This is a genomic window from Porphyrobacter sp. THAI-01a (genome assembly GCF_056868655.1).
This window is the reverse complement of record NZ_CP180579.1, coordinates 861525-1307130: the sequence shown is the minus strand read 5'-3', so window position 1 is coordinate 1307130 and position 445606 is coordinate 861525. Positions and strand designations below refer to the sequence as shown.

Genomic DNA, 445606 nt, shown 5'->3' with positions numbered 1-445606 from the left:
GAAAGGCGACCTGCTTCATCCCCCTGGCGGAGACGTCCACCCGCCCCGGCACCCGGAACAGCTTGAGATCGCCGAGATCCTCCTCGGATGCCGTCACCACGCCGGCATCGGCAGCCTGCATCCGGGCGCCGATAACGGTGATCGCCTCAGCCATCATGACGGGCGCAGCCATCGGCGGGGGCGGCGGAGCTGGCGGCGGCGGCGGGGGCGGCGCCGTCCCCGCCGCGGTGCTGCCGATCGGATAGCAGGTCAGGCGCAGCGGCTCGGCCACGGGCGGATCGGCGAGACTGCGGTAATCGCTCGTCAGGTTGAGCCGCCCCGCGACGATCTGGAGGCGCGCGGAATCGAAGCTCTGGCCGTTGTCGTTGACGAGGGTGAGCCAGCTCAGCAGGTCAAGGCTCAGCTCGCCGCCTTTCGCCTGCTCGGCAAGGCTGGCGACGTAATCGGCCTGCCAGTCGAAGCCCCAGGCGAGATAGGTGAGCGTCACGTCGAAGGTGCCGCCCTCGGGCGAGCGGGTGTCGACCGAGAACACCGGGCGCGCCGACAGGCCCGGCGGGACGCGGGCGAAGGAAAGGCTTTCGGGCAGGCCCGAACAGCGCACCGCCTCGAAGCCCTGCGAGGTCTCGAGCACGAGCCCCCCGTCGGCGCGGGTGCGCACCACCGCCTGCTCGCTGGTCGCCGCGCCGGTCGCAGGGTTGGTGCGGGTGATGGTCACGCGGTTGCCGAGCGTCCCGTCGACCAGCGCGGCGGGCGAGAGGAGCTGCGCGTTGCGGTTCATCTCGATGGTGCCGCCGGGCAGCCCGGTGACGATCGCGGAGACCCCGATCATGCCCTCGGCCACGCCCTCGAAGCGGATCGTCGATTCGCCGGGGGGGAGCGTCACGCGGCGGGTTTCGGAGATCATCGCGATCCCACCCGGGCGCTCGCGCCGCAGCCGCTCGTCCGGGTCGCGGTCGGGATCGCGGTAGATCGTCACCGACAGGTCGGCAGGCGGCGAGGCGTCGACCACCTCGCGCGCGGCGAGCGGCCCGCCGGCCAGCGCGGCGAGGACGAGACAGGTTGCGGCCAGCCGCATCGCCGCCGCCTCAGTAGCGGGTTTCGTAGGTCACGCGGATCACCCGCTCGCCCTCGGCCGGCACGGGGACGACATATTTGCGCCGGTCGGCGTTGAGCTGTTCGCCCTTGATGTCCTCGAGGGTGACGCGGGTGTCGTCGCCCCACCAGCCGCGCGCCAGGCCGGTCTGGGTGAGTTCGACGTCGATCGGGGCGGCCTTTGCATTGGTGAGGGTGTAGCGCATGGTGGTGCGGTAGAAGGTCTTGGGCCGCTCGACGGTGACCTCGCGGGTCTTGCCGCCCTCGAAGATCCGGTAGCGGGCGCTTTTCTCCCATTCCGCGCCGGTGATGGTCTCGCGCTTCTCGATCTCGGCCTTCACCGTGATGTCGAAGGCATCGCCGGTGACGAGCGAGAGCTCGCTGCCCATCGGGGTGTGGCCGATGGCGTTCTCGCCGATGAACTGCGGAGTGCCTTCGCGGTCGCGCTGGTAGAAGCGCACCGTGCCCGCGGGCAGGGCATCGCCGAGGCCCTGCTCGCGCGAGGAGGAGAAGGCGATGCGGCTCTGGACGTTGCGGGGCTGTTCGTCGTTCTGCTGCCAGTCGACGCTTGCGGCGTAGATCTTGCGCGCGGGCACGGCCTGCACGTCGAGGAAGCTCACCTGCTTGGTCTGGGCGTTGGCGATCGTGGTGCGGCCCTTGATCGGGTAGAGGTAGAAATCGCCGAGCCGCTCGCGCTCGGCCGCCTGCGTTCCGGCGCGGATCATGCCGCGCTGGTTGTAGCCGTAGCCGCCGCCCCTACCGTTTGGGCCAGAAGCAGGATTGCCTGCGACCAGCACGGTGTCGGCATTGTGGAAGGTGGTGCCGGTGCCGTTCGTCAACGTCACCCAGCCCTGCATGTCGATGGTGCCCGCGGCCTCGTTGTAGAGCGCGACGTAGTCGGCGTTCCAGCCGAGGCCGTTCGTCAGGTAGCGCAGGGCGACCGGTCGGGTGCCGCCGCGCGCCGAATCGAGGTTGATCGACAGCGTGGGCCGCGCGCGCAGGCCGGGGGGCACGCGGTCGAAGATCACGCGCACCGGCAACCCGTCGTCGCGCAGCACCTCGATCCGCTCGCCGATCTGGATGACGACGCCCCCGGCGGTGGAGAGCACCTTCGCCCGCTCGCGGGTCTCGGCGCCGGTGGCGGGGTTGGTGCGCAGCAGGGTGACGGTCTGGCCGATGGCCTTCTCCATCAGCTTGCCGGGGGTGAGGAGATCGTAGTCGAAGTTCTGCTCGATGATCGTGGTGCCCGCCGCCGCAAAGCTCAGCGTCTCGGGCTGGATCCGGGCGGAGACGTCGGGGAACTCGACGCGGCTGCGCCCCTGCGCGATGGCAAGCTGGCGCACGTCCTGCACCAGCGCGAGATCGCTGTTGTAGATCGTGAGGGAAACGTCGCCCTGCGCCGTCGCATCGGGATCGGGGACGCCCTGCGCCAGTGCGCCCGCTGCCAGCAGCGCCGCTGCCGGGATGCCGCACCCGGCGGCGATAGTGCGAAGTCCCATCCTGTCCCCTTCCCTCAAGTGGATGTCAGGATGAACGATGATGCGGCTTTATCCAAGGTGAATGAGGGGGCGCGGGCGCCGAATGTCAGGCCCCCGCCCCCGCATTGGCGCGCGCCTCGCGCAGGACCGCACCGACCTTGTCGCCGATCGACGCGACGCTGAAGGGCTTGGCGATGAAGTGCATGTCGGGGATGTCGATGTCGCGCCGCAGCTGCTCCTCGGCATAGCCCGACATGAACAGCACCGGCATCTGCGGCAGCCGGGCGCGGATCGCGCGGACCATCGCGGGGCCGTCCATCCCCGGCATCACCACGTCGCTCACCACCAGATCGAAATCCACCGTCCCCTCGGCGATCGCGGCGAGACCCTCCTCGCCGTTGGCGCAGGCGGTGACCTCGTAGCCCGCGCGGGTGAGCGCCCGCTCGGCGACGGTGCGGACCATGTCCTCGTCCTCGACCAGCAGCACCCTGCCCCCCGCCGACCAGTCCGAGGACGCGAGCGGCGCCGCCTCGCGCTTCTTCGGCATCTCGCCGCGGTGGACCGGGAGATAGACCGTGAAGCGCGCGCCCACCGGATGCCCGGACTTGTCGGTGACATTGTCGGCGAAGATGAACCCGCCCGATTGCTTGACGATCCCGTAGGCGGTCGAGAGGCCGAGGCCGGTGCCCCTGCCCTGTTCCTTGGTGGTGAAGAAGGGCTCGAACAGCTTGGGCAGCACATGGGGCGGGATGCCGCCGCCGGTGTCCTGCACGATCAGCACGGTATAGTCCGCCGCCGGGAGCACCTCGGACCCCAGCTGCACCACCTGCTTGGCCTGGAGCGCGCGGGTGAAGAGCGATATCCGCCCCCGCCCGTCGCCGCGCGCCGGGCCGCCGTTGCCCTGGATCGCGTCGCGGGCGTTGACCGCGAGGTTCATGATCACCTGTTCCAGCTGCTGCGGATCGGCGCGCACAGGGCCGAGGTTGCGGTCATGCTGGACGTAGAAGGTGATCTTCTCGCCGAGCAGCCGCTTGATCAGCGGGCTGACCTCGCTGACCACGTCGGGCAGCTGGATGATCTCGGGCCGCAGGGTCTGCTGGCGCGAGAAGGCGAGCAGTTGCCGCGTCAGCGAGGCGGCGCGGTTCGAATTGGCGCGGATCTGCTGGATGTCGTCATAGTCGCTGTCGCCCGGGATGTGGCGCAGCAGCATGAGGTCGCAGGTGCCGATGATCGCGGTCAGAACGTTGTTGAAATCATGCGCCACCCCGCCCGCGAGCTGGCCTACGGCCTGCATCTTGGTCGCCTGCGCGACCTGACGCCTGAGCTGGTTCTCCTGCGAGGTATCCGCGAGGCTGAGCAGCACCGCCGCCTCGCCGAGCCCGCGCACCCCTGCCAGCCCGAGCGAGACCGGCTCCTCGGGCGAGTTGGTGAGGCGCACCGCGACATCGCCGCTGGTCGCAGGCCCGCGCCCGTGGCGCCGCACCGCGTCGGAAAGCGCAGCCTTGTCCTCGCGCACCACGAGGTCGGTCGGGAAGGCGGGCAGCCCCCGCCCCTCGCGGCCCACGGAGCGCAGGAAGGCCTCGTTCCCGAACAGGAAGCGCCCGTCGCGGTCGGTCATGGCAAGGCCCAGCGGCAGTTGTGCGAGCAGCGCGTCCAGTTGCGCGACGCCGGCCTGCGAGGCCCCGTCCCAGCCGCTCCCGATGCCGACACCCGAATCGATCAGCAGCATCAGCGAGGTCGCCTCGTCAGGCCCGGGCGTGGTGACGCGCTCCTCGGGATCGACCAGCGGGATATCGACCAGCGTCTGGGGGGTGCCGGCGCGGCCCTCGCGCGCGAAGAAGATGCGGTCGCGCTCGTCGGAGCGCAGGAAGGAGACGAAGTCCTGCCCCACCAGTGTCGCGCGCTCGTCGCCCGCGGCACGCTCGGCGAAGCCCGCGCTGACGGCGCGGATCACGCCGTCGGCGGTGGTGATCGCGGTCTCGATACCCGCGCGGCTCAGCATCTTGCCGAAGGGCCCCGCCAGATCGAGCGCGCCGAGATCGGCGCCCTTGGCGCGGGCAACGGGCTTGAGGCGCCAGATCAGGTGATCGTCGCCGCGGCCCGCGCGGGTCGCGCTGATCTGCCAGCTGGTCTCGTCCGCCGCCTCGACCGCCTCGAGCGCGGCGCTGCCGTCGCGCCAGGCGTTGCGGGCGAGCAGCGTCACCGCCTCCAGCCCCTCGCGCCCCAGCGGCAGCGCCGGCGGGGCGGCATTGGCACCGAAGCTGTCGAGGAAGAACAGGTTGGCGCAGACCATGCGGTTGGCGCGGTCGGTGATCGCGATGGCCTCGCCCGCGCGTTCGATCGCGGCGACGGTCACGCTCCAGTCGGGCACGGAAGCGCCCTCTGCCGCCGGGGCGCTGCGGACTGCGTCGAGCATCACCACCCCGCCCAGCAGCACGCCCGCGGCAAGCACGAAGGCGAGCGCAACGAGGCCGCTGCCGGTGGCGAACCACAGCACCGCCGCGCTCGCCGCGAGGGCGCCGCCGAGTGCGGCCAGCAGGCTCACGGGCGGCAGGCCGCCGGGCGCGGCGGTGCCTTCGGGGGCGAGCAGGGATTGCGGATCTTTGCCGGTGCGGCGGGACAAGACGGGTCGGCTCCTATGGCATGGTGCGGGTGGGCCGTTGCGGCGCCCGCGAAGGCCTGTCCTACTGCGCGCCGAGCCGCTGGTCGAGCCGCGCTTCCATCGCCTTCAACCGTCTGGCGCGCTTGCGCGACACCACGGCGCGCCACACCCAGCCGGAGACCAGATAGCCGATCGTCGGCGCGACCACCGCCAGCACGATGAAGCCGAAGGCGGTGGCACCGGCCATCTGGAAGAAGTCGAGCACCATCGCCCAGGCACCCGATTGCGCCTTCGCGCCCGCCAGCGCCGGTCCGGCGGCGTCGAGCCGCAGGGTGAAGTTGCCGACCTTGTTGGCGACCACCAGCCAGAAGGGCAGCGTGAAGGGATTGGTGACGAAGGTCACGAGCGCCGCCAGCGGCACGTTCGCGCGCGAGGGCAGCGCGAGGAAGGCGGCGAGGAAGATCTGCCCGATCGGCACGATGAAGGCCGCGAACAGCCCCAGCGCCACGCCGCGCGGCACCGAGCGGCGGGTGAAGCGCCACAATTCGGGCGAGAGAAAGCGGTGGGCGATGGGCGCGAGATACTTGTTGCGCGCCATCTCCTCGCGGGTCGGCGTGTTCCGGCGGATCACGTCCATCGCCCAGGTCTTGGAGCGACCGGCGATGGTCGGCTTGCGGGGCGGCGGCACGCTCATGCGACAGCGGCTCCGCGGCGGGCGGACGTGGCGGTCAGGAAGGGCGAGGACGGGACCGGCATGGTGGGAGCCCATATGGGTAGCATGGCGATACTGACCAGTGGGTGAATCGACAAATCCGTGACAATTTTCCGCGCGCGCGCTCAGCCCCGCTCGCGCATCAGCCGGGCCTTGTCGCGCTTCCAGTCGCGTTCCTTGATGCTGGCACGCTTGTCGTGGGTCTGCTTGCCCTTGGCGAGCGCCAGTTCGACCTTCGCCCGGCCGGTGCGGTTGAAGTAGATCGACAGCGGGACCAGCGTCATGCCCTTGCGCTCGACCGCGCCGAACAGCTTGTCGATCTCGCGTTCGTGGAGCAGCAGCTTCCTCGGGCGGCGCGGTTCGTGGTTGAGGCGGTTGCCGTGGGAATATTCGGGGATGTTGGCGTTCACCAGCCAGACCTGCCCGTCCTTCACCTCGGCATAGCTCTCCGCGATGCTGGCCTCCCCTGCCCGCAGCGCCTTGACCTCGGTGCCCTGCAGCATCAGCCCCGCCTCGTAGACGTCCTCGACATGGTAGTCGAAGCGCGCGCGGCGGTTCTCGGCGACGATCTTGAGCTTGTCGAAGGTGACGGGTCTGGGGCGTGCCATAAGGGGCGGCGATGTAGGCGCTGGGGCGGCAAAAAGCGAGGGGCTTTGCGCTTTGCCAGCGTGCGGGCTAGCATCGGCGCGGGGCAGAACGGGGCAGCAGGCAGGCATGACGACAGCGCAACCCTACATCATCGCCGGCGAGACCATCGCGCCGGGCACGATGCGCGATGTCGCCTTTCCGGTGACCACCATGGCGACGGGCAATGCCTCATCGCTCGCGCTGAGAGTGCTGCACGGCGCGAAACCGGGTCCGGCGGTGTTCGTGAGCGCGGCGATCCACGGCGACGAGATCATCGGGACCGCGGTGATCCAGCGCCTCGCGCAGGAGATCGACCCGGCGGGGCTTGCAGGCACGCTGCTGCTGGTGCCGGCCGCCAACATCTTCGGCTTCATCACCCACAATCGCTACCTGCCCGACCGCCGCGATCTCAACCGGAGCTTTCCGGGGAGCGCGGGGGGATCGCTCGCGGGGCAGCTCGCGCACATCTTCTACCGCGAGGTGGTGGCGCGCTGTTCGCTCGGCATCGACATCCACTCGGCCGCGGTCCACCGCTACAACCTGCCCCAGATCCGCATCGCCGCCGGCAACCGCCGGCTGGTGGAGCTGGCGATGGCCTTCGGCGCGCCGGTGATCATCGAGAGCCCGCTGCGCGACGGTTCCCTGCGCGATCTCGCCCAGAAGCACGGGGTCGACATGCTGCTGATGGAGGCGGGCGAGGCGCTGCGCTTCGACCGCCTGTCGATCGAGACGGGGGTGGCGGGGGTGAACCGGGTGCTCGCCCATCTCGGGATGGTCGAGGCCGACGACGGGCTCAGCGCGGTCGGCATCCCGGCGCGCGCCAACCGCTCGGTGTGGGTGCGCAGCCCTCGCGGGGGCGTGACCCACCGGGTGCGCCGGAGCGGCGATCCGGTGAGGAAGGGCGACCTGCTCGCCTGCGTGGCGGGCCTTTTCGGCGAGGACGCGCAGGAAATCGTCAGCCCCGCCGACGGCATCGTCATCGGCCACGCCACCCTGCCGGTGGTGCACCAAGGCGACGCGCTCTTCCACATCGCGGTGATCGACCACCCCGAGCGCGTCGGCGCGCGGATCGATTCGATCACCGAGGCGATCCTCGCCAGCGAACCCGAAGGCTTCGCCGAACGCCTGCTCGACGAGGACGAGGTGGTCTAGGCCGTAAGCACCCCGGCGCTCACCAGCGCCTCGTCCACGGCCTTCTTCGCCTCCTCCGAGCATTCCACCAGCGGCAGGCGAACCTCGGGCTCGATCCAGTCGTGGACGCGGCTGAGGGCATATTTCACCGGCGCAGGGCTCGCGTCGGAGAACATCGCATAGTGCAGCGGGAAGAGGCGGTCGTTCAATTGCCGCGCCTTCTTCAGCTCGTTCGCCGCGATCGCCTCGTGGAATTCGGCGCACAGCTTCGGCGCAACATTTGCCGTCACCGAAATGCACCCGCGCCCGCCCGCCGCCGCGTGGGGCAGCCACAGCTCGTCATTGCCCGAAAGCTGGCAGAACTCGCGCCCGATGCCCATGCGGTGATCGGCGACGCGCGACAGGTCGCCGCTCGCATCCTTGATGGCGATGATCCGGTCGGGATACTTCCTCACCAGCTCCACCACCGTGTCATCGAGAATGTCGGTCACCGTGCGCGCGGGCACGTTGTAGAGCACGATCGGCAGGTCGCAGTTTTCCGCCAGATAGCTGAAATGGGCGATCAGCCCGCGCTGGCTCGGGCGGTTGTAATAGGGGGCGACGCATAGCCCCGCCGCCGCCCCGGCCTTCTTGGCGAAGTTCATGTGGAGCTGGGCGTTGCGGGTGTCGTTCGACCCGCAGCCCGCGATCACCGGCACGCGGCCCGCAGCCTGCTCGATGCAGACCTCGATCACGCGGTGATGCTCGGCATTGGAGAGCGTCGAGGCCTCCCCCGTCGTGCCGCAGGGGACGAGCGCGGCGCTGCCGTTCTCGATCTGCCAGTCGACCAGCCGGCGGAAGGCCGCCTCGTCGAACGCTCCGCCGCGAAAAGGAGTCACCAGAGCGGGTATCGATCCGCTGAACATTGCCTTTGTCCTGCCTTCATCTCTAGGTATCGGGGCGGGGGACAAGGATCCCCGTCACCCCATTGTTCAGCGCCTGATAAGGAGCCGATTGGCACTATGTCCAGCATGGTCCGTAAGCTTGTGATTTCCCCGCGGATATGTGCTGTGGCTCTGGCGATGGGTGTGGGAGCCGCGATGGCCGCACCCGCGGCGGCGCAAGGATTGGGCGCGGGCAGCGATCTGGTCGCCCGCCAGCCCGGCGCGGTGGACGCCGCGATCGCCCGCTGGGAGACCTTGCAGGCCAGCCGCACCCACACTTTCGCCGACTATGCCGGCTTCGTGCTCGCCTGGCCGACTTTCCCGCGCACCGACATTCTGCGCCTGCGGGCCGAGGCCGCGCTCGAGAACGAGGCGCCGCCGCAGGCCGATCTGCTGCGCTATTTCGACGCCAACCCGCCGCTCACCAACCCCGCCCGCGCGCGCTACGCGCTGGCGCTGGCCGCGGTGCAGCGCCCCGAGGCCCTGGCCGAGGCTCGCCGCGCCTGGCGCGGGGGGCAGATGAGCGATCCGGTCGAGCTCTATCTGTCCGGCCTCTACGGCGCGCAGTTCACGCCCGAGGACCACGCCGTGCGGATCGACGCGCTGTTGTGGCAGGGCAAGGCCGACGCCGCCTCGCGCCAGCTGATGAACCTCGCCGAAAGCGAGCGGCCGATGGCGCTTGCGCGGCTGTCTCTGCTGCGCGGCGCGCGGCCCGAGAGCGCGGGGATCGCGGTCCCCGCCGGGGCCGGGGGCGATCCGGGCTATGTCTTCAACATGGTCAGGTTCCTGCGCGGCAGCGGCCAGAGCTACGAGGCCGCGCGGGTCTTCACCAGCCGCCCCGATTTCGTGCGCCCGGCGGTCGATCCCGAAGCCTTCGTGGGCGAACTGCTGCGCCTTGCGGGCGATGTCGGCGCGCGCGACGCGGCGAACATCGCGACGCGCACCGCCGATCTCTTTGCGCCGGGCACCGACCTGTCGGCTACCAGCTTCACCCTGCGCGACCGGCTGACCGACCTGATGTGGCTCGGCGGGACGAAGGCGCTGTGGGACCTTGGCGACGGTGCGGCGGCTGCACCGCTCTTCGCGCGCTACGGCGATGCGGCCAAGACCCCGCTGACCAAGGCCAAGGGCTATTACTGGGCCGGCCGCGCCGCGCGCCAGGCGGGCGACCAAGCGGGTGCCATGCGCTGGTTCGAGATGGCCGCGCGCTGGCCCGATTACTACTACGGCCAGCTCGCGCTTGCGGCGATGGGCCGGCCGATGCCCGCCTTCGCCGGCCTGCCCCAGCCCGCGATGGACGCCTCCGTCCGCGCGGAGTTCGAGGCCAGCCCCGTGGTCCGGGCAATCCGCGCGCTCGCCAAAAACCGCCGCGACTGGCGCACCGAGCGCCGCTTCTTCGAGGCCCTGGGCGACGAGGCCGACACGCCTGCCGAAATGCTCATGGCGGCGATGCTGGCGCGCGAGACCGGGCTCGACGAAATGGCCGTGGTGCTCGGCATGAAGGCGGGTGAGAACGGCATCGCCGGGCTCGAGCGGATCGGCTTTCCGACCGTCTCCACCCCCTCCTTCGTCAACGACTGGACGATGGTCCACGCCATCGCCCGGCAGGAAAGCGAGTTCGACCGCACCCGTGTCTCCCACGCCGGGGCGCGGGGCGTGATGCAGCTGATGCCCGGCACCGCGCGCGAACAGGCGGGCAAGCTCGGCATCAACTACCTGGCCGCCGATCTCACCGCGACGCCGCATTACAACATCCAGCTGGGCGATGCCTATTTCGCGCGGATGATGAACTACTACGGCGGGGCCTATCCGCTGGCCGTCGGGGCCTATAATGCCGGGCCGGGCCGCGTGAACGAATGGCTGCGCCGCAACGGCGATCCCCGCACCGGAGCGATCGACTGGGTGACCTGGGTCGAGAAGATCCCCTCGAACTTCGAGACGCGCTATTACATCATGCGCGTGATCGGCAACGCGGTGACCTATTCGCACATGTATCCCGAGCAGGCGGGCCTGCCGCGCACGGTCGACAGCTTCCTGCGCTGATCCGGCGATGAAACCGGCGGGGCCTCCCATCACGCCAGCGGGCATGGCGGCGCTCAAGGCGCGCTACGACCACCTGCTCGGCACCGAGCGGCCGGCGATCGTCGAGATCGTCAGCTGGGCGGCGGGCAACGGCGACCGCTCGGAGAACGGCGACTATCTCTACGGCCGCAAGAAGATGCGCGAGATCGACCGCGAGCTCGCGCATCTCGCCCGCCGGATGAAGGTGCTGCGGGTGGTCGATCCGGCAGCGGCAGTGGACCGGACGCGGGTGTTCTTCGGCGCGCGGGTCGAGATCGCCGACGAGGACGACAACCGCCAGACAGTCACGCTGGTGGGCGACGACGAACAGGACGCCGCCAGGGGCCGGATCGGCTGGAACGCCCCCCTCGCCCGCGCGCTGCGGGGCGCAGCCGTCGGCGACCTGCGCACGGTGACGCTCCCCTCGGGCACCCGCGAATGGGAGGTGCTGGCGATCGATTATGATTAGGTCCCTCGCCCTGCTGCCCCTGCTCGCCCTCGCCGCGCCGCTCGCCGCGCGCGACAGCCTTGGCGTCTATGACAGCTGGGCCGCGTTCAAGGATGCAGCGCCTGAACGCTGCTATGCGATTGCCAAGGCGCAAGGGACGCCCGCGCAACCTGCCTATGCCACGGTCTCGCTGTGGCCCGACAAGGGGGTGCGAGGGGCGGTGCATATCGTTCTGTCACGGGAGGTGGCGGCGAAAGCGACGGTGCGACTGACCGTGGGGGACAAGCGCTTCGACCTCGTCGCCAAGGGCCGCAACGCCTGGGCCGCCGATGCGCGCGCGGATGCGGCGATTGTCGCGGCGATGCGTTCTGCCAGCCGGATGAGTGTTTCGGGGGCCGGTTTCACCGACCGCTACACCCTCGCGGGCGCGGCCACCGCCATCGACGCGGCGACCGTGGGCTGTGCGAAAAGGCGCTGACTGGTCAAACCGCCGCTTCCCCACTATATGGCCGCCACCCATGGCCGATACCGCACTCATGACCATCCCGGGCCTCGTCGACCCGGTGCCCGCCGCGCGCGACATCACGCCGCGCGCCGACGGGCGCGTCGACCTGATCGGCCTGCCCCGCCCGCGCATCCGCGAGCTGTTTGAGGAAGCCGGGCTCGACGCCAAGGCCGCCAAGCTGCGCGCCAAGCAGGTGTTCCACTGGCTCTACCACCGCGGCGTCACCGATTTCGAGGCGATGACCGACATCGCCAAGCCGATGCGCCCGTGGCTCGCCGAGCGCTTTGTCATCGGCCGCCCCGATGTGGTCGAGGCCCAGCATTCGGTTGACGGCACCCGCAAGTGGCTGCTGCGCACCGCCGACGGCCACGATTTCGAGATGGTGTTCATCCCCGACGAGACGCGCGGCACGCTGTGCGTCTCCTCGCAGGTCGGCTGCACCCTCACCTGCTCCTTCTGCCACACCGGCACGATGAAGCTGGTGCGGAACCTCACCCCCGGCGAGATCGTCGGCCAGGTGATGCTCGCGCGCGATGCCTTGGGCGAATGGCCGCGCGGCACGATGGTCTCGGACGCCGACGCGATCGACGAGGACGACGAGGCGGGGCACTACACCGCCGATGGCCGCCTGCTCACCAACATCGTGATGATGGGCATGGGCGAGCCGCTCTACAATTTCGACCATGTGCGCGATGCGCTGAAGCTGGTGATGGACGGCGACGGCCTCGCCCTCTCCAAGCGCCGCATCACGCTTTCGACCAGTGGCGTCATCCCGATGATGGAACGCTGCGGCGAGGAGATCGGGGTGAACCTCGCGGTCAGCTTGCACGGCGTGCGCAAGGAAGTGCGCGACGAACTGGTGCCGCTCAACAAGAAGTACGGCATCGAGGAACTCTTGCAGGCCTGCGCCGACTACCCCGGCGCCTCCAACGCCCGCCGCATCACCTTCGAATACGTGATGATCAAGGACAAGAACGACAGCGACGATGACGCGCGCGAGCTTGTCCGGCTGCTGCGCGAATACAACCTCCCCGCCAAGGTCAACCTCATCCCCTTCAACCCCTGGCCGGGCGCGGGCTACGAGACTTCGACGCCCGAACGCATCCGGCGTTTCTCCGAGATCGTCTTCGAGGGCGGCTTCTCCGCCCCCGTCCGCACGCCCCGCGGGCGCGACATCGATGCGGCTTGCGGCCAGCTCAAGACCGCGGCCGAGAAGAAGTCCCGTGCCCAGCGCGACCGCGAAGCCGCCGCTGCCGCCGCCGCGCGCGATTGACGCTGCGGCCCCGCAGGCGTAGCCTCGCGGCGCTTCCACCGGGAGGATCGCCGTGGCCTTTTCCGCTACCCGAATCGGGCTCGCCGCCGGGCTGATGGCCGCCATCGTCGCCCCGATCCCGGCCGAGGCCCAGCTCGGCGGGCTGTTCAACAGCACCCGGCGCGGCGCCGAGAAGGCCGACAATTGCGGCAAGGGCAAGAAGGGCGACAAGGGCCGGGGCGCGCTTGGCGGGCTGCTCGGCGGGGCGGTCGGCGAACTCGCCCGCAGTGCCGGCCTGCCCTCCTTCCTGCCGGTGCCCGAATTCTCCGACCAGCTCACCGAAAGCATCGCCTGCCGCCTCGATCCCGAGGAGCAGAAGCAGGCTGCCGAGGCGACCCTCGCGGTCACCCGCACCGACGATGCCGAAGCCCAGCCCGAACTCGGTGCGAGCGCGGAATGGACCTCGGCCTCGCGCGCCAATGTCAGCGGCAGCTCGACCGTCACCGGTCGCGACAATGCCGCAGGCCAGCGCGACTGCATCACCGTGACCGACGTGGTCATCATCGAGGGCGAGGAAACCCGCGCCGAGAAGCGGATGTGCCGCGCGCCGGGCTCCGCGCGCTATTCGATCGTCGCCTGATGCGCGCCGGCGGCCGCCCGCTCGCCGCACTTGCCGCCCTAGCGCTGCTGACGGGGGCGGCGGCGCCGATGGACCCCGAGAACCCGACCTGCCCGGCCGAGCCCGATTTCGGCCCCAAGACCGCGATGACCCTCACTCCCGCGGACCGGGGCGGCAAACGCGTGCTGCTGGCCGAGGGGACGATCGACGCCTCCCTCCCCGCCCGCCTCAAGGCCGCGATCGAGGCCGACGAGCGGATCGAGGAGGTGTGGCTGCGCTCGCGCGGGGGCAATGCCCGCGCCGGCAATGCCGCGGGCAAGGTGATCCGCTCCTATCGCGGGATGCTCACCCGCATCCCTTCCGGCTGGGCCTGCTTTTCGGCATGCAACTTCGTCTTCATGGGGGGCGACCGCAGGGTCGTCGACGAAGGCGGGGTGTTCATGGTCCACATGTTCACCCACACCGGCGACCGCGCGACGATCGACGAGGTGGTGATCGAGGGCAGCAAGGCCACGACCGAATACATCGCCAGCGTCGAGCAGTCTTCGGCCATGCTGGCGAGCGAGGACAATGATTTCCTCATCCGCATGGGAATCAGCCGCAAGCTGCTGACCGACGTGATGTATCGCCAGCAGGCGGTGAAGAGCGAGGACAACCCCTCGACGCGCTACTGCCTCAGTCAAGCCGAGGTGCGCGAATACAACGTCATGCCGGTCGAGAAACCGGCGCCCTGACGCAGGCATGAGCACCGATCCCGACACCATCGCCTTCTACCAGGCGCGCGCGCCGCATTACGTGCTGCGTTTCGGCGAGGCGCCGAGCCACCAGCTCGATGCCTTCCTCGACCGCCTGCCGCCCGGCGCGGCGGTGCTGGAACTGGGCTGCGGCAGCGGACGCGATGCGGCGCGGATGAAGGAGCGCGGCTTCGTGGTCGACGCGACCGATGCCACGCCCGCGATGGTCGCAAAGGCCAACGAGCGCTGGAACCTCGGCGCAAGGGTGATGGCCTTCCACGAGCTCGAGGCCGAGGCCGCCTATGCCGGGGTCTGGGCCCATGCCAGCCTGCTCCATGCGCCGCGCGAGGCCCTGCCCGGCATCCTCGCCCGGATCGACCGCGCGCTGATGCCGGGCGGCTGGTTCTTCGCCAGCTACAAGCTGGGCGAGGCCGAGGGCCGCGACGGGTTCGGGCGGTTCTACAACTTCCCCGAGGCCGACTGGCTCGCCGCGCAATATGCCGCCATTCCCGGCTGGCGGATCGTCGCCACCGAACGCTATACGGCCGGCGGGTTCGACAATGTCGAGCGCGACTGGATCGACCTCATCGCGAGCAAGCCGTGAAACATATCGTCACCGCCGTCTGCACCGGCACCGCCCGCCCCTTCCTCGGCGCCGAAACCAGCGCGATCGCCAAGCGCCCGCGCGAGGGCGCGGTGCAGGTGCTTGGCGAAGGCCTCGCCCCGGACGAACAGGCCGACCGCACGGTTCACGGCGGGCCCGAGATGGCGCTGCATCTCTATCCGCTCGATCACCACGCGTGGTGGCGGGAGCGGATCGGCGACCACCCGGCGCTGGACGAGCCCGGCGGCTTCGGCTCGAACCTCGCCGTTGCGGGTCTCACCGAGGACATGGTCCATATCGGCGACTGTTTCCGTCTCGGGACGGCACTGGTCGAGATCAGCCAGCCGCGCCAGCCGTGCTGGAAGATCGAGCGCCGCTTCGGCCACAAGGGCATGGTCGCCGCGATCGTGAAAAGCGGCCGCTGCGGCTGGTATTTCCGTGTGCTCGAAACGGGCGAGGTCGCCGCCGGAGACACGCTCGAACGGGTGGCGATCGGCGCCGCAGAGTGGAGCGTCGCGCGGGTGTTCCGCGCGCTGGTGGCGGGCAAGGCGACGCCGGAAGAGCTTGCCGAACTTGCCGACCTCGGCACGCTCACCCCGCGGCTCAGGGCCAAGGCGGCAGCCGGGCGCGGGTGAGGCACGGTTCATCCCGAAGCCGTCCAAACTGAACAAAAACTGCTGTTTGCTGACAAGGGCGTTCATCCCGCATTCGAGTTAGATGAACGAAAACGGTCGTGCTCCATCGGGGAGCCCTCACAAGGGATACGACCATGAAACACCTCGCCCTGATCGCCGCCGCCGGTTCGATGGCCGCCTTCGCCGCCCCGGCACAGGCCGCCGAATTCGCTCCCGCGCCTGTCAGCATCGCCTATGCTGGCACCTCCTCGCCCTTTGCCGAGGCCGCGGAATACGACCGTCGCTGGGACGACCGCCGCTATCGCGACGATCGCCGCTGGCGCGACAACCGCGGCCGGTGGGACGATCGCCGGGATGACCGTCGCCATGACGCGCGCCGTGGCGATTACTGGCGCGGCAATGACGGGCGCTGGCGCTGCCGCCGTCCCGACGGCACCACCGGCCTCGTGGTCGGCGCTGTCGGCGGGGCACTGCTCGGCCGCACCATCGACACCCGCGGCGACCGCTCGGTCGGCACCCTGCTCGGCGCCATCGGCGGCGGTCTGCTCGGCCGCGAGATCGAGCGCGGCGGCGCCCGCTGCCGCTGATGCCCGGGCTGACGGGCGGGCACCGGCCCCATGCCGGGCCCGCTTCGTCGCCCCCGCACTTCCCGGGCTGGCGGGACAATGCCAGCCGATGCCTTGATGAAGCAGCCAAACCCAAAAGGAGAAACTGCCATGAAGAAGATCGCACTCGTGCTTGCCGCAGGCGCCATGACGCTGCCGATGGCGGCCCCCGTGCAGGCTGATCCGCCGCCCCACGCGAAGGCCTGGGGCAAGCGCGGCAAGGACCGCATCTATGACAGCCGCGGCCGCTACGTCGAGCCGCGCCGCCTGTCGCGCAACGATCGCATCTGGCGCGACGGCGACCGCTACTACTGCCGCCGCGACAACGGGACGACGGGCCTGGTGATCGGCGCCGGGGTCGGCGCGCTGCTGGGCCGCACCATCGACACCCGGGGCGACCGCAGTGCGGGCACCCTGCTGGGCGCCATCGGCGGGGGTCTGCTTGGCCGCGAGATCGACCGCGGGGAACTGCGCTGCCGCTAGGGCGCAACCGCGCCCCATGCGCGATTGAAGCGCGCCTCCCGCCCTGTTAGCGCTGTGGTCATGCCCCGCACGATCCCAGCCCGCCCATGACCCGCCCCGCCGTTCTCGTGACCGGCGGGGCGACCCGTATCGGTGCCGCCATCGTCCGCCGCTTCGCCGCCGCCGGCTGGCACGTGGTGATCCATTACCGCAGCTCTGCTACCGACGCAGAGGCGCTTGCCGCCACGCTGCCCTCGGCCGAGACGCTCGGCTTCGACCTTGCTGATGACGAGGGGGCGGTTGCCGCCGTCACCGCGCTCGCCGCCCGCCTCCCGGACTGGCGCTGCCTCGTCAACTCCGCCTCGGTTTTCGATTACGACAATGTAACCGGTCTCGATCCGGCGACGAACAGGGAGGCGATGCAGGTCAACGCCCTCGCCCCCGCCCGCCTTGCCCAGGCCTTCATCGCCCATGCGGCGAGCGCCGGAGTGCGCAGCGTGATCCACGTCACGGACATGAAAATCGAAAATACGAACCCTGATTTCTTCAGTTACACCATGTCCAAACACGCGCTGGCAGCCACCATCGGGATGCTGGCCAAGGGGAACGGCGCGGACAGCGTGAGGGTCTACGGCATCGCGCCCGGCGCGATCCTGGCGAGCCACGACCAGCGCGAGGAGGAAACGGAAATCTCGCACCGGCTCAACCTGCTGCGCCGCAAGACCGGTCCCGACGAGATCGCCGACGCGGCGCTGTTCCTCAGCAGCGGCGCGCTCGCCAGCGGGCAGAGCCTGTTCGTCGACAGCGGCCAGCACCTGCTTGATCAGCCGCGCGACGTGATCTGGCTGGCGCGCGAGGCGGGCCGCGGGGGCGCGGCATGATCAGGCACGCGCTATCGACCCGGCTGTGGCACTGGGTGAACGCCGCCGCGATCATCGTGCTGTTCATGACCGGGCTGAACATCTCCAACGCCCACCGCTACCTCTACTGGGGCGATTACGGCTTCGATCCCAAGGACGCGTGGCTGGCGGTGATCCGCTTCCCCGGCTGGGCGACGATCCCGCAGCACTACAACCTCGCGATGGCGCGAGACTGGCACATCACCGCAGCCTGGCCCTTCGGCGTCGGACTGCTGTTCATCTGGATCGCGATGCTGGCGAACGGCCATTTCCGCCGCGACCTGATGACCACCCCGCGCGACTGGACGCCGGGCGCAGTGATCGCTTCATTGAAGGCCCATTCCGGCGCAGGCGCGGGTGCGGCGCATGGCTACAACCCGGTGCAGCGCATCCTCTACGGCTTGGTGTTCGGCGTGCTGCTGCCGCTGATGCTGTTCACCGGCCTTGCCATCAGCCCCGGCTTTCAGGCCGCCGCGCCCTGGCTGCTCGAGGTGCTGGGCGGCCGCCAGAGCGCGCGCTCGCTGCACTTCATCGCCGCCTGGGGCATCTTCGGCTTCTTCGTCATCCACATCGTGCTCGCGCTGATCGACTGGCGGCTGATCCTCGAGATGATCACCGGCGGCAGGCGGCCCGAGCCCGAGGCCTCGGCCCCGCCCGCACCCGTCCCCCTGCCACCCGAAGAGGGAACCCCCGCCCATGGCTGACCTGCCGCGCCGTTCGCTGCTTGCCGGGATCGCCGCGATGGGCGCATCGGCCTGCGCGAAGATCAACGAGAGCAAGACCACGCAGGGGCTGTTCGACGCCGCCGAGGACGGGCACCGCGCCGTCCACCGCGCGCTCGCCGGCAAGCAGGGCCTCGCGCCCGAATACACCCGCGCCGAACGCTCCCCGACCTTCAGGGGCAACGGCTCGGTGACGGTTGCGGACCCCTTCTACCAGGACCAGCTCGGCAAGGGCTTCCCCGACTGGAAACTGGCGGTGTCGGGCCTCGTCGACAATCCGCTCAACCTCACGCTGGCCGACCTGCGCGCCCTGCCACAGCGCACCCAGATCACCCGCCACGACTGTGTCGAGGGCTGGAGCGCGATCGGCGAATGGCAGGGGCCGCAGCTTGCCGCGCTGCTCGATGCGGCGAAGATCAGGAAGGGCGCGAACTTCATCGTCTTCCGCTGCGCCGACGTGCTCTACGGGCGCGACTATTACGAGAGCATCGACATGGTCGATGCCTATCACCCGCAGACGATCATCGCCCACAGCCTCAACGGCGAGCCGCTGCCCGAAAAGAACGGTGCCCCCCTGCGGATGCGGATCGAGCGCCAGCTCGGCTACAAGCAGGCGAAATACGTCAAGGCGATCGAGGCGGTCGCCAGCTTCGCGGACATCGGCCAGGGCAAGGGCGGGTTCTGGGAGGATGTCGCCGGCTACCAGTGGTATGCCGGAATCTAGTCCGGCCAGCGTGCGAAGGAGCGGTTCCAGCCGAGGGCGACCATCTCCTCCAGCACGCCAAGGTCGATATCGGCCAGCTTGTTGACGTAGAGGCAGGCCTTGCCGCGCGAATGCTTCCCCAGCCGGTCGAGAAGCGGGGCGTAAGCGGCCTCGTCGTCGGCGTCGCCGCAATCCATGATGTACAGCGAATGCTTGGCCTTGCGCGGGCTGAAGCCGACGCGGAATATCGTGCCGCCGTGCCCGCTCGCGTAGCGGTAGGTGTAGGCGCCATAGCCGATCATCGTCGGCCCCCACATCTGCGGCTCCATCCCGGTCACCTTGCGGAACAGGGGTTCGAGCACCTTCGCGTCCTCGCGCTTCGCCGGCGGTTCGACGCCAGCGATGAACGTCTCGACCGCCACACCGGTGATCGTCGTCCTGGCTTCGGCCATGGCCCAACTCCCCCACCAAGCCCATGATATTGCGATAGCCGCAGGTCCGGCTAAAGTTACCTCGGCAGCATCCTAGAAAGGAGCCCCATGAGCAAGCCTCTCCTCGACCGCTTCCTCGCCCGTGCCGTCAAGAAAGGCCGCCTCGGCGTGGTCTTTGCCGACGGCAGCGCCAGCACCTACGGCCAGCCTGCCGAGGGCTTTCCCGAGATCGTGCTGCGCTTCACCGACGCCGCCGTGCCCCGCGACATCGTGCTCGATCCGCGGCTCGGCGCGGCGGAGGCCTTCATGGACGGGCGGCTGCTGATAGAGGAAGGCGACGTGATGGGCCTCGTCGGCCTGCTGCGGATGAACGACCCCTGGGAGCGCGGCAACAACAACCTGCGCCCCGGGCGGCTCAAGCGCCTGGTCAACCGCGCGAGCTTCGCCGCCGAGCAGATCAACAACCGCGTGGGATCGAAGAAGAACGTCGCGCATCACTACGACATCGGCAACGATCTCTACGCGCTGATGCTCGATGCCGAGCACTGGCAGTATTCCTGCGCCTACTGGGCAAACGGCGTCACCACGCTTGCCGAGGCGCAGTTCGCCAAGCTCTCGCACATCGCGAAGAAGCTGCACCTTGTGCCCGGACAGGAGGTACTCGACATCGGCTGCGGCTGGGGAGGTATGGCGATCCATCTGGCCAGGCACCACGATGTGCGCGTGACCGGTATCACCCTGTCCGAGGAACAGGCCGCGCTCGCCCGCCAACGGGTGCGCGAGGCGGGGGTCGCGGACAAGGTGACGATCCTCCTCGAGGATTACCGCGACACCGCCGCCTCCGGCCGCCGCTTCGACCGGATCGTCTCGGTCGGCATGTTCGAGCACGTCGGCCGCGCGCAGTTCGAGACCTTCTTCGAAGCCTGCGCGCGCATGCTCGCCGATGACGGGGTGATGCTGCTCCATACCATCGGCCGCTTCGGCTCGCCCGGCACGACCGATGCCTTCACCCGCAAGTACATCTTCCCCGGCGGCTACATCCCGGCCCTGTCGGAAACCCTCGCCGCCTCGGAGAAATTCCGCCTGATCGCGAGTGACATCGAGACACTGCGCCTCCACTACGCGAAGACGATCCGCGCATGGTATGCCAACTGCCTCGCGCACCGCGAGCAGATCGTCGCCCTGCATGACGAACGCTTCTTCCGGATGTGGACCTTCTACCTCGCCGGCGCCGCGACCGTGTTCGAGCACGGAAGCATGGGCAATTATCAGATCCAGTACATCCGCAACCGCCACGCCCTGCCGGTGACGCGCGACTACCTGTACCGCTGATCAGCGCGCCGCGACGAGCTTCACCGCACCGTGATCGTCGGTGTGGTCGCCGTGACGGTGATGCAGGTGCCCGTCGTGGACGAAGTCCATGTGATCGCCGTGCTGCACGGTGATGTGTTCCTCGCCGGGATGACCGTGGGCGTGATCGTCGGTGGTGACACGGCTGACCAGTTCCTCGGCATCGGGATTGCTGTCGGTAACCTCGAGCGCATGTTCGTTGACATGGCCGTCGTGCGCGCGGTGGAGATGCCCGTCGTGCAGGTAATCGACATGGCCGTTGTGGTCGATCGCCTGATGGCCGCAGCCCTTGGCGTGGGCATGGCCTTCGTGCTCGCCGTGAATCACCTCGTGCGCCATCGCCGGCGCGGCGAAGAGGGGCAGCGCCAGCACGGCGCAATACAGGGATCGGTTCATTCGCGTGTCCTCCACTTGCGACGATCCCGCGCCTTACTTACCCCATCTGCTGCGCAACGTCACTCGAAAAACCATGATGCGTTAGGACATTAGCTCGCCGCCGCCGCTGCTGGCCGAATGCCCGATTGCCCCGCCCCGCGCGCACTGTTAGGGGCGCCCGCGTCAGTCTCCCAAGGAACCCCTCTCCATGGCCCAGCCCCAGAAAGTCGTCCTCGCCTATTCGGGCGGTCTCGATACCAGCGTCATCGCCAAGTGGCTGAGCGTCGAGCGGGGCCTCGAGGTCGTCACCTTTACCGCCGATCTGGGGCAAGGCGAGGAGATCGAACCGGCCCGCGCCAAGGCCCGGGCGATGGGCATCCCTGACGAACACATCTTCATCGAGGACCTGCGCGAGGAATTCGTGCGTGATTTCGTCTTCCCGATGATGCGCGCCAATGCCCGCTACGAGGGCGACTACCTGCTCGGCACCTCGATCGCTCGGCCGCTGATCTCCAAGCGCCTCGTCGAGATCGCGCACGAAACCGGCGCCGATTTCATCGCCCACGGCGCGACCGGCAAGGGCAACGATCAGGTGCGCTTCGAACTTTCCGCCTATGCGCTCGATCCGGACATCAAGGTGATCGCCCCGTGGCGCGAGTGGGACCTGACCAGCCGCACTGCCCTGATCGCCTGGGCCGAGGCGCACCAGATCCAGGTGCCCAAGGACAAGCGCGGCGACAGCCCCTTCTCGACCGACGCGAACCTCCTCCACACCTCGTCGGAGGGCAAGGTGCTGGAGGACCCGTGGGAGGAGACCCCGCCTTACGTCTATTCGCGCACGGTCGACCCCGAGGACGCGCCCGACCAGCCGGAATACATCACGGTGGATTTCGAGAAGGGTGACGGCGTGGCGCTGAACGGCGAGGCCATGTCGCCCGCCACGCTGCTGGCGGCTCTTAACGAACTCGGCCGGAAGCACGGTATCGGCCGGCTCGATCTGGTCGAGAACCGCTTCGTCGGCATGAAAAGCCGCGGGATGTACGAAACTCCCGGCGGGGAGATCTACGCCCGCGCGCATCGCGGGATCGAGCAGATCACCCTCGATCGCGGCGCGGCCCATCTCAAGGACGAGCTGATGCCGCGCTATGCCGAGCTGATCTACAACGGATTCTGGTTCTCGCCGGAGCGCGAGATGCTGCAAGCCGCCATCGACCACTCGCAGGACAAGGTCACCGGCACGGTGCGCCTCAAGCTCTACAAGGGGCTGGCCAGCGTGGTGGGCCGCAAGTCGCCCTACTCGCTCTATTCGGAAGCCCACGTCACCTTCGAGGACGACGCCGGAGCCTATGACCAGAGGGACGCCGAGGGCTTCATCAAGCTCAATGGTCTGCGCCTGAGGCTACTGTCGCGCCGCAACCGCGACGCCTGATCCGCGATCCCGAATGGGGAAAACCGAGTCGCGGCGCTCGTCGCGGCGGCACGGGGTCCTTATCGTGACAGTTTGAAGGCAGTTCCGTCCCTGCTTTCCCCTCCGCTTCGCGACAAATGCGACGAAGCGTTGAGTTATCCACTCGTGTCCACAGGCCAGATGGCCTGAAGTGGAAAAGTCGTCTGCGGAAATGTTGCCAGAACGCCGATTCAGGCGCACTTTCAACCTGTCTTCGGGACACGAAGCCACCGGAACGGAAGGCCGCAAGGCTCTGAAGAACCGGAGGTTTTTATCCCAAGGATGGCGGTGACATCTGTCCACGCGCCGATCTGGAGACGGCATGCAGGAGGCTTCGGCCAAAGGCAAGTCGGCTCAATTCAAGGGTCGGAGCGACGCGGTGGCACCGGACAGGCCAAGAACCTGGCCGTACGGCAAGTGCAGCGGAAACGGCGAGAGCCCCCAAGCCGCAGTTCTTGCAGACGGTAAAGGGACGCGGTCTCGGCCAGGCGGAAGCGCGCGGCGGCGGAAAGCGGAGGACTTCGGTCCGAGGCGGAACGCCAAGCCAGCCGGAAGCAGGGCCGGATGCCGGCGCGAGCGCCGGTGACAAATCTCTGGCAGGGCCGGCCGCAAGGCGCAGGCAGCGAGAGGCTAGACATCGGGCGCCAAGCATGGCCCCAGGCAAATGAGGCTGAAGGTTCGCCGGAGGCATCACGAGCGGGGTCATCCACACGCCGGTGAGAGTGGGGTCGGCAGCGATGCCGGCCCCATTTGCATTCCGGCCCTTCCCCCGCCCCGTTTGTAAGACTTCAAGCCGATTCGCCGCCCCCGAAGGCTCCTAACCCATGCAATGGACGGCCAGCCGTTCCAACGGTTCGTCGCGTTTCCGGTGCGACTCGGGCCCGACTCGAAGGCTCGCGGCGATGAAAGCCTAACCTGGTTTGCCTTTCGCTGCGGGCCCGCTGTATCGGCGCCGCCATGCGAACGGGAACGCATTTCGACGGCCGCAGCGCCCGCAGCCTGACCGCGAAGAGCCTTCAGGCTCTCGCTGTCGCCGGCCTGCTCGGCCTCATGCCTCTCGCCGCATCCTCGGCAGCCGCCCCCGACGCGGCCGCCCCGCGGGTCGACGCCGCCACCAGCGCCGCCGTGATCGAGCTCGTGCCGGTTCAGCCCAGCGCCGAAGTGACCGCCCCTGCCCCCGCCCTCGAGGAGCCCGCGGCCTCCGCGCCGCAGGATACCGTGATCGGACGCGGCAGTGCCTCCTACTACGCCGCCAGGTTCCACGGCCAGCGCACCGCCAGCGGCGAACGCTTCGACAATTCCGACATGACCGCCGCGCACCGCACCCTGCCCTTCGGCAGCCTCGTGCGCGTCACCAACCCGGCGAATGGCCGCAGCGTGGTGGTGCGGATCAACGACCGCGGGCCCTTCACCCGCGGCCGCATGATCGACGTGAGCCGCGCCGCCGCCGAGGAACTCGGCCTCGTCGCGCGCGGCCATGCGACGGTGGAACTCGCCCTCGTCGCCGACTGATCCCCGCTCAGGGGTTTTCGGAATAGGTCATCCCCAGCGCCGCCGTATCGCCGGTGATTGTCAGCTTCATGCGCGCCGTCACGCGGTCCGAGGTGTTGCGCAGCAGCGCCTGCTCCCCCGGCGCGAAGCGGGCCTCGACCGGCCCGCCGGGCGCCACCGTGCCGCGCTCCACCGGCTGCGCGCCGGGCAGCTTGCCGAGCACCACCACCGCGACCTTGCCCGAATTGCGCCCCGTCACCTCGAATGCGCCGGGCTGCCCGCCGCCGAGCTGGAAGGTCTGGCCGGGCTCGATTTCGAGGCCGGACGTGATCTCGCCCGCCTGCGTCCCGGCGGCCAGAGCAAGGGCGACAGCGACCAGCGGCAAGGCATTTCGTTTGGTGAACAGTCTCATCGGGCGCTCCTTCGCGCTGCCCCGTCCGCTCGGATCTACGCCCTCGGCGCCCCGGCGGATGCATCCGCCTGACGATAGCGCGGAACGCGCCTCTTGTCTGGCGGCGCGGCGCGGCTAGGAACGTCGTCCTGCTGTCCGATCCGCGCCGCCAGAGGGGCTTGCGGCGCCGTGGAGGCGGCAGCTTGCCGGGGGGTTTTCGCCATCACGCTCACGCTTGCGCTGATCCTCGCCTATGTCGCCGCCCAGGTCGCGCTTGCGCTGTGGGCAGGGCGCGGGGCGAAGTCCGATGCCGACTATCTCGTCGCCGGCCGCTCGCTCGGCCCCTTCGCCGTGGGGATGAGCCTGTTCGCCACCTGGTTCGCCTCCGAAAGCCTGATCGCGACTTCGGGCGAGGTCGCGCGCGACGGGCTTGCGGGGGCGCGGGCCGAGCCCTTCGCCTATGCCATCGGCATCCTCGCCATCGCCCTGTTCTTCGCCCATCGCCTCAGGAGCGGGGGCTTCATCACCATCGCCGATTTCCTGCGCGAGCGCTTCGGCGGCCACACCGAGCGCCTTGCCGCAGGGGTGATCGCGCTTTCGGCCACCACCTGGTCGGCGGCGCAACTCTTTGCTTTCGCGACAATCATCGCGGGCGCATCGGGGCTCGACTTCACCACCTCGCTGATCGGCGCGACCCTGCTGGTGATGACCTACACCCTGTTCGGGGGGCTCGCCGGAGACGTCATCACCGATATCGTCCAGGGGGCGATCATCATCGTCGCGATCCTGATCCTGTTCGCGCTCATGGTCGATGCCTCGGGGGGCCTTGCCGCCATGTGGGCCTCGGCGCCCCGGACTGTCTGGAGCTTCACCGCGCCGGGCGAGAGCTGGGTGGAACGCGTCGAATTGTGGCTCATTCCCATCGCCGGGACGATGGTCAGCCAGGAGGCGCTCGCCCGCACGCTCGGGGCGCGCTCGCCCGAGGTGGCGCGGCGGGGCGCGCTTCTGGGGGCGGCGATCTACCTCACCGTGGGGCTGATCCCGGTGAGCTTCGGCCTGTTCGGCCCGCAGCTCGGCCTCGCGCTGGGGGCGGACGAGGCCTACCTGCCGAGCCTTGCGGCGGCGCTGTTTCCCGGCTGGCTGATGATCATCTTCACTGGCGCGCTGGTTTCCGCGATCCTCTCCTCGGTCGATTCCGCCCTGCTCGCGGTCTCGGCGGTGATCACCGAGAACGGCTACAAGCGCCTGAATCCGAACGCTTCTCCGCTCCAGCTCCTGCGCGCGGCGCGGACCGCGACGGTGGCCGCGGCGGCACTCGCGGCGGGGCTGGCGCTGCAGGGGGAGTCCCTGCGCAACCTCGTGCTCGACGCCGGCGCGATCGCGGCGGTGTTGGCGGTTCCGATCATCGTCGGGCTGGCCGGATGGTCGACCAGCGCGCGGGCGGCGGCGGGGGCGATCCTCGTGCAGGCGGCGGTGCTGGGGGTGCTCGACTACGGGCTCGGGATGCCCGGCGCCTTCCTGTGGATGCTGGCGAGCGGCGCGGCGAGTTTCGCCGCCATCACCGCCTGGGAGCGCCGCCGCCCCGCCCCGCAGGCACCGACCGCCCCCTGACGACAGTGCGACGACTGCGGGACGACCTGCACACGACCACGCGACGCGCACGCGCGAAAGCGCCGTCGCTGTGCCGCCTCAAGCGCACGATGTTCCGCCGTCTCAGAAGGTTGGCCGCAAGGTCCACGGCTGCGGAAGCCCGATGTCGCCGTGCCGGTGCGCAGGTCCGCAACCGGAAGCCGCCGCCCGCCTAGCGCGACGCGATTCGGGTAGGAAACCCTGCCGCCCTTGGTGACCCCGCAAAAACCTGATGTTAATAATCTGGTTTAGTGCACGACAGCCAAATGCATGAAATTCTTTGCCCGTGGGGCCAATCGCACGTCGTGCATACGCATGCAGAGCGGGGTGCGAGATTTATGGTTGCGGCCTAGAAGCCCTCGCCACGCAAGGTGGCTTTCGACAGGCCAACGCGGTTGTTCGAAGGTCCCAGGAACGTGAAGAAGACTTATGCCCCCCCGGCGCTGCGCCAGATCGAATGCGGCGAGATCGCCTACCGGAACTTCGTTCCCTTCCGCCAGGTCAAGTATCTGACCGCGCAGGATTGCGGGTCCATGATCCGCACCGCCTATCTCATCGACCTGCTGCCCCATGCGACGATCATGCGGTTCGACCTCGCGTTCGAATCCATTCCCCGCTCGGACGAAGCGATGGATCTGCTGGTCGTCGGTTGCGAGGACACGGTGCAGGCGCGGACCTTCATCGAGGCCAACCTTCCCGTCTGCCGCGCCGTCCCGCGCGTTCTGCTGGCCGCGGACCTCTCGCGCAACAGCATCGTCGGCGCGCTGAACAGCGGGTTCGACGATGTCATCCTCGCCGAAAGGATCGACATCGACGAGGCGGCGGCACGGCTGATCGCGCTGCGGAACCGCTATCGCGCCGCCAAGGGCGAAGGCGTGGGCCGCAGAACGGTCGAGCCTGCGAGGAGCGGCCTGTGCGACACCGCGCAGCTCACACCGGTCCAGCGACGCATCCTCGGGAAGCTGGCCGACAGTTACGGACGCACCGTCCCCTGCGAGACCCTGTATCTCGCCGCGGCGGCGACCGACGAGCCCGCCAGCGCCGAGACGCTGCGGGTGCAGATCTCGCGCCTGCGGCGCCATCTCAGGGCCGGGCACTTCATCGAGAGCGTCTATGGCGAGGGTTACCGTCTGCGGAACATCGCAGACGGGGCAAGATAATCGCGCCTGATTGCCATCCTGCGCAGGCCGCTCACCAGATGGGCAACCGCCCATCCCCGCAGATCAGCCGCTCGTTCGCGAGGACGATGGCGCGCGCCTCCTCGTTGACCGGCGCGGCCTGCCCGATGCGGCCCGCTTCGACATGGGAGAGCCACTCCGCGACGAACCCCTGGCCCGAGGGATCGCGCCAATCGGTCGGCCCGACGGGGAGTTTCTGCGAGGGACCGACGGGCGCGAGCGGAATGTCGGAAAGCGCAAAGGTGCGGATCATGGGCACGGGGCTCCTGGCGAGAGAGTGAGCAAGACAGCGCCCCGCCCCCCGCAGCCCCTTCCCGCCGCGCCTGCCCAAGAACCCCGGCCTGTCTTCACGCGCGGCGCGCCGAGGGGCTGGAGGGGTGGGCGCGCTGGGGGGGAAGTTTGTGCGCAGGGCCGACGCCTGCGCGGGAGGGTACAGGGGGTTTGGGGGTGTAGGAAAGGGGGAGTAACGCGCGAGGAGTCCGCCGTCCATGATGGGACGACCTAGTGCGCATGTAAGCCGACTAACTTGGAGATCGATTAGTCCGTTAGGTCCTCGCCAGGCTTGGTATAAAGTCTATCGTGCGCCTCTAGGAATGCCTCATCTACAGACTTGGATTTACATTGAAATTCGTAAAATTCATCAAACTCATTAATGGTAAGAGCGAGATACTTCGTCGATCTATATACAAAATCAACAATAAAGTCCGTCTCTATTATACAGCCGACATAATGCCTCTTATGCATCGGATTGCTGCATTGTATCGCATTAAATTTACCAACATGATTCCATTGATTATGCATATTTGCACTGAATGGAACATATGCAAATTTATACAGATCCTCAGATTCACTCTCTAAGGCAATTTGCCTGATACTTTGCCCAGTCCATGACCCCAAATTTACCTCGACAAACTGCTGAAATTGTTGACCCTCAACCCAAGCGAGCGACAGTTCCGCGACCCTCTCTATCCGTGATCTTGAGTCATCATCAGTCTCGCCTCTTATCGCTTCTTGATAATTATGCACGAGAAGCTTTTCCGCTCCGAGCCCATAATTAATATACTCTTTTGACCTGACCAGAGGGTCAATTCGAATCCATCTCACCATCAGCAGGCATTCAATCATCGGTCTTAAAAAGAGTGGCGCAATATGCGGGTTCCAAGACTGCGGGCTTTCCGCCAATCCAATTGCTAAGGTTACTTGACGGGCTAGCAAAGCTGAAAATGTCGAGTTAATCTCAGTTTCAAATCCCGCCCCCACCCTATGGCCTCGCGTCCGATCATAGAGGTTCTCGAGATAACTCTCGATAACTTCTTGAGCAAAGACGAATATCTTATCCATTTTCTTAGACATCGAATTGGCAATCCGAATACTTGTAGTTGATACTCCAAAAAAGCCTGCACCATGCAGATGATCGGTCATCCGTACTTTGAGGGAAAAATGCTAATAGACTTGCTCTCACAAAGCTCGCCGCCCTCAACCCGTCAGCGGATTCGATGCTCTCCGCTATTGCATTTATGTCGGGCATAGTTCCGGGTGCGAACTTCATCCGATCAGATACTGCCAAGGAATAAATAATTGTAGCTCCTATCAAAAGGAAAGGCTGCTCAAATCTATTCCAATAGTTTTTCACCCACGCATCGATCGCCTTCGCAGCTTCAACAGCATCTAATCCATTTGCATTCTGCGGCGACCATTCTTCTCCATAGAATGCAGCAAACACCCCGAAAACATCACTAAGCACTTCAAAACCAACGGCATCACAAACTTTTTCTCGGTAATCTGGGTTTGATAAGACACTTAGCCTGAAAAATTCTGGTGGTGCAGCGGACTTATCAGACCAAAGGCACTTCAGGAACTCAGACACGACCTCGATAGCGCTTCTCAAGCCAAGTGTCTCAATGGCGCCGCCGATCCAAAGCACCTCGGGGACGATGGCATCTAGAGTATTGACGAAAGATACTTCTGCAAAGTCATTCAGAATTGGAACCAGCTTCTTTCTCCGTCGCTTGTGTCCGTCAAGCAATGGATAGGCTGGCAAACGCGATGGGCGCTCTGAGTCGATCCCACTCATATCGTCGCCTCCTATTTTTAAACCGACCCTTGAAGCAAAGGCGCCAGATACCGCCCCGTGAAGCTCCGCTCCACCTTCACCACCTGTTCCGGCGTGCCCTCGGCGACGATCTCACCCCCGCGCACCCCGCCCTCGGGGCCGAGGTCGATGATCCAGTCGGCGGTCTTGATCACGTCGAGGTTGTGCTCGATCACCACCACCGAATTGCCCTGCTCCACCAGCCGGTGCAGCACTTCCAGCAGCTTGCGCACGTCCTCGAAGTGGAGGCCGGTGGTCGGCTCGTCGAGGATGTAGAGGGTCTGGCCGGTGGAGCGGCGGGCGAGTTCCTTGGCGAGCTTCACGCGCTGGGCCTCGCCGCCGGACAGGGTCGTCGCCTGCTGGCCGACCTTGACGTAGCCGAGGCCGACCTCGTTCAGCATCCGCATCTTCTCGCGGATCGGAGGGACGGCCTTGAAGAATTCCTCGGCGTCCTCGATCGTCATGTCGAGCACATCGGCGATCGAGTGGCCCTTGAACTTCACCTCGAGCGTCTCGCGGTTGTAGCGCTTGCCGTGGCATTCCTCGCAGGTGACGTAGACGTCCGGGAGGAAGTGCATCTCGATCTTGATGAGGCCGTCGCCCTGGCACTTCTCGCAGCGGCCGCCCTTGACGTTGAAGGAGAAGCGGCCGGGCTTGTAGCCGCGCGCGAGGCTTTCGGGGAGGCCGGCGAACCAGTCGCGGATCTGGGTGAAGGCGCCGGTGTAGGTGGCGGGGTTGGAACGCGGGGTGCGGCCGATGGGGGACTGGTCGATCTCGATGACCTTGTCGCAGTGCTGGAGGCCGGTGATCTCGTCGTGCGCCCCCGCGATGACCCGCGCGCCGTTGAGGACGCGGGCGGCGCCGGCCTGCAAGGTGTCGATGGTGAGCGAGGACTTGCCCGAGCCCGAGACCCCGGAGATGCAGCAGAAGGTGCCGAGGGGGATCTTCGCCGTCACGCCCTTGAGGTTGTTGGCGCGGGCGTTCCTGACCTCGATGTGGTGCCCGTTGCCCTTGCGGCGCTTGGCGGGCACCTCGATCCTGCGCTTGCCGGTGAGGTAGTCCGCGGTGAGGCTGCCCTTGGCCTTGAGGATATCCTTGAGCGCGCCCTGGGCCACCACCTCACCGCCATGCACCCCGGCGCCGGGGCCGAGGTCGACGATATGGTCGGCGGCGCGGATGGCGTCCTCGTCGTGCTCGACGACGATCACGGTGTTGCCGAGGTCGCGCAGGCGCTTGAGGGTTTCGAGCAGCCGGTCGTTGTCGCGCTGGTGGAGGCCGATGGAGGGCTCGTCGAGCACGTAGAGCACGCCCGACAGGCCGGAGCCGATCTGGCTGGCGAGGCGGATGCGCTGACTCTCGCCGCCCGACAGGGTGCCCGAGGTGCGGTCGAGGTTGAGGTAGTCGAGCCCGACGTTGTCGAGGAAGCCCAGCCGCTCGTTGATCTCCTTGAGGATGGCGCGGGCGATCTGGCTCTGCTGCGCGGTGAGCTGCGCGTCGAGTGCGAGGAACCACGCCTTGGCGTCGGCGACGCTCATCTGCACGGGCGTGGCGATGTCGGTGCCCGCGACCTTCACGCTCAGCGCCTTTTCGTTGAGGCGCTTGCCCCCGCAGACCTCGCAGGGCTGCGCGGTCTGGTATTTCGAGAGCTCCTCCTGCATCCAGGCGCTCTCGGTCTGCATCATGCGGCGGTTGAGGTTGCCGATCACGCCCTCGAACGGCTTGTGGACAGTGTATTCGCGCCGCCCGTCCTTGAAGGTCAGCGGCACCGGCATCCCGCCCGTGCCGTGGAGGATGATGAGCTTCTGTTCGGGCGCGAGGTCCTTCCACGGCGTCGTCAGATCGAAGCCATAGGCCTTGGCGAGGCTGGCGAGCACCTGCATGTAATAGGGCGACGGCGGGTTCGACTTCGCCCAGGGCACCACCGCGCCCTGTTTCAGCGTCAGCGCCTCGTTGGGCACGACCAGCTGCGGGTCGAACAGCATCTTCTCGCCGATCCCGTCGCACGCCGGGCAGGCGCCCTGGGGCGCGTTGAAGGAGAAGAGGCGCGGCTCGATCTCCTCGATGGTGAAGCCGGAGACCGGGCAGGCGAACTTCTCGCTGAACACGATACGGTTGGGCGGCAGGCCCGCCCCCTTCATCGCGCCGCCTTGCGCCTCGCCCTCGCGCCCCGGCACTACCCCGTCGGCGAGATCGACGTAGGCCAGCCCCTCGGCAAGCTTCAGCGCCTGCTCGAAGGAGTCCGCCAGCCGCGTCTCGATGCCCTCGCGCACCGCGATACGGTCGACCACCACCTCGATGTCGTGCTTGAACTTCTTGTCGAGCGTCGGGGCCTCCTCGATGGGGTAGATCTCGCCGTCGATCCGCACCCGGGTGAAGCCCGCGCGCTGCCATTCGGCGATTTCCTTGCGGTATTCCCCCTTGCGCCCACGCACCACGGGGGCGAGCAGATAGGCGCGCGTGCCCTCGGGCAGGGTCATCACGCGGTCGACCATCTGGCTGACGGTCTGGGCGCTGATCGGCTCACCGGTCGCAGGGCTGTAGGGCACCCCGACCCGCGCCCACAACAGGCGCATGTAGTCGTAGATCTCGGTGACGGTCGCCACGGTCGAGCGCGGGTTGCGGCTGGTGGTCTTCTGCTCGATGCTGATCGCCGGCGAGAGCCCGTCAATATGCTCGACATCGGGCTTCTGCATCATCTCGAGGAACTGGCGCGCATAGGCGCTCAGCGATTCAACGTAGCGCCGCTGCCCCTCGGCATAGATCGTATCGAAGGCGAGGCTCGACTTGCCGCTCCCCGAAAGCCCGGTGACCACGATCAGCGCATCGCGCGGAAGATCGATGTCGATACCCTTGAGATTATGCTCGCGCGCACCGCGCACGCTGATCGTTGTGAGGCTCATGGAGGAGGTGTGTTCCGGAAATGTTCGCGTGGGTCAAGGGTGCGCGGCAAGGCGGCGCGCCGGTCATCCCCAGATGGAGACGGAGGCGCGGGAGTGCAACGGGCGAGGCGAGGAATGGTGCCCGGCCGGGGGCGGGGATCGAACGATCGAACCCCGGACGCCGGCGGGCTATTCACGTCATCCGCCTGGCAGTGTGCGGCGCGCTTCAGGACAACGGGGCCGCGCCGATGGCGGCCCGTAATTGCCCAAACCCAAGCGATTTCGCCATTTTCAAGGCCCTACAGAAAATCTGTAGTCGCCAGTTCTGCCCCCGTCGGCCACAGGAAGGGCCTCTCTGCGGAGCTCCGGCCGGGTCCTTTCAGGGTCGCAACCTGGCCGGTCGGACGGGGCCCGCGGATGGGGGCGGAACTTGGCGGGCGGGCTTTGTGAGGGGCTCCCCGCCGCATGTTCGACGATGCGCCTCACTCTGCTCCCGGCAGCCCGCTCGACAGGGCCATCGCGCCCGGCTCTCCCAGCCACTGTGCCCGCACGCCCCACCCCTCGCGGATCACCTCGGGAGCGAGCGCCTCGGCGGGCGGGCCTTCGGCGATCAGACGGCCTTCCCTCAGCACCAGCACGTGATCGGCATGGTTCATCGCCAGCGCGAGATCGTGGAGCACCAGCACCACGCCCTGCCCCGCCGCTGCACACCCTCTCAGGTGCGCGACGAGGGCGAGCTGGTGCGCCAGATCGAGAGCCGCGAGCGGCTCGTCGGCGAGGATCCAGCGGGGCTCGCCCGCCAGCACCCGCGCCAGCAACGCCCGCGCGCGCTCGCCGCCCGACAGCCGGCTGGCGGGGCGGTGGCGCAGGTCAGCCAGATCGAGCGCCGCCAGCGCCGCCTCCACCGCTGCGGTGCCCCGGTCGCGCCACGGCAGGCGGCCGAGGGCGACGAGGTTCTCCACCGCCACGTCCCAGGCGATGTCGGGGGTCTGCGGCAGGTAGCCGATCGCCTTCGCCCGCTCGCGCGCCGGAAGGGCGGCAAGCGCGCTCCCCTCCAGCATCACCGAACCGGCGGCGGGCGCCAGCAACCCCGCGAGGCCCAGCAGCAGCGAGGACTTGCCCGCGCCGTTGGGGCCGGTGATGGCGGTGATCCGCCCCGGCGCGAGCGCGGCGGTCAGGCCCTCCACCACGGTCCGCCCACCGCGCATCAGGGAAAGGTTCTCCGCCGCCAGCGTCACAGGCGCCCCCGTCGCATCCGCAGCAGCAACCAGCCGAAGAAGGGCGCGCCGATCAGCGACAGGGCTATGCCCAGCCGCAGCTCGGTGACCAGCGGCAGGATCCGCACGATGCTGTCTGCCGCAAGCACGAGGCAGGCTCCGGCAAGCGCGCTCGGCAGGATCAGGCTGGAGGGCAGGCGGTCGGTCAGCGGGCGGACCAGATGGGGCACGACAAGGCCGACGAAGCCGATAATCCCCGCCACCGCCACGCCCGCGCCCACCGTCAGCCCGACGCCCGCGACCAGCAGCAGCAGGAGCCGCGCCGGATCGACCCCCAGCGAGCGCGCTGCCTCCTCCCCGAGGGTCAGGGCATCGAGGCTGCGCGCCGCCAGCGCCAGCACGCCGATCCCGGCGAGCGTGAGCGGCGCAGCGATGGCGACCTCGCGCCACGACCGGTCGGTGAGCGCGCCGTTGAGCCACATCACGATCTCGGACAGGGCGAAGGGATTGGGCGCGAGCGTGATCGCGAGCGCGGTGAGCGCGCCCGCGAGGCTCGCCAGCATCAGGCCGGCAAGGGTGAAGAGCGCGATCCCGCCGCCTGCGCCGCCCGCCGCGTCCGAGGCGGTGCGCCCGGCGATCAGCGCCAGCAGCGCCATGCCGCCGCCCGCCCCCGCCAGCGCGAGCGCCGGCAGGCTCCAGGCGGCAAGGTGCGGCGGCAGGACGGGGACCAGCCAGAAACTCGCCACCGCCCCCAGCGCCGCCATCGGGGCGATGCCGAAGAGGCCCGGGTCGGCGAGAGGGTTCCTGAGATAGCCCTGCATCGCCGCACCCGCCGCGCCGAGCCCCGCGCCGATCACCACCGCCAGCAGGGCGCGGGGCGCGCGCAGTTCGGCGAGGATCAGGCCGGCATTGGCGGGAAGCGCGGGCGCGAAGGGATCGATCCACACGCGGCCGGCCAGCAGCGACAGTGGCAGCAGCACCGCGAGCAGGCCGGCAAAGACAAGGCTCGCCCGGTTCATGCCCCGCGCTCCACCGCCGCGCGGATCGCCCGCAGCCTTGCGCGGGCGCGCGGGATGGTCGGCCCGCCGCACCAGATCAGCGAGGGATCGAAGGCCGCGACCTGCATCCCGGGCACGCCCTGCGCGAGCAGCGGGTGGCGCTGGCCCTCCGCCGCACCCGCCACCAGCAGCACCTGCGGCGGATCGGCGAGCACGGCCTCGAGGCTCACCCGGTCGGCCTGCCCCAGCCCGCGCGCGGCGGCGTGGCTGACGAAGCCTTCCTCGCGCAGCAGTTCGGCGATCAGCGTCGCCTCGCCCGCGACGATCTCGCCCGGCTGCCACAGCAGCGCGTCGAGGGGCTTGCCGGGCACGGGCGGCGGTGCGGCGATGCGCGCGGCGAGCGCCTCGCCCTCGCGCACCCGTCCGGCGAGCGCGGCCACCTCGCGCACCTGCGCGGCGCTCTCCGCGATCGAAGTCGGGCTGCCGAAGGTCGCCACCCGCAGTCCCGCGCGCTCCAGCGCCTGCCGCGTCGGCTGGGGGAGGAAGATCGAGGCGAGCACGAGATCGGGCTGGCGGGCGATCACCTCCTCGGCTGTCCCGCCGGTGGAACCGTAGCGCGCGGCGATCCGTGCCGGGATCGAACTCGAGCCGGGGTCACGGCTGTAATGCGACAGCGCCAGCACCTGCTCCGGCCCTGCGATCTCGACGAGGATCGCGTCGAGGCAGGGGTTGAGGCTGACGATAGTGGGCCGCGCGGGATCCTCCGGACGCGTGGGCGGAGGGCCGGCGCAGGCCGCAAGGCACAGCAGCGCAAGCAGCGCCCCGCGCCCCCTGCCCCGCCAGCCTGTCGTGATGCGATCCCGCGCCATATCCCTTGCGACCAAGGCGATAGGCGGGCGCGGGCGTGCAGGCAACGGGTTAAGAACCCTCCGAGCGCCGTCCCGAATCGGGACGCGGGGCCGCCCTGCCCTCGCCCCGCCCGCGGCGCGCGCGTAAGGCGGGCTCCGATCATGGCCACCGCGCGCACCCCCTTCGCCTTCAGGGCTCCGGCCTCCCGCTGCCGCTGGAGCCTGCCGGTGGGGCCGTGGCGCAAGCGGCTCGCGGTGCTGGTCGCGGCGATCGCCGTGCCCGCGATGGCAGCGACAGGCGGGGTCGGCACGCTTCCCGGTCCGGCGGTCGAAACCGGGGCGGCGCTCGCCACGCGCCAGGCCGCCGAGGCCGCCCTGCCCTTCGAACGCCCGGGCATGAGCTTCCCGGGCTCGGCCTTCTACTACATGGCCGATCCCGCCGGCACGGCACTGGTCGCCCTGCCTGACGCGGACCCGCTCGCCCACGGCGCTGCCGAGGGCGCGCGCGAGCTCGGTGCGCTGATCGATGTCGGCGCGGCGGCCAAACCCTTCTACTCCCCCGGGACCGGCATCACGCACATGCGCGCCGCCGAATGCCTCGCGCAGGCCGTGTGGTACGAGGCCGCAAGCGAGAGCGAGGCCGGCCAGCGCGCGGTAGCGCAGGTAGTGCTCAACCGCGTCGCGCACCCCGCGTGGCCCTCGAGCGTGTGCGGGGTGGTCTACCAGGGGTCGGAGCGCAGCACCGGCTGCCAGTTCACCTTCACCTGCGACGGCAGCCTCGCGCGGCGCCCTTCGGGCGTGAGCTGGGCGCGGGCGCAGCGCATCGCGGCCGAGGCGCTGTCGGGGAGCGTCTATGCCCCGGTCGGCCTTGCGACCCATTACCACACGCTCTGGGTCAATCCCTACTGGGCCGGCACGCTCGACCATATCGGCACGATCGGCGCGCACCGCTTCTACCGCACCCGCGGGGCGAGCGGCCAGGCGGCAGCCTTCAGCAACGGTTATTCCGGGCTCGAGCCGGTGGTGAGCGGGCGCACCGCGCCTGCCGCCGCCACGGTCGTGCCGGCGGCTGCCCATGCCGTGCCAGGCCGTCCGGTGATCGCCTATGATCTCGGCCCCGTCCCTGCGGCGCGGCAGGCCGCGCAACCAGCGGGCGCCAAGGCCCCCGCCGTTCCCGCCGCCGATGCGCCCGCACCGGCCTACACCGGGACGGGCGCGGTGAAGGCCGAATATGCCCGCGCCGGCCAGTGGAAGACGCAGCCGGGCGCGGCCCCTGCCCAGGCGCAGTAGCCCCGCCGCGCGCAGCAGGGTTAAGTTCCCGGCAACCCTGTTGCCACACCAAGCCTTAGCGGCGCACCGGCTAGGCGGCCCGCAACGCCGGACACCCAAACCGGCCAAGAACACGGGAACCGCCTGCCATGTCCGTCCGCTTCGCCTCCGCCAATCATCCGGCTCGCCGTCTCGGCTGGCGTGCCGCAGGGCGCGGGCTGGTGGCCCCGGCGCTGGCGCGGGCGGTCAACGACAATCCGCGCGAAGGCGGCGCTGCCGAGCCGGCGGCGGTGCGGTTCGACCCGCTGCTCACCGACGCGTTGAAGCATTTCGCCGTCCACGGTCTAGCATCGGCCGAAGCCGCAGCGGAGCTCGCCGCCGAGGCCTCGCAGCGCGACGATGCCGATGCGCGCGATCACTGGCTGGCCGTGACCCGGATGTTCGACCGCCGCCTCGCCGCGCGGGCCGAACGCGTCCTCGAACCCGCCTGATCTACCCCGCCCGGAGCCGCTTCCCTTACGTCCTGCGCTGCAGGGCGTTCGGCTCGCGCGTCCGTCCGATGCATTAATGCAATTGCGAACTGTTTGCAAAGATAGTTGCCGCAACCGAGCTTTTGCTGGTTGCAATCCCATTTCGAGCGGCCTACCGCGCCTCATGTAACGGGTGCCCAGCCGCTTGGGACGGGGGTTGGCACCGGCGCCTCGCTTGTTCACGCGCGCTTCATCGCTTCGTCCCGAAGGATCAGGGAAGGAAGTCCGGAAAATGGCCCGCAAGAAGATCGCCCTCGTCGGCGCCGGCAATATCGGCGGCACGCTCGCTCACCTCGCCGCGCTCAAGGGCCTCGGCGACATCGTCCTGTTCGACGTCGTCGAAGGCGTGCCGCAGGGCAAGGCGCTCGACCTCAGCCAGTGCGGCCCCGTGGAAGGCTTCGACGCCTCGATCACCGGCTCGAACGACTATGCCGACATCGCCGGCGCCGACGTGGTGATCGTCACCGCAGGCGTGGCACGCAAGCCCGGCATGAGCCGCGACGACCTGCTCGGCATCAACCTCAAGGTGATGAAGGCGGTCGGCGAAGGCATCCGCGACAATTGCCCCGATGCCTTCGTGATCTGCATCACCAACCCGCTCGACGCGATGGTCTGGGCGCTGCGCGAGTTTTCGGGCCTGCCGCACAACAAGGTGGTCGGCATGGCCGGCGTGCTGGATTCGGCGCGCTTTGCCACCTTCCTCGCCTGGGAATTCGGCGTCAGCGTCAAGGACGTGAACGCCTTCGTGCTCGGCGGCCACGGCGACACGATGGTGCCGGTGCTGTCCTACTCGACGATCAACGGCATTCCCGTGAAGGACATGGCCAAGATCAAGGGCATCTCCGAAGAGCGCCTCGGTGAGATCGTCCAGCGCACCCGTTCGGGCGGCGGCGAGATCGTCGCGCTGCTCAAGACCGGCTCGGCCTTCTATGCGCCGGCCACCAGCGCCATTTCGATGGCCGAGGCCTATCTCTACGACCAGAAGCGCATCCTCCCCTGCGCGGTGCAGGTTGACGGCAAGTATGGCGTCGACGGGCTCTATGTCGGCGTGCCGGTGGTGATCGGCGCGGGCGGCGCCGAGGAAGTGATCGAGATCAACCTCACCGACGAAGAGAAGGCCAACCTCCAGGTCAGCGTCGACGCGGTCAAGGAACTGCTCGACGCGTGCAAGGCGCTGGATAGCTCGCTCGCATAAATTTCAACGCCGTCACCCCGGCGCAGGCTGGGGCCTAGGGGCTCTAGGTGCCAGCCTCCGCTGGCATGACGAACAAGGAAGAACCCAATGTCCATCCTCGTAAACAAAGACACCAAGGTCATCACGCAAGGCATGACCGGCAACACCGGCACCTTCCACACCCAGGCCGCGCTCGACTACGGGACGCAGATGGTCGCGGGCGTGACCCCGGGCAAGGGCGGCACCACCCATATCGGCCTGCCGCAGTTCGACACCGTGCGCGAAGCCAAGGCCGCGACCGGCGCGACCGCCTCGTGCATCTACGTCCCGCCGCCGTTCGCCGCCGACGCGATCTGCGAGGCGATCGATGCCGAGATCGAGCTGATCATCTGCATCACCGAAGGCATTCCGGTGCTCGACATGGTCCGCGCCAAGCGTGCGCTCGCAGGCTCCAAGTCGCGCCTCATCGGCCCCAACTGCCCTGGCGTGCTGACCCCGAACGAGTGCAAGATCGGCATCATGCCGGCCAACATCTTCAAGAAGGGCTCGGTCGGCATCGTCTCGCGCTCGGGCACGCTCACCTATGAAGCCGTGCATCAGACCACGATGGCGGGCCTCGGTCAGACCACCGCGGTCGGCATCGGCGGCGACCCGGTCAACGGCACCAACTTCATCGACGTGCTCGACCTGTTCCTCGACGATCCCGAGACCGAGTCCATCATCATGATCGGCGAAATCGGCGGCTCGGCGGAAGAAGAAGCCGCCGCCTTCATCAAGGCCGAGGCCGCCAAGGGCCGCAAGAAGCCGATGGTCGGCTTCATCGCCGGGCGCACCGCCCCTCCGGGCCGCCGCATGGGCCACGCGGGCGCGATCGTCTCGGGCGGTCAGGGCGGCGCCGAGGACAAGATCGCGGCGATGGAAGATGCGGGCATCCGCGTCAGCCCCTCGCCCTCGCTGCTCGGCGAAACGCTGGCCGCGATGCTGAAAGAAAACGCCTGAGTTAACGACTACCGGCCCCCCGCGTTCTAACCGGGGGGCCATCCTTCCTCCTCCCCGGGAGTCCCACAATGGGCAACGAACCGCAGAACTTCATACCCGCCTTCACCGATCAGGAAGGCCCGCAGCCCGGCCCGTCCTGGGCGAAGCGCGGCTGGCTCGACACGCTCGCGGACAGCGGCGCCGACCTCGTCGCGGCGATGGACCCGACCGAGATGCGCCTCGCCGTGCAGAAGGCGGCGAAGGATGCGGGCAAGGCTGCTGATCCCAAGGCGGTCGAAAAGGCCGCCAAGCTCTCGATTGCGGCGATGACTCTCGTTCGCCTCTACCGCGTGCGCGGCCACATGGCGGCAGACCTCGACCCGCTCGGCCTCTCGAACCGCGAAGGGCCGGCCGACCTCACGCTCGAATGGCACGGCCTTGCGGGCAAGGAGAACGAGGAAGTCTATGTCGGCGGCGTGCTCGGCATGGAGTGGACCACGGTGGGCAAGCTCCACCAGCGCCTGCGCGAGGTGTACTGCGGCAAGGTCGGCCTCGAATACATGCACATCGCCGACACCGAGGAACGCCGCTTCCTCCAGGACAAGTTCGAGAAGCCCGGCGAGACGATCCAGTTCACCCCCGAAGGCAAGAAGGCGATCCTCGCCGCGGTGCTGCGGGGCGAGCAGTACGAGGAATTCCTCGCCAAAAAGTATGTCGGCACCAAGCGCTTCGGCCTTGATGGCGGCGAGTCCATGATCCCGGCGCTGGAAGCCGTGATCAAGCACGGCGGCAGCGCGGGCGTGCGCGAGATCATCTACGGCATGGCCCACCGCGGCCGGTTGAACGTGCTCGCCAACGTGATGGCCAAGCCCTACCGCGTGATCTTCCACGAGTTCTCGGGCGGCTCGGCCAACCCCGACGACGTGGGCGGTTCGGGCGACGTGAAGTATCACCTCGGCACCTCGACCGACCGCGAGTTCGACGGCATCAGCGTGCACATGAGCCTCGTCCCCAACCCCTCGCACCTCGAGGCGGTCAACCCGGTGGTGCTCGGCAAGGCGCGCGCTCAGCAAGCGATCCGCGACGACCTCAAGAAGAAGGACCAGGTGCTGCCCGTGCTGATCCACGGCGATGCCGCCTTCGCGGGTCAGGGCGTGGTGTGGGAGAGCCTCTCGCTCTCGGGTGTCCCCGGCTACGACACCGGCGGCTGCATCCACTTCATCATCAACAACCAGATCGGCTTCACCACCTCGCCGAAGTTCGCGCGTTCCTCGCCCTATCCGAGCGATGTGGCGAAGGGCGTGATGGCGCCGATCCTCCACGTCAACGGCGACGATCCGGAAGCGGTGACCTTTGCCTGCAAGCTCGCGGTCGAATATCGCCAGACCTTCCACCGCGATGTCGTGATCGACATGTGGTGCTACCGCCGCTTCGGCCACAACGAGGGCGACGAGCCCAAGTTCACCCAGCCGCTAATGTACGACAAGATCCGCAGCCACCCCAAGGTCAGCGTCTCCTACGAGGCGCGGCTGGTGCGCGAGGGCGTGGTCGAGGCCGGCACCCGCGAGACGATGGCCGCCGATTTCGTCGCCCTGCTCGAGGAGGAGTTCGAGGCGGGCAAGAGCTACAAGGCCAACGAGGCCGACTGGTTCGGCGGCCGCTGGGCCGGGCTGAACAAGCCCGCCGACCCGGAAACCGCGCGCCGCTCGGTCGAAACGGCGATCGAGCCCAAGACGCTCGACGCGCTCGGTCGGGTGCTCACCGAAGTCCCCGCCGATCTCGAGATCCACAAGACCCTCGACCGCGTGCTCGCCGCCAAGCGCGAGATGTTCAGCTCCGGCGAGGGCTTCGACTGGGCGACCGCCGAAGCGCTCGCCTTCGGCAGTCTCGTGATGGAAGGCTACGGGGTGCGCCTGTCGGGGCAGGATTCTGGGCGCGGCACCTTCTCGCAGCGCCACGCGGTGTGGATCGACCAGAAGTCCGAACGCAAATACGTGCCGCTCTCGACCCTGCCCCACGGCAAGTTCGAGGTGCACGATTCCACGCTGTCCGAATACGGCGTGCTCGGCTTCGAATACGGCTTCGCGATGGCCGATCCCAAGAGCCTCGTGCTGTGGGAGGGCCAGTTCGGCGACTTCGCCAACGGCGCGCAGATCATGATCGACCAGTTCGTGGCGTCGGGCGAGAGCAAGTGGCTGCGCGCCAACGGTCTCGTGATGCTGCTGCCGCACGGCTATGAAGGCCAGGGGCCGGAGCACTCCTCGGCCCGTCTGGAGCGTTTCCTCCAGCTGTGCGCCGACGACAACATGTGCGTGTGCAACATCACCACCCCGGCGAACTACTTCCATGTGCTGCGCCGCCAGATGCTGCGGAGCTTCCGCAAGCCACTCGTCATCATGAGCCCCAAGTCGCTGCTGCGCCACCCGATGGCCAAGAGCGCCAAGTCCGACTTCCTCGGCGAGAAGCAGTTCCGCCGGATCATGTCGGACACGAAGGAGATCGCGGACGACAAGATCCGCCGCCTCGTGCTGTGTTCGGGCAAGGTCGCCTACGACCTGATCGAGGCGCGCGATGCGGCAGGGATCGACGACATCTCGATCGTGCGCATCGAGCAGCTCTTCCCCTTCCCCGGCGATCCGCTGGCGCTGCGCCTCTCCCGCATGACCAACCTCAAGGAGGTCGTGTGGTGCCAGGAGGAGCCGCGCAACAACGGCGCGTGGTTCTTCGTGAACGAGCGGATCGAGGATGCGCTGACCGCCGCCGGTCACGCCGGCATGCGCCCGACCTATGCGGGGCGCGATGCCGCCGCATCGCCCGCGACCGGTCTCGCCAGCCGCCACAAGGCCCAGCAGGAGGCGCTCGTCGCCGCCGCACTGGGGCTGTAGCCGCAAATACCATCACCCGTTCGTGTCGAGCGAAGTCGAGACACCCCGCACGAATGGTTCTCGACTTCGCTCGAACCGAACGGAACGAAAGTTTAGGAACGCATTGAGATGGCCACCGAAATCAAAGTCCCCGTCCTCGGCGAATCCGTCACCGAAGGCACGATTGCCGAATGGCTCAAGCAGCCGGGCGAAGCAGTCGCGGTCGACGAGCCGATCGCCAGTCTCGAGACCGACAAGGTCGCGGTCGACGTGCCCTCGCCGGTCGCGGGGATCATGTCGCAGCATGTGGTCGCGGTCGGCGACACGGTGGAAGTCGGGGCGGTGATCGCGATCATCGAGGACGGCGCGAGCGCCCCGGCGCCGGCGCCGGCTCCGGCGGCAGCCAAGGCCGAGACCCCGGCCCCCGCGGCTGCCTCGGAGGAACTCCTCACCCCCGCCCAGACCATGTCGCCTGCGGTGCGCCGCGCGGTGCTGGAGCACGGGGTCGATCCCTCGACCATCAAGGGCACCGGCAAGGATGGCCGCCTGACCAAGGAAGACGTGCTCGCCGCAGCCGAAGCCAAGGCCAAGGGCCCCGCTCCGGCCCCGGCCCCGACGCCTGCCCCCGCTCCGGCGGCCCCAGCCACGGGTGGCTCCGCCGCGCGCGGGACCGAGCGGGTCAAGATGACCCGCATGCGCCAGACGATCGCCAAGCGCCTCAAGGCCGCACAGGACAATGCCGCGCTGCTGACGACCTTCAACGACTGCGACATGAGCGCGGTCATCGAAGCGCGCGACAAGTACAAGGACCTGTTCGCCAAGAAGCACGACATCCGCCTGGGCTTCATGGGCTTCTTCGCCAAGGCCGCCTGCCTCGCGCTGAAGGACGTGCCCGCGGTCAACGCCTATATCGACGGCGACGAGATCATCTATCACGACTATGTCGACATCTCGGTGGCCGTCTCGGCGCCGAACGGCCTCGTCGTTCCGGTGATCCGTGACGCCGACAAGAAGGGCTTTGCCCGGATCGAGCAGGACATCGCCGATTTCGGCGCGCGCGCGAAGGCGGGCACGCTGACGATGGAGGACATGACCGGCGGGACCTTCACGATCTCGAACGGCGGCGTATTCGGCTCGCTGATGTCGACCCCGATCATCAACCCGCCGCAGAGCGCCGTGCTGGGCCTCCACCGCATCGAGGACCGCCCGGTGGTCCGCAACGGCCAGATCGTGATCCGCCCGATGATGTATCTCGCGCTCAGCTATGATCACCGTCTGATCGACGGGCGCGAGGCGGTGACCGCGTTGAAGATCATCAAGGAAGCGATCGAGGATCCCACCCGGATGCTGATCGACCTGTAAGGGAGGCTGCCCGAGAATGCTCGTCGCCCTGCGCACCTCCTTGCAGGTTGCCATCACCCGTGTGCGGGCCTTTTGGCTGACCCGCGTGTGGGGCATGCATATCGGCAGCGACGTGCGTATCTCGGGCAAGGCCCATCTTGATTTCACCAACCCCCGGGGGGTCCATATCGGGGACATGACCCTCATCGCCCCCGGTGCGCGGGTGCTGACCCACGATTTCGTCGGCGGCTATCACCGCGACACCCGCATCGGGGCGCGCTGTTTTGTCGGGGCCAATGCGATCATCCTGCCGGGGGTCAGCGTGGGCGACCAGTGCATCGTCGCCGCCGGCGCGGTGGTGACGGAGGACGTGCCGTCGCATTCGCTGGTCGCCGGAAACCCGGCACGGGTGCTGCGCTCGGATCTGAGGCTGGGCCGGCACGGACGCACAATGGCCTCGACGCTCGAGGCGATCGCGGTTGAAATCGCCGCGTGCAAGGACAACTAGACTCCATGCGGAGCAAGAGGAACGGTATTCCCATCATGGCTGACCACAATTACGACTACGACGTCCTCATCATCGGTGCCGGACCTGGCGGCTACGTCGCGGCGATCCGCGCCGCTCAGCTGGGCCTCAAGACCGCCTGCGTCGAAAGCCGCGGCACTCTGGGCGGCACCTGCCTCAACGTCGGGTGCATTCCCTCGAAGGCGCTGCTGCATGGCTCGGAGCTGTTCGAGGAAGCGGCCGGCGGCCACTTCGCCACCTGGGGCATCACCGCCACCCCGACTCTCGATCTCGGCAGGATGATGGCCGAGAAGACCAAGGCCGTGGGCGAGCTCACGGGCGGGATCGAGTTCCTGTTCAAGAAGAACAAGGTCACCTGGCTCAAGGGCCATGCCGCCTTCGAGGATGCGCACACCGTCAAGGTCGGCGATGACACCGTCACCGCCAAGGACATCGTGATCGCCACCGGCTCTTCCGTCACCCCGCTCCCCGGGGTGCCGGTGGACAACGCGGGCAAGCGTATCGTCGACAGCACCGGCGCGCTCGACCTCGATGAAGTGCCCGAGCACCTCGTGGTGATCGGCGGCGGCGTGATCGGGCTTGAGCTCGGCTCCGTATGGCGGCGTCTTGGCGCCAAGGTCACCGTGATCGAGTTCCTCGACCAGCTTCTCCCCGGCATGGACGGCGAGGTCCGCAAGGAAGCGGGCAAGATATTCAAGAAGCAGGGCATGAACCTTATGCTCGGCCAGAAGGTCACCGGCGCGAATGTGGACGGCAAAACCGTCACCCTCACCGTCGAACCCGCGGCGGGCGGCGAAGCGCAGACCATCACCGCCAGCCACGTCCTCGTCGCCATCGGCCGCCGCGCCAATACGGATGGCCTCGCGCTCGACAAGGCGGGGCTCAGCGTCAACAACCGCGGCCAGATCGAGATCGACCACGATTTCCGCACCGCCGTCCCCGGCATCTGGGCGATCGGCGACGTCGTCCCCGGCCCGATGCTCGCCCACAAGGCCGAGGATGAGGGCATCGCGGTCGCCGAGAACATCGCCGGCCTCACCGGCATCGTGAACCACGATGTGATCCCGAGCGTCGTCTACACCGCGCCGGAAATCGCGGGTGTCGGCATCACCGAGGAACAGGCCAAGGAGCGCGGGCTCGCGGTCAAGGTCGGCAAGTTCCCGATGATGGCGAACAGCCGCGCCAAGGCCAACCGCGACACCGACGGCTTCGTCAAGGTCATCGCCGATGCCGAGACCGACCGCGTCGTTGGCGTGTGGATGATCAACTCGCTCGCCGGCACGATGATCGCCCAGGCCGCGCAGGCGATGGAATTCGGCGCGACCTCGGAAGACATCGCCTATACCTGCCACGCCCACCCCACCCATGCCGAGGCCTTCAAGGAAGCGGCCATGGCGGTGACGGGCAAGCCGATCCATATGTGATCCGAACCGGGGGGTGAGCGCGCGCGCGTCCGATCGCTGGCGGCTCACCCTGCCCCTTGCTGTCCCGTCCGTCGGCGGGCTGGCCTACCTTGCCGCCTTCGATGCGCCCGCGCGGCTGATTGCCGTCAATGCCGGGGCACTGGCCTTGGCGCTTGCCTGGGTGATGTTCGGGCGCCTGCCGCAAAGGCAGGTAGCGCGACTTGCGCTGGGCGGCGGCGCGGCGCTGGCGCTGTTCCTTCCGCTGCTGACGGGACCGGAGATCGGCGGGGTGGCACGGTGGCTGCCTGCAGGTCCCGTGAGCCTGCATTCGGGTGCGCTGCTGCTGCCCACGATAGCCGTCATCGCCGCGCGGGAACGGGCGTGGGGTCCGCTCCTGCTGGCGTTTGCGGGTGCGGCGCTGGCGCTGCAACCGGATGCGGCGGCACTGGTGGCGCTCGCCGCCGCGAGCGCGGTGCTGGGCGTGTTCCACCGGAGCATCGCCTTCGCCTGTGTGGCCGCGGGCGCATCGGCGATGGCTGCCCTCACATTCGGTGCGGGGACGCTGGAACCGCAGGTCTTCACCGAGAACGTCCTGCCCCATGTCGCCGGACGCTCCGCGCTCCGCGCCGCCGCCCTCGCACTGATGCTCTTCGTGCTTCCGCTCTGGCACCTCGTCGTCAATCCGCAGGCCGGGCGGAGCGAAGGGCTGGCGCTCGCCGCCCTGCTCGTCGCTCTCGGCGCGATGGCGGTGATCGCACCCTTCCCCTACCCGCTGATCGGCTACGGCGCGGCGCCGATCCTCGGCTTCGGTCTGGCGCTGGGGGCAAGCCGCGGCATGGCACAGGGCCAGCCGCTCGGGGAAGACGGCTTTCGCGCAGGTGCCTGAGCGGCTAAGGGAAAGCAGGGTCAGCGGGGCAGGAGAGAAGGCCGTGGGAGCGCTGCGCAGGGTCGCGATGGCTGCCGCTCTGGCGCTGCTCGCCGCCTGTTCCGGCGCGGCCGAGCGCCCGCCTGCCGCTCCGCCCCGCGCCACCGACCGGATCGTCCTGCCGCAGGAGCCCTCGGAGATCGCGGTCGATCTCAAGGTCGACCTTGCCGATCTCGAGCGCGCGCTCGAACGCGAGATACCGCGCCGCCTGTGGGCCATCGACCGCCCGGGAAGCGAATGCGTCGCCCCGAAGAAGGTCGATCTGGCGCTGTTCAAGGTGAAGTCGCCGAAGATCGAGTGCCGCATCGTCGGCGAGGTCACGCGCGGCCGTCTGCGGCTCGGAGGAAGCGGACGGACGATCCGCGTGACCATGCCGATCAGGGGCACGCTGGCGGCGCGTGACGTCGCGGGGATCTTCAAGGGCGAGACCGGGACGGGCGCCGCCGAAGTCGCCCTGTCGCTGCATTTCGATGTCGATCGGAACTGGCGCATCAAGGGCGATACCCGCATCGACTACAGCTGGAGCAGGGAACCGGGGATCGACTTCCTCGGCCGGCGCATCACCTTCACCACCGAGGCCGACCGCGAGCTTGCGCCCGTCAAGCGGGACATCGAGCGGACCCTCTCGCGCGAACTGGCGCGGCTGCCGCTCAAGGCCCTGGCGCAGCAGGGCTGGACCGAGGCGCACCAGGTCTTGTCGATCAACCGCGAGAACCCGGCTGTGTGGGGCCGGCTGACCCCGCGGCAGTTCCGTTACGGCGGTTACGAGGTAGCCGGTCGCACGCTTACCCTGCGGCTCGGCCTCGATGCGGGCCTCGAAACCTTCGTCGGCATCGCACCGGACCGCATCTCCCCCGGCCCTCTCCCTCCGCTCGCACCGCGCGACAAGACCGTCCGTTCCTCGGTGCTGCACGTGCCGGTGGTGGCCGATTACGCCGTGCTCGAACCGGTCATCGCCAGGGCTCTGGCCAAGCGCGCGCAGCGGCCGTTCCAGATCGAGGACTACGGCTCGGTCCGAGCCAGCTTCGAGAACATCACCGTCTACGGCACCACCGGCGGACGGATCGCGGTCGGCGGGCGGTTCGCGGCGACCGCGGACCTGCCGCTCATCAAGGCGGCGAGCGGCACGATCTGGCTGACCGCCCGCCCAGCTAACGCGCCCGGATCGCGCGCGGTGCGCTTCAACGAGGTGACCATCGCGGGGGAGACCGACATCGTCGGTCAGGATTTCCTCTTCGCGCTCGCCAATTCGCCGGAATTCCAGGGGGCCATCACCGATGCGCTCGCGCAGAACTTCGAGAATGACTTCGCCAAGCTGAGAGCCAAGATCGACCGCGCGCTGACGCGGCCTGCGGGCCGGCTGACGGAGACCCGCATCACGCTGGAAAACGTCCAGACCGGGGTCATCAGCGCCCATGGCGAGGGCCTCTACCTCCCCGTCGACCTGACGGTGCGGATCACCTCGCGGCTGCGCAGCCTGAATTGAACAGCATTCCTGCGCGGCGGGGTTCCGGTGCGCGGCAGGGCCGGTTAGCATGCCGGTAGCAAACCTGGAGCAACGCATGGCCTATCCGAAACTCACCGACAAGGCGGGTGCGCTCGCGACCAGCGCCGCCGTGCGCGCAGGGAAGATGAGGGTCGCCGAAGCGGTCGATGCCGCCATCGTCCGGGTCGAGAAGCTCGACTGCGAGATCGATGCGCTGGCCGTGCCCAATTTCGAGGCTGCCTATGCCGAGGCCCGCGCGCTCGATGCCGCCGGGCCGCGCGACGACCAGCCGCTCTACGGCGTTGCGATGACGATCAAGGAGAGCTTCGACGTCGCGGGGCTCCCCACCACCTGGGGCCATCCGCAGTTCCGCGACAAGCCCGCGCCGCGCGATGCGCTGCTGGTGCGGCGGCTGAAAGCGGCGGGCGCGATCGTCATCGGCAAGACCAACGTGCCGGTCGACCTCACCGACTGGCAGAGCTTCAACCCGGTCTATGGCCGCACGCGCAATCCGCACGATCCGGAGCGTTCCCCCGGCGGCTCCTCGGGCGGGAGCGCCGCGGCGGTGGCGAGCGGGATGGTGCCCTGCGACTACGGGACGGACATCGGCGGATCGGTGCGGGTGCCGGCGCATTTCTGCGGCGTCTGGGGCCACAAGACGACCTGGGGCCTCGTCCCCAAGCACGGGCACGATCACCCCGCGATGAGCCGCCGCGAGGGCTTCCTCGCCGCTGCCGACGGCCCTCTCAGCATCGCAGGCCCCCTCGCCCGCAATCCGGGCGACCTTGCCGTGCTGGTCGAGGTCGGCGCGGAGGTGCCGCTGCGCCGCCGCCCCAAGCCGCTGAAGGAATGCCGCCTGCTGGCGGTCACGCAGCTGCCCGGCGCACCGGTCGATGCCAGTGTGCTGGAGCCGACCGAGGCCGCGCTCGAAACGCTCGCGCGCGCGGGGGTGCGGATCGACCGCGCGAGCGACCTTCTCCCCGATCAGGCGGTGCATTACCGCAGCTATCTCAAGATGATGAATATCACCATGTCGGGCGGCGCCCCCGCCCCCGACGGCAAGCGCGCCACCGCGACCGACTGGTTCGGGCTGATGAACGCGCAGGCGACCTGCATGGCCCAGTGGGAGGCGCTGTTCGCCACATACGACTTCGTCCTCGCCCCGCCCGCCCCGGTGCTCGCCGTGCCCCATGCCGACAAGGCGGTGTTCCGCGGGACGCTGACCATCGACGGGCAGGAGGAACCGGGCGGGAGCGGCCTCGTGTGGTCCGGCATGGCGACATTTCCCGGCCTGCCATCGACCGTCCTGCCCATCGGGTCGGGCACCTATCTCGGGGCCGAGCTGCCCTGCGGGATGCAGGTCATCGGGCCGCGCTGGGCCGATCTCGACTGCATCGCCGCCGCCGAGGCGATCGGGAACATCTTGCACGGCTGATCGCGCTTCGTCATGGCGCGGGGATGAAGCTTCTCTCCATGCGCTCCCTTGCCAAGTGGCACATCTGGCTCGGCTGGCTGGTCGGCGTGCCGATCGCCATGTGGCTGGCGACCGGCCTCGTCATGGTGGCGCGCCCCATCGACACGGTGCGCGGCGATCACCTCCGCCGCGAGATGCCCGCAAGCCCCCTCGTGCTTCCCGGCAGCACCCTTGCCGCGCCCGAGGCGGGCCTCAAGGAGATGCGCGTCACGATGCAGGACGGGCGCGCGGTCGCGATCCTGACGACGCTCGACGGTGCCACGCGGCGGGTCGACTTCGCGACAGGGGCCGCGCTCCCGCCGCTCGACGCCGCAGCCGCACGGGCTCTGGTGGCCGAGAGGATCGTGAGCGGGGAGAAGGTCGCGCGCGTCACGCTCTTCCCCGCAGAGCACACCCCGTTCGATTTCCGCCGCGCGCTGGCGGTGTGGCAGGTGGCGCTGGCGGACGGCACCAATGTCTATGTCGGGCGCGACACCGGCGAGATCGAGGCGGTGCGCACCCGCTGGTGGCGCGCCTTCGACCTTGCCTGGGGCTTGCACATCATGGACCTCTCCGAACGCGAGGACACCAGCCATCCGGTGCTGATCCTCTTCGCCGCGCTCTCGCTGACCGGCGCGCTGATCGGCTGCGTGCTGATGTTCCGCCGCCGCAAGGCGCGGCCTTCCGCCAAGCGTGACCCGAGCTATGTCGCAATGGAGACCCTTCCCAGCGACAGCGTGAAGTTCGACTTCGACGGCGACTTGAACTGATCGGCCCGATGACCCCCACCGTCCTCACTCCGATCCTCGACCTGCTCGACCTGGCGGGCATCGCCCTCTTCGCGCTGTCGGGCGCGGTGCTGGCGGCGCGCCTCAGGCAGACCTTCGTGACGATGGCCTTTTTCGCGCTCGTCACCGGCGTCGGTGGAGGCACGGTGCGCGATCTACTGATCCGCGCGCCGGTGTTCTGGATCGACGATCCCTGGGTCGCCGCCGTGTGCCTCGGCACCGCGCTGATCGCGTGGTTCACGCCTGTGCGCTGGTGGGAGGGCAAGGGCTTCGACTACGCCGACGGCGCGGGCCTTGCCGCCTATGCCGTGCTCGGCAGCGCCAAGGCACTCGCCTACGGCATCCCGCCGGTGCCCGCGGCGCTGATGGGCGTCATCACCGGCTGCGTCGGCGGCATCATCCGCGACGTCGTGGCGGGGCGTCCCTCGATCATCATGAGCCCCGAACTCTACGTCACCCCCGCGGCCCTCACCTCGGCGCTGTGCGTGGCGGGGATGCTCGCCGCGCCGCTGCTTGGTCTTGCCGATGCCACTGCATGGGCGCTCGCCTTCGTCTGCGGCTTCGCGCTGAGGAGCGCCGCGATCCGCTGGGAATGGGGCCTGCCGAGCTATGGCGGGGACCGGGAGGGGCACTGAGGCCCCACCCGCCTGTGTCAGCCGCCGATATCGCCGTCGATCGTCTCGGGGATCACCTCGCCGGGGATCGGGCCGCCGGGATAGGGAGGCATGGCCGCGCCCGGCGCCGGACGCACCGCCCTGCCCTGCGGCACCCGCGCGACCTGGACCGTGGTCTCGCTCACCGCGATGTCGGGCCGCACCGTCCCGCCGACCCGCGCACGGGCATCGGCGTAGAAGGCATCGTCGAACTGGCCGTCCGCGCGCGGCAGGGCCGGAGCGCCGCTCCCGCCCAAGCCGACGCCGGAAAAGCCCCGCCCGTAGGCGATGCCGTCAATCTGGCCGCTGTTGCCGATCCGGCACTGGAACGCGGAGCCATCATAGAGCGCCCCGCTCACCCGCCACCCGGCCCCGGTGCGCTCGACATTGTCGACCGTATCGACCCGCACGTCACGCTCGATCCGGTCAAGACAGATGTTGACCGCGTTATCGAGACCCGATGCGCCGGTCCCGCGCGGGGCCAAGCGGCGATCGTCGCGGCGGTCCCAGTTGCGCTCGCGATCCCAGTCGCGATCGCGGAAATCGGCATCGCGCTCGACGATCACCACGTCACGGTCGCGGTGGCGGCGGTTGTTGGCATTGGCGATGGCGATGGCGCCGCCGATGATCGCCGCGCCGATCAGCACGTCGCCGCCATCGATGCGGTTGCGGCGCCAGCCGCGCCCGCCCCAGCCCCCGCCCCAGCCGCAGCGGCGCCCCCAGCCCCAGCCGCAGCGGCGCCATTCGGCACTGTCGGCGGCGGGATCGAAGCGGCTGTGGGCAAGCACGGCGGAAGGGCTGCCCAGCGCCGGCGTTGCGGAAAGCGGCGCAGCGGCGGCGGGCGCGGAAACAAGGGTGGTGCCGGCAAGCGCACCCGCAATCAGGGCCGCGCGAAACATCAGAGCCATTGCTGCTCTCTCCTGTCGATGTTGAGGCCCCCACCAAGGCCGGATGCGGACGAGACTAGCCGTGCGAGGCTTGCGCTGGGCTGAACCGCCAGAGGTGCCACGAAACGAAGCCGCCCCGCCAGCGAGTGGAACGCTGACGGGGCGGCAAGGATGTGCGCGGGACGATAAGGCAGGAGACCCGCGCGCGAGGGGAAAGGGTTGCGGGATCAGCGCAGGCCGCGGATGCCGTCGAAGTCGACCAGCGGCGCGCCGCGTCCGTCGATGCGGCAGGTGAAGCGCCCGCGGTCGCTGCGGTTCCAGCCGCCGCCGACATCGATCCGGCCGCGCACGCGGAACCCGTCGCGGGTGCGGTCGATGTCGCGCACATCGATCACGTCGGCGAAGCGGTAACCGCCGAAGCGCCGGGCCTGGTTCTCGGCGGCGCGCACGCAGCGGTCGACAGCGGCGCGCGGACCACCGGCGAAGCCCCAGCCGCCGCGATCCCAGTCGCCGCGGCGATCCCAGCGGTCGCCGCGGAAATCGCGCCGGTCCCAGCGGTCGCGATCGCCGTCGAAAGCGCCCGCGAGCGCCGCGATGCCGCCGATCACCACCGCCCCGGCGATGATCTCGCCCGCGCTGATGCCGTCACGGTCGCGGTCACGCGCCATGGCAGGGGCCGCCGAGGCCGCGGTGAGCGCAGTGGCCGCGACCGCGCCGAGCACGAGCCGGGCCGATTTGCCGGAGGCCAGCCGGTTGGTCGTGGTGGTCATCGTAAGGGTCCTCGTCCATCACCCGGAGGCGGGATTGCCGCAGGTGTCGAGGCCGTTTTGCGCGATTCGGGGTGTGGCGAAGCTGAATCGGGATGTCAGGTATTGTTAAGTTTATTTCCCACTTTGATGAACAGCTCGCCGCAAAGGGCTACTCTTCCAGAGCCGCCAGAACGTCGCGCGTAAAGGCCGCGATGTCGAAGCCCGAGCCTGCCGGGTCCTCGCCCCGGCGCACGATCACGACCTTCCGCGAGGGCACGATCACCACATATTGTCCGCGATTGCCGATGGCGGCGAAGGTGTCGGGCGGCACGCCCTCCTCGCGGTTCAGCAGCCAGAACCCCGCGCCATAGCCAAAGGTGCCGGTGGGTGGCTGCGGCCCGCTGGGGGTGGTGACATACTTCACCCAGCCCTCGGGCAGGATGCGCTTGTTGTTCCAAACCCCGTCTTCGAGATATAGCTGGCCGAGCCTCGCCAGATCCTCCGCCGTCGCCCAGACTTGCGAGGAGAGGATGTAGTCGCCCTGCCAGTCTGTCTCGGCCACCGTTCCCTTCATGCCCAGCTCTGCAAGGAACCTGGCGGGAGGATTGGCTTCGAAGGTGCCCCTGATGGCAGCCACGGCAGCAAGCGTGTCGTTATTGGCGTAGCGGAAGGTGCTGCCCGGTGCCGCAATCAGCGGCCAGTCGAGCGCGACCTCCGCGACGGTAGCCCCGCCGAAATAGAGCGGATCGGTGCGGTTGCCTGGCGTGTCGGAGTAGCGGCCCGAAGCCATGCGCAGCAGATGATCGATGGTGATCGCCCGGCGCGGGTCAGTGTCGGACAGGCCCAGCCCCGCCGAAGCATTCACGTCCGCTTCCCCGCGCTGCACCGCCGCCCCGACCAGCGTCGCGGCGATGCTCTTGGCGACCGACCAGGTGCGCTGCGGGGTCGCTTCCGAGAAGCCGTCGGCATAGAACGTGGCATTGAAATCACGTGAGCCGTCGGGATGGAAGCTGCGGACGACAAGCGCCGTGGTGCGCGCGCCCTTGCCGTAGGTTTCGGTGCGCGTGTGGTCGAGCGCCTTGGCGGCGAGGACTATCACCTGCCTGCCGCGATCATCCACCGGCCGGCGGATGCGCCCGCGGGATTTGCCGCTGTCGGCCGACGGCTGCTGCGCCGCGGTTGCCGGGACGGTCTGCGCGGGCTCCGCCGGAAGCGACTGTTCGGGCGCGCCAAGAGGCCGGACCGCGCAGCCTGTGTCGGCCCCGCCATAGACGGCGACCCGCGCGGGCATGTCCTCGGCCCAGCGCACCTGCACCTCGGCGATCTGGCCGGAAGGGCGGCGCAGGATCGTGTGCGGCAGGTCGCCGATCACGGCCGCCTGCGGCGACTGAATGCCCGACAGCTCCCAGGCCGCGACGCTCTCGGGCGTGCGGATCGCGCCGTTGCGCTCGGCATTGGCGATGGCGCTGCACAGCATCAGCGCCTTGTACCCAGCCGCAAGCGCGCGCTCGTAGCGGGCGTCGAGCGCCTCCTGCTGGTTTTGGGCGGAGGCGGCGACGGCGAGGAGCAGCGCGGCGGCTGCGAAGGCGGTGCGGATCATGGCGCGCAACCTATCTGGCCGCCCACAAAAGGAAAGGGCCGGAAGCGTTACCGCCCCGGCCCATCGCTTGTTTTCGAAGAGGCGCGTGTCTTACGCGTCTTCGTATTCTTCGTCAGACATGACCGGGCCGCTGTCCTGACCCTTGGCGTCTTCGTCGCGGTCGACGAGCTCGATGATCGCCATCTGCACCGCGTCGCCGGCGCGCACACCAGCGCGCAGCACGCGGGTGTAGCCGCCGTCACGGTCGGCATAACGGTCGGCGAGCACTTCGAAGAGCTTCTTGAGCTGCGCCTCGTCACCCAGACGAGCCATCGCCAGACGGCGGTTCGACAGGCCGCCACGCTTGGCCAGCGTGATCAGCTTCTCGACGTAGGGACGCAGTTCCTTCGCCTTGGGCAGCGTGGTGGTGATCTGCTCGTGCTTGATCAGCGCGGCGGCCATGTTGCGGAACAGGGCGTTGCGGTGACCCGTGCGGCGGCCCAGCTTGCGGCCCGAAATACCATGACGCATTGTAGTCTTCCTTCGTTCGAAAAGGGGCCGTTCGAGGTACCCCAGTGCCGGTGACTGTCAGGGCCGCCACCTTTGCCCTTGCGGTGAGCCCCCGCTTTCGCGAGGGCTCCCGAATTCATCAACCAAGCAGCTCCTGCTCGAGCTTCTTGGCCATTTCCTCGATGTTCTCGGGCGGCCAGCCCGGGATGTCCATGCCGAGGCGCAGGCCCATGCTCGAGAGCACTTCCTTGATCTCGTTGAGCGACTTGCGGCCGAAGTTCGGCGTGCGCAGCATCTCGGCTTCGGTCTTCTGGACCAGATCGCCGATGTAGATGATGTTGTCGTTCTTGAGGCAGTTGGCCGAACGCACCGACAGTTCCAGCTCGTCCACCTTCTTGAGGAGGTAGCGGTTGAGCTGGTTGGCGTCGCTTTCTTCCGGCTGCACGGCGTGGCCGATCATCTGGCCGACCGGCTGCGGGATGCCGTCCTCGAAGTGGACGAACAGCGTCAGCTGGTCCTGGAGGATGCGCGCGGCATAGGCCACGGCGTCTTCCGGAGTGACGGTGCCATCAGTCTCGACGGTCAGCGAGAGCTTGTCGTAGTCGAGCTCCTGCCCGACGCGGGCGTTCTCCACCTTGTAGCTCACCTGACGCACCGGCGAGTAGAGCGAGTCGACCGGGATCAGCCCGATCGGCGCATCGGCCGGACGGTTGGCGACGGCGGGCGAATAGCCCTTCCCGGTGTCGGCGGTGAGTTCCATGTTGAGCGTCGCGCCTTCGTCGAGGTGGCAGATCACGAGATCCTTGTTCATCACCTCGATGTCGCCGGTCACGGCGATGTCGCCGGCGCGAACTTCACCCGGGCCGGTGGCCGAAAGCTGGAGCCGCTTGGGGCCTTCGCCTTCCATCTTGAGCGCGATCTGCTTGACGTTGAGGACGATGTCGGTGACGTCCTCGCGCACGCCGGCCAGGCTCGAGAATTCGTGCAGCACGTTCTCGATCTTGATCGAGGTGATCGCGGCGCCCTGCAGGCTGGAGAGCAGCACCCGGCGCAGCGCGTTGCCGAGCGTCAGGCCGAAGCCCCGCTCGAGCGGTTCGGCCACGAAGGTCGCCTTGCGCTGACGATCGCCGCCATCCTTGATTTCCAGGGAGTTGGGTTTCTTGAGTTCCTGCCAGTTCTTGGTGTTGACGGACATGGATTTCCCCTAATTCGCCTTTCGGGCGTTTCAAACTTGGGCGGGCCGGATGCGCGGGCGCGAGGGGCGCGGACATCTGACCCGATCGGGCGGCGGAGGCGATACGCGCCCCCGCCTTCCCGGCGGATCAGACGCGGCGACGCTTGGACGGACGGACCCCGTTGTGCGGGATCGGGGTGACGTCGCGGATCGAGGTAATGTTGAAGCCCACGGCTGCAAGACCCCGCAGCGCGCTTTCACGGCCCGAACCCGGGCCCTTCACTTCGACCTCGAGGGTGCGCACGCCGTGTTCGGCGGCCTTCTTGCCGGCATCGTCGGCAGCGACCTGCGCGGCGTAGGGAGTCGACTTGCGGCTGCCCTTGAAGCCCATCATGCCGGCGGACGACCACGAGATGGCGTTGCCCTGCGCGTCGGTGATGGTGATCATGGTGTTGTTGAAGCTGGCGTTGATGTGCGCCACGCCGCTGGTGATGTTCTTCTTGTCACGGCGCCGGATACGGCCTGGTTCGCGTGCCATTCTCTATATTCCTCTAGCTCGTCAGAAGGAAAAAGCGGGAGCCCGAAGGCCCTGCTTACTTCTTCTTGCCCGCGATGGGCTTGGCCTTGCCCTTGCGGGTGCGGGCGTTGGTGTGGGTGCGCTGGCCGCGGACGGGCAGGCCCGAACGGTGACGCAGGCCGCGATAGGCGCGCAGGTCCATCAGGCGCTTGATGTTCATCGCAGTCTGGCGACGCAGGTCGCCTTCGACGGTGAAATCAGCATCGATGGTTTCGCGGATGCGCAGGATTTCCTCGTCGGAGAGATCCTGCACGCGCGCGGTGTGCGCGATGCCCAGCTTGTCAGCGATCTGGACGGCGGTGGTACGGCCGATCCCGTGAATATAGGTCAGCGCGATGATCACGCGCTTGTTGGTGGGGATATTGACCCCGGCAATACGAGCCACTTATTTCTCCATGCTCCACAGGGGCTTGGTGGTCCTTGAAGGGACACCCCTATCTCAACGCGACATTCATTCCCATGCCCGCCTGCCGAGCGCAGGTGCGCAAACGGCAAAAAGTCCGGTCGGCACGCGCAAGGGCGATGCCTGCCGAACTTGCTTCGAACATGTCGAATGAGCCGCGCGCATAGGCCGATTCGCCCCGCAGGTCAACCGCAACGGGCATATCCGCGCAAGAGGCGCAAGCGGCCCGTGCTCCGGGGCGTTCAGCGCGGCGGCTTTTCGCCGAGATCGCTGAAGGCCTCGTCGACAGAAGGGGCCTTGGTCGCCGGCTTGGAGGCCGGCTTGTCAGCGGGCTTCGCGACCGGAGCGGGCGCCGGCGCGGGGCCCGGTGTCGGCTTGATCCCGGGCAGGGTGACGGGCGTCCCGGCCTTCGCCGGACCGGGTGCAGGCGCAGGCTTCGCCGCCGCCGCAGGGGCAGGCGCGGGCGTCGGACCAGGCTTCGCCCCGCCCTTCCCCGCAGGCTCCGGGCTGGCTTCGGCCGGCGTCTCGGCGGCAGGCCGCGGCGCAGGGGCAGGCATGGCAACGACGCCCAGCGGCTTGGCCAGGGCGCCGATCTGGGCCCCCATCACTCCGTCGACGGCCTTGGAGATCACCGCCACCTCGTAACGCATCGGGCCGCCGACGTTGTACTCCCACAGGATTCGCGTGCCCTTGGGCGTGGTGCTGATTGCAACCGTGAGCACGCCCGTCACCGGCTCGCTCTGGAGCGGCCCGAGACTGCCAACCATCCGCAGCGCGCGCTCGGGATAGGCCTGCACGACCCGCATGTGCTCGACGCTGCCCTCGAGCGTGAAGCGTCCCGGCTCGTCGACTTCGGGAATGGTCTCGCAGAAGCACCCGCCCGCCTTGGGCATGAGCGAGAGGTTCTTCGATTCCCCGGACCAGGTGTGCTCCGACTGCCACCATCCGGCGGGCGAGATCAGGGCGAGCCACACGTCCTTGGGGCTCGCCTCGACCACCACCTCGTGGCGGGTAACAAAGCTGTGCTCGTCCGCGCGGACTACCTCGGCACCGGCCGGACCGGCGGCCGCGAGCACGGACAGGCCGAACGCGCCCGCGCAGGCCCTCGAAAGCTGCTTCATGGCAAGACCCTCCCTTGCGATCATCGCCCGAGGCTGCGGCAAATGCGGCGGAGAGACAAGGCCCCCGGCGCTGTAATCAGCCCTTGAGGATGGCGTCGATCTGGCCCGCGACCGTGTCGATCGCAGCCATGCCGTCGATGCGGGTGACGATCCCGCGCGCCTCGTAGCCCGGCAGGATCGGCGCGGTCTTGGCGCGGTATTCGGCCATGCGGGTGCGCACGGTCTCCTCGTTGTCGTCCGGCCGGCGCTTGAACTCGGTGCTGCCGCAGGCATCGCACACGCCCGGCGTCGTGGGCGGGTTTGCGGTGTCGTGATAGAGCGCGCCGCAGTTGCCGCAGGAGAAGCGGCCGGTGATGCGTTCGACCAGCGCGTCCTCGTTCACCTCGAGTTCGATCACGTGGTCGAGCACCCGGCCGTTCTTGGCGAGGATGGCATCGAGCGCATCGGCCTGTGCGGCGGTGCGGGGATAGCCGTCGAAGATCGCGCCGGTCTCGGGCGCCATCGCGGCGAGTTCGGCGTCGATCAGGTCGGAGACGATCTCGTCCGAGACCAGCTCGCCGCGCTCCATGACTTCCTTCGCGCGCAGCCCGACGGGAGTGCCCGCCTTGACCGCGGCGCGCAACATATCGCCGGTGGATAGCTGGCGCATCCCGTGACGTTCGACCAGGCCCGCACTCTGCGTCCCCTTGCCGGCGCCGGGAGGGCCAAGAAGAATGATGTTCACGAACCGTCCCCCAATATCGCCGCGGGTCGCTGCCCGGCGCGTTCTTTCAGACTTACGGGTTCAACCAAGTGCCAAGGCGCGTCAAGCCGACTAATGTCGTATATCAGCGCATCCGGCCCTTGAGCTTGGCCTTCTTGATGAGGTCGCCATATTGCAGCGCCAGAAGGTGAGACTGGATCTGGCTGATGGTGTCGACCGTGACGTTGACGACGATCAGCAGGCTGGTGCCGCCGAGGAACAGCGGGATGCCCGTCTGCGCGATCATGTATTCCGGCAGCACGCAGACCAGGGTCAGGTAGAGCGCGCCCACCACCGTGATGCGGGTGAGGACATATTCGAGATAGTCCGCCGTGCGCTTGCCCGGGCGGATGCCTGGGATCGAGCCGCCGTTCTTCTTCAGGTTGTCCGCCGTCTCCTCGGGGTTGAAGACCACCGCAGTGTAGAAGAAGCAGAAGAAGATGATCCCGATCGCGTAGAGCGTCATGTAGAGCGGCTGCCCATGCGCCAGATACTGGTTGAGCGCCTGGAGCACGGTGTAGAACCCGCTCTCGGTGTCGACCGAATTGCCGGCGAACTGGGTGATCGTCAGCGGCAGCAGCAGCAGCGAGCTGGCGAAGATCGGCGGGATCACGCCCGCGGTGTTGATCTTGAGCGGAAGGTAGGACCGCTCGGCCTGCATCATCCCGCGCTGCGTGGCGCGGCGGGGGTACTGGATCGTCAGGCGGCGCTGGGCGCGCTCCATGAAGGAAATGAGCAGGATCAGCCCGACCACCATCACGAGGAAGCCGATGATCACCACCGAGGAGATCGCGCCGGTGCGGCCGCCTTCGAAGAGGTTGGTGGCGAAGCTCGGGAACTGGGCGACGATGCCCGCCATGATGATCAGCGAAATGCCGTTGCCGATGCCGCGGCTGGTGATCTGCTCGCCCAGCCACAGCAGGAACATGGTGCCGCCGACGAGGTTAATCACCGCGACGATGCGGAACATGTAGCCCGGATCGACCACGGCCTGCAGGCCGTTCTGCGCGGCGAAGCTTTCGAGCCCCACGGCAAGGAAATAGCCCTGGATCGCGCACAGCAGCACCGCGCCGTAGCGGGTGTACTGGTTGAGCTTCTGGCGACCCGAGGCGCCTTCCTTCTTGAGCGCGGACAGCGTCGGGTGCAGCGCCGAGGCCATCTGCACCACGATCGAGGAGGTGATGTAAGGCATGACGCCCAATGCGATCAGGCTCATGCGCTCGAGGCTGCCGCCCGAAAAGGCGTTGAACAGGTCGAGGATGCCGCCGCGGGTCTGGTCGTAGAGTTCGGCGAGAACCAGCGGGTTGACGCCGGGCAGCGGCACGAAGCTGAGGAAACGGAAGACGATCAGCGCACCGATCGTGAACCAGATGCGCTGCTTGAGCTCGGTCGCCTTGGCGAAATTGCCCAGGTTCAGGTTGCTCGCGATATTGTCGGCGCGTGATGCCATGTCGTCGTGTCGATCCTAGCTCTTGGCCCGGCGGATCTGCCCCCATCAGGCACCGCGTGGACCCTGTCCTGCGCGCCCTTCCCTCGTCGGGACGCCCCGGGAGAAGGGGCAGGTCGGCGTGCGAGAGCGTAAATAGGGAGCGCGGGGGCTCTTGTCGAACCCCCGCGCGTCGCCTTTTGTCGATTACTTGGCCTTGGCGGCCTTGTTCGCCTCGCGCCGGGCGAGCTTCTTCTCGTGCTCGGGGGTCGGGGCGGGCGCCACTTCAACGCTGCCGCCGGCCTTTTCGACCGCCGCGATCGCGCCCTTGGTGGCACCGGTCACGGCGAAAGTAGCCTTGGCGGTGAAATCACCCTTGCCGAGCAGGCGCACGCCGTCCTTGCCGCCGCGCACGAGGCCCGCATTGCGCAGGGCTTCCTCGGTGATGGTGGCCTTGGCATCGAGCTTGCCGGCGTCGATGAACTTCTGAACCATGCCCACGTTCACCTCGGCATAGTCCTTGCCGAACGGATTGTTGAAGCCGCGCTTCGGCAGGCGCATGTGGAGCGGCATCTGGCCGCCCTCGAAGCCCTTGATGGCAACGCCCGAACGGGCCTTCTGGCCCTTCTGGCCGCGGGCCGAGGTCTTGCCCTTGCCCGAGCCGATACCACGGCCGACACGGACGCGGCCCTTGCGGGCACCGGCGTTGTCGCGGATGTCATTCAGTTTCATGTCGTGCACTCGCTTTCGCTTTTGTCGCGCTGAGAGAAAGGAAGGCCCCGACTAGCGGGGCCTGCCTGGATTTAGTCGATCACCTGCACCAGATGCGGGATCTTGGCGATCGCGCCGCGCACCTCGGGGGTGTCCTGACGCTCGACGATCTTGTGCATCTTGTTCAGCCCCAGACCGATGAGGATCTGGCGCTGGCTGGCGGGGCGACGGATCGGCGAGCCGATCTGCTTGATCTTGATGGTAGCCATTGAAGATTACTCCACGATCGCGGCAGCTTCGGCTTCCGCCTCGGCTGCGCTGGCCCCGCCCCGACCCAGGAGGTCGGCAACCTTCTTGCCGCGACGCTGGGCAACCGACTTCGGCGAAGTCTGGTCCTGCAGCGCGTCGAAGGTGGCGCGGATCATGTTGTAGGGGTTCGAGGTGCCGACCGACTTGGTCACCACGTCGGCAACGCCGAGACTCTCGAACACGGCGCGCATCGGACCGCCGGCGATGATGCCGGTCCCCGGAGGCGCGGTGCGCAGGGTCACCTTGCCCGCGCCGAAACGGCCATTGCCGTCATGGTGCAGGGTGCGGCCTTCCTTGAGCGGAACGCGGATCATCTTCTTGCGCGCCGAAGCGGTCGCCTTGGTGATCGCTTCCGGCACTTCGCGGGCCTTGCCGTGGCCGAAGCCGACGCGGCCCTGGCCGTCGCCGACCACAACCAGCGCAGCAAAGCCGAAGCGCTTGCCGCCCTTCACGGTCTTCGAGACGCGGTTGATGTGCACCAGCTTCTCGATGATGCCGTCATCTTCTTCCTGCTTGGGCCCGCGACGGTCGTCACGGCCACGCCCGCGGCCACGGCCCTCACCGCCTTCGCGGTTGCCGCCCCGGCCCCGTCCGCGACGGCCCTGGCTCTCGCCGGCGTCGCCGCCGATGTCGCCCGCCACGTCGACGGTGTCGATGGTGTTTTCGTCAGCCATTGTCAGAACTCCAGCCCGCCTTCGCGGGCGGCATCGGCCAGCGCCTTGACGCGGCCATGGAACAGGAACCCGCCGCGATCGAACACGACAGTGGTCACGCCCGCCTTCTTGGCGGCCTCGGCGATCTGCTTGCCGACTTCGGCAGCAGCATCGACATTCGCGCCGCTGGTCTTGGCGCCGAGCGTCGAGGCGGCAGCAACGGTCTTGCCGGCCGCATCGTCGATGATCTGGGCGTAGATGTGACGGCCGGTGCGGTGCACCGACAGACGGGGCTTGCCACCGGCACGCGCGCGCAGCGCAGTGCGGACCCGGCGACGGCGACGTTCGAAAAGGGAAAGCTTTGCCATCTTATCTCTTCTTCCCTTCCTTGCGGAAGATATACTCGCCGCGATAGGCGATCCCCTTGCCCTTGTAGGGCTCGGGCTTGCGCCAGCGGCGGATTTCGGCGGCAAACTGGCCGACGGCCTGCTTGTCCGAGCCGGAAATCTCGATCGTGGTCTGATCCGGGGTCTTCACTTCGAGACCTTCGGGCACGGCGAGGTCGACATCGTGGCTGTAGCCGAGCTGCAGCTTCAGCGTCTTGCCCTGCGCATTCGCACGGTAGCCGACGCCCTTGATCACGAGCACCTTGGTGAAGCCGGCACTGACGCCTTCCACCAGGTTCGACACCAGCGTGCGCTGCATGCCCCAGAAGGCGCGCGCCTGCTTGCTGTCATTGGCCGGCTTGACCGAGATCGAGCCGTCCTCGAGCGAGTAGGTGATGAGGTCCGACAGACCCATCGACAGGGTGCCCTTGGGCCCCTTCACGACGAGCGTGCCGTTCTCGATGGTGGCCGTGACCCCGCCGGGGATCGCCACGGGCTTCTTGCCAATGCGGCTCATCAGAACACCTCCGCCAGCACTTCGCCGCCGACGTTGTGGCTGCGCGCCTCGGCATCCGAGAGCACGCCGCGCGGCGTCGAGACGATGGTGATGCCGAGGCCGTTGCGGATCGTCGGGAGTTCCTTGGAACCCGAATAGACGCGGCGGCCGGGCTTCGAGACGCGGGCCACGTGCTTGATCGCGGGCTCGCCTTCGAAATACTTCAGTTCGATCCGCAGCGCCTTGTGCTTGCCCGAATTGTCTTCGCTGTAGCCACGGATGTAGCCTTCACGCTGAAGCACTTCGAGAACGCTCGCACGCAGGTTGCTCGCCGGAGTCAGGACGGAGTCCTTCTTGGCGCGCTGGCCGTTGCGGATGCGGGTGAGCATGTCACCCAGAGGATCGGTCATTGCCATCTTTGTGTCCTCACCAGCTCGACTTGGTCAGGCCCGGAATCAGGCCCTTGTTGCCGAGATCGCGCAGTTCGATACGGTTGATGCCGAACTTGCGGTAATAGCCGCGGGGGCGGCCGGTGGTGGCGCAACGGTTGCGCACCCGGGTCGGGTTCGCGTTGCGCGGAAGCTCCGCCATCTTGAGACGGGCGACTAGGCGCTCGGTCTCGTCGAGGGATTCGTCGTTCGCGATCGCCTTCAGCTTCTCGTACTTCGCAGCGTACTGCTTGACGAGCTTCTTGCGACGCTCATTCTTGTTGATGGAACTCAGTTTCGCCATGGACTTAAGCTCTCTGCTTTCGTGTCTCTAAGGGGAAGCGGCTCACGCCGCTTCCTTCTGTTCGGTCTTGGCCTCGCCCTGGAAGGGGAAGCCGAACAGGCGCAGCAGCTCGCGCGCCTCTTCGTCGGTCTTGGCGGTGGTGGTGACGATGATGTCCATCCCACGCACCTTCTCGATCTTGTCGTAGCTGATTTCGGGGAACACGATCTGTTCCTTCAGCCCCATCGCGTAGTTGCCGCGGCCGTCGAACGACTTGGCGTTCAGCCCGCGGAAGTCGCGGATGCGCGGCATGGCGACGGTCACGAGACGGTCGAGGAATTCGTACATCCGCTCGCGGCGCAGGGTCACCTTGCAACCGATCGGCATGCCTTCACGCAGCTTGAACTGCGCGATCGACTTCTTGGCGAGCGTGATGACCGGCTTCTGGCCGGCGATCAGCGCCATTTCCTCGGCGGCGGTCTGAACCTTCTTCTTGTCCTGGCTCGCCTCGCCCACGCCCATGTTGAGCGTGATCTTCTCGAGCTTGGGCACTTCCATCCGGTTCTTGTAGCCGAACTTCTCGGTCATGGCCTTGACGATCTCGTTGTCGTACTTGGCCTTCATCCGGGCGGTGTAATCAGCCATCGATGGTCTCCCCACTCTTGACGGCGACGCGCACCTTCTTCCCGTCCTTCACTTCGAAGCGGACGCGGGTGGCCTTGCCGGTCTTGGGATCAGCCAGAGCGACCTTCGAGATGTGCATCGGCGCGGCGAAGCGGTCGATGCCACCCTGCGGGTTCTGCTGGCTGGGCTTGCGGTGACGGGCGACGATGTTCACGCCCTCGACGACGACCTTGCCGTCCTTCGGGAGAACCTGGGCGACCGTACCGGTGCGGCCCTTGTCCTTGCCCGACAGCACGACGACGCTGTCACCCTTCTTGATCTTCGCGGCAGCCATCACAGCACCTCCGGCGCGAGCGAGATGATCTTCATGAAGCCCTTGCCGCGCAGTTCGCGCACCACGGGGCCGAAGATACGGGTGCCGATCGGCTCCTCGTTCTTGTTCACGAGCACGGCCGCGTTGCTGTCGAAGCGGATCACGGTGCCGTCGGGACGACGCACGTCCTTCTTGGTGCGCACGATCACGGCGCGGTGAACGTCGCCCTTCTTGACCTTGGTGCGCGGCTGCGCCTCCTTGATGGAGACGACGATCACGTCGCCGACGCCCGCGGTACGACGCTTCGAGCCACCCAGCACCTTGATGCACTGGACGCGCTTGGCGCCGCTGTTGTCCGCGACGTCGAGATTGGATTGCATCTGGATCATGGATCCGTCTTCCTTCTCATTGGCTTACCGGGACGCCCGATCCGACCGGGGCCCGGCAGTTCCGTCTACGTTTCAGTTACCCGCAGCCGCGACGTCGAGGTCGGCTTCCACCGCCTGCACGCCGCCCGCCACGACCCGGTCCTTGACGATCCAGGTCTTGGTCTTCGACATCGGGCGGGTCTCCTCGATCCGCACCACGTCACCCACGGTGTATTCGTTCTGCTCGTCGTGCGCGTGATACTTCTTCGAACGACGGATGATCTTCCCGTAGAGCGGGTGCTTCACCTTGCGTTCGACCAGCACGGTCACGGTCTTGTCGGTCTTGTCGGAGGTCACAGTCCCGACGAGGATGCGCTTGGGCATGTGCTTTCTCCTTACGCCTTGGCGGCGGCGGCTTTCGCCGCACGCTCGCTCTGCAGCGTCTTGATCTGCGCGATGGTCCGGCGCACCTGACGGATGCGCGACGGGGCCTCGAGCTGGTTGGTCGCAGCCTGGAACCGCAGATTGTACTGCTCGCGCTTGAGCTCCGTAAGCTCGGCGGTCAGCTGATCATCGGTCTTGGTGCGAAGGTCCGCGATATCGGCCATTATTCGCCTCCCAGGTGGCTGGTGTCGCCGAGACGGGCGACGACCTTGGTCTTGATCGGCAGCTTCATGGCTGCGCGCTCGAACGCCTCGGCCGCGAGCGGGCCGGCAACGCCGTCGAGTTCGAACAGGATGCGGCCCGGCTTCACGCGCGCCGCCCAGTATTCGACCGAACCCTTGCCCTTACCCTGACGGACTTCGGCAGGCTTCTTCGACACGGGCACATCGGGGAACACGCGGATCCAGAGGCGACCCTGGCGCTTGATGTGACGGGTGATGGCACGACGCGCCGCTTCGATCTGGCGGGCGGTAACCCGCTCCGGCTCGAGGGCCTTGAGGCCGTAGGAGCCGAAGTTGAGGGTGGTGCCACCCTTGGCGTCGCCCTTGATCCGGCCCTTGAAGGCCTTGCGGAACTTGGTCTTTTTCGGTTGCAACATGGTCTTTTACCTCAGCGAGCCGGGCGGACGCCGGAAGTCTGTGCTTCCATCATCAGGCGGTCCTGCGCGGTCGGATCGTGGGCGAGGATCTCGCCCTTGAAGATCCACACCTTGATCCCGATGATCCCGTAGGCGGTGAGCGCCTCGGTCTCGGCGTAATCGATGTTGGCGCGCAGCGTGTGGAGCGGCACGCGGCCTTCGCGGTACCATTCGACGCGGGCGATCTCCGCCCCGCCGAGACGGCCGCCGCACACGATCTTGATGCCTTCGGCACCCAGACGCAGCGCCGACTGCACCGCACGCTTCATCGCCCGGCGGAACGCCACGCGACGCACCAGCTGGTCGGCGATACCCTGCGCGACGAGCTTGGCGTCGATTTCCGGCTTGCGGATCTCGACGATGTTCAGCTTCACGTCGCTGGCGGTCATGGTGGCGAGCTTCGAGCGCAGCTTCTCGATGTCGGCGCCCTTCTTGCCGATGATGACACCCGGACGCGCAGCATAGATCGAGACGCGGCACAGCTTGGCCGGACGCTCGATCACCACCTTCGAAACCGCCGCCTGGGGCAGGTTCGTCATGATGTACTTGCGGATCGCGATGTCTTCCTTGAGCAGCTGGGCATAGTCACGCCCTTCGGCGTACCAGCGGCTGTCCCAGGTGCGGTTGATCTGCAGGCGCAGACCGATCGGATTGCTCTTCTGACCCATCTCAGGCCTCCTCTGCTTCGCGAACGACGATCCGCAGACGCGAGAACGGCTTGAGGATCCGGGTCGACTTGCCGCGACCACGGGTGTGGAAGCGCTTCATCGTCACCGACTTGCCCACGCTCGCTTCAGCGACGATCAGCGCGTCGACATCGAGGTTGTGGTTGTTTTCAGCGTTGGCGATCGCCGAGGCGAGAACCTTGCTCGCATCGCGCGCCATCGCCCGCTTCGAAAAGGCGAGGATGTTCATCGCCTCTTCGGCCTTCTTGCCACGGATCAGGGCCGCGACGAGGTTGAGCTTCTGCGCCGAACCACGGATCGTGGTGCCGACGGCCAGCGCCTCGTTATCGCCCACGCGGCGGGGTGCCTTTGCCTTGCCCATTAGCGCTTGCCCTTCTTGTCGGCAGCGTGGCCAGGGAAGGTGCGCGTGGGCGCAAATTCACCGAGCTTGTGGCCGACCATTTCTTCCGAAACCGAAACGGGAATGAACTTGTGCCCGTTGTAGACGTTGAAGGTGAGCCCGACGAACTGGGGCAGGATCGTCGAACGCCGCGACCAGGTCTTGATCGGCTTGGCGTTCGTGGTTTCCTGCGCCGTTTCTGCCTTCTTCAGCAGGCTCAGCTCGACAAACGGACCTTTCCAGACGGAACGTGCCATCGTCTCTTACCTCTTCTTCTTCGCGTGACGCGAACGGATGATCATCTTGTCCGTCTGCTTGTTGTGGCGCGTGCGGGCACCCTTGGTCGGCTTGCCCCACGGAGTGACCGGATGGCGGCCACCCGAGGTGCGGCCTTCACCACCGCCGTGCGGGTGGTCGACCGGGTTCTTCGCGACGCCGCGGGTCAGCGGACGCTTGCCCATCCAGCGCGAGCGGCCGGCCTTGGCAAAGTTCTGGTTGGCGTTGTCGGGGTTCGACACCGCACCCACCGTGCCCATGCAGTCGGCGCGCAGGTAACGCTGCTCGCCCGAGTTCAGGCGGACGATCACGAAAGCCCGGTCACGGCCGACGACCTGCACATAGGTACCGGCCGAACGGGCGATCTGGCCGCCCTTGCCCGGCTTCATCTCGACGTTGTGGCAGATCGTGCCGACCGGCATCTGGCCCAGCAGCATGGCGTTGCCCGGCTTGGTGTCGGTCTTCTCGCCGGCCACGACCTGGTCACCGACAGCGAGACGCTGCGGCGCGATGATGTAGGCCTGCTCGCCGTCCTCGTACTTCACCAGCGCGATGAAGGCGGTGCGGTTCGGGTCGTACTCGAGACGCTCGACGGTGGCCGGCATGTCCCACTTGCGACGCTTGAAGTCGATGAAGCGGTACTTCTGCTTGTGGCCCCCGGCGATCCCGCGCGAGGTGACGTGGCCCTTGTTGTTGCGGCCACCGGTCTTGCGCTTCCCTTCGGTCAGCGCCTTGACGGGCTTGCCCTTGTAGAGCCCCGACTTGTCGACCAGGATCAGGCCGCGGCGGGCGGGACTGGTCGGCTTGTAGTTCTTGAGTGCCATTGTTCGTGTCCTGTCCCTTGGCCTCAGATACCGCTGGTGATGTCGATCATCTCACCCTCGGCGAGGGTGACGATGGCCTTCTTCACGTCGGAACGCTGATAGGCCTTGCCCTTCCAGCGCTTGGTCTTGCCCTTCTGGACAAGGGTGTTCACGGCGACGACCTTCTTGTCGTAGATCGCCTCGATCGCTTCCTTGATCTGCGGCTTGGTCGCATCCTTGGCGACCTTGAAGACCACGGCGTTCTGTTCCGACGCGAGGGTCGACTTCTCGGTGATGTGCGGCGCGATGATCACATCGTAGTGACGCGCGTCCACGGTCTGCTTCTTAGCCATTGAAGCGCGCCTCCAGCTTTTCGACAGCGGCCTTGGTCAGCACCAGCGTGTCGTGGTTGAGGATGTCGTAGACATTGGCGCCGATCGCCGGGAGCACGTTGATGCCCGGGAGGTTGCCGGCAGCCTTCTTGAAGCCCGCGTCGACCTGCTCGCCGTCGATCACCAGCACCTTGCCGGTCAGGCCGGCCTTGGTGAGGTGGCCCTTCAGCGCCTTGGTCTTGGCGTCCTTCAGCTCGAGGCTGTCGACGACGACCAGACCGTTCTTGGCCCTGGTCGAAAGCGCCATCTTGAGACCGAGCGCGCGGATCTTCTTGTTGAGCGACTGCTCGAAGTCACGCTTGCGCGCGCCGTGAGCCTTGCCGCCGCCGATGAAGATCGGGGCCGCACGGTCGCCGTGACGGGCGGTGCCGCCACCCTTCTGGCGGCCGAACTTCTTGCCGGTGCGGGCCACCTCCGAACGCTCGCGCGTCGGACGGGCGGTGCCGCGGCGGTTCTCGAGCTGCCAGGTCACCACGCGGTGCAGGATGTCGGCACGCGGCTCGAGACCGAACACGTCGTCCGACAGTTCGATGTCGCCCGAGGCCTTGCCCTCGATGTTCTGAACCTTGATCTTCATGGCTCAGCCTTCCTTGTTTTCTTCGGTGGCCGGCGCGTCGGTTTCGACGGCTTCGGTCACGATGGCTTCTTCGGCCGCGACTTCGACCACCGAGGGGGTCTCGTCAGCCACGGGGGCCTTCTTCTCGAGGATCGCACCCGGGAACGGCAGGCCTTCGGGGGCCGGCAGCTTCACCGCGTCGCGCACGAGCAGCCAACCGTTCTTCGCACCCGGCACCGAGCCCTTGACGAAGAGAAGGCCGCGCTCGGCATCGGTGCGGACGATTTCGAGGTTCTGCTGGGTGCGCTGACGGTCGCCCATGTGGCCGGCCATCTTCTTGCCCTTGAACACGCGGCCCGGATCCTGGCGGTTACCGGTCGAACCGTGGGCACGGTGCGAGATCGAGACACCGTGGGTGGCGCGCATACCGCCGAAGCCCCAACGCTTCATGGCACCGGCGAAACCCTTGCCCTGCGTGTGGCCGGTGATGTCGACCATCTGGCCGGCAATGAAGTGCTCGGCACTGATGGTGGCGCCGACCGGGACCAGCGCGTCGGCGCTGTCCACGCGGAATTCGGCGACCTGCTTCTTCAGGCCGACATCGGCCTTGGCGAATTGTTCACGCTGCGGCTTGGCAACGTTCTTGTGCTTGGCTTCGCCCGCGCCGAGCTGGACCGCGAAATAGCCATCGCGGTCGGCGGTACGGTGCGAGACCACCTGGCAGTCTTCCAGCGCGAGAACGGTCACGGGCACGTGCCGGCCGTCCTCCTGGAAGAGGCGGGTCATCCCGACTTTCTTTGCGATAACGCCGGTGCGCATCGTCAGTTCACTCCTCGACAGAGGCACCCTGCAGACCATCCGCAAGGTGCGTGTGAGACCGCGACACCAGAATGGCATCGCGGCCCCGTTCAGCCCGAATTTTGATACATCGCCCCGTCCGGGCTGAGTGCTCCTGCTGGCCGGGTGGCCTCGGGAGCGAGACGGGGGACGCAGCCCGGAGAGGTTCTCCGGCGGTATCCACCCTATCGTCAGGCGGAGCCATCAGGGCTCCAACGATAGAGGCCCCTCACCTGAGCGAGGGGCATTTCGGCTAGCCTCAGGCCAGCTTGATCTCGACGTTCACGCCGGCAGCCAGATCGAGCTTCATCAGCGCGTCGACCGTCTGGGCGTTGGGCTGCACGATGTCGAGCAGCCGCTTGTAGGTGCGCACCTCGAACTGCTCGCGCGACTTCTTGTCGACGTGCGGGCCGCGGTTCACGGTGAACTTCTCGATACGCGTTGGCAGCGGAATGGGGCCACGAATAAGAGCGCCGGTGCGGCGGGCCGTATCTGCGATCTCGCCAGTGGCCTGGTCGAGAACGCGGTGGTCGAACGCCTTGAGGCGAATACGGATATTCTGAGCTTCCATGTCCTACTACCGATGCGAAAGAGCCAAGGAGCCGCCGGTTGCCCGGCATTTCCCAAAAACAAAGACCGCCCCGCGTGCATCCGGTTTCCCGTGAGCGGGCGGCCTTCCTCAAAACTCGTGACAGACGGGACGAATCTCGTCTGCGGATGCGCGCCTATACGGGGAGCGCCCCCTTCTGGCAAGGGCCAACGGACAGGAAATTACATGACCGTGAAACGACCGTAATTCCGGACCGCGAAGGCGCCCTGCCCTCACACAAAAAGGCCCGGCAGCTCATGGGAGCGCCGGGCCTCTTCGTGTTCAGTTTCGCCCCTTAACGGAGCAGCACCTTACTTGGTGATCTTGGCGACGACGCCCGAACCCACGGTGCGGCCACCTTCGCGGATCGCGAAGCGCAGACCTTCGTCCATGGCGATCGGGGCGATCAGCTTGACGCCGATGGTCACGTTGTCGCCCGGCATCACCATTTCGGTGCCTTCGGGAAGGATCACTTCGCCGGTCACGTCGGTGGTGCGGAAGTAGAACTGCGGGCGGTAGTTGGCGAAGAACGGCGTGTGACGGCCGCCTTCGTCCTTCGACAGCACGTAGACCTCGGCCGAGAACTCGGTGTGCGGGGTCACGGTGCCCGGCTTGGCGAGAACCTGGCCGCGCTCGACTTCCTCACGGGCCACGCCGCGGATCAGGGCACCGACGTTGTCGCCGGCTTCACCGCGATCAAGCAGCTTGCGGAACATTTCCACGCCGGTGACGGTGGTCTTGCGGGTGTCCTTGATGCCGACGATCTCGACTTCGTCACCCACGTTCACGACGCCGGTTTCGATACGGCCGGTCACCACGGTGCCGCGGCCCGAGATCGAGAACACGTCTTCGATCGGCATGAGGAAGCTCTTGTCGATCGGACGATCGGGCTGCGGGATGTACTGGTCGACGGCTTCGATGAGCGCGATGACCGAGTTCTTGCCGATCTCGTCGTCACGGCCTTCGAGAGCGGCCAGAGCCGAACCCTTGACGATCGGAATGTTGTCGCCGTCGAAGTCGTACGACGAGAGCAGCTCGCGCACTTCCAGCTCGACGAGCTCGAGGATTTCCTCGTCGTCGACCTGGTCGACCTTGTTCATGTACACGACCAGCGCCGGCACGCCGACCTGACGGGCGAGCAGGATGTGCTCGCGGGTCTGGGGCATCGGGCCGTCGGCGGCGTTCACGACCAGGATCGCGCCGTCCATCTGGGCGGCACCGGTGATCATGTTCTTCACGTAGTCGGCGTGACCCGGGCAGTCGACGTGCGCGTAGTGACGGGCAGCCGATTCGTACTCGACGTGCGCGGTCGAGATGGTGATGCCGCGCTCGCGCTCTTCCGGAGCCTTGTCGATGTTGGCGAAGTCCACGGCGCTGCCGCCGTAGGTTTCAGCCATCACCTTGGTGATCGCCGCGGTCAGCGTGGTCTTGCCATGGTCGACGTGACCGATGGTGCCGATGTTGCAGTGCGGCTTATTCCGCTGGAACTTTTCCTTGGCCATTTCTCTGGTGTACCTTCTTGGATGAGAATGATGTGTTCGCGGGAGAAAGGCAGCGCCCGCAGAATCAGGCGCCGCCCCTAGACTGCCGAAGCAGCTTAGGCAAGTTTCTCCTTGACCTCGGCTGCGACGTTGGCCGGAACCTCGTCATAGTGCGAGAACTGCATGGTGTACTGCGCACGCCCCTGGGTGAACGAACGCAGCTCGTTGACGTAGCCGAACATGTTGGCGAGCGGCACGAAGGCCTCGACCGCCTGGGCATTGCCCCGGGTGTCGGTGCCCTGGATCTGGCCGCGCCGCGAGTTCAGGTCGCCGATGACATCGCCGAGGTAATCATCGGGGGTCACCACTTCAACCTTCATGATCGGCTCGAGCAGCTTGATCCCGGCCTTCTGGGCCACTTCGCGCATGGCACCGCGGGCGGCGATTTCGAACGCGATCGCGCTCGAGTCGACGTCGTGGTAGGCACCATCGGTCAGCCTGATCGAGAAGTCGATGATCGGGAAGCCCACGAGGTGGCCGCTTTCGGCCTGCTCGCGGAAGCCCTTTTCGATCGCCGGGATGTATTCGCGCGGAATGTTCCCGCCCTTGATCTGGTCCTCGAAGATCACGCCCTGGCCGCGCTCACCCGGGGTGACCGTGACCTTCACGCGGCCGAACTGGCCCGAGCCGCCCGACTGCTTCTTGTGGGTGTAATCGACTTCGACCTCGCGGGCGAGGTATTCGCGGTAGGCCACCTGCGGCGCGCCGACGTTGGCCTCGACCTTGAACTCGCGGCGCATGCGGTCGACGATGATGTCGAGATGCAGTTCGCCCATGCCCTTGATGATCGTCTGACCGCTTTCGTGGTCGGTCGACACGCGGAACGAGGGGTCTTCCTGCGCCAGGCGGTTGAGGGCGATGCCCATCTTTTCCTGGTCGGCCTTGGTCTTGGGTTCCACCGAGAGCTCGATCACGGGCTCGGGGAATTCCATGCGCTCGAGGATGATCGGCTTGGACGCGTCGCACAGGGTGTCCCCGGTGGTCGTGTCTTTCATGCCGGCCAGCGCCACGATGTCGCCGGCGAACGCCTCATCGATGTCCTCGCGGTTGTTCGAGTGCATCAGCAGCATGCGGCCGATCTTTTCCTTCTTGTCCTTCACCGAGTTCAGGACCTGGCCCTTGGTGAGCTTGCCCGAATAGATGCGGGTGAAGGTCAGCGATCCCACGAACGGATCGTTCATGATCTTGAACGCCAGCGCGGCGAAGGGCGCATCGTCGCTCGAGGGACGCTCGTCTTCCTGGTCGCTGTCGGGCAGCACGCCCTTGATCGGCGGAATGTCGAGCGGCGAGGGCATATAGTCGACCACGGCGTCGAGCAGGGGCTGGACGCCCTTGTTCTTGAACGCCGAGCCGCAGGTCACCGGCACGAAGGCGCGCGCGATGGTGCCCTGACGGATCAGCTTCTTGATCGTCGGGACATCGGGCTCGTTGCCTTCGAGATAGGCTTCCATGATCTCGTCGTCTTGTTCGACGACGAGCTCGATAAGGCGCTCGCGGTATTCGGCGGCCTTGTCGGCGAGGTCAGCGGGGATCTCGATGAACTCGTACTTCGCGCCGAGGCTCTCGTCCTTCCAGACGATGCCGCGGTTGTTGACGAGGTCGACCACGCCCTGCAGCTGGCTCTCGGCCCCGATCGGGAGATAAAGCACCAGCGGCTTGGCGCCGAGGCGGTCGATGATCGACTGCACGCAATAGTAGAAGTCGGCGCCGGTGCGGTCGAGCTTGTTAATGAAGCACATTCTGGGGACGCCGTACTTGTCTGCCTGGCGCCATACGGTTTCGGACTGCGGTTCCACGCCGGCCACGCCGTCGAACACCGCAACGGCACCGTCGAGCACGCGCAGCGAGCGTTCGACTTCGATGGTGAAGTCGACGTGGCCGGGGGTGTCGATGATGTTGATGCGGTGCTTGGGCTGGCCCTCGCGCAGCGCGTCGGGGTCGCTCATCGGGTCCATCGAGGAATCCTCGGCGGTCCAGAAGGTCGTGGTCGCGGCCGAGGTGATCGTGATCCCGCGCTCCTGCTCCTGCTCCATCCAGTCCATCGTCGCGGCACCATCGTGCACTTCGCCGATCTTGTAGGACTTGCCGGTGTAGTAGAGAATGCGCTCGGTCGTGGTGGTCTTGCCGGCATCGATGTGCGCCATGATGCCGATATTGCGATAGCGCTCCAGCGGATACTCGCGGGCCATATCAGGTTCCTTGATCGTGAGGGGGCCGCCGGGTCGCGGTCAGGGCCCCATATAGGGAGAATTGTGACAGCCGGAAGACCTACATCCCCGGCTGCCCACAATCCGCGAGATTACCAGCGGTAGTGCGAGAAGGCGCGGTTCGCGTCCGCCATGCGGTGCGTGTCCTCGCGCTTCTTCACGGCATTGCCGCGGTTGTTGGCCGCATCGAGCAGCTCGCCCGACAGCCGCGCGGCCATCGTGGTTTCCGGACGACCGCGCGCAGCCGTGATCAGCCAGCGGATCGCGAGGGCCTGGGCACGCTCGGGGCGAACCTCGACCGGCACCTGGTAGGTCGCACCACCGACACGGCGGCTGCGCACTTCCACCTGCGGCTTCACGTTGTTCAGCGCATCGTGGAACAGCTGGATGGGATCGGCCTTCGCCTTGGCTTCGACCGTGGCGAGCGCGCCATAGACGATCTTCTCGGCAACAGCCTTCTTACCGTCGAGCATGAGGTTGTTCATGAACTTCGACAGGATCTGATCCCCGTACTGGGGATCGGGCAGGATGACCCGCTTTTCGGGACGACGGCGACGTGACATGCTTTGAACTCCTTCGGAGTGCGGCGAACCATCCGGTTCGCCTTGCGGCTCCGGCCCACTCCCCCTCCCGACCACCCAGATGCTATCCCGTAGGATGCTCGGGAGGGCGAGCGGTCCGGAGCCGGACCTGCCGCTGTTGAAACCTTACTTCGGACGCTTGGCGCCGTACTTCGAGCGCGACTGCTTGCGGTCCTTCACGCCCTGCGTGTCGAGCACGCCGCGAAGGACGTGGTAGCGCACGCCCGGAAGGTCGCGCACACGCCCGCCACGGATCAGCACCACCGAGTGCTCCTGCAGGTTGTGCCCTTCGCCGGGAATGTAGGAGATGACCTCGCGCTGGTTGGTCAGGCGGACCTTGGCCACCTTGCGCAGCGCCGAGTTCGGCTTCTTCGGGGTCGTCGTGTAGACGCGGGTGCAGACGCCGCGCTTCTGCGGGTTCTGCTCCATCGCAGGGACCTTGCTCTTGGCCTTCTGCGGAACGCGGCCCTTGCGGACCAGCTGGTTGATCGTCGGCATGTAAGACTTTCTCTCTTCACCGTGACTGGCCTTGCGCCCCTCCCTTCCCCGTTCGCCCTGAGCCTGTCGAAGGGCCGCACTTCCTTTTCCCCGTGGGAGCAGAGGAAAGAACGGTGCTTCGACCCCGGCCTGCGCCGGGGCAGGCAAGCTCAGCACGAACGGCAGAAAGGCATGGCCCTCAGCCGATGATGGCAGCACGGGTACCCGACGATGTGGGAGGAGAGTTGGCTTGGCCTTGTGCAAACCCGTCACCCCGCACGTGATGCGGGGCTAGGCTAACAAGAACGCCCGCACTTGCGGACATAATCGCTGCTCACACAAGCCGAAACGCTCCACCCGCATGTCAGGCCCTTCGGCCACCGGGTTACTTTGCCGGCTGCCCCCGCGAGAGGGAAGCACCGCCAATGTTCAGCTCGCTTCCGAGGGAGACCCTGCGGAAAGGATGCGCGCCCTTAGGCGGGTTTGGGGTGGGGGTCAAGGGTGGGTGTTGTTCGCGGCGCGAAGTTCCAAGTCACCATAATCCCGCACGGTCAACGGGCAAACTTGAAGCCGTGCCATAGGAGCTGGCGGTACAAACAGCGGAGGCCCTCGATCGCTCAAGCCGCTAAAAACTCGGCCAGTTTGCCAAGCCTGTCGCTCAACTCGGTAGCCATTTCTGGACGAACGTAGCCTTTGTCGTCCAAAAGGCCCGTTACCTGATCTCGGGCCACCACCGGGGGTTTTGTCCGGATGTCGGGCGCCGGAAGTTCCATAAAGTGATACTCGGGGAAGGCACGCTTCAAATTGGTCAAATCTGCTGGCCGATTGTTGTCAAGCACCCCCGCCACCTTTTTGAACCCAAGTGCTTTCAACACACCGACAACATTTGGCATATTCGCCGCTCCACCCGCGCCCCAACCATACGTTGCATACTTTGCGAGTTCCGGCTTACTCGCCACCACCTTTGGCCAAAATACTACATCTTCCTGTCCTTCGAAAACGAGCACGGGATCGTCGGCGAAAAATATCTCACGAGCATCAAGGCCAAATACGTGAGGATTATTGGCGTTTGGCGCTAGCAATCGCCCTAATGATTTAGATGTTGACACTGAAAGCTGATGCACCTCGATCGCGCCATTTCGATCCCAAGTCCTGACTATCTCTGCTCCCTCAGCGATAGCGTCGGGATCAACAAAGTATGGAGAGTGGGTAGAGACAACAATCTGGCGGTCCGCAGAGAATCGTTTGATGACCGCAGCCAGCCGCTTCTGAATGCTCGGATGGAGTGACAATTCAGGTTCATCTATCGCAATGAAATCATCCGCCTGCGAGTCGAATAAAGCCGCGATAATGACGAAAATGCTAACGATGCCGTCGCCACTCCCGCTGAGAGAATGCGATTTTGCTGATGATCTCAGTTTGATGAAATATTGCCCTGTTTCGTTTTGATCAATCGACCAATCCATAAAATCAGGTACGACCTCTCCAAGGAGTGCGTCGAAAGCCCCATGATTTTTTTCAAGCTCGAAGAGACGCCCTTCGAATCCGGAAAGGATTTGTTCGCGTGCCGCCTGGTACGAACCGAAGTGAGTTGCGTAGGCATTTCTGGACGCGGAATGAGATCTTCCGAAATAAGGTGAAAATTGCCTCCGCGAGGGCACGACATATGGCGCAAGGCCGTTGCTTCTATTTGAAACGGACTCACTGCTTCCACGCCGTAGGGAGACCACGTCATCCAAGTTGTTATCGATGAGATATTTGATAGAAACAGAATCGGTTTCATCATTGCGCATGCCGACATGGAAACTCGGATTCTGATGTACTGATGAACGTATTTTTATCGCTTCGATGATAGTGGACTTTCCTGAATTATTAGGACCAGTAAGCAGGGTCAGTCCACTACCCGGTTTGCCATTAGGAATTGCGAGCGCTATATCCCGCGCGATAGCAAACCCGCGTAGCCCTTCGATCGTGATTTTCTGTAGCATGCTTCATCTAGAGCGGGGCGAGCAGAATAGGCAAGCTAAAGACGTTTGGCTCCTTTGCATTCTCTGCGTGAGGTCGCCATCTTTTGCTCTGGCGCTGCCCTCTTCGTGTAGACTTTGGAAGCGGGACCCCGGGTCAAGCCTGGGAGGCGATAAGGAGGGCCGGGCGCCTCCCCTTCTCTCGTCATTGCGAGCCGCAGGCGAAGCAATCCATCGCCTGCCGACGCCTCCGAGCACCCTTCGTTCATGGATTGCCGCGTCGGCCCGGATCAAGTCCGGGCCTCCTCGCAATGACGAGGTGGGAGTTGGTGACGAACAATTTTCCTACTCCCCCGCCTTGTGCAATCTCCCCCCGCGCCATGACCCAGCAGCGCACCCCCTCCCCCCGCCCCTCCCGCTCCACCGCGCGCGCCATCGTCCGGAACAAACGAAAAATCCCGCGGCAGGCGACCTCCTCCGTCGCCTACGAGCTCGCGCCTCCGGCGCCCGATGATCCGCTGCTCGACTTCATGCCGGTCCCCCATGCGCGGCCCAAGGCGAACTCGATCACGCCCGACGTGCAGCGCGCCTTCATCGCGCAGCTCGCTGCGACGGGCATCGTCAAGCAGGCCGCGCGCCATGTCGGCAAGAGCCTCGAGGCGCTCTACAAGCTGCGGCAGAGGCCGGGGGCGGAGGGGTTCCGGGCGGCGTGGGATGCGGCGCTCGACCGGGGGGTGAGCCGGCTCGAGGACTGCGCGCTCGCCCGCGCGATCGAGGGGGAGGAGAAGCCGATCCTCCATGCGGGCAAGGTCGTCGGCGTCGAGCGGCGGCACAACGAGGCGCTGGTGATGTTCTTCCTGAAGGCCCGCCTCCCCCACCGCTACGACCAGCAGAAGGAGGTGGGGCCGGGCCACCCGCTCTACGAGAAGGTCGCGGCCGCCTATGCCGCCGAGCAGGCGCGGCTCGACAGCGATCCGGTCGCCGAGGCCGCGCGGCGCAAGCGGATCGACAGCATGATTGCGCGCTGGTTCCGGGGGTTCAGCGATCTGTGGGAGGAACGCCTCGCGCTGCTGGGGATCGACCTCGCGGACCCCGTCTATGCCGAGCGCGCCGCGGCGCTGAAGGCCGAGGGGCGCTGGCCTCAGGAGCATCCCGAACGCTTCGGGATCAGGCCCGATCCGCTCTAGCGCGTTCTATCCCGCAAGGTAGGCGACCAGCGCGCGGACCTTCTTTGATCGCCATTGCGGCGCGGGGGCGAGGAGCCAGTAGGAACGGATCGCGGGTTCGGGCTCGCCGGCGGCGACGAGGCGCCCCTGCCCGATCGCGGCCTCGGCCAGCGCCAGCGGCAGGACCGTGCGCCCCATGCCCGCCAGCGCCGAGGCGAGCGCTTGGCCGGGCGAGCCGGCCTTGATGCAGGGGTCCACGCCTTCGGGCAGCGGCATCCCGGGCCAGTCGATCCACGCATCCCGGTGCTCGGGCGCAGCGACCGTGACGCGCAGGGCGGGCGCGAGCTGGATGCCCTCGCAGTCCCCCGGCCCGTCGACCAGCCGGATCGCGAGATCGAGGTTCGCCTCGGTGAAATCGGCATGCTCGTCGGGGGCGAGGATGTATTGCACCCCCGGGGTCCCGGCCTGGAACACGGCGAGGCGGGGGGCGAGCCACTCGGCGTAGAACTCGCGCGGGACGGCGATGGTGTATCGGTCGGAGGCCTGCCCCGCCTGCATCGCGGCAACGCTCTCCTCGAAGCGGAGGAAGCCCTCGCGCAGGGGATCGAGCCCGGCCTCGCCTTCGGGCGTCAATTCGAGGCCCTTGGAGGTGCGGCGGAACAGGACGACGCCGAGCACGTCCTCGAGCGCGCGGATCTGCTGGCCCACGGCGGCGGGGGTCACGGCGAGCTCGTCCGCGGCGCGGGTGAAGGAGAGGTGCCGCGCGGCGGCGTCGAACACTCGCAGGGCGTTGAGGGGGAGGTGCGTGCGCTTCACGCCTCGCCGATTAGGGCGCGGCGCGGCTCACCGCAAGGGTCAGCGGGGCGAGCGCCCCTCGGCCGTCTCCGGCGCGGCGAGCGGGAAGAAGGGGATGCGCACCTCCGCGGGCGAACCGTCGGCCCGCTCGAAGGTGTAGAAGCCCTCCATCGATCCGAACGGCGTCGTCAGCGGGCAGCCCGAGACGTAGTCGTGGCTCTGCCCCGGGGTGAGCAACGGCTGTTCGCCGACCACGCCCTCCCCGTCGACATGGTTCACCATCCCGCGCCCGTCGGTGATCCGCCAGTGCCGGGTGCGCAGGCGCAGCGCCTCGTGCGAGCCGTTCTCGATGCGAATGTGATAGACCCAGAACCACTTGCCCGCCTCCGGATGCGACTGCTCCGGCAGGTAGTTGACGGCGACCCGGACGGTGACCCCGTCGGTGGTGGCGGCATGCTGGAAGAATTCTTTCATGTCGCCTCCGAAACTAGCGATTCTTTATGCGCTCACAAGACCCCCAACGCGCTTAACCACCGCTGTATCACGGCAGGTCCGCCGATTTGCGATGGGCGCGCCGGGGCGTTCGGCCTATGCGTTGTCCGGGCAGGAGGAGAGGCATGGCGATGAGGATGGAGACGACCGGGCCGATCTCGCGGCGCGGGGCACTGCGGGCGGCGGGCACGGGCCTGCTTGCCGGCTGGCTCGGGGCCTGCGCGCCGCGCGTGCTGACCGGCCCTTCCGCCCCTGCCCTCGCCCCGCCGGTCGATCCGCAGGCGACCGCGACGCCCGACCTGGTCGACCTCGCACGCTTCGATCCGCGCCTCAGGTTCGACATCCGCTATGCGACGCCGGCGAACTTCATGGGCCGGGTGCTCTACCCGGTTCCCCGCGCGGTGGCGCAGCGGCCCGTCGCCGAGGCGCTCTCCCGCGTCCAGACCCGCGCCGAGGCTGCGGGCTACGGCCTCCTCGTCTTCGACGCCTACCGCCCCTGGCGCATCACGAAAGCGATGTGGGACCAGACCCCGCCCGACAAGCGCGAGTTCGTCGCCGACCCCAGAACCGGATCACGCCACAACCGCGGCTGTTCGATCGACCTCTCGCTGCACCGCGATGGCGTGGAGGTCGCCATGCCCAGCCCCTACGACGACTTCACCCCCGCCGCCTACCGCTCCAACACCGCCGCCCCGCCCGAGGCGCTGCGTCTCAGCCGGATGCTGGAGGACTGGATGGTCGCCGAGGGCTTCGTGCCCCTGCCCAACGAATGGTGGCATTACGACTGGAAGGACTGGCGGCGCTATCCGGTGATGGACGTGCCGCTGGAGGAGGTGACGGCGGGGTGAGCGCGGGAGGTGTTGCGGTGTGGATCGTGGACCGCCTGTGCCGTTCGCAGCGCCAAACCGCTATTCAGCCGGTCACGATGTTTGCTGTTCATTCCCTCGCCAGCCAAGACCCCGCTCACTCGCCCGCCGCGGCCACCTGTGCGGCAGGCGCCCCGTCCGCCGGGTTGTGCTTTGCCAGAAAGCCCTCGAGCGCCTCGAACCAGGCCTGCGCATTCTCGGGCTTGGAGAAGGAGTGGCCCTCGCCCTTGATCACCAGCGTCTGCGGCGGGACCGGGGCGGTGCGGGCGGCTTTCTCGAAGATGTTGTACTGGCTCAGCGGCACGCGCTGGTCCTTGGTGCCATGCGCAAGCAGCACGGGGCGCGAAAGCTGGCCGGCGGTCCGATAGGCCGAAACCGCGTCGAGATTCGCGGTCCCGTCCTCGCCGCGCACCCGCGCCGACCACCACTTGTTGACCCGCTTGGTGAGATAGCGCCGGTCGTAGCGCAGCAGCTTCGCCCAGTCGGTCACCCCGGCCCAGCTCGCCGCGCAGCGGTAGCGTTCGGGATTGCGCAGCACCGCCCACAGCGCCGCATAGCCGCCGTAGGATCCGCCCACCACGCAGACCCGCGCCGGATCGGCGATGCCTTCCTTCACGGCCCAGTCCATCGCGTCGTCGATGTCGTCCTGCATCGCGCGCCCGATCTGGCCCTCGCCCTTCTCGAAGAAGTCCCCGCCATAGCCGCCCGAGCCGCGGAAATTGGGCTGGAGCACGGCATAGCCGCGATTGGCGAGGAGCTGCACCTCGTCGTTGTATTCGAGCTTGTCACGGATGCCGTAAGGCCCGCCGTGAGGCATGAGGATCAGCGGCAGCCCCTTGGCCGCGCGCCCGCGCGGGAGGGTCAGGTAGCCGCGGATCATCGTCCCGTCGCGGGCGGTGTACTGGATCGGCTTCGGCCGCGCGAGCGCCTGGAAATCGACCTCCGGGCGATATTGCGAGATCTCCTTGAGGCTTTTGGCCACGGGATCGAACAGGTAGAGCACCCCGGGATCGCTCTCGTTGCCGGCATAGACCAGCATCTTCGCATTGTTCTCCGCACGGCTGACCACCCACACCTCGGTATCGCCGAGCGCCTTCTGCAGCGCGCGATGCTCCTTCGCGATGGCGGGATCGAACCAGTGCACCTCGTCGCGATCGGCGGTGTAGAAGGCGGCGAAGGGCTTGCCCTGCTTCAGGGTGACGCTGTCGATGTCCCATTCGGGATGCTCGTAGATCGTCTCGACCGCCTCGCGCCGGGCGAAGTTGAAGCGCCTGAGGCCCACGCGCCCGTTCTCGCCGGCGGACAGGACATAGCCCTCGTCCGAACCGCCGATCACCTGGAGCGCGTCCCAGTAGCCCTCCTTGTCGTCCTCCTTCATCCGCGCGATCAGCGCCAGCTCGCTGGCACCGTCGGGGCGGTAGTAGACGTTGAGCTTGCCCCTGTTCCAGCCGGTGCCCATCCGCACCACGCCCTTGTCGTCGGCGACCCAGTTCCACACCCCCTCGCGCGAGGTCTGCACCGTGGTGATCTTGCCGCGAGGGGCAAGCTCATGGCGCATCACGGAGGGGTAGTCGTAGATCGACTTCTGGATCGAGACGAGGATGTAGGACCCGTCCTCGGCGATGTGGATGACGTTGTCGCCCTCGACCACTTCCTCGAAACGGCTGAACAGGCGGGTCAGCTCGCCGGTGCCGATCTCGACCAGGATCATGCGGGTGAAGCGCACCTCCTCGCCGAAGAAGGAGCCCGGGGTGGAGACCGAGAGCAGCAGCTTGTCGTCGGTGACCCAGCGGTACCATTCGAGCTCGTCGGCAGGGTCGGTCGCCCAGCCGCGCACGACCTGGCCCGAGGCGATGTCGGTGACGATCAGCTGCGCGGCGTCCGCCCCCTGACGCACGAAGGAGAAGAGGCCGCCACCGGGCGAGAGCCTGGTGTCCCAGAACGACGGGCGGCCCGCGAACTTGCTGGCGGGGATGAGCGGGGGCGGAGCCTCGCGCTCGGCGGGTGCGGCGGCGGGCGCCGGCGCGGTCTCCTGCGCGCCTGCCGTGGCGGCGGCCGACACAAGCCCTGCGGCGAGCATCGCCCGCACGAAAAATCCGTTATTGCCCCGCACGCGCCCCTGCCCCTGTGTCAGCCCCTGATTCGCCAAGCCTATGATTTGGGATGGCAAAGGCAAGGGGCTTGCGCGCCGGGACGGCGGATCATCCGCGGCTGAGCAGATCCTCGATCTGGCCGAGGCGTTCCTTGCCGAAGAACATCTCGGTGCCATTGACCCACATCGTCGGGATGCCGAAGGCCCCGCGCGCGACGACCGCGTCGGTGTTGGCGGCGAGGCCCTGCTTCACTTCGTCGGTCTGTGCGCGGGCGAAGAGGTCGGCGGCATCGAACCCGGCCGCGCTCACCGCCGCGCCGACGGCCTCGGGCGAGGAAATGTCCAGCCCCTCCTCCCAGATCGGGCGCAGCAGGCTCTCGGCGAACTGCACCCCGCGCCCGTCCTGGTCGGCGGCGTAGAGCATCCGCTGGAGCAGGATCGAATTGAACGGGAACTGCGGATGCATCCGGTAGCGGGTGAGACCGTGCTTCGCGATGAACCGCTCCATCTCGAGCATCGCGTATTCGTTCTTGCCCTTCACGTCCCTGTCGCGGATCATCGGCGGGGCGTTGCCGGTGAGCTTGTGCATCCCGCCGAGGAACACCGGCACGACATCAAGGCTCGCCTCGTAGCGGTTGACGAGTTCGCGCAGCGGCCACCAGATCAGGTAGGCGTTGGGGGAGACGAAATCGAAGACGAGTTCAACGCGGTTTGCCATGTCGGGTGATCCTCAAATGCCCGCCGCGGCGAGCGCCTGGTCCATGTCCTCGGTGAGGTCCTCGAGGTCCTCCAGCCCGACGTTGATGCGCAGCAGGCCCTCGGTCACGCCCATCTCGGCGCGCGCCTCCTCGGTGAGGCCGGCATGGGTGGTCGAGGCCGGGTGGCACATCAGCGAGCGGGCGTCGCCGATATTGTTCGAGATGTCGATCAGTTGCAGCGCGTCGAGGATCGCGAAGGCGCGCGCGCGGGTGCCGACGTCTAGCGCGAAGATCGGCCCCGTCGCATCCATCTGCGCGAGGGCGAGGTTGTGGCGCGGATGGCTCGGGAGGCCCGGGTGGAGCAGGTGCCCGCCTGCCTTCGTCACTCGCGGCTCGAGGAATTCGCCCAGCGCCACCGCGCTGCGGCTCTGCGCGAAGGCGCGCAAGGGAAGCGTCTCCAGCCCCTTCATCACCACCCAGGCGTTGAAGGCCGAGAGCGTCGGGCCGGTGTTGCGCTGGAAGGGCATCAGCACCTCGTCGATCCACTGGCGGCTGGCGCAGATCGCGCCCGCCAGCACGCGGCCCTGCCCGTCCATCAGCTTGGTCGCGGAATAGGCGACCACATCCGCGCCGAATTCCATCGGGCGCTGGAGCACCGGCGAGGCGAAGGCATTGTCGACCACGGTGGTGATCCCGTGCGCCTTGGCGAGGCCGCAGACGTAGGCGAGATCGACGATGTCGAGCGTGGGGTTGGCCGGGGTCTCGAAGAAGAACACTTTGGTCTCGGGCCGGATCGCGGCCTCCCAGGCGGCGTTGTCGGCGCTGTCGATGACGGTGGTGGCGATGCCGAACTTGGGCAGCAGGGTATCGACCAGCCAGCGGCAGCTCCCGAAGGCGGCGCGCGCGGCGACGACGTGATCGCCGGCCGAAAGCTGGCACAGCAGCGCCGCGGTCATCGCCGCCATGCCGCTCGCCTGCGCACGGCAGGCCTCGGCCCCCTCGATCAGGGCGATGCGCTCCTCGAGCATCGCGACCGTGGGGTTCTGGAGGCGCGAATAGGTCATCCCCACCGCCTCGCCGGCAAAGCGGTCGGCGACGGTCTGGGCGTCGTCGTAGGTGTAGCCCGAGGTGAGGAACAGCGCCTCGCTGGTCTCGCCGTGTTCGGAGCGCCAGGTGCCGCCGCGCAGCGCCCTTGTTGCGGGGCGCCAGCGCGCGGTGGCGGCGCGGTCCATGCCGGTGGTCTTCTTCATGGGGCGCGTCTCTAGGACGCCAGCAGCCCGCCCGCAAGCAGGCCTTCGCGCGCCGTATCCGCGTGGCCGAGCGAGGAGAGCATCAGCGTGCCCTCGATGACCGTCAGCAGCAGCCGCGCGCCGCCTGCGGGATCGGGATCGCCCGCGGGCATGTTGTCTTCGAGCCAGACGAGCAGCTCGTTCACCATCCCCCGTGCCGCCGGGCGGAAACCGGGAAGATCGCGCGCCGCGCCGCCGACGATCTCCCACCACAGCTGCATGAAGGGCTGGGCCTCGGGCGCGGCGTTCTGTTCGAGGATGCGCGCCAGCAGCGCGGCGCGCGTGGCGGGGCGCGCATCGGCGGTGATCACCGCCTCGAGCCCCGCGGCATAGACCCCTGCGGCAAAGGACAGCAGATCGGCGATCAGCTTCTCCTTGGTGCCGAAGTGGTAGATCAGCATCCGGTCCGAGGTGCCCGCCGCCTTGGCAAGCGGGCGCAGGCTCGCCTGGCCGAGCCCGTGGGCGAGCACATGCCCCAAGAGCAGGGGCAGCAGGCTGTCCTTCGACATCGGGGGCTTTTTCGCGCGGGGCGCCATGGCGGGCTTGTAGCGGCCGGGAGGGCTTGCTACAAGCGTGTGTAGCATTCGCTACATAACGGAGGATTTCCCGCCATGCCCGAAAGCCTTACGCCTTTTCTCGCGCTCGCCGGTGGCGGGCTTCTCGCCGGGGTCGCCGCGATCCTGATGATCGCGCTGCGCCCCGGTGAGCCCGGCAATGCGCTGCTCGCCGGCACCCTCTCGGCGGGCTTTGCCGGGTTCACCGCCGTCACCATCGCCAGCGAGGGCGTGTTCCCGGTGATCCTCAACCACACCGGCAACCTGTGGGGCGTGCAGGTGTGGTGGGACCTGCTGTTCTCGCTCGGCGTGGCCTTCTTCCTGATCCTGCCGCGTGCCCGGGCGCAGGGGATGAACGTGCCGGCATGGACCGCCTTCGTCCTCGCCACCGCCAGCATCGGCCTGCTGGCGATGGCCGCGCGGCTGTTCTGGCTCGAACAGGACGGCGCAAAGCAGGCCGCGCCCGCATAATCGCGCTTGCCCGCGGGGCTGGCCGTCCTTAAGCGCCAGCCCCGTCATGGCCGAGGCGCAAGCGACCCTCTCCCCCGCCGCCACCCCGCCGCCGCGCCCGCGCGATCCGCTGGCGTGGATCGCCGCGCTGACCGGCCTCTTCGCGCTTCTCACCGGCTGGCGGCTCGGCATCCCCTCGATCGAATATTTCGACGAGGTCCACTACGTCCCCGCGGCGCGCGAGATCCTCGCGCTGATCGAGGGCGGGCACGGGGCCTATCGCAACCGCGAGCACCCGCTGCTCGCCAAGGAGCTGATCGCGCTCGGCATGGCGGTGTTCGGCGACAATCCGCTCGGCTGGCGGGTGGTGCCGTGGCTTGCCGGAGTGCTGGCCTATTTCGCGGCGCTGCGGGCGCTGTGGCACGCCAGCCGCGACCGCTTCGCCACCCTCGCCTTCGGCGTGCTGCTGGCGACGGGCTTCCACCTCTTCATCCATGCCCGCATCGCCATGCTCGACATGGTGATGATCGCCGCGCTGGCGAGCGCCGCGTGGAACTTCGCCGCCGCCTGCGCGCAGCCCGAACAGGGCCGCTGGCGCCTCGCGCTGACCGGCATCGCCATCGGGGCCGCGCTGGGCGCGAAGTGGAACGCGATATCGCTCGCAATGCTGCCGGGGATCACCTTCTTCCTCGCCCGCCTGTCCGCCGGACGCCGCCGCCTGTTCCTCAGCCGCCGCGGCGCGCCGGTGCCGGGGATCACGCTCGTCGAGGCCTTCGTGTGGCTCGGGATTGTGCCGCTTTCCGTCTATGCCGCGACCTTCATCCCGGGCTACTGGCTGGCCGAGTATCTCCACCCCTCCCCGCTCGCGGAGAAGGGGCTGATCGGGCTGCACCGCGAGATCTTCGAGCTGCAGAGCCAGCTCATGACCCCGCACCGCTACATGAGCCAGTGGCCGCAATGGGTGCTGAACACCCGGGGGATCTGGTATCTCTACGAGGTCGTCGACGGGGCGCAGCGCGGGGTGCTGCTGGTGGGCAATCCGCTGACGATGTGGCTGGGCCTGCCGGCGCTGGCGTGGTGCCTTGTCGCGGGTGCGTGGCGGCGCGAACCGGCGCGGCTGGCGGCGGCGCTGGGCTATGCGGCAAGCCTCGGCCTGTGGCTCGTCGCGCCCAAGCCGGTGCAGTTCTACTACCACTATTTCGCGCCGAGCTTCTTCCTGCTCGCGGCCCTCGCGCTGGCGTGCAGCGATCTGAGGCGCCTGCCCTACGGCACCTGGATCGCCTGCGGCATCCCCGCCGCCTCGGCCGCGGTCTTCGCCTTCTTCTTCCCGATCATCGCCGCCCTGCCGCTGAAGGGGCCGAACAGCTTCGTCACCTGGATGTGGCTGGCGGGATGGTGGTGAGGAGAGACCCACGGTCCGTCATTGCGAGCGCAGCGAAGCAATCCATGGCCTAACCGTTTAATCCGAAGAACAGGTCGCGCCATTCCGGATTCTCCGCCTCGATCAGCGCGATCTTCTTCGCCCGCGAACCGCTCTTGATCTGCTTCTCGCGCGTGATGGCGTATTCCATGGTTGCGTGCAGTTCGAACCAGACCAGACGCTTGCAGCCGTATCGCCGGGTGAAGCCTTCCGCCACGCCTTCACGGTGCTGCCATGCGCGCTGCGGCAAGTCCGAGGTCACGCCGACATAGAGTGTGCCGCCTTTGTGGTTGGCCATCATGTAGACGGCGGGCTGGAAATTCGCGGTCCGGGCCATGGATTGCTTCGTCGCTGCGCTCCTCGCAAAGACGAAGTTTAGGTCAGAAACGTCCCCACACGAAGCGGCTCGACAGGGCGTAGTTCCACACCGAGCCGACCACGATCCCCGCCAGCGCCGACAGCGCCCAGAACACGCCCTGGCCTTCCATGAAGGTCGCGATCGCGACATTGGCGAAGGCCCCGACCGCGCAGGTCGCGATGAAGCCGAGCCAGCCCCGCAGCAGCGGGACGAAGCCCACCAGCCGCTTGTCGCGGTAGGTCAGCCAGTTGTTGAGCCAGAAGTTGAAGCTCATCGCCACCAGCACGGCAGCGGTCTGGGCGATGGAGAACCGCTCCCCCAGCGCGAAGAGCAGCACCGAGAGCACCGCGAAGTGCACCACCACGCCCAGCGCGCCGACGGTGCCGAACAGGGCGAAGCGGGTCGGGATCACCCGCCCGAGGGTCTTGTCGTAGAGCCCGGCGAGGAAATCGAACAGAATGGCGCGGTCCAGCTTGCTTTCTCCTTCCCGGCGGGCGGCGAAGTTCAGGGGGAATTCTTTCACTTTCATCGGCTCGTCGGCGGTCGCGAGCAGATCGAGCAGGATCTTGAAGCCGATCGCCGAAAGCCGCGGCGTGAGCGCGCGGGCGGTGGCGGCGGACAGCATGAAATAGCCGCTCATCGGGTCGCTTAGTTCGACCCCGGTGATCTTGCGCGCAATGGCGTTGGCGTAGGTCGAGAGCTTTTCGCGCTCGGGCGCGGCCCATTCGGCGGTGCTCGCCCCTTCGGCGAAGCGGCTGGCGACGCAGATCTCGGCCTCGCCGGCCTTGAGCGCGGCGAGCATCCCCGGCAGCAGCGCGGGATCGTGCTGGTGGTCGGCGTCCATCACCGCCACGAAGGGCGCGGCGGTGGCGCAGAAGCCCTCGATCGCGGCGCTGGCAAGGCCCCGGCGGCCGATGCGCTGGATCACCCGCACCCGCGGATCGGCGAGCGCGAGGGCGCGGGCCTCGTCGGCCGTGCCGTCCTTGCTATCGTCGTCGACGATGATCACTTCCCAGCGCGCCGCGTCACGAATCGCGCGGTCGATCCGCTCGACCAGCGGGGCAAGGTTGCCGCGCTCGTTGAGCGTGGGCAGGATGATCGCGAGATCGAGCGTCATGGGGGCGGGCACGGGCCAGGTTTCGGCGAGGTCGTCCTCGCAGGCGTCGGCGCGCAGGAAGAAGGGCTTTTCCATGCCCTCCATGTGCACCATAATCCTTTATAAACCATAACGCGCAAGGCCCCCGGGCCGCGTCAGAGCCGTTCGCGCACCGCGGCGCCGATCGCGGCGGTGCCGTGGCTGCCGCCGAGATCGCCGCCGAGGATGCCGTCGGCGAGCGTCTTCGCCACCGCCGCCTCGATCCGCGCCGCCTCGGCCTCGCGGCCGAAGGAATGGCGCAGCATCATCGCGGCGGAAAGGATCGTCGCCATCGGGTTGGCCTTGCCGGCGCCTGCGATATCGGGGGCGGAGCCGTGGATCGGCTCGTAGAGGCCGAAGGTGCCGAATTCCGTCTGCCGCTCGCCGAGCGAGGCGGATGGCAGCAGCCCGATCGAGCCGACCGCCGCGCTGGCGAGGTCGGAGAGGATGTCGCCGAACAGGTTGCCGGTCAGCACCACGCCGAAGCGGTCGGGGTGGCTCACCACCTGCATCGCGGCATTGTCGACATACATGTGGTCGAGCGCGACGCCGGGATAGTCGGCGGCGACCTCCACCACCACGTCGCGCCACAGCTGGCTGGTTTCGAGCACGTTGGCCTTGTCGACGCTGGTGAGCTTTTGGCCGCTCGCCTGCGCCGCGCGGAAGGCGACATGGGCGATGCGGCGCACCTCGTGCTCGGCATAGGACATGGCGTCCCAGCCCTCGCGCTCGCCCGCCTCGGTCTCGCGCCGGCCCTTGGCGCCGAAATAGACGTCGCCGGTCAGCTCGCGCACGATCAGCATGTCGAGCCCGCCCGCGATGTCGGCGCGCAGGGGCGAGAGGCGCTCCAGCCCCGCGAAGACCCGCGCCGGGCGCAGGTTGGCGAAGAGGCCCAGTTCCTTCCTGAGGCCGAGGATCGCCTGTTCGGGCCTGAGGTGGCGTTCCAGCGCGTCGCAAGACGGATCGCCGACCGCGCCGAACAGGATCGCGTCGGCCGCGCGGGCCATGTCCAGCGTCTCCTGCGGGAGCGGGTGGCCGTGGCGATGCCAAGCCGCCCCGCCGACATCGCCGGTGAACAGCGTCAGGCCCGGCAGGCCCAGCATCTCGAGCACGGCGACCGCCTCGGCGGTGACCTCGGGGCCGATCCCGTCACCGGGCAGAACTGCGATCTTCATTGTCACCCCATGCGCTCGAGCCGCTCGGTCAGCAGCTTGCGCGCGCCCATAACATCGCTTTTCGGCCCTGCAAGCAGGTAGTGCGCGAGGCGCTTGCCGAGGCTTGCCAGTTGCGCCATCTGCCCCGCCCAGTCGGGCGCGGGCGGCGGGGCCTGCCCGCCATAGCCCAGCTCGCTCAGCAGCAGCGTCTCGTAGGCGACAAGCCCGCTCACCCAGCCCCGCGCCGAGGGGGCGATGGCGATGGCCTCGAGCAGCGCGTCGAGCGCGGCGTGGAGCGCCGGGTAGGGCTGGCGCTCGGGCAGCGCGGCCGCGGTGAGCGCGCAGGCCCACTGGATCGCAGACGCGGGCAGCGGCTCGGTGATGAGCGCCGCGCGCGAGTGCTCCAGCTCCAGGCGCGCAAAGGGCAGCTGGCTCCCGGGCCGCATGGTGAACTCCGCCGCGACACGGTTGCCCGGCACCATCACCGCACGCATCTGCCGCCCGCGTCCGCCCGCGACATAGGCCGCGACCAGCCCCAGATCGGGGGTCAGCAGGCGCACCATCGCGCCCGTCTCGCCCTGCTGGCGCGAGGCGAGCACGATCGCCGCGGCGCGCTGGCTCATGCCCGCCCGCTCATTCCCCGGCGCCGAGCCCCAGCTGCTGCTCGACGAACTCGGCCTGCTTGCGGAAATAGAACAGCTGGTTGGCGAGCTTGCGCCAGCCGTGGCCCTCGTCGGGAATGCGGATGAAGGGCGCCTCGATGCCGTTCGCGCGCAGGGTCTTCACCATCACCTCGGTCTCGTAGATGTCGATGCGCGGGTCCATCACCCCGTGCGAATAAAGCACCGGCACGCGGATCTGCCCGGCCTTCCGGATCGGCGAATTGACCTTGTAGAACTCGCGCCACTTCGGCTCGGTGATGTCGCCATATTCGATCCGGTCGGCGGCCTTCAATGCGGGGCTGGCGATTTCGAGCGCGGTGATCCAGTCCGCCACGCCGAACAGCGAGACCCCGGCGGCGAATTCGCCCGGATATTCGGCGAGCACGGCGTTGACCATGTAGCCGCCATAGGAGCCGCCCATCACCGCAGCGCGATTGCCGTCGATCAGCCCGTCCTTCGCCAGCGCCGCCTTCAGATCGACGAGGTCGCGCACCGAATCGAGCCGCTTCTCGCGGTCGTCGAGCGTCGAATAGGTCCGCCCCAGCCCGGTCGAGCCGCGCACATTGGGCTGGAACACCGCAAGGCCCCGCCCGGCGTGATACTGGGCGACCGGCTCGAAATTCGCCGCGCTCTGGCCCGAGGGCCCGCCGTGGACGTCGAACAGCACCGGCGGCGCCCCGGCCCCGCGCTTTGCGCCGGCGGGAAGATAGAGCAGGCCCTGCAACTCCACCCCGTCGCGCGCCTTGTAGCGCACCACCTGCGGGCGGATCAGGCGGGCGGGATCGATCCCCGCGAGATTGGGCGCGAAGACCTCGCGCGCGGTGCCGCCTGCCGGATCGACGATCCAGATCGCCCCCGGCGTCGCCCAGCCATTGACCGTGACCAGCAGCCTTGCCGGGCTGCCCTCGCAATCGAGCCGATACTTGCCCTCGGGCAGCTGCGGCATGGCGAGCGCGCGGTTGGCGGTCCGGTCCCAGCCCTTGAGCGTGTCGAACCCGTCGCGGTTCTCGGTCCACAGCAGGTATCGGCCGTCCGCGCCGCACAGCTCGACATTCTCGACATCGGCCCCGGCAGGCGCGCCGGGGGCGACGACCTCCAGCCTGCCGCTCGCCACGTCGTAGCGGGTGAGCGCGCCGAATTCTCGGCCCTCGTTGCTGGAGAAATAGACCGAGGCCGAATCCGGCGTCCAGGCAAAGCCGCCCAAGGTGTGGCTGGCGCGCTGCTCCACGGGCGGCCTGGCGACGGGCTTCATCGCCTTGGTGGTGAGGTCGAGCAGGTAGAGGTTGTCGGCATCCTCGCCGACGATGTCGGTCACCAGCGCATATTTGCCGTCGGGCGAGATCGACTGGGCGACAAGGCCGAGTTCCGACTGGACGATCAGCTCGCTCGCCCCGGCCAGCGTTCCGCGATAGATGTCGAACACGCCGGTGCCGCGCGCGGTCGAGGCGTAGATGTAGCTGCCGTCGGCCGCGAAATCGCCGAAGGCGCGGAAATCGCCGCGCTGGGCGGGCAGGATCGCGGTCTCGCGCGCGCCGTCGGCGGTGATGGTGAAATAGCCGGGCTGCTCGTTGCCGTCGCGGTCGGCGGAATAGAACAGCGATGTGCCGTCAGGCGTCCAGACCGGCGCGCCGACGCCGGTGCGGAAGGTGAGCTGGCGCGGCTGGCCGCCCGCCACGGGCATGATCCACAGCTCGCTCTGGCCGGTCACGTCCCAGGCGAAGGCGATCTGCGAGCCATCGGGCGAAAGCCGCGCCGCCCCCGCGCCGCCGGCCAGCAGGAAGCGGGCGATGTCGGCCGGATATTCCCCCGCCCGCCCGATCGTGACCGCGCCGCCATCGGGCTCGATCGCCTCGATCGAAAGGTCCGCGCCCTTGGCCCCGCCGAAGCTTTCGGCCTTGTCCTGGGCGAAAGACGGCGCGGCGCACAGGGCGAGCGCCGCAGCGGATGCGAGGAAGGAGAAACGGATCATGCGTGAAGGCCCCCGGATGCACAGCGGTCGGAAAGCCCGGCAGATTAGTGAAACGCCCCGCGCACGCAATCCCGCGCGGGGGAGAGCAGGCTATTCGCCCTTGGCCTTCGCCTCGAGCGCCGCGAGCCGCGCCTCGAGCGCATCGGCCTGTTCGCGCGCCTTCTGGGCCATCGCCTTGACCGTCTCGAATTCCTCTCGGGAAACGAAGTCGATGCCGCCAAAGGCCTCGCGCATCCGCTCGCGCGCGCTTTCGCGGGCTTCGCGGGTCATGCCCGCCATCGTCCCGGCGGCGCTGTTGGCGAGTTTGACGAGGTCGGCGATGATCGGGTTCTGGCTCTGCATTCTTTCTTTTTGGGGGCGCTTGCAGCGAAGTGCAAGCACCCTCCTCGCTCTCACGACCTGAAGGTCGCGTCGCTGCGGGCGGCCGGTTGGCCTTGCGGACGTGCTACGCCGTCCGAGATTCCGCCACACTCAAGGTTGGAACAGTCCGATCTGAGCCTGCCCCGTCGGCACTTCCCTCAGAACTCGACCTCGGTCGCCGCGCCGCTGGCGTCCTGCGGGCCGCCGTCGGGGTTGGCGGCGATGAACTGGTAGTTGAGCGCCCCCGCAAAGCACAGCCAGCCGAGATAGGGCAGCAGCAGCAGCGCCGCGCTGCGCCGCACCCGGGCCACCAGCGCCAGCGCGATAAGGAGGCTCGCGATCCCGACGCCCAGCACCATCAGCCCGGCCAACATGTCCTGCATCCCGAAGAACACCGCGGTCCAGCTCTGGGTGATGACGAAGTGGATCGCGAAGGCGACCAGCGCCGCCCCGCGCCCGTGCGCGCCCCAGGCGCTCGCCACCAGCGCCAGCGCGAGGCCGATCAGCACGAAGAGCACGCTCCACACGATCCCGAAGGCGGCGGGCGGCGGATAGATGGCAGGCTTCACGAGGCCGGCGAACCACGGCGTGTCCGGCCCGCCGAGCTGCCCTGCGGCAAAGCCGATCAGCAGCACCAGCGGCACCATGAACAGCGCCCAGCGCAGGAAGCTGGCGCGCAGCTGGGCAGGTGAGGCTAGGACGTTCATCGGCTTACGGTCTCCGGCAGGCGGGAGCGCCGCGATACCAGAGCCTTGCGCCCGCGCCAACTTTTCCGCCTTCGCCTGACCCGCATTGGGCCACGCCCCGCATGTCTGCCGAGGGAGCCGGCAAAAATTGTGGTGAAATTTGGGCAGATCGTCACGAAACCTTTGCAGGTGCCGCAATCTGTCTGCTAGAGGCTGCCACATTCCTGCCGTGATTCGAAAGCGCGTTGGCGGCAGGGAGTTCAAAATAACGCGCTTTGCTCATTACCGGCCCTGACCGGCCGATAGGGGAAATGACCATGAAGAAGATCGCTCTCGTCGCCGTCGCCGGCCTCGCCCTCGCCACCGCCGCTTGCTCGAAGCCGGCTGAAGAAGCCGCCACCGAAGCCGACACCACCGCCGTCACCGAAGACGCGATGGCTGTCGAAACCCCGGCCGCGACCGAAACCCCGGCTGCTGACGCTGCCGAAACCCCGGCCGCTACCGAGACCCCGGCTGCCGAGTAATCCTCTGGGATTGCCGGTTCCGGCCTAGCCGGAAACCAGGTTCAAGAAAGGCCGGTGGCAACCTTCGGGTTGCCGCCGGTCTTTTCTTTTGGGCCTAGCCCCGCTGGGCGCTGATCAGGAATTCGACATTGCCCTGCGGCCCGGTGATCGGGCTGGTGGCGATCCCCTCGACCGTCCAGCCGAGCCCCTCGAGCCAGCCGCGCACCTCCGCGCACACCCTTTCATGAAGGGCCGGATCGCGCACCACCCCGCCCTTGCCGACCTCCTCTCGCCCGACCTCGAACTGCGGCTTGATGAGCGCGACGAGCCGGCATTCGGGCGCCGCCAGCTGCAAGGGCACCTCGAGCACCTTGGCGAGGCTGATGAAGCTCGCATCGCACACCACCCAGTTGCAGGGGCGGGTGATGTGTTCGCGGGTCAGGAGCCGGGCGGAGAGCTGCTCGAGCACGGTCACGCGCGGGTCCTCGCGCAGTTTCCAGGCGAGCTGGTTGGTGCCGCTGTCGACGCAGAAAACGTGCTCGGCCCCGTGGGTCAGCAGCACGTCCGTGAAGCCGCCGGTCGAGGAACCGATGTCCATCGCCACCGCGCCGGCCGGATCGAGGCCGAAATGCTCCAGCGCGTGGGCGAGCTTGATGCCCCCCCTGCTGACCCAGGGATGGTCGCGCCCGCGCACGGTCATCGCGATGTCGTCGGCCACCTGTTGCCCGGGCTTGTCGACCTTGTTGTCGCCGATGAACACCAGCCCCGCCATCACCAGCGCCTGCGCGCGCGCGCGGCTTTCGGCGAGACCGCGCTCGACCAGCAGCTGGTCGACGCGGCGCTTGGGGGCCTTGGAGGGACGAGAAGGGTGATCGGGCATGGACAAGCACCGGCTCTAGCGCGCACAATGCCGGGATGAAAGCCGCTCTCCCGCTTCTTGCCGGCGCCCTGCTGCTCGCCGGCTGCGTTCCCTCGACCCAGGCCCCGCCCGCGCCTGCGGCCGCCACGACGCCCCGCCCCGCTCCGGCGCGCCCCGCCCCCGCGCCCGCGGTCCCGCAGGCCCCGCCGAGCGCGAACTGGATGGACGCGCCCGCCACGCCGGGCGACTGGCGCTTTGCGGCGCAGGGCACCCGCAGCGAGGCGAGTTTCTGGAGCGCGGGCGGCGCGCCGATGCTGCGCCTGCGCTGCGAGGCCGACACCCGCCGCATCCTCCTCTCGCTCCCCGAAAGCGGCGCAAGGAACCCGGCGGTGACGCTGCGTACCGAGACGCTCACCCGCACGCTCGCGGCCCAGCCCGCCGGGCGCGAGACGCTGGCGGCGCTCGACCCGTCCGACCCGCTGCTCGATGCAATGGCGCTCTCCAAGGGGCACTTTGTCGTGGAGGCGGACGGGTTGCCGACGCTCTACCTGCCGAGCTGGGCCGAGGTCAGCCGGGTGATCGAGGATTGCCGCTGATTGTTGTTCGCGCGCGTGCGCTCGCGGTCGCTGCGCGCCCGGGGAGCGACGGCGCGCCCTCCCGATTCCATACATTAATATCCACAGGGATGTGCCCAGCCTGTCCACATGGGCGGGCGGCATGAAAAAGGCGCCCGAGGTTGTCCTCTGGCGCCGGTCTGCCCGCCCTGTGCGGCGAGGTGCGATTATGACGCGGGAAAAGATTTATACAAGTCTTGTGGAAGCCCCCCCGATGAATCACATTGCACAACGAGGCCAGCGGCGAACGCGGCTCTCGGCCCCCGGTGAAACGCGGGGTCTGGCTCACAAGCGCGAAAGGAGGTGATCCGATGTCTCATGGTTCAGTAGCGAGGTCGGTGAAGATCCCTACGGAGCATACTCGGTAATCCTCTGTCTGAGTAAGGCTACGTGAGCGGCGCTTCCGGCCGCTGACCATGTCAAGGGCGTTTCCTCCGACGGGCAGGAAACGCCCTTTTCATTTTTGTTTTCGTGCCCGCCTCCGCAGGCACGTCCTCGGCGAGCCTCCTCCGCTTCGCTTCGGATCGCCTGCGGCTCAGCCGCGTGGCCACGCGGGCCTGAGGCCCGATGATCCTCCCCTTCAGGGAAGGGGGACCATCCGCAGGATGGTGGAGGGGCAGGCGACATGGCCCCCAAAGTCATCTTGCTCTCGTAGGCCCGCAGGATTAGGCGCGTTCCATGCACGTCACCCGCCTTCCCCACCCCTCGCCCACCCCCGCCGAGACCCGCGATGCGCTGATCGCCGATCCGGGCTTCGGCACCGTCTTCACCGATCACATGGTGACGGTCGACTACGACGAGGCGCTGGGCGGCTGGCAGACCCCCGTCATCGGCCCGCGCGAGCCGATCGCGCTCGATCCGGCGGCGAGCGTGCTGCACTACGCGCAGGAGATCTTCGAGGGGCTCAAGGCCTATCGCCACCCCGACGGCGCGCTCGGCCTGTTCCGGCCCGAGGCCAACGCCGCGCGCTTCAACGCCTCGGCCGAGCGGCTCGCCATGCCCGCACTCCCCGAGGAGTTGTTCATCAGCGCGATCCGCGAATTGCTCGCCGCCGATGGCGACTGGTATCCGGCAGTCGAGGGCGGCGCGCTGTACCTCAGGCCCTTCATGATCGCGACCGAGGCCTTCCTCGGCGTGCGTCCGGCGAAGAAATACAAGTTCATCGTCATCGCAAGTCCGGCCGGCAACTACTTCAAATCGGGCGCAAAGGCGGTGAGCATCTGGATCTCCGACTATACCCGCGCCGCGCCCGGCGGCACCGGCGCGGCCAAGTGCGGGGGCAACTACGCCGCGAGCCTCGTCCCCACCGGCCAGGCCTTCGCCAAGGGGCATGACCAGGTGCTGTTCCTCGATGCGGTCGAGCGCAAGTGGGTCGAGGAACTGGGCGGCATGAACCTGTTCTTCGTCTTCGCCGACGGCACCGTCATCACTCCGCCGCTGACCGGCACGATCCTGCCCGGCATCACCCGCAACTCGCTGATCACGCTGCTGGAGGAGCAGGGGCTGAAGGTGTCCGAAGCCCCCTATTCCATCGACCAGTGGCGCGCCGACGCGGCGAGCGGGCATCTGGTCGAGGTGATGGCCTGCGGGACGGCGGCGGTGGTCACCGCGGTCGGCAAGGTGGCGGGGCCAGAGGGCGAATTCACCATCGGCGCGGGAGGCATCGGCCAGACCACGGCCGCCCTGCGCGAGACGCTGGTGGGCATCCAGACGGGCCGCATCGCCGACACCCACGGCTGGGTGATGCGGGTGTAACACATGGGCGATCCGTCCCGCCGGCACTGGTGGCGTGAGGCTCTACCCGTGCTGGCCGTTCTGGCCATCGCCTTGGCGGGCCTTGGCGCAGTGTCCGCATACCGGAGCAAGGAGCCGCCGGCGCAAGCCCCCGACATCGTCTTCGGCAAGCTTCACGCATTTCATCCCGGCGGCAGCCGCCATTTGCCGGACGGCCCCTATCTTCTGGTGGCCTTTCCGGACGGGAAACTGCGCTATCTGCGGATCGGTGACCGGGATGATCGCGGCTGCCGCGCCGGAAGCCGGGTAGCGGTCGAGCGGCGCGGGACGCGTCTCTCGCTGGCCCCCACGGTGTGCCCCGATGCACGGGACCGGACATGGTGAGCCTCGACAGCCGATCCGACGCTGGCCTGCAGGTTGCCGCGCTCTACCAGTTCACGCGCTTCGACGATCCAGCCGCCCTTCAGGGCCCGCTGCTGGCGGTGTGCGAGGCGCACGGCATCAGGGGCACGCTGCTGCTCGCGCGCGAGGGGATCAACGGGACGATTGCGGGCCCGCCGGAAGGGCTGGATGGGGTGCTCGCCCACATCCGCGGGCTGCCGGGCTGCGCCGATCTCGAGGTGAAGTTCTCCTCCGCACCCGAGATGCCCTTCGGCAAGCTCAAGGTCCGCGTGAAACGCGAGATCGTCACCATGGGCCAGCCCGACATCGACCCTCTGCTGAGCGTCGGCACCTATGTCGATCCCGCCGACTGGAACGACCTGATCGCCGACCCGGTGACCGTCGTGATCGACACCCGCAACGATTACGAGGTTGCCATCGGGACGTTCGCCGGTGCGGTCGATCCAGCCACGCCCTCCTTCCGTGATTTCCCGAAGTGGTTCCGCGACAACCGCGAGGAACTGCTGGCGGGCAAGAAGAAGGTCGCGATGTTCTGCACCGGGGGCATCCGCTGCGAGAAATCGACCTCCTTCCTGCGGTCGGAAGGGGTCGAGGAGGTCTACCACCTCAAGGGCGGCATTCTTAAATATCTCGAGCAAGTGCCTGAAAGCGAAAGCCTGTGGCAAGGCGAGTGCTTCGTCTTCGACGAGCGCGTGAGCCTCGGCCACGGCCTCGCGCAGGGCACCCACACGCGCTGCCAGCCCTGCGGGCGGCCCGTTCCCGCAGGCGAGAGCTGCCCCGTCTGCGCGGTCTGACTGCGGCGCGGCATCCTTTCCGTAACGTAAAGCCTGTCCCGACATCTGCGCTTAATCCATCGGCGCGACACTCGTGGGCATGAGCGCGATGACCCCGATCCACACCATCACCGCGGACACCTCCCGCGCCGAGGTGCACTTCGCGATCGGCGGCTACTGGAACGAGGAGAGCATGAGGCGCTTCCTCTTCGATCTGGGCGAGGCGGCCAAGCCCTTCATGAAGGCAGGCGTGCCGTTCGTGGCGCTGGGCGATTTCCGCGATTTCATGCCGCAGGACCGCGCCACCGCCGACGCGATCCGGGATTCCATCGATGCGGGCAGCCGCAACGGCCTCAGGCGCTTTGCCCTGGTCGATGCCTCGCCGCTGGTGCGCATGCAGTACCGCCGCATCGCGCAGTCCACCGAGGTCGAATATTTCGACAGCCGCGTCGAGGCGCTCGACTGGCTGCGGCGGGCCTGACCTAGCCTCCCAGCCCTTCCCTGAACGCATCGACCAGCCAGCTTGCCGCCGGGCCGAGGCGCGTGTCGCGGCGCCACAGCGCGCTGAGGCGATAATGCGCGCCGGGCTTCTCCGGCAGGTCAAGCTCGACCAGCGCGCCCGAAGCCAGATCGCCCGCCACCATGCCGCGCGGCATATTGCCCCAACCGAGGCCCTCTTTCAGCAGCGAATGCTTGGCGCCGAGATCCCCCAGCCGCCAGGTCAGCGGCGAGAGCACCGAAAACTCGCGCCCCTCGGTCAGGGGCGAGCGGTCGGTCAGCACCAGTTGCAGGTGGCGGCGGCTCTCCCCCGGCTGCACGCCTGCGCGCGCCAGCGGGTGCGTGGGCGCGGCGACCGGCACCAGATCGAGCTCGCCGACCGCCTGCCTCTCCAGCATCGGATGATCGCCGATCACCGGCCCGCCGAGCGCGAGATCGGCCCCGCCCTCGATCAGGCAGGCGGCAACCGCGCCCAGCCCCTCGATCCGCAGGGTCAGCGCGCAGGTCGGGAACATCTGCCGGAAGCTCCCGAGGACGTGCGCGGTGACCTCGCCCGGCACCATCACGTCGACCACCAGCGTCAGCGACGGCTCCTGCCCGGCATGGAGCGAGCGCGCCTTGGCGAGCAGGGCATCGGCCGCGTCGGCGATGGCGCGCGCCTCGGCCAGCAGGCCCTCCCCCGCCGGCGTCAGCACGGGGCGGCGCGAGCCCTCGCGCTCGAACAGGGTGAGCGCGAGCTGCGCCTCGAGCTGGGCGATGCCGTAGGATATCGCCGAGACCGCCCTCCCGCTCGCCTTGGCCGCGCCGCCGAAGCTGCCGTGTTCGGCGACGGCGATGAAGATGCGCAGCTGGTCGAGCGTGGGTTCGCCGAGTTTCATGGGCAGGCAACCCCCCGTTCGTGTCGAGCGTAGTCGAGACACCTGTGCCTGTGCCTCTCGACTGCGCTCGAGGCGAACAGGGAATGGCGAGGCAGGGCCGTCATCATGGCTCAATGTTCGGATAATCCGAACATCTTGGCAAGTTTTATCGCACTTATCCGCACGAACCATAGGCCCTATCTGGCGTTCACACTCTTGAGACAGGAGACACGCCATGATCGAACTCAGGCCCTTCAACACCCTCGGCGCCGCCAACCACGGCTGGCTCGATGCGCACCACCACTTCTCCTTCGCCTCCTACCACGATCCCGCGCGGGTCCACTGGGGTGCCCTGCGCGTCTGGAACGACGATGCCATTGCGCCCAAGAGCGGCTTCCCGACCCATCCGCACAGCGACATGGAGATCATCACCTATGTCCGAACCGGGGCGATCACGCACCGGGATTCGATGGGCAACGAAGGCCGCACCGAGGCGGGCGATGTCCAGGTGATGAGCGCCGGCAGCGGCGTCGCGCACTCCGAGTTCAACCTCGAGGACGAGACCACCACGCTGTTCCAGATCTGGATCATCCCCGATGCCCGGGGCGGCCAGCCGAGCTGGGGCGCGCGGCAGTTCCCCAAGGAGACCCGCCACGGCGCCTTCGTGCCGCTGGCGAGCGGCGCGGCGAACGACGATGACGCGCTCCCCATCCGTGCCGATGCCCGGGTGCTGGGCGCGACCATCAAGGCGGGCGAGAGCGTGACCTACACGCCCCGCTCGGCGGATCGCCACCTCTACCTCGTCCCCGCCACCGGCAAGGTGCGGATCGACGATGTCGAGGCGAACGCCCGCGACGGCGTGGCGATCACGCAGATGGACAGCGTGACCATCACCGCGCTCGAAGACAGCGAGGTCGTGCTGGTCGACGCGGCCTGAGCCCATACTTCCCCCCCGGAGCCGGCCGGTCCCCCCCCTCTCCCCCCGGCCGGCTCCACCCCCTCCCCCTTCAAGGACACACAGCGATGAGCAACATCCTCTACATCACCGCCAGCATCCGTTCGGAGGCCGACAGCATCTCGCGCGGCCTCGGCCAGCGCCTCGTCGACGGCCTCGCCGCCCGCAGCGGCGCCGCCGTCACCACCCGCGATCTGGCCGCCAACGACCTGCCCTATGTCAGCGCCGAGCGTTTCGGCGCCAACCTCACCCCCGCCGCCGATCGCACCCCGGAGCAGGCCGAACTCGCTGCCATCGCCGACAGGCTGATCGCCGAGCTCCAGGCCGCCGACACCATCGTGATCGCCTCGCCGATCTACAATTTCGGCCCGCCCGCGACGCTCAAGGCCTGGGCCGATCTCGTCGCCCGCGCGGAGACGACCTTTCGCTACACCGCCAATGGCCCCGAGGGCCTGCTCACGGGCAAGAAGGCGTACATCGCGATCGCCTCGGGCGGGACGCCGGTTGGCAGCGACATCGACTTCATGAGCCGCTGGCTGACCTTCTTCCTCGCATTCCTCGGCATCACCGATGTCGAGCTGGTCGCGGCCGACGGGATCATGGGCGAAGGCGGCGAAGCCAAGATCGCCGCGGCGCAGGAAGCGGCGCTGAAGCTCGCGGCATGATATGGGCGGGGGGCGGCCGGCAAGGGTAGCACCGCCCTCCGCTCACCCCGGCCCTGCCCGCGCCAGCGCCCCTGCCAGCCCCCCGCTCGCGGGAGGTTTCATGGGAACATTGGCCCGGTCAGATCTTCGGCCGCATCAGCTGCCACTTGAAGATCGTGCGGCTCGGACGGACGACGATGATCGCCACCCCGACGAGCGCCATGATCCCGCCGACGATCAGCGGCCAGTGGATCGTGTCCCCCGTCAGCCATGTCCCGAAGGCGATGGTGAGCAGCGGGGTGAGCAGGGTCAGGGGCACGACGAGGTTGGCGTCGTAGGTCTGGAACAGCCGAAAATAGGCCGAATGGGCGCCGACCGAGACCACCACCCCCGCAAACAGCACGCATCCCGCCGCCGCCAGCGGGGCGGCGCTGACCGCCTCCCACTGCCCGCTTTCCAGCGCCAGCGTGGCGGGCAGCATGACCAGCAGCGAGGCGAGCCCGGCCCAGGCCTGCAAGGTCACCGATTCCACCTCGAGCCGCTTGACGAAGACCGAAGCGAAGGCCCCCACCAGCACGCCCGCGAAGGCAAAGCCCAGCCCCACCGGGTCCCCCGCCTCCGAGGGCGCGCCGATGGCGAGGCCCACGCCGCCCAGCGCCAGCGCCATGCCGAGCCCGCGCCGCCAGCGCACCTCCTCGCCGAGGAAGATGATCGCGAAGAGCACGGTGAGCGGCGCGCCCGAGAGGTTGACGATCCCGACCGCCGAGGGGCTCGCGGTCTGGAGGCCGATGAACTGCAAGCCGAAACTCCCGCCGGTGATGGCAAAGCCGATCGCCAGCACCAGCGGCAGGCGGTCGGGTCTCTGGCGCAGCAGCAGCGGGAACAGCACCGCCAGCACGGTCGCCGAGCGCAGCACGGTGTAGAACAGCGGCGGCAGGCCGAGCGTCGAGACCGCGATCTTGCTGACCACGACGTTCATCGCCCAGGCAACATTGCAGAACAGCATGATGCCGAGCGCGGAGAGGGGCAGGCTCCTCGGCATCAGGCGGGAAGGTCGTTCGCCACCTCGTCAGGGAGGCCCTGGCGCAGTTCCTCGCGCCACACGGCTGCCACCGCATCGGAGGGCGCGCGCCAGTCACCGCGCGGGGACAGGGCGCCCGCCGAGGAGACCTTGGGCCCGTTGGGCAGCGCGGACCGCTTGAACTGCGAGAAACCGAAGAAGCGGGCGCAGAAGCGGTCGAGCCAGCGCACGATCGTCGCTAGGTCGTAGGCGTTCTTCGCGCCTTCCGGGAAGCCCGCCGGCCACAGCCCCGCACCCCGCTCGCGCCACGCGTGCCACGCAAGGAAGGCGACCTTGGTGGGGCGCTGACCGAAGCGGGTGATGTGGTGGAGGAAGAAATCGTTGAGCTCGTAAGGGCCGACGAGGCTCTCGGTCGATTGCATCGCCCCGTCCGCGCCCGGGGGCACGAGTTCCGGGCTGATCTCAGTCGCCAGCACATCGCCCAGCACCTGCCCGCACGCATCTGTGAACTGGCCCGTCGCGATCACCCAGCGGATCAGGTACTGGATCAGGGTCTTGGGCACGCCCGCATTGACCCCGTAGTGGCTCATGTGGTCGCCCACGCCATAGGTGCACCACCCCAGCGCCAGCTCGGAAAGGTCGCCGGTGCCGACCACGAAGCCCTTGTGCTGCCCGGCGAGGCGGAAGAGGTAATCGGTCCTCAGGCCCGCCTGGACGTTCTCGAAGGTCACGTCATGGACCGGCTCGCCATCGGCGAAGGGGTGGCCGATATCCTCCAGCATCTTCATTGCGGCCGGGCGGATGTCGATCTCGCCCGCGGTGATCTCCATCGCCGCCATCAGCCGGTGGGCGTTGGTCTTCGTCCCCTCCGAGGTGCCGAAGCCGGGCATGGTGTAGCCCCGGATCGTGCTCCGCGGCAGGCCCAGCCGGTCGCAGGCCTTGGCGGCGACGATCAGCGCATGGGTGGAATCGAGCCCGCCCGAGATGCCGATCACGAGGCTCTTGCTGCCGGTCGACTGCATCCGCCGCATCAGCGCGTCGACCTGGATGTTGAAGGCCTCGTAGCAGTCCTCGTCGAGCCGCTCGGGCCGGTCGGGCACGAAGGGGAAGCGCGCCACCGGGCGGATCAGGCCGATATCGCCCGCAGCATAGGCGTGCTCGAACACGACCTTGCGGTAGGTGTCCTCCGGCCGCCCCGCCCACTCCGCCGCATCGGCGAAGGTCTGGTTGCGCATCCGCTCGGCGGCGAGACGCTCGGTGTCGATGTCGACGATGGTGAGCTCGCCCGAACGGTCGAAGCGTTCGCCTTCCGCGAGCAGCGCGCCCATCTCGTAGACCACGCCCTGCCCGTCCCATGAAAGGTCGGTGGTGCTCTCGCCGTGCCCGCTCGCCGAATAGACATAGGCGGCGATCGCGCGGCTGGCGGAGGAGCGGCAGTGGAGGTGCCGGTCGTCCGCGCGCCCGATGGTGACGGGCGAGGCGGAGAGGTTGCACAGGATCAGCGCCCCGGCGAGCGCGGCCTGCATCCCGGGCGGCACGGGCGCCCAGAAATCCTCGCAGATCTCGATCCCGAAGCGGAAGCCCGGCAGGTTCGCGGCGGCAAAGACGAGGTCCGTGCCGAAGGGCACTTCCTCGCCAGCCACGGCGATCCACAGGTCGGTGCACCCCCGCCCGTGGGCGAAGTGGCGCTTTTCGTAGAATTCGCGGTAATTGGGCAGGAAGCTCTTGGGCACCACGCCGAGGATCTGGCCGCGGGCGACCACCACCGCGCAATTGTAGAGCTTGTCCCCGCGCTTCAGCGGCGCGCCCAGCACCAGCACCGGCGCCAGTTCGGCGGAGGCGGCGACCACCTCGGCCAGCGCCGCCTCGACCCGCTCGATCAGCGCATGCTGGAGCAGCAGGTCGTCGAGCGCGTAGGAGGACAGGGTCAGCTCCGGGAAGACCACCAGATCGACGTTCGCCGCGTGCGCCTTCTTCGCCTCGGCGAGCACGCCGGCGGTGTTGTAGGCGACATCGGCGGTGCGGCTGCACGGGGTCGCCGTCGCCACGCGCACGAAGCCGTGTTCGTGCATGTCGAAAAAGGGGTGGGCTTCGCTCATCGCCTTGGCGCCTCCTGGTCGGGCGGGCTGTAACGCGCCGCGGGCGCGCTGCCTAGGGTCCAGCCCTTCAGCCAGCGTCCTCCGCCAGATAATCGCCCGCCGTGCCGCATTCTTCCAGAAAGGCGATCAGCCCGCGCTCGGCCCGGGTCAGCCAGCGGGTGCGGCGCGGGAGCCTCAGGCCCTCGCGCCATGCCGCCTGCCCCTCGATCCGCGCGATCACCGCCGGATGGACGTAGGAACTGCGCGCAATCGCCGGGGTGTTGCCGAGGCGTTCGGCGACGTGTTCGAGCATCTCCTTCATGCGCACCTCCCCGGGGCCCTCAGCCAGCTTCTCGAAGGCAAGGCTGCTCGCGTGGAAGGTGCGGAAATGCTTGGCGGAGAAATCCTCGCCCATCGTCTCGCGCAGATAGGCGTTGACGTCGGCCGAGGCGACGGGGCGCAGCACGCCCCCGTCATCCTCGTAGCGGAACAGGTGGTCATCCTCCCCCTCCCCGGCCAGATCCTGCATCCGCGCCACGGCCCGTGCGAGGCGGCCGTCGACGAGATCGAGCTCGTGCTCCTTGCCGCCCTTGCCGACAAAGCACAGCATGATCCGCCGCGCGCCGACCTCGGCATGATCGGCGCGCAGGGTAGTCGCCCCGTAGCTCTCGTTGGTTCTGGCATAGTGCTCGTTGCCGATGCGGATCGCCGACAGGTCGAGCAGCCGCACCACCGCCGCCAGCGCCCTTTCGCGGGTCACGCCGGGCGCGCGCAGATCGGTGTCGACACGCCTGCGGATCAGCGGCAGCCGCTTTCCGAAGGCGGCGCAGGCATCGTATTTCGCGCTCTCGCGCGCCGCGCGGAAATCGGGGTGGTAGCGGTATTGCTTGCGCCCCGCATCGTCGTAGCCGGTGGCGAGGATGTGGCCGTTGGCGGCCGGGCAGAACCATGCGTCGGTGTAGGCCGGGGGCAAGGCGATGGCATTGAGCCGCCGCCGCTCCGCGGGATCGCGGATCAGCGCCCCGTCGGGATCGTAGTAGGCCCAGCCCTTCCCCGCCCGCCTGCGGGTGATGCCGGGCAGGTCATCGTCGACATAGACCAGCTTTTCCATGGCAAAGCGAAATGCGCAGGCGCCCTGCGATGTTCCATCTTGAAGCCCGGCCCCGCCCGCGCCAGCTTGGGGATCACGACGGCGCGCACCCTGCCCGCGCCGAAAGGAGAATGCCTCATGGCCGATGCCACGTACACCCCGCCTGCCGTCTGGAGCGCCGACACCGTTTCGGGCGGCCGCTTCGCCAGCATCAACCGCCCCACCGCCGGCGCCCGCGAGGAGCGCGACCTGCCGGTGGGCGCAAACCCCTTCCAACTCTATTCGCTCGCCACCCCCAACGGGGTGAAGGCGACGATCATGCTCGAGGAGCTGATCGAGGCCGGGCACACGGGAGCGGAATACGACGCCTGGACGGTCAACATCTCCGAAGGCGAACAGTTCACCAGCGGCTTTGTCGGCGTGAACCCCAATTCCAAGATCCCCGCCCTCCTCGACCGCAGCGATCCGGCCGCACCCTTCCGCGTGTTCGAGAGCGGCGCGATCCTCGTCCACCTGGCCGAGAAGTTCGGGATGTTCCTCCCCGCCGATCCCGCCAGGCGCGCCGAGGTGCTGAGCTGGGTGTTCTGGCAGGTGGCGAGCGGCCCCTTCATCGGCGGCGGCTTCGGCCATTTCTACGCCTATGCGCCGGAGAAATACGAATATCCCATCAATCGCTACGCGATGGAGACCAAGCGCATCTTCGACGTCGCGGACAAGCGCCTCGCCGAAAGCCGGTTCCTGGCGGGCGACGAATACAGCCTCGCCGACATCGCCAACTTCCCTTGGCTCGCGCCCTTCACCACCGGCACGATCTACAACGACGCGAAGACCTTCCTGTCGATCGACGAATACGCGAACGTCGGCCGCTGGGTGAAGGAGATCGCCGCGCGCCCGGCGGTGAAGCGCGGGCGGATCGTCAACAAGGTCTGGGGCGACGAGGACACCCAGCTGCGCGAACGCCACTCGCCGGCGGATTTCGCGGGCAAGCGGCTGGATTGAGCGGGCCTGAAAAAAGGGGGCGAAACGGCGTTTTCGCCCCCTTCACATTGCCGCACATGCCGCTATAGACCGCCGCCTCTGCTGGGGCGTAGCCAAGCGGTAAGGCAGCGGTTTTTGGTACCGCCATGCGAAGGTTCGAATCCTTCCGCCCCAGCCACGAATATCTTCAGGTCATGCACCGCGCTGCCGCCTCGTGCTCACCGCGTGGCCCGTCAGAGCGGGAAGCCGGCCGGAACGTAGATTTTCCGGAAACCGAGGCGCACCATCCCGTCGGCGTCCATGCGCTGCAGTTCGCGGTTGAGGGCGGGCCTGCTGACACCGAGCATGGCTGCAAGTTCCGCTTGCGTCAGATCCAGCTCCAGCCATTCGGCTTTTGCCTTGACCGGATCGGACATCCTCTCGCTCTCGCGCATGAACTGCAGGCGCCGCCACAGCCGTTCGCGCAGTGAGAGGAACGCGAGCGATTCGATCAGCCGCCACTGCTGGCGGATCGTCTCGGCCGCGACCCGGGCGAGCTCCTGCTCGATCTCGACATGCTGGCGCCGCAACCTGGTGATCGCGGCCGCCGGGATGAACAGCGTGACGAGGTCGGTGCGGGCTTCCGCGAAAAGCGGGGCCGGGGCGCCGTCCGTGATGTAGGTCTGGCCGAGCGAATCCCCCGGGCGGCAGATGCGCAGCAAGAGGTTCCCGCCGTCGGCGCGGCCGATGAACTGCCGCGCCTCGCCCGACTGGATCGCGAAGATCCCGCCCGGCTGGTCCTCGACCGTATAGATCAGCGCGCCGGCGGGGAAGCTGCGTTCGCGCCCTGCTGCGACGAGCTCGGCCCGCACGGCTTCGGGCAAACGATCCAGCCAGCGCAGCATCCCTCCCCGCTCCTCCTCTTCGCAAATGTCACCCAGATGACAACCAGCGGCCCGCGTAGCTGATAAGGCCGCGCCTCGACAAGGGAGAGAGAGGGATGGCGCACGAGGGTGCATGCCTGACGCGCAGGCAGGTCGTCGGCGGCGCGGCGGCGCTGGCGGGGGCACACGTGGCGGGGGCGGCGTGGGCTGCCGAGCCGTGGGACGCCGGCGCGGTGCGCCACATTCTGCCTGCCGCGAGCCACGACCGCATCCTCCTCAAGGTCTCCTTCACGAAGCCGATCGAGGGCACGGCGGATCTGGTCATCGGCGGACGCCGCTGGCCGGGCACCGCGACCGGCAGCGGGCGCCGGCACTGGACGTTCCGGGCGCAGGGCCTCGCGCCGGGCCGGGTCCACGAGCTGCGGCTGATGCACGAAGGCCGCCACCTGTGCGCCCCTTGGCCGCTCGCGACTTTCCCGGCGGCCGATGCGCGCCCCGGCCACTTCTGCTTCCTGTCCTTCACCTGCGCGGGCGGAGATCCGGCGAGCAACACGCCGCAGCTCGAGATCTTCCGCCCGATGGAGGTGCGCCGCCGCCTGCTGGCGCGCGCGCTGTCCTTCTCCCCGCAGGCGGTGATCGCGAACGGCGATCACATCTACTGGGACCAGACCACCTGGCTGCAATCGCGCAACCCGCGGATCGCGACGCTCGCCCGCGCGCGCTACGAGGCCTTCGGGATGTTCGACCGTGCCCTGCCGGTCATGGGCACGCCCAACGAGGCGCTGATCGAGCGGATCGGCGATGCCCAGATCGCCGCGCTCTACGGCACCAGCCTGCGCTCGGTGCCGTCCTTCTTCGTCGGCGACGATCACGACTATTTCGAGAACGACGAGGCCGAGGAGCGGTTCGTCACCTTCCCGCCGGACGCCTTCTCGATGGCGGCCAAACGGGCCACGCAGCAGCTCTTCTACCCCGAGTTCCTGCCCGATGCCGCGCGCCCGCTCGCGCTCCCCGGCAGCCGGGCGGACGGCATCTCGGAGAGCTTCGGCACGCTGCGCGTTGGGCGGCTGTTCGAGGCGCTGATCTACGATTGCGGCGGGCACCTCTCGCTCGCGGGGGACGATGCGCGGCTCGTGCCGGCGGCGGCGGAGGAATGGCTGCTGAAGCGGACCCGCGCCGAGGACACCGCCCAGCTCCTCCACGTTCCCTCTCATCCGCCGGGGTGGTCGGCGGGCAAATGGCGCGAGTGGTATCCCGACGTAGTCGCCGCCGAGGCGAGCCGACTGACGGCGGACGGCGCGGCGGTGACCGATTTCGGCGGCGCGAGCGACGGCGCGGGGCGGCTGACGACCGCTGTGCCCAAGTTCATGTGGCAGCCCGGCTGGCAGGCGCAGCACCAGCGGCTGATGGCGGCCCTCGCCGGCCAGCGCCGCCGCCCCGCGGCGATGATCTCGGGCGATCTCCACGCCACCGGCGCGCTCAGGCTGACACGCAGCGGCACGCTCGACCTGTCGCACAACCCGGTTCACGTGCTGCTCGCCGGTCCGCTCGGCACCTCGGCGGCCGGTTGGCCCTCGGCGGTGCGCGGCGGGGTGCCGCAGGTGCCGGGAGCACTGGCGGCCGAGATGCTCGATCCAGTGCGCGAACGCAACGGCTTCACCATCGTCGACGTGACGCCCGAGAGCATGGTGTTCCGCCTGTTCGGCTGGCGCGAACCCGATCCGCTCGAGGCCATCGATACGCTCGAACCCTACGCCACCATCGCGGTGGCGCGGGGCTGACAATCAGGAAAACACAGGGGAGAATGCAATGAACAAGATCAAGTTGCTGGCGGCGAGTGCGCTCTATCTCGTCGCCTGCCAGCCGGCTCTGGCACAGGAGCAGGATACGAGCGTCGACCAGACCGAGGCGGAAAGCACGCCCGGCGCGGAAATCATCGTCACCGCCCAGCGGCGCGCGCAATCGCTTCAGGATGTGCCGCTCACCGTCACCGCCTTCGGGACCGAGGCGCTCGAGCGCCAGCAGATCCGCAACTCCTCCGACCTGCAGCTCACCCTTCCCAACGTCACCTTCACCAAGACCGCCTTCACCAGCGCGAGCTTCACGATCCGCGGGATCGGCGACCTGTGCGTGGGGCAAAGCTGCGATGCGGCCACCGCGATCCACGTCAACGGCTCGCCCCTGTTCGGCACGCGCCTGTTCGAGACCGAGTTCTTCGATCTTGAGCGGATCGAGGTGCTGCGCGGGCCGCAGGGCACGCTGTTCGGCCGCAACGCCACCGGCGGCGTCGTCAACATCGTGACCGCGCGGCCCGATGCGGGCGGGTTCGCGGCCAATTTCGACGGCGAATACGGCAACTTCGAATCCGTCCGCCTGCGCGGCATGGTCAACGTGCCCCTCACCGACACGCTCGCGGTGCGGGTCGCGGGGATGTATCTCAACCGCGACGGCTATACCCGCAACCTGTTCGACAACAGCTTGATCGACGGGCGCGACATGTTCGCGCTGCGCGGCTCGGTGCGCTGGGAGCCGACCAGCGACACCTCGATCGACCTCATGGCCTACTGGTTCCGCGAGGACGACGACCGGCTGCGCATCCAGAAGCAGCTGTGCCAGCGCGATCCCACCGGCGTGCTGGGGTGCCTCCCCGGACGGCTCGCCTTCGAGGCGCCCAACGCCAATGCCAGCTTCACCGGCACGCTGACCTCGCGCGAGTTCCTGCGCTGGCGCGGAGGCAGCGGGATCGGCCCGGGCCTGTCGCTGCTGGCGCTGACCAGCCTCTATGGCCCCGACAGCGCCACCGGCGCGCGCGTCCCCGACGACGTGCGCACGGTCGATGTCGATTTCCAGCCGACCTACTTCGCCGACGAGAAGCAGTTCCAGGGGCGGCTCGACCACGATTTCGGCGGGGCGCAGCTGCAGCTGACCGGCCTCTATTCCGAGTCCAGCGTGGATTCCCGGCAGGACCAGACGCTGCTCGTCACCAACCGCGCGATCTGGCAGCCGGGCATCGACAATCTCGCCAACTACGCGGCCGTCAACCCGACCGCGCTCGGCGCGACCATCAACGGCCTGCTGGCCGCGACGCGCGCCGCCCTCATTCCCGGCGGCGCGGGCGGGCAGCTGTGCACCTCGATCGCCGACCCGCTGGGCGTGGGGGCCTTCGCCGGACGCTCGACCTGCGCCGACACGCCGGTGAACTTCGACCGCTCGGTGGGCTTCAACCGCGCATGGTCGGCCGAGGCGATCCTCACCGCCCAGCCGGCGGACGGCCTCAACCTCATCCTCGGCGGGATCTATGCCGACAACCGCCTGTCGGAGAACAGCTACTATGTCAGCAATTTCGGCACCGACTATGTCGCCGGCGTGCTCGGCGTGCTCAACACCCTGAGCCAGCGCCAGGCGGGCAACGCGGCCTATCCGGCGGTGTTCCTCGCCACGCCCTTCTTCCGCAGCAACACCGACGAATACCGCCTCAAGTCCTACGGCATCTTCGGGGAAGCCGCGTGGGAGCTGACCGGCGACGTCACCCTCACCGCGGGCCTGCGCTACAACAACGACCGCAAGAGCCTGCGCGCGCGGTCGACCCTGGCGAGCTTCCCCGCCCCCGTCGGCACCACCTCGGCCTTCGATTCCCCCTTCGCGGGCAATTTCGACGCCGACCAGGCGACCCCCGGCAACCAGCCCTGGCAGGACCGCGCGGTGGGCTTCGACGCCCTGACGGGCCGCGCGGTGATCGACTGGCAGGTGACGCCGGACAGCATGATCTATGCGTCCTATTCGCGCGGCTACAAGTCGGGCGGGATCAACCCGCCGGTGCAGCCCGGCTTCGACGTGCCCGAGAACTTCAGCCCCGAATACGTCAACGCCTTCGAGATCGGCACCAAGAACCTCTTCGCGAACGGCGTGCTGCAGCTCAATGCATCGGCCTTCTACTACCAGTACAAGGGCCTGCAGCTCAGCCGCCTCGTCGCGCGCACCGCGATCAACGACAACGTCGATGCGGACATCTACGGCTTCGAGGCCGAAGCGGTGGTGCGCCCTGCGCGCGGGTGGCGCTTCGACCTCAACTTCAGCGCGCTCAAGACGAAGGTGACGCAGGACCTCCTGATGACGAACCCGCGCGATCCGAGCGGCGGCCGGGCGGACGCGGTGATCATCAAGGACATCACCAACGCCTCGAACTGCGCGGTCGTGCCCACCGTGGCCGGCAACGCGGCGGGGACAAACACTCTGGTCGCCACCGTCAACCAGGGGATCGGCGCGGGCGTGGGCGCGCCCGGTCTGCTGCGCGCGCCGACCGCATTCCCGACGGGCAGCGGCATCAACGGGGCGACGGGGGCGTTCAGCATCTGCAGCGCCCTCGCCAACGCGATCGCCAACCCTTCGGCGGCGCTGCGCACGAGCTTCGCCACCCCGACCGGCCCGCTGCCGTTCACGCTCGAGCCGTCGGGCGTTCCGGTCAACATCCGCGGCAACGCCCTGCCGCAGGCGCCCGACTTCAAGGTGTCCGCGGGCGCGCAGCACACGGCCGATCTTGGGGCCGGCATGAGCCTTGTCCTGCGCGGCGATCTCGCCTTCACCGGCGAGAGCTACGGCAGCATCTTCAACGGCAACGTCAACCGGGTCGAGGCCTTCGCGATCGTCAACGCGCAGGTCCAGCTGAACGGTCGCGATAATCGGTGGTTCGCCCGCGCCTTCGTCCAGAACCTGACCGACAATGACGCCATCACGGGGCTCGCACTCACCGACGCGTCGACCGGGCTCGGAACAGGCGTCTTCGCCCTCGAGCCGCGCCGGTACGGGGTAGCCTTCGGCACACGCTTCTGAGTGCAGTTGTTGGCGAGAGCGCACCCGGGTCCCGCGAGGGGCCCGGGTGTGTTCTGGTCATCGGCGGCGTCATGCCGAGGGCGCGCGCGGGGCTCTAGAGCTGAGCCGTCATTCCGGTCCAGCGGCACGCTCATGGCCGGCCCGCCGTCTGGTTGGCGGTGCGACCGGGCGGAGACCGGGGCTGCAATCGGGCACCCGGCACCCTATCTTGCCTCCATCAGCCCCGAGGAGCCACGCCATGATCGAACGCATCATCACCAAACGCACCCATGATCTTGGCGGCGGGTTCGAGGTCGGGCGGGTCCTCCCGTTCCATGCCCGGCGGATGGTCGGCCCCTACATCTTCTTCGACCACATGGGCCCGACCGAACTCGCTCCGGGCATCCCGCGCGAACTCGACGTGCGGCCCCACCCGCATATCGGCCTCGCCACCGTCACCTATCTGTTCGACGGGGCGCTGACCCACCGTGACAGCCTCGGCTACCATCAGGAAATCCGGCCGGGCGAGGTCAACTGGATGATCGCTGGGCGCGGCATCACCCATTCCGAACGCTTCGAGGAAGCCCGTGCGCACGGGGCGCGGATGCACGGGATCCAGGCGTGGGTGGCGCTGCCGGAGGAGACCGAGGAGGCCGAGCCCGCCTTCTCGCACCACGCCGCCGCCGAGCTGCCGTCATGGAGCGAGCCCGGGCTGACCGGACGGCTGATCGCCGGTTCGCTCGAGGGGCTGAGCGCCGGCACGCCCGTCCACTCGCCGCAGTTCTACGCGCACTGGCTGATGCGCGAAGGCACGCGCAGGTTGCTCCCCGCAGAATATCCGGAACGTGCGATCTATGTCGCCAGCGGGCATGTGGATTTAGCGGGGCAGGCCCTGTCGGCCGGCATGATGGCGGTGCTGGAGCCGGGCGGCGACGTGCCGGTGACCGCGCTCTCGGATGCGACGGTGATGGTGCTCGGCGGCGAGCCCGTGGGCGAACGCTTCATGTTCTGGAATTTCGTCTCCTCGCGCAAGGAGCGGATCGAACAGGCTGCCGAGGACTGGAAGCAGGGGCGCATGAAGCTCCCCGACGCCGACGATGCCGAGTTCACACCCCTGCCCGAATTCAAGGGGTTCTGAGCCGATGGGCACGATCACAATCCACCGCGAGGAACAGGGCCGCAAGGGCCGCTACATCGCCGTTGTCGAAGGCCGCGAGGGCGAGGCCTACATCGCCTTCACCCACCGCGAGGAAGGCGTGATCAGCGCCGACCACACCATCGCCCCCGACAGCCTGAAGGGCACCGGGGCGGCGCTGGCGCTGGTCGAACACATGGTCGCCGACGCGCGGGCGCGGGGGTTCCGGGTGCTGCCGTACTGCCCCTATGTGCGTGGGCAATACAGGAAGCACCCCGAATGGGCCGACGCCTTCGCAGTGCCGCCCGAGTGGGAGCCGGATCCGCCGGGATGAGCGGACGGAGCCTGCCCCGTAATTGACAGGCGGAGTGCCGGAATATAGCCCTGCTCCCGGAGCCGGCTTGGCTCCGCAGGATCGGAGGCGGTCATCTCCCAGAAGCTGCCACGCGCGACGTCAACGGCAACGCAGGTGCCCGACGGCCGGCACGAGCGCAGCCGATCCAGCAGGGCGCGGATCGTGGCGGCGATGCTCGAACTTGTCGCCAGAGGCGAGGTTGCGCCGGGCGCGGCGCAGGTGGCCGAAGCCGCGGGCGTGGGCCTGCGATCGGTGTTCCGCCATTTCAAGGACATGGACGCGCTCTATCGCGAGATGACCGAGGCAATCGAGGTCGAGGTCCTGCCGATGCTGCTCCGCCCGCCCGAGGGGGCGACGTGGCAGCAGCGCCTGTTCGACCTCGCCACGCGCCGGGCGCGGATCTTCGAGACGATCATGCCCTACCGGGTCTCGGCCGATCTGAGGCGGTTCGAATCGCCCTATCTGATGGAGGACCACCGCCGCCTGCTGAGGCTCGAGCGCGAGGCGCTGGAGGCCCACCTGCCGGACAACGTGCGCTCCGACGTGGCGGGGGCGCAGGCGCTCGACATCATCCTCGGCTTCGGCACCTGGCGGGCGCTGCGTCAGGACAAGGGCCTAGGCGCGCAGGACGCGGCAATGGTGGTGCGGCGGATGCTGGCGGATGCCGTCGCGCGGTGGCCCGACGCATGATCGGGCGCGGTGCCCTTGCCGCCTTGGCCGCATCCGCCCTGACGCTCGCCGCCTGTGGCGACACGGACGCGCCTGCCCCTGCGGCGAAGGCCTGCACCGGCATGGTCGAGAATGGCATGGTGTGGGTGCCGCCCGGCTCCTTCGTGATGGGGGAGAACCCGCGCTATCCCGAGGAAGGGCCGCCCCGCACCGTGGCGGTCGAAGGCTTCTGGATCGACGTCCACGAGGTCACCAACGCGCAGTTCGCGGCCTTTGTCGCGGCGACCGGCTATGTCACGATGGCGGAGCGCGCACCGCCCCCGCTCGCAGGCGCGCCTCCCGAGATGCTCCAGCCGGGCTCGGCGGTGTTCCGGGTGCCGACATCCGATGATCCGGCGTGGTGGCGCTGGGTGCCGGGCGCACAGTGGCGCCATCCCGGAGGCGGGACGACCGGCATCGCCGGGCTGGACCGCCACCCCGTCGTCCAGATCGCCTACGAGGACGCCGAGGCCTATGCGCGCTGGGCGGGCAAGCGGCTGCCCGACGAGGTCCAGTGGGAATATGCCGCAAGGGCAGGCGCACCCGCCCTGCCCGAGCCGGTCGATGGCGAAGGCAGACCTCAGGCGAACTATTATCAAGGCGTGTTTCCCGCCCGCGACCTCGGGACCGACGGCTTCACCGGGCGGGCACCGGTGGGATGCTTTGCGCCCAATGCCTTCGGGCTCCACGACATGATCGGCAATGTCTGGGAGTGGACAAGCTCGTCCGGCGACCGGGCCGACGCGGTCGAGCCGGTGGGCGTGATCAAGGGCGGGTCGTTCCTGTGTGCCGCCAACTATTGCGCCCGCTACCGCCCCGCCGCGCGCCAGTTCCAGGAGCGCGGTCTCGGCACGGATCACATCGGGTTCCGGCTGATCGACACCGCGCGGCCCGCTCCGGGGGATTGACCGCAAGCCGCGATAATGACATTCAGGGTGCCAATTTCATGAGCGATGGGGGAGAGCCGTCATGAATGTTCTGCGCACGCCGGATGCCGCCTTCGCCGGGATCGCCGACTTCCCCTTCGCGCCCCATTATTGCGAGATCCGCGACCCTGCGAGCGGAACGCCCTTGCGGATCCACTACATCGACGAAGGCCCGCGTGATGCGCCCGTGGTGCTGATGATGCACGGCGAGCCGACCTGGTCCTATCTCTACCGCCACATGATCGGGCCGGTGGCCGAGGCCGGCTTCCGCGTGGTCGCGCCCGATCTTGTCGGCTTCGGCAAGTCGGACAAGCCAGCGGCCAAGAGCGACTACAGCTATGCCGCCCATGTCGCGTGGATGCGGCAATGGCTCGAGGCGCTCGATCTCACGCGCATCACTCTCGCCTGCCAGGACTGGGGATCGCTCGTCGGCCTGCGGCTGGTGGCGGCGATGCCCGAACGGTTCTCGGGCGTGGTGCTGTCCAACGGCGGCCTGCCCGAAGGCGGCCCCGCCCCCCGCGCCTTCGCGATCTGGCGCGCCTTCTCCAAGTGGAGCCCGCTGTTCCCGATCGGCAGGATCGTCAACAAGGGGACCAAGCGCGGCCTCTCCCCGCAAGAGATCGCCGCCTATGACGCGCCTTTCCCCGATGCCCGCTACAAGGCGGGCGCGCGGATTTTCCCGAGCTTCGTTCCCTTCGAAGGCAACTCCGCTGTGCCCGACCAGAAGGCGGCGTGGGAGGTGTTCGACCGCTGGGACAAGCCCTTCCTTTGCGCCTTCTCCGACGGCGATCCGATCACCCGCACCGGCGAGACGCGCTTCATCGGCCGCGTCCCCGGAACCACAGGGCAGAAGCACCGCACGCTGAAGGGCGGGCATTTCATCCAGGAGGACGACCCGCAGGGCTTCGTCGCCGCCATTCTCGAGGTCGCACGCCAGGGAGCGCCGCAATGAACGTCACCAACGCCCTCCACCCCGCGCCCGAACAGGCGATGGCCTTCTTCGCCGCCGACGACGGGCAGCCCATGTGCATGGTCAATCTCCTGAAGTTCAGGGACAAGGCCGCCTATGCCGATGGTTCCGAGCCGGAGCTCTCGGGGCGCGAGGCCTACATGCGCTATGCCGCAGGCGTGAACGCCTGCCTTGCGGCCGTGGGCGGCACGGTGCGCTTCAGCGGCGCGGTGACCGGCCTGCTGCTCGGCGAGGTCGAGGAGCTGTGGGACATGGTCGCGATCGCGGAATACCCCTCGCGCAAGGCGATGCTGGCGATGGTGCAGTCGCCCGAATACCAGGCGATCACGAAGCACCGCGATGCGGGGCTGGCGGGCCAGCTCAACATCTGCACTCGGGCCGGAGCCACGGGCGCGTGAGGCGCTGGGTCAAGGGCGCGCTCGGCACGCTGGCGGCGCTCGCGGTGCTGGGCGCTGCGGGCTATCACTTCCGCACCGATCTGGCGCTCGCCTTCGTGCGCTGGCGCAGCGCCCAGGACATCGCGGCCAACCGCCCGGTGCCGTGGCAGCAGGGCCCCGCCACCCCCGCCGCGCCCCCGTCCGAACGCCCGCCCAACATCGTCTTCATCCTGTTCGACGATCTCGGCATGAACGACCTGTCGACCTTCGGCGGCGGGATCGCCGGGGGACGGATCAAGACCCCGAACATCAACCGCCTCGCGGCAGAGGGCGCGATCTTCACCCAGGCCTATGCCGGTAACGCCACCTGCTCGCCCAGCCGCGCGCAGTTGATGACGGGGCGCTATGCCACCCGCACCGGGTTCGAGTTCACCCCGACCCCGCCCGGCTTTGCCCGCGTCGTCTCGATGGTCTCGGCCGATCTCGCCCCCGATCGCCCGCCGGTCGTCTACGATGCCGCAGCCGAGGCCGCAGCGCCGCCCTTCGAGGAACAGGGCCTGCCGCCCGAGGAAGTGACGCTGGCCGAGGTGCTCAAGACCCGGGGCTACCACACGGTCCACATCGGCAAGTGGCACCTCGGCAACGCGCCGCGCTTCCACCCCAATGCGCAAGGCTTCGACGAGAGCCTCAACATGGACGGCATGCTGCACCTGCCCGAGGATCATCCGGATGCGGTCAACGCGCGGCTCGAATTCGATCCGATCGACCACTTCCTGTGGGCCTCGGGCCATTTCGTCACCAGCTACAACGGCGGCGAGAAATTCGCTCCCGGCGGCTATCTCGCCGATTACTGGACCGACGAGAGCCTCAAGGTGATCGAGGCCAACCGCAACCGGCCCTTCTTCCTCTATCTGGCCCACTGGGGCGTGCATTCGCCCTTGCAGGCGACACGCGAGGACTATGACGCAGTCGGCGACATCGCGCCGCACCGGGTCAGGGTCTATGCGGCGATGATGCGTGCACTCGACCGCAGCGTGGGGCGGATCATGGCCAAGCTCGAGGCCGAGGGACTGGCTGAGAACACGCTGGTGGTGATCTCGTCCGACAACGGCGCGCCGGGCTATGTCGGGATCGACCGGGTCAACGCGCCGTTCCGCGGCGGCAAGGGTTCCTTCTTCGAAGGCGGCATCCGGGTCCCCCTGTTCGCCCGCTGGCCGGCGCGGATCGCGCCGGGGACGAAGGTTCCGCTGCCGGTCGGGCAGGTCGACGTCATGCCGACGCTGGCCGCCGTGGCCGGGGCGCCCCTGCCCAGGGGTGTCACGATCGACGGGCGCAACCTGCTCCCTGCGCTGACGGGTGATGGAACGCCCGAACGCGCCGATGCGCCGCTGTTCTGGAGCAGCGGCTATTACAAGGCCGTGCGCGCCGGGAACTGGAAGCTGCAGGTCAACGCGAGGCAGAACAAGGTCTGGCTCTACGACCTCGCCGCCGATCCGACCGAGACCCGGAACCTCGCCGCCGCGCAGCCAGCCAAGCGCGCCGAACTCGAAAAGCTCCTTGCTGCGCACGAGCGCGGCCGCAAGGCGCCGCTCTATGCCAGCACCTTCGAGACTCCCGTCTCGATCGACCGGACGATGGCGGAGCCCTTCGACCCGCGCGGCGAGTGGATCTACTGGCCCAACTGACCGGCCCCGCGCCAGACCGTGAAGGCCCGGATCCGCATCGCGCCGTTTCCGCCGGTGAACGCGCCTTCGTGCTTCACCGCGACATTCATCAGCGGGAACCAGGTCACGCCGGCGAAGGGGTTGACGGCCTGATAGACCTCGGTGCCGTCGACGAACCAGGTGATGAAATCGGGCGCGATGTCGACGGCATAGCGGTGATAGCCGTCCGACATTCCGCTGATCGCGTAGAAGCGCCTGGCGTCGATCCGCAGGGGCACGGTGAAGCTGCGCTTGCCGCCAGCACCGCCATGCAGGTTCGCGCTGATGTCGCGCGCGAAGTTCCAGTCGGGCGAATCGCCGAAACCTTCGTAGACGTCGATCTCCGGCGGCCATCCGCGCGTCGGCAGCAGCCACAGCGCGGGCCAGGCGCCGCGGCGGTCGGGCATCTGCGCCTCCCATTCGTACCGGCCGTAAGACACGTGGGTTGCCGGCATCCTCTCGCCCGTCAGCACCGCCGCCCCGTGCCGCCACATATCCCCTTCGTGGCGGATCGGACGATCGAGCTCTTGGCTGCGCAGCACCAGCACGCCCTCTTCCACCGCGATCGGCGCGCGCGGCGCCGCGTGCCGATCGGGATCGAGATAGAGCCCGGTCTCGGCATTGCCCGGCTGGGTGCGCCCGTGGGGCAGGCGGGTCGAGAACGCCTCCGGTCCGCCCCCGTCGCTCCAGCGCGCCCGGGCCGGAGCGAGCCGGTAGGCGGGTGTGCCGGAGGCGGCGAAGCGGCGCGGTTCGCGAAAGCCGGCGGTTCGCGCCACCGTCGGCGGCGCGCCCTTTACCGCGCGGATCTCGCCGCGCGGGTCGGCCACATGCGCGCCGTCGACGCCCTCGGGGAAATGCAGCTCGAAGCGCGCGCCTTCGGGCATGCCGCGCAAGGAGACGCGCACCGTCTGGACGAGCGGATCGCCGGGACGGAACACCACCACGCCGTCGAGCCGCTCGAAATGCCGGCCCTCGATCGCGCCACCCGGCACGCGCCCGTTGCGGGTCAGCACCCGCGCGTGGACGGTGTTGGGCGTGGGGCGGTCGAGCGTTACGGGAACGTGCACCTCGCGCGCGCCTGGAGCCACCGCGACATCGCCGATGCGCACCCGCGCCCTCGGCGGGAAGGCCGTGCCGCCGGCAAAGTCGAAAGCCGCGAAGGCTCCGTCCGTGCGCTCCGCCGGCGGAGGATCACCGGCGGCATTGGACGAGGTGCCGCTCGCCCCGCAGGCGACCAGCCAGAGGCCCAGAAGCAACGCCTGCACCTGTCGCCGCACCGCCGCGCCCATCTATCCCTCCACCGGTAGGGAGCGCCGCAGAGCCTCGCTCGCGATCATGCGCGCGGCCTCGCGCGAGAATTCCGCCGCGCGCTGCGCGCCGGGGGCGCCGCTGCACATCGCCCACAGGATCGCGCGCCGTCTGGGCCAGAGCGTTGCAGGCGCATCCGGCTCGAACACCATCGACAGCAGCGCGCGGCGGTGTGCCCATTCCGGCAGCACGCGGTGCGCCAGTGGGGGAGCAAGCGGCAGCACCACCCCGAAGATCCTCTCGCACATCGCCGCTGCCAGACCGACCGTGCCGATCAACCGCTGCCGGCAGACGAGCTGCGCGAACTGCCGGTGTTCCTCGACGCTCATGCCCAGCAAGCCTGCCGCCAGATCATAGGCATAGCGGGCCGACCGATGACGGTGGACCAGTTCCTTGGTGAAGTTGAGCGCGCAGATCAGCACCGCCTGCGGCCGGTGGGGCACGGCAACCTCCACCTGCCCGACCAGCTCGCGGCGCGGATCGCGCAAGAAGGCCCCGATGTCGTGCGGCGGGGGGCACCCGGGCTGCTGGAGACGGTGGTGCAGATCGATCACCCCTCCCCCCGCATGATCGAGGTGCACCTCGCCGAGCGGGCCGGTCCACCATGCCGACGTTCCGGCACGCTGCCGGAAACCCTCGTGCTCGAGCGCCGCCAGCGCAGCCTCGAAGTCGGCACGCGCGACCAGCAGATCGAGATCGCCCGAGCGGCAGAAGAACGGATCGTCGTGGAGCATGCGATGCTGGAACGGCCCCTTGAAGGCGATGGCGGGTATCCCCGCGCGCGCCAGCACCGGGAAGGCGAGCCGCGCCAGGGCCATCACCCGCCCGTTGCCGATCGCCGAGCGGGCCCGCGCCGCCTTCGCCGCCTCGGCCACCGGCAGGGGCGGCAGCAGCCCCGCGCGTTCGAAGCCGCGCACACAGGGCGACGTCATGCGCGCCCGCACTGCCAGGGCAGCAAGGCTCGCCGGGCAAGCCGCCTGCCAGCCCGACAACGCGTGCGCCTCGCCCGTCAGGCTCACGCTGCATAACCCGGCTAACGCGTCGCTCGCGCTCGCCCAAACCGCCTCCGGAGAATCCGCATCGTCGCCCGATTTTTTCGCGGCAGACCGGTTTCTATCTTGGGTGAGTGCAGCATTCATCAGGAGACCCCAGGCTGAAACGATCGAAATCCGCGATGGATTTACGGTAGGGGTGTGCGAGCCGATTTAAATAACGTGCTTTATCCTGACGCGCTTTGCGGACTGGATTGAAGCACCTCAATAGTCGCGCACTCCTTTCGCATCCCTGCGATATCCCATGCAGGGAGTGATCAATCTTGCCAAAGGAGGAAATCAATGAACAACAAAACCTATTGTGCACCCGAGCTTGAAGAACTGGGCACCTTCGAGAAGCTGACCCAGGCCAGCGGCTGCCCGGATGCGCTGGACGCGAGCTTCCCGGCCGGCACGCCTTTCGGTGATCTCACCTGCGGGGCCGAGGACGGCCTTTCCTGATCGACGAGCTACGGCGGGTGGTCCCGGGTTTGCAGGCGTAGCCTGTGCCCGGGGTACCCGCCGCACTTCCGCTGCAAGGCATGGGGGTGCCGTCCGGCTGCGGACGGCGTCATGCACGTAAAGGACTTGGGATGGAGAGAATCGATCACGACCTGCTTGTCGCCAGCGACCCCGAGGTGGTGGACTGCGTGCTGGGCGACGGCTCGGCGCTGCTCAACCTGCGCACCAACATCTATTACAGCCTCAACGAAGTCGGCACCTACGTCTGGAACGCGATCGGCCAGCCGGTCGCTTTCGGCAGCCTCGTGGAGAGGGTGTCGACGGAATATGCCGCACCTGCCGACCAGGTCGAGAAGGACCTCGCGCGGCTCGTGGCGAGACTGGACCAGGCCGGGCTGGTGACATGCAGCCTCCGCTAGCGGAACGGCAGTCCCGACCGCGACACGCTGCAAGGCCCTCCCGGCGCCGCGGGCTGCGGCGCGACGTCCTGTGCCTCGGGGCGGTCGTCGTCATCCGCATTGCGCTGACGACGGCGGGCTATGCCGCGATCCGCGCGCGGATGCCGCAGGCGGCGCCGTCTGCCGACAGCCATTTCTATGCCCGTCAGCTCGCCCGCCGCATCGAGCGCCTCGCGCGCTTCGTCCCGCGCGCCTCCTGCCTGACCCAGGCACTGGCCCTGCAATGGCTGCTGGCGCGCGCGGGCCATGCGAGCGAGCTGTTCGTCGGCGTGCGGCAGGACGCGGCCGGCCGGTTCGCGGCCCATGCCTGGGTCAGCTGCAACCAGCGCATCGTGCTCGGGGCGTCGACCACGCCGCTGTCCGAGTTCACCGTGCTCGCGGAGCGGCGCTGATGCCGCTTCCCGAAATCGCCGGGATTCTCGCCGGCGATGCGCACCGGCGCGATGCGGCACCGGGTCCGGGCCGCTGGAGTGCCCCCGGCATCATGCTGGCGGGCGGCTCCGGCCCGGTCATGCTCGACAGCGACTGCGTGGTCGTCGCCGATGCGCGGATCGACAACCGCGCCGCGCTGTGCCGCGAGCTCGGCCTGCCCGCCGATGCGCCCGAGGCGGTGGTGATCGCGTGGGCCTATCGGCGTTGGGGCGAGGACTGTCCCGCCCGGATCGAGGGCAGCTTCGCCTTCGCCCTGTGGGATGCGGGTCGCCGCCGCCTGCTGTGCGCCCGCGACCTGATGGGCGTGCGCCCCCTGTGCTATCGCGTCGAGGGCACGACCTTGCGCTTCGCCCAGAACCCGGCGGCGCTGTCGGACGGCGCCGACGGGTCGCGCTGCGTGCGCAAGGAAGCTGTCGCCGATTTCCTTTATGGCCGCGTGCTCGATGCAGAAGGAACCTGGTTCGCCGGCGTCCACCGCCTGCCGGCAGGTCACGCTCTCGTCCATGAACGCGGCACGATGCGACTGCGCCAGTATCGCAGCATCACGGCCACACCGCACACGCCCGGGAGCGATGCGGCCAGCACCTTGCGCGGACTGCTCGATGCCGCCGTCGCCCGCCGCGCAGGCGATGGCGAGAACGTCGGCGTCCTGCTCAGCGGAGGGCTCGATTCCTCCGCGATCGCCTGCCTGCTGCGCGACCGCCGCAGGCGTGCCGGCGCGGCGCCCCTGCCAGTTTTCTCGATGATGTTCCGCGAGCCCCAGCGCAGCAACGAGCGCCATCACCTTGATGCGGTGCTAGCCACCGGGGGCTTTGCGCCCCATGTCCTCGACTGCGATGGCTATGCGCCGCTCGCCGGGTTCGAGAGCCTGCTCGATGCGACCGGCGGCCCCACCCTCTCCCCCAACCTCGCCTGCATGCGTGCTGTCGTCGCCGCCGCGGCGGAGCGCGGGATCACGGTGCTGCTCGACGGGCATGGCGGCGACGAGGTGGTGAGCCACGGCTACGGCCTCCTCGACGAACTCGCCGCCCGCGGCGCCTGGGCCGCCCTGTGGCGCGAGGCGCGCGGGGCGGCGGACAATTACGGCCGCTCGCGGCTGGTGCTGACGCGCCGCGTCGCCGCGCGCCAGACGCGGCGCGACGCGAGGTTCATCGCGCGGGCGCTGGCCCCCTTCGACCGCGAGGCGGCGCCGGCTGCCGATCGGCCCCCCGCCCATCTCCTCTCGCGCGACCTGCTGGCGCAAAGCACCCTTGCCGAACGGCTCCGCGCCCTTACACGTCCCGAGATGGCAGGGGGTGAGCAGGCGCAGCATCACGCGGTGCTCGCCGATCCGCTGCAACCCTACGCCTTCGAGGTCCACGCCGCCTTCTATCGCAGCATGGGGGTGACCGCGCGCTATCCCTTCTGGGACCGCGAGGTGGTCGAATTCTGCCTCGGCCTGCCGGCGCGCGAAAAGCTCTCGCAGGGCTGGTCGCGGCTGGTGCTGCGCCGGGCGATGGCGGGCGTCGTTCCCGACAGCGTCCTGCGGCGGCGCGACAAGATCGACTTCTCGGTCCATCTCGCGCGCGGCCTCGTGCGCCATCACCATGCGCAGATCAGCGAGCTTCTCGCCTCCGCCGCCAGCCCGCTCGCCCCCTATGTCGATCTAGCGCGGGCGCAGCGCACCTATGCCGCAATTGCAGCCGACCCCGACGCGGCGACGGGGCGCGCGGTGCAGATGGTCTGGCGCGCCGTGGCGCTGGGCATCTGGCTCGAGACTGGCTGTGGCGCCGAGGCCACGGACGCGCCGCAGCCCCGCGAGGCGGCGGCATGAGCGAGCATAGCTACCGCGCCTTCGGCCTTGCCATCGCCAGCGATCTCGAACTGCCCGAACTGACGCCCGCACCGCCCCGCCCTGCCGACGCGGTAATCCGTCTGGTCGATACCGGGCGCGACTTCCCGCCGGCCGAGACTCCCGGCACCTTCCGTTTCGGCGACAGCGAGTGCTTCCTGCTCTATCCCCAGATCGGTGCCTTCCGCGTGGCAGCATCGGGCCTGATCGAGGTCGAACCGCGCCCCGGGGTCGATCCGGCGCTGATCGGCTTTCCGCTGCTCGGCCCGGTCATGGGCCTGCTGCTGCAGATGCGCGGCGCCTTCCTGCTCCACGGCAGCGCGCTCGTCGGTCCTGGTGGCGCGGCCTTTGCCTTCCTCGGCGACAAGGGCGCGGGCAAGTCGACGACGGCGGCGGCTTTCCTGCGCGCGGGCTATCCGCTGCTCACCGACGACATCATCGCGATCGCAGGATTGGACCAAGGCGCGGGACGCATCCTGCCCGCCTTTCCGCAGGTCAAGCTCACCCGGGCGGCCTCCGCCGTGTTCGCGGGCGAGGACCTGACCGAGCGTCCCGGGGTGCCGCTGGTGCGCGAGAAGCAGCGTTACCTCGTCGGCTCCGGCCTCGCCGGCGAACAGCACGCGCCCGGGCAGTTCTTCCTGCTGCGCCGGGGCGAGGCGCTGGCGATCCGCCATCTCGTTCCCAAGGAGCGGATGAAGGCTTTCCTGCGCTTCTCCTACGGCACGCGCTTCGGTCCGGAGTCGATCACCCCCGCGATCGCGGTGCGCCACGCCCGGGCCTGCGCCGCGCTGGCGCATCGCACCCGCGCCGCGATCTTGACCGTGCCGCACGATCTGTCGGCCCTCGAAGAGGTGGTGGCTTTCGTCGAAGCCGAGCTCGCGGCCGCAGCGCGTCCGGCGTGCAGCGCATGACCAAATCGGTCAGGTCCGGCACGACGGCAGGCCTCGCGCGCTTCGTGCGCTACCTCGTCGCATCCGGAGGACGGCGCTTCGTCGTCGCGCTGGCGCTGCTGGTGCTGGGCGGGCTGACCGAGGGCGTCTCGATCCTGCTGGTGATCCCGCTGCTCTCCCTCGCAGGCGAGGACACGCCGTCCGCCATGCGGCTGCCGGATTGGGTGCCGGGCGAGGTGAGCATCGGGCTCGGCACGGCACTTGCGGGTCTGGTCGCGCTGATCGCGCTGCACGGCGTGTTCACGCGGGCGAAGAACATCTACCTTGCGGATTTGCTGTTCGACCTTCTCAACCGGCTGCGGCTCGATCTTTTCGCCGCCATCGGCTCGCTGCGCTGGGACGAGCTGGTGCGCCGCCGCCCCTCCGATCTCCACCACCTCCTCACCGCCGATGTCGAGCGGGTCTATGGCGCGGCGATGGCGGTGATGGTCCTGCTCCAGACCGCGATCCTGCTCGCCATATACCTCGTGGTCGCCTGGATCATCTCGCCGCTGCTGATGCTGGCCGCCGGCGCGCTCGGCCTGCTCATGCTCGCCCTGCTCGCCCCGCTGCGCCGCCGCGCCACCCGTTTCGGACGCGAGCGGACCGCGAACAAGCGCGACCAGTATCGCACCGTCGCGGAATATCTCGGCGGGCTCAAGACCGCGCGGATCCACGGCGCCGAACCGGCCTACCGGGCGCGCCTCGCCGCCAATCTGGACAAGGTCCATGCCGAGGCCGTGGGCTACATGCGCCTGACCTCGCTCGGCACGATCCTCTCGCAGCTGGTCAGCGCGCTGGCGGTGGCCGTGCTGGTCTATGCCGGGTTGGCGGTGATCGGCATGGCGCTGCCTGCGCTGGTCGCCTTCCTGCTGCTGCTCATGCGCATCGCCCCGCGCTTCACCGCCTTGCAGACGAACCTCCAGCAATTGCTGGCCGAGGTGACGGTGTTCGGCGACATCGAGCGCTTCCGCGAGGAATGTGCCGCTGCCGCAGAGCCGCCCTTGACGGCCTCGGCGGCGGCTCCGCCCGTCCTGCGCGAGGCGATCCGCTGCAAGGGTGTGCGCTATGCCTATGCCGGCGGCGACGGGCGGCCCGCAGTCGAGGATCTCGATCTCGTCATCCCCGCCGGCCGCATTACCGCACTCGTGGGTCCGTCGGGGAGCGGCAAGAGCACCACCGCCGATCTCGTCTGCGGCCTGCTGACCCCGCAGGACGGCTCGATCACGATCGACGGGCAGGCGCTCACGCCCGCCAACATGCAGGCGTGGCGCCGGGCGATCGCCTATGTGCCGCAGGACCATTTCCTGCTCGCCGGAAGCGTTGCCGAAAACCTGCGGCTCGCCCGCGGCGATGCGAGCGATGCCGAGCTCTGGGCGGCGCTCGAAGGGGCGGGTGCCGCCGATTTCGTGCGCTCCTTGCCGCAAGGGCTCGCCGCGAGACTGGGCGAGAACGGCAGCGGGCTGTCGGGCGGCCAGCGACAGCGCATCGCGCTCGCACGCGCGCTGGTGATGGCGCCGCAGCTGCTCGTGCTCGACGAGGCCACCAGTGCGCTCGACTGGGAGAGCCAGGCCGCCTTCGCAAACTCGGTTGCGGCGCTGCGCGGACGTGTGACCATGCTGGTGATCGCGCACCGCCTCTCGATGGTGGCGGCGGCCGACCATGTCGTCGCGCTCAATCGCGGACGGGTGGTCGAAGTCGGCGGCTTTGCCGACCTTGCGGGCGGCCAGGGCCCCGTCGCGCGGCTGGTCGCGGCCGAGAGGAGCGATACCCGGCCGCCGGCGAGCGGTCCGGCGGGCTGAACCTAACCCATGTCGGTGCCGCCCGCGCGCTGACAGCCGAGGCCTTCGGCGAACAGGAGGGATAACCATGCGCCACGCCGTCACCGTCACGGGCCTTGCCGGTCTTGTTGCTCTGCTGTCTGCCGGCACGGCCGCGCGCGCGCAGGTCGCGCCGCTGCCCCGCCCCGCGGAACGCCAGTTCGACGAGTTCGAACCGGTCGGCGGCCGGATCGGCAGCTTCTTCCTGTTTCCGAGCCTGGAAACCCGGATCGAATATGACGACAACATCCTCGCCTTGCCGAGCGAGGGAGAAGGTGATGTCGAGCTCACCTTGCGCGGCGGCGTCGCGATCGAGTCCCGCTGGCAGCGCCACAGTCTCGAGGCCGATGCCTATGTCCAGCAGAACTTCCACGGGCGCTTCACGACCGAAGACGTGATGGAAGGCGGGGCGCGGCTGCGCGGCCGGCTCGACATCAGCCGCGACACCTCCGCACGGGTGGTCGCATCGCTGGACTCGCTCGCCGAGGACCGCGCCAACATCACCAGCGCAGGCCAGGCCCGCAGTCCCACGCGCTTTCGCCGCGCCGATGCGCTGTTCGCGCTGGCGCAGGATTTCGGCCGCGTGCAGGTCGTCGGCGATGCGCAGATGGTGGTGCTCGATTTCGACGATGCGACCCGCGCCGATGGCACCGTGCTCGAACAGGATTTCCGCGATTCGACCTATCTGCGGGCCTCGCTCACCACGCTGGTCGAGGTCTCGCCGCGCCTCTCGGGCCTCCTGCGCGGGCAGATCGACCGCCTGACCTATTCCGGCAACCCGGACACGCCCGACCCCTTCGATCGCGACACGACCGGCTATGCGATCGAGGCGGGGGTGAAGCTCGAGCTGAGCAACCTCCTGTTCGGCGAGATTCGCGCAGGGGTGCTCCACCGCGACGTGGACGATCCGAGCGCCGACGGCCTGACCGGTGCCTCTTTCGGCGCCAACCTCACATGGGCCGCCACCCCGCTCACCACGCTGCGGCTGTTCGCCGACCGTCAGGTCGAGGAGGGCGGCTCGCAGCTGGTCAGCGGCAACGTGCGCAGCCAGGCCCGGATCGAGGTGGAGCACGAATTGCTGCGCAACCTCGTGCTCGAGGGCCGCGCCGGGTTTGCCCGGATCGAGACCATCGGGCAGATCGAGACCAGCGCCGACGAATACAACCTGATGGTGGGCGCCACCTGGAAGCTCGATCGTAACTTCCGCGTCTTCGCGCGCGCCGACCGGTTCCAGCGTTTTGCCGACGATGCCTTCTTCCGCGAATTCACGCGCAACCGCGTGACCGCGGGCGTGAGGCTGGTGTTCTGAGGCCGGTCAGTCGACGTAGTAGCCGGCGAACTTGTCCTGATAGGAATAGACGTCCTGCTGGCCCGTGCTGCCGTACTTGCGCACATCGACCCGGGTCAGCGCCACGCCGACGATGTCCGCATCCGCCGCCACCAGCAGGTCGGCAGCCGTTTCGGCGGCCTTGACCGAGGTGTCGCGCCAGCGTGCCAGCATCAGCGTGCTCTCCACCCCGGCAGCGATGAGACGGGTTTCGGCGACGCCCAGCACCGGCGCAGTATCGATGACCGCCACCTCGAACTGCAGGGCTAGCTCGGCCAGCATCTCGGCCAGCGGGAGGTTCACGAACAGCTCGCGTCCGTCGAGATCGGCCTGGCGCGATCCGAGAACGGCGAGCCCCGTCAGCTCGTCCACCGCGAGCGCGCGGGAGAGCGGAACCTCGCGCCGCAGATACTGGCCGAACCCGTCCCAATCCTCGGGCAGCATCGCCGAACTCACCGCACGCCGGCGCGAATCGCAGTCGACCAGCACCGTGCGCACACCCGAATCCGCCAGCATTCGTGCAAGACATATCGAGGTCGTCGACTTGCCTTCGCGGGGCAGTGCCGATGTCACCGCAATGCTCCGCGGCGCCCCGCCCGGCCTCAGGAGGACTGCGTTCTTGAGCGCGCGCACCGCCTCGGTGAACTGCGACTGGGGATGCTCGAGCAGGTAATCCTGCGGCAGCACGCCCCGCACCTTGCGCTTGGTGGTGCTCCCCAGTTCCGGCACGGCGCCGAGATAGGCAAGGCCCAGCCGCCGTTCGACATCGGTGCGGGTGCGGATGCGGGCGTCGAGATATTCGGCAGCCGCGATCGCGACGAAGCCGAGGATCAGCGCGACCGTCAGGCCGCCGACCACCGCGAGCGGATAGCTCGGCGACGAGGGCATGACCGGCACGCGTGCAAAGGCTTCGATCGAGGCATCGGGGCGGATCAGCCCGGATTGCGCTTCCACATCCTGCGCGCGGGCAAGGAATGTCTCGTAGATCTGGCGCGCCGCCTTGGCATCGCGCTCGAGCTGGAGATAGCCGGCCTGCGCGGAATTGTTGGCCGCCAGCGACCCGCGCGCGCGGCTCTGGCTCGCCTCGAGCGAAGCGAGCCGCGAGCGGGCGGCCTGCACGTCGCTCTCGAGCGACGACATGACGCGGTCGATCTCGCGCTGGATCTGGCTGCGGATGTCGATCAGCTCGCCCCGTGCACGGCGTAGTTCGGGATGCTGGTCGCCGAGCCGGCTCTCGAGCCGCGCGACCTCGCCGGTCAGGGTCGCCTCGCGGGCGCGCAGCTGCGCCACGGTGCCCGATTGCAGCGCCGCCGGAACCTCCGCGCCGCCCCCGCCGCGGCCCACGCGGGTGCGTGCGGCGGCGAGCTGCCCTTCCTTCTCCGCGAGTGCGGCGCGCGCGGCGGAAATCTCCTGGTTGAGCACCGAGACTTCCTGTTCCGCCATGGTCGCGCCCTCGGCGCTCATCAGCCCGTTGCGAATCATGTAGTTCTGCAATGCCGCATCGGCCTCGGCGGCGTTGCGCCGCAGTTCGACGAGCCGCGTCTGGAGGAACTCCTGCGCGCTCTGCGAAGTGCCTGTCTTGGCGTCTTGCTGCTGGGCGAGATATTGCCGCGCATACTCGTTGGCGAGCGCGGCGGCGAGCTCGGGGCTTTCGGCCTGCGCGGTGATGTCGATGAGGTAGGTGAGGCCCGAGCGGCGGATGTCCATGCGCGCCAGCACCGCGCCCGCGAGCGGATGCGTGCCGGGTGCGTCGGCTGCCGCCGGCTCGGCGCGGACGCCGGCGAATTCCGGCCAGGTCTCGAGCTTCAGCGCCTCGGCAACCCGGCCCGCGAGCCGGCGGGAGGAGAGGATCTCGACCTCGGTGTCGATCACGTTGGTGTCGCTAGCCAGTTCGGGCGCGATCGGATCGCTTTCGAGCACCTCGGGCTGGCGCGGCTCGATCAGGACGCTGGCGGAGGCGGAGTAGAGTTCGGGCCGAGTGAGGGTGTAGGCCGCGACCAGCGCCAGCACCGTGCCGACCACCGCTAGGAACAGCCACAGGCGGCGCCGGAAGATCAGCCAGAGCCATTCGGGATCCGGAAGGAACGGGCCTCCCGCACCTCCTCCGCCGGCAGGATACCCGCCGCCTCCGCCCCCGCCACCGGCGCCGCCGCCGACGTCGTCATTGCTGGTGCGGGTTTGCGCTGGCCGGGAAGCCATACTGCGCGCGTGGGGGTCTGCATTCTCGTGAGTCAGGCGGTCTGCTCTCGTCGCCAACGGCGTCTCCCGTGTCCATGGACCGGCACCAGCGCCGACTTTGCCGCGCCGAGGTGCCCGCGCCCGGTAGCCAACGCCATAACCTGTGTAGGCATCGGAGGATGCGGCGCGCCGTCCGGGAGTCCTGATCGAGGTCAGCAAAGCACTTGAATTTCCCCCGAGCGGCGCTGGGCCAGAGAGCGCCCCTGTGGGGAACGCCGACACATCGCGCCCCGGAGCAGCGGGGACACGAGAGCCAGCATGGCCAGCACGATCGCCTATCTCGTCCACGATCTCGGCGATGCCGCCGTCGCGCGGCGGGTCGAGGCGTTGCAGGCGGGCGGCGCCGAGGTCACGCTGGCCGGCTTCCATCGGCGCGTTGCGCCGGCCACCGTCAGCGGCGCACCGGCGCTTGCCCTCGGCCGCAGCCACGATGCGCGGCTTGGGCAGCGGGCGCTGCTGGTGCTGCGCACCTTGCTCCTCCCGGGGCGTCTGCGGTCGATGGTGCGCAGGGCCGATATCGTGATCGCGCGCAATCTCGAGATGCTGGCCATCGGCGCGGCGCTGGCCCGGCCGGGACAGGCGCTCGTCTACGAATGCCTCGACATCCACCGCAAGATGGTCAGCGACGGTGTTGCGGGACGGCTCCTGCGCGTCGTCGAACGCCGCCTGCTCGACCGCACGGCGAGGGTGATCGTCAGTTCCCCCGCCTTCGAGCGCGATTACTTCCGCGCGGTGCAGCGTTGGCGCGGGCCGATCGAACTGGTCGAGAACAAGGTCGGATGCCTGCCCGACCCGCCAACCTGCGGGGCCGGCACTGACGACGGGCCTTGGGTGATCGGCTGGTTCGGAATGCTGCGCTGCCGCCGCAGCCTCGAAATCCTCGCCGCCCTTGCCGCCCGTTCGGAAGGGCGCGTGCGGGTGCTGGTGGCCGGCATCCCCTCGCCCGACATCTTCCCCGATTTCGCGGCCGAGATCGCCCGCGCGCCCTTCGTGGAATATGCCGGCCCCTACCGCCCTTCCGACCTCCCCCGGCTATACGGGCGGGTCCATTTCGCGTGGTGCATCGACTACTTCGAGGAAGGGCTCAACTCGCGCTGGCTGCTGCCCAACCGCCTTTACGAAAGCCTTGCCCACGGCGCGGTGCCCGTAGCGCTCGCCGGGGTCGAGACCGGACGCTGGCTCGCGGCGACGAACGTGGGGCTTCGCCTCGCCGAGGGTGAGGCGATCGGCGCGGTGCTCGAGGCGCTCACGCCCGAAAGCTACGCCACCCTCGCCGTTGCGGCGCGCACGGTACCGCCCGGGCGCATCGCCTTTTCCGAGGCCGACCACAGGCACCTCGTTCGCCAGCTGGAGACCCTTGCCCGATGACAGCAACGCCTGCCCTGCCGCCCCCATCCCGCGTGCTCACCGTGGTGCCATGCCTCAACGAGGCAGCCCATATCGCGCCGCTGCTGACCTGCCTCCTGTCCGACCCCGCCAACACGCGGATCGTGGTCGCAGACGGCGGCAGCACCGATGGCACGCGGCGGATCGTGCGCGCGATCGAGCGGGAGAACCCGCGGGTCGTGCTGCTCGACAATCCCGACCGCATCCAGAGCGCCGGGATTAACCGCGCGGTGGCGCGGTTCGGAGCGAAGGCGACATGGCTCGCGCGGGTCGATGCGCATTGCCTTTACCCGCAGGATTATGTCTCGCGCCTCGTCGCGATAGCCGAGACGCAGGGCGTCGATTCCGTCGTCGTGCGGATGGAGACGCAGGCGGCGAGCGGCTTTGCGCGCGGGGTCGCCGCCGCGCAGAACTCCCGCCTCGGCACGGGCGGCGCGGCTCACCGGACGGGCACCGCTGCGGGGCTGGTCGAGCACGGCCACCACGCGCTGATGCGGATCGCCGCGTTCCGCGCGGCCGGTGGCTATTGCGAGGCAATGGCCTGCAACGAGGATGCCGAGCTCGACCTCAGGATGCTGGCCCGGGGCGCGCGCATCTGGCTCGCACCCGAGGTGCCGGTGACCTATTTCCCGCGCGGGACGGCGCGTGGACTGCTGCGGCAATACCTGCGCTACGGCGAGGGCCGCGCGACCACGGTGCGGCGGCACCGCCGGCGGCTGCGCCTGCGCCAGGCCTTGCCGCTGGCGATCGCGCCCGCCTGCGGCCTCGCGCTCGCAGCGCCGCTCCAGCCGGCCCTGGCTCTCCCCGCGCTCGGCTGGGCACTGCTGTGCCAGGGCTGGGGACTGGGCCTCGCGATCCGCGAACGCCGCGCGGATGTTGCCCTTTCCGGCAGCGCGGCCATGATCATGCACCTCGGATGGTCGGCAGGCTACTGGAAGCAGGCTATCGTCGCGCGCGTCTCGGGTGGGAGAAGCATCCCCGCCCCGGTATTGCCCTTCGCCGCATCCTGAAGCCAGGCGCGCAAGGCGCGGTGGGCCACGGCAGGCGCGAACTGCGCCTCCACCGCCCCGATGGCGCGCCGCGAGAGGTCGGCACGCAGACCCCCGTCCCGCTGCAAGGAGCGGATCGCCGAGACGAACGCGGCCGCGCTGTCGGCGACCAGCACGGCCGGGCCGCAGGTCTCCTCCACGCCCTGCAATGTCACCGGGCTCACCACCATCGGCTTGCCCCACGCGAGCGCCTCGACGAGCTTGATCTTGAGCCCGGAGCCGAAACGCAGCGGGGCGATCACGATGCCTGCCTGACGGTAGAAGGGCGCAAGATCGGGAACGAGGCCGTGCAGCCGGACCCCGTCGGGCATCCGTTCGCCGGCAAAGTCGGCCGCGACCGTCCCCACCACGTCGAGCCGGGTGTCGGGCACCGCGCCACGAAGTTGCGGCCACACTCTTTCGAGGAACCAGCGCAGGCCGTCCGAATTGGGCGCGGTGCGGCTGCCGACGAAGAGCAGGCGCTCCGGCGCGCCTTGGGCTGCCTTCTCCGGCTCGGCCTTGCGGGTGCCGGATGCGACGATCACCCGCGCCTCAGGTAGCGCCGCGGTCACGAAATCGGCCTCGTCCTGCTGGATCGCCACGATCGTGCCCCCGCGGGCGAGCAGCGCCACTTCCTCCTCCCGCGTGAGGGAAACGACCGAATCCCTGTCAGCCCCCTCGCCCGAGCCGCCGCGGCGGTGGAACAGGTCGTGCATGACAATCGCGCTGCGGGAGCGCGGGACGCCGAGCAGGGCGAAGGCGACGGACTGGAAGGCGTAGTCGGCGATCACCAGATCGCGGGCGCCCGCCTGCCGGGCGGTGAGCCAGGCGCGGTCCGCCTCGCTCCACGGTGCGGCAATGGCATAGGGGCGCGGGCGATCCTGCGACCACGCGCCACGCGCGCCGCAACGCCGCGCAAGGCTCCGCAATACGCCGAGGGCCGCATCGCGCCACACCCCCGGGTCGCGGGAGACGAACCAGCGCCCGATCCGTGCCACCCCGCGGATGCGATGCTGCGCGAAGACCCCCATCTCCGGGCGGGCGCGGTAGAAGGGAACCCGCCCCATCACGTCGGGCGAAGGCTGGAGCAGCACGGGTTCGAGCCCTGCCGCCCGGACCGAATTGGCGATGTCGATGAGATAGGCCGAACTGCCGTTGGTCGCGCCGATCAGGCGCTGGCGGCTGACGAAAAGCGCGCGGGGGGCCGGGTTCATGCCGCGATGCCCGGGACCGGCCCTTCCCGCACCCGCCACGCAAGACCGGTGTCGGCGAGCCCCACGGCCGACAAGAGGCCAAGCAGGCTTCCGCAGCTATGCGGCTCGATCACATGGTCGACCAGGGGGTGACCGGCGCCCGCCGCCGCCACGAAGGGCGCGCGGTCGCCGATCGCATAGGCGGCCGCATCGGCGAGCGTGCCGTCGGCGAGCAGCACCATGGCCGCACCTTGTCCGGCGCGGGCCGTGGCGAGGGGATCGCGAAGCGCGTTCCCCGAGAGCTGACGCACGGTCCAGCCGCTTGCGGCCACCAGCGCGGCAGCGACAGCGACCGGCGAGCCGGACGGCGCCTTGCCGCAGACGAGGACATGGGGCTCGGGCGCGGGCAGCTCGGGCGAAAGACCGCGCTTGCGGGCTGCGGCGGTGCGCCGCTCGAGCCCCTCGCGCGCGCTGCGCCACAGCATCGCGGCGGCTTGCGGGCGGCGCACGATGCCGGGCAGCGCGCGCAGGATGCGGCGGGCCTTGAGGTGATCGACCGCCTCGACATGGGCGAGCGCATCCTCGAGCGAGGCCAGTCGTTCGCGCCGCGCCTGGACCAGCTCCCTGCCCGCCCCGCCGGCGACGTCCTTCGCCAGGCGGTCACGCTCGGCAGCGATCAGCGCGGCGAGATCCTCGGGCCGCCAGCGGAACGAGGTCGAGGCGGCGTGACGGCGGTAGAAGTAGGTCGGTTCGGGCCGATAGGCGTAGGTCAGCCCCGCTGCGAGCGCGCGCTCGACCAGATCCCAGTCCTCGCCGATCCGGAGGCGCTGGTCGTAGCCGAGCCCGTGGCGGCGCAGGGCATCGACGCGGAAGAGCGGCTTGAGATATCCGAGTTGCAGCAACGGCCTGTCGACCCGCCCGGTCGCCACGAACCGGGCATGATCGATCGTCCGCTCGCGCTGCCACTCCGGGGCATCCGCGAACAGCGTGGCGGGTTCGTCGCTGGAGAAGGCGATCATGTTGCTCGCCGCGAGATCCGCGTCGCAGCGGCGGGCGAGGTCCAGCAGGTTCTCGGCGTGCCGCGGATGCAGGATGTCGTCGCTGTCGACCACCGCGACATAGGGGGCGGCCGCGGCGGCAAGGCTGAGATTGCGCACCGCCGCGAGGCCCCGGCCGTGGCCCCGCACCGGGATTACCCGCGCATCGAGCGCGGCATGGCGGCGGATGATCTCGCCGGTCGCGTCCTCCGAACAGTCGTCCACCACCACGATCTCGATCGCGCCCAGCGTCTGGCGGCGGGCCGAGAGGATCGCGGCATCGATGTGCGCCGCGGCATTGCGGGCGACCATCAGGAGCGAAACGAGCGGCTCGGCAGGGCTGGACGCGGCAAGGGCCATGAGCGCTGGGGTTCTCCGGGGGTGAGTGCAAGGCTTTGCGCCGGGCGGCGTGGCTGTCCCGGCATAGGCCGGATCCCGCCCGGCGGCCCCTTAACGAGGTTAGTTCCCGCTCTCCGCCCTGCGGCTAAAGCTGCGCCAGTTTTCCCACCGGTGCATGAAAAGAGGCTGCGGCATGGACGACATCTGCGTGATCGTCGCGGCGATGAATGCCGAGGTCACCATCGCGCGGGCAGTCGCATCAGCCCTTGCCGAGAGCGCGGTCCGCGAGGTTATCGTGGTCGACGACGGCTCGCGCGATGGCACGGCCGGCAAGGCGGCGAGCGTCGATGACGGGAGCGGACGGCTGCGCATCCTGCGCCAACCGCGCAATCTCGGCCCGGCCGGCGCACGCAACGCCGCGCTTGCCGCCTCGTCCGCCCCGCTGGTGGCCGTGCTCGACGCCGACGACGTCATCCTCCCCGGCCGCTTCGCCGCCATCGCGGACCTGCGCGACGACTGGGACATGTCGGCCGACAATATCATGTTCGTTGCCGAGGACGAGGCCGCGGAGTTCGCCGGCCTCGCCGCCTTCGCGACTGGCGGCGTGGCCGAACGGATGACCTTCGCCCGCTTCGTCGAGGCCAACATCTCGCGGCCCGGTCGCCCGCGCGGCGAGCTCGGGTTCCTCAAGCCGGTGATGCGCCGCGCCTTTCTGGAGCGCCATGGCCTGTCGTACGATCCGCGACTGCGGCTGGGAGAGGATTTCGATCTCTACGCGCGGATGCTGCTGGCCGGTGCGCGGTTCCGGCTGGTGGCGGCCTGCGGCTACCTCGCCATCGAGCGTCCGGACTCGCTCAGCGCGCGCCACTCCGCAGCCGATCTCGCCGCGCTCGTCGCAGCGGACGACCGGATGCTGGCGGGGCCACTCAGGGATGCCGACCGGGCCATTCTCACGGCCCACCGGGCCCAGTGCGCCCAGCGCTGGCATCATCGCCACTTTCTCGATGCCAAACGTGAGAGCGGGCTGCTGCGCGCGCTGATCGCGCACAGCGACCGTCCCCGCCTGCTGCTCGATGCGGGTCTCGGTGTCGCGCGCGACAAGTTCGCCCTGCTGCGGCCCGATCATCTCCGGAGCGGCGACGCCGGCGCGCCCCGGCACCGCTTCCTGATCGCGCCCTGACCGGTCCGGCCAGCATTACCGATCCTGCGGCAGGGCAATAACCTGTGTGAGCGAACCGCGCGGTCCAATCGGCGAGGGTTCCGCCCGCCCGACCAGCAACCGGAGGCGAACCATCTTGCCAGCACCAGCCCGAGCACGCGAGGGACGCGGCCCGGCCGAACCCTTCGGGTTCGAGCGTCTGTCCGTGTTCGGCTTCGCGGTGACGATCTTCGCCTGCCTTGCCGCTCCGGCACTGGGTCCGGCGATGACGCTGATGCAATTGCTGTGCCTCGGTGCCATCCTGGCGCTGCGCTGGCGCAGCCTGCCCTCGCTGCTGCCAGCGGCCCTTCCCTTGCTACTGCTGCCGGTGTTCGCCGCGGCATCGTGGCTGTGGTCGGACATTCCCGCCGTCTCCCTGCGCTACGGACTGCAGCTGCTGCTCACCGTGGTGATGGGGTTCGCCCTGGGGCGGTTCCTGTCGCTGCGCGAACTGGTGCTCGCAGTCTTCGTCGGCTCCACGATCGCCTGTCTCGCCGGCCTCGCCTCGGGCCGGGCGGGGATGTCGGAGAGCGGGCCGGTGCTGATCGGCCTTGCCGGATCGAAGAACCAGATGAGCTACATTGCCCTGTTCTGGATCGGCTCGGCGCTGTGCGTGCTGGCGTCTGGCGCGCATCTTCTGAGGACCCGCATCGCCGCCGCGCTGGCGCTGGTCCCCGGTGCCTTCCTGCTGGTGCAGGGGGATTCAATGACGGCGGTCGTCTCAGGGCTGGTGATGGCCGGAATGCTCGGGATGGTCGCGCTCGCCGCGCTGCTCGGGCGCGCAGGGCGGCTGTTTGCGCTGTTCGCCGCGGCGCTGCTCGCGGTTCCCGTGCTGGTCGCCCTGCCCGAAATCGAGCGCCAGGCCGCCATCGTGCGCACCGACGTGCTGCACAAGGACGCGCGGCTGACAGGGCGCACGCTGCTGTGGGAGGAGGCCGACAGCCTGATCGCGCAGGCCCCGGTCATCGGCCACGGCTACAAGGCGATCTGGCTCGGCCCCAAGGGCAAGGGCCTGCTCGCCCGCAACGGCCAGAGCGACGGGCGCGCCTTCCATTTCCACGACACCTTCCGCGAGCTGATGGCCGATCTCGGACTGGTGGGGCTGGCGCTGTTCCTGCTGCCGGTCGCCTATGCGGCAATGCGCGGTGTGGCCCTGCTGGTCGTCGCGGTCGACGCGCCCCGCGCCTTCGCCGTCGTGACGCTGTTCACCATCCTCCTGCGGGTCCGCACCGAGCTGGTCATCGGCCCCTTCCTGATCGACACAGTGCTGCTCTACGCCATCACCGCCGCGCTCGCGGCCCTGCCGCTTGCCGCAGCCACGCCGACCCGACGCTCCCCTGCTCTCCAGCGGATGCGCGGACGCGCGCCCCGTCTCTCTCCACAAGCGCAAAGGAACCCCGCATGATGCTGCGCATCCCCGCCCTGCTCGCCGCCCTGATGCTGGCACTGCTCGCCGCCTGTTCGAGCGGAGGCGACGCGCCGCGCGCGCGCATCGTCGACAACGCCGCGCCGTACGCGCTCGGCCCGGGCGACAAGCTGCGCATCACCGTCTTCGGCGAGGAGACGCTCACGGGCGAATACGGGGTCACCGGCGCCGGCGACGTGTCGTTCCCGCTGATCGGCAACATCGCCGTCGCGGGCCGCACGGTCGAGGACCTGCAGGCCGAACTGACGACAAAACTGGGAAGCGGCTATCTCGAGGATCCGCGGGTCAGCGCCGAGATCATCAACTACCGTCCCTTCTATATCCTCGGCGAGGTGGCGCGCCCCGGGCAATACGACTTCGCGGTGGGCCTGACGATCGAGCAGGCGGTGGCCGCAGCGGGAGGCTTCACCTACCGTGCCAATAGCCGCAAGGTGTTCCTGAAACGCGCCACCGACACGCGCGAGATGCTGGTCGACCTGCGCGAGACGCCCTCCTTCCCTGTGCGCCCGGGCGACACGATCCGGGTGGGCGAAAGGTTCTTCTAGACCGATGGCGACCGCGTGACCGGCTTGCGAGTCCTGCTCTACACCAATGTCGACAGCGCCCAGGCCGGAGGGGTGCAGGCCGTGGTCCGCAGCCTTGCCTGCGGCCTCGCCCGGCGCGGCCACCGGGTGAGCAGCGGGTGGGCCGAGCGCGGTCGTCCGGACCGCAGACGGAACGCCGGGTGGGCGGAACCCTTCCATGTGCGGCGGAACTCCGCGCGGTGGCTCCACCTGCCGACCGCCGCACGCCTGGTGCTGCGCCTGCTGCGCGAGCGGCCGCAGATCGTGAACATCCATTTCGCCTCGCCCTCGGCGCTCTACTTCGTCACGCTGGCCCCTTGGCTGGGGTACCGGGTGGTGGTGACCTGCCACGGCAGCGACATCCTGCGGCCGCTACCCGAGGATGCCCCCTACCTCGCGCAGGTCATCGGCGGGGCGGATGCGGTGACGGCCGTCTCCGACGACATCGCCGCCCAGCTTGCCGACGAGGGGCTTGCACCCCGCGAGGCGCCCGTTGTCATCGCGAACGGGGTCGATACGCACTTCTGGCATCCCGGTCCGCCGCGCGGGGCGGGGGACGGCGATGCGCTGCTGGTGGCGGTGGGGCGGCTCGAGCGGGTCAAGGGCTTCGACGTGCTGATCAGGGCTTGCGCGTCGCTGGCACGGCGCGGCTGCCGGGCGCGGCTGGTGATCATCGGCGAAGGTTCGCAGCACGAGGCCCTCGTGCAACAGGTCGCAAGGCTCGGGCTGGGGGACATGGTGCAGTTCGCCGGACGGCTTAGCCCGGAAAACATCCGGGCCTATCTTCAGGAGGCGGACATCTTCGTCCTGCCCTCGCGCAGCGAAGGCATGCCGCTGGCGCTGATGGAGGCGATGGCCACGGGCACGCCTGCGGTTGCCGCGGACGTCGGCGGCGTGGCGGACACCGCAGGCAATGACGCCCGGCTGGTCCCGCCAGACGATCCCGAGGCTCTCGCCGAAGCGGTGGACGATCTGCTTGGCGATCCCGGCGCACGTGCCGCTCTGGGAGAGAAGGCCCGCGCCCGCGCCGAAGCCTTCTCCGTCGCCGGCGCACACGATGCCTACGACGCGCTGATGCGCGATCTTGTCCGTCCCCGGCGGGCGTGATCCTCAAGCCGTCCGCCAGCCGCGCCGAGCACTGCCGCCGTCCCGAGCGCACGCTGCCCCCAGCCGAGAAGCCTTGCCGCATCGCCGAAGCGCCCGCCACCGATCAGCTCGCGCATCCGCCACGGCAGATGGCGCGCCATCGACCGGCGCAGCGCCAGCGGCAGGTCGAGCGCCGCGAGCCGCGCCGGATCATGGCTCGCATCGAGAATCTCGCCGATCCCGTAACGCGCGCCGAGAAGGTCGCTGGCCACGGCCAGCTCGCGCTGTCCCGGGGCTGCGTTGCCGAGCAGCGCGCAATAGCGCGCAAGGTGCCCTTCGGCGCGGTCGTGGAGCTTGCGCATGAACAGGATCACCGCACGCTGGAGAACCGCAAGCCGCTCCGCTTCAGCACCTGACGCCGGGGTCTCGAAGGGCTGAAAATCGACATCGCCCCAGTTCTCGTCGATCTCGGCGAAGATCGTGCGCTCGGCATCGATCCAGCCCGCCACGGTATCCTTGGCGACCACCGTGCCGCGACTGGTGGTGCGCTCTGCCACATGCTTGCGCTGGTAGAGCACGATCCCGTCGGCGCGGGCCCCGGGGGCAGCACGAGCGATACGCAGGATCATCTCGTAATCCTGCCCGCGCGGCAGATCGCTCCGGTAACGCCCGGCTGCAAGCTGCACCTTGCGCCTCACCATCCATGTCGGATTGGGCAGGAAGCAGCACTGCATCAGTTGCACAAGCAGCCGCTTCTCGCCCTCGGGCGGCAGTTCCTCGCAATCGGTGCTGCAAGGTGCATCCTCGCCCTGTCCGGTAAATCGAGCGAACCGGCCATAGGAGAAACCTGCCTCCGGCATGGCCTCGAGGGCCGCGACATGCGCCGCGAGCGCACAGGGCGGCAGGAGGTCATCATCGTCGAGCACCAGCAGGAAGTCGCCGGTGGCCGCCGCGATGCCGCGGTTGAGCGCGGCCGACTTGCCCGCCTTGTCCTGCCTCAACCCGATCAGCCGGTCACCGAAAGATCGCAGGATTGCGGGCGTTTCGTCGCTCGATCCGTCATCCACCACGATGATCTCCGCAGGCGGCAGCGACTGGCCGAGGGCAGACTCGATGCTCTCGCCGACAAGGTGCGCGCGGTTGTGGGTCGGCATCACGATGGACACGCGGGCACGGCGGGCGGCGCCCGCGGGGCTGGTCACGGGAGTGGAAGTTCGGGTCATGCGCTCCGCTTGCGCGCGGGGCGGGATCAGGTCCCTAACCTGCTTAGTGGTCTTGCGTTCGCCAAGCCTGTCTTTTCGCAACCGCAGCACGACCCCCGGCGCCGCGGCACGGGTGCGTCTGCGGTTCCTCGATGTCGCCCAAGTTCCATCCCCAACCAAGGGAGTGCCCATGACGACGACCGCCCATCCTCCCGCCAGCCGTTCCGGTCCCGGCCTGCAAAAGCCCAGAGTGCTGTTCCTGCTGAAGGAATATCCGCAGATCGGCCAGACCTACATCAAGAACGAGATCGAGGCGCTGGAGCAGGATTACGAGATCGGCATCGTCACGCGCGAGGCGCCCGGCATTCCCTATGAGAATCACCGGCCGCACACCTTTGCCGGCACGATCGAGGAACTCGTCGCGGCGGTTCAGGCGTTCAGGCCTGACCTGCTGCACACCCATCACCTCACCGAACTGCACCTGATCGGCGAAGTCTCGCGCATCACCGGGGTGCCTTTCACGGTCCGCACCCATTCCTGCGACACGATCGCGCTCCGCAAGAAGGGTCTTGCCGGACGGATCAGGCAGCTGCTCCTCCGCGAGCCGCCGCCGGAACGCTCGCCGTGGCTGCGCGACGCATTGCGGGCGATGGAAAGCGACCTGTGCCTCGGCGTGCTCGGCTTTCCCTGCGCAAGGCCGTGGCTGACGCGCGCGGGTGCCAATCCGGACAAGCTGATCGACTGTTTCCCGGTGGTGCGCTTCGCCCATTTCCACGACCGCAGCGCCAATGGCGACGCCGTGATGAACACCGGTTTCGTGACCGAGGAAAAGGCGATGCCCGATTTCCTGCGGCTTGCCCGGAAAGTCCCCGACCGCACCTTCAACCTCTACGCGATGGGCTATCGCACCGAATGGCTTAGGGCGCGCGACGCTCAGCTCGGTGCGGGCGTCAACATCGTCGATCCCGTCCAGCCGGAGGACATGCCGGCAGAATACAAGAAGCACCGCTGGCTGGTCTACACCGGCGATTTCGCCAGGCCGACGGTCGGCTGGCCGATGGCGATCGCCGAGGCCCAGGCCGCGGGCGTCGGGATCTGCATGCCGAACCTGCGGCGCGACCTGATCCAGTATGTCGGCGAAGGCGCCGGCGTCCTCTACGATTCCATCGACGAACTGCCCGCCATCGTCTCGGCACCCGTGCCCGAGGAAATGCGCGAGCGCGGCTTCGAACAGGCAAGGAAATCCGACATAGAAAGCCACAAGCACCTGCTCACCGACCTGTGGGACGACGCCCTGTGCGGCAAGCTCCCCGATTACCGCATGATCGCAGAGGCGGCCGCTGCCGCGGGACGAATGCCTGCGGCAGGACTGGCGACCCCGGCATGACGGGGGCCGCCACGACACTCCCCCGCGAGGACGACCGCTCGGGCAGGGTCCAGCCGCTCCTCGGCCTCCTGTCGCTGCTGTCCCGGCGCGACCGGCTCAATGCCCTCGTCCTGTTCGCCATGATGCTGATGGGGGCGCTGCTCGAGATCGCGGGTCTGGCCGCCGTGCCTGCCTTCGTGAGCGCCGTCGTCGACCGCGAGGCGATGGCCGGCCTGCCGCTGATCGGCGGCATCCTCGGCGATGTCACCGAGGGCCTTTCGAGCAGCGAACTGGTGCTGTGGGGGGCGAGCGCGCTGCTCGCGATCTTTGCGCTCAAGAACGGCTTCCTGGCGCTCAACTACTGGGCGCAGATCCGCTACGTCACCAACCGCCGCATCGCGATCGCCGGGCGGCTGATGCGCGCCTACATGAACGCGCCCTACACCTTCTTCCTCCAGCGCAACCGGTCGGAACTGCTCCGCAACGTCGACGGCGAGGTGACCACGGTGTGCTACAGCGTGATCAGCACGATCCTCGAATTGTGCACCCGGATCGTGATCCTCGTCGCGGTGCTCGGCTTCCTGCTTTTCGTCGAACCCGTGATCACCCTCGCCTGGATCGCCTTCCTCGGCGTGATCGCGATCCTCGCGGTGCGCGGCGTCAGTGGCCGCCTGCGACGCTTCGGACTGATCCAGCAGAAGGAACGCAAGGTCTTCAACCAGAACCTGATGCAGGCCTTCGGCGGCATCAAGGAGATCCGCACCCTCGGCCGCGAGGCGTTCTTCACAGGCAAGGTCATGGCCGCGGTGGGCCGCATCTCGCGGGTCAACGGGTTCAAGATGTTCATCACCCGGATCATCCCGCCCGCCTCGGAGATGGTGGCGATGACGGGCCTGCTTGCGCTCGCCTGCGGGCTGGTGCTCCAGGGCCGCTCGACCGAAAGCATCCTCGTCACCCTGTCGCTGTTCGTCGTCGGCCTGGTTCGCCTGCGCGAGGCTTCGAGCGCGGCGATGAACCAGTTCGCGGACCTGCGCTACAGCCTTGTCTCGATCGAGCCGATCGTGCGCGATCTCGCTCTGCTGGGCGACGCGCCTGCGCCTGGCGGACCGGCTGCGGAACCATCGACCGCAAAGGACCGCCCTCTCGGCGTGATCGGCATCGAAGGCGTCTGGCACCGCTATGACGGCGCACCCGACCACGCCCTCAAGGGCATCGACATCGCCATCCCCGTGGGCACCGCCGTCGGCCTGGTCGGCAGCACCGGGGCGGGCAAATCAACCGTGGTCGACGTGCTGCTCGGCCTTCTCGCTCCCGAGCGCGGGGGGCTGGTGATCGACGGTCACCGGCTTGACGAGCAGGAGCTGCGCCGCTGGCGCACGCAGGTCGGCTATGTCCCGCAATCGATCTACCTGCTCGACGACACCATCAGGCGCAACATCGCGCTGGGGATCGAGGACCGCGACGTGGACGAGGCGGCGCTTGCGAGCGCGATCCGCCTCGCCCAGCTCGGCCGTTTCATCGACCGCCAGCCCGAAGGGCTGGACACGGTGGTCGGCGAAAGCGGCGTGCGCATCTCGGGCGGCGAGCGGCAGCGCATCGGCATCGCCCGCGCGCTCTATCACGATCCCGCGATCCTGATCCTCGACGAGGCGACCTCCGCTCTCGACAACACCACCGAACGCGCCGTGATCGAGGCGGTCGAGGGGATGCGAGGGCAGCGCACCGTGGTGATGATCGCCCACCGCCTGACGACCGTGCGAAGCTGCGACACGCTCTATTACCTCAAGGACGGCAGGGTCGAAGGCTTCGGCGATTTCGACAGTCTCAGGCGCGGACACCGGGAATTCCGCGAGATGGCCGCCTGAACACGGATATCCGGCAATGGCACTGGCCAACCTTCCCCACGCGCTGCTCTGGCATCTCAGGCGAATGCCGGAGCGAGCGGTCGAGCGCGGCGTGGCGCCCGCGTGGCTGGGGTGGCGCTGGCGGGTGCGCGAGCCGCTCGAGACCTACCTCGAACGGCGCGGATCGCGGGAGGACAGGCAGGTGCTGCATCCCCCGCGCACCGCCTGTGCGCCCCTGCCCTGCAATGTCGCAGCGCGCGCCGCGCTTTCGGATGACGGTGCCTTGTGGGGCTACGCTATGCGTGACGTGCCCGAGCGCACTGTCGCCGCCACCTACCTTGCGCATATCGAGCGCGCACGGCTGCTGTTCTTCCACACCGCAGGCAAGGGCGATTTCTTCCCCGCCCTGATCAGCGACGAGGAGACCTCGCTCGAAAGCCGCGAAATCGCCCACCGCCCCGGCCACGCCGCGCAGGCAGCCGCAACCGCGCGCGGGGAGATCGCAGGCCAGCATTTCGACAGCGCCGTCTGGATCCTCGAGCGCGCCTATCACAACCACTCGCACTGGCTGACCGCGCACCTGCCCAAGCTTCTCATCCTCAAGGAGCGCGGGCTGCTCGGCGAGGTCCTGATGCCCCGCACCATGACGGGCGTAATGGAGGCTTCGACAAGGATGCTGGGGATCGATCCGGCCACCTTCCGGCGCTTCGATCCGGATCGGCCGGTAGCGGTCGACCAGCTGGCGCTGCTCGTCACCGACCGCTTCGATCCGGCTCACATGCGCGCGGTGCGCAGCGCCTTCGCCGATCCGGCGCGGCACGGCGCCGTCATTTCGCGCCGGGTGTTCATAAGCCGCGAGCGGTCCCGGGGGCGGCGCATCACCAACGAGGCTGCGCTGTGGGCGATGCTCGAGCCGCGCGGCTTCGAGAAGGTGTTCATGGAGGACCTCGCCTTTCCCGATCAGGTCGCGCTGATGCAGCAGACCCGCGTCCTCCTCGCACCGCACGGCGCGGGCCTCACCAACATGCTGTTCTGCCCCGAGGGCGGCCATGTGGTCGAACTTGCCGATCCCGGCTTTCCCAACCCCAATTTCTACAACCTCGCCAGCGGGCTGGGGCTGCACTACTGGCTGCTCCATGCCGAGGCGGGCACGGCCGAACATCCGCTCGACCGCGATCTGACGGTCGATGTGGCGGGCGTGGAGGCGGTGCTGGACGAGATCGGGTGAGGACCTCGATCATCATCCCCTGCCTCAATGCAGAGGCCTATCTGGGCGTCGCGATCCGCTCCCTGCTGAACCAGACCCGGCCGCCCCACGAGATCATCGTCGCCGACAATGGTTCGCAAGATGACAGCCGCAGGATCGCCCGGTCCTTCGGGGCGCCGGTCCGGCTCGTCGAGGTGCCGGAGCGCGGAGCCAGCCGGGCGCGGCTGGCGGGGTTCGCCGAGGCCGAGGGCGAGGCGCTGATGTTCTGCGATGCCGACGATCTGCTCGCCCCGGAGACCCTCGCGGCGCTGGTGGAGGCGCTGGAAGCGGGCGAAGGGGACATCGCCTGCGCCCCGTGGTACCGCTTCGAGCAGGGGCAAGGCGGCGCGTGGCACTGGGCCCCGCCGTCCTGCGCCCCGCGTTACGCCGGACAGGACGATCTCTCGGCCTGGCTCGGCGGCTGGTATCACCCGCCGTGCAGCGTGCTGTGGAGCCGCGCCGCCTATCACCGCAGCGGCGGCTGGGACCCGGACCTTGCCGTCAACCAGGACGGCGACGTGATGATGCGCGGGCTTGCGCGCGGCAATGTGCTGGCACGCACGGCGGGCGGCGCTGCCTTCTACCGGCGGCTGCCGGGCGGCGGGTCCCTCTCCGGCACGGCACGCAGCGAGCGGGGCCTCGCCGCGCGGCTCGAGGTCAATGCGCGGATCATCGAGCTACTCGACCGGTCGGAACGCCTGCCCCGTTACCGGGGCGCGCTCGCCGGATCGCTCGACCGGATCGCCTGCGACATCCCGCAGGAGGCCGATGCGCTGCGCGCGCGCTGCGCCGACCTCGCGCTGCGACTGGGCGACGTGCCCGACGCCGTCCAGGCTCGTCCGCGCTGGCCGACCGGAAGCGGCCCGCCCGGCCCCGCTCCGCACGCGCGCCCTCCCATTCCTGCCGGCGCGAACCCTCCGGACCTGCGCGTCAGCGTCGTGATCCCGGCCTACAACCGTGCCGCCACCATCGCCCGGGCGGTCGCCAGCGCACTGGCGCAGGACCCTCCGCCCTTCGAGGTCATCGTCATCGATGACGGATCGACCGACGCCACATGCAAGGTGGTCGAAGCGATCGCCGATCCGCGCCTGCGCCTTGTCTCGCAGCCCAATGCCGGGGTGAGCGCCGCGCGCAACCGCGGCATCGCCGAGGCGCGCGGCGGCCTCGTGGCCTTCCTCGATTCCGACGACGAGTGGCTGCCCGGCAAGCTCGCCGCGCAGGTCGCCCGCTTCCGCGCCGCGGGGCCAAGGCTCGGCCTCGTCTACACCGGCTTCGAGAGCCTCGCGGCAGACGGCACGCGCACCGTCCACCCGGCCCGCCACAAGGGCTGGATCTACCGTGGCCTGCTGGCCCGAAATGTCGTCACCGGCTGCGGATCGACCGCAATGGTCAGCCGCGCCGCGCTCGCGCTTGCGGGCGGCTTCGATCCGTCGCTTGCCGCCAACGAGGATTATGATTTCGTCCTGCGCATTGCCCGCTTCTTCGAGGCGGACTGCGTGCCCGGGCCGCTCGCGCGTTACCATGACGGCGAGACCACGGACGCGCGCGTATCGCGCCATGCCGGAGCGAACCGCGCCTCGCGCCGCATCCTGTTCGCGCGTTATGGCGAGGACATGCACCGGGCGTGCACCGCGCATCTGTTCTTCATCGCCAGCGCCGAGCGCGAGCTGTTCCTCGCGGGCGGCACCATCCCCGTGGCCCTGCGCGCCGCGACGCGGGCGATCCTGAGCCGGCCGCAGCGCCCCTTCGCCTGGCGCTGGGCCGCAACGCGCTTCCTACCGCAGCTCGTCCGCCGCGCCCTCGCCAACGGCGTGTCGCGCGCCTGAGCCGCCTCCCCGCGTTCCAAACCCACGTTAAGGCTGCTTCCCGCCTGCCGGGGCAAGGGCCCCGCTCACCTGTCAAACCGCGACACACGGGCGCGCCACGGGTTCATCTTTCGCGCCGTCGTGTCCTGCCACAGATCTGCAAGGAGCAGCACCGAGGCCCATGCCGTTCGCATCGCCAGAAAACGCCGGAACGACCGCAGCACCGCTAGCGGAGGGCCGGTCGCCGACCCTTCGTGCCGCGCGCGCGCTGGCAGTGCTGGCGGTGATCGCGGTGCCTTTCGTGATGGCCGAACAGGGCCGGTCCGGCGGTGTCGTCGCCGGCGCCGCCCTGCCGTCTCTGCGTGGTGCGGCAGGGACCGAGATCCAGACGCCGACCGCGCCGGGCGAACCGTCCGCGGAATTCGCGTTCGAGCAGGCCAGCCCCTTCGTCGCCAGCTATGGCGATGCCGCCAGCGGGCTTCGGGCAGAAACCTGCCTCACCGAGGCGATCTACTACGAAGGCGCGCTCGAACCCGAAAGCGGCCAGCGCGCCATCGCCCAGGTGGTGCTCAACCGGGTCCGCCATCCCGCCTATCCGGACAGCGTCTGCGGCGTCGTGTTCGAAGGCCAGCATCGCTCGACCGGGTGCCAGTTCACCTTCACCTGCGACGGATCGCGCAGCCGGCCGCCGGTCCCGAGCCTGTGGGCCCGCGCGAACCGCGTCGCCAAGGCTGCGCTCGGCGGCGCGGTGGAGCCGGACGTGGGCCTTTCGACCCATTACCACGCCGATTACGTGACGCCCTACTGGAGCGCCTCGCTAGATCCCTCGGGGCAGATCGGGCGCCACCTGTTCTACCGCTGGCGCGGCTCGAACGGTCGGGCGTCGTCCTTCACGATGCGCTATTCCGGCAAGGAACCGGAGATCGCCGCCTACACGCCGCGCGCCGCCGCCGGTGACGAAAGCCCGGCGGTCATGCCGGGGGCGACGCAAGCCGGGAGCATCGCCGAGATCACAGCGACGTTCGACCCCGCCCCGCCCGCGCCCGCGGCCACGCCCTTCAGGGCCCGGCCGCTGCGGCTTGCAAAAGACGCTGCGGACGGCGCCAGGTGACGGGCAGGTCTGCGCGGGCGCGCGCCTGGTTCGCGGGCGCGGTCCTGATCCTCACGTTCCCGCAGGCAGGCGCGGCCCAGACCGCCGATGCCGAAGACGTTGCCGGCTTCGAATCCGCAGGCGGACTGCTGCGCAAGTGCCGGGAGAATTCCAGCTTCTCGCGCTCCTACTGCTTCGCCTATCTCGCAGCGGTGGCCGACAGCGCGCGCGCCTACCGGGTCTGGATCGGATCGGGCGACCCCTGCCTTCCCATCGGACTGACGCTCGGCAAGCTCGCCGACACCTTCGAGGCCTATCTCGTCGCAAACCCCTCGCTCACGCAGGCACAGGCGGCATCGGTGATCGTCGCCAGTCTCCAGGAGGCCCATCCCTGCCCGGCACCGGCACCGGCACCGGCACCGGCGCCTATGCCAGCGCCCGTCGCACCGTCACAGCAGCGCCCGGCCGGCGAAATAGATGGCGATCCACAGCAGGACGGGAATTCCCAGCCATAGTGCCAGACGGACGGGCCGCGGGAACTTCTCCTGCTTGCGCACCCGCACCTTGCGGCGCACGCGGCGGCGAATCACCTCCTTGTCGGACGTCTCCCCGGCGGGAGTCGCATCGTCGGCAAGGCCGTGTTCACTAACCATCAGTTCGTCCCGCTTAACGGCGCGCCATCGCTGCGACGAGCCGTTGCCTAACCGCCACGACCCCCCCGAGGCGAAGCACTATGTTAACCTATCCTAGAGCCACCGGAGGCCTTCGGAAATAGAAACTTGGCCGCGGGGCAGGGGCCTTCACGCAAAATCCGTCGCATCGAGGATCGTAGATCCCGCAGACCCGAAAGGTAGCAGGACCTTGTATATCGAGCCCAAGGACAATTTCCCGGTCGAAGTGCTGCAACAGGCGAGCGGCCTCCGGGCACCACAGGCCCTGTCCCGGGCGCTCGACGTTCTGATCGCGTCGCTCGCGCTGCTGTTCTTCCTTCCGCTGTTCATCGTGATCGCCGTCGCGATCAAGTGCACGGACCCGGGGCCGGTCTTCTTCCGCCATCGCCGTGTGGGCCTGGGCGGGAGGACCTTCGGCTGCTGGAAGTTCCGATCGATGGTGATCGATGCCGAGGCCCGCCTCGAGCAGGTCCTGCGCAACGATCCCGAAGCCGCCCGCGAATGGGCCGAGAACCAGAAGCTCACCAACGATCCGCGCGTCACCGCGCTCGGCAATTTCCTGCGCCGTTCCAGCCTCGATGAACTGCCGCAGCTCTTCAACGTGCTGATGGGCGAGATGAGCATCGTCGGCCCGCGCCCGATCGTCGAGAACGAGGCTGCGCGTTACGGCCAGCACTTCGCGCTCTATTGCCTTGTGCGGCCGGGGATCACCGGCCTTTGGCAGATCTCGGGCCGCAGCGACATCCGCTACTTCGAGCGCGTGTTGCTCGATGTGCGCTACGTCAGCAGCCGCTCGATGATGCGCGACCTCAAGATCATCGTCCTCACCGTGCCGAGCGTCCTTGCCGCGCGCGGGTCGCGCTAGGTCCGCTCCGGGCGCGCGAGCCAGCGGCGCTCGAGGAACCACAGCGCTGCGCTGACCAGCAGCCAGCCGAGCCACCACGGCCATCCCGGCCCGCGCCGCTCCGGCACCTCCCCGTCGTCGTGCCCGCTCTGGGCGGCCGCCCAGCGGCGCGTCGCCATGGCGGTTTCGCGGGTCGTGATGCCCGCCACCGCGCCCTCGGGAAGGACGGCGAAGGCGAAGCTCCCGCCATCCTTGCGCCCGTCCTCAGCGATGTCGTGCACCCCTGCCTGCTGCGGCCAGAAGGCGGCGCAGCCGCGCGGCCCGGCATCGGGATCGAGCACGAGCGCCACCGTCTTGCCGTCAGGCCCCGTCACCCTAGCCGGTCCGGAAAGGCCGCAGATCGCGATCCGCTCGCCCTCGTGAACCAGCGGCGGCAAGTCGGGACGGAACGCGCCCTCGGCCCGTGCGACCGCGCTCACCGTATCGCTCCACCACTGGTAGTAGCGTTCGGCCTGCCCGTTGAGGACGAGCGCGAAGCTGTTGGCGAGAGTCCAGATCGCGACCCTCCCCTGCCCGCGCTGCTGCCACCCGGCGAGCAGCGCGCCGTCGGCATCGCGCACCGCAGGCACCAGAGCGGTCCCGCCGCGCAGCTGCCAACTGCCGAGTTCGGGCGCGGGGTCCTCGAAGCTGTTGAGATCGGCCGGAACATCCTCCGGGCCAGGCCCGCGCTGCACCGCAAGTGCCTCGGCATCGGCGGCGAGCGGCGGCAGCGACACCGAGGCGACCTCGCCGCCCCCCTCGACTGCGAGTCCGAGACTGCGCCAGTTCTCGCGCGAGGCGGCGGTGGCCGGGGCGGTCATGCGGATGACGACGCCGAGCCCGCCCGCGACGGCGTTCGCAAGCGCTGCTCGCCCGCCACTTCCCATTGCCATCAACGAACGGTCGTCGATGATCGCCACGTCGAGCTCGCGCAGGGTCGCTGCATCGAGACGCGCACCCCCATCGCCCAGATCGACCCCACCCCCCGCATCGAGGCGGCTCTGGAGGTCGATGCCGGAATCCTCGGCCCAGCGGCGCAGATACTTCGCTTCGGGCGAAGGCGCGGCGACCAGAAGCACACGCAGCGGCTCGGGTGCCGCCAGCGTGCGCAGCGGCACGGGCGTGTCCGAGACGATCTTCCGGTCGGCTCCGCGCAACCGCAAGGTGAAGAACGCAAGGCCCGGCGCGCGCGCGGTGCTGCCGAGGGTGAAGGCCCCGTCAGGCGCGATGGCGCGGCTGTCGACGCGGCGTCCGGCAGGATCGAGCAGCTCGGCTGTCCCGCCCGCCAGCCCTGCCGCCTCTCCCGCCAGCGCGAAGACCGAACCCGCAGGCGTGTCGGCAGGGGGATCGAGCCGCACCAGCCCGCGTGGACCGGGCAAGGGAGAGAAGCTCACCGGCAGGCCCGCATCCGCCTCGCGGTCGCGCGCGACAAGTCCGCGACCGACGATCCGCAGGCGCTGCACCTGGCGGTGACGGCGCAGCGCGGTGGCGAGATCGGGCACCCGCTCGGCCCCGGCCAGCGCCGGCGCCTCGGGCAGGGCCACGAGCCGCTCGCCCTGCCCTGCCCGCGTGTCCGCCGGAGTCTCGGCGGTGGCGACCACAAGGGTCTCCCCGCCGACCGGCAGGTGCGGCGGAAACAGGGCGAAATAGAGCAGAGCGCCGCTTGCGAGGCTCAGCACCGCCAACGCCGCCGCACGGGCATCGCGGCGGCGCCACAGCAGGCGAAGCGCCGCCACCAGCGCGCCGGCCGCGATCAGCACCGCGGCGAGGGTTTCAGGCGTCGCGGTCACCGCAGGGCCTCGAGGTATCGGCGTCCGAGCGCCCCGCCATCGGGGCGGCGGCGCACTGCGGCGGGCGGGCGGGTGAGCACCGTCCACAGCTGGCCGCGCAACGTCTCGCGAAGGGCCCGCGAGGCCGGCGCACCGCGCACCGCGTCGATCGCGGCCAGCACCGCCAGCGGGTCGCGGATCCGCCCGCTGTTGGCGCGCACCCAGCCTTCCAGCCCGTCGAGGTCGATCGCCCCGGGCTGCGACAGCGCCCGCCACGCGGTGGCCGGAACCGCATCCTCGATCGCGAAGGGGGTGAGGCTCGCGCCGCCGCCGACGATCCCTTCGCGCTTTCCGGTCATCCGCCGCGCCTGGTCGATCGGCGGCTGCCGCGATCCGATCTTGGGCAGGTAGATGCGGGTCGCCTGCTGCACCTGCTTGATGAAGTCGAGCGCCCTGTTCTCGAAGGGCAGCGCCGCCTCGGGACGGCCCGAGCGCAGGTTGAGCTCCGCCTCCCACATCGCATCGAGCGCCGCCTTGAGCAGCGCGCGCGTGTCCGGATCGAGCAGGGTTGCCGCCTCGCTCTCGTCATGGACATGGCCATATTCGGCGGTGATGTTGCCGAGAGCGCCGAACACCGGGCTTTCGGTCTCAGGGCCGTGATCGTGCCCGTCGCCGGGATGGTGATCGTGGCCGTGATCGTGACCGTCGCCGTCGTAATGCTCGCCCTGGTCGGGCGCATCCTTGTCCGCGGTCGGCATCGGCGGGCGCGGCGTCTCTTCGGCCTCCATCCCGACGAACTGGCCGTAGCGCAGGCGCAGCAGCCGCTGGTCGACCCCGATGGTGTCGGAACGCACAAGGAATTCGGCGGCGGACAGGCTCCGGCGCTGCCGGATCAGCGCCTCGGTGTCGATGATCACCTGCCGCTGGCTGCGGAAATAGGCGGGCATGACTTGCTTGGCCATCAGGTCGAGCCCCTCGGACTGGGGTGGATCGGGGACGGGATAGCGCAGGATCACGCCCGGCCCGCGCACCACCTGCGGACCAGGGGCGCGGGTGTCGGCGACGGTCAGCTGCGCCACCAGATCGCTCCCCGGCTCGAGCCCGAAAGCGGCGAGCGGCAGGTCGATGACGAAGCGCCGGCGTTTCGGATCTCCGGTGCCGGTGACGGTCCGGCTTCGCTCGGTGAAGGTCACGTTCTCGCCCTCGCCGATGGCGGTGGTGAGGGTCAGGCGGGCAAGCCGGTCGACCGCGTAATCATCGCTCGCCTCGAACACCACGCGCCAGCTGCGCTGGCCGGGCTTCATCATGACGAGACCGGAGGCGGGCTCCATCACCCTGACCTGAGGCGGTTCGTCGGCGACGGGTTCGAGCCGGTGCGCCGGCTGGGCGGCGCGCATGCCTTCGGCGGTGATCCGGTAGAGCGCCGGCACGTCGAGCCGCAGCGCGCCCGTCCACCCCTCCCCGCCCTGCGCCAGCGGGATGCGCTGGCCGCCCACCAGCTGCAACGCGGCGGACGAGGGCTGCGGGGAGAAGGCGAGCGTCCATTCGATCCGCGAACCGGCAGGCGCACGAACATCGAGGCCCGTCGCATAGCGCGGCGCGAGGCCGGTATAGGCGGGCGGCACGATGCGGATGCGCTGCCCGGTGAGGCGCGGCTCGCCCGGTGCCGCTGCGGTGACGGCGGTTGCAGGCGCGAGCGGCGGCGGCGCCCCGGCGCGCGCCTGCCAGACGAGGATGGCCGCGACCGCCGCGAGGCCCAGCGCCCAGGCCAGCGCAATGCGCCGCCGCGACCAGTCGTCGGCCAGGGCGGCGGGATCGAGTGCGTTGATGCGGGCGGCGATGCGCTCGGCCTGAAGCCGCTGGAGCGGGCCGAGATCGGCCTCGGCGAAGACCAGCGCGGAGCTGTCCTCGAACGCGGCGTCGCGGGCATCGAGGCGGCGCACAAGCCAGTCGCGGTCGAAGCGGCGGGCGGTGCGGAGCGCCTGCAAGCCGAGCGCGAAACAGCCCGCCACCAGCGCGATCGCCGCCGCGAGCACGCCCGCGATCGCCCAGCCCGCGAGGGCAAGCACCAGCACCGGCGCCCCCCACACCAGCAGGGTGTCGAGCACGGCGCGGCGGCGTGCGGGGGCGAGCCACTCCTGTGTCCGCAGCTCCCGGCTCATGCGGCGAACCTCCGCCGCCGGGTGGCGAGCACTCTTTCGGCGAGGAGGACGAGCGCGATCAGCACGGCCAGCCAGCCGGACAATTCGCGCGGGGGGAGCGGAAATGGGGCTGTCCCTGCGGCGGGCGCGAAGTCTTCCGCGCGGACCCGCGCGGGCGGCCGTGCCGGGGGTGAGACCAGTTCGCGCAGGCGCGCCGGGAAGCCGGCGTCCACCAGCGCGGGCATGGCTGCGGGCTCGAGCGGGCGGGTGAAGCGCAGCAGCCGCCCTTTCCCGAGCGTGCCGCCCTCCACCAGCGTCGCACCGGTGTCGCCGCGCCAGAGCGCCTCGCTCGCGGCGGGCATGGCGATTTCGGCGTCGCTGGCGAGCAGCGCGGTTCCGCCATCGCTCACCCAGTCGCTGACCGAGGCCGGGACCGGGCCGGGGACGAGCCAGACCAGCACGCTCCCGCGCGGGGGAAGCGCAAGGTCTGTGCCCGCCTCGAAGCGGGGCGTGTCGCTCCAAGCTGCCGCGGCGGCGCGGAAATAGCGGACCGCGCCGGCCTGATCCTGTGCGTGGCGCACCGCGAACGCGGGGCTTGCGGGCGCGATGGGCTTCGCCGCCGTCTCGCCGCCGTCGACGACCCGCCACGTGGCCTCGCGGGTCAGGCGCAGGGGCGCGGCGTCGACCCCTGCGAGCACCGGCGGCACGAGGATCGTCAGCGGCGCGCCCTGCGGCAGTTCGGCATCGAACTGGCGGATCAGGCTGGAGACCCCGGCAGGGCGAGGCGGCGCGCCCTCGCCCACCACCGGAAAGCCCGGCGCGATCCAGCGCAGCTCCGCCTCGGGCCCCGCGGCTGCGCGCGCGGCGGCGGCATCGACCCCGGGAGCAACCAGCACGCGCCTAGCATCGTCCTGCCACCCCAGCACCGCCGGGCGCGCCAGCAGCAGGGCGAGCAGGGCCACCAGCAGCAGGCGCAGGGCGAGCAGCAGCCATTCGTCGAAGCGCAGGCGGCGGCGCGGACGCGGGCGCGGATCGAGCCAGCGCAGCGCGGCGAAATCGAGCGGCACTTCCTCGGTCCGGCGGCGCAGGTGGACGAGCAGCGGCACGACCAGCGCCGCCAGTGCCGCGAGACCGAGCGGGGCGAGCAGCAGCGGCGTCACGCTGGGGGTGCCCCGCGCCCGAAGAAGACGTGCAGCGGGCGGTCGATCGCTTCGTCGAGGACGTATGCGGTATGGCGGATGCCCGCCGCATCGAGCCGCTCGGCGAGCGCGGCGCGTGCCTCGGCGAAACGCGCAAGGAAGCTGTCGCGCAGGGCCTTGCCGTCGCCGACCAGCGCCGCGCCGCTCTCCTGCTCGCGGAAGCGGTAGCCGCCGTCGAAGGGGAAATCGCGCTCCTCGACCGTCAGCAGCTGCACCGCCAGCACCTCGCGCCCGGCCTTGGCGAGGCGTTCGATCATGGCGTTCCCGCCCTCGTCGAAGCAGTCGGAGAGGAACAGCACGAGATCGTTGGGGCCGATGCGTTCCCACAGTGGGGCTAGGGTCGCGGGATCGGGAAAAGTGCCCGCGCTTTCGAGCCGCATGAGCTCGATCTGCATGCGTTCGAACTGCGCACGACCGCGGTGCGGATCGGCAACGACCAGCCCATGACCATGCAACGCGATCCATCCGAAGCGGTCACCCTGCATCAGGGCCAGCTGCGCGGTGCAAAGCGCCAGCAGCCGCGCCGCATCCATCCGTGACCAGTCGGGCCGCGCGCGGTCGGCCTGGGCCATCGAGGCGCTGGCGTCGATCAGCAGCCACACCGCGATCGGGCTTTCCTCCTCGGCCTCGCGGACGAAGAACTTGTCCGATCGGGCGAACAGCTTCCAGTCGATCCGGCGCGGCTCGTCGCCGGGCTCGTAGGCGCGGTACTGCGCGAATTCGAGGCCCGCACCCTTGTTGCGGCTGTGGTGCATGCCGAAGCCGCGGTCGCCCATGTCGCGCCGGGTGCGCAAGGCAAGCCGCTTCAACCGGCTGCGCACCTCGGGCGGGATCGTCAGCGGCGGGCGCGCCATCGGTCAGGCGGCGGGTGGCGGCAGGTGCGCCAGCAGCGCGGCAACCACGTCGTCGGCGCTCCGCCCCTCGGCCTCGGCGGCGAAGGAGAGCAGCAGGCGGTGGCGCAGCACCGGGGCGGCCAGCATCGCGATATCCTCGCGCGTGGCGGCAAGGCGCCCGTGGAGCAGCGCGCGGGCCTTGGCGCAGAGCACCAGGGCCTGCCCGGCGCGCGGCCCCGCACCCCAGCGCACATAGCTCGCCACATCGGCAGGCGCGGCCGGATCGCCGGGGCGGGTCGCGCGCACCAGCGTCGTGATCCAGCCGAGCAGGTCCTCGCTCAGATAGACCTCGCGCACCATCGCCTGGAGCGCCAGCACCTCATCGCCCTGCATCACGCAAGGCACGGCATCGCCCGCACTGCCGGTGGTGCGCGCGAGGATGTCGCGCTCCTCGGCGGCGGTCGGATAGCCGACCCGCACCAGCAGCAGGAAGCGGTCGAGCTGGGCTTCGGGCAGCGGATAGGTGCCGGCCTGTTCGAGCGGGTTCTGGGTCGCCAGCACGAAGAAGGGCCGCGGCAGCTGGTAGGTCTGCCCGCCATAGCTGACGGTCTTCTCCTGCATCGCCTCGAGCAGCGCGGCCTGCGTTTTCGGGGGCGTGCGGTTCAATTCGTCCGCCAGCAGCAGGTTGGTGAACACCGGCCCCTTCTGGAAGCGGAAGCTCCGGTGGCCGGTGCCGTGATCCTCCTCGAGCAGCTCGGTGCCGAGGATGTCGCTCGGCATCAGGTCGGGGGTGAACTGGACGCGCCGGAAATCGAGCGCCAGCGCCTCGCCCAGCGTGCGCACCAGCAGCGTCTTGCCCAGCCCCGGCACGCCTTCGAGCAGGCAATGCCCGCCCGCCAGCAGCCCGATCAGCAGCTGCTCGACCACGTCCTCCTGCCCGACGATCGCGGTGGCGATCGCGCGCCTGAGGTCGCCGAGCCGCGCCATCTGCCGATCGACCTGCGCCGCGTTCACGGGTTCCTGCTGAGCCACTGTGTCAAACCCTTCAATTGCTGAGCGCATACATGATGATGTTCACCCCGAAACGGGTGTTGTCCTCGGCGAGGAAGCGCTTGTTGCGCCAGTCGTAGTCCCACTCGCAGCCGTAGTCCTTGTTGCTGTAGAGCACGCCCAGACGGCCGTTGATGGTTATCCCCTTGAGGTAGTCGTGGATGAGGTCGTCGCCCCAGCCGTTCAATTCGAAGGAGGTCGCAGGCGGCCCGTCGAACTTGAAGAAGCTCGAATAGATCGGGTGGGTGTTGGGCAGCTTCTTCATCGCCTCGGCCCCGAAGATCCCCGCCATCTGCGCCTCGAAGGACTTGGCGAAAAGCCCGTCGATGTCGTGGTTGCAATCATCGACGAAGACGAAGCCGCCGTTCCTGACGTAGCGTTCGAAATTGCGGCGTTCGGCCTCGGAGAACTCGACCGCCTTATGCCCGGAGAGATAGCAGAAGGGGGCCGAGAGCATCCGCGGATCGTCGAGCGCCACGACATGCTCCTCGGGATCGACACGCAGGGTGGTGTAGTCGATCAGCGAGGTGATGAGGTTCGCCGGCATGCGCTGGTCGACGTTCCAGTCGCCCGAATTGTACTTGAGCCGGGTGAACCAGAAATCGTAGCCGCCCGCTGCCGCTCCGCCGGGGCGGCGCTGGGCGGAAGCCGGCAGCGCCCCCGCCGCCGCAGCAGCGAGGGCACCTGCCGCCAGGCGCAGAAAGCGGGCGCGGGTGATGGCCGTCCGGTTCACGCGCGCCCTGCCTTCATGCTGGGGCCTCAGACCGCGTCCGACAGCGAGGTGAAGGTGAAGTCGCGCACCTTGAGCGGCGGCACCATCAGGTTGCCGCCCTCGACGCGCACCGAGCGGCCCATTTCCTCGATGTTGTTGAGCATGATCACCGGGCTTTCGTTGAAGCGGAAGTTCTTGATCGGATACTTCAGCTGCCCGTTCTCGATGTAGAAGGTGCCGTCACGGGTCAGGCCGGTGAGCAGCACGGTCTGCGGGTCGACCATGCGGATGTACCAGGTGCGGGTCACGAGGATGCCGCGTTCGGTGCCGGCGATCAGGTCGGCGGTCGACTTGGTGCCGCCTTCCATGATCGTGTTGCCCCAGCCCGCGGTCTCCGGCTTGCCCTGCTTGGCGGCCCAGTAACGCGAGTATTCGAGGTTCGCGAGCTTGCCCTGATCGATGATCTTGACGCGTTCGCGCGGCAGGCCGTCGCCGTCCCACGGCAGCACCGGCACGACCGGGTGCCAGGGATCGGTGTACATGTTGACCCGCGGGTCCATGATCTGCTCGCCGATCTTGTTCCCGCCGCCCTGCTTGCTGAGGAAGCTGCGGCCCTCGTCGGCCGAGCGGGCGCTGAAGAAGTTCAGCATGAAGCTGACGAGGCCCGAGACCGCCGCGGGTTCGAGGATGACGGTGTACTTGCCGGGTTCGAGGGCGCGCGCATCGACCGAGGCGGCCGCCTTGCGCATCGCGATCTGCACGTCGGCGGCGGCATCGAAGCTGGCGATGTCCTTGACGTTGCTCGCCACCCAGCCCGATCCGCGCCCGTCCTCGGTGCGCACGGTGCAGGTGTAGTCGGCGACGGTCGACTTCTGGTAGCCGAAATTGCCGTTGGAATTGGCGTGGGCGAAGAAGGTGTGCCCGTCCTCGAGGAAGCCCGCCGCGATCAGCCCGCGTTCGCGGCACGGCAGGATCGAGGCCTCGGCGATCTTCGCGCGCGCCTCGGCGGTGAGCGCCGCGGTCGCCTCGCTGAAGGTCTCGGTCGGCCGGTAGGTCTGCTTGGCGACCGGCGGCATGTATTCCGGGTTCTCCGGCGCGAGCTTGGCGAGGTCCTCGGCGCGGCGCACCACGCGTTCGAGCGAGGCATCGTCGAACTGGTTGATCGAGGCCGTGCCCACGCGCTTGCCGAAGGCGACTTCGACGCCGAGCTGCACGTCGTCGACGATGCCCGAGGTGGAGATGTCGTTGCGGGCGAAGCGGACGTTGCCCTGGATGCCGCCGCCGAGCGTCGCGACGGTGTGGTCGGCGGTCGAGAAGCCGATCACCTTGTCGAGAATGGCCTTGGCTTCGCTTTCCGAAAGGATGCTCATGATCTGTGTCTCCTGCGCGCGCTTAGCCGAGCGACCGGGCGGTGTTGATGACGTTCACGCCGTCGAAGCGGGTGGTCGAGGAACCGTGGCTCACGGCCGAGACCTGGCTCGGCTGGCCCTTGCCGTCGAAGAAGGATCCGAACAGGCGGTAGTCGCTCTCGTCGCAGATCGCCGAGCAGGCGCCCCAGAATTCGGGGGTGCGCATCTGGTAGGCGACATCCTCGATCATCGGCCCGAGCTTGCCGTTCTTGATCTCGTAGAACACGGTCCCGCCGAACTGCGCGTTGTAGCGCTGCTGGTCGATCGAGAAGGAGCCGCGGCCCGAGATGTAGATGCCGTTGTCGACCCCGGCGATCATGTCGGCGGGCGAGAGCTTGGTCTTGCCCGGCGCGAGGCTGACGTTCGCCATGCGCTGGAACTGCACGGAGGACCAGCTGTCGGCATAGCAGCAGCCGTCGCTCTCGGTCTTGCCGACGATGTGCGCCTGATCGCGGATGGTCTGGTAGTCGACCAGCGTGCCGTCCTTGACGAGGTCCCAGCGCTTGCACTTCACGCCTTCATCGTCGTAGCCGACCGCGCCGAGGCTGCCGGGCTGCGTCTTGTCGGCGAAGAGGTTCACGATCTCGCTGCCGTACTTGAAGGCGGCGTCGCGCTTGTCGAGCGTGGCGAAGCTGGTGCCGGCGTAGTTCGCCTCGTAGCCCAGCACGCGGTCGAGCTCGAGCGGGTGGCCGACGCTCTCGTGGATCGTCAGGCCCAGGTGGTTGGGATCGAGCACGAGGTCGTACTTGCCCGGCTTGACCGAGGGCGCCTTGAGCTTTTCCTGCGCGTTCTGCGCGGCGGCGATGGCGTCTTCCTTCATGTCGTAGGAATTGCCGTAGGTGGTGAGCCCGTTGGGCAGGATGAACTTGTCCTCGGGCCGCCCATCCATGTACTCCCAGCCCAGCCCCATCGGCGCCGAGAGGCCCTCGCGCGAGCGGAACTTGCCGGTGGTCTTGTCGACCGCGGTGACGGTGATCGGCGCCCAGATGCGGTGCACGTCCTGGTCGATGTAGGACCCGTCGGTCGAGGCGAAGTATTTCTGCTCGTTGACGAGGAACAGCAGCGAGTTGACGAAGCTCGCGCCCGCAGAGAGCGCGGCGTCGTTGACGTCCATCAGCAGCGCGACCTTGTCGGCGATCGGAACGTCCATCGCGTTCTTCTTGATCGGGGTGCGCCAGCTCACCTCGCCCACGCCCGGAGTGGGGGCGAGCTGCACGGCGCTGGTCTGGATGCGGGCATTGGCCTTGGCGATCGCGGTCGCCTGCCGCGCGGCGGCGGCCACCGCGTCCTCGGTCATCACGTTGGTCGCGGCAAAGCCCCACGCGCCGTCGGCGATCACGCGCACGCCGGTGCCGGTGCTCTCGGTGTTGACGATGTTCTCGACATTGCGCTCACGCGTGATGACGAATTGGCGCAGGTAGCGCCCGACGCGCACGTCGCAATAGCTCGCGCCGGCCCCGGTCGCGGCGGAGAGCGCGGCATCGGCGAGGCGCTTCTTCACCGCCGCCTCGATCCCGTCCTTGAGCTGTTCGGCCGCGATCGCCTTGCCGAAGATGGAAGGCGTCAGCGCAACCCCCGTGAAGAAGGTGCTGAGCGCGAGAAAATCCCGTCTGTCCACGTGAAAACTCCCCTGACCGGCCGATCGTATCCTCCGGATGATCCGAAGCTTGCCCGGCGATGGCTGTGATGGAACATGATTGTGCCGAGCGATGTGCCCCCGGTCAAACCGTCAGGCGCACACGCCTGCGGCAGGTCCGGCAGAAAACAGCAGCGCGGCATCGCCCCGATTCCCGAGCACTAGCAACGCGCCGCAAGGGGATGGGCGGCACACACGACGAAGCGCCGGACTTAATCGACGAACATACCACCGGCGCAGGTCGGGGGTCGGCGGCGGGACGGCTTGCCAGACGCGCGCAAGGCGGTAGATGTAGCAGGCACTACATACTCTTCTACACCCTTTGCGAAGGACCGCGTCATGGCTGTGTTCCGCCTGTTCCTCCTCGCCTGCTTCTGCGCCATCAGCGGCTACACCGCCATCACCGTGTCGCGTCACGGATTCGATCTCCTGCCGGTGTTCTTCGGCGACATGGCGCGCATGGCGTGGCCGGGGCAGTTCAATTTCGACTTCCTGTGCTTCCTGCTGCTCTCCGGCCTGTGGGTCGCATGGCGTCACCGCTTCCGGCCCGCTGGGCTTGCACTGGGGCTGATCGCGGTGTTCGGGGGGATGCTGTTCCTGTCGGCCTATCTGCTCGTGGAGAGCTGGCGCACCCGCGGCGATGTCGCCGCCCTGCTGCTCGGACCGGAGCGTGCGGCGGGCTGAGACGGGAAACGCTGGAAAACTCCCCCGCCCGCCTTGGCGCGGGGGCCGCTGCGCCCCTATCCCGCCCCTGTGACGGAACGGATCGACATCGGGCGCGGGCCAGACGGGCAGACGATCGGAATCGATCTCGCGGAGCTGCTCGCCACGCGCCTGCTGGTGCAGGGCAATTCGGGCTCGGGCAAGTCGCACCTGCTGCGCCGCCTGCTGGAGGAATGCGCCGGGCAGGTGCAGCAGATCGTGATCGACCCCGAGGGCGATTTCGTCACGCTCGCGGACGCATTCGGCCACGTGGTGATCGACGCAGGTGCCTATTCCCCGCGCGAGATCGAGGCGCTCGCCCTTCGCGTGCGCCAGCACCGCGCCTCGGTGGTGCTCGCGCTCGACGAGCTCGAGGTCGAGGCCCAGATCCGCTGCGCCGCGCTGTTTCTGACAGCCCTGTTCGATGCCCCGCGCGAGCACTGGTATCCGGCGCTGGTGGTGGTCGACGAGGCGCAGATGTTCGCCCCCGCCGCCGCGGGCGAGATGAACGACGAGGTGCGCCGTCTGACGCTCGCGGCGATGACCAACCTGATGTGCCGGGGCAGAAAGCGCGGCCTTGCCGGGATCGTCGCCACCCAGCGCCTCGCCAAACTCGCCAAGAATGTCGCGGCCGAGGCGAGCAACTTCCTGATGGGGCGCACTTTCCTCGACATCGACATGGCCCGCGCCGCGGACCTCCTCGGCATGGACCGGCGCCAGGCGGAGCGCATCCGCGATCTTCGCCGGGGGCAGTTCCTCGGCCTCGGCCCGGCGATCAGCCGCCGGCCGGTGGCGGTCGATGTCGGCAGCGTGCGCACCGCAGGCCGGGGCGGCGGACAGGGGTTGATCCCGCTTCCCGAGGCCGCCGAAGGGGCGATGGAGGCCCTGCTGACCGACCGCCTGACAGAGGCCGCCGCGCAACCCCAGCCCGCGCGCCGCGCACCGCCCGCCCCGCCCCCGCGCGCCGATCTCGAGGAACGGCTGACCGCGCCGCGCGACCTGCCGGAGGTGACGCCTGCACCCGAGCCGCCGGCAGAGCGCCCCGCTCCTGCTCCTGCCTCTGCTCCTCCGCCGTCGCCACCCGCCGCAGCAGGCGCTGGCGCGGACGTGGAGGCGATCGTGCGCGACATCGCGCTGGCCGAGGGGGCCGCCTTTCGCCCGGCGGCGGCCTGCTTCCGCGACTTCGCGATCCGCTGCCGCCAGCAGGGCGTGGCTTCCGCCCATATCGACCTGCCCCGCTTCCGGCGCATGTTCGCCTTCGCGATCAGCGGCCTCGATCGCCTCGACGAGTCAGTCCGCGGACCCATCGCCGCCGCCGCCGAGGGTGTCGAGGAGGATGTTCTCGCCCCCTACCTCGCGATCCTCATCGCCGCCGCCACCGGCACCGCCATGCCCGGCGAGGAGGAGCTCGGCCGCCTCTACGGCAGCGCCTCGCCCAGCCGCGTGCGGCGGCTGCTCGACCATCTCGAACGCCAGGGGCTGATCGTCGTGCGCGAGGATTTCGGTGGCGAACGCTCGATCAGCGTGCCGCAGGTGCCCGCCGCCGCATGATGGGTTGCATTTGACAATTCATTGCGTCCCTCGCAGTCTGGGGCGCAGGAGAGAGAGGCTCTCGAAGGGGATCATTCGATGCAAGCGCAAATTCTCGCGCCCGCCGCCGTGCTGGTGGTGTGGTCGCTGATCATGTGTTTCTGGATGGCGGGCGTGCGCCTGCCGGCGATGAAGAAGGCCGGGATCGACATGGATAACCGCCCGGGCGGGCGCGGTCAGGATCTTGAAGGGGTGCTCGAGCCGAAGGTCAACTGGCCCGCGCACAACTATGCGCACCTGATGGAGCAGCCCACGGTGTTCTATCCCGCCGTGGTGATCCTCGCGATCATGGGCGCGGGCGCGCTCGATGTGGCGCTTGCCTGGGCCTATGTCGGGCTGCGCATCCTCCATTCGATCTGGCAGGCGACCGTGAACAAGGTGCCGGTGCGCTTCCTGCTGTTCCTCGTCTCCACTCTGGCGCTGCTGGTGCTGGCGATCCGCGCCGTGATCGCAACCGCCCTCGCCGACCCTTCCGCCCTTCCCGCCTGAGGAGATGAACATGATCGGTATGGACATTCTGAAGCCCGTCGTGGTGCTGCTGGGCTGGACGATGGTGATGTGGCTGTGGATGTACGCGACGCGCATCCCGGCGATGCTGCAGGCGGGGATCGACGCCAAGGGCCTGGTCGGCACCACCGGCGCATCGCTGCGCGCGCAGCTGCCCGAGCGGGTGAGCTGGAAGGCGGACAACTACAACCACCTGCACGAGGCGCCTACCCTGTTCTATGCGGTGGCGATCGTGCTCGCGGTGATCGGGCACGGCGACGGGCTGAACGCCACCATCGCCTGGGCCTATGTGGGCCTTCGGATCGCGCACTCGGTGGTGCAGGCGACGATCAACAAGGTGGCGCTGCGCTTCGCCCTCTTCGCGCTCTCAAGTGTGGCGTTGATGGTGCTGATTTTCCACGCGATCATTCCCGTGTTCGATCTGCACCTGCACGGCTGAGACGGGCGGGCGGCGGATCATTCCGCCGCCTCGGCCTCCTGCACCGCATGCGCGCGCGAGGCGAGCCAGCGCTCGGCGTCGAGTGCGGCCATGCAGCCCATCCCCGCCGCCGTCACCGCCTGGCGATAGACGTGATCGGTCACATCGCCCGCCGCGAAGACGCCCGGGATCGCGGTCTTGGGGGTGCCCGGTTCGGTGAGCAGGTAGCCGCTCTCGTCCATCGGCAGCTTGCCCACGAAGAGCGAGGTCGCCGGCGCATGGCCGATGGCGACGAAGGCGCCGTCGGTCTCGAGCGTGCTCGCCTCGCCCGTCACCGTGTCGGTCAGGGCGAGGTGGTGGAGCATCCCGTTCTCACCCGCCTCGAAGCTGTCCACCGCCTTGTTCCAGAGCACGGTGATCTTGGGGTTGGCGAAGAGCCGCTCCTGCAGGATCTTCTCCGCGCGCAGGCTGTCGCGGCGGTGGATAAGGGTGACGTTGTCGGAGTGGTTGGTGAGGTAGAGCGCCTCTTCCACGGCGGTGTTGCCCCCGCCGATCACCGCGACGCGCTTGCCGCGGTAGAAGAACCCGTCGCAGGTCGCGCAGGCCGAAACGCCCTTGCCGCCAAGGGCCTGCTCGCCGGGCACGCCGAGCCACTTGGCCTGCGCGCCGGTGCAGATCACCACGCAATCGGCAATGTATTCGTCCCCGCTGTCGCCGATCGCGCGGAAGGGGGAGCCGTTTTCCAGATCGACGCTGACGATCGTGTCCCAGATCATGCGCGTGCCCACATGCTCGGCCTGGGCGCGCATTTCCTCCATCAGCCACGGGCCCTGCACCACGTCGCGGAAGCCCGGGTAGTTCTCGACATCGGTGGTGATGGTGAGCTGGCCGCCGGGCTGAAGTCCTTGAACGACAATGGGTTCCAGCATCGCGCGCGCGGCGTAGATCGCGGCGGAATAGCCGGCGGGGCCGGAGCCGATGATGAGCATCTTGGTGGTGTGAGTGGCCATGTCTGCGGTGCCTTTGCGCGCGAATCTCAGGGCGGGGATATGGGGTCTGGGCGGGCGATTGTCACGCCACCAGCTTGGCGCGCAGGCGCTCTTTTCTTTGCTCGTCCACACCCAAAATTGTCGCCAGATAGGCGTCGAGCGAACCGTGATCCGCTGTCACCTTCGCGATGTAAGTATCGATATATTCCGGCAGAACTCCCATCAGGTTGTGCAAGGCCTCGGGTTCGATCGCGCCGTAGTGCGCCTGCATCCGGGGGAGCGACTGGCGCTCGAGGATGGCGCGGGTCGGCGCTTCGTTGGTGAGCAGGAATTCCGCCACGATATCATCGTGATGCACGCCGAGCACGTGGAGCAGGAGGCTGGCGGCGATGCCGGTGCGATCCTTGCCGGCGAAGCAGTGCACCAGGCTGGCCCCGTCGTTCTCGTCCAAGGCCTTGAAATAGCGGCTGAAGATGTCGATCATCGCGGGATTGACCGGCATCCGGGTATAGACCGCCAGCATCCGTTCCCGCGCCTTTTCAGGCGTCATCACCACGCGCCCGCCCCCGCCTTCGTGCGGCGGGGAGTTCGTCGTTTCTCCATCATGGGCAATGACTTGCGCGGCGAAGCTCGGATGGCGTCTGCACGGAAAACCCTCGCGCTCGCTGGTGCCGCGCAGGTCGATCACGGTGCGGATGTCGAGTGCGTGGAGGAGGTCGAGGTCGGGGTCGGACGCCTCCATGTGCTGGCCCGAGCGCAGCAGCACCCCCGTCCGCACCCGCCCGCCGCCCGGCACCGCATAGCCGCCATAATCCCTAAGATTATGAATGCCTTGCGTGACGTAGAAGGGGCCGATGCGGGCGCCGGGCAGGAAGTCGTAGGTCTGCTGGTAACCGATCTCGACGCCCTTCATCGTGCCGTCCTGGCGGTTGTCGGGGCCGTTGACCTCGACATCGAGATCGACCCCGCCCGGGCTGACGAAGTTGACCAGATCGACCCCGTTGTTGACGATCCCCTTGATGTCCTTGACGAAGCCCGAGATCGTCAGCGAGCCGACGCGGTCGAAATACCATTCGAGCGAGAGGTCGTAGTTCCAGCTTGCGATCGGCCGCAGGTTGCGGTTGCCGGTGAACAGCTGGAACAGCGGCCCGGTCTCCAGCGTCCCCTCGGAGCGCAGGTCGCCGGTGTTGTCGCCGATCCCGCCGCCCGAGCGGAAGGCCGCAAGGTCGGGGCGCGAGATGCCCTTGGAGACGGCGGCGCGGAACAGCAGGCCGTTGCCGGTGTCGAGCAGGGCGTTGAAGCTCGGCAGCCAGTTCTCGAAGGTCACCGCGCGATCGTCGAGCACGATTTCCCCGGTGTGCGCCGCCGCGAACTCGGCAAGGCGTCCTTGCGAAAGGCTGCAGAACGCCGGTCGCTGGTCGGCGGGCAGCTGTGCTGCGCGGCCGCAGGCGGCGGTCACTTCCGAGAGTTGCGCGATCCCGTCGCCGTTGCCGCCCGAGCTCGGATCATCGAAGAAGAACGGGTTGGGGAAGCCGATGAGGCCTGCCGCCACGACTTCGGTTTCGACATAGCGCAGGCCGAAATTGCCCGACAGCTTCCAGCCATTGCCGAAGTCCGTGCCGTAATCGACCCGGGCATAGGCGGCCTTGGTGGTCTCGGCGACGGTGCTGATCTCGTTCTCGCAGAAGGGCGTGCACGGCGTGCTCTGCCCCGTCACCGCATTGGTGAAGCTGCGGTTCTGCACACCGAAGAACGGGTTGGGCGTCTGCGAGAAGGTGTTGATCAGCCCGGCCTGACGCGCGGAATCGCCCGCGAGATACTCCTTGAGGAAGCTGTCCGCCCCGAAGAAGTGCGCCCCGCCCGGCAGCGGCGCAGGGGCATTGCCGCGCTGGAAGCCGTTGTCGAACGGCGCGCGCAGGTTGGCGAAGGCCGGGAAGTCGTCGACGAAAGCGCCGCCGCCGATCGCGAATTCCTGCCCCGGAAGACCGGTGAAATAGCGGCCCGGCTGGAACCCGCCCGTGGCGGCGCAGCCCGGCCCGGCATTCCACGGCGCGCAGCCCGCACGGCCCGCCCAGGGCGCCGACAGGTTGCCCCAGGTGCTGAAGTTGGTGTCACGGGTGGTCTGGTCGCGCTCCGACCAGCGGGCGCCGAACTTGACCTGCTTGAAGAACCCTTCGTCGCTGATGTCGTATTCGGCATCGAAGCGCAGCGTGTTGAGGTCACCCTCGTTGCGCGCGATGCTGTCGAGCAGGAACCAGTAATAGGTGTTCCGCCCCGAGGTGAAGTAGTCCGCCGGCGCGCCTGGAGGAGCAAGGAACTGCACCTGCGGCACCTTGCCGCTCATGTCGAGATCGATGTTCGCCCAGGTCGACATGGTGCCGATGATCGAATCCTGCCGCAGGTCGGATTCGATGTGCTGCGCCTCGAAATTGACGCGGAAGCGGTCGGTGATGCTCCAGTCGATGTCGATCGAGAGATCCTGCGTCATCGCCCGGGTCTCGCGCTCGAAGCGCAGCAGTTCCAGCGGGATGCCGCCGCGGCCGAAGGGGTTCGCATAGGCATCGCCGATGCGCTGGCTCAGCACGCCGCGCTGGAAGATGCCGTTGCTGTCGAATTCCCACGTGCTGCCCGCCGCCGGGACCGGGAACAGCGCATCGTCGTTGACGAGCGCGATCGCCGCATTCTCCTTGGTGAAGAAGGTGGTGTCGGCGCGCAGCCATTCGGCGGTGACGACGAAGCTGCGGTCGGGGCTCTCGTACTGGATGATGCCCGAGATCGCCTCGCGGTCGCGCTCGAGGTCGGTGGTGCGCACGCCAGCGCCCTTGGGCACGACCAGTGCGCCGGCGGGCGGGAAGTTGTCGGGGCCGAAGACCGGCGCGCCGCCGAAGCCGCCGCTGCCCACCGGCCGCACGCGCAGGCACGCACCGGTGAGGTTGTTGGCGCGGTAGCAGGGATCGCCGACCTGCGAGGCATCGGTGCGGCTGATCAGCTCCGAGCGCGCATAGCCGAGCTGGAGGCCGAGCGTGCCCGCATCTGTCTCCCAGGTGGTCGAACCGAGCACCGAGCCGCCGGGCGACCACTGTTCGGCAAGATCGCCGACATTGGCTTCCAGCGTGCCCGCGATGTGCGTGCCGGGCCGGTCGAGCGGCTTGCGGGTGACGAGGTTGACCGTGCCGGCGATCCCGCCCTCGACCATGTCGGCGGTGAGGTTCTTGAACACCTCGACCCGGCCGAGCAGTTCGGGCGAGACCTCGTTGAAGTTGAGAACGGTCCCACCATTGGCCGAGAAGATGTCGCGGCCATTGAGTTCGGAACGTACGAAGTTGAGGCCGCGGATGATCACGCCGGTGCCCTCGACCGAGAAGCGGTCGGGGTCGGAGGGCTTCTCGAAGCGACCGATATTGACGCCGGGCACGCGCTGGAGGGCCTCGGCCACGGAGCGGTCGGGCAGCGCGCCGATGTCCTCGGCGGTGATCACGTCGACGAAGGTGTCGGCATCGCGCTTGATGTTCTGGGCCGACTGCAGCGAGGCGCGGAAGCCGGTGACGACGATGGTGGCTTCGTCCTCCTCGGCGGCGGGCGCTTCGGCCTCCGGCTCGCCCGAGTCCTGGGCCAGCGCGGGGCTGGCGGCGGCAATCGCCAGTGCGGAGGCGGTGCCGAGGGCGAACAGGCGCCGGCGCGGCGCAGGCTGTGCGATGGTCATGATGTGTCGTCTCTCCCCATGCCGCGCGACAGTATCGTGCCTGCCACTGCGGTTTGCCATTCTTTCCTAGCGCATCTTGTGAGCGTTCTCAAGACTTGTAATCTGCGGTTCATATTGCATTCTGGCAACACTGGGCGGGAGCGCAGAACGCCTGCCGACAGGGCCCGCAGAGGCCCGATGGGAATCGAGGAAAACGTGGCAATCGAACGCATTATCATCGTCGGCGGCGGGACGGCCGGGTGGATGGCAGCCGCCGCCCTGTCGCGCATCAAGGCCGGGCGGCCTGTGGAAATCACGCTGATCGAATCCGAGGCGATCGGCACGGTCGGCGTCGGCGAGGCAACGATTCCACCCTTCGTGGGCTTCAACCGCCTGCTCGGCATCGACGAGGCAGAGATGCTCGCAGCCGTCGGCGGCACCTTCAAGCTCGGCATCCAGTTCGAGAACTGGGGCAAGCTCGGCGACAGCTACATCCACCCCTTCGGCGCCTATGGCTACACGATGGGCGGGATCAGCTTCCACCACGTGTGGCACCGGATGCAGGCCGGCGGAGACAGGCGGCCGATCCAGGTCTTCAACCTGGAGACGATGGCCGCCGCCTTCGGCAAGTTCGCCCGCACCGAGGATTACAAGCGCGACGATCTGCCTCCGGTCAATTACGCCTATCATCTCGACGCGGGCCGCTATGCCGCCTTCCTGCGCCGGCTCGCCGAAAGCCGCGGCGTGGTGCGGCAGGAAGGCAAGGTCGCCGATGTCCAGTTGGACGGGGAGAGCGGCTTCGTCACCGGCGTCACGCTCGACGATGGCCGTGCCTTTGCGGGCGACCTGTTCATCGACTGCTCGGGCTTCCGCGGCCTCTTGATCGAGCAGGCACTGAAGACCGGATACGACGACTGGAGCCACTATCTGCCCTGCAACCGCGCGGTCGCCCTGCCGTGCCTGCGCGAGGACGGCAGCCCGCCCCCGCCCTTCACCCGCGCCACCGCGCACTCGGCCGGCTGGCAATGGCAGGTCCCGCTCCAGCACAGGAACGGCAACGGCCACGTCTATTGCAGCGCCTACATGGAAGACCAGCAGGCGCTCGACATCCTGCTGGGCAACATCGCGGGCAAGCCGCAGGCCGAGCCCAACTGGCTGCGCTTCGTCACCGGGCGGCGCAAGAAGTTCTGGAACCGGAACGTCGTCGCGCTCGGGCTGGCGGCAGGCTTCATGGAGCCGCTCGAATCGACCTCGATCCACCTCATCAACACCGGGATCGACAAGCTGATCTCGCTCCTGTCGCTGGACGGCATCACCCAGGTGCAGGAGGACACCTTCAACCGCCTGACGGGCCGCGAGTATGCGCGCATCCGCGACTTCCTGATCCTTCACTACAACGCCACGCAGCGCACCGATTCCGACTTCTGGAACTACGTGCGCACGATGCCGGTGCCCGACACGCTGACCGAGAAGGTCGAGCTGTTCCGCGCCAATGGCCAGATCTTCCGGGAGGAGGACGAGCTCTTCACCGAAACCAGCTGGGCCGCGGTGATGATGGGACAGGGCATCCAGATGGGCGGCCACAACGCCATGGCCGACGCGCTCGATCCGGTGACGACCGCAAAGGAGGTCAACGAGATGGAGCAATCGATCCGCTGGCTGGTCCAGCACATGCCGGGGCACGGCGATTACCTGAAGCGCTATTGCCCCGCACCGATCGCCGCGTGAGGCAGAGCGGGGGCGGTTCCTTGACAAACCCGGGCCGTGGCTGAAAGGGGCGAGCGTCCCCCGCCCCGCCCCCTCCCGAGGTCTCACCTGCCCATGACTGACGCTCCGCAAGGCTGGACTGCGCTGGTGCTGGCCGGCCAGCGACCGGGCGTCGACAGGCTCGCGGCGCATTTCGGGCGCGAGGCCAAGGCGCTGATCCCGGTCGCGGGCGAGCCGATGCTGGCGCGGGTGGTGCGCGCGCTGGCGGACGCGCCGCAGATCGGGCGGATCATCATCATGGCGCAGGATGCGTCCGCCCTTGTCGCCGATCCCGCCGTCACCAAGGCGGCGGGCGACACCCGGATCGACGCGCGCCTGTCGGGCCGCACCATCAGCGGATCGGTGCTGGATGCGGTGAACGATCCCGCCATCGGCCTGCCGGTGCTCGTCACCACCGCCGACAACGTGATGCTGACCCCCGCCACCATCGCCGAATTCCTCGCCGGAGCCGGCGCCGGCGACGTCGGGGTGGCGATGGTCGAGCGCGGGAACCTCGAAGACGCGGTCGGCCCGAACCGGCGCACCTGGCTCACGTTCCGGGACGGCGCCTTCACCGGGGCCAATCTCTTCGCCCTCACCGGCCCCTCGGCAGCGAACGCCCTGAGGTTCTGGGAGCGGGTCGAACAGGACCGCAAGTCCGTGCCGCGCCTTGCCGCCCATTTCGGCCCCGTGCTGATGGTGCAGCTGCTGCTGCGGCGCCTGACGCTCGCCGATGCCATCGCGGCGGCCGGGCGCAAGCTCGGCGCCTCGGCCGCGCCGGTGCTGCTTTCGGACGGGCGCATGGGCGTCGATGTCGACAAGCCCGAGGATCACGCGCTGGCGGAGCGCCTGCTGGCAGACGGGCGCGCATGAAGCGCATCTGCTTCCTCTTCAACCACGACCAGACGCACCAGGTCGCGCATTCGCTGCCGATCGCGCTGGCGCTGGCGGCGCGGGGCGGGCACCGCATCGTCATTGCCTATGCAAGGGACGCGATCCGCGCCGAGATCGAGCGGCAGGCAGACCCAGCCCTGCTTGCCAGGGTCGAGCTGGTCAAACTCGTCTTGAAGCGCGCGGACACGCGGTTGCTGGCCGGCGCGCTCGAGCGGATCGTGCCCGCCACCAAGCTGCTGATATACCGCGACAACCTCGATTTCTTCCGCAGCTTCGATGCCGTGGTGGTGTCGGAAAAGACCACCCTCCTGCTCAAGACCCGCTACGAGCTCGATGACGTGAAGCTGATCCACACCCGCCACGGCGCGGGCGACCGGGCGATCGGGTTCAATCCCGAGAGCGCGGGTTTCGATCTGGTGCTGGTCTCGGGGCCGAAGATCCGGGACCGGCTGATCAAGGATGCGGGCCTGAGGCCGGAGCAGATCGCGCTGGTCGGCTATCCCAAGTTCGATCTGTGCGCGAACAACCGTTTCGCGGACAGCTTCCCCGCGCCCGAGCGGCCGACCGTGCTCTACAACCCCCACCCCTCGCCGAAGCTGTCGAGCTGGTTCCGGCACGGCGCGGCGGTGCTCGAGGCGTTCCGGGGTCAGGATCGCTACAACCTGATCTTCGCGCCGCACGTGATGCTGTTCGAGCGCAGGTGGGTGGTGACGGTCGACCCGCCGAGCCTCGCTCGCGTCGTGCCTCCGGGACCGGAAGTCGCCCGCGAACCGCGCATCCACATCGACACCGGCAGCGCGGCGAGCAGCGACATGAGCTACACCAACCGCGCCGACATCTATCTCGGCGATGTCAGCAGCCAGGTCTACGAGTTCCTGCGCACCCCCCGCCCCTGCCTGTTCCTCGACAGCCACGGCGTGGACTGGCGCGGCGATCCCAACTACCTCCACTGGCAGGCCGGGCCGGTGCTGGAGAGCACCGACCGTCTGCTCGACGCGATTGATGCGGCGGTCGCCTCGCATCCCGACTATGCACCGGTGCAGCAGGCGCTGATCGATGCCACCTTCTCGCTTGCGGACCGCCCCTCGGCCGAGCGGGCGGCGGATGCGATCACGACCTTTCTGGAAGGACAAGAGCGTGGCTGATCTTGCGGCATTCTGGCGCTACGGCGTGGTCAAGACGCTGCGCAAATGGAAAGCGGCGGCGCTCTCGCCGCTGATGGCGGCGCGTGGGGAAGCGGCGGTGCGCTCGGCCTACGGCGTGCTGATGGTGCCCAACTGGCAGGACACCACCTTCCGCTACTGCATCTTCGGCACCTATGGCCGCGACCTCGCCGACCTGTTGCTCGGGCAGAAGGAGGACTTCGTCTTCGTCGACATCGGCGCGAACCAGGGACTCTATTCGCTCATCGCCGCGCAGAACCCGAAGTGCCGTCAGGTGATCGCCTTCGAGCCTGTCCCCGCCACCCATGCGCGCCTTGCCGCCAACGTCGCGCTCAATGGCGGGGCGGAGCGGACGGTGCTGCACCAGCTGGCGATCGCCGACAGCGTTGGCGAGGTGACGATCAGCGTCGCCGAGGGCCACACCGGCACCGCCACGCTGGCAGGGCGCGAGAGCGGCGCGGGCACCGGGGGCAACGTGACCATCCACACCATCGACGCAGCCATGGTCGATCCGCTGCTGGCCGGAGACCTTCCGATGTTCGTCAAGATCGATGTCGAGGGGCTGGAGGCGGTGGTGATCGCCGAGCTCGCCAGGACCGAGGCCTTCGCCCGCATCGCCGCGATCTTCTACGAGGTCGACGACCGCTGGGCGAGTGCAGGCGAGATCGAGCGCCTGCTGCGGGCGTCAGGCTTCACCCGCTTCGCCAAATACGGGCGCGGTCACCACTACGACGTGCTGGCGACCCGCTCCTGAGCGACCGCCCCGGCGAGCGCACGGCCTGAGAGCCACGCACCCTCGACCCGCGGACTGTGCAGCCAGTCGCCCGCAACGCCGATCCCGAGAGCCGGATCATAGCGCGCGCCCTCGCCCTGCAGGGCCTCGGGCAGGGCATAGAGCCAGCGGTGCGCATCGGAGTGGACGGGCGCAATCGGGGCAATTCCGGCGGCCGCGAAGAAATCGGCGAGGAGAATTCCTGCGACCTCCTCCCTGGGCAGGTCGATCAATTCGCGGCTGCGCGCGGGGCTGGCGTGAATCACCCATGTCTCCAGCCCCCCACGCCCCGGCTTGGCCACATTGCGCGCGCCCCAGCTGACGGGGCCGGCATCGGAGCGGAAGGTGTCGGCAAGCGGCAGGCGCTCGGCAAAGCCCGCCATCACCGCCCAGCACGGCGCGGAAACCACACCCGCGGCGAGCGCGGCCATGTCAGGCGCGACGTCCGCCAGCAGCACCGCGGCCTGTTCGGCAGGCACGGCGACGAGGATGGTGGATGCGGTGAAGGCCTCCTCGCCCGCCTCGACCCGCCACAGCGCGCCGTCGCGGCACAGCCGTTCGGCGCGCACGCCCCAGCGCACGTCCAGCCCGGTCGCCATGTGCCTGACGCAGGCGTTCATGCCGGGCGTGCCCACCCACGCGTCCTCGCCGGCCGCGGGCCAGCGCGCGGCGATGCTGGCCTGCTCCCACCCCGCAACAGTCTCGCGGAAGGCGGGATCGCGCGCGGTGAAGTATTGCGCGCCGTGATCGAAGCTCGCCTGCGCGCCTTCAATTTCCACGCGCCGGGTCGCCATCCGCCCGCCCGGGCCGCGGCCCTTGTCGAGCACCACGATGCGCCGCCCGGTGCTTGCGAGGGCCGTGGCAGCGGAAAGCCCGGCCATGCCGCCGCCGATGATGAGAATGTCAGTCTGTCCGTCCATCCCGCGCCAACGCGCGGGCGGCGGGTTCGTTTCAGGGGGCCGAGCGCGGCGGGCGACTTTCGGCCAGCACCAGCGAGAACTGCCGCGCCTCGTCGGTCCAGCGCGCGCACGGTTCCCACCCGGCCGCCGCAAGCAGCATCTGCGCCGAACGCTTGGTGAACTTGTGGCTGTTCTCGGTGTGGATGCTCTCGCCCGCGCGCATCGCGAAGCGCTGTCCGCCGACGGTGAAGGCCACATCCGCCTGCGCGACCAGATGCATCTCGATCCGGGCGAAGGCATCGTTCCAGCGCGCCTCGTGCGCGAAGGCGTCGATGGGGATGTCCCCGCCGAGCTCGCGGTTGATGCGTTCGAGCAGGTTGAGGTTGAACGCCGCCGTCACGCCCTGCGCATCGTCATAGGCGGCGAGCAGGACCTCCTCGTCCTTCACCAGATCCATTCCGATCAGCAGCATCGCCCCTTCGCCCAGCGTCGCGCGCATCGTGCGCAGGAGGTCGGTCGCGGTGCGGGCGATCATGTTGCCGATGGTCGATCCGGGAAAGAAGCCGAGCTTGGGCAGGCCGGCGACCTCGGCGGGAAGCTCGACCCGGCGCATGAAATCGGCCTCGACCGGATAGACCGGCAAGCCCGGGAACTTCTCCGCCAATGCCGCCGAGGAGGCCCGCAGGAAGTCCCCGGCGATGTCGAGGGGCACATAGGCGGAAGGGCGGATCGCCGCGAGCAGCAGCGGGGTCTTGACCGAGGAGCCGGAGCCGAATTCCACCACCGCGCGCCCCGGTCCGACCAGGTCGGCGATGGCGCCCGCACGGGTCTGGAGGATCTCGGTCTCGGCGCGGGTCGGATAATATTCGGGGAGCTGCGTGATATCCTCGAAAAGCCGCGAGCCCCGATCGTCGTAGAACCAGCGCGCGGGCACCGCCTTCTGGACTTCCGCAAGGCCCGCCAGCACGTCCTGCCGGAAAGCGAGATCGACCCCGCCCGCATCGCGCTCGACCAGCCGCAGGCCCTTGGCAGAAGTCATCTCAGGCGTCCTTGGCCAGCCGCAGTCCGGTGAACTGCCAGCGTTGATGGGGGTAGAAGAAATTGCGGTAGGAGGGGCGCGAATGGCCGCGCACGGTCGCGCAGCTCGCGCCGCGCAGCACCACCTGCCCGCTCATGAACTTGCCGTTGTATTCGCCGACCGCGCCCTCGGCGACGCGAAAGCCGGGATAGGGCAGGTAGGCCGAGCGGGTGAACTGCCAGCAATCGCCGAACAGGCCGGGCGAGCCTGCGGGAAGCGGCGGGGCGGCGCCGTCGAGCTGGTTGCCCCCGGCCGGATCATGCGCCGGGGCGCTTGCCGCGCCGTCCTGCCCGCGCGCGATAGCCTCCCATTCGAACTCGGTCGGCAGGCGCGCGCCGGCCCAGGTGGCGAAGGCATCGGCCTCGAAATGCGAGATGTGGGTGACCGGCGCATGGGGATCGCGCGCCTGCCAGCCCCGATGGGTGAAGTGCGCGCCGTCCTCGCGCCAGTAGAGCGGCGCGGCTATGGCATTCTGCTGCACCCAGCCCCAGCCGTCGGCAAGCCACAGACGCGCATCAGCATAGCCGCCGTCGGCGATGAAGTCCGCCCACTCGCCATTGGTCACCAGCCGGTCGGCGAGCGCGCAGGGCTCGAGCAGCACGCGGTGACGCGGGCCCTCGTTATCGAAGGCGAAACCTTCGGCCTGGTGCCCCACCCGCGCGATCCCGCCGGGATGCGTGTGCCAGCCCGGCGCGTCCGCCTGCGCTGCGGCAGAGGACGCCTCGCCCTCCCACATCGCGGGCCCGAGCGGGTTCCGGAACAGCGCATGCTTGATGTCGGTGAGCAGCAGTTCGATGTGCTGTTCCTCGTGCGCGATGCCGAGCGCGATGAGGCCTGCGAGCGCCGGATCGGCGAGCAGCGGCTCCATCGCCGCGGTGACATGCGCGCGCCACGCCAGCACCTCGTCGAGCGTCGGTCGGGAGAGCATCCCCCGTGCGGCCCGCGCGATCCGCGCGCCCTCGGCCTCGTAGTAGGAGTTGAACAGGAACGGCCAGCGCTCGTCGTGCAGCCGGTATCCGGGCGCATGTTCGCGCAGCAGGAAGGTTTCCCAGAACCACGTCGTGTGCGCGAGGTGCCACTTGGCAGGAGAGGCATCCTCCATCGACTGGATCGAGGCATCGGCATCGCTCAGCGGGGCAACCAGCGCCTCGGTCAGCGCGCGGGTTGCGCGGAAACGCTCGGCGACCCCGCGGGAGCCCGCTCCGCTTTCGACGTTCTGCAGTTCGCTGCGATGCACGCGTGCACCTCCCGTCCAAGCTGGTGCCGACGCCAGGGACCATGCCCTTTCGTCATGACACAGGGAAGACGCTTGGTAAGCGCAATTCTATCGCGAAATCATCACACCTGTCAGCTTTTTGCGCGAAACCGGCGGTCAGGCGGCGTGGCTGACCTCGGCTTCGCGGCCGCCGCCTGCCGCCTCGTTGAGCATCTCGGCGACGAGGAAGGCGAGCTCCAGCGACTGTTCGGCATTGAGGCGCGGGTCGCAGTGGGTGTGATAGCGGTCGCCGAGCCGTTCCTCGGTGATCGCCACGGCCCCGCCGACGCATTCGGTCACGTCCTGTCCGGTCATCTCGATGTGGATGCCGCCAGGGTGCGAGCCTTCGGCGCGGTGCACGGCGAAGAAGCCCTTCACCTCGCGCAGGATGCGGTCGAAAGGGCGGGTCTTGAAGCCGGTATCCGACTTGACGACATTGCCGTGCATCGGATCGCAGGACCACACAACCGGATGCCCCTCGCGCATCACGGCACGCACCAGCTTGGGGAGGCCCTCCTCGACCTTGTCGTGGCCGTAGCGGCTGATGAGCGTGATGCGCCCCGCCTCGCGGCCCGGGTTGAGGTCGTCGAGCAGGCGCAGGAGCGCATCGGGCTCGAGGCTCGGCCCGCACTTCATGCCGAGCGGATTGCCGATCCCGCGCGCGAATTCGATATGCGCCGAACCCGGGAAGCGCGTGCGATCGCCGATCCACACCATGTGCGCGCTGGTCGCATACCAGTCGCCGGTGAGCGAATCCCGCCGGGTCATGGCCTGCTCGTAGGGCAGCAGCAGCGCCTCGTGGCTGGTGTAGAAGCTGGTGCCCTGCAGTTGCGGCACGGTCGCCGGGTCGATCCCGCAGGCTTCCATGAAGTCGAGCGCCTCGCCGATGCGGTCGGCCATCTCGCTGAACTTCTCGGTCCAGGGCGTGCGGCCCATGAAGTCGAGCGTCCACTGGTGGACCTGCCGGAGGTTGGCATAGCCCCCGCCCGCGAAGGCGCGCAGCAGGTTCAATGTGGCGGCAGCCTGCGAATAGGCCTTCACCATCCGCGCCGGATCGTTGCGGCGGCTGACGGGGTCGAACTCGATCCCGTTGATGTTGTCGCCGAGGTAGCTCGGCAGGGTCACGTCCCCGATCGTCTCGGTCGGCGAGGAGCGCGGCTTGGCGAACTGGCCGGCCATGCGCCCGACCTTCACCACCGGACGCTTGCTGGCGAAGGTCATCACGACCGCCATCTGGAGCAGCACGCGGAAGGTGTCGCGGATGTTGTTGGGGTGGAACTCGGCAAAGCTTTCCGCACAGTCCCCGCCCTGGAGCAGGAAGGCGTGGCCGTTCGCGACCTGCGCCAGATCCGTCTTGAGCGCGCGCGCCTCGCCCGCGAAGACCAGCGGGGGATAGGAGGAGAGGGTCTTTTCCGCTTCGGCCAGCTCGGCCGCATCCTCGTAATGCGGCAGGTGGCGCGCTTCGAAGGCCTTCCAGCTATCCGGGGTCCAGGTCTCGGGCACGGTCACTACTCTTTCTCTGTCCAGTCGGCGCCAGGGTCGCACGGCGCGGGGGCGCCCGCTACCCGAGCGCGGCACGAATTGTAAAGCGACAATGGCCGATGGGACAACTTTATTTCCCGGCCACTGTCAGCGGGAGGGGCGATCAGCGCCCCGTCATCACCGCCCCCGCAGCATTCGTGCCCGCACCCGCCGGGGGCGCCGCGGCGAGGCTCTGGCCTTCCGGAATGATCGCCAGCCGGAAGGCATCGCCCTTGGCGAGATAGCGCTCGGCAAGGAATTGCATCGCCTGCGGGCTGGTCTGCGAATAGTCCGCGAGCAGCGTGCGCAGCAGGGCGACGCGCTGCGGGTCCTGCGTCGCGCCCTCGAGGTTGTAGAGCCAGAACTGGTTGCCGGTCGAGGCGCGGCGGATCAGCTGGCCGAGCGGTTCGGTGACACGCGCCAGCTCGTCGGCGGTGGGCGGGTTGGCGGCAAGGTCCTTGGCGATGCGTTCGGCCTCGGCGAAGAACACCGGCACGAATTCGGGCTCAAGCTGCGCCAGTGCGGTGATCCGGCCCCCGCTGGCCAGATCGGCCGGCCAGTTGGAGAAGGCCTGCGGCGAGTAGCTCGCCCCGGCGCGTTCGCGCAGCGCCTCGAGCAGGCGGTTGCTGAACAGCTGGGTGAGGATTTCGAGCTGGCGGCTTTCGCGCAGTGAAGCGACCCCGCCGCCGCTCTTCCACGACACCACGGCGGCGGCCTGGTTGGCATCGCCGCGATGGGTGACGACGACCGGCTCGGCCGTCGCCGGAGCGAAGGCCGGCACCCGCGCCGCGATCTCCGGCGCGATCGGCGCGCGCGGCGGCAGGGCGCCGAAGGTTAGGCGCAGCTGCTCGATCACCTTGGCCTGGTCGAACTCGCCGAACACCAGCACCTCGATCGGACCCTGCTTGAGCAGCGGTTCCCACACCTTGCGGAATTCCTCAGGGGTAGCGGCCTTGAGGGCGGCGGGATCGGGGGTGGCAAAGCGCGGGTCGCGGCCGGTCACGAGATATTCGAGATCGCGGTTGAGCACGCCGCCGGGGCTGGTCGAATAGGTGTTGTAGGCCAGTTCCGCCCCCGCCTTGGCGCGCAGCACCGGCTCCTTGTCCCAGCGCGGCATCCCGAGCTTGGCGGCGAAGAGATAGAGCTGGTCGTTCACATCCTCCGACCGCGTCTGGGCCGTCAGGGTGAAGACCGCATCGTCGATGGCGAAGTCGAAACCGAGCTTGCGCCCCGTGGCGAGGCGGTCGATCTCGTTCTGGCCGAGTTCGCCAAGTCCGGAGCCGACCAGCGCGGCCTGGCCGAGAGAGGCATAGACCGCGTTCGAGGCGTCGAAGGCGCGCCAGCCTGCGCCGAAACGCACGCGCACCGTGACGCGGCCGGGTTCGGCATCATTGGCCCAAACCAGCGCCTTCACGCCGTTCGCGAAGTCGACCTTCTCGATCTCGAGCACGCCGAGCGGGGCCTGCTGCGCGATCGTGCCGGGCGCGCCCACGGGGGGCAGTTCGTCGAAAGAGATGGTCTGCGCCGCAAGCCGCGCGGTGCTGTCGACCGCCGCCTCGCTCGCCAGCGCGAGACGCAGCGCGGCGACATCGGCCTCGCCTGCCTGCGGGGTGACATAGACCGAGCGGGTGACGGTGCCCTCGAACAGGCCGCGGGTGCGCTCCAGCACGAATTCCGGCGTCAGGCGCGGCTTCATGTTGCGGAACACCTCGAGCACCACCTTGGGCGCCGCCACGGTCTCGCGGATGTCGACCGCGTTGACGAGATTGTTGGCAAGATCGCTCCCGGACTGGACGCTCTCCTGCTCAACCTCGTTGGCGAAGACCACGTCGAACTGCGCGACCTCGCGGTCGATCTCTTCCTGCGTCGGGGGCGTGGCGAGCGCGTCGGCGATGACGCTGCGCACATCGGCCAGCGCGGCCTGCCAGTCGGCGCTGAGCGGCGCGAAGGTCACGAAGGTCGCGTCGGTCGAGCGCGAGACGTCGTCCTGCTGGACCTGCGCGTAAAGGAAGCTCCCGCCCCCGCGCGCGCGGCTTTCGAGCCGGCGGTTGATGATCGCCTGCGCGACGGCATCGGTCAGCAGGCCCTCGTTGTAGACGATGGTGTCCTCGACCTGCCGCCAGGGGCGCATGATCGCATAGGTCAGGCTGCGCGGCAGATCGGGCTCGACCCCGACGGCAAGCTCGCCGATCGGGGTGGCGGGGCCGGCCGGGTCGACCGCACCTGCCGGGGCGACCGGATCGCCGAAAGCAGGCGGCACGCCGGGCTTGCCGGTGCCCTTCCAGTCACCGAACCACTGCTCCACCAGCCCTGCGAGCACCATCGGGTCGGCATCGCCGGCGACCACGATCACGGTGTTCTCCGGCCGGTACCAGCGATCGTAGAAGGCCTTGACCGTCGTGCCGTTCGCCGCCCTCAGCGTCTCGTCGGTGCCGATCGGGTTGCGGCTCGCGAGGCGCTGGCCGGCGAAGAAGGTCTGGCGCGTGAGATCCGCCATGCGCAGCCCCGCCCCGCCCCGCTCGCGCTTCTCGGCGAGCACGATCGGCCGCTCGGCGGCGACATTGGCATCATTGAGCACCGGCTCGCGGATCATGCCCGAGAGCAGCTTGAAGCTCTCGGCCAGCTTGGCGTCATCGATGTTGGGGATGTCGAGCTTGTAGGCGGTGTGGGTCGGGGTGGTCTCGGCATTGGCGTCGCTGCCGAAGGTCGCCCCCAGCCGCTGCCATGCCGAGATCGCCTCGGCCTTGCCGAGATACTTGCTCTCGCGGAACAGCAGGTGTTCGAGAAGGTGCGCATAGCCCTGCTCGCTGTCGTTCTCGTGCAGCGATCCCGCATCGATGCGCACGCGGATCGAGACCTGGCGCGGCGGCACCCCGTTGCGGCGGACGGCATAGCGAAGGCCGTTCTTCATCTCGCCGAACAGCCACTTGTCGTCGACCGGAACGTCCGAGCCGCGATAGAGCCAGGGCGTCTCGCCGTTGGTCTGGAGTGCACGGGGCGCCGGGACCGCCGGGAGCGGGCGGGTGTCGCTCGGGGCATTGGGATCGGGCCGGGGCGCCTGCTGGGCGAGCACCGGTTGCACCAGGGCGAGAGGAGCGAGCAGGAGAGCGAGAGCGCGGGAAGCGCGGGTCAGCGACGTCATGGGAAGGCTTATAGGGAGCCAAAAGGTGAAGCGATAGTGAATGCGCAACCCTCCCGCGACAAGGGCATCGCGCGCTTGAAATCGGACAAAATTGCTCTTAAATCCTCTCCATGTTCATCGAAACCGAAACCACCCCGAACCCGTCCGCGCTGAAGTTCCTGCCCGGGCAGACCGTCATGGCCGCGGGCAGCCGCGAATTCGCCACGCCCGAGGCGGCCGAGGCGAGCCCGCTCGCGCAGGCGATCTTCGACACGGGCGAGGTGGTGAACGTGTTCTTCGGCGCCGATTTCGTCAGCGTCACCGCCGCGCCCGGCGCCGACTGGAGCGCCCTGAAGCCGCAGGTGATCGCGATCCTGCTCGACCATTTCGTCTCCGAGGCCCCGCTCTTCACCCCTGCCACCGCCGGCGGAATCAACGTCCCGCCGCCGGAAGAGGACATGGCGGTCGAGGAACGCCCCGAGGATGCCGAGGTGATCGCCGCGATCAACGAGCTGCTCGAAACCCGCGTGCGGCCCGCCGTGGCGGGTGATGGCGGCGATATCGCCTATCGGGGTTTCCGCGACGGGGTGGTCTACCTGACCCTGCAAGGCTCGTGCTCGGGCTGCCCGTCGAGCACCGCGACGCTCAAGCACGGGATCGAGGGCTTGCTGAAGCACTATGTCCCCGAAGTGACCGAGGTGCGCGCGGCATGACCATGCAGTACCACGATCATCCGCTATCCGTTGCAGCTCTTGCGCAGCTCTTTACCGAGGCACGCAGCTATAACGGGTGGCTCGACCGGCCGGTGAGCGACGAACAGATCCATGCGATCTGGGACCTCATGAAGATGGCGCCCACCTCGGCCAACATGCAGCCGGCACGGATCGTGTGGGTCAAGTCTCCCGAGGCCAAAGCACGGCTCGTTGAATGCGTGTCCGAGGGCAACAAGAAGAAGGTCGCGGCCGCCCCCGTCACAGCGGTTATAGGCTACGACATTGATTTCCATGAGGAACTGCCCTGGCTGTTCCCGCACACCGACGCCAAGAGCTGGTTCGAGGGCGACGAGAAGGGCCGCGAGGAAGGCGCCTTCCGCAATTCCTCGCTGCAAGGGGCATACCTGATGCTCGCCGCGCGCGCGCTCGGGCTCGATTGCGGGCCGATGTCGGGCTTCGACCGGCAGGCCGTCGAGGCGGCCTTCTTCGCCGACGAACCCCGCCACCGGGTCAATTTCATCTGTTCGGTCGGCTACGGCGATCCGGCGAGCATCTTCGATCGCTCCCCCCGCCCCGATTTTGCGCGCTTCAACGCCATCGCTTGAGGCGTATCGCCGCTTGCCTGCGACGGGTTGCTGAGGCAGGGCGGACCCCATGCGGGTGCTCGCGATCGAAACAGCCTCAGAGGCGTGCAGCATCGCCCTGTTCGAGGGCGATGGCATTGTCGCGCATGATCACCGGGTAATCGGCCGCGGCCATGCCGAAGCGCTGGTGCCGATGATCGCCGCCCTGCCGGAAAAGGGCCGGGCGGAGCGCATTCTGGTCAGCCTCGGCCCCGGCAGTTTCACCGGCGTGCGGATCGGCCTTGCGACGGCCCGCGCGCTCGGCTTTGCCTGGGGCGCCGAGGTGCTGGGCTACCCGACCCTCGCGCTGATCGCGGCCCGGGCGCAGGCCGCCTCTCCGGGCGAACCGGTCACCGTCTGCGTCAACGGCGGGCATGGCGAATGGTTCGTCGCCGATTTCGGAGCTGACGGACTGCCGCTGGGCGAGGCCGCCTCGCTCACTCCGGAGGCCGCGGCCAACCGCGCCCGGGCGGCGGTGGTGGCGGGCAACCGTGCGGCTGCACTCGCTGGGAACGGCTCTGCAGCAACGGTGCTCGACCTCCTTCCCGACGCCGCTGCCGTGCCGCTGCTGCCGCAGGCGCTGCTCACGCCCGTGCTGGCGCCGATCTACGGGCGCGGACCCGATGCCACCCCGATGGCTGAACGGGTGCGCGGATGACGCCCTGCCCGCACCTCCTCGACCGGATCATGTCGGTGATGGAGGCGGCCTTCGATCCTGCCTATGGCGAGGCCTGGAACCGGCGCCAGGTCGCCGACGCGCTGACCCTCCCCAGCACCCATGCGCTTGTGGTCGATGCCACCGGCACCCCGATCCCCCAAAGCGCGGGTCCGGAACCTGCCGCGGCAGGCTTCGTGCTGACGCGCCACGTGCTCGACGAAGAGGAACTGCTGCTGATCGCCGTCGTGCCGCCTGCCCGGCAGCGCGGCATCGGCGCGGCGCTGATCGAGCACCTGTTCGCCGCCGCCCGGGGCCGGGGCACTGAGCGCGTCTTTCTGGAAATGCGGCGCGGCAATCCGGCGATACACCTCTATCGCAAGTTCGGTTTCGAACCGATCGGCGAGCGGCGAAACTATTACCGCATGGCCAATGGGGATCGAATCGACGCGATTACTTTCGCACGTTCGATCTAGTTACCTGCGGTTCATCCCGTTTCCGTGAACAAGCAAAGCAACCTAGTTGCCAACCTAGTCGCCGTAGTTCATGGCGCAGTAACCGGCGCGAGCGAAAAGACGCCAGTGAGGAACTCATGGACAATCTGGAAATGGATATGAAAGAAACGCTTATCACGCTGACCAGCGACATTGTTGCCGCCCATGTCAGCAACAATGATGTCGCGGTCGCCGACGTGCCCGGACTCATCACCAACGTCTACGCTGCCCTCGCCAATCTTGGCGAGACGCCGGTGGTCGAAGAAGCCAAGCCCCAGCCGGCTGTCGCGGTGCGCAATTCGGTCAAGCCCGATTACATCGTGTGCCTCGAAGACGGCAAGAAGCTGAAGATGCTCAAGCGCTATCTTCGGACCAATTACAACATGAGCCCCGAGGAATACCGGGCGCGCTGGGGTCTTCCGGCCGATTATCCGATGGTCGCCCCCAACTATGCCGAAAAGCGCCGCGACCTCGCCAAGAAAATCGGCCTCGGCCGCAAGCCCGGCGAGACCGCGCCCAAGGCCCGCCGCCCTCGCAAGGGCGCGTAATCCTTACCCCGCCGCCCTGTTGAGAGGGTGGACGGCCCGCTTGAGCATGCAGCCTCGTCCCTGTAGGGGTGGGGCTGCAATGCTTTCGGGCGGTCGCATCCGGATGGAGCGCCGCGCCTGGCGATGGAGCTTTCCTTGACCCAGAAAATCGACCTCGAACAACTCTGCGCCGAAAAGGGCCTGCGCATCACCGAACAGCGCCGGGTGATCGCCAAGGTGCTTTCGGAAAGCGACGACCACCCGGACGTCGAGCTGCTCCACAGCCGCGCCGCCGCGATCGACCCGCGCATCTCGATCGCCACGGTCTACCGCACCGTGCGCCTGTTCGAGGAAGCCGGCATCCTCGACCGCCACGATTTCGGCGACGGCCGCTCGCGCTACGAACCCGTGCCCGAGGCGCATCACGATCACCTGATCGATGTCGAGACCGGCAAGGTCGTCGAATTCGTCGACCCCGAGGTCGAGGCGCTGCAACGCCAGATCGCCGAACGGCTCGGCTATCGCCTCGTCGATCACCGCATGGAGCTCTACGGCGTGCGCCTGTCGCGCAATGACTGACTGGGAGCTGCGGCAGGCCGCCGCGCGCGGGGAGACGACACCGGTCTCCGCGGCCGGCTGGCTGCGGATTGTCGCGCGCGCGCTGGCGCTGATCGCGCTGATCGTCGTCTTCGTGCCGCTCCACTACCTCTACCGCACCGTCTCCTACGGTTCGCCCTTCCCGATGCTGTTCCTGCGCTATGCGGCGCGGGTGTGCGGAGCGCGGGTCACAGTCCACGGAACGCACCTCAAGCGCGACGTCTTCTTCGTCGCCAACCACGTCTCATGGGTCGACATCCTCGCGCTGGCGGGGGCGAGCGGGACGGCCTTCGTCGCCAAGGCTGAACTGGCCGAGGCGCCGGTGGTCGGCTGGCTCGCCAGCCTCAACCGCACGGTCTTCGTCAAGCGCGAGCACCGCATGGGCGTGGCCGAACAGATCAACGCGCTGAAGGAGGCGCTGGTCGACAACTGGTCGGTGACGGTCTTCCCCGAAGGCACCACCACCGATGGGCAGTCGCTGCTGCCGTTCAAGACCTCGATGCTCTCGGTGCTCGAACCGCCCCCGCCCGGCGTGCTGGTGCAGCCGGTGATCGTCGATTACGGGACCGTCGCCGAATGGATCGGCTGGATCGGAGAGGAAGGCGGGCTCAACAACGCCAAGCGGGTGCTGTCGCGCAAGGGCACCTTCACAGTCGCGCTGCACTATCTCGAGCCGTTCAGCCCCGAGGATTTCAAGGGCCGCAAGGCGATCAGCCAGGAATCGCGCCGCCGCATCGAGGAGGCGCTGGTGGAGATCCTCGGCCGCCCGCTGCGCCCCTTCGCGCACACGGTGCCCCCGGTGCGCTATCAGGCGAAGACCGAGGCAGCGGACTAAAGCCCTGCACGCACCAGCCAGTCGTGGAAGATCCGCACCGGGCGGCTCTCCAGCGCGACGGGCTTGCATACGAACCAGTAGGAATAGGGGCTCTCCACGGGCACGCCCGGCAGGTTGGTGAGGCGGTTGTCGTTGGCGCGGCGCAGGTGATCATCATGCATGATCGCGATGCCGAGCCCCTGCGCGGCCGCTTCCAGCATCAGCGCGCCCGAGTCATAGTGGTCGATTGCCGCCGGATCCATCGTGTCGAGCCCGTTGGCCTTCTTCCACGCCATGAAGCTTTCGGGCAGTTCGTTGTGGATGAGGAAGGTCTGCTTCGACATCACTTCAGGCGTGATGTCGGGTCCGATGGCGCGGGCGGTGTCCTTGGAGCAGATCGCGTGGACGAGATTGTGGTCGAGCCGCACCGCGTGCAGCCCGCTCGCCGGCCCGCGCGAGAGGATGATCGCGGCATCGAGCGTGTCGCCGACCCGGTCCTCCAGATGGGGCGCGGTGTCGATGTCGATGTGGAGCAGCGGGTGGCGCTTCCTCAGCTCCCCGAGGCGCGGGAAGAGCCGCTGGCTGCCGAACATCGGCAGCACGCCGAGGCGCAGGCGCAGCAGGGCGATATTGTCCGACTGGCTCTCCACCGCCCGGGCGAGCGCCTCCATGTGCGGGTTGACCGCCTCGTAGAAGGCCTGCCCCTCGTCGGTCAGCTGCATCGACTGGCGCGCGCGGGTGAACAGCTTCTTGCCGACGAATTCCTCGAGATTGCTGATCCGCCGCGACAGCGCCGAGGGGCTGAGGCCGATCTCCTCCGCCGCCGCGCGGGCGGAACCGAGCCGCACGGTGCGCATGAAGGCTTCGAGCGCGCGCAGGGGGGGAAGACGACGTGCAGGCATGAACTCTCTCCTTGAGTGGAGGGAGATACGCCCGAAACCGCAATTCGGATGCAAAAAATCGAAGAAAAAATTCGTGGATACGCGAAAAGTTGCGCCTACTGCACGTCTTCCTCGGTCGCGGGAGGATGCAGCCGCAGCCTTGTGACGTGGGTTTCGTCGCCCGCGGTCACCTCGATCCGCCAGCCACTCGGGTGCTCCAGCACCGTGCCGACCGGCGGCACCGCCTCGGCGAGCACGAAGGCGAGCCCGCCCAGCGTGTCGACTGCCTCTTCCACATCGGCAAGGCGCGGGTCGATGCGTTCGGCGATGTCGTCGAGTTCGGCGCGGGCGTCGATGTCCCACATGCCCTCGCCGATGGGGGAGATCAGTTCCTGCGGGGCCTCGTCATGCTCGTCCTCGATGTCGCCGACGATCTCCTCGACCAGGTCCTCGATGGTGATGAGCCCGTCGGTGCCCGAAAACTCGTCGAGCACGATCGCGAGGTGCACGCGCTGGGTGCGCATGTCGGCGAGCACGTCAAGCGCCCCACGCGCCTGGGGCACGTAGAGCGGCTGGCGCATCAGCGTCGTCCAGTCGGCGGGCGGCGGCGTGCCGTTCGCGAGAAAGGGGAAGATGTCCTTGATGTGGATCATCCCGATCACGTGGTCGAGCGTCTCGCGGTAGACCGGCATGCGCGAATGGCCGTGTTCGGAAAAGGCCGCGACCATTTCGTCCCAGCTGATCCCGGCCTCGACCGCGATGATCTCTCCGCGCGGCACCGCGACATCGTCCGCATCGTGTTCGGAAAAGTGCAGGAGGTTGCGCAGCATCTGCCGCTCGACGCGCGACAGATCGCCCCGTGTGCCGGAGCCCTCGTCGCTTCCGGAGCCGCCGTTCTCGTCCTCGTGCTCGTCGATCGCTTCCTCGAGCTGCTCGCGCAGGGACCGCGCGCCTTCGAGCCTCAGGATCTTGCGCAGAGCAGGCCACAGCCCGCTGCTACTGTCCGCGTCTCCCGATTGAGACGTGGAGGAATGGGAATCGGCCATGGCCTTGCGAAGGGCTCCTTGTTGCGTCAGGCGCCATATGGGTCAGCGATGCCCAGTTTGGCAAGTATGCGGGTCTCCAGCGCCTCCATCGCCTCGGCCTGTTCGTCGCTCTCGACATGGTCGTGACCGGCGAGGTGGAGCAGCCCGTGGACGATGAGGTGGGTGGCGTGGGCTTCGAGCGTGACGCCCTTCTCCGCCGCCTCGCGCGCGCAGGTTTCGTGCGCGAGTGCGATGTCGCCGAGCATGACCGGGGGACCGTCGGGGGCGAGGCCTTCGAGTTCCTCGCGCTCCAGCATCGGGAAGGAGAGCACGTTGGTCGGCTTGTCGCGCTGGCGCCACTCGCGGTTGAGGGTGTGGACCTCCGCGTCCGAAGTGAACAGCACGCTGGCGATGAGGCGAGGGTTGGCAAGCAGCGGCTCCCCCTCGCCCGCGGCGGCGGCGGCGGCGGTGGCGAGCGCCTCCCAGGCGCCCGCAGGCCAGTCTTCGATGTCGATGTCGAGGTCCATGGCCGGCCGCCTTAGCGCGGAATCCCCGCCGGGGGAAAGCCGCGTCCTTGCGCCGCTTCGCCGCAGCCGCTGCTAGCCGGACAGGGGGGCCCGGGCTCCTAGGCCGCGCGGATCAGCCCGATCCCGCCGAGCACCGACAGCGGGCCGATGAACCGCACCAGGGGCAAAGGGATGCGCTTCGCCCAGAACAGCGCATAGCCGTTGTGCCAGCGCAGCGGGATGACCAGCAGCACCACCGAACTGGCGACGACGAACACTCCAGCGATGGCGAAGAATTGCGGGAAGCGCGACACATCGGCGCGCACGATCATCGCCGCGCCGGCGATCAGCCGGGGTACCTGCTCGATCGCGTTGATGCGAAAGGTCGTGGCGGTGCGGCTCAGGAGGTCAAGCGCGCTGGCCGGGCGAAAGGTCATGAGCAGGCCGGCCCACACCAGCCACGCGGCGGCGGCGAGCAGCACGAACCATGCAGCCGTCAGCACGGCCGCCGCTCCGCGCTAGCCCCCCTCGCCCTCGTCCTTGCCCTCGTAGGCCTCGACGATGCGGCCCACGATCGGGTGGCGCACCACATCTGCGGAGGTGAAGCGGATCGTGCCGAAGCCTTCGACGCCCTCGAGCTTCTCGACCGCGTCGTTCAGGCCGCTCATCCTCGGCCCGCCGGGAATGTCGACCTGCCGCGGGTCGCCGCAGATCACCATCCGGCTGTTCTGGCCGAAGCGGGTGAGGAACATCTTCATCTGCTCGCGCGTGGTGTTCTGCGCCTCGTCGAGGATGATGAAGCTGTCGGCCAGCGTGCGTCCGCGCATGAAGGCGATGGGCGCGATCTCGATCTCGCCGTTGGCGAGGCGGCGCTCGACCTGCTCGGGCGGCATGCAGTCGTTCAAGGCGTCGTAGAGCGGGCGCAGATAGGGATCGACCTTCTCCTTCATGTCGCCCGGCAGGAAGCCCAGTTTCTCGCCCGCCTCGACCGCCGGGCGCGAGAGGATCAGGCGCTGGACGGAGCCGGTGATGAGCTGGCTTACCGCCTGCGCCACCGCGATATAGGTCTTGCCCGTCCCCGCCGGGCCCAATGCGAAGATGATGTCGTCGCGGGCAAGCGCGCGCATGTATTCGATCTGCGTCGCCGAGCGCGGGACGATGGTCTTCTTGCGCGTGCGGATCATGATCGGGGGGGCGCCCTGATCACCCGCGATGATCCCTTCGAGCGTCGGTTCGGCGGACATGGCGATCATCGATTCGATCGCGCCGCTATCGAGCGCCTCGCCGCGGGCGAGCCGGTCGTACATGGTCTTCAGGGTCTCGCGAGCGCGGGCGACGTCGTCCTCCGGACCCTCGATCACCACCTGATGCCCGCGCGCATGGATGAAGACCCCCAGCCGGTTCTCGACCTGCACCAGATTGGCGTCGAACTGCCCGAACAGCGGGCCCAAGAGGGCCTGGTTCTCGAAGGTCAGATCGACTCGCGCGCGCCGGGGTGCCGGAATGCCGCGCGGATCTGGCGAGAGCGCCGGGTGTCCGGCACGGGAGGGTCGTCGGCCCATAGGTTCCTTTGGCTAAGGACCGGGGACAATCCCCCGGTCCTTGAGTCGCGAAGGTAAGTCGCCCGCACGGCTTGGCAAGCCGCCTGCGGCGAGATGGTGGTGGAAAGTCATCGAAGTGCCATCCGCCCCGCCCGGGGACCGCCTTGCGATGGCCCTGCGTTCATCGGCAGTTCAGCGCCAGAATGTTGATTTTTCTTGCGAAAGGATGTTCCGATGAGACTCGCCCTCGCATTTCTCGCCACCGGAAGCTTTCTCGCCGCTGTCCCGCTCCACGCCAGCGCAACGACGGAAAGCGGACCACCCGAAGCGTCTTCGCTGGCGCTCGTCCGGACCGTGGCCGGCCATCCCGAGGACCGCCGCCCGCTCGCCAAGCTGCGCTCGCCGCTGTGCCTCGTGGTTGCTGCCGAGGACCAGGACTTCGCGCGGGTCGTCGCCCGGCGGATCATCGACAATGCCAGCGCCGCCGGGGTCCGCACCCGCAGCGCGGGTTGCTCGCCCAACGCGCTGGTCAGCTTCACCGACAATGCCCGCGCACAGATGCAGGCTGTCCGCGAGGGCGGCCGCAAGCTGTTCCGCCGGATGAGCGAGAAGGAGATCGACGCCGCCCTCGCCGCCCGCGATCCGGCCTATGTCTTCCAGGCGGTCGAGATGACCCCGCGGATCGGCGAGGGCGATGCGGATTTCGGGGTCTCGACGAGCGGCGACAACTGGACCAGCGAGCGCTCGGTCCTGCGCACGCCGGAAGACCTGCTGACGACGATGGTGGTGTTCGAGGAGCGTGCGATCGGCGGCTTCAGCCCGGTCCAGCTCGCCGATTACGCCACCCTGCGCCTGCTCGCGCCGACGGCGGAAGTGGCGCCCGATGCCGCGCTGGCGCCGCGCACCATCCTCTCGATGTTTGTCACCCCGGCCGAAGCGCCACGCGAATGGACCGCGTCGGACCGGGCCTATCTGCGGGCCCTCTACACCCTGCCCCGCACGGCCTTCGCCCACGAGGTGCTGGCCGCTGCGGCGGTAAAGGACGGGAATTAGGGGCCATTGCGCCCGGCGCCCCGGGTCTATCACGACATCGCCCGTGCGGCAGTCGCCGCATAGCGGTCAGGCCAGCGCGGGAACTTGGCCTTTCAGGGAGTTGGGGCCAGCTTCTGCGAGCGTGACTTCAACCAGATCGCCTATCGCGTGATCGCCCTCGAACCACACCGATTGCAGCCACGGCGACTTGCCGAGCCATTGGCCGGGGTGCCGCCCGGTGCGTTCGACCAGCACGGTGCAGGTCTTGCCGACACTCGCCTGGTTGAAGGCATACTGGTGGTGGCCGATGCGCTGCTGGAGGCGCTGGAGGCGCTCGTCCATGACCTCCGGGGCGATCTGGCCGTCCATCGTCGCCGCAGGCGTGCCAGGGCGCGGGGAATACTTGAAGCTGAAGCAGGCGGCGTAGCGGACTTCGTCCACGATGCTCAGGGTGTCCTCAAATTCGGCCTCGGTCTCGCCCGGAAAGCCGACGATGAAGTCGCCCGATAGCGCGATGTCGGGGCGCACGGTGCGGAAGCGCTCGATCAGCCTGAGGTAGCTTTCCGCCGTGTGCTGGCGGTTCATGGCCTTGAGGATCCGGTCGTTCCCGGCCTGCACGGGCAGGTGCAGATAGGGCATGAGCTTGGCGACCTCGCCATGCGCGGCGATGAGGTCTTCGTCCATGTCGTTGGGATGGCTGGTGGTGTAGCGGATACGCTCCAAACCTTCGATCCCGGCCAGCACCCGGATCAGCCCGCCAAGGCCGATCCGCCGCCCCATCTCGTCCTCGCCCGACCACGCATTGACGTTTTGGCCGAGCAGCGTGATCTCCTTCGCGCCCGCTTCGACCAGCTTCTGCGCTTCGGCGACAAGGTGACTGAAAGGCCGCGAGATTTCCGCCCCGCGGGTATAGGGCACCACGCAATAGGTGCAGAACTTGTCGCAGCCTTCCTGCACCGTCAGGAAGGCGCTCGGCCCGCGCTTCTTGCGCTGCGGGAGCGCGTCGAACTTGGCGATGGCGGGCATGTCCGTGTCGGTCGCGCGCTCGCCCTTCGTGGCCTTGTCGAGCATCTCCGGCAGGCGGTGGTAGGCCTGCGGGCCGACCACGATGCTCACCGCTGGGGCGCGGGCCATGATTTCCTCGCCCTCGGCCTGTGCAACGCAGCCCGCGACCGCGATCAGCGGGGCCCTTCCGCCCTGAGCCTCTGCTTCCTTGCCCGCCGCGACCAGCCGGCCGATGTCCGAATAGACCTTTTCCGCCGCCTTCTCGCGGATGTGGCAGGTGTTGAGGATGACGAGGTCGGCCTCTTCCCCCTCGGGCGCGGGCACGATCCCCTGCTCGCCCAGCAGCTCGCCCATGCGCTCGCCGTCATAGACGTTCATCTGGCAGCCGAAGCTCTTGACCCTGTAGGTCCGGGGGGGCGTTTGCGGTTTCATGAAGGCCGCGCCCATAGCGCCAAGCGCCCCGCGATTCAACGAAAAGGGGCGGCCGAAGCCGCCCCTCCGGAACCTGCAATGCGATGCTGCCGCTCAGGCGACGGTCGCCTTGACGATCTTCCCCGGCGCGCGCGGCGGCTCGCCCTTTGGGATGGCATGGACGTGTTCCATGCCGCTGATCACCTGACCCCACACGGTGTACTGCTTGTCGAGGAAGCGGGCGTCGTCGAGGCAGATGAAGAACTGCGAGTTGGCGCTGTTCGGGTTCTGCGCGCGGGCCATCGAGCACACGCCTTCGACGTGGGGTTCGGCGTTGAACTCGGCCGGAAGGTCGGGCTTGTCGCTGCCGCCCATGCCGGTGCCGGTAGGGTCGCCGCCCTGCGCCATGAAGCCGGCGATCACGCGGTGGAAGATCACCCCGTCGTAGAAGCCTTCCTGCGCCAGTTCGGTGATGCGCGCGACGTGGCCGGGGGCGAGGTCGGGGCGCAGGCGGATGACGACATCGCCGTGTTCGCCGGTGCCGTTGTCGAGGGTGAAGGTGAGGGTTTCGGCCATCTGGGGTATCTCCTGCGTGAATTTGCCCGCGCTTTTAGCAGCCATGTCGCCCCTGTCACCCTCCAGCCTTGCTTTTGCGCCCTCCCCGCCTAAACCGCCGACATGGCCGACGACCGCATCCCCGAAGACGATCTCCTGATCGCCGATTCCGGCGAGGTCGAGGTGCGTCCGGACGACCGGGTCGACGACGAGCGCCACGACGAGGAGAACCGCCTGAAAGCCGATTACGTCGGCGCGGTGCGCGATGCCCTCGATGCGGGCGACAAGGGCGCGGTCTACGATCTCGTCGAGCCGCTGCACGCGGCCGACATCGCCGACCTGATCGAGCTGCTCGACCGTTCGGAACGCGCGCAGCTGGCGACCGCGATCAGCGACCTGATGACGAGCGACGTCATCGCGGAACTGAACGACTACGTGCGCGAGGACCTGATGGAGGCCCTGCCCGCGCAGGCGGTCGCCACCATCGCCGAGCAGCTCGACACCGACGACGCGGTGCAGCTCATCGAGGACCTCGACGAGGACGACCAGCGCGCCGTCATGGCCGAGCTCGAGCCGGAGACCCGTGAGGCGGTTTCGAGCGCGCTCGCCTATCCCGAGGAAACCGCCGGGCGCCTGATGAGCCGACACTTCGTGGCGGTGCCCGAACATCTCACGGTCGGCGATCTGATCGATTACCTGCGCGAGGCCGGCGATCTGGAGCATGACTTCTTCGAAGTCTTCGTGATCGACGAGCGGCACCATCCGGTCGGCACCTGCGCCCTGAACTGGATTCTCACCACCCCGCGCTCGGTCAAGCTGACCGACGTGATGAAACGCGACCAGACCCTGATACCGGTGACGATGGATCAGGAAGAGGTCGCGCTGATGTTCCAGAAATACGCGCTGATCTCGGCCGCGGTGGTGGACGAGAGCGGGCGGCTGGTCGGCCAGATGACGGTCGACGACATCGTCCACATCATCTCCGAAGAGGCGGGCGAGGACGCGCTGCTGCTGTCGGGCGCGGGCGACGGGGACATCAACGAGCCGATCGTCGATTCCTACAAGGCGCGGGTGCGCTGGCTGCTGGCGAACCTCGTGACCGCCTCGGTTGCCTCGACCGTTATCGCGCAGTTCGAGGACGTGATCGCGACGATGGTCGCGCTTGCGGTGCTGATGCCGATCGTGGCGGGGATCGGAGGGAATGCAGGGACGCAGACCCTCGCGGTAACGGTGCGCGCAATCGCCACCAACCAGCTCACAGACGCCAACACCTCCCGCGCGATCCGGCGCGAACTCAGTATCGCGGCCCTCAACGGCGCCAGCATCGCGGTGGTGCTCGGCAGCATTGTCGCGGTGCTCTTCGGCAATCCGCTGCTGGGCGGCGTGATCGGGGCGGCGATCCTGTGCAACATTATGATCGCCGGCATCGCGGGCGTGTGCGTGCCGCTGGTGCTGCAACGCCTCAAGGCCGACCCGGCGATCTCCTCGTCGATCTTCGTCACCATGACGACCGATTCGATGGGCTTCCTGGTCTTCCTCAGTTTGGCAGTGGTGAGCGGTCTGGTCGGCTGATAGCCTCCCCCGAAACACAGCGGGGAGAGAGCGATGGCAGGACGGGTGGCAGGCAAGGTGGTGCTGCTGACAGGCGGCGCGATGGGGCTCGGCAAGGCGTCGGCCAAGGCGCTGCTGGCCGAGGGCGCCACGGTGATCATAACCGATATCGACGAGGCCGCGGGCCGCGCCACGGCAGCTGAGCTGGGCTGCGGCTACATCCGGCAGGACGTGACCGACTGGCCGCGCTGGCAGGAAGTGATCGCCGAGGTCGAACAGGCACACGGGCGGCTCGACGTGCTGGTGAACAACGCCGCGATCACCGTCTTCGGCTCGATCGCCGACATCTCGCCGGAGGATTTCCGCCGCTGCTACACCGTCGATGTCGATTCGATCTTCATGGGCTGCAAGGCGGCAATCCCGCTGATGGCGAAGGGCGGCGGCGGGTCGATCGTCAACTTCTCGAGCGCCGCGGGCAACAAGGTCTCGCCCGACCTTGCCGCCTACAACTCCGCCAAGGCGGCAGTGGTGACGCTCACCAAGTCGATCGCGCTCTACTGCGCGCGGGAGAAGAACGGGGTGCGGGTGAACTCGGTCCAGCCGGGGACGATCCTCACCCCCAATGTCGAGAGCGTGATCGCGGGAACGCCCGACCCCGATGCCACCCGCGCCGCCTTCTCCATCGCCCAGCCCATCGGCCGGATGGGCGAGGTCGAGGATATCGCCCACCTCGTGGTCTACCTCGCCAGCGACGAAAGCAGGTTCGCCACCGGCGCGCCCTTCATCGTCGACGGGGGCCTCAGCATCGCATGAGCTCGGACCGCTTCGCCATCATCGATCTCGCCGCGCTCTACATGCGCGGGCTCGACCGGCTCGATCGCGCGCTGCTGGCGGCGCAGTTCTGGCCCGAGGCGCGGTGCGAATACGGGGTGTTCTCCGGCGCGCCCGCCGACTTCGCGGCCTTCTGCATGACCATGCTCGCCGGTCACGAGCGCAACCACCACCTGATCGGCCAGCACCTGATCGACTTCGCCGGACCGGACGAGGCCTATGGCGAGGTCTACTACCAGGCCTACCACCGCGTCTTCGACGAAAGCGGCGCCCCGCGCGACCTGTTCATCGCGGGGCGTTACGTCGATCGCTACGAAAGGCGCGAAGGGGTCTGGAAGATCGCCTACCGCTCCGAATTGGTCGACTGGGTGCGTGACGATCCCGCGACCGACGGCATGGTCGCAGCCACCCCCTTCATCATGGGTCAGCGCAAGCCCGACGATTCGCTCTACGACCGCGAGGCGATGCGGTGAGCAGGCCCGATCTCACCGCCCCGTCCGACCCCGCACTCGCGCCGGGAGAGGCGCGCTGCCCCGGCCCCTCGATGCAGGACATCCTCGATGTGGACGGGGACAATCCGCCCGCCGCGATGCGCGAGCAGGCCTATACCTTCCTCGGCGATGAAGACCTGCCCTTCGCCCGCTACACCGATCCGGCCTTCCACGAACGCGAGATGGAGCGCCTGTGGCCCGACGTGTGGCAATGGGCCTGCCGCGAGGAGCACATCCCCGACCCCGGCGACCGCTATGTCTACGATGTCGGTCACCATTCGGTGCTGGTGGTGCGCGGGGCCGACATGGCTATCCGGGCCTTCGTCAATTCCTGCCCGCACCGGGGGATGAAATTCGCAAGCGAAGCCTCGCGCGGGGTGCGGCGCGCGCATATCCGCTGCCCTTTCCACGGGATGAGCTGGAACCTCGACGGCTCCTTGCGGGAAATCCCCTGCCGCTGGGACTTCCCGCATGTGTCAGAGGACAATTTCGGCCTCGACGAGGTCGCCTGCGACACATGGGGCGGGTTCGTCTTCATCCATATGGGCGCGGACCCGCCGCCCTTGGCCGAGCAGCTCGAGGTCATGCCCGAGCATTTCAAGCTCTGGCCGATGCACGACCGCTATGTCGCCCTCCACACCGAGAAGGTGCTGCCCGCCAACTGGAAGATGGCGATGGAGGCGTTTCTCGAGGCCTTCCACGTACTCGAGACCCATGCGCAGGCGGTCTACACTGCCGCCGATGCCAATGCGCAATACGACATCTTCGGCAAGCACGTCTCGCGCTTCATCCATGCCGTGGGCGTACCCTCGCCCCACCTCAGGCAGGAGGTCAGCGAGGCGACGCTGTTCGGCAAGCTCGGCCGCGATCCAGCCGCCTTGCCGGAGGGCGCCAAGGCCCGCGCCGAGCACGCACGGCTGTTGCGCGAGGAACTGGGCGCGGCTTTCGGCACCGATCTGTCGAGCGTCTCCACCAGCGAGATGATGGATTCGATCGAGTACTTCCTCTTCCCCAATGCCTTCTTTTTCCCGGGCATCGGCATCCGCCTATGCTACCGCTTCCGCCCGCTCGGGCCGGACGAATGCCTCCACGAGATTCTGGTGTTGCAGCCCCTCCCCGCCTCCGGCGAGCGCCCGCCGCCCGCCACCCCGGTCCGGCTCGGCGTCGAGGACAGCTACACCACCGTCCCCGGCTTTGCGCTCGCGGAGATCCTCGATCAGGACACCGAGAACCTCAAGCTCCAGCGCGACGGGGCCAAGGCCTCGCGGAAAGGGGCGCAGACGCTCGGGAACTATCAGGAGGCGCGCATCCGCCGCCTGCACCTGACGCTCGACGAATACCTCGCCCGTTGACTCCCGGCGCCGGGTGCCGGAAAGCCGCAGGATGCCGCTTCACCTGACCAAGATCGCCTTCGGGGCGAAAAGCTATGCGCATCTCGAAAGCTGGTATGAGGGCCGCGAGGCCATCGCGCTCACCACCCGCAATCGCCCGACGCGCCATGCGGAGTGTATCGGCGGATCGCTCTACTGGATCATCAATCACGCGATCGTCGCGCGCTCGCCGATCCTCGGGTTCGAGAAGACGGATGATGGCCGCTGGGATATCGTGCTCGAACCGCGCCTGATCCGCGTCCACACCCAGCCCAAGCGCGCGCATCAAGGCTGGCGCTACCTCACCGAGGACAAGGCCCCGAGGGACGTGGCCGAGGGGGAGGACATCGGCGATGCCCTCCCCGGCAGGCTGGCGATGAAGCTGGAGCGGCTGGGGCTCGTATAGATCCCGAGGCCACCCCTGCTTCCGATCAGGCCACGCCGCGCGCCCGCGAGGCGTTGTGCCCGCCGTTGCGGTAGAGCACCTCGCGCAGCTTTTCCTCGTCGACGCCGATATCCTCGACCGTCACCACCACGCCGCCATCCTTGATGCGGTCGTTGTAATAGGTCGCGTCCTCGTCGCTCACGCCGTACTTGGTGAGCGTTTCGTTGAGCGTGCCGCCGATCGCGCCGAGCACCGCGCCGACGCCGACTGCTTCCGGCACGGCGGCGGCCGCGATGGCACCGGCCGCGGCGAGCGGGCCGACACCCGGGATGGCCAGCGCCGCCACGCCCAGCCCCGCGCCCAGCGCCCCGCCGCCGAGCACGCCGCGCAGCACGTTGCGATGGTCCTCGTCGGTCACGTCGCCGTCGCCAGAGCGTGTGGTGGTGGTGCCCTTGTGGTGGGCGATCACCGACATGTCGTGATCGCCGATCCCGAGCATCCGCAGGTCGCGCACGGCGCGCTCGGCTTCGGCGTGGCTGTCAAAAATGGCGGAAACCTTGGACATGGGTGTTCTCCTGCTGGAATGGAGCGTCCGGCCGGATGGCGGGGCGCGTGACACCGGCTTGCAGGGAACGGCGCAAAGGGGCGCTGACATGGGTGGCTGACGGACAGCCCCCCGCCCCGAATATGGGTCAATCCGCCGCGCGCGCCTTCGCGGCAACGCGGCGCAGGGCATTCACATAGACCTCGGGCGACTGCGCGCCGGGGATCAGGAACCTGCCTTCGACGACCATCGCCGGAACGCCCGAGATGTTGAGATCCCAGGCCTGCTGTTCCTCGGCGATGACGCGGGCCTCGAGCGCGGGATCATCGAGCGCCGCCTTCGCCGCCTCGCGGTGGAGGCCGGCCGAGGCGGCGATATCGAGCAGCACCGACCGGTTCGAGAGGTCGCGGCGCTGGTTGAAATGGGCGCGGAACAGCGCGAGTTTCAGCGCCGTCTGCACCTCGGGGCCGGCCTCTTCCAGCGCGAGGGCGAGCAGCTTGTGGCAATCCCGGGTGTTCCACATCATCGCCGGCGGGGCCTCGTCCTCGCCCTCGTAGGACAACGACACCCCCGCCTCCTCGGCGATCGCCTTCATCTGGCCGCGAATGCGCGCGCCTTCCTCGGCGGGGCGGCCGTATTTGCGGCGGAGGTGGGCCTCCTGCTCCTCGCCCTCGGGGGGCATCTGGGGGTTGAGTTCGAAGGGTCGCCAGCGGATCTCGGCCGTGATCTCGCCTTCGAGTTCCTTCAATGCCTTCGTCAGCTGGCCATAACCGATAAGGCACCACGGGCACATGACATCCGACCAGATGTCGATGACAAGGCGATGACCTGTCATCGGTCGAGCCACCAGCACACCAGATGGTGCGCAATCGCGAAGGGCCGCGGGAAGTAGAGCAGGTCCGTCCCCGCCTCCCCCGCCGCACGCGCTTCCATCAGCTCGGCGCGGGTGAACCAGCGGGCGTCCTCGAGTTCGGTCTTGTCGATGTTGAGCGCCGGATCGTCGGCCACGCTGGTGCAGCCGATCATCAGCTGGCTCGGGAAGGGCCAGGGCTGGCTGGCGATGTATTTCACGTCGCGCACCCTGACGCCAGCCTCCTCGTGGATCTCGCGCGCGACCGCTTCCTCGATGGTTTCGCCCGGTTCGACGAAGCCGGCGAGCGCGGAATACATCTTCGGCGGGAAGCGCGGCTGGCGGCCAAGGAGGAGCCTGTCCTCATGCTCGACCAGCATGATCGTGACGGGATCGGTGCGCGGGAAGTGGTCCGCGCCGCAATTGTCGCAGTGCCGCTGCCAGCCGCCCTTGACGAGCTTCGTCGGCGAGCCGCAGCGCGCGCAGAAACGGTGCCGCGCGTGCCAGTCGACAAGGCTCCTCGCCCCGCCGTAGATCGCAAGGTCCGGCGGCGCGAGCTGGGTCATCAGCTGCCACGCCCGCGGCATGGCATAGGCCGGGCCCTCCGCGCCCTCGGCAGGAACGGGAGCGAAGTGCGCCTTGCCGTCGAGCATCCCGAGGAACACCAGTTCGGCCTCCTCGGGCACATCCGCCAGCGAGCCCCAGACGAGCCCGCCCTGCTCGTCCACCCCAGGCAGCAGCCCGTCGAGCAGCAGCACCCTCGCGCGCCAGTTCATCAGGCCCGCCAGCGCCGCATCATCGACGCGGATCTGGTCCGCCCGGTCGATCGGCGATCCGGCGAAGGCCATTAGCGGCGCAGACGCGGGGGCGTGCATCAGGCGGCCTTCTTCTTCGCGCGCATCGCCGCGAGGTCGCTCTCCATCGCGGCGAGGAATTCGTCGCGGATCGGATAGGCTTCCGACGGCATGTACTGGGTCCAAAGCGCGCTGCGCAGGCCAAGCTCGAAATCGACCGCCGCCAGCGTGCCCGCCGCCCCGCCCCAGCCGAAGGTCGTGCCGGACGAGCGTCCGCCCGCGCCGTGGCCCTCGCCTTCCATCCAGCTCCCCTTGAGGTCGACCGTGGCCGGGATGAGGTTCGAGGTGCCGACGCGCACCGCCTCCTCGCTCATCACGAACTTGCCGTCGAGCCGGCCATAGCCGAGCAGCATCCTGAGGAAGCGGTCATAGTCCTTGGGCGAGGACACCAGGCCCCCGCCGCCGGTGGGCACCTCGGGCGGATCGAGGTAGACCGAATTCGCCGCCGGATCGAGCGGGAAGGCATTGCTGCCGAGGATGCCGTAATTGTCGGTCAGGCGGTGCACCTCGCTCGCGGGGACCTGCATCCAGGTGCTGGTCATGCCGCAGGGGTCGAAGATGCGCTTCTTGAGAAAGGCCTCGAACGCCATCCCGCTCGCCACCTCGATCACCCGGCCGAGCAGGTCGATCGAGCAGCTGTAGTTCCACTTTGTCGCCGGCTGGTACATCAGCGGCAGCTCGGCGAGGCGGTCGGCCCATTCGGCGAGATTGGGCGCGGGGGTCACCGGCGGGAAGCCGGGGATCGGCATGCGGCTCACCCGTCCGCCGACAAGCCCGGCGGCGCTGTAGGCGTCGACCAGCGGCGATTTCGGGTTGATCTGATAGGCCAGCCCGGCGGTGTGGGTGAGCAGCTGGCGGATGGTGATCGGACGGATCGCCGGTTCGGTGTCCATCAGGTCGGCGTCCGGGCGCACCAGCACCTGCATGTTGCGGAAGGCGGGGAGGATTTCGTGCAGCGGCTGGTCGAGGCCGAGCTTGCCCTCGTCGATCAGGATCATCGTCGCCATGCCGGTGATCGGCTTGGACATCGAGTAGATGCGGTAGAGCGAATTCTCGTCCACCGGCGCCGGCTTGGCGAGCGACAAGGTGCCGCCGCCGACGGTGTGGGCGTGGTCTTCCTGCCCCCAGCCGAAGGTCAGGAACAGGTTGGCGAGCTTGCGCGTGCCGACATACTTGTTCGCCATCGCCGCGACCGCGGGCCACTCCTCGGCAACGTCATGCGCCAGCAGCGCGCGGCCGAAGGGCAGCCCGGATAGCGCGCCGCCTGCGGCCAGCAGCGCGCCGCTGCGGAACAGGGCGCGGCGCGAGATCACGGGAGAGGCGAAGGCGTTGGTCGGCATGGGGGGAGAATCTCCGGATGGATGCGTCGCGGTCATGTCTGCGGCAGGGCGCGGCGCGGGTCAATCGGGGGGACAGGGGGCGCTTGCAATCCCGGGGCGTATTAGCCATATAAGACACATGCTCAACATCCTCGCCTATCTCGTCGGGCTTGTCAGCCTCGTGATCGTGATCCCCGCGCAGATCCCCCTGCTGGGCTGGGCCAACTGGTTCGCGCTGCCGCTGATCGTGGTCGGGATCATCATTGGTGCCCTGTCCTCGAAGGACGGCGGGCGCAATTTCTGCCTGATCGTGCTGCTGATCGCGGGCGTCAGGCTGACGCTGGGCGGCGGGATCCTCTAGTCCGCCGCCAGCGCGATCTGCGCTGCTTTCGCAAAGAGCGTCGCGAGGCCCGCCTCGCCGATCCGCTCGATCGGCCACCAGCTGCCATCGCTAGCTGGTTCCTCCGCACTTTCCAGCGCCCTCACCTCCAGCGTCAGGCTGGCATGGGTGAAGCCGTGCCGCACCGCGCCGAGGCTGCGCCATTCCCCCGCAAGCGGCGGCGTGCCCGATCCGTCCATGCGCGCGCTCCAGCCGTCGTCCGGCAGGGCGCGCATCCCGCCGAGCATCCCCTCTGGCGGACGGGTGACGAGCCACACCTCGGCGCCCCGGTTGCGGGTGATCCAGTAGGCGGTGCCCCGCCGCTCCGGCACCGCCTTCTTGGCGGGCTTGACCGGCAGGCGTTCCGGCTCGCCTGCGCGGCGACCCTCGCAGCATTCGGCGAGCGGGCAGAGCAGGCAGCGCGGGGACTTGCTGGTGCAGATATGCGAGCCGAGGTCCATCAGGGCTTGCGCAAAGTCCCCCGCGCGCCGCTCGGGCGTGATCCTGTCCGCCGCGGCGCGGATCGCCTTGCGTCCGCCCGGCAGGGGTTCGTCGATCGCGAAGAGCCGCGCCACCACCCGCTCGACATTGGCATCGACCACCACCGCCCGCTCGCCGAAGGCGATCGCAGCCACGGCGGCGGCGGTGTAGTCGCCGAGGCCGGGAAGCGCGCGCAGCTCGGCCTCGGTGCGCGGAAAGCCGCCCCGCTCCGCCACGGCACGCGCGCATTTCACCAGATTGCGGGCGCGCGAGTAGTAGCCCAGCCCCGCCCATGCCGCCATGACGTCATCGTCGGGCGCGGCGGCGAGCGCCTCGACCGTCGGCCAGGTGCTCACGAACTTCGCGAAGTAGGGCTTCACCGCCGCCACCGTGGTCTGCTGGAGCATCACCTCCGACAGCCACACGCGATAGGGCCATGCCGGGTCATCGGGCAGCGCGCTCCCCGGCGGCAGGCGCCACGGCAGGTCGCGGGCGTTCCCGTCGTACCAGGACAGCAGAGGCGCGGAGATGCTGGCAGTCACGCGCCGCCTATGGCATGGCGGGCGCAGACATGGGAAGCGACAAGAAAAGCACCGGCAAGGCCGCTCCGAAGCCCTATGCCCGCCCGCGCGGACAGGGCGCGCGCGCGATCGGCGACCTGATGCCGGAAATCGGCCGCACCGCCTTCCGCCGCTTCGGCTTCGTGCAGTCCTCGGTAGTCACCCGCTGGCCCGAGATCGTCGGCCCGGCCCACGCCCGCGTGTGCAGCCCCGAGGCGATCCGCTTTCCCCCGGGCGAGAAGGCCGAAGGCATCCTCGAACTGGTGGTGGTGCCGGCCCATGCGCCGCTCATCACCCAGGTCATCCCCGAGATCATCGAGCGGGTGAACCGCTTCTTCGGCTACCGCGCGGTCGCACGGGTCAAGCTCAGGCAGGGCGCCGTCACCCCGCCCGCCGACGGCAGACCGGTGCGCCCCCCGCCCTCCCTGAAGCCGATCCCGCTGGAACTGGGCGACAGCTTGCGCGATATCGGCGATCCGGAACTGCGCACCGTGCTCGAATCGCTCGCCCGCAGCCTCTCGAACAGCGAAGCCGACACCCCTCAGGACGACCAGACGTGATGACCAAGCCCCTCCTCCTTTCCGCCGCCGCCGCCCTCATGGCGCTGGCGACCGGCCCGGTGACCGCGCAGCAGCAGCAGCCGGCCGACCTCTCGCGCCCGGGCAGCGCCTTCGGCCAGCCGGAGAACCCCGGCAACTGGCAGACCACCATCGCCCGCACCGCGCGCGGCCACCTGATCGGCAATCCGGCAGCGGACACGAAGCTCATCGAGTTCATCAGCTACACCTGCCCGCACTGCGCCGATTTCGCCGCGCGGGGGGAACCGGCGCTCGAGATCGTGCTGCTGAAGCCGGGCAAGCTGAACGTCGAGGTGCGCCCGGTGATCCGCAACGGGCTCGACCTCGCGGTGACCCTGTTGGCCCAGTGCGGCGATCCGGCGGGCTTCAAGGGCCGCCACCAGGCGCTGATGCTCGCCCAGGCCGACTGGCTCGGCAAGGCTCGCGCGGCGCCCGCCAGCCAGCAGGCGATCTGGGAGCGCGGCGACAAGGCCGGCCGCGCCAATGCCGCCGCCGCGCTCGGGCTGACCGAGATGCTGGTGCGCCGCGGCCAGTCACGCGCCGAGCTCGACGCCTGCGTCGCCAACGACACCGCCGCCAAGGCCATTCTCGCCAATGCCAAGGCCGACTACGCCGAATTCGCCGTCCCCGGCACGCCCAGCTTCGCGCTCGACGGCAAGCTGCTTGAGGATGTCTACAGCTGGGAGGGGCTCTACCCCGTGCTCTCGGCAAAGTTCACCCCCACCGCGGGCTGACCCCGCGCGAGTTGTTCACACTGTTCACAGCCCCCGGACGCGGGCGCGCTTGCCGCTCCCGCCTCTCAGGGGTTATCCCTTTCCCTTCGCTGTCCCGAGGATTGCCCCGACGATGATCAAGACCCGTCTGCTCGCCCTTCCCCTGCTCGCGCTCGCGCCGCTGATGCTGGCCGCCTGCGACGATGCCGCGACCACCGACGGCGCCGGTGCCAGGGGCGAGCCCCTGCCCGCCGTCGCGCCGCCCGCCGGCCAGCAGTGGACCAATGTCGTCACCATCACGCCCGAGGGCGGCTACATGATGGGCAACCCCGATGCGCCGCTCAAGCTGGTCGAGTATGCCTCGCACACCTGCGGTGCCTGCGCCAACTTCGCCAAGACCGGCAAGGAGCCGCTCAAGAACAAGTATGTCGCCAGCGGTGTCGTCAGCTTCGAGCAGCGCGAGATCTTCCTCAATCCCTTCGACGCGGTGATCGCCACCCTCGCCCAGTGCGGGGCCAAGGAGCAGTTCCAGCCGCTCTCGGACGAGGTGTGGCAGAACCTCGAGACCGTCTTCACCGGCCTTCAGGGCAACCCGCAGGCGGTGCAGGCGGCAGGCGCGCTGCCGCTGAACCAGCGGTTCGTCGCGATCGGGGAGGCGACGGGCCTGCTCGAATTCTTCGCGGCGCGCGGTCTCAGCGCCGATCAGGGCCGCGCCTGCCTCGCCGACACCACGAAGATCGAGGCGCTGGTCAAGACCGTCGAGGCCAATCAGGCCAAGGACAAGGTCACCGGAACCCCGACCTTCTTCCTCAACGGCCAGCGGGTGGAAGGCACCACCTGGGACGTGCTCGAACCGGCGCTCCAGCGCGCCGGCGCGCGCTGAGGCTGACGGGCGGGGGCGCCAAGTCAGCCGATGCAGATCCACCGGCTCAAGCTCAGCGGGTTCAAGAGCTTCGTCGAGCCGGCGGAACTGCGCATCGAGCCCGGGCTGACCGGGGTCGTCGGCCCCAACGGCTGCGGCAAATCCAACCTGCTGGAAGCGATCCGCTGGGTCATGGGGGAAACCTCGGCCAAGTCGATGCGCTCTGGCGGGATGGAGGACGTGATCTTCGCGGGCACCTCCACCCGCCCGCCGCGCGACTTCGCCGAGGTGGTGCTTCACGCCGAGGATGACGGCGGCGAGGAGCTGGTCGTCACCCGCCGGATCGAGCGCGGGGCGGGCAGCGCCTACCGCGTCAACGGGCGCGACGTGCGCGCCAAGGACGTGGCGCTCACCTTCGCCGATGCCGCCACCGGGGCGCACTCGCCGGCGCTCGTCAGCCAGGGCAAGATCGCGCAGGTGATCGCCGCAAGGCCCGCCGAACGCCGCGCGATGCTGGAAGAAGCGGCGGGGATCGCCGGCCTCCACGTCCGGCGCAAGGATGCCGAGAGCAAGCTTCGCGGGGCCGAGGCGAACCTCGCCCGGCTCGAGGACCTGATGGCCGGGCTCGACGCCCAGATCGCCTCGTTGAAGCGGCAGGCCAAGCAGGCGGAACGCTACACCGAACTCACGAACCGGATTCAGGCCGCCGAGGCGCGGCTGCTGTTCGCCCGCTGGCGCGAGGCCGCCGCCGCCGCCAAGGCCGCACGCGCCGCAGCGCAAGAGGCGGAGACCAAGGTCGCGCAGGCGCAGAAGCTGGTCGAGATCGCCCAGAAGCAGCAGGCCGAGGCCGCGCAGGCGCTCGCCGAAGCGCGCGACGAACTTGCCGACCGGCGCGACGATGCCAGCGCCCACGGGCACCGCATGGCCGCGCTTGCCGAGAAGCTCGACGCCGCCGAAACGCGGCTCGCCGATCTCGAACGGCAGCGCAAGCGGCTCGAGGAGGACCGCTCGGATGCCGACCGCCTGACCAATGCCGCGGTCGAGGCGCTGGCGCGGCTCACCGACGAACTCGCCGCCAGCCGCGAGGCCGCCGCCGCCGCCGAAGCGGCCCGCCCGCTGCTCGCCGAGAAGGCCGAGGACAAGGAACGCGCTGCCCGCGCCGCCGAGCTCGCGCTGGCGAAAGCGACCGCCGATCAGGCCGGGGTCGAGGCCGAATGGCGCGTCGCCGAGGCCGCAGTGGAGCAGGCGCAGGCCCGCCTCGCCCGGATCGAGGCAGAGGCCGCGCGCATCGCCCGCGCCCGCGCCGATCTCGAAAGCGCGGGCGATCCCGAAGCCGACGTCATCGCCGCGCGCGAGGCGGCAGACCTTGCCGCCGACGACCTTGCGCGGCTGCGCGCGAAGCTCGCCGAGGATCAGGCCCGCAAGGGCGAATTGCAGACCGCGCGCGACGAGGCCGCAAGTGCGCTCGCCGCCGCACGCGCCGAACTCGCCGGGGTCGAGCGCGAGCACACCGCCCTCGCCCGCGATCGCGAGGCGCGGGCCAAGCGCGAGGCCGGACGGCAGGGCATGGCAACCCCGCTCGACCGCGTCACCGTCACCCCCGGCTACGAACGCGCGCTCGCCGCGGTGCTCGGGCGCGACGGAAAGTCGCCGCTGGGCGCGCCCGCGGGGACGCCGGACGGGCGTTTCTGGACCGGGGCCGCCGCGCCGGAGCCGGTGGCCGACAGTCTTGCCCGGCGCCTCTCGCAATGCCCCGGGGAACTCGCCGCCCGGCTTGCGCTGGTGCATTGCGTGGACGAGGACGACGGCCGCGCGCTCGCGCCCGGCGAGTGGCTGGTGACCCGCGCCGGGCACCTCAGGCGCTGGGACGGTTTCGTCGCCCGCGGCGAAGGCGCGGCCGAGGCGGCGCAGCTTGAAGCCGCCAACCGCTTTGCCGAACTCGACGCCGCCCTTCCCCCTCTGCGCGCCGCTGCCGCCACTGCCGAGGCCGAGGACAAGGCCGTGCGCGAGGAACTCGCGGCTTTGCAGACAGGCCTCGTCGCGCAGGAACGCAGCATCGCAGGCGCGATCGAGGCCGAGCGGCAGGCACTGCGGCGGCTCGATCAGGCCGAGGCCGCCAAGGAACGCCTCGCCGCGCGCCTCGCCGAACTCGCCGCCAGCGCCTCGGACATCGACGCACAGGTCGCCGCCGCGAAGGGCGAGGTCGAAACGGCCCGCGAAGCCTGCACGCGCCTTCCCGCCAAAGATGCCGGACGCGCCGCGCTGGAGGCGGCGCAGGCGAAGAACGCCGCCGCCCGCGCCGCGGTGCAGGCCGCCCTCGCCGATCTCGCCGCGCAGGACCAGGCGCTTGCCGTGGCGCGCGAAAGGCTTGCGGCGCAGACGGCCGATCATGCCGGATGGCAGGCCCGCTCCAGCGATGCCGAGCGGCGCATGGCCGAGACCACCCGCCGCCTCGCCGAGATCGCCGAGGAACACGCGGTCCACGCCGGGAAGCCCGCGATGCTGGCCGCCGAGATCGAGGCGGGCGAGGCGACGCGCAACCGCCTCGCCGAGGAACTCGCCGCCGCCGATGCGGTGATGCGCGAGGCCGACGCCCGCCAGCGCGCCGCCGATACGGCGCTGTCGCAGGCGACCGAAGTGCTGGCGCAGGCCCGCGAGAGCCGCGCCAGCCTCGCCGCGCGCGCCGAGAACGAAGAGCTGCGCCGCGCTGAGATGGCCCGCATCTCGGGCGAACGATTCCAGTGCCCGCCCCCGCTGCTGGGCGAACGCTTCGGCTTCGACGAGAACGACCTCGCCCCCGCTGCCGACGAGTCCGCCGAGCTGGAAAAGCTCACCGCCGCGCGCGAGCGGATCGGCCCGGTCAACCTCGTCGCCGCCGACGAACTCGCCCGGATCGAGCAGGAACATGGCAGCAGCGCCGAGGAGCAGGCCGAATTGGTCGAGGCAATCGCCCGCCTGCGCGGCTCGATCGGGAGCCTGAACCGGGAAGGCCGCGAGCGGCTGCGCGCCGCCTTCGAGGCGGTCGACGGGCATTTCCGCGTGCTCTTCACCCGCCTGTTCGAGGGCGGGCAGGCGCATCTGGCGCTGGTCGATTCCGACGATCCGCTCGAAGCGGGCCTCGAAATCTACGCCCAGCCGCCGGGCAAGCGGCTGCAATCGCTGTCGCTGCTGTCGGGCGGGGAGCAGGCGCTGACCGCCACGGCGCTGATCTTCGCGCTGTTCCTCACCAATCCGGCCCCGATCTGCGTGCTGGACGAAGTCGACGCGCCGCTCGACGATGCCAATGTCGAACGCTTCTGCGACCTGCTCGATTCGATGGTCCGCACCACCACGACGCGCTACCTGATCGTCACCCACAACGCGGTGACGATGAGCCGGATGCACCGCTTGTTCGGGGTGACGATGGCCGAGAAAGGCGTCTCGCGCCTCGTCAGCGTCGATCTGGGAGAGGCCGCGCTGCTGGCGGCGGAATAAGCCGGTCAGGCCTCCAGGGCCGCCGCGAGCCTCGCGCGCACCGCCTTCAGCCCGGCGATGATCTCGGCCATGTCGGGCCCTTCGGGGACCACCACCCGCACCCCGGGCGCGGCACCTTCTTCGGCATCGGCCCGGCGGTCGCCGCTGCGCCGATCGTCCTTGCGGCGGTCGACCGGGGATTTCGCCGCGGCGCGCAGCACCGCCTCGGCGCCCTTCAGGGTATAGCCTTCGCGGTTCACCAGCCGGTCGATGGTCTTGACCAGCTCGACATCGGCGGGGCGATAGTAGCGCCGCCCGCCGCTGCGCTTCAGCGGCTTCAGCAGCGGGAACTGCGCTTCCCAGTATCGCAGCACGTGAGGCCGGATGCCGAGTGCCTCGCTGACTTCGCCGATGGTGCGCAGCGCGCCCTCGTCCTTGCCGTCATCGAACCCGGTCATCTGGCCTCACCTCTTGCTGTCACCCCTTGGCGATCCGTTCCTTGAGCAGCTGGCTCGCACGGAAGGTCATCACCCGGCGGGGGGTGATCGGCACCTCGATCCCGGTCTTGGGATTGCGGCCGATCCGTTCGTTCTTGTCGCGCAGGACGAAACTGCCGAATCCCGAAATCTTCACGTTCTCGCCCTTGGCGAGCGCATCGCTCATCTTGGCGAGAATTGCCTCGACCAGATCGAGCGACTCGGCCCGGCTGAAGCCCATCTTGCGATTGATGGTCTCCGCCAGATCGGCGCGGGTCAAAGTCCCAACCGAACGCATCATGCGATTTCTCCTTCGCGGCGCGACCCGAAAGAAGGTTTTCTGCTTACGATTTTTCTCGCGCCTTTGCAAAGCGATGCCATGCCGGGACTTGAGTTTTCAGCAATTGTGTTAGTGAAAGGGACAGACGGTCGCCCGCGCGGTCACATCCGGATGAGGCTCGCACCCCAGGTGAAGCCGCCGCCCATCGCCTCGAGCATGACGAGATCGCCCGGCTTGATCCGCCCGTCCTTGCGCGCGACATCGAGCGCCAGCGGCACCGAGGCGGCCGAAGTGTTGGCGTGATCCTGCACCGTGACGATCACCCTTTCGGGCGCGATGCCGAGCTTCTTCGCGGTCGCATCGAGGATCCGGGCATTGGCCTGATGCGGCACGACCCAGTCGATCGCCTCGGCAGAAATGCCCGTCTCCTCAAGCACTTCCTTGAGAACGCCCGAAAGGTTGACGACTGCGTGGCGGAACACTTCCTGCCCGCGCATCCGCACATGGCCGACGGTCCGGGTGGTCGAGGGGCCACCATCGACATAGAGCAGATCGTGCTGCGCCCCGTCGGCATGGAGCCGCGAGGCGAGGATGCCCGGCGCGTCCTTGCCGCCCGGCTCGCCCGAGGGCGCCTCGAGCACCACCGCCCCCGCCCCGTCGCCGAACAGCACGCAGGTGGTGCGGTCTTCCCAGTCGAGGATCCGGCTGAAGGTTTCCGCGCCGATCACCAGCGCGCGCTTCGCCATGCCGGTCCGCAGCAGCGAATCGGCGACGCTCAGGGCATAGAGGAAGCCCGAGCACACCGCGGCGACATCGAAGGCGATCCCGCCGTTGCACCCGAGCGCGGCCTGCACCTTGGTGGCGGTGGCGGGGAAAGTGTTGTCGGGCGTGGCGGTGGCAAGGACGATCAGCCCGATGCTCGATGCCTCGACCCCGGCATCCGCCAGCGCGGCGCGGGCGGCGGCGATGGCGAGGGTGGAAGTGCTCTCGTCGTCACCGGCAATGTGGCGCTGGCGGATGCCGGTGCGCGCGGTGATCCATTCGTCCGAGGTGTCGACCTTCTCCGCCAGTTCGGCGTTGGTCACGATCCGGCGCGGCAGGGCCGAACCGGTGCCGAGCAAGCGCGAGCCGGTCACGCAGTCGCCTCGCTGTCCTTCGGCGTCGCAGCGCGACCGTTCTGGCGCAGCGCGCCCTCGCCGAGGCGCGAGAGATCCTGCGCGATCCGTTCGGTCAGCTTGTTCTCCAGCAGCCGAGCGGTCACCGCGACGGCATGGGCGACGCCCCTGGCCGTGGCGCTGCCGTGGCTCTTCACCACCACGCCGTTGAGGCCGAGGAAGACCGCGCCATTGTGGTTGTTCGGATCGAGGTGGTGGCGCAGCAGCTCGGTAGCGGGGCGCGAGACCAGGAAGCCGATCTTGCTCCGCAGCGAGGAGGTGAAGGCCTGGCGCAGCAGGTCGGTGACGAAGCGCGCCGAACCCTCGATCGCCTTCAGCGCGATATTGCCCGAAAAGCCGTCGGTGACGACCACATGGGTCTCGCCGCGGTTGATCTTGTCGCTCTCGACGAAGCCGTCGAACTGGAGCGCGAGTCCGTCGCCCGCCGAGGCGGCGGTGAGCATCGCGGCCGCATCGCGCAGTGCCTCGGTGCCCTTGATCTCCTCGGTGCCGATGTTGAGCAGGCGGACCACCGGCTTGTCGAAGCCGTTGACGATCCGCGAATAAGCCGCGCCCATCACGGCGAACTGGACGAGGTTCCTCGCATCGGCATCGGTGTTGGCGCCGAGATCGAGCATCACCACGTCATGCGCCTGCAAGGTCGGCATGATCGCGGCGAGCGCGGGGCGGTCGATCCCCGGCATGGTCCTGAGGGCGAGCTTGCTCATCGCCATCAGCGCGCCGGTGTTGCCCGCGCTGACCGCGGCGCCGGCATCGCCGGTCTTCACCGCGTTGACGGCAAGACCCATCGAGGTGGTCTTGGCGCGGCGGATCGCCTTGCTGGGCAGCTCGTCCCCGCCCACCACGTCGTCGCAATGGAGGATTTCCGAGGCCGCGCGCAGGTTCGGGTGGTTGTCGAGCGCCGCTTCGATCCGCGCGCCATCGCCCACCAGCAGGAACTTGAACTTGTCGTGCTGGCGGCGGGCGAGGGCCGCGCCCTCGACCATCACGCGCACGCCTTCATCTCCGCCCATCGCATCGACAGCGATACGGGGCAGGCTCATGGCGCTCATCTCCGGTCTATTGTCCAAGCCAGCGGCGATCAGCCGACGGCGACAACCTGACGCCCGTTATAGTGGCCGCAGTGGCCGCAAATGTTGTGCGGGCGCTTCAGCTCGCCGCAGTTCGGGCATTCGTGGAACGCCTCGACCTTCAGGGCATCGTGCGAGCGACGCATGCCGCGACGGGAAGGCGAAACTTTTCTCTTGGGGACAGCCATGGCGGCACCAATTCCTCAAATAAACAACGTGCGCGCCACGGGGCGCCTGCGATTCTCGAAGGCCGCCCTTACGGCAAGGAGGGCTGGCGCACAAGCGCGAGGCTGTGCGGGCTTTCCTTGGCCAGCAGCGGCGGGAAGGCGCGCGCTATAGCGGAAAAATCGCGCGTTGCAACCCGCGAGCGCGCGCCCTAGCACGAGGGCACATCAACGAGGGGATCTCATCCATGATCATGCTTCCCGTGACGCTCGCGGCAGCGGCCGCTGCGGCCGTGCTCAACCTGTGGCTTTCGATCCGCATCGGCGCGGTGCGGCGCGCGCTGTCGATCAGCGTCGGCGACGGCGGGAGCGACAGCCTGCAGCGCCGGATGCGGGCGCAAGCCAACTTCGTCGAGAACACGCCTTTCGTGCTGGCGCTGATCGCCGCCATCGAGCTGGCCGGCAAGGGCGGCGGGTGGCTGAGCCTGGTCGCGGCGGCCTACATGATCGCCCGGGTGCTGCACGGCTTCGGCATGGACGGCGGCAACTGGGGCTGGGGCCGGATGGTCGGCACGCTGGTGACGATGCTGGTGCTGCTGGGCCTCGCCGTGGTTGCGGCGCTGGTGGGTGCAAGGGTTCTCTAACCCCGCCGCCCGCGCCGGCGCCGCTCGGCCAAGGGCTGCTCGACGAGGCCGAACAGCACGACCGCGCCAAGCACCACCGCGAGTTCGCGCAGACGAACCCGAAGTAGAGCGGGATGACGGTCAGCAGCGCCAGCAGGATGCGCAGCGTCCAGTAGCGGCGCGTGGACATGCGGCCCGCCCTCTAGCTCAGTGCGTAGTCGCTCACGAAGGCGTTGGTCTTGCGCTCGCGCCCGAAGGTGCTGGTGGGACCGTGGCCGGGAATGAAGGTGACGTCCTCGCCGAGCGGCCAGAGGCGCTGGGTGATGGAGTCGATCAGGTCCTGGTGATTGCCGCGCGGGAAATCCGTGCGGCCGATCGAGCCCTGGAACAGCACATCGCCGACGATCGCGAAGCGGCTGGGGGCGTGGTAGAAGACGACGTGGCCCGGCGTGTGGCCGGGACAGTGGATCACGTCGAGCGTGAGTTCGCCCACCGTCACCGTGTCGCCGTGCTTGAGCCAGCGGGTCGGCGTGAAGCTCTTGGCCACCATCCCCCAGCGCGGGCCGTCATCATCGAGCTGGTCGATCCAGAAGCGGTCATCCTCGTGCGGGCCTTCGATCGGCAGGCCCAGCTCGTCCGCCAGCATCCCCGTCTGCCCGCAATGGTCGAGATGCCCATGGGTGACGAGCAGCTTCTCGAGCGTGACGCCCGCCTTGGCGACGCCCTCCTTCAGCTTGTCGAGATCCCCGCCCGGGTCGACCAGCGCGCCCTTCATGGTCTTGGTGCACCAGATCAGCGAGCAGTTCTGCTGGAGCGGCGTCACCGGAATGATCGCGGCGCGCATTGGGAGTTGGGGTGCGGGGGTGTCGGTCATGAAACGGGGACTTAAACGCGCCCCCCCTTCCACACAACCCGCCCGATGATTGCGACCTCCTCGGCCGCAACCTCGACCGGCGGGTAGGCGAGGTTCTGCGAGAGCAGCGCGATGCGCCCCGGTCCGGCGCTGGCGACGCGCTTGACCATCAGGGTGTCGCCGACGCGGACCACGTGGATGCCGTCGCGGAACGGACGGGGCGCGCGGTCGACGAGGATCTCGTCGCCGTCGTTGAGGAGCGGCTCCATCGAATCCCCCTCGACCCGGATTGCCGACAGCTCGGCGCGGGCGAGGCCCTGCTCCTCCAGCCAGCGGCGCGAGAAGCGGAAGGCATCGAAGGCCGCCTCCCCGCCGGGCACGCGCCCTGCCCCGGCGGCCGCGCCGAGATCGAGCCGGGGCACCTCGACCCACTCGCCCCCGTCACGGCGCCTAAGGGGCTTTACGTAGGAATTATCCTTCGCCTCGCGCAGTTCCTCCTCGCCCACACCAAGGAACCGCGCGAGCGTCGCGCGGTCCTGTTCCTCGAGCTTGCGGGGGCTGCCCTTGCGGATGAACTGCTGGAGGTAGGACGGGTTACGCCCGAGCAATTCGGACAGGGCGGCGAGACTCGCCCCGCGCGCCTGCGCCAGTTCAAGCAGCCGGGCACGCGGTCCGGAGAGGCCCTCGGCAGCATTCTGTTGGGTTTGCATCATGGATACTTCCTACACGAAGGATTTTTCCTAGACAAGCACGAAAAATCATGGAACATTTCAGGAACATCGAGCGATTCGCCCGATGCAAATCCTTCGACTCGGCACCAACAGGGACGCAAAACCATGCTGCTTCGAACCATCGAGACATTCCTCAGGGAACACGCCATGCCCGCCACCAAGTTCGGGCGCCTAGCCGCCCACGATCCGCGCTTCGTGCTCGACCTGCGCATGGGTCGCACCCCGCGCCGCGAGACCGAACTGCGCACCCGCGCGTGGATGCAGGGCTATGCCGACGGGTCGGCGGAACAGACGAGGGGGATGGCCTGATGCTCACCGAAAGCTGCGGCGATCCCTTCGCCCACCTCACCGCGCCCTTCGACCAGATCGAGGTGAAGTCCGCCCCCTTCCCGCTCGGCGTGCCGGCGGCCCTGCGCGCGCGGCGCTCGCTGGCGGACCGGGTGCGCAGCGCCCTGCTGCTGATCACCGGCGGGGCCGGCACGATCCTCTCGCACGAGGAGAAGGCCTGGGCCTCGATCACCTTTTCGGGCACGCGCCACGCCGTGGTGCTGGAGTTCTGCGGCGCCGAGGCGGTGGCCGCGGGCGAGGAGCTGATCGAGCAGCTGCCCGATCACGAGTTCGCGATCCCCGGCCAGCTGGTCGCCGACGCCACGATCACCAAGGTCGATCACCGCTTCGGCGCAATGGAGCGGCTGGAAGTCACCGCCGTGCTGCTGCTGCTGGAGGAGGGGTAATCCTCCCCTTCAGGGGAGGATCAGGTTCTGCGAATGATCAAATTCCGGATCTCGCTCATGTCCTCCATCGCGAAGCGGATGCCCTCGCGTCCGAGGCCTGAATCCTTCACCCCGCCATAGGGCATGTTGTCGACCCGGTAGCTCGGCACGTCGTTGATGACGACACCGCCGACATCGAGCCGGTCCCAGGCGTCGAACATCTGGAACAGGTCGCGGGTGAAGATCCCCGCCTGAAGGCCGAATTTCGAGTTGTTCACCTCCTCCAGAGCTTCGCCGAAATGGTCGAAGCGTTGCAGGATGGCGAGCGGCCCGAAGGCTTCCTCGTTCTTCGCTTTGGCGTCGTCCGGCACGCCTTCGAGCAAGGTGGCCTCCAGCATGTTGCCGCGGCTCAGGCCCCCGCCGCACAGCAGGGTCGCGCCGGCCCCGACCGCCTCGTCGATCCAGCCCTTGAGGCGCTTCGCCTCGCCGTTCGAGATCATCGGGCCGATGAAGGTGTTGCGGTCCTTGGGATCGCCCGCGACGAGCTTGCCTGCGCGTTCGACCAGCATCGCCTTGAAGCAGTCATAGACCTGCGAATGGATCAGGATGCGCTGCACGCCGATGCAGGACTGGCCCGACTGGTAGAAAGCGCCGAAGATCACCCGCTCCAGCGCGTCGTCGAGATTGGCGTCCTTGTCGATGATCACCGCCGCGTTGCCGCCCAGTTCGAGCACGACCTTCTTCTTGCCCGCCTTGGCCTTGAGGTCCCAGCCCACCCCGGGCGAGCCGGTGAAGGAGAGCAGCTTCAGCCGCTCGTCCTCGGTGAACAGGTCCGCCCCGTCGCGGCTGGCGGGCAGGATCGAGAAGGCGCCCTCGGGCAGCACGTCGCACTCGGCCAGCACCTCGCCCATGATGATCGCCCCCAACGGCGTCTTGGAGGCGGGCTTCATCACGAAGGGGCAGCCGACCGCGATCGCGGGCGCGATCTTGTGCGCGGCGAGGTTGAGCGGGAAGTTGAACGGCGAGATGAAGCTGCACGGGCCGATGGGAACGCGCTTCCACATGCCCTGATAGCCCTTGGCGCGCGGGGAAATGTCGAGCGGCTGGACCTCGCCGTAGTTCCTGACCGCCTCTTCCGCCGCGATGCGGAAGGTGTCGATCAGGCGTGTGACCTCGCCTTCGGAATCCTTGATCGGCTTGCCCGCCTCGACGCACAGGGCATAGGCAAGCTCGTCGAAGCGTTCGCGGAACCGCTTGACGCAGTGCATCAGCACGTCCTGCTTCTCGTAGGAGGCGAGCCGCGCCATCGGCTCCGCCGCGCGCACGGCGCCGGCGATGCCTTCCTCGATCACGTCGGGCGTGGCGAGCGCGGTGCGGAAGGCGACCTCGCCGGTGTACTTGTCCGTCACCTCGAGATCGGTGTTGGGCTGGACGGCCTTGTTGTTGAGGTAGAGCGGGTAGGTGGACTTGAGCTGGGACATTCCCATCCTCCGTTCGGGCTGAGCTTGTCGAAGCCTTGCCCTTCATCTTTGGCGCAGGTTCGAAAGAAAGTGCAGCCCTTCGACAAGCTCAGGGCGAACGGATTTCGACCCTACAGCTCCTTCGACAGCCGCTTGATGTCGATGTTCAGGATCTGGTCGTTCTCGGTGTAGTCAACCGGGCAATCGATGAGGTGCACCCCCGGCGTGGCGAGGCAGTGCTGGAGCAGGTCGGTGAGGTGCTCGGACGAGGTCACCCGGTGCCCGGTCGCGCCGTAGCTTTCGGCATACTGGACGAAATCGGGGTTGCCATAGGTCAGGCCGAAATCCTTGAACCCCATGTTCGCCTGCTTCCACCGGATCATCCCGTAGGCATCGTCGCGCAGGATCAGCACGGTGAGGTTGAGGCCGAGGCGCACCGCGGTCTCCATCTCCTGGCTGTTCATCATGAACCCGCCGTCGCCGCAGATCGCCATCACCTTGCGATCGGGATAGAGCATCGCGCTCATCATCGCGGAAGGCAGCCCCGCCCCCATCGTCGCCAGCGCATTGTCGAGCAGCACGGTGTTGGGGAGATAGGCGGTATAGCCGCGCGCGAACCAGATCTTGTAGACCCCGTTGTCGAGGCAGATGATCCCGTCCTCGGGCATGGCGCCGCGCACCTGCTTGACGAGGTGCGGCGGGAAGATCGGGAAGCGGGTGTCGTTCGCGAGCGGCTCGGTGTGCGCCACTTCTGCCGCGCGGTATTCGAGCATCCGGCGGAAGTCCCACCGCCCCTGCGGGACGATGTCCTCCTTGATCTGCCAGATCGCGTTGGCGATGTCGCCGATCACCTCGATCTGGGGGAAGTAGACCGGGTCGACCTCGGCGGTGCGGGTCGAGACGTGGATCACCGTGGGCGGGCTGTCGGAACCCACCGGCCCTTCGCCGTCGTTGCGCATGAAGAAGGGCGGCTTCTCGATCACGTCATGGCCGATGTTGACGATGCAGTCCGCGTCCTGGATCGCGCGGTGGACGAAGTCGCCCGCCGAAAGCGCCGCGCAGCCGAGGAACAGCGGGTGACGCTCGTCGACCACGCCCTTGCCCATCTGGGTCGTCACGAAGGGGATGCCGGTCTTGTCGATCAGCTGGCGCAGCATCCGCCCGGTCATCTTGCGGTTGGCGCCCGCGCCGATCACGAGGATCGGGGCCTTGGCCTGCTCGATCGCCAGCACCGCCTGGCGCACGGCCTTCTCCTCGGCGGAGGGGCGGCGGGCGAGGCTGGCGGCGAGCGGCCGGCTGTTCGTGTGCTCCTCGGCGATATCCTCGGGGAATTCGAGGTGGACCGCGCCCGGCTTCTCCTCCTCGGCGAGCCGGATCGCCTCGCGCACGCGGCTCGGGATGTTGTCGGCGCTGGCGAGCTGGTGGGTGAACTTGGTGATCGGGGTCATCATCCCGACCACGTCGAGGATCTGGAAACGGCCCTGCTTCGACTTCTTGATCGGCTTCTGGCCGGTGATCATCAGCATCGGCATCCCGCCGAGCTGGGCATAGGCGGCCGCCGTGACGAAGTTGGTCGCGCCCGGGCCGAGCGTCGCGATGCACACGCCGGTCCTGCCGGTGTGGCGGCCATAGGTCGCCGCCATGAAGCCGGCGCCCTGTTCGTGCCGCGTGAGGATCAGCCTGATCTTCTCCGACTTCGACAGGCTCTCGAGGAAATCGAGGTTCTCCTCCCCCGGCACGCCGAAGATGTATTCGACGCCCTCGGCCTCGAGGCATTCGATGAACAGGTCCGATGCCTTCTGCGTATCGCTCATGTGGTACTCCCCCCTTTTTCAGGCCCCCCGGCCTCGCACGCGAGCCCTCCGCAGGTTAGCGCGCGCGTGTGACCGCACCGTGATGGCGGATCACGCGGGGCGAGTATTGCAGAAAAGCGCCAAGCCTGAAAGCGGCCCGTCGCCCGGGGTCAGTAGCCGAGGCGCGGGTCGAACACCGGGGCGACAGGCTCCCCGCGCAGATAGCGGCCGAGATTGTCGAGGAAGCGGTCGCCCGATCGCTGGAACATCTTCGATTGCGCGCGGCCCGACAGGTGCATGGTCACATGGGCATTGTCGAGCCCCCACAAGGGGTGGTCGACCGGCAGCGGCTCCGGGGTGGTGACATCAAGGAACGCGCCCCCGATCGCCTTCTTTTCAAGCGCTTCCACGAGCGCCGGCTGGTCGACCACGGAGCCGCGCGCGATGTTGACGATGACGCAGTCCGATTTCATCGCCGCCAGTTCCGCGGCCCCGACCATGCCTTCCGTCTCGGGCGTGGCGGGGACGGCGAGGATCACCCAGTCGAATGTGTCGAGCTGCGCACGCCATTCGTCCGGGCCGAGCGTGCCCTCCCCGCCCGAGCGACGCACAACGCTGACCTCGACGCCGAACGCCTCGAGCCGCGGCTGGATCAGCCTGCCGATCGCGCCGTAGCCGAGCAGCAGCGCCTTCGATCCCGCCAGTTCGCGCTTGCCGGGCGAATCGAGCAGCCATTCGCGCCGCTCCTGCGCGCGCACCACCTCGCGGTAGCCCTTGGCGATGGTGAGCATCCCCATCACGACATATTCGGCGATTGTGATCGCATTGATCCCCGCCCCGTTGGTGACGGTGATCCCGCGCTCGATCAGCACATCCATCGGCAGGAAATCGAGGCCCGCATAGATCGAATTGAGCCAATTGAGCTTCTTCGCCGCGCGCAGGGTTTCGGCCATCGCCTGCTGGTCGTTCATGTCAAACCAGCCGATCTCGGCCTCGGCGACGGCGTCCAGCGCCTCCTCGCGGGTCATGAACCAGCGCACGTCGAGGCCCTCAGGCAGACGGTGTTCGAGCATCGGCCGGATCAGGCCGGAAATGGCGAGAATGGTCATGGCGCGACCGTTACTGCCGGAAAGCGAGCCACGCCACCCCTGCCAAAGCAGGCAGGCCGGCACGGGACCGCAAGCACGATCCCCTGCGGAGCGGCGCGGGCGCCCTGCCGGAACGGGGGCAGGCCGTGCGCTTGACACCCGGCGCGCTCCGCATAGACCGGAGCGCCATGCTCATGCCGGTCTGCATCATCGACGACTTTCTCGGGAGCGAGGCGGCGGCGGACCTGCTCGAATTCGCGCTGGCGCGGCGGGAGGACTTTGCCCCCTCGACGGTCTACGACAGTGGCAGGGACTCGGTGATCGACCCTGACTTTCGCGCGTCGCTGTCCTTTTCCGGCGACCTTGGCGATCGCCTCGCGCCGGTGCGGGCGGCCTTCGATGGCCACGCCGACCATATCCGCGCCGTCACCGGGGTGCGCGATTTCGAACCCGGGATGCGCGATCTCGATCTGGTGGCGCATTGCGACGGGCACCGCTTCGGCAAGCACATCGACACCGCAACCGGACGCAACCGGGGGTTCACCGATGGTGTGCGGGTGCTGAGCCTCGTCTATTACCTCCACCGCAGCCCGCGGCGGTTCTCGGGCGGGGAACTGGTGTTCTATCCGCTTGCGGGCGAGGGACGTCAGGTGATCGAACCGCGTCACGACCGGCTCGTGGCCTTCTCCTCGATGGCCCCGCACGAGGTCGCCCCGATCAGCCTGCCCGGCAATGATTTCGCCGATGCGCGCTTCACACTGGTGTTCTGGATGATGCGCCCCCGGGGCCGGGCGGCATCGCACTAGCCGAGCTTCCACTCCCACGCCAGCGGATCGCCGTCCATCACCTCGACGCCCTGCGCGGCGAGTTCGTCGCGGAGCGCGTCCGAGGCGGCGAAGTCCTTGGCGGCGCGCGCTTCCTTGCGGCGAGCCAGCGCGCTTTCGATTTCGGCTTCGCTGATGGTGGCCAGCTTGGGACGGATGCGCAGGTCTTCGCGCCGCAGCGTCCCGAGACCGAGACCGAGCACGCAGTCCATCTTCGCCGCCGCCGTGACCACGCATTCGGGGGCGAGGCGCTTCATGCCGAATATCTCTTCGAGCACGGTCAGTGCCTCGGCAGTGTTGAGGTCGTTCGCAATGGCCGCATCGAAACGCGCCACCAGATCACGGGTCGCGCGCTCGCGCTCCCAGCTGTCGCCGGGGACCTCGCGCGGCGGCAGGGAGAGCTTTCCGTGCCACTTGTCGAAGGCCATCACCATCCGCTTAAGCCGCGTCAGCGCCGCGCCCAGCCCCTCCCACGAGAACTCCAGCTCGCTGCGGTAATGCGCCTGGAGGCACATCAGCCGGTAGGCGAGCGGGTGGTAGCCCCGGTCGACCAGCAGTTGCAGCCGCAGGAACTCTCCGCTCGACTTCGACATCTTCCCCGATCGTTCGACGAGGAAGTTGTTGTGCATCCAGATCTTCGCGCCCGAATTCCTCGGGTCGTCGAGGCCGTTCGTGCAGCAGAATGCCTGGTTCTGCGCGATCTCGTTGGGGTGGTGGATCTCGCGGTGGTCGATTCCCCCGGTGTGGATGTCGAAGGGAAAACCGAGCACCTCGCCCGACATGACAGAGCATTCGAGGTGCCACCCGGGGGCGCCCCGCCCCCACGGCGAGTCCCACTCCATCTGGCGGCTCTCGCCCGGCGGGGTCTTGCGCCAGATCGCGAAGTCGGCGGCGTTGCGCTTGCCCTCGACGGCCTCGATGCGGCCTTCGCCTTCCTCGGTCTGCGCCCGCGCCAGCCGACCATAATCGGCGACAGTCGAGACGTCGAAATAGAGGCCGCTATCCAGTTCGTAGCAGTGCTTCTCCGCGATCCCGGTCGCGAATTCGATCATCTGCGGGACGTAGTCGGTCGCGATCGTCCATTGCGCAGGCTGGCGGATATTGAGCGCCCGCACGTCGGCCCAATAGGCCTGCTTGTAGTGCTCGGCGATGTCCCAGATGGACTGGGCCTTCTCGGCCGCCATCTTCTCCATCTTGTCCTCGCCCGCGTCGGCATCGTCGGTGAGGTGGCCAACATCGGTGATGTTGATGACGTGGGTGAGCGCGTAGCCCTTCCAGCTCAGCGTCCGCCCCAGCACATCGGCGAAGACATAGGCGCGCATATTGCCGATATGGGGGTAATTATAGACCGTCGGCCCGCAGGTATAGACGCGCGCCTCGCCCGGGTGGACGGGCTCGAACACCTCGAGCGAACGGGTGAGCGAGTTGAACAGCTTGAGAGGCGCGTCGGTCATGGGCGGGGCCTTTGCCCCAATCCGTCACCCTCGCGCAAGCCGCCTCAATCGAAGCCGACGAAGCGCACGTGCTGCTCGAGCGGCACCCGCTCGCGCTCGAAGTTGTTCACCGGCGCGTCCGGGTCGCGGTAGCCGATCGCCATGCCGCAGAAGAACATGTAGCGCTCGTGATCGAGCCCGAGGAAGTCGCGGATCACGTTGGCATAGAGCGCCATGTATTCCTGGAAGCAGGAATCCAGCCCCTCCTCGCGCAGCAGCAGGGCGACAGTCTGGAGCCACATGCCGGTGTCCGACCACTGCGGCTCCTTCATGAGGCGCGGGAAATAGACGAACATCACGGCGGGCGCACCGAAGCTCACCGCGTTCTTCGCCATCGCTGCCATGCGCCCCGCCCCGTCCTCGCGCGCGATGCCCATCGCGCCGAACATGCCGGCGGACACCCCGTGGAGCCGCGCCGTGTAGGCGGGCTCCTGCCCGGGCGCGGTCCAGTCGTATTCGGCGGCCTGCGGCGGGGTGGTGGTGAGCCTGGCCTGAAGGTCCCTGAGCGGCTGGCCGGTGACGATGCTCGCCTCCCACGGCTGGTAATTGCACCCCGACGCCGCCCACCGCGCCTTGTCCATCACGCGGGTGAGGGTGGCGAGATCGACCGGCTTGTCGAGAAACTGCCGGATCGAGCGGCGGGTGGTGACGGCTTCGGTGACGTTCATTTGCGTTTGGGCCCCTTTTCATCCTCGAACAGTTCGGCGAGCTGCTCCATGATCGTGCCGCCGAGTTGCTCCACGTCCATGATTGTCACCGCGCGGCGATAGTAGCGGGTCACGTCGTGCCCGATCCCGATGGCGACGAGCTGGACGGGCGAGACCTTCTCGATCCACTCGATGACGGAGCGCAGGTGCGCCTCGAGATAGCCCGCGGAGTTCACGCTGAGGGTCGAATCGTCGACCGGCGCGCCGTCGCTGATCACCATCAGGATGCGGCGCTCCTCCGGGCGGTAGAGCAGGCGGCTGTGCGCCCAGATCAGCGCCTCGCCGTCGATGTTTTCCTTGAGCAGCCCCTCGCGCATCATCAGCCCGAGATTGCGGCGCGCGCGGCGCCACGGCTCGTCGGCCTGCTTGTAGATGATGTGCCTGAGGTCGTTGAGGCGGCCCGGGTTCTGCGGCTTGCCGTCGGCGAGCCAGGCCTCGCGGCTCTGCCCGCCCTTCCACGCGCGGGTGGTGAAGCCGAGGATCTCGGTCTTGACCCCGCAACGCTCGAGCGTCCTCGCCAGAATGTCGGCGCTGATCGCGGCGATCGAGATCGGACGGCCCCGCATCGAACCCGAATTGTCGATCAGCAGCGTGACGATCGTGTCCTTGAACTCGACATCGCGCTCGACCTTGTAGCTAAGCGCCGTGCCGGGCGAGACGATCACGCGGCTGAGGCGCGCGGCGTCGAGAACGCCCTCCTCCTGGTCGAAATCCCAGCTGCGGTTCTGTTGCGCCATCAACCGGCGCTGGAGCCGGTTGGCAAGGCGCGTCACCACGCCCTGAAGGCCGGTCAGCTGGCTGTCGAGATAGGCGCGCAGCCGGTCGAGTTCCTCGGCATCGCACAGGTCGGGGGCGGCGACTTCCTCGTCGAAGCGGGTGGTGAAGGCCTTGTAGTCGACGCTGGCGGGCACCTCGGCCTGCGGGCGGTTGGGGCGCACGGGGGCGTTGGCGGCATCGCTGTCGTCGCCCGGGTCGCCCTCGGCCATGTCGCTGTCGGTCTGGGTGTCGGAGGATTGCTCCCCCTCGCCCTCGCCCTCGGCCATGTCGCCGGCCATTTCCGCGCTCTGCGGATCGCCTTCGCCCTGGTTGTCGTCCTCGCCCTCGTTCTCGTCGTCGGGGCCGTCGTCCTCGTCCGCGTCATCGCTGTCGCTTTCGTCGGGGGCGTCGGTCGGTCGGGTGAGGTCGAGTTCGCGCAGCATGTCGAGCGCGAGCTTCTGGAAGGTCTGCTGGTCGCCGATCGCCTCCGCTAGGCCCGCGAAATCGCCGCCGACCTTCTCCTCAAGAAAATCGCGCACCAGCTCGATCCCGCCCCGCGCCTTGGCCGGCACCGCCTCGCCGGTCAGCGCCTCGCGCACCAGCAGGGCGAGCGCGGTCTGCAAGGGGACCTCGGCCGAGTTCTGCGCGCGCACGATCTTGTCGCCCGCCGTGCGCAGTTCGGTCGCGGCGTCGAGATTGGCGCGGATGCCGCCGAAGCGGTTGGCGCCCAAGGCCTCGTAGCGCACCTGCTCGATCGCGTCGTAGCAGGCGCGGGCGATGGGTTCAGGCGGCGCGGAACGGGCGTGCAAGGCGGCGTCGTGGTGCCGCAGCTTGAGCGCGAAGCTGTCGGCAAAGCCGCGCGCCTCGCGCACCTGATCGGCGGGCAGGTCACGGCCCGGCAGCGGCACGCGGAAGCGGTTACCGGCGCTGCCGGGCACGTCCGCGCTCCACGCGACCTCGACCTCGGCATCGCGCGCGATCGCCCGCGACGCGCCGGTGAGCGCCTGCTTGAAACGGTCGAGCGGGGACTGGTCAGCCATGATCGGTTTTCGTTAGCAACGCGAAGGCTGCCCGCGCAAGCTCACAGGATGCTCTGCCCGGTCTTGGCCCAGTCGGCCATGAAGCCCTCGATCCCCTTGTCGGTGAGGACGTGCTTGAAGAGCGCGTGGATCACCGCAGGCGGCGCGGTCATCACGTCGGCGCCGATCTTGGCGGCCTGGAGGACGTGGGTGGTGTGGCGCACGCTGGCGACGAGGATCTCGGTGGCGAAGTTGTAGTTGTCATAGATCAGGCGGATGTCCTCGATCAGGTCCATCCCGTCGAAGCCATTGTCGTCGTGCCGCCCGACAAAGGGCGAGATGAAGCTCGCCCCCGCCTTGGCCGCCAGCAGCGCCTGGTTGGCCGAGAAGCACAGCGTGACGTTGACCATCGTGCCGTCGGACGTCAGCGCCTTGCAGGTCTTGAGGCCGTCGACCGTCAGCGGCACCTTGATGCACACGTTGTCTGCGATCTTCCGGAGAACCTCGGCCTCCTTCATCATCGTCTCGTGATCGAGCGCGACCACCTCGGCGCTGACCGGGCCTTCGACCAGCTTGCAGATATCGGCGGTGACTTCCTTGAAGTCGCGCCCCGACTTGGCGATCAGCGAGGGATTGGTGGTCACCCCGTCGAGCAGGCCCGTGGCGGCGAGGTCGCGGATCGCCTCGATATCGGCGGTGTCGACAAAGAATTTCATGAGTGCGCTCCAGACATTTTGCGATAGGCGGCGCGGCGGCGCGCGCCTAGGGGGCGGGCATGACTCGGATGCCCGTGCGAATTGCGATGCTGCTTGCCGCCACGCTGGCGGCTTGGCAACCGTCGAAAGCGCGGGCCAATCCGGAAGACACGCAATTCTGGCTGGTCGGCTTCGCGCGCGGCAAGGTGGGCGATGACATCTATCTCACCGTCGACAGCTCCTACCGCTGGCGCGATCCCGAATTCGGGGCCGATCAGCAGACCTTCCGCGTCTCGGTGGAAAAGGGCCTCGAGGACAATGTGCGAATCGGCGCCGGCGCGGCGCTGTTCCAGACCGGTTCGGTCAGCGAATACCGCCTGCACCAGCAGTTCCGCTATGCCGCCGGCGGGCTCGATGTGCGCACCCGGTTCGAGCAGCGGTGGTTCGACGGGGCCGACCGGGTCGAACTGCGCATCCGCCAGCGCATCCAGTACACCCAGCCGGTCGCAACCCGGCTGGAGGTGGTGGGATCGTCCGAATGGTTCGGCATCGTCCAGTCGCGGCGGGACGACGGAGCACGCGGGACCGAGCAGATCCGCCATATCGTCGGGGTAGCCTATCAGGTGAGCGACCGGCTCGACGTGACGCCCGGATACATGCTCCAGATCACCCCGCGAAAAGGCGGGCCGGACGCGATCAGCCATGTTCCGCAGCTGACGCTGAACTGGCGGTTCTAGACCCGCCCCAGCCCGCCGAACACGCCGATCAGCACCGGATCGCGCGTCGCCTGCGGATTGGCGCGGATCGCGGCTTCCTCGCGCGCGATCTCGCCCCAGATGGCATCGTCGATCTGGCGGCCGAAGCGGTCGGCGACGCCCGCCACATCGACCCCGGCAAGCGCCGAGAGCGCCTGCCCGACCAGCGGATCGCGGCTGAGGCGCAGCGCCTCGCCCAGTTCGGGCACCACCGCGCCGATCAGTGCCGTGCCGACCTCCTGCCGCAGGTAGCCGCTCGCCGCGGTCGGCCCGCCGCGCACCAGCGCGACGGCATTCTCGAAGCCGATCACCCGGATTGCGTCGGTCACCACCGGCGCGGCGCGAAAGCTCGCGTCGATGGCGAAGGTGGCGAAGCGTTCCTCGAGCCGGTCCTTGACCAGCGCGGAGGTGAGGATGCGCGAGAGCACGTCGCCGCGCGCGCCCAGCATGGTGCCGAGGCCGAGCTGCGCGACCTGCTCGTCCCAGAAGCCGCCCGGCGCGGTGAGGCGCGCGAAGGCGTTCTCGGTGGCGAGCAGCAACATCCGCCGCACCGCCTCGACCATCGAGAAGCCGCCGCCGGTGCTGGCGCAGGCGGGCAGGAGCAGCAGCACGGCCCCGCCCGATGCGCCCGCCAGCAGGCGGCGGCGGGTGGTGAGGGAAGCGACAAACTCGGTCATAGACTGTGTCTCCAATCTTGCGGCTTCCTCATGCCGCTCGCCATATATCCCCACGATGAACCGCGTCCGCCTCCTTGTCCTTAACGCAGCTTTGGGCCCGCTCGACTACCGGCTGCCCGAGGGCGTGAGTGCGCCTGCGGGGAGCGTGGTCATCGCCCCGCTCGGCCCGCGCAAGGTGACCGGGATCGTGTGGGACGAGGGAGCCCTGCCGGGCGATGAAATCGCCTTCGAGCGCCTGCGCCCGATCATCGAGGTGCTGCCCGTCCCACCCCTGCCCGCGCCCTTGCGGCGGCTGATCGAGTGGACCGCCGACTATTACTGCGCCCCTCTAGCGAGCGTCGCGCGCATGGCGCTATCGAGCGGCGGGGCGCTGGGCGGGCCGGCGACGATGACCGAATACCGCCTGACCGGGGCGGACGGCACCGGACGGCTGACCGCGCAGCGCAGGGCGGCGCTGGAAAAGCTCGCCGGCGCGCAGGGCACGATGCGCGAACTGGCGGGGATCGCGGGCGTCTCGGAAGGGGTGCTGCGCGGCATGGCCGGGGCGGGGCTGATCGAGCCGGTGACGGTCGCGATCGATCGCCCCTACCCGCCCGCCGATCCGGGCTTCCACCGCCCCGACCTGTCGGAAGCCCAGGCGGCGGTGGCAGGGACACTGGTCAAGGCGGTGCGCGCACAGGCCTTCGCCCCCTTCCTGCTCGACGGGGTGACGGGTTCCGGCAAGACCGAGACCTATTTCGAGCCCGTCGCCGAGGCCATAGCACAGGGCCGTCAGGTGCTGGTGCTGCTGCCCGAGATCGCGCTCACCGAGAACTTCCTCGCCCGCTTCGAGGCGCGGTTCGGGGCAAAGCCGGTGCTGTGGCATTCCTCGCTCAAATCGACCGAGCGGCGGCGGGCCTGGCGCGCGATTGCCGATGGTTCGGCGCAGGTCGTGGTCGGCGCGCGCTCGGCCTTGTTCCTGCCCTATGCCAGGCTCGGGTTGATCGTCGTCGACGAGGCGCACGAGATCAGCTTCAAGCAGGATGACGGCGTGCGCTACAACGCCCGCGACGTGGCGGTGATGCGGGCGCGGTTCGAGGGCATTCCCGTGGTGCTCGCCAGCGCCACCCCGGCGCTCGAGAGCCTGCACATGGCCGAGATCGGGGTCTACACGAAGCTCGACCTGCCCGCCCGCTTCGGCGGGGCGAGCCTGCCTGCCGTGCGGCTCGTCGACCTCACGCAGGAAAAGCCCGGCAGCCAGCGCTGGCTCGCCGGGCCGCTGGTCGATGCCCTGCGCGAGCGGCTCGACAAGGGCGAGCAATCGCTGCTGTTCCTCAACCGCCGCGGTTATGCCCCGCTCACGCTTTGCAGGAATTGCGGGCACCGTTTCAAATGCCCGAGTTGCAGCGCGTGGCTGGTCGAGCACCGCCTCTCCGCCCGCCTCGCCTGCCACCATTGCGGCTTCGAGACGCGGGTGCCCGAGGCCTGCCCGGAATGCGGGGAAAGCGATTGCCTCGTCGCCTGCGGCCCGGGCGTGGAGCGGATCGCGGCGGAGGTGGGCGAACTCTTCCCCGAGGCGCGGCTCGCGGTGGCGACCTCCGACACCCTGAACACCCCCGAACGCGCTGCCGAATTCATCGCGCAGGCCGAAGGCAAGGCGATCGACATCATCATCGGCACGCAGCTGGTGACGAAGGGCTTCCACTTCCCCGACCTGACGCTGGTGGGCGTGGTCGATGCCGATCTCGGGCTCGAGGGCGGGGACCTGCGCGCGGGTGAGCGGACCTTCTCGCAGATCGCGCAGGTGGCGGGGCGCGCCGGGCGGGGCGCGAAGCCGGGCGAGGTGCTGATCCAGACCCGCCACCCCGACGCCCCCGTGATCGCCGCCCTCGCCAACAACGACCGCGACGCCTTTTATGCCGCCGAGACGCAGGGGAGGCGCGACGCGGGCGCCCCGCCCTTCGGACGCTGGGCGGCGATCATACTGTCCAGCGAGGACGAGAAGGAAGCGCGCGAGGCGGCGGTGCGGCTCGGCGATGTGCGGCCCCGTGTGGCCGATGTCCAGATCCTCGGCCCCGCGCCTGCCCCCATGGCCCTGCTGCGCGGGCGCTATCGCTACCGCTTCCTCGTCAACGCAAGGCGCAGCGCCAATCTGCAGGCGATGCTGCGCGACTGGATCGCCACGGTCCAGTTCGCGCCGGGCGTGCGGGTGGGGGTGGATATCGACCCCTACAGTTTCGTCTGACGAAACCGAAACCGTGCCCCGCGCGTAACCTCCCCATGACCTGCCCCGTTCTCGTGCCGATCCTCGGCGACCAGCTGTCGCGCAACCTGTCCAGCCTCGATGGTCTCTCCCCCGCAAGCACCGTCGTGCTGATGATGGAGGTGTGGGACGAGGCGACCTATGTGAAGCACCACAAGCAGAAGATCGTGCTGATCTTCTCGGCCATGCGCCACTTCGCCGAGGAGCTTCGGGCGGAAGGCTGGCAGGTCGATTACATTCGCCTCGACGATCCCGCCAACACCGGCAGCTTCACCGGCGAAGTCGCCCGCGCCGTCGAGCGCCACGGGCCGGGCGAGATCCGCGTCACCGAAAGCGGCGAGTGGCGGGTCCATGAAGCCATGCTCGAATGGGAGGGCCGCTTACCCTGCCCCGTCAGCATCCTCCCCGACACCCGCTTCATCGCCACCCATGCCGAGTTCCGCCAATTCGCCGAGGGGCGCAAGCACCTGACGATGGAGTATTTCTACCGCGAGATGCGGAAGAAAACGGGCCTGCTGATGCGCCCCGACGGCAAGCCCGAGGGCGGCGAATGGAACTACGACGCCGAGAACCGCGAGCCGCCCAAGGCCGGACTGAAAGCACCGCCCGCGCCCAAGTTCGCCCCCGATGCCATCACGCAGGAGGTCATCGCGCTGGTCGGCCAACGCTTCCCCGACCACTTCGGCGATCTCGAACCCTTCGGCTGGCCCGTCACTCGCGCGCAGGCGCTGGAGGCCGCCAAGGCCTTCTTCGCCCGCCGCCTGTCGCTGTTCGGCCCCTACCAGGACGCGATGGTGCACGGGGAGGACGACCTCTACCACTCGATGCTCTCGACCAGCCTCAATTGCGGGCTGCTGGGTCCCCTCGAACTGTGCCGCGCCGCCGAGGATGCCTACAAAAGAGGCACCGCTCCGCTGAACTCCGTAGAGGGCTTCATCCGCCAGATCATCGGGTGGCGCGAATATGTGCGCGGGTTCTACTGGCACCAGATGCCGGGGTTGGCGACTGCCAACGAATTGGGCGCCCACCGCCCCCTGCCCGAGTTCTTCTGGACGGGCGAGACCGACATGCGCTGCCTTGCCGACTGCATCCGCACCACCCGCGAGGACGCCCATGCCCATCACATCCAGCGGCTGATGGTGCTCGGCAATTTCTGCCTCATCGCCGGGATCGACCCGCAGGCCGTCGCCGACTGGTTTCTCGTCGTCTATGCCGACGCCTACGAGTGGGTCGAACTGCCGAATGTGGCCGGCATGATCCTCTATGCCGACGGCGGGCGGCTCGCGACCAAGCCCTATGCGGCCTCGGGCAACTACATTAACAAGATGTCCGATTATTGCGGCAAGTGCCGCTACAAGGTCGCCCAGAAGACCGGCCCGAACGCCTGCCCCTTCAACCCGCTCTACTGGCACTTCATGGCGAGGAACCGCGCGCGGCTCGAAAGCAACCACCGCATCGGGCGCATCTACGCGACGTGGGACAGGATGGGCGAGGCCAAGCAGCGGGAGTATCTGGAGAGCGCCGAGGCCTTCCTCGATGCCCTCGAACCGGCCCACCCCGGCTGGGCGCGGAACTAGGCCGCGGCGAGGCGGCGGCGCACCCACCAGGGGGCCATCGCCTCGCCCGCCCTGACCGCGCGCCACACCATCCACGCGCCCGCCGCGCCTCCGACGACCAGCGCGATCACCGAGGCCTCGAGCCCGAAGGCCCCGCCCGAGATCAGCGGATCGCCCACCAGCCGGGCATCGACCAGCGGCGTGTCCATCGCGGGGGCAGCATCCATGATCTTCCCGGCTCCTCAACATGTTGCACGCACAGGATGGCGCAGCCGCGCGGTCTTGGCTAGGCCTGTCGCCACACAACCCACGGGAGAGCGCCGACAATGCTGACCATCCACCACCTGCGCCTGTCGCAATCCGAACGCATCGTCTGGCTGGCCGAGGAGCTGGGGCTGGACTACGATCTCAAGCTCTACAACCGCCGCGCCGACAACCGCCTCGCGCCCGACGAATACAAGGCGCTGCACCCGATGGGCATAGCGCCGGTCATCACCGACGGCGACCTCGTGCTCGGCGAGAGCGGGGCGATCATGGACTACATCGTCGCCACCTACGCCCCCGCGACGCCGCTCGTCCCGCGGCCGGACCACCCCGACTATGCCGACCACCTGTTCTACTACCACTGGGCCAACGCAACCTTCATGACCAACGGCATGATGGCGCTGGTGGCGCAGTTCATGGGGGCGCAGGAACTGCCCTTCTTCGTCGCCGACCGGGTGCAGAAAGGCTGGGCCATCGTCGAGAAGCGCCTCGGCGAGGTCGACTATTTCGGCGGCAGCCAGCTCACCACCGCCGACATCATGATGGGCTTCCAGCTCACCACCAGCCGCGCGATGAGCGGGATGAGCATCGACCACCTGCCCAACCTCAAGGCGTATTTGAAGCGCATTGGCGAGCGCGAGGCCTACCAGCGCGCGATGGCCAAGTGCGAGCCGGGGATGCCGCCCAAGCTCGACTAGTAGAAGGCGAGCTGGTGCGAGACGGCGATCAGCAGGCCGCCCGCGCTCCAGATCCTGACCGCCTGCGAGAAGCGCCCGCGCGCCACGCGCGGCGCGTCGGTCTCGACCAGCAGGTAGTCGCTCCCCAGCGCCTCCAGTTCCGCGCGGGTGCACAGCAGGTGGAGGTCATAGCTCACCGTCGCGCTGAAGCGCGGGGCGGGATCGAGGAAGAAGGTGCGCGGCATCGGGGTGTCGGAGAGCGCGAGGATCGCCTTCTCGTCCCACGGCCGCCCGCTGGCGTCGCGCACCCACGCCACGGTGCGCGGATGCTCCTGCGCGGTGAAGGGCTTGCCGACCGCGAGACGCTGCTCGTAGTTCGCCAGCCAGCGCGGCCCGGGCGATGTGGGAAGCAGGGTCGATTGCCCGGGCGGGACAACCTCCGGGAAGCTGGCGACATAGTCGAGCGCGCCCTCGCGCGCGTCGGAGAAGACGAAGTCCGCCGCGAACAGGGGGGCGGCGCGGTCTGACCCGGCGAAGGCCTCCGCACGCACGAAATCGGTGCGCCGCCCCTCGCGCAAGGTTTGCACCGTCAGCGCCAGGCCCGATTCGGGCAGCGGCTTCATGAAATGGGCCGTGGCGCTCGCCAGCAGCCCCGCGCGCGACCCTTCGGCCTGCACCGCCTCCAGCGCGAGGGCCAGCGCCCAGCCGCCGAAGGCCGACTGGAAGTTCCAGTAGGCCGCCCCGCCCGAGGAAGCGAAACTGCCATCCGGATTTCGGGCAAGCAGAGTGGCGGTATCGAGCGGGTAATCGGTCATGGGGTTCTCCGGAGCGGGGGATCACGCGCGGACCTGCGCGCCTCATTAGTGAACGCTACTGTTCACTTTCGGTTTCCGGCGCAAGCGCGATTTCTTGCGATTGACGTGCAATCGGTCCGGCGCACCGGCGGCGCGCCCTGTCTTGCCGCAGGAAACAGCGTGCCGTCCGCAGAGGTTATGCCTGCCTATCCGACAGCAGCAGCGAGAAACGCATCATGGCCACTCCCCCTCCCCGCAGACCGATGGCGAAATGGTTCTGGGTCGCCGCGATCGTCGTGCTCGCCTTCGTGCTGGTCGTGGTGCTCCTCAACCCGACCGGAGACCGCGATGGCGCGGTCGAGGACCCGATCGTCATGCCCGAAACGGGCGAGGGCGTGGGCGTCGGCCAGGTCAACGAGCCGGACGAGAGCAGCGCATCCCCCGCGCCCGAGCCCTTCGCTCCGGGCGGCGAGCCTTCGGAGTGATCAGCCGGCACCCTCGCGCCTGAGCAGCTCCGCCTTGATGGTCAGGCCATAGGCATAGCCCCCCAGCGTCCCGTCGCTGGCGATCACGCGGTGGCAGGGGATCAGCACCGCGACATGGTTCGCCCCGTTGGCCCCGCCGACCGCGCGGGATGCCTTGGGCTGGCCGAGCGCGGCGGCGAGTTCGCCATAGGTGCGCGTCTCGCCATGGGGGATGCGGCGCAGTTCCTCCCATACGCGCTGCTGGAAGGCGGTGCCGTGGACGTCGAGCGGGATCGCGGCGTTCCCCGGCCCGGGCTGTTCGACGGCCTCGAGCACCTGCGCGAACAGCGCGCGGAAGGCATCGCCCGCCGGCACCAGTTCGGCCTTCGGAAAGCGCGCCCGCAATTGCGCCTCGCCTTCGCCGAAGGCAAGGCAGCACACGCCCTTGTCCGTCGCGGCGACCAGCATGTCGCCCAGCGAGGTCGCCAGCACCGCCCAGTGGATCACCCTCCCTGCGCCGCCCTTGCGCCAGTCGCTCGCCTTCATGCCCAGCCTGCCTTTCGTTTCCGCATAGAACTGTTCCGGCCCGCTATAGCCTGCCGTCGCGATGGCATCGCCCACCCGTTGCCCGGTCGTCAGCGCCTCGTCGAGGCGCCGTTGCCGCAGCGCGCGGGCATAGGCGGCGGGTGAGAGGCCGGTGGTGCGCTTGAACAGGCGCTGGAAATGGGTGGGGGTGTAGCCGGTCAGATCGGCCAGCTGATCGAGCGTCATCGCGCCCTGCTCGCGGATCGCGGCGATCGCGGCGAGCACGCAGGCCTCCTCGGCACTCAGGGTGTGCGGGGAGCACCGCTTGCATGGCCTAAGCCCTGCTTTTTCAGCATCTTGCGGGCTGGCATAGAAGCGCACGTTGCGGCGCAGGGGCGCCCGCGCCGGGCAGGAGGGGCGGCAATAGATGCCGGTCGAATGCACGCCGGTGACGAAGGCCCCGTCGAACCGGCGGTCCTTGGCGAGCATCGCCTGCCAGCGGTCCTCGTCGGTGATGTTTGCCGAATGTCTCACGTGGAACACCCTGCCACAGCCGCCCGCGCGCCGCACCCCGCTTCCTTGCGTTCAATGTCGCGCGGCCGCGCAAAGCGGCTATAAGCGGGGCATGACCCGGATTCTCGGCGCGTTTGCCCTGCTCTTCGCTTTCCTCGCCCTCCCCGCCTCCGCCGACCCCGGCGATGTCGAGGCGGCCGCGCGGGGCGTGGTGCGGGTGGTGCTGATCGGCAGCGAGAACGGCCAGCCGGTCCCCGTCTCCCACGGCACCGGCTTTGCCGTCAGCCCGACCCGGATCGTCACCAACGCCCATGTCGTCACCGAGGCGTCGCAGGACGACACGCTGCGCATCGGCATCGTCCCGGCCGAGGGCGAGGGCGGCGCCTTCGCGCGGGTGGTCGCCATCTCGCCCCGCAACGATCTTGCCCTGCTCGAAATCGCCAAGGGGAGCCTGCGCCTGCCGCCGCTGGCGCTCGCGGGCGGGGTCAGCGCGAACCTCGGCGAGGTCGCGGCGGTGGGCTATCCGATGAATGTCGATCTGGCGCAGGGGCTCGACATGGCCGACATCTTCCGCGCCCAGCCGCCGGTCAAGTCGCGCGGCTTCCTGTCGGGCGAGCGGCCCAGCCGGCAGTTCGACACGATCCTCCACACCGCCCCCATCGCGCGCGGCAATTCGGGCGGGCCGCTGCTCGATCCGTGCGGGCGGGTGATCGGGGTCAACTCCTTCAGCGCGGATTCCGCGGGCGGCGAGGCGGAGTTCTACTTCGCGGTCTCCTTGCGCGAACTGCTGCCGTTCCTGAAGGACAACGGCGTCGAGCCGGTCATGAACGCCCTGCCCTGCCGCTCGATCGACGAACTCAATGCAGAGGAACGCCAGCGGCTCGAGGCCGCCCAGTCCGAGGCCCGCGCCGCCCTTGCCGAGCGCAACGAGGCCCTGCGCGAGCATCGCGACACGGCCCGCCTCGCGGCGCAGATGGAGGTGATCGGCGAGCGCGAGAACCGCATCGCCCTGGCGCTGATCGCCCTCATCGCCGCGCTCGGCACGGGCTATGCCGCCTTCGTGTGGCGCGGGCAGGAAGAGCGGCGCACCCATGTGCGCGTCGCCGCCGCCATTTCGGCCGCGACTCTCGTGTCGGCGGTGCTGCTGTGGGTCACCCGTCCCGGCCTCGCCGAGATCGAGGACCGCGTCGCCGCGGCTCTTGCCGAAACCCGCAGCGGCGGCGGGACGCCCGCCCCGGCCGGCGATACCGCCGCCGAGGGCGCGCTGATCTGCACGCTGGTGCCCGAGCGCAGCCGCGTGACCTCGGCCCGGACCGACGATGTCGCCTTCGACTGGACCGCCGACGGCTGCGTCAACGGGCGCACGCAATACGGCCTCGGCCAGGGCGGCGAATGGAGCCGCGTCTTCGCCGCGCAGGAGGACGCCGCGATCGCGGTCAACACCTTCGACCCCGAGACCCGCACCCTGCGCACCGACCGCTACTTGCTCGGGGCAGAGGCGCTCGCCGCCGCGCGCGAGGCCCGCGCCGCCTATACGCCGCCGTCCTGCGGGGTCAGCGATGCCGCCCGCACCCTCGGCGAGCAGCAATCGGCCCTGATCGCCGCCCTGCCCGAACGGCCGAACGAGCGGCTGGTCTATTCGTGCTCTGCGCGAAAGCCCTGATCGCGGACGGCATTCATCCGCAATTCAGTTTTGATGGGGTAAGGAAATATCTGAAATATAGCGATTTTTGCAGGTTGTCATACCAGATGACAAGACATGGGGAGAGGCGTGGTGGGTCGTTCCTTTGCAACCATTCTCTGGGCGCTCGGCCTCTCCGGTCTGCCGGCGGCGACCGCCGCACAGGAAGCGGTGCCCCCGCTCGCCGAGGGCAACACCATCGAGGTGCAGGGCGACCGCGCCCTCAGCCGTGACGAGATCCTGCGCGGCCAGCGCGCGCTCTACGAGGCGGGGCTCGCCTACCGCACCGCCCCGCGCTTCCACGATCCGGTCTGTGTCGCGGTGGTCGGCCTTGCGGGGCGGCAGAACGACATCGTCGCCGAGCGCATCCGCGCCAATATCCGCCAGGCCGGGGTGGAACTCGCCGGGGCCGGATGCAAGCCCAATGCGCTGGTCTCCGCCAACCGCAATCCCAAGGCGGTGATCGACGCGCTGCGGCGCCGCGATCCGCAGCTCTTCAACCGCGCCAGCGAGGAGGCGATCCGCCGCCAGCTCGATGCGGGCAGCCCGGTCATCGCCTGGGGCGAGACGATCCTGCGCGCGAATGACGGCATCATCTTCGGCGAGAGGTCGACCTCCAGCCAGAACCCCGCCTTCGTCGTCCCGGTGTTCTTCGGCGCGCTTGCATCGCGCCACCGCGCGCCGCTCTATCAGGCCAAGATCAACGCGCTGGTGTTCTTCGATCTCGACCGGCTGGAGGACGTCCACGTCAACCAGATGGCGGACTATGCGACCTTGCACCTGCTGGGCGATCCGCGCGATCCGGTCGATCACGCCGGGGCCGGCGTGCCATCGATCCTCAGCCTCTTTGCCGAAGGGCCGGCCAAGGCCCCGCCGGCGATGACCTCGCTCGACCGGGCCTATCTGCGCGGGCTCTATGCGATGCAAAGCAACGACTGGGGCTGGCAGCTGACCGCGAGCGTGCTCGCCGCCTACCGCGAGCCCGAGGCTCTGGCTCCGGCTGCGACGAGCCCCGCCAGCCCCTCCTGATCCGCGCCGCGCGGTCCCTGGTTCGCGCGCGTCTGACTTCGCACCTGCACAATTCCCGCCCCGCACGGCTTGCGCGGGCGGGAATCAATTGCTAGGCGCGCGCCAGCCTTGCGGGCAGCCCCTGCGCTCGTCCTGCAACCAAGGCTCAAGCAAGACCCTCTGACCCTTCCGAGAGGAAACGAAGCGCGTGGATATTTCCGCCGGTATCAAGGCTAGCCTCGCTGGACGCTATGCCTCGGCCCTGTTCGATCTGGCCGCCGAAAACGGCAAGGTGACCGCGGTCGAGAAAGACCTCGGCACGCTCGGTGCCGCGCTGGCCGAATCGGGCGATCTCGCCGCGCTCACCACCAACCCCGAACTCGCCCGCAGCGCGCAAGGCGCAGCGATGGCGGCGGTGGCGAAGAAGCTGAAGCTTTCGCCGCTGACCACCAATTTCCTCGGCGTGCTCGCCGCCAACCGCCGCCTCGGCAAGCTGCCCGCGATCATCGCCGCCTTCAAGGCGATCGCCGCGGCCCAGCGCGGCGAAGTGGCCGCGACCGTCACCAGCGCCCACCCGCTCAGCGACGACCAGCTCGCCGCGCTCAAGACCAAGCTGACCGCGCGCGAAGGCCGCACCGTCATGCTCACCGCCTCGGTCGATCCCGACCTCCTCGGCGGCCTCGTCGTCACCATCGGATCGCAGCGCATCGATGCCTCGATCCGCACCCGTCTCAACTCGCTCGCCAAGGCCATGCAGGCCTAAAGGATAAGAACCATGGAAATCCGCGCCGCAGAAATCTCGAAGGTCATCAAGGACCAGATCGCCAATTTCGGCACCGAGGCCGAAGTCAGCGAAACCGGCACCGTGCTGTCGGTGGGTGACGGGATCGCCCGCATCCACGGCCTCGACAAGGTCCAGGCCGGCGAGATGGTCGAATTCGCCAACGGGGTGCAGGGCATGGCGCTCAACCTCGAAGCCGACAACGTCGGCGTCGTGATCTTCGGGTCGGACAGCGAGATCAAGGAAGGCGATGTCGTCAAGCGCACCGGCACCATCGTCGACGTGCCCGTGGGCAAGGGCCTGCTCGGCCGCGTGGTCGACGCGCTCGGCAACCCGATCGACGGCAAGGGCCCGATCGTGGCCGAAAAGCGCAGCCGCGTCGAAGTGAAGGCGCCGGGCATCATCCCGCGCGAATCCGTGTCGGAGCCCGTCCAGACCGGCCTCAAGGCGATCGACGCGCTGGTGCCCGTCGGCCGCGGCCAGCGCGAGCTGATCATCGGCGACCGCCAGACCGGCAAGACCGCCGTCGCCATCGACACCTTCATCAACCAGAAGGAAGTCAACCAGGGCGACGACGAGAAGAAGAAGCTCTACTGCGTCTATGTCGCGGTCGGCCAGAAGCGTTCGACCGTCGCGCAGATCGTCAAGCAGCTCGAGGAGAACGGCGCGATGGAATATTCCATCGTCGTCGCCGCGACCGCTTCGGAGCCCGCTCCGCTCCAGTATCTCGCGCCCTACACCGGCTGCGCGATGGGCGAGTACTTCCGCGACAACGGCATGCACGCCGTGATCGTCTATGACGACCTCTCCAAGCAGGCCGTCGCCTACCGCCAGATGTCGCTGCTTCTGCGTCGTCCCCCGGGCCGCGAAGCCTATCCGGGCGACGTGTTCTATCTCCACAGCCGCCTGCTCGAGCGCGCTGCGAAAATGAACGAGGAAAACGGCCACGGCTCGCTGACCGCGCTCCCGATCATCGAGACGCAGGCGGGCGACGTGTCGGCCTACATCCCGACCAACGTGATCTCGATCACGGACGGCCAGATCTTCCTCGAGACCGGCCTGTTCTACCAGGGCATTCGTCCCGCCATTAACGTCGGCCTTTCGGTGAGCCGCGTCGGCGGTGCCGCGCAGACCAAGGCGATGAAGAAGGTTTCGGGCTCGATGAAGCTCGACCTCGCGCAGTACCGGGAAATGGCGGCCTTCGCGCAGTTCGGCTCGGACCTCGACGCCGCGACCCAGAAGCTGCTCAACCGCGGCGCGCGCCTGACCGAACTTCTGAAGCAGAAGCAGTTCAGCCCGATGCCCTTCGAAGAGCAGACCGTGTCGATCTACGCCGGCACCAACGGCTTCCTCGACAGCATCCCGGTGAACCGCGTCAACGAATACGAGAGCCAGATGCTCGAGTTCATGCGCCGCGAGCACGGCGACGTGCTGGCCGAGATCCGCACCTCGAAGAAGTTCGAAGGCGAAGTCGCGGACAAGACCAAGGCCGCGCTCGAAGCTTTCGGCAAGCAGTTCGCGTAAGGACGCCCTGACGTGCCCTCACTCAAGGAACTCAAGGGCCGGATCAACTCGGTCAAATCGACCCAGAAGATCACCAAGGCCAAGCAGATGGTCGCGGCGGCCAAGCTGCGCCGTGCCCAGGCTGCGGCCGAGGCCGGGCGGCCCTATGCCACGCGCCTCAGCGCGGTGATGGCCTCGCTGGCGAGCAAGGTGTCGGGTTCCGCCGCGCCCCGGCTGCTGGCGGGCACCGGCTCGGACCAGCGCAACCTCCTCGTTGTGGTTAACACCGACAAGGGCCTGTGCGGCGGTCTCAACTCGAACCTCGTCAAGGCCGCCAAGGCCAAGGCGCGCGAGCTGCAAGCCGCTGGCAAGACGGTGGAATTCTACCTTGTCGGCAAGAAGGGCCGCGCCCCGCTGCGCCGCGACTTCCCCAAGCTCGTCGACAAGGGCTTCGACACCAGCACGGTCAAGACCCCGGGCTTTGACGAAGCCGAGGCCATCGCCAATGAGCTGATCGCGCTGTTCGACGCCGGCGCCTTCGATGTCGCGCACCTGATCTTCCCGACCTTCAAGTCGGCGCTGGCGCAGGAGCCGACCGTCACCCAGCTGATCCCCGTCCCCGCCCCCGCCGAAGCGGTCGCCGCGGACGCCGTGGTCGAATACGAGCCGAGCGAGGAGGAAATCCTCGAGGAACTGCTGCCGCGATACGTGCGCACCCAGCTGTTCGGCGCGCTGCTCGAGCGCGAGGCCTCGGAACAGGGCGCCTCGATGACCGCGATGGACAACGCCACGCGCAACGCGGGCGAGCTGATCCAGAAGCTCACCATTCAGTACAACCGCAGCCGCCAGGCCGCGATCACCACCGAACTCATTGAAATCATTGCGGGCGCGGAAGCGCTCTAAACGAAGGCTAGGAACGAAAAATGGCCACCGCCGCTCTCAACCAGACCACCAACGGCACGATCAGCCAAGTCATCGGCGCCGTCGTCGACGTGCAGTTCGAAGGCGAGCTGCCGCCGATCCTCACCGCGCTCGAAACCCGCAACGGCGACAAGACGCTGGTGCTCGAAGTCGCCCAGCACCTCGGCGAGAACACCGTGCGCACCATCGCGATGGACGCGACCGAGGGCCTGACCCGCGGCAGCGAAGTCATCAATACCGGCGCGCAGATCTCGGTTCCGGTCGGCCCCAAGGTGCTCGGCCGCATCATGAACGTCGTCGGCGAGGCGATCGACGAGCGCGGCCCGATCGGCGCCGAGCAGACCGCCCCGATCCACGCCGAGGCCCCGGCCTTCATCGACCAGTCGACCGAAGCGGCGATCCTTGTCACCGGCATCAAGGTGATCGACCTCCTCGCCCCCTACGCCAAGGGCGGCAAGATCGGCCTGTTCGGCGGCGCGGGCGTCGGCAAGACCGTGCTCATCCAGGAACTCATCAACAACATCGCCAAGGGCCACGGCGGCGTGTCGGTGTTCGCCGGCGTGGGTGAGCGCACCCGCGAAGGCAACGACCTCTACCACGAATTCCTCGACGCCGGCGTTATCGCCAAGGACGCCGAGGGCAATGCGACCTCGGAAGGCTCCAAGGTGGCGCTCGTCTTCGGCCAGATGAACGAGCCCCCGGGCGCCCGCGCGCGCGTCGCCCTGTCGGGCCTGACCATGGCGGAATACTTCCGCGACGTCGAAGGCCAGGACGTGCTGTTCTTCGTCGACAACATCTTCCGCTTCACCCAGGCGGGTTCGGAAGTGTCGGCGCTGCTCGGCCGCATCCCCTCGGCGGTGGGCTACCAGCCGACCCTCGCGACCGACATGGGCAAGCTGCAGGAGCGCATCACCTCGACCACCAAGGGCTCGATCACCTCGGTGCAGGCGATCTACGTGCCCGCGGACGACTTGACCGACCCCGCGCCCGCGACCTCCTTCGCGCACCTTGACGCGACCACCACGCTGTCGCGCGCCATTTCGGAGCTCGGCATCTACCCGGCGGTCGACCCGCTCGACTCGACCTCGCGCGTTCTCGAACCGCGCGTCGTCGGCCAGGAGCACTACGACACCGCCCGCCGCGTCCAGGCGATCCTCCAGAAGTACAAGTCGCTTCAGGACATCATCGCCATTCTTGGGATGGACGAGCTGTCGGAAGAGGACAAGCTGACCGTCGCCCGCGCGCGCAAGATCCAGAAGTTCCTCTCGCAGCCCTTCCACGTCGCGGAAGTCTTCACCAACATCCCGGGCGTGTTCGTGCAGCTCGAGGACACCGTGAAGAGCTTCAAGGCGGTGGTCGACGGCGAATATGACCACCTGCCCGAGAGCGCCTTCTACATGGTCGGCGGCATCGATCAGGCGGTCGAGAAGGCCAAGAAGCTGGCCGAAGAGGCGTAAGGCAGCATGCCCCTCCACTTCGAACTCGTCACCCCTGCCCGGCTCGTCCGCTCCGAGGAGGTCCACATGGTGGTCGTCCCCGGCACCGAGGGCGAATTCGGCGTGCTCGAGGGCCACGCGCCCTTCATGAGCACGATCCGCGACGGCGCGGTGCAGGTCTTCCGCGCCGCGGGCGCGGCGCCGGAGGTGATCCAGGTGCGCGGCGGCTTTGCCGAGGTGAACGAGAAGGGCCTCACGGTCCTTGCCGAACACGTCGAGGGCTGAGCCCTTCTCTCCGGAATGAACGCAAGGGGGCGGGCCGCAGGGTCCGCCCTTTTTCGTCGGGCCAAGCCGAAAATTAACCATGCCCGTGGCACAGGCTGCGGTCATGTTCGCCCCGCCCGACCGCAAGCAGCCGCCCGCGCTGACCCGCGCCGACCTCAAGGTCGTGGGCGTGCTCGCCGTCTTCACCCTGATCGTGCGCGGCGTGTGGTTCGGCGATCCCAATGCCGACATTGACGAGCAGCTCTATTCCCTGATCGGCAGCGGGATGCTCGAGGGCAAGGTGCCCTTCGTCGACCTGTGGGACCGCAAGCCCTGGGGCCTGTTTGCGCTCTTCGCTCTGGCCCATGCGCTGGGCGGGCCGGGACCGGTCGCCTATCAGGCGTTGGCTGCGATGTTCACGCTGGCGGGTGCGGTGATGATCTTCGTGCTGGCGCGCCCGCTGGCGGCGCGCTGGACCGCGGCAGGCGCGGGGCTGCTTTATGTGGTGCTGGCGGCACTCTACGGCGCCCATTCGGCGAATTCGGAGGTGTTCTTCATCCCGATGATGCTGGCGATGGCGCTCCTCGTGCGCGACCCCGACCATCCGCGCGCGGGCCTTCGGGCGATGGCGGCGATGCTGATCGGCGGGGTGGCGCTGCAGGTCAAGTACACGGTCCTGCCGCAATGCCTGTTCTTCGGCCTCTGGGTGCTGTGGGGCGAATATCGCCGCGGCACGGGGCCGGTGCGGCTTGCAGGGCAGGCCGTGCTGTTCGGCCTGCTGGGGCTCCTGCCGACCGCGCTCGTCGGCGCGGGCTATGCGCTGGCGGGGCATGGGGAGGCCTTCGTCTTCGCCAATTTCCTGTCCTTCTTCGACCGCCTGCCCTCGGGCGCGGGGCGGCTGCATGGCCAGATCGTGATGCTGCTGGTGCCGCTGCTGGGCGTGGCGCTGCTGGGGCTCAATGCTGCCCGCAGGCGACCCGCGCACGAGCGGCAGGCCTATGCCTTCCTCGGCCTGTGGCTGGTATCCGCGCTGGCCACGGTGTTCCTGCCCTCGACCGTCTACGGCTATTACCTCGCCGCGCTGATCCCGCCTTGCGTTCTGCTCGCCCTGCCGCTGTTCGCCCGCAGGGACCCCGCCGCCGCCAATCCGCTGATCATGGCCCCCGCCGCGCTGATCCTCGCCCTGCTGCCCTCGCAGTATGGCCTCGCGCAGGAGAGCCGCGCCGCCGCCGAGCGCATGGCCGCCGCGATCGCGCCCCATGTCGATCGCGAGGACCGCTGCCTCCTCGTCTTCGATGGCCCCACCGCACTCTACCGCCTCTCGGGAAGCTGCCTGCCGACCCGCTTCATCTACCCCGATCATCTCAACAATGCGCTCGAGCGCAATGCGCTAGGGGTCCGGCAGGAGGACGAGGTCGCCCGCATCCTCGCCGCCCGACCGCCGGTGATCGTGATCGCCGATACCGCGCTGACACCGCAGAACCCCGCGGCGCTCGGGCAGGTGCGCGCGGCGATCGCTGAGGGCTACCGGCCGCTGGCGCAGGAGGAATTCCACAAGCGCACGGTCCGCGCCTTCGTCCTTCCGGAGTAGCGCGCGGCCCGGCCTTGCATTGCGCGCGATCTCCGGCCACCTTTCCCCGCATCCATCGCAGCCGCACCGCCGCGGACGCATCCGAGAAGGGAGAGTCTCACTTGAAACTCGTATCGAGGCTGGCCATTGCCTTGGCCATGACCACTTCCAGCATTGCCGTCGCCCAGGACGGCGTCCCCGGCCCCGAACAGGATCCCTATATCTGGCTCGAGGAAGCCCGCAGCCCAGAGGCGCTCGACTGGGTCGCCAAGGAGAACGCGCGCACCCTCGCCGCCTTCGAGGCCGATCCGCGTTTCGCCCAGCTCAAGGCCGAGGCGCTGGCGATCTTCGACAGCAACGACCGCATCCCCTTCGTCAGCTTCCGCCCCGATGGCCTGTATAATTTCTGGCAGGACAAGGCGAACCCCAAGGGGGTGCTGCGCCGCACGACGCTGGAAAGCTACCGCACCGACAAGCCCGAATGGGAAGTGGTGCTCGATATCGACGCGCTCGCCAAGGCCGAGGGCAAGGAGTGGGTCTACCAGGGCTCGACCTGCCTGCCGCCCGCGATGACCAAGTGCATGATCGCCCTGTCGGACGGGGGCGAGGACGCCACCATCATGCGCGAGTTCGACATGACCACGAAGTCCTTCGTGGAAGGCGGCTTCGTGCTCGACCAGAAGAGCCAGGGCGGCATCCAGTGGATCGACGCGGACACGCTGCTCGTGGGCCGTGGCTTCGGCGAGGGCACCCTCACCGAAAGCGCCTATCCCTTCACCAGCCGCGTGTGGAAGCGCGGCACGCCGCTTGCCGAGGCGGAAGAGATCTTCCGCGGGGAGCCGAGCGACGTGTGGGCCGGCGCGACGCTGCTGCGCGACAACAGCGGCACGATCCACGCCCGCACCGCCTTCCGCGGCATCAGCTTCCACGAGAGCCTCAACTACGTCTGGAAGGACGGGGCCTGGCTTCAGCTCGATATTCCGAAGAAGGCCGGGCTCTACGGCATCGTCGATGATCACGTGCTGATCTCGATCGACGAGGACTGGACCACGCAGGGCCAGACCTTCCGCGCCGACAGCCTGATTGCGGTCAACCTCGAGGAGTGGAAGGCCGATCCCAACGGCGCGAAGAAGACGCTCGTCTGGGCGCCGGGCGAACGCCAGACCAAGCAGGGCGGCGCGGTGACGGCCAATGCGCTCTACGTGACCCTGCTCGACAATGTCGTGGGCAAGGTGCTGGAGTTCAACTTCGACGACGGCGCATGGCGCAGCCGCGAGGTGCCGCTGCCGGACAACGCGACGCTCGGCATCGCCGCCTCCTCGGACGAGACCGACCAGATCATGTACACGGTGTCGGGCTTCCTCGAGCCGACCACGCTCTATTACACCGACGGCAGCGCCCCGCCGACGGTGCTCAAGACCAGCCCGGCCTATTTCGATCCGGCCGGCGCGACGGTCGAGCAATACGAGGCGACGAGCAAGGACGGGACCAAGATCCCCTACTTCATCGTCAAGCCCAAGGGGATGAAGACCGACGGCTCCACCGCGACCCTGCTGACCGGCTATGGTGGCTTCCAGGTGCCGCGCCTGCCGGCCTATCTCGGCTCGACCGGCAAGCTGTGGGTCGAGAAGGGCGGCGCCTATGTGCTCGCCAACATGCGCGGCGGCGGCGAGTTCGGCCCGCAGTGGCACCAGACCGCGATCCGCGAGAACAAGCAGCGCACCTGGGACGATTTCCTCGCCGTGGCCGAGGACCTGGTGAAGCGCGGCTTCACCAAGCCCCAGCACCTCGGCATCCAGGGCGGCTCGCAGGGCGGCCTCCTGGTCGGCACCGCCTTCACCCAGCGGCCCGATCTGTTCGGCGCGGCGATCGTGCAGATCCCGCTGTTCGACATGCTGCGCTATCACGTGATCGGGCGCGGAGCCTCGTGGATCGGCGAATACGGCGATCCGCGCATCCCCGAGCAGCGCAAGTGGATCGAGGGCTACTCGCCCTACCAGAAGATCGTCGCCGGGGTGGATTACCCCGAGCCCTTCCTCTGGGCCTCGACCGCCGACGACCGCACCCACCCCGCCCATGCCCGCAAGGGCGCAGCGCGGCTGAAGGAACTGGGCCAGCCCTACTACTACTTCGAAGACACCACCGGCGGCCATTCGGGCGGGGTCGACAACGACCAGCGCGCCAAGCTGCAGGCGTTGCAATTCATCTACCTTATGAAGCGTCTGATGGACCCGCGCCCGGCGAAGTAACCGGCGGCGCATCGCCACAATCACGAGGGGCGGCTTCCTGCGGGGAGCCGCCCCTTCGCGTTAGGCGCGGCAGGCAACGCAACTGCTTGTAAAACAAGCCGACAGTGGCGCCTCGGCTCGTCGCTCGAAAAGCACGGTGCGTTTCATCAACGCCGCCTTAACCATGTCCGGAAAGATCCGGTTAGCCCTCCCCGTCAACACTCGGCCCATCGGGGGCGATGAGCAAGCGACGAGGAGCATCACCGATGGCCTATGACCGGAATATCTCGATCGCCGACGCGATCAAGAGTTACTATGCCCTGCCCCGCAACCACCGCGTCCACTGGTCCAAGGCCAGGAAGGACGAGGTCGTGCGCGCGGTGCGCGAACGTGCGATCAGCTTCCACGAGGCGCGCGAACGCTACCTGCTGAGCCGGAGCGAGTTCGAGCAGTGGGAAGCGGAATACCTCGCCGGCGGCGGCGACCAGCAGGCGCGGGTCGGGCAGGACGCCTGACCGCCCTTCGCCCGCCTAGCGCGTCGGCGCGTCGAAATCGGCGGGCTTGTTCGCGATCCAGGCGACAAACTTCGCGATGGCGGGATTGGCGCGGATCACCTCCGCGTCGGCGCCGATGCGGGCCAGTTCGTTGTTGGTGAAGTTGGCGTGGATCGTCTTGTGGCAGATCGGGTGGACCGGCACCTTCACCTTGCCCTTCTTCGACTTGGGCACGGGATGATGCCACTGCACGATCTCCCCCAGCGGACGATCGCACAGCCAGCAGACGAGGGCTTCGGGGTGCTCGCTCACTTCTTTTCCGCCGCCTTCTTCTTCTTCATCGTGTCGTGGAAGCGGTCCGCCCAGCCCGGCTTCATCAGCTGTTCGGCGCGCACCATGCGCAGTTCCCCCGGCGCGACATCGCGGCTGACGGTCGACCCCGCAGCGACGATCGCATCCGCGCCGATGGTGACGGGGGCGACCAGCGCCGAGTTGGAGCCGATGAAGGCGCGCTCGCCGATAACGGTGCGGTATTTGAAATAGCCGTCGTAGTTGCAGGTGATGGTGCCTGCCCCGATGTTGGCGTTCGCACCGATGGTGGCATCGCCCAGATAGGTGAGGTGGCTCGCCTTGGCGCCTTCGTGCATCACCGCGTTCTTCACCTCGACGAAATTGCCGACGAAGCTGCCTTCCTCCATCACCGTGCCCGGGCGCAGGCGGGCGAAGGGGCCGACTTTTACCCCGCTGGCAAGGCGCGCGCCCTCGATGTGGGAGTTGGCGCGGATCAGGACGTTGTCGGCGACCGTCACACCGGGGCCGAAGAAGACGTTGGGCTCGATGGTGACGTCGCGGCCGAGGACGGTGTCGAAGCTGAAGAACACGGTGTCGGGCGCGATGAGCGTCGCGCCTTCGTCCATCGCGCGATGGCGCCGCGCCGCCTGCCAGCGCGCCTCGGCGCCGGCCAGTTCGGCGCGGGAATTGATGCCGGCCACCTCGTCGGCGCTGGCCGCGACGATCACCGCACAGGCGCGTCCGTCGGCGATCGCGATGTTGACGATGTCGGGCAGGTAGTATTCTTCTTGCGCATTGTCGTTGCCGACCCGCGCCAGCAGGCCAAACAGGTCCGCCGCGCGCGCGGCGAGAAGCCCGGAATTGCACAGTCGGCAGGCCCGCTCGCCCTCGTCCGCGTCCTTGTATTCGACCATCTTGAGGATCGTGCCGGCATCGTCGGCGATCACCCGGCCATAGGCGAGCGGATCGTCGGGCTCGAAGCCGAGCACCACCGCCGCGGGGCTGTCGGGCCCATGAAGCCGCTCGAGCATGGCGCGCATCGTCTCCGCCTGCACGAAGGGCACATCGCCATAGAGCACCAGCACGTCGCCATCGAAGCCCGCCAGCGCGCCCTCGGCCTGCTGCACCGCATGGCCGGTGCCGAGCTGCGGTTCCTGGAGGCAGGTCGTGGCCCGCCCCGCGACCGCCGCCTCGATCTGCTCGCGCCCCGCGCCGACGACCACCGCCGTGCGCTCCGGCCCCAGTTCGGCGACGCTCGCCATCAGGTGTTCGAGCATCGCGCGGCCTGCGATCTTGTGGAGCACCTTGTGCGTGTCGCTCTTCATGCGGGTGCCCTTGCCCGCGGCGAGGATGATGGCGGCGAACGGATGTGTGGTCGTGGTCATGAGAGCCCCTGTAAGCAAAGCCGCGCCTGCCAGCAAATGCTTGCGGTTTGATGTAGGTTGGGCCACCGCGCGCCTCATGCACGACATCCCTTTCGACGCGATCGGCTTCGACCTCGACGGCACCCTGCTCGATACCTTCCGCGATCTCGGCGCGGCGGTGAACCATGCGCTGGTGCTGGGCGGGTTCGAGGCGGTGTCGGTCGAGACCAGCAAGGACCTGATCGGCGGCGGGGCCAAGATCATGCTCGCCCGCGCCGTCGAGGCGCAGGGGGGCCTGCCCGAGGACGAGTTCCGGCGGCTCTACAAGGCGATGCTGGCCTTCTACGAGGAAAACAACGCGGTCCACACCGTGCCCTATCCCGGGGTGCGCGAGGTTCTGGCCGATCTTGCCGCACGCGGCATCCGCATGGCGGTGGTCACCAACAAGTTCGAGGCCTTCGCCCGCAATGTCCTCGGCGCGCTCGATCTGATCGATGCCTTCGAGGCGGTGATCGGCGGGGATTCGCTCGGCAAGGGCGAGGACGGCCAGTTCCTCGCCAAGCCCCACCCCGCCCCGGTTCTCAAGGCGCGCGCGGTGACGGGGGGCGGAAGCTTCGCGTTCCTCGGCGATTCCACCTATGACGTGCGCGCGGCCAAGGCGGCGGGCGTGCCGGTGATCGCGGCGGCCTATGGCTATTGCGACCGGCCCCCGCACGAGCTGGGCGCGGACGCGGTGATCGATTCGTTCGAGGGGCTGATTCCCGCCCTCGCGGCGCTGCGGACGACTGCCTGACCCTACGGCACGCGCACCTGTCAGTTCGGTTGTTGCAAGGCGCGCGCGAAAGTGCCACGCAGCGCCCCGCAATTCGGTTTACGCGGGCGTAAAGCACGCCCTCTCGCACAACAGGAGAGAACACCCATGAGCATCAGCTTCAAGGACAAGGTCGCCATCGTCACGGGCGCGGGCGGCGGGCTCGGCAAGGCCTATGCGCTCGAACTCGCGCGGCGCGGCGCGAAGGTCGTGGTCAACGACCTCGGCGGTTCGCGCGACGGCACCGGCACCTCGGACGCCGCCGCCCAGGTCGTCGCCGAGATCGAGGCGATGGGCGGTGAAGCCATCGCCAACGGCGCTTCCGTCACCGAATTCGAGCAGATGGAAAAGATGATCGCCGACGCCAAGCAGAAGTGGGGCGGCGTCCATGTGCTCATCAACAACGCGGGCGTGCTGCGCGACAAGACCTTCGCCAAGATGGAGCCGGCCGACTTCGAATTCGTCGTCAAGGTCCACCTCACCGGCTCGGCCTTCGCCACCAAGGCGGCGTGGGAAACCATGCGCGAGCAGGGCTATGGCCGCATCCTGATGACGGCCTCCTCGACCGGCCTGTTCGGCAATTTCGGCCAGGCGAACTACGGCGCGGCCAAGCTCGGCCTTGCCGGCCTCACCAAGACGCTGGCACTCGAAGGCGCGAAGTACAACGTGCGCGTCAACACCCTCTCGCCGGTTGCGGGCACCCGCATGACCGAGGACCTGTTCCCCGAGGAAGCCTTCAAGCTCTTCGCGCCCGAGAACGTGGTCCCGGCCGCGCTCTACCTCGTCTCCGAGGACGCGCCGACCAACGCCATCGTCGGCGCGGGTGCGGGTGGTTACCACTCCTCGTGGACGGTGATGAACGAGGCCGTGTGGCTCCCGGAAGGCGAGCGCACCCTCGAAGGTTTCGCCGCGCGCTGGGAGGAGATCAATTCCTTCACCAACCTGATCGCCCCGCAATCGGGCAGCGAGCAGTCGGGCAATATCCTGCGCGCGATGCAGAAGGTGACCGGCACCGGCCCGTCGAGCGCGCGCGGCTGATCCGGCTTTCCAGCGGACAAAGGGAGGCCCGTCCCCGCGAGGGGGCGGGCCTTTGCTTTGAAGCGGACAAAGCGGACACCCTGTCCGCTTTGCTCGTTTACGAATATGTCGATTTTTCAACTGGTCGCGCCCGCTTTCGCAAAGCGAACGGACAGGGGAGCGGGGCCTTGTTTTGCGCCCGGGCAATCCAACGGCCTCGCAGGCCGGGCACAACGATGGGAAAAAGCCGGATTGGAGCCTAGCTGTTGGCACGGGTGTAGGAAATGGCGGCAATCGCTGCGCGCCTGCCAAAAGCTGCCGTTCAGGAAGCGACCCCATTGCGGACATAGCTTGGCCGAGGTAAATTCAATCAATGAAAACAGTCTATGCGGTTGTGATCGCCGTCTCAATCTGTGTGGTTTTTGCTTTGCTTGCCACACCCAGTTCCAGCGTTAGCCGTTGGATGAATTCTAGTTTCATCGTCTGGGATCGGAGCAAAAAAGTTAGCATCCCACGAGTGCTCACAGCTGCCGATGTTCAATTATCCGATTTGCAGGCGATAGCTGCTGCCATGTCGCGATCATCGGCAAAAGTGAGATATGCCGCCCTCGCGTTCTGTCCTCCCGATTGTCAAACTGATGAAGATGCTTTGAATGTTCAGCTATCTATCGAAGGGGGCAAGATCGGACTGGATTGGGTCCTACTGGGTCCTCAGAACATTCGGGACCAAGAGAAGTTTTTGTCCTTTGCTCAAGCAAAGGGCTTTCAGCCGGTTCTAAGAAGTGAGAATGGGGTTACGTTTCTGCGAACCGATACCGATGAAGCAGTGAAGCTCGCCGTTCTTGTTGTGACGGAGATGTATCAATTGCCACACAACGAGACGCTTTCCCTCTATCACGAGGGGTTCGACTGGCCTCAATCTTGATATTGCATACGTCCGCAAACCACCCAGCTTCAGACATCGCAGCAAACCGGTTGCAAGCCCGAAAGCTGCCACTCTCCCAGCTCTGGGCCGCACCTGACGGCCCCTACTCCTCCACCGCCTTCAACAGCCGCCGCTCGACGGGGGCGAGGACGTTCGCCAGATCGTGCCCGCGCTTCAGCACCTGGCCGTGTTCGCCAAAGAGGGTCCACATGCCCTGCTTGCCGCGCAGCGCGGGGCGCTTTTCGAGGCGCGCCTGCGGGCGTTCGGCGGCGCGGCGGAAGGCGGCGAAGGTGGCGGCGTGGCGGGTGAAGTCCATCGCGTAGTCGCGCCACTCGCCGGCCGCAACCATCCGCCCGTAGAGGTCGAGGATGCGCATCAGTTCGGGCCGTTCGAAGCCGACCTGGTCCGCGCCCCGGCCGGGGAAGGGAACCACCTGTCCGGTCATCCCCGGCGTTTGCGGTGCGGCCATCCCTGCGCTCAGTCCTTGGTTCCGCTCTTGCGCGCCCGCACCGGCTGGAGCGGCGGCGGTGGGGCCTCGCGTTCGGCGAGCAGGGCCTTCATCGCCGCCATCTCCTCGCGCATCTGGGCGATCTCGCTCTCAAGCTTCTCGATGCAGTCGCGGCGCGGGCGGCCTTCCTCGTCGCAGGGCGGATCGTCGCAGGGCGTGCCGTAGGGCACGAATTCGCGCATCCATTGCTCCGCCGGAACCAGGGTCGAACGCGCCTTGATCCCGACCATCGTCGCGCCGGCGGGCACATCGTCGGTGACGACCGCATTGGCGCCGACGCGGGCCCGCTCGCCGACCACGATGGGGCCGATGATCTGCGCGCCCGAGCCGATGATGACATTGTCCTTGAGGGTCGGGTGGCGCTTGCCGCCCTTGCCGTTGGCGGGGTTGGTGCCGCCGAGCGTGACGCATTGGTAGATCGTGACATTGTCGCCGATCTCCGCCGTCTCGCCGATCACGGTGAAGCCGTGGTCGATGAAGAAGTTCTTCCCGATGGTTGCGCCCGGGTGGATGTCGATCGCGGTCAGGAGCCGCGAGACGTGGTTCACCAGCCGCGCGAGGAAATAGAGCCGCGCCTCGAACAGCCAGTGGGCGATGCGGTGAAAGCCGAGCGCCCAAACGCCCGGATAAAGGAGGATCTCCCAGCGCGAGCGCGGTGCGGGATCGCGGGCGCGGACCGAGTCCAGATAGCTGACCAGTTGCTCGAACATCGCCCCTCGCTTTTCCCACCAAAGCGCCGCCGATGCAATCGGCGACCGCTGACCTACAGGAGCCGCTGCTGTTCGGGCCCGTGGAGGGCCTCGAGCGCAGCGCGCCAGACAGACATGGTGGCGGGCGTCTGGCGTTCAAGGGAGATCCGGTCGATCGCCGCCACCAGCGCCTCGATCGCGGCGAAGCTGCGGGTGGTGCGGGGCACAAGGTAGTCCGCCGCGCCCGCCGGCAGGGAGAGGCCGCGCGCCTCGGCGTGGGCGAGGATCAGCTCGCCCGCCATCGCATCATCGGGCGGCTGAATCGCCAGCTGGAGCGAGCCGCCGATGCGCGAGGCGAGGTCCGGCAGGGCGATGCGCCAGCCGGGGCCGTCGGCTGCGTCGGCATTGGCGATCAGCAGCAGCGCCCCGCCCTCTCGCGTCCCGCCCTGCTGGACGGCGTTCCAGCGGTGGAACAGTTCGGCTTCCTCGAGCGTCTCGGCATCGTCGATCACCTCGAGCCCGGCCTCGGCGTGGAGCCCCTTCGCCCAGCGCCCGAGAAGGCTCTTGCCCGAGCGCGGCGGGCCGGTGAGGACGGCAACGTGGAAGGGCCAGCTGGCGGGATGCTGCAAGGCCTCGATCACCGCCGCATTGGCCGCGCCGACGACGATCCGCTGCGCGGCGCCCGGCACGGAAAGCGGCAGGGCAATCTGGGACGGCTCGCCCACGGCGGGTCGGGCGCTAGCGGCTGATCGCGAGCGCGTTCGCCCCGCGCCGCACGCTGAACCCGCGGGCCTCGAGCGCGGCGGCGAGCTCCTCGAGCGAACCGGCGAAGCTCACGCTCATCACCGAGGTGCCGCCGATCGCGGTGCTGGTCACGCCCACGCCGCGCACGCCTCCGGTGCCGCGCACCGCGCCGAGCGCGGCATCGAAGGCGGCGGCATCGGGGGTGGCGAACTGGACGACGATGTTGCGCACCTGCATCTCGCCGGGCTCGATCCCCGTGACGGGGGCGGCCTCGATGCGCGGCACGCCGGCGCCCGCAAGCGCCGCCTCGGCGGCCCGCCGGGCCTGCGCGGCACGGCCGATCTCGATCAGCCGCTGGATCGCCGGGTCGATCTCGCCCACGCCGCCGAGGCGCAGCGTCGGGTCGGGCCGCAGCTTGCCCGAGGCAAGCGCGCCGGTGAAGATCTGGTCCATCCGCTCGACCGCCTGCGCGAGCATGGCCGGCAGGGCGTCGGGGTTGTCGGCCTTCAGGGTGAAGGTGTCGAGCGGGCGGCTGTCGGGGCCGTAGCGCGCGGTGAAGGTGCCGGTGATCGGCCCGCCCGGGAACTGGTGGTCGAGCCGGGCGAAGGCCATCACCACGTCGGTCGCGCCGTACTGGTCGAGCGTCGAGCGCCACCAGGCGCGGCTGCGCCGGCCGGTCTGCCCGAAATTGACGAGCAGCGAATCGCCCCCCGCGCCCGACAGGCGCACGTAGTCGATGCGGCTGGTGCCCGGGTTGAACTCGGCCCAGGCGCGCTGCCAGGGATTACGCTGCTCGAAGGTGATGTAGGCGCCGCCGCTCTCCTGCACCGGGATCACCAGCAGCGGGGCCGAGCGCGTCGCCTGCTGCGCCCCGCCGAGATAGCCGCTCGCGCGCTGGCGGTCGAACACCACGCCGAGCGTGGCGATGTAGCGTCGGGGGCCGAGCCGCTCGCGCTCGATGACGATGGCCGAGACGAGCCCGTCGAGCTGGCTGTCGGAGAGCTTGGGACCGTTGAGCTTCGCCCAAGCCTGGCGCTGCGCCTCGCGCCAGCCGTTGGCGCGGGCTTCCTCGGCGCTCTTGCCCTGCACGTCGACGCTGATGCCCTTGACCTCGATGTCGGCGCTGGCGGCGGTCGGCGCGATGCCGCGCTCGCCCGCGACCTGCGCCAGCAGGGCATAGCCGCCCCCGAGCAGGCCCAGCGTCAGCGCGACGCCACTCACCCAGCGGCGAAGCGGTCGGGAGGAGGCGGCAGCGGGGCCGGGAGGGGAAAGCGTCGCGCTCATGGGGAAAATCGCTTGTCCTTTGCCCAATGGCGAGTGGAATTCCAAGCGCGAAAGGCTAAGGGACTGCGCATGACCTCGGGGACAAACGACGAGAGCACGCCGCAAGGCACGGGCTACACCTATGCCGACGCGGGCGTTTCGATCGCGGCAGGCAATGCGCTGGTCAAGGCCATCGCGCCGCTGGCGAAGGCCACCGCGCGCCCGGGCGCGACGAGCGAGCTTGGCGGGTTCGGCGGGTTCTTCGACCCGAAGGCGGCAGGATATTCCGATCCGCTGCTGGTCGCCGCGAACGACGGGGTGGGCACCAAGCTCAAGCTCGCGATCGAGCATGACCGGCACGACACGGTCGGGATCGATCTGGTCGCCATGTGCGTCAACGACCTCATCGTGCAGGGTGCCGAGCCGCTGTTCTTCCTCGATTATTTCGCCACCGGCAAGCTCGAGAACGGGGTCGCCGAACGCGTGATTGCGGGGATTGCGGAGGGCTGCAAGATCGCAGGCTGCGCGCTGATCGGCGGCGAGACGGCGGAGATGCCGGGGATGTATGCGCCAGGCGACTACGACCTTGCGGGCTTCTGCGTCGGCGCGGTCGAGCGCGGCGAGCAGCTAACCGGCGACAGGGTCGCGCCCGGCGACGTTCTGCTGGGCCTCGCCTCGTCGGGCGTCCATTCCAACGGCTATTCGCTGGTGCGCAGGTTGGCGGCGGACAAGGGCTGGAAGCTCGCCCGACCCGCCCTGTTCGATCAGGAGCAACTTCTGATCGACGCCCTGATCGCGCCGACGCGCATCTATGTGGCGAGCCTGCTGCCGCTGATCCGCGAAGGCCACATCAATGCCCTCGCCCACATCACCGGCGGCGGCCTCCTCGAGAACATCCCGCGCATCCTGCCACAGGGCGCCCACGCCCATGTCGATGCCGATCTCTGGCCCCAGCCGCGCCTCATGGCCTTCCTCCAGGCACAGGGGAACATCGAGCCCGAGGAAATGGCCCGCACCTTCAACTGCGGCGTCGGCATGGTGCTGGCGGTCAGCGAAGCGAAGGTCGCCGAGGTCACGGCCCGGCTCGAGGCGGCGGGCGAGACCGTCTTTGCCGTCGGCCGGATCGAGGCGGGCGAGAAGGGCTGCACCGTGCGCGGTTCGGTGGAAACGTGGTCAGCCAAGAGCGACTGGAGCGCCACTCACCTCGCATAACCACCTCCGTTCGCCCTGAGCTTGTCGAAGGGCCGCACTTCTCTTGAGACCGACAGAGAGGAAGAAAGGCAGTGCTTCGACAAGCTCAGCACGAACGGAAGGAGAGGACCGCGCAATGACCGGCAAGGCCAAGATCGCCGTCCTCATCTCCGGCGCAGGCACCAACATGGCCGCGCTGGTCTATGCCAGCCGCATCGCCCCCTGCCCCTACGAGGTGGTGCTGGTCGCCTCCAACGACCCCGAAGCGGCGGGTCTGAAACTTGCCGCCGCCGAGGGGATCGCCACCTTCGCCCTGCCCCACAAGGGCCTGACCCGCGAGGCGCATGACGCCGCGATGGAGGCGGCGGTGCTGAAAGCGGGCGCGGACCACATCGTGCTGGCTGGCTACATGCGCATCCTCTCGGACGGTTTCGTCGAGCGGTGGGAGGGCCGGATGCTCAACATCCATCCCTCGCTGCTGCCGCTCTACAAGGGGCTCGACACCCACGCCCGCGCCATCGCGGCGGGCGACAGCCATGCGGGCACCAGCGTCCACCTCGTCACCCCCGAGCTCGACGCGGGAGAGGTGCTGGCGCAGATCGCGGTGCCGATCGTGCCCGGCGACACCCCCGCCAGCCTCGCCGAACGGGTCAAGCTTGCCGAGCACCAGCTCTACCCGCGCGCCGTGGCCGACTACGTATCGCGCTGGCGCAACCCGGCCTGGCTGCTCGATCAGCTTCGCGCCCGCGCCCTCGCCCTGCCCGAGGCCTGCGAGCAGGAAAGCTTCGGCTCGGCCGGCTTCCGCGTCGGCGAGGGCAAGTCGGGCAAGTATTTCGCCTATTTCTCAGACCGCCCCCACGGCCACGAGCGCATCGCCCTTCTGGTCAAGACCAGCGGCATGGACGAGCTCCACGCCCTCGTCGAGGACCAGCCGGAGACCTATTTCAAGCCCGCCTTCTACGGCGCGAGCGGGTGGGTCGGGATCGTGCTCGACCGGCCCGATCTCGACTGGGGCGATGTCGAGGCGTGGCTCCACAGAAGCTGGCGCGCGGTCGCGCCGAAGCGGCTGACGCGGCTGATGGACATAGCGGACGCGTTCTGATGGCATCCCGCAAGCTTCCCACCCGCGATCACCTGCTGGCCCGCGGGCCGCTGGCCGAGCGGGCCAATGCCTTTCTCGGGCGGGCATGGGAGCGCGGCTGGCTGCCGCCGCCCGCGCTCGATCCCGAGGCGCTCTGGGCGCTCGCCGCGAAGCCCCATGGCGCAAGGGCCGAGGATGCCGAGCATGGCGGGCGCAGCGGGGAGGACGTCGCCGATTTCCGCGAGCGGCTCGTCCGGCTGATCGGCGCGATCGAAGCCGACGCCGATCTCAACCCGCTCGGGCGGGCAATGGCGTGGGGGCAGCTTTCGCGGGTGGTGAAGAACCGCCTCGCCTTCGGCGCGCTGTGGGGGGAGCGGCCCGAACTGCTCGAAACCCCGCTCGCCCCGCCGATCATCGTCATCGGCCATATGCGGAGCGGCACCACCCGCATCCACACGCTGCTGGCAGCGGACCCGGCCTTTTCGCACACGCGCTATTGCGACGCCTACCACCCCGTCCCCGCGCCGCTCGGCATGAACCGGGTCAAGGCGGCGCTGGAACTGGCGATGCTGGGGGCGCTCAACCCGTGGATGCAGTCGATCCACCCGATGGCGCCGGCGGCGGTCGAGGAGGAGCTGGCGTGGATCTCCGCCGCGCTCCACCATTCGATCTACGAAAGCCAGTGGCACATCCCGGCCTATTCCGCCTGGAGCGAGGCGCGCGACCCTGCCCCCGTCTACCGCGAGTTCGCGCGCATCCTCGCCACCGACGCCGCGCACCGGGGGATCGCCGACAAACCCCGCGTGCTCAAGGTTCCCGCCTTCGCCGAGGACTTGTCGACCTTGCTCGCCCTGTTCCCCGACGCGCGACTGGTGATCGCCGAGCGCGAGCACGAGGCGGTGCTGAAAAGCGCGATCAGCCTCGCGGCGAACCAGATGGCGATGCAGTCGGATTCGTGCTGCCTCGAGAGAATCGAGGCCCGCTGGCGGCACAAGATCGCCTTGCGCGAGGCACGCATGGCGGCGGCGCTGGAGGGCTGGGACGGACGGATCGCGCGGGCCAGCTTCGATGCGCTCAACGAGGATTGGGAATCCGCCATCGCCTCCGTCTACGCCGGTCTCGGCCTCGAACTCACCCCGGAAGCCCGCGCCGGGATGCGGAAGGTGATGGCCGCCAGCGAGGACGGGCACCACCGCGCCCATGCCGAACAGCTCGCGCGGTTTGCGAACGCCGGATAGCAAAAGGGCCGCCCCATCGGGACGGCCCATTGCATTGCCTCAGTCCGGAAAGACTTAGCCGACGATTTCTTCGTCCTTGAAGAAGAAAGCGATTTCGATCGCGGCGTTCTCTTCGCTGTCCGAACCGTGGACGGTGTTCTCGCCGATCGAGAGGGCCAGTTCCTTGCGGATCGTGCCCGGGGCGGCGTCGGCGGGGTTGGTGGCGCCCATCACTTCGCGGTTCCTGGCGACGGCGTCCTCGCCCTCGAGCACCTGCACCACCACCGGCTCGCTCATCATGAATTCGACCAGCTCGCCGAAGAAGGGGCGCTCCTTGTGGACCGCGTAGAAGCCTTCGGCCTGTTCGCGGGTCATGTGGATGCGCTTCGAGGCGACGACGCGCAGGCCGGCGTCTTCCAGCATCTTGGTGACCGCGCCGGTCAGGTTGCGACGGGTGGCGTCGGGCTTGATGATCGAGAAGGTGCGGGTGACCGCCATGGGAAAGCTCCTGTGAACGTCTTTTGTTGTTGGGGGAGAGTTTGGCCGCGCCCCTAGATGCTGCGGTGCAAAATGGCAAGCCTGTGCGAGCGGGGGGGCCGGCGCGGTTCCGCCCGGCCTCGCGGCGTGATATGCTCTCCGGAGGGGCGCTTCGGGGGGAGAGCATCATGGACAGGGACATCAGACTTTCGCGGCGGCATTTTGCCGGAGCCGCACTGACCGCCGTCGGCATGGCGGCGACCGGCGGAATCGCGCGCGCGGCGGAACCGGCGCTGACCGCGGGCGGGCCATTGGGGCCGTTCTATCCGATCATCCGGCCGGGCGACGACGATTTCGACATGACGCAGATAAAGGGCCAGACGGGCCGCGCGCTCGGCCGGGTGATCGAAGTGACCGGCCGCGTGCTCGATCGCAAGGGCAATCCGGTGCGCGGCGCGGAGCTGGAACTGTGGCAGTGCAATGCCGCAGGTCGTTATGCCCACCCGGGCGACGTCGCCACCGCCCCGCTCGATCCCAATTTCCAGGGCTTCGCCAGGCTGGTGACCGGTCCGAGCGGCGAATGGCGAATCCGCACAATCAAGCCGTCCGGCTACGACAGCCCGATCGGCTGGCGCACGCCGCACATCCATTTCGACATCAAGGGACAGCAAGCCCGCCTCATCACCCAGATGTATTTCACCGAGGATCACGCGACCAACAGCAAGGACGCGCTCTACAACCAGCTCGGCGATGACGCGGTGACCGCGATGGCACAGCAGCAGGCCGAGGCGGACCGTTATCGCTGGGACATCGTGCTGTTCGAAAGCTAGCGCGCCCGGCGTCAGCCCGGCTTCTTGCTGCCGATGATGATCTGTCCGGTGGTCGGCTTGCCGTCGGTCGCGGTGACCGAGAGCGAGGAGCCGTCGCCCCTGCGCTCGCCGCCCACCATGCGCGTGCCGTTGGTGTTCATGTCGAGCTGGATGTCGAACCCGGCCGCCTTGGCCGCGTCGCGGTAATGGGCGACGACCGCCTCGGCGGGGGCATCGGCCTCGAAGGTGATCATCGTGCCCTGCCCGCCGGGCTGGTTGACGACGGTGTTGGTGACGACCTTCGATCCGGGGAACAGCGTGAACCCGTCCGGCAGGCTGACCGGGACCCCCGCGCCCGAGCGCATGGTGGCGGTGCCGTCCGGCCCCTCGACCGTCATGCTGGTCTCGCCGGTGTCCCTGTCGATGGTGTATTCGGCGTTCTGGCCGTCTTCGGTGGTGAACTCGCCCGAGGTCTCCGAGCCGCAGGCGGCGAGCGCCAGCGCGGCGGTGCCTGCAAGGATGATGGCAGTCTTGCGCATGGATCATGTCCCCCCTGTCACTGGGACGGGAGCATCCCCCATCGGCGGCCCGGGCGCAAGCCCTCAGCCCTTCTTGATCCAGCGCCCCTCTTCCTGCGCGAAATAGGCGCGCTCGATGCCCTCGCGGCCGTCCTGCGCGCGCCACGCCTGCCGCGCCGCGGGGGCGAGGTCGGGCGGGAAGAGCAGGAAGACGCGGGCGAAGCCGGGGCAGTCGCGGAAGGTGCCGTCGGCGAGGATCAGGTGGCTCGCGCCGTTGGCGGCGACGGGTTCTGCTGCGAGCAGGATCGGCTGGCGATCGGCGCCCGGCGCATCGGCGGCGCCGTGGGCGAGGAAGCTCTCCGGCCCCGCCTGCCACAGCGCGGCATCGATCGCGGCGCGCTGCGCGGGGTCGGCCGAGACGACCAGCACCCGCTCCCCCTGCCCGATGGCGCGCCGGGCGATGAGGGTGACGACCTTCTCGACCGGATCGTCGGTGACCTGCCAGAAATCGAGTTTGGTTGTCATCCCATCCTACCGCTTCGCTACTTGAGGATGGGATGAGCGATTGACCGCATCATGACGAATTCTTCCCCCGACTGCACCGATCGGAACAATACCTCACATTGTCCCAGTCCCGCTCCCACTTCTTGCGCCACGCGAAAGGCAGCCCGCAGGCGAGGCAGGTCTTGGTGGGCAGGTCGGATTTGCGCCTCATCTTCGGCATCTTTGTCGGCCTACCGCTGCGCTACTTGAGGCCGACCCAGGCCGCCGCTCAACCCTCGACCACATCCCGCACGAACTGGTCGATCAGGCGCACGCCATAGCCGGTCGCGCCCTTGTCCCAGGTGTGGCCGGGCTTGTTCGACCAGACCATGCCCGCGATGTCGAGGTGTGCCCAGGGGGTGCCTTCCTTGACGAAGCGCTGGAGGAACTGCGCGGCGGTGATCGAACCGGCCTCGCGCGGGCCGATGTTCTTGATGTCGGCGACAGGCGAATCGATCAGCTTGTCGTAGGCCGGGCCGAGCGGCATCCGCCACAGCTTGTCACCGCTCGCCTTGCCGGCGGCGTCGAGCTGCGCCGCGAGCGTGTCGTCATTGGCGAACATCCCGCCATATTCGTTGCCGAGGCTGATGATCATCGCGCCGGTCAACGTCGCGAGGTCGACGATCCGGGCGGGGGCATATTGCTCCTGCGCCCAGTGGAGCGCGTCGCACAGCACGAGGCGGCCTTCGGCATCGGTGTTGAGCACCTCGACCGTCTGGCCGCTCATGGTGGTGACGACATCGCCGGGGCGCTGGGCCTTGCCGTCGGGCATGTTCTCGACGAGGCCCATGACGCCGATGACGTTGGCCTTGGCCTTGCGACCCGCCAGCGCCAGCATCGCGCCCGCGACCGCGCCCGCGCCGCCCATGTCCCACTTCATGTCCTCCATGCCCGGGCCGGGCTTCAGCGAGATGCCGCCGGTGTCGAAGGTCACGCCCTTGCCGACGAAGACGGTCGGCTTCTCGCCCGCCGCGCCGCCGTTCCAGCGGATCGCGAGCAGCCGGGACTCGCGCTCCGAGCCCTTGCCGACGCCGAGCAGCGCGCCCATGCCGAGCGCCTCCATCTCCGGCTCGCCCAGCACGGTGATCTCGACCCCGGTGCCCGCGAAGGCTTCCTCGCAGGCGGCGACGAAGGTGGCGGGGTAGAGGAGGTTGGCAGGCTCGGTCACGAGCTTGCGGGTGAATTCGACCCCGCGGGCGACCGCCTCCTCGCGGGCCCAGGCGGTCTCGGTGCCCTCAGGCGCGTTGGCGACGTGGACCGCGGCGAGCGACGGGCGCTTGTCGGCGGCAAGCCGCGTGCGATAGGCATCGTGCCGCCAGGCGCGCAGGCGCAAGCCCAGCAGCACCGCCGCGGCGTCATCCGCCGAAAGGCCCCCACCGCCAAGATCGAGCACCAGCGCCGTCTCGCCCGAGACCAGATACTTGGCCGTGATCGCCGCGCCGGCACGCTCGCAATTGGCGCGCCGGTCGGCGGAGCCGGTCTCGCCGAGCCCCGCGAGCGCGATCCGCCGGACCGTCCCGCCCACGCCTGCAAAGCCCTCGAACAGCTGCCCGGCCCGGCCCGCAAAGCGCGAAGCGGCCGCGCCCTCGACGATCGTCTCGTCCAGCCCTGAGAGGGTCTGGCCCTGGTTGATCACCCGCGCCTGGAGGCGGACATCGGAGGGAGCGGCGGCGGTGAAATGGATCTGCATGGATACTCCGGCAAAGGCTTGTGCAGGCGCGCCGCGGGACGGGCGGCCACGAGGTGTCCCGCGCATGCGACGAACCGTGCGAAAGGCCCCGCCGCCCCGGGCGCAATGGCGATTGCGATTAGGCCCGAGCGGTGCAATAGGCAAGGCCATGTCGGGAGGCTCTCACGTGGACACGCGCATCGCCGCGGACCCCGCCCAGCGCCTCCCGGCGCGGGGCGCGGCTCGCGCGTGTGCGTCGCATCTCGTGCTTGCACTGGGGCTTGCCGCCGCCGCCGCGCCGCTCGCCGCGCAGGATGCCCCCCCGGCCACCTCGTCCCCCGAGACGACCGAGGAAACCGCCCGCCGGATCGACTTCGAGGCGCGCGAGCTCAGCTACAACAACGAGAGCGACATCGTCACCGCCCGCGGCGACGTGATCCTGCGCTCGGAGGACCGCTCGGTGCGCGCCGACGAGGTGATCTGGGACCGCAACACCGGCCGGATCATCGCCAGCGGCAACATCCGCCTCGTCGACGAGGCCGGCAACCAGCTCTTCACCGACCAGGTCGAGCTGACCGAAGAGTTCGACACCGGGGCGATGAGCGAACTCCTGATCGCCCTGCGCGCCGGAGGCCGGCTCGCCGCCCGCTCGGCCGAGCGCGGGGCCGACGGGACCGCCGTGCTGACCGATGCCGCCTATTCGGCCTGCCCGGTGGTCGATGCCGAGGGCTGCGCGCAGGACCCGAGCTGGCGGGTAACCGCGCAGCGCGTGATCTACGACCAGAAGGCCAACCGCGTGCGCTTCGAGGGCGCGATGCTCGAACTCTTCGGCGCGCGCATCCTGCCCCTGCCCGGCCTCGCGATCCGCACCGACGGCAAGGCGGAAAGCGGCTTCCTGGTGCCCGACGTGCGGGTCACGCAGGTCAACGGCTTCGAGCTTTCGGGCGAATATTACTGGCGCGTGGCCGACAATGCCGATCTGACGCTGGGCGCCTATGTCTTCTCCAACGCCGCCCCGATGGCGAGCGCGAAGTGGCGGCACCTCACCGAAAAGGGTGCCTATCAGGCCAGCGGCTTCGTCACCTTTTCCGACCGCGCGACCGATTTCACCGGGGGCGAGAGCTTCCGCAGCGATCCGCGCGGCTATTTCGACGGCAACGGGCGCTTCCAGTTCTCGCCCGACTGGAGCCTGACCGGCTCGATCCGCCTCGCCAGCGACCGCACCTTCCTGCGCCGCTACGACATCAGCCGCGACGACCGGCTGCGCTCGACCCTCAACCTCGAACGCATCACCGACCGGTCCTATCTCTCGATCGCCGGCTGGGCGACCCAGACCCTGCGGCTGAACGCCGATCAGGGGCAGGTGCCGCTCGCCCTGCCCGCCATCGACTACCGCCAGAAGATCGGCGACACGGTGCTCGGCGGCAACCTGATGGTGCAGGCCAACACACTCGCCCTGCTGCGCAACGACGGGCAGGACACCCAGCGCGCCTTCGCGGGCGCGCATTGGGACTGGAAGCGCCTCACCGGCATGGGCCAGGTCGTGACGCTCACCGGGCTGGTGCGCGGCGATGTCTACAACACCAGCAACACGCTCGCGACGACCACGCTGTCCTATCGCGGCACCGAGGGCTGGACCACGCGCGGCATCGCCACCGCCGCGCTCGACATCGAATGGCCCTTCGCCGGTGCCGCTTTCGGGGGCACGCAGGTGTTCAAGCCGCGCCTGCAATTCGTTGCCAGCCCGAAGATCCGCAACCTCGCCGTCCCCAACGAGGATGCCCGCGCGATCGACCTCGAGGATTCCAACCTCTTCGCCCTCAACCGCTTCCCCGGCTACGACCGGGTCGAGGACGGCAGCCGCGTGACCTGGGGCGTCGACTGGGAGTTGCAGCGCCCGGGCTGGCGGGTGCGTTCGACCGTCGGCCAGTCCTTCCGGCTGGAACGGCCCGAGCCAGGCCTGTTCCCCGAAGGCACCGGCCTGTCCGAGCGCGTCTCCGATTTCGTCGGGCGCACCGAGGTGCGTTTCCGCAACCTCGTCAGCTTCACCCACCGCTTCCGGCTCGACAAGGACAATTTCGCGGTGCGCCGCAACGAGATCGACGCGACCATCGGCTCGCGCCGCACCTATCTCGAGGTCGGCTACCTGAGGCTCGACCGTGACATCGCCACGGTCGAGGACCTGCGCGACCGCGAGGAACTGCGCGCCGCCGCGCGCGTGGCGATCGGGCGCAAGTGGTCGGTGTTCGGCTCGGGCGTGTTCAACCTCACCGATCCCGATGAGGACCCGGTGTTCCAGCCCGACGGCTTCGAGCCGATCCGCACCCGCCTCGGCATCGCCTATGCCGACGACTGCATCGAATTCGGCGCGACCTGGCGGCGCGACTTCATCGACGCGGGCGACGCGCGGCGCGGGAACGCTTTCCAGGTGTTTTTCGCGCTCAGGAATCTCGGTTTCCGCTAACCCCAGTCCGATGCCTGCAACAATTGGCAGGGCGGACAAATGGCGTTAAAGGGGCCGCGGATGACTGGCGGCCCGGGACTCAGCTTCCATTCAGCCGGTGCGGGGCATCGGCGCTCCATCACGCGCACGATGCGTGCGGGATTTTCGAGAAGGCGGATTGAACGAGTGAGAGTGAAGCTGTTTTCCAAGGCCCTGCTGGCCCGGACCGGAAGCGTGCTGGCGGCAGCCGGCCTCGTGGGTCTTGCCCTCACCCCGGCCACCCTGCCCGCCCAGACCGTGGCCGTGCCGACCGCCGACAATCCCTTCGGCCTGCCCGAGGACATCACCCTGTTCGGCAAGGCCGACCCGGACAAGCGCACCGCGACCGCGATCGTCAACGGCTATGTCATCACCGGCACCGACATCGACCAGCGCGTGGCGCTGGTGACGGCGGCCTCGGAAGCGGAAATCCCCGCCGAGGAAATGCTGCGCCTGCGGGTGCAGGTGCTGCGCAACCTGATCGACGAGACGCTCAAGATCCAGGCCGCCCAAGCCTCCGAACTTGCGCCCAAGCGCGAGGAGGTCGAACAGACCTACCAGCAGCTTGCCGGCCAGAATTTCGGCGGCGACACCAAGAAGATGGACGCCTACCTGACCTCGATCGGCTCCTCTGCGGCCTCGCTCAAGCGCCAGATCGAGGGCGAAGTGGCGTGGGAGAACCTCCTGCGCCGCAACATCATGCCCTTCGTCAACGTCTCGGCCGAAGAGGTCAACGACGTGCTCAAGCGCATGAACGAGGCCAAGGGCACCGACGAATACCGGATCGGCGAGATCTTCCTCTCGGCCACCACCGAGAACCGCGTGACGGTGCTGCAGAACGCCCAGGCGATCATGCAGCAGCTCCAGCAGGGCGGCAGCTTCGTCGCCTATGCGCGGCAGTATTCCGAGGCGAGCAGCGCGGTCGTCGGCGGCGATCTGGGCTGGCTGCGGCTCGGCCAGCTGCCCCCACAGCTCGCCGCGGCGCTGCGCAGCATGCAGGCCGGGCAGCTCCAGGGCCCGATCGAGATCCCGGGCGGCTTCTCGATCATCTACCTCATCAACAAGCGCCAGGTGCTGATGGCCGATCCGTCCGAGGCGATGCTGAGCCTCAAGCAGATCTCGATCGACTTCCCCGATGGCGTGACCCAGGCCCAGGCCGAGGCGCGGGTGGCCGAATTCAACACCTACCTCCAGTCGCTGCGCGGCTGCGCCGATGTCGAGGCGGGGGCGGCGAAGATCGGGGCGGAGGTCGTCTCCAACGACCAGATCAAGGCCGCGAACCTGCCCGAACAGCTGCGCGCGATCATCCTCAATCTCCAGATCGGCCAGGCGACGCCGCCCTTCGGCGGCATCCAGGAAGGCGTGCGCGTGCTGATGCTGTGCGGCCGCGACGATCCCAAGGATTCGGGCGCGCCGACCTTCGCGGCGGTGATGGACCAGATCGAGCAGGAGCGCGTCAACAAGCGCGCCCAGCGGTTCCTGCGCGACCTGCGCAACGACGCCTATATCGAGTACAATTGACGCCGGGCAGTTCATCTCCGGGCGCCCCGCTCGCGATCACGCTGGGCGATCCGGCGGGCATCGGCCCGGAAGTGATCCTCGGCGCATGGGCGCGATTGCGGGCCGAACGCCGCGCGCCGCCCGCCTTCGTGGCCGGCGGGCCGGAGCTCCTGCGAAACGCGGCCGAAAGGCTCGGGATCGACTGCCCGATCGTGCCGATCGCGGAGCCGGCCGAGGCGCTGTTCGCCTCGGCTGCGGGATTGCCCGTGATGGCCGGGCTCGATGGCATGGCGTCGCCAGGTCATCCCACGGTCGTTGGCGCCCGGTTGGCACTCGCTTCGCTGCAATGGGGGGCGAAACTGGTGCTGTCGGGCGAGGCGGCGGGGCTGGTGACCGCGCCGGTTTCCAAGGGGGCCCTTGCGGCGGTGGGCTGGGACTATCCCGGCCAGACCGAATTCCTCGCCGATGCCTGCGGGCGGCCGTGGCGCGATGCGGTGATGATGCTGGCGGGACCTTCCCTGCGCACCGTGCCGCTGACGGTCCACGTGGCGCTGGCCGAGGTGCCGGGGCTGATTTCGGAAGGCCTGATCCTCCACAAGGCGCGCATCGTGGCGGGAGGATTACGCAGGGATTTCGGTGTGTTGCGGCCCAGACTTGCGATCGCGGCGCTGAACCCCCACGCGGGCGAAGGCGGGCAATTCGGGGACGAGGAGGCGCGCATCATCGCCCCGGCCATCGCCACGCTGCGGGCCGAGGGGATCGAGGCCTTTGGCCCCGTCCCCGGCGATGCGCTGTTCACCCTGCGCGCCCGCGCGGGCTATGACGCGGCGCTGTGCATGTATCACGATCAGGCACTTATCCCCTTGAAAGCACTGGAGTTCGACGAGGGCGTGAACGTCACGCTCGGCCTGCCGATCATCCGCACCTCCCCCGATCACGGCACCGCCTTCGACATTGCGGGCAAGGGGCTGGCGGACCCGGGTGCGATGGCGGCGGCGGTCGTCATGGCAGCGGACATGGCGGCAGCGCGGGCTTGTGCCGATGCCTGAGCTCCCCCCGATTCGCGAGGTTATCCAGAGACATAACCTTGCCGCCTCCAAGGCGCTGGGGCAGAATTTCCTGCTCGACGAACAGTTGCTCGCCCGCATCGCCGCGCTTCCAGGCGATCTGGCGGGCGAGCAGGTGCTCGAGGTCGGCCCCGGCCCCGGCGGCCTCACCCGCGCGCTGCTGCGTGCCGGGGCGCGGGTCACCGCCATCGAGATGGACCGCCGCTGCCTCCCGGCACTGGCTGAACTGGGCGAGAGCTTTCCCGGACAACTGACTGTTATCGAAGGCGATGCCCTCAAGCTCGATCATGCGGAGCTGATGGGCAGGGAGCCGTTCCACGTCCTCTCAAACCTGCCTTACAATGTCGGCACGGCGCTGTTCGTGCGCTGGCTCGGCGGGGAGAGCTGGCCACCCCTGTGGCGCTCGCTCACCCTGATGTTCCAGCGCGAGGTGGCCGACCGGATCGTCGCCGCTGCGGGCGAGGACGCCTATGGCCGCCTTGCCGTGCTCGCCCAGTGGCGCAGCCAAGCGCGGCTAGCGATGAAGGTCCACCGCAGCGCCTTCACTCCGCCGCCCAAGGTGATGAGCGCGATCGTCCACGTCACACCCACCGCCGCGCCCGAGGGGGTGAGCGCCCGCACCCTCGAACGCCTCACCGAGGCCGCCTTCGGCCAGCGCCGCAAGATGCTGCGCCAGAGCCTCAAGGGCGTGCCGGGGGCGCTGGAGGCGTTAGGCGCGCTCGGCATCGACGAAACCCGCCGCGCCGAGACCGTCAGCGTGGCGGAGTTCGTCGCGGTGGCTAAGGCGCTGTCCTAGCTCGCCTTCTTCTTCAGGCGCCAGGCGTGCAGCAGCGGCTCGGTGTAGCCGCTCGGCTGCTCCACCCCCTTGAAGATCAGGTCCTTTGCCGCGCTGAAGGCCGCGCCGTTCTCGTTGCCCGTCAGTGGCACATAGAGCGGATCGCCCGCGTTCTGCGCGTCGACCTTGGCGGCCATGCGGGCGAGCGAGTCCATCACCTGCGCCTCGCTGATCACCCCGTGCAGCAGCCAGTTGGCGATGTGCTGCGAGGAGATGCGCAGCGTCGCCCGGTCCTCCATCAGGCCAACATCGTTGATGTCGGGCACCTTGGAGCAGCCCACGCCCTGATCGATCCAGCGCACCACGTAGCCGAGCAGGCCCTGGCAATTGTTGTCGAGCTCCTCGCGGATTTCCTCCTCCGACCAGTTCGCGCCCTCTGCGAGCGGAATGGAAAGCAGCGCGTCGAGGCCCATCGGCTCGGGCAGGTGCTTCTGCACGTCGAACACGTCGATCTGGTGGTAGTGGAGCGCATGGAGCGTCGCGGCGGTCGGCGACGGCACCCAGGCGGTATTCGCGCCGGCCTTGAGGTGCCCCACCTTCTCGATCATCATCTGCCCCATGAGGTCCGGCGCGGCCCACATGCCCTTGCCGATCTGCGCCTTGCCGGAGAGGCCGTGCCTGAGGCCGATGGCGACATTGCGCGCTTCGTAGGACTTGAGCCACGCGCTGGCCTTCATGGCGCCCTTACGCAGCATCGGCCCGGCACACATCGAGGTGTGGATTTCATCCCCCGTCCGGTCGAGGAAACCGGTGTTGATGAAGACGATGCGGTCCTTCACCGCGTGGATGCAGGCGGCGAGGTTGGCCGAGGTGCGCCGCTCCTCGTCCATCACCCCGACCTTGATCGTGTGACGCGTGAGGCCGAGCAGGTTCTCGACGGCATCGAAGAGGTCGTTGGTGAAGGCGCATTCCTCGGGGCCATGCATCTTGGGCTTCACGATGTAGATGCTGCCTTCCCGCGAGTTGCCGAAGCGGCCGTGGCCCTCGACATCCAATGTGCTGATCGCGGAGGTGAAGACCGCGTCCATGATGCCCTCGGGGATCTCGCTGCCATCGGGCAGGCGGATCGCGGGGTTGGTCATCAGGTGGCCGACATTGCGCACGAACATCAGGCTGCGCCCCTTGAGGGTCTGCGCGGTGCCGTCGGTGGCGGTGTAGGTCTTGTCGCCCGCCAGTGTGCGGGTGAGCGTCCTGCCGCCTTTCTCGAAGCTTTCCTGAAGGTCGCCGCGGATGATGCCGAGCCAGTTGGTGTAGGCGAGCAGCTTGTCCTCGGCATCGACCGCCGCGACCGAATCCTCGCAATCGGCGATGGTGGTGAGCGCGGCTTCGACGATGATGTCGGCGATCCCCGCCCTGTCGGTCGCGCCGACGGGGGTCGCGGGATCGAAGACGATCTCGACGTGAAGACCGTTGTTCCGCAGCAGCACGCCCTTTTCGGTGGTGCCCGCCTGCTGCGCCGGATCGGCGAGCGCGATGGCCTCGCGGCTTGCCAGGTCGGTCCAGCTCGCTCCGCCCGCGAGCGGAAAGGTCTCGTCGAGGAACCGGCGCCCGCGCGCGATCACCGCCGCCCCGCGCGCCTCGTCATAGCCGCCGGGCCGCGCAGGCGGCGCATCCAGCGCGTCGGTGCCGTAGAAGGCGTCGTAGAGGCTTCCCCAGCGCGCATTCGCGGCGTTCAGCAGGAAGCGGGCGTTGAGGATCGGCACCACCAGCTGCGGGCCCGCCATGGTGGCGATCTCGGGATCGACGTTCTGCGTGCCGATCTGGAAGTCAGCAGGCTCGGGGACGAGGTAGCCGATCTCGGTCAGGAACGCCTTGTAGGCCGCCGCGTCGTGGGGCTTGCCCGCCCGCTCGCTGTGCCACGCGTCGATCTGCGCCTGCAGGCTTTCGCGCTTTTGCAGCAGTGCGCGGTTCCGGGGAGCGAACTCGGCCAGCAGCGCCGCGAAACCCTGCCAGAAGGCGTCCACATCGCGCCCCAGCGGCCCCAGCACTTTGCTCTCGAGGAAGGCGGCCAACCGGGAGTCGATGCTCACTCCGGCGCGGGCGGTCATGTCAGTCATGGTAGTCCTCGTGTGGTAAGCGTGAAAAGCCGAACCCGGGGAGGAGAGGACGGGCCGCCCTATGGCGCAGCGCTGCCACGATTGCAACGGGTTGGACTAGCGCCTTGAGACGGCTAGAGGGGGGCGATGGACGGGACCATGGGAACAATAGACCCAGCCGCGATGCTGGCGCAGGTGCGCGCGTGGAGCGCGATCAACACCGGCACGGCGAATCTCGCCGGTCTGGCCGAGCAGGCCGATGCCCTGGCCGAGGCCTTCGCGGTGCTGCCCGGCACCGTCGAACTGGTCGATCCCGCCCCCGTCACCGCCATCGCCGCCGACGGCACTGCGTTCGACAAGCCGCACGGCCGGCATCTGATGGTGCGGGTGCGCCCGCAGGCGAACCGGCGCATTCTGCTGACAGGCCACATGGACACGGTATTTCCAGCCGATCACCCGTTCCAGCACCAGCGCTGGCTCGACGGGGAGACGCTGAACGGGCCGGGCGTTGCCGACATGAAGGGCGGGATTGCGGTGATGCTGCACGCGCTGATGGCTTTCGAGGCCACCCCCGGCGCCTCGGCCCTCGGCTACGACGTTCTGATCAATTCCGACGAGGAGACCGGCTCGCTCGCCAGCGCGGCGCTGATCGCCGAGCTCGCCGCGGGCAAGATGGCGGCGCTCACCTACGAGCCCGCGGCCCTGCCCGACGGCACGCTGGCGCATGAACGGGGCGGCACCGGGAACTATTCCATCACCTTCACCGGCAAATCCGCCCACGCCGGGCGCAACCCGCACGAAGGGCGCAACGCCATCGTCGCGGCGGCTGACCTGATCCTGCGGCTGAAGGCGCTGGAGACGCCGGAGATCACCATCAACCCGGCGAAGCTCGAAGGCGGGTCGGCCAACAATGTCGTCCCCGACCATGCCGTGCTGCGCTTCAACATCCGACCTAGGACCGTGGAAGCGGGCGCGGCGTTCGACCATGCGCTCGACCACCTGCTGATCGACATCCAGACCGCCCACGAGGTCGCCACCCACCGCCACGGCGGCGTCACCCGCCCGCCGAAAAAGGTCGATGCCGCCGCACAGAGGCTGTTCGATCTCGTGCGCGCCTGCGGGGCCGAGCTCGGGCAGGACATCCGCTGGCAATCGAGCGGCGGGGTGTGCGACGGCAACAACATCGCCGCCTGCGGCGTCCCCGTGGTCGACACCATGGGGGTGCGCGGCGGCGCGATCCATTCGCCGGACGAATACCTCATCGTCCCCAGCCTTGCCGAACGCGCGGCGCTTTCAGCCCGCGTGATCGAGCGTCTTGCTCAGGGAGCAATATCGTGACCTTCCGCCTGCGCGCTGCGCGCCCCGCCGATCTCGAGGCGCTCTACGAGATGGCCAAGCTGACCGGCGGGGGCTTCACCAACCTTCCGCCCGACCGCGCGGCGCTGCGCACCAAGCTCGAGCGCGCCGAGGCGGCCTTCGCCCGCGATGCCGACACGCTTGCCGACGAGCTTTTCGTGCTGGTGCTCGAGAACGCCCGCACCGGCGCGGTGCGCGGCACCTGCCAGCTGATGAGCCAGGTCGGCCAGCGCTGGCCGTTCTACTCCTACCGGCTCAACACCCTCACCCAGTATTCGCAGGAACTCGACCGCACGGTGCGTGCTGAACTGCTCAGCCTCGTGACCGATCTCGAGGGATCGAGCGAGGTCGGCGGGCTATTCCTTCACCCGGGCGAGCGGGCCGGCGGCTTCGGCCTGCTGCTCGCCCGCTCGCGCTATCTGTTCGTCGCGATGCACCGCCCGCGCTTTGCCGAGCGCATCCTTGCCGAGCTGCGCGGCATCATCGACGAGCGCGGCGGATCGCCCTTCTGGGAGGGTGTCGCCGGGCGCTTCTTCGGGATGAGCTTTCAGGACGCGGACTATTTCAACGCGATCCACGGCAACCAGTTCATCGCCGACCTCATGCCCAAGCACCCGGTCTATGTCGCCATGCTGAGCGAGGATGCCCGCAGCGTCATCGGAGTCCCCCATCCCACGGGCCGCGCGGCGATGCGGATGCTCGAGGACGAGGGCTTCCGCTTCGAGAACTATGTCGACATCTTCGACGGCGGCCCGACGATGGTCGCACGCACCGACAATGTCGCCAGCGTGCGCAACAGCAGCGAGGCGCGGGTCACCGCACTCGACGTGGCCGAGGGCGAACGCGCGATCCTCGCCACCGGCCGCCTCGGCACCTTCCGCGCCTGCTTCGGCGCGCGGGTGCTCGACGGCGAAGGGGGCATCGCGATCGACAGCGCCAGCGCCGACCTGCTCGACGTGTGCGAGGGCGACATGGTGTGGAGCGTGGCGCGGTAGGATTACCCCCAACCCGTTCGGGCTGAGCTTGTCGAAGCCCTGCACTTTCTTGGGTGCCACGGGTCATCAAGAAGAACAGCCCTTCGACAGGCTCAGGGCGAACGGAGGTTTGTGAGAGTGCTTACCGAGATCAATTTCGACGGGATCGTCGGCCCTTCGCACAATTACGCCGGCCTCAGCCTCGGCAATATCGCCAGCGCGAGCCATGCGGGCGATCCGTCCTATCCGCGCGCGGCGGCGCTGCAGGGGGTGGCGAAGATGCGCGGCAATCTCGGGCGGCTCGGCGTGCAGGGATTCCTCCTGCCCCTGCCCCGCCCCAACCGCGCGCTCGAGGCCGCCCTGGCGCTCGACGGCACCGAGCCCCCGCAACTTCGCGCCGCGCCGTGGTCGGCCTCCTCGATGTGGACCGCCAATGCGGCGACCGTGAGCCCCGCGCGCGACACCGCCGACGGGCGCTGCCATCTCACCCCGGCGAACCTCGTCACCATGCTCCACCGCGCGCAGGAATGGCCCGACACGCAGGCGCAGCTGAAGATCGCCTTCGCCGACACCCGCCACTTCGCGATCCACGATGCCGTCCCGCCGACCTTCGGCGACGAGGGCGCGGCCAATCACATGCGGCTGTGCGAAAGCCACGAGGCACCGGGCGTCGAGGTGTTCGTCTACGGCAAGCCCGGCGGCCGCTTCCCCGCGCGCCAGCACGAACAGGCAAGCCGCCTCGTGGCCCGCGCCCACGGCCTCGCGCCCGAGCGAACCGTCTTCATCGAGCAGAACCCCGAGGCGATCGCGGCGGGGGCCTTCCACAATGACGTGGTCGCGGTGGCCAACGGGCGGGTGCTGTTCACCCACGACATGGCCTTCGCCGACCAGCAGGGCGCCTTTGCTGCGATCCGCGCCGCCTTCCCCGCACTCGAGGTGGTCGAAGTGCCCTCCTCGGCCGTCAGCCTCGAGGAGGCGATCCGCACCTATCTGTTCAACGCGCAGCTCCTCACCCTGCCCGATGGAAGCATGGCGTTGATCGTGCCCGAGGAATGCCGCGAGAGCGCGGCCGTGTGGGGCTGGGCGCAGGAGATGCTCGCAGGCAATGGCCCGATCCGGCAGGTCATTCCGGTCGACGTGCGCCAGTCGATGGCGAACGGCGGCGGCCCCGCCTGTCTGCGCCTCAGGGTGGTGTGCGATCCGGCCACGGTCGACCCGCGCTTCCTGCTCGACGAGGCCAAGGCCGACCTGCTGGAAAAGGTCATAGCCGCGCATTGGCCCGAGCAGATCGATCCGTCCGATCTTGGGTCACCCGCGCTGGCGGACAGCGTGATTGCAGCCCGCCTCGCCCTGCTGGAGGCGCTCGATCTGGCACAGCTTGGTTAACGCGTTTGGCGCCAAGCCCGCGCAGGCGTAAGGTTACCCCGTTGTTAAGGCGACTCAGCCATGGGCGGGTCGCACTATGCGCCGGGAGACGCCATGCTGGGCAAGCTGGGAAGGCTGTTCGTGATCAAGACGCGCTTCGAGGCGTTCCTGATCATCTATGCGCTCGCCCTCGGCTCCAGCGCGCGCGGGATGGTCTATCTGCACGAATATCCCGGCTTCGGCGGCAAGCTGCTGTTCCTCGCAACGACCGGCGCGGTGTTCCTGGCGGGCGCGAAGATTCTCGATTGCCTGAAGCTCGAGAAGGAAGTGGCCCAACTGCGCGAGGCGCAGGTGCCGGTCCGCGACTAGGGGGCCGATCCTCGGGCGGCCGGGGAAGGTGGGGGATTCTGTTGCTACGCTCCCCCGGGCGCCCGGTTTCCGATTCTGTTACCCGGTTCGGTCCGAACCGTGCTCGTAGCTTTGTAAATTCAGGCCGCTAGGCCGTCACATTACGCAGCGAGAGCAAGTGCTTCGTTGTCGTTGGCACTTATGGGTTTTGAGCCTTTAACGGGTTACTCAGCCCGGACGAAAACTACGCTTTTCAACACACGTCGATCCTGGTTCGGCCCCATCAGCTGAGCCGCTCGGTCGGCACGCTTCATGCGTGCTGACCGTGTTGCTCGGCCCAAGTGGTGGAGCCGCCGGGTACTGCCCCCGGGTCCGTTGCGTCTATTGCACGCAGCAGTTTATCGTCATAGCCGGCCGAAACCGGCAAGGACCCATATAGCGATTGCGAGCTTAATGTGAAGTGAGCGGCGGTGCTTACTTCTTCAGCGCGTCGCGGATCTCGATCAGCAGGTCCACCTCGGTCGGGCCGGCGGGTGCGGCGGCCTCTTCGGTCCTCGCGAACTGCGCGGTCACCTTGTTCACGTAGCGCACCATCATGAAGATGATGAATGCGAGGATCAGGAAGTTGATTACCACCGACACGAAGGCGCCCAGCCCCAGCACATTCGCCCCCGCCTCGCGCGCGGCGGCAAGCGGCGTACCCGGGGCGACCTCGCCCGAGAGCACGACGTAGCGGTCGGAGAAGTCGATATTGCCGAAGATCGCGCCGACCACCGGCATGATGATCTCGTCCGTCAGCGACTTGACGATGGCGCCGAAAGCCGCGCCGATGATCACCCCGACCGCCAGGTCCATGACATTGCCCTTGGCGATGAAAGCCCTGAATTCCGACAGCATAATGATCCCCTTTGCCATTGCCGTTGGGGATGTTCTGGCACCCGCACGCCGCTCTGCCAAGCGTGAGGGTGCTGTCAGTCCACCGCTTGAACGGGCAAAGTGGTGTGCTATATGCGCAATACAGATTGTCCGCAGCCGGAATGCCTCCCGGCGCGCTTTCAGGAGGGATTGCCACATGACTCTCGCCACCACCCTGCGCGGCGCCTTCGCCGCCCTCGCCGCGCTGAGCCTTGCCGCCTGCGGGATCAACTCGGTCCCGACCGCCGAGGAGGAGGCCAAGGCCAAGTGGGCCGATGTCGAGGCGCAGTTCCAGCGCCGCGCCAACCTCATCCCCAACCTCGCCGAAGTGACCAAGGGAGCAGGCGAGAACGAGCGCACGATCCTGACCCAGGTGACCGAGGCGCGCGCCCGCGCGACCAGCGTCAACATCACCGCCGACGATCTCAACGATCCGGCCAAGATGGAGCAGTTCGCCGCCGCGCAGAGCCAGCTCGGCGCCGGGATCGGCCGCCTGCTCGCCAGCGTCGAGGCCTATCCGCAGGTCCAGTCGAACCAGAACTACCTCGCGCTGCAGAGCCAGCTCGAAGGGACGGAAAACCGCATCGCCGTCGCCATCCGCGACTACAACGAGGCGGTGCGCAAGTATAATACCACGATCCGCACCTTCCCGGATTCGATCGGCGCGAACATCATCCACGGGGCCGAACCGATGGTGCCCTACAAGGCCGTGACCGAAGGCGCCGAGGCCGCGCCGACGCTCGACATGACGTCGAACTGAGCGGCGTGCTCCGCTCGCTTGTCCTGTTGCTCGCGGCCGCAGCGGCGTGGCTTGCCGCGCCGCTCGCCGCGCAGCCGCAATTTCCCGAACTGACGGGGCGCGTGGTCGACAATGCCGACCTGCTCACCCCCGAGGCCGAGGCGGCGCTGACAGCCAAACTCGATGCGCTGGAAACCCAGTCGCAGCGCCAGCTTGTCGTCGCGACGATCCCCGATCTGCAAGGCTACGACATCTCCGATTACGGCTACCAGCTGGGCCGCGCCTGGGGCCTTGGCGATGCGACACGCAACGACGGCGCGCTGCTGCTGGTCGCGCCGAATGATCGCAAGGTACGGATCGAGGTCGGCTATGGCCTCGAGGGCTATCTCACCGACGCGCTCTCATCGCTGATCATCCAGAACCAGATCCTGCCGCGTTTCCGCGACGGGGATTTCTCCGGCGGGATCGAGGCCGGGACCGACGCGATCATCGCCCAGTTGCAGCTCCCGCCCGAGGAGGCCGCCAAGGTCGCCGCCGAGGCGGGCAAGGCGCGCGAGAGCGATGGCGGCTTTCCTGTCGGCGTGCTGATCTGGCTGGCCTTCATGTTCTTCTTCTTCGTCCTGCCGCTGCTCGCGGGGCGCGGGCGGCGCCGGCGCTACCGTTCGCGCGGGAAAGGCCCCTGGGGCAGCCGCGATCTCGGCGATACGGCGCGCGACATCATCCTGTGGGAAGTCGGCAGCGCGATTGCGCGCGGGATGATCAACAGCGGCGGCGGCGGAGGCGGCGGCTGGGGCGGCGGCGGCGGGTTTTCCGGCGGCGGCGGCTCCTTCGGGGGCGGCGGCGCCTCGGGAGGGTGGTGAGACATGGCCTATCTTGATGATGCCGGGCGCGCCCGCGTCGGCGCGGCGGTGACGGAGGCGGAGAGCGCCACCTCGGGCGAGATCGTGACGGTCCTGGCCGATGCGTCGGACGGCTACACCGATGTCGCCCTGCTGTGGGCGGCGGGCGCGGCCTTCACCGCCATGAGCGTCTTCGCGGCCCTCCCCCAGCCCTTCCTCGACCTGTGGGATCGCCTGATCGGCGGATGGGGCCACGAATGGACCACGGGCGAGCTCGCCAGCATGGTGATCGGGCTCGGGCTGGTGAAGTTCCTCGCGGTGCTGCTCGTGCAGCAGTGGCAGCCGCTCAAGTTCGCGCTGATCCCCGGCCCGACCAAGACGATCCGCGTCCACAACCAGGCGGTGCGCCAGTTCAAGGTCGGCGCGGAACGGCGCACGACCGGGCGCACCGGCGTGCTCATCTACCTTTCGATGCGCGAGCACCGCGCCGAGATCGTCGCCGACGAAAGCATCGCGGCCAAGGTCTCCGCCGAAGTGTGGGGCGAGGCGATGGGCGACATGCTCGCCCTGATCCGCAAGGGCGACGTGGCCGAGGGCCTCGTGGTCGGCATCCGCGATGTCGGCTTCGTTCTCGCCGAGCATTTCCCGCGCGGCGCCGAGGACGTGAACGAGCTGCCCGACCGGCTGATCGAGGTTTAGCTCCCCTTCCCTATTGACCCGCCGCGCGAAGCTGTCGAAGGGCCGTCCTTCCCCAGCCGACGGAGCCCCCCTTGGAACGAGACCGCGATGCCGACCTTCCCGAAGAGGTGATGTGGGAGGGGCGCTTCATCACCGCGAAGAAGCGCGGCCGCTGGGAATATGTCGGGCGCGCCCGCGGCATCCGGGCGGCGGCGATCATCGCGCTCGACGAGGACCCGGACGGCACCCGCCACGTGATCCTCGTCAGCCAGTATCGTGTCCCCTTGGGCCGCTTCAGCCTCGAGATTCCCGCCGGCCTGATCGGCGATGACGAGGGCAAGGAAGGCGAGGATGCCACCCTCGCCGCCGCGCGCGAGCTCGAGGAGGAGACCGGCTACCGCGCCGGCACGCTCGAGGTGCTGGGCGAGTTCTACTCCTCGCCCGGCATGGTCTCGGAATGCTTCACCCTGCTGAAGGCAACCGCGCTCGAACGGGCGAGCGAGGGCGGGGGGACCGAGGGCGAGAACATCACCGTCCACCGCGTCGCCCTGCGCGATCTGTCGCGCTTCGTCGCCGAATGGCGCAGGGCTGGCCATGCGGTCGATGTGCGGATAGCGATGCTTTTGACACCGGGATACTTGGGAGAGGAATAGGACATGGCAGGACGTGTGGCGGGCAAGCTCGCATTGGTGACCGGGGCTGCGCAGGGCCTCGGCCGGGCGCATTGCATCCGGCTGGCGCAGGAAGGCGCGCGGGTCTTGGCGACCGACATCAACGGCGCGGGCGCGGAGGAGACGGCGACGATCGTCAACGCGGAAATGGGCGAAGGCACCGCCTTCGGCATGGCCCATGACGTCACCGACCCCGCCCAGTGGGAAGCCGCGGTCGATGCCGCGCGCGAAAAGCTCGGCGGATTGAACGTGCTCGTCAACAATGCCGGGATCGGCGTTCCCGGCAACATCGAGGCCTGCGATTTCGGCGACTGGCAGCGGTGCTTCGACATCAACGTCAATTCGATCTTCCACGGCTGCCAGAAGGCGCTGCCGCTGATGCGCGAGCATGCGCCAGGCTCGATCATCAACATCTCCTCGATCGCGGGGCTGATCGCGAGCGACACCATGCCGGCCTACAACGCCTCGAAGGCGGCGGTGTGGATGCTGTCGAAGTCGATTGCGCTCCACTGCGCGAAGAAGGGCATGAACATCCGGTGCAACTCGGTCCACCCGACCTTCGTCGACACCCCGATCCTCGACGGCACCGCCCGGGCCCATGCGCTCGACAAGGAGGTGCTGATGGAAAAGCTCGCGCGGCAGATCCCCCTGAAGTTCGTCGGCGAGCCCAACGACATCGCCAATGCGGTGGTCTACCTCGCCAGCGACGAGAGCCGCTTCATGACCGGGGCCGAGCTCAAGCTGGATGGCGGCATTTCGGCGATGTGATCAGCAGGCGCCGGGCAAAAAGAAAGGGGCCCCGAAGGCCCCTTCCCGGTTTTCTCGATCAGGTGCAGCGGCCCGATAACCGGGAACCGCTTGTCTGGCGCTGCACTCAATCCGCGATCAGCGCGATCGCCAGGTAGATCAGGATGAAGCTGCCGAAGCCGAGCAGGGTGCCGGCGACGAAGCCGATCCGCACCAGCATGGCGTCGATCCCAAAGTGGTCGGCAATCCCTGCGCAAACGCCGAAGATCTTGCCGTTGGTCTTGTCGAGGCGGAAGCCGCGGCTGGGCGGCTTGCCGCCGGAGTGACCGGTGATGTCGTTCATCTGTCTGTTGTCCTTTGCGGGTTCGATCAGGCGGTCAGGCCGGGGGTGGCGGGAACGATCGCGTAGGCGAAGCTGGCGACGGTCAGGATGACGGCGAAAGCGGCCGAGGCGAAGCGGGCGGTCTGGTCGGGGGAGAACATGGTCATTGGTCCTTTGTCTTGGTCGGGTGGTTGATGATCAGGCGACGAGGGTCGGGGTGGCGGGGATGATCGCGTAGGCGAAGACGGCGGCGGAAAGCACGACCGAGAAGGCGGCGGCGAACAGGCGGTTGCTGGTTTCGATGGCGGTCATTGGAAGTCTCCTTTGGTGTTTCTTGCGATGTTTCCGGGACCATCCCGGGATGCCAGATACATTGCAGGAGGCGTGCCAAACTCGAAAAACGGCGGATTTCCGCCATTTCGATCCTTGCTCCACGCAAACGCGCCGTTCAGCGAAACGAAAGCTTGGGAATTTTTCCCAAGCATTGGGATCGGCGATTTAGCCGCCTCGCGTCTGGCCAAATCTCCCCCCTCCCGCTACCCCCGCCCGAGCCATGGGCCTCAGCCGCATCAGCCTCGAGAATTTCCGCAACCACGCCGCGACGAACCTCGGCGAGACCGCGCATTTCAATCTCCTCGTGGGCGAGAACGGGGCGGGGAAGACCAACCTCCTCGAGGCGCTCTCGCTGCTCGGTCCGGGGCGCGGGCTGCGGCGCGCGAACCTCGGCGATCTGGCGCGCCGCGCGGTGCCCGGCGATGCGCCGCTCCCCTTCGCCATTGGCGCGAGCCTGACCGAGGCCGGCACCGTCTCCGCCCGCATCGGGACCTATACCGAGGCTGGCCAGCCGGCGCGGCGGCTGGTGCGGGTGAACGGCGCGCCCGCCACCGCGTCGAGCCTTGCCGAATGGCTTGCGCTCTCGTGGCTGACCCCTGCGATGGACGGGTTGTTCACCGACAGCGCCGGGGCGCGGCGGCGCTTCATGGACCGCATGGCGCTCGCCCTCGCCCCCGATCATGCGCGCCGCGTCAATGCGCTCGAGGCGGCCTTGCGGGAGCGCGGCAAGCTCCTCGAGAACCGCGCCGATCCGCGCTGGCTCGATGCCGTCGAGGCGCAGGTCGCAGAGCACGGCGCATCCGTCGCCCGGACCCGCGCCGACCTCGTGCTGCGCCTCGCCGACGAGCTGTCCGCCCTGCCCCCCGAGCCCTTCGCGCGGCCCGCGCTCGCCTATCTCCCCGGCGGCCCCACCGACGAGACCGCCCTGCGCGCCGAACTCGCCCGCGCCCGCCCGCGCGACCGCGCCGCCGGGCGCGCTCTCACCGGCCCGCAGCGCGACGAATTGCAGGTGAAGATGGCCTCCACCGGCCAGCCCGCCGCGTCCTGTTCGACCGGCGAGCAGAAGGCGATGCTGATCGCCATCACGCTCGCCCACGGCATCCTTGCCGCCGCCGGACGACCCTCGGTGCTGCTCCTCGACGAGGTCGCCGCCCATCTCGATCCGGTGCGCCGGACCGAGCTGTTCAACCGGCTGCGGACCGGCAAGGCCCAGGTCTGGATGACCGGCACCGAACTTGCCCCCTTCGATCCGATCCGCGCCGAGGCTGCGGTCTGGCGGGTGGCGGGCGGAGGCGTCGAGCGGCTCTAGCGAAATTTACAAAGTTGACACTGTAAGCTTCGCAATCCTACAGTAATTCCGCTGTAAAATCATATTCTTGAAGCGCAAAACCGAAGTTGACACCATGTTTCGCTTCTTCGGCCCTTCCGGGGCGTCGCCGCTGCCTGACAATGGGAAAGAGCCGCGCTCCCCCCATAAAGCCCCCCGCTTCCAGTAGGAAATCGGCCGCAGCCGCCAAACTGCGCCCGCCTATTCGGCCGGCGGCAGGGCCCCCTGCACCTCGCTCAAGGTCGATTCCACCAGCTTCTCGATCCCCTCGGCGGTCGGGTGGATGCGGTCGGACTGGAACAGCGCCGCGTCGCGATAGATGTCCTCCAGCCAGAAGGGGATCAGCGCCGCGCCGTATTCCTTCGCCAGATCGCGGTAGATCGCATCGAACTGGGCCTGGTATTCCGGCCCGTAGTTCGGGGGGCTGCGCATCCCCATCAGCAGCACTGGCACCTTCTGCTTCTGCAGGATCGCCAGCATCTTGCCGAGGTTGGCGCGGGTCTGCTCGGGCGAGATGCCGCGCAGCAGGTCATTGCCGCCGAGTTCGAGGATGAACAGCGCCGGCGGCGTCTTCTGCGCCGCCAGCGTGAACTCCAGCCGGTTGAGCCCCGCCGCGCTGGTATCACCCGAGACGCCCGCGTTCACCACGTCGGCATTGATTCCCTTCGCCCGCAGCGCCGCCTCGAGCTTTTCCGGATAGGCGTCGCGCGGGTCGAGGCCGTAGCCTGCGAAAAGACTGTCCCCGAAGGCGATGATCACGCGCTCGGGCCCCATCACCGGCACGGCGGGGAGTTCGGGCCGGCCGTCCTCGGCCAGCGGGGCGGCAGGCGCAGCCTCGTCCGCCGCCTCCCCGCAGGCCGCGAGCGCCAGCGACGCGGCGGCTGCGAGGGCAATATTCGACCAAGAGCGCTTGTGCATCTGCACACCTTCCATACCTGTAGCTTGTTGCAACCCATCACCTATGCCATCGGAACCCCGTGACAAGCCCCTCTCTCGCGATCAGCGCCCGCAACCTCACCCTCACCCTCGGCAGCACAGCTTCGCCGGTGACGATCCTGCGCGGGATCGATCTCGACATACCGCGCGGGGAAGTGGTGGCGCTGCTCGGACCTTCGGGATCGGGAAAGAGCTCGCTGATGGCTGTGCTTTCCGGCCTAGAACGCGCCAGCAGCGGGAGCCTCGATGTCGCCGGCGCAGATTTCGCGGCGCTCGACGAGGACGGGCTGGCGGCCGCGCGGCGGGGACGGATCGGGATTGTGCTCCAGGCCTTCCACCTCCTGCCCACCATGACCGCCGCCGAGAACGTCGCCACCCCGATGGAACTCGCGGGCATGACCGATGCTGCCCCCCGCGCGCTGGCCGAGCTGGAGGCGGTCGGCCTCGGGCATCGGACCGGGCACTACCCCACCCAGCTTTCAGGCGGCGAGCAGCAGCGGGTCGCCATCGCCCGCGCCACCGCCCCGCGGCCCGACCTGATCTTCGCCGACGAACCCACCGGCAATCTCGATGCCGCGACCGGCGAGGAGATCATCAAGCTGCTTTTTGCCCGCCGCGCCGAGACCGGGGCGACGCTGCTGATCATCACGCACGATGCCGCCCTTGCCGCGCGCTGCGAGCGGGTGCTGACCATGGCGGACGGAGTGATCGTCTCCGACACCCGGGCGAAGGCCGCCGCATGAGCCTGCCGCTCGGCACGGCGTGGCGCATCGCCCGGCGCGATCTCAACGCGCGTTTCCGGGGCCTGAGGCTGCTGCTGGTGTGCATCTTCCTCGGCACGGCCGCGCTCGCCGCGATCGGGACCCTGACCGCCGCGATCGAACGCGAACTGGCCTCGAGCGGGCAGGAGCTGCTCGGCGGCGATCTGGAGGTCGAGGTGTGGCAGCGCGACCTCAGGCCCGAGGAAGTCGAGGCGCTTGGCGCCTATGGCGAGGTCTCCAGCGGCTACCGGATGCAGGCGATGGCGAGCACGCCCGAGGCGGCGGCGCCGGTCGAGCTCAAGGCGGTCGATGCGAAATGGCCGATGTTCGGCCGGCTGGAGCTGGCCGACGGGCGCCGCGTCGGCGCGCCCTCGGGCAACGACGCCTACCTCGCCGCGACCGCGCTCGAACGGCTCGGCATCGCGGTGGGCGACAGCTTCAGGGTCGGCACGCTGACCCTGCGCGCCGCAGGGGTGATCGCGGACGAGCCCGACCGCCTCTCCGAAGGTTTCCAGCTCGGCCCGACGATCATCACCGCGCAGGACATTCCTGCCCGCGCCGGGCTGCTGCAACCGGGCGCGCTCTACCAGAGCAAGCACCGCGTGGCCTTCGCCGATGCGGGGCGCGATCCCGAGGTGGTCGAGGACGCGCTGACCAAGCAGTTCCCGACCGCCGGGTTCGACATCCGCACCCGCGACCGCGCCTCGCCCGGCGCGGACCGCTTCGTGCGGCAGATGAGCGACTTCCTGACGCTGGTGGGGCTGGCCGCGCTGGTGATCGCGGGGATCGGCATCGCGGGCGGCGTCTCCTCCTATCTCGACCAGCGCCGCGCGAGCATCGCGACGCTGAAGGTGCTGGGCGCGACCTCCTCCGACATCGTGCGCATCTACGCGATGCAGATCGGCGTGGCGGCGCTCGCCGGGAGCCTTGCGGGGCTGGCGGCGGGCGTGGCGGTGACGCCGCTGCTGGCGGGGGCCTTGCAGGGTCTGCTTCCGGTCGAGAGCGGCTTCATCGTCTCGCTCCCGGCGCTGCTGCTGGCGGCGAGCTATAGCCTGCTCGTCGCCTTCGCCTTCGCCGCCGCGCCCCTGCTGCGCGCGCGGACCTTCCCGGCGATGGCGCTGATGCGCTCGGGGATCGTGCCGCTGGCGAGGGACAGGCGCGCGCTGCTGGCGACGGCGCTCGGCCTTGCGGCGATCTGCGCGCTGGCGCTGGCGACGACCGCGCAGCCGATGCTCTCGGGCGGGTTCCTGCTCGGCGCAGGCGGCGCGCTGGTGCTGCTGGCGGGAATCGGCTGGGGGATCCAGACCCTCGCCCGCCGCCTGCCGCGCCCGGCCAATCCGCTGCTGAGGAGCGCCATCGCCAACATCCACCGTCCCGGCGCGCCGACGGGGGCGCTGGTGACGGCGCTGGGCTTCGGCCTTGCCGCCTTCGTGCTGCTGGCGGCGGTGCAGAGCGCGATCGACGGCAATATCCAGAGCCGCGTGCCGCAGGAGGCGCCCGATTACTTCGTGCTCGACGTGCCCCCCGCCAAGGAGCCGCGGTTCTTCGAGCTGGTGCAGGGCGAGTTCCCCAAGGCCGGGATCCGCACCGTGCCGACGATGCGCGGCGCGGTGCTTGCCTACGGGCCCAAGGACAAGATGGTGCGCGTCGCCGACCTCAAGGAAATCCCCGAAGGCGCCTGGGCGCTGCGCGGCGAGCGCGGGCTGACCTATGCCGACACCCTGCCCCAAGGCAACCGCGTGGTGGCGGGGGAATGGTGGAGCCCCTTCCACAAGGGCGAGCCGCTGGTCTCGGTCGATGCCGATTTCGCCCGCGCGGTGGGGCTGAAGCCCGGCGACTACCTCACCATCGGCATCCTCGGGGTGGAGCGCACCGCCCGCGTCGCCAACCTGCGCGAGATCGACTGGGAGAGCATGGGCTTCAACTTCGCGCTGGTGTTCAGCCGCAACGCGATTGCCGATGCGCCGCACAACCTGTCGGCGACCATCGACCTGCCCGATGGTGCCGACAGCGCCGCGAGGGGCCGGTTGCTGCGCGCGATGGTGAAGGAGATGCCCTCGTCCTCGGTGATCGAGGTGGGCGGCATTCTGGTCGAGGCGAGGAAGCTCCTACAGCAGGTGAGCCTCGCGACGCTGGCGGCAGCGGCGGTGACGGTGCTGGCGGGGCTCGCCGTGCTGATGGGCGCGATCGCGGCGGCGCGCTCGGCGCGGACCTACGACACGGTGATGCTGCGCGTGCTGGGCGCGAGCCGGCGGCAGGTGCTGCTGCTCCAGTTGGCCGAATACGGGCTGATCGCCGGGGTCCTCGCGCTAGTCGCGCTGGCACTCGGTGGGGGGCTGGCCTGGGTGGTGATCACCCAGCTGTTCGAATTCGACTGGCTGCCCGACTGGGGCGAGGTTCTCGCCGTGCTCGGGCTCGGGGTGGGCCTCGTGCTGGCCTTCGCGCTCGGCGGCTCGCTGCCGCTGCTGCGGGCAAAGCCGGCGCGGGCCCTGAGAGAGCTGTAACGGGAACTCTAGGCGAAGACTTCCTCGAGCGCCTCGGCCCCGCCACCCGTCACCTCGCTGTGCAGCGCGGCGTTGAAGGCGGCCGCAAAGATGGTGACGAGGATGAACAGGAGCACGATCAGCAGCACCCCGACGAGCACCACGCCCTCCGAGGCGGCAGGATAGTCCCCGCCGTCCGGCAGCGCGCTGAACACGAGCACGAAGGGCAGGCCAAGCCCGACCGCCATCAGCGCCGTCAAGGCGATCAGCGCGAGCAGGATGGAAATCACCTTGCCGCGCGTCAGCACCCACGAGCGGCGCAGCGCGGCGAGCGGGTTGAACACCTGGTCGACCGCCACCACCGGCACCAGCACGGAAAAGCGGCAGGCGAGATAGGCCCCCACCGGCAGCAGCACGAGACCGATCACCGTGCCCGCGGCCGAGTTTTCCCCGCCCGCGCCGCCGGTCGCCGTCTCCACCGCCACGGCAAGGGCGACATAGGCCGTCACCAGCAGCAGCGCGACCGCGAAGAACGGCAGGGCGCTGCGAAAGCCCCGCGCCATCGCCGGGCCGAAGGCGGGCTCCTCCAGCGGCGAGGCGAGCGTCACCATCGCCGCCTGCTGCGCCAGCACCAGCACGAGATAGGCGCCGTAGAACAGCACCACCATCGCCAGCATCCCGATCCCCATGCCGGCGATCGCCTGGGTGTCCTCGAGCCCCTCGAGGCTCTCCATGCCCGACAGGCTCATCATCACGATCCCGACGCCCAGCGCGATCGAGCCCGCGATCTGGATCGCGAAGAACACCGCCCACATCCCCGCCAGCTTCCAGAACCTCTGCCGCAGCATGGCGAAACTCGTCGCAAACACGCGCCCGATCTGCATTGTGCGTAACCCCCTTGCGGTCATCCCCTTGCCGCAAGGGCAGGAATGCACCGGCCAAGCCCTTGGCGCAAACACAAAAAAGCCCCGCACCTTGCCGGTGCGGGGCCTTTTTTTGCCGGGGGGGCGGAAGCCCCCTCGCGATCAGAAGCGGAAGCGCACGAGACCGCCGTAGGTGCGCGGCTGGTTCGGATAGCCCGAAACCGTGCCGGCCTGAGCGACGCCATCGAACACCGTGATGATGAACTGGTCGTCGAGCAGGTTGCGCGCCCACAGGCCGACTTCGAGCCCGTTCTCCATCTGGAAGATCATCGAGGCGTTGACCAGGTTGGTCTCGCGCTGGAAGATCCGCGGGTCGCGGCGGGCAGTCACCGGGCCGTTGAAGGTCGGCAGGCCGTTGTTGATCGCGACATTGCTTTCGTGGGCATAGTCGATGCGGCTGATCAGCTTGTTGCCGCTGCTGCCGAATTCGAGCGTGTGGGTCGCCGAGGTGGCGAGGCTCCACGAGGGGATGCCACCCGGACGGAAGCCGGTCAGGTCGCCCACCGGGCTCGCGGTGAAGCTGTCGAAGTTCGGATCGAGGTGGGTCGCCGCGAAGGTGAACACCAGGCTGTCGCTCGGACGGATCGTGGCGTCGAACTCGAAGCCGCGCACCGACTGCTGACCGGCGTTGTTCAGCTGGAAGCCGGTGCCGGTGAACAGGAAGCTCTGGAAGCCCTGAATGGTCTGGTCGAACAGCGCGAGGTTGAAGCCGAAGCCCGGCCACTGCGCCTTCATGCCCAGTTCGTAGACTTCCGCCTCTTCCGGCCCGGCAAAGCGCGAACCGGTGGTGAGGTTGGGAACCGCGAGACCCGCGTTCGTCACCGGCGAGGCCGGTGCGGCGAAGGTCGAACGGCCCGGGCCCGGGATGAAATCGCCGAACACCGGACGGCTGTCACGCGAGAGGTTGATCGAGCTCGCCTTGAAGCCGGTCGCGTAGCTCGCGTAGATGTTGACCTCGTTCGAGACCTGGTAGGCGGCGCGCAGCAGGTAGGTGAACTGGTCGTCCTGCGTGCGGCCCGGCTCGACCGAGTTGGGCACGTTCAGGAACGGCGGCTGGAACTGGAACGGCGTCAGCCCGAGGAAGGGGTTGGTCGCCGGGTTGGTCGCCGCCGCCAGCAGCGCCTGCTGGTTGGCCGCCGGAAGCGCCTGGAACTGCGCCCGGTTGCGCACCGCACCGCCGCTCGCGATGGTGATGAAGGCATCGACGAGGTTGGTGTTCGACAGCTCGTCGAAGGCCTGCTGCGACAGCGCGAAGTCCTTGCGGTCATCGGTGTAGTTGAAGCCAGCGGTGAAGACGAGGCCGTCGACCGGCTCGAAGTCCACGGTGCCGAACACCGACCATGCCTTGTTGTCCATCGCGAACTGCTCGGCGGTCAGCGGTCCGGCGCTGAAGATCGCGCCCTGCGGGAAGCCGAGCGCGGCCTCGACCCCGTTGAACACGTTGGGGTTGCCGGTCAGCAGGCTGAAGAACCGCCGGGCGTCAGCGCCGGTCGTGAGGCGGCTGTCCTGGGTGATCGACTCGTCGAAGTAGAAGCCGCCGAGCAGGAAGTTGATCGGGCCGTCGAAGTCCGAGGCCAGACGCAGTTCCTGGGTGAAGGTGTCGACCTTCTGGTCACGCACTTCGGTCACGACGTTGGCGCTGGTGAAGTCGACGTCCTGGTCGAGGAAGTTCTTCAGTTCGCGATAGGCGGTGATCGAGGTGAAGGTCAGGTTGCCCACGTTCCAGTCGGCCTGGATCGAGCCGCCGTAGTTGTCGACGGTGTTGCGCGGGGCCTGGCTGAGGAAGGTGTTGTAGCTGAAGAAGTTCGTGTCGAGCGCGCCGCCGACCGCGAAAATCGCGCCCGCCGTCGGGCCGGCGACCAGGGTCGAGACCTGGCAGCACACCTCGTCGATCGCCGAATAGTCGGCGATGGCGCGGATCTTGAAGTCGGGGGTCGGCTCGATCAGCAGCTGGCCGCGTGCCGACCAGCGGTTGCGGTCCGAAAGGTCCTGATCGAGGTTGACGATGGTGGCATAGCCGTCACGCCGGTTGTAGCTGCCGTCGAGCGCGAAGGCGACGTTCTCGCTGATCGGGCCGGTCACCTCGCCGCGCAGGACGAAGGCGTTGTAGTTGCCGTAGCTCGCTTCGACGAGGCCGCCGAATTCGTACTGCGGCTCCTTGGTGACGACCGAGATCACGCCGGCGCTCGCGTTCTTGCCGAACAGGGTCGATTGCGGCCCGTTCAGCACTTCGATGCGCTGGATCATGTTGAGGTCGGACAGGGCCGCTGCCGAGCGCGAGCGGAACACGCCGTCGATGAACACGCCGACCGAGGGCTCGATCCCGAAGTTGTTGTCGCCGTTGCCGAAGCCGCGGATGATGAAGGTGGTGGCCGATGCGCTCTGCAGCTGGCTGACGCGCAGCGAGGGGGTGACGGTCTGCAGGTCGAGCACGTCGCGGATCTGCGCCTGCTCGAGCACCTCGCCGCTCGTCACCGAGACCGAGATCGGGGTTTCCTGAAGCGTCTGCTCGCGCTTGGAGGCGGTGACGATGATGACGTTGCTGCTTTCGGGCGCCCCGACTTCGGGCTCCCCGTCCTGGGCCAGCGCGACACCCGGCATGGCCAGGGCGAAGGACGCGGCACCCGCGAGCAGGGTGAATCGATACGCGCCGGCGGTGCCGGTGAAGGTCGAACGCATGGAAGCTCCTCTCCAAAAATCCCGCGACCCCGGCGCCCGTTGCGGGCACGCACCTCCCTGTGCGCTCTCTCCCGTGGTCGTGTGAGGCGCCTGATAAGCCAGCACAGGGCGACCGACAAGCCGCGCCCTGCCGCTTTTGGCAGTCGAACAGGGAGTATGTTGCGCAAGAGTCACACTGGTTTTGCCCCCTGCGGAGCCCCGCGCTTGCCCCCGGGCCACACCCCTGCTAGGCGCCGCGGCGATGTTGCATCGCAGCACACGGGCGCAGGCGCGGCGCTTGCCGTAGCGTCCGGCGCTGTCGCCAACCCGCCACAATCCCCTCCTAACGCGAGCGCCCCCGGCCGCGTTTCCTGTTTCCCCCGCCCGGATGCGAGCGCGTCCGGCTTTTCACCGGAAGTTTTCCCGAATGTCGTCCGCCCTCAGAAATATCGCGATCATCGCCCACGTCGACCACGGCAAGACCACGCTCGTCGACCAGCTCTTCCGCCAGTCGGGCACCTTCCGCGAGAACCAGCGGGTCGAGGAACGCGCGATGGATTCGGGCGATCTCGAGAAGGAACGCGGGATCACCATTCTCGCCAAGTGCACCAGCGTCGAGTGGGAACAGGACGGCACCACCACCCGCATCAACATCGTCGACACCCCCGGCCACGCCGACTTCGGCGCCGAGGTGGAGCGCATCCTCTCGATGGTCGACGGCGTCATCCTGCTGGTCGACAGCGCGGAAGGCGCGATGCCGCAGACCAAGTTCGTGACCGGCAAGGCACTCGCCCTCGGCCTGCGCCCCATCGTCGTCGTCAACAAGATCGACCGCCCCGACGGCCGCCCGCAGGAAGTGCTCGACGAGGTGTTCGACCTCTTCGTCAGCCTCGATGCCAATGACGAGCAGCTCGATTTCCCCGTGCTCTACGCCTCGGGGCGCGAGGGCTATGCCAGCGAGGATGCCGATGCGCGCGAGGGCACCCTCGCCCCGCTCTTCGCCAAGATCATCGAGCACGTCCCCGCCCCCGGCCTCGACCCGGACGCCAAGTTCGCCTTCCTTGCGACCCTGCTCGACCGCGACAACTTCATGGGCCGCGTGCTGACCGGCCGCGTCCAGTCCGGCACGATCCGCGTCAACGACCCGATCCACGCCATCGACGCCGAAGGCAAGGTGATCGAAACCGGCCGCGCCACCAAGCTGATGAGCTTCGACGGGCTGGAGCGCGTGCCGGTCGACATCGCGCGCGCCGGCGACATCATCGCCATCGCGGGCCTCGAGAAGGCGACCGTCGCCAACACGATCTGCGATCCCAGCGTGACCGAGCCGATCGCCGCCCAGCCGATCGACCCGCCGACGCTCGCCATGCGCTTCTCGGTCAACGACAGCCCGCTCGCGGGCCGCGAGGGCAGCAAGGTCACGAGCCGCATGATCCGCGACCGCCTGCTGCGCGAGGCGGAAACCAATGTCGCGATCCGCGTCACGGAATCCGAGGACAAGGACAGCTTCGAGGTCGCCGGGCGCGGCGAACTCCAGCTCGGCGTTCTCATCGAGACGATGCGCCGCGAAGGCTTCGAACTCGGCATCAGTCGCCCGCGGGTGCTGTTCCGCGAGGAAGACGGCCAGCGCATGGAGCCCTACGAGACCGTCGTGATCGACGTGGACGACGAACACTCGGGCACGGTGGTCGAGAAGATGCAGCGCCGCAAGGCCGACCTCGCCGAAATGCGCCCCTCGGGCCAGGGCAAGACCCGCATCACCTTCTCCGCCCCCTCGCGCGGCCTCATCGGCTATCACGGCGAATTCCTGTCCGACACGCGCGGGACGGGCATCATGAACCGCCTGTTCGAGAAATACGGCCCCTACAAGGGCCCCATCGAGGGGCGCATCAACGGCGTGCTGATCTCGAACGGTGACGGCGAGGCGGTGGCCTATGCGCTGAACTCGCTGGAAGAGCGCGGCACCCTGTTCATCAGCCCCCAGATGAAGGTCTACGAAGGCATGGTGATCGGCGAGAACGCCAAGCCCGAGGATCTCGAGGTGAACCCGCTCAAGGCCAAGCAGCTGACCAACATCCGCTCGAGCGGCAAGGACGACGCGATCCGCCTCACCCCGCCGCGCCGCATGAGCCTCGAACAGGCGATCGCCTATATCGACGACGACGAGATGGTCGAAGTGACGCCCCAGTCGATCCGGCTGAGGAAGGCGATCCTGTGCCCGCACGAACGCAAGAAGGCGCGGCGCAAGAAGGAGGATTGATCCTCCCGCACCCCCGCGTTCTCCCTGTTGCGCCCTTGCGGATTGCCGCTTAATCCTCCGGCCTGGAACAGGAGGGGGGACATATGAACGAGATCGATCGGCAGACTGGCGGCCGCGTGCAGGTCGGCGACGCGACCGGCGTTGCGAGCGGCTTCAGCAAACGCTTCGAGCTTGCCGCAAGCGAGGCGGGACAGCAGGTGGTGGTGGCCACGGCATGGGGCGGCGGCGACAACGTCCGCATCAGCCTCACCTGCTCCGGCACCAACCGGGTCATGCATGCGGACGGCAAGACAGGGGCCAGCGTGACGCAGATCTTCGCCGTCGACGCCGGCTTCCGTCCCTGGGTCGAAGCCCGGGTGGAAGGACCGGGCGCCAGCTATGACATGGTGTTGCGGGTAACGGCCCTGTGAACGATTGAAGCGGGGGCCTACGCGGCCGCTGGCCAAGCGCGCCTGCACCCGTTACCCCCGCCCGCATGAACCCCTACACCCTCGCCACGCTGGCCGCCTATTTCGTCCTCATGCTCGCCATCGGGCTCTATGCCTGGCGCAAGTCGACGCAGGATAGCGCGGGATACCTGCTGGCGGGGCGCAATCTGCCGCCTTCGGTGGCGGCGCTCAGTGCCGGGGCTTCGGACATGTCGGGGTGGCTGCTGCTGGGGCTGCCCGGCGCGCTCTATGCCTCGGGGCTGGTCGAGGCGTGGATCGCCATCGGGCTCACCGCGGGCGCCGCGCTCAACTGGATCATCGTCGCCCCGCGCCTGCGCGAACAGACAGAGCGGATGGGCAATGCGCTCACGATCCCGCAATTCCTCGCCAACCGCTTCCCCGAGCGCGCGACGTTGCTGCGGGTGACCTCGGCGGTGATCATCGTCGCCTTCTTCACCGTCTACACCGCGAGCGGCATGGTCGGCGGGGGCAAGCTCTTCGCGACCGCCTTTGCCGGCGTGCTGCCGCCGACGGGGCTTTCCGACTACATGCTCGGCATTTGGATCACCGCCGGGATCGTGCTGGTCTACACCATGATCGGCGGGTTCCTCGCGGTCAGCCTCACCGACTTCGTGCAGGGCCTTATCATGATGGTCGCGCTGGTCGTGATGCCGCTGGTGATCATGTTCGGCCCCGGCGGGAGCGCAGGTGGCAGCATCCTCGCCGTGCCGCAGGAAGGCTTCCTGAGCCTCACCGGAGGCCTCACCGCCATCGGCCTCGTCAGCGCGGTGACCTGGGGCCTCGGCTATTTCGGCCAGCCGCACATCATCGTGCGGTTCATGGCGATCGACCGGGTTGAGAACGTGCGCCGCGCAGGCTGGATCGGCATGGGCTGGATGGTGATCTCGCTGGTCGGCGCGGTGGCGATGGGGCTTGCAGGGCGCGCCTATGTCGAGCGCAACGGCCTGGTGGTCGAGGACCCCGAGACGATCTTCATCATCCTCGCCAACCTCCTGTTCCACCCGGCCGTAACCGGCTTCCTCTATGCCGCGCTGCTGGCGGCGATCATGAGCACGATCTCCTCGCAGCTGCTGGTCTCCTCCTCCTCGCTGACCGAGGATTTCTACCGCCTGTTCCTGCGCCGCGATGCCTCCGAGCGCGAGGCGGTGAACATCGGGCGCGTCAGCGTCGCGCTGGTGGCGGCAGCGGCGATGGTGATTGCGGCCGATCCGGAGAGCGAGGTGCTGGGGCTGGTGGCAAACGCCTGGGCGGGCTTCGGCGCGGCCTTCGGCCCGCTGATCCTGCTGGGGCTGACCTGGGACCGGATGACCGGCGCGGGCGCGGTCGCGGGGCTGGTGACGGGGGCGGCGGTGGTCGCGGGGTGGATCGCGCTGGGGTGGAACAAGGCCTTTCTGGGTGGCCCCGGCCTCTACGAGATCGTGCCGGGCTTCCTCGCCGCGCTGGCGGCGATCGTGGCGGTGAGCCTGCTCGGCGCCGACAGCAGGCGCGCGGCGCTGTAACCGCGGGCACGCCTGCGGCGAACAGGGCTGTGCGAGGCCCGCGCCGCCCCGCCCTCTCCCCCAACCGGGTCGGATGTGGGCCTCGCGCCCTTCCCCGTAGCCGTGCCTTGAGGCATGATCGCGGCTGGGAGGACAGGGCATGACGGGTTCCGACAAGGCAGGACCGCGGGTGACGGGGCTCGGCGGGGTGTTCTACGTGGTGCGCGATCCCGAGGCGACCCGCGCGTGGTATCGCGACATGCTGGGGATCGACGGCCCCTACGGCCCGCAGTTCGCCTGGGCCGACGAGCCGCGCGCGCACCCCTATTCGCTCATCAGCCACTTTGCCGACGACCAGTATATCCGGCCCGGCACCGGCGGCTTCATGATCAACCTCAGGGTCGATGACGTAACCGGCCTTGCCGCGATGCTGCGCGACAAGGGCGTGGAGATCCTCGGCGAGGCGGACGAGGGCTACGGCAAGTTCGCCTGGCTGCTCGACCCCGACGGGGTGAAGATCGAGCTGTGGGAGCAGGTCGAGGACAGCCTGCCCTAGGGGATTTCCCGGGGGCGATGGTCAATTTTCGCTTAGCCGACGACGTTTCCGGCGCGTTAACCATTTATGCGTGATAACCCATAGTCATGGAACGCAAGGGCAGGATTCGCGCCGGAGCGCTTTTAGCAGCCGCAGCCATGGCGCTGGCAGGCTGCGGTTCGCTGGTCCCGGGCGGCAGCGGCGGGGCGGCCCCCGCCTCTCCCGGCCAGACGGCCCGTGCGCCCGCGCGGCCAGCGGTGCCGGTCGCCTCGGTGCAGCAGAGCCTTGCCCCGCGCGCCGCCGATGCGAACTGCCTTGCCGATCTCGGCGCAAGCGGGGCGCGTTTCGATCCCCTGCCCGACACCTATGCCGCGCCGGGGTGCAACAAGCTCGGCACGGTGCAGCTGATGGCGCTTGCGGGCGACCGCGCGCCGCTCAGCGTCGCCAATCTCGGCCCGGTGCAGTGCCAGGTCGCCAAGGCTTTCGGCGACTGGGCGCGCTTCGGGGTGGACCGCGCCGCGCGCCAGATCCTCGGCAGTCCGGTGGCACGGATCGAGACGATGGGGTCCTACGCCTGCCGCAATGTCGCCGGGACCGAGCGGCTTTCAGCCCACGCCCGCGCGGAGGCGATCGACGTGTCGGGCTTCGTGCTCGCCGATGGCCGACGCATCGTGCTCAAGCGCGACTGGAACGGCGGCGATGCGGCGACGCGCGAGTTCCTGCGGGTGGTGCATCGCAGCGCCTGCAAGCGTTTCGGCACGGTGCTCGGCCCGGAATACAACGCCGCGCACGAGGATCACTTCCATCTCGAGGGCACCGGCGCGAAGTTCTGCCGCTGACCGTGTGCCGGCGGAGCGCCGCACGCTACCTCCCACCGCACTGATGGACATCCCGGCCTGCCTGCCCGGGCGGGAGCATTTCCGAACATGGGCGAAGGCCACTTGCGGCCACGGGGCCCGCTGACTTTGGCTCCGGCGGCGCGACTGTCCCGAAGGATTGGCGGCCCCGCTCGCCGCACCGGGGACGAGGGAGCCGCCAGGACAAAGCCGTCGATCACCAGGCTACCGGCGGCTGGTGCCCTCAAGGGGATAAGGGCCGGGACAGTCGCGGCGGTCTCAGGTCATGCGCGCAGCTTCGGTTCGAGCTTCGCCTCCAGTTTGAGGCGCACCGCTTCGGCCGCATGGCGCGCACCGAGCTTGGTCATCATGTTGGCGCGGTGGATTTCGACGGTGCGGGGGCTGATGTCGAGCTCCCGCGCGATCGCCTTGTTGCTGCTGCCCTCGGCCAGCCAGTCGAGCACCTCGCGCTCGCGCTGCGAGAGGGTCGAGATGCGGTCCCGCGCCTCGATCATGCGGCGGCGCGCGGCGCCGAACTGTTCGGCCTCCTTCTCGATGCGCAGCAGGCAGCGGGTGAAGCGTTCCGGATCGAGCGGCAGGGCGAGGTAATCGAGCGCGCCGGCCTTGATCGCCTCGACGATGCGGCCCGGGCGCGGCTGGACGTCGACCGCGATCAGCGGGAGCCAGATGCCGAGCCGCCCGAGCCGGTCGAGGATCATGCCCACCCCGCCCTCCTCGGCGGTGTCGCGGGCGATGATGATCCCTTCCCGCGGCGGATGCACCGCCAGCTCGGAGAGGTCGCCATAGACCTCGCAGTGATGGCCCAGACCGAAGCCGACCCGGGCCAGTTCGGCGCGTTGACGGCTGCACGAGTCGACGAAGTGGAGAGAGGCTTTGCGTGTCATGCGACAATGTCTGCGCCAACCCATTATGGGTTTCACGCAGGAGCGCCGCCAATCCGGAGGATTTACCATCTCCGGAGAGGATCATCCCTTTGATGTAAAACGAAATCTTATCTCCGGATCGGAGCCATATCGGGTCGATACCCTAAGCGTCAGTGCCGAACTTGTACGGAGGCAGCGAATGGAACGCCGATCTGAGCGCATTTCCCCAACCCGATGAAATCGCGTCGAAATATTCATCCTCGGCGGTGACGCGGTGTTCATGCAAAGGTTTGAAGCCATCCCTGCCGATCACCAGCAGATCGAGCGGAAGGCCGACCGAAAGATTGGCCTTGAGGGTCGAATCGAAGCTTACCATCAACAGCTTAACCGCATCCTCGAAGCTCATGTCGCGGTCATAGCCGCGGATCAGGATGGGGCGGCCATACTTGGTCTCGCCGATCTGGAAGAAGGGCGTGTCCCAGCTTGCCTCGATGAAGTTGCCCTCGGGGTAGATCATGAACAGGCGCGGCTGCATCCCCTTGATCTGGCCGGCGACGATCATCGTCGCGGTGAAGCGGCCCTTGCCGCCGTCGCCGTTGGCACGCTGCACGTCCTCGATGGTGCCGCGCAGGATGCGGCCGATCTCGGTCGCCACCTGGAACATCGTCGCGCCCCTGAGCAGGCAGTTCTCGCGCTCGTCGGGGATCTTGGTGCGCTCCTCGAGCTGGCTGATCACCGCCTGGGTGGTGGCGAGGTTGCCCGCCGTCATCACTGCGATCATCCGCTCCCCCGGCACGCTCCAGTGGAACAGCTTGCGGAAGGTCGAGATGTTGTCGACGCCGGAATTGGTGCGCGTGTCGCTCATGAGGACAAGCCCCTTCTCGAGCACCATGCCAACGCAATAGGTCATGCCGTGTCCTCTAACTGGCCCCGCGATCCCTCCCGCAGCCCTAGCCCCATGCCGGCGCCAGCGCAAAGGGGCCGGGCGGTCTGTCCGATTACTGGTTCGACTGGCCCTGGCTCTGGCTCTGGCCCGCGGCGGGCTGCGCCTCGACCGCGACGCCGACCGTCAGGCGCTGGTCGGACGCACCGATGCTGATGCCGGTGACGGGGGCGGCATCGCGGTAGTCGCTCCCCGTGGCGACGCGGACATAGCGCGGATCGGGCGAGATGCCGTTCGAGACGTCGAAGCCGACCCAGCCCAGCCCCTCGACATGGGCCTCGGCCCAGGCATGGGTCGCCTCCTGCTCGATGCGGTCGTCCATCAGGAGGTAGCCGCTCACATAGCGCGCCGGAATGCCGCTCGCCCGTGCGGCGCCGATGAAGATGTGCGCATGATCCTGGCACACCCCCGCGCCGTGCCCGACCGCTTCCTCGGCGGTGGTGGCCGAATGGGTGCGGCCGGCTTCGTAGACGATGCGCTCGCGGATCGTCGCGGAGAGCGCGTGGAGATAATCGAGCGGCGCGTCGGATGCGGCGGCGGGCACCTCGCGCAGCAGGGCGCGCAGCTTCGCGCCCGGTCGGGTCAGCGGGGTCTGGCGCAGGAAGCTCCACAAGGGCAGGTGGCCCGAATGGCGGCCGATCACCCCGGCATTGTCCTCGGTCTCCACCAGCCCTTCGCAGGTCACCGTCACCTCGCGCGCGCCGGGGGCGAGGCTGACGAGGGTGACGTGGTTGAAATGCTGGTCGTCGTAGTGGAGCTCGGCGCGGGCGTTGTCGAAGCGCATCTGCCAGTCGATGACGCGCTGGCCCTGCGTCTCCTTGGGCGTCAGCCGCAGCCTCTGAAGCGCGTGCACCACCGGCTCGCTGAAGGCGTAGTGGGTGGTGTGGCGGACCTGGAGTTTGAGCTTGCTCATGCGTGGAACCGGTAATCCCCCGCGATCGCCCCGGCGATGGCGTTGTTGCGGGCGAGGAAATCGACGAGGAATTCGTGCAGCCCCTGGTCGAAGATCTCGTCCACGGTGAGGTGGCTGATGCGGGTGTCGGCATCGCGCATCAGCGCCACCGCCTCGCCCTCGGCGCCGTGGGTGCGGGCGAGCGCGGCGAGGCAATCGCGCAGGGCATTGCGGCAGAAGGCGAGGCTCCTCGGAAAGCGTTCGTCGAGCACCACGAACTCGACGATCCCTCGCGCCTCGATCTGCCCGGCGTTGAGCCAGGAATAGACCCGCGCCCCCGCGACCGAGCGCAGCACCTGTTCCCACTGTCCGGTATCGAGGCTGGAGCCGACATAGGAGAGCGAGGGGAGCAGCAGGAAATACTTCATGTCGAGAATGCGCGCGGTGGAATCGGCGCGCTCGATGAAGGTGCCGGCGCGGCTGAAATGGTAGCCCTCGTCGCGCAGGATCGAGCCGTCGAAGGCGCCGTGGACCTGCGTGCCCGCGCGGCGGATCGCGGCGAGCACCTCGCCGACCATCGTCTGCCCCACGGGGCGCGCGAGCAGCCGGTCGAGCCGCATCCAGTTCTCGTTGACCGCCTCCCACACGTCGGAGGAGATGTTGATCCGCGCCGCCCGCGCATTGGCGCGCACCGCCCCGATCATCGCGCGGACATTGCCGGGGTTGGACGGCCCGCGCAGCACGAAGTTCCACACCGACAGCCCGTCATAGCCGTCATGCGTAGCCTCGAAGGCCTGCTGGAGCCCCAGCGTCGCGATCACCGAGCGCCATTCGGCCTCGGCGGTCACCACGTCGCGGGTCAGCGCCATGCGCAGCGCCGCCTCGAGCAGGCGCGCGGTGTTCTCGGCCCGCTCCAGATAGCGGAACATCCAGAACAGGCTGTTGGCGGTTCTCCCGAGCATGTCAGTCCTTCAGCACCCAGGTGTCCTTGGTGCCGCCCCCCTGCGAGGAGTTGACCACCAGCGACCCCTTCTTGAGCGCCACCCGGGTGAGCCCGCCCGGGGTGATGTCGATCCCCTCCGGGCTGACCAGCACGAAGGGCCTCAGGTCCACGTGCCGCGGCGCGAGACCCTTGGCGGTGTAGATCGGGCAGGTCGACAGCGCGAGCGTGGGCTGGGCGATGTAGTTCTCGGGCTTGGCGACGAGCTTCTCGCGGAAGGCGGCGATCTCGCGCTTCGACGAGGTCGGCCCGATCAGCATCCCGTAGCCGCCCGAGCCGTGGACTTCCTTCACCACCAGCTCGGCGAGGTTGTCGAGCACATAGGCTAGGCTGTCCTTGTCCGCACAGCGCCAGGTCTGGACATTGGGCAGCAGCGGCCGCTCGCCGGTGTAGAACTCGACGATCTCGGGCATGAAGGAATAGATCGCCTTGTCGTCGGAGATGCCCGTGCCCGGCGCATTGGCGATGGTGATCCCGCCCGAGCGGTAGACGTCCATGATGCCGGGCACCCCGAGCACGCTATCGGGGTTGAAGGTGAGCGGATCGAGGAACTCGTCGTCGACCCGGCGGTAGAGCACGTCGATCGGCTGGTAGCCGCGCGTGGTGCGCATCTGCACCCGCCCCTCGACCACGCGCAGGTCGCTGCCCTCGACCAGCTCGGCGCCCATCTGGTCGGCAAGGAAGGCGTGCTCGAAATAGGCCGAATTGTAGATGCCGGGCGTCAGCACCGCGACCGTGGGCTTGCCCCCGGTATAGGCGGGCGGGACGCAGGCCGCGAGGCTGCGGGCGAGGCGGCGCGGGTAGTTTGAAACGCTCTCGACCCCGATCCGGCTGAACAGATCGGGGAACATCCCCATCATCGTCTCGCGGTTTTCCAACATGTAGGAAACGCCCGAGGGCGTGCGGGCGTTGTCTTCCAGCACGAAGAACTCGTCCGGCCCGGTGCGCACGAGGTCGATGCCGACGATGTGCGTGTAGATGCCGCCCGGCGGGGTGAAGCCCACCATGTTGGCGAGCCACGCGTCGTTGCCGCGCAGCAGGCGTTCGGGCAGGCGTCCGGCACGCACGATCTCCTGCCGGTGGTAGAGATCGTAGAGAAAGGAGTTGAGCGCCCGCACCCGCTGCTCGATCCCGCGCGACAGACGGCGCCATTCGGCGGCGGTGATGATGCGCGGCACCATGTCGAAGGGGATGAGGCGCTCCTCGGCCTCGTTCTCGCCATAGACGTTGAAGGTGATGCCGGTGCGGCGGAAGGTGTCGTCGGCCTCGCGGTTCTTGCGGCGCATCAGCTCGGGCGGCTGTTCGCCATACCAGCGGCAATATTCGGCATAGGCCGGGCGGGTGCCGCCCTCGCCGTCGAACATCTCGTCGAAATTGCTGCCCCGCCCCTGCATCGACCTTCGCATTGTTCCTTAGGTGCAATGCAACAAGTAACCGGAGTTTCGCAAAAGGGAAGCGGTCACATCACTTTGCGCAAGAATGCTGCGGAGGTGTGTCAGGCCCGGGTGGATTCGAGTTCCGCGAGCAGCGTGGCGATCACCTGCGGGTCGTAGGTAAAACCCATGTGGGTGCAGCGAAGCGGGATCGCGCGGTCGCGCTCGCCCGGGCGGCCGGCGGCGCAGCGCGGGCCGATAACCCCGTCGTTCGCGCTCCACAGCGCGACCGTCTCAACCGGCGGCTTGACCTTGAGCTCGGCGGCGACCGGGGGTGCGTCGACCGAATGGCCGGTGATGAACTGGTAGGCACGCCACACGTTGTTCGCCCGCGGGCTTCCCGAGAAGGGCGAGCCCATCGTGATGACCTTGGCGACGCTGCCCGGCTGGCGCTTGGCGATCTCCCGCGCATAGAGCCCGCCGAGGCTCCAACCGATCAGCACCACCCTGCGCCCATGCCGGGCGTGGAGCTGGAGCAGCCGCTCCTCGATCGCGGCGAAGTTTTCGTCCGTCGGCCCCCAGTTGAAGCCGAGCCCCCAGCGCTTGACCACATGCCCCGCGCTCTCGAGCTGGCGCGCGAGATAGCGCATCCGCATCGGGTGGGTGGCGAAACCGGGGAGGATCATCGCCACCTGCGGGTTGCCCGTCGCCGCGATCGGCACCGAACGGCGCGGCCGGCGGATCGGTTCGAGCAGCACCTCGGCCTCGCCCAGCAGGCGCACCAGGCGCGGCTTGCCGGCCTCGAATTCCTCGGGAATGGCCTCGCGCGCAAGGGCGAGGCGGCGGGCCAGCTCGGTCGCGGCATAGGCCTGCTGCGCCTGCGCGCCGGCCGCGCTCGCCGCTGCGATCAGCGGGGCGGGCAGGCGCGGACGGTCAAAGGCGAAGCGCGGGGATGCCATGGCGGCACCAAGCCAGAACCGCACTGAATGTTCAATGAATTGTCACCGTTGTAACAATTCCGACATTTTTCACTTCGCCGGAGGACACTCGCCGATCCGCTCGTGCTTTGCGGTGAAGCGCATCGTGCCCTTCCCCGCACCGTCGAACTCCATCGCCATCTCGGCCTCGAGATCGGCGCTGGTGGCGGTGGTGGTGCCGGTCATTTGCATCCGCGCGGCCCTCCCTTGCGCGTTGCAGACCATCACCGCGTCGAGCTTGCCGCCCGCAACGTCGAAGCGTTCGTAGCTGCACTCGCCGTCCTGCCCCTGCTTGACCAGCTCGCCGAAGCCCTTGTCGACCTCGGCCTGGGTGAGGCAATGTTCCGAGGTGGTGGTGAGCCCCGCCCCGTGCCCCGCCATCTCGGGCGGCATCCCCGGGATCTCGAGCCCGGTCATGGTCACGGTGGTCTTGTAGAGGCCCGGCTGCGGGCGCGGCATTTCATTGCGGGCCTTGTCCGCCGCCTCCTTCATGCTGACCTCGCCATTGCCGTCGGCATCGGCATTCCCGCCCGAACAGCCCGCGACCAGCAGGGCGGCCGCTGCGCTCGCGGCGATGATGGTGATGCGTGTCATGTGCTCGTCTCCTGCTGCGCTTGTCCCAGCATAACAGCATTCGCTGCCGTTCGTGCCCGAAAAGCGCCAATTGCTGCCGCCCCGCCTTGCACGCCCCCTCTTTGTTCCCCATAGATGAAGCATGGCCGAACTCGTGATCCGCCGCGGACTGGACGAGCCCGAAACGGGCGCGGACTTCACCCCCCATCGCCCCCAGCGGCCCGACAAGTCGATGGGCGGCATCCCGTTCAAGCTGGTGTCGGATTACGAACCGGCGGGCGACCAGCCGACCGCGATCGCCGAACTGGTGGGCGCCGCGCAGGAGGGCGAGAAGACCCAGGTGCTGCTCGGCGTCACCGGGAGCGGCAAGACCTTCACCATGGCCAAGGTAATCGAGACCTTGCAGCGCCCCGCGCTGGTGCTCGCCCCCAACAAGATCCTCGCCGCCCAGCTCTACGGCGAGTTCAAGAGCTTCTTCCCCGAGAACGCGGTCGAATATTTCGTTTCCTACTACGACTATTACCAGCCCGAGGCCTACGTCCCGCGCTCCGACACCTACATCGAGAAGGAGTCGAGCGTGAACGAGGCGATCGACCGGATGCGCCACTCGGCGACCCGCGCGCTGCTCGAACGCGACGACGTGATCATCGTGGCCTCGGTGTCGTGCCTCTACGGTATCGGCTCGGTCGAGACGTATTCGGCGATGATCTTCGACATCAAGGTGGGCGAGGTGGTCGACCAGCGCGAGCTGATCAGGAAGCTCGTCGCGCTGCAATACAAGAGGAACGACGCCGCCTTCACCCGCGGGTGCTTCCGGGTGCGCGGCGACAGCCTCGAGATCTTCCCCTCGCACTACGAGGACATGGCCTGGCGGGTCAGCTTCTTCGGGGACGAGATCGAGGCGATCAGCGAATTCGATCCGCTCACCGGCACCAAGGGCGCTTCGCTGGAGAAGGTGCGGGTCTACGCCAATTCGCACTACGTCTCGCCCGGCCCGACGATGAAGCAGGCGATGGCGGCGATCAAGTTCGAGCTGGAGGAGCGGCTCAAGGAACTGGAGATCGAGGGCAAGCTGCTCGAACGCCAGCGCCTCGAACAGCGCACCAATTTCGACCTCGAGATGATCGCCGCGACGGGTTCGTGCGCGGGGATCGAGAACTACAGCCGCTTCCTCACCGGCCGCCTGCCGGGCGAGCCCCCGCCGACCCTGTTCGAATACCTGCCCGAGAACGCCCTGCTTTTCGTCGATGAAAGCCACCAGACCGTGCCGCAGATCGGCGCGATGGCGCGCGGGGACCACCGGCGCAAGCTGACGCTCGCCGAATACGGCTTCCGCCTGCCCTCTTGCATCGACAACCGTCCGCTCAGGTTCAACGAATGGGACGCGATGCGCCCGCAGACCTTCTGCGTCAGCGCCACGCCCGGCGGCTGGGAGATGGAGCAGACCGGCGGGGTCTTCGCCGAACAGGTGATCCGCCCCACCGGCCTCATCGACCCGCCCGTCACCATCCGCCCGGTCGAGGACCAGGTGCAGGACTGCATCGCCGAGTGCAAGGCGACCGCCGCCCTCGGCTACCGCACGCTGGTGACCACCCTCACCAAGCGCATGGCCGAGGACCTCACCGAATTCATGCACGAGGCGGGCGTCCGGGTGCGCTACATGCACTCCGACGTGGAAACGCTCGAACGTATCGAACTGATCCGCGACCTGCGGCTCGGGGTCTATGACGTGCTGGTCGGCATCAACCTGCTGCGCGAGGGCCTCGACATCCCCGAATGCGGGCTGGTGTGCATTCTCGATGCCGACAAGGAAGGCTTCCTGCGTTCGGAGACGAGCCTCATCCAGACCATCGGCCGCGCCGCGCGCAACGTCGATGGCCGGGTGATCCTCTATGCCGACCGAATCACCGGCTCGATGGAACGCGCGCTGGCCGAGACCGATCGCCGCCGCGCCAAGCAGCAGGCGTTCAACGAGGAACACGGCATCACCCCGCAGACGATCAAGCGCAACATCCACGACATCGTCGCGCACACCGCATCGCAGGACAGCGTGGTGATCGACACCGGCGACGAGGAACGCAACAACCTCGTCGGCCACAACCTGCGCAGCTACATCGAGGACCTCGAGAAGCGGATGCGCGAGGCCGCCGCCAACCTCGAATTCGAGGAAGCGGGCCGGCTGCGCGACGAGATCCGGCGGCTGGAAGCGGACGAACTCGGCCTGCCCGACGACCAGAAACGCGCGCCGATCGTGGGCCGCTCGAACGAGGGCAAGCCGGGGACGCGCAAGACCCGCTATGGCAAGACACGCTACAAGCGGATGGGGGGCAAACCCTAGGCCGAGGGCTTGAACCGGCGTCACAAGCCTGTCACTCCCCTCGGCCCATGAACGCCCGATTCCTCGCGCTGCTGGCCGCTGCCGGCACCCTCGCCTTCACCGTTCCCATCGCCGCGCAGGATGCGCCCAAGGACGAGGCCGCCAAGCCTGCCGCCGCCTCCCCCGCCCCGCAGGTGCGCACACGCGATCTCGCGGGCACCTTCGGCGGGCAGCGGATCGCCTACCGCGCGACCATCGCCGATACGATCCTGACCGACGAGGCGGGCAAGGCCGAGGCGGTGATCGTCACCACCTCCTATGTGAAGACCCCGGTCGATCCGACCCGCCCGGTGTTCTTCATCTACAACGGCGGCCCCGGCTCGGGCTCGGTCTGGCTCCAGATGGGGGCCTTCGGGCCCAAGCGGGTCGCGATCCCCTCGGATGCGCGCGACGACGGGGCGCCGCCCTATCCGCTGCTCGACAACCCCGACAGCCTGCTCGACGTCGCCGACCTCGTCTTCATCGACCCGCCGGGCACCGGGTTCAGCTATCTGACGCAGGGCACCGACCCCAAGAAGTATTACGGCCTGCGGCAGGACGGCCGTGCCGTCGCCAAGGTGATCCGCCGCTGGATCAACGACAACGGCCGCTGGAACAGCCCCAAGTTCCTCGGCGGCGAGAGCTACGGCACGACCCGCACCGCCATGGTCGCCGACGAGCTGGAAGGCAGCACCTACAACGATGTCGGCCTCAACGGCCTCATCCTGATCTCGACGATCCTCGATTTCGGGGTCGAGGACACGACGCCCGGCAACGAGCTTGCCTATGTCGTCACCCTGCCGAACATGGCCGCGGCGGCCTATTACCACGGCAAGGTCCAGGCGCCCTCGGTCGAGGCCATCGCCGAGGAAGCGCGCCGTTTCGCCATCGGGCCCTTCGCCAGCGCGCTGCTCAAGGGACAGGACCTGCCCGCCGAGGAACGCGCCGCGGTGCGCAAGGAACTCTCGCGCCTCACCGGCCTGTCGGAGACCTATCTCGAACAGGCCAACCTGCGCGTCACCGACCAGCGGTTCTACAAGGAGCTGCTGCGCGACCGGGGCCGGACCATCGGGCGCCTCGATGCGCGCTACACCGGCACGGATTACGACAGCGCCGGCGAGACGCCCGACAATGATCCGAGCTTCTACGGCATCGACGCAGGCTACACCGCCGCGGTCAACAGCTGGGCGCGCGAGACGCTGGGCTACAAGACCGACCGCGAATACCAGTCGATCGGACGCGAACCGGGGCGCAACTGGGACTGGAGCCTGGAGGGTTCGTTCCGCGGCGCCTATCTCAACGTCGCCCCGCTGATCGGGCAGGCGATGCGGCAGAACAGCCAGCTGCGCCTGTTCAACGCGCAGGGCTATTACGATTTCGCCACACCCTTCTTCGGGGCGGAATATTCGCTGAAGCGCCCCGGCATTCCGCAGGACCGGATCACGTGGAAATATTACGACGCCGGCCACATGATGTATGTGCGCGACGAGGACCGGGCGAAGCTCTCGGCCGACCTGCGCGCCTTCATCCGCGCCCGATGATCCAGGCCCGCGCCCTTCTGGCGGGGCTGGCGCTGGCCGGGAGCCTTGCCGGCTGCAAGCCGCCGCCAACCGATGCCGCCGTGGCGCGCGTATCGCTGCTGGGGCCGACCGGCGCGCCGTCCGAGCCGCTGCCCTCGCCCGATGTAACCGGCGCGGTCTGGACGAGCACGGCGAACCCGCTGCGGCTGGTCTACGGCGTGCCGGGCCAGCCGGTGCTGATCGCGCTCGAATGCCTCGAACCCGCCAGCCCCGAGGCGCGGCTCAGGATCACCCGCCATGCCCCTGCCGATCCCGGCGCGAGCGCGCTGCTGGCGCTGATCGGCAACGGCTGGATCGGGCGCTTCCCGGTCGATGCGACGACCGTCGGCAACCGGGCGCTGTGGCAGGGCGAGGTCCCCGCCGCCGCGCGCGAATGGGATGCGCTGAAGCCCGTGCGCGAGGCGACGGTCACCGTGCCGGGCGCGGGGCTGGTGCGGCTCAACCCGAGCCCGCTGCCGATGGCGCTGGTGGAGGCTTGTCGCCCTAAGGCCGTGGACGGACCGGACGCGCCGCCTGCGCTTCCAGCAGTTCCGGCGTAAGCACCTGCGGCAGCTGCTCGGGCGCGCTCGCTCCCGGCGCATACCACAGGTAGAGCGGCACGCCCGCCGCGCCCTGTTCGGTCAGGAACTGCGTGATCGCCGCGTCGCGCCGCGTCCAGTCGCCGACCATCGTCACCACGCCCGCTTTCTCGAAGGCCGCCCGCACGCTCTCGCGCTCGATCGCGGCGGCCTCGTTGACCTTGCAGGTCACGCACCAGTCGGCGGTGAACCACAGGAACACCGGCTTGCCGCTCGCGCGCGCCTCGGCGAGGGCATCTTGGCTGAAGGCCCGGGGCGCATGGATGCTCGCTTTCGCCTCGGTCCCCCTGGCCTCGTAGAGGTTGGGGAGCGCGATAAGGGCAAAGGCGAGGAAGGGTGCGGCGACGAGGCCGAAGGCGGGCCAGGCCATCTTGCCCCCGCGTTGCAGCCTGCCGGTCACAAACAGACCCAGCAGCACGCCTGCCACCAGCACCAGAGCGACCACGCCGAAGGACCGCCCGCCGAGCTGCACCGTCAGCCACAGCAGGGCGAGGAAGGTCAGCCCCATCGGGATCGCCATGATCCGCCGGAACCGCTCCATCCAGGCGCCGGGCCGGGGCAGCATCCGCCGCAAGGGGGGCACGAAGCCGAGCAGCAGGAACGGCAGCGCCAGCCCCAGCCCCAGCAGGGCGAACAGCAGCAGCGCCTGCGGCACCGGCAGCAGTAGCGCCGCGCCCAGCGCCGCGGCCATGAAGGGCCCGGTGCAGGGCGTGGCGACGAAGGCCGCAAGGAGGCCCGTGGCGAAGGCCCCGGCCCGCTCGCCCCCCATCCGCACCGAGATCGCGGGCAGTTCGAACAGCCCGGCGAAGTTCGCCGTGATCGCCGCCGCCAGCACCAGCAGCGCGACGACGACGCCCGGCTCCTGCAACTGGAACGCCCAGCCGACCTGCTCGCCGGCCGCGCGCAGGGCCAGCAGCAGCGCGCCCAATGCGAGGCAGGCGATCACCACGCCCGCGGTATAGGCCAGCCCCTCGGCCCGCGCCCGTGCCTCGCTCTCGCCCGCGCGGGCAAGCGCGATCGCCTTGAGGCTGAGGATCGGGAAGACGCAGGGCATGATGTTGAGGAGGAGCCCGCCCAGCAATGCGCCCAGCACCAGTGTCCACCACGGCGGGGCCCCGGCGGCGGCAGCGGGGCCCTTCACCACCTCGCCGCCGGTGGGCACCGCACCGAGCGCGGCGGTGAAGCGCACCCCCGAACCGTCGCCGAAAGCGAGGATACCCGCCAGCGCCCCGGCCTTGCCGGTGCCGTAGGGATCGAGCGGAATCTCCGCCACCAGCACGTCGCCCGCGCGGCGGAAGGTCTGGGGCGCGGCATAGGCGACGAGCTGTTCGTTCGCGACGAAGACATGGGGATCGGCAAGGCCCATGCCCTCGGGCAGGGGAATGCCGATGCGCAGCGTCTTGCCCCTGATCGCGAAGCGCGCCCTGGCATCGAGCAGCGGTGCGACCTCGGCCCGCCAGCGCGCGAAGTCCCCGCCCGCCTCGGCGGTCAGCAGCGCGTCCTGCGGCACGCAGATCTGGTCGGTGCAGGCGAGGAACTCGACATGGCCCCTGAGCGGCGGGGCGAAGCTCTTGACGCTCGGCCCCGGGGTGACCGGCACCAGCACGGTATAGGGGCCTTCGTAGATGTGGTTCATCAGCCCGCTGATCAGCAGGCGTTTCGGCACCGGATAGCGCGCCTCGCCCACCTCCCAGTCGGGCGGCAGGTCGAGACTGAGGCGCATCCCCGCCCCCGCATCGCCGGGGTTCGACCAGTAGCCGTGCCATTCCGGCCCCCTCGGCATGAAGCGCAGGGCGAGGAGCCACTCCCTGCCCTCCTGCGGGGCGCCCTCGGCGTGGAGCGTGACGGCGATGTTGGCATCGCCGAACACTTCCTTGCGCCCGCCTGCCTCCTGCGCCGCCGCACCGGGGGCGAGCAGAGCGAGGCTTGCGGCCAGCGCAAGCACCCATGCAGCGAATTGTCGCGTCAGGCGGGGGAAGATTCTTGCGCGGTGCACGGGCTACCCTCTAGGCATGAGCCCGTGACTTCGCAATCGGAGCGGCCAAGGTGACAGCGACTTCAGACAAACCCCGCGATCTCGTCATCCTCGGCGGCGGCCTCGTGGGCATGACCCTCGCGCTGGCGGCGGCCAAGAAGGGCCTCTCGAGCCACGTGATCGACCGCGCTGACCCGGCCGAGCTGACCGCCGAGGGCTTCGACGACCGCGCCACCGCGATCTCGACCGCGAGCTGGCACCTGTTCGAGAACATCGGCATCGCCGAGGGGCTGGAGGAATTCGCATGCGACATCGCCAGCATCGCCGTGACCGACCAGCAGAAGCCCGGGCGGCTCGACTTCGTCCCCGGCGAGGGTGACGGCACATTGGGGCGGATGTTCCCCAACCGCCGCCTGCGCCTCGCGCTGTTCGAGGCCGCGGCGAAGGAGCCGCTGATCCAGTGGACCTCCAAGGCCACCGTCACCGAGCGCCAGCGCAGCGAATACGGCGTCGCGGCGGTGACCGCCGACGGGCGCAAGTTCCGCGGCCGCCTGATGGTCGCCGCCGAGGGCCGCCAGTCCCCGACCCGCGACGCGGCGGGGATCACCATCGCCAAGTGGGACTACAAGCACCGCGCGATCATCTGCGGCCTCACCCACGAAAAGCCGCACGGGAACGTCGCGTGGGAAATCTTCTACCCCGCCGGGCCTTTCGCGCTGCTGCCGCTCAACGACGACGCAGACGGCACCCACCGCTGCTCGCTGGTGTGGACCGTGTCGGAGAGCGATGCGGCGGGCGTCACCAAGCTGGGCGACCGGGCCTTCCTCGCCGAGGTCGAGAAACGCATGGGCGGGGTGCTGGGCAAGGTGCTCTCGGTGGGGCAGCGGTCGAGCTACCCGCTCGGCTTCCACCACACGGCCAAGATCACCGCCGAGCGGCTCGCCCTGATCGGCGATTCCGCCCACGGCATCCACCCGATTGCGGGACAGGGCCTCAACCTCGGCCTGCGCGATGTCGGCGCGCTGGTCGAGGTGCTGGCGGACGGCGCGCGGCTGGGCCTCGATCCGGGCGATCCGGAGATCCTCAAGCGTTACGAGAACTGGCGCGGGCTCGACAGCTTCATGGTCGCGCTCGCGACTGACGGCCTCACCCGCCTGTTCGGCGTCCCCGGCAACGCGGCAAGCGCGGTGCGCCGCCTCGGCATGGCGGCGGTGCAGCGCACGCCGCTGCTCAAGCAGTTCTTCATGGACGAGGCGCGCGGGGTCGCGGGCGACCTGCCGGAACTGCTGCGGGGGTAGCTATCCCCTTCTCCGTTCGCCCTGAGCCTGTCGAAGGGCCGTTCTTCACTTGGCGGCATGAAGTTTAAGCAGAAGAAATACAGTCCTTCGACAAGCTCAGGACGAACGGGAACGGGTCCCCCTACTTTCCCACCACCAGCGGGCTCAATTGCCGCACCGGATTGCCCGCCCCGTCGCGCAGGCCGCGCTGGTCGAGCACGGCGGCGGTCTCGATCACCTCGAGCGCGTCCATCGCCTTCTTGTAGCGTTCCGCGTCCGCAATCCAGCCTTCGGCCTTGGCCGCGCCCGGCATCCCCCGCACCTCGTCGATCGCCGCCTGGTAGCGCCCCTGTTCGAGCGCCCAGCGCGCGCGCTCCATCCGGCGTTCGGGCTGGGGCGACGGGGTGCTCTCGCGGCGGAACACGAAGAGCTGCTTCAATTCGCGCTTGAAGGCGCCCCACGAGGGGCCCTCGCTGCTCTCGCGCAGCTGCGGCGAGAGGCCCTCGAGCCGGGCGACGAGGCTGTCGAGCCGGATCGGCTTGCGCGAGAACTCGATGATCGTGCCGACGGCGTTGGGCCACTGGTCGCCGAAGCGCAGGCGCAGCTGGTCGGCAAGGTAGCCGAGCTCCGCCCCGCGCTCGACCGCGCGGCGGGTGGCGAAGGCGATCAGAAGGCTCTCCGCGCGCGCGGCATTGCCCGCGGCGGCCTGGGCCTGGAGATCGAGCTGCGTGAGGCGCTGTTCGGCCGCGGCGAGGCGCTGGTCGAGTCCGCCCTGCTGCTCGGCCACCCGTTCGACCGCCTGTTCGGCCTTGCGGGCATCGGCGAGCGGGGTGGGCGAGGCGGTGAGCGCGGGCGTCGGCGCGGCGGGATCGGCGCCGGCCTCGGCCACCACGTCGGCGCGCGGGGCGGCGGCGCGCTCGCCGGCGAGGTTGTACCACACCACCCAGCCCACCAGCGCGCCGCCCGCGATGAAGGCGAGCGCGGCGGCGAGCATGAGCGTGCGCGCCGAACTCGGCCTGCGCAGGCTAGCTTGCGTCGATGGTCCGGGTTGCGATGCCATCCTGATCCGTTCTTTGCGACCCTGTCCTGTCCCCGGTGCCGCGCTTACGGCTCCCGGTGCGGGGAGCCCGGAATGGAGCGTGCCTCTTCGCACAAGTCAAATGCCAATTGCAGGAAAGTGCTCTCGTCGGGACGCGCGGCGACATGAACGCCCGCCCATCCCCCGCCCGCAGCGTCTGCGATGCGCTGGCCCAGCGCGGCAAGGGTGACGGCGGCGCGCGGCAGGCCGAGCCGGTCGCACTCGGCGGCGAAGTGGCGTGCGGTGGCGGCGGAATGGAGCAGCACCAGCGCCTCGCCAGAGGCAAGCAGCGCGGCGACGGGATCGAGCGGCAGCGGCACCGAGCGATAGGCGATCACCTCGGCGAAAGTGACGCCGGCGGGCGGGGTGAGCGGCACGTGTTCCTCGCCCGCGATGCGCAGCAGGTGGCAGGGCGAGGGGATCGCGTCGAGCACCCCCTGCAAGCCCCCGCTCCCCGTCATGGCGACGGCGAACCCGGCCGCGCCCGCGGCGGCGGCGGTCGCCTCGCCCACGGCGAAAACGGGCTTGCCCGCGAGCCGGGCGAGGTTCTCGCCGCCGTGGAGGATGGCGTTGGCGCTGCCGATCAGCAGGCCGTCGATCCCTGCCGGATCGGGGCAGTCCCATGCGACCGGGCGGATGTCCGAAAGCGCATGGCCGGTGATCGCCAGCCCCCTCGCCCGGGCCCTGTCGAGCGTCGCGGACAGCCCCGGTTCGGGCCTGAGCGCGAGAAGCCGGAAGCTCACCCTGCCGCCCTGAAATGCGGCGCGATGCCCGGCGTCGCGCGCGCGAGCAGGTCGGCGGCGAGCGCGCGCACCGGGGCATGATCGCCCGGAGCGAAGCGGGCGGACCCCTCGATCCGCTCGGCCCCGTCGGGCGAGAACAGCGCGGCGCGCATCGTCAACGTGCCCTGCGACAGCTCGCAAAGCACCGCGACCGGCGAATGGCAGGTGCCCCCCAGCTCGGCGAGCAGCGCGCGCTCGGCCTCGAGTTCGGCGCGGGTGGGCGCGTGGTCGATGGCGGCAAGGAGCGCGGTGGTCGCGGCATCATCGGCGCGGCATTCGATCGCGATCACGCCCTGGGCCGCGGCAGGAATCCACTCGTCGGAGCCGAGCGGCGCGCCAACCTCGGACTGGTCGAGCCGTTCGAGCCCGGCAGCGGCGAGGAAGGTCACGTCGGCCTCGCCCTCGGCCAGTTTCTTCAGCCGCGTGGCGACATTGCCGCGGAAGGTGACGACCGTGCAATCGGGCCTGAGGTTCAGAAGCTGCGCCGCCCGCCGCGGCGCGCTGGTGCCGACCACCGCCCCTAGCGGGATCGCGGCGATGCTCGCGGCGCCGACGAGGCAATCGCGCCGGTCGGCGCGCGGCAGGAAGGCGGGGAAGTGGAACTGCAGCGGGCGGATCGTCTCGACATCCTTGGCCGAGTGCACCGACAGGTCGATGCGCCCTTCGCCGAGCCATTGATCGAGCTCCTTGGTCCACAGCGCCTTGCCGCCGATCTCCGACAAGGGCCGGTCGAGCACCTTGTCGCCGCTCGCCAGCACGGGGACGAGTTCGACCTCCTCCTCGGCCCAGCCGTGGGCGGCGCACAGCCTTGCGCGGGTCTCGTGGGCCTGGGCCATCGCGAGGGGGGAGTTGCGGGTGCCGAGGCGGAGTCTCGGGGCTGCTCGGGATGCTTGGGTCATGGCTAGCCTTGCCCTAGCGTTCACAAAGACTAGATGGAAGCCGGATGGGATCGCGAACGCACACCTCTGACAAGGCACCCCTGGTGCTGGGGATCGAATCGAGCTGCGACGAGACCGCGGTCGCGCTGGTGCGCGGCGACGGCACGATCGTGTCGCAGGCGATCGCCAGCCAGGAGGCCGAACATGCGCCCTATGGCGGCGTGGTGCCCGAGATCGCCGCGCGCGCCCATGCCGAGCGGCTCGCCCCGATGCTGGCGAAGGTGATGGACGAGGCGGGCGTGGCGCTCGACGATGTCGACGCCATTGCCGCCACCGCCGGCCCCGGGCTGATCGGCGGGGTGATGGTCGGACTGGTGAGCGCCAAGGCCCTCGCGATGGCGTCGGGCAAGCCGCTGCTGGCGGTCAACCACCTCGAAGGCCACGCGCTCTCGCCGCGCCTCGCGGACGCAGGGCTCGCCTTCCCCTACCTGCTGCTGCTGGTGTCGGGCGGGCATTGCCAGATCCTCGCCGTCGAGGGCGTCGGCCAGTATCGCCGCCTTGCCACCACCATCGACGACGCGCTGGGCGAGGCTTTCGACAAGACCGCGAAGATTCTCGGCCTCGGCTATCCCGGCGGCCCGGCGGTCGAGCGGCTGGCGCTGGAGGGCGATCCGAAGGCCGTGCCCCTGCCCCGCCCGCTCAAGGGTTCGAGCGAGCCGCATTTCTCCTTCGCGGGGCTGAAGAGCGCGGTGCTGCGGGCCAAGGAACGACAACAGCAACCCGTTCGGGCTGAGCCTGTCGAAGCCCTGCCCTTTCTTGAGGCTCGTCCCCACGTCGAAGAGAAGGACGGCCCTTCGACAAGCTCAGGGCGAACGGGTGGTGGTTCCTATTCCGACGCCGATATTGCCGCGAGCTTCCAGCAGGCGGCGGTCGAATGCCTGATCGACCGGCTCGAACGCGCGCTGGACAGCGCCGGGCCCTTCCCCGCGCTGGTCGTCGCGGGGGGCGTTGCGGCCAACCGGACGGTGCGCGCGGCGCTCGAGGCTCTGGCCGCGCGGCACGCGATGCGCTTCACCGCGCCGCCGCTCGCGCTTTGCACCGACAATGCCGCGATGATCGCCTGGGCCGGGTGCGAAAGGTTGGCGCTCGAGGGTGAGGGCTTCGCCGGCGACCCGCTCGATTTCGTCGCCCGCCCGCGCTGGCCGCTCGATCCGGCGGCCGAGGCGGTGCGCGGCGCGGGGGTCAAGGCGTGATTCCGGTCGGCGTCATCGGCGCAGGCGCGTGGGGCACGGCGCTCGCGCAGATGCTGGCGAGCGACGGGCGCGAGGTGGTGCTCTGGGCCTACGAGCCCGAGGTGGTGCAGGCGATCAACGCCGAACGCCGCAACCCGCTCTACCTGCCCTCCGCCACCCTCGCGCCGACCATCCGCGCGACCGGCGACCTCGGCCAGCTGGCCGGGATCGGCACGGTGCTGGTGGTGACGCCCGCGCAGGTGCTGGGCAAGGTGCTCTCGGGCCTTTCCGGAGCCCCGCGCGATCTGGTGCTGTGCTCCAAGGGGATCGAGGCGGGCACCGGACGGTTGATGAACGACGTCGCGCGCGAGGCCGCGCCCGCCAGCGCGGTGGCGGTGCTCTCCGGCCCGACCTTCGCGCACGAGGTTGCCGCGGGCCTTCCGACCGCGGTGACGCTGGCGTGCAGCGGCGGGCGCGCGCAGTGGGAACGCCTCGCGCCCGCGATCGCGCGGCCCGCCTTCCGTCCCTACTATTCCGACGACGTGACCGGCGCGGAGATCGGCGGGGCGGTCAAGAACGTGCTCGCCATCGCCTGCGGGGTGGTGGAGGGCCTTGCGCTGGGCCAGAACGCCCGCGCCGCGATCATCTCGCGCGGCTATGTCGAAATGCTGCGCTTTGGCGAGGCCTTGGGCGCGCAGGCCGAGACGTTGGCGGGTCTGTGCGGCCTCGGCGATCTGGTGCTCACCTGCTCCTCCACCTCGAGCCGCAATTTCAGCCTCGGCAAGGCGCTGGGCGAAGGCGCGCGCGCCGCCGACCTGATGGCCGACCGCCGCACCGTGGCCGAGGGCGCCTTCACGGCCCCCGTCCTCGCCGACCTCGCCGCCGCGCGCGGGATCGCCATGCCGATCGTCGATGCGGTGGACGCGATCCTCAAGGGCGCCGGGGCGCGCGCGGTGGTCGCCGCGCTGCTCGCCCGCCCCTTGCGTGCCGAGCTCGAAAGCGATGCCGGAGACCTCGGCGCGTGACCACGGGCAGCACCGCCGCGCCGGGGGACGGCGACGATCTCGCGCAGCTCGCCAAGGGCGGGCGGACGAACACGCTGGGCTTCGTCATCCGCCTGATCGCGCGCATCCCCTTCCTCGTCATCGCCACCCGCCTCTACGGGGCCGAGGCGCTCGGGCGCTTCGCCTCGGCGCTGGTGCTGATCGAGATCGTCGCCCTGCTCTGCTCGCTCGGCGAGAAGCGCGGCCTCGCCCAGCGCCTGTCGGAAGGGGCGGGCGAGAACCGGGCGGCGGAGACCAACCTCGTCTATGACGGCCTGCTGCTCGCGCTCGCCTATTCCGCCGTGGCGGCGGGCGTGTTGCTGGTGTTCCCCGAACCGATGTTCCCCAACGGGATGAACAGCGAGTGGGACATCTGGCTGGTCGCCACCATCCCCGCCTTCGCCATCACCGAGATCCTGCTCGCGGCTCAGGCCTACCGCTTCGACATCGCCACCACGGTGCGAGCGCGGGCGGTGGTGGAGCCGTGGACCATCTCGATCGGGGCGGGGGTGTTCTTCTTCATCCCCGCGACGCGCGAGGCGGGGCTGGCGCTGGCGTTCATCGCCTCGATCTATGCCGGGCTCCTGACCGCGCTGTGGCCCTTCCTGCGCAGCTACGGCCTGCCGCGGGGGTGGCAGCCGCAGGGCCGCGCGATGCTCGCCATGTCGGCCCGCGCCTTCCCGATCGTCGGCGCCGACGCGATCGAGCGGGGCACGCGGCTGCTCGACATCTTCATCCTCGGCCTCTTCGCACCGCCGCAGGCGGTGGGGATCTACTACGCCGCGCAGCAGATCGCCTCGCTGCCGCAGAAGCTCAAGACCAGCTTCGAGCCGATCCTCTCGCCGGTCATCACCAAGAACCTGCGCATCGGCAACATGGAGGCCATCGCCGCGCAGGTGCGGCAGGTGGGGTTCTGGATCATCGCCGTCCAGCTCGGCATCGCGCTGGTGCTGGGCGTGCCGGGCGAGGCGGTGATGGGGCTGTGGGGGCCGGATTACGTCGCGGGCACCGGCGCGCTCGCCTTCCTGCTCGCCGCCGAGGTCGCGGCCTCGATGGCGGTCGTCTCGGAGAGCGTGCTGGTCTACATCGCCAGGAAGCGCAACCTCGCCATCTCGGTCGCGATCATCGCGCTCCAGGCGACGCTCACCATCGCACTGATCAAGGCGGCGGATGCCTATGGCCTCGGCAAGGGCTACGAGGCCGCGAGCGCCGCGGGCGCGCTGCTGGTCGCGCTTGCCACCTCGAGCCTCGTCAAGGCGCTGCTGCTCAAGCACCTGCTCAAGGCCCCCGTCTCCAACTGGCGCTGGGCGCTGGTCTATGCCGCCGCGCCTGCCGTGGTGGTGGGATACGCCTTCACCTGGGCGCCCGAATGGGTCGAGCTGCTGGTCGGTGTCCCCGCGATCCTCGGCACCTACGCGCTCGTGATCTGGCGGCGCGGCTTCGGCGAGGCGGACAAGGCGCTGTTCCGCAAGCAGGTGGTGCCCGATCCCGAGACCGACCTCGCCTAGCGCCGCGCCCCGAAAACCAACCTCGCGCTTGGGCGCGGCCCCACGAGCCTGCTAAAGCGCGCGACTCACGCAGACCATCCGGAAAGCCACGAACATGATCTCCGCCGACATCGCCTCCTATCTGCCGCTGATCCTGATCGGCCTCGCCGTGCTGGTGTTCGTCATCTGGCTGATCGCGCGCGGCGGGCGCAAGGCGCGGGTGGTCGAGGAGGACGGCGCCCCCGGCATCGCCCGCGACGTGCTCGCCGAGGGCGCCGCGCCTGCCCCGCGCAACCAGGCGCTGATCGATGCGCCGCGCGCCGTCGACATCATCCAGGGCCCGCTCTCGGCCGCCGCCAACGCCCAGCCGACCGCCGCCGCGCCGCTCGGCACCGACGCGGAAGCCGGCCCCGAGATTGCCCCGGCCCCCGCACCCGAGCCGGAACCCGCCCCCGCCCCCGCTGCTACGCCCGGCGCGGGCGACGACCTTACCCGGATCAAGGGCCTCGGCCCCAAGATCGCCGCGCTGCTCGGCGAATTCGGCATCACCACCTTCGCCCAGATCGCCGCCTGGACGCCCGAGGAGGTCGAGCGGATCGACGCGAAAATGGGGCGCTTCAGCGGACGGATCACCCGCGACCAATGGGTGGAACAGGCCCGGCTGCTCGCTGCGGGCGACGAAAGCACCTTTGCAGAACAATTCGGCAGGAATGGATAATATTCCCGCAAGCTTGACGTCCAAACCGTGATACATTCCCCCGATTGGGATTCGTTTGACGCGGGAGAGGACCGATGGCCGTGCGCATCCTGGTGGCCGAAGACGAGTTCGTGACCGCCTTCGACCTGTGCGACACCTTCGAGGAAGCAGGCTACGAGGTGGAAGGCCCGCACGCCGGGATCTGCTCGGCCATGCTCGCCTGCCAGAAGGAAAGGCCCGACGTGGTGCTGCTCGATGTCGAGCTGGCCGACGGGCTGACCTACGAACTGGCGCAGAAGCTGATCGACGAGAACGTGCCGGTGATCATCCATTCCGACCCGGACGAGGCGGGCGAGCTGGCCGCCCGGTTCCCGCGCGCAACCACGCTCGCCAAGCCCTGCCCGCCGGCCAAGCTGCTCGACACGGTGAGCCGCGCGCTGGCGCCGGCCTGAGCTAGCCGGAACGGTCTGCCAGCCGCCCCGGCGCGACCCGACGAAGTTCTCAAGCCCGCCCTTGCCCCCCCGCCTCAACCCTGCGATGGCAGGCCCATGAGCACGATGAGACTCTACGGCTATTTCCGCAGCTCGACCTCCTACCGCCTGCGCATCGCCCTCAATCTCAAGGGCCTCGCCTTCGAGAACGTGCCGGTCAATCTCGTCACCGCCGAGAACAAGGATCAGGGCTTCACCAGCCGCAATCCCTTCGGCTCGCTGCCGATGCTCGAGGCCGACGGGCGCGACCGGGCGCAGTCGATGGCGCTGCTCGAATGGCTCGACGAGGCCTATCCGCAAGCCCCCTTCCTGCCCCGCGACATCGAGGACCGCTATACCGTGCGCGAACTGGCCTATGCCATCGCCACCGAGATCCACGCGGTGAACAACCTGCCGGTGCTGAAATACCTCAAGGACCCGCTCGGCCACACGCAGGACGAGATCGACGTCTGGTACCGCACCTGGCTGAAGCGCACGCTCGATCCGGTCGAGGCGCGGCTGGCGATGCTGGGCACCGGGGATTTCCTCCACGGCGATGCCCCCGGCCTGTTCGAGATCGTGCTCGTGCCCCAGCTCTACAATGCGCGGCGCTTTGCCTACGACCTGTCGGCGAGCCCGCACCTCACCCGCATCGAGGCCGCCTGCCTCGCCCTGCCCGCCTTCGCCGCGGCGCACCCCGATATGCAGGTCGATGCGCCGGCGCAATGAACCAAACCCGTTCGCCCTGAGCTTGTCGAAGGGCCGTCCTTTCCTGAAGGATGCGGGACAGAAGAAAAACAGTGCTTCGACAAGCTCAGCACGAACGGAAGCTTAGGAAGAGAGACGATGAAACTCGCAACCCTCGACAACGGCACGCGCGACGGCAGGCTGGTGGTGGTGTCGAAAGACCTCACCCGCTGCTGCGCCGCCGGTTACATCGCGCCCACGCTGCAATATGCGCTCGACAACTGGGATCGGGTCGCACCCGAGCTCGAGGTGCTGGCCCGCGATGTCGAGCACGAGACGGTGCCCTGCGAGCGGTTCCACGAACGACAGGCCCACTCGCCCCTGCCGCGTGCCTATCAATGGGCGGACGGCAGCGCCTACATTAACCACGTGGAGCTGGTGCGTCAGGCGAGGGGCGCCAAGGTGCCCGAGAGCTTCTACACCGACCCGCTGATGTATCAGGGCGGCTCGGACGCCTTCCTGCGCCCGCGGCAGGACATTCCCCTGGGCGACCCCGCGTGGGGCTGCGACATGGAGGGCGAGATCGCCTGCATCACCGGCGACGTGCCGATGGGCTGCACGCCCAAGGAAGCGGCGGGCCACATCCGCCTGCTGATGCTGGTCAACGATGTTTCCCTGCGCGGTCTGATCCCGCCGGAGCTGGAGAAGGGCTTCGGCTTCTTCCAGTCCAAGCCCGCCAGCGCCTTCTCGCCGGTCGCGGTGACGCCCGACGAACTGGGCGATGCGTGGAAGGACGCGCTCATCCACCTGCCGCTGATGGTCGACCTCAACGGCAAGCCCTTCGGCCGGGCAAACGCCGGGGTCGACGCGACCTTCAACCTCGCCCAACTGGTCGCCCACGCCGCCAAGACCCGCAATCTGTGCGCCGGGACGATCATCGGCACCGGCACGATCTCGAACAAGGGCGTCGATGGCGGCCCCGGCCAGCCGGTGGCAGAGGGCGGCGCGGGCTATTCCTGCATCGCCGAGATCCGCATGATCGAAACGATCCGTGACGGCCAGCCCTCGACCCCGTTCATGCAGGCTGGCGACACGGTGCGGATCGAGATGCGCGATGCGGCGAACCACTCGATCTTCGGCGCGATCGAACAGCACGTCGTCGCGGTATGACGTGCCGCTGTCGTCGCGCGGTCGTTGCGCGGTCGTCGCCATGTCGTTGCAGCACCGTCCCGCGGGCGTGATGCGCCCGAAATAATCCCCTATCCAGCACGAGAGAACGCACCATGACCACCTACCCCGCCCTCAGGATGTTCATCGCCGGCCAGTGGATCGCCGAGGGCGAGGCCGGCTCGATGGAGGTGGTCAACCCCTCTACGGGTGCAGTGATCGGCCAGTGCCCCAAGGCCTCGACCGCCCAGCTCGACGCCGCGCTGAAGGCGGCGGGCGATGCCTTCCCCGACTGGAGCCGCACGCCCGGCGCCGAGCGTCACGCGATCCTGCGCCGCGCCGCCGACCTGCTGCGCGCGCGGGCGGACGAGATCGCCCGGGTCATCACCGCCGAGATGGGAAAGCCCAAGGCGCAGGCCGTGGGCGAGATCATCGGCTCGGCCGACGTCATTGATTTTCTTGGTGAAGAAGCCAAGCGACGCGGCGGCCGGCTGATCCCCGCGCGGGGATCCCAACTGATCGCGCAGATCGTGACGCACGAGCCGATCGGCCCGGCGGTGCTGCTCACGCCGTGGAACTTCCCGATCAACCTCCCCGCCAAGAAGATCGCCGGCGCGCTGGCGGCAGGCTGCACCGCGATCCTCAAGCCCGCGGAGAACACGCCCGGCGCGGCGCAGATGCTGGTCGAGTGCTTCGTCGATGCCGGGGTGCCCGAAGGCGTGCTCAACCTCGTCCACGGCGACCCCGGCCCGATCGCCGAGCACCTCATCGCCTCGCCCGTGACCCGCAAGGTGAGCTTCACCGGATCGACCGCGGTCGGCAAGCAGCTCGGCGCTCTGGCGGCCACCCACATGAAGCGCTTCGCCCCCGAGCTCGGCGGCCATGCCCCTGTCATCGTGAGCAAGAATGCCGATCTCGCGCGGGCCGTGGCAATGTGCGCGACGACCAAGTTCCGCAATGCCGGACAGGTCTGCGTCTCGCCCACGCGGTTCCTGGTGGCGAAGGAGGTCTACGACGAATTCGTCGCCGAATTCGCCGCCCGCACCGCGAGGATCAAGGTCGGCGATCCCGGTGCCGACGACAGCGTCGACATGGGCCCCCTCGCCCACGCCCGGCGCGTGGCGGCGATGGAGCAGGTGGTCGCCGACGCCGGCGGCAACCGCGGCGAGGTGGTGACCGGCGGCTCTGCCATCGCCGGGCAGGGCTTCTTCTTCCAGCCCACGGTGATCGCCAATCCGGCACCCGACAGCCGCTTCATGCTCGAGGAGCCCTTCGGCCCGGTCGCCGGGATCGTCCCCTTCGACGACATCGCCGATGCCGTGCGGATCGCCAATTCGCTGCGCTATGGCCTTGCCGCCTATGCCTTTTCCGCCGATCTCGACGAGGCGCACGAACTCGGCCGGGCCTTGCGCGCGGGGATGGTGGGGATCAACCAGCTGATCGTCTCGTCGCCCGAAACCCCCTTCGGCGGGGTGGGCGACAGCGGGTTCGGATCGGAGGGGGGCGAGGAAGGCTATCTCGCCTTCACCGACACCAAGCTGGTGATGCTGGCCAAGGCTGGCGGCTGACCGGCTGCCCGCTTCAGCCGATGAGGCTGGCGATGCGCGCCAGGATCGACGAGCGCCGTTTCATGGGCTGAATACGCCCGTAGCGCGCGCGGCGCGAATTTTCGTCCTGGATACAAACAGTACGGCGCATGGGATCTGGCCCACTGGACCAGATGGTCGGTCTTGCCATCGATCGCGTCCCCGATTCGGCGGTTGTTATGAGCACAATTTACCAGCAAGCCTGTGGAAAACACAGACCGAATGTGGTTAACGCTCTTGCATTGCCCGATTCATGGGTCGGTTCGCCGGACGCCCGCTGCGCGCACATCCGCAAGGGTCGGATAACCATTAACGGCCATCAGGAGATCGGCCTCGGCGAGGATCGATCTTAACACCCAGGCCGCGCCCTCGGCCCCGCCAAGCGCGAGTCCGTAGGTGTAGGGCCGCCCCACCCCGACCGCCCGCGCCCCGAGCGCCAGCGCCTTCACCGCGTCGGTGCCGGAGCGCACGCCGCTGTCGAACAGGACCGGGGTGTCGCCCGCAGCCGCGACCACATCGCCGAGCAGGTCGATGGTCGCGATCCCGCCGTTCGCCTGCCGCCCGCCGTGGTTCGAGCAGTAGATCGCATCCGCCCCGGAATCGACCGCGCGGCGCGCGTCATCGGGGTGGCAGATGCCCTTGAGGACGATGGGGAGCTTCGTCACCGACTTGAACCACGCCATGTCGTCCCAGGTCAGCACCTGCCCGAAGGTCGCCGCCCAGGTGAAGATCGCCGCCGCCGGGTCCTCCTCGGGCGGCCGCGCGAGCAGGGAGCGGAACACCGGATCGCAGAAGTAGTTCTGGAGCACCTTGCCGCGCAGCTGCGGGAAGTTCGACGCGTTGAGATCGCGCGGGCGCCAGCCGGTCACCCAGGTGTCGAGCGTCACCACCAGCGCGGAATAGCCGGCCTCCTCGGCGCGGCGGATCAGGCTTTCCGCCAGTTCCCTGTTCTTGGGCGTGTAGAGCTGGAACCAGGCGGGCGTGTCGCCGCAGGCGGCCTTCACGTCCTCGAGCGGATCGTTCGCGAGGGTCGAGGCGCAGAACGGCACCCCCGTCATCGCCGAGGCGCGCGCGGCGGCCATGTCGCCGTGGCGGTCCTGCGAAGCCTCGCCGTTGAGGCCGATGGGGGCCATGAACAGGGGCGTCGGGTAGCGGTGGCCGAACAGCTCGATGGAAAGATCGCGGGTCGAGCAGTCGACCATCATGCGCGGCACCATGCCCCAGTGGTGGAAAGCCTTCGCGTTCTGGTCCTGCGTGTGCTCGTCGCCGCAGCCGCCCGCGACATAATTGGTGAGCATCGGCCCCAAGGCCTCGTGCGCGCGCTTCTCCAGTGTGGCGAAATCGACCGGCCAGGTGGGCAGGATGCCCTTCAGCCCGGCATTGTAGATCTCGTTCTGCATCGCGCCGAAATAGGTCATGGCGTGTGGTCTCTCCCGTCTTTCTCGGGCGGGAATTCAGACGATCGGCCCCGATCGGGCAAGCGGTTTTTCAGGCGAGCAGGCGCTGGAGCCGGGGCCGGACCCTGAGGAAGCGGAGATAGGCAGCCTCGAGCACCCGCAGCACCGCGGGCGAGCGCGCCGCCAGCCCCAGCGGGCGCAGCAGCGGAATGGCGCGCCACATCGCCGCGAAGGCCGCCGCGCCGGAGTGGATCACGCCGTCCTCCTCGGCATGGAACCGCGCGAGCAGCGCCGCCCGGTCGATGGGGCACGAGGGATCGGCCCCTTGCGCCACATCGACGAAGATGATGCGGCCGCGCCTGTCCAATCGCCGCATCAGCCCGATCTCACGCAGGCACAGCGGGCAGGCACCGTCGTACCAGACCTTCACCCGGCTCACGGCGCGATCCACAGGCGGATGATGTAAGCCACCGCGCCCAGCACCGCGACGCTGGCCGCCCAGATGCCCGCCATCCACAGCAGGCGCTTCCACAGCGGGCCTTCGGGCTCCCTCTCGGGAGGCGCAAGCATCAGTGATACCCCTCATCCGCCACCTTGCCGCGGAACACCCAGTAGGCCCACGCCGTGTAGGCGATGATCAGCGGCATGGTGATGGCGACCCCCACCAGCATGAAGATCTGGCTCCGCTCCGGCGCGGCGGCGTCCCAGATGGTGAGGCCGGGGGGCACGACATAGGGCCAGATGGTGACTCCCAGCCCGCTCATCCCGAGGAAGAACAGCGCGATCGAGAGCCAGAAGGGCTTGGAATTGCGCGCGTTGAGGATGCCGTGGAGCAGCGAGAGCGACACCACGGCCGTGACGATCGGCACCGGCGCGACCCAGTATATCTGCGGCGCGGCGAGCCAGTGGGCGGCATATTCCTCGTTGAGCGCGATGTTGTAGAGGCTCACCGCCCCCATCAGCACGATCGTCGCACCGCCCGCCCATATGGCGAGCTTGCGGGCGTGATCCTGCTCGGCGCCGTCGAGCTTCCAGATCAGCCAGGTGCTCCCGAGCAGCGCATAGCCCGCCACGGTGCCGAGGCCGGTCAGAAGCGTGTACGGCGTGAGCCAGTCCCACCAACTACCCGCATACGACCTGTCGACCACCTCGATACCCTGCAACAACGCGCCCAGCGTCATGCCCTGCGCCAGCGCCGCGACCAGCGAGCCGCCGGTGAAGGCCATGTCCCAGAACCGCTGGTGCCCCGGATCGCGCCAGCGGTATTCGAAGGCCACCCCGCGGAACACGAGGCCGAGCAGCATCGCGATGATCAGCGGATAGGTCGCGGGCAGGATCACGGCATAGGCGAGCGGGAAGGCGGCGAAGAGCCCGCCCCCGCCCAGCACCAGCCAGGTCTCGTTCCCGTCCCACACCGGCGCGATCGAGTTCATCGCCCGGTCCCGCTCGCGCCCGGCGGCGAAGGTCGGGAAGAGGATGCCGATGCCGAGGTCGAAGCCGTCCATCACCACATAGGCGAAGACCGCGAAGGCGATGATGAAGGCCCAGATGACGGTGAGGTCCATCACACCGGCTCCTTTTCGGGGCTGGCGGAGGGCAGGGTTTCCTCCCCGCCCGGGTTCTGGGTCGGGCCCGGGGTGATGCCCGCGGTGCGGATCGGGCCGACATCGCCGCGCTTGACGCCGTATTCGCCCGGGTGCGGGGCCTTGCCCATCAGCTTGAGGATGTACCACACGCCGATGCCGAAGACGGTGAAATAGACGAGGATGAAGGCGAGCAGCGAGGCCGCGACCGCGGGTGCATCGAGCGGGCTTGCGGCATCGGCGGTGCGCAGGAGGCCATAGATCACGAAAGGCTGGCGCCCGACCTCGGTGGTGATCCATCCGGCAAGCACGGCCGCAAAGCCCGAGGGCCCCATCAGGACCGCGGCGCGGTGGAGCCAGGGGAGGTCGTAGAGAGTGCCGCGAACGCGCCCCCAAAGGCTCCACAGCCCGATCCCGAGCATGGCGAAGCCGATGCCCACCATGATGCGGAAGCTCCAGAAGACGATCGGCACCGGCGGCTCCTCGTCATCGGGGATCGTGTCGAGCCCGGCGAGCGGCGCGTTCCAGTCATGCTTGAGGATGAAGGACGAGGCCTTGGGGATCTCGATCGCGTAGCGCACCGTCTTCGCCTCGCTGTCGGGGATGCCGAACAGGATCAGCGGCGCGCCTTCGGGGTGGCTCTGGTAGTGCCCCTCCATCGCCATGACCTTGGCGGGCTGGTGCTCGAGCGTGTTGAGGCCGTGCATGTCGCCAGCGACGATCTGCGCCGGGGTGACAATCGCGGCCATCCACATCGCCATCGAAAACATCGTGCGCGCATGGGGATTGGCCTTGTCCTTGAGCAGGTGCCACGCCCCCACCGCGCCGACCACGAAGGCGGTCGTCAGGTAAGCCGCCATCACCGTGTGGACGAGGCGATAGGGAAAACTCGGGTTGAAGATGATCGCGGTCCAGCTCTCGCCCGGCAGATATTGCCCGTTGTCGCCGAGGATGTAGCCGGTCGGCGTCTGCATCCAGCTGTTCACGCTGAGGATCCAGAAGGCCGAGACGAAGGTGCCCAGCGCCACCATCAGCGTGGCGGCAAAGTGCAGCTTCCTGCCCACCTTGTTCATCCCGAACAGCATGACGCCCAGAAAGCCCGCCTCGAGGAAGAAGGCGGTCAGCACCTCGTAGGCCATCAGCGGCCCGATCACCGGCCCGGCCACGTCGGAGAACACAGACCAGTTGGTGCCGAACTGGTAGGACATGACGATGCCCGAGACGACGCCCATCGCAAAGGCGATGGCGAAGATCTTCAGCCAGTACTTGAAGAGGTCGAGATAGACGCTCTTGCCGGTCTTGAGCCACAGCCCTTCCAGCACCGCGAGATAGCTCGCCAGCCCGATCGAGAAGGCCGGGAAGAAGAAGTGGAAGCTCACCGTGAAGGCGAACTGGATCCGCGCGAGCAACAGGGCGTCGAGGTTCTCAAGCATGATCGGCAGCTAATCCTCTGGCGGCAGCGATCAATTGCAATGGCTGCACCTGATATACGGTCGGACGCGGAAAGGGTTGCAGGGGCCGCGCGCGTCACGTCCAGAGCGCAAGGGCGCTGCGCCAGAGCATGTAGAAGGCCACGGCAAAGATCAGCAGCGCGAACACGGTCTTGAGCTGTCCGCCGTCCGAAAGCCGCTGCGACAGGCGCGTGCCCGCCAGCCCGCCCGCGACCCCGCCGGCGATGAACACGCCGGCGAGCAGCCAGTCGACGAGGCCCGAGACCGCGTAATTGCCTGCCGTGGCGAGCCCGAAGGCGGTCACCGCCACGAGGCTGGTGCCGACCGCGTTCAGCATCAGCATGTCGGTCGAGGCGATCAGGCCCGGGACGATCAGGAAGCCGCCGCCAATCCCGAAAAAGCCGCTGAAGGCGCCCGTCCCGAGCCCGAAGGCGATAAGGCGCGGCGCGTTCTCGCGGTTCAGCCTGACGCCGGGCGTGCCGCTCGCCTTGCGGCTGCGCAGCATCAGCGCGCCCACCGCCAGCATCAGCAGCGCGAAGAGGAACAGCAGCTTCTGCCCGTCGACGCTCTTGCCCAGCGTCGATCCGCCGAGCGCCCCCAGCACGCCGAAACCGGCATAGACCAGCCCGCAGCGCCAGCGCACGTTGCCCGCACGGGCGTGCTGGGCAAGGCCGGTCGCGGCGTTGGCGGCGACCGCGAGCGCGCTGGTGCCGATCGCGACATGGGGGTTCTGGACCCCGACGAGATAGACCATCAGCGGCACCGCGAGGATCGACCCGCCCCCGCCGACCAGCCCCAGCGCGAAGCCGACCAGCACCCCCGACAGGGTGCCGAGCGCCAGATGGAGCGTGTCGATCACCCCGCCCGCCCCTCGATCAGGCGCACCAGCACCATGCCCGCGAGCATCGCTGCCACGAAAGTCGCCGCCTCTTTGGGCGCGATCGCCAGCGCGGCGAAGCCCGGCCCGGGGCACAGGCCGGCGATGCCCCAGCCCACCCCGAAGAGCGCCGATCCGCCGACGAGGCGGGGGGTGAGGTCGTTGCGGTCGGGCAGCGCGAAACCTTCGGCGAAGAAGGGGCGCAGCATCCGGCGCTGGAGCATCCAGGCCAGCGCCATCACCAGCACCGCCCCGCCCATGACGAAGGCGAGCGTCGGGTCCCAAGCCCCGAACAGGTCGAGGAAGCCGCGCACCCGCGCCGGATCGGTCATGCCGCCGATGGTGAGCCCCGCGCCGAAGATCGTGCCCGCCGCCAGCGGGACCAGGCCTGCGCGGATCACGGCAGCACCTCCAGCCCGAGCGCGTTCATCGCCGCCACCGTGGCGAAGCCGGTGATCATGAAGGTGGCCGTGGCGACCAGCGAGCGCTGCGACAGCCGGCTCATCCCGCACACCCCGTGCCCGCTGGTGCAGCCGGAACCGAGCCGCGTGCCGATGCCGACGATCAGTCCGGCGATCGCCAGCGTCATGGGCGAGGCGAAGGCTGGCGCGGGCGCGGCGGTCAGCGCGGTGACGATCAGCGCACCGAGCGGCAGGCCGAGCAGGAAGGCCCACGCCCCGGCGCGCGGCAGCGAACTCTCGGCGATGCCGAAGGCGCGCGCGGCAATGCCCGAGACGCCGGCAATCCGCCCCGCCCCCAGCAGCATCAGCGCAGCGGCAAGGCCGATCAGCACCCCGCCGATCAGCCCCGGCAGGGGTGCGGCATCGGGAAAGCCCGGCAGCATCATACCGCGTTGACCGGGAGCTTGAGGTAGACCACCCCGTTCTCCTCCGCCGGCGGCAGGTGGCCGGCGCGCATGTTGACCTGCACGCTCGGCAGGATCAGGCGCGGCATGTCGAGCGTCGCGTCGCGCGCCTCGCGCATGATCACGAATTCGTCCTCGGTGATGCCGTCATGCGCGTGGATATTGCCCGCGCGCTCGGCGGCGACGGTGGTTTCCCAGACATAGGTCGTGCGGCCCTTGGGCAGGTAGTCGTGGCACATGAACAGGCGCGTCGAGGGCGGAAGCGCGAGGATGCGGCGCAGCGAGCGGAACAGGGTGCGCGCATCGCCTCCGGGGAAGTCGGCGCGCGCGGTGCCGTAGTCGGGCATGAACATGGTGTCGCCCACGAAGACGGCGTCGCCGACGACATAGGCGATGCAGGCCGGGGTGTGGCCGGGGACGTGCATGACGGTGACCGGCAGGTTGCCGATGGTGAAGGTATCGCCGTCCTTGAACAGGGCATCGAACTGCGAGCCGTCACGCGCGAATTCGGTGCCCGCGTTGAACAGCTTGCCGAACACCTGCTGGACCGCGGTGATGTCGGCGCCGATGGCGATCTTCCCGCCGAGCCGCTCTTGCAGATAGGGCGCGGCCGAGAAGTGGTCGGCATGGGCATGGGTCTCCAGCAGCCATGTCACTTTCAGATTATGCGAAGTGACATAGTCGATCACCCTGTCAGCAGATAGAGTCGCGGTGCGGCCCGAGCTCGGATCAAAGTCCAGAACCGAGTCCACGACCGCCGCCTCGCGCGTCGCCGGATCGTGGACGACGTAGGTGACGGTGAAGGTGGCCGGATCGAAGAAGCCGGCGATTTCAGGGCGGAGCGCGGCGTCTTCGGCGGCACGCAGAACTTGCGCGGCGGCGGCTTGCAGCACGGGATCGTCAGTGGGCATGTCATCCCTCCAATTCATTTTCATAAATCGTGTATATGTGTTGCAATCCCGCTGTCAAGTGATATGCAGGACCGATGAACGCCAAGGACACCGCCCTGCCTCCCTGCGCCGGCCTCAGGATCGGCGACATGGCCCCCGACTTCGAGGCGCGCAGCACGCTCGGCCCGGTCAAGCTGTCCGCACATCGCGGGCGCTGGCTGGTGCTGTTCTCGCACCCGGCGGACTTCACCCCCGTGTGCACCACCGAATTCGTCGCCCTCGCCCGCGAGGCCGCTGCCTTCGAGGCGCGCGGCTGCGGGCTGATGGCGCTCTCGGTCGACAGCCTCTTCGCCCATTTCGCCTGGCTGCGGATGATCCGCGACCGCTTCGGCGTCGAGGTGCGCTTTCCCATCATCGAGGATCCGACGCTGGTGATCGGCCGCGCCTTCGGGATGGTCTCGGCGCAGGACAGCGACAGCGCCGCGGTGCGCACCACCTTCTTCATCGACCCGCGCGGCGTGATCCGGGCGATGACCTGTTATCCGGCCAATCTCGGCCGCTCGGTCCCCGAGATGCTGCGCATCCTCGACGGGCTCCAGGCGATCGACGCAAGGGGCGCGCTGGCGCCGGCCAACTGGCAGCCGGGCGAACCGCTGCTGCAATCGCCCTCCCACGATCTCGATGCGGTGTTCGACGCCGAGGAGGCCACCGCGTGGTTCCTGCGCGATGCCGAGGAGCCGCGCTGATGGCCGAGGACGCGTTGATCGAGGCCCTGAAGGCGCTCGCCCACCCGCTGCGCTGGCGCATCCTGACCGCGCTGGCGGCGGGCGAGCGCAATGTCGGGGACATCGAGCAGGCGACCGGCATTGGCCAGCCGGGCCTCTCGCAGCAATTGGGGGTGCTGCGCAAGGCGGGGCTGGTCGCCACGCGCAAGGAAGCCAAGCTCGTGTTCTACGCGCTCGCCGCCGAGGAGCTGGCGGGCGTCACCGCGGCGATGGCGCAGCTCGTCCCCGGAGCGGTCCTCCCGGCGGGCGAGCCGCTCGCCCAGCGCATGCCTGCACCGGGGGTGGCGAACTTCGCCCGCCTCGCGTGAGGCTCTCGCGCGTCACATCGTCCAGCGGAAGCCGAGGAAGAAGGATCGCCCGATCGGGCTCACCGGATAGGCGCGCTCGGTCACGAAGGGCTTCACGTCGCTGAGGTTGTTGACCCCGCCGAACAGCTCGAGATTGTAATCGGTGAAGGTGTAGCTCGCCGCCAGATCGTGGGTCCAGGTCTCGCCCACCATCCCGGCCGGGCCGAACTGGGCGTCGATCGTCTCGATCTCGACCCCGCGCAGCGCCATCTTTCCGAAATAGCTGAGCGTGTAGCTGAGATTGAACTCGCCGATCCCGTAGGTGGCCGTGGCACGGCCCGACCACTCGGGGCGGCCGATCTCGGTCAGCTCGGGATCGATCCGGGTGAGATCGGTCGGGTCGAAGAAGAAGTTGAGCTTGTCGACCCACGACCCCGAGGCGTTGAGGCCGAGGCGGTGCACGCCGATGGTCGTGTTGTAGGCGATCGAGGCATCGACCCCGGCGGTCTCGATCCCGACGAAGTTGATGGTCTGCAAGGTCAGCGAGTTGAACCCGAGGAACTGCGCCGAGTTGCGGTCGCGGTTGCGGGTGAAGGAGTTGCAGAAGTCGTTGGGGAAGGTGGTGCTGTCGTAGCAGTTGTTGACCACGTCCTGCGCCGCCACGGTGCTGATCGCATCGTCGATCTTGATGTGGTAGTAGTCCGCCGTGATCGCGAGGCCGGGGATGAAGCGCGGCTGCAGCACCACGCCCGCGGTGTAGGTGTCGGCGGTTTCCTCGCGCAGGTTCGGGTTGCCCGAGATTGTCCCCGCAAAGCGCGCGCTCAGCGGATCGGAGAAGCCTTCGGGAATGCCGTCGGCGCGGCAGTTGTTGATGCGGTTCTGGATGTTGGCGAAGCCCTCGTTGCGCAGCCGGTCGATCTCGGTCTGGTCGCAGGGGTCGAAGGGCCGGAAGAAGGCCGCCTGCGGGGGCGCGAACAGCTCGGAGATGTTCGGCGCCCGCACCGCGCGCGAATAGGTGCCGCGGAAGCGCACGTCCTCGATCGGCGACCAGAAGCCGTTGATCGCATAGGTGAAGACGTTGCCGACCGTGCTGTAGTGCGAATAGCGCCCGGCCAGTTCCAGCCGCAGTTCCTCGAAGGCGGGCACGCCCTCGAGCAGCGTCGTGCCGATTTCGCCGAAGATTTCGACCACGTCGTAGCCGCCGCCCGAATTCTGCGCGAGCTCGTCGGACGGCGTCGCCAGCGAGGTCTGCGAGAAGCCGAGATCGCCCACGAAATCGCCCGCCTTGCCGTCGACGGTGGTGACCGGCAGGATGCCGCGCACCAGCGGGTCGAAGACCGAACGGCTCTTCTCCTCGCGGTATTCGGCACCCAGCGCGAACTGGATCGTGTCGTAGGGCAGGCCGAGAATCCCGGTCTCGCCCGAGACGAGGCCGTGCAGCTCGAACAGCTCGGTGCGGAAGGTGTTGATCGTGGTGGTGGTGATGAAGTCCACCGCCTCGGGGCTGATCGAGGGGATGCCGCCGAGGATGTTGGCGGGCTTGCACTGCCCCTGCCCCGGCACGAAGGTGAGATAGCCGAACTCGCCGGTGGGGATGCCGAACACGGTCGAGGGCGAGCGGGTGGCAGGGTTGATCTCGCTGCGGCAGACGGGGTTGCCGTTCGGCCCGCGTACCACGTCGATGGCGGCGAAGAAGCGGTCGAGCAGCACGTTGTTGCGGTTGATCGCCTTCAGGTCGTAGCGGCCCCAGTTGGCCGAAAGCTCGAAGGTGATGTCGTCGGTGACATCGCCCTGGATCCCGCCGACGAAGCGCCAGGTCTCGGCGATGTTGGTGTCGATGTTGGGTCCGAGGTCGGTCGGGTCGCGGGTGACGAACAGCCCGCCGGCATTGGTCGCGATGGGCTGGAGCACGGCCGGGATGAAGGGGTTGTCGGGCGCGATCGTCAGCAGGTCGTAGAACGAGTTCTGGTTGGTGCCGAAGGTGGTTTCCTGCCGGAAATACTTGCCCTCGAAGAAGACGTTGAGGCCATCGGAGATGTCGTAATCGGTCAGCACGTTGATCCCGAAGCGGTCGGTCTGCGGGATCAGGAAGCCGTTGTTGTCGAAGATGTTGCCCTCGCCCCCGAAGGCGTTGAAGTTGCCGGCGATGAGGCCGTCGTCCTCGAGCACCTTCACGCCGTTCTCGGTGACGATGTAGCAGCCGCCCAGCGCGCCGAAGCCGTTGTAGTCGAACAGGCCGTTGAAGCCGGTGAAGCTCTCGGTGCAGTCGCTGCGGCCGTCGCGGTCGATGTCGGAGAAGGGATCCGCGAAGTCGGCGGGGATGACGACGCCGCCCGCCGAGGTGATCTGGAAGCCGTATTTCGGCCCGATCGCCCGGGTCGGCGCCGCCACCGCGCGGTTGATCAGCGCCTGTTCGGCCGCGGTCGGCGTGACTCCGGTCGGGAAGATCTGGTTGTAGCGCGCCGTGCCGGGGGTGGGGATCACGAAGCCGTAGGGGTAGCGGCCGCGTGCGAGGCTGAAGAAGTTGCTGAAGTTGGGCGTGTTCGCGCCCAGCTCGCCGCGCTGGAAGCGCAAGGCGGGGTTCGGGCCGTTGGTCGAAATGTTGCCGTCGCGGAAGCCCGCGCGGTCGCCGAAGCGCAGGCCGTCGTCGCGGTTGTATTCGCCCACGATGGTGAAGTTGCCGCGCCCGTCGTCGAAGTTCTTGCCGAGCTTGACGAAGCCGTCGAAGTTGAGCCCGTCCCCGCTGTCCGACAGGCCGCCGGTCATGCCGAACTCGATCCCTTCGAATTCGCGGTCGAGCACGAAGTTGACGACCCCGGTGACGGCATCCGCGCCATAGACCGCCGAGGCCCCGCCGGTCAGCACTTCGACATTCTTGATCAGCGCGGTCGGGATCGAGTTGATGTCGACCACCGAGGTCTCCGCGACGCCCGCGACGTGGCGGCGGCCGTTGACCAGCACCAGCGTGCGCTGCGCGCCGAGGCCGCGCAGGTTGAGCGTGGCCGCGCCCACCGCCCCGCCCGAGCCGAGCTCGCCCGGCGCGATCGACTGGGCCGAGGAGACCGAGGCGGAAAGCGCCGGCAGGGTGCGCAGGGCATCGACCACGTCCTGTTCGCCGCGCAGCTCCTGGGCGTCGAGCGAAACCACGGGAGAGGGGGAATCGAGGTTGGAATCGCGCTTGAGCCGCGATCCGGTGACCACGATCGCATCGCCCGGCGCGGCGGTCTCGGCGGCGAGCATGGACTCTTCCAACATCACCGCCGCCTCGCTGGCGGCTGCGGCCTCCGCCGCCTGGGCCAAGGCGACCGAAGGATGCAGGAGAGCGAGGCCTGAGAGAAGGGTGGTGGAGAGAAGAGCCGGACGGACGGAAACCTTGCGCAACACGATCATTATCTTGCCCCCGAAAAGCTGGGTTAGTCGTTCCTCCCCTGACTTTCGGCGGGCTGGCGTCATTATCCGCACCAGGCTCCCCGGATAGGTGCGCAGCATCCCCTTCTGCCACACTGTGAAGACAGTGATGCAGGTGGGGCACAGGCTCCGCTATGCGCCATTTGACTTATGTTGCACTTATGTGATGAAGTGAGGTTATTCTGGCAGCAAATAACTGTTAGGGAACGCTATTCACGTTCCTCTATTCGAGCATTTAACTCGTCTCTGTCCAATCGCCGCTTCTTCGCAGACAAACCCGCCTGCCGCCGGCCTGCGAGTCTCAGCCCGCGCTGGCCGTCGCTTCGGCCGCTGGCGGCTGCGCAAGGGCGCGGCGGAAGCGGCGACGGACCAGCCACGGCTCGAGCCAGCGCCCGACGAGATAGATCAGCGCGAAGAGGCCCGCCATGAAGTAGCCCTCGTCGGGCGAATGGCGGCCTTCGTCCTTCTTCTCGTCCTTCTTCTTGTTCGGATCCTCGGGCGCGGGGGCGCCGAGGAACTCGTCGACGGGATTGAGCTTCTTCACGGGCTTGGGCTTCTCGTCCTTCTTCTCGGCCTTTTCGGCAGCTTCGGGGGAAGCGGCCTCCCATGCGTTGATCGTCACGGCGAGCTGCGCGAAGCCGAGGAACAGCAGCGGCGCGAGGAAGGCGAACAGCAGCGCGTGGCTGAACAGGTCGAAGCGCAGCACCGCGCCCGCGCCGGCCCGCTCGATCCACAGCCGCCCGCGGGTGAAAGTGGCGAGCTTGTCCTGCGCTGCCGGGTTGTGCTTGCGGTAGACCAGCGCATCGCCCTCGGCCGACAGGGTCGTGCCCGGGGTTTGCAGCAGCGGCCCGAGCCGGTCGAAGGCCTCCGCAGCCGACAGCGCAGGGTCGATCGGCACCGCACCGCGCACGCGCCAGATGTGGTCGATCAGCGGCAGGTTCAGCCCCGGCATGGCGATGCGTCCGGCAGACAGGCTTTCGGTGGCCCCGCTCACTCCGCCGGTTCCAGCTGCGGCTGCACCGCGCCGCCGCCGAAGCGCCGGGCGAAAGCGGCCCTGGTGCTGCGCCAGCCCTCACGGAACGGAAAGATCATCGTCTCGGCAATATCCATGCGGCGCCCGCCCTCCATGCCCAGCACCTCGGCCTCGCCGTCGACGCAGGTGCCGAAGATGCGGTCCCAGATGATCCAGGTGCCGGAGTAGTTGCTGCGGGTCGCCTCGTAGTCCTGCGAGTGGTGGACGCTGTGGTGCTCGACCGTGTTGAAGATGAAGCGCCACCAGCGCGGCGTGTTGAAGCGCACGTTGATGTGCTGGTAGACCGACACCGTCATCCCGATCGCGCCCGCCAGCAGGAAGGCGCGCGGCAGGAAGTCGAAGAGCCCGCCGATCCCCAAACCGATCAGGAACAGCTCGACCGGATTGCCGACCGCGCCCTTGTTGATGTTGAGCTGGGTGATGTAGTGGTGCGGCGCGTGGGTCAGCCACAGCGGGTACCAGTTGTGCATTCCCCGGTGCATCCAGTACTGGCCGAAATCGAAGATCATCGAGATGATCACCGCCTGCACCAGCAGCGGCAGGCCGGTGAACCAGGCGAACTTGTCCCAGTCGAAGGCGCCCTGCACCGCCTCGATGATCACGCCGTCGCCGATATAGCTGTCGACCATGCGCAGGAAGGTCATGCCAAGCGCGACGTAGAAGGCGTCGGTGGCGAACTCCTTCCACGTCAGCTGCCAGCTCTCGTAGCGCGGGTTGACCCATTCGAGCACCAGCAGCAGGATCGTCCAGCCGAGGCGGATGGCGATCGCGGTCGAGGCGACGGCGAGCCAGTTGGGGGCGTAGTACCAGAACAGGATCGCCAGCAGCAGCATCGCGGGCTGGAAATAGGTGAAGACGAACTGCTTGATCGGCCCGCCCTCGACCTTGCCGATGTTCTCCCAGCCGACGATCACGGGCGCATCCGCCCCGATGATCCGCTTGCCCACCTGTACTCCGGCCATGGCCCACTCCAGTCGAGAATTTGTCGGAATTCCGCGCCCGATCAGCCATGACGTCCTCACCCCTGCGAGGAAGTGGCCAAATGACGTAGTATTGCGCGACCTGGTAGCAAGTGCCTGAATTTATAGCGTACTGAACAAATCAATCGGTCATGAGTCTGACGGCGATCGCGGTCGCCGCAGCACGGGTTTCCACCCCGAGTTTACGAAACACCTGTTCGAGGTGCTTGTTCACCGTGCGCGGGCTTATACCCAAGATTTCGGAGATCGTCTTGTTGGTTTTGCCATAGCTCACCCACAGCAGCACCTCGGCCTCGCGCCGGGTCAGCCCGCCCTGCTTCTGGAGCGCGGCGATCTTGCCGTCCTCGCGCTCCTCGCTGACGCGCACGAGGGTTTCGCCGGGACGGTCGGATTCGAGCACCGCGAGCTCGATCTTGAGGCCGCCGACCTCGATCCTGCTGCCGGCATGGGGCTGGACCTGTTCGGCGAGCAGCTGGCGCAGCGGGCCTGCCAGCTGCCGGGGCGGCGTGCCCCGGTCGGCTGTCCACTCGGGATCGAGCCGGGTGAACAGCGTCTCGACCTGGGGCGTGCACCAGATCACGCTTGCGTCCGCATCGAGCGCCACGAGGCTCCTTCCCGCAAGACCCAGCGCGAGCCGCGAGCGATAGGCGCCCCGGGCGTTGGCGAGGTGCACCCGGATGCGCGCCAGCAGCTCCTCGATGACGACGGGTTTTCTCACGTAGTCCACCCCGCCCGTGCCGAGCGCGGCGACGACGTGTTCGGGATCGTTCAACCCCGTCATGAAGATCACCGGGATATGCGCGGTCGCCGGATTGCGCTTGATCGCCCGCGTGGTCTCGATCCCGCTGATGCCGGGCATGATCGCATCCATCAGGATGAGATCGGCCTGCGCCTCGGCGAGCAGTTCCAGCGTCGCCTCGCCGCTGCGCGCGATCAGCACGGTCATCTCCTCGGCGCCGAGGGTGTCGACGAGGAAGCGGAGCGAATCCGGGTTGTCGTCGACGACGAGGATCGTGTCCCTACGCTGCATCGGAGGCCCCCGCCTGCGCGAGGCGCGCCAGCGCCTTGAGGTCGAAACTGTCGAGTGCGGCGCGCATCCGCTCGGCCAGCGGTCCGGCCTCGGGCGCCAGCGCGGCGAGCGCGTCGATCTCGCTCTCGATCGCCCGGACATGGCCGATCCGCACGAGTCGCTCGATTTCGGCGCAGTGCGCCGCCGCCTGGGGCGCGACGGTGAGCGGCAACCGCAGGGTCGCCTCGGCCGGAGCGGCGCCGCGCGGCAGGCCGGCGGCGCGCACCCATTCGACCCCGAGCTGGCCCGCGATCACATCGAGCAGCACAGTGAAATCGAAGGGCTTCATCACGAAGGTGTCATTGGCCGGCCCCTCGGCAGGCGTCGTGTCCGGGTCCGGCGCCTCGCCCGACAGCATCACGATCCGCAGCGACGCCCCGTGGCGGCGGCGCAGCTGGCGGGCGATGTCCCACCCGTTCTCGCCTGCCAGCATCACGTCGCACAGCACCAGATCGGGCTGAACCTGCGCCGCCAGAGCCAGCGCGCTCTCCCCGTCGCTCGCGGTGCGAACCTGGAACCCCAGCGGCTCGAGCAGCGAGCGCACCATCGCCAGGTGCGCCGGATCGTCGTCGACCAGCAGCACCCACCGCTCGCGCCCGAGGTAGCCCGTCACCGCTCCCGCCTCGGGCGCCGGCTCGCTCGGGGGGCTGAGCGGCTGGGAGAGCATCAGTCGGACGGTGAAGCGCGAGCCCTCCCCCGGCCTGCTCTCGACCCGGATGTCGCCGCCCATGATATGCACCAGCGCCTGCGTGATCGCGAGGCCGAGCCCCACGCCGGGCCGCTCCGCCGCCGGACCGCCGACCCGCTCGAACGGCGAGAAGATGCGCTGCGCATCCTCGGGCGCGATTCCCATGCCGGTGTCGATCACGGTGAAGGTCGCCAGCTCGTTGCGGTATTCGACCTTGAGCGTCACCGTGCCGTGATCGGTGAACTTGATCGCGTTGGTGGCGAGATTGATCAGCACCTGCCGCAGCCGCTTGGGATCGGCGTGGACGAATTCGGGCAGGCGTTCGGGCCGTTCCAACACCAGCGCCAGCCCCTTGGCCTGCGCCTGGAGCTCGAGCATGGCAATCAGCTGGTCGAGGAACTCGGGGAAGCGGATCGCCTCGCGCGACAGCTTCATCGCCCCGCCCTCGACCTGCGATATGTCGAGCAGCCCCTCGACGAGGTGGGCAAGGTGCTCGGCGCTGCGCCGGATCACGCGGGCGGCGGCGAGCGTGTCCTTCGCATCCCCGCGTTCGAGCAGTTGGGCATAGCCGTAGATCGCGTTGAGCGGCGAGCGGATCTCGTGGGCAACGCTGGCGAGGAAGCGGGTCTTGGCCTCGTTGGCGGCCGCGGCGGCATCGGCGGCCGCGCGCAGGCGGGCAATCTCGTCGCCGTCAGGCGCGGCGGTATCCCCGCCCTCGCGCCGCAGCCATGTCGTCAGCCGCCCCGCCATCGGCTCACCGCGAGGCGATATAGGCGCGCCAGCCGCCGAGATGCGTGATGTCCTCGGCCCCCGTCAGCGCGCGCGATTCGGCGACGAAGCCCTTGACGCTCGACCCGTCGGCGAGCTCGACCGTGCCGATGGCGAGCGGCGGCGGCACCTCGGCGACGAAGCTTCCGAACTCGGCCAGACCCAGCTCGTAGACCTCGACCGCGACCGCCGAGCCGTCCTCGCTGTGGACCAGCGCGGGCTTGGGCGGCACCGTATCCGCCATCGCGTAGAGCCGGTAGGTGGGCGCGGTGGTGAAGGCGCCGACGAACTTCGCCGCGCGGCTGGTGAGCTGCCAGTGCAGCGGCATGCCTTCGAGATGGGCGCCGACGACGGCGAGTTTGACGGTGTCCATGCGGTCTCCGAGGTCGAGAGGAGGAAGGGGCGGCAGGGCGGCTAAGGTCAGATAGGCACCCGCGAGCGCGATCAGGGCTTTGTCCGTATGGGCCGGGCCGATGAGGGTGATGCCGAAGCCGGTGCTGTTGGACTTCGCGCCCGCCGGGACGGCGATGGCGGCCATGTCCAACAGGTTCACGAAATTGGTGTAGAACCCGAGATTGCTGTTGAGCGCCACCGGCGCTTCCAGCAGTTCGGCCACCCGATAGGTCGTGCCGGTGGTCGGGAAGGCGAGCGCATCGACCTCGCCCCACATCGCCTCGGCCTGGCGCTGCAACTCGGCGAGACGGTAGATGCCGTTCCACAGCTCCGTCGCCGACATCGCCGCGCCGGGGGCCACCACCTCGCGCACCACCGGATCGATCGCGAGCGGATCGCTTTCGAGCAAAGGCGCGATGGCGGCTGTGCGCTCGGCCACCCAGGGGCCGCCGTAGAGCAGCCGGGCGGCCTCGAGCAGCGGGTCGATGTCGATCTCGACGATTTCGCACTCCCGCGCCAGCGCCGCGAGCGCGCGCCCGTAGAGATGCTCCGCCTCGACATCGCCGAAGAACTGGCGCTGGGCCTTGCGCGGCACCCCGATGCGCCGCCCCTTGAGCGGCTCGTCCCGAGGGGGCCGCGACCACGCATCCCCGGCATCGAACCCGGCGATCACGCTGTCCACCAGCGCCGCATCGGCCAGCGCGTCGGTGAACACGGAGATGCAATCGAGCGTCCGGCAGGCCGGCACCAGCCCGCGCGTGCTCCACCGCCCCTTGCTGGGCTTCAGCCCGACGAGATGGTTGAACGCCGCCGGCACCCGCCCGGACCCCGCCGTGTCGGTGCCGAGCGCGAAGGCGACCAGCCCCGCGGCCACCGCCACCGCGCTGCCCGAGGACGACCCGCCGCTGACATAGTCGCGGTTATAGGCATTGCGCGGAATGCCGTAGGGCGTGCGCGTGCCGACCAGGCCCGTGGCGAACTGGTCGAGATTGGTCTTGCCCACGCAGATCGCGCCCGCCGCCTCCAGCTTCCCGATCACCGTCGCGGAGCGTTCGGGAGCATAGGCGAAGGCCGGGCAGGCGGCGGTGGTCTCCAGCCCGGCAACGTCGATATTGTCCTTGGCGGCGAAGGGCACGCCCGCGAGCGGCAGGCGCTCGCCGGCGGCCACGCGTGCGTCGATCGCGGCGGCGGCGGCGCGCAAGGTGCCGGGCGCGGCGCGGCTGATCCAGACCTGCGGCTGATGGGCGTCATAGCCGGCCAGCCGCGCGAGCGTTTCCTCCATCACCGCGAGCGCGGTGGTGGTGCCGTTGTTGACGTCGCCTGCGATCGCGGCGGCGCTGAGGCGGGCGAAGTCGCTCATGACGCCCTCCGCAGCGCCAGCATCGGCGCGCCGGGGGCGAGCGACTGGCTTTCGGCGATGTAGACCGCCGCCACCGTGCCGCTGGCCGGAGCCTCGAAGGGGCACTCCATCTTCATCGCCTCGATCACCGCGATCACCTCGCCCTCGGCCACGGTGTCGCCGGGACGGACGAGCAGCTTCCAGACGCTTCCGCCGAAAGGCGCCTCGATCAGGTCGGCGCCCTCGGGCACGGCGATCGCCGCCGCCTCGCCCGCATCGCTCTCCGCCCCAAGCAGCGCGCTCACCCGGTCGAACTCGCCGGAGGCCTCCCACGCGGCGCGCTCGGCATCGAAGGCGGCCTGCCGGGTCGCCTCGAAGGCGGCGATGCTGGCGGCGTTTTCGGCGAGGAACCTGCGGTAATCGGCAAGGCGGAAGGTCGTCTCCTCGATCCGCAGCGCGCGCCGACCTTCCGGGAAATCACGTCGCCACTCGGCGAGTTCTTCCGCGCTGACGGGGAAGAAGCGGATCTGGTCGAAGAACCTGAGCAGCCACGGCTTGCCCCCGGTGAAGTCCTGCGTCTGGCGGTGCGTGTTCCACACCTGCACGGTGCGCCCGAACAGCTGGTAGCCGCCCGGCCCCTCCATCCCGTAGATGCACATGTAGGCCCCGCCGATCCCGACCACGTTGGGCGGGGTCCAGGTGCGCGCGGGGTTGTATTTGGTGGTGACGAGCCGGTGGCGCGGATCGACCGGCGTTGCCACCGGCGCGCCGAGGTAGACATCGCCGAGGCCGAGCACGAGGTAGCTGGCATCGAAGATCAGCGCCTCAACCGCCTCGGCGTCGGGCAGGCCGTTGATGCGGCGGATGAACTCGATGTTGTCGGGGCACCACGGCGCGTCGTCGCGGACCGTGCCGACATATTTGGCGATGGTCTCCTCGATCGCCGGGTCGCGCCAGCTCAGCGGCAGGTGGACGATGCGCGAGGGGGCCTCGAAACCGGCGAGATCGCCCATCGCCGCCTCGGCCCGTAGCAGGGCGGCAAGGGCCCCCGCCTGGTCCAGCGTGGTGCCGTCGAAATGCAGTTGCAGCGAGCGGATGCCGGGGGTGATGTCGATCACCCCGGGCAGGTCCATCGCCTCCAGCGCCTGCATCAGCGCGTGGATGCGGATGCGCAGCTCGATGTCGAGCACGATGTCGCCATATTCGACGAGGATGTTGCGGTCGCCCTGCTGGCGGTAGGTGGTGCGCGGGCGCGCGCCGTCGGCGGGGGTCTCGGCGAGGATCGGGGAGAGGTCGGCGATGGCCCGCGATGCCGTGATGTCGTCGATGCTCACCGGCACGAAGCGCACCCGGTCATCCGGGGCGAGCTGGCCGATCTTCCAGCGGTCGGCGGCGATCACCGTGAAGGGGCACACGAAGCCGCCCAGCGAAGGCCCGTCGGGGCCGAGGATGATCGGCATGTCGCCGGTGAAGTCGACCGCGCCGATGGCATAGGGATTATCGTGGATGTTCGACGGGTGGAGGCCCGCCTCACCGCCGTCGCGCCGCGCCCATTCGGGCTTGGGGCCGACGAGCCGCACACCGGTGCGGTTGGAGTTGTAATGGACCTGCCATTCGGCCGCGAGGAAGCGGGCAATGTCCCCCTCGGTGAAGAAATCGGGCGCGCCGTGGGGGCCGTAGAGCACGCGCAATTGCCATTCGCACCCGAGTTCGGGGAGCAATCCTCCCCCTTGGGGGAGGGGGACCACCGCAGGTGGTGGAGGGGCAGGTGCCGTTGCTCCGAACTCCTCGCCGTCTCGAGCTGGCGCGCCCGCCCCTCCACCATGCTTCGCATGGTCCCCCTCCCCGTGCCGGGGAGGATTGAGGTGCAGCACATCCCCCGCCACCAGCGCGCGGGCGGCATGGCCGCCGAACCGGCCGAGGGTGAAGGTGGCCGCTGAGCCGAGATAGGGGACGACATCCAGTCCGCCGGCGAACAGCACATAGCCGCGCATCCCGCCGCCTGAGGCGCGGCCCATCGCCAGCGTCTGGCCGGCGGCGATGCGCAGGGCCTCCCCGCGTGGGACTGGCTCGCCGTCCACCGTCGCGCCGAAATCCGCGCCGGTGAGGCAGATGGTGGCAGGGGCCTCGAACAGCAGGGTCGGGCCGCTGGCGGTGACCTCCAGCCCCGCCGTGCCCTCGGGATTGCCGAGGATGCGGTTGCCGAGGCGGAAGGAGAGATCGTCCATCGGGCCGCTCGGGGGGACGCCGACGTTCCACAGCCCGAGGCGCCCGGGCCAGTCCTGCACCGAGGTCGCCGTGCCGCCGGCGATCACCCGCACGGCGCGCGGGCGATAGGCGACGGTGTCGAGCATCCGGGTGGAGACCTCGCCGCTGGTGAAGCCCGGAGCGCGCGCCACCTCGCGTAGCCACCGGAGATTGGTCTCGATCCCGTCGATGCGCGAGGCATCCAGCGCCGCCTGCATCGCGGTGATCGCCTCGGCCCGGGTCGCTCCTTTCGTGATGAGCTTCGCCAGCATCGGATCGTAGAAGGCGCTGACCTCGCTGCCCGCCATCACCCAGGTCTCGGCGCGGATGCCCTCGGGGAAGGCGACGTTGGTGAGCGTGCCGGTGGTGGGGCGATAGTCCTGCCCCGGGTCCTCGGCATAGAGCCGCACCTGCACCGAATGGCCCTGCGGCGTCGGCGTGGGGGCGTCGAGCATCGCGAAATCGCCCGCCGCGCCCCGGATCATCCATTGGACGAGGTCGATGCCCATGACCTCCTCGGTGACGCCATGCTCGACCTGGAGGCGGGTGTTCATCTCGAGGAAGAAGAAATCTTCGCGCTCGGCATCGTAGAGGAACTCGACCGTGCCCGCCGAGAGATAGCGCGCCGCCTCGCCGAGCCGGACGGCGGCGGCGATCAGCGCGGCGCGCTTGGCCTCGGGGAGATTGGGCGCGGGCGCCTCCTCGACGACCTTCTGGTTGCGCCGCTGGAGCGAACAGTCACGCTCGCCCAGCGCCATGACGCGGCCCCTGCCGTCGCCGAAGATCTGCACCTCGATGTGCCGCGCGCGGGGGATGTAGCGTTCGAGGAAGACGCCCGCGTCGCCGAAGCTCGCCTCGCCCTGGCGGACCACGGTGGCGAAGCCCTCGCGCACGGCGGCTTCGCTCTCGCAGACGCGCATGCCGATGCCGCCGCCGCCGGCCGTGGCCTTGAGCATGACCGGAAAGCCGATCCGAGCGGCGGCCGCGGCGGCCTCGTCCGCGCCGGTCAGCAGCCCGGTGCCGGGGGCGAGCGGCAGGCCGTTGGCCTCGGCCAGCGCCCGGGCGGAGTGCTTGAGGCCGAAGGTGCGGATGTTCTCGGGGGTCGGCCCGATGAAGACAACGCCCGCCGCCGCGCAGCCTTCCGCGAAGTCGGCATTCTCGGCAAGGAAGCCGTAGCCCGGGTGGATCGCTCCCGCCCCGGTCGCCCTCGCCGCCACCAGAATTGCCGCGACATCGAGATAGGACTGCGCCGCCGGGCCCGGCCCGATGCACACCGCTTCGTCCGCCGCGCTGACGTGGAGCGAACCCGCATCGGCCTCGGAATAGACCGCCACCGTCCTCAGCCCCATCGCCTTCGCCGTGCGGATGATCCGCGTCGCGATTGCGCCCCGGTTGGCGATGAGGACGGTGTCAAAACTCATGCCGCCGCCACGATCATCCGCACCGGGGTGGGGTTGAAGCCGTTGCAGGGGTTGTTGACCTGCGGACAGTTGGAGACGACCACGATCACGTCCATCTCGGCGCGCAGGTCGACCGTCAGGCCGGGGGCGGAGATGCCGTCGACGATGCCGAGCGTGCCGTCTTCCTCGACCGGCACGTTCATGAAGAAGTTGATGTTGGAGACGATGTCGCGCTTGCCGCGCCCCTGGGTGAGGTTCGCCTCGAGGAAATTGTCGACGCAGGCGTGTTGATGCTTGGTGTGATGTCCGTAGCGCAAGGTATTGCTTTCACACGAACAGGCGCCGCCGATCGTGTCGTGGTAGTCGACCGCGCTGGCGACGATGGTCATCAGCGGATTGCCCTCGTTCGAGAGCAGCACCGTGCCGGTCCGCAGGAACAGGTTGCCCTGCGCCGCCACCGTGTCCTGCGCCGAATAACGCTCGGCGTCGTCGGCGGCGGAATAGATCAGGAAGTCGACCGCCTGGTTGCCCTCGACATCAACGATGCGCAGCACCTCGCCGGCCCGGACATGGTGCAGCCACGGCGCGCGCGCGGGCACGATCTCGTCGTGGATGATGCTGCCGGTGAGGCCGGAGAGGGCCGGATCGCTGCTCATGTTCTGGTTCCGGTGGAGAGGGTTAGCGGCGGTAGTTGTCCTCGGTGTTGAGGTAGGCGCGCAGCCCCTCTGGCGTGGCATTGCGCAAGGGATCGTCTTCGGAGGTCACCGGCCCGCGCCATGCGGTGAGGCGCAGCGGTGTCGAATGGTATGCGGGACGGGGGTCGAGCACGTGGGGGCAGTTGGCGATCACCACCACCACCTCCATCTCGGCCCGCAGCAGCACCTCGCGCCCGGGCGCAAAGGGGCCGACGATCGGGGTGATACTGCCATCCGCCTCGATCCGGGTGCCCTTGAACAGGGTGACGCAGGGATGGACATCGCGGCGGGTAAGGCCATGCTTGGCCGCGCCGAGGATCAGCCGGTCGCGCCCGTTGGGAAAGGCGCCCGAATTGCGACCCTCACCATATTTCCGTGCGTTACCGGCCGCATTTGACACACCGCAGAAGGTGTCGTGCGTCCCCGCGCCGTCCTCAAGGATGCTCATCAGCACCCGGCCCATGTCGCTGAGCAGCAGCTTGCCCGCGCCCAGATAGGCGTTCCACTGGACCTTGACCGTGTCGGCGACGTTCAGCCGCTCAGTCGGCATCTCGGCGTTGAAGATGTTGAGCGAAGCGCAGGCATCGCCCGCCTTGTCGATCAGCCGCAGCCGCGTGCCGCGTGCGAGCCGCCGCGAGGTGTAGCCGCCGGGCGCGACCGTCTCCTCCCACACAAGATCCCCGGGAACCACGCCCTCGGGCAGGTCATCCGCCACGGGCGGGAGGATGGGCATGGTCTCGACCCGCGTGCCGCCTTGCGCGCGGGCATGTTCGCGGGCGGATCTGGGATCGGCGGTCGCGCTCATTCGGCGGCCTCTTTGGCAGGCGGAACATCCTGCTCGTGGAGCGGCGGGAGCAGCGCGGTGGTGGTGACGAGCTGCAATTGCTGCACGCCCCTGATCGCGCGCAGGGCATCGCACAGCTGCTTCAGGCGCACCGCCGGGCCCTGCACCAGCAGCACCTCGAGCGACTGGTCCTCCTCGAGGAAGACGTGCTGCGAGGAGATCACCTCCTTGAGATATTCAAGCTGCGTTTCCGCCAGCTGCTGGCGCACCCGCCCCGCCCCGCCCGCGTAGACAATGGTCACGGTCCCCGCGAGCATCTCGTCCGGGCGGGTCAGCGCCTCGTGCTCGGCCAGCGCATGGCGGATCAGTTCGGCGATCAGCTGCGAGCGCGAAGGCAGGCCGCGCTCCTCCACCATCATGTCGAGCTGGCGGAACAGCTCGGCCGGAAGGCTCATGGAAAGGCGCGCGAGACGGGAGGGTTCGGGGGGACTCATGGGGCGACCATTTCAGGTATTAACTTTCGTGTCAATCGTAATACCGGCTGTCTCGACAAGGGCTTCCTCGGCCTGCTTGCGGGTCAGCGCGAGGTCGTAGACCACGCCTGCGCCATAGCGGTGCGGGGCGTGCGGATCGTGCCGGCGCTTGTCGAGCGTGAGCACCCGCGTGCCGAGGGTGAAGGCCTCCTTGATGTCGTGCGTGACCATGATCACGGTCAGCCCGTGCTCGCGCCACAGCCGCGTGATGAGCGCGTGCATGTCGCTCCGGATGCCGGGATCGAGCGCGCCGAAGGGTTCGTCGAGCAGCAGGATGCGCGGCCGCTTGATCAGCGCCTGGGCGATGGCGAGGCGCTGCTGCATCCCGCCCGACATCTGCGCGGGGTAGAGGTCGCGGGCATCGGCGAGGCCGACCTGTTCGAGCATCGCCCCGGCCTCGGCGATCGCGGCGCGCCGCGCGCTGCCGAACAGGCGGGCGGTGAGGGGCGCAGCCGAAAACTCGACGCCGATCAGAACGTTGCCGAGCACCGTCAGATGCGGGAAGACCGAGTAGCGCTGGAACACCACCCCGCGGTCTGGCCCGCACTCCGCCGGAAGCGGGGCGCCGTCGAGGGTGATCGTCCCGCGCGTCGGCTTCTCTTGGCCGAGGATCACGCGCAGCAGGCTGCTCTTGCCCGCCCCCGAGGGGCCGATGATCGAGACGAAGCTCCCCTCCGCTATATCGAGCGAAATGCGCTCGAGCACGACCTTCTCGCCATACTCCACCCAGAGGTTGCGAAGGCTCAGCATCGCGCTCAGTGCGCCCAGCCGAACAGGCGGCGGCTCGCCCGCGAGAGGGCAAGGTCCATCACCACCGCCAGCAGCGCGATCCACGCCACGTAGGGCAGGATCACGTCCATCGCGAGGTAGCGGCGGACGAGGAAGATGCGGTAGCCGAGGCCGACGTCGGCCGCGATCGCCTCGGCCGAGATCAGGAACACCCATGCCGGGCCGAGCGAGAGGCGCAGGGCCTCGAACAGCCGCGGGAGCGCCTGCGGCAGGGCGACGCGCAGCACCACGCCCCAGGAATTCGCCCCCAGAGTCAAGGCCTTGATCACCTGCTCGCGCGGCAGGGCGCCGATATGTCCGGCGACGTCACGGATCATGAAAGGCGCCACCCCGACCACGATCAGCGCCACCTTGGCGGTCTCGCCGAGGCCGAAGACGATGAACAGGATCGGCAGGAGCGCGATGGGCGGGATCACCGCAATCGCCGTCACCAGCGGGCCAAGCACCGCGCGAAGAGGCGGCAACGACCCGACAACGAGGCCGACACAAAGTGCCGATGCCGTCGCGATGCCGAGGCCCATTCCCAGCCGCCACAGGCTCGCAAGGGTGTCGGCCCAGAACAGGTACTGGCCGGAGAGCGGATCGGCTTCGAACAGCAGCCCCGCCATCGCCGCCGCCATCGCGCCGGGGAGCGGCAGGATCTTGTCGGCCGGGTTGTCCGCATGGCGCGCGGCGGCGGCGACGACATAGGCCAGCGCCAGCACCAGCAGCGGCACCGCGCCGAGCAGCAGGTTGCCGCGCCGCCCAGGATTGGCGGTGACCCACCTCACCGGTCAGAGCTTCCCGTCGGCGGCGAGCTGCATGTAGGTCGGATCGAAGCGCAGGGTGATCGCATTGGCATCGCCCAGTGTCTTGCCGCCCGGGAAGCTCATCCCCACCGCGTCCGCCGAACGCGCGCCCTGCCCGAACAATCCTTGCGCGAAGGAGAAATCGCGCACGCGGGTCATGGTGGTGACGAGATCGGGCGAGGCCATCGCCGCCACCGCCGCCTTGGGATCGGTGTAGAGGAAGGTGGTCGACAGCTGGCCCTCGAAGGCTTGCGGATCGGTGCCTGCGAGCTTCGCCATCGCCGCGCGCGCCGCCGCGCCTTCGGCATCCTGCTTCGCCATCAGCGCCATCGTCTCGTACCAGATCCCGGCAAGCGCCTTGCCGAGGTTCGGATTGGCGGCGAGCACCTTGGTGTCGACCACCATCAGGTCGAGGATCTCGCCCGGGATATCGGCCGAGGTGAACACCGCCCTGGTCCCCGCGACGCCCTTCATGGTGGTGACCTGCGGGTTCCACGCCACCGCCGCCATGACCTCGGGAGAGGAGAAGGCGGCGGCGATATCGGCATCGGAGGTGTTGATCGTCTTCACATCGGTGAGCTTCATGCCGCTCGTCTCGAGCGCGCGGGCGAGCAGGTAGTGCGAGACCGAAAGCTCGGCGAGATAGACCTGCCGCCCCTTGATCCCCGCCACCGCATCGGCGCCCTTCAGCAGCACGGCGTCATTGCCGTTGGAATAGTCGCCGAGGATGATCGCGCTGGTATCCTTGCCGCCCGCCGCGGGGATCGTCAGCGCGTCCATGTTGGCGACCGTCACCCCGTCAAGCTTGCCCGCGGTGTACTGGTTCACGCTCTCGATATAGTCGTTGACCTGCACGAAGCGGATCGTGATGCCGTATTTGTCGCCCCACTTCTTCACGATGCCCGCCTGCTCGGCATAGGGCCAGGGCATCCATCCGGCATAGATCGACCAGCCGATGGCGAATTCGGTGCGCGGGGCGGCGGCTTCCTCCTCCCCGCCGGAACAGGCCGCCAGCGCCAGCGCGGCGAAGGCCATTGCGAGGTAGCGGGCGGCACGGCGGGCCTGCTGGAGCATGATTCGTCCCCTATGTTGCGCCTGCGAACATCCGCCGCTTCGGCCCGTTTGTCCACCATGAATTATTACGATTGATTGGAAACGTAATATGGGCGAGATTGGTTCCACCGTGGCAGGAACCGCGCCCTGACGAGGGCCTCCTCTCCCCCTGCCCCAGGCATGGAGACGCACAGCCATGATCCGCAAACCTGCTGCCCGCCCGCTCGCCGTTCTCGCCGCCGCCGCCGCGCTCGCCGCCACCGCCTGCGCCGACGACACGCCCCCGCCCGACGACGCGGTCGGCCCCGTGCCCGATCTGGTCGAGACCGCGCTCAAGGTGCCCGGCTTTGCCGATTTCCTCGCGGTCGATGGCGATGCGGTGTGGGTGACGAATGATGGCCGGGTGGAGAAATGGTCCCCGGCCGGAAAGCTCGCCGCGGTCGAGGTGCCCCGCCCCTGCGGGACCATGGCGATCGCGGCCGGATCGCTGTGGGTCGCCAATTGCCCGGGCAAGGAGGTCTGGCGCATCGACCTCGCCACCGGCGCCGTGCAGGCGAAGATCGCCACCGGCCTCGCCAATCCCAAGGGCGAGACGAACGTGGTCGCCGGCGCGGGCGCGGTCTGGGTGCCGAGCGATCCGGCGGGCAAACTCGCGCGGATCGACCCTGCCACCAATGCCGTTGCCGCCACCGTCACCGTCGTGCCCGAGACCTGGTATCTCGCCTATGGCTTCGACGCGCTCTGGGCGGTGTCGAGCGAGGGCAAGCTCCTCCAGAAGATCGACACCGCCACCAATGCCGTGACCGGCACGGCCGCGCTCGGCGACACGCCCGGCTTCCTTGCCGCGGGCGAGGGCGCGGTGTGGGTGCAGGAACAGGGCGACGGCACCGTGGCCAAGGTCGATCCGGCAAGCCTTGCCGTGGCGGGGCGCACCAAGGTCGGCGACAATCTCAAGTGGGGTGACATCGACGCCGCAGGGGGCGCGGTGTGGCTGCGCACCACCGACGACCAGACGATGGTGGTGATCGATCCCGCCAGCCTCAAGATCCGCGCGCGGATGGGGGCGGCGGTGGGCAGCGGCGCGCTGCGCTGGACGCCCAAAGGGGTGTGGACCTCGGCCCACGACAACCAGACCCTGTCGTGGTGGAGCGCGCCTGCCGCGAAATAGGAAAAAGCGCGCGAGGGGTGGGTCGACCTCTCGCGCGCTTCCCTTTTCTGTTCCCGTTATGACACGCCCGCGATGGACACGGGGCCCGAAGGGCTCGGGAATCAGAACTTGTAGCCCAGCTCCACCCCGAACCGCTGGAGGCCGCCCGGCGAGATGAACGATCCGCCGAACTCGACTGCGGTAATCACCTCGTTGAGATACTTCTCGTTGAACAGGTTCTCGGCATAGGCGGTGATGGACCAGGTCTCGCTCTCGAACCCGACGCGCAGGTCCATCACCCCGAAGGCGTCGCGCCGCGTCACCGAATAGTCCGCATCGCCCACGAAGCCCGGCAGCTGGAGCGCCGAGATCGGCAGCAGCCCGCTGAACAGGGTCGGGTTGGGATCGTCCTGCAAGGTGTGGAACCACGTCGGCCCGGTGATGCGGTAATCGGCGCGGGTGACGAAGTCGATGCTGCCGGACACCGGCAGGTCGAGCTGGGTGCCGAGGTTGATGGTGTAATCGGCGGTGTGCGGCGACTTGTTGCCGACCGTCACGGGCCGCGAGGCATTTGCGAGGATCTCGCTTTCGGTGACGTTGCCCGATGCGAACAGTTTCCAGCCGCGCACCGGCTCGACCGTCACGTTGAGCTCGGCCCCGTAGAGCTCGACCTCGTCGATGTTCGAGACCACGCGCAAGAGGCCGAAGCCGCCGACGAAGAACTCGAAGAACTGCATGTCATCGACATTGGTGTAGTAGCCCGCAAGGTCGAAGGTCACCGCGCCGTCCATCAGGCTGCCCTTGACGCCTGCCTCGAAGGCGCTCGAGACTTCCTTGCGGTACTGGTCGTCGATGTCGACATTGGTGCCGATGAACTGGTTGAAGGCCTGGTCGACGATCGCGGCCGAGCCCTGGTTGTTGAAGCCCCCCGATTTGAAGCCGATGCCCCAGTTGCCGTAGAGGTTGATGTCGTCGGTCAGCTCGTAGCGCAGCGAGATCTTGGGCTGGAACTGCTTGAAGGTCGCCGACTGCGGGGCGATCGGCTGGACCGCGCCGTTCACGACGCGCTGGCCGGGGTTGATCGGCCCGCCGGTGATCGGATCGAAGACCGCCGGAACGAGGCTCGCCACCTGCCGGTCCTCGATGTCGTAGCGCCCCGCGAGGCTGACGTTGAAGCGGTCGGACACGTCGGCATCGAGCGCGGCGAAGACCGCGTAGACATCGGTGGTGAAGGCGTCGTTGTAGAGCTGGGTGGTCGGGTTGTCGCTGCCCGGCGCATTGTAGAGCCGGCGGATCACCCCGCGCCCGAGATCCGCGCCGAGGCTGACACCCACCTCGCGGTCGATGTGGAGGTAATAGGCCCCGACCTGCCAGTTGATCGGCCCGTCACCATTGGAGGCAAGGCGGATTTCGCCCGAGATGTCCTCCTGCTGGCGCACCTGGAACTGGGTGCCGTCGCAGGTGGTCGGGCTGTAGGCGCCGAAGGTCGATCCGGTGGCGGGGTTGAAGATGAAGGGGATCGGGCTCGCGCCGATGAAGGTCGGGGCGTTGAGCGGATAGCCGGTCAGCGCCGCGGTGCTCGCCGCGCAGGCATTGGCCGCCGCGACCGAGGCGGGTGTCGCGCCCGGGAAGGTGAAGCGCGCGAAATCGGCCGAGGTCCCGTCGGCGACCAGCGCCTGGTCGACATCGCTGTAGAGCAACCATGCCGTCAGCGTCGCGCCCTCGAACTCGTGCTCGACCTTGGCCGAGGCCTCGAAGGTGGTCTGGTCGTTGGTCGGACGGATGTTCGAGTACCAGTCGAAGGGGTGCTCGTTGACGTCCTCGAAGAAGGCCGGGTCGACGGCGGCGAAATTGGGCAGGTGGAAGCTCGCGTTGAAGTTGATCGAGGCGCCCTTGAGGTCGGCATAGCGCGCCTTCACGTCGAGCTCGGTGTTCGGCCCCAGCTCGGTCACGAAGCGGGCGTCGATGCCGAAGATCTCCTGGTCGTCGATGGTCTTGGAATTGCCGAGGAAGCGGTTGCGGAAGAAGCCGTCGGTGCGGAAGTAGTTGGCCGAGACCACCAGCCCCGCGGTGTCGCCGATCGGGGTCGAGATGAAGCCGTTGGCGAGGTAGGTCTGATCCTCGGCGGCGCGCACGATCATGCCGCCTTCGAGGCGGTCGCCGGGCTTCAGCGTCTGGAGCACGATCGCGCCCGCGGCGGCGTTGCGCCCGTAGAGCGCGCCCTGCGGGCCTTTCAGGATTTCCACCTGGCGCAGCGTGCCCTGGTTCTGGTTGAGCTGGGCGGTGTTGGTCTTGAGGATGCCGTCGACCACCAGCGCGACCGAGCTTTCCGCGTCGCGCGCGCCGTTCATGCCGCGGATGTTGATCTGGGTGTCGCCCGCCTCGGCGGTGCCGGTGACGATGGTGACGCCCGGAGTGAGCTGGATGAAGTCGTCGGCGCGCTGGACGCCGGTCTTGGCGAGCGTCTCGGCGCCGAACACCGTGACCGCGGCGGGCACATCCTGCAGGCTTTCGGACTGGCGGCGGGCGGTGACGATGATGCCGCCCTCCTCCTGCGTCCCGGCGGCGGGGGCCTCCTGCTGCGCGGCGGCGGGGGCGGCGAAGGCGATGGCGCCGAGAGCCGCGCCAGAGGCTAGGACCAGACGGACATTCATAAGGCGGCTCTCCTGAAGTGGGATCGAGAGGTTGCGGGCGGCCGGGCGCGGGTGCGCCGGCGCGATGGCGTGGCTAATGGGCGGAAATGCGGACGATGCGCGGCGGGCGTGCGGACGCAGCGGAGGCTGCCGCAACCGGCTGCTCCTTCCGCGATCGGCACATGAACCCCTGAACGCTGCACGGCCACACCCCTGTTTCTCAGGCCTGTTGCCTTGGCCTGTTGCCCCGGGTGGCGTGCGTATTGTATACAAATCCTTCCCGTCAAGCCTTTTGCACGAATGGGGCGAAAGGACCCCGACAGGTGTGTTTTTGTCGCCGCACAGGCTTGCCGGATGCCGAACCGGGCCGCACATAGGAAGATGATGAAGATGCTTGCCCCCTCCCCTTCCCGCCCGGCGGCACCCCGGTGAGTCGCGCCTCGGAGCGGGCCTATGCGGCGATCCGCGCCCACCTGCTGAGCGGGGCGGTGAAGGCCGGCGAGCAGCTCACCGAGGACCAGCTCGCCCAGATCACCGGGGTCAGCCGCACCCCGGTGCGCGAGGCGGTGCGGCGGCTCGAGGACGAGCTGCTGCTGGTCCGTTCGGACACCAAGCGCCTGTTCGTCGCCGACTGGAGCCGCGACGATATCGAGGAAATGTTCGCGCTGAGGCAGATGCTCGAATGCCATGCCGCCGAGCGCGCCGCGCAGCGTCTTTCCCGAGAGCAGATCGCCGATCTGGAGGCTCTCAACCAGGAGCTGAAGGCGGCGGTCGAGCAGAGCGCGCCCGATGTCGCGCGCTTCCTCGATGCCAATCGCGCCTTTCACGAGGTGATCATCGACGCCGCCCATTCGCCGCGCCTCGGGCAGTTGCTGGCGCGGCTGGTCGAGGCGCCGGTGGTGCTGCGCACCGCGCGCACCTACACCCAGGACGACCTCAGGCAATCGGCGCGCGACCACGACGAGCTGATCGCCGCCTTCGCCGCCCGCGACCCCGACTGGGCGCGCGCCGTTATGGGCAGTCACCTGCGCCGCGCCTTCCATACCTTTGCCCGCGCGGTGGGGCCCGCGGCCGGCGAGAGACTTGCAAAAGACGCATAACAACGCGCTGCATCCCGTCCGGTTCCAGCCTGCCAAGTCAGACCAAGCATGATTGCAATTGTATACAAACCGGCTATCTGACTTTCGCAGGCCCCGTCAGCAACAACAGGCGATTCATCATGTCAGGCGACAGTTCCGTCGACTCCATCGAACTCGTCGAGGTGGGCCCGCGCGACGGCTTGCAGAACGAGCCGGACATCATTTCCACCGACACCAAGCTCGACCTCGTCCACCGCATGATCGGCTACGGCGCGCGGCGGCTCGAGGTCGCGAGCTTCGTCCACCCCGCGCGCGTGCCGCAGATGGCCGATGCGGAAGCGGTGATCGCGGGGCTGCCGGACCGGGCGGACTGCACCTACATCGGTCTCGTGCTCAACAAGCGCGGGGTGCTGCGCGCACTCGCGACCCGCGAGGGCGGCGCGCGCGGGGTTGATCAGGTCGGCTGCGTGGTGGTCGCCAGCGACACCTTCGGGCAGAAGAACCAGGGCCAGAACATCGAACAGGGCATCGCCGAGACGCGCGAGATGCTACGCTTCGCGCGCGCGGAAGGCATCCGTGCGCAGGTCACCATCAGCGCCGCCTTCGGCTGCCCCTTCGAGGGCGAGGTGAAACACGAAACCGTGCTCGCCATTGCCGAGGCCATCGCGCAGGAAGGCCCCGAGGAAATCGCGCTCGCCGACACCATCGGCGTCGGCACGCCTTTCGAGGCGGGGGAACTGTTCGGCAAGCTGGGCGAATTGCTCGGCGGCAGGATCCCCATGCGCGCCCATTTCCACAACACCCGCGGCACCGGCATCGCCAATGCCTGGGAGGCCTGGAAGGCGGGCGTGCGGGTGTTCGACGCCTCGCTCGGCGGTCTCGGCGGCTGCCCCTTCGCACCGCGCGCGACGGGCAACATTGCGACCGAGGACCTCGTCTACATGATGCAGCGTTCCGGGGTGAGGACGGGCATCGATCTCGACGCGGCAATCGCCGCCAACAAGTGGTTTGCGGGCGAGCTGGGGCGGGAACTCCCTTCGGCGGTCGCCCGCGCGGCATGACACAAGACAGGGAAACGGCATGACTTACAGGCTGGGCGTGGACGTGGGCGGGACTTTCACCGACCTCTTGCTGTTCGACGAGGCGAGCGGCGCCTTCTGGCGGCACAAGACCCCCTCGACCCCGCACGATTCCTCGGAAGGCATCCTGACGGGCGTGAAGGCGATCACCGCCAAGGCCGGGATCACCGCTGCGGATATCGCCTATTTCCTTCACGGCACCACGGTCGCGACCAATGCCGTGCTGGAGGGCAAGGGCGCGAAGGTCGGCCTCGTCACCACGCAGGGCTACCGCGACATCATGCAGATCGCGCGCTCCTATGTGCCCGGGGGCCTCGCGGCGTGGATCGTGTGGCCCAAGCCGCAGCCTTTGGCGCGGCTCGAACATACCGTGGAAGTCCCCGGACGCATGGACGCACAAGGCCGCGAGGTCGCCCCGCTCGACGAGGACGCGGTGCGCGCCGCCCTGCGCAAGCTGAAGGGCGACGGGATCGAGGCGCTCACCGTCAGCCTGATGAACGCCTATCTCAACGGCGCGCACGAGGTGCGGATCGGGGAGATCGCCGCCGAGGAACTGCCCGGCATCCCCGTCTCGCTCTCCCATGAAGTCCTGCCCGAAATGCAGGAATACGAGCGCACGCTCTCGACCGTCGCGAACGCGGCGGTGCGGCCCGTGGTGTCGAAATATGTCTCCAACTTGCGCACCAAGCTGGAGGCCGAGGGGCTGAAGGGCCGCCTCTCGCTGCTGCGCTCCGATGGCGGCTTGATGAGCAGCCAGAAGGCCGAGGAGCATCCGGTCAACATCCTCATGTCCGGCCCTGCGGGCGGCGTCACCGGCGCGCTGTGGGTGGCCAAGAATGCGGGCTTCGAGAATATCCTGACGCTCGATGTCGGCGGCACCTCGACCGATGTGGCGCTGATCCAGGGTTTCGAGCCGCGCCGCCAGCGCACCACCGAGGTCGGGCACCTCTCGGTCCGCGCCTCGGCGCTCGACGTGAAGACGGTGGGTGCAGGGGGCGGCTCGATCGCCCACGTGCCGCAACTGACCGGCGCGCTGCGCGTCGGGCCGGAGAGCGCGGGTGCTGTCCCCGGCCCCGTCGCCTACGCCAAGGGCGGCACGCTCCCGACCGTGACCGATGCCAATGTGGTGCTCGGCTATCTTCCCGAAGACCTCCTCGGCGGCAGCTTCAAGCTCGACCGCGAGGGCGCCAAGGCCGCCGTGCAGACCATCGCCGATGCGCTCGGCGTCACGCTGATGGAGGCGGCGCGCGGGATCATCGACATCGTCAACGAGAACATGTTCGGCGCGCTCCGGATGATCAGCGTCCAGCAGGGCTACGACCCGCGCGAATTCGCGCTGATGGGCTTCGGCGGCGCGGGGCCGCTCCATGTCAACGCGGTCGCCCGCCTGATGGGGAGCTGGCCCGCCATCTCGCCCGTTTCCCCGGGCGTGCTCTGCGCGCTGGGCGATGCCACCACCCGGATGCGCACCGAAACCGCGCGCAGCTTCTCGCGCCTCGCCCGCGACACGAGCATCGCCGATCTGGTGCAGGTGCTTGACGACATGGCCGAACAGACCCGCGGCGAGCTGGTGGCGGACGGCATTCCGGAGGAGCAGATCACCTCGCTGTTCGAGATCGACGTGCGCTATGCCGGGCAGGCCTTCGAGGTGCCGCTGACGATCACCAAGGACATTCTCGAAAAGGACGGCATCGAAGGCATCCTCGCCCGCTTCGACGAGGAGCACCTCAGGCTCTTCACCTTCAACATGGACACGCCCCACGAGATCGTGAACCTGCGCGCCGTGGCGATGGGGCAGGCCCCGGCCCTCCCCGCAGCCGAACTCCCCAAGGGCGACGGCGATCCGTCATCTGCCAAGATCCGCGACCACGTGATGTGGATCGGCGGCGAGGAGCGGGCGGCGGTGATCTACGACCGCGCCAAGCTGCGTCAGGGCGACGTGATCGAAGGCCCCGCGATCATCACCGAAATGGATTCGACCACCCTCGTCGAACACGATTGCCGCGCGACCGTCGACGCCGTCGGCAACATCCTCATTACTCTCAAGGCGAAGGGCTGAGACCATGCCGGCACGCATCATCGAAACCAACCCCGCGCCCTTCAACACGGTCGCCATCGACCCGGTGACGCTCGACATCATCGAGAACGCGCTGCGCAATGCCCGCATCGAGATGGACGCGACCCTCGTGCGCACCGCCATGAGCCCCGGCATCCGCGAGCAGGGCGACGCCTTCCCGCTGATCTCCGACCCCGCCGGCAAGATGATCGTCGGCCAGTTCGGCAGCTTCATCGACGGCTTCCTCAAGAGCTTCGACGGCACGATCGAGGACGGGGACATGATCTTCCTGTCCGATCCCTATTCCTGTGCCGGGGCGATCAGCCATTCGAACGACTGGCTGGTGCTGCTCCCGGTGTTCAAGGACGGGCGGTTGATCGCCTACACCGCGATGTTCGGCCACCAGAGCGACATCGGCGGCTCGGTCCCCGGCTCCATGCCCATCGGTGCCTCCTCGATCTTCGAGGAAGGGGTGCGCATCCCGCCGGTGAAGATCTGGAAGAAGGGCGAATACAACGAAGACCTGATGAAGCTCGTCATGCACCAGACCCGCAAGCCCGACTGGTGCCAGGCGGACCTCAATGCGTTGATCGCCAGCTGCCGCGTCGCCGCGCGCCGCGTGATCGAGATGGCCGACCGCTTCGGCGATGATGTCTACGTCTCGGCCACGCAGGAGCTGCTCGCGCGCAACCACCGCGCGATGAAATCGCTGCTGGCGATGGCCGTGGCCGAGGAGCCGGTGAGCTTCGAGGATTACATCTGCGACGACGGCAAGGGCTACGGACCCTACAAGATCCGCTGCACCATGTGGCGCGAGGGCGACAAGGTGATCCTCGACTTCGAGGGCACCGATCCGCAGTCGGCCGCCTCGATCAACTTCTTCCTCAACGAGAACATGTTCAAGATGTTCTTCGGCATCTACATGATCATGGTCTTCGATCCGCAGATCCTGTTCAACGACGGGTTCTACGATCTGATCGAGGTGCGCATCCCCGAAGGCTCGCTGCTGAAGCCGCACTTCCCCGCCGCGCTCTCGGGCCGCACCCATGCGCTGGGGCGCATCTTCGACATTCTCGGCGGGCTGCTCGGCCAGAAGACGCCGGAGTTCCTCAACGCCGCCGGGTTCTCCTCCTCGCCGCACCTGTTCTACTCCGGGTGGGATGCCCGCGAGGACGGGACGCGCGACTGGTTCCAGCTGTTCCAGATCGGCTTCGGCGGCATCCCCGGGCGGCCGCTCGGTGACGGGCCGGACGGGCACTCGCTGTGGCCGGGGTTCACCAACGTGCCCAACGAGTTCCTCGAACGCTATTTCCCGCTCAGGATCGAACGCTACTCGACCGCGCCGGACAGCGGCGGGGCTGGGCTGCATCGCGGGGGCAACGGCATCCACATGACCTACCGCTTCCTCGCCGACGGCGAGATCGCGATCCATGACGACCGCTGGTTCGTGCCGCCCTGGGGCGTCAATGGCGGGCACCCGGGCGCGCGGGCGCGGAAGGTGCTGGAGCGCGCCGACGGCACCACCGCGATCGTCGGCAACAAGGTCGAGAGCGTCGCGGTGAAGGCGGGCGACCTCCTCCACTTCATTACCTGGGGCGGCGGCGGCTGGGGCGACCCGCTGGCGCGCGACCCCGAGTTGGTGGGTCTCGAAATCCGGCAGGGCCTCGTCACCCCCGAAGGCGCCCGCGCCTATGGCGTGGTGGCGGACGCCGAAGGCGCGGTCGACTATGCCGCGACCGAGGCCCTGCGCGCCGAGATCGAGGCCGCGCGCGGGGAGCTTCCGCTGTTCGACTACGGCCCGGGAATTGAAGCCCTGCGCGCCAATTGCGAGGCCGAAACGGGCCTCCCCGCCCCTGTCCAACCCGTGTGGACGGCCTTGCGGGAGGCAGCCGAATGAGCGCGCTAGAAGGGATCAAGGTCGTCGAGATGGGCCAGCTCCTCGCCGGCCCCTTCTGCGGGCAATTGCTCGGCGACATGGGCGCGGACGTGGTAAAGATCGAACCGCCGGGCGCGGGCGATCCCATGCGCAACTGGGGCCAGGGCGACGAGAAAGTGCAGTGGGAAGTGATCGCGCGCAACAAGCGCTCGGTCACCTGCAACCTGCGCGTTCCCGAGGGGCAGGCGCTCGCCAAAAAGCTGATCGCCGAAGCCGACGTGCTGATCGAGAACTTCAAGCCCGGCACGCTCGAACGCTGGGGCATGTCTCCCGCGGAACTCCACAAGGACAACCCCGGCCTGATCATCGCCCGCATGTCGGGCTACGGACAGGACGGGCCCTATTCCGACCGCGCCGGCTTCGGCGGGATCGGCGAGGCGATGGGCGGGTGGCGCTATATCGTCGGCGAGCCGGACCGGCCGCCGAGCCGCATGGGCATCTCGATCGGCGACACGCTGTGCGCGACCTATGGCTGCATGGGCGTGCTCGCGGCGCTCCACCACCGCGCCAAGACCGGCGAGGGGCAGGTGGTCGACTCCGCGCTCTACGAGGCGGTGTTGCAGGTGATGGAGGGGCTGGTCCCCGAATATGACCGCAACGGGGTGATCCGCGAACGCTCGGGCTCGGTGCTCAAGGGCATCGCGCCCTCCAACGTCTACACCTGCAAGGACGGCAGCTACATGATCGGCGCCAATGGCGATGCGATCTTCGCACGTCTCGTCCAGGCGATGGGGCGGCCCGAACTTTCGAGCGACCCGCGCTATTCCTCGCACATTGCCCGCGGGCACCATCAGGACGAGCTCGACGCGCTGATCAACGACTGGACCGGCACGCTCACGGTGGATGAGGTGGACGCGCTGATGATCGAATATTCGATCCCGGCGGGGCGCGTCTACCGCGCGCCCGATATGCTCGCCGACCCGCACTTCCAGGCGCGCGAGGCGATCATCGAGGTCGAGACGCAGAAGCGTGGGCGGATCAAGATGCAGAACGCCTTCCCCAAGCTCTCGAAGACCCCCAGCACCATCCGCCGCCCCGCGCCCGCCGCGCCGGGGCAGGACAATGCCGAGGTCTTCGCCGAGCGCCTCGGCCTCGATGCCGCCGAGCTCGAACGGCTGGCGGCGGCGGGGATCATCTGATGACCGGCCCCTCCGCCGCCGATAATTACGCCGGGGTCTACGAGGGACGGCTCCAGCCGGGCAGCCGCCCTGCCCTGCTGATCGTCGACCTGGTGGCGGCCTACCTGACCGAAGGCTCGCCGCTGTTCATGGACACCGCCGCCGACGCGCTCGCCAGCAATGCGCGGCTGGCGGCGGCTGCGCGCGCAGCGGGGGTGCCGGTGGTGTTCACCAACGTGCAGTACAAGCCCGACGGCTCCGACGGCGGGGTGTTCTGGCGCAAGGCCCCGGTGCTCAGGGCCTTCGTCGAGGGTTCCCCGCTCGGCGCCTTCCCGAGCGAGCTGACCCCGGTCGAGGGCGAACGCGTCGTCACCAAGCAATACCCGTCGGCCTTCTTCGGCACCGGCCTTGCCGAGACCCTCCACGCCGAGGGCATCGATACGCTGCTGATCGGGGGCTATTCGACCTCGGGCTGCGTGCGCGCCTCGGTGCTCGATGCGATGCAATACGGCTTCGTGCCCCTCGTCGTGCGCGAGGCCTGTGCCGACCGCCATCCCGCCCCGCACGAGGCCAACCTGTTCGACCTTCAGGCCAAATATGCCGAAGTGATTTCCGAGGCCGAGGCCCTCGCGGTGATGGAAGCGGCTCGCTCCTGAGCCATCCCCCTCATTCGTGGCGCAGCGCGTCGATCGGGTCGAGCTTCGATGCGCGGCTGGCGGGGTAGTAGCCGAACACGATCCCCATGATCGCCGAGAACAGGAAGCTGACGATGTTGATCGCCGGATCGAACACGTAGGGCACGTCGATCAGCGCGGCGAGGCCGATCGAGGCGACGAAGCCCAGCGCGATGCCGACCAGCCCGCCCAGCGCGCACAGCACCACCGCCTCGGTCAGGAACTGGAGCCGCACCTCGCGGGCGAGCGCCCCGATGGCAAGACGGATGCCGATCTCGCGGGTGCGCTCGGTCACCGAGACGAGCATGATGTTCATGATCCCGATCCCCCCGACCAGCAGGCTGATCGAGGCGATCACCGCCACCATCGCGGTCAGCGCGCCGGTCGCCGCGCCCAGCGCCTGGTTGACCTGAGCGGTGTCGATCACGTTGAAATCGTTCGGCTCGGCATCCTGCAGCAGCCGCCGCTCGCGCAGCAGGGCGACGAGCGAGTCCTGCACCGTCGCCGCCGCATAGGCGGGGTCGTACTTGACCACGAAGTAGTCGAGGTTCTCGTTCCCGCGGAAGCGCCGCTGGACGTTCTTGAGCGGCAGGTAGACCGCATCGTCGTCGTCTGCGCCGCCCCCGCCCTGCCCGCGCTCCTCGACCGTGCCGATTACCTCGCACGAGACATCGCCGAGCCGCATCCGCGCTCCCACCGGGCTGGTGGCCGGCGGGAAGATCGCCTCGCGCACCTTCAGCCCGAGCAGGCACACGTTCTTGCCCGATTCCTCCTCGTCGCGGGTGAAGGCGCGGCCCTCGTCGATCTTGACCGACTGCGCCTCGAGCAGCTTGTTGGTCACGCCCTGCACGCGCGTGTCCCAGTCCTGCCCGTTGTAGAAGGCGGTGGCATTGGCCGAGACATTGCCCGCCGCGATCTCGACCCCGGCGATCTGCTGGCCGACCGCGCGCACGTCGGCATCGTCGAAGGGGCGGATCGTGCCGCGGGTGGTGCGCACCGGGAAGACGATGAAGTTGCTCGCCCCCAGCGAGGAAATCTCCTCCTGCACCGAGGCCGTGACCCCGTTGCCGAGCGTCACCATCGTCACCACCGCGGCCACGCCGATGATGATGCCGAGCGTCGTCAGGATCGAGCGCAGGATGTGCCGCCGGATCTCGCGCAGGGCGAGGAGGATGCTCGTGCCCAGCATCAGCCCGCAGCTCCCTCGGCGGCATGGCCCACCGCGCCGCGCTCGATGCGTTCGACCAGCCCGTCGCGGAAACGGACGATGGTGCCGGCATAGGCCGCCATGTCCTCCTCGTGGGTGACCATCAGGATGGTGATGCCCTCGCCGTTCAGGCGCTGGAGCAGCTGCATGATCTCGACCGAGCGTTCGCTGTCGAGGTTGCCGGTCGGCTCGTCGGCGAGCAGCACGTCGGGCTCGGTCACCAGCGCCCGGGCGATGGCGACGCGCTGCTGCTGGCCGCCCGAAAGTTCCGCCGGAGTGTGGTCGGCCCAGGGCACCAGCCCGACCTGATCGAGCGCCCGCATCGCCGCCGCGCGGCGCTGCGCCTTGCTCTCGCCGCGATAGAGCAGCGGCAGCTCGACATTCTCGAGCGCGGTGGTGCGGGCGAGCAGGTTGAAGCCCTGGAACACGAAGCCGAGATAGCGGCGCCGCAACAGGCTGCGCTGGTCGCGGTCGAGCTTCTGCACCTCGACCCCGCGGAAGCGGAAGACCCCGCTGGTCGGCACGTCGAGGCAGCCCAGGATGTTCATGGTGGTCGACTTGCCCGATCCCGATGGCCCCATCACCGCAACGAATTCGCCGCGCATGATGGTGAGATCGACGCCCTTCAAGGCCTGGAACGCGGCCGCGCCGCTGCCGAAGGTCTTGGTGATCCCTTCGAGCTGGATCAGCGGTTCGCCCGTGTCTGGCCGGCCCGCTGTCACGGGGTTGCCGCCTTGACCCCGGTGACGACCTTCATGCCGGGCTTGAGGTCGTTCGAGCGGACCACGGTGCGCCGTCCGTCACTGCGGCCGGTGATCACCTCGATCGCCTTGAGCGTCCCGTCAGCCTGGAGCACCTGCACCTGCTGGCGGCTGCCCTCGCCGATGGTGGCCTGCTGCTTGTCGCGCTCGAGCCCGATTTGCGGCTGGAACACCCCGCCGCCGCTCTCTTCCTCCTTGTCCGCGCGGAAGCGCAGGGCGGCGTTGGGCACGAGCAGCGCCTTGCCGGTGTTCTGGGTGGCGATGGTCGCTGTCGCGGTCATGCCGGGGCGCAGCAGGCCGTCGGGGTTCTGCACCTCGAGCCGCGCCTCGTAACTCACCACCGACCCGCCGCCGGCAGCCGCCGCCGCGCCGGCCCCGCCGGACTGGCTCTCGACCGTGTTGCGCGAGGCGAGGTCGACCCGCTGGAGCCGCGCCGGGAAGCGCCTGCCCGGATAGGCATCGACCGTGAAGCTCGCCTCCTGCCCGGCCGCGACCTGGCCCACGTCGGCCTCATCGATGGCGACGCGCAGCTGCATTTCCGACAGGTCCTCGGCGATCACGAACAGGGTGACGGTGTTGAAGGCGGCGACCACGGTCTGCCCCGGCTCGATCCGGCGGGCGAGGACCACGCCGTTGACGGGCGAGCGGATCACCGCGCGCGAACGGGTGGTGAGGTTGGCCTTGAGCTGCGCCGAGGCGGCCTCGATATTGGCGCGCGCCGAGGCGACGGTGGCCTTGTCGCGCTGCACGGCGGCCTCGGCCTGCTCGAGTTCGATCTGCGAGGGCACGCGCCCGCCCGAGAGGCGCCGAACCTCCTCGAGCCGGGTGAGCTGCACCGTGTCGATATCGAGCGTCGCTTGCGCCTGCCCCAGCGCCGCGCGCGCGGCATTGAGGTTGGCCCGCGACTGCGCGATCTGCTGGTCGATGATCTCGGTGTTGATCACCGCGATCACCTGCCCCCTGGTGACGCGGTCGTTGACGTCGACCGCCACCGTATCGACCGGGCCGGTGACTTCGGCGCCGACCTCGACTTGGTTGGTGGGACGCAGGTTGCCGGTCGCGGTGACCGACAGCGCGAGGGATTCCTGCGTGACGGCCTCGGTGATGTAATCGGGCGGCGGCGGGTCGGCGGTGCAGCGCGCGATGCCGAGCGCCAGCAGCACGAGGATCAGGCCCGGCAGCCAGAACTTCATCCACCGCCGCCAGCGCGGCCGCGGCTTGCTGCCGAGGAATTCGTCCACGTTCGGCGCCTCTGCCGGATTGCTCGCTTCGTTCACTCGCCGGGCTCCCTCGCCGCAATTTGTTCCAGACCCGCGCCGTCCGGCACCGACCAGCCGCCGCCCAGCGCGCGCGCGAGGCTGATGAAGGCAATCGCCCGCGCCCCTTGCGCATTGGCGAGCGCGTTGCGCGTGGCGAGCAGCTGGCTTTCGGCGACCAGCAGGCGCTGGAAGTCGATCAGGCCCGCCTCGTACTGGCTGCGCGCCAGCACCGCGGCGTTCTGCGCGCCCTCGCTCGCCTCGGCGAGCGCGGTCACCCGTGTGCCGGTCGCATCGAGATCGACCGCCGCGCTCTCGACCTCCTCGAGCGCGACGAGGATGCTGCGCCGCCACGCCGCGAGCGATCCGTCGGCGGCGGCCTCGGCCCCCTCGATCCGCCCGCGCACCCGCCCACCGTCGAAGATCAGCTGCGACAGGCTGGCGAAGATGTTGCCGGTGACGAGGTCGAACAGGCTGCCCGCATCGCGCGCGCTGGTGCCGATCGTGCCCGACAGGCGGGCGAGCGGGTAGAGCTGGGTGCGCGCCACGCCGACGCGGTCGAGGTCGGCGGCGAGCCGCGCCTCGGCCGCGCTCACGTCGGGGCGGCGGCGGAGGGTGTCAGCGGGCACGTCGAGCGCGATGCCGGCGGGCGGCGCGGGGATGGCGCGGGGTGTTTCGGTGAGGGCGCGGTAGACCCGGCCGGGCGGCTCGCCGATCAGGGTCGAGATCGCGTTCGCCACCGCAGCGAGACTGCTTTCGAGCTGCGGGATCGAGGCTGCGGTCTGGGCGCGCTGGGTGCGGGCCTGCTCGACATCGAGGCTGTTCACCAGCCCCGCCTGGTTGCGCCAGCGGGTGATCTGGAGCGTGTCGTCCTGGATCGCCAGCGTCTCGCGCGCGATGGCGAGCTGTGCGGCCAGCGCCCGGGCGCTCACCACCTGGCTCGCCACCTGAGCGACGATCACCCGCTCGAGATCGCCGAGCGAATATCCCGCCGCCTGAAGGTCACCGCGCGCGGCATCGATCGAGCCGTCGATCCGGCCGAACAGGTCGACCTCCCACGAGGCGTCGGCGCCGAGCGAGAGGAACACGTCGTCGCTCGCCAGATCGCCCACATCGCGGCGCGCACCGCCGCTGGCGCTGACCGTCGGCACGCGGTCGGCGCGCGCGGCGCGCAGGGCGGCCCGCGCGGCGCGCAGGCGGGCGGCGGCCTGGGCAATGTCGAGGTTCTCGCTGCGCGCCCGGTCGACGAACTCCGCGACCAGCGGATCGTCGAGCATCAGCCAGTAGCGATCGAGCGGAACCTCGGTCGCGCCCGGCTCGGCCAGCACCCAGCGTTCGGGCACCGGCTGGACGCTCGCCATCGGCGGCGGATCGGCGCCGAGCCCGGTGCAGCCTGAAAGCGGCAAGGCTCCTGCAAGGACCAGGGCCAGCGCCGTCCGGCGAGCCCCGCGTGCTTCCGGGCGATGCGCCTTGCGGGATAGGCCCGGAATCATCTGTGCCACCGCAAGCGCGCCCCTTCTTGCCATCGGCCGACCGCGAACCCTGTCCGTCCCGCTCGCCCCCCGCCGGGCCTGTCGACGTGGCGGCCCGGTCACTCCCAAGGTGCTAACAGCGCGATCCAGCCCGCACAATGGAGGTTGGTCGGCTCTGCCAAATCACTCGTCGATAAGCATGATTGGTGCAGAAGGCAGGCACCCACCCGATCGCCGCGAGGCCGGTGAAGGCGCGCTCCGGCCCCCGTCTGACCCGGCAGACCGGGGCCAAATCGCGCCCCAATTGCAGCCGGATTTCGCGGTCGCAGCGACCTACAAGTGGCTGCTGGGCCCTTATTCCGTCGCGCTCGCCTACATCGCCCCCGAATGGCACGGCGCGCGTCCGATCGAGCATGTCTGGGCCTCGCGCGCCGGGCAGAGGATTTCTCCGGCCTCGTCAACTACCGGGACGAGACGCAACCGGGCGCGCGGCGTTTCGATGTCGGCGAGCGATCCAATTTCGCGCTGCTCCCGGTGGTCATCGCCGCGCTCGAACAGCTGCTGGACTGGCAGGTGGAGCGGATCGCGGCGAGCATAGGGGCGCTCAACGACCGCATCGCCGCGCGCCTTGCCACCAGCGGTTTCACGCTACCCCCGCCTGCGGTCCGCTCGCCCCATATCCTCGGCGTGGCCGTGCCGCCGGGCGCATCGGACATTGTCCCCCGCCTCGCCGCGCAGTCGTCGGGCCGCTTGACGATGCGCAGCGCATCACCGTGGTTTCCGCCTGTTCCGGCCACGGCTTCAATCACTCCGCAGCCGTCGGCGAACATGCCGTGCGCTTGATAATCGAGGGGCAGACCGCCGCCAAACCGGCTTTCGACCCGCGCCGCTTTGGTGGTATCGCGCAGGCATGAACCTCCACCCGCCCCGAATAGCCCCCGCCGAACCTACCCGGGCCGAACAGATCGCGCTCCTCACCCACATCGAGGAGCGGCTGCGCTGGCTGTCCTCGTGGACGGTGCACAATGCCAACAACATTCGGGAAAAGCGCGACGGGCTGAAGGTCGGCGGGCATCAGGCGTCGTGTGCCTCGATGACCGCGATCATGACCGCGCTCTATTTCCATGCGCTGCGGCCGCAGGACAAGGTGGCGGTGAAGCCCCACGCCGGGCCGGTGCTGCACGCGATCCACTACCTGCTGGACGAGCAGACCCGCGAGAAGCTCGAGCGCTTCCGGGGCCTTGGCGGAGTGCAGTCCTATCCCTCTCGGACGAAAGACACGATTCCCGTCGACTTCTCGACCGGCTCGGTGGGCCTCGGGGTGGCGGTGACGGCCTTCAGCAGCCTCGTGCAGGATTACCTCGTCGCCCACGGCCAGCTCGAGGAGAAAGAGACTGGCCGGATGATCGCGCTGATGGGCGATGCCGAGCTGGACGAGGGCAATATCTACGAATGCCTGATCGAGGGCTACAAGCACGACCTCAGGAACTGCTGGTGGATCGTCGACTACAACCGTCAGAGCCTCGATGCGACCACCGCCGACCGGATGTTCCGCCGCTTCGACGACATCTTCGAGACCTGCGGCTGGCGCGTGGTCACGCTGAAGCACGGCAGGCTCCAGCGCGAGGCGTTCAAGCGGCCCGGCGGCAAGGCGCTGGAGGAGTGGATCGCAAACTGCCCCAATGCCGACTTCGCGGTGCTGACCTATCTCGGCGGCGCGGCATGGCGTGAGCGGTTGGAGCGGGATCTGGTGGGCGTCCGGGGCGTCAAGGAACTGCTCGCCGACCATGACGATGCCGCGCTCGCCCGGCTGATGACCAACCTCGGCGGGCATTGCATCGAGACCCTGCTCGACGCCTTCGACGCCGCGACCGGGGACCAGCCGACGCTGTTCATCGCCTATACCGTCAAGGGCTACGGCCTGCCACTGGCGGGGCACAAGGACAACCATTCGGGGATGATGAACACGGCCCAGATCGAGGGTCTGCGCGCCGAACTCGGGATCCGGCCGGGCGAGGAATGGGACAAGTGGGCGGGCCTCGGCGACAATCTCGCCGCACGGCTGGAGGCGCTGGTCAAGGACAGCCCGATCGCCCGCAAGGCGGCCGAACACCGCGCGCCCGCTGTTCCCGTGCCCGCCCTGCCGGTGCCCGAAGGGGCGGTCCAGTCCACGCAAGCCGCCTTCGGCAAGGTGCTCTACGACCTCGCCAAGTCCGATGCCACGCTGGCCGACCGCATCGTCACCACTGCGCCCGATGTGACCCAGACCACCAACCTCGGCGCCTTCGTCAACCAGCGCGGGCTGTTCCGGCGGCAGGAACTGGCCGACGTGTTCCAGAAGGCGAAAATCCCTAGCGCCCAGAAGTGGAGCGCGCACACGGCGGGCCAGCACATCGAGCTGGGCATTGCCGAGCACAACTTCTTCCTGGCCCTGACCTCGCTCGGCCTTGCCGCGCCGCACTTCGGCACCCGGCTTCTGCCGGTGGGGACGGTCTACGATCCCTTCATCGCCCGCGGCCTCGATGCGCTCAACTACGGCTGTTATCAGGACGCGCGCTTCCTGCTGGTCGGCACACCCTCAGGCATCACGCTGGCGGGCGAAGGCGGGGCGCATCAGTCGATCAACACCCCGCTGATCGGAATGGGTCAGCCGGGTCTCGAGAGCTTCGACCCCGCCTTTGCCGACGAGGTCGCGCTGCTGATGCAGTGGGCCTTCGCGCACATGCAGGCCGAGGACGGCAGCTCGGTCTATCTCAGGCTCACCACCCGCCAGATCGAACAGCAGGCCCGCACCGACGACGCATGGCAGGCAGGCGCCATCGCCGGCGCCTACTGGCTGCGCGAACCCGCCCCCGGCGCCAAGGCCGCGATCGCCTATAGCGGCGCGGTCGCGCCCGAGGCGCTGTCTGCGTGGGAGCAGCTCACCGACGACATCCCCGGCCTCGGCCTGCTCGCCGTGACCTCGCCCGACCGCCTGCACCGCGACTGGTCGCAGGCCCGCGCCGCGCGCTGGAACGGGGGCACGCGCCAGCCGAGCCACATCGAGACCCTGCTCGGCCAGCTTGCGCCCGACGCCGGCCTCGTCACCGTGCTCGACGGCTCGCCCGCTGCCCTGTCATGGCTCGGCGGCGTCCGCGGCCACCGCGTCAGCCCGCTCGGGACCGACCGCTTCGGCCAGACCGGCGATCTCCCCGACCTCTACCGCACCTACCGCCTCGACGAGGAGGCCATCTTCGAAGCCATGGCGGAACTGTTCCTGTGACCGGGCGCACCTGCGCGCCGCTGGGCGAGTGAATCTCGGCGGACAGGGCGTCCCCCTGACCGCCGTCCGATAGGTGAAAAGCGCGTCGGCGGCTCTCGCCCCATGCTGAACCGTCCGGGAGATGGCCCCCGGATGCCGGTTCATGACGCGAGCGGCCAATGCCGCGTTGCAGCCCTTCAGGGCAGGAATTGGCTGTCGCGCTTGATCCTTTTGGCCAATGACCATTTGTGGACCTCGGTCGGCCCGTCGTAGATCCGGAACGCGCGGACTTCGCGGAACACCTGCTCTACGATCGTGTCCCCGCTGACGCCGGTGCCGCCCATCACCTGAACGCAGCGGTCGGCGACCCGCATCAGCGCCTCGCTGACCGCCACCTTGGTCATCGAACTTTCGGTCGTTCCCGTCGAACCGCCGTCGAGCACATCGGCGCACCAGTCGATCATCAGCTCGGCCTGCTTGAGGTCGATCAGGTTCTCGGCGAGCATGAAGCCCACGCCCTCGTGATCGATGAGCAGCTTGCCGAAGGCCTGGCGCCGGCAGGCGTATTCACTGGCGATCTCGTGCGCGCGCCTGGCCGCGCCCCACCAGCGCATGCAGTGCGAGAGGCGGGCCGGACTGAGCCGGATCTGCGCGTATTTGAACCCCTCTCCCGATTGCCCCAGCATCTGGTCGGCGGGCACGCGCAGATTGTCGATGACGACCACAGCGTGCCCGCCCGGCATCGAACTGTCGATCGTGTCGAGCACCCGCTCGATGCGGATAGCGGGGTCGGGCAGGTCGACGAGGAACATGCAGGCGCCGTCATCGGACTTGGCCATGACGATGCCGACCTTCGCGCCCTGCACCCCGGTGATGAAGGCCTTGCGCCCGTTGATCACCCAGTGGTTGCCGTCAGGGTGGCAGGTCGTCTGCATCATCGACGGATCGGAACCCGCGCCGTTCTCCGCGGCAGGCTCGGTCATGAAGAAGGCCGAGCGCGCCTCGCCCGAGACGAGCGGCTTCAGGAAGCGCGCCTTCTGCTCGGGCGTCCCGACCTTGCCGAGAAGGAACATGTTGCCCTCGTCGGGCGCCATGGTGTTCACCGCGACGGGACCGAGCGGCGAGAGGCCCGAGGCCCGCAGCACGATGGCCGTCTCGCGCTGGCTGAGGTGCGAGCCGTCCGGCAGGATGTGCGGGGTCAGCACGCCGGCGGTCCGCGCGAGGGCGCGCAGTTCGGCGACGAGCTCCTCGGGAGGGCCGTGCCCGTGGATCTCGATGCGCGGATCGCGCTCATAGGGCACGACGACGTCGCGAACGAAGGCCTCCACCCGTCCGGCAATCTCGAGCGCGCGCTGTGTCATCTTTCCCTCTCTCTCGTTGCCTGCGGACCGTTCCGCTAAAGAGTCTGCCCGTCATCGATGGTCAAGACCGATCCGGTGGTCTGCTGCGAAGCATCGGAGCAGAGGTAGAGGATCATGGCGTCGAGCGCCGAGGCATCCATGATACGGCGCCGCGGAAAGCTTGCCAGCAACGCCTTGCCTCCTTCAAGCTCCCACGCATGCTCGTTCATCTCGGTCTCGATGTAGCCCGGGCACAGCACGTTCACGTTGATGCCCTTCATCGCCCAGTCCCGCGCCAATGCACGACCGAGCTGCGCCACGGCTGCCTTCGTAGCGCAGTAGACCGGCGCCCGGTCGGCGACATGATGTGCGGTGATCGACGATATCAGCGTGATCCGGCCATTCCTGCGCTCCGGCGATCCGGCGGCGATCATCCGCCTTGCGCCTTCGCGTGCCGTGAGGAAGACCCCCCGGAGATTAACGTTCGACATCTGGTCAAAGTCGTCGACCGACATTCCCAGCGCACTGCCGGCAATGTTGATCCCGGCGTTGGCGATGACGGTGTCGACCGGACCGAATGCCGCTTCGGCCGCGTCGAACGCGGCAATCACCGAGGCCTCGTCGGTGACATCGAGCGCAACCGGCAGGATCTCCTGATCCTGGCGCCGTGCCTCTTCCTGCAGCCGTTGCAGCCGGTCGATGCGGCGTGCCGCGGCAACGACGCGCGCGCCAGACGCCGCCGCCAACCGGGCGAAGCGTTCCCCGAGGCCTGACGATGCGCCGGTGACCAGCACCACGCGCCCCTTCAGGCCGAACGGCGTGTTCAATTGTTCTTGTATCACCGAGGGTTCTTTCATTCGCTTTGGCGGCCGACGGGCCGGTCAGGAAAGGGCGCGGCTCGCAGCCCGGGCCGGACTGAGTGCTTCGACCGCGAGAGCCGTCATCGCCTTCTTGTCCAGCTTGCCCGTCGCGGTGACCGGCATGTGCTCGACGATCACCAGATGTTCGGGCCACTTCTTGCGCGACAGGCCCTGGGCATCGAGGTTCCTGACGAGGTCGGCGAGGTCGACACGGTCGGACGCCGAGGACAGCCGGCACACGGCGCAGGCCTGCTCGCCGAGCTTTGCGTGCGGCACCGGGACGACCGCGACCTCCGCAATGGCGGGATTGCGCAGGATCGCAGCCTCGATCTCGGCGGGATCGAGGTTGAACCCGCCGCGAATGATCTGGTCCTTGATCCGGCCAACGACCTTCACGTAGCCTTCTTCATCGCGGACGATCTCGTCCCCCGTGAGATAGTGGCCGCTCGGGGTGATCTGTTCCTGCCCCTGCCCCAGCCCCTCGGCATAGCCAATGAACAGCGATGGTCCGCGCACCCCTGCCTGACCGCGGACGCCTCGTGGCAGGGGCATCTGGTCGGGCCCGAAGGCTTCTTCCCGCGTGCCCGGGAACGGCAGGCCGTCATAGTTCTGCCGCCGCTCCAGCGTGTCGGTGGGGCGGGCCGAGCAATGCCCCATGCATTCGGACATCCCGAACATCCGGAGCGCCTGCAATCCGAGCAGCGTTTCCGCTTCGGCAATCAGTTCGGGTGTCATGGCGCTCCCGCCGACGGCTGCCGTGCGCAGGGCGTTGCGCCCCTTCCACCGGCCGAGCCGGGCGGCCTCCACCATCGTGTAGAGATGGGTCGGCACCATGATCGCCCACGCGCAGCCGTAGCGCTCGGCGAGCGACAGCGCCTCAGCGGGGTCCCACGGATCGTGCCAGACCAGCGGGTGGCCGAGCGAGAGGGCAAAGTGGGCGGTGAAGGTGAAGCCGGGGGCGCTTTCGAGCGGGACGATGCCGAGGATGGCGTCGCCATGCGCCAGCCCTGCGATCCGGGCACAGGCGCGGGTCGCATAGTTGAGCGCCTCGGGCGCGTGCATCACCGCCTTTGGTACGCCGGTGCTGCCCGAGGTGAACCCGATCAGGGCGAGCCGCTCGTTGCGCGGGTCGCGCGATCGTCGGGCGGGATCGGTCGGCGCGATGGCGATGTCGCCGTCGGCCGAGACCTCCACCTTCGCTGCATGGCCGAGCTTTTCCTCGAGCGCCGCGAGCTCGCCCGAGCCGATCTTCGGCGAATAGGGGCACACCGCCGCTTCGAGCGCGGAAACAGCGAGGGAGACGGCAAGCGTCGGCACGGTCTTGGCGGCGCGGACCAGCACCCGTTCGGCCTTGCCCACCCCGTGCGCGACGAGCTCTGCCGTATAGCGATCGGCCAGGGCGCGGAGCTCCGCGCGTGTCCAGTGCCGGCCCGCGCAGTCAACCACCGCAAGGCCAAGCGGGTCCCATTCGGCCTGCCGCGCGAATTGCGGCCACAGCCGCTCATCGCTCCAGGTCAGGCCCCCTATGCGCTTCTCAGCCAACGGACTGCCCCCCATCGACGATCACCGTCTGGGCGGTCATGAAGCTTCCGGCGTCGGACGCGAGAAGCGCGAGCGCGCCGGCGAGGTCGGCCGGAACACCGAAGCGGCCCAGCAGGATGCGCCGCATGGTCCGCTCTTGGGTTGCCTCGTCGAGTGTCTGGGTCATGCCCGTCTCGATCGTGCCCGGTGCGATGGCGTTGACGCGGATGCCGTGGTCGGCCCACTGCGCGGCAAGATCGCGGGTCAGGTGGACGATCGCGGCCTTGCTGGTCGTGTAGGGCACGACCTGCCCGTCCTCGGGACGGAACGAGATGAAGGCGCCGACCGAGGCAATGTTGACGATCGCGCCGCCGCCATTTGCGATCATGTGCCGGGCGGCATGACGGCAGGCGAGGAACGTGCCCGTCACGTTGACGTCCATGACCTTCTGCCAGCCCTTCAGCGGGATGTCCTGAGGCAGGCCCCACCACGAAGCGCCGGCGTTGTTGACCACGACGTCCAGCCCGCCGAGTTGTTCGACCGTCTGGGCAATCGTGCGCTCGACCGAGGCCTCGTCGGCGATGTCGCAGGCAAGGCCGATCGCCTTGACGCCGAAGGTCTTGGCGATCTCGCCAGCCAGCTCTTCGCAGTCGGCCTGCTTGCGCGAGGCGAGCGCGACCGAGCAGCCGAGGTCGGCGAGCGTTGCCGCCATCGCTTCCGCGAGCGCGCCGCGGCCGCCGATGATCAACGCCCGCCGGCCGTCCATGCGGAACCGGTCGGAAAGGAAGCCGGGTTTCAGATCAGTCATCGCTAGCCGCCAGCAGGTCGATTTCTTCGGTGACGACGATCAGGCGCTTGCCCCCCATCCCGCGGGTCTGGGCGGTCGCGGCCTTCCACTCGGCCGAGGCCAGGGCAATGTCGAGCGCCGCCTGATCGGCGAAGGTGAGAACGGCATGGCCGTCCCACGCGGGCGAGCCCGGGTTGTCGTAGTCCGTCGTCACCACGCCGTGACGATAGGCCACGAGACCCGGGATCAGCTTGGCTGCCGCAGCGTGGGGCCCCCGCCACCACGCGGTGAACTGGTCCTGAGTCCAGTCCGACGGGCGGCTGGCGAGGACGACCATGCTTACGGCCATCGGCTTACTTGCCCGTCCAGACCGGCTTGCGCTTCTCCAGGAAGGCGGCGACGCCTTCCTTGGCATCGGCCGAGTGGTGGACAACGTTGCAGGTCATCGTCTCGAGCGCGATCAGCGAGTTGGTGTCGGCATCGAGCCCGCGGTTGACCGCCATCTTGGTCATCCACATGCAGAACGGGCTCTTGTCGATCAGCGGCGCGCAGAAGTCCTGGATCAGCTGGTCCAGTTCCTCACCCGGTGCCGAGGCGTTGCACAGGCCCCATTCGACGCATTCCTTGCCCGACAGGAGCTTGCCGGTGAGCATCAGTTCCTTGGCCTTGCGCATGCCGATGTAGCGCGGCAGGCGGTAGATCGGCCCGGCCCCGCCGAACAGCGCGCGACGGATGTGGAAGTCACCGATCTTGGCGTCGTCGGCAGCGATCGCGAAGTCGCAGGAGATGAACAGCTCGAACCCGCCGGCGACCGCGTAGCCTTCGACGCAGGCGATGGTCGGCTTCTTCATGTTGTAGATCTTGTCGTAGGTGCGCGCCGAATCGATCGCGAGCTGGAGCGAGGTGCTGCTCTCGTGGAGCACCGGGCCGACGAGCTGGTCGAGGTCCGCGCCCGCACAGAAGGTGTTGCCGCGGCCGCGGAACACCACGGCGAGAACCTTGTCATCCTCGGCCGCCCGGTCGACCGCCGCTTCCAGATCGCGCAGCAGCTTGGGGCTGACGCAGTTGCGCTTGTGGGGACGGTTCAGCCAGATCATGCAGATCCCGTTGTCCGCGACCTCGTACTGGATCACGTCGGTCTCTTCGTGGACCGGCTGCTTGTAAACGTATTCGCTTGCCATGTTTTATCTCCATTCAAGATTTCGGTGCGGATCACTCCGCGTGTCGGTTTTGGGTAATCAGGGTGCCGCTTCGGGCGTCACGGGCTCGAGCATCGCGCCGACCGCCATCCAGGCGGCGATGCCTGCGGACGGAACCGCGCAGAGCACGGCCTCGGCAATCTCTTCGTCTGTCGCCCCGGCATTGCGGGCGCCGCGCACGTGGGTGGCCGCCATCGGGCTGTAACCCGCGGCAAGGATCGCCAGCAGCAGAAGCTCGCCCTCCTTGGCCGAGATCGGATTGGCATCGATACTGCCGCGCCGCATCAGGTAGTAGGCGTCGGCTGCGGCAGGGACGAGCCGGATCAGTTGCGCCAGAGGCGCGGGGATGGTGCCGAAATAGCTCCGGAAATTGGCTTCCGCTTCGCCGGGCGCGACATCGCCCGCCGGCTCGGCGGTGGGTGCACCGGGGCTTGCGAAGATGTCCGCGACGACGCCTGCGAATTCGATGGCCGCGCCTTCGCCGCGCAGGCTGGCAAGCACGATCATGCCGGCAGTGACTTCGCGCAAAGTCAGCCCCAGCGCCGCGCCCCGTGCCAGTTCCCGGCGCGCAAGGTCGGGATAGCGCCGGTCGATCGCGGCGACGGAGGCGAACAGCGCCTTCAGCCTGGCGGGGACGGCGCCGTCGGAATCGATGATCTCGCGGAAGCGGGCATAGCCCGCCAGCGTGTACGGCGCATGGCCGTTCAGGAAGCTGACCTGATCCAGTTGACTTGTGCGAGTCATCGTGTCCTCTCTGCGCCTCTTATGTTCGACCGACCGGTCGGGTGTCAATCCGGATTGGGCAGAATGATCCTGTCCACTTTGACAGTCGATGGCTGCCGTCGCGGTGGTGCGGGCCCGAGCCGCGGGCAGATATCGAGGAGAATACCGATGCTTGTCCACGTCTGGAGATTGCTGCTTCTAGGCGCGGTCGCATGCCTTGCGAGTGCGGCTCTGGCTGAAGGCGGGCGCCCCGGCTGCACGACGACGCGAGTCGATTATCGCCGGCTTGCGGCGGAAGCCTACATATGGGGCTATCCGCTGATCCGCGCGGCGCAGCTGCGTCAGAACATGACCCTGCCCGAAGATCCGCTGCGGCCGCGCCCCGCGACGACGGCCGGCGCGCCGATCAACCGGCTGGGGCACGCCCGCGCGCTCGCGACACCGGAAACCCGGCAGGGTGTCGCCCCCAACAACGACACGCTCTACAGCCTCGCATGGATCGACACCGCGGCGGGACCCTTCGTGTTCGAGGCGCCCGATTTCGGTGCCCGCTACTACACCTTCCAGATGGGGCAGGCCGATACCTCGACCGACCTGGCCCTCGGCCAGTCCACGCACGGGTCCCGGCTGCCGCCGGTCTTGATCCAGGGCCCCGGGCAGGATCATCCCCTCCCGCCGGGCATGATCGGCGTTCGCGCGACGCAACGCTACCTCATGCTGGCCGGCCGGACACTGGTGCGGGACGCGGCGGACTTTGCCGAGGTCTGGCAGCTCCAGGACCTGATGCGGCTGCGGACCTGGGAGGATTTCCGCGACGGCCGCGACCGCGAAGCGCCGATCATGCCGCAGGCGCCGATCGCGCGGCGCGAACCGCCCACGGATGATCCTGCGGCCTTTCTCGGGATGCTGGGCGCGGTGCTCGAGGATTGGCGCCCGGCCGGATCGGACCGGCGAATCGTCCGCTCGCTCGCCCCGCTCGGCCTCGCGCCGGGCCGGACCTTCGATCCGCGCTGCCTCCCCGCGGAAGCCCTGCCAAGGATCGCGCAAGGTCTTACGGAGGCCCGTTCCGCCATCGAACAGCGCACCCGCGACCTCGGCACGAACGTCAACGGCTGGACCGTCAATTATCGCGGGGCCGCGTTCGGCAGCGACCTGCTGCTGCGGGCGGCGGTGGCGATGGACCAGATCTATGTCCTGCCCGCGCACGAGGCGATCTACATGATCGCGAAACGCGATTCGCAAGGCCGGACGCTCGACGGCAATTCGTCCTATGTGCTGCGGTTCCGGGCGGAAGAGCTCCCGCCCGCTGAGGCGTTCTGGTCTGCGACGGTCTACTACGCCAGGGGCTTCCTGGTGGCCAATCCCGTCGGCCGCTATTCGATCGGCGACCGCACGCCCGGCCTCGTGCGCGGCGCCGACGGTTCGATCGAGATCAGGCTCCAGCACGATGCGCCCGCCGATGGCGGGGCGAACTGGCTGCCGGTGCCGTCCGAACCCTTCACCGTGATGCTCCGGCTCTACCGTCCCGCCGAAGATGCGAGGAATCGCAGATGGTTGCCGCCCGCCATCGAGGAAATGCCCGCGGACTGGCGAAAGTGACATTGACACCCGACCGGTCGGTCGATTACTCAAACACTCGACCGACCGGACGAACGAGTCCGGCGCGCTGGGAGGCGAGGGAATGTTCGAGCAGTCGGCCAAGTCGCGTGAATGGATGGAGCGGGTGCGCGTCTTTATGGACATGCACATCATCCCCGCCCTGCCGACCTATCACGAACAGATGGAGCGGATCGACCGCTGGACCGAGATCCCGCCGGTATTCGACGAGCTGAAGGCAAAGGCCCGCGCCGAGGGTCTGTGGAACTTCTTCATGCCGCCTTCCGAGCATGACGACGAGTTCTTCACCAGCCCCGGCCTCACCAACTTCGAATATGCGCCCATCGCCGAACTGATGGGCCGGGTGCCGATCGCCAGCGAGATCTTCAACTGCATGGCGCCCGACACCGGCAACTTCGAGGTGCTGCACCGCTACGGCACGCGCGAACAGAAGGAGCGTTTCCTCGTTCCCCTGCGCGACGGGTTGACGCGTTCGGCCTTCCTGATGACCGAGCCGGCGGTGGCGTCCTCCGATGCACGCAACATCCAGACCGAAATCCGGCGCGATGGCGGCGACTATGTGATCAACGGCCGCAAGTGGTGGTCCTCGGGCGCCGGCCATCCGCGCTGCGATTTCTTCATCCTGATGGGCAAGACCGATCCCGACGCGCCGGCCTACAACCAGCAATCGATGATCATCGTGCCGCGCGACACCCCCGGCGTGACGATCGTGCGCCACCTGCCGGTGTTCGGTTACGACCACGCCCCCCACGGCCATTTCGAGGTGAAGCTCGAGAACGTCCGCGTCCCGGCGGAATACATGCTGCTCGGCGAAGGGCGCGGTTTCGAGATCGCGCAAGGGCGCCTCGGGCCGGGCCGTATCCATCACACCATGCGCAACATCGCCACGATGGAAGTCGCGCTCGAGAAGATGTGCCGCCGCCTGCAGAGCCGCCGTGCATTCGGCAAGGTCATCGCCGAGCATTCGGTCTGGGAACAGCGCATCGCCAACGCGCGCTGCCAGATCGAGATGGCGCGCCTTTTGTGCCTCAAGGCCGCGTGGAAGATGGACACGGTCGGCAACAAGGAAGCCCGGGCCGAAATCGCGATGATCAAGATCGCGGCGCCCAAGATCGCGCAGCAGATCGTCGACGACGCGATCCAGGCGCATGGCGGTGGCGGGGTGACCGAGGATTTCGGGCTCGCCGAGCTGTGGGCCAACACCCGGATCGTGCGGCTTACCGATGGACCCGACGAGGTCCACGAACGGCAGCTCGCGCGGCTCGAACTTTCCAAATATCCGCGCGACGAAGTGGCATGACGTCACAGCCGGCGGCCATGATCGGGCAGACCGAAGCGGTGTCCGAAGGATCTGCCTTCGACGAGCGACGCCTTGCGCGCTTCCTCGAGGGGGCGCTGAAGGAGTTTCGCGGTCCGATCCGGGTCGAGCAGTTCCAGGGCGGGCAATCGAACCCGACCTACCTGCTTCACGCCGCCAGCGGCCGCTATGTCCTGCGGCGCAAGCCCGCCGGCGTCCTGCTGCCCTCGGCCCACGCCGTCGACCGCGAATACCGCGTGACGAAGGCGCTGTTTGGCGCCGGTCTTCCCGTTCCGGAACCGCTGGTGCTGTGCGCCGAGGACGACGTCATCGGCACGATGTTCTACGTGATGCGCCATGTGCCCGGCCGTTCCTTCTGGGACCCGCGGATGCCGACGCTGTCCGCCGAGGAACGCGCTGCGGTCTACGATTCGGCGAATGCCGCCCTCGCGAGGCTCCATACCGTCGACTTCGCGGCACTCGGTCTCGAGGATTATGGCAGGCCCGGCAATTACTTCGCCCGCCAGATCGCCCGCTGGGCCCGGCAATACGAGGCCTCGCGCACGGTCGACATTCCCGAGATGGACAAGCTCATGGCGTGGCTGCCGGGCGCGATCCCGGCCGGGGCGGAGCGCACCACGATCATCCACGGCGATTTCTCGTTCCACAACCTGCTGGTTCATCCCGACCGGCCGGAAGTGGCGGCGGTGATCGACTGGGAGCTGTCCACGCTCGGCGACCCGCTGGGTGACCTCACCTATCACATGATGGAGTGGTTCCGCCCGGAAGGGGTGGACGTGCGCGGCACGCTCAAGGGTGCCGATCTCGGCTTTCTGGGCATACCGACAGCGCGCGCCTATGCGGAGAAGTATCGCGAGCGTACCGGGTTCGATGTCGACCCGACCGACCCCTTCTACACCGCATTCAACCTGTTCCGGATCGCAGCGATTCTTCAGGGAATCGCCGGACGCAGCCGCGATGGCGTCCAGACCGCCGCGAATGCGGGAGAGATCATCCTGCGGATCAACCCGCTGGCGCGGGCCGCCTGGCAATCGGCGCAGGAGGCTGGCGCGACCTAGGCGAACACATCTTCAGACAATCATAAAAAACCAGAGTGGGGAAGAGGATTGGACAATGAGAAAGAATGCACTCGTATGCGCCGTCGGTTTGGGCGCGCTTGCTGCCGGCATTGCGGCGCCTGCCACGGCGCAGACGGCGCCGGCCGACAGTTCGGACGCAGCCCGTCAATCGGACAGCGCCGCTGAAGCCATTGTCGTGACCGGCACGCGGGTGCTCCGCGATGGTTACAACCAGCCGACCCCGGTCACCGTCGCGAACACGGCCGAGCTCGAGAAGGCAACGCCCACGAACCTGGCCGACGCGCTCAACAAGCTGCCCCAGTTCGTCAACTCGGTCGGACCGGCCTCCAACTCGCAGTTGCAGGGCAACAGCGGAGAACACGGCAACCTTCTGAACCTGCGCGGTGTGGGGCCGCTTCGTGCGCTCATCCTGCTTGATGGCCTGCGGGTTCCGCCGACCACCTTCCGCGGTGCGGTCGACGTCAACACGCTTCCGAACCTGCTGGTTCAGCGTGTCGATGTGGTGACTGGCGGCGCCTCGGCGGCCTACGGCTCGGATGCGATCAGCGGCGCCATCAACTACGTCCTCGACAAGAACTTCGACGGCATCAAGGGCATCGCCCAATACGGCGCATCCACGCGCGGCGACCTTGGCAACTACAAAGTGGGCCTTGCCGCCGGCCTGGGCTTCGCCGGCGATCGCGGTCGCCTTCTGGTTTCGCTCGAGCGTTTCGACAGCGAGGGCATCACCCGCGGCGACCGGATCTACGGCAACGACGCCTATGGTGCGGTCGGATCGGTAGTTGGAGGCGGACCGGCGGGCCGCGCCGCCAACCCCCTCATCTTCCTCCCCAACCTGCGTCTGGGCGCCAACGATTTCAACAACGGGATCGTCACCAGCGCCAATACGCCGGCCATCAACAACACCATCTTCAATCCCGACGGCACCCTGCGCCCGGTCGTTCGCGGGACGCCGACCGGAACGGCAGGTACCTTCGTCGGCGGAGACGGCCTGTACCTGCCCGGCAGCAACACGCTGATCGCGCCGCTGACCAACACCTCGGGTTTCGCCCGGCTTTCCTACGACTTCAGCGACACTGTCACCGCCCACGTACAGGGCACCTACACCCGCAGCGTCACCAGTTACGACACGCAGGCCAAGGCCTCGATCCTCGGCTTCACCTTCTTCAGCGGCAATGCCTTCCTGCAGCCCTCGGTCCAGTCCCAGCTCGGGCCCAACGGCAGCTTCGTGATGTTCCGCTTCATCGACGATCTTGGCCCCATCCCGACCCGCGAGGCCGTGGATTCCTATGTCGTGAACACCGGGCTCGAATGGGACCTCGGCGGGAGCTGGGCGCTCAGGGCCGATTACACCCACGGCAATTCGGTCACGAACTTCCGCCAGACACAGTTCCAGATCCAGCGCCTCGCGGCCGCACTCGATGCGGTCCGGGCGCCGAGCGGGCAAATCGTCTGCCGCGTGGAACTGACCAATCCGGGGCTCTATCCAGGCTGCACCCCGATCAACGTCTTCGGCCGGGGCACCCCGAGCGAAGCCGCCATCCAGTGGGCGCTGGGCGATTCGCGCTACCGGGCGAAGAACACCACCGATGACTTCACCCTTACCGCGCAGGGCGATCTGATCGATCTTCCCGCAGGAGCCGTGTCGGTCGCGCTGGGTGCCCAGTACCGCAAGCAGAAGCTCGATCTCACCTCCAACTCCAATCCCGCGATCCCGCTCGACCTCACCGGTCTCAGGGGCATTCCGGCCAACCGCCGCACAGTGTTCAACAACACCAATATCGGCGTTGCGGCCGGCGATCTCGACGTGAAGGAGGTGTTCGCCGAAGTCGCCGTCCCGGTGCTCAAGGACCGCCCCTTCGCCGCCGAGCTGAGCCTCAATGCCGCCGGACGCATCACCGACTACAGCACCAGCGGACAGGTCGAGACCTGGAAGCTCGGCGCGGTCTACAAGCCCGTCGAGGACATCATGTTCCGCGTCACGCGTTCGCGCGACATCCGGGCACCCTCGCTGTTCGAGCTGTTCGCCGGCACCCAGACCGCGGCCGTGAACTTCACCGACCCGCATACCCAGTCGGGCGGCTCGGTCCGGCAGCTGACCGGCGGCAATCCCAATCTCAGACCGGAGGTGGGCGACACGTTCTCGGCCGGTGTGGTGTTCAGTCCGGGCTTCCTGCCCGGGTTCAACCTCTCGATCGACTATTACGACATCAAGATCGAGGGCGCGATCACCCAGCAGGGGCTCGCCGACGTCATCAACGAATGCGAGGTTTCCAACGGCACCTCGCCGACCTGTGACCTGATCACGAGGCCGCTCCCGTTCAGCGATCGCACGCCGGCCAACTTCCCGACCGAAGTCCGGCTGATCACCCAGAACATCAGCTTCCTGCGCACCAGCGGCGTCGATTTGTCGGCCACCTACCGCGTTCCACTGGGCGAGGGCGAGCTGACCTTCGGCGCGTCGGCGAATTACCTCGACCGCTTCGTCGAACAGACCAACTCCATCGCCCCGGTGCTTGACCGGGCGGGACACGGGATCAACAGCCAGACCAGCTTCGCCTTCCCGAGGTTCAGGGGCAATTTCAGCCTGAACTACAGCAACGGCGGCTTCAACGCCTTCGTCCAGGAAAACGTCATCGGGAAGGTCAAGATCGGCAACATCCCGGGCGACATCGCCAACGTCTATGCCGTGCCGGACGTGAAGCCGGTGTTCTACACCGACGCGACCGTTTCCTACCAGTTCGAGGATCTGCCCGGAGAGCCCCAGCTCTTCCTGACCGCCACGAACCTGTTCGATCGCAAGCCGCCGCTGGTGGCCGCCAACGCGGCGCCCGGCCTGATCTACCCGACGCTGTGGACACTCTACAACGTCGCGGGCCGGACATTGACAGCCGGCGTGCGTTTCGCGTTCTGACCGGGGATGAAATCTCGATCAGATATCGGCCGATCGGCCTTCCGGCCACGAGGGCATGTGCGGCAGCAGTGCGCAGGTGCCCTCGGACCCGACCCGCGATGAACCGCGCCGGTGAATTGCACGGAGCAGGCGAAGGGGGCCGGTACCGGCTGGCCCTCTTCGCACTGTTCATCGTCTCGGCCTTCAACTACGTCGACCGCACGATCCTCTCGATCCTGCAGATCCCGATCAAGCACGAACTCGGCCTCAGCGACGGTCAGCTCGGCGCGCTCACGGGATTTGCCTTTGCCCTGTTCTACGCCACCCTGTCCCTGCCCATAGCCCGGCTGGCCGACCGGTTCAGCCGCCGCTGGATCATCGTCGCTTCGCTGGCGGTGTGGAGCGCGATGACGGCGATGTGCGGGTTCGCGGTCGGCTTTGCCAGCCTTGCCTTCTTCCGGATCGGTGTCGCGATCGGCGAAGCGGGCAGCGTGCCGGCGAGCGTCTCTCTCATCGCCGACTACTACCCGGCCGATCGCCGTGCGAGCGCGCTTGCGGTCTGGGGCCTTGCCCTGCCGGTCGGCCTGCTCGTCGGGTATTCGGCGACCGGCTGGCTGGCGAGCGCGGTGGGATGGCGCGAGGCCTTCTTCATCGTGGGCGGGATAGGGGTGCTCCTCGCACCGGTGCTGTTCGCGATGATCAAGGAACCGCCCCGGGGGCAGTCCGAACATGCCGACGTCACCCTCGCACCGCCCCCGCCGCTAAGAGCGGCGCTCGGGATGTTCTGGCGCAACAAGGCCTACCGCTACATCGTTATCGCCGGGATGCTTCACGGCTTTTCGCAATATGCGATGATGACCTGGAACGCGCCGTTCTTCTCGCGCACCCACGGGCTGACCCTGACGCAGGTGTCCGGCCTGATGGCGCTGCTCGGAGGTGTCGCCGGCGGCCTCGGCATGTACCTGAGCGGTGTCCTTGCCGACGTGCTGGGTCGCCGCGACGCGCGGTGGCGGGTCTGGATCATCTCGGCATCGGTCGCGGCCATGCTGCCCTTCACGCTGGTCCAGTATCTCGCCCAGTCCGCGGAGTTGTCGATAGCCAGCGCGCTCGTGGCGGCGGTGATGATGACCGCCTATTACGGTCCTCTGGTCGCCGCGACCCAATCGGTGACGCCGCCCAACATGCGCGCGCTGGGGCAGGCGGTGCTGCTGCTGGCATTCAACCTCTTCGGCCTCGGGCTCGGGCCGTGGCTGACGGGAATGCTCAGCGACAGGATCGCGTTCCTGATCGGCACCGATGGCCTGCACTATGCCCTGGTGGTCGCACTGGTGCCTTCGCTCGTTTCGGTGTGGCTCTTCTTCCACGCGGCGCGCTTCTATGCTGACAAAGTGGAACATGATGCGGTTGCAATTGCGGAGGGACAGAATGCGTGACTTTGCCGGCAGGACCGCCGTGATCACCGGCGCGGCCAGCGGGATCGGCGCGGCGCTTGTCGCACGAGCAGGCGCGCTGGGGATGAACGTGGTCCTGGCGGATGTCGCGACCGATGACGCGCGCGCCGTTGCCGGTGGGCTCACGGGCGTCGAGACTCTGGTCGTGCACTGCGACGTGTCCGACGAGGACAGCGTCAAGGGGCTGGCCGATGCGACCTACGAGCGGTTCGAGGCGGTCGACCTGCTGTGCAACAATGCCGGCATAGTCCCTGGCGGGCGTCACCGGCTCGTCTGGGAATACACTGCGGGCGACTGGCAGTGGTCGATCGGGGTCAATCTCTACGGCGTCACCCACGGCCTGCGGGCCTTTGTTCCGCGCATGATCGCCGGTGGGCGCCCGGGGCACATCCTCAACACGGCATCGGTCGCCGGCTTCGTCAGTGGTTCGGGCTCGGCCTGCTACGGGGCCGCCAAGCATGCGATGGTCCGCGTGACCGAGGCGCTTCATGCCGGGCTGAAGCAGGTCGGGGCGCCGATCGGGGTGACGATGCTCTGCCCTGGGCTCGTCCGGACCCAGATCTACGAGGCCGAGCGGCTGCGGCCCGCCGCCCTTGCCGACCACGAGAAGCCGGTCGAGTCCGCCGATCTCGATGCCATGCGCGACGACCTCTACCGCAACGCGCTCGGCCCGGAGGAGGCCGCCGCGATCGCCTTCGACGCCATCGCGGAAGACCGCTTCTACGCCTTCACCACCGACGCCTTCGACGCGGCGATCCGCGACCGGGCGGACAGCATTCTCGCGCGCGCCAATCCGAGCTTTGCCAGCATCGTCGAAATGAGCCGCATGGAATCCCTCGGCCGGGCGGCGGAGTGAGTGCCGACAGTTCGCTGGACGGCGCGATTGCCGTCGTCACGGGTGCCGCGTCCGGCATCGGTCTCGCGACCGCGCGCGCCCTGGCGCGAAACAACGCCGTGGTCTGGCTGGTGGACCGCGATGAAGAAAGGCTGGCGGCGGCATTGAGCAGCTGCGAGGGAAGCGCTCGGCACGTCGCATGGCACCTCGACGTCACGAGCGAGACGGGCTGGCAGGTTCTCTCCGCCGCCCTCGACGCGCGGCACGGCAGGCTCGACATTCTGGTCAACAACGCGGGAACGGCGCAGCCTCGGCCCATCGCGCATACGTCCTTGGCGGAATGGAGGGCATGCCTCGCCGTCAATTGCGACAGCGTGTTTCTGGGCACGAGGGCGATGCTGCCATTGCTTGCCAGACATCCTTCCCGGGCGGTGCGCGCAGCCTCCGCGATCGTCAACGTATCCTCGGTCCGCGCCATGATCGGGGGTGCGGACTTTACCGCCTATTGCGCCGCGAAGGGCGCGGTGCGGATGTTCACGAAGGCTGCAGCTCTGGAATGCGCAGCGCTGGGTCAGAGGGTGCGGGTCAACTCGGTCCATCCCGGCTTCATCGAGACGCCGCTGGCCCGCGCTGCACTGGAACCGGAGGCGCTCGCCCGTCGCGTATCGGGGATTCCCCTGCAACGTGGCGGCACCGCCGAGGAGGTCGCCGCGACCATCCTGTTCCTTGCCAGCGAGGCCTCGTCCTACATGACGGGAGCCGAACTGGTCGTCGATGGCGGCACGCTGGCCGGATAGCGGCTCAATCGTTGACGACGAGCACCGTGCCCCGGTTGGCACCGCTGAACAGGTCGACCAGCGCGCGGGGGAGCGCCTCGAGGCCACTGCGCAGATCGACGCTGACCTCGAGGTCGCCCGAGCGCACCCAGGCGGCCAGCCGCTCGCGCGCCTCATCGGCACGATCGACAAAGTCCCCCACGACGAAGCCCTCGATCCGGATGCGGCCGTAGACGACCTTCATCATGTCGAGCCCGGTCTGCACCGCGCCGCCCTGATCGTAGGTCGATATCTGGCCGCAGGCGACGACCCGCCCGTGCGGAGCCATGCAATCGAGTGCGGCACGCAGCTGTTCGCCGCCGACATTGTCGAAGAAGATATCGATCCCCTCCGGGCAAAGCTCCCGAAGACGCTGGCGCACGTCCTCGGCACGGTAATCGATCGCGGCATCGGCCTTGCCGACCGCCACGACCCGTGCGCACTTCTCCGCCCCGCCGGCGATCCCGATGACCCGGCATCCCTTGATGCGGGCGATCTGGCAGACGACCGACCCGACCGAGCCCGCAGCGCCCGAGACCACCACCGTCTCGCCGGCGCGCGGGCGCCCGACCTCGAGCAGGCCGAAATAGGCGGTCAGGCTGTTCAGCGAGAGCGGGCCCATGGCCTCGGCGAATTCCATGCCTTCGGGCACCCGGAACACCGGAACCGGCGCCTTCGCGGGGCGGATCACGCCCCGGTCGGCCCACTCGGACATGGCGATCATCCGCGTGCCCACGGGATAATCGGGATCGGCAGAGGCCATCACGTCGCAGGCGGCCATGCCCCGGATCGTGCCGCCGACGGGTATCGCCGCGCGCTGGCTCGTTGAAGCGGGCCGCAGCCAGTTGCGGATCGTCGGCGCGACGGCGAACATCCGGTTGCGCACCAGGACCTCGCCAGGCTGAAGCGAGGGGGTCCCGCCGTCACCGTCGACCAAGGCAAAATCGCTCTCGGCCAGCCGTCCTTCCGGATGGCGGGCCAGCGTCCAGCGACGGACGCGCGTCACGCGGGCGATTCCTGACCGCCGGCAATCAGCCCTCGGAACGACCGGATGCGCATTCCGGCTACTTCGCTTTCAGCCCTTCGAGGAACGGCGTGCACAAGGCCTGCGCAACCTCCTCCGGCGTCCGATCCGCAGCCATGGCCGGGTACCACTTGTACGCCCAGTTGCCCATGCCGAGGAAGGCGTAGGCGGTCAGCACCGGATCGGTCGTCCGGAACTGGCCGCTTTCGGCACCTTCGATGATCACGTCCTTGATCATGTTGAAATAGGTGCGGCGGGCGGTGCGGATGGAGTCCTTCATCTCGCCTTCGAGATCGTGGTAGTTGTCCATGAAGGCGCGGACATAGCCCGGGTGGGTGGCGATCTGCCGCAGGATATCGGCACAGGCCGCCTGCAGGACCACCGCCGGGTCCTTGCCCTTCAGGCTTTCGAGGCTGCGCAGCAGGCTCATGATGTGGGTGTCGTGGATCGCGTAGAGGATCGCGATCTTGCTCGGGAAATAGTGGTAGAGCGTCGGCTTGCCGAGGCCGACCTCGTCCGCCACCATCTGCATCGAGGTGTTGTGATAGCCGACCTTGTCGAACAGCGTTGCGCAGCCTTCGATGATCAGGGCGCGCTTTTCGTCATGGGCTTCTGTGCGAGGACGGGGCCTGAGGGCTTTGGTGACCATTGCATCTGTTCCTAGCGAAAACGGTTCAGGGTGAAGCGATCATCCGGGCTTGCCGTTCCCCATGGCCGTGGCACCCACGACCCAGGCAGACAAACCCGCTACCGGCACGGCACAAAGAACCGCCTCGGCAATCTCGGCTTCGCTCGCGCCGGCGCGCCGTGCGCCATCCATGTGTACCGATGCCCATTCGCTGTAGTCGGCAGCCAGAACCGTAACCAGCAAAAGTTCGGCATGGGCGGGCGACAGGGCGGTGCCGGTGAGCGTGCCTTCGCGCATCAGGTAATAGGCATCCGCCCCGGTCGGCACCAGCTCGATAAGCTTGCCGAGCGACGGCGGCATCTGGCCGAAATACTGGAGGAAGTTGGCTGCGGCCTCGCCGGCGGCGACCGGCACGGGCGTGACTTCCGCCTCGATGACCGCGTCGCTGCCGTAGCAGTCGCGCAGCACCGCGCCGAACCGCATGGCCGCGCCCTCGCCGCGCGAGCTGGCAAGGATCGTCATCGCCGAGGCGGCATGCTCAAGCTCGAGTCCGGCAGCCGCTGCCGCAGCGAGCTCGCGCGCGGCCATGTCGGGATAGCCCTTCGTGCAGGCGGCGGCGGCAAGGAACAGGCGCTTGACGGACGATTGCAGCGCGCCATCCTCCTCGATCACCCGCCGAAACAGCCGGTACCCGGCCACCGTTTTGGGAGCGTTCTGACGAAGGCGCCCGCTGGCCAATAGCGGGTTCGTATCCGTCATTCTCTCTTTCTCCTTAGACCGCCCGGTCGGACGAAGCGCTACGCCGAGGCTGAACGGCGGTCAAGATGAAAGCAAAGGTTGACAACCGACCGGTCGGTCGGACATCTGGCGGCGGGCGTGCGAACGCTTGTTCGGCGCGGCAAAAGACAGGACGAGGCCCATGGCTGACTTGACGGATCGGATAGCATTGGTGACCGGCGCTGCTTCAGGCATCGGCAAGGCGACGGCGATCCGCTTTGCCGAAGCGGGCGCGACCGTGGTGCTTGCCGATCGCAATGCCGAGGCCCTCGCTGCCGCGCTTGCCGAACTCGGTGATGCACGGCACCTGTCGTTCGGTCTCGACGTTACCGACGAGGCGGGCTGGGCCGACCTTGCGGCGGCGATCGAGATCGCGTTCGGCCGGCTCGACGTGCTGGTAAACAATGCGGGCTACGGCGCCTTCCGGTCGATCGCAGACACGACGCTCGATGAATGGCGGGCAATCCTGGCGGTCAATCTCGACAGCGTATTCCTCGGCACGCGCGCGATGCTGCCGCTGCTGGCGAAGTCGCGTCACGGCGGGTCGATCATCAACATGTCGTCGATCCGCGGGATTGCTGCGGCACCGTTTGCCGGGTCCTATTGCGCGGCCAAGGGCGGGGTCCGGCTGTTCACCAAGGCGACGGCGCTGGAATGCGCGGCGCTCGGCAACGGGGTGCGGGTGAACTCGATCCACCCCGGGCATGTCCTCACCCCGCTGACATCGAAGGTCCACGACGATCCCGCGCAGGCGGGCAAGCTGCTTGCCGACACCCCGATGGGCCGCGCCGGCGATCCCGACGAAATCGCCTCCGCGATGCTGTTCCTCGCGGGCGACGGGTCGCGCTACATGACCGGATCGGAGCTGGTCGTCGACGGCGGCTCGACCGCCCAGTAGGGCGAGCGCACGGGCCCCCTCACGGCTCGCGGATCACCGCAGGGGGCAGCCACGCCCCGCTCGTCACCTCTGCCTTGGGCAGGTAAGAGCGGATGACAAGGAAGAACGGGCCCGCCGGCGCCGGCAGCCAGTTCGCCGATCCCGCAGGCGCGTGCCGGATCACGATGTCCACCGAACCGTCGCGATTGACTTTCAGCCCCGGGGTCCGGTCGCTGACCAGATAGCGCGCGATCGGGTTGGGATGAAGCTCGAACGTCCGCGCGTCATAGAGCGTCACCGACCAGAACGCGTTGACCGGCGGGGGTTCCGGCAGGTGCAGCCGGTAGTCGGCCTTCGCGCCATCGAGAGGCTCTCCGCCAGCGTCGACGAAGGTGTTGAAGGAGGCATTCTCCTCGCGCACGTTGGCCCCGAGCCCGGCGAGATTGTTGATCGCGCGGCGCAGGTAGTTGTACCCGTAGTTGCCCTTGGCAACGACGGTCCACCCCGTGCCGGTCGGCTGCCCCAGCTGGCTGCGGGCATTCGTCACCAACCGCATCGCGTCCTCGTATCCGGCGATGACGGCCTCAAGTGAGACCGGATCGAGCCCCGCGGGATCGAAATGCCCGGACCCCAGACCGGGGATGGCGCGGAACCCTTCGATCAGGGCATCTTCGCCCGGCAGATGGCCGTCGGTCGCCAGCACATAGTCGAGCACGCGGAGGAAATCGACCGCGCCGTCGCCTGGAACAGGCGGAACGGGGGCGAGAGGAGCGGCGGAAGCGAGGTCGACACGCGGCCGCAACCGCACCGCGTCCTGAAAGCGGTGCGCCTGTTCGAGTTCGCCCGGGGTCTGGGCAAACACGCGCATCAGGATCCAGACATGCCGGCTGGTCATCCGGACGGGCGTCAGCCCCTCGGGCACATCGCCCGCCCAACCGGGTCCGGTCAGCAGGAAGCGCCCTCCGCCCGAACCCACGGTGCGAGTGCCGAGATTGCCCGGATTGCCGTGGATGTCGAAGTGGTTGAGCGTGTAATACTTCAGGCGCGTCGGCGGGATCGTGACTTCCACCGGACCGTGCCCGAGATCAAGCCACGCGGTCGAATAGAGCGTGTCGGAATTGGGCACCTTGAACGCGGCATAGCCGGGCCCCGCCAGTTGGCGTTCGTGAATGAAGGCGCCGAACCCGCTGAATCCGGCACCTCCCTCGGCGATCGCCTGACGATGCATCTCCTTGTACTGCAGCACCGCGGGCAGGCCGTAGATCGTGGCCTGGAAGGCGACGGACCGCAGCAGGATCGCCCGGTCGTCCTGATTGACCGGCAGCAGGGCCGCTGCCGCCCGCTCGCCATGCCCGGCTCCGGCGTGTTGCGCGAGAGCCGGCAGCGGCAAGGCGACCAGCAGTGTGGCGGAGACAGTGGCAATCAGCTTTCTCATGCTTTGGCGCTCCCGTAGCCTTTCCCTGCATTGCTGGACGTTGAGCCTGACATGCGCGCCTGCACGGGCTCGCTGCGCACAATCTCGTGCTTGAGCAGTTTGCCGCTGGCATTGCGCGGGAGCGGTTCGTGCTGGAAGACGATCGCCACCGGCACCTTGAATGCTGCAAGGCGGGCGGCACAATGGGCAAGCACGGCAGCCTCTTCGATGGCACGGCCGGGCGCGACCTGCACCACCGCGACCGGCACCTCGCCAAGCGTGCGGTGCGGAAGGGCGACCAGCGCCGCATCGGCGACGCCATCGTGCTCGAACAGGCAGTTCTCGACTTCGATGCAGTGGATGTTCTCGCCGCCCCGGATGACCACATCCTTGGCGCGGTCGACGATGTAGAGGAACCCCTCCTCGTCGATCCTTGCGAGGTCGCCGGTGCGCACCCACCCGTCGACGAAGGTGGCTGCGGTTTCCTCGGGACGGTTCCAGTAGCCCTTGGCGATGTTTGGGCCGGCCACCCAGAGTTCGCCAACCTCGCCTGCCGGCAGCACGCGGCCGGCATCCTGGTCCATGATGCGGATGTCGACCACCGCGACCGGAGCCCCGCAACTCGTGGGGCGGCGGCGGTAATCCGCACCCGAATGGGTCGTCGCCAGCCCGCAGGTCTCGGTCATGCCCCAGCCGTGTCCGGGCACGGCATCGGGCAAGCTCGATGCAAGCTTCAACATCAGTTCCGGCGCTGCGGCAGCACCGCCATAGCCGATGCTGACCAGCGACGAGAGATCGTAGTCGCCCACCCTCGGATGCTCGGCGATCTGCCAGGCGATAGTCGGCACACCGACCACCCAGCTCAGCTTCTCATCCTGAATGAGGCGCATCGCCGGCACCGCTTCGAAGCGGTGCATGAGGACCAGACGATTGCCCGCGTCGAGCGCCGGACACAGGATCGCGAAGCAGCCGGTCACATGGAAAAACGGCACCACCACCAGCGCGCCCGCCTGCTCGGGCGTGGCGGCGGGTTCGACAGGTGGCGTTCCGTTCCGCAGCGCTGCTCTGGCGGCAGCGAAGGCCGCGCCCGTGATGTTCGACAGGGCTGCGCGGTGTGATGCGACGACACCCTTGGGCTTGCCGGTGGTTCCCGAAGTGTAGAAGATCGTGGCAGGTTCGTCGGGCTGCACGGTTCCCGGCGGCTGCGGTGCCTCCGGCAGCCGTTCCCAGTCCCCCGGCGATCCGATCAGGTCTTCGAGCCTCCTTGCCGATGTCTCCAGGGGCACACCGCAGGTGAGAACCTGCTCGAGCATCGGGCAATCTCCAAGCAGCTCCGCAAGGCGCGCAAATCGCTCCGCGTCGGCAAGCAGCACCTTCGCGCCCGAATCCTGAATGCCGAAGGCCAGTTCGCTTCCCACCCACCATGCGTTGAGCGGAACGGCAATCGCGCCGAGCGCGGTGGCCGCGAAGAAGCAGACGGGCCATTCTGGCAGGTTGCGCATCGCGATGGCCACGCGATCCCCGGGTCCGACCCCGCAATCCGCAAGCACCTGCATCAGCGCCCGTGTCGCGCGCCTGAAGCCGCGGAAGGTGACCCGGCGGTCCTCATGGACAAGGAACGGCAGGTCGTCGAAGCGGCACGACCGGTCGAGCAGTTCACCCATTGTCTTGGGCCCGTGCTTCCACGCCCGGCGCGCAATGCCGTCGACCACGATTTCCTCCACCTCGAACGGAGACCCGGCGGCGGTAAGCTGCTGGTGCACGTGTGGAATCGACGGCGGAGCGTCAGTCATTCGTTCCTCGATGGCGGTCTTGCCGCAAGATGTATGGCTGCACGTCGGCTCGCCCGATCATCATGCATGGTGTCGCGCCCTAGCGGGTTGCGATGTGCACCTCGACTGACACTTTGTAAGTGACCGGTGCCCCCTACCCGTTCGAGCCATCGGTTTGCGACCTTTTCTCGCGGATCGTTCAGCCCGTCGTCGGTCAGGCGGAAGAGCTATGGGGCGCGGTCAAGGGAACAAGGGGCAACTGAGCGCAAGATATCGATCTTTGCAGGGTAAGGTGGCGGAGAGGGTGGGATTCGAACCCACGTTACCGTTGCCGGTAAACCGCATTTCGAGTGCGGCGCATTCGACCACTCTGCCACCTCTCCGCGAGGCCCGGCGCGCCCGTGAATGGGCCGCCTGGTCGAAGGCGGCGGGCGGCGGGGAGCGCGCCCGTTAGCCCAAGCCGCAGGGCTTGCCAAGACCCGCTCGCACACAAAATGCGGGCATATCTCGCACCCGCGAAAGACCCGTGCTTGTTTTGCGCGATCAAAGGTCCATATTGCCGGTATGGAACGCGCAGAGTTCTTCTCGAGCCAGGCCGGTCGCACCATCATCGCGCCGCGCCAGACACGCGCCCGCTTCGGCATCGGCGATGTGGTCCGTCACCGCCTGTTCGCCTTCAGGGGCGTGGTGTTCGACATCGATCCGGTCTTCGCCAATTCCGAGGAATGGTACCAGTCGATCCCCGAGGACATCCGCCCGCGGCGCGACCAGCCCTTCTACCACCTGCTCGCCGAGAACGAGGATTCCTCCTACGTCGCCTATGTGAGCCAGGGCAATCTGGTGGCAGATGCGGAGGGCGGGCCCGTGGATCACCCGACCGTGAGGCAGCTGTTCGAGAGCTTCAAGGACGGCCGCTACCGGATGCGGCGCTCGCTCACGCACTGATTTGTCTGCGCCGTCCCCTCCGGGACGGCATCCTCGCTATGCGCGCAGCGAAGCTGCGCCCGCTACGGGCGGCCGTTCGGCCTTGCGGGCCTGCTGCCCGGAGACGAAGTCATTGCAGCCTCAGCTCTTGAGCTTCCACCCGCTGCGCAGCAGCGCGAAGACCGCGCCTGCCAGTACCGCGTTGAGCACCAGCAGGCCGCCCGCCGCCGCCAGCACCTGCCCGGCCCCGCCGATGTCGCTCGCGCCGAGGAACCCGTAGCGGAAGCCGGAGATCACGTAGAAGAAGGGGTTGAGGCGGCTCACGGTCTGGAACACGCCGTGAAGGTTCTCGATCACGTAGAAGGTGCCCGACAGCAGCGAGAGCGGCGCGATCACGAAATTGGAGACGGCCGCGTTGTGATCGAACTTCTCGGCCCAGACCGATGTGGCAAGACCGATCGTCGCCAGCATCAGCGATCCCATCAGGCCGAACCACACGACTGCCCACGGGTGCGCCATGCCGAGCGACACCCCCGGCCACAGCAGCATGGCCGCTGCGACTGCAAGGCCGACCGCCACCGCACGGGTGACCGCCGCCCCGAGGATCCCCGCCATCATTTCGCCCGGCGAAAGCGGCGGCATCAGGTAATCGATGATGGTGCCCTGGATCTTGCCCCCGAGCAGCGAGAAGCTGGAATTGGCGAAGGCGTTCTGCATCATCGCCATCACGATCAGCCCCGGAGCGACGAAGCTGGCGAAGGGGACGCCCAGCACCTCGCGCCCCTGCCGCCCCAGCGCGACGCTGAAGATCACCAGAAACAGCAGCGTGGTGAAGGCCGGAGCCCAGATCGTCTGCGTCTGGACCTTGAGAAAACGGCGGACCTCCTTCATATAGAGCGCCGAGAGCCCCACGCGATTGATCCCGGTGATGACGGGCTGGCCGCGCGGGGTGAACCGGATGCTCCCGCCGGTCTTGTCATCCGCCGCCAATTCGGTCACGGGAGCGGCCTTACCGGGCGGGTTTGCAGGAATGTCGTGGGCCATGGCCAAGCTGCCTAGGCCCCGGCCACGTTCCTGACAAGCACGCTCCACCCGGGCATGCGCCGGACACAGGAACAGGTAGAACATATGAGCTGGACGGACGAGCGCATCGCAACGCTCAGGAAGATGTGGGAAGGCGGCGCGACTGCCAGCGAGATCGCCACCGAACTGGGCGGCGTGAGCCGCAACGCGGTGATCGGCAAGGCACACCGCCTCGGGCTGAAGGCACGCCCCTCCCCGGTCAAGGCGAACGAGAAGAAGAAGGCCGCGCCTGCCGTCAAGAAGCCGGTCCCGGCTGCGCCTGCGCGCGCGCCCGAACCGGCCGACAGGGTCAGCCCGCCCGTCGAGGCCGCGGAACGTCCCGCGCCGCGCGCACCTGTGCCGCCGGTGCGCAACGAGGCTCCGGTCGAGAACGCCGCCCCTGCACAGGCCGCTATCCCCGCGCCTGCGGCCGATCTGCCGAAGATCGTCTCGGTCGGCCCGGGCGGCTTCCTGCGTCAGGGCCCGGGCGACCAGCAGGCCCCGATCCCGCCAGCCCCGCCGCGCCGCCTCGTGCCGGCCAAGCCCAGCCCGGAGATCGCCGGCAAGACCAGCTTGCTCGACCTGTCGGACAAGGTGTGCCGCTGGCCGATGGGCCATCCGGGCGAACCCGACTTCCATTTCTGCGGCGAGCCGGTGAACCCGGGCTTCCCCTATTGCGTCGAGCATTGCGGCCGCGCCTATCAGGCGCAGCTGCCGCGCGGCGTGCGCCGCCCGCCCCCGCCGCTGCCTTTCGGCGGTCCGCGGGTGCGCTGAACCGGCGCTTCAGGGGGAATCGGCGATGACGGGTTTGACCGGCCGTCTCGGCGTGCTCGCTGCCGCCGCGCTGCTGGTGCCGCACGGCGCGGCCAGCGCGGCGCTGCCCGAGCCGGTGCGCGCGATGATCGATGCCGCGATCGCAACGGGCGACGAGGGCAAGGTGCGCACGGTCGCCGAACTCGCGCGCGTCACCAATCCGGCCGACGTGGCCGAGATCGATGCCATGCTCGCGGAGTTCGAGACGGCGGTCGCCGCGCGCAAGCAGGCAGAGGCCGAGGCAAAGTTGGCGAAGATCCGTTCGGCCGGCCTGTTCGACAACTGGTCGGGCAAGGGCGAATTCGGTGCCTTCCGTGCCACCGGCAACAGCTCGAACACCGGCATCACCGCCGGTCTTGCGGTCGCGCGCGCGGGGATCGACTGGCGCCACAACCTGACCGGGCGGGTCGATTACCAGCGCGCCAACGGGGTGACCACACGCGAGCAGTTCCTCGCCCGCTACGAGCCCAACGTGAAGATCTCCGACCGCTTCTACGCCTATGCGCTGGCGCAGTACGAGCGTGACCGGTTCCAGGGCTTTTCGGGGCGCTATGCGATCTCGGGCGGGATCGGCTACCAGGCGCTCAAGAAGGACGATGTGCAGCTCGCGCTCAAGGTCGGCCCCGCCTACCGTGTCACCGACTTCGTGGACGGGCGCGTCGAGAGCCGGATCGCGGGGTTGATCGGGGTCGATTTCGACTGGAGCATCACCGACCGCCTGAAGCTGACGCAGGACACCAATGCGGTGGCCGAGGCGGGCGGCGCGGCCATCGCGATCATCGATTCGCGCAATACCTCGATCGATCTGGTGACCGGCCTCAACGCAACGATCAGCAGCAAGCTGACGGCGCGCTTCTCCTATGCGATCGAGTACGACAGCAACCCGCCGCCGGGCGCGGTGCAGACCGACACGCTGACCCGGGTGACCTTGGTCTACGACTTCTGAGCGAACCAGATGGTGTGATGCGCGCCCTTGTTGTTCGGGCGCGAACGGATGCCCCGTTCCTCGACCTCGAGCCCCGCATCCTTCAACCGCTTGCGGAACGCCGGATCGGGCGCGGCTGACCAGACGCTGAGGATTCCGCCCGGCTTCAGGGCGTCGCGCGCCTTGGCGAGGCCGGTGCGCGAATAGAGGCGGTTGTTGGCATCGCGCACGAGGCCATCGGGGCCGTTGTCGACATCGAGCAGGATCGCGTCGAACTTGGCGCAGGTCCCGTCATTGGCATCGTCGATCAGCGCGGCGACATCGCAAATCTTCAGGTCGAGGCGCGGGTCCGAGAGGCTCTCGCCCGTCAGCTCGGCCATAGGCCCGCGCGCCCATTCGACGATGCTCTCGGAGATTTCGGCGATGACGATCTGCGCTTTGTCGCCCATCCGCGCGGCGGCCGCGCGATAGGTGAAACCCATGCCGTAGCCGCCGATCAGGATGCGCCCGTTCGGCTTGCCGAGCTTGTCGAGCGTCAGTTCGGCAAGCTGCTCCTCGGAGAAGCGCATCCGGGTGCTCATCAGCTCGTTGCGCCCGAGCACGATTATGAAATCGCGGCCGTGGCTGTAGAGTTCGAGGAGGACGCCGTCCTCGATCTGGGTCGTGTCGATCAGTTCGCGCTTGAGCATCGGTCAGGTTTCCAAAAGCAAGGCCGCCCGGATCGCTCCGGGCGGCCTCCTATTCATGCCTTGCGAGGCGATCAGTCCTTCAGGAAGTCGGGCAGACCGGCCGGGCCGCTGTCGCGCTCGCGACCGCCACGGTCGCCGCCGCGGTCGCGGTCACGCCCGCCACGCTCGCCGCCGCGTCCGCCCTTGGGCCCGCGACGGTCGCCGCGATCGCCACGGTCACCGCGCGGTTCGCGCGGTTCGCGGGGCGGACGGGTGTCCTCCAGCTCTTCGCCGGTTTCCTGGTCGACCACGCGCATCGACAGGCGGACCTTGCCGCGCTGGTCGATCTCGAGGACCTTGACCTTCACTTCCATGCCTTCGGAGACGACATCGGTCGGCTTCTCGACACGCTCGTTCTTCATTTCCGAGACGTGGACGAGACCGTCCTTGCCGCCCATGAAGTTCACGAAGGCGCCGAAGTCGACGATGTTGACGACCTTGCCGGTGTAGACCTTGCCCACTTCCGGCTCCTCGACGATGCCGAGGATCCAGCGCTTGGCGGCTTCGATCTCGTCGAGGTTCGAGGAACTGATCTTGATCACGCCCTCGTCGTCGATGTCGACCTTCGCACCGGTTTCGGCGACGATCTCGCGGATCACCTTGCCGCCCGTGCCGATGACGTCACGGATCTTCGACTTGTCGATCTGGATCGTCTCGATCCGCGGCGCGTGCTTCGACACTTCGCTGCGGGCACCGGTCAGCGCCTTGGCCATCTCGCCGAGGATGTGCTGGCGGCCGGCCTTGGCCTGCTCCAGCGCCTTGGCCATGATCTCCTGCGTGATGCCGGCGACCTTGATGTCCATCTGCATCGTGGTGATGCCTTCGGCGGTCCCGGCAACCTTGAAGTCCATGTCGCCGAGGTGGTCTTCATCGCCAAGAATGTCCGAGAGGACGGCGAATTCGTCACCTTCGAGGATCAGGCCCATCGCGATGCCCGACACCGGCGCCTTGATCGGCACGCCCGCGTCCATCATCGACAGACACCCGCCGCACACCGTCGCCATCGAGGACGAGCCGTTCGACTCGGTGATGTCCGACAACACGCGGATGGTGTAGGGGAAGTCTTCCTTCGACGGCAGCACGGGGTTGAGCGCGCGCCAGGCGAGCTTGCCGTGACCGACTTCGCGCCGACCCGGCGCGCCGAAGCGGCCCACTTCACCGACCGAATAGGGCGGGAAGTTGTAGTGCAGCATGAAGCTGGAATAGCTCAGGCCTTCCAGACCATCGATCATCTGCTCGGAATCCTTGGTGCCGAGCGTGGTGGTGCAGATCGCCTGGGTCTCGCCGCGGGTGAACAGCGACGAACCGTGGGTGCGCGGCAGGAAGCCGACGATCGCTTCGATCGGGCGGACCTGATCGAGCTTGCGGCCGTCGATGCGCGAACCTTCCTTGAGGATGGCGGTGCGCACGATGTCGGCTTCCACCTTCTTCATGGTCTTGATCGCGACCATCTGGGTCTGCGGGGTTTCGTCGGCGAAAGCCGCCTTGGCCTTGGCCCGCGCCTCGTTCAGCGCATTCGAGCGCGCCGACTTGTCGGTCAGCTTGTAGGCCGCGGCGATGTCGGCGCCGACCAGTTCCTTGAGCTTCGCCTTGATGTCGGCGGTGTTGTCGCTGACGTCGATGTCCCAGGGATCCTTGGCGGCCTTCTCGGCCAGATCGACGATCGCGCCGATCACCTTGCGGATCTCGTCATGCGCGAACATGACGGCGCCGAGCATTTCGTCCTCGGTCAGTTCCTTGGCTTCGGATTCGACCATCATCACGGCCTTGTCGGTCGCGGCGACCACGAGGTCGAGACGGCCTTCGGCGAGCGCCTTGTCCTGCTTGGGGTTGAGGACATATTCGCCATCGACATAACCGACGCGCGCGGCGCCGATCGGGCCCATGAAGGGAACGCCCGAGATCGTGAGCGCCGCCGAAGCCGCGATCATCGCCACGATATCAGCCTCGGTCTCGCCGTCGAACGACAGGACCTGCGCGATCACGTTGATCTCGTTGTAGAAGCCTTCGGGGAAGAGCGGACGTATCGGACGGTCGATCAGACGGCTGGTCAGCGTTTCCTTCTCGGTCGCGCCGCGTTCACGCTTGAAGAAGCCGCCGGGGATGCGCCCGGCAGCCGAGAACTTTTCCTGGTAGTGGACGGTGAGCGGGAAGAAGTCCTGCCCTTCCTTCACCGACTTGGCGGCGGTGACAGCGCACAGCACCACGGTTTCGCCATAGGTCGCGAGGACCGCGCCATCGGCCTGACGGGCAATGCGCCCGGTTTCCAGAGTGAGGGTCTTTCCGCCCCACTCCAGCGATACGGTTTTCGTGTCGAACATTGGTTTTCCTTCTGACCCGCGCGGCCATATTGCCGGGCGGGGCCTCATGTGCCGGGGAAAAGACCGTCCCGGTCCGGTGCGGGGCACTGATCTGGCCCCGGGGCGCGGCAGACCGGATGTCTGCGGGCCCCAAATGCGAGAAAGGCGGCCCTCGAGCCGCCTTTCAACGCGAAACTCTTACTTACGCAGACCCAGCTTCTGGATCAGGGCGTTGTAGCGCTCGACGTCCTTCTTCTTGAGGTAGGCGAGCAGCGTGCGACGCTTGTTCACCATCATGAGAAGGCCGCGGCGCGAGTGGTTGTCCTTGTGGTGATCCTTGAAGTGCTCGGTGAGGTTGCGGATGCGCTCGGTGAGGATCGCGACCTGGACTTCCGGGCTGCCGGTGTCCTTGGGATCACGGGCGTTCGAGGCAATGATTTCCTGCTTCTTTTCGGCGGTCACCGACATATTCGTTCTCTCTTACTCAGCGACATCGGGAAGGTTGAAACCCCTGACGACCGTGGCCGTCCCATCCGTGATCTGCATCAGCGCGACCGGAACCGGGCCCAGTTTCGCCAGATAGAGCCCGGATGATTGGGGCATGCCAGACAGCACCCGGCCCTGTCGGACCGCCTGCGCGCTTGTCTGGTCGAGGCTGAGGGCCGGGATGTCGTCCAGCCCTGCCTCCAGCGGCAGGAGGAGGTGTTCAAGGCCTGCGCCCTTAGCGGCTTCCTCCAGTTTGTCCAGCGAAATCGCCTGTTCCTCGCGGAACGGACCGGCCTTGATGCGGCGCAAATAGGTGACATGGCCGCAGGTGCCAAGCGCCTGCGCGATGTCGCGTGCAAGGGAGCGGATGTAGGTGCCCTTGGAGACGTGGGCTTCGAGCGTCACCTCGCCGGCGGCCTCGTCGCTCTTGAGGATCGTGAGCGAATGGATCGTCACCGCCCGCGCCTTCAGCTCCACCGCCTCCCCCGCCCGCGCCAGATCGTAGGCCCGCTGGCCATCGACCTTGAGCGCCGAGTAGGCGGGCGGCACCTGCTCGATCGGCCCGGTGAAGCGCGGCAGCACCGCCTCCACCTCGGCCAGCGTCGGGCGCACGTCGCTGGTCGCCACCACCGCGCCTTCGGTATCGAGCGTGTCGGTCTCCTCGCCGAACAGCACCGTGAAGGCGTAGATCTTGTCGCTATCCAGCATCCGCCCGGCAAGCTTGGTCGCCTCGCCCAGCGCGATCGGCAGCACGCCCTCGGCCAGCGGATCGAGCGTCCCGCCGTGCCCCACCTTGGTTTTGGCATAGCCGCCCGCACGGAGCACCCGCTTGACTGCGCTCACGCCCTGCGTGCTCCCCATTCCGCGCGGCTTTTCGAGGATCAGCCAGCCCGAAAGCGCCCCGCTCATCCGCGCGTTCATCCGTTCAGGGCCTCGGAGAAATGCTTGCGGCATAGCGCCACATAACGATCATTACCGCCGATTTCGGTCTGCCGGCCCTGCTTGACCGCCGCGCCGGTCTCGTCGACCCGCAGGTTCATCGTCGCCTTGCGACCACAGTGGCACACCCCCTTCAGCTCCACCAGCGCGTCTGCGATCCCAAGCAGGACCGCAGAGCCGGGGAACAGCGCCCCCTGGAAGTCGGTCCTCAGGCCATAGCACAGCACCGGAATTCCCGCTTCGTCAGCCAGCCGGGCGAGTTGCCAGACCTGCTCGGGGGAAAGGAACTGCGCCTCGTCCACCATCACGCAATCGAGCGGCTGCACGCGGTGCGCGGCGCTGATGGCCGCCCACAGATCGGTCTCGGGCGTGAACCTGTGCGCCTCGCTCTCCAGCCCGATGCGGCTGCGCACCATCCCTTCCGAGCGGCTGTCGAGCGCAGCCGTCCAGAGCATCGTCGCCATCCCGCGCTCGCGGTAGTTGAAGTCCGCCTGCAACAGGTGCGAGGATTTGCCCGCGTTCATGCTGGCGTAGTAGAAGTAGAGCTTGGCCATGGCGGGCTCCTAACCCCTCGCCGCGCCGCGTGCGAGGCTTCAGTTGAACCTTTTTGCCCGCCTGGTGCGTATTGGAAAGGTGATGAAGCCTCGCCACCCTATCCTGCGTCTGGCACTGCTGCCGCTGCTGGCCATCATGGTGCTGGCCAATGCGGCGAGCGTGCCCCAGCGCTATACGCTCGATGCGAGCGCCAGCAATGTCTCGGCGAAAGTGCCCTTCTTCGGCCTTGCCAGCAAGACCGCGCGCTTTCCCCGCATGCAGGGCGCCGTGACGATCGTGCCCGGCGCACCCGAGCGGGCGATGATCGACGTGACATTCGATGCGACTGCTTTGGAAGCGCCCGACAGCGTGACCCTGGCGCGGCTGCGCGGCGAGAAGTTCTTCTGGGTCGAGAAGTATCCCACAATCCGCTTCGTGGGCCGCTCGCTCACGCTGGCGAGCGCGACCCGCGGCACGGTGGCGGGCGAACTCACGGCGCGCGGCGTGACCCGGCCGGCGAAGCTCGACGTCACCTTCGATACCGATCCGGTGGCGCAGGCGGGCAGACCGGTCAGCTTCACCGGCACCACCACCATCGACCGCCGCGACTTCGGGATGAAGAGCTACCAGTTGATCGTCGGCAACCAGGTCGACATCACCCTGAAAGCGCGGATGGTGCCGCGTTAATCCTCGTCCTCGTCGAGATCGCGCAGCACCTTGGGGTCGCGCAGCAGCGCCTCGATCCGGTCGGCCTCGGCGAAGCTCTCATCCTTTCGGAACTTGAGCTTGGGCGCAAACTTCAGCCCCAGCCGCTGGGCCACCTCGCGCTGGAGGAAGGCGGTGTTCTGGCGGAGCGCGTGCACGACCTCGTCGTCCCCCGCACCCAGCAAGGGCTTCACGTAAGCCGTCGCGTGGCGCAGGTCGGGGGTCATGCGCACCTCGGTGACCGAGATATGCGCCGCGCTCACCACATCGTCATGCACCTCGCCGCGCGCGAGCAGCTCGGACAGGATATGCCGCACCCGCTCGCCGACCTTGAGGACGCGGACCGATTGCTGCTCGGCGGTGAAGGGTTGCTTTGCCATCAGCGTTGCAGCCCCGTTGTCTCCGGCGTCGGGCGCGGGGTCGGGATCGCGGTGGAGGTGGAGCGGGCGTAGATCGTCCCGTCCTCGGCCAGCAGTTCGCCCTCGAGGAAGATCACCCGCTGGCCCGCCTTGACCACCCGGCCCTTGCCGATGATCGTCGCGCCTTCGGGGATGAGGCGGATGAGGCTCATCGAAATGTCGAGGTTGAGCGGCGCCATGACGCCGCCCGTTGCCGCGACATAGGCATAGCCCATCACGTCATCGAGATAGCCCGCAACCAGCCCGCCCTGCACGCCGCCGCGCCAGGTGCACATCTCGCGCTTGACGGTAAAGCGCAGGGTGACGGTCTGCGCCGCCTCGTCCCAGCTCACGAACTCGCTGCCGAGCAGCGCCGAATGCGGCGACTGCCCGGCATCGTCGGGGTAGTGCGGGTCGTTGAGGCTCACAGCGTCCGCTCACGCTCCTCGACCGAGAAGACTTCGAGCATGTCGCCCGCCTTGATGTCGTTCGTGTCTTCCAGCACCACGCCGCACTCCAGACCGGCGCGGACTTCGTCCACGTCGTCCTTGAAGCGCCTGAGCGAGGCGATCTTGGTGGCCGAGACGATGACGTCCTGACGGGTGAGACGCGCGAAGAGACCCTTGCGGATCGCGCCTTCGAGCACCAACAGACCTGCCGCCTTGTCCTTCTTGCCGGCCGGGAAGACCTGCTTGACCTCGGCACGGCCGACCACGGTTTCGATCCGCTCCGGACCCAGCTCGCCCGCCATCTCCTTGGCGACCGCGTCGGTGAGGTGGTAGATGACGTCGTAATACATCATCCGCACCCCATCGCGCTTCACGAGGTCGCGCGCCTTGGCGTTGGGTCGCACGTTGAAGCCGATGATCGGCGCCTTCGAGGCCGCCGCCAGCAGCACGTCGCTTTCGGTGATCGCGCCCACGCCCGCATTGAGCACGCGGACCTTGATCTCGTCGTTCGAGAGATTGTGGAGCGCGTTGACAATCGCCTCGACCGAGCCCTGCACATCCGCCTTCACCACCACCGGATACTCGATGACGTTGGAGGAAAGGCTGCTGAACATCGTGTCGAAATTGGTCGGCGCGAGGGCCGTGCGCTTTTCGGTCGCGATTTCCTGACGATACTTGGCGACCTCACGGGCGCGCTGTTCGTTCTCGACCACGGTGAGCTGGTCGCCCGCCGAGGGCACGCCGCCCAGACCGAGCACCTCGACCGGCATCGAGGGTCCGGCCTCCTTGAGCTGCTGGCCCTTGTCGTCGACGATCGCGCGGACGCGGCCGCTTTGCGTGCCGACCACGAAATTGTCGCCGCGCTTGAGCGTCCCGCGGGTGACGAGCACGGTCGCGACCGGCCCGCGGCCCTTGTCGAGCTGGGCTTCGATCACGGTCGCCTCGGCATCGCGGTCGGGGCGCGCCTTCAGTTCGAGCAGTTCGGCCTGGAGCTGGATCGCCTCGATCAGCTTGTCGAGCCCCGCACCGGTCTTGGCCGAAAGCTCCACGTCCTGCACGTCGCCTGACATGGCCTCGACGATCACCTCGTGTTCGAGCAGGCGTTCGCGGATCTTCTGCGGGTTGTATTCGGGCTTGTCCGACTTGGTGATCGCCACGATCATCGGAACGCCCGCCGCCTTGGTGTGGTTGATCGCCTCAATGGTCTGCGGCATCAGCCCGTCGTCGCCCGCCACCACGAGGATGACGATGTCGGTGACGTTGGCCCCGCGCATACGCATCTCGGTAAAGGCCGCGTGGCCGGGGGTGTCGAGGAAGGTGATCTTCGACTTGTCCTTGGTGGTGATCTGGTAGGCGCCGATGTGCTGGGTGATACCGCCGGCCTCGCCCTTGACCACGTCGGTGCCGCGCAGGGCGTCCAGAAGGCTGGTCTTGCCGTGGTCGACGTGACCCATGATCGTCACCACCGGCGGACGCGGCTTCTGCGTCTCGATGGGATCTTCGTCGGCGCTGGTGTCGATGTCGACATCGCTCGCGGAGACGCGAGTGATGTTGTGGCCGAACTCCTCGACCAGCAGCTCGGCGGTGTCCTGGTCGATGGTCTGATTGACCGTGACCATCATGCCCATGTTGAACAGCGCCTTCACGAGGTCGGCACCCTTCTCGGCCATGCGGTTGGCGAGTTCGCCGACGGTGATCGCCTCGGGCACGACGACGTCGCGGACCTGCTTCTCGCGCGGCTTGCTGGGGCCGCCCTGGCCGCGGCGCTCCTTCTCGCGGGCGCGCTTCAGCGCGGCGAGGCTGCGCGCACGGCGGCCTTCGTCCTCGTTGAGGGCGCGGGTGACGGTGAGCTTGCCCGAGCGGCGGTTGTCCTTGCCCGCATCGATCGGCGCGGCGCGCTTGCCGTCTTCCTTCTTCTTGCCCTTGACCTCGGGGGCGGCGGGGCGCTTGGGCTCGGGCCTCTCCACGGGGGTGAAGCGGCGCGCGGCGGGCATGGCATCGGTGCGCGCAGCCGGGGCGGCAGTCTCGGCGGGCGCAGCGGGAGCCTCCGCGGCGGGCGCAGCCTCGGATTCGGGCGCGGCGCTGGCCGCCTCCGCGCGCTGGCGCTCGACCTCTTCCTCGGCGCGGCGGTTTTCCTCGGCGCGGCGGCGCTCTTCTTCCTCGCGCTCGCGGGCCTCGGCTTCCTCGCGCTTGCGCGCTTCCTCGGCGAGGCGCAGGCGCTCTTCCTCGGCCTCGAGCTGGAGGCGCTTGACGCGCTCCTGCGGGGTCTCGCCCGCAGGTGCAGGACGGGCCGGACGCGGGGCCGGGGTCGGCGCGGGCGGCGGCGGGGGCGGTGCAGCCACCGGTTCGGGGGCGGGCGGCGGCGGGGCGGCGCCCTCGCTGCCGGGCTTGCCGAGCACGCGGCGGCGCTTCACCTCGACCACCACCTTGTTGGTGCGGCCGTGACTGAAGGTCTGCTTGACCTCGCCCGCATCCACCGAGCGCTTGAGGCCCAGGGGTTTGCGGATGCGCTGGTTGTCGTTGTCGTCGCTCATTATCGCTCGTCAGTCCTTCACGTATTCGTCAATGGTCGCGGGCCCGCCAGGCGGCAGGTCTGCGCTGCCGGCTGCGGCCCGGCCCGTCTCGTTCGTCTCGCTCGCCCCGTCAGTCCCGGCGTAATGCACCAGCCGGGACACTGCCTGGAGCACGCGCTGGCTCGCGCGCATGTCGCCGGGATGGCCGGCGACGCCCAGGTGGACAACGTTGTCGCGGCCCAATGCCACAGACAGCGCCGTGCGGTCCAGTGGCAAGACCTGCCCGCGCGCGCCCGAGCCTTCGGCATCGGTGCCCACGCGCCATGCCTGGTCGAGCTTGCGGCGGCCATCCGCGCTGGAGTCGCTTGCATGAAGCAGCAGCGCGATGCGCCCGCCCCGTGCCTGCTCCTCGATCCGGGCGGAACCCATCACGATGTTGCCGCTGCGCAGTTCGAGGCCCAGCCGGTCGCACAGGTGACGCGCCAGCGCCGCCTCGACCCTTGCGGGGAGATCCTCGGGGATGGTGAGAGGCGCGCCCTTGAAGGCGCGCATCAGCGCCTTCCGGAGATGGCCATCGGCCAGCGCTTCTTCAAGCTCAGCGCGCGTGACGCCGATCCATGCCCCTCGCCCCGGAGCCTTGGCCGCGGCATCGGGCAGCACCAGTCCGTCGGGCGATATCGCCAGACGCAGCAGCGCATCCCGCGCCGAGGAAGCCCCGGAGAGGATGCAACGCCGCTCGCTCTCCGCCTTGGCGGAAAGCGACGGCCCGTCGATGTCGGACGTCAGGCGCTCATTGGGTGGAGTCCGCATGGGCGGCCTCCTCGGTGGGCTCGTCCTCGAACCAGTGGGCACGGGCAGCCATGATGATCTCGTTGCCCTGCTCTTCGCTGAGGCCGTATTCGCCGAGCACCCCGCCCTTGTCGCTTTCGCGCTGCGGACGACGCTGCGGCGGGCCGTCGGCCGCGGCGCGGCGGCGCGGGGCCTCGCGCTTCTTGGCGATCAGCTCGTCGGTGGCGAGGTCGGCGAGATCGTCGAGGGTCTTGATCCCCGCCTTGCCGAGCGTGACAAGCATCGCCTCGGTGAGGTGCGGGATCTCGGCGAGGGCATCCTCGACGCCGAGGCCGCGGCGCACTTCGCGGTGCGCGGCTTCCTGGCGCTCGAGCGCCTCGAGTGCACGGCTCTGGAGTTCCTCGGCGAGTTCATCGTCGAAGCCTTCGATGCTCGCGAGTTCGGCGAGGTCGACATAGGCCACTTCCTCGAGCTCGGCGAAGCCTTCGGCGACCAGCAGCTGCGAGAGGGTCTCGTCGACGTCGAGCTCTTCCTCGAACATCTTGGAACGCTCGGCGAATTCCTTCGAGCGCTTCTCGGAAGCCTCTTCCTCGGTCATGATGTCGATCTGGTGGCCGGTGAGCTGGCTCGCCAGACGCACGTTCTGGCCGCGGCGGCCGATCGCGAGGCTGAGCTGGTCGTCGGGCACCACCACCTCGATGCGGCCATCATCCTCGTCGAGCACGACGCGGCTGACCGTGGCGGGCTGGAGTGCGTTGACCACAAAGGTCGCGGTGTCCTCGCTCCACGGGATGATGTCGATCTTCTCGCCCTGGAGTTCCTGCACCACCGCCTGCACGCGGCTGCCCTTCATGCCGACGCAGGCGCCGACAGGGTCGATCGAGGAATCGCGGCTGATCACGCCGATCTTGGCGCGGCTGCCCGGGTCGCGGGCAGCGGCCTTGATCTCGATGATGTTGTCGTAGATTTCAGGCACTTCCTGCGCGAAGAGCTTCTTCATGAAGTCGGGATGCGCGCGGCTGAGGAAGATCTGCGGCCCGCGGTTGTTGCGCTCGACCTTGGTGATGAGCGCGCGGACGCGCTCGCCGACGCGGGCGGCTTCGCGGGGGATCTGCTGGTCGCGGCGGATCACGCCCTCGGCGCGGCCGAGGTTGACGATCACGTGGCCGAATTCGACCGACTTGATCACGCCGGTGATGACCTCGCCCTGGCGGTCCTTGAATTCCTCGTACTGGCGCTCGCGCTCGGCATCGCGGACCTTCTGGAAGATCACCTGCTTGGCCGACTGCGCGTCGATGCGGCCGAGATCGACCGGGGGCAGCGGATCGACGATGAAGTCGCCGACCTTCGCGCCCGGCTGGAGCTTTTCGGCCTGCTTGAGGTCCACCTGCTTGAAGTAGTCCTCGACCTCCTCGACCACCTCGACCACGCGCCACAGCGTCAGATCGCCGGTCAGCGGATCGAGCTTGGCGCGGATGTCGTTCTCGGCGCCGTAGCGGTTGCGCGCCGATTTCTGGATCGCCTCTTCCATCGCCTCGATGACGATCGACTTGTCGATCATCTTTTCCGAGGCGACCGCGTTGGCGATCGCGAGGAGTTCGGCCTTGTTGGCGGAAATGGCACTCATCAGTCGTCTGCCTTCTCTGAATCTTCTTCGATGAGCTCGTCGGCCCCACTGGTGTCCAGCGGGCGGGTTGCGGCGATCAGCGCGTCGGTGAGGACGAGCTTGGCCGTGTGGATCTGCGCGCGCGGCAGGCGGACATCGCCCGCCTTCACTTCAGCCACGAGGACCATACCATCCTCGAGCCCGCCGAGCACGCCCTTGTTGACCCGCTGCCCGTCATAGCCCTTGTCCATGACGATGCGGACCTCATGGCCCGCCCAGTTGGCAAAGTCCTTGTCACGGGTGAGCGGACGGTCGATGCCGGGCGAGCTGACCTCGAGGTGGTAGGCGCCTTCGACGAGTTCCTCGCCCGCTTCCTCGGCCGCGTCGATCACGTCGGAGATACGGCGCGAGAGCGCGGCGCACTGGTCGAGCACGAGCTGGCCGGTCGCCGGGTCCTCGGCCATGATCTGGAGCGCCATGCCGCCGTCGCCCGCTTCCGAGGGCACCATCGCCACGCGCACCAGTTCGAAGCCGAGCGCGGTGGCCTCGGGTTCGATCAGCTGGGTCAGGCGGGCAATATCGGTCACGCGGGTCTTTCGTAGCGACGCCATTGCGGAAACGCGGTGTGGGGCCGGCCCCGCGAGGCGCCAGCATCCAAACCTTGTCGCGACAATGTCGGGATTGGCCGCCCCTCTAGTCCCCTTCGCCGCGTTTGGCAAGCGCCTTCGCCGCAGCGCGCGCTCAGCCCTCGCCCGCGACCCAGCGGCGCACCTGCTCGCGCAGCGCGTGGCTCTGGCGAAGCTCGAAGCTCTCGGCGAAGCTTCTGATGCGGAGCACCTCCTCGCGGCAGATCGGCTCGTCGAAGGCCAGTGCGTTGAGCGCCATGCCCTCGCGGTGCTCGCTGCGGACGATGGTGCCGAACAACTCGATCCCGGCAAGCCCGAGATAGCCCGACTGCCCCACCGCCAGCGGCCGCGCCAGCGCGACCCGCGCGCCGGTGCGCGAGACATCGATCAGGATGCAGTCCTGCGTCTCGCAGATCGACACGAATTTCGCGGGGATGGCCAGCCGCAGGCGCGCCGCCGCCCTGCGGCCGGCCGTGACCGGGCTGTCGGGAGCGTCGGCTGAAGGGGGTTCGGGTGCCATGACCCGACCCGTTTCGCAGCGAGAGGTGAAGACCGTCGCCGCGCCCACCCCCGCACGATTACGTGCCGGGCAGGCGGTGATCGCGGGTCAGATCGGGCGGTCGTCGCTGGTGTCGCCCGTCACCCACTTGCGGGCGGTCTCGATCAGCGCGCGCTTCTCGCGCTCCTCGAAATTCTCGTGGTAGCGGCGCACCTCGAGCACGATCGCGTCGGTCAGCGGCTCGTCGAACTCGAGTGCATTCAGGCCGAACTCGCTGCGGGTGATGATCGCGAAGTTGTTGATCAGGCCGCAGCGCAGGATCGCGCCTTCGCCTTCGCGCATGGAATCGAGGATCGCCACCTGCGCACCAGTGCGCGACAGGTTGAGAAGGATGCAGGTGTGAACCTTCTCCACCGCAACGAGCTGGGCCGGAAGGCTGAGACGCAGGCGCGGCGCGGAACGCCGCCCGATCGGCACCGCCGGCGCATCCGGGCCCTCGGGCTTCGGGTCCACCATCCCCTGTTCACCCCGCAGTCGGTCCAGAGCCGGATGGCCCGCAGGCGATGCGACGGGCGATTCGACCGTGGAAGTAGGTGCGACCGCGCTCACCCTATCCGAAACCGGGGGCGCTGGCAAAGAGTGGCGGGGGCTGTCGGACAGATCGGGGCGCATCTCAGGACGCCCTGCCGCAACACGGTGAAATCAGGCGCGATTCGCCCGCAGCCTTGTCCAAGACGAAGGAATTTCTCGGGAAATTTTCGCAAAGCAAATGCATGGTGTCGCGTCGCCCTGAGCCGGACGACCGCAATAATCGAAAAGACTTGCCAATCCGTTAGGAACGCTATCAGTCCTGCCCCTCCATCAGCCCGTGCTTGCGGATGCAGTGGCGCAGCTGATCGTAGGTGAGGCCGAGGGCGCGGGCGGTCTGGCGCTGGTTCCAGCGGTGCTTGCCCAGCGCATGCGCCAGAATTGCCCGCTCGTGGGCGTCGACGGCGGCGCGCAGATCGTCGACGGCATCGAAATTACCTGCGGACGGCATCGCGACGACCGCCCCACCACCTGCGGATTCCCCGCCGGCCTTCGCCGCCCCGCTGCCGCTGCGGCGATGTTCCGGCGGGCGCGGGCGCCAGGGGCTGTCGAAGGGGTCGAACTGGACATGGCCGATCGGCATGTCGGGCGCGTCCCAGCGATAGACCGCGCGCTCGACCACGTTGCGCAGCTCGCGCACGTTGCCGGGCCAAGGATGGTCCTCGAGCGCGTCCATCACGTGCGGCGCGAAGCCGGGCCAGCGGTCCCATTCGAGCTCGGCGGCCATGCGCCGGCCGAAATATTCCGCGAGCACCCCGATATCGCCCTCGCGCACGCGCAGGGGCGGCAGGGTGATGACCTCGAAGCTCAGGCGGTCGAGCAGGTCGGCGCGGAACTCGCCCGCCGCGGCCAGCGCGGGCAGGTCGTCGTTGGTCGCCGCCACGATCCGCACGTCGACCCGGATCGGACGCGAGGCGCCGATGCGGGTGACCTCGCCATATTCGACCGCCCGCAGCAGCCGCTCCTGCGCGCCCATCGAGAGCGTGCCCAGTTCGTCGAGGAACAGCGTCCCGCGATCCGCCTCCTCGAAGCGCCCCGCGCGGGCCTTGGTCGCGCCGGTGAAGGCGCCCGCCTCGTGGCCGAACAGCTCGGCCTCGATCAGGGTTTCGGGCAGCGCCGCGCAGTTCATCGTCACCAGCGGTTCGTCCCAGCGGCTCGACAGGCGGTGAAGGCGTTCGGCAATCAGCTCCTTGCCCGTGCCGCGTTCGCCGATCACAAGCACCGGACGGTTCATCGCCGCCGCGCGGCTGGCGCGTTCGACCGCGTCCAGAAAGGCCCCCGACTGGCCGATGAACTGGCTTTCGAGCTTCACGTCCAAACTATAGTGAAAATTCCCAAGGCTTGGCAATAGAGGCCAACGCCTCCCCGCCGACCAGCGCCAGAAACCGCGCAAATCCGCCATTCGCCAAGTTTGGCACGCGGGTTGCAAAATACCGGGCAAGACCACGGACACCAATGGGGAGGCCCACAATGATCGACCGCAACGCCCAAAGCAGCAGCTTCTGGAACTCCAAGCTCGGACAGGCCGCGATGGCCAGCATCGCCGCGATGGTGATGATGATCGCGCTGTCCTCGCAGCTTCAGCCGGGCGCCGCCAACGCAGCCCCCGTCGCCCATCCCGCCGCCCAGGCCGGCGCCGTGATCGAGATCGCCTGAAGTGGGCGACCCTTTTGACCCCCTCGGGCCGGAGCGCAACGTCCCCCCCGCAGATGCTGCCGGCGGTGCCAGCCCCACGCGCGCCGACCAGAGCAGCGACGCTCCGGCCCAACCCTCCCGCCTGCTTTCGGCAGGCCGCCTCTCGCGGCTCGACGAGGAAATCGAGGCCTTGCGCCGGAACCCCGGCAAGGCGCAGTCTCAGGGCCGCACCACCCCGCCGCAGGACGAGCGAGTCGCGCCTGCGGACCGGGTCAATTCGTTTCTCGATGGAGTAGCCTTCATGGGCATTTTCAGCCGCACCCGCGACATCATCGCCGCCAACTTCAACGACATGCTCGACAAGGCGGACGATCCGTCCAAGATGATCCGCATGATCATCCTCGAGATGGAGGAGACCCTGGTCGAGGTCCGCGCCAGCGCCGCGCGCACCATCGCCGACCAGAAGGAGATGCACCGCCACTGCGTGAAGCTGGACCGCCTCCAGGCCGACTGGGCAGAGAAGGCGCAGCTCGCGCTCTCGAAGGACCGCGAGGACCTCGCCCGCGCCGCGCTCGTCGAGAAGAAGAAGGCCGCCGACATGGCCGACCAGCTCAAGAGCGAGATCGCCGTGCTCGACGATGCCCTGCGCGCCTACGAGGACGACATCCAGAAGCTCCAGCACCGCCTGCGCGAGGCCCGCAGCCGCCAGACCGCGATCGCCGCGCGCCTCGAGAGCGCCGAGAACCGCGTCAAGCTGCGCACCCTGATGAGCACCGAGCGCACCGACGAGGCGCTGGCGCGCTTCGACCAGCTCGAACGCCGGGTCGATTACGCCGAGGGCCGCGCCGATGCCCTGCGCATCGCCGAGGACAGCCCCCCGTCGCTCGCCGATGAAATCAACGCACTGGCCGGTTCGGACGCGATCGACGACGAATTGCAGGCCATGAAGAAAGCGCTCGGCAAGCCCGATAGCAGCAAGGGAGAATAAGCCATGGATTTCGATGTCGTTGTAGTCATGGCCACTCTGTTCATCGGCCTGCCCTGGGTCGTGCTGCACTACATGACCAAGTGGAAGACCGCCGCTACCATCACCGCCGACGACGAGGTGCTGCTGGAGGAACTCTACAACCTCGCCAAGCGGCTCGATGAACGGATGGACACGGTCGAACGGCTCGTCGCCAGCGACGATCCCGGCTTCACCCCCGCCCGCCGCCTGATCGCCGACCAGGACAAGGACAACCAGCAGCTGCGCGAACTCGAGCAGCTCCTCGCCGAGAAGAAAGGAACCCGCTCGTGAACAGCCCCCGCACCACGCTTTATCGCGACAAGCACAACGCCAAGCTGATGGGCGTGTGCTCGGGGATCGCCGACTACACCGGCGTCAACGTCGCCTGGATCCGCATCGGCGCCGTGCTGTCGACCTTCATCACCGGCGGCTGGGTGATCCTTGCCTACTTCGTCGCCGGCTTCGTGCTGAACAAGAAGCCGCCGCATCTCTACCGCGACGAAAGCGAGCAGAAATACTGGCAGTCGGTCCGGCAGAGCCCGAAGCGCACCGCCCGCGAGATCCGCGCGTCCTTCCGCGACGTCGATCGCCGGCTGGCCGCGGTGGAAGCCCACTACGTCAGCAGCAACCCCCGCCTGACCGCCGAGATCGAGCGGCTGCGCTGAACTCCAACCCACTGAACAGGGGACTGAAATCATGGAAGGCACCCTTGCCCTGATGATCCCGATCTTCGCGCTGATGATCCCGATCGTCGCGCTCTGGACGAAGCATCAGCAGAAGATGGCCGAGATGCAGGTCGGCGCCACCGCCGAGCAGACCGCCGAAAAGGCCGCGCAATACGCCAGCCAGGTCCAGCGGCTGGAGGACCGGGTGCAGGTGCTCGAACGCATCGTCACCGACCGCGGCTACGACATCGCTACCCAGATCGAGGCGCTGCGCGACCAGCGCCGCGTGGACGAAGCCGGCGCGGGCGTCCCGCTCGGCCTCGGCAACAAGGAGCGCGTGTGATGGAGAACCTTGCGCCTTTCCTGCCCTATCTCGGCTGGATCATCACCGGGGCCTTCGTGCTCGGTGCCCTGGGGATCCTCGTCTCGTTCCAGACGACCCGGATGAAGATCAAGAACGGCTATCCGCTCGAAGGCATGTGGGGCCAGTCGCTGAAGCCCGGTTCCGACAAGCAGACCGCGCACCGCGTCACCCTGCTGACCCAGGAGAACGCCGAGCTGCGCGCCGAACTCGGCAGTATCAAGGATCGCCTCGCCAACGTCGAGCGGATCGTCACCGACGGCGGGTATCACCTCGGCGCCGAGATCGACGCGCTGCGCGACCGCGCGCTCGCCAACCTCACGGACAAGGGCGAGGCGTGATGGGCGAGATGGTGATCATCGCGATGACCATCGTCGCGATCGTCCTCATCGCGGGCGTGAGCCTCAACGGCATCGTCGACAAGGTGATGAGCGCCAAGCGGCTGCGCTACGAGGCCAAGTCCGACATCGTCCCGCAGGACGTCCGCATGATCGCCGAACGCCAGCAGATGATCGAGGATCGCCTGCGGGTGCTCGAACGCATCGCCACCGACCGCGGCAGCCTGCTCGCGGACGAGATCGAGGCGCTTCGCATCGGCAGCCAGAAGGAGCCTGCGCAATGAGCAGCTGGGCCATCGTCGCCCTTGTGGCGATCGTGATCTGGGGGATCGTCGAGACCGTCCGGGCGCGCGCCGGGATCGTCACCGACGAGGACGGCAACCAGAAGGTCGTCCCGCGCGAGGACCAGCGCACGCCGGCCGAACTCGAGGCGGCGCGCCGGGAAATCGCCGAGCTCAGGGAGCGGGTGAAGGTGCTCGAGCGCATCGCCACCGACGGCAACACCAGCGATGCGCGCGAGCGGGCGCGGATCGCTGCCGAAATCGAAGCCTTGCGGGGCCTTCCGACGCCGGACCCCGCCATGAGGAAGGAACAGAGCGAATGACCACGCTTCTTCTCGATCCCGTGCTGGTGCTCACCATCGGCAGCCTGATCGGCCTCGCGCTGGTCGCCGCGGCCCTGCTGCGGGCCTGGGCCGGGTGGCTCGACCTCAAGCGCTGCGAGCTGGACCGTGCGCAGCCGCGGCCCGCAAGCGAGGAAGGTTCGGGCCTCGGCTCGGCGCGGATCGAGCTGTCCGACCTCAAGGAGCGCATCCGCAAGCTCGAAGCCATCGCCAGCGGGGTCGAGCTGTGAGCGCGGTCCGCAACGGCGCCGCGCAGGCCGGCATCGGCCTCGGCACGGCGATCGCGGTGGCGATCAGCTGGAGCGCCAACCAGTCGATCATCTGGGCGATCATCCACGGCTTCTTCAGCTGGTTCTACGTGATCTACTACGCCCTCACCCGCCCCGGCGGGATCGGCGGGTAACGGCTCCAGCCGTTCGGGCTGAGCTTGTCGAAGCCCTGCACTTTCTTCTAGTGCTTCCTCAAACAGAAGAAGAGCAGCCCTTCGACAAGCTCAGGGCGAACGGGAAATTGATGAGAGCACTGGCCGACATTCTCGAAGAGTACGAATTCCTCGAAGGCGACGAGCGTTACGGCCTGCTTATCGAGCTGGGCCGCAGCCTCGAACCCATGCCCGAGGCGCTCAAGACCGACGCCACGCTGGTGCGCGGCTGTTCGGCGGCGGTGTGGGTCTATCCGGCGGGGACCGATGCGGCGAAGCTGCATTTCCTCGCCGACAGCAACGCCGCGATCACCAAGGGCATCGTCGCGCTCGTCATCGCCGCGGTGCAGGACAGGCCCGCCGCCGAGGTGGCGGGCATGGACGTCATGGCGGCGCTCGCCCCCTTCGACCTCAAGAACCAGCTGTCGAGCAACCGCACGCAGGGCGTGCCGAACATGATCGCGCTGGTGAAGGAGCATGCCGCAAGGCTTGCGGCAGGCTGAGCCTCTGGTGCGCGGGGGCAGATGGCGTAAACTCCGCCCCGGGGGACATGCGCAGCGCGAGTCGCCCCGATGGGGAGAACCGACATGCTCGCCACTGCCAAACCCGTCTGCTTCGTGCTCACCGCCGATCTGCCTGCGGCGCGCGCTTTCTACACCGACACCCTGGGCCTGACCGAGACCGGCGAGGACCCTTTCGCCGTCAGCTACGATCTGGCGGGCACCACGCTGCGGCTCACCGCGATTGAAGACCACAAGCCCGGCCCGCACACCGTGCTCGGCTGGCAGGTCGCCGACATCGAGGCGACGATCGACGCGCTGGCGGCGAAAGGCGTGACCTTCGCGATCTACGAGGGCTTTGGTCAGGATGCGCGCGGCGTCTGGACCGACCCGGGATCGGGCACGAAGGTCGCATGGTTCCTCGATCCCGAAGGCAACAATCTCAGCCTGACGCAGTCCGCCTAGAGGTTGCGACCCACAGTCTCGAAGTCACCCGCCCCGGCGCTGTCGCGCACCACGGCGATACCGGCGTCTTTTTGCGCCTTCAGCTCGGCCTTCAGCTTCGCCGGATCGCGAGCGAACACGAAGCCGAAGCTGACCCCGCCTTCCTTGCCGATGGTCGCGTGGTGGAGCTTGTGCGCCTGCACCAGCCGCTTGGCGTAGCCCCTCCTCGGCACCCACTTCCAGTACCGCTGGTGCACCAGCCCGTCATGCACCAGCGTGTAGATCACCCCGTAGAGCGTGATCCCGACCGCGAACCACCACAGCCAGTCCCAATAGAGCGAGCCGAAGATGTACATCGCGGCGTTGATCGTGCCGAACACCACGGCGAACAGGTCGTTCTTCTCGAGCACGTTGTCGTGCGGCTCGTGATGGTCGCGATGCCAGCCCCAGCCCCAGCCGTGCATGATGTACTTGTGCGCATACCACGCGAACAGCTCCATCCCGATCAGCGAGGACATGACGGTCAGGAAAATCTCGAGCCAGCTCATGCGGGCACCCTTGCAGCCAGTTCAATCTCGCCCACCCCGGCACGTTTTGCCGCAGGCAGGGCCCACCAGGGCACGTCGGGCCGGTGGTGATGTTCCAGATGATAGCCGAAATGGAAGCAGGTGGCGAGGCTGGCGAGCGTGCCGAAGTCGTTGCTGCGGGCATTGTGGCGATCGGCGAAGGGCTGGCCCTCGCGGTGGCAATGCGGGCGGAAGGTGCCGAAATAGAATAGCTGGAGCGACGAGCCGAGCGCGGGCATCCCGTAGAGCAGCACGATCTGCGCCATCGGAATGCCCAGCACCAGCCAGTATATGCCGACCACGGTGTGGACATAGAGGACCGAGCGCCAGCCGAAATAGCGCCGGAAGAAGGTCGCATACCAGCGCACGAAATCGGCCGGATTGTTCTCGTCGAAGTCCGGATCGCCGGGATGGCCCGCCAGCCGGTGATGGGCGAGATGGGCGTCGCGCAGATGCTTCCACCCGAAGCCCGCATAGAGCGCCAGCAGCACCGTCCCGATTGCGCCGTTGGCCCGCGGGCGGCCCGGCACGAGCGTGCCGTGCATCGCATCATGGCAGACGATGAACACGCCGACCGAAAGCCAGCACTGCACCACGGCCATGACAAGGGCGTAGGGCCAGTTGGTCCAGTTCAGCTCGAACACGAACATCGCATAGGCATGAAGGCCGAGCCAGCTCCCGGCGATCGCCAGCGCGAGGGCAAGGCCGACGGCACGCTGGACGCCGCGGGCAGGCAAGGCGAAATGCGGGTTCATCGGGAAAGGGATACGCGCGCGGCGGTCATGGGGATGCGTATAGAGCGCCCCAGCGAAACGGCAATTGCGTTTGCGCAAAGGGCCGGTGCGGCCCGGGGCGCATGGTCCCGGGCCGCGCATCGGTTGCCCGGCAGATCAGCTGTGCGGGATCATGAACTTGAACAACGGCGCGGGCTTGAAGCCCGCGGTCTGGTCGCCGCCGACATCGGGATTGCCCGCCAGCTTCAGCCTGCGCGGCCCCGAGCCCTTGCTGAAATCGAGCCGCTTCATGTCGGCCCACAGCACGCTCGGGCTCTTGGTGTCCTGATAGTAATAGACCCTGTTCTTCTGGTCCGCGACGGTCAGCCACAGCGTGTCGGCGATGTTCGGCTGGCCGGGGATCTTGATCCCGATCGGCACGCTGACATTGCGCATCACGCTGAACACCGTCGCCACCGCGGTGCGCGGATCGGCGGACTGCTTGGCCTCGTTGATGTAATAGGAGGCGCGCACGAAGCGGTCGGAGGCGCGGTTGGTGCCGGGCAGCATGGTCTGTCCGCCGATGGTCTTCCAGTAGCTGTTGAGAGCGATCTGCTGGTCGAAGGTCGGCGAGTTGGTCATGACCTGATACTTGCGGTCATGGTGGATGACGAGCTTGCCCTTGAGATATTCGAAGATTGCCGAATCCCCCGAAGCATCCGAGATCGACAGGTGCACCGTGCCCGGCTCGCCGGTCGGCGCGGTGATCGCGACCATGCGGAACTTTTCCTGCCTGAGGTCGGCCACCGCCTCGGCGACGGTCGCATAGTTATCGAGCACATATTGCACCCAGGCCGAGTTGGGGAGCGTTGGGCGGGTGTCGCCGGGCGTGGCGGGCGGGTAATCCGATTCTGGCAGGTAGAGCAGATTGGCGACGAGGCCCTTCTCGTTCATCCCGTCGGCTGCCGCGCCTTCGTAGAGCGTCGTGACGAGGCTGCCGTATTTGCTCGTCCACACCACCGGGGTCGCGGTGTTGCTGTTGCGCTCCAGCCCGCGCGGATAGAGCCAGATGTTGCTGCCGAGATCGGCCTCGAACCAGTCCATCGTGCGGCCGGTGACGGTCTGACCCTCGAGCCCGAAATAGACGGCGCGGCTGCACGCGCTGGCGGTCTGGACGGCGGCGAAGGCCAGCGCGGTGGTCGCGAGCACGCTGCCGGCGGCTTTCAGGAAACGCGGCTTGGTCATGATGTCCCTCCTCTGACGCAAGGCTCCGCGGCCCTCCGGCGGACTTTCCTCGCAGGGGGCGCTTGTATCACCCGGCCCCAAGTGAGATTGTGCCCGGCAAGACAAATCGGGACAGGGGGATAGCGGCGATGTCGGTTCACGACACAAGCATGGCCGGCGGCCGGGACAGCGGCCCCGCACCCCAGCCCGAGGCATGGCGGGATCACTGCGCGGCGATGCTGCGCGCGCGCGGCTGGCTGGCCGGGCAGCCGGACCGGTTCCGGGAGCAGATCCTGCGCATGATCGTGCCCCTGCACGCCCCGCGCGGCATGCCGGTGTTCAGCGTCGACGGCCCGGCGGGCGGCATCTACGGGATCGTCTCGGGCGGGATCGGGATCGAGGGCTCGGGCCCCTACAATGTCCCGCGCCTCGGCCATATCCTGCGCGCGGGCAGCTGGTTCGGGCATGGTCCGGCCATGTCGGGCCGCGATCACCGGGTGCAGAACATGCGGGCGATGGAGGACAGCGAGCTCGTCTATGTCCCGCTCGCCCCGCTGCGCGCGCTGCTCGAGACCGACGCGCAGGCGGCGCGCTGCGTCGGGACGATCGCCGACGGGGGCAACATCCTCGGCACGCGGGTCATCTCGGACCTGCTCATACCCTCGGTGCCGCACCGCATCGCGGCGGTGCTGCTGCGTGTCACCGGGGCCGAGGAGGGGATCGAGCCCGATCACCCCGAGGGCTTCATCATCAGCCAGAGCGATCTGGGCGAGATGGCGAACGTCTCGCGCTCGAACGTCAACCGGGTGCTGGGCGACTTCGCGCGGGCCGGGTGGATCACCAAGCATTACAACCGCCTGCGCATACGCGACACGGCCGCCTTGCAGGGCTTTGCCGCCTCGCAGGTCTAGCGGGAGCGGGGGTTACATTCCGCAGGCGGTCTGGCACACAGGGCGCGCCAACGTGACAGGGGGATCATCACGCCATGCCCAAGAGGCCGTTCGGTCCGTTCATTGCCGCCATCTGGCGCCGCCTGGCCGAGACCATGCTCGCCGAGCCCGAACGCATGGCGATCACCCCGCAGCAGGTGGTCGACAACCTCCGGGCGATGTTCGGCAACATCGAGGGGCGCACCCCGTTCAACACCGGAATCTCGGTTCTGGCGGCGTGGGTGGTTCTGGGCGGGCCGCTGTGGCACTTCGCCCCGCGCAGCTGGCGCATCCGGCGGATCGAATTCAAGCTGAAGAACAGCCGGATCGACCTGTTCCAGGACATGGCCCGCATCCGCGGCATCGTCTATGCGGGCTATTACGGCCACTGGCTGCCCGCCCCTTCCGAGGATCAGGCCGCGCAGGAAGATGCCAACCGCGCCAATCCGGTGCTGGCGGCGATCGGCTTCACCCTCCCCTTGCACCGCGAGCGGGCCGGCACGCCCGATGATCCGGCCATCGGGGAATACACCGCCAACGACCTGCCGCCTTCCGTCTTCGTGCCCGAGGACGCCGTTCCCGATGCGGTCGAGGTGGTGGTGATCGGCTCGGGCGCGGGCGGCGCGGTCGCGGCGGCGAACCTCGCCGATCAGGGCTACGAGGTGCTGGTGGTGGAGGCCGGACCCTATCTCCCCAGCACCGCCATCACCCCGCACGAATTGCGGATGTCATCGAGCCTCTACAAGGACGGCGCGATCCAGACCACGCGCGACCGCGACATCATCGTCTTCCAGGGCCGCACGGTGGGCGGATCGACCGTCATCAACAACGGCATCTGCCTGCGCCTCAAGGACGGGGACGAGACCCATCCCGACGCCGAGGACGTGCTGGAAACGTGGAAGGGCCTCGGCGCGGACATCGCGGCAGGCGCGCTGGATGCGGCCTACGAAAGGGTCGAGGAATTCCTCGGCATCCACCGGATCGACCAGCGGCTCGGGCGTAACAACGGGACGCGGCTGCTCGCGGCATGGGAGGCCTACAAGGCCGCATCGAGCGATCCGATGGACGCCCGCGCGAAATCCGGCTGGTTCCGCAAGAACTGGGGCGCCAAGGCCGAGCCCAACCACTGCCTGTCCTGCGGCTATTGCAACACCGGCTGCCCCTATGGCCGCAAGCGCGCCATGCCCGAAAGCTACCTCGCCCGCGCCACCACCGCATCGCCGCGCAAGGCGCGTATCCTCGCCCATGTCGAGGTTCTCCGGATCGGCTGGGGCGCGCCTGCCGCCGACGGGCGGCGGGTGGCAAGCCGCGTACAGGTGCAATGGCCCGATGGCCGCGCCAAGTGGATCGGCGTGACGAAGGGCGTGGTCGTCGCCGCGGGCGCAATCGCCTCGAGCAACATCCTCGCCGCGAGCGGGATCAGGGGCACGGGCAAGGCCATCTCGCTCAACATCGCCTGCCCCGTCCCCGCGCTGATGCCGACCCCGGTGATCGCCTGGGACGAGGACCAGATGGCGACCTTCATCGACCGCGGCGACTTCCTGATCGAGAGCCATTTCCAGCCGCCGATGAGCATGGCGACCCTGGTGCCCGGCTGGTTCGACGAGCATTTCCGGCGGATGCTGAACTACAACCGCCTCGCCTCGGCAGGGGTGCTCTTCCCCGCCGACCGGCGCGGCAGGATCAGGAACGGCAAGCTCGAGTTCCAGCTGCAGGAGGCGGACCTCGCGGTGCTGCGCCGCGCGCTGGCGACGCTGACGCGGATCCATCTCGCGGGCGGCGCCGAGGAGGTCTATCCCGCGCTGCTCAGGGGCGAGACGATCCCGGCCGGGATCAGCCCCGAGGCGCTCGATGCGCTGCTCCGCGAGCGGATCAGGGAGCCGGACGATGTCGTGCTCTCCTCGAGCCACCCCCACGGCGGCAATTCGATCAACGCCGATCCGGCGAAGGGCGTGGTCGACCTCGACCAGCGCGTCCACGGCACCACCAACGTGCTGGTCTGCGATGCCAGCGTGATGCCGAGCTGCATCCGGGTCAACGCGCAGCTCACCACGATGGCGATGGCCGACCGGGTGACCTACCGCCAGCGGGTGTTCGGCTAGGCCGCGAGCGCGGCGAGTGCGGCGACCTCGGCCCAGCTGGCGGCGACGTGATCCGCCCCCGCCACCCGCAGCCGCGCATCGTGCCCCGGCTGGATATGCGCGCCTGCCGTGAGCCCGATCACCGTCATCCCCGCCGCCTTGGCCGCCGTGACGCCCGAGGGGCTGTCCTCGACCACGAGGCAGGCTTCGGGCGCCGCCGCCAGTCTTTCGGCGGCGAGCAGGAAGATGTCGGGCGCGGGCTTGCCGCGCGCCACCATTTCGGCGCTGAACACGTGGGGGCCGAAAGCCGCGCCCAGCCCCAGCACATCAAGGCACAGCGCCAACCGCGCCGGACTGCTCGACGAGGCGATGCCGCGCGGCCGATGCCCCAGCGCCGCGATGAAGGCCCCCGCACCCGGCACCTCGGCCAGATCGCTCCGGAAGCGCGCCATCATCGTGGCGGAAAGTTCGTCGCCCCAGGCCTCGGGCACAGGGCCGCCCAGCCCCTCCTCGATCCGCGCGATCATCTCGTCCCAGCGCGTGCCGACATAGCGCGCGTAGCACTGCTCCAGCGTCGTCGGCAGGCCGAGGCGGGAGAGCTCCTCGGCCAGCACCAGATTGGCGAGCATCTCGCTGTCGGCGATCACGCCGTCGAAATCGAAGATGATGGCGGCGAAATCGCGCAAGGCGGCCGCGGCGCTATTCGCCCTTGGGGAAGAAGAACTCGCGCAGGTGTTCGCCGATGCGTGCGGGGCGCAGGGTCTCGGCGTCGATGCAGCACCACGAGGACTGCACCTCGGCGAGCACCTCCTCGCCGCGCTTGATCAGCGTCGAATAGAAGGCGCGCGCGCCGTTGAAGCGTTCGAGCACGGTCTGGGCGATCACGTCGTCCTCGAGGAAGGCGGGCTTCCGGTAGGTGATCTCGTGCTTCAAGGCGACCCACGCCTTGGTCGCCACATCCTCGGCCGGCGCGAGCTTGTTCCAGTGCGCCAGCACCGCGTCCTGCACCCAGTTCAGGTAGCGCGCGTTGTTGACGTGGCCCATGAAGTCGATGTCAGCCGGTTCGACCTTGATCGGGTGGTGAAAGGCGGGCGACAGGGATTCGGTTGCTGACATAAATGTAAACTAGCGCAAGATTATGACAAATTCCATCACTGCTTGCCGGTAAATCGCCGCAATCTTGCCACGGCTCGCGGAACGGGATTATGGGCGTTGCGTTTCGGGACGCACCCGCCCTCCCACCCAACCGATGGAACCGCTCATGGCCAGCCGCCCCCGTACCCTCTACGAGAAGATCTGGGACGCGCATGTCGTCGAGACGCGGGACGACGGGACCGCGCTGATCTATATCGACCGCCATCTGGTCCACGAGGTCACGAGCCCGCAGGCCTTCGAGGCGCTCAAGGTGGCGGGGCGCAAGGTGCGCCGGCCCGAATTGACCCTCGCAGTGCCCGACCACAACCTGCCGACGACCGCGCGACGGGATGCCAACGGCAGGCCGATACCCATCGCCGACCCGGAAAGCGCCGCCCAGCTCGCCGCGCTGGAAGTCAACGCCCCCGCCTTCGGCATCCGCTACATCCCCGCGACCGCCAAGGAGCAGGGGATCGTGCATGTCGTGGGGCCCGAACAGGGCTTCTCGCTCCCCGGCACCACCATCGTCTGCGGGGATTCGCACACCGCCTGCCACGGGGGCCTCGGGGCCCTCGCCTTCGGCATCGGGACGAGCGAGGTGGAGCACGTGCTGGCGACCCAGACCCTGCTCCTCCAGCAGTCTAAGCCGATGGAAGTGCGGGTCGAGGGCGATCTCGGCCCCGGGGTTTCCGCGAAGGACCTGATCCTCCACATCATAGGCCGCATCGGCGCGGCGGGCGGATCGGGCTACGTCATCGAATACCGCGGCAAGGTGTTCGAGCGCATGACCATCGAGGAGCGCCTCACCGTCTGCAACATGAGCATCGAGGCCGGCGCGCGTGCGGGCCTGATCGCGCCGGACGATGTAACCTTCGCCTACCTGAAGGGCCGCCCGATGGCCCCCAAGGGTGCGGAGTGGGACGCGGCGGTTGCCTACTGGCGCACGCTCCACACCGATGAAGGCGCCGTCTTCGCCAAGTCCGTGCGCCTCGACGCCGCCGATGTCGAGCCCAGCGTCACCTGGGGCACCAGCCCCGAGGACGTGGTGCCCATCGGCGGGCGCGTGCCGCACCCCGAGGACTTCGCCGACGAATCCAAGCGCGTCGCCGCCCGCAAATCGCTCGACTACATGGGCCTCGTCCCCGGCACGCCGATGACCGAAGTGCCCATCGAGAATGTCTTCATCGGCAGCTGCACCAACAGCCGCATCGAGGACCTGCGCGCAGCCGCCGCGATCCTGAAAGGGCGCCGCAAGGCCGACAACGTGCGCTGGGCGATCGTCGTGCCCGGCTCGGGCCTCGTGAAGGCCATGGCCGAGGAGGAAGGCCTCGACCGCATCTTCACCGAAGCGGGCTTCGAATGGCGCGAGCCGGGCTGTTCGGCCTGCCTCGGCATGAACCCCGACAAGGTGCCCGCGGGCGAACGCTGCGCCTCGACCAGCAACCGCAATTTCGTCGGAAGGCAGGGCCCGGGCGCGCGCACCCACCTCGTCAGCCCCGCGATGGCGGCGGCGGCGGCGGTGACCGGGCGGCTCGCCGACGTGCGCGAACTGGTTTGACGAGAACGCCTTGAAACCGCCGCCTGCGAGGCGCATGGAAACACCATGACCGACAAGCCCAAGAACAACACCGCCCGCAACGCCGCGCTCGCCGCGGCGGGTGCCATCGGATCGGCGGCGATCGCTGCCGCGCTGCTCTATGCCGGCAAGCGCAAGAAGAAGCCGAACACCCCGACCCAGCCCGGCCCGATCCCCTCGGGCGAGCCGCCCCAGACAGACTGACCGAAGGACCCCGATGCAGCCCCTCACCCGCGTCGAAGGCCGCGCCATTCCGCTCGGCCTCAAGAATGTCGACACCGACATCATCATCCCCGCCAAGTGGCTCAAGACGATCAGCCGCGAGGGGCTGGGCGCCGGCGCGTTCGAGGTGCTGCGCGCGGAACCCGGCAATGTCTTCGACGACCCCGCCTACAAGGGCGCGCCGATCCTGATCGCGGGCGACAATTACGGCTGCGGTTCGAGCCGCGAGCACGCCGCCTGGGCGATGCTCGACCTCGGCATCCGCGTGGTGATCGCGCCGAGCTTTTCCGACATCCATTCGGGCAACGCGGTCAAGAACGGCATCCTGCCCGTGGTCCTGCCGCAGGAAGCGGTCGACCGGCTGCTCGAGGTCGCGCGCGAGGGTCTGGAGATCACCGTCGATCTCGAGGCGCAGACCGTCACCACCCCCTATCAGGACCGCTTCACCTTCGAACTCGATCCCTTCCGGCGGCACTGCCTGCTGAACGGGCTCGACGAGGTCGGCCTTACCATGGCCCGCGGCGAGGCGATCGGCGCCTTCGAGGCGCAGCGCACCGCGGCCCAACCTTGGCTGATGCGCGGCACCGCCGCCTGACATTCGACACACAGGGAGAGAGACAATGAAAGCCATCCGCACCCACCAGACCGGCGGGCCCGAGACCCTGACGCTCGACGAGATCGACGCGCCGACCCCCGGCAAGGGCGAGGTGCTGGTCGCGGTCAAGGCCTGCGCGATCAACTATCCCGACGGGCTCATCATCCGCGACATGTACCAGTTCAAGCCGCAGCGCCCCTTCTCGCCCGGCGGCGAGATCAGCGGCGTGATCGAGGCGGTCGGCGAAGGGGTCGAGGGCTTCGCGGTGGGTGACAAGGTGCTCGCCGGGATCGGCAACGGCGGCCTTGCCGAGAAGGTCGTCGTGCCCGCGGGCCGGATGTTCAAGGTGCCCGACGGCGTGCCCTTCGAGAAGGCCGCCAGCCTGCTGATGACCTACGGCACCACCATCCACGGGCTCAAGGACCGCGGTCACATCAAGGCGGGCGACACCGTGCTGATCCTCGGCGCGGCGGGCGGCGTCGGCCTCTCGGCGATCGAACTTGCCAAGGCCTTCGGCGCACGCGTGGTCGCCGCCGTCTCCTCGGAAGCCAAGGGCGAGGTCGCCCGCAAGGCCGGGGCGGACGAGGTGGTGATCTACCCGCGCGAGGCGATGGACAAGGATGCTTCCAAGGCGCTCGCCGACGCCTTCAAGAAGGCCTGCGGGCCCGAGGGCGCGAACATCGTCTATGACATCGTCGGCGGGCAATATTCCGAGCCCGCGCTGCGCGCCATCGCCTGGGAGGGCCGCTTCCTGGTGGTCGGCTTCCCGGCGGGGATCGCCAAGATGCCCTTGAACCTCACGCTGCTCAAATCCTGCGACATCTGCGGCGTGTTCTGGGGCGCCTTCACCGCGCGCGAGCCCGAGGCCTTCCGCGCGCAGGTGGCCGAGCTGTTCGACCTGATGCAGGCCGGCAAGATCGACCCGCTCGTCTCCGAGACCTTCCCCCTCGCCCGCGCCGGCGATGCCATCGCCAAGCTCGAAGCGCGCGAGGCGGTGGGCAAGCTCGTGGTGACGATGGAATAATGTATCGTGATTGTGCGGGCGGGGCGCGGCTTCGTGCTTGAAGCCGCGCCCCGCCCGCTTTATCGGATCAGGCGGATCGTACCCGAAGGGACACATATCGCATGACCGATTTCAAGGACCGCGAACGCGCCGAGGAGGCCCACTTCGCGCTCGAGGAAGAAACCGCATTCCGCATCGCCGCGCGCCGCAACAAGCTGCTGGGCGAATGGGCGGCCGGGCTGATGAAGCTCACTCCGGAAGAGACCGACGCCTATCGCAAGGCGGTGGTGCAGGCCGACTTCGAGGAATCGGGCGACGAGGACGTGGTGCGCAAGCTGCTCGGCGATCTCACGGCTGCGCAGACCAATGTCAGCGAATCCGACATCCGCATGAAGCTCGAGGAGCTGACCATCGAGGCGCGCCGCCAGCTGCTCGGCGGGGTGTGACCTCATGCCGATGACCGCCGCCGAGATCGAGGGCGCGATCCTCGCCGCGCTGCCGGGGGCCGAGGTCGAGCTCACCGATCTCGCTGGCGATGACGACCACTGGGCGGCGACCGTCACCGCGCCGCAATTCGCGGGCCTCAGCCGCGTCGCGCAGCACAAGCTGGTCTATGCCGCGCTCGGCGGACGCATGGGGGGCGTGCTGCACGCCTTGCAAGTCACCACCGTGGTCCCCAAGTAATCCGCAACGATCAACCCACCTTCAGGGGCACCCAACCAATGTCCGACGTCAACGCCCGCATTGCCGATCTCGTCACCGCCAACGACGTGGTGCTGTTCATGAAGGGCACGCCGCTGTTCCCGCAGTGCGGCTTCTCCAGCCGCGCGGTGGCGATCCTCGACCATTGCGGCGTCGCCTATGAGAGCGTCGACGTGCTGCAGGACATGGAAATCCGCCAGGGCATCAAGAGCTTCTCCGACTGGCCGACCATCCCCCAGCTTTACGTGAAGGGCGAGTTCGTCGGCGGCAGCGACATCATGATGGAGATGTTCGAGGCGGGCGAGCTCCAGCAGCTCCTCGACCAGCAGGGCGTTGCCAAGGTCGGTTGATTTCTTGTTTTCCGCGCCCGCCTGCGCGGGTGCGTCGTCGGCGCTGTTCCCTTCGCTTCGCTACAGGGCGCCTGCGGGCGGCCGTTCGGCCTTGCGGTCGCTGGCGCAACCGATACCAGATCCTCCGAGCTTGATCGCGATAAGCCGGCCCGAAGGGCCGCAAGCGCGAACGCGCGCCCGGAGGGGTGGCCCCGCAAGGGGCCGGGGCCCCGGAGGATAGCCAAGCGCGCGGACGCGCGCGCCGGCGCCTGAGGCGCAACAAAAAAAGCGCCCCGCAGGACCAGTGCGGGGCGCTTCTTCATTTTCGGGGAGGCGCAACCCGGAGACCAGGAAGGGTCGCGCCTCGCGTCGAAGACCATTGGGACCGCCACATACTATGCAGGGCCCGTGCCAAACTCGCAAAAGCGCGGAAATCCGCCGTTTTCCACGCCATGCACATCCCCGGCAGGCAAGCAGTTGTAAAGCGCGCCGACACCCTCTCGAAAGCGGCAGGGATGCGCCTTCCCCCTTGGCAAGCGCCTGCCGCAAGGCCATCCTTTGCCGCAATGACCCATGATTCCGCGCCCCAGGGCATCCCCGCCGCGACCATCATCATCTTCCGCAACGCCCCCGGCGGCGGCGCGCCGGAGGTGCTGATGACGGTGCGCTCGCGCGAAATGACCTTCGCGGGCGGCATGGCGGTGTTCCCCGGCGGCCGGGTGGACCCGGAAGACTTCGCGCTCGCCGAAACTGTCGCCGCCGAGCACGGCCTCGCGCCCGACGAGGCCGCCCACCAGATCGCCGCCGTGCGCGAGACGCTGGAGGAGACCGGCCTCGCGCTCGGCCTTGCGGGCGCGATCGACGCCGCCAGCGCGGCGGCGGCACGGGCGATGCTGGCCGAGACCGGCGCGCTCGCCCCGGTGCTCGAGGCTTTCGGCTGGCGGCTCGACCTTGCGCAGATCGTCCCCTTCGCGCGCTGGTTCCCCAAGAACGAGAACATCCCGCGCGTCTACGACACGCGCTTCTATCTCGCCGATCTCGGCACCGGCGCGGTCGAGGTGTCGATCGACGCTGCGGAGAACACCCGGCTGTTCTGGACCACGGCGCAGGGCGCGCTCGATGCCGCGGCCGAGGGCGACATCAAGCTGATCTTCCCCACCCGCCGCAATCTCGAACGCCTTGCCCTGTTCGCCAGCTTCGCCGAGGCCAGGGCCCAGGCCGAGGCGATCCCGGTGCGCACCATAATGCCCCAGATCGTCGAGCAGGACGGCAAGCCTTGGCTGACGATCCTCGCCGATGCCGGCTACCCGGTGACGGGCGAACTGCTGGAGACGGTGGCGCGGGGTTGAGCGCCAGACGGGGCGTCAGTCGATCGCCTGCCGGGTCTGTTCGGGCGGGCTCAGAACCGCTTTCAGGGACCGGCTGAGGCGCTTCAGCCGGCATTCGAGCCGCAGCTTCCACAGCGGGCCCGCCATCGTCAGCTCGATCGGCAGGCGCACGAGGTGCGACAGGCTCATCGTCGCCCCCGCCAGCCGCGCGGCGTTCTTGCCCTGGGTGAGGCGGATGTAGACGAGCTGCCCCTGCTGCATCTGCACATCGCGCCAGATCGGGATCGACCGCGTCGTCACGCCCTGGTGATGGATCACCGACAGCCCGCCCATGTGCAGGATCCGGTAGCCCGCACGGCGGACCCGGTGGCAGAACTCCAGCTCCTCGGCATAGATGAAGATCCGCTGGTCGAGCGGGCCGGCGGTGTCGATCACGTCGCGCCGCATCGCCATGAAGCAGCCGACCACCGCCTCGCACTCGAACTCGGCGCGGGGCTCTTGTTCGAGATAGCGGATATTGTAGCGCGGCAGGAACCGCGCGATGATCCGTTCGGGCAGGAAGGCGCGGGCGAGGAAATGTCCGGGCGTGAGGTAACGCAGCGCGGAGCTGACGATCCGCCCCCCGCCCACGTCCTGCGGCACACCGATCACGCCGATGCTGCGGTCGGCGGCGAGCCGGTCGCACACCGCGCGCAGCACGCCTTCGGGCATCTGCGTGTCGGGGTTGAGCAGCAGCAGGAACTGCCCGCGCGCCACCGCGAGGCCGGCATTGTTGCCGCCCGCAAAGCCGAGGTTCTCGGGCATTTCCAGAACCCGGGCCTCGGGATGGGCGGCGGCGATCCGCGCCGCTCCGCCATCGCCCGAGGCATTGTCGACCACGATCACCTCGATGCTGCGGCCATGATCCTGCCCGTAGAGGCTGGCGAGGCAATCGATCACCTCGTCCGCCGCGCGGTAGTTGACGATGACGATGCTGACATCCGCCGCAGGCGGGGCCGCGCCGGGCACCGGTTCGCCGAAGGGTTCGCGTGCGGGAGAGTGCATGGCGCGCGGCTAGCACGGCCCGCCGGGCATGACAAACGCCTGATTGCGGCGGTGGCGCGCCCGGCAGGACTCGAACCTGCTGCCTCAAGATTAGAAGTCTCGCGCTCTATCCAGATGAGCTACGGGCGCGCGCCGGAGCCGCCAATAGCGCGCTTTGCCGCACAAGGGAAACGCGCTAGGCGTGCAGGCGATGGAAAACGCCGCTTCGACCGCCCCCGAGCCCCTCGATCCAGCCAGCGCCTTCGACCGCGATCCGACCGACGGGATCATCGCCACTTCGCGTCCGCCGGTGACCTTCCGCTACTATGACCTCGTCATGGCCGCGTTCGTGGCGATCCTGCTGCTCTCCAACATCATCGGCGCGGCCAAGCTGACCTATGTCAGCGTGCCCTTTTGGCCGGAGGGCTGGTGGCCCGCGCCCGACGGCACCTTCATCTACGGCGCGGGCATCCTGTTCTTCCCGCTCGGCTACGTGATCGGCGACGTGCTGACCGAGATCTACGGCTTCGCCAAGGCGCGCCGGGTGATCTGGGTGGGGACGGCGGCGATGATCTTCCTCGCCTTCATGTCCTACATCGTCACCGCCCTGCCCCCCTTCGGCGGATGGGAATGCGCCGCGAGCGGCTTCGGCGGAGAGCGCCCGCCTGCCTCGAACGGCGATCCGGCGATCCCCGGCGGGGCGATCTGCCAGCTGACCTATGAAAGCGTGTTCGGCAGCACCTGGCGCATCGTCGTCGCCTCGATCACCGCCTTCTGGGCGGGCGAGTTCGTCAACTCCTTCGTGATGGCCAAGATGAAGGTCTGGACCCGGGGCCGCGCCCTGTGGACCCGCACCATCGGCTCGACCTTCGTCGGGCAGGGCGTCGACAGCCTGATCTTCTATCCGGTCGCCTTCTACGGCATCTGGACGACCGATGCGGTGCTGACCGTGATGGTCACCAACTGGGCGCTGAAGGTCGCCTGGGAGGCGGTGCTGACGCCGGTCACCTATCTCGTGGTGGGCAAGCTCAAGGCGGCCGAGGGCGTCGATCTCTACGACATCGACACCGACTTCTCGCCCTTCGGGAGCGAGAAATCGGGTTAGTCCAGCATCCGTTCGCCCTGAGCTTTTCGGAAGCGAAGCTGACGCGCAGCGTCAACGGCTGCCTTTCCTTTTGCTGACGGCCAAGGAGAAGGACGGTGCTTCGACAGGCTCAGCACGAACGGATTGAGGCAAGGCCTACATCACTATCTCGCTGACGATATCGACCCGCCAGCCGAGCCCGAGCCGGCCGGCGAGCAGCTTCATGTCCTTCTCGGTCGGCGCGCCGAACAGCGCGGCGTGGCTCTCGGCGAGTTCGAGCACCAGTGCGCCCTCGTCGGCACGCAGCCGGCTGACCTCCAGCGAACGCGATGACTGCGCACCCAGCCGCCGCGCGAGCCGCAGGGCGAGGCCCCAGCGCACCGCTTCCTCGAGCGCCGCCTCGCTTGCCAGCGCGCGAACCTCGTCGGGCAGGGCGAGCTGGTTGCCGTTGGCGGAGATCGCGGCGGCAAGCATCGCCCGGCCCTTGCCGTCGATTCCGATCCACCGCTTGTGCAGCGCCCAGTTGATCGCCTGCGGCAGGCGGATGTTGGGCTCGATCTGCATCGAGGCGAGCGCGAGCATGGTCGCCGCGAGCCGCAGCCGCTCCGACCCGTGCTCGCGCGCAGGCGCGGCGTCGAGCGTCCAGGCAGCCATCCGCGTCGCCAGCGTCGCCTGTGTCCCGCGCTGCCCGGCGAAGACCGCCACCCCGGCAAGCAGCGGGTCGGCGGCGCGGGTGTGGGCAGGCAGGCGATCATAGAGCAGCCCCTCGCGCAGGCCCCACGAGGAAAACACCACCTTCTCCGGCGCCAGCCTGGCCAGCAGCGCCTGGAGCAGCACCGCGGCATCGGGCAGCTTCTCGGCGCGCATCGCCGAGATCCGGTCACGGCCCTTGAGCGCATCGCTCTCGGCCAGCGCGAGCATTTCTGCGAGCTGCTGGGCGCCCGCGGCGTCGAGTTCGAAGCCGTGGGGATCGCTCAGCGGCCAGCCGCGCGCGGCCATCGCGAAGACCGCCATCGCCCGCCAGGTACCACCCACGAGATAGAGCGCCCCGTTCGCCTCGGGCGGGTTCGCGGCGAGGTCCCAGCCGGCCTTGCGGATCGCCTTGTCGAGCGACTTCCTCATCTCGCCCCGGTTCTTGCCGCGGTGCTCGGGTAGCCGCAGCGTGCCGAGCGGCAGCGTGCTCGCGCCCTCGGTCGTGCCGCCCGCGACCCGCACCAGTTCGAGGCTCCCCCCGCCAAGGTCGGCGACGATCCCGCGCGCGTCGGGGAAGGCGCCGATCACGCCGTGGGCGCTCAGCAGCGCCTCCTCCTCGCCGGAGATGACCCGCGGAGACAGGCCGATCGCGCGCAGCTCGGCGACGAAATCCAGCCCGTTCGCGGCATCGCGCACCGCCGCAGTGGCGACCACCTCGACATCCCTGATCCCGAGATCGCCGAGCAGCAGCGCAAAGCGCCTGAGGCCCCGCAGCGCCAGACCCATCGCCTCGTCGGCGAGGCGTCCAGTGCTCGCGATCTCGCGCCCGAGCTTGGCGGTCACCTTCTCGTTGAGCAGCACCGTTGGCGCGCGCATCGTGCCGCCATAGACGACGAGACGCACGGTGTTCGAACCGATGTCTATGATCGCGCGTTCCGGCGTCCCGCCGCCCACGGCGCTCTCGCGGTTTTCCCGCCGCCTGTTCCAGATCATGCCGCGGCGCCCCGCCTGAGGGAGAGCTTGGGCACGGCCCCCGCCTCGAGCGCGCCGCCGCGGCCCGAAAGCGAGGGGTTGGTCATGAAATAGCGGTGACAGTTGAAGGGTTTGACCCCCGGCTCCGCCTCGACCCGCGAATAGTGACCGTCAGGGTGGAGCCACCAGCTCTGCTCGCTGTCGAGCATGTTGGCGAGCAGCACCTGCTGGAGCACCTGGTCGTGCACGGTGCGGTTGAGGATCGGGATCAGCGTCTCCACCCGGCGGTCGAGATTGCGGCTCATCATGTCGGCCGAGGCGATGAACACCGCCGCATGGGCGCTCGGCATCGGGTGGCCGTTGGCGAAGGCATAGATGCGGCTGTGCTCGAGGAAACGGCCGATGATCGACTTCACGCGAATGTTCTCCGACAGGCCGACGATCCCGGGCCTGAGGCAGCAGATGCCGCGCACCACCAGTTCGACCTGCACGCCCGCCTGGCTGGCGGCATAGAGCCGGTCGATCATGCCCTCGTCGGTGATCTGGTTGCACTTCATCCAGATCGCCGCGGGCCTGCCCTTCTGGGCATTGGCGATCTCGATGTCGATGCGACGGCAGATTTCCTGGCGCAGGTCGATTGGCGCGATGTGGATGCGCTCCAGCTCGTGCGGTTCGACATAGCCGGTGACGAAATTGAACATCTTGGCCGCATCGCGCCCAAGCTTGGGATCGGCGGTGAAGAAGCTGAGGTCGGTGTAAACCTTGGCCGTGACCGGGTGATAGTTGCCGGTGCCGAAGTGGCAGTAGGTGCGGAAAGATTCGCCCTCGCGACGCACCACCATCGCGACCTTGGCGTGGGTTTTCCAGTCGGTGAAGCCGTAGATCACCTGCACCCCGGCGCGTTCGAGCTTGCTCGCCCACTTGAGGTTCTGTTCCTCATCGAAGCGGGCCTTCAATTCGACAACCGCCGTCACCGACTTGCCCGCCTCGGCGGCCTCGATCAGCGCGTTGATGACCGCCGATTGCGAGCCTGCGCGGTAGAGCGTCTGCTTGATCGCCACCACGTCGGGATCGGCGGCGGCCTGGCGGATGAAATCGACCACCACCTCGAAGCTCTCGTAGGGGTGGTGGATGACGATGTCCTTCTCGCGGATCGCCGAGAAGGCATCCCCGTCATGCTCGCGGATGCGCTCGGGAAAGCGCGGGGAATAGGCGTCGAACTTGAGATCGGGGCGATCCTCGCGGACGATCTCGGCAAGGCCGTCGATCCCGATCATGCCGTCGGTCTTGATCAGCGCCGCCTCGTTGATGCCGAGCTGTTCGAGCAGCAGGTCTTCCGCCGCCGGATCGAAATCCTCCTCGATCTCGAGCTGGATCACCTGCCCCCGCCGCCGGCGCTGGATCGCGCTGCGGAAGGTGCGCACGAGGTCCTCAGCCTCTTCCTCGATCTCGATGTCGCTGTCGCGCAGCACGCGGAACAGGCCGTCGCCCTCGATGGTGAAGCCGGGGAACAGCGCCTCGGCATAGCGCTGGATCAGGCGCGCGATCGAGATGTAGAGCGCCCCGCCCGTCCCGGTCACCTCGTCGGGCACGCGCACGAAGCGGGGGAGCGCGCTGGGGATCAGCACCATCTCGATCAGCTGTTCGCGCGTGGCATCGCGGGTCAGGGTGAAGAGCAGGCCCATCCCTTCGTTCTGGACGAAGGGGAAGGGGTGCGCAGGGTCGAGCGCCTGCGGGGTGATGATCGGCAGGATCTCGTTGAGGAAGAAGCTCTTCAGCCACTTGTGCGCGGCCGGGCTGACGCGCTCCTCGTCGGCAACGTGGATATCCGCTTCGGCCAGCCCTGCCCGCAAGCCGCGCCAGATCGACTGCTGCATCGCGCTCAGCTCGACCAGCTTGGCGCGGATCGCGGCGAGCTGCTGCGACGGGCTGCGCCCGTCGATCGAGGGGGTGGCGAGCCCGCGCTGGACCTGCCCGACGAGGCCTGCGACGCGGATCATCATGAACTCGTCGAGATTGCTGCCGGAGATCGACAGGAACCTCAGGCGCTCGAGCAGCGGATAGGCCTCGTTGCAGGCCTCGGCGAGCACGCGCTGGTTGAACTGGAGCCACGAAAGCTCACGGTTGAAATAGGGGGATTCGTCCGGTCCCAGCTCCACCATCTGGGCGGCGCCTGCGCTGGCAGCACGGTGCTTCTTGCCGGTCGGTGACGTGCTCATCGATTTCCTGTTCCACCCGCCCGCCGCATAGAGCGCGAAGGGCGAGGCCTGACCCCGGCGCTTGGATGCGCCGGGCTGCCATGTGTTACCAGATGGGGCCGGTGTAAATCAGGATGAGGGGCTTGTCACACAAATGTCAATGTGGCGGCCAGCCCGCCGTTCGCCAGCGCTCAGAGGAGCGAGCGGCTCTCGGCGATGCTGGTGATCCCGCGCTTGCCGTTGGCATCGCGCCCGAGCTGCACGATCACGTCGATCACGCTCGCGGCATAGGCGATGGTGTCGGAGCGGGTGAGACCGATGCCGGTCTGCATCACCATCAGCGACAGCTGTTCGAGCGCGCCGCGCAAGCTGTTGGCGTGGATCGTCGAGAAGCTGCCCGGGTGCCCGGTGTTGATCGCGCGCAGGAAGCTCACGCTCTCCGCGCCGCGCAGCTCGCCCAGCACGATACGGTCGGGGCGCAGGCGCAGCGCGGCCTGGAGCAACTCGTTGGCGGTGACCTTGGCCTCGCCCAGCTCGCCCTTGACCGCGACCAGGCCCACCGCGTTCTCGCCCGGGAATTTCAGCTCCGGCGTATCCTCGACCAGGACCACGCGCTCGGCCTTGGGGATCTCGCCGAGCATGGCGTTGAGGAAGGTGGTCTTGCCGGTGCTGGTGCCGCCCGAGATCAGGATCGTGCGCCGCGCCCGGATCGCCGCGCGCAGGAAGGCGATCGGCTGGGTCTGCGGGTCGGGCAGGTCGAACTGCATCTCGCCCGCGAGCGGGCCCGTGTCATAGGCGTCGAGCGGCAGGTCGAGCCGACGGTGGCGGCGGATCGCCATCGTCCAGTGCTTGCGGCTTGCGGGCGGGCCGCAGAACTGCACACGCGCGCCATCGGGCAGGGTCGCGCCGAGCAGCGGGTGTTCGCGGTTGATGCCCTGGTGCGAGACGCGCGCGACCTGTTCGGCGAGGCGCTGCACCAGCCGGTCGTCGATCTCCGGCGTGTCGATGCGCTGCATGCCCGGACTGGCGGCATCCTCGATCCACACCTCGCCCGGGCGGTTGACCATGATCTCGGTCACGGTGTCGCGGTCGAGCCAGCGGCGGAACGGCGCGAGATAGGCGTCGAGATAGACGCTGCGCTCCGCCGTGAGCGGCGCGGGTGCCCCGCCCTCCCCCGCTTCCAGCCGGTGGATGTCCGCGCCCATCGCTCTCAGCCGCCCACCGCGCTGAAATCGAGATCGCGGGCGGTGAAGACGCGGATCGGCTCGCCCATGCGCACGCGGATCGTGGGGCTGATCTGGCCCTGCGACTGCACCGCCGAATTGGCCGCGCCCTGCGCGCCCCCGGCGACGATCACGCCGCCCACCCCGCCGGTCGCCAGCGCGCCGAGGCCGCCCACCACCGAGAGCAGCAAGCCCGAGCCGAAGCGCTTGAAGAAGTGGCTGTTGACGTCGCCTTCCAGCCCCGTCGCCCCGTCGAAGCCGACCGCGGGCGAGCCGAGGTTGACCGACACCCCGTCGGGCCGGATCAGGCGGGTCCAGATCACGTAGGCGCGGCGCTGGCCCTGCTGTACGCCAGCCTGATACTGGCCGATCAGGCGCGAGGAGCGCGGGATCAGCACGCGGCGGCCGTCGAAGCTCTTGACGTCCTGACTCACCACCGCGCGGACATAGCCCGGCACGTCGGTGTTGATCGCGGTCTCGAGGATCGCGGGGATCAGCGTGCCCTCGGTCACAGTGGTCGAGGGGTTGGTCATGGCGCGGGCCTGGGCGGGCGCGCCGCCGACCCCGCCGACCCGGCTCGCGAACTCCGCCGCCCCGCCCGCGCCGCCGACCGCCGCGCCCGGCGTGCCGGGGGCCGGGACGGCAGCACCCTCGGCAACGCGCACACTGCGCGCCGAGCTTGCGTCGAAGACGAGCTGCGGACTGGCATAGGGATTGACCGCCGCCTCGGGCATCAACCCCGGATTGTTGACGAGAACCGGCGCGGGCGCGGGGTCGCCCTGCGGGACGACCGGCACGGCGCCGGGCTGCTGCGCCGGATCGACCGGCTGCACCACCGCCGGCGCGGCCGCAGCCTGCGGCGGGGGCACGGCGGGGTTGCCGATGCCCTGCGGCTCGGGGGTGCGTGCGGCGTTCATCGCCCAGAAGGTCACCGCCCCGAGCAGCCCGACCACCGCCACCCCGGCGGCGAGCTGCAGTCCGTCGCCCTTGGCCTTGCGGTCGGTCACCGCCGGAAAAGCGGCGCGGCTCGCGAGGTCGATGATCTCGGCGCTCTCCCGCTCGCGCGGATCGGCGGCGTCCCCGCCCTCGCCCTTCTTCGGCGGCAGTCGCATGGCCAGACGCATCAGACGGTCTCCTTGGCGGAATGGATCATGGTTGCGGTCACTTCTTCTTGCCTCGCGGCGCGGAGAGGCCTGCCTGCCGCGCCGAGGGCGGCATCGGGCCGGTGTTGGTGAGCGTCGCGGTGTCGCGGCCCGAGCGCAGGATGATCTGCGGCGGCACGCCCTCGACCACCACGGTGGCCCCGCGCACGGTGTAGTTGACCGGCCCCTCGTCGCCATCCTCGTTGGTCACGAGAATGGCGGGAATGGCGATGCCCTGCGGCCAGGTGAGGAAGACCGCGTCGCCATCGTCATAGGTGCGCGTGGGGATCAGTTCGGGGGTGCCCGCGCTCGCCCAGGCGAAGTTGAGCTTCGCCGGATCGACGACCTGTGCCGCGTCGCCCCCCATCGCGGCGGGCTCCGCCGCCGCGCGCATGGCCTGCGCCTCGGCCTCGGCGAGAGCGGCGAGGCGCGCTTCCTCCGCGGCCTTTTCCAGCTCGGGATAGCGGAATTGCAGCACGTAGAGCGCGGAATTCCGGGGGCTGGCGACGAGATCGAAGAGGTAGGTGCGCTTGTCGGTCACCACCGTCATGTTGGTGCGCGCGGCCGGTTCGAGCGGCTTCACGAAAAGGATCGTCTGCGCCTTGTTGGGCTGCACCTGCCATGCGGCGCTGTCACCGATGGCGACGTTCTCGATCATCTCGTCGGGGGCGAACTTGATGGTGGTCTGGACCTTCACCCTGCCATCGATCCGCACCACGGCGTTCTCGTCGAAGACGAGCGTCTGAAGGCGGTCATCCTGCGCCGCCAGGGGCGCGGCAAGCGTGAGGGCGAGGCTCGCGAGGAGCACGCAGCGGGTCATCGGTAGGTCTCCGGAGGGGGGGCTTTGGGCGCCGGCACGGGGGCGGCGGAAGATGCCGTGCGGAAGCGGTTGCCGATCCCGCGGGTGCGCGAGGCGGCGGGGCCGGCAGGGCCCGTCTGTCCGCTTCCGCCGCCGGTCGCATAGACGCGGGTTTCGCGCGAAACGGTGCCCGCCGGCCCGCTATCGTTGGCGGCAAGGCCGGGCTGGAGCGGGGCGACATCGACCCTGCGGGGGGCCAGCGCCGCGCTCGCAGGGGTCAGGGCAGGGCCGCGCGGCGCGGTGCCGACAGCGGGCGCGGCAACCGGCACGGCGCGCGGCGCCTCCGGCCCGCGCTCGCGCTCCTTCGAGGGAACGAGGCCGAACACCTGCCAGCCCGACACCATCGTGCCCGCGACCTTCAGCGAAAGCAGCATCAGCGCCATGTGCACCGCGCCGACGAGGAAGAAGGCCATCGCCGCCTGCTGGTCGATCTGGCCCGGCACCGCCACCAGCGCGGCCAGCACCGGCACCGCCATCTCGAGCATGATCGACCCGCCCAGCACCGCGAAGAGCGGCGCCAGCGCCATCATCGTCAGCCCCTTGAGCCAGCCGGTGAACAGCCCGCGCGTGCCCTCGAACAGGGCCAGCACCACGAAGATCGGCCCGACCGCGAGCAGCAGCGCCAGCGCGATGCGCGCCGTCACCAGCAGGCCGACCGTGCCGAGCAGGAGCAGCATCGCCCCGATCCACATCATCCCCGGCGGCGAGAAGGCGCTGATGTCCTTGGTGTCCCCGCTCGCCTGCTGGACGGCGAGGAAGACCACGTCGAGCTTCTGGGCGAAGACGCCCGTGGCGCTCTCTCCGCGCACGCCGGTCAGGATCCCGGCGATCTGGTCGGGGCCGCCGATGAAGATGTTGTAGAACACGCTCGAGAAGGCGACGAAGCTGGTGGCGAAGGTCAGCACCAGCCCCAGCGTCATCATCTTGGGCACCAGCGCGCGAACCGACAGGTTTGACCGGCCGAGCATCAGCGAAATGCCGAAGAAGCCGACGTAAAGCCCGAGCAGGATGGTCAGCGCGAGCGCGAGCTGACCCTCGGTGCCGAAAAGGCGGTTGAAGGCCTGTTCGGAAACGCCGCTGGCGATGCAGTCGACCGCGGTCAGCGCGGCCGAGACGCCGGTGCCCATCGACTGGGCGGCGCTATCGCAGATCGCGCTCATTCGGCGGCCTGCCACAGGGTGTCGGCATCGGGGTCGCCGGGGCCATCGGGCCACGCCCTGCCGGTGAGCGGCGGATACCAGGCAGAGGGCGCATCGCCCACCGCCTCACGCAGCAGATCGAGCCGCCGCACCGCGCTCTCGCGGCCCGAGAGGATCGTCAGCACCTCCGGAGCGCCCGAGAGGTCGAGCCGCACCACCACGCTCGCGTCCGGCTGGCGCACCAGGAAGGCGCGGGTGTGGGCGGGCAGCGAGCGGATCAGGGCGAATTCGTGATCGGTGAGACCGAAGCCGTCGATATAGTCCTCGGGCCGGGCGCGGCTGTTGGGCATGAACACCATCGTCGCGGTCTGCTCGACCAGCGCGGTGGAGATGCGGCTGTCGAGCGCGTCGCGCGCCGATTGCGTGGCGAAGCCGACCAGCGCGTTGCGCTTTCTCAGGGTCTTGAGCCAATCGCGGATGCGCGCGGCGAAGACCTCGTCGTCCAATGCCTTCCAGCCCTCGTCAATCAGGATCATGGTCGGCTGCCCGTCCAGCCGCTCGTCGATGCGGTGGAACAGGTACATCATCGTCGGCGTGCGCAGGCGCGGGTTCTCGAGCAGCGCGGTCATGTCGAAGCCGAGCACGCGCTCGGCGAGATCGAGCCGGTCGCGCTCGTTGTCGAACAGCCAGGCGTACTCCCCGCCGTCACCGCCGGGCGAGCCGATCCACGCCGCCAGCCGGTCGGCGAGGTCCCCCGGTTCGGGACGGCGGGCACCGGCGAGCAGCTCCTTGAAGTGGCGCAGACGCCGCAGGCTCGCCGCGTTGGCATAGGTCGCATCGACCGCGGCGCTGATGGTGGCGAATTCCTCCGGACCCTCGGCCTTCAGCAGGACGCTCAGCCAGTCGCGCAGGAAGGCGCGGTTGGCCGGAGTGTCGGGGAGCGAGAGCGGGTTGAAGCCGGTCGGCATGCCGGGGCTGATCCGGTCATAGCGCCCGCCGATCCCGCGGATGAACAGCTCCGCGCCGCGATCCTTGTCGAACAGGATGGTGCGGGGTTTGAACTTCTGCGCCTGCGCGGCGAGGAAGTTCATCACCACGGTCTTGCCCGAACCCGAGGGGCCGATGACCGAGAAATTGCCGAGGTCGCCGTGGTGGAAGTTGAAGAAGAACGGGGTGGCGCTGGTCGTCTCCAGCAGCGTCACCGCATCGCCCCAGTGATTGCCGCTCGCCTGCCCCAGGGCGAAGCCGTGGAAGCTGCCGAAACCGGCCATGTTGGCGGACGAGATCAGCGCGCGGCGGACGATGTATTCCTCGTTGCCGGGGAACTGCGCCCAGAAGGCGGGTTCGAGATTGGTGTCCTCGCGCACCGCGATCGCGCCGGTGTCGGCGAGCGCCGCGGCGCAGGCGGCCATCGCGTCATCGAGGCGGGGGAGCGTCGTCTCGCGCACCAGCACGGTCAGGTGATGGTCGCCGAAGCCCACCGCGCCGTTGCCCAGCGCATCGCGCGCGGCGAGCATCTCCGCCCGCTCGGCGGCGGCCTCCTCGTCGACCGAGCGCGAGCGGCGCAGGGCGAGGTCGATCCGCTCCTTGGCGGTGGTGCGCTCGTTGGGCGCATAGCTTTCGGTGACGACCATCTCGAAGGGCAGGCGCAGCAGATTGTCGAGCAGGCCCGGCGAGGTCGCCTCGGGATAGTCCTTGAGGCCGAGGATCGCGGCGAAATCGGGCGCGGCGCTGCCGCGCAGCTCCATCGCATCGAGCCCGAAGCTCGCGCGGCGATAGGGGAGCATGTGGCCGATGTCGGTCTCGGGCGACGGGCGGCGCACCGGACGCATCTCGCCGTTGTAGAGCGCCGAGAGCAGCTCCAGCATTTCCGAATTGGTGCCGCCCGATCCGGGGGCCTGATAGTCACCCAGCACCGCCGCGCCATAGTTCTGCAAGCTGGCGACGAGGCCGGTGATCGCGGCCTTGAGGCTGCGGATGTCCTTGGGATCGGCCTCGAGCTCTTCGGCGCCGGCGCGGCTGAACATCTTGGAGAGGCGTTCGGGCAGGCCCGTCTTGCCGCGCGCGGGGCGGCGGATGAGGGTCACGAACTGGTCGTTGATGAACAGCGATCCGCCCGCCAGCCGCTGCTTCCAGCGCGCGTCGATGTGGCGCGAGAGGGGATCGGGGAACTCGGCATCAAGCTCCACCTCCACCCGGCGGCGGATCACGTGGTGATACATCACGAAGCGCGCATCGAGCGTGCTCCGCAGCATCACCTCGCGGGTGGCGGCATGGGCGTTGAGCGCGTCCGAATCCTCGGTCTCGAACAGCAGGCCGGGCACCTGGATCGCGCTCATGACCGAGCCGTCGCGCAGCAGCACGGTGTTCTCGTCGATCAGGCGGGCATAGGGCAGGCGGTCGCCCACCCTGGCTTCCTTGGCGCTCCAGGCGGCGGCGCCGATCCACTTACGGGGCATAGGAGTTGCACCCCCAACGCTTGAAATTGGGCACACGCGGGCACTTCGAGACCTTGGTGATCCACAGGTCGAAGATCCGCGGTTCGCGCAGGGAGGCGAAATAGCCGATCACGTGCATCACCACGGGAACGGGCAGGATCCACCAGCTCTTGAGGATCAGGAAGGCGATCGTCGTCACCATCAGGTTGATGATGAAGAAGTTCATCGTCACGCCGGCGAACATCTGCGGGCGCGTGAGCGCGCGGTGGACGGGGTGGCGGACGAGCTCGCTCACGCGCTTACCCTGCGGCCGACTGGATGCCGGCGACGATGGTGGTCGCGCCGAACAGGATGAAGACGCCGACGATCACGGTCGCACCGAAGCGCCAGTTCATCCGGCCGGTGAGCATCATGAAGCCGATCGCGGCGACCGCCATGACGGCGACGGTCGTGGCGACCGTGCCGAGCAGCGTGCCCTGGAGCCACAGCAGCGCATTGTTGATCGGGCCGGATCCGGCCGGGTCGGCACCTTGCGCAAACGCGGCGGTGTGGGCCGAGACCAGTGCGAGGGCGGCCATGATGCGGGCGGGAAGGCGGAACGGGGCGTTCATTGGTCGTGTCATTCTTTCACTTGTGGCTGGCCGCGCGTGGGTCACTGACCTGCGGGGCGCGAATGGCTGGCGAGCCGCCCCATGATGGCGGCGACATAGTGGCGGGTCTCGCGGATGTTGGGGATGCCCCCGGCACGCTCGACGCGGCCCGGGCCGGCATTGTAGGCGGCGAGCGCCTTCTCGAGATCCCCGTCGAAGCGGTCGAGCTGTTCGCGCAGGTAGCGCGCCCCGCCCTCGAGATTGGCGAAGGGATCATTGGGATTGACGCCCAGATAGCGCGCCGTTCCCGGCATGAGCTGGGCAAGACCCTGCGCGCCGACGGGCGAGCGCGCGTTCTCTTTCCAGCGGCTCTCCTGCCACACCACGGCTTCCATCAGCGCTGGCGAGAGGTCGAAGCGGGCGGCAAGTTCGGCGATCTTGGCGGCATAGCGCGTCGGGATGCCCGCGGCGTGGCGCGCGGGATCGGCGATGGCAATCGTCGGGAGCGACGGCGCATCGTCAAGGCCTGCATCGGCGGGCGGCGCGGGGGCGGCCACGGCGGTGCCCGGCACAGCCGGCTGGCCCGCGAGCGGCCCTGCGACCCACCGCGCGCCATCGGACCCGAGTTCCAGCACATCGGCGCGCGCCTCGACCGCCAGACCGATCGCGGCAGCTACAATCATGACGCGGCAAGCCGCGGCGAGAATCATGTCCCGGCCCTCCAGAATGTCCCCCTTTGTCTATCCTAAATGACAGACAGGTGACAGCCTCGTGCGCGTCCGATGCGGCAGGCCGAGTGCGGACGGCAAAACGGGCGGGCCACACCCGTGCGCGGCGCCGCCCGTTCTCTCCCCGGGGCACGGCCCGCAGGGCCGTGAGTGCCTAGTCGCGCAGGGTCAGCTGTCCGGCGCGCGCCGGCGCGGGACGGAACTCGCCGCGCTCGAGCATCTTGATCGCCTTGCGCGCGAGGCGGCGCGAATCGGTGGCGGTGCCGTCGGCGGTGTCGAGCTCGACCACCTCGTGGCACGCCAGCGCCTGTTCGAAGGCGGCGCGCGCCTTCGCTTCGTCGCCCGCGTGGGCATAGGCGATGCCGAGATTGATCAGGACCGCCGGATCGTGCGGATCGGCCGCGCTCGCCTTTTCGAGGGTCGCGAGCGCCTGCTCAGCCTTCCCGGCGACAAGCGGCCGGACCGCGAGTTCGGGGGCGTCGGCAAGTGCCGCCGAGGGGACACCTGCGAGCGGGGTCGCGGCGAACAGCGCGACGGCAAGGGCGGTGACGGACATGGGCATGGCTCCTCTTCTACAGGCGGGCATGATGCCTTCGAGCGGAACCGAATGCAACAAAACTGAAACAATGTCTTTCTATTGTAATTTTTCAGGCCAAATGCTTGTTTTTATTTATTTTATTTGTGACATTTCGCCGAACCGCGTGCACCATGCCTCGCGGAAATCGCGGTCACATTTGTCTTTCTTCGGTCATATTCGCGAATGTGACACACGCCTGTAATCCTGCAAGAATTCTGTCACGCAGCCCTCCTAGCGAGCCCCCAGCGCATCAACATAGGCGCCTTTATGATTCTCGGCTCAAGAGGGGACCGCTCGCTGTGAAAAACATCCAACGCACTCTGATCCTGGGTTGCAGCCTGGTCGCTCTGGCCGGTTGCGGCGCTGATGAAATCGTCTCGCCGGGCACCGGCGGCAACATCATCATCAACAACCCGCCCCCGTCCCCGACCCCCACCCCGACCCCGACGCCGACCCAGTCGCTGGTGACCCCGGCTGCGGGCTGCCCGACCATCGCCACCCCCGGCGGCCTCGTCGACGGCGGCACCCTCACCGGCCCGACCGGCACCTACCGCGTGTGCCGCCTGCCGGCGCGCTTCACCACCACCGACAGCCTGCCCTACATCCGCGGCCTCGTTTACGAGATCCCGGGCCGCGTCGAAGTCGGCGCCGACCGCGGCTTCTCGAGCACCGGCAGCACCGTGACCCTCACGATCGAGCCCGGCGTGATCCTCTTCGCGCAGCAGGATTCCTACCTGGTGGTCAACCGCGGCAACCAGATCCAGTCGAACGGCACCGCCGATCGCCCGATCGTGTGGACCAGCCGCGACAACATCATCGGCCTCGCCAACGACAACAGCCAGCAGCAGTGGGGCGGCGTCGTGCTGCTCGGCCGCGCGCCGATCTCCGACTGCTCGACCGGCGTGTTCAACACCACCGCCAACCCGACCGCCAACCCGACCTGCGAAGGCCGCCTCGAAGGCGCGGCGATCGCGACCCCGTTCGGCGGCGCCAACGCGGCCGACAACTCGGGTTCGTTCCGCTTCAACCAGATCCGCTTCTCGGGCTTCGAACTGGCGCCGAACAACGAGCTCCAGTCGCTGACCACCGGCGGCGCGGGTTCGGGCACGGTGATCGAGAACCTCGTCTCGTTCAACAGCTCGGATGACGGTGTCGAGTTCTTCGGCGGCGGCTTCAACGCCCGCAACTTCGCGATCATCGGCGCCTCGGACGACTCGCTCGACGTCGACACCGGCGCGATCGTCAATCTCGACACCGTGATCGCGGTGCAGCGTTCCTCGACCGGCGACCGCCTGATCGAGCTCGACTCGCCCAACGTCGCCGACCGCACCCCCTCCAACGCGATCCCGCAGACGCGCTTCCAGGTGAACAACTTCACCTTCGTGACCCGCGCGGGCGCGCCGCAGGTCGTGCAGGCCCGCGGCGGCGCGGCTCTCGGCCTCACCAACGGCGTGATCGATGCCGGCACCAACCACTGCTTCCAGATCGACGAGCCCGCGACCCTCGCGGCGATCATCGGCGTTGACTCGGTGGTCGGCGACTGCCCGGCGACCGACCCGATCCGCGGCGGCGCGGGCGTGACCAACGCCGACGCGGCGGCGCGCATCAACGGCGGCACCAACAACAACTTCGCCTTCACCATCACGCTGACCAACGGCGTGGTCAACGGCGCTGGCGAAACGGCGCGCACGGCGTTCAACGCCAACACCCGGTCGACCTTCTTCCCGACCCGCACCTTCATCGGGGCGATCCAGAACGCCGGGGCGCTGACCAGCATCTTCGGCAACTGGACCTGCAACTCGTCGATCCAGAACTTCGGCAGCGCGACGGGCGCCTGCACCTCGCTGCCGGTCTATCCGGCCTAGGCAGCGGACATGACACGAGGGGGGCGAGGCCGCATCACGGTGCTGCGCCTCCCCCCCTTTTCGCATTTTCTGCGGGCTGCGGGGCAGCCTGTGACACGGATACAGGCCAAATCATGAGGGGGTCCTCACCTATGTCGACCGGCACGCGCCTCGCAGGGCTGCTGCTTCTCACCACGTCGCTGACCATGCCATCGGTGCTCCATGCGCAGGACGCTGCCCAGGACGAGGATGTGCTGACCGAAGAGGTATCGGAAGAACCTCCCGCAGAAGACCTCCAGGAGACCGACATCTCGCTGCCCGGCGGCGGGATCATCGTCACCGGCCGCCGCAACCGCGACCCCGCGCGCACCTCGGGCCAGGTGCTGAGCGTGCTGTCGGAGGCCGACATCGCCCGCAGCGGCGAGGGCGACATCGCCGGCGCCCTGACCCGCGTCAGCGGACTCTCGCTGGTCGGCAACGGCCGCGTCTTCGTGCGCGGTCTGGGCGACCGCTATTCGCTCGCGCTGCTCAACGGCCTCCCGCTGCCCAGCCCCGAACCGCTCAGCCGCGTCGTCCCGCTGGACATCTTCCCGACCAGCGTGATCTCCTCCAGCCTCGTGCAGAAGACCTATTCGGCCAATTTCCCGGGCGAATTCGGCGGGGGCGTGATCAACCTCACCACCAAGGCGATCCCGACCGAGACCTTTCTCACCGTCGGATTCTCAGGCAGCGGCGACACCGAGACGACCTTCCAGAACGGCCTCACCTATTTCGGCAGCCGCTGGGACACATTCGGCTTCGACAACGGCAACCGCGACTTCCCCAGCGCGCTGCAGGATGCGATCGCCGGCAACACCCGCATCAATGACCTGCCGGTGGCGCAGCAGCGCCAACTTGCCGGGCAGATCATGCCGCTCAACCTCGTAACACTGCAGAAGAACAACGAGCTGCCGATCAACTTCAGCGCCAATGTGACCGGCGGCACCTCCTTCGAGATCGGCGACGGCAACTACCTCGGCCTGATCGCGACCGCCGGGATCACCAACACCTGGCGCAACCGCAACGTCACCAGCCAGCAGTTCGGCGACGCGCAGGCGGGACAGATCCTGTTCGATTCGCGGAACTTCATCACCGACAACAAGGTGCTGGTGAACGGCCTGATCGGCCTCGGGCTCGACATCGGCGAGCACACGATCCGCTGGACCAACCTCTACATCCGCGACACCCTCAAGACCGCGCGCCTCGCGACCGGCACCGACAGCTTCACCGACGTCGCCCGACCCTTCGAGTTCCAGACCCAGCAGACCGGCTGGTTCGAGCGCCAGCTGATGGATTCGCAGCTCGTCGCCGAATTCAACTTCGACGGCATCGAGGTCGACCTGCGCGGCGGCTATGCCCGCACCGACCGCGAGGCGCCCTACAACGCGATCGTCCCCTACATCCGCACCAACATCCCCAACGATCCCTTCGGCGACAAGTTCGTGGTCGATGTCGGCGCGCTGATCGGCGGGACCGAGCGCATCCAGGTCGGCTTCGAGGACCTCACCGAGGAACTCTGGTTCGGCGGCGCGGACGTGACCTTCGAGGTCACCGACACGCTCTCGCTGACCGCGGGCTATGCATATTCGGACACCTCGCGCCGCTCGCTGTCCTTCATCATCCGTCCGCTGATCGGCTCCACCGCCGAATTCACCACCGCCCTGCGCGCGCTGGGCCTGCGGCGGCCTGGCGAGATCTTCAACGGCGCGACGCTCGCCTCAGGGGTCATCCCTCCGGCGACCAGCGCGCAGCCCTTCTACAACATCACCGTCTCCGACCCCACCCCCTTCCCCGTGTTCGATGCCGCGCTGACGGTGCACGCTGGCTACGGCCTCGCGCGCTACCGCCCGACCGACCGGATCAGCCTCGAGGCGGGCGTGCGCTACGAGGACGGGTTGCAGGTGGCGGCGCCCGATCCGGCCTTCGGCGGCGGCAACCTCGCCAACCCGACGCGGATCGCCAACGATTACTTCCTGCCCTCGGCCACGGTCACCTGGGAGGCGATCGACGATCTCCAGCTGCGCCTCTCTGCCTCGCAGACCATCGCCCGCCCGCAGTTCCGCGAGCTGGTCGAGCAGACCTATTTCGATCCGGAGTCGAACCGCCGTTTCCGCGGCAACCCCTTCCTGATCGACAGCGAGCTGATCAACGTCGAGGCCCGCGCCGAATACTATTTCGGCGGGCCGCGCCGTGTCAGCCTCGCGGGCTTCTTCAAGAAGATCGACAACCCGATCGAGAACTTCCTGATCACCGCCCCGGGCATCATCGAGACCAGCTACGCCAACGCCCCCTCGGCCGAGCTCTACGGCGCCGAGTTCGATTTCGCCTACGGGATCGATCTCGCGAACTGGGGCGGGTTCTTCGAGACCAAGCAGTTCCTGATCCTCGCCAACTACACCTACACCCAGTCGAGCATCGCGGTCGGGCCGGACGATCTGGCCCCGATCCCGGGGGCGATCGGCCAGGCGGCGAGCCAGCTGTTCGACGACGGCGCGCCGCTGGTGGGCCAGTCCGACCACGTCGCCAACCTCTCGCTCGGCATCGAGGACGACGACAAGGTCCAGCAGTTCACCGTGCTGTTCAACTATGCGAGCGAGCGCGTGACCCTGCGCGGCGGGGCCCTGCCCGACGTGGTCGAGGACCCGGGCCTGACGGTCGACGTGGTGGCGCGTTCGGAAGTGAAGCTCGGCGGCTTGCCGCTCGAAGTAAGCCTCGAGGCGCGCAACATCTTCGGGCGCGACAACTTCGAGTTCCAGCAGATCAACGGCAACCGCGCGGAGATCAACACCTTCGACGTGGGCACGAGCTTCTCGATCGGGATCAAGGCTGAGTTCTGATCGCCTGACTGACCTGCCAATGCGAAAAGGCCGCCCTTCACCGGGCGGCCTTTTTTCTTGAAACGTCCGCTTCCGGGCGCGCAGCCACTTTGCGTAAATGTCGGCAAGTGGGTGGTTTGCTGCCATTGACCCATTCGATGCAGGCGGGAAGTATGTGCTGATGCTCGAAGCCAATCCGAAGGCCCGTGCCGACCTGAAGCAGGGCACCCTTTATGCCCTCCTCGGTGAACAGGAGTGGGTCTACTACGGCCAAGTCACAGCGGACAAAGCCGTAGGCTTCTTCCGGCGCAGGGATCGTGAAGTCGCTGTCATTGAAACGATTGTCACTTCACCGATTATGTCGATCGTGTCAGTGGTTTATCCATCGATCACCCGAGCTCTTCGCTCCGGTCGATGGCAGAAGCTTGGACGTTGCGAGCTTGTGCCCGATCTCCAGAGAGGTCGGCGTGTGGTGCAATGGCCGGTAGGAAGCCTCACGGTTACGATCTGGGATGAAGGGGGCACGGGCACCGAAACCAGCGTAGATGATCCTGCGATCCAAGACTTGGAAGTCATGGCTGGTTGGGACGCCGAACAGCACATCCCGTCCCGACTAACGGCTGACTTCGGGCAAGAGGTGGCGGAATGGCACGTAGGCGGTCCCGTCTGGAGAGAGCGAAAGGTAAAGGAGGAACTGGCGAGGCGGAACCCTGAAGCGCCTTGGCATCAGCTACCAACGGGTTGGGTGCCGACTGTCGCCTCCTAAGGGTTCGTGATCTGTCCACAATGGGGGCGATTGCCGAACGTCCGCTTTCGGCGGCGAGATGGCTCAAGCTGCCGTCCAAATAACCGTCGCCCCGTGCCTGACACGGGGTCAGGCTTGTCTTCTTCTCGGTCCGCAGGAAAGTAGCCAGGCCCCGTGTCGAGCACGGGGCGACGAGCAGGGAACGGAGCGCGCCGTTTTCCTACACGCCCGCCAGCCGTTACGATCCGCCCGGCTCTTTCCCATCGTGCTGCCCGGCCTGCGAGGCCGTTTGTCATCCGAGGCGCGAACAAAGCCCGCGCTCCCCTGTCCGTCCGCTTGGCGGAAGCAGAGTTATGCCGTTGAAAAAGCTAAAAATCAGCACGCTTGCAAAGCGGACAGGGTGTCCGCTTTGTCCGCTTCAGGGCGCTTCCGCCAGCGCCCTCAACCCAGATCGAAGACGTAGCCCAAGGAGCGCACCGTGCGCAGCGGGTTGCCCCCGCCCGCAGCCTTGATCGCGCGCCGCAGCCGCCCGATCCACACGTCCACCGTGCGCTCGTCGATCGGCGGTTCGCGCTTGCCGAGGCCGTTGATGAGGTCCTCGCGGGTCAGCACGCGGTTGGGGTTCTCGGCGAGGAAGCGCAGCAGCCGGAACTCGTTGGGCCGCAGCACGATCGGCACCTCGTTCCAGCGTGCCTGGAGCGCGGCCATGTCGATCGTCAGCGCGCCCAGCTCGAAGCGGCGGGTCGCCTGCCGCTCGGCCCCGCGCGATTGCAGCGCCAGCACCCGGTCGAGCACCGCGGTACGGGTGAGCGGGCCGATCACGTAGTCGTCCGCCCCGGCCCGCAAGGCGCGGCGGCGGTCCTCGGGATCGTCCTCCTCCAGAACCATCGTCACATGGGCATCCACGGTGCGTGGATCGGCGCGCAGCCGGCGGCACATCTCGAGGCCCGCAAGCTCGGGCATGACCCAGTCGACGAAGGCCCACATCGGCCCCTCGACCAGCCGCCGCGGTCCGTCCGGCCCGAGCCGGTCGAAGGTGAAGCGCCGCTGGTCGTGCACGAAATCCTCGAGGCTTTCGCCCAGTTCGCTCGTCAGGAAGATATTGACGACATCCATGTTTGCCGGCCCCGGTTTGGTGCCGGAGTGGCGCAGCGGTGTGACGCGTTTGTGACTGGATTGCAGCGATGTGTAACAATAGGCGCGATGGCGGGACAGGACCACGATCGGGCCTGCACGGTGCGCGTCAGGACAGCGTCAGCCCCCCGTCCACCACCACCGTCTGACCGGTGATGTAGGCCGAAAGCGGCGAGGCAAGGAACAGCGCCGCGCCGGCCATGTCCTCGGGTGTGCCCATGCGGCGCAGGGGGATTTTCCTGAGGCTGGCTTCGAGGCGCTCGGGGTGGTCGGTGGTGACGCTCGTAAGCTTGGTCGGCACCAGCCCCGGGGCGATGCCGTTGACCCGAATACCGTCGCGCGCCCAGGCCTCGCCCAATGTCTTGGTGAGGCTCGCCGCGCCCGCTTTCGAGGCGGCGTAGGCGGGAGTGCCGATGGTGGATTTGAACGCGGCGACCGACGAGACGATGATGATCGTGCCCTTGCTTTCCGCCAGTACGGGGTGGAAGGCGCGCGCGGCGTCCATCACCGAATTGAGGTTGATGTCGACCACCGCGTCCCAGCCCTCGCGGGTGAACTCCTGCCGGCCATAACGCACCGTTCCCTGGCACAGCACCAGCACGTCGACCGCCCCGAAGCCCTCCGCCAGCCGGTCCGCCGCCCCGCGATCGGTGAGGTCCAATTGCCGGTAATCGAGGCCGGTGAAGTCCGAATCCTCGGCCTCGAGATAGTCCCCGAAATCCGGCCGCGTCCCGGTGACGGTGACACTCGACCCGCGCTGGCGGAACCCGTGGGCGATGCCATTGCCGATCCCGCTCGACCCGCCGATGACGAGGACGCGCTTGCCGGTGAAGTCGAGCGGTTCGGTCATGGTCAGATACTCCGCGAGATCACTTCCTTCATGATCTCGTTGGTGCCCCCGAAGATCCGCGTCACGCGCGCATCGCGCCACAGGCGGGCGATGGCGTATTCGTTCATGTAGCCCGCCCCGCCGTGAAGTTGCAGCGCGACATCGCAGCATTCCCACTGGAGGTCGGTGTGCCACAGCTTGGCCGCGCTCGCCTCGTCGGTGGTGAGTTCGCCTGCGAGATGCTTGCGGATCGCCCAGTCGAGGTGCGCCCAGCCGACCTGCAGCTTGGCCTTCAAATCGGCGAGGGTGAACTTGGTGTTCTGGAACTCGAACACGGTCTTGCCGAAGGCCGCGCGTTCCTTGGTGAACTTCACCGCCTCGTCGAAGGCCCGCTGCGCCGCCGCCTGCGCGCCGACCGCGATGCTCAGGCGCTCCTGCGGCAGCTCCTCCATCAGGTGCACGAAGCCCATACCCTCGGCGCCGAGGATGTTGGTCATCGGCACGCGGCAATCGTTGAAGAACAGCTCCGAGGTGTCGGCCGAGTGCTGCCCGATCTTGTCGAGATTGCGCCCGCGCTCGAAGCCGGGGGTGTCGGCGTCGACCAGCACGAGGCTGATGCCCTTGGCGCCCTTCTCGGGATCGGTCTTGGCGACGACGATCACCACGTCGGCGTTCTGGCCGTTGGTGATGTAGGTCTTGGAGCCGTTGATGACGAGGTGGTTGCCGTCCTTCCTGGCGGTGGTGCGGATGCCCTGGAGGTCGGAGCCGGCACCCGGTTCGGTCATGGCGATGGCGGTGATGATGTCGCCGGTGACCATGCCGGGAAGATACTTCTGGCGCTGCTCGGGGGTGCCGAGACGCTCGAAATAGTTGGCGGTGATGTCCGATTGCAGGGTGAAGCCGGCCGCCGATCCGAGATAGGACAGCTCCTCGGCGACGATACAGTTGAACCCGAAATCGAGGCCGAGGCCGCCGTTCTCCTCCTTGACGGTGGGGCACAGCAGCCCCGCCTCGCCCACCGCCTTCCACACCTCGCGCGGAACGATGCCCTTGGCTTCGTGCTCGTCGAGGTTGGGCGTGAGGTGTTCGGCGAAGACCTTGCGGACGGTATCGCGGAAGGCCTCGTGGTCTTCGTTATAGGCGGTGCGATGGGCGGTCGCGAGCATGGGGGTTCTCTCCGAGACAAATGGGTTTTGATTTGCCACGATAGAAGCCCGCGCGCCCGCTAGGGTCAAGCGCGAAAGTGGGGGGGACAACTTCCAAACCTGTGAGCGTCACTCCGGACGTGATCAGGGGCGGGGCCTCTTCTTGGCAGCGTCAAATCAAAGGCCGCCAGACCCCGCGCCCAGCAGGGGACGACGGGAGGCTGTTAACCCACGAACGCCCGTTCGATCACGAACTGCCCCGGCTTGTTGTTCGCGCCTTCCTCGAACCCGCGGCGCTCCAGGTCCGAGGCGTGGTCCTTGATCATCGCCATGCTCCCGCACAGCATCACGCGGTCCTCCTCGGGCACGAAGTGCTGCGGGCCCTTGCTCTGCTCGAACAGGCGGCCATCGTCGATCAGCTGCTGGATGCGGCCCTGGGTGCGGAAGGGTTCGCGGGTGACGGTGGGGACGTAGATCATCCGCGCGCGGTCTTCGTCCTCGAGCAGCGGATCGCCTTCGAGCTTGCTCTCCAGCAGCTCGCGATAGGCCAGTTCGGCAACGTGGCGCACCGAATGGACGACGATCACTTCCTCGAACATCTGGTAGACCTCGGGATCGCGCACGAGGCTCATGAAGGGCGCAAGGCCGGTGCCGGTCGAGAGCATGAACAGCCGCTTGCCCGGCAGCAGCGCGTCGGTGACCAGCGTGCCGGTCGGCTTCTTGCCGAGGTAGATGGGGTCACCCACCTGGATGTGCTGGAGGCGCGAGGTCAGGGGGCCGTCCTGCACCTTGATCGACAGGAACTCCAGCTCCTCGGCGTAGGAGGGCGAAGCGACCGAATAGGCGCGCAGCAAGGGCTTGCCGTTGTCGCCGGGCAGGCCGATCATCACGAACTCGCCCGAACGGAAGCGGAAGCTCGCCGGGCGGGTCATCTTCAGCGTGAACAGCCCTTCGGTCCAGTGATGGACGTAGGTGATAGTCTCCACGGAGAGCGCCGCGCTCTCGGTGAACTGGTCGCGGTCGATGATGGGCTGGTTCAAAGCGGGCCTCGGATACAGGTCTGAGCCGCGGAGGATGCCGCAGCCGGAAATGGGGGCGCAAATGGACGACAAGCGCGCGCCCTTCAAGACAGATTAGCGTTAGGGCGTGAAAGCGGGCCTTGAATTGCGCCAGATCAATTCCAGCCGGCGCGGTCGAAGATCCGCACCGCCTCGGCCTGTCCCTTGCCGATGTCGGCGACGCTCAGCGTGTCGGCCTTGAAGCTGCCGAGCCGCTCCACCGCCGAATTGGCCTTGAGGCCGATAGCGGCCGGATATTCGTTGTTGCCGTCGGCAAAGTAACGCTGGGCGCTCTCGGAGGTCAGGTATTCGAGGAACTTCACCGCGTTCTCGCGGTTGGGCGCGGTCTTGACCAGCCCTGCGCCGCTCACGTTGACGTGGGTTCCCGTGCCCGCCTGGTCGGGGAAGATCACCCCGACCTTGTCGAAGATCGCCTTCGCCTTGGCATCGCCCCCGGCATAGCGCGCAAGGTAATAGGTGTTGACCACGGAGATGCGACACTGCCCCGCCGCGACCGCCTCGATCATCGCGGTGTCGTTGCCCTGCGGCGGCTGCTTGAAGTTGGCGACGACGCCCTTCGTCCATTGCTCCGCCGCCGCCGCGCCCTTGTGGGCGATGATGCTGGAGAGCAGCGAGATGTTGTAGATGTTCGAGGACGAGCGCATGCAGATCTGGCCCTTGAACTTCGGATCGGCGAGATCGGCGTAGTTGGCGAGGCCCTCGGGCGCGCCCTTGGCCTTGTCGTAGATGATGATCCGTGCGCGGGTGGAGAGGCCGAACCACAGGCCCTGCGGGTGGCGCAGGTTGGCGGGCAGGCGCTCCGCGAGCACAGCCGACTCGACCGGGGCGAGGATGCCCGCTTCCTCGGCGCGCCACAGCCGGCCGGCATCCACGGTGATCAGCAGATCCGCCGGGCTGAATTCGCCCTCGGCCCCGATCCGCTCGATAAGCGCATCGGCATCGGCCTCGATGCGATTGACCTTGATGCCGGTTTCGCGGGTGAAGTCCTCGTAGAGCGCCAGATCGGTATCGTAGTGGCGCGAGGAGTAGATGTTGACCTCGCCGGTGATCGGCACCGCCTCGCCCGCGTCCCCGCCCTCGCCGGCACAGGCGGCAAGCATGCCGAAGCTGATGCTGGCGAGGGCGGCGAGGAGCAGTGGTTTCATGGCAAAGAGGCTTTCGGCTGATTTGTTGCGAATGACTTGCAATATTATTCGATGCCGCGCAAGGCCTAATGCCGCACGAAGGCGCGCACGCTCCCGGCATCGGGCAAGACGCTGTAGGTCTTCGCGGGATCAACCGGCAGCGCGGTCTCGACCGTGACGCCCGCGCCCTCGGCACCTTCTAGCAGCACCCGCGACCGCGCGCCGAGGGGGTGGACGTCGCGCACCCGGCAGCCGCGCACATCGGCCACCGGCACCAGCCGGTCGCCCTGCACCAGCAGATCGAGGGCGCCTTCACCGGGCACCTCGCCCGCGAGGCTCGCCAGCGGCCACAGGCCGAAGGGGGTATCGAGGCCCTCGCCTGCGCGCCTTCCGGCGATCACCTGCGCGCCGCCGAAGATCGCGCCGACAGCGGCGGTGGCGGGGGCATCGTGCAGCTCGGGCGGGGTGCCGAACTGGACGATGCGGCCTGCCTCCATCACCGCGATCCGGTCCGCGATGTCGAGCGCCTCGGCCGGGTCGTGGGTGACCAGCACCACCGTGGTCCCTGCCTCGCGCAGCAGGATGCGGCATTCGCGGCGCAGGGTCCGGCGCAGCACGATGTCGACACTGGCGAAGGGCTCGTCCATCAGCAGCACCTGCGGGCCCGGCGCCATCGCGCGGGCGAGCGCGGCGCGCTGCTGCTGGCCGCCCGACAGCTCGTGCGGATAGCGCGCGCCCATGCCGGCAAGGCCCACCCGCGCCAGCCACGCATCGGCCTCGCCTGCCCGCGCGCGGGGCAGGCCGAAGGCGACATTGGCGGCAAGCGTCATATGCGGGAACAGCGCGCCGTCCTGGAACACCAGCCCCACGGGCCGCGCCTCGGGCGGCGGGCTGCGGCGGGCATCGGCGAGCACCGCGCCATCCACCGCGACCTCGCC

The 445606-nt window shown here is 68.5% G+C and carries 437 protein-coding genes, 3 tRNA genes and 1 other RNA gene (2 of these 441 only partly in view); 209 read left to right on the top strand and 232 right to left on the bottom strand.

From position 1 onward, the window contains the following. The 5 genes from ACMX37_RS06355 to smpB all read right to left on the bottom strand — a co-directional run. Positions 1 to 1075, bottom strand: partial view of a DUF4139 domain-containing protein gene (locus tag ACMX37_RS06355; protein WP_483148021.1) — the 5' portion only. Its footprint begins 527 nt before the window's first position; the window shows 1075 of its 1602 coding nt (coding positions 1-1075); the start codon lies at positions 1073 to 1075; its stop codon lies beyond the left edge, outside the window. Between the two features lie 10 nt (positions 1076 to 1085). Then, positions 1086 to 2591 (bottom strand): DUF4139 domain-containing protein, encoded by a 1506-nt coding sequence (locus ACMX37_RS06350; protein ID WP_483148020.1) that lies wholly within the window; start codon positions 2589 to 2591, stop codon positions 1086 to 1088. 85 nt (positions 2592 to 2676) lie between these two features. Beyond that, complete coding sequence (locus tag ACMX37_RS06345; protein ID WP_483148372.1) at positions 2677 to 5124, bottom strand: response regulator; 2448 nt, start codon at positions 5122 to 5124, stop codon at positions 2677 to 2679. A 130-nt stretch (positions 5125 to 5254) separates the two neighbouring features. Continuing rightward, positions 5255 to 5866, bottom strand: a complete 612-nt coding sequence (locus ACMX37_RS06340; protein ID WP_483148019.1) for a DUF2062 domain-containing protein — start codon at positions 5864 to 5866, stop codon at positions 5255 to 5257. A gap of 143 nt (positions 5867 to 6009) precedes the next feature. After that, positions 6010 to 6492 carry an SsrA-binding protein SmpB gene (gene smpB / locus ACMX37_RS06335; RefSeq protein ID WP_483148018.1) on the bottom strand — a complete coding sequence of 161 codons (483 nt, stop codon included), beginning with the start codon at positions 6490 to 6492 and terminating at the stop codon, positions 6010 to 6012. Positions 6493 to 6598: 106 nt separating this feature from the next. Here smpB and ACMX37_RS06330 point away from each other — a divergent pair, with 106 nt between their 5' ends. Further along, a complete protein-coding gene (locus ACMX37_RS06330; protein ID WP_483148017.1) occupies positions 6599 to 7663 on the top strand; it encodes a succinylglutamate desuccinylase/aspartoacylase family protein in 1065 nt (354 codons plus the stop codon). Here ACMX37_RS06330 and dapA read toward each other — a convergent pair. Next, complete coding sequence (dapA, locus tag ACMX37_RS06325; protein ID WP_088914594.1) at positions 7660 to 8547, bottom strand: 4-hydroxy-tetrahydrodipicolinate synthase; 888 nt, start codon at positions 8545 to 8547, stop codon at positions 7660 to 7662. The two genes, ACMX37_RS06330 and dapA, sit on opposite strands and share 4 nt — an antisense overlap. 174 nt (positions 8548 to 8721) lie before the next feature. Between dapA and ACMX37_RS06320 the strand changes: the two genes are divergently transcribed. From ACMX37_RS06320 to ACMX37_RS06260, 13 genes are all read left to right on the top strand, one after another. Further along, positions 8722 to 10608: a lytic transglycosylase domain-containing protein gene (locus ACMX37_RS06320; RefSeq protein WP_483148016.1), complete on the top strand. Its 1887-nt coding sequence runs from the start codon at positions 8722 to 8724 to the stop codon at positions 10606 to 10608. Between the two features lie 7 nt (positions 10609 to 10615). Further along, entirely contained in the window at positions 10616 to 11095 is a 480-nt protein-coding gene (locus ACMX37_RS06315) for a GreA/GreB family elongation factor (protein ID WP_483148015.1), read from the top strand. Beyond that, positions 11088 to 11552 carry a hypothetical protein gene (locus ACMX37_RS06310; RefSeq protein ID WP_483148014.1) on the top strand — a complete coding sequence of 155 codons (465 nt, stop codon included), beginning with the start codon at positions 11088 to 11090 and terminating at the stop codon, positions 11550 to 11552. Before ACMX37_RS06315 ends, ACMX37_RS06310 begins: the two co-directional genes overlap by 8 nt. 40 nt (positions 11553 to 11592) lie before the next feature. Continuing rightward, the gene (gene rlmN, locus ACMX37_RS06305) at positions 11593 to 12852 is read left to right on the top strand and encodes a dual-specificity RNA methyltransferase RlmN (RefSeq protein ID WP_483148013.1); all 1260 of its coding nucleotides are present in this window, start codon (positions 11593 to 11595) and stop codon (positions 12850 to 12852) included. Between the two features lie 52 nt (positions 12853 to 12904). Continuing rightward, positions 12905 to 13471, top strand: a complete 567-nt coding sequence (locus tag ACMX37_RS06300) for a hypothetical protein (RefSeq protein WP_483148012.1) — start codon at positions 12905 to 12907, stop codon at positions 13469 to 13471. Next, positions 13471 to 14184 carry a COG3904 family protein gene (locus ACMX37_RS06295; protein ID WP_483148011.1) on the top strand — a complete coding sequence of 238 codons (714 nt, stop codon included), beginning with the start codon at positions 13471 to 13473 and terminating at the stop codon, positions 14182 to 14184. Before ACMX37_RS06300 ends, ACMX37_RS06295 begins: the two co-directional genes overlap by 1 nt. A gap of 7 nt (positions 14185 to 14191) precedes the next feature. After that, the gene (locus ACMX37_RS06290; RefSeq protein ID WP_483148010.1) at positions 14192 to 14788 is read left to right on the top strand and encodes a class I SAM-dependent DNA methyltransferase; all 597 of its coding nucleotides are present in this window, start codon (positions 14192 to 14194) and stop codon (positions 14786 to 14788) included. Continuing rightward, positions 14785 to 15423: an MOSC domain-containing protein gene (locus tag ACMX37_RS06285; protein WP_483148009.1), complete on the top strand. Its 639-nt coding sequence runs from the start codon at positions 14785 to 14787 to the stop codon at positions 15421 to 15423. Before ACMX37_RS06290 ends, ACMX37_RS06285 begins: the two co-directional genes overlap by 4 nt. 134 nt (positions 15424 to 15557) lie before the next feature. Continuing rightward, positions 15558 to 16010 (top strand): glycine zipper 2TM domain-containing protein, encoded by a 453-nt coding sequence (locus tag ACMX37_RS06280; protein WP_483148008.1) that lies wholly within the window; start codon positions 15558 to 15560, stop codon positions 16008 to 16010. Positions 16011 to 16139: 129 nt separating this feature from the next. Next, positions 16140 to 16511 carry a glycine zipper 2TM domain-containing protein gene (locus tag ACMX37_RS06275; RefSeq protein ID WP_483148007.1) on the top strand — a complete coding sequence of 124 codons (372 nt, stop codon included), beginning with the start codon at positions 16140 to 16142 and terminating at the stop codon, positions 16509 to 16511. Positions 16512 to 16597: 86 nt separating this feature from the next. Further along, on the top strand, positions 16598 to 17371 hold the full coding sequence (locus ACMX37_RS06270) for an SDR family oxidoreductase (RefSeq protein WP_483148006.1): 774 nt from the start codon (positions 16598 to 16600) through the stop codon (positions 17369 to 17371). Continuing rightward, entirely contained in the window at positions 17368 to 18093 is a 726-nt protein-coding gene (locus ACMX37_RS06265) for a cytochrome b/b6 domain-containing protein (RefSeq protein WP_483148005.1), read from the top strand. Before ACMX37_RS06270 ends, ACMX37_RS06265 begins: the two co-directional genes overlap by 4 nt. Beyond that, entirely contained in the window at positions 18086 to 18835 is a 750-nt protein-coding gene (locus tag ACMX37_RS06260) for a molybdopterin-dependent oxidoreductase (RefSeq protein WP_483148004.1), read from the top strand. The genes ACMX37_RS06265 and ACMX37_RS06260 overlap by 8 nt, the downstream gene beginning before the upstream one ends. Here ACMX37_RS06260 and ACMX37_RS06255 read toward each other — a convergent pair. Then, the gene (locus ACMX37_RS06255) at positions 18832 to 19266 is read right to left on the bottom strand and encodes a DUF1801 domain-containing protein (protein WP_483148003.1); all 435 of its coding nucleotides are present in this window, start codon (positions 19264 to 19266) and stop codon (positions 18832 to 18834) included. The genes ACMX37_RS06260 and ACMX37_RS06255 overlap by 4 nt on opposite strands. A gap of 87 nt (positions 19267 to 19353) precedes the next feature. Here ACMX37_RS06255 and ACMX37_RS06250 point away from each other — a divergent pair, with 87 nt between their 5' ends. Next, positions 19354 to 20577, top strand: a complete 1224-nt coding sequence (locus ACMX37_RS06250; protein ID WP_483148002.1) for a class I SAM-dependent methyltransferase — start codon at positions 19354 to 19356, stop codon at positions 20575 to 20577. Here the strand turns inward: ACMX37_RS06250 and ACMX37_RS06245 are convergent, their stop codons facing one another. Continuing rightward, positions 20578 to 20991: a hypothetical protein gene (locus ACMX37_RS06245; protein WP_483148001.1), complete on the bottom strand. Its 414-nt coding sequence runs from the start codon at positions 20989 to 20991 to the stop codon at positions 20578 to 20580. Between the two features lie 187 nt (positions 20992 to 21178). On the opposite strand from ACMX37_RS06245, the gene ACMX37_RS06240 reads away from it, so the two are divergent. Beyond that, positions 21179 to 22399 carry an argininosuccinate synthase gene (locus tag ACMX37_RS06240; protein WP_483148000.1) on the top strand — a complete coding sequence of 407 codons (1221 nt, stop codon included), beginning with the start codon at positions 21179 to 21181 and terminating at the stop codon, positions 22397 to 22399. A gap of 975 nt (positions 22400 to 23374) precedes the next feature. Beyond that, on the top strand, positions 23375 to 23929 hold the full coding sequence (locus ACMX37_RS06235) for a septal ring lytic transglycosylase RlpA family protein (protein WP_483147999.1): 555 nt from the start codon (positions 23375 to 23377) through the stop codon (positions 23927 to 23929). A gap of 7 nt (positions 23930 to 23936) precedes the next feature. Here ACMX37_RS06235 and ACMX37_RS06230 read toward each other — a convergent pair whose 3' ends face one another. Continuing rightward, entirely contained in the window at positions 23937 to 24320 is a 384-nt protein-coding gene (locus ACMX37_RS06230; RefSeq protein ID WP_483147998.1) for a hypothetical protein, read from the bottom strand. Between the two features lie 168 nt (positions 24321 to 24488). Here ACMX37_RS06230 and ACMX37_RS06225 point away from each other — a divergent pair, with 168 nt between their 5' ends. Together ACMX37_RS06225 and ACMX37_RS06220 are read left to right on the top strand one after the other, a co-directional pair. Next, on the top strand, positions 24489 to 25910 hold the full coding sequence (locus ACMX37_RS06225) for a sodium:solute symporter family transporter (protein WP_483147997.1): 1422 nt from the start codon (positions 24489 to 24491) through the stop codon (positions 25908 to 25910). A gap of 434 nt (positions 25911 to 26344) precedes the next feature. Beyond that, complete coding sequence (locus tag ACMX37_RS06220; RefSeq protein ID WP_483147996.1) at positions 26345 to 27088, top strand: winged helix-turn-helix domain-containing protein; 744 nt, start codon at positions 26345 to 26347, stop codon at positions 27086 to 27088. A gap of 31 nt (positions 27089 to 27119) precedes the next feature. On the opposite strand, the gene ACMX37_RS06215 is transcribed toward ACMX37_RS06220, so the two are convergent. The 7 genes from ACMX37_RS06215 to ACMX37_RS06185 all read right to left on the bottom strand — a co-directional run bounded on the left by ACMX37_RS06215 (position 27120) and on the right by ACMX37_RS06185 (position 35161). Next, positions 27120 to 27359 (bottom strand): hypothetical protein, encoded by a 240-nt coding sequence (locus ACMX37_RS06215; RefSeq protein ID WP_483147995.1) that lies wholly within the window; start codon positions 27357 to 27359, stop codon positions 27120 to 27122. Between the two features lie 284 nt (positions 27360 to 27643). Continuing rightward, a complete protein-coding gene (locus tag ACMX37_RS06210; protein WP_483147994.1) occupies positions 27644 to 28528 on the bottom strand; it encodes a DUF5677 domain-containing protein in 885 nt (294 codons plus the stop codon). Further along, complete coding sequence (locus ACMX37_RS06205; protein ID WP_483147993.1) at positions 28452 to 29180, bottom strand: hypothetical protein; 729 nt, start codon at positions 29178 to 29180, stop codon at positions 28452 to 28454. The genes ACMX37_RS06210 and ACMX37_RS06205 overlap by 77 nt, the downstream gene beginning before the upstream one ends. 17 nt (positions 29181 to 29197) lie before the next feature. Then, positions 29198 to 32098 (bottom strand): excinuclease ABC subunit UvrA, encoded by a 2901-nt coding sequence (gene uvrA / locus ACMX37_RS06200; RefSeq protein WP_483147992.1) that lies wholly within the window; start codon positions 32096 to 32098, stop codon positions 29198 to 29200. 461 nt (positions 32099 to 32559) lie between these two features. Then, the gene (locus ACMX37_RS06195) at positions 32560 to 33315 is read right to left on the bottom strand and encodes an ABC transporter ATP-binding protein (RefSeq protein ID WP_483147991.1); all 756 of its coding nucleotides are present in this window, start codon (positions 33313 to 33315) and stop codon (positions 32560 to 32562) included. Next, entirely contained in the window at positions 33312 to 34313 is a 1002-nt protein-coding gene (locus tag ACMX37_RS06190) for a FecCD family ABC transporter permease (RefSeq protein WP_483147990.1), read from the bottom strand. The genes ACMX37_RS06195 and ACMX37_RS06190 overlap by 4 nt, the downstream gene beginning before the upstream one ends. Beyond that, positions 34310 to 35161 carry an ABC transporter substrate-binding protein gene (locus ACMX37_RS06185; protein ID WP_483147989.1) on the bottom strand — a complete coding sequence of 284 codons (852 nt, stop codon included), beginning with the start codon at positions 35159 to 35161 and terminating at the stop codon, positions 34310 to 34312. The genes ACMX37_RS06190 and ACMX37_RS06185 overlap by 4 nt, the downstream gene beginning before the upstream one ends. A gap of 141 nt (positions 35162 to 35302) precedes the next feature. Between ACMX37_RS06185 and ACMX37_RS06180 the strand changes: the two genes are divergently transcribed. The 13 genes from ACMX37_RS06180 to ACMX37_RS06120 all read left to right on the top strand — a co-directional run bounded on the left by ACMX37_RS06180 (position 35303) and on the right by ACMX37_RS06120 (position 50512). Further along, entirely contained in the window at positions 35303 to 36430 is a 1128-nt protein-coding gene (locus ACMX37_RS06180; protein ID WP_483147988.1) for a cell wall hydrolase, read from the top strand. Between the two features lie 128 nt (positions 36431 to 36558). Beyond that, entirely contained in the window at positions 36559 to 36900 is a 342-nt protein-coding gene (locus tag ACMX37_RS06175) for a hypothetical protein (protein WP_483147987.1), read from the top strand. A gap of 271 nt (positions 36901 to 37171) precedes the next feature. Continuing rightward, the gene (mdh, locus tag ACMX37_RS06170) at positions 37172 to 38134 is read left to right on the top strand and encodes a malate dehydrogenase (protein WP_483147986.1); all 963 of its coding nucleotides are present in this window, start codon (positions 37172 to 37174) and stop codon (positions 38132 to 38134) included. Positions 38135 to 38221: 87 nt separating this feature from the next. Next, positions 38222 to 39112 (top strand): succinate--CoA ligase subunit alpha, encoded by an 891-nt coding sequence (gene sucD, locus ACMX37_RS06165; protein WP_068862165.1) that lies wholly within the window; start codon positions 38222 to 38224, stop codon positions 39110 to 39112. 68 nt (positions 39113 to 39180) lie between these two features. After that, on the top strand, positions 39181 to 41976 hold the full coding sequence (locus ACMX37_RS06160; RefSeq protein ID WP_483147985.1) for a 2-oxoglutarate dehydrogenase E1 component: 2796 nt from the start codon (positions 39181 to 39183) through the stop codon (positions 41974 to 41976). Positions 41977 to 42084: 108 nt separating this feature from the next. Next, positions 42085 to 43317: a 2-oxoglutarate dehydrogenase complex dihydrolipoyllysine-residue succinyltransferase gene (gene odhB / locus ACMX37_RS06155; protein WP_483147984.1), complete on the top strand. Its 1233-nt coding sequence runs from the start codon at positions 42085 to 42087 to the stop codon at positions 43315 to 43317. A 16-nt stretch (positions 43318 to 43333) separates the two neighbouring features. Then, a complete protein-coding gene (locus ACMX37_RS06150) occupies positions 43334 to 43804 on the top strand; it encodes an acyltransferase (RefSeq protein WP_483147983.1) in 471 nt (156 codons plus the stop codon). Between the two features lie 35 nt (positions 43805 to 43839). Beyond that, positions 43840 to 45246 carry a dihydrolipoyl dehydrogenase gene (gene lpdA, locus ACMX37_RS06145; protein WP_483147982.1) on the top strand — a complete coding sequence of 469 codons (1407 nt, stop codon included), beginning with the start codon at positions 43840 to 43842 and terminating at the stop codon, positions 45244 to 45246. Between the two features lie 13 nt (positions 45247 to 45259). After that, complete coding sequence (locus tag ACMX37_RS06140; RefSeq protein ID WP_483147981.1) at positions 45260 to 46111, top strand: hypothetical protein; 852 nt, start codon at positions 45260 to 45262, stop codon at positions 46109 to 46111. 43 nt (positions 46112 to 46154) lie between these two features. Next, entirely contained in the window at positions 46155 to 47636 is a 1482-nt protein-coding gene (locus ACMX37_RS06135) for a DUF4403 family protein (RefSeq protein WP_483147980.1), read from the top strand. A gap of 76 nt (positions 47637 to 47712) precedes the next feature. Next, a complete protein-coding gene (locus ACMX37_RS06130; RefSeq protein WP_483147979.1) occupies positions 47713 to 49071 on the top strand; it encodes an amidase family protein in 1359 nt (452 codons plus the stop codon). A 23-nt stretch (positions 49072 to 49094) separates the two neighbouring features. Further along, complete coding sequence (locus ACMX37_RS06125) at positions 49095 to 49859, top strand: PepSY domain-containing protein (RefSeq protein ID WP_483147978.1); 765 nt, start codon at positions 49095 to 49097, stop codon at positions 49857 to 49859. An 8-nt stretch (positions 49860 to 49867) separates the two neighbouring features. Then, positions 49868 to 50512, top strand: coding sequence for a trimeric intracellular cation channel family protein (locus ACMX37_RS06120; protein ID WP_483147977.1), 645 nt, complete (start codon positions 49868 to 49870; stop codon positions 50510 to 50512). A 17-nt stretch (positions 50513 to 50529) separates the two neighbouring features. On the opposite strand, the gene ACMX37_RS06115 is transcribed toward ACMX37_RS06120, so the two are convergent. The 36 genes from ACMX37_RS06115 to ACMX37_RS05940 all read right to left on the bottom strand — a co-directional run bounded on the left by ACMX37_RS06115 (position 50530) and on the right by ACMX37_RS05940 (position 76662). After that, a complete protein-coding gene (locus ACMX37_RS06115; protein ID WP_483147976.1) occupies positions 50530 to 51438 on the bottom strand; it encodes a hypothetical protein in 909 nt (302 codons plus the stop codon). Between the two features lie 206 nt (positions 51439 to 51644). Then, entirely contained in the window at positions 51645 to 52187 is a 543-nt protein-coding gene (locus ACMX37_RS06110; RefSeq protein ID WP_483147975.1) for a hypothetical protein, read from the bottom strand. Positions 52188 to 52335: 148 nt separating this feature from the next. Then, positions 52336 to 53766, bottom strand: coding sequence for a serine hydrolase domain-containing protein (locus tag ACMX37_RS06105; protein WP_483147974.1), 1431 nt, complete (start codon positions 53764 to 53766; stop codon positions 52336 to 52338). A 90-nt stretch (positions 53767 to 53856) separates the two neighbouring features. Continuing rightward, entirely contained in the window at positions 53857 to 54276 is a 420-nt protein-coding gene (gene rplQ, locus ACMX37_RS06100) for a 50S ribosomal protein L17 (RefSeq protein ID WP_483147973.1), read from the bottom strand. A gap of 118 nt (positions 54277 to 54394) precedes the next feature. Then, positions 54395 to 55450 (bottom strand): DNA-directed RNA polymerase subunit alpha, encoded by a 1056-nt coding sequence (locus tag ACMX37_RS06095; RefSeq protein WP_285709048.1) that lies wholly within the window; start codon positions 55448 to 55450, stop codon positions 54395 to 54397. Positions 55451 to 55577: 127 nt separating this feature from the next. Beyond that, positions 55578 to 55967, bottom strand: a complete 390-nt coding sequence (rpsK, locus tag ACMX37_RS06090; RefSeq protein WP_017666383.1) for a 30S ribosomal protein S11 — start codon at positions 55965 to 55967, stop codon at positions 55578 to 55580. A 55-nt stretch (positions 55968 to 56022) separates the two neighbouring features. Next, positions 56023 to 56391 (bottom strand): 30S ribosomal protein S13, encoded by a 369-nt coding sequence (gene rpsM / locus ACMX37_RS06085; RefSeq protein ID WP_017666382.1) that lies wholly within the window; start codon positions 56389 to 56391, stop codon positions 56023 to 56025. Positions 56392 to 56651: 260 nt separating this feature from the next. Further along, positions 56652 to 57530, bottom strand: a complete 879-nt coding sequence (locus ACMX37_RS06080; protein ID WP_483147972.1) for an SRPBCC family protein — start codon at positions 57528 to 57530, stop codon at positions 56652 to 56654. 76 nt (positions 57531 to 57606) lie between these two features. Further along, a complete protein-coding gene (locus ACMX37_RS06075) occupies positions 57607 to 58254 on the bottom strand; it encodes an adenylate kinase (protein ID WP_483147971.1) in 648 nt (215 codons plus the stop codon). Between the two features lie 103 nt (positions 58255 to 58357). After that, the gene (secY, locus tag ACMX37_RS06070) at positions 58358 to 59722 is read right to left on the bottom strand and encodes a preprotein translocase subunit SecY (RefSeq protein ID WP_483147970.1); all 1365 of its coding nucleotides are present in this window, start codon (positions 59720 to 59722) and stop codon (positions 58358 to 58360) included. Between the two features lie 183 nt (positions 59723 to 59905). Next, positions 59906 to 60430, bottom strand: a complete 525-nt coding sequence (rplO, locus tag ACMX37_RS06065) for a 50S ribosomal protein L15 (RefSeq protein ID WP_483147969.1) — start codon at positions 60428 to 60430, stop codon at positions 59906 to 59908. Positions 60431 to 60501: 71 nt separating this feature from the next. Continuing rightward, positions 60502 to 60678: a 50S ribosomal protein L30 gene (gene rpmD, locus ACMX37_RS06060; protein ID WP_017665127.1), complete on the bottom strand. Its 177-nt coding sequence runs from the start codon at positions 60676 to 60678 to the stop codon at positions 60502 to 60504. A 6-nt stretch (positions 60679 to 60684) separates the two neighbouring features. Continuing rightward, positions 60685 to 61392 (bottom strand): 30S ribosomal protein S5, encoded by a 708-nt coding sequence (gene rpsE, locus ACMX37_RS06055; RefSeq protein ID WP_088914637.1) that lies wholly within the window; start codon positions 61390 to 61392, stop codon positions 60685 to 60687. Between the two features lie 2 nt (positions 61393 to 61394). Beyond that, positions 61395 to 61739 carry a 50S ribosomal protein L18 gene (rplR, locus tag ACMX37_RS06050; RefSeq protein ID WP_285712866.1) on the bottom strand — a complete coding sequence of 115 codons (345 nt, stop codon included), beginning with the start codon at positions 61737 to 61739 and terminating at the stop codon, positions 61395 to 61397. 1 nt (position 61740) lies between these two features. Continuing rightward, the gene (rplF, locus tag ACMX37_RS06045; RefSeq protein ID WP_483147968.1) at positions 61741 to 62274 is read right to left on the bottom strand and encodes a 50S ribosomal protein L6; all 534 of its coding nucleotides are present in this window, start codon (positions 62272 to 62274) and stop codon (positions 61741 to 61743) included. Then, positions 62274 to 62669, bottom strand: coding sequence for a 30S ribosomal protein S8 (gene rpsH, locus ACMX37_RS06040; RefSeq protein ID WP_483147967.1), 396 nt, complete (start codon positions 62667 to 62669; stop codon positions 62274 to 62276). The genes rplF and rpsH overlap by 1 nt, the downstream gene beginning before the upstream one ends. A 10-nt stretch (positions 62670 to 62679) precedes the next feature. Continuing rightward, positions 62680 to 62985 carry a 30S ribosomal protein S14 gene (gene rpsN, locus ACMX37_RS06035; protein ID WP_088914641.1) on the bottom strand — a complete coding sequence of 102 codons (306 nt, stop codon included), beginning with the start codon at positions 62983 to 62985 and terminating at the stop codon, positions 62680 to 62682. Between the two features lie 42 nt (positions 62986 to 63027). Beyond that, positions 63028 to 63609, bottom strand: a complete 582-nt coding sequence (gene rplE, locus ACMX37_RS06030) for a 50S ribosomal protein L5 (protein ID WP_483147966.1) — start codon at positions 63607 to 63609, stop codon at positions 63028 to 63030. Continuing rightward, positions 63602 to 63922 (bottom strand): 50S ribosomal protein L24, encoded by a 321-nt coding sequence (rplX, locus tag ACMX37_RS06025; protein ID WP_483147965.1) that lies wholly within the window; start codon positions 63920 to 63922, stop codon positions 63602 to 63604. The genes rplE and rplX overlap by 8 nt, the downstream gene beginning before the upstream one ends. After that, complete coding sequence (rplN, locus tag ACMX37_RS06020) at positions 63922 to 64290, bottom strand: 50S ribosomal protein L14 (RefSeq protein WP_088914644.1); 369 nt, start codon at positions 64288 to 64290, stop codon at positions 63922 to 63924. Before rplN ends, rplX begins: the two co-directional genes overlap by 1 nt. A 72-nt stretch (positions 64291 to 64362) precedes the next feature. Then, positions 64363 to 64653, bottom strand: a complete 291-nt coding sequence (gene rpsQ, locus ACMX37_RS06015) for a 30S ribosomal protein S17 (protein ID WP_066529809.1) — start codon at positions 64651 to 64653, stop codon at positions 64363 to 64365. 11 nt (positions 64654 to 64664) lie between these two features. Beyond that, the gene (gene rpmC / locus ACMX37_RS06010) at positions 64665 to 64877 is read right to left on the bottom strand and encodes a 50S ribosomal protein L29 (protein WP_066529807.1); all 213 of its coding nucleotides are present in this window, start codon (positions 64875 to 64877) and stop codon (positions 64665 to 64667) included. Continuing rightward, positions 64877 to 65311: a 50S ribosomal protein L16 gene (rplP, locus tag ACMX37_RS06005; RefSeq protein WP_088914645.1), complete on the bottom strand. Its 435-nt coding sequence runs from the start codon at positions 65309 to 65311 to the stop codon at positions 64877 to 64879. The genes rpmC and rplP overlap by 1 nt, the downstream gene beginning before the upstream one ends. Positions 65312 to 65322: 11 nt before the next feature. Further along, on the bottom strand, positions 65323 to 66018 hold the full coding sequence (gene rpsC / locus ACMX37_RS06000) for a 30S ribosomal protein S3 (RefSeq protein WP_483147964.1): 696 nt from the start codon (positions 66016 to 66018) through the stop codon (positions 65323 to 65325). 1 nt (position 66019) lies between these two features. Continuing rightward, entirely contained in the window at positions 66020 to 66397 is a 378-nt protein-coding gene (gene rplV, locus ACMX37_RS05995; protein ID WP_069310550.1) for a 50S ribosomal protein L22, read from the bottom strand. Continuing rightward, entirely contained in the window at positions 66397 to 66672 is a 276-nt protein-coding gene (gene rpsS, locus ACMX37_RS05990; protein WP_088914647.1) for a 30S ribosomal protein S19, read from the bottom strand. Before rpsS ends, rplV begins: the two co-directional genes overlap by 1 nt. Before the next feature lie 6 nt (positions 66673 to 66678). Further along, complete coding sequence (gene rplB, locus ACMX37_RS05985; protein ID WP_088914648.1) at positions 66679 to 67515, bottom strand: 50S ribosomal protein L2; 837 nt, start codon at positions 67513 to 67515, stop codon at positions 66679 to 66681. Positions 67516 to 67538: 23 nt separating this feature from the next. Continuing rightward, positions 67539 to 67847, bottom strand: coding sequence for a 50S ribosomal protein L23 (locus ACMX37_RS05980; protein WP_088914649.1), 309 nt, complete (start codon positions 67845 to 67847; stop codon positions 67539 to 67541). Further along, complete coding sequence (gene rplD / locus ACMX37_RS05975) at positions 67840 to 68463, bottom strand: 50S ribosomal protein L4 (RefSeq protein WP_483147963.1); 624 nt, start codon at positions 68461 to 68463, stop codon at positions 67840 to 67842. Before rplD ends, ACMX37_RS05980 begins: the two co-directional genes overlap by 8 nt. A 3-nt stretch (positions 68464 to 68466) precedes the next feature. Continuing rightward, positions 68467 to 69261 (bottom strand): 50S ribosomal protein L3, encoded by a 795-nt coding sequence (gene rplC / locus ACMX37_RS05970; RefSeq protein ID WP_483147962.1) that lies wholly within the window; start codon positions 69259 to 69261, stop codon positions 68467 to 68469. Between the two features lie 277 nt (positions 69262 to 69538). Further along, a complete protein-coding gene (gene rpsJ / locus ACMX37_RS05965; RefSeq protein WP_017665146.1) occupies positions 69539 to 69850 on the bottom strand; it encodes a 30S ribosomal protein S10 in 312 nt (103 codons plus the stop codon). A gap of 329 nt (positions 69851 to 70179) precedes the next feature. Further along, complete coding sequence (tuf, locus tag ACMX37_RS05960; protein WP_483147961.1) at positions 70180 to 71370, bottom strand: elongation factor Tu; 1191 nt, start codon at positions 71368 to 71370, stop codon at positions 70180 to 70182. Between the two features lie 95 nt (positions 71371 to 71465). Next, on the bottom strand, positions 71466 to 73598 hold the full coding sequence (gene fusA / locus ACMX37_RS05955; protein ID WP_483147960.1) for an elongation factor G: 2133 nt from the start codon (positions 73596 to 73598) through the stop codon (positions 71466 to 71468). Positions 73599 to 73708: 110 nt separating this feature from the next. Next, on the bottom strand, positions 73709 to 74179 hold the full coding sequence (gene rpsG / locus ACMX37_RS05950; protein ID WP_069310558.1) for a 30S ribosomal protein S7: 471 nt from the start codon (positions 74177 to 74179) through the stop codon (positions 73709 to 73711). A gap of 144 nt (positions 74180 to 74323) precedes the next feature. Further along, complete coding sequence (gene rpsL, locus ACMX37_RS05945) at positions 74324 to 74695, bottom strand: 30S ribosomal protein S12 (RefSeq protein WP_006831873.1); 372 nt, start codon at positions 74693 to 74695, stop codon at positions 74324 to 74326. 596 nt (positions 74696 to 75291) lie between these two features. Continuing rightward, positions 75292 to 76662, bottom strand: a complete 1371-nt coding sequence (locus tag ACMX37_RS05940) for an AAA family ATPase (RefSeq protein ID WP_483147959.1) — start codon at positions 76660 to 76662, stop codon at positions 75292 to 75294. Positions 76663 to 77018: 356 nt separating this feature from the next. On the opposite strand from ACMX37_RS05940, the gene ACMX37_RS05935 reads away from it, so the two are divergent. Next, positions 77019 to 77825 carry a hypothetical protein gene (locus ACMX37_RS05935; protein WP_483147958.1) on the top strand — a complete coding sequence of 269 codons (807 nt, stop codon included), beginning with the start codon at positions 77019 to 77021 and terminating at the stop codon, positions 77823 to 77825. Positions 77826 to 77831: 6 nt separating this feature from the next. Here ACMX37_RS05935 and ACMX37_RS05930 read toward each other — a convergent pair whose 3' ends face one another. Further along, positions 77832 to 78620 (bottom strand): LysR family transcriptional regulator, encoded by a 789-nt coding sequence (locus ACMX37_RS05930; RefSeq protein ID WP_483147957.1) that lies wholly within the window; start codon positions 78618 to 78620, stop codon positions 77832 to 77834. A gap of 39 nt (positions 78621 to 78659) precedes the next feature. Beyond that, a complete protein-coding gene (gene apaG, locus ACMX37_RS05925) occupies positions 78660 to 79073 on the bottom strand; it encodes a Co2+/Mg2+ efflux protein ApaG (RefSeq protein ID WP_088914656.1) in 414 nt (137 codons plus the stop codon). Between the two features lie 143 nt (positions 79074 to 79216). On the opposite strand from apaG, the gene ACMX37_RS05920 reads away from it, so the two are divergent. Further along, entirely contained in the window at positions 79217 to 79939 is a 723-nt protein-coding gene (locus ACMX37_RS05920) for a M15 family metallopeptidase (RefSeq protein ID WP_483147956.1), read from the top strand. A 115-nt stretch (positions 79940 to 80054) separates the two neighbouring features. Here ACMX37_RS05920 and ACMX37_RS05915 read toward each other — a convergent pair whose 3' ends face one another. From ACMX37_RS05915 to ACMX37_RS05900, 4 genes are all read right to left on the bottom strand, one after another. Continuing rightward, positions 80055 to 82070 carry an alpha/beta hydrolase family protein gene (locus ACMX37_RS05915; RefSeq protein WP_483147955.1) on the bottom strand — a complete coding sequence of 672 codons (2016 nt, stop codon included), beginning with the start codon at positions 82068 to 82070 and terminating at the stop codon, positions 80055 to 80057. Positions 82071 to 82158: 88 nt separating this feature from the next. Next, entirely contained in the window at positions 82159 to 82767 is a 609-nt protein-coding gene (locus ACMX37_RS05910; protein ID WP_483147954.1) for a DsbA family protein, read from the bottom strand. A 12-nt stretch (positions 82768 to 82779) separates the two neighbouring features. Continuing rightward, a complete protein-coding gene (locus ACMX37_RS05905; RefSeq protein ID WP_483147953.1) occupies positions 82780 to 83997 on the bottom strand; it encodes a trans-sulfuration enzyme family protein in 1218 nt (405 codons plus the stop codon). A gap of 11 nt (positions 83998 to 84008) precedes the next feature. After that, positions 84009 to 84572, bottom strand: a complete 564-nt coding sequence (locus tag ACMX37_RS05900) for a TetR/AcrR family transcriptional regulator (protein WP_483147952.1) — start codon at positions 84570 to 84572, stop codon at positions 84009 to 84011. 75 nt (positions 84573 to 84647) lie between these two features. Between ACMX37_RS05900 and ACMX37_RS05895 the strand changes: the two genes are divergently transcribed. Both ACMX37_RS05895 and ACMX37_RS05890 read left to right on the top strand, forming a co-directional pair. Then, positions 84648 to 85061, top strand: a complete 414-nt coding sequence (locus ACMX37_RS05895; protein ID WP_483147951.1) for a hypothetical protein — start codon at positions 84648 to 84650, stop codon at positions 85059 to 85061. A 46-nt stretch (positions 85062 to 85107) separates the two neighbouring features. Then, the gene (locus ACMX37_RS05890; RefSeq protein ID WP_483147950.1) at positions 85108 to 86442 is read left to right on the top strand and encodes a phospholipid carrier-dependent glycosyltransferase; all 1335 of its coding nucleotides are present in this window, start codon (positions 85108 to 85110) and stop codon (positions 86440 to 86442) included. Between the two features lie 49 nt (positions 86443 to 86491). Here ACMX37_RS05890 and ACMX37_RS05885 read toward each other — a convergent pair whose 3' ends face one another. From ACMX37_RS05885 to ACMX37_RS05855, 7 genes are all read right to left on the bottom strand, one after another. Next, a complete protein-coding gene (locus ACMX37_RS05885) occupies positions 86492 to 86797 on the bottom strand; it encodes a GIY-YIG nuclease family protein (RefSeq protein WP_483147949.1) in 306 nt (101 codons plus the stop codon). A gap of 43 nt (positions 86798 to 86840) precedes the next feature. Then, the gene (locus ACMX37_RS05880) at positions 86841 to 87935 is read right to left on the bottom strand and encodes a glycosyltransferase (protein ID WP_483148371.1); all 1095 of its coding nucleotides are present in this window, start codon (positions 87933 to 87935) and stop codon (positions 86841 to 86843) included. Between the two features lie 134 nt (positions 87936 to 88069). After that, positions 88070 to 89128 carry a 3-isopropylmalate dehydrogenase gene (gene leuB, locus ACMX37_RS05875; RefSeq protein ID WP_483147948.1) on the bottom strand — a complete coding sequence of 353 codons (1059 nt, stop codon included), beginning with the start codon at positions 89126 to 89128 and terminating at the stop codon, positions 88070 to 88072. A 2-nt stretch (positions 89129 to 89130) separates the two neighbouring features. After that, positions 89131 to 89730, bottom strand: coding sequence for a DNA repair protein RecO (gene recO, locus ACMX37_RS05870; protein ID WP_483147947.1), 600 nt, complete (start codon positions 89728 to 89730; stop codon positions 89131 to 89133). A 10-nt stretch (positions 89731 to 89740) separates the two neighbouring features. Beyond that, on the bottom strand, positions 89741 to 91738 hold the full coding sequence (locus tag ACMX37_RS05865) for a S9 family peptidase (protein ID WP_483147946.1): 1998 nt from the start codon (positions 91736 to 91738) through the stop codon (positions 89741 to 89743). Positions 91739 to 91828: 90 nt separating this feature from the next. Beyond that, positions 91829 to 92080 carry an accessory factor UbiK family protein gene (locus ACMX37_RS05860; protein WP_088914667.1) on the bottom strand — a complete coding sequence of 84 codons (252 nt, stop codon included), beginning with the start codon at positions 92078 to 92080 and terminating at the stop codon, positions 91829 to 91831. 176 nt (positions 92081 to 92256) lie between these two features. Continuing rightward, positions 92257 to 92805: a TspO/MBR family protein gene (locus ACMX37_RS05855; protein ID WP_483147945.1), complete on the bottom strand. Its 549-nt coding sequence runs from the start codon at positions 92803 to 92805 to the stop codon at positions 92257 to 92259. Positions 92806 to 93095: 290 nt separating this feature from the next. Here ACMX37_RS05855 and ACMX37_RS05850 point away from each other — a divergent pair, with 290 nt between their 5' ends. Further along, complete coding sequence (locus ACMX37_RS05850) at positions 93096 to 93308, top strand: hypothetical protein (protein ID WP_483147944.1); 213 nt, start codon at positions 93096 to 93098, stop codon at positions 93306 to 93308. 94 nt (positions 93309 to 93402) lie between these two features. Here ACMX37_RS05850 and ACMX37_RS05845 read toward each other — a convergent pair whose 3' ends face one another. Then, on the bottom strand, positions 93403 to 94167 hold the full coding sequence (locus ACMX37_RS05845) for a TlyA family RNA methyltransferase (RefSeq protein ID WP_483148370.1): 765 nt from the start codon (positions 94165 to 94167) through the stop codon (positions 93403 to 93405). A gap of 35 nt (positions 94168 to 94202) precedes the next feature. Between ACMX37_RS05845 and ACMX37_RS05840 the strand changes: the two genes are divergently transcribed. From ACMX37_RS05840 to ACMX37_RS05820, 5 genes are all read left to right on the top strand, one after another. Further along, positions 94203 to 94742, top strand: coding sequence for a hypothetical protein (locus tag ACMX37_RS05840; protein WP_483147943.1), 540 nt, complete (start codon positions 94203 to 94205; stop codon positions 94740 to 94742). A gap of 696 nt (positions 94743 to 95438) precedes the next feature. After that, entirely contained in the window at positions 95439 to 96515 is a 1077-nt protein-coding gene (locus ACMX37_RS05835; protein ID WP_483147942.1) for a branched-chain amino acid aminotransferase, read from the top strand. 3 nt (positions 96516 to 96518) lie between these two features. Beyond that, complete coding sequence (locus ACMX37_RS05830) at positions 96519 to 96878, top strand: hypothetical protein (RefSeq protein ID WP_483147941.1); 360 nt, start codon at positions 96519 to 96521, stop codon at positions 96876 to 96878. Beyond that, positions 96872 to 97690, top strand: a complete 819-nt coding sequence (gene trhO, locus ACMX37_RS05825) for an oxygen-dependent tRNA uridine(34) hydroxylase TrhO (RefSeq protein WP_483147940.1) — start codon at positions 96872 to 96874, stop codon at positions 97688 to 97690. Before ACMX37_RS05830 ends, trhO begins: the two co-directional genes overlap by 7 nt. Positions 97691 to 97769: 79 nt before the next feature. Next, complete coding sequence (locus ACMX37_RS05820) at positions 97770 to 98150, top strand: hypothetical protein (protein WP_483147939.1); 381 nt, start codon at positions 97770 to 97772, stop codon at positions 98148 to 98150. A 1-nt stretch (position 98151) separates the two neighbouring features. Here the strand turns inward: ACMX37_RS05820 and ACMX37_RS05815 are convergent, their stop codons facing one another. Continuing rightward, positions 98152 to 99045, bottom strand: coding sequence for a LysR family transcriptional regulator (locus tag ACMX37_RS05815; RefSeq protein WP_483147938.1), 894 nt, complete (start codon positions 99043 to 99045; stop codon positions 98152 to 98154). A 214-nt stretch (positions 99046 to 99259) separates the two neighbouring features. Between ACMX37_RS05815 and ACMX37_RS05810 the strand changes: the two genes are divergently transcribed. Together ACMX37_RS05810 and ACMX37_RS05805 are read left to right on the top strand one after the other, a co-directional pair. Beyond that, positions 99260 to 99961, top strand: a complete 702-nt coding sequence (locus ACMX37_RS05810; RefSeq protein WP_483147937.1) for a pirin family protein — start codon at positions 99260 to 99262, stop codon at positions 99959 to 99961. 86 nt (positions 99962 to 100047) lie between these two features. Then, the gene (locus ACMX37_RS05805) at positions 100048 to 100644 is read left to right on the top strand and encodes an FMN-dependent NADH-azoreductase (RefSeq protein ID WP_483147936.1); all 597 of its coding nucleotides are present in this window, start codon (positions 100048 to 100050) and stop codon (positions 100642 to 100644) included. 118 nt (positions 100645 to 100762) lie between these two features. Here ACMX37_RS05805 and ACMX37_RS05800 read toward each other — a convergent pair whose 3' ends face one another. From ACMX37_RS05800 to ACMX37_RS05790, 3 genes are all read right to left on the bottom strand, one after another. Continuing rightward, positions 100763 to 101665 (bottom strand): DMT family transporter, encoded by a 903-nt coding sequence (locus ACMX37_RS05800; RefSeq protein WP_483147935.1) that lies wholly within the window; start codon positions 101663 to 101665, stop codon positions 100763 to 100765. Further along, on the bottom strand, positions 101665 to 103743 hold the full coding sequence (locus ACMX37_RS05795) for an NAD(+) synthase (RefSeq protein WP_483147934.1): 2079 nt from the start codon (positions 103741 to 103743) through the stop codon (positions 101665 to 101667). The genes ACMX37_RS05800 and ACMX37_RS05795 overlap by 1 nt, the downstream gene beginning before the upstream one ends. Before the next feature lie 67 nt (positions 103744 to 103810). Next, the gene (locus ACMX37_RS05790) at positions 103811 to 104833 is read right to left on the bottom strand and encodes a DNA topoisomerase IB (RefSeq protein WP_483147933.1); all 1023 of its coding nucleotides are present in this window, start codon (positions 104831 to 104833) and stop codon (positions 103811 to 103813) included. Positions 104834 to 104950: 117 nt separating this feature from the next. On the opposite strand from ACMX37_RS05790, the gene yghU reads away from it, so the two are divergent. Both yghU and ACMX37_RS05780 read left to right on the top strand, forming a co-directional pair. Further along, on the top strand, positions 104951 to 105811 hold the full coding sequence (yghU, locus tag ACMX37_RS05785; RefSeq protein WP_483147932.1) for a glutathione-dependent disulfide-bond oxidoreductase: 861 nt from the start codon (positions 104951 to 104953) through the stop codon (positions 105809 to 105811). Positions 105812 to 105893: 82 nt separating this feature from the next. After that, positions 105894 to 105968: transfer RNA gene (locus ACMX37_RS05780), tRNA-Gln, on the top strand. 55 nt (positions 105969 to 106023) lie between these two features. Here the strand turns inward: ACMX37_RS05780 and ACMX37_RS05775 are convergent. Beyond that, a complete protein-coding gene (locus ACMX37_RS05775; protein ID WP_483147931.1) occupies positions 106024 to 106674 on the bottom strand; it encodes a Crp/Fnr family transcriptional regulator in 651 nt (216 codons plus the stop codon). A gap of 95 nt (positions 106675 to 106769) precedes the next feature. Here ACMX37_RS05775 and ACMX37_RS05770 point away from each other — a divergent pair, with 95 nt between their 5' ends. The 9 genes from ACMX37_RS05770 to ACMX37_RS05730 all read left to right on the top strand — a co-directional run bounded on the left by ACMX37_RS05770 (position 106770) and on the right by ACMX37_RS05730 (position 117618). After that, positions 106770 to 108434 carry a hypothetical protein gene (locus ACMX37_RS05770; protein ID WP_483147930.1) on the top strand — a complete coding sequence of 555 codons (1665 nt, stop codon included), beginning with the start codon at positions 106770 to 106772 and terminating at the stop codon, positions 108432 to 108434. 28 nt (positions 108435 to 108462) lie between these two features. Further along, positions 108463 to 111483, top strand: a complete 3021-nt coding sequence (locus ACMX37_RS05765; RefSeq protein WP_483147929.1) for a TonB-dependent receptor — start codon at positions 108463 to 108465, stop codon at positions 111481 to 111483. Positions 111484 to 111721: 238 nt separating this feature from the next. Further along, a complete protein-coding gene (locus ACMX37_RS05760; protein ID WP_483147928.1) occupies positions 111722 to 112600 on the top strand; it encodes a pirin family protein in 879 nt (292 codons plus the stop codon). Between the two features lie 4 nt (positions 112601 to 112604). Then, positions 112605 to 112931 carry a GNAT family N-acetyltransferase gene (locus ACMX37_RS05755; RefSeq protein WP_483147927.1) on the top strand — a complete coding sequence of 109 codons (327 nt, stop codon included), beginning with the start codon at positions 112605 to 112607 and terminating at the stop codon, positions 112929 to 112931. Positions 112932 to 113123: 192 nt separating this feature from the next. Beyond that, positions 113124 to 113642: a TetR/AcrR family transcriptional regulator gene (locus tag ACMX37_RS05750; RefSeq protein WP_483148369.1), complete on the top strand. Its 519-nt coding sequence runs from the start codon at positions 113124 to 113126 to the stop codon at positions 113640 to 113642. Then, complete coding sequence (locus tag ACMX37_RS05745) at positions 113639 to 114568, top strand: formylglycine-generating enzyme family protein (RefSeq protein WP_483147926.1); 930 nt, start codon at positions 113639 to 113641, stop codon at positions 114566 to 114568. The genes ACMX37_RS05750 and ACMX37_RS05745 overlap by 4 nt, the downstream gene beginning before the upstream one ends. A gap of 61 nt (positions 114569 to 114629) precedes the next feature. Next, on the top strand, positions 114630 to 115538 hold the full coding sequence (locus ACMX37_RS05740; RefSeq protein WP_483147925.1) for a haloalkane dehalogenase: 909 nt from the start codon (positions 114630 to 114632) through the stop codon (positions 115536 to 115538). Next, complete coding sequence (locus ACMX37_RS05735) at positions 115535 to 115954, top strand: DUF1330 domain-containing protein (RefSeq protein WP_483147924.1); 420 nt, start codon at positions 115535 to 115537, stop codon at positions 115952 to 115954. Before ACMX37_RS05740 ends, ACMX37_RS05735 begins: the two co-directional genes overlap by 4 nt. After that, positions 115951 to 117618 carry a sulfatase gene (locus tag ACMX37_RS05730; protein ID WP_483147923.1) on the top strand — a complete coding sequence of 556 codons (1668 nt, stop codon included), beginning with the start codon at positions 115951 to 115953 and terminating at the stop codon, positions 117616 to 117618. The genes ACMX37_RS05735 and ACMX37_RS05730 overlap by 4 nt, the downstream gene beginning before the upstream one ends. On the opposite strand, the gene ACMX37_RS05725 is transcribed toward ACMX37_RS05730, so the two are convergent. Both ACMX37_RS05725 and ACMX37_RS05720 read right to left on the bottom strand, forming a co-directional pair. Further along, positions 117603 to 118925, bottom strand: coding sequence for a glycoside hydrolase family 16 protein (locus tag ACMX37_RS05725; RefSeq protein ID WP_483147922.1), 1323 nt, complete (start codon positions 118923 to 118925; stop codon positions 117603 to 117605). The genes ACMX37_RS05730 and ACMX37_RS05725 overlap by 16 nt on opposite strands. Next, the gene (locus ACMX37_RS05720) at positions 118926 to 120083 is read right to left on the bottom strand and encodes a nucleotidyltransferase family protein (RefSeq protein ID WP_483147921.1); all 1158 of its coding nucleotides are present in this window, start codon (positions 120081 to 120083) and stop codon (positions 118926 to 118928) included. A 195-nt stretch (positions 120084 to 120278) separates the two neighbouring features. Between ACMX37_RS05720 and ACMX37_RS05715 the strand changes: the two genes are divergently transcribed. The 7 genes from ACMX37_RS05715 (at position 120279) to ACMX37_RS05685 (ending at position 127216) form a co-directional block, all read left to right on the top strand. Then, positions 120279 to 120437, top strand: coding sequence for a lasso RiPP family leader peptide-containing protein (locus tag ACMX37_RS05715; RefSeq protein ID WP_483147920.1), 159 nt, complete (start codon positions 120279 to 120281; stop codon positions 120435 to 120437). A 131-nt stretch (positions 120438 to 120568) separates the two neighbouring features. Continuing rightward, positions 120569 to 120856: a PqqD family protein gene (locus ACMX37_RS05710; RefSeq protein ID WP_483147919.1), complete on the top strand. Its 288-nt coding sequence runs from the start codon at positions 120569 to 120571 to the stop codon at positions 120854 to 120856. Then, entirely contained in the window at positions 120841 to 121287 is a 447-nt protein-coding gene (locus ACMX37_RS05705; RefSeq protein WP_483147918.1) for a lasso peptide biosynthesis B2 protein, read from the top strand. The genes ACMX37_RS05710 and ACMX37_RS05705 overlap by 16 nt, the downstream gene beginning before the upstream one ends. Continuing rightward, positions 121287 to 123140, top strand: coding sequence for an asparagine synthase-related protein (locus tag ACMX37_RS05700; protein WP_483147917.1), 1854 nt, complete (start codon positions 121287 to 121289; stop codon positions 123138 to 123140). The genes ACMX37_RS05705 and ACMX37_RS05700 overlap by 1 nt, the downstream gene beginning before the upstream one ends. Then, positions 123137 to 124069 (top strand): serine kinase, encoded by a 933-nt coding sequence (locus ACMX37_RS05695; protein ID WP_483147916.1) that lies wholly within the window; start codon positions 123137 to 123139, stop codon positions 124067 to 124069. Before ACMX37_RS05700 ends, ACMX37_RS05695 begins: the two co-directional genes overlap by 4 nt. Further along, positions 124066 to 125889 (top strand): ABC transporter ATP-binding protein, encoded by a 1824-nt coding sequence (locus ACMX37_RS05690; RefSeq protein ID WP_483147915.1) that lies wholly within the window; start codon positions 124066 to 124068, stop codon positions 125887 to 125889. The genes ACMX37_RS05695 and ACMX37_RS05690 overlap by 4 nt, the downstream gene beginning before the upstream one ends. 67 nt (positions 125890 to 125956) lie before the next feature. Next, a complete protein-coding gene (locus ACMX37_RS05685) occupies positions 125957 to 127216 on the top strand; it encodes an outer membrane beta-barrel protein (RefSeq protein WP_483147914.1) in 1260 nt (419 codons plus the stop codon). A 6-nt stretch (positions 127217 to 127222) separates the two neighbouring features. On the opposite strand, the gene ACMX37_RS05680 is transcribed toward ACMX37_RS05685, so the two are convergent. Beyond that, positions 127223 to 129433 carry a GumC family protein gene (locus ACMX37_RS05680; RefSeq protein ID WP_483147913.1) on the bottom strand — a complete coding sequence of 737 codons (2211 nt, stop codon included), beginning with the start codon at positions 129431 to 129433 and terminating at the stop codon, positions 127223 to 127225. 297 nt (positions 129434 to 129730) lie between these two features. Here ACMX37_RS05680 and ACMX37_RS05675 point away from each other — a divergent pair, with 297 nt between their 5' ends. Next, the gene (locus ACMX37_RS05675; protein WP_483147912.1) at positions 129731 to 130840 is read left to right on the top strand and encodes a glycosyltransferase; all 1110 of its coding nucleotides are present in this window, start codon (positions 129731 to 129733) and stop codon (positions 130838 to 130840) included. Next, positions 130837 to 131868 (top strand): glycosyltransferase family 2 protein, encoded by a 1032-nt coding sequence (locus ACMX37_RS05670; protein ID WP_483147911.1) that lies wholly within the window; start codon positions 130837 to 130839, stop codon positions 131866 to 131868. The genes ACMX37_RS05675 and ACMX37_RS05670 overlap by 4 nt, the downstream gene beginning before the upstream one ends. Here the strand turns inward: ACMX37_RS05670 and ACMX37_RS05665 are convergent. Further along, the gene (locus tag ACMX37_RS05665) at positions 131787 to 133100 is read right to left on the bottom strand and encodes a glycosyltransferase (RefSeq protein ID WP_483147910.1); all 1314 of its coding nucleotides are present in this window, start codon (positions 133098 to 133100) and stop codon (positions 131787 to 131789) included. The two genes, ACMX37_RS05670 and ACMX37_RS05665, sit on opposite strands and share 82 nt — an antisense overlap. Continuing rightward, the gene (locus tag ACMX37_RS05660; protein WP_483147909.1) at positions 133097 to 134476 is read right to left on the bottom strand and encodes a glycosyltransferase family 2 protein; all 1380 of its coding nucleotides are present in this window, start codon (positions 134474 to 134476) and stop codon (positions 133097 to 133099) included. Before ACMX37_RS05660 ends, ACMX37_RS05665 begins: the two co-directional genes overlap by 4 nt. Before the next feature lie 172 nt (positions 134477 to 134648). Here ACMX37_RS05660 and ACMX37_RS05655 point away from each other — a divergent pair, with 172 nt between their 5' ends. From ACMX37_RS05655 to ACMX37_RS05640, 4 genes are all read left to right on the top strand, one after another. Continuing rightward, positions 134649 to 135635 carry a glycosyltransferase family 2 protein gene (locus tag ACMX37_RS05655; protein WP_483147908.1) on the top strand — a complete coding sequence of 329 codons (987 nt, stop codon included), beginning with the start codon at positions 134649 to 134651 and terminating at the stop codon, positions 135633 to 135635. A gap of 115 nt (positions 135636 to 135750) precedes the next feature. Beyond that, positions 135751 to 137058: an O-antigen ligase family protein gene (locus ACMX37_RS05650; protein ID WP_483147907.1), complete on the top strand. Its 1308-nt coding sequence runs from the start codon at positions 135751 to 135753 to the stop codon at positions 137056 to 137058. Next, entirely contained in the window at positions 137055 to 137624 is a 570-nt protein-coding gene (locus tag ACMX37_RS05645; protein WP_483147906.1) for a polysaccharide biosynthesis/export family protein, read from the top strand. The genes ACMX37_RS05650 and ACMX37_RS05645 overlap by 4 nt, the downstream gene beginning before the upstream one ends. Before the next feature lie 15 nt (positions 137625 to 137639). Beyond that, positions 137640 to 138749, top strand: a complete 1110-nt coding sequence (locus tag ACMX37_RS05640) for a glycosyltransferase family 4 protein (RefSeq protein ID WP_483147905.1) — start codon at positions 137640 to 137642, stop codon at positions 138747 to 138749. Here the strand turns inward: ACMX37_RS05640 and ACMX37_RS05635 are convergent. Next, on the bottom strand, positions 138704 to 139930 hold the full coding sequence (locus ACMX37_RS05635) for a glycosyltransferase family 2 protein (protein ID WP_483147904.1): 1227 nt from the start codon (positions 139928 to 139930) through the stop codon (positions 138704 to 138706). The genes ACMX37_RS05640 and ACMX37_RS05635 overlap by 46 nt on opposite strands. Before the next feature lie 190 nt (positions 139931 to 140120). Here ACMX37_RS05635 and ACMX37_RS05630 point away from each other — a divergent pair, with 190 nt between their 5' ends. The 6 genes from ACMX37_RS05630 (at position 140121) to ACMX37_RS05605 (ending at position 147796) form a co-directional block, all read left to right on the top strand. Then, positions 140121 to 141317 (top strand): glycosyltransferase family protein, encoded by a 1197-nt coding sequence (locus ACMX37_RS05630; RefSeq protein ID WP_483147903.1) that lies wholly within the window; start codon positions 140121 to 140123, stop codon positions 141315 to 141317. After that, positions 141314 to 143161 carry an ABC transporter ATP-binding protein gene (locus ACMX37_RS05625; protein ID WP_483147902.1) on the top strand — a complete coding sequence of 616 codons (1848 nt, stop codon included), beginning with the start codon at positions 141314 to 141316 and terminating at the stop codon, positions 143159 to 143161. Before ACMX37_RS05630 ends, ACMX37_RS05625 begins: the two co-directional genes overlap by 4 nt. 16 nt (positions 143162 to 143177) lie before the next feature. Continuing rightward, the gene (locus tag ACMX37_RS05620) at positions 143178 to 144368 is read left to right on the top strand and encodes a glycosyltransferase family 61 protein (protein ID WP_483147901.1); all 1191 of its coding nucleotides are present in this window, start codon (positions 143178 to 143180) and stop codon (positions 144366 to 144368) included. Then, positions 144365 to 146212 carry a glycosyltransferase family 2 protein gene (locus ACMX37_RS05615; protein ID WP_483147900.1) on the top strand — a complete coding sequence of 616 codons (1848 nt, stop codon included), beginning with the start codon at positions 144365 to 144367 and terminating at the stop codon, positions 146210 to 146212. The genes ACMX37_RS05620 and ACMX37_RS05615 overlap by 4 nt, the downstream gene beginning before the upstream one ends. 160 nt (positions 146213 to 146372) lie before the next feature. Continuing rightward, a complete protein-coding gene (locus tag ACMX37_RS05610) occupies positions 146373 to 147302 on the top strand; it encodes a cell wall hydrolase (RefSeq protein WP_483147899.1) in 930 nt (309 codons plus the stop codon). Continuing rightward, complete coding sequence (locus ACMX37_RS05605) at positions 147299 to 147796, top strand: Rap1a/Tai family immunity protein (protein WP_483147898.1); 498 nt, start codon at positions 147299 to 147301, stop codon at positions 147794 to 147796. Before ACMX37_RS05610 ends, ACMX37_RS05605 begins: the two co-directional genes overlap by 4 nt. Here ACMX37_RS05605 and ACMX37_RS05600 read toward each other — a convergent pair. Continuing rightward, positions 147731 to 147934 carry a hypothetical protein gene (locus ACMX37_RS05600; protein WP_483147897.1) on the bottom strand — a complete coding sequence of 68 codons (204 nt, stop codon included), beginning with the start codon at positions 147932 to 147934 and terminating at the stop codon, positions 147731 to 147733. The genes ACMX37_RS05605 and ACMX37_RS05600 overlap by 66 nt on opposite strands. A gap of 208 nt (positions 147935 to 148142) precedes the next feature. Between ACMX37_RS05600 and ACMX37_RS05595 the strand changes: the two genes are divergently transcribed. Further along, a complete protein-coding gene (locus ACMX37_RS05595) occupies positions 148143 to 148817 on the top strand; it encodes a sugar transferase (RefSeq protein ID WP_483147896.1) in 675 nt (224 codons plus the stop codon). Here ACMX37_RS05595 and ACMX37_RS05590 read toward each other — a convergent pair. From ACMX37_RS05590 to ACMX37_RS05555, 8 genes are read right to left on the bottom strand one after another with little or no spacing between them, the layout of a single operon-like run. Next, positions 148814 to 150625, bottom strand: coding sequence for a carboxypeptidase regulatory-like domain-containing protein (locus tag ACMX37_RS05590; RefSeq protein WP_483147895.1), 1812 nt, complete (start codon positions 150623 to 150625; stop codon positions 148814 to 148816). The genes ACMX37_RS05595 and ACMX37_RS05590 overlap by 4 nt on opposite strands. Further along, the gene (locus ACMX37_RS05585) at positions 150622 to 152766 is read right to left on the bottom strand and encodes a DUF4175 family protein (protein WP_483147894.1); all 2145 of its coding nucleotides are present in this window, start codon (positions 152764 to 152766) and stop codon (positions 150622 to 150624) included. Before ACMX37_RS05585 ends, ACMX37_RS05590 begins: the two co-directional genes overlap by 4 nt. Then, a complete protein-coding gene (locus ACMX37_RS05580; RefSeq protein ID WP_483147893.1) occupies positions 152763 to 153905 on the bottom strand; it encodes a BatA domain-containing protein in 1143 nt (380 codons plus the stop codon). The genes ACMX37_RS05585 and ACMX37_RS05580 overlap by 4 nt, the downstream gene beginning before the upstream one ends. Further along, the gene (locus ACMX37_RS05575) at positions 153902 to 154798 is read right to left on the bottom strand and encodes a DUF58 domain-containing protein (protein ID WP_483147892.1); all 897 of its coding nucleotides are present in this window, start codon (positions 154796 to 154798) and stop codon (positions 153902 to 153904) included. Before ACMX37_RS05575 ends, ACMX37_RS05580 begins: the two co-directional genes overlap by 4 nt. Positions 154799 to 154801: 3 nt before the next feature. After that, a complete protein-coding gene (locus ACMX37_RS05570) occupies positions 154802 to 155764 on the bottom strand; it encodes an AAA family ATPase (RefSeq protein ID WP_233996961.1) in 963 nt (320 codons plus the stop codon). Between the two features lie 58 nt (positions 155765 to 155822). Next, positions 155823 to 156560 (bottom strand): DUF4159 domain-containing protein, encoded by a 738-nt coding sequence (locus ACMX37_RS05565; protein WP_483147891.1) that lies wholly within the window; start codon positions 156558 to 156560, stop codon positions 155823 to 155825. A 26-nt stretch (positions 156561 to 156586) separates the two neighbouring features. Then, the gene (locus ACMX37_RS05560; protein WP_088914722.1) at positions 156587 to 157909 is read right to left on the bottom strand and encodes a TldD/PmbA family protein; all 1323 of its coding nucleotides are present in this window, start codon (positions 157907 to 157909) and stop codon (positions 156587 to 156589) included. A gap of 22 nt (positions 157910 to 157931) precedes the next feature. After that, positions 157932 to 159566 carry a TldD/PmbA family protein gene (locus tag ACMX37_RS05555; RefSeq protein ID WP_483147890.1) on the bottom strand — a complete coding sequence of 545 codons (1635 nt, stop codon included), beginning with the start codon at positions 159564 to 159566 and terminating at the stop codon, positions 157932 to 157934. 357 nt (positions 159567 to 159923) lie between these two features. Here ACMX37_RS05555 and ACMX37_RS05550 point away from each other — a divergent pair, with 357 nt between their 5' ends. From ACMX37_RS05550 to ACMX37_RS05535, 4 genes are all read left to right on the top strand, one after another. Then, positions 159924 to 160268, top strand: coding sequence for a hypothetical protein (locus tag ACMX37_RS05550; RefSeq protein ID WP_483147889.1), 345 nt, complete (start codon positions 159924 to 159926; stop codon positions 160266 to 160268). 69 nt (positions 160269 to 160337) lie between these two features. Further along, positions 160338 to 161837, top strand: a complete 1500-nt coding sequence (locus ACMX37_RS05545) for a helicase HerA domain-containing protein (protein ID WP_483147888.1) — start codon at positions 160338 to 160340, stop codon at positions 161835 to 161837. Between the two features lie 78 nt (positions 161838 to 161915). After that, entirely contained in the window at positions 161916 to 162365 is a 450-nt protein-coding gene (locus ACMX37_RS05540; RefSeq protein ID WP_483147887.1) for an MAPEG family protein, read from the top strand. A 10-nt stretch (positions 162366 to 162375) separates the two neighbouring features. Beyond that, the gene (locus tag ACMX37_RS05535) at positions 162376 to 162822 is read left to right on the top strand and encodes an MAPEG family protein (protein ID WP_483147886.1); all 447 of its coding nucleotides are present in this window, start codon (positions 162376 to 162378) and stop codon (positions 162820 to 162822) included. A gap of 17 nt (positions 162823 to 162839) precedes the next feature. On the opposite strand, the gene trxB is transcribed toward ACMX37_RS05535, so the two are convergent. Both trxB and ACMX37_RS05525 read right to left on the bottom strand, forming a co-directional pair. Further along, positions 162840 to 163811 carry a thioredoxin-disulfide reductase gene (gene trxB / locus ACMX37_RS05530; protein ID WP_483147885.1) on the bottom strand — a complete coding sequence of 324 codons (972 nt, stop codon included), beginning with the start codon at positions 163809 to 163811 and terminating at the stop codon, positions 162840 to 162842. A gap of 61 nt (positions 163812 to 163872) precedes the next feature. Further along, the gene (locus tag ACMX37_RS05525; protein ID WP_483147884.1) at positions 163873 to 167493 is read right to left on the bottom strand and encodes a TonB-dependent receptor; all 3621 of its coding nucleotides are present in this window, start codon (positions 167491 to 167493) and stop codon (positions 163873 to 163875) included. 177 nt (positions 167494 to 167670) lie between these two features. On the opposite strand from ACMX37_RS05525, the gene ACMX37_RS05520 reads away from it, so the two are divergent. The 4 genes from ACMX37_RS05520 (at position 167671) to ACMX37_RS05505 (ending at position 172029) form a co-directional block, all read left to right on the top strand. Beyond that, complete coding sequence (locus ACMX37_RS05520) at positions 167671 to 169200, top strand: tryptophan halogenase family protein (protein WP_483147883.1); 1530 nt, start codon at positions 167671 to 167673, stop codon at positions 169198 to 169200. Positions 169201 to 169293: 93 nt separating this feature from the next. Further along, positions 169294 to 170091 carry an NTP transferase domain-containing protein gene (locus tag ACMX37_RS05515; protein WP_483147882.1) on the top strand — a complete coding sequence of 266 codons (798 nt, stop codon included), beginning with the start codon at positions 169294 to 169296 and terminating at the stop codon, positions 170089 to 170091. Further along, complete coding sequence (locus ACMX37_RS05510) at positions 170088 to 171257, top strand: hypothetical protein (RefSeq protein WP_483147881.1); 1170 nt, start codon at positions 170088 to 170090, stop codon at positions 171255 to 171257. Before ACMX37_RS05515 ends, ACMX37_RS05510 begins: the two co-directional genes overlap by 4 nt. Next, complete coding sequence (locus tag ACMX37_RS05505; protein WP_483147880.1) at positions 171250 to 172029, top strand: FkbM family methyltransferase; 780 nt, start codon at positions 171250 to 171252, stop codon at positions 172027 to 172029. The genes ACMX37_RS05510 and ACMX37_RS05505 overlap by 8 nt, the downstream gene beginning before the upstream one ends. Here the strand turns inward: ACMX37_RS05505 and ACMX37_RS05500 are convergent. The 5 genes from ACMX37_RS05500 to ACMX37_RS05480 all read right to left on the bottom strand — a co-directional run bounded on the left by ACMX37_RS05500 (position 172002) and on the right by ACMX37_RS05480 (position 179942). Further along, positions 172002 to 172967, bottom strand: a complete 966-nt coding sequence (locus ACMX37_RS05500) for an NAD(P)/FAD-dependent oxidoreductase (RefSeq protein ID WP_483147879.1) — start codon at positions 172965 to 172967, stop codon at positions 172002 to 172004. The genes ACMX37_RS05505 and ACMX37_RS05500 overlap by 28 nt on opposite strands. A gap of 31 nt (positions 172968 to 172998) precedes the next feature. Then, positions 172999 to 173985: an L-histidine N(alpha)-methyltransferase gene (gene egtD / locus ACMX37_RS05495; RefSeq protein ID WP_483147878.1), complete on the bottom strand. Its 987-nt coding sequence runs from the start codon at positions 173983 to 173985 to the stop codon at positions 172999 to 173001. 1 nt (position 173986) lies between these two features. Continuing rightward, positions 173987 to 175261: an ergothioneine biosynthesis protein EgtB gene (gene egtB / locus ACMX37_RS05490; RefSeq protein WP_483147877.1), complete on the bottom strand. Its 1275-nt coding sequence runs from the start codon at positions 175259 to 175261 to the stop codon at positions 173987 to 173989. 135 nt (positions 175262 to 175396) lie between these two features. Beyond that, entirely contained in the window at positions 175397 to 176782 is a 1386-nt protein-coding gene (locus tag ACMX37_RS05485) for a class II 3-deoxy-7-phosphoheptulonate synthase (protein ID WP_483147876.1), read from the bottom strand. A gap of 142 nt (positions 176783 to 176924) precedes the next feature. Beyond that, complete coding sequence (locus tag ACMX37_RS05480; RefSeq protein WP_483147875.1) at positions 176925 to 179942, bottom strand: M16 family metallopeptidase; 3018 nt, start codon at positions 179940 to 179942, stop codon at positions 176925 to 176927. A 110-nt stretch (positions 179943 to 180052) separates the two neighbouring features. Between ACMX37_RS05480 and ACMX37_RS05475 the strand changes: the two genes are divergently transcribed. The 7 genes from ACMX37_RS05475 (at position 180053) to ACMX37_RS05445 (ending at position 184365) form a co-directional block, all read left to right on the top strand. Continuing rightward, positions 180053 to 180634 (top strand): NifU family protein, encoded by a 582-nt coding sequence (locus ACMX37_RS05475; protein WP_483147874.1) that lies wholly within the window; start codon positions 180053 to 180055, stop codon positions 180632 to 180634. Beyond that, positions 180631 to 181239: a malonic semialdehyde reductase gene (locus tag ACMX37_RS05470; RefSeq protein ID WP_483147873.1), complete on the top strand. Its 609-nt coding sequence runs from the start codon at positions 180631 to 180633 to the stop codon at positions 181237 to 181239. The genes ACMX37_RS05475 and ACMX37_RS05470 overlap by 4 nt, the downstream gene beginning before the upstream one ends. 49 nt (positions 181240 to 181288) lie before the next feature. After that, positions 181289 to 181915 carry a tRNA (adenosine(37)-N6)-threonylcarbamoyltransferase complex dimerization subunit type 1 TsaB gene (tsaB, locus tag ACMX37_RS05465; RefSeq protein WP_483147872.1) on the top strand — a complete coding sequence of 209 codons (627 nt, stop codon included), beginning with the start codon at positions 181289 to 181291 and terminating at the stop codon, positions 181913 to 181915. A gap of 29 nt (positions 181916 to 181944) precedes the next feature. Then, a complete protein-coding gene (locus tag ACMX37_RS05460) occupies positions 181945 to 182388 on the top strand; it encodes a GNAT family N-acetyltransferase (RefSeq protein WP_483147871.1) in 444 nt (147 codons plus the stop codon). 116 nt (positions 182389 to 182504) lie between these two features. Next, positions 182505 to 182954 carry a Ros/MucR family transcriptional regulator gene (locus ACMX37_RS05455; protein WP_483147870.1) on the top strand — a complete coding sequence of 150 codons (450 nt, stop codon included), beginning with the start codon at positions 182505 to 182507 and terminating at the stop codon, positions 182952 to 182954. Positions 182955 to 183089: 135 nt separating this feature from the next. Beyond that, positions 183090 to 183512, top strand: coding sequence for a Fur family transcriptional regulator (locus ACMX37_RS05450; RefSeq protein ID WP_088915625.1), 423 nt, complete (start codon positions 183090 to 183092; stop codon positions 183510 to 183512). Then, positions 183505 to 184365 carry a lysophospholipid acyltransferase family protein gene (locus tag ACMX37_RS05445; protein WP_483147869.1) on the top strand — a complete coding sequence of 287 codons (861 nt, stop codon included), beginning with the start codon at positions 183505 to 183507 and terminating at the stop codon, positions 184363 to 184365. Before ACMX37_RS05450 ends, ACMX37_RS05445 begins: the two co-directional genes overlap by 8 nt. Here ACMX37_RS05445 and ACMX37_RS05440 read toward each other — a convergent pair. The 5 genes from ACMX37_RS05440 to ACMX37_RS05420 form a co-directional block, all read right to left on the bottom strand. Further along, complete coding sequence (locus ACMX37_RS05440) at positions 184362 to 185246, bottom strand: LysR substrate-binding domain-containing protein (protein ID WP_483147868.1); 885 nt, start codon at positions 185244 to 185246, stop codon at positions 184362 to 184364. The genes ACMX37_RS05445 and ACMX37_RS05440 overlap by 4 nt on opposite strands. A gap of 95 nt (positions 185247 to 185341) precedes the next feature. Next, positions 185342 to 186271 (bottom strand): hemolysin family protein, encoded by a 930-nt coding sequence (locus ACMX37_RS05435; RefSeq protein ID WP_483147867.1) that lies wholly within the window; start codon positions 186269 to 186271, stop codon positions 185342 to 185344. 26 nt (positions 186272 to 186297) lie between these two features. Beyond that, a complete protein-coding gene (ybeY, locus tag ACMX37_RS05430; RefSeq protein ID WP_483147866.1) occupies positions 186298 to 186777 on the bottom strand; it encodes an rRNA maturation RNase YbeY in 480 nt (159 codons plus the stop codon). Between the two features lie 98 nt (positions 186778 to 186875). Then, positions 186876 to 187259 (bottom strand): hypothetical protein, encoded by a 384-nt coding sequence (locus ACMX37_RS05425; RefSeq protein ID WP_483147865.1) that lies wholly within the window; start codon positions 187257 to 187259, stop codon positions 186876 to 186878. Between the two features lie 15 nt (positions 187260 to 187274). Then, positions 187275 to 188318 (bottom strand): PhoH family protein, encoded by a 1044-nt coding sequence (locus ACMX37_RS05420; RefSeq protein ID WP_483147864.1) that lies wholly within the window; start codon positions 188316 to 188318, stop codon positions 187275 to 187277. Between the two features lie 213 nt (positions 188319 to 188531). Between ACMX37_RS05420 and ACMX37_RS05415 the strand changes: the two genes are divergently transcribed. Then, positions 188532 to 189350: a hypothetical protein gene (locus tag ACMX37_RS05415; RefSeq protein ID WP_483147863.1), complete on the top strand. Its 819-nt coding sequence runs from the start codon at positions 188532 to 188534 to the stop codon at positions 189348 to 189350. Between the two features lie 66 nt (positions 189351 to 189416). Here ACMX37_RS05415 and miaB read toward each other — a convergent pair whose 3' ends face one another. Next, entirely contained in the window at positions 189417 to 190781 is a 1365-nt protein-coding gene (gene miaB, locus ACMX37_RS05410; protein ID WP_483147862.1) for a tRNA (N6-isopentenyl adenosine(37)-C2)-methylthiotransferase MiaB, read from the bottom strand. Between the two features lie 78 nt (positions 190782 to 190859). Next, entirely contained in the window at positions 190860 to 191321 is a 462-nt protein-coding gene (locus tag ACMX37_RS05405) for a peptidylprolyl isomerase (RefSeq protein ID WP_483147861.1), read from the bottom strand. A gap of 102 nt (positions 191322 to 191423) precedes the next feature. Here ACMX37_RS05405 and mgtE point away from each other — a divergent pair, with 102 nt between their 5' ends. Genes mgtE through ACMX37_RS05380 form a run of 5 tightly spaced genes read left to right on the top strand, consistent with a single transcriptional unit; the run spans position 191424 to position 195949 of the window. After that, complete coding sequence (mgtE, locus tag ACMX37_RS05400) at positions 191424 to 192872, top strand: magnesium transporter (RefSeq protein WP_088914769.1); 1449 nt, start codon at positions 191424 to 191426, stop codon at positions 192870 to 192872. A gap of 33 nt (positions 192873 to 192905) precedes the next feature. Beyond that, a complete protein-coding gene (locus ACMX37_RS05395) occupies positions 192906 to 193664 on the top strand; it encodes a glucose 1-dehydrogenase (RefSeq protein WP_483147860.1) in 759 nt (252 codons plus the stop codon). After that, entirely contained in the window at positions 193661 to 194155 is a 495-nt protein-coding gene (locus ACMX37_RS05390) for a nuclear transport factor 2 family protein (protein ID WP_483147859.1), read from the top strand. Before ACMX37_RS05395 ends, ACMX37_RS05390 begins: the two co-directional genes overlap by 4 nt. Beyond that, positions 194152 to 195525 carry an aromatic ring-hydroxylating dioxygenase subunit alpha gene (locus tag ACMX37_RS05385; protein WP_483147858.1) on the top strand — a complete coding sequence of 458 codons (1374 nt, stop codon included), beginning with the start codon at positions 194152 to 194154 and terminating at the stop codon, positions 195523 to 195525. The genes ACMX37_RS05390 and ACMX37_RS05385 overlap by 4 nt, the downstream gene beginning before the upstream one ends. Positions 195526 to 195556: 31 nt before the next feature. Further along, the gene (locus ACMX37_RS05380) at positions 195557 to 195949 is read left to right on the top strand and encodes a DUF1489 family protein (RefSeq protein WP_088914773.1); all 393 of its coding nucleotides are present in this window, start codon (positions 195557 to 195559) and stop codon (positions 195947 to 195949) included. A gap of 25 nt (positions 195950 to 195974) precedes the next feature. Here ACMX37_RS05380 and ACMX37_RS05375 read toward each other — a convergent pair whose 3' ends face one another. The 4 genes from ACMX37_RS05375 to ACMX37_RS05360 form a co-directional block, all read right to left on the bottom strand. Continuing rightward, a complete protein-coding gene (locus ACMX37_RS05375; RefSeq protein WP_483147857.1) occupies positions 195975 to 196493 on the bottom strand; it encodes a hypothetical protein in 519 nt (172 codons plus the stop codon). Between the two features lie 127 nt (positions 196494 to 196620). Beyond that, positions 196621 to 197307 (bottom strand): DsbA family oxidoreductase, encoded by a 687-nt coding sequence (locus ACMX37_RS05370; RefSeq protein ID WP_483147856.1) that lies wholly within the window; start codon positions 197305 to 197307, stop codon positions 196621 to 196623. Further along, the gene (gene nudC / locus ACMX37_RS05365; protein ID WP_483147855.1) at positions 197304 to 198197 is read right to left on the bottom strand and encodes an NAD(+) diphosphatase; all 894 of its coding nucleotides are present in this window, start codon (positions 198195 to 198197) and stop codon (positions 197304 to 197306) included. The genes ACMX37_RS05370 and nudC overlap by 4 nt, the downstream gene beginning before the upstream one ends. Continuing rightward, positions 198197 to 199516 (bottom strand): serine hydrolase domain-containing protein, encoded by a 1320-nt coding sequence (locus ACMX37_RS05360; RefSeq protein WP_483147854.1) that lies wholly within the window; start codon positions 199514 to 199516, stop codon positions 198197 to 198199. The genes nudC and ACMX37_RS05360 overlap by 1 nt, the downstream gene beginning before the upstream one ends. A gap of 118 nt (positions 199517 to 199634) precedes the next feature. On the opposite strand from ACMX37_RS05360, the gene ACMX37_RS05355 reads away from it, so the two are divergent. After that, positions 199635 to 199856 (top strand): hypothetical protein, encoded by a 222-nt coding sequence (locus ACMX37_RS05355; RefSeq protein WP_483147853.1) that lies wholly within the window; start codon positions 199635 to 199637, stop codon positions 199854 to 199856. Here the strand turns inward: ACMX37_RS05355 and ACMX37_RS05350 are convergent. Continuing rightward, positions 199853 to 200896, bottom strand: a complete 1044-nt coding sequence (locus ACMX37_RS05350; RefSeq protein WP_483147852.1) for an A/G-specific adenine glycosylase — start codon at positions 200894 to 200896, stop codon at positions 199853 to 199855. The genes ACMX37_RS05355 and ACMX37_RS05350 overlap by 4 nt on opposite strands. Positions 200897 to 200910: 14 nt before the next feature. On the opposite strand from ACMX37_RS05350, the gene ACMX37_RS05345 reads away from it, so the two are divergent. The 4 genes from ACMX37_RS05345 (at position 200911) to ACMX37_RS05330 (ending at position 206541) form a co-directional block, all read left to right on the top strand. Continuing rightward, the gene (locus ACMX37_RS05345) at positions 200911 to 201474 is read left to right on the top strand and encodes a DUF721 domain-containing protein (RefSeq protein ID WP_088914781.1); all 564 of its coding nucleotides are present in this window, start codon (positions 200911 to 200913) and stop codon (positions 201472 to 201474) included. After that, positions 201474 to 202226: a DsbA family protein gene (locus tag ACMX37_RS05340; protein ID WP_483147851.1), complete on the top strand. Its 753-nt coding sequence runs from the start codon at positions 201474 to 201476 to the stop codon at positions 202224 to 202226. Before ACMX37_RS05345 ends, ACMX37_RS05340 begins: the two co-directional genes overlap by 1 nt. A 112-nt stretch (positions 202227 to 202338) precedes the next feature. Then, positions 202339 to 203088 (top strand): thioredoxin domain-containing protein, encoded by a 750-nt coding sequence (locus ACMX37_RS05335; RefSeq protein WP_483147850.1) that lies wholly within the window; start codon positions 202339 to 202341, stop codon positions 203086 to 203088. A 30-nt stretch (positions 203089 to 203118) separates the two neighbouring features. Further along, entirely contained in the window at positions 203119 to 206541 is a 3423-nt protein-coding gene (locus ACMX37_RS05330) for a chromosome segregation SMC family protein (protein WP_483147849.1), read from the top strand. A gap of 5 nt (positions 206542 to 206546) precedes the next feature. Here ACMX37_RS05330 and ACMX37_RS05325 read toward each other — a convergent pair whose 3' ends face one another. The 5 genes from ACMX37_RS05325 to rpmF form a co-directional block, all read right to left on the bottom strand. Further along, positions 206547 to 206978, bottom strand: a complete 432-nt coding sequence (locus tag ACMX37_RS05325) for a MerR family transcriptional regulator (protein WP_483147848.1) — start codon at positions 206976 to 206978, stop codon at positions 206547 to 206549. Positions 206979 to 206997: 19 nt separating this feature from the next. Next, the gene (locus ACMX37_RS05320) at positions 206998 to 207297 is read right to left on the bottom strand and encodes an integration host factor subunit alpha (protein ID WP_017665718.1); all 300 of its coding nucleotides are present in this window, start codon (positions 207295 to 207297) and stop codon (positions 206998 to 207000) included. A 140-nt stretch (positions 207298 to 207437) separates the two neighbouring features. Beyond that, on the bottom strand, positions 207438 to 208412 hold the full coding sequence (locus ACMX37_RS05315; RefSeq protein WP_483147847.1) for a beta-ketoacyl-ACP synthase III: 975 nt from the start codon (positions 208410 to 208412) through the stop codon (positions 207438 to 207440). Continuing rightward, positions 208409 to 209494 carry a phosphate acyltransferase PlsX gene (plsX, locus tag ACMX37_RS05310; protein WP_483147846.1) on the bottom strand — a complete coding sequence of 362 codons (1086 nt, stop codon included), beginning with the start codon at positions 209492 to 209494 and terminating at the stop codon, positions 208409 to 208411. The genes ACMX37_RS05315 and plsX overlap by 4 nt, the downstream gene beginning before the upstream one ends. A gap of 38 nt (positions 209495 to 209532) precedes the next feature. Then, the gene (gene rpmF, locus ACMX37_RS05305) at positions 209533 to 209709 is read right to left on the bottom strand and encodes a 50S ribosomal protein L32 (protein WP_086736123.1); all 177 of its coding nucleotides are present in this window, start codon (positions 209707 to 209709) and stop codon (positions 209533 to 209535) included. 224 nt (positions 209710 to 209933) lie between these two features. Between rpmF and ACMX37_RS05300 the strand changes: the two genes are divergently transcribed. Then, positions 209934 to 210329 (top strand): MAPEG family protein, encoded by a 396-nt coding sequence (locus tag ACMX37_RS05300; protein ID WP_483147845.1) that lies wholly within the window; start codon positions 209934 to 209936, stop codon positions 210327 to 210329. A 181-nt stretch (positions 210330 to 210510) separates the two neighbouring features. Here the strand turns inward: ACMX37_RS05300 and ACMX37_RS05295 are convergent, their stop codons facing one another. Together ACMX37_RS05295 and ACMX37_RS05290 are read right to left on the bottom strand one after the other, a co-directional pair. After that, entirely contained in the window at positions 210511 to 211152 is a 642-nt protein-coding gene (locus ACMX37_RS05295) for an MBL fold metallo-hydrolase (RefSeq protein WP_483148368.1), read from the bottom strand. A 41-nt stretch (positions 211153 to 211193) separates the two neighbouring features. Beyond that, the gene (locus ACMX37_RS05290; RefSeq protein ID WP_483147844.1) at positions 211194 to 211874 is read right to left on the bottom strand and encodes a S24 family peptidase; all 681 of its coding nucleotides are present in this window, start codon (positions 211872 to 211874) and stop codon (positions 211194 to 211196) included. Positions 211875 to 211997: 123 nt separating this feature from the next. Between ACMX37_RS05290 and ACMX37_RS05285 the strand changes: the two genes are divergently transcribed. Together ACMX37_RS05285 and ACMX37_RS05280 are read left to right on the top strand one after the other, a co-directional pair. Beyond that, positions 211998 to 212201, top strand: a complete 204-nt coding sequence (locus ACMX37_RS05285; protein WP_483147843.1) for a hypothetical protein — start codon at positions 211998 to 212000, stop codon at positions 212199 to 212201. Next, entirely contained in the window at positions 212201 to 212626 is a 426-nt protein-coding gene (locus ACMX37_RS05280; protein ID WP_483147842.1) for a hypothetical protein, read from the top strand. The genes ACMX37_RS05285 and ACMX37_RS05280 overlap by 1 nt, the downstream gene beginning before the upstream one ends. Before the next feature lie 20 nt (positions 212627 to 212646). Here the strand turns inward: ACMX37_RS05280 and ACMX37_RS05275 are convergent, their stop codons facing one another. The 3 genes from ACMX37_RS05275 to ACMX37_RS05265 form a co-directional block, all read right to left on the bottom strand. After that, on the bottom strand, positions 212647 to 214086 hold the full coding sequence (locus ACMX37_RS05275; RefSeq protein ID WP_483147841.1) for an aldehyde dehydrogenase family protein: 1440 nt from the start codon (positions 214084 to 214086) through the stop codon (positions 212647 to 212649). A 110-nt stretch (positions 214087 to 214196) separates the two neighbouring features. Then, on the bottom strand, positions 214197 to 215879 hold the full coding sequence (locus ACMX37_RS05270; protein ID WP_483147840.1) for an acetolactate synthase large subunit: 1683 nt from the start codon (positions 215877 to 215879) through the stop codon (positions 214197 to 214199). A 149-nt stretch (positions 215880 to 216028) separates the two neighbouring features. Continuing rightward, on the bottom strand, positions 216029 to 216967 hold the full coding sequence (locus ACMX37_RS05265) for a D-2-hydroxyacid dehydrogenase (protein ID WP_483147839.1): 939 nt from the start codon (positions 216965 to 216967) through the stop codon (positions 216029 to 216031). Between the two features lie 167 nt (positions 216968 to 217134). Between ACMX37_RS05265 and ACMX37_RS05260 the strand changes: the two genes are divergently transcribed. Next, the gene (locus ACMX37_RS05260; protein WP_483147838.1) at positions 217135 to 217752 is read left to right on the top strand and encodes a 2OG-Fe(II) oxygenase; all 618 of its coding nucleotides are present in this window, start codon (positions 217135 to 217137) and stop codon (positions 217750 to 217752) included. Here ACMX37_RS05260 and cysS read toward each other — a convergent pair. The 4 genes from cysS to fsa are packed head-to-tail and all read right to left on the bottom strand — an operon-like array spanning position 217749 to position 222461. Further along, positions 217749 to 219224 (bottom strand): cysteine--tRNA ligase, encoded by a 1476-nt coding sequence (cysS, locus tag ACMX37_RS05255; RefSeq protein WP_483147837.1) that lies wholly within the window; start codon positions 219222 to 219224, stop codon positions 217749 to 217751. The genes ACMX37_RS05260 and cysS overlap by 4 nt on opposite strands. 44 nt (positions 219225 to 219268) lie before the next feature. Continuing rightward, entirely contained in the window at positions 219269 to 219931 is a 663-nt protein-coding gene (locus tag ACMX37_RS05250) for a nitroreductase (RefSeq protein WP_483147836.1), read from the bottom strand. Next, positions 219928 to 221766: a cobaltochelatase subunit CobT gene (gene cobT, locus ACMX37_RS05245; protein ID WP_483147835.1), complete on the bottom strand. Its 1839-nt coding sequence runs from the start codon at positions 221764 to 221766 to the stop codon at positions 219928 to 219930. Before cobT ends, ACMX37_RS05250 begins: the two co-directional genes overlap by 4 nt. A 41-nt stretch (positions 221767 to 221807) precedes the next feature. Continuing rightward, positions 221808 to 222461, bottom strand: a complete 654-nt coding sequence (gene fsa, locus ACMX37_RS05240) for a fructose-6-phosphate aldolase (protein WP_483147834.1) — start codon at positions 222459 to 222461, stop codon at positions 221808 to 221810. A gap of 59 nt (positions 222462 to 222520) precedes the next feature. On the opposite strand from fsa, the gene ACMX37_RS05235 reads away from it, so the two are divergent. Beyond that, positions 222521 to 223177, top strand: a complete 657-nt coding sequence (locus tag ACMX37_RS05235; protein ID WP_483147833.1) for a DUF2490 domain-containing protein — start codon at positions 222521 to 222523, stop codon at positions 223175 to 223177. On the opposite strand, the gene ACMX37_RS05230 is transcribed toward ACMX37_RS05235, so the two are convergent. Next, on the bottom strand, positions 223174 to 223872 hold the full coding sequence (locus ACMX37_RS05230; protein WP_483147832.1) for a DUF4197 domain-containing protein: 699 nt from the start codon (positions 223870 to 223872) through the stop codon (positions 223174 to 223176). The two genes, ACMX37_RS05235 and ACMX37_RS05230, sit on opposite strands and share 4 nt — an antisense overlap. A gap of 55 nt (positions 223873 to 223927) precedes the next feature. Here ACMX37_RS05230 and ACMX37_RS05225 point away from each other — a divergent pair, with 55 nt between their 5' ends. Both ACMX37_RS05225 and ACMX37_RS05220 read left to right on the top strand, forming a co-directional pair. Then, the gene (locus ACMX37_RS05225; protein WP_483147831.1) at positions 223928 to 226096 is read left to right on the top strand and encodes a primosomal protein N'; all 2169 of its coding nucleotides are present in this window, start codon (positions 223928 to 223930) and stop codon (positions 226094 to 226096) included. Between the two features lie 35 nt (positions 226097 to 226131). Next, complete coding sequence (locus ACMX37_RS05220; protein WP_483147830.1) at positions 226132 to 227691, top strand: cryptochrome/photolyase family protein; 1560 nt, start codon at positions 226132 to 226134, stop codon at positions 227689 to 227691. On the opposite strand, the gene ACMX37_RS05215 is transcribed toward ACMX37_RS05220, so the two are convergent. Next, positions 227688 to 227897: a hypothetical protein gene (locus ACMX37_RS05215; protein WP_483147829.1), complete on the bottom strand. Its 210-nt coding sequence runs from the start codon at positions 227895 to 227897 to the stop codon at positions 227688 to 227690. The genes ACMX37_RS05220 and ACMX37_RS05215 overlap by 4 nt on opposite strands. A gap of 99 nt (positions 227898 to 227996) precedes the next feature. On the opposite strand from ACMX37_RS05215, the gene ACMX37_RS05210 reads away from it, so the two are divergent. Then, positions 227997 to 228632 (top strand): glutathione S-transferase family protein, encoded by a 636-nt coding sequence (locus tag ACMX37_RS05210; RefSeq protein ID WP_483147828.1) that lies wholly within the window; start codon positions 227997 to 227999, stop codon positions 228630 to 228632. Here the strand turns inward: ACMX37_RS05210 and ACMX37_RS05205 are convergent. Beyond that, positions 228629 to 229426, bottom strand: a complete 798-nt coding sequence (locus tag ACMX37_RS05205; protein ID WP_483147827.1) for a thioesterase family protein — start codon at positions 229424 to 229426, stop codon at positions 228629 to 228631. The genes ACMX37_RS05210 and ACMX37_RS05205 overlap by 4 nt on opposite strands. Before the next feature lie 215 nt (positions 229427 to 229641). Here ACMX37_RS05205 and ACMX37_RS05200 point away from each other — a divergent pair, with 215 nt between their 5' ends. Beyond that, entirely contained in the window at positions 229642 to 229890 is a 249-nt protein-coding gene (locus ACMX37_RS05200; RefSeq protein ID WP_483147826.1) for a hypothetical protein, read from the top strand. Here the strand turns inward: ACMX37_RS05200 and ada are convergent, their stop codons facing one another. Continuing rightward, a complete protein-coding gene (gene ada, locus ACMX37_RS05195) occupies positions 229891 to 230928 on the bottom strand; it encodes a bifunctional DNA-binding transcriptional regulator/O6-methylguanine-DNA methyltransferase Ada (protein WP_483147825.1) in 1038 nt (345 codons plus the stop codon). A gap of 91 nt (positions 230929 to 231019) precedes the next feature. On the opposite strand from ada, the gene ACMX37_RS05190 reads away from it, so the two are divergent. From ACMX37_RS05190 to ACMX37_RS05145, 10 genes are all read left to right on the top strand, one after another. After that, on the top strand, positions 231020 to 232570 hold the full coding sequence (locus tag ACMX37_RS05190) for a S1 family peptidase (protein WP_483147824.1): 1551 nt from the start codon (positions 231020 to 231022) through the stop codon (positions 232568 to 232570). Positions 232571 to 232681: 111 nt separating this feature from the next. Then, positions 232682 to 233617: a hypothetical protein gene (locus tag ACMX37_RS05185; protein WP_483147823.1), complete on the top strand. Its 936-nt coding sequence runs from the start codon at positions 232682 to 232684 to the stop codon at positions 233615 to 233617. A 187-nt stretch (positions 233618 to 233804) separates the two neighbouring features. Then, positions 233805 to 234359: a F0F1 ATP synthase subunit delta gene (locus ACMX37_RS05180; protein ID WP_483147822.1), complete on the top strand. Its 555-nt coding sequence runs from the start codon at positions 233805 to 233807 to the stop codon at positions 234357 to 234359. Positions 234360 to 234371: 12 nt separating this feature from the next. Further along, a complete protein-coding gene (gene atpA / locus ACMX37_RS05175; RefSeq protein ID WP_483147821.1) occupies positions 234372 to 235901 on the top strand; it encodes a F0F1 ATP synthase subunit alpha in 1530 nt (509 codons plus the stop codon). A gap of 12 nt (positions 235902 to 235913) precedes the next feature. Continuing rightward, positions 235914 to 236783 (top strand): F0F1 ATP synthase subunit gamma, encoded by an 870-nt coding sequence (locus ACMX37_RS05170; RefSeq protein ID WP_483147820.1) that lies wholly within the window; start codon positions 235914 to 235916, stop codon positions 236781 to 236783. Positions 236784 to 236803: 20 nt separating this feature from the next. Continuing rightward, positions 236804 to 238258 carry a F0F1 ATP synthase subunit beta gene (atpD, locus tag ACMX37_RS05165; protein WP_088914814.1) on the top strand — a complete coding sequence of 485 codons (1455 nt, stop codon included), beginning with the start codon at positions 236804 to 236806 and terminating at the stop codon, positions 238256 to 238258. A gap of 6 nt (positions 238259 to 238264) precedes the next feature. Next, positions 238265 to 238522 carry an ATP synthase F1 subunit epsilon gene (locus tag ACMX37_RS05160; protein WP_483147819.1) on the top strand — a complete coding sequence of 86 codons (258 nt, stop codon included), beginning with the start codon at positions 238265 to 238267 and terminating at the stop codon, positions 238520 to 238522. Positions 238523 to 238607: 85 nt separating this feature from the next. Then, entirely contained in the window at positions 238608 to 240092 is a 1485-nt protein-coding gene (locus ACMX37_RS05155; protein ID WP_483147818.1) for an ArnT family glycosyltransferase, read from the top strand. A 137-nt stretch (positions 240093 to 240229) separates the two neighbouring features. Continuing rightward, positions 240230 to 242320: a prolyl oligopeptidase family serine peptidase gene (locus ACMX37_RS05150; RefSeq protein ID WP_483147817.1), complete on the top strand. Its 2091-nt coding sequence runs from the start codon at positions 240230 to 240232 to the stop codon at positions 242318 to 242320. A 245-nt stretch (positions 242321 to 242565) separates the two neighbouring features. Further along, complete coding sequence (locus ACMX37_RS05145; RefSeq protein ID WP_088914818.1) at positions 242566 to 242814, top strand: DUF1153 domain-containing protein; 249 nt, start codon at positions 242566 to 242568, stop codon at positions 242812 to 242814. A 15-nt stretch (positions 242815 to 242829) separates the two neighbouring features. Here ACMX37_RS05145 and ACMX37_RS05140 read toward each other — a convergent pair whose 3' ends face one another. Together ACMX37_RS05140 and glmU are read right to left on the bottom strand one after the other, a co-directional pair. Further along, positions 242830 to 243105: an HNH endonuclease gene (locus ACMX37_RS05140; RefSeq protein ID WP_483147816.1), complete on the bottom strand. Its 276-nt coding sequence runs from the start codon at positions 243103 to 243105 to the stop codon at positions 242830 to 242832. Further along, positions 243102 to 244469: a bifunctional UDP-N-acetylglucosamine diphosphorylase/glucosamine-1-phosphate N-acetyltransferase GlmU gene (gene glmU / locus ACMX37_RS05135; RefSeq protein ID WP_483147815.1), complete on the bottom strand. Its 1368-nt coding sequence runs from the start codon at positions 244467 to 244469 to the stop codon at positions 243102 to 243104. Before glmU ends, ACMX37_RS05140 begins: the two co-directional genes overlap by 4 nt. A 76-nt stretch (positions 244470 to 244545) precedes the next feature. On the opposite strand from glmU, the gene ACMX37_RS05130 reads away from it, so the two are divergent. From ACMX37_RS05130 to ACMX37_RS05120, 3 genes are all read left to right on the top strand, one after another. After that, positions 244546 to 245241, top strand: a complete 696-nt coding sequence (locus ACMX37_RS05130) for an HAD hydrolase-like protein (RefSeq protein WP_483147814.1) — start codon at positions 244546 to 244548, stop codon at positions 245239 to 245241. Positions 245242 to 245367: 126 nt separating this feature from the next. Further along, positions 245368 to 246297 (top strand): SDR family NAD(P)-dependent oxidoreductase, encoded by a 930-nt coding sequence (locus tag ACMX37_RS05125; protein ID WP_483147813.1) that lies wholly within the window; start codon positions 245368 to 245370, stop codon positions 246295 to 246297. A gap of 352 nt (positions 246298 to 246649) precedes the next feature. After that, on the top strand, positions 246650 to 247201 hold the full coding sequence (locus tag ACMX37_RS05120; RefSeq protein WP_483147812.1) for a hypothetical protein: 552 nt from the start codon (positions 246650 to 246652) through the stop codon (positions 247199 to 247201). Positions 247202 to 247304: 103 nt separating this feature from the next. Here the strand turns inward: ACMX37_RS05120 and ACMX37_RS05115 are convergent, their stop codons facing one another. Genes ACMX37_RS05115 through ACMX37_RS05100 form a run of 4 tightly spaced genes read right to left on the bottom strand, consistent with a single transcriptional unit; the run spans position 247305 to position 250426 of the window. Continuing rightward, the gene (locus tag ACMX37_RS05115; protein ID WP_483147811.1) at positions 247305 to 247670 is read right to left on the bottom strand and encodes a DUF2794 domain-containing protein; all 366 of its coding nucleotides are present in this window, start codon (positions 247668 to 247670) and stop codon (positions 247305 to 247307) included. A gap of 8 nt (positions 247671 to 247678) precedes the next feature. Further along, complete coding sequence (gene epsC / locus ACMX37_RS05110; protein ID WP_483147810.1) at positions 247679 to 248419, bottom strand: serine O-acetyltransferase EpsC; 741 nt, start codon at positions 248417 to 248419, stop codon at positions 247679 to 247681. A 53-nt stretch (positions 248420 to 248472) separates the two neighbouring features. After that, a complete protein-coding gene (locus tag ACMX37_RS05105) occupies positions 248473 to 249123 on the bottom strand; it encodes an HdaA/DnaA family protein (RefSeq protein WP_483147809.1) in 651 nt (216 codons plus the stop codon). Positions 249124 to 249136: 13 nt separating this feature from the next. Continuing rightward, the gene (locus tag ACMX37_RS05100) at positions 249137 to 250426 is read right to left on the bottom strand and encodes a heavy-metal-associated domain-containing protein (protein WP_483147808.1); all 1290 of its coding nucleotides are present in this window, start codon (positions 250424 to 250426) and stop codon (positions 249137 to 249139) included. A gap of 69 nt (positions 250427 to 250495) precedes the next feature. Between ACMX37_RS05100 and purM the strand changes: the two genes are divergently transcribed. From purM to ACMX37_RS05085, 3 genes are all read left to right on the top strand, one after another. Further along, positions 250496 to 251617 carry a phosphoribosylformylglycinamidine cyclo-ligase gene (purM, locus tag ACMX37_RS05095; protein WP_483147807.1) on the top strand — a complete coding sequence of 374 codons (1122 nt, stop codon included), beginning with the start codon at positions 250496 to 250498 and terminating at the stop codon, positions 251615 to 251617. 115 nt (positions 251618 to 251732) lie between these two features. Beyond that, positions 251733 to 252698 (top strand): phosphoribosylglycinamide formyltransferase, encoded by a 966-nt coding sequence (gene purN, locus ACMX37_RS05090; RefSeq protein ID WP_483147806.1) that lies wholly within the window; start codon positions 251733 to 251735, stop codon positions 252696 to 252698. Next, entirely contained in the window at positions 252698 to 253915 is a 1218-nt protein-coding gene (locus tag ACMX37_RS05085; RefSeq protein ID WP_483147805.1) for a sulfotransferase family protein, read from the top strand. Before purN ends, ACMX37_RS05085 begins: the two co-directional genes overlap by 1 nt. A 54-nt stretch (positions 253916 to 253969) precedes the next feature. On the opposite strand, the gene ndk is transcribed toward ACMX37_RS05085, so the two are convergent. Next, a complete protein-coding gene (ndk, locus tag ACMX37_RS05080) occupies positions 253970 to 254392 on the bottom strand; it encodes a nucleoside-diphosphate kinase (RefSeq protein WP_483147804.1) in 423 nt (140 codons plus the stop codon). Positions 254393 to 254559: 167 nt separating this feature from the next. Between ndk and ACMX37_RS05075 the strand changes: the two genes are divergently transcribed. After that, positions 254560 to 255201, top strand: a complete 642-nt coding sequence (locus ACMX37_RS05075) for a dioxygenase family protein (protein ID WP_483147803.1) — start codon at positions 254560 to 254562, stop codon at positions 255199 to 255201. Positions 255202 to 255212: 11 nt separating this feature from the next. On the opposite strand, the gene ACMX37_RS05070 is transcribed toward ACMX37_RS05075, so the two are convergent. From ACMX37_RS05070 to ACMX37_RS05055, 4 genes are all read right to left on the bottom strand, one after another. Then, positions 255213 to 255719 (bottom strand): hypothetical protein, encoded by a 507-nt coding sequence (locus ACMX37_RS05070; RefSeq protein ID WP_483147802.1) that lies wholly within the window; start codon positions 255717 to 255719, stop codon positions 255213 to 255215. Between the two features lie 63 nt (positions 255720 to 255782). After that, positions 255783 to 256223, bottom strand: a complete 441-nt coding sequence (locus ACMX37_RS05065) for a DNA polymerase III subunit chi (protein WP_483147801.1) — start codon at positions 256221 to 256223, stop codon at positions 255783 to 255785. Positions 256224 to 256272: 49 nt separating this feature from the next. Then, complete coding sequence (locus tag ACMX37_RS05060; RefSeq protein ID WP_483147800.1) at positions 256273 to 256422, bottom strand: DUF2256 domain-containing protein; 150 nt, start codon at positions 256420 to 256422, stop codon at positions 256273 to 256275. 48 nt (positions 256423 to 256470) lie between these two features. Beyond that, entirely contained in the window at positions 256471 to 257931 is a 1461-nt protein-coding gene (locus tag ACMX37_RS05055) for a leucyl aminopeptidase (protein ID WP_483147799.1), read from the bottom strand. A gap of 166 nt (positions 257932 to 258097) precedes the next feature. On the opposite strand from ACMX37_RS05055, the gene ACMX37_RS05050 reads away from it, so the two are divergent. The 4 genes from ACMX37_RS05050 (at position 258098) to rsmA (ending at position 263755) form a co-directional block, all read left to right on the top strand. Then, positions 258098 to 260374, top strand: a complete 2277-nt coding sequence (locus ACMX37_RS05050) for an LPS-assembly protein LptD (RefSeq protein ID WP_483147798.1) — start codon at positions 258098 to 258100, stop codon at positions 260372 to 260374. A gap of 171 nt (positions 260375 to 260545) precedes the next feature. After that, positions 260546 to 261913: a peptidylprolyl isomerase gene (locus ACMX37_RS05045; RefSeq protein WP_483147797.1), complete on the top strand. Its 1368-nt coding sequence runs from the start codon at positions 260546 to 260548 to the stop codon at positions 261911 to 261913. Next, the gene (gene pdxA / locus ACMX37_RS05040) at positions 261910 to 262941 is read left to right on the top strand and encodes a 4-hydroxythreonine-4-phosphate dehydrogenase PdxA (protein ID WP_483147796.1); all 1032 of its coding nucleotides are present in this window, start codon (positions 261910 to 261912) and stop codon (positions 262939 to 262941) included. The genes ACMX37_RS05045 and pdxA overlap by 4 nt, the downstream gene beginning before the upstream one ends. Next, positions 262934 to 263755, top strand: coding sequence for a 16S rRNA (adenine(1518)-N(6)/adenine(1519)-N(6))-dimethyltransferase RsmA (gene rsmA, locus ACMX37_RS05035; RefSeq protein ID WP_483147795.1), 822 nt, complete (start codon positions 262934 to 262936; stop codon positions 263753 to 263755). The genes pdxA and rsmA overlap by 8 nt, the downstream gene beginning before the upstream one ends. Here rsmA and ACMX37_RS05030 read toward each other — a convergent pair. After that, positions 263752 to 265851 (bottom strand): malate synthase G, encoded by a 2100-nt coding sequence (locus ACMX37_RS05030; RefSeq protein ID WP_483147794.1) that lies wholly within the window; start codon positions 265849 to 265851, stop codon positions 263752 to 263754. The genes rsmA and ACMX37_RS05030 overlap by 4 nt on opposite strands. 126 nt (positions 265852 to 265977) lie before the next feature. Between ACMX37_RS05030 and ACMX37_RS05025 the strand changes: the two genes are divergently transcribed. From ACMX37_RS05025 to ACMX37_RS05010, 4 genes are all read left to right on the top strand, one after another. Continuing rightward, on the top strand, positions 265978 to 267168 hold the full coding sequence (locus tag ACMX37_RS05025) for a hydrolase (RefSeq protein ID WP_483147793.1): 1191 nt from the start codon (positions 265978 to 265980) through the stop codon (positions 267166 to 267168). After that, positions 267165 to 268181 carry an arginine N-succinyltransferase gene (locus tag ACMX37_RS05020; RefSeq protein ID WP_483147792.1) on the top strand — a complete coding sequence of 339 codons (1017 nt, stop codon included), beginning with the start codon at positions 267165 to 267167 and terminating at the stop codon, positions 268179 to 268181. Before ACMX37_RS05025 ends, ACMX37_RS05020 begins: the two co-directional genes overlap by 4 nt. Before the next feature lie 117 nt (positions 268182 to 268298). Continuing rightward, positions 268299 to 269546, top strand: a complete 1248-nt coding sequence (locus tag ACMX37_RS05015) for an N-succinylarginine dihydrolase (protein ID WP_483147791.1) — start codon at positions 268299 to 268301, stop codon at positions 269544 to 269546. 93 nt (positions 269547 to 269639) lie between these two features. Continuing rightward, a complete protein-coding gene (locus tag ACMX37_RS05010; protein ID WP_483148367.1) occupies positions 269640 to 269894 on the top strand; it encodes a hypothetical protein in 255 nt (84 codons plus the stop codon). 64 nt (positions 269895 to 269958) lie between these two features. On the opposite strand, the gene ssrA is transcribed toward ACMX37_RS05010, so the two are convergent. Both ssrA and mscL read right to left on the bottom strand, forming a co-directional pair. Beyond that, positions 269959 to 270337: a transfer-messenger RNA gene (ssrA, locus tag ACMX37_RS05005) on the bottom strand. Between the two features lie 10 nt (positions 270338 to 270347). Then, positions 270348 to 270770, bottom strand: coding sequence for a large conductance mechanosensitive channel protein MscL (gene mscL / locus ACMX37_RS05000; RefSeq protein WP_483147790.1), 423 nt, complete (start codon positions 270768 to 270770; stop codon positions 270348 to 270350). Positions 270771 to 270945: 175 nt separating this feature from the next. Here mscL and ACMX37_RS04995 point away from each other — a divergent pair, with 175 nt between their 5' ends. From ACMX37_RS04995 to ACMX37_RS04975, 5 genes are all read left to right on the top strand, one after another. Further along, positions 270946 to 271548: a LemA family protein gene (locus ACMX37_RS04995; RefSeq protein ID WP_483147789.1), complete on the top strand. Its 603-nt coding sequence runs from the start codon at positions 270946 to 270948 to the stop codon at positions 271546 to 271548. A 5-nt stretch (positions 271549 to 271553) separates the two neighbouring features. Next, entirely contained in the window at positions 271554 to 272387 is an 834-nt protein-coding gene (locus tag ACMX37_RS04990; protein ID WP_483147788.1) for a TPM domain-containing protein, read from the top strand. A 3-nt stretch (positions 272388 to 272390) separates the two neighbouring features. Next, positions 272391 to 273065, top strand: a complete 675-nt coding sequence (locus ACMX37_RS04985; protein ID WP_483147787.1) for a TPM domain-containing protein — start codon at positions 272391 to 272393, stop codon at positions 273063 to 273065. 110 nt (positions 273066 to 273175) lie between these two features. Next, positions 273176 to 273697: an NUDIX hydrolase gene (locus ACMX37_RS04980; protein ID WP_483148366.1), complete on the top strand. Its 522-nt coding sequence runs from the start codon at positions 273176 to 273178 to the stop codon at positions 273695 to 273697. Between the two features lie 3 nt (positions 273698 to 273700). Next, positions 273701 to 274483 carry an SDR family oxidoreductase gene (locus ACMX37_RS04975; protein WP_483147786.1) on the top strand — a complete coding sequence of 261 codons (783 nt, stop codon included), beginning with the start codon at positions 273701 to 273703 and terminating at the stop codon, positions 274481 to 274483. Between the two features lie 106 nt (positions 274484 to 274589). On the opposite strand, the gene ACMX37_RS04970 is transcribed toward ACMX37_RS04975, so the two are convergent. After that, positions 274590 to 274805 carry a PspC domain-containing protein gene (locus tag ACMX37_RS04970; RefSeq protein ID WP_088914850.1) on the bottom strand — a complete coding sequence of 72 codons (216 nt, stop codon included), beginning with the start codon at positions 274803 to 274805 and terminating at the stop codon, positions 274590 to 274592. Positions 274806 to 274982: 177 nt separating this feature from the next. Next, positions 274983 to 275096, bottom strand: a complete 114-nt coding sequence (locus ACMX37_RS04965) for an enoyl-CoA hydratase (RefSeq protein WP_483147785.1) — start codon at positions 275094 to 275096, stop codon at positions 274983 to 274985. Positions 275097 to 275337: 241 nt separating this feature from the next. Between ACMX37_RS04965 and recF the strand changes: the two genes are divergently transcribed. Continuing rightward, positions 275338 to 276426, top strand: a complete 1089-nt coding sequence (gene recF, locus ACMX37_RS04960; protein WP_483147784.1) for a DNA replication/repair protein RecF — start codon at positions 275338 to 275340, stop codon at positions 276424 to 276426. A 219-nt stretch (positions 276427 to 276645) separates the two neighbouring features. Here the strand turns inward: recF and ACMX37_RS04955 are convergent, their stop codons facing one another. Beyond that, entirely contained in the window at positions 276646 to 277362 is a 717-nt protein-coding gene (locus ACMX37_RS04955; protein ID WP_483147783.1) for an arylesterase, read from the bottom strand. 59 nt (positions 277363 to 277421) lie between these two features. On the opposite strand from ACMX37_RS04955, the gene ACMX37_RS04950 reads away from it, so the two are divergent. After that, positions 277422 to 278123 (top strand): ABC transporter ATP-binding protein, encoded by a 702-nt coding sequence (locus ACMX37_RS04950; RefSeq protein WP_483147782.1) that lies wholly within the window; start codon positions 277422 to 277424, stop codon positions 278121 to 278123. Then, a complete protein-coding gene (locus ACMX37_RS04945; protein WP_483147781.1) occupies positions 278120 to 280645 on the top strand; it encodes an ABC transporter permease in 2526 nt (841 codons plus the stop codon). The genes ACMX37_RS04950 and ACMX37_RS04945 overlap by 4 nt, the downstream gene beginning before the upstream one ends. An 8-nt stretch (positions 280646 to 280653) precedes the next feature. Here the strand turns inward: ACMX37_RS04945 and ACMX37_RS04940 are convergent, their stop codons facing one another. Continuing rightward, complete coding sequence (locus ACMX37_RS04940; RefSeq protein ID WP_483147780.1) at positions 280654 to 281508, bottom strand: hypothetical protein; 855 nt, start codon at positions 281506 to 281508, stop codon at positions 280654 to 280656. A 141-nt stretch (positions 281509 to 281649) separates the two neighbouring features. Continuing rightward, a complete protein-coding gene (locus ACMX37_RS04935) occupies positions 281650 to 284226 on the bottom strand; it encodes a TonB-dependent receptor (protein WP_483147779.1) in 2577 nt (858 codons plus the stop codon). Between the two features lie 406 nt (positions 284227 to 284632). Between ACMX37_RS04935 and typA the strand changes: the two genes are divergently transcribed. The 5 genes from typA (at position 284633) to ACMX37_RS04910 (ending at position 289766) form a co-directional block, all read left to right on the top strand. Beyond that, a complete protein-coding gene (gene typA, locus ACMX37_RS04930; RefSeq protein WP_483147778.1) occupies positions 284633 to 286465 on the top strand; it encodes a translational GTPase TypA in 1833 nt (610 codons plus the stop codon). An 83-nt stretch (positions 286466 to 286548) separates the two neighbouring features. Continuing rightward, positions 286549 to 286875: a hypothetical protein gene (locus ACMX37_RS04925; RefSeq protein WP_483147777.1), complete on the top strand. Its 327-nt coding sequence runs from the start codon at positions 286549 to 286551 to the stop codon at positions 286873 to 286875. A 65-nt stretch (positions 286876 to 286940) separates the two neighbouring features. Beyond that, the gene (gene putP, locus ACMX37_RS04920) at positions 286941 to 288413 is read left to right on the top strand and encodes a sodium/proline symporter PutP (protein ID WP_483147776.1); all 1473 of its coding nucleotides are present in this window, start codon (positions 286941 to 286943) and stop codon (positions 288411 to 288413) included. A gap of 139 nt (positions 288414 to 288552) precedes the next feature. Further along, on the top strand, positions 288553 to 288948 hold the full coding sequence (locus ACMX37_RS04915) for a VOC family protein (protein ID WP_483147775.1): 396 nt from the start codon (positions 288553 to 288555) through the stop codon (positions 288946 to 288948). A gap of 137 nt (positions 288949 to 289085) precedes the next feature. Next, positions 289086 to 289766 (top strand): extensin-like domain-containing protein, encoded by a 681-nt coding sequence (locus ACMX37_RS04910; protein ID WP_483147774.1) that lies wholly within the window; start codon positions 289086 to 289088, stop codon positions 289764 to 289766. A 281-nt stretch (positions 289767 to 290047) separates the two neighbouring features. On the opposite strand, the gene ACMX37_RS04905 is transcribed toward ACMX37_RS04910, so the two are convergent. The 7 genes from ACMX37_RS04905 to ACMX37_RS04875 all read right to left on the bottom strand — a co-directional run bounded on the left by ACMX37_RS04905 (position 290048) and on the right by ACMX37_RS04875 (position 296426). Further along, on the bottom strand, positions 290048 to 290668 hold the full coding sequence (locus ACMX37_RS04905) for a response regulator transcription factor (RefSeq protein WP_483147773.1): 621 nt from the start codon (positions 290666 to 290668) through the stop codon (positions 290048 to 290050). A 142-nt stretch (positions 290669 to 290810) separates the two neighbouring features. Further along, complete coding sequence (locus ACMX37_RS04900) at positions 290811 to 291557, bottom strand: proteasome-type protease (protein WP_483147772.1); 747 nt, start codon at positions 291555 to 291557, stop codon at positions 290811 to 290813. Positions 291558 to 291645: 88 nt separating this feature from the next. Then, positions 291646 to 292503, bottom strand: coding sequence for a transglutaminase family protein (locus tag ACMX37_RS04895; protein ID WP_483147771.1), 858 nt, complete (start codon positions 292501 to 292503; stop codon positions 291646 to 291648). Next, positions 292500 to 293444 (bottom strand): alpha-E domain-containing protein, encoded by a 945-nt coding sequence (locus ACMX37_RS04890; RefSeq protein WP_483147770.1) that lies wholly within the window; start codon positions 293442 to 293444, stop codon positions 292500 to 292502. The genes ACMX37_RS04895 and ACMX37_RS04890 overlap by 4 nt, the downstream gene beginning before the upstream one ends. A 1-nt stretch (position 293445) precedes the next feature. Beyond that, entirely contained in the window at positions 293446 to 294876 is a 1431-nt protein-coding gene (locus ACMX37_RS04885) for a circularly permuted type 2 ATP-grasp protein (protein ID WP_483148365.1), read from the bottom strand. Positions 294877 to 294977: 101 nt separating this feature from the next. Continuing rightward, positions 294978 to 295814: an esterase/lipase family protein gene (locus ACMX37_RS04880; protein ID WP_483147769.1), complete on the bottom strand. Its 837-nt coding sequence runs from the start codon at positions 295812 to 295814 to the stop codon at positions 294978 to 294980. A 69-nt stretch (positions 295815 to 295883) separates the two neighbouring features. Beyond that, positions 295884 to 296426 carry a DUF3617 domain-containing protein gene (locus ACMX37_RS04875; protein ID WP_483147768.1) on the bottom strand — a complete coding sequence of 181 codons (543 nt, stop codon included), beginning with the start codon at positions 296424 to 296426 and terminating at the stop codon, positions 295884 to 295886. Between the two features lie 121 nt (positions 296427 to 296547). Between ACMX37_RS04875 and uvrB the strand changes: the two genes are divergently transcribed. The 3 genes from uvrB to ACMX37_RS04860 are packed head-to-tail and all read left to right on the top strand — an operon-like array spanning position 296548 to position 300880. Beyond that, the gene (gene uvrB / locus ACMX37_RS04870) at positions 296548 to 298743 is read left to right on the top strand and encodes an excinuclease ABC subunit UvrB (RefSeq protein WP_483147767.1); all 2196 of its coding nucleotides are present in this window, start codon (positions 296548 to 296550) and stop codon (positions 298741 to 298743) included. Positions 298744 to 298790: 47 nt separating this feature from the next. Further along, entirely contained in the window at positions 298791 to 300302 is a 1512-nt protein-coding gene (locus tag ACMX37_RS04865; RefSeq protein ID WP_483147766.1) for a S10 family peptidase, read from the top strand. Continuing rightward, the gene (locus ACMX37_RS04860) at positions 300299 to 300880 is read left to right on the top strand and encodes a hypothetical protein (RefSeq protein WP_483147765.1); all 582 of its coding nucleotides are present in this window, start codon (positions 300299 to 300301) and stop codon (positions 300878 to 300880) included. The genes ACMX37_RS04865 and ACMX37_RS04860 overlap by 4 nt, the downstream gene beginning before the upstream one ends. Here ACMX37_RS04860 and ACMX37_RS04855 read toward each other — a convergent pair. After that, entirely contained in the window at positions 300825 to 302915 is a 2091-nt protein-coding gene (locus ACMX37_RS04855; protein WP_483147764.1) for a protein-disulfide reductase DsbD family protein, read from the bottom strand. The two genes, ACMX37_RS04860 and ACMX37_RS04855, sit on opposite strands and share 56 nt — an antisense overlap. 110 nt (positions 302916 to 303025) lie before the next feature. Between ACMX37_RS04855 and ACMX37_RS04850 the strand changes: the two genes are divergently transcribed. After that, positions 303026 to 304192: an FAD-dependent monooxygenase gene (locus tag ACMX37_RS04850; protein ID WP_483148364.1), complete on the top strand. Its 1167-nt coding sequence runs from the start codon at positions 303026 to 303028 to the stop codon at positions 304190 to 304192. Between the two features lie 121 nt (positions 304193 to 304313). Here the strand turns inward: ACMX37_RS04850 and ACMX37_RS04845 are convergent, their stop codons facing one another. The 3 genes from ACMX37_RS04845 to hemC are packed head-to-tail and all read right to left on the bottom strand — an operon-like array spanning position 304314 to position 306930. Next, positions 304314 to 305231 (bottom strand): hypothetical protein, encoded by a 918-nt coding sequence (locus ACMX37_RS04845; protein ID WP_483147763.1) that lies wholly within the window; start codon positions 305229 to 305231, stop codon positions 304314 to 304316. A gap of 44 nt (positions 305232 to 305275) precedes the next feature. Then, the gene (locus ACMX37_RS04840; RefSeq protein WP_483147762.1) at positions 305276 to 305992 is read right to left on the bottom strand and encodes a uroporphyrinogen-III synthase; all 717 of its coding nucleotides are present in this window, start codon (positions 305990 to 305992) and stop codon (positions 305276 to 305278) included. Next, positions 305989 to 306930, bottom strand: a complete 942-nt coding sequence (gene hemC / locus ACMX37_RS04835; protein WP_483147761.1) for a hydroxymethylbilane synthase — start codon at positions 306928 to 306930, stop codon at positions 305989 to 305991. The genes ACMX37_RS04840 and hemC overlap by 4 nt, the downstream gene beginning before the upstream one ends. 44 nt (positions 306931 to 306974) lie before the next feature. Between hemC and tsaD the strand changes: the two genes are divergently transcribed. From tsaD to ACMX37_RS04795, 8 genes are all read left to right on the top strand, one after another. Continuing rightward, a complete protein-coding gene (gene tsaD / locus ACMX37_RS04830) occupies positions 306975 to 308162 on the top strand; it encodes a tRNA (adenosine(37)-N6)-threonylcarbamoyltransferase complex transferase subunit TsaD (RefSeq protein WP_483147760.1) in 1188 nt (395 codons plus the stop codon). Beyond that, positions 308159 to 309166, top strand: coding sequence for an NAD(P)H-dependent glycerol-3-phosphate dehydrogenase (locus ACMX37_RS04825; protein WP_483147759.1), 1008 nt, complete (start codon positions 308159 to 308161; stop codon positions 309164 to 309166). Before tsaD ends, ACMX37_RS04825 begins: the two co-directional genes overlap by 4 nt. Next, positions 309163 to 310692: a lipopolysaccharide biosynthesis protein gene (locus tag ACMX37_RS04820; RefSeq protein ID WP_483147758.1), complete on the top strand. Its 1530-nt coding sequence runs from the start codon at positions 309163 to 309165 to the stop codon at positions 310690 to 310692. The genes ACMX37_RS04825 and ACMX37_RS04820 overlap by 4 nt, the downstream gene beginning before the upstream one ends. Before the next feature lie 94 nt (positions 310693 to 310786). Beyond that, on the top strand, positions 310787 to 311389 hold the full coding sequence (locus ACMX37_RS04815; RefSeq protein WP_483147757.1) for a hypothetical protein: 603 nt from the start codon (positions 310787 to 310789) through the stop codon (positions 311387 to 311389). 74 nt (positions 311390 to 311463) lie between these two features. Continuing rightward, entirely contained in the window at positions 311464 to 311820 is a 357-nt protein-coding gene (locus ACMX37_RS04810) for a response regulator (protein WP_483147756.1), read from the top strand. 105 nt (positions 311821 to 311925) lie between these two features. Continuing rightward, a complete protein-coding gene (maiA, locus tag ACMX37_RS04805; protein ID WP_483148363.1) occupies positions 311926 to 312567 on the top strand; it encodes a maleylacetoacetate isomerase in 642 nt (213 codons plus the stop codon). A 117-nt stretch (positions 312568 to 312684) separates the two neighbouring features. Further along, the gene (locus ACMX37_RS04800; RefSeq protein WP_483147755.1) at positions 312685 to 313695 is read left to right on the top strand and encodes a fumarylacetoacetate hydrolase family protein; all 1011 of its coding nucleotides are present in this window, start codon (positions 312685 to 312687) and stop codon (positions 313693 to 313695) included. A 113-nt stretch (positions 313696 to 313808) separates the two neighbouring features. Continuing rightward, complete coding sequence (locus tag ACMX37_RS04795; protein ID WP_483147754.1) at positions 313809 to 315260, top strand: NAD-dependent succinate-semialdehyde dehydrogenase; 1452 nt, start codon at positions 313809 to 313811, stop codon at positions 315258 to 315260. Positions 315261 to 315529: 269 nt separating this feature from the next. Here the strand turns inward: ACMX37_RS04795 and ACMX37_RS04790 are convergent, their stop codons facing one another. The 9 genes from ACMX37_RS04790 to ACMX37_RS04750 all read right to left on the bottom strand — a co-directional run bounded on the left by ACMX37_RS04790 (position 315530) and on the right by ACMX37_RS04750 (position 322362). Continuing rightward, positions 315530 to 316696, bottom strand: coding sequence for an alpha-hydroxy-acid oxidizing protein (locus ACMX37_RS04790; protein WP_483147753.1), 1167 nt, complete (start codon positions 316694 to 316696; stop codon positions 315530 to 315532). Positions 316697 to 316766: 70 nt separating this feature from the next. Further along, a complete protein-coding gene (locus ACMX37_RS04785; RefSeq protein WP_483147752.1) occupies positions 316767 to 317114 on the bottom strand; it encodes a thiol-disulfide oxidoreductase DCC family protein in 348 nt (115 codons plus the stop codon). Then, entirely contained in the window at positions 317111 to 317245 is a 135-nt protein-coding gene (locus ACMX37_RS04780; protein WP_088914883.1) for a DUF2474 domain-containing protein, read from the bottom strand. The genes ACMX37_RS04785 and ACMX37_RS04780 overlap by 4 nt, the downstream gene beginning before the upstream one ends. Then, on the bottom strand, positions 317245 to 318240 hold the full coding sequence (gene cydB / locus ACMX37_RS04775; RefSeq protein ID WP_088914884.1) for a cytochrome d ubiquinol oxidase subunit II: 996 nt from the start codon (positions 318238 to 318240) through the stop codon (positions 317245 to 317247). The genes ACMX37_RS04780 and cydB overlap by 1 nt, the downstream gene beginning before the upstream one ends. Next, on the bottom strand, positions 318240 to 319691 hold the full coding sequence (locus ACMX37_RS04770; protein WP_483147751.1) for a cytochrome ubiquinol oxidase subunit I: 1452 nt from the start codon (positions 319689 to 319691) through the stop codon (positions 318240 to 318242). Before ACMX37_RS04770 ends, cydB begins: the two co-directional genes overlap by 1 nt. 94 nt (positions 319692 to 319785) lie before the next feature. After that, complete coding sequence (locus ACMX37_RS04765; protein WP_483148362.1) at positions 319786 to 320565, bottom strand: sulfite exporter TauE/SafE family protein; 780 nt, start codon at positions 320563 to 320565, stop codon at positions 319786 to 319788. Continuing rightward, positions 320565 to 320987 carry a DUF6691 family protein gene (locus tag ACMX37_RS04760; RefSeq protein ID WP_483147750.1) on the bottom strand — a complete coding sequence of 141 codons (423 nt, stop codon included), beginning with the start codon at positions 320985 to 320987 and terminating at the stop codon, positions 320565 to 320567. Before ACMX37_RS04760 ends, ACMX37_RS04765 begins: the two co-directional genes overlap by 1 nt. Next, positions 320984 to 321433 (bottom strand): YeeE/YedE family protein, encoded by a 450-nt coding sequence (locus ACMX37_RS04755; protein WP_483147749.1) that lies wholly within the window; start codon positions 321431 to 321433, stop codon positions 320984 to 320986. The genes ACMX37_RS04760 and ACMX37_RS04755 overlap by 4 nt, the downstream gene beginning before the upstream one ends. Beyond that, complete coding sequence (locus tag ACMX37_RS04750) at positions 321430 to 322362, bottom strand: MBL fold metallo-hydrolase (RefSeq protein WP_483147748.1); 933 nt, start codon at positions 322360 to 322362, stop codon at positions 321430 to 321432. The genes ACMX37_RS04755 and ACMX37_RS04750 overlap by 4 nt, the downstream gene beginning before the upstream one ends. A 74-nt stretch (positions 322363 to 322436) precedes the next feature. Between ACMX37_RS04750 and ACMX37_RS04745 the strand changes: the two genes are divergently transcribed. Further along, on the top strand, positions 322437 to 323087 hold the full coding sequence (locus ACMX37_RS04745) for a peroxiredoxin (RefSeq protein ID WP_088914889.1): 651 nt from the start codon (positions 322437 to 322439) through the stop codon (positions 323085 to 323087). Continuing rightward, a complete protein-coding gene (locus ACMX37_RS04740; protein ID WP_483147747.1) occupies positions 323087 to 323434 on the top strand; it encodes an ArsR/SmtB family transcription factor in 348 nt (115 codons plus the stop codon). Before ACMX37_RS04745 ends, ACMX37_RS04740 begins: the two co-directional genes overlap by 1 nt. 12 nt (positions 323435 to 323446) lie before the next feature. Here the strand turns inward: ACMX37_RS04740 and ACMX37_RS04735 are convergent, their stop codons facing one another. The 13 genes from ACMX37_RS04735 to ACMX37_RS04675 form a co-directional block, all read right to left on the bottom strand. After that, complete coding sequence (locus tag ACMX37_RS04735; RefSeq protein WP_483147746.1) at positions 323447 to 326713, bottom strand: TonB-dependent receptor domain-containing protein; 3267 nt, start codon at positions 326711 to 326713, stop codon at positions 323447 to 323449. Between the two features lie 409 nt (positions 326714 to 327122). Beyond that, a complete protein-coding gene (locus ACMX37_RS04730; protein WP_483147745.1) occupies positions 327123 to 327815 on the bottom strand; it encodes a hypothetical protein in 693 nt (230 codons plus the stop codon). Continuing rightward, positions 327812 to 328816 (bottom strand): sterol desaturase family protein, encoded by a 1005-nt coding sequence (locus tag ACMX37_RS04725; RefSeq protein WP_483147744.1) that lies wholly within the window; start codon positions 328814 to 328816, stop codon positions 327812 to 327814. The genes ACMX37_RS04730 and ACMX37_RS04725 overlap by 4 nt, the downstream gene beginning before the upstream one ends. Positions 328817 to 328955: 139 nt before the next feature. After that, the gene (locus ACMX37_RS04720; protein WP_483147743.1) at positions 328956 to 329864 is read right to left on the bottom strand and encodes a response regulator transcription factor; all 909 of its coding nucleotides are present in this window, start codon (positions 329862 to 329864) and stop codon (positions 328956 to 328958) included. Beyond that, positions 329854 to 331341, bottom strand: coding sequence for an ATP-binding response regulator (locus ACMX37_RS04715; RefSeq protein ID WP_483147742.1), 1488 nt, complete (start codon positions 331339 to 331341; stop codon positions 329854 to 329856). Before ACMX37_RS04715 ends, ACMX37_RS04720 begins: the two co-directional genes overlap by 11 nt. Positions 331342 to 331345: 4 nt before the next feature. Beyond that, positions 331346 to 333112, bottom strand: a complete 1767-nt coding sequence (gene atzF / locus ACMX37_RS04710; RefSeq protein ID WP_483147741.1) for an allophanate hydrolase — start codon at positions 333110 to 333112, stop codon at positions 331346 to 331348. Next, positions 333109 to 336759: an urea carboxylase gene (gene uca / locus ACMX37_RS04705; RefSeq protein ID WP_483147740.1), complete on the bottom strand. Its 3651-nt coding sequence runs from the start codon at positions 336757 to 336759 to the stop codon at positions 333109 to 333111. The genes atzF and uca overlap by 4 nt, the downstream gene beginning before the upstream one ends. Then, complete coding sequence (locus tag ACMX37_RS04700) at positions 336756 to 337394, bottom strand: urea amidolyase associated protein UAAP2 (RefSeq protein ID WP_483147739.1); 639 nt, start codon at positions 337392 to 337394, stop codon at positions 336756 to 336758. The genes uca and ACMX37_RS04700 overlap by 4 nt, the downstream gene beginning before the upstream one ends. A gap of 22 nt (positions 337395 to 337416) precedes the next feature. Further along, positions 337417 to 338238, bottom strand: coding sequence for an urea amidolyase associated protein UAAP1 (locus tag ACMX37_RS04695; protein WP_483147738.1), 822 nt, complete (start codon positions 338236 to 338238; stop codon positions 337417 to 337419). After that, the gene (locus ACMX37_RS04690; protein WP_172836019.1) at positions 338235 to 338672 is read right to left on the bottom strand and encodes a CopG family ribbon-helix-helix protein; all 438 of its coding nucleotides are present in this window, start codon (positions 338670 to 338672) and stop codon (positions 338235 to 338237) included. The genes ACMX37_RS04695 and ACMX37_RS04690 overlap by 4 nt, the downstream gene beginning before the upstream one ends. A 51-nt stretch (positions 338673 to 338723) precedes the next feature. Continuing rightward, positions 338724 to 339509 carry an ABC transporter ATP-binding protein gene (locus tag ACMX37_RS04685; RefSeq protein ID WP_483148361.1) on the bottom strand — a complete coding sequence of 262 codons (786 nt, stop codon included), beginning with the start codon at positions 339507 to 339509 and terminating at the stop codon, positions 338724 to 338726. Beyond that, a complete protein-coding gene (locus tag ACMX37_RS04680) occupies positions 339506 to 340309 on the bottom strand; it encodes an ABC transporter permease (protein WP_483147737.1) in 804 nt (267 codons plus the stop codon). The genes ACMX37_RS04685 and ACMX37_RS04680 overlap by 4 nt, the downstream gene beginning before the upstream one ends. A gap of 3 nt (positions 340310 to 340312) precedes the next feature. Further along, positions 340313 to 341401, bottom strand: coding sequence for a putative urea ABC transporter substrate-binding protein (locus ACMX37_RS04675; protein ID WP_483147736.1), 1089 nt, complete (start codon positions 341399 to 341401; stop codon positions 340313 to 340315). A gap of 175 nt (positions 341402 to 341576) precedes the next feature. Here ACMX37_RS04675 and ACMX37_RS04670 point away from each other — a divergent pair, with 175 nt between their 5' ends. Continuing rightward, a complete protein-coding gene (locus ACMX37_RS04670; RefSeq protein ID WP_483147735.1) occupies positions 341577 to 342548 on the top strand; it encodes a Vgb family protein in 972 nt (323 codons plus the stop codon). Positions 342549 to 342649: 101 nt separating this feature from the next. Here the strand turns inward: ACMX37_RS04670 and ACMX37_RS04665 are convergent, their stop codons facing one another. After that, positions 342650 to 345181: a TonB-dependent receptor gene (locus ACMX37_RS04665; RefSeq protein WP_483147734.1), complete on the bottom strand. Its 2532-nt coding sequence runs from the start codon at positions 345179 to 345181 to the stop codon at positions 342650 to 342652. A gap of 407 nt (positions 345182 to 345588) precedes the next feature. Between ACMX37_RS04665 and ACMX37_RS04660 the strand changes: the two genes are divergently transcribed. The 6 genes from ACMX37_RS04660 (at position 345589) to ACMX37_RS04635 (ending at position 353084) form a co-directional block, all read left to right on the top strand. Then, on the top strand, positions 345589 to 346260 hold the full coding sequence (locus ACMX37_RS04660) for a GntR family transcriptional regulator (RefSeq protein ID WP_483147733.1): 672 nt from the start codon (positions 345589 to 345591) through the stop codon (positions 346258 to 346260). Between the two features lie 119 nt (positions 346261 to 346379). After that, entirely contained in the window at positions 346380 to 347300 is a 921-nt protein-coding gene (locus ACMX37_RS04655) for a hydroxymethylglutaryl-CoA lyase (RefSeq protein ID WP_483147732.1), read from the top strand. Positions 347301 to 347319: 19 nt separating this feature from the next. Next, complete coding sequence (locus ACMX37_RS04650) at positions 347320 to 349377, top strand: hydantoinase/oxoprolinase family protein (protein ID WP_483147731.1); 2058 nt, start codon at positions 347320 to 347322, stop codon at positions 349375 to 349377. 4 nt (positions 349378 to 349381) lie between these two features. Then, complete coding sequence (locus ACMX37_RS04645) at positions 349382 to 351271, top strand: hydantoinase B/oxoprolinase family protein (RefSeq protein WP_483147730.1); 1890 nt, start codon at positions 349382 to 349384, stop codon at positions 351269 to 351271. Then, positions 351268 to 352449 carry a CaiB/BaiF CoA transferase family protein gene (locus ACMX37_RS04640; RefSeq protein WP_483147729.1) on the top strand — a complete coding sequence of 394 codons (1182 nt, stop codon included), beginning with the start codon at positions 351268 to 351270 and terminating at the stop codon, positions 352447 to 352449. Before ACMX37_RS04645 ends, ACMX37_RS04640 begins: the two co-directional genes overlap by 4 nt. Then, positions 352449 to 353084: an isochorismatase family protein gene (locus ACMX37_RS04635; RefSeq protein WP_483147728.1), complete on the top strand. Its 636-nt coding sequence runs from the start codon at positions 352449 to 352451 to the stop codon at positions 353082 to 353084. Before ACMX37_RS04640 ends, ACMX37_RS04635 begins: the two co-directional genes overlap by 1 nt. A gap of 10 nt (positions 353085 to 353094) precedes the next feature. Here ACMX37_RS04635 and ACMX37_RS04630 read toward each other — a convergent pair whose 3' ends face one another. The 4 genes from ACMX37_RS04630 to ACMX37_RS04615 are packed head-to-tail and all read right to left on the bottom strand — an operon-like array spanning position 353095 to position 357732. Beyond that, a complete protein-coding gene (locus ACMX37_RS04630) occupies positions 353095 to 354291 on the bottom strand; it encodes an ABC transporter permease (RefSeq protein ID WP_483147727.1) in 1197 nt (398 codons plus the stop codon). Next, entirely contained in the window at positions 354291 to 355031 is a 741-nt protein-coding gene (locus ACMX37_RS04625; protein ID WP_483147726.1) for an ABC transporter ATP-binding protein, read from the bottom strand. Before ACMX37_RS04625 ends, ACMX37_RS04630 begins: the two co-directional genes overlap by 1 nt. Further along, positions 355028 to 356347, bottom strand: a complete 1320-nt coding sequence (locus ACMX37_RS04620) for an efflux RND transporter periplasmic adaptor subunit (protein ID WP_483147725.1) — start codon at positions 356345 to 356347, stop codon at positions 355028 to 355030. The genes ACMX37_RS04625 and ACMX37_RS04620 overlap by 4 nt, the downstream gene beginning before the upstream one ends. Further along, positions 356344 to 357732 (bottom strand): efflux transporter outer membrane subunit, encoded by a 1389-nt coding sequence (locus ACMX37_RS04615; RefSeq protein ID WP_483147724.1) that lies wholly within the window; start codon positions 357730 to 357732, stop codon positions 356344 to 356346. The genes ACMX37_RS04620 and ACMX37_RS04615 overlap by 4 nt, the downstream gene beginning before the upstream one ends. 453 nt (positions 357733 to 358185) lie before the next feature. Here ACMX37_RS04615 and ACMX37_RS04610 point away from each other — a divergent pair, with 453 nt between their 5' ends. Together ACMX37_RS04610 and ACMX37_RS04605 are read left to right on the top strand one after the other, a co-directional pair. Continuing rightward, the gene (locus tag ACMX37_RS04610) at positions 358186 to 358641 is read left to right on the top strand and encodes a hypothetical protein (protein WP_483147723.1); all 456 of its coding nucleotides are present in this window, start codon (positions 358186 to 358188) and stop codon (positions 358639 to 358641) included. Positions 358642 to 358708: 67 nt separating this feature from the next. Further along, the gene (locus tag ACMX37_RS04605) at positions 358709 to 361060 is read left to right on the top strand and encodes a transketolase (RefSeq protein WP_483147722.1); all 2352 of its coding nucleotides are present in this window, start codon (positions 358709 to 358711) and stop codon (positions 361058 to 361060) included. 176 nt (positions 361061 to 361236) lie between these two features. Here ACMX37_RS04605 and ACMX37_RS04600 read toward each other — a convergent pair whose 3' ends face one another. Genes ACMX37_RS04600 through ACMX37_RS04570 form a run of 7 tightly spaced genes read right to left on the bottom strand, consistent with a single transcriptional unit; the run spans position 361237 to position 367490 of the window. Then, a complete protein-coding gene (locus ACMX37_RS04600) occupies positions 361237 to 362400 on the bottom strand; it encodes an acyl-CoA dehydrogenase family protein (protein WP_483147721.1) in 1164 nt (387 codons plus the stop codon). Between the two features lie 35 nt (positions 362401 to 362435). Continuing rightward, a complete protein-coding gene (locus ACMX37_RS04595) occupies positions 362436 to 363236 on the bottom strand; it encodes an SDR family NAD(P)-dependent oxidoreductase (protein ID WP_483147720.1) in 801 nt (266 codons plus the stop codon). A gap of 24 nt (positions 363237 to 363260) precedes the next feature. Beyond that, positions 363261 to 364796 (bottom strand): class I adenylate-forming enzyme family protein, encoded by a 1536-nt coding sequence (locus tag ACMX37_RS04590; RefSeq protein ID WP_483147719.1) that lies wholly within the window; start codon positions 364794 to 364796, stop codon positions 363261 to 363263. Further along, complete coding sequence (locus ACMX37_RS04585) at positions 364774 to 365568, bottom strand: SDR family oxidoreductase (protein WP_483147718.1); 795 nt, start codon at positions 365566 to 365568, stop codon at positions 364774 to 364776. The genes ACMX37_RS04590 and ACMX37_RS04585 overlap by 23 nt, the downstream gene beginning before the upstream one ends. Then, complete coding sequence (locus ACMX37_RS04580) at positions 365561 to 365896, bottom strand: EthD family reductase (protein ID WP_483147717.1); 336 nt, start codon at positions 365894 to 365896, stop codon at positions 365561 to 365563. The genes ACMX37_RS04585 and ACMX37_RS04580 overlap by 8 nt, the downstream gene beginning before the upstream one ends. Before the next feature lie 4 nt (positions 365897 to 365900). Then, positions 365901 to 366728, bottom strand: a complete 828-nt coding sequence (locus tag ACMX37_RS04575; RefSeq protein WP_023837064.1) for an enoyl-CoA hydratase/isomerase family protein — start codon at positions 366726 to 366728, stop codon at positions 365901 to 365903. A gap of 57 nt (positions 366729 to 366785) precedes the next feature. Then, the gene (locus ACMX37_RS04570; protein ID WP_483147716.1) at positions 366786 to 367490 is read right to left on the bottom strand and encodes a carboxymuconolactone decarboxylase family protein; all 705 of its coding nucleotides are present in this window, start codon (positions 367488 to 367490) and stop codon (positions 366786 to 366788) included. 327 nt (positions 367491 to 367817) lie between these two features. Here ACMX37_RS04570 and ACMX37_RS04565 point away from each other — a divergent pair, with 327 nt between their 5' ends. The 7 genes from ACMX37_RS04565 to ACMX37_RS04535 all read left to right on the top strand — a co-directional run bounded on the left by ACMX37_RS04565 (position 367818) and on the right by ACMX37_RS04535 (position 377459). Beyond that, entirely contained in the window at positions 367818 to 369068 is a 1251-nt protein-coding gene (locus ACMX37_RS04565) for a DUF1254 domain-containing protein (protein ID WP_483147715.1), read from the top strand. 82 nt (positions 369069 to 369150) lie between these two features. Then, complete coding sequence (locus ACMX37_RS04560; RefSeq protein ID WP_483147714.1) at positions 369151 to 370386, top strand: acyl-CoA dehydrogenase family protein; 1236 nt, start codon at positions 369151 to 369153, stop codon at positions 370384 to 370386. Then, positions 370383 to 371462 (top strand): phosphotransferase family protein, encoded by a 1080-nt coding sequence (locus ACMX37_RS04555; RefSeq protein WP_483147713.1) that lies wholly within the window; start codon positions 370383 to 370385, stop codon positions 371460 to 371462. The genes ACMX37_RS04560 and ACMX37_RS04555 overlap by 4 nt, the downstream gene beginning before the upstream one ends. 55 nt (positions 371463 to 371517) lie before the next feature. After that, positions 371518 to 374397 carry a TonB-dependent receptor plug domain-containing protein gene (locus ACMX37_RS04550; RefSeq protein ID WP_483147712.1) on the top strand — a complete coding sequence of 960 codons (2880 nt, stop codon included), beginning with the start codon at positions 371518 to 371520 and terminating at the stop codon, positions 374395 to 374397. Positions 374398 to 374495: 98 nt separating this feature from the next. Next, positions 374496 to 375809: a spinster family MFS transporter gene (locus ACMX37_RS04545; protein ID WP_483147711.1), complete on the top strand. Its 1314-nt coding sequence runs from the start codon at positions 374496 to 374498 to the stop codon at positions 375807 to 375809. After that, on the top strand, positions 375802 to 376683 hold the full coding sequence (locus ACMX37_RS04540) for an SDR family NAD(P)-dependent oxidoreductase (RefSeq protein WP_483147710.1): 882 nt from the start codon (positions 375802 to 375804) through the stop codon (positions 376681 to 376683). The genes ACMX37_RS04545 and ACMX37_RS04540 overlap by 8 nt, the downstream gene beginning before the upstream one ends. Beyond that, positions 376680 to 377459: an SDR family NAD(P)-dependent oxidoreductase gene (locus tag ACMX37_RS04535; RefSeq protein ID WP_483147709.1), complete on the top strand. Its 780-nt coding sequence runs from the start codon at positions 376680 to 376682 to the stop codon at positions 377457 to 377459. Before ACMX37_RS04540 ends, ACMX37_RS04535 begins: the two co-directional genes overlap by 4 nt. Positions 377460 to 377463: 4 nt before the next feature. Here ACMX37_RS04535 and ACMX37_RS04530 read toward each other — a convergent pair whose 3' ends face one another. From ACMX37_RS04530 to ACMX37_RS04520, 3 genes are read right to left on the bottom strand one after another with little or no spacing between them, the layout of a single operon-like run. Further along, positions 377464 to 378483 (bottom strand): NADP-dependent oxidoreductase, encoded by a 1020-nt coding sequence (locus ACMX37_RS04530; RefSeq protein ID WP_483147708.1) that lies wholly within the window; start codon positions 378481 to 378483, stop codon positions 377464 to 377466. A 58-nt stretch (positions 378484 to 378541) separates the two neighbouring features. Further along, positions 378542 to 379150, bottom strand: a complete 609-nt coding sequence (locus ACMX37_RS04525; protein ID WP_483147707.1) for a TetR/AcrR family transcriptional regulator — start codon at positions 379148 to 379150, stop codon at positions 378542 to 378544. A gap of 39 nt (positions 379151 to 379189) precedes the next feature. After that, positions 379190 to 379888 (bottom strand): carboxymuconolactone decarboxylase family protein, encoded by a 699-nt coding sequence (locus ACMX37_RS04520; RefSeq protein ID WP_483147706.1) that lies wholly within the window; start codon positions 379886 to 379888, stop codon positions 379190 to 379192. Positions 379889 to 380048: 160 nt separating this feature from the next. Between ACMX37_RS04520 and ACMX37_RS04515 the strand changes: the two genes are divergently transcribed. Then, positions 380049 to 380804: a glucose 1-dehydrogenase gene (locus ACMX37_RS04515; RefSeq protein WP_483147705.1), complete on the top strand. Its 756-nt coding sequence runs from the start codon at positions 380049 to 380051 to the stop codon at positions 380802 to 380804. Between the two features lie 19 nt (positions 380805 to 380823). Here ACMX37_RS04515 and ACMX37_RS04510 read toward each other — a convergent pair whose 3' ends face one another. The 3 genes from ACMX37_RS04510 to ACMX37_RS04500 form a co-directional block, all read right to left on the bottom strand. Next, positions 380824 to 382218 carry a DUF1254 domain-containing protein gene (locus tag ACMX37_RS04510; protein ID WP_483147704.1) on the bottom strand — a complete coding sequence of 465 codons (1395 nt, stop codon included), beginning with the start codon at positions 382216 to 382218 and terminating at the stop codon, positions 380824 to 380826. After that, positions 382215 to 383990 carry a class I adenylate-forming enzyme family protein gene (locus tag ACMX37_RS04505; protein ID WP_483147703.1) on the bottom strand — a complete coding sequence of 592 codons (1776 nt, stop codon included), beginning with the start codon at positions 383988 to 383990 and terminating at the stop codon, positions 382215 to 382217. Before ACMX37_RS04505 ends, ACMX37_RS04510 begins: the two co-directional genes overlap by 4 nt. A 272-nt stretch (positions 383991 to 384262) precedes the next feature. Beyond that, positions 384263 to 384352: transfer RNA gene (locus ACMX37_RS04500), tRNA-Ser, on the bottom strand. A 181-nt stretch (positions 384353 to 384533) separates the two neighbouring features. On the opposite strand from ACMX37_RS04500, the gene hspQ reads away from it, so the two are divergent. Further along, positions 384534 to 384914, top strand: a complete 381-nt coding sequence (hspQ, locus tag ACMX37_RS04495; RefSeq protein ID WP_088915016.1) for a heat shock protein HspQ — start codon at positions 384534 to 384536, stop codon at positions 384912 to 384914. A 120-nt stretch (positions 384915 to 385034) separates the two neighbouring features. On the opposite strand, the gene ACMX37_RS04490 is transcribed toward hspQ, so the two are convergent. Next, positions 385035 to 385937 (bottom strand): ABC transporter permease, encoded by a 903-nt coding sequence (locus tag ACMX37_RS04490; RefSeq protein ID WP_483147702.1) that lies wholly within the window; start codon positions 385935 to 385937, stop codon positions 385035 to 385037. An 84-nt stretch (positions 385938 to 386021) separates the two neighbouring features. Here ACMX37_RS04490 and ACMX37_RS04485 point away from each other — a divergent pair, with 84 nt between their 5' ends. Both ACMX37_RS04485 and ACMX37_RS04480 read left to right on the top strand, forming a co-directional pair. Further along, on the top strand, positions 386022 to 386729 hold the full coding sequence (locus tag ACMX37_RS04485) for a GcrA family cell cycle regulator (protein ID WP_483147701.1): 708 nt from the start codon (positions 386022 to 386024) through the stop codon (positions 386727 to 386729). A 25-nt stretch (positions 386730 to 386754) separates the two neighbouring features. Further along, entirely contained in the window at positions 386755 to 387714 is a 960-nt protein-coding gene (locus ACMX37_RS04480; protein WP_483147700.1) for a DUF481 domain-containing protein, read from the top strand. On the opposite strand, the gene ACMX37_RS04475 is transcribed toward ACMX37_RS04480, so the two are convergent. The 5 genes from ACMX37_RS04475 to ACMX37_RS04455 form a co-directional block, all read right to left on the bottom strand. Beyond that, the gene (locus ACMX37_RS04475) at positions 387702 to 388382 is read right to left on the bottom strand and encodes a spermidine synthase (RefSeq protein WP_483147699.1); all 681 of its coding nucleotides are present in this window, start codon (positions 388380 to 388382) and stop codon (positions 387702 to 387704) included. The two genes, ACMX37_RS04480 and ACMX37_RS04475, sit on opposite strands and share 13 nt — an antisense overlap. 71 nt (positions 388383 to 388453) lie before the next feature. Next, positions 388454 to 390742: a polyribonucleotide nucleotidyltransferase gene (pnp, locus tag ACMX37_RS04470; RefSeq protein ID WP_483147698.1), complete on the bottom strand. Its 2289-nt coding sequence runs from the start codon at positions 390740 to 390742 to the stop codon at positions 388454 to 388456. Between the two features lie 177 nt (positions 390743 to 390919). Further along, complete coding sequence (rpsO, locus tag ACMX37_RS04465) at positions 390920 to 391189, bottom strand: 30S ribosomal protein S15 (RefSeq protein ID WP_483147697.1); 270 nt, start codon at positions 391187 to 391189, stop codon at positions 390920 to 390922. Between the two features lie 12 nt (positions 391190 to 391201). Further along, entirely contained in the window at positions 391202 to 392128 is a 927-nt protein-coding gene (gene truB, locus ACMX37_RS04460; RefSeq protein ID WP_483147696.1) for a tRNA pseudouridine(55) synthase TruB, read from the bottom strand. Further along, entirely contained in the window at positions 392125 to 392700 is a 576-nt protein-coding gene (locus ACMX37_RS04455; protein WP_483147695.1) for a thymidine kinase, read from the bottom strand. The genes truB and ACMX37_RS04455 overlap by 4 nt, the downstream gene beginning before the upstream one ends. Before the next feature lie 82 nt (positions 392701 to 392782). Here ACMX37_RS04455 and ACMX37_RS04450 point away from each other — a divergent pair, with 82 nt between their 5' ends. Then, complete coding sequence (locus tag ACMX37_RS04450; RefSeq protein ID WP_483147694.1) at positions 392783 to 393367, top strand: YceI family protein; 585 nt, start codon at positions 392783 to 392785, stop codon at positions 393365 to 393367. On the opposite strand, the gene rbfA is transcribed toward ACMX37_RS04450, so the two are convergent. From rbfA to pspF, 9 genes are all read right to left on the bottom strand, one after another. Continuing rightward, on the bottom strand, positions 393364 to 393765 hold the full coding sequence (rbfA, locus tag ACMX37_RS04445) for a 30S ribosome-binding factor RbfA (RefSeq protein ID WP_483147693.1): 402 nt from the start codon (positions 393763 to 393765) through the stop codon (positions 393364 to 393366). The genes ACMX37_RS04450 and rbfA overlap by 4 nt on opposite strands. Then, entirely contained in the window at positions 393765 to 394211 is a 447-nt protein-coding gene (locus ACMX37_RS04440; protein ID WP_483147692.1) for a PaaI family thioesterase, read from the bottom strand. The genes rbfA and ACMX37_RS04440 overlap by 1 nt, the downstream gene beginning before the upstream one ends. Next, positions 394208 to 396766 (bottom strand): translation initiation factor IF-2, encoded by a 2559-nt coding sequence (infB, locus tag ACMX37_RS04435; RefSeq protein WP_483147691.1) that lies wholly within the window; start codon positions 396764 to 396766, stop codon positions 394208 to 394210. Before infB ends, ACMX37_RS04440 begins: the two co-directional genes overlap by 4 nt. A 9-nt stretch (positions 396767 to 396775) precedes the next feature. Next, complete coding sequence (locus ACMX37_RS04430; protein WP_483147690.1) at positions 396776 to 397555, bottom strand: DUF448 domain-containing protein; 780 nt, start codon at positions 397553 to 397555, stop codon at positions 396776 to 396778. After that, on the bottom strand, positions 397536 to 399164 hold the full coding sequence (nusA, locus tag ACMX37_RS04425) for a transcription termination factor NusA (protein WP_483148360.1): 1629 nt from the start codon (positions 399162 to 399164) through the stop codon (positions 397536 to 397538). Before nusA ends, ACMX37_RS04430 begins: the two co-directional genes overlap by 20 nt. Continuing rightward, positions 399161 to 399727: a ribosome maturation protein RimP gene (gene rimP / locus ACMX37_RS04420; protein WP_483147689.1), complete on the bottom strand. Its 567-nt coding sequence runs from the start codon at positions 399725 to 399727 to the stop codon at positions 399161 to 399163. Before rimP ends, nusA begins: the two co-directional genes overlap by 4 nt. A gap of 154 nt (positions 399728 to 399881) precedes the next feature. Then, entirely contained in the window at positions 399882 to 400286 is a 405-nt protein-coding gene (locus ACMX37_RS04415) for a PilZ domain-containing protein (protein WP_483147688.1), read from the bottom strand. 87 nt (positions 400287 to 400373) lie between these two features. Continuing rightward, entirely contained in the window at positions 400374 to 400781 is a 408-nt protein-coding gene (locus ACMX37_RS04410; protein ID WP_088915030.1) for a PilZ domain-containing protein, read from the bottom strand. Between the two features lie 328 nt (positions 400782 to 401109). Beyond that, on the bottom strand, positions 401110 to 402165 hold the full coding sequence (pspF, locus tag ACMX37_RS04405) for a phage shock protein operon transcriptional activator (protein ID WP_483147687.1): 1056 nt from the start codon (positions 402163 to 402165) through the stop codon (positions 401110 to 401112). A gap of 158 nt (positions 402166 to 402323) precedes the next feature. Between pspF and ACMX37_RS04400 the strand changes: the two genes are divergently transcribed. The 12 genes from ACMX37_RS04400 (at position 402324) to ACMX37_RS04345 (ending at position 406866) form a co-directional block, all read left to right on the top strand. Continuing rightward, positions 402324 to 402509 carry a hypothetical protein gene (locus ACMX37_RS04400; protein WP_088915032.1) on the top strand — a complete coding sequence of 62 codons (186 nt, stop codon included), beginning with the start codon at positions 402324 to 402326 and terminating at the stop codon, positions 402507 to 402509. A gap of 121 nt (positions 402510 to 402630) precedes the next feature. Continuing rightward, positions 402631 to 403476 (top strand): phage shock protein PspA, encoded by an 846-nt coding sequence (gene pspA / locus ACMX37_RS04395; RefSeq protein WP_483148359.1) that lies wholly within the window; start codon positions 402631 to 402633, stop codon positions 403474 to 403476. A 3-nt stretch (positions 403477 to 403479) separates the two neighbouring features. Further along, entirely contained in the window at positions 403480 to 403785 is a 306-nt protein-coding gene (gene pspB, locus ACMX37_RS04390) for an envelope stress response membrane protein PspB (RefSeq protein ID WP_483147686.1), read from the top strand. Next, positions 403782 to 404159 carry an envelope stress response membrane protein PspC gene (gene pspC / locus ACMX37_RS04385; protein WP_483147685.1) on the top strand — a complete coding sequence of 126 codons (378 nt, stop codon included), beginning with the start codon at positions 403782 to 403784 and terminating at the stop codon, positions 404157 to 404159. The genes pspB and pspC overlap by 4 nt, the downstream gene beginning before the upstream one ends. A gap of 31 nt (positions 404160 to 404190) precedes the next feature. Beyond that, a complete protein-coding gene (locus ACMX37_RS04380) occupies positions 404191 to 404502 on the top strand; it encodes a hypothetical protein (RefSeq protein ID WP_483147684.1) in 312 nt (103 codons plus the stop codon). Next, on the top strand, positions 404502 to 404861 hold the full coding sequence (locus tag ACMX37_RS04375) for a hypothetical protein (protein WP_088915037.1): 360 nt from the start codon (positions 404502 to 404504) through the stop codon (positions 404859 to 404861). Before ACMX37_RS04380 ends, ACMX37_RS04375 begins: the two co-directional genes overlap by 1 nt. Continuing rightward, complete coding sequence (locus ACMX37_RS04370; protein WP_483147683.1) at positions 404861 to 405142, top strand: hypothetical protein; 282 nt, start codon at positions 404861 to 404863, stop codon at positions 405140 to 405142. Before ACMX37_RS04375 ends, ACMX37_RS04370 begins: the two co-directional genes overlap by 1 nt. Beyond that, the gene (locus ACMX37_RS04365; protein ID WP_088915039.1) at positions 405139 to 405462 is read left to right on the top strand and encodes a hypothetical protein; all 324 of its coding nucleotides are present in this window, start codon (positions 405139 to 405141) and stop codon (positions 405460 to 405462) included. Before ACMX37_RS04370 ends, ACMX37_RS04365 begins: the two co-directional genes overlap by 4 nt. After that, on the top strand, positions 405459 to 405710 hold the full coding sequence (locus ACMX37_RS04360; protein ID WP_483147682.1) for a hypothetical protein: 252 nt from the start codon (positions 405459 to 405461) through the stop codon (positions 405708 to 405710). Before ACMX37_RS04365 ends, ACMX37_RS04360 begins: the two co-directional genes overlap by 4 nt. Further along, a complete protein-coding gene (locus ACMX37_RS04355; RefSeq protein WP_483147681.1) occupies positions 405707 to 405883 on the top strand; it encodes a hypothetical protein in 177 nt (58 codons plus the stop codon). The genes ACMX37_RS04360 and ACMX37_RS04355 overlap by 4 nt, the downstream gene beginning before the upstream one ends. A 110-nt stretch (positions 405884 to 405993) precedes the next feature. Further along, positions 405994 to 406404, top strand: a complete 411-nt coding sequence (locus tag ACMX37_RS04350) for a SufE family protein (protein ID WP_483147680.1) — start codon at positions 405994 to 405996, stop codon at positions 406402 to 406404. A gap of 84 nt (positions 406405 to 406488) precedes the next feature. Next, positions 406489 to 406866 carry a VOC family protein gene (locus tag ACMX37_RS04345; protein ID WP_483147679.1) on the top strand — a complete coding sequence of 126 codons (378 nt, stop codon included), beginning with the start codon at positions 406489 to 406491 and terminating at the stop codon, positions 406864 to 406866. Here the strand turns inward: ACMX37_RS04345 and ACMX37_RS04340 are convergent. The 3 genes from ACMX37_RS04340 to ACMX37_RS04330 all read right to left on the bottom strand — a co-directional run bounded on the left by ACMX37_RS04340 (position 406863) and on the right by ACMX37_RS04330 (position 409369). Further along, a complete protein-coding gene (locus ACMX37_RS04340) occupies positions 406863 to 407393 on the bottom strand; it encodes a sterol desaturase family protein (protein WP_483147678.1) in 531 nt (176 codons plus the stop codon). The two genes, ACMX37_RS04345 and ACMX37_RS04340, sit on opposite strands and share 4 nt — an antisense overlap. Beyond that, complete coding sequence (locus tag ACMX37_RS04335) at positions 407390 to 408166, bottom strand: fatty acid desaturase (protein ID WP_483147677.1); 777 nt, start codon at positions 408164 to 408166, stop codon at positions 407390 to 407392. The genes ACMX37_RS04340 and ACMX37_RS04335 overlap by 4 nt, the downstream gene beginning before the upstream one ends. Positions 408167 to 408301: 135 nt before the next feature. Beyond that, complete coding sequence (locus ACMX37_RS04330; protein ID WP_483147676.1) at positions 408302 to 409369, bottom strand: linear amide C-N hydrolase; 1068 nt, start codon at positions 409367 to 409369, stop codon at positions 408302 to 408304. A 128-nt stretch (positions 409370 to 409497) separates the two neighbouring features. Here ACMX37_RS04330 and ACMX37_RS04325 point away from each other — a divergent pair, with 128 nt between their 5' ends. Together ACMX37_RS04325 and ACMX37_RS04320 are read left to right on the top strand one after the other, a co-directional pair. Beyond that, positions 409498 to 410259: a Crp/Fnr family transcriptional regulator gene (locus tag ACMX37_RS04325; protein WP_483147675.1), complete on the top strand. Its 762-nt coding sequence runs from the start codon at positions 409498 to 409500 to the stop codon at positions 410257 to 410259. A 74-nt stretch (positions 410260 to 410333) separates the two neighbouring features. After that, positions 410334 to 412379 (top strand): GMC family oxidoreductase N-terminal domain-containing protein, encoded by a 2046-nt coding sequence (locus tag ACMX37_RS04320; protein ID WP_483147674.1) that lies wholly within the window; start codon positions 410334 to 410336, stop codon positions 412377 to 412379. Here the strand turns inward: ACMX37_RS04320 and ACMX37_RS04315 are convergent. Beyond that, positions 412376 to 413044, bottom strand: a complete 669-nt coding sequence (locus tag ACMX37_RS04315) for an HAD family hydrolase (RefSeq protein WP_483147673.1) — start codon at positions 413042 to 413044, stop codon at positions 412376 to 412378. The two genes, ACMX37_RS04320 and ACMX37_RS04315, sit on opposite strands and share 4 nt — an antisense overlap. Before the next feature lie 13 nt (positions 413045 to 413057). Beyond that, entirely contained in the window at positions 413058 to 413474 is a 417-nt protein-coding gene (locus ACMX37_RS04310) for an acyl-CoA thioesterase (protein ID WP_088915050.1), read from the bottom strand. A gap of 145 nt (positions 413475 to 413619) precedes the next feature. Between ACMX37_RS04310 and leuC the strand changes: the two genes are divergently transcribed. The 8 genes from leuC (at position 413620) to ACMX37_RS04270 (ending at position 419268) form a co-directional block, all read left to right on the top strand. After that, a complete protein-coding gene (gene leuC / locus ACMX37_RS04305; protein WP_483148358.1) occupies positions 413620 to 415050 on the top strand; it encodes a 3-isopropylmalate dehydratase large subunit in 1431 nt (476 codons plus the stop codon). 45 nt (positions 415051 to 415095) lie between these two features. Next, positions 415096 to 415272, top strand: a complete 177-nt coding sequence (locus ACMX37_RS04300) for an LPXTG cell wall anchor domain-containing protein (protein ID WP_088915052.1) — start codon at positions 415096 to 415098, stop codon at positions 415270 to 415272. Positions 415273 to 415285: 13 nt separating this feature from the next. Next, positions 415286 to 415885, top strand: coding sequence for a 3-isopropylmalate dehydratase small subunit (gene leuD / locus ACMX37_RS04295; RefSeq protein WP_483147672.1), 600 nt, complete (start codon positions 415286 to 415288; stop codon positions 415883 to 415885). Positions 415886 to 415910: 25 nt separating this feature from the next. Next, entirely contained in the window at positions 415911 to 416909 is a 999-nt protein-coding gene (locus ACMX37_RS04290) for an NADPH:quinone oxidoreductase family protein (protein ID WP_483147671.1), read from the top strand. A gap of 101 nt (positions 416910 to 417010) precedes the next feature. After that, positions 417011 to 417334, top strand: a complete 324-nt coding sequence (locus tag ACMX37_RS04285) for a DUF1476 domain-containing protein (protein WP_483147670.1) — start codon at positions 417011 to 417013, stop codon at positions 417332 to 417334. Positions 417335 to 417338: 4 nt separating this feature from the next. After that, on the top strand, positions 417339 to 417572 hold the full coding sequence (locus tag ACMX37_RS04280) for a BolA/IbaG family iron-sulfur metabolism protein (protein ID WP_088915056.1): 234 nt from the start codon (positions 417339 to 417341) through the stop codon (positions 417570 to 417572). Positions 417573 to 417610: 38 nt separating this feature from the next. After that, complete coding sequence (grxD, locus tag ACMX37_RS04275; RefSeq protein WP_088915057.1) at positions 417611 to 417940, top strand: Grx4 family monothiol glutaredoxin; 330 nt, start codon at positions 417611 to 417613, stop codon at positions 417938 to 417940. Between the two features lie 545 nt (positions 417941 to 418485). Continuing rightward, a complete protein-coding gene (locus ACMX37_RS04270) occupies positions 418486 to 419268 on the top strand; it encodes an NUDIX hydrolase (RefSeq protein ID WP_483147669.1) in 783 nt (260 codons plus the stop codon). 15 nt (positions 419269 to 419283) lie between these two features. Here ACMX37_RS04270 and ACMX37_RS04265 read toward each other — a convergent pair whose 3' ends face one another. Together ACMX37_RS04265 and ACMX37_RS04260 are read right to left on the bottom strand one after the other, a co-directional pair. Continuing rightward, a complete protein-coding gene (locus ACMX37_RS04265) occupies positions 419284 to 420291 on the bottom strand; it encodes a glycosyltransferase family 2 protein (protein ID WP_483147668.1) in 1008 nt (335 codons plus the stop codon). A 52-nt stretch (positions 420292 to 420343) separates the two neighbouring features. Next, positions 420344 to 420420 (bottom strand) — tRNA-Arg (locus ACMX37_RS04260). Between the two features lie 61 nt (positions 420421 to 420481). On the opposite strand from ACMX37_RS04260, the gene ACMX37_RS04255 reads away from it, so the two are divergent. After that, positions 420482 to 421375, top strand: a complete 894-nt coding sequence (locus ACMX37_RS04255; protein ID WP_483147667.1) for a queuosine precursor transporter — start codon at positions 420482 to 420484, stop codon at positions 421373 to 421375. Positions 421376 to 421510: 135 nt separating this feature from the next. On the opposite strand, the gene ACMX37_RS04250 is transcribed toward ACMX37_RS04255, so the two are convergent. The 11 genes from ACMX37_RS04250 to ACMX37_RS04200 all read right to left on the bottom strand — a co-directional run bounded on the left by ACMX37_RS04250 (position 421511) and on the right by ACMX37_RS04200 (position 433892). Further along, complete coding sequence (locus tag ACMX37_RS04250; protein WP_483147666.1) at positions 421511 to 423040, bottom strand: Ppx/GppA family phosphatase; 1530 nt, start codon at positions 423038 to 423040, stop codon at positions 421511 to 421513. Then, positions 423037 to 425181: an RNA degradosome polyphosphate kinase gene (locus ACMX37_RS04245; protein WP_483148357.1), complete on the bottom strand. Its 2145-nt coding sequence runs from the start codon at positions 425179 to 425181 to the stop codon at positions 423037 to 423039. Before ACMX37_RS04245 ends, ACMX37_RS04250 begins: the two co-directional genes overlap by 4 nt. Before the next feature lie 227 nt (positions 425182 to 425408). After that, complete coding sequence (gene virB11 / locus ACMX37_RS04240) at positions 425409 to 426422, bottom strand: P-type DNA transfer ATPase VirB11 (RefSeq protein ID WP_483147665.1); 1014 nt, start codon at positions 426420 to 426422, stop codon at positions 425409 to 425411. Between the two features lie 5 nt (positions 426423 to 426427). Beyond that, positions 426428 to 427564: a TrbI/VirB10 family protein gene (locus ACMX37_RS04235; RefSeq protein WP_483147664.1), complete on the bottom strand. Its 1137-nt coding sequence runs from the start codon at positions 427562 to 427564 to the stop codon at positions 426428 to 426430. Between the two features lie 37 nt (positions 427565 to 427601). Then, positions 427602 to 428402, bottom strand: coding sequence for a TrbG/VirB9 family P-type conjugative transfer protein (locus tag ACMX37_RS04230; protein WP_483147663.1), 801 nt, complete (start codon positions 428400 to 428402; stop codon positions 427602 to 427604). Further along, positions 428399 to 429601 (bottom strand): TrbL/VirB6 family protein, encoded by a 1203-nt coding sequence (locus tag ACMX37_RS04225; RefSeq protein WP_483147662.1) that lies wholly within the window; start codon positions 429599 to 429601, stop codon positions 428399 to 428401. The genes ACMX37_RS04230 and ACMX37_RS04225 overlap by 4 nt, the downstream gene beginning before the upstream one ends. Then, positions 429598 to 432039: a VirB4 family type IV secretion/conjugal transfer ATPase gene (locus ACMX37_RS04220; protein WP_483147661.1), complete on the bottom strand. Its 2442-nt coding sequence runs from the start codon at positions 432037 to 432039 to the stop codon at positions 429598 to 429600. The genes ACMX37_RS04225 and ACMX37_RS04220 overlap by 4 nt, the downstream gene beginning before the upstream one ends. Beyond that, entirely contained in the window at positions 432029 to 432313 is a 285-nt protein-coding gene (locus tag ACMX37_RS04215; protein ID WP_483147660.1) for a VirB3 family type IV secretion system protein, read from the bottom strand. Before ACMX37_RS04215 ends, ACMX37_RS04220 begins: the two co-directional genes overlap by 11 nt. 4 nt (positions 432314 to 432317) lie before the next feature. After that, a complete protein-coding gene (locus tag ACMX37_RS04210) occupies positions 432318 to 432629 on the bottom strand; it encodes a TrbC/VirB2 family type IV secretion system protein (RefSeq protein WP_088915067.1) in 312 nt (103 codons plus the stop codon). 41 nt (positions 432630 to 432670) lie between these two features. Further along, a complete protein-coding gene (locus tag ACMX37_RS04205; RefSeq protein ID WP_483147659.1) occupies positions 432671 to 433291 on the bottom strand; it encodes a lytic transglycosylase domain-containing protein in 621 nt (206 codons plus the stop codon). Between the two features lie 199 nt (positions 433292 to 433490). Further along, positions 433491 to 433892 carry a tetratricopeptide repeat protein gene (locus tag ACMX37_RS04200; RefSeq protein WP_483147658.1) on the bottom strand — a complete coding sequence of 134 codons (402 nt, stop codon included), beginning with the start codon at positions 433890 to 433892 and terminating at the stop codon, positions 433491 to 433493. Between the two features lie 320 nt (positions 433893 to 434212). On the opposite strand from ACMX37_RS04200, the gene ACMX37_RS04195 reads away from it, so the two are divergent. The 3 genes from ACMX37_RS04195 to ACMX37_RS04185 all read left to right on the top strand — a co-directional run bounded on the left by ACMX37_RS04195 (position 434213) and on the right by ACMX37_RS04185 (position 439378). Continuing rightward, positions 434213 to 435778, top strand: coding sequence for a hypothetical protein (locus tag ACMX37_RS04195; RefSeq protein WP_483147657.1), 1566 nt, complete (start codon positions 434213 to 434215; stop codon positions 435776 to 435778). Positions 435779 to 435909: 131 nt separating this feature from the next. Next, complete coding sequence (locus ACMX37_RS04190) at positions 435910 to 438633, top strand: TonB-dependent receptor domain-containing protein (protein ID WP_483147656.1); 2724 nt, start codon at positions 435910 to 435912, stop codon at positions 438631 to 438633. A 160-nt stretch (positions 438634 to 438793) separates the two neighbouring features. Continuing rightward, positions 438794 to 439378 carry a hypothetical protein gene (locus ACMX37_RS04185; RefSeq protein WP_483147655.1) on the top strand — a complete coding sequence of 195 codons (585 nt, stop codon included), beginning with the start codon at positions 438794 to 438796 and terminating at the stop codon, positions 439376 to 439378. Between the two features lie 420 nt (positions 439379 to 439798). Here the strand turns inward: ACMX37_RS04185 and ACMX37_RS04180 are convergent, their stop codons facing one another. From ACMX37_RS04180 to ACMX37_RS04155, 6 genes are all read right to left on the bottom strand, one after another. Continuing rightward, positions 439799 to 440473, bottom strand: coding sequence for a response regulator transcription factor (locus ACMX37_RS04180; protein ID WP_483147654.1), 675 nt, complete (start codon positions 440471 to 440473; stop codon positions 439799 to 439801). Positions 440474 to 440600: 127 nt separating this feature from the next. Continuing rightward, complete coding sequence (locus tag ACMX37_RS04175) at positions 440601 to 441341, bottom strand: SDR family NAD(P)-dependent oxidoreductase (RefSeq protein ID WP_483147653.1); 741 nt, start codon at positions 441339 to 441341, stop codon at positions 440601 to 440603. 2 nt (positions 441342 to 441343) lie between these two features. Continuing rightward, positions 441344 to 442486 (bottom strand): acyl-CoA dehydrogenase family protein, encoded by a 1143-nt coding sequence (locus ACMX37_RS04170; RefSeq protein ID WP_483147652.1) that lies wholly within the window; start codon positions 442484 to 442486, stop codon positions 441344 to 441346. A 203-nt stretch (positions 442487 to 442689) separates the two neighbouring features. Further along, positions 442690 to 443505 (bottom strand): ferredoxin--NADP reductase, encoded by an 816-nt coding sequence (locus tag ACMX37_RS04165; protein ID WP_483147651.1) that lies wholly within the window; start codon positions 443503 to 443505, stop codon positions 442690 to 442692. Between the two features lie 134 nt (positions 443506 to 443639). Continuing rightward, complete coding sequence (locus tag ACMX37_RS04160; RefSeq protein WP_483147650.1) at positions 443640 to 444689, bottom strand: Fe(3+) ABC transporter substrate-binding protein; 1050 nt, start codon at positions 444687 to 444689, stop codon at positions 443640 to 443642. Between the two features lie 65 nt (positions 444690 to 444754). After that, positions 444755 to 445606, bottom strand: partial view of an ABC transporter ATP-binding protein gene (locus tag ACMX37_RS04155; RefSeq protein ID WP_483147649.1) — the 3' portion only. The gene runs 168 nt beyond the window's last position; 852 of the gene's 1020 nt are visible here — the last part of the coding sequence; the start codon falls outside the window, past its right edge; its stop codon occupies positions 444755 to 444757.

What these genes read in the sequence shown, in the direction of transcription:
- ACMX37_RS06350 (WP_483148020.1), bottom strand. Translation starts at nt 2,591, where the DNA reads ATGGGACTTCGCACTATCGCCGCCGGGTGCGGCATCCCGGCAGCGGCG.
- ACMX37_RS06340 (WP_483148019.1), bottom strand. Translation starts at nt 5,866, where the DNA reads ATGAGCGTGCCGCCGCCCCGCAAGCCGACCATCGCCGGTCGCTCCAAG.
- smpB (WP_483148018.1), bottom strand. Translation starts at nt 6,492, where the DNA reads ATGGCACGCCCCAGACCCGTCACCTTCGACAAGCTCAAGATCGTCGCC.
- ACMX37_RS06330 (WP_483148017.1), top strand. Translation starts at nt 6,599, where the DNA reads ATGACGACAGCGCAACCCTACATCATCGCCGGCGAGACCATCGCGCCG.
- dapA (WP_088914594.1), bottom strand. Translation starts at nt 8,547, where the DNA reads ATGTTCAGCGGATCGATACCCGCTCTGGTGACTCCTTTTCGCGGCGGA.
- ACMX37_RS06320 (WP_483148016.1), top strand. Translation starts at nt 8,722, where the DNA reads ATGGCCGCACCCGCGGCGGCGCAAGGATTGGGCGCGGGCAGCGATCTG.
- ACMX37_RS06315 (WP_483148015.1), top strand. Translation starts at nt 10,616, where the DNA reads ATGAAACCGGCGGGGCCTCCCATCACGCCAGCGGGCATGGCGGCGCTC.
- ACMX37_RS06310 (WP_483148014.1), top strand. Translation starts at nt 11,088, where the DNA reads ATGATTAGGTCCCTCGCCCTGCTGCCCCTGCTCGCCCTCGCCGCGCCG.
- rlmN (WP_483148013.1), top strand. Translation starts at nt 11,593, where the DNA reads ATGGCCGATACCGCACTCATGACCATCCCGGGCCTCGTCGACCCGGTG.
- ACMX37_RS06295 (WP_483148011.1), top strand. Translation starts at nt 13,471, where the DNA reads ATGCGCGCCGGCGGCCGCCCGCTCGCCGCACTTGCCGCCCTAGCGCTG.
- ACMX37_RS06290 (WP_483148010.1), top strand. Translation starts at nt 14,192, where the DNA reads ATGAGCACCGATCCCGACACCATCGCCTTCTACCAGGCGCGCGCGCCG.
- ACMX37_RS06280 (WP_483148008.1), top strand. Translation starts at nt 15,558, where the DNA reads ATGAAACACCTCGCCCTGATCGCCGCCGCCGGTTCGATGGCCGCCTTC.
- ACMX37_RS06275 (WP_483148007.1), top strand. Translation starts at nt 16,140, where the DNA reads ATGAAGAAGATCGCACTCGTGCTTGCCGCAGGCGCCATGACGCTGCCG.
- ACMX37_RS06270 (WP_483148006.1), top strand. Translation starts at nt 16,598, where the DNA reads ATGACCCGCCCCGCCGTTCTCGTGACCGGCGGGGCGACCCGTATCGGT.
- ACMX37_RS06265 (WP_483148005.1), top strand. Translation starts at nt 17,368, where the DNA reads ATGATCAGGCACGCGCTATCGACCCGGCTGTGGCACTGGGTGAACGCC.
- ACMX37_RS06260 (WP_483148004.1), top strand. Translation starts at nt 18,086, where the DNA reads ATGGCTGACCTGCCGCGCCGTTCGCTGCTTGCCGGGATCGCCGCGATG.
- ACMX37_RS06255 (WP_483148003.1), bottom strand. Translation starts at nt 19,266, where the DNA reads ATGGCCGAAGCCAGGACGACGATCACCGGTGTGGCGGTCGAGACGTTC.
- ACMX37_RS06250 (WP_483148002.1), top strand. Translation starts at nt 19,354, where the DNA reads ATGAGCAAGCCTCTCCTCGACCGCTTCCTCGCCCGTGCCGTCAAGAAA.
- ACMX37_RS06245 (WP_483148001.1), bottom strand. Translation starts at nt 20,991, where the DNA reads ATGAACCGATCCCTGTATTGCGCCGTGCTGGCGCTGCCCCTCTTCGCC.
- ACMX37_RS06240 (WP_483148000.1), top strand. Translation starts at nt 21,179, where the DNA reads ATGGCCCAGCCCCAGAAAGTCGTCCTCGCCTATTCGGGCGGTCTCGAT.
- ACMX37_RS06235 (WP_483147999.1), top strand. Translation starts at nt 23,375, where the DNA reads ATGCGAACGGGAACGCATTTCGACGGCCGCAGCGCCCGCAGCCTGACC.
- ACMX37_RS06230 (WP_483147998.1), bottom strand. Translation starts at nt 24,320, where the DNA reads ATGAGACTGTTCACCAAACGAAATGCCTTGCCGCTGGTCGCTGTCGCC.
- ACMX37_RS06215 (WP_483147995.1), bottom strand. Translation starts at nt 27,359, where the DNA reads ATGATCCGCACCTTTGCGCTTTCCGACATTCCGCTCGCGCCCGTCGGT.
- ACMX37_RS06210 (WP_483147994.1), bottom strand. Translation starts at nt 28,528, where the DNA reads ATGACCGATCATCTGCATGGTGCAGGCTTTTTTGGAGTATCAACTACA.
- ACMX37_RS06205 (WP_483147993.1), bottom strand. Translation starts at nt 29,180, where the DNA reads ATGAGTGGGATCGACTCAGAGCGCCCATCGCGTTTGCCAGCCTATCCA.
- uvrA (WP_483147992.1), bottom strand. Translation starts at nt 32,098, where the DNA reads ATGAGCCTCACAACGATCAGCGTGCGCGGTGCGCGCGAGCATAATCTC.
- ACMX37_RS06190 (WP_483147990.1), bottom strand. Translation starts at nt 34,313, where the DNA reads ATGAACCGGGCGAGCCTTGTCTTTGCCGGCCTGCTCGCGGTGCTGCTG.
- ACMX37_RS06185 (WP_483147989.1), bottom strand. Translation starts at nt 35,161, where the DNA reads ATGGCGCGGGATCGCATCACGACAGGCTGGCGGGGCAGGGGGCGCGGG.
- ACMX37_RS06180 (WP_483147988.1), top strand. Translation starts at nt 35,303, where the DNA reads ATGGCCACCGCGCGCACCCCCTTCGCCTTCAGGGCTCCGGCCTCCCGC.
- ACMX37_RS06175 (WP_483147987.1), top strand. Translation starts at nt 36,559, where the DNA reads ATGTCCGTCCGCTTCGCCTCCGCCAATCATCCGGCTCGCCGTCTCGGC.
- mdh (WP_483147986.1), top strand. Translation starts at nt 37,172, where the DNA reads ATGGCCCGCAAGAAGATCGCCCTCGTCGGCGCCGGCAATATCGGCGGC.
- sucD (WP_068862165.1), top strand. Translation starts at nt 38,222, where the DNA reads ATGTCCATCCTCGTAAACAAAGACACCAAGGTCATCACGCAAGGCATG.
- ACMX37_RS06160 (WP_483147985.1), top strand. Translation starts at nt 39,181, where the DNA reads ATGGGCAACGAACCGCAGAACTTCATACCCGCCTTCACCGATCAGGAA.
- odhB (WP_483147984.1), top strand. Translation starts at nt 42,085, where the DNA reads ATGGCCACCGAAATCAAAGTCCCCGTCCTCGGCGAATCCGTCACCGAA.
- ACMX37_RS06150 (WP_483147983.1), top strand. Translation starts at nt 43,334, where the DNA reads ATGCTCGTCGCCCTGCGCACCTCCTTGCAGGTTGCCATCACCCGTGTG.
- lpdA (WP_483147982.1), top strand. Translation starts at nt 43,840, where the DNA reads ATGGCTGACCACAATTACGACTACGACGTCCTCATCATCGGTGCCGGA.
- ACMX37_RS06130 (WP_483147979.1), top strand. Translation starts at nt 47,713, where the DNA reads ATGGCCTATCCGAAACTCACCGACAAGGCGGGTGCGCTCGCGACCAGC.
- ACMX37_RS06125 (WP_483147978.1), top strand. Translation starts at nt 49,095, where the DNA reads ATGAAGCTTCTCTCCATGCGCTCCCTTGCCAAGTGGCACATCTGGCTC.
- ACMX37_RS06120 (WP_483147977.1), top strand. Translation starts at nt 49,868, where the DNA reads ATGACCCCCACCGTCCTCACTCCGATCCTCGACCTGCTCGACCTGGCG.
- ACMX37_RS06115 (WP_483147976.1), bottom strand. Translation starts at nt 51,438, where the DNA reads ATGGCTCTGATGTTTCGCGCGGCCCTGATTGCGGGTGCGCTTGCCGGC.
- ACMX37_RS06110 (WP_483147975.1), bottom strand. Translation starts at nt 52,187, where the DNA reads ATGACCACCACGACCAACCGGCTGGCCTCCGGCAAATCGGCCCGGCTC.
- ACMX37_RS06105 (WP_483147974.1), bottom strand. Translation starts at nt 53,766, where the DNA reads ATGATCCGCACCGCCTTCGCAGCCGCCGCGCTGCTCCTCGCCGTCGCC.
- rplQ (WP_483147973.1), bottom strand. Translation starts at nt 54,276, where the DNA reads ATGCGTCATGGTATTTCGGGCCGCAAGCTGGGCCGCCGCACGGGTCAC.
- ACMX37_RS06095 (WP_285709048.1), bottom strand. Translation starts at nt 55,450, where the DNA reads ATGTCCGTCAACACCAAGAACTGGCAGGAACTCAAGAAACCCAACTCC.
- rpsK (WP_017666383.1), bottom strand. Translation starts at nt 55,967, where the DNA reads ATGGCACGCGAACCAGGCCGTATCCGGCGCCGTGACAAGAAGAACATC.
- ACMX37_RS06080 (WP_483147972.1), bottom strand. Translation starts at nt 57,530, where the DNA reads ATGAAGCAGCTTTCGAGGGCCTGCGCGGGCGCGTTCGGCCTGTCCGTG.
- secY (WP_483147970.1), bottom strand. Translation starts at nt 59,722, where the DNA reads ATGGCATCACGCGCCGACAATATCGCGAGCAACCTGAACCTGGGCAAT.
- rplO (WP_483147969.1), bottom strand. Translation starts at nt 60,430, where the DNA reads ATGAAACTGAATGACATCCGCGACAACGCCGGTGCCCGCAAGGGCCGC.
- rpmD (WP_017665127.1), bottom strand. Translation starts at nt 60,678, where the DNA reads ATGGCTACCATCAAGATCAAGCAGATCGGCTCGCCGATCCGTCGCCCC.
- rpsE (WP_088914637.1), bottom strand. Translation starts at nt 61,392, where the DNA reads ATGGCTGACGAAAACACCATCGACACCGTCGACGTGGCGGGCGACATC.
- rplR (WP_285712866.1), bottom strand. Translation starts at nt 61,739, where the DNA reads ATGGCAAAGCTTTCCCTTTTCGAACGTCGCCGTCGCCGGGTCCGCACT.
- rplF (WP_483147968.1), bottom strand. Translation starts at nt 62,274, where the DNA reads ATGAGCCGCATTGGCAAGAAGCCCGTGGCGATCCCCGGCGGGGTCACG.
- rpsH (WP_483147967.1), bottom strand. Translation starts at nt 62,669, where the DNA reads ATGGCAATGACCGATCCTCTGGGTGACATGCTCACCCGCATCCGCAAC.
- rpsN (WP_088914641.1), bottom strand. Translation starts at nt 62,985, where the DNA reads ATGGCGAAACTGAGTTCCATCAACAAGAATGAGCGTCGCAAGAAGCTC.
- rplE (WP_483147966.1), bottom strand. Translation starts at nt 63,609, where the DNA reads ATGGCTGATTACACCGCCCGGATGAAGGCCAAGTACGACAACGAGATC.
- rplX (WP_483147965.1), bottom strand. Translation starts at nt 63,922, where the DNA reads ATGGCTGCCGCGAAGATCAAGAAGGGTGACAGCGTCGTCGTGCTGTCG.
- rplN (WP_088914644.1), bottom strand. Translation starts at nt 64,290, where the DNA reads ATGATCCAGATGCAATCCAATCTCGACGTCGCGGACAACAGCGGCGCC.
- rpsQ (WP_066529809.1), bottom strand. Translation starts at nt 64,653, where the DNA reads ATGCCCAAGCGCATCCTCGTCGGGACTGTGACCTCCGACAAGACCGAC.
- rpmC (WP_066529807.1), bottom strand. Translation starts at nt 64,877, where the DNA reads ATGGCCGATATCGCGGACCTTCGCACCAAGACCGATGATCAGCTGACC.
- rplP (WP_088914645.1), bottom strand. Translation starts at nt 65,311, where the DNA reads ATGTTGCAACCGAAAAAGACCAAGTTCCGCAAGGCCTTCAAGGGCCGG.
- rpsC (WP_483147964.1), bottom strand. Translation starts at nt 66,018, where the DNA reads ATGGGTCAGAAGAGCAATCCGATCGGTCTGCGCCTGCAGATCAACCGC.
- rplV (WP_069310550.1), bottom strand. Translation starts at nt 66,397, where the DNA reads ATGGGCAAGGCAAAGGCACCCCGCCGCGTGGGCGATAACGAGGCGCTG.
- rpsS (WP_088914647.1), bottom strand. Translation starts at nt 66,672, where the DNA reads ATGGCACGTTCCGTCTGGAAAGGTCCGTTTGTCGAGCTGAGCCTGCTG.
- rplB (WP_088914648.1), bottom strand. Translation starts at nt 67,515, where the DNA reads ATGGCACTCAAGAACTACAAGCCGACCAGTCCCGCCCGCCGCGGCCTG.
- ACMX37_RS05980 (WP_088914649.1), bottom strand. Translation starts at nt 67,847, where the DNA reads ATGGCTAAGAAGCAGACCGTGGACGCGCGTCACTACGATGTGATCATC.
- rplD (WP_483147963.1), bottom strand. Translation starts at nt 68,463, where the DNA reads ATGAAGATCAAGGTTCAGAACATCGAGGGCAAGGCCTCGGGCGACATC.
- rplC (WP_483147962.1), bottom strand. Translation starts at nt 69,261, where the DNA reads ATGCGCACCGGCGTTATCGCAAAGAAAGTCGGGATGACCCGCCTCTTC.
- rpsJ (WP_017665146.1), bottom strand. Translation starts at nt 69,850, where the DNA reads ATGGAAGCTCAGAATATCCGTATTCGCCTCAAGGCGTTCGACCACCGC.
- tuf (WP_483147961.1), bottom strand. Translation starts at nt 71,370, where the DNA reads ATGGCCAAGGAAAAGTTCCAGCGGAATAAGCCGCACTGCAACATCGGC.
- fusA (WP_483147960.1), bottom strand. Translation starts at nt 73,598, where the DNA reads ATGGCCCGCGAGTATCCGCTGGAGCGCTATCGCAATATCGGCATCATG.
- rpsG (WP_069310558.1), bottom strand. Translation starts at nt 74,179, where the DNA reads ATGTCACGTCGCCGTCGTCCCGAAAAGCGGGTCATCCTGCCCGATCCC.
- rpsL (WP_006831873.1), bottom strand. Translation starts at nt 74,695, where the DNA reads ATGCCGACGATCAACCAGCTGGTCCGCAAGGGCCGCGTTCCGCAGAAG.
- ACMX37_RS05940 (WP_483147959.1), bottom strand. Translation starts at nt 76,662, where the DNA reads ATGCTACAGAAAATCACGATCGAAGGGCTACGCGGGTTTGCTATCGCG.
- ACMX37_RS05935 (WP_483147958.1), top strand. Translation starts at nt 77,019, where the DNA reads ATGACCCAGCAGCGCACCCCCTCCCCCCGCCCCTCCCGCTCCACCGCG.
- apaG (WP_088914656.1), bottom strand. Translation starts at nt 79,073, where the DNA reads ATGAAAGAATTCTTCCAGCATGCCGCCACCACCGACGGGGTCACCGTC.
- ACMX37_RS05920 (WP_483147956.1), top strand. Translation starts at nt 79,217, where the DNA reads ATGGCGATGAGGATGGAGACGACCGGGCCGATCTCGCGGCGCGGGGCA.
- ACMX37_RS05910 (WP_483147954.1), bottom strand. Translation starts at nt 82,767, where the DNA reads ATGGCAAACCGCGTTGAACTCGTCTTCGATTTCGTCTCCCCCAACGCC.
- ACMX37_RS05905 (WP_483147953.1), bottom strand. Translation starts at nt 83,997, where the DNA reads ATGAAGAAGACCACCGGCATGGACCGCGCCGCCACCGCGCGCTGGCGC.
- ACMX37_RS05900 (WP_483147952.1), bottom strand. Translation starts at nt 84,572, where the DNA reads ATGGCGCCCCGCGCGAAAAAGCCCCCGATGTCGAAGGACAGCCTGCTG.
- ACMX37_RS05895 (WP_483147951.1), top strand. Translation starts at nt 84,648, where the DNA reads ATGCCCGAAAGCCTTACGCCTTTTCTCGCGCTCGCCGGTGGCGGGCTT.
- ACMX37_RS05890 (WP_483147950.1), top strand. Translation starts at nt 85,108, where the DNA reads ATGGCCGAGGCGCAAGCGACCCTCTCCCCCGCCGCCACCCCGCCGCCG.
- ACMX37_RS05885 (WP_483147949.1), bottom strand. Translation starts at nt 86,797, where the DNA reads ATGGCCCGGACCGCGAATTTCCAGCCCGCCGTCTACATGATGGCCAAC.
- ACMX37_RS05880 (WP_483148371.1), bottom strand. Translation starts at nt 87,935, where the DNA reads ATGACGCTCGATCTCGCGATCATCCTGCCCACGCTCAACGAGCGCGGC.
- leuB (WP_483147948.1), bottom strand. Translation starts at nt 89,128, where the DNA reads ATGAAGATCGCAGTTCTGCCCGGTGACGGGATCGGCCCCGAGGTCACC.
- recO (WP_483147947.1), bottom strand. Translation starts at nt 89,730, where the DNA reads ATGAGCCAGCGCGCCGCGGCGATCGTGCTCGCCTCGCGCCAGCAGGGC.
- ACMX37_RS05865 (WP_483147946.1), bottom strand. Translation starts at nt 91,738, where the DNA reads ATGATCCGTTTCTCCTTCCTCGCATCCGCTGCGGCGCTCGCCCTGTGC.
- ACMX37_RS05860 (WP_088914667.1), bottom strand. Translation starts at nt 92,080, where the DNA reads ATGCAGAGCCAGAACCCGATCATCGCCGACCTCGTCAAACTCGCCAAC.
- ACMX37_RS05855 (WP_483147945.1), bottom strand. Translation starts at nt 92,805, where the DNA reads ATGAACGTCCTAGCCTCACCTGCCCAGCTGCGCGCCAGCTTCCTGCGC.
- ACMX37_RS05850 (WP_483147944.1), top strand. Translation starts at nt 93,096, where the DNA reads ATGACCATGAAGAAGATCGCTCTCGTCGCCGTCGCCGGCCTCGCCCTC.
- ACMX37_RS05845 (WP_483148370.1), bottom strand. Translation starts at nt 94,167, where the DNA reads ATGCCCGATCACCCTTCTCGTCCCTCCAAGGCCCCCAAGCGCCGCGTC.
- ACMX37_RS05840 (WP_483147943.1), top strand. Translation starts at nt 94,203, where the DNA reads ATGAAAGCCGCTCTCCCGCTTCTTGCCGGCGCCCTGCTGCTCGCCGGC.
- ACMX37_RS05835 (WP_483147942.1), top strand. Translation starts at nt 95,439, where the DNA reads ATGCACGTCACCCGCCTTCCCCACCCCTCGCCCACCCCCGCCGAGACC.
- ACMX37_RS05830 (WP_483147941.1), top strand. Translation starts at nt 96,519, where the DNA reads ATGGGCGATCCGTCCCGCCGGCACTGGTGGCGTGAGGCTCTACCCGTG.
- trhO (WP_483147940.1), top strand. Translation starts at nt 96,872, where the DNA reads ATGGTGAGCCTCGACAGCCGATCCGACGCTGGCCTGCAGGTTGCCGCG.
- ACMX37_RS05820 (WP_483147939.1), top strand. Translation starts at nt 97,770, where the DNA reads ATGAGCGCGATGACCCCGATCCACACCATCACCGCGGACACCTCCCGC.
- ACMX37_RS05815 (WP_483147938.1), bottom strand. Translation starts at nt 99,045, where the DNA reads ATGAAACTCGGCGAACCCACGCTCGACCAGCTGCGCATCTTCATCGCC.
- ACMX37_RS05810 (WP_483147937.1), top strand. Translation starts at nt 99,260, where the DNA reads ATGATCGAACTCAGGCCCTTCAACACCCTCGGCGCCGCCAACCACGGC.
- ACMX37_RS05805 (WP_483147936.1), top strand. Translation starts at nt 100,048, where the DNA reads ATGAGCAACATCCTCTACATCACCGCCAGCATCCGTTCGGAGGCCGAC.
- ACMX37_RS05800 (WP_483147935.1), bottom strand. Translation starts at nt 101,665, where the DNA reads ATGCCGAGGAGCCTGCCCCTCTCCGCGCTCGGCATCATGCTGTTCTGC.
- ACMX37_RS05795 (WP_483147934.1), bottom strand. Translation starts at nt 103,743, where the DNA reads ATGAGCGAAGCCCACCCCTTTTTCGACATGCACGAACACGGCTTCGTG.
- ACMX37_RS05790 (WP_483147933.1), bottom strand. Translation starts at nt 104,833, where the DNA reads ATGGAAAAGCTGGTCTATGTCGACGATGACCTGCCCGGCATCACCCGC.
- yghU (WP_483147932.1), top strand. Translation starts at nt 104,951, where the DNA reads ATGGCCGATGCCACGTACACCCCGCCTGCCGTCTGGAGCGCCGACACC.
- ACMX37_RS05775 (WP_483147931.1), bottom strand. Translation starts at nt 106,674, where the DNA reads ATGCTGCGCTGGCTGGATCGTTTGCCCGAAGCCGTGCGGGCCGAGCTC.
- ACMX37_RS05770 (WP_483147930.1), top strand. Translation starts at nt 106,770, where the DNA reads ATGGCGCACGAGGGTGCATGCCTGACGCGCAGGCAGGTCGTCGGCGGC.
- ACMX37_RS05765 (WP_483147929.1), top strand. Translation starts at nt 108,463, where the DNA reads ATGAACAAGATCAAGTTGCTGGCGGCGAGTGCGCTCTATCTCGTCGCC.
- ACMX37_RS05760 (WP_483147928.1), top strand. Translation starts at nt 111,722, where the DNA reads ATGATCGAACGCATCATCACCAAACGCACCCATGATCTTGGCGGCGGG.
- ACMX37_RS05755 (WP_483147927.1), top strand. Translation starts at nt 112,605, where the DNA reads ATGGGCACGATCACAATCCACCGCGAGGAACAGGGCCGCAAGGGCCGC.
- ACMX37_RS05750 (WP_483148369.1), top strand. Translation starts at nt 113,124, where the DNA reads ATGCTCGAACTTGTCGCCAGAGGCGAGGTTGCGCCGGGCGCGGCGCAG.
- ACMX37_RS05745 (WP_483147926.1), top strand. Translation starts at nt 113,639, where the DNA reads ATGATCGGGCGCGGTGCCCTTGCCGCCTTGGCCGCATCCGCCCTGACG.
- ACMX37_RS05740 (WP_483147925.1), top strand. Translation starts at nt 114,630, where the DNA reads ATGAATGTTCTGCGCACGCCGGATGCCGCCTTCGCCGGGATCGCCGAC.
- ACMX37_RS05735 (WP_483147924.1), top strand. Translation starts at nt 115,535, where the DNA reads ATGAACGTCACCAACGCCCTCCACCCCGCGCCCGAACAGGCGATGGCC.
- ACMX37_RS05725 (WP_483147922.1), bottom strand. Translation starts at nt 118,925, where the DNA reads ATGGGCGCGGCGGTGCGGCGACAGGTGCAGGCGTTGCTTCTGGGCCTC.
- ACMX37_RS05720 (WP_483147921.1), bottom strand. Translation starts at nt 120,083, where the DNA reads ATGAATGCTGCACTCACCCAAGATAGAAACCGGTCTGCCGCGAAAAAA.
- ACMX37_RS05715 (WP_483147920.1), top strand. Translation starts at nt 120,279, where the DNA reads ATGAACAACAAAACCTATTGTGCACCCGAGCTTGAAGAACTGGGCACC.
- ACMX37_RS05710 (WP_483147919.1), top strand. Translation starts at nt 120,569, where the DNA reads ATGGAGAGAATCGATCACGACCTGCTTGTCGCCAGCGACCCCGAGGTG.
- ACMX37_RS05705 (WP_483147918.1), top strand. Translation starts at nt 120,841, where the DNA reads ATGCAGCCTCCGCTAGCGGAACGGCAGTCCCGACCGCGACACGCTGCA.
- ACMX37_RS05700 (WP_483147917.1), top strand. Translation starts at nt 121,287, where the DNA reads ATGCCGCTTCCCGAAATCGCCGGGATTCTCGCCGGCGATGCGCACCGG.
- ACMX37_RS05695 (WP_483147916.1), top strand. Translation starts at nt 123,137, where the DNA reads ATGAGCGAGCATAGCTACCGCGCCTTCGGCCTTGCCATCGCCAGCGAT.
- ACMX37_RS05690 (WP_483147915.1), top strand. Translation starts at nt 124,066, where the DNA reads ATGACCAAATCGGTCAGGTCCGGCACGACGGCAGGCCTCGCGCGCTTC.
- ACMX37_RS05685 (WP_483147914.1), top strand. Translation starts at nt 125,957, where the DNA reads ATGCGCCACGCCGTCACCGTCACGGGCCTTGCCGGTCTTGTTGCTCTG.
- ACMX37_RS05680 (WP_483147913.1), bottom strand. Translation starts at nt 129,433, where the DNA reads ATGGCTTCCCGGCCAGCGCAAACCCGCACCAGCAATGACGACGTCGGC.
- ACMX37_RS05675 (WP_483147912.1), top strand. Translation starts at nt 129,731, where the DNA reads ATGGCCAGCACGATCGCCTATCTCGTCCACGATCTCGGCGATGCCGCC.
- ACMX37_RS05670 (WP_483147911.1), top strand. Translation starts at nt 130,837, where the DNA reads ATGACAGCAACGCCTGCCCTGCCGCCCCCATCCCGCGTGCTCACCGTG.
- ACMX37_RS05665 (WP_483147910.1), bottom strand. Translation starts at nt 133,100, where the DNA reads ATGAACCCGGCCCCCCGCGCGCTTTTCGTCAGCCGCCAGCGCCTGATC.
- ACMX37_RS05660 (WP_483147909.1), bottom strand. Translation starts at nt 134,476, where the DNA reads ATGGCCCTTGCCGCGTCCAGCCCTGCCGAGCCGCTCGTTTCGCTCCTG.
- ACMX37_RS05655 (WP_483147908.1), top strand. Translation starts at nt 134,649, where the DNA reads ATGGACGACATCTGCGTGATCGTCGCGGCGATGAATGCCGAGGTCACC.
- ACMX37_RS05645 (WP_483147906.1), top strand. Translation starts at nt 137,055, where the DNA reads ATGATGCTGCGCATCCCCGCCCTGCTCGCCGCCCTGATGCTGGCACTG.
- ACMX37_RS05630 (WP_483147903.1), top strand. Translation starts at nt 140,121, where the DNA reads ATGACGACGACCGCCCATCCTCCCGCCAGCCGTTCCGGTCCCGGCCTG.
- ACMX37_RS05625 (WP_483147902.1), top strand. Translation starts at nt 141,314, where the DNA reads ATGACGGGGGCCGCCACGACACTCCCCCGCGAGGACGACCGCTCGGGC.
- ACMX37_RS05620 (WP_483147901.1), top strand. Translation starts at nt 143,178, where the DNA reads ATGGCACTGGCCAACCTTCCCCACGCGCTGCTCTGGCATCTCAGGCGA.
- ACMX37_RS05610 (WP_483147899.1), top strand. Translation starts at nt 146,373, where the DNA reads ATGCCGTTCGCATCGCCAGAAAACGCCGGAACGACCGCAGCACCGCTA.
- ACMX37_RS05600 (WP_483147897.1), bottom strand. Translation starts at nt 147,934, where the DNA reads ATGGTTAGTGAACACGGCCTTGCCGACGATGCGACTCCCGCCGGGGAG.
- ACMX37_RS05585 (WP_483147894.1), bottom strand. Translation starts at nt 152,766, where the DNA reads ATGAGCCGGGAGCTGCGGACACAGGAGTGGCTCGCCCCCGCACGCCGC.
- ACMX37_RS05575 (WP_483147892.1), bottom strand. Translation starts at nt 154,798, where the DNA reads ATGGCGCGCCCGCCGCTGACGATCCCGCCCGAGGTGCGCAGCCGGTTG.
- ACMX37_RS05570 (WP_233996961.1), bottom strand. Translation starts at nt 155,764, where the DNA reads ATGGCGCGGCTCGGCGACCTCAGGCGCGCGATCGCCACCGCGATCGTC.
- ACMX37_RS05560 (WP_088914722.1), bottom strand. Translation starts at nt 157,909, where the DNA reads ATGAGCATCCTTTCGGAAAGCGAAGCCAAGGCCATTCTCGACAAGGTG.
- ACMX37_RS05550 (WP_483147889.1), top strand. Translation starts at nt 159,924, where the DNA reads ATGGCTGTGTTCCGCCTGTTCCTCCTCGCCTGCTTCTGCGCCATCAGC.
- ACMX37_RS05540 (WP_483147887.1), top strand. Translation starts at nt 161,916, where the DNA reads ATGCAAGCGCAAATTCTCGCGCCCGCCGCCGTGCTGGTGGTGTGGTCG.
- ACMX37_RS05535 (WP_483147886.1), top strand. Translation starts at nt 162,376, where the DNA reads ATGATCGGTATGGACATTCTGAAGCCCGTCGTGGTGCTGCTGGGCTGG.
- trxB (WP_483147885.1), bottom strand. Translation starts at nt 163,811, where the DNA reads ATGGCCACTCACACCACCAAGATGCTCATCATCGGCTCCGGCCCCGCC.
- ACMX37_RS05525 (WP_483147884.1), bottom strand. Translation starts at nt 167,493, where the DNA reads ATGACCATCGCACAGCCTGCGCCGCGCCGGCGCCTGTTCGCCCTCGGC.
- ACMX37_RS05520 (WP_483147883.1), top strand. Translation starts at nt 167,671, where the DNA reads ATGGGAATCGAGGAAAACGTGGCAATCGAACGCATTATCATCGTCGGC.
- ACMX37_RS05515 (WP_483147882.1), top strand. Translation starts at nt 169,294, where the DNA reads ATGACTGACGCTCCGCAAGGCTGGACTGCGCTGGTGCTGGCCGGCCAG.
- ACMX37_RS05510 (WP_483147881.1), top strand. Translation starts at nt 170,088, where the DNA reads ATGAAGCGCATCTGCTTCCTCTTCAACCACGACCAGACGCACCAGGTC.
- ACMX37_RS05500 (WP_483147879.1), bottom strand. Translation starts at nt 172,967, where the DNA reads ATGGACGGACAGACTGACATTCTCATCATCGGCGGCGGCATGGCCGGG.
- egtD (WP_483147878.1), bottom strand. Translation starts at nt 173,985, where the DNA reads ATGACTTCTGCCAAGGGCCTGCGGCTGGTCGAGCGCGATGCGGGCGGG.
- ACMX37_RS05480 (WP_483147875.1), bottom strand. Translation starts at nt 179,942, where the DNA reads ATGACGTCGCTGACCCGCGCTTCCCGCGCTCTCGCTCTCCTGCTCGCT.
- ACMX37_RS05475 (WP_483147874.1), top strand. Translation starts at nt 180,053, where the DNA reads ATGTTCATCGAAACCGAAACCACCCCGAACCCGTCCGCGCTGAAGTTC.
- ACMX37_RS05470 (WP_483147873.1), top strand. Translation starts at nt 180,631, where the DNA reads ATGACCATGCAGTACCACGATCATCCGCTATCCGTTGCAGCTCTTGCG.
- tsaB (WP_483147872.1), top strand. Translation starts at nt 181,289, where the DNA reads ATGCGGGTGCTCGCGATCGAAACAGCCTCAGAGGCGTGCAGCATCGCC.
- ACMX37_RS05460 (WP_483147871.1), top strand. Translation starts at nt 181,945, where the DNA reads ATGTCGGTGATGGAGGCGGCCTTCGATCCTGCCTATGGCGAGGCCTGG.
- ACMX37_RS05455 (WP_483147870.1), top strand. Translation starts at nt 182,505, where the DNA reads ATGGACAATCTGGAAATGGATATGAAAGAAACGCTTATCACGCTGACC.
- ACMX37_RS05445 (WP_483147869.1), top strand. Translation starts at nt 183,505, where the DNA reads ATGACTGACTGGGAGCTGCGGCAGGCCGCCGCGCGCGGGGAGACGACA.
- ACMX37_RS05440 (WP_483147868.1), bottom strand. Translation starts at nt 185,246, where the DNA reads ATGCCTGCACGTCGTCTTCCCCCCCTGCGCGCGCTCGAAGCCTTCATG.
- ACMX37_RS05435 (WP_483147867.1), bottom strand. Translation starts at nt 186,271, where the DNA reads ATGGCCGATTCCCATTCCTCCACGTCTCAATCGGGAGACGCGGACAGT.
- ybeY (WP_483147866.1), bottom strand. Translation starts at nt 186,777, where the DNA reads ATGGACCTCGACATCGACATCGAAGACTGGCCTGCGGGCGCCTGGGAG.
- ACMX37_RS05420 (WP_483147864.1), bottom strand. Translation starts at nt 188,318, where the DNA reads ATGGGCCGACGACCCTCCCGTGCCGGACACCCGGCGCTCTCGCCAGAT.
- ACMX37_RS05415 (WP_483147863.1), top strand. Translation starts at nt 188,532, where the DNA reads ATGAGACTCGCCCTCGCATTTCTCGCCACCGGAAGCTTTCTCGCCGCT.
- miaB (WP_483147862.1), bottom strand. Translation starts at nt 190,781, where the DNA reads ATGGGCGCGGCCTTCATGAAACCGCAAACGCCCCCCCGGACCTACAGG.
- ACMX37_RS05405 (WP_483147861.1), bottom strand. Translation starts at nt 191,321, where the DNA reads ATGGCCGAAACCCTCACCTTCACCCTCGACAACGGCACCGGCGAACAC.
- mgtE (WP_088914769.1), top strand. Translation starts at nt 191,424, where the DNA reads ATGGCCGACGACCGCATCCCCGAAGACGATCTCCTGATCGCCGATTCC.
- ACMX37_RS05395 (WP_483147860.1), top strand. Translation starts at nt 192,906, where the DNA reads ATGGCAGGACGGGTGGCAGGCAAGGTGGTGCTGCTGACAGGCGGCGCG.
- ACMX37_RS05390 (WP_483147859.1), top strand. Translation starts at nt 193,661, where the DNA reads ATGAGCTCGGACCGCTTCGCCATCATCGATCTCGCCGCGCTCTACATG.
- ACMX37_RS05380 (WP_088914773.1), top strand. Translation starts at nt 195,557, where the DNA reads ATGCCGCTTCACCTGACCAAGATCGCCTTCGGGGCGAAAAGCTATGCG.
- ACMX37_RS05375 (WP_483147857.1), bottom strand. Translation starts at nt 196,493, where the DNA reads ATGTCCAAGGTTTCCGCCATTTTTGACAGCCACGCCGAAGCCGAGCGC.
- ACMX37_RS05370 (WP_483147856.1), bottom strand. Translation starts at nt 197,307, where the DNA reads ATGACAGGTCATCGCCTTGTCATCGACATCTGGTCGGATGTCATGTGC.
- nudC (WP_483147855.1), bottom strand. Translation starts at nt 198,197, where the DNA reads ATGCACGCCCCCGCGTCTGCGCCGCTAATGGCCTTCGCCGGATCGCCG.
- ACMX37_RS05360 (WP_483147854.1), bottom strand. Translation starts at nt 199,516, where the DNA reads ATGCCGACCAACGCCTTCGCCTCTCCCGTGATCTCGCGCCGCGCCCTG.
- ACMX37_RS05355 (WP_483147853.1), top strand. Translation starts at nt 199,635, where the DNA reads ATGCTCAACATCCTCGCCTATCTCGTCGGGCTTGTCAGCCTCGTGATC.
- ACMX37_RS05345 (WP_088914781.1), top strand. Translation starts at nt 200,911, where the DNA reads ATGGCGGGCGCAGACATGGGAAGCGACAAGAAAAGCACCGGCAAGGCC.
- ACMX37_RS05340 (WP_483147851.1), top strand. Translation starts at nt 201,474, where the DNA reads ATGACCAAGCCCCTCCTCCTTTCCGCCGCCGCCGCCCTCATGGCGCTG.
- ACMX37_RS05335 (WP_483147850.1), top strand. Translation starts at nt 202,339, where the DNA reads ATGATCAAGACCCGTCTGCTCGCCCTTCCCCTGCTCGCGCTCGCGCCG.
- ACMX37_RS05330 (WP_483147849.1), top strand. Translation starts at nt 203,119, where the DNA reads ATGCAGATCCACCGGCTCAAGCTCAGCGGGTTCAAGAGCTTCGTCGAG.
- ACMX37_RS05325 (WP_483147848.1), bottom strand. Translation starts at nt 206,978, where the DNA reads ATGACCGGGTTCGATGACGGCAAGGACGAGGGCGCGCTGCGCACCATC.
- ACMX37_RS05320 (WP_017665718.1), bottom strand. Translation starts at nt 207,297, where the DNA reads ATGATGCGTTCGGTTGGGACTTTGACCCGCGCCGATCTGGCGGAGACC.
- plsX (WP_483147846.1), bottom strand. Translation starts at nt 209,494, where the DNA reads ATGAGCCTGCCCCGTATCGCTGTCGATGCGATGGGCGGAGATGAAGGC.
- rpmF (WP_086736123.1), bottom strand. Translation starts at nt 209,709, where the DNA reads ATGGCTGTCCCCAAGAGAAAAGTTTCGCCTTCCCGTCGCGGCATGCGT.
- ACMX37_RS05300 (WP_483147845.1), top strand. Translation starts at nt 209,934, where the DNA reads ATGATCATGCTTCCCGTGACGCTCGCGGCAGCGGCCGCTGCGGCCGTG.
- ACMX37_RS05295 (WP_483148368.1), bottom strand. Translation starts at nt 211,152, where the DNA reads ATGCGCGCCGCGATCATTCCGGTGACGCCGCTCCAGCAGAACTGCTCG.
- ACMX37_RS05290 (WP_483147844.1), bottom strand. Translation starts at nt 211,874, where the DNA reads ATGATGCAAACCCAACAGAATGCTGCCGAGGGCCTCTCCGGACCGCGT.
- ACMX37_RS05285 (WP_483147843.1), top strand. Translation starts at nt 211,998, where the DNA reads ATGCTGCTTCGAACCATCGAGACATTCCTCAGGGAACACGCCATGCCC.
- ACMX37_RS05280 (WP_483147842.1), top strand. Translation starts at nt 212,201, where the DNA reads ATGCTCACCGAAAGCTGCGGCGATCCCTTCGCCCACCTCACCGCGCCC.
- ACMX37_RS05275 (WP_483147841.1), bottom strand. Translation starts at nt 214,086, where the DNA reads ATGTCCCAGCTCAAGTCCACCTACCCGCTCTACCTCAACAACAAGGCC.
- ACMX37_RS05270 (WP_483147840.1), bottom strand. Translation starts at nt 215,879, where the DNA reads ATGAGCGATACGCAGAAGGCATCGGACCTGTTCATCGAATGCCTCGAG.
- ACMX37_RS05265 (WP_483147839.1), bottom strand. Translation starts at nt 216,967, where the DNA reads ATGACCATTCTCGCCATTTCCGGCCTGATCCGGCCGATGCTCGAACAC.
- ACMX37_RS05260 (WP_483147838.1), top strand. Translation starts at nt 217,135, where the DNA reads ATGCTCATGCCGGTCTGCATCATCGACGACTTTCTCGGGAGCGAGGCG.
- cysS (WP_483147837.1), bottom strand. Translation starts at nt 219,224, where the DNA reads ATGACCGACGCGCCTCTCAAGCTGTTCAACTCGCTCACCCGTTCGCTC.
- ACMX37_RS05250 (WP_483147836.1), bottom strand. Translation starts at nt 219,931, where the DNA reads ATGAACGTCACCGAAGCCGTCACCACCCGCCGCTCGATCCGGCAGTTT.
- cobT (WP_483147835.1), bottom strand. Translation starts at nt 221,766, where the DNA reads ATGGCTGACCAGTCCCCGCTCGACCGTTTCAAGCAGGCGCTCACCGGC.
- fsa (WP_483147834.1), bottom strand. Translation starts at nt 222,461, where the DNA reads ATGAAATTCTTTGTCGACACCGCCGATATCGAGGCGATCCGCGACCTC.
- ACMX37_RS05235 (WP_483147833.1), top strand. Translation starts at nt 222,521, where the DNA reads ATGACTCGGATGCCCGTGCGAATTGCGATGCTGCTTGCCGCCACGCTG.
- ACMX37_RS05230 (WP_483147832.1), bottom strand. Translation starts at nt 223,872, where the DNA reads ATGACCGAGTTTGTCGCTTCCCTCACCACCCGCCGCCGCCTGCTGGCG.
- ACMX37_RS05225 (WP_483147831.1), top strand. Translation starts at nt 223,928, where the DNA reads ATGAACCGCGTCCGCCTCCTTGTCCTTAACGCAGCTTTGGGCCCGCTC.
- ACMX37_RS05220 (WP_483147830.1), top strand. Translation starts at nt 226,132, where the DNA reads ATGACCTGCCCCGTTCTCGTGCCGATCCTCGGCGACCAGCTGTCGCGC.
- ACMX37_RS05215 (WP_483147829.1), bottom strand. Translation starts at nt 227,897, where the DNA reads ATGGATGCTGCCCCCGCGATGGACACGCCGCTGGTCGATGCCCGGCTG.
- ACMX37_RS05210 (WP_483147828.1), top strand. Translation starts at nt 227,997, where the DNA reads ATGCTGACCATCCACCACCTGCGCCTGTCGCAATCCGAACGCATCGTC.
- ACMX37_RS05205 (WP_483147827.1), bottom strand. Translation starts at nt 229,426, where the DNA reads ATGACCGATTACCCGCTCGATACCGCCACTCTGCTTGCCCGAAATCCG.
- ACMX37_RS05200 (WP_483147826.1), top strand. Translation starts at nt 229,642, where the DNA reads ATGGCCACTCCCCCTCCCCGCAGACCGATGGCGAAATGGTTCTGGGTC.
- ACMX37_RS05190 (WP_483147824.1), top strand. Translation starts at nt 231,020, where the DNA reads ATGACCCGGATTCTCGGCGCGTTTGCCCTGCTCTTCGCTTTCCTCGCC.
- atpA (WP_483147821.1), top strand. Translation starts at nt 234,372, where the DNA reads ATGGAAATCCGCGCCGCAGAAATCTCGAAGGTCATCAAGGACCAGATC.
- atpD (WP_088914814.1), top strand. Translation starts at nt 236,804, where the DNA reads ATGGCCACCGCCGCTCTCAACCAGACCACCAACGGCACGATCAGCCAA.
- ACMX37_RS05160 (WP_483147819.1), top strand. Translation starts at nt 238,265, where the DNA reads ATGCCCCTCCACTTCGAACTCGTCACCCCTGCCCGGCTCGTCCGCTCC.
- ACMX37_RS05150 (WP_483147817.1), top strand. Translation starts at nt 240,230, where the DNA reads ATGACCACTTCCAGCATTGCCGTCGCCCAGGACGGCGTCCCCGGCCCC.
- ACMX37_RS05145 (WP_088914818.1), top strand. Translation starts at nt 242,566, where the DNA reads ATGGCCTATGACCGGAATATCTCGATCGCCGACGCGATCAAGAGTTAC.
- glmU (WP_483147815.1), bottom strand. Translation starts at nt 244,469, where the DNA reads ATGACCACGACCACACATCCGTTCGCCGCCATCATCCTCGCCGCGGGC.
- ACMX37_RS05130 (WP_483147814.1), top strand. Translation starts at nt 244,546, where the DNA reads ATGCACGACATCCCTTTCGACGCGATCGGCTTCGACCTCGACGGCACC.
- ACMX37_RS05125 (WP_483147813.1), top strand. Translation starts at nt 245,368, where the DNA reads ATGAGCATCAGCTTCAAGGACAAGGTCGCCATCGTCACGGGCGCGGGC.
- ACMX37_RS05120 (WP_483147812.1), top strand. Translation starts at nt 246,650, where the DNA reads ATGAAAACAGTCTATGCGGTTGTGATCGCCGTCTCAATCTGTGTGGTT.
- ACMX37_RS05115 (WP_483147811.1), bottom strand. Translation starts at nt 247,670, where the DNA reads ATGGCCGCACCGCAAACGCCGGGGATGACCGGACAGGTGGTTCCCTTC.
- epsC (WP_483147810.1), bottom strand. Translation starts at nt 248,419, where the DNA reads ATGTTCGAGCAACTGGTCAGCTATCTGGACTCGGTCCGCGCCCGCGAT.
- ACMX37_RS05100 (WP_483147808.1), bottom strand. Translation starts at nt 250,426, where the DNA reads ATGAGCGCGACGCTTTCCCCTCCCGGCCCCGCTGCCGCCTCCTCCCGA.
- purM (WP_483147807.1), top strand. Translation starts at nt 250,496, where the DNA reads ATGACCTCGGGGACAAACGACGAGAGCACGCCGCAAGGCACGGGCTAC.
- purN (WP_483147806.1), top strand. Translation starts at nt 251,733, where the DNA reads ATGACCGGCAAGGCCAAGATCGCCGTCCTCATCTCCGGCGCAGGCACC.
- ACMX37_RS05085 (WP_483147805.1), top strand. Translation starts at nt 252,698, where the DNA reads ATGGCATCCCGCAAGCTTCCCACCCGCGATCACCTGCTGGCCCGCGGG.
- ndk (WP_483147804.1), bottom strand. Translation starts at nt 254,392, where the DNA reads ATGGCGGTCACCCGCACCTTCTCGATCATCAAGCCCGACGCCACCCGT.
- ACMX37_RS05075 (WP_483147803.1), top strand. Translation starts at nt 254,560, where the DNA reads ATGGACAGGGACATCAGACTTTCGCGGCGGCATTTTGCCGGAGCCGCA.
- ACMX37_RS05070 (WP_483147802.1), bottom strand. Translation starts at nt 255,719, where the DNA reads ATGCGCAAGACTGCCATCATCCTTGCAGGCACCGCCGCGCTGGCGCTC.
- ACMX37_RS05065 (WP_483147801.1), bottom strand. Translation starts at nt 256,223, where the DNA reads ATGACAACCAAACTCGATTTCTGGCAGGTCACCGACGATCCGGTCGAG.
- ACMX37_RS05060 (WP_483147800.1), bottom strand. Translation starts at nt 256,422, where the DNA reads ATGCCGAAGATGAGGCGCAAATCCGACCTGCCCACCAAGACCTGCCTC.
- ACMX37_RS05055 (WP_483147799.1), bottom strand. Translation starts at nt 257,931, where the DNA reads ATGCAGATCCATTTCACCGCCGCCGCTCCCTCCGATGTCCGCCTCCAG.
- rsmA (WP_483147795.1), top strand. Translation starts at nt 262,934, where the DNA reads ATGCCTGAGCTCCCCCCGATTCGCGAGGTTATCCAGAGACATAACCTT.
- ACMX37_RS05030 (WP_483147794.1), bottom strand. Translation starts at nt 265,851, where the DNA reads ATGACTGACATGACCGCCCGCGCCGGAGTGAGCATCGACTCCCGGTTG.
- ACMX37_RS05025 (WP_483147793.1), top strand. Translation starts at nt 265,978, where the DNA reads ATGGACGGGACCATGGGAACAATAGACCCAGCCGCGATGCTGGCGCAG.
- ACMX37_RS05010 (WP_483148367.1), top strand. Translation starts at nt 269,640, where the DNA reads ATGCTGGGCAAGCTGGGAAGGCTGTTCGTGATCAAGACGCGCTTCGAG.
- mscL (WP_483147790.1), bottom strand. Translation starts at nt 270,770, where the DNA reads ATGCTGTCGGAATTCAGGGCTTTCATCGCCAAGGGCAATGTCATGGAC.
- ACMX37_RS04995 (WP_483147789.1), top strand. Translation starts at nt 270,946, where the DNA reads ATGACTCTCGCCACCACCCTGCGCGGCGCCTTCGCCGCCCTCGCCGCG.
- ACMX37_RS04985 (WP_483147787.1), top strand. Translation starts at nt 272,391, where the DNA reads ATGGCCTATCTTGATGATGCCGGGCGCGCCCGCGTCGGCGCGGCGGTG.
- ACMX37_RS04980 (WP_483148366.1), top strand. Translation starts at nt 273,176, where the DNA reads ATGTGGGAGGGGCGCTTCATCACCGCGAAGAAGCGCGGCCGCTGGGAA.
- ACMX37_RS04975 (WP_483147786.1), top strand. Translation starts at nt 273,701, where the DNA reads ATGGCAGGACGTGTGGCGGGCAAGCTCGCATTGGTGACCGGGGCTGCG.
- ACMX37_RS04970 (WP_088914850.1), bottom strand. Translation starts at nt 274,805, where the DNA reads ATGAACGACATCACCGGTCACTCCGGCGGCAAGCCGCCCAGCCGCGGC.
- ACMX37_RS04965 (WP_483147785.1), bottom strand. Translation starts at nt 275,096, where the DNA reads ATGACCGCCATCGAAACCAGCAACCGCCTGTTCGCCGCCGCCTTCTCG.
- recF (WP_483147784.1), top strand. Translation starts at nt 275,338, where the DNA reads ATGGGCCTCAGCCGCATCAGCCTCGAGAATTTCCGCAACCACGCCGCG.
- ACMX37_RS04955 (WP_483147783.1), bottom strand. Translation starts at nt 277,362, where the DNA reads ATGCACAAGCGCTCTTGGTCGAATATTGCCCTCGCAGCCGCCGCGTCG.
- ACMX37_RS04945 (WP_483147781.1), top strand. Translation starts at nt 278,120, where the DNA reads ATGAGCCTGCCGCTCGGCACGGCGTGGCGCATCGCCCGGCGCGATCTC.
- ACMX37_RS04940 (WP_483147780.1), bottom strand. Translation starts at nt 281,508, where the DNA reads ATGCAGATCGGGCGCGTGTTTGCGACGAGTTTCGCCATGCTGCGGCAG.
- ACMX37_RS04935 (WP_483147779.1), bottom strand. Translation starts at nt 284,226, where the DNA reads ATGCGTTCGACCTTCACCGGCACCGCCGGCGCGTATCGATTCACCCTG.
- typA (WP_483147778.1), top strand. Translation starts at nt 284,633, where the DNA reads ATGTCGTCCGCCCTCAGAAATATCGCGATCATCGCCCACGTCGACCAC.
- ACMX37_RS04925 (WP_483147777.1), top strand. Translation starts at nt 286,549, where the DNA reads ATGAACGAGATCGATCGGCAGACTGGCGGCCGCGTGCAGGTCGGCGAC.
- putP (WP_483147776.1), top strand. Translation starts at nt 286,941, where the DNA reads ATGAACCCCTACACCCTCGCCACGCTGGCCGCCTATTTCGTCCTCATG.
- ACMX37_RS04915 (WP_483147775.1), top strand. Translation starts at nt 288,553, where the DNA reads ATGACGGGTTCCGACAAGGCAGGACCGCGGGTGACGGGGCTCGGCGGG.
- ACMX37_RS04910 (WP_483147774.1), top strand. Translation starts at nt 289,086, where the DNA reads ATGGCGCTGGCAGGCTGCGGTTCGCTGGTCCCGGGCGGCAGCGGCGGG.
- ACMX37_RS04905 (WP_483147773.1), bottom strand. Translation starts at nt 290,668, where the DNA reads ATGACACGCAAAGCCTCTCTCCACTTCGTCGACTCGTGCAGCCGTCAA.
- ACMX37_RS04900 (WP_483147772.1), bottom strand. Translation starts at nt 291,557, where the DNA reads ATGACCTATTGCGTTGGCATGGTGCTCGAGAAGGGGCTTGTCCTCATG.
- ACMX37_RS04895 (WP_483147771.1), bottom strand. Translation starts at nt 292,503, where the DNA reads ATGAGCAAGCTCAAACTCCAGGTCCGCCACACCACCCACTACGCCTTC.
- ACMX37_RS04890 (WP_483147770.1), bottom strand. Translation starts at nt 293,444, where the DNA reads ATGCTCGGGAGAACCGCCAACAGCCTGTTCTGGATGTTCCGCTATCTG.
- ACMX37_RS04885 (WP_483148365.1), bottom strand. Translation starts at nt 294,876, where the DNA reads ATGCAGGGGCGGGGCAGCAATTTCGACGAGATGTTCGACGGCGAGGGC.
- ACMX37_RS04880 (WP_483147769.1), bottom strand. Translation starts at nt 295,814, where the DNA reads ATGGCATCCCCGCGCTTCGCCTTTGACCGTCCGCGCCTGCCCGCCCCG.
- ACMX37_RS04875 (WP_483147768.1), bottom strand. Translation starts at nt 296,426, where the DNA reads ATGACACGCATCACCATCATCGCCGCGAGCGCAGCGGCCGCCCTGCTG.
- uvrB (WP_483147767.1), top strand. Translation starts at nt 296,548, where the DNA reads ATGGCCGAACTCGTGATCCGCCGCGGACTGGACGAGCCCGAAACGGGC.
- ACMX37_RS04865 (WP_483147766.1), top strand. Translation starts at nt 298,791, where the DNA reads ATGAACGCCCGATTCCTCGCGCTGCTGGCCGCTGCCGGCACCCTCGCC.
- ACMX37_RS04860 (WP_483147765.1), top strand. Translation starts at nt 300,299, where the DNA reads ATGATCCAGGCCCGCGCCCTTCTGGCGGGGCTGGCGCTGGCCGGGAGC.
- ACMX37_RS04850 (WP_483148364.1), top strand. Translation starts at nt 303,026, where the DNA reads ATGACCCTCGCGCTGGCGGCGGCCAAGAAGGGCCTCTCGAGCCACGTG.
- ACMX37_RS04845 (WP_483147763.1), bottom strand. Translation starts at nt 305,231, where the DNA reads ATGGCATCGCAACCCGGACCATCGACGCAAGCTAGCCTGCGCAGGCCG.
- hemC (WP_483147761.1), bottom strand. Translation starts at nt 306,930, where the DNA reads ATGACCCAAGCATCCCGAGCAGCCCCGAGACTCCGCCTCGGCACCCGC.
- tsaD (WP_483147760.1), top strand. Translation starts at nt 306,975, where the DNA reads ATGGGATCGCGAACGCACACCTCTGACAAGGCACCCCTGGTGCTGGGG.
- ACMX37_RS04815 (WP_483147757.1), top strand. Translation starts at nt 310,787, where the DNA reads ATGATCTCCGCCGACATCGCCTCCTATCTGCCGCTGATCCTGATCGGC.
- ACMX37_RS04810 (WP_483147756.1), top strand. Translation starts at nt 311,464, where the DNA reads ATGGCCGTGCGCATCCTGGTGGCCGAAGACGAGTTCGTGACCGCCTTC.
- maiA (WP_483148363.1), top strand. Translation starts at nt 311,926, where the DNA reads ATGAGACTCTACGGCTATTTCCGCAGCTCGACCTCCTACCGCCTGCGC.
- ACMX37_RS04800 (WP_483147755.1), top strand. Translation starts at nt 312,685, where the DNA reads ATGAAACTCGCAACCCTCGACAACGGCACGCGCGACGGCAGGCTGGTG.
- ACMX37_RS04795 (WP_483147754.1), top strand. Translation starts at nt 313,809, where the DNA reads ATGACCACCTACCCCGCCCTCAGGATGTTCATCGCCGGCCAGTGGATC.
- ACMX37_RS04790 (WP_483147753.1), bottom strand. Translation starts at nt 316,696, where the DNA reads ATGACCTATTTCGGCGCGATGCAGAACGAGATCTACAATGCCGGGCTG.
- ACMX37_RS04780 (WP_088914883.1), bottom strand. Translation starts at nt 317,245, where the DNA reads ATGCTTGCGCCTCCCGAGAGGGAGCCCGAAGGCCCGCTGTGGAAGCGC.
- cydB (WP_088914884.1), bottom strand. Translation starts at nt 318,240, where the DNA reads ATGGACCTCACCGTCATCTGGGCCTTCATCATCGCCTTCGCGGTCTTC.
- ACMX37_RS04770 (WP_483147751.1), bottom strand. Translation starts at nt 319,691, where the DNA reads ATGCTTGAGAACCTCGACGCCCTGTTGCTCGCGCGGATCCAGTTCGCC.
- ACMX37_RS04755 (WP_483147749.1), bottom strand. Translation starts at nt 321,433, where the DNA reads ATGATGCTGCCGGGCTTTCCCGATGCCGCACCCCTGCCGGGGCTGATC.
- ACMX37_RS04750 (WP_483147748.1), bottom strand. Translation starts at nt 322,362, where the DNA reads ATGCCCACTGACGATCCCGTGCTGCAAGCCGCCGCCGCGCAAGTTCTG.
- ACMX37_RS04745 (WP_088914889.1), top strand. Translation starts at nt 322,437, where the DNA reads ATGAACGCCAAGGACACCGCCCTGCCTCCCTGCGCCGGCCTCAGGATC.
- ACMX37_RS04740 (WP_483147747.1), top strand. Translation starts at nt 323,087, where the DNA reads ATGGCCGAGGACGCGTTGATCGAGGCCCTGAAGGCGCTCGCCCACCCG.
- ACMX37_RS04725 (WP_483147744.1), bottom strand. Translation starts at nt 328,816, where the DNA reads ATGGCCGGAGTACAGGTGGGCAAGCGGATCATCGGGGCGGATGCGCCC.
- ACMX37_RS04720 (WP_483147743.1), bottom strand. Translation starts at nt 329,864, where the DNA reads ATGCAGCGTAGGGACACGATCCTCGTCGTCGACGACAACCCGGATTCG.
- ACMX37_RS04715 (WP_483147742.1), bottom strand. Translation starts at nt 331,341, where the DNA reads ATGGCGGGGCGGCTGACGACATGGCTGCGGCGCGAGGGCGGGGATACC.
- atzF (WP_483147741.1), bottom strand. Translation starts at nt 333,112, where the DNA reads ATGAGCGACTTCGCCCGCCTCAGCGCCGCCGCGATCGCAGGCGACGTC.
- uca (WP_483147740.1), bottom strand. Translation starts at nt 336,759, where the DNA reads ATGAGTTTTGACACCGTCCTCATCGCCAACCGGGGCGCAATCGCGACG.
- ACMX37_RS04700 (WP_483147739.1), bottom strand. Translation starts at nt 337,394, where the DNA reads ATGAGCAGCGATCCGGCCCTCTCCGGCCTCACCGGCAGCATCATCCAC.
- ACMX37_RS04695 (WP_483147738.1), bottom strand. Translation starts at nt 338,238, where the DNA reads ATGAGCGCGACCGCCGATCCCAGATCCGCCCGCGAACATGCCCGCGCG.
- ACMX37_RS04690 (WP_172836019.1), bottom strand. Translation starts at nt 338,672, where the DNA reads ATGAGCCTTCCGGCCGAGCTGTTCCGCCAGCTCGACATGATGGTGGAG.
- ACMX37_RS04675 (WP_483147736.1), bottom strand. Translation starts at nt 341,401, where the DNA reads ATGCTCCAGCAGGCCCGCCGTGCCGCCCGCTACCTCGCAATGGCCTTC.
- ACMX37_RS04670 (WP_483147735.1), top strand. Translation starts at nt 341,577, where the DNA reads ATGATCCGCAAACCTGCTGCCCGCCCGCTCGCCGTTCTCGCCGCCGCC.
- ACMX37_RS04665 (WP_483147734.1), bottom strand. Translation starts at nt 345,181, where the DNA reads ATGAATGTCCGTCTGGTCCTAGCCTCTGGCGCGGCTCTCGGCGCCATC.
- ACMX37_RS04655 (WP_483147732.1), top strand. Translation starts at nt 346,380, where the DNA reads ATGTCAGGCGACAGTTCCGTCGACTCCATCGAACTCGTCGAGGTGGGC.
- ACMX37_RS04650 (WP_483147731.1), top strand. Translation starts at nt 347,320, where the DNA reads ATGACTTACAGGCTGGGCGTGGACGTGGGCGGGACTTTCACCGACCTC.
- ACMX37_RS04645 (WP_483147730.1), top strand. Translation starts at nt 349,382, where the DNA reads ATGCCGGCACGCATCATCGAAACCAACCCCGCGCCCTTCAACACGGTC.
- ACMX37_RS04640 (WP_483147729.1), top strand. Translation starts at nt 351,268, where the DNA reads ATGAGCGCGCTAGAAGGGATCAAGGTCGTCGAGATGGGCCAGCTCCTC.
- ACMX37_RS04635 (WP_483147728.1), top strand. Translation starts at nt 352,449, where the DNA reads ATGACCGGCCCCTCCGCCGCCGATAATTACGCCGGGGTCTACGAGGGA.
- ACMX37_RS04630 (WP_483147727.1), bottom strand. Translation starts at nt 354,291, where the DNA reads ATGCTGGGCACGAGCATCCTCCTCGCCCTGCGCGAGATCCGGCGGCAC.
- ACMX37_RS04610 (WP_483147723.1), top strand. Translation starts at nt 358,186, where the DNA reads ATGGCACGGCGCGCGTCCGATCGAGCATGTCTGGGCCTCGCGCGCCGG.
- ACMX37_RS04605 (WP_483147722.1), top strand. Translation starts at nt 358,709, where the DNA reads ATGAACCTCCACCCGCCCCGAATAGCCCCCGCCGAACCTACCCGGGCC.
- ACMX37_RS04600 (WP_483147721.1), bottom strand. Translation starts at nt 362,400, where the DNA reads ATGACACAGCGCGCGCTCGAGATTGCCGGACGGGTGGAGGCCTTCGTT.
- ACMX37_RS04595 (WP_483147720.1), bottom strand. Translation starts at nt 363,236, where the DNA reads ATGAAAGAACCCTCGGTGATACAAGAACAATTGAACACGCCGTTCGGC.
- ACMX37_RS04590 (WP_483147719.1), bottom strand. Translation starts at nt 364,796, where the DNA reads ATGGGGGGCAGTCCGTTGGCTGAGAAGCGCATAGGGGGCCTGACCTGG.
- ACMX37_RS04585 (WP_483147718.1), bottom strand. Translation starts at nt 365,568, where the DNA reads ATGACTGATCTGAAACCCGGCTTCCTTTCCGACCGGTTCCGCATGGAC.
- ACMX37_RS04580 (WP_483147717.1), bottom strand. Translation starts at nt 365,896, where the DNA reads ATGGCCGTAAGCATGGTCGTCCTCGCCAGCCGCCCGTCGGACTGGACT.
- ACMX37_RS04575 (WP_023837064.1), bottom strand. Translation starts at nt 366,728, where the DNA reads ATGGCAAGCGAATACGTTTACAAGCAGCCGGTCCACGAAGAGACCGAC.
- ACMX37_RS04570 (WP_483147716.1), bottom strand. Translation starts at nt 367,490, where the DNA reads ATGACTCGCACAAGTCAACTGGATCAGGTCAGCTTCCTGAACGGCCAT.
- ACMX37_RS04565 (WP_483147715.1), top strand. Translation starts at nt 367,818, where the DNA reads ATGACCCTGCCCGAAGATCCGCTGCGGCCGCGCCCCGCGACGACGGCC.
- ACMX37_RS04560 (WP_483147714.1), top strand. Translation starts at nt 369,151, where the DNA reads ATGTTCGAGCAGTCGGCCAAGTCGCGTGAATGGATGGAGCGGGTGCGC.
- ACMX37_RS04555 (WP_483147713.1), top strand. Translation starts at nt 370,383, where the DNA reads ATGACGTCACAGCCGGCGGCCATGATCGGGCAGACCGAAGCGGTGTCC.
- ACMX37_RS04550 (WP_483147712.1), top strand. Translation starts at nt 371,518, where the DNA reads ATGAGAAAGAATGCACTCGTATGCGCCGTCGGTTTGGGCGCGCTTGCT.
- ACMX37_RS04545 (WP_483147711.1), top strand. Translation starts at nt 374,496, where the DNA reads ATGAACCGCGCCGGTGAATTGCACGGAGCAGGCGAAGGGGGCCGGTAC.
- ACMX37_RS04540 (WP_483147710.1), top strand. Translation starts at nt 375,802, where the DNA reads ATGCGTGACTTTGCCGGCAGGACCGCCGTGATCACCGGCGCGGCCAGC.
- ACMX37_RS04525 (WP_483147707.1), bottom strand. Translation starts at nt 379,150, where the DNA reads ATGGTCACCAAAGCCCTCAGGCCCCGTCCTCGCACAGAAGCCCATGAC.
- ACMX37_RS04520 (WP_483147706.1), bottom strand. Translation starts at nt 379,888, where the DNA reads ATGACGGATACGAACCCGCTATTGGCCAGCGGGCGCCTTCGTCAGAAC.
- ACMX37_RS04515 (WP_483147705.1), top strand. Translation starts at nt 380,049, where the DNA reads ATGGCTGACTTGACGGATCGGATAGCATTGGTGACCGGCGCTGCTTCA.
- ACMX37_RS04510 (WP_483147704.1), bottom strand. Translation starts at nt 382,218, where the DNA reads ATGAGAAAGCTGATTGCCACTGTCTCCGCCACACTGCTGGTCGCCTTG.
- ACMX37_RS04505 (WP_483147703.1), bottom strand. Translation starts at nt 383,990, where the DNA reads ATGACTGACGCTCCGCCGTCGATTCCACACGTGCACCAGCAGCTTACC.
- hspQ (WP_088915016.1), top strand. Translation starts at nt 384,534, where the DNA reads ATGGAACGCGCAGAGTTCTTCTCGAGCCAGGCCGGTCGCACCATCATC.
- ACMX37_RS04490 (WP_483147702.1), bottom strand. Translation starts at nt 385,937, where the DNA reads ATGGCCCACGACATTCCTGCAAACCCGCCCGGTAAGGCCGCTCCCGTG.
- ACMX37_RS04485 (WP_483147701.1), top strand. Translation starts at nt 386,022, where the DNA reads ATGAGCTGGACGGACGAGCGCATCGCAACGCTCAGGAAGATGTGGGAA.
- ACMX37_RS04480 (WP_483147700.1), top strand. Translation starts at nt 386,755, where the DNA reads ATGACGGGTTTGACCGGCCGTCTCGGCGTGCTCGCTGCCGCCGCGCTG.
- ACMX37_RS04475 (WP_483147699.1), bottom strand. Translation starts at nt 388,382, where the DNA reads ATGCTCAAGCGCGAACTGATCGACACGACCCAGATCGAGGACGGCGTC.
- pnp (WP_483147698.1), bottom strand. Translation starts at nt 390,742, where the DNA reads ATGTTCGACACGAAAACCGTATCGCTGGAGTGGGGCGGAAAGACCCTC.
- rpsO (WP_483147697.1), bottom strand. Translation starts at nt 391,189, where the DNA reads ATGTCGGTGACCGCCGAAAAGAAGCAGGAAATCATTGCCTCGAACGCC.
- truB (WP_483147696.1), bottom strand. Translation starts at nt 392,128, where the DNA reads ATGAACGCGCGGATGAGCGGGGCGCTTTCGGGCTGGCTGATCCTCGAA.
- ACMX37_RS04455 (WP_483147695.1), bottom strand. Translation starts at nt 392,700, where the DNA reads ATGGCCAAGCTCTACTTCTACTACGCCAGCATGAACGCGGGCAAATCC.
- ACMX37_RS04450 (WP_483147694.1), top strand. Translation starts at nt 392,783, where the DNA reads ATGAAGCCTCGCCACCCTATCCTGCGTCTGGCACTGCTGCCGCTGCTG.
- rbfA (WP_483147693.1), bottom strand. Translation starts at nt 393,765, where the DNA reads ATGGCAAAGCAACCCTTCACCGCCGAGCAGCAATCGGTCCGCGTCCTC.
- infB (WP_483147691.1), bottom strand. Translation starts at nt 396,766, where the DNA reads ATGAGCGACGACAACGACAACCAGCGCATCCGCAAACCCCTGGGCCTC.
- ACMX37_RS04430 (WP_483147690.1), bottom strand. Translation starts at nt 397,555, where the DNA reads ATGCGGACTCCACCCAATGAGCGCCTGACGTCCGACATCGACGGGCCG.
- ACMX37_RS04415 (WP_483147688.1), bottom strand. Translation starts at nt 400,286, where the DNA reads ATGGCACCCGAACCCCCTTCAGCCGACGCTCCCGACAGCCCGGTCACG.
- ACMX37_RS04410 (WP_088915030.1), bottom strand. Translation starts at nt 400,781, where the DNA reads ATGGTGGACCCGAAGCCCGAGGGCCCGGATGCGCCGGCGGTGCCGATC.
- ACMX37_RS04400 (WP_088915032.1), top strand. Translation starts at nt 402,324, where the DNA reads ATGATCGACCGCAACGCCCAAAGCAGCAGCTTCTGGAACTCCAAGCTC.
- pspB (WP_483147686.1), top strand. Translation starts at nt 403,480, where the DNA reads ATGGATTTCGATGTCGTTGTAGTCATGGCCACTCTGTTCATCGGCCTG.
- ACMX37_RS04380 (WP_483147684.1), top strand. Translation starts at nt 404,191, where the DNA reads ATGGAAGGCACCCTTGCCCTGATGATCCCGATCTTCGCGCTGATGATC.
- ACMX37_RS04375 (WP_088915037.1), top strand. Translation starts at nt 404,502, where the DNA reads ATGGAGAACCTTGCGCCTTTCCTGCCCTATCTCGGCTGGATCATCACC.
- ACMX37_RS04370 (WP_483147683.1), top strand. Translation starts at nt 404,861, where the DNA reads ATGGGCGAGATGGTGATCATCGCGATGACCATCGTCGCGATCGTCCTC.
- ACMX37_RS04365 (WP_088915039.1), top strand. Translation starts at nt 405,139, where the DNA reads ATGAGCAGCTGGGCCATCGTCGCCCTTGTGGCGATCGTGATCTGGGGG.
- ACMX37_RS04360 (WP_483147682.1), top strand. Translation starts at nt 405,459, where the DNA reads ATGACCACGCTTCTTCTCGATCCCGTGCTGGTGCTCACCATCGGCAGC.
- ACMX37_RS04350 (WP_483147680.1), top strand. Translation starts at nt 405,994, where the DNA reads ATGAGAGCACTGGCCGACATTCTCGAAGAGTACGAATTCCTCGAAGGC.
- ACMX37_RS04345 (WP_483147679.1), top strand. Translation starts at nt 406,489, where the DNA reads ATGCTCGCCACTGCCAAACCCGTCTGCTTCGTGCTCACCGCCGATCTG.
- ACMX37_RS04340 (WP_483147678.1), bottom strand. Translation starts at nt 407,393, where the DNA reads ATGAGCTGGCTCGAGATTTTCCTGACCGTCATGTCCTCGCTGATCGGG.
- ACMX37_RS04335 (WP_483147677.1), bottom strand. Translation starts at nt 408,166, where the DNA reads ATGAACCCGCATTTCGCCTTGCCTGCCCGCGGCGTCCAGCGTGCCGTC.
- ACMX37_RS04330 (WP_483147676.1), bottom strand. Translation starts at nt 409,369, where the DNA reads ATGACCAAGCCGCGTTTCCTGAAAGCCGCCGGCAGCGTGCTCGCGACC.
- ACMX37_RS04325 (WP_483147675.1), top strand. Translation starts at nt 409,498, where the DNA reads ATGTCGGTTCACGACACAAGCATGGCCGGCGGCCGGGACAGCGGCCCC.
- ACMX37_RS04320 (WP_483147674.1), top strand. Translation starts at nt 410,334, where the DNA reads ATGCCCAAGAGGCCGTTCGGTCCGTTCATTGCCGCCATCTGGCGCCGC.
- ACMX37_RS04310 (WP_088915050.1), bottom strand. Translation starts at nt 413,474, where the DNA reads ATGTCAGCAACCGAATCCCTGTCGCCCGCCTTTCACCACCCGATCAAG.
- leuC (WP_483148358.1), top strand. Translation starts at nt 413,620, where the DNA reads ATGGCCAGCCGCCCCCGTACCCTCTACGAGAAGATCTGGGACGCGCAT.
- ACMX37_RS04300 (WP_088915052.1), top strand. Translation starts at nt 415,096, where the DNA reads ATGACCGACAAGCCCAAGAACAACACCGCCCGCAACGCCGCGCTCGCC.
- leuD (WP_483147672.1), top strand. Translation starts at nt 415,286, where the DNA reads ATGCAGCCCCTCACCCGCGTCGAAGGCCGCGCCATTCCGCTCGGCCTC.
- ACMX37_RS04290 (WP_483147671.1), top strand. Translation starts at nt 415,911, where the DNA reads ATGAAAGCCATCCGCACCCACCAGACCGGCGGGCCCGAGACCCTGACG.
- ACMX37_RS04285 (WP_483147670.1), top strand. Translation starts at nt 417,011, where the DNA reads ATGACCGATTTCAAGGACCGCGAACGCGCCGAGGAGGCCCACTTCGCG.
- ACMX37_RS04280 (WP_088915056.1), top strand. Translation starts at nt 417,339, where the DNA reads ATGCCGATGACCGCCGCCGAGATCGAGGGCGCGATCCTCGCCGCGCTG.
- grxD (WP_088915057.1), top strand. Translation starts at nt 417,611, where the DNA reads ATGTCCGACGTCAACGCCCGCATTGCCGATCTCGTCACCGCCAACGAC.
- ACMX37_RS04270 (WP_483147669.1), top strand. Translation starts at nt 418,486, where the DNA reads ATGACCCATGATTCCGCGCCCCAGGGCATCCCCGCCGCGACCATCATC.
- ACMX37_RS04265 (WP_483147668.1), bottom strand. Translation starts at nt 420,291, where the DNA reads ATGCACTCTCCCGCACGCGAACCCTTCGGCGAACCGGTGCCCGGCGCG.
- ACMX37_RS04255 (WP_483147667.1), top strand. Translation starts at nt 420,482, where the DNA reads ATGGAAAACGCCGCTTCGACCGCCCCCGAGCCCCTCGATCCAGCCAGC.
- ACMX37_RS04250 (WP_483147666.1), bottom strand. Translation starts at nt 423,040, where the DNA reads ATGATCTGGAACAGGCGGCGGGAAAACCGCGAGAGCGCCGTGGGCGGC.
- ACMX37_RS04245 (WP_483148357.1), bottom strand. Translation starts at nt 425,181, where the DNA reads ATGGTGGAGCTGGGACCGGACGAATCCCCCTATTTCAACCGTGAGCTT.
- virB11 (WP_483147665.1), bottom strand. Translation starts at nt 426,422, where the DNA reads ATGGGCGCGGACATCCACCGGCTGGAAGCGGGGGAGGGCGGGGCACCC.
- ACMX37_RS04235 (WP_483147664.1), bottom strand. Translation starts at nt 427,564, where the DNA reads ATGCGTCTGGCCATGCGACTGCCGCCGAAGAAGGGCGAGGGCGGGGAC.
- ACMX37_RS04230 (WP_483147663.1), bottom strand. Translation starts at nt 428,402, where the DNA reads ATGACCCGCTGCGTGCTCCTCGCGAGCCTCGCCCTCACGCTTGCCGCG.
- ACMX37_RS04225 (WP_483147662.1), bottom strand. Translation starts at nt 429,601, where the DNA reads ATGAGCGCGATCTGCGATAGCGCCGCCCAGTCGATGGGCACCGGCGTC.
- ACMX37_RS04220 (WP_483147661.1), bottom strand. Translation starts at nt 432,039, where the DNA reads ATGCCCCGTAAGTGGATCGGCGCCGCCGCCTGGAGCGCCAAGGAAGCC.
- ACMX37_RS04210 (WP_088915067.1), bottom strand. Translation starts at nt 432,629, where the DNA reads ATGAACGCCCCGTTCCGCCTTCCCGCCCGCATCATGGCCGCCCTCGCA.
- ACMX37_RS04205 (WP_483147659.1), bottom strand. Translation starts at nt 433,291, where the DNA reads ATGATTGTAGCTGCCGCGATCGGTCTGGCGGTCGAGGCGCGCGCCGAT.
- ACMX37_RS04200 (WP_483147658.1), bottom strand. Translation starts at nt 433,892, where the DNA reads ATGTCCGTCACCGCCCTTGCCGTCGCGCTGTTCGCCGCGACCCCGCTC.
- ACMX37_RS04190 (WP_483147656.1), top strand. Translation starts at nt 435,910, where the DNA reads ATGTCGACCGGCACGCGCCTCGCAGGGCTGCTGCTTCTCACCACGTCG.
- ACMX37_RS04185 (WP_483147655.1), top strand. Translation starts at nt 438,794, where the DNA reads ATGCTCGAAGCCAATCCGAAGGCCCGTGCCGACCTGAAGCAGGGCACC.
- ACMX37_RS04180 (WP_483147654.1), bottom strand. Translation starts at nt 440,473, where the DNA reads ATGGATGTCGTCAATATCTTCCTGACGAGCGAACTGGGCGAAAGCCTC.
- ACMX37_RS04175 (WP_483147653.1), bottom strand. Translation starts at nt 441,341, where the DNA reads ATGACCGAACCGCTCGACTTCACCGGCAAGCGCGTCCTCGTCATCGGC.
- ACMX37_RS04170 (WP_483147652.1), bottom strand. Translation starts at nt 442,486, where the DNA reads ATGCTCGCGACCGCCCATCGCACCGCCTATAACGAAGACCACGAGGCC.
- ACMX37_RS04160 (WP_483147650.1), bottom strand. Translation starts at nt 444,689, where the DNA reads ATGAAACCACTGCTCCTCGCCGCCCTCGCCAGCATCAGCTTCGGCATG.